Here is a 461,373-nt window from a genome sequence, read left to right as displayed (position 1 = left end):
TACGGTCGACATTCCGCAGTTCTCCGGCGATCTGCGTATTATGGCCGTAGCCTATAAAGATAATCGGTTCGGATCTGCCAATAGCAACATGAAGGTTGCCGATCCCATCGTGATTAGCACCGGCGTACCGCGTTTTCTGACGCCTGGCGATCAGGTTGAGCTTCCGGTCAATTTAAGCAATACTACCAAACAACCAGCCACCGTAACCGCCCGACTGAGCCTTGAAGGGCCGTTGATGGCCGACAGTTTATCGACCCGAAAAATAACCCTTCAACCCGGCCGCGAAAGCCGAACTATCTTCCGCGTATCAACCAAACAGGCAATCGGCCCTGGTGCTATTACCATATCAGTAAACGGCCTAAATGAAACATTTACTGACAAAACAGAGATAACAGTTCGTCCGGCGGCTTCGCTGCAAAAAATAACACAGTCGGGTGCTGTAGCGGGCGGAAAAACCCAAACGCTGCAACTGGCCGGAAATGGTTTCCTGCCCGGAACGGCGCGGGCCAGCGTGTCGCTAAGCCGATCGCCAGTTGCGCAGTATGGCAACGAATTGTCGTATCTGCTAGGCTATCCACACGGTTGTCTTGAACAAACTATTTCGAAAGCCTTTCCGCAGTTATACTTCGCCGATCTGACCAAACAGCTTGGCAGCAATACTTATTTTGTTCGTTCGGGAGAAAGCGACCTAAACCCGGCTACCAATGTTCGGCAGGCCGTTCAGAAAATTGAAGGCCAGCAGACACAAAACGGTGGTTTTTCGATGTGGCCCGGACAACCCGAGGTCGATGAATGGGCCACCGCCTATGCCGTTCATTTTCTGAGCCAGGCACAGGAAGCAGGTTATGAAGTTCGGAACTCGGTGCTAAGTTCGGCACTCGATCACCTGACCAACTTCACCAACAATCCAGCTACCGAAAACGTCGTATCGTATGACGAATCGGGCGGGCGAACGGTGAAAAAAGTAGCCAGTCGAACGGCTATTTATGGATTGTATGCGCTGGCTATAGCCGGTAAGCCCAATCGGTCGGCTATGAACTACTACAAACAGACTATTGGCTCCTTAACACCCGATAGTCGTTATTTGCTGGCAGCGGCTTTTTTCCGGCTGGGCGACACACGAAGTTTCAATGCACTACTACCCAAACAGTTTACCGACGCTACAACCGACCGGCAAACCGGCGGTAGTTATGCGTCGCCCTTACGAAATCTGGCCCTGACACTCGACGCTCTGGTCGATACGGACCGCGATAATCTCCAGATTCCAACCCTGGCCCGCCAATTGTCTACGGCACTTCGCCAGTCTGGTTATCTGAACACCCAGGAAGCTGCCTTTGCGTTTCTGGCCCTTGGAAAACTAGCCCACCAACATGCCAATAGTACGGCAACGGCCACACTCTCAGCCGGTGGAAAATCGCTCGGAGCAATGACCGGCACATTCCTGAACATTAAACGTGTTCCTACAAACCAACCCCTCTCACTAACGGCAAAAGGTTCGGGCAATGTCTATTATTTTGCCCAGAGCGAAGGCGTTCCGGCAGACGGTAAAATCTCCGAAGAAGATAATGGTCTGCGGGTACGCCGGGATTTTCTGGATCGCGACGGCAAACCAATAGGCGACATCCGGCAAAACGATCTGGTTGTTGTGAAAATTACGCTGGTGAGTACAAATGGTCTGACCATCGATAATGTTGTTGTTACGGATTTGCTTCCGGCCGGGCTGGAAGTAGAAAACCCCCGCCTGACCGAACAGCGCGATATGCCCTGGATTAAGAATCCGACGCAGCCCGATCATTTTGATTTACGCGACGATCGTATCAATTTTTACACAACCGCTACCGCAACTCAGCGTACGTTCTACTACCTGGCCAGAGCCGTTTCCAAAGGACGCTACGTACTGGGGCCTGTTTCGGCCGATGCTATGTATAATGGCGACTATCATAGTTATAATGGGTCGGGAATAGTAACCATAAAATAGGCTATCGAATACCCTACGGGTTGTGGAGTGTTCATTAATCTCTACAATAAGTAGGGTATTCGATTCCCCACTTATTCTGAAAAAGAGCCCGACGGCTCAAAAAACGGCATGGTACGTTTTTTGAGCCGTTTTTTGGTGACATTACCAACAAAGAATACTAACGTTATGGAAAGAAGAACATGGGTTGTTGCAGCAATGCTGGCAGCCACGACCAGTCTGACGTCCTGCGCTTCGTTTGAGAGCTGGCTCTATGGCGACTCTAAAAACAGTCGGCAGGATATGGTACAACGAGATCGTACCACCAATAGTCGCGATTCACAAAATCGATCGACTTATGATGATGACCGCGATGAAATGTCGAGTCGGGAGCGAAGCCCACGCGAATCACGTGATGAGCCTTTGAGCCGATATGACCGGATAACGTCCAGTAAGTATCGGAATGCTTACCGCCCTTCGGCCGACCGCTATGAGCAGCCAGGTCGAATGTCGGGCAGTAGTTCATACAACACATACAACAATCGCTATAGCGACCAGTACAACGACCGACGGGATTCTTACGGCAGCCGCTACGATGATCGGTACAACGACAGCCGCTACTCCTACAACGACCGGGACCGTTACAATGATCGAAACAATTACGACAATCGGGATTCGAGAGATTCCTATAACTACCGTTCCGACAATGACCGGAATCGTGACAACCGCTACGATAATCGGTATACCGACGACCGCGACAACGACCGCCGGTATGATGATCGAGACTCCCGCCAATACAACGACCGGGATAATCGATACAGCTATAATGACCGACGGGATTCCTACGACGACCGGGACCGTTACAATGATCGCAATGACCAGCGTGATATGAATCGGCGGTACGACGACCGGGACCGCAATAGCCGCGATTCGTATAACGACCGTAATGATGGGCGGGATGACCGCGATAATCGGGGTGCTTTATCGAATTTGTTTAGTAACCGCGATGACCGGGATTCGCGCCAGAATGACAACAGCAATGATCGGAACAGCCGATACGACGATCGGCAAACTGATCGCAACAACCAGCGTGACGACCGGAGCTCTGACCGAAATAGTCGCAATAACGACAAATTTGCAGATGATCGCAGGGATCTTTCGGACCGCATTTCCGATCAGATGGACAAAATTGATGATCAGCTCGACAACGCCAAAGAAAACGTAAGAAACGAAAGCCGGAAGGCTCGCAAAGAACGCGAAGACCGAATTAAAGATCTGGAAGACAAACGCCGTCAGCTTTCCGACGCCTACTACAAAGTGCAACGTTCGAGTGAGGACGATTTCGACAAAGTTAAGCGTGAAACAAATCGTACGATAGACGACATCGGCGATGCCATCGATAAAATGGTTGACAAGATGGATAAAAAATAATTTTCTGTTGGCAATGTACAGAAGGGCTGGTCAGTTTTGGCTAGCCCTTTTTTGGTGTCTGTCCGAATCGATAGCCCGTAAAGCCTGTCTGCAAGCTATATTTGCAGTATGGCATTAATAAGACCAGTTCACGGAATTCATCCTTCGTTTGGCGACAACTGCTGGTTTGCAGAAAACGCTACCATTGTTGGCCAGGTTACTATGGGCCGCGACTGCACTGTATGGTTCAACGCCGTGGTGCGGGGCGATGTCAATACCATTACATTTGGCGACCGCTGCAATGTTCAGGACGGGGCCGTTATTCACTGCACCTACCAACGTTCTAAAACAACTGTTGGTAACTATGTTTCCATTGCCCACAATGCCATTGTACACGGCTGCACCATTGAAGACAATGTGCTGATCGGCATGGGGGCTATTGTAATGGACGGGGCCGTTATTGGTGCTGGTAGCATTATTGCGGCCGGAGCCATTGTGACCCAGAATACGGTTGTTCCTCCTGGTTCGATTTATGCAGGCAACCCGGCCCGGTTTCTGAAAGCGGTCTCACCCGAACAGGCCGAAGTGTTTGCCCGAACAGCCAACAATTATGTCATGTATGCTGAGTGGTTTAAATAGGCACGCTGCAATAGAAGACTATGTGCTGATAGGCAGCGCAACCATAAACCAATCTAAAAAACATGGAAGATTTTCTGATTTATTTACGGTTGGGGTTCGATCATATAACTGACCCAGCCGGTTACGATCACATTTTATTTGTGATTGCTCTTTGTGCAGTATATACGCTGCAACAATGGCGGCAAGTACTAATTCTGGTAACGGCCTTTACCATTGGGCATTCCATTACGCTCGCTCTGGCTACCTTGCAATTGATTACCTATAAAACGGCACTCATTGAGCTTCTTATTCCCATTACCATTCTGATTACGGCTATTGCGAATTTCTTTTTTCAGGAGCCAAAATCCCGAACGCTCCTAAAAACCCGGTCAACGAATCGCGCTGGGGGCCGCTATGGTTTGGCATTAGTCTTCGGATTGATTCATGGCATGGGATTCTCCAACTATTTACGGAGCTTGCTGGGTCGCGAAGCCAATATCATAAAGCCGCTCCTGGCCTTCAATATTGGTCTGGAGCTTGGCCAAATCCTGATCGTCGGAATTGTACTTACGCTGGCCTATGTTGTGCTCAATGTACTGCAAAGCAGTCGCCTGCGCTGGACCCTGATTGTATCCGGAATTGTGGCCGGCATGGCTCTATCGTTGATTATCAACAACGAATATCTAAGCGAAATACTACAGTAAGGCTTGCCATTCTTCAATAAGGTACTTTCATTCATCAAAATACCCGTTTATAAAATCTCTTTTTTTTGTACTTTTAGCACTTTAGTCAACAACTACAATTCAGTTTATGCAAAAGATAATTTTGCTGGCAACGAGTTTAACCATTTCGATATGGTCTGCTCAGGCACAAGCTCCGGCTTCCCGGACACAACATGCCAATACCCGCTTTGAGCAACTCGGCCCCATGTTACCCACCCCTAATACGTTTCGTACAGCCTCTGGAGCACCCGGTAAAGATTATTTCCAGAATCGAGCCGACTATGACATTAAGGCCACGCTCGACGATACAAATCAGAAAATAACCGGCTCCGAAACAATTACTTACCATAACAATTCGGGCGACGCCCTGCCTTATCTGTGGCTCCAGCTCGACCAGAATTTGTTCAAACCCAATTCGATTGGCAACATTGCTAAAACCAGTAGCATCAATGCCGAACGCGGTGCATCGATGCGTCAAATTGATCCAGCTTCGGCCGTAGCCGGGAAAGACTACGGGCACAAAATAACCTCCGTACGTGATCAAACAGGCAAACCACTTAAATACACCATCAACGAAACCATGATGCGGATTGATTTGCCACAGGCTGTTGCGCCGGGCAAATCGGTAACGTTTTCCATTGACTGGAATTTTAAAATTATCGATGCGAAAAACGTTGGAGGTCGTTCGGGTTATGAGTTTTTTCCGAAAGACGGGAACTATGTCTACGAAATTGCTCAATGGTTCCCTCGTCTGTGTGCCTATAGTGACGTAACGGGCTGGCAAAACAAGCAGTTTCTGGGGCAGGGTGAGTTTACGCTGATCTTTGGTAATTATAAAGTAGCCATTACCGCCCCTAACGACCATATTGTTGGTGCCACCGGCGAACTACAGAATCCGACCCAGGTACTGACCGCAACTCAGCAGAAACGCTGGAATGACGCTAAAGGAAAGGGCGATAAACCAGGCGAAAACCCGGTTGTGATTGTTACGCAGGCCGAAGCCGAAGCCGCCGAGAAAGGTAAACCAACCGGCACAAAAACCTGGGTCTATAAAGCCGACAACGTTCGTGACTTTGCGTTTTCCAGTAGTCGTAAATTTATCTGGGATGCCCTCAATCCAACTGTAGAAGGAAAGCGTGTCTGGGCCATGTCGCTCTATCCGAAAGAAGCGAATCCGCTCTGGGGGCAATATTCGACCCGACTCGTAGCGCATACGCTCCGCTCCTACTCGCGCCGTACAATTGCCTATCCCTATCCGGTTGCCTATTCGGTTCATGGACCGGTTGGAGGAATGGAATACCCGATGATGTGCTTCAACGGCGCCCGCCCCGAAGCCGATGGAACCTATTCGGAAGGCACCAAGAATTTTCTGATTCTGGTTGTTATCCATGAAGTTGGACACAACTTTTTCCCAATGATTGTGAATTCCGATGAGCGCCAGTGGTCATGGATGGACGAAGGACTGAACAGCTTTCTGGAAGGATTGGCCTGCCTGGAGTGGGATGCGAACTTTCCGGCCCACGGCATCGACCCGCAATATATTGTCGATTACATGAAGCTCGATTCGACCCAGCAGGTGCCTATCATGAGCAGTTCCGACAATATTTTGCCGAATACGTTTGGTCCGAATGCCTACAGCAAACCCGCCACAGCGCTGAACATTCTGCGTGAGACGGTAATGGGTCGGGAGTTGTTCGACTATGCCTTCAAGGAGTATGCCCGTCGATGGGCTTTCAAATCGCCCGAACCGGCTGACTTTTTCCGCACTCTGGAAGATGCCTCGGGTGTAGACCTGGACTGGTTCTGGAAAGGCTGGTTCATGGGCGTTCAGCCCGTCGATCAGGCCCTAACCAAGGTAGACTGGTATCAGGTAAACTCGCAAAATCCAGAAATCACGAAGGCCGAAGCCCGCGCTGCGGCTCAACGTCGGATGAATACCATCAGCAAACAACGCGATGCGCTCAGCAAAGATGAGACCGTGGTAGCCCAGGACAGCACGATGCGGGATTTCTACAACCAGTATGATCCATATGCTGTTACGGACGAAGACAAGAAAAAATACCAGGAATATCTGGCTTCGTTAACAGCCGAAGAACGGTTGCTGGCCGAAGCTGGCACTAATTTCTATACGCTTTCGCTGGAAAATAAAGGTGGTTTACCCATGCCGGTCATCATTCGCATGGAGTTTGAAGATGGCACCGATTCGGTTGCCCGCTTCCCGGCCGAAATCTGGCGCTTCAACGATGTAGCCGTTAAAAAAGTGATTGCGACCCCTAAAAAAGTGAAGCAGTGGACTCTTGATCCCTATCAGGAAATTGCCGACATCAACACCGAAGACAATACATTTCCGCCGGTGGCCAAGCCTACCCGCTTCCAGCTCTTCAAACAGCAGGGACGCGGCAATACTGCTCCGAACCCTATGCAGCAACAACGGCAGCAATCAAAAAACCCCTCTCAACAAGGTAGTAGTCGAAACTAACCAAAAACAAGAACTTAACTTCCGATAAACTATGAGAAAAACAGTGTTGATGGCTGGTATGGCCCTATGGTCAGCAGTCTTACTAGCCCAGGCACCCACTCAGAACGCCAATACTCGTTTTGAGCAACTTGGCCCTATGTTGCCTACACCCAATACGTTCCGTACGGCAGCCGGTGCCCCTGGTAAAGATTATTTCCAGAATCGAGCCGACTACGACATTAAGGTTGAACTCGACGACGCCAATCAGAAAATCATTGGCTCCGAAACGGTAACTTACCATAACAATTCGACCGATGAGCTACCTTTTATCTGGCTGCAACTCGATCAGAATTTGTTTGCAAAAGGCTCAATCGGTAGCGTTACACGCACGGGCGGTGTCAATGAAAATGGGATGAGCTTTGGGCAGTTACAAAACCTGACCTCAGTTCGTGAACGGAGCAACCAGCAGGCTACTGATAAATATGGCTATAAGATTACGGCCGTTAAAGATGCCAAATCGGGCAATCCGCTCAAATACACGATCAATCAAACGATGATGCGAATTGATCTGCCTGCACCCTTAAAACCCGGTGGCAGCTATTCGTTTAATGTAGACTGGAACTATTTCATTACGGAATATTATGGCCGAAGCGGTATGGAGTACTTTGCCAAAGATGGCAACTACAATTACTTCATTGCGCACTGGTTTCCCCGGCTATGTGCCTACAGTGACGTAACGGGCTGGCAAAACAAGCAGTTTCTGGGGCAGGGTGAGTTTACGCTGATCTTCGGTAATTATAAAGTAGCCATTACCGCTCCCAGCGACCACGTAATTGGTGCTACCGGCGAATGCCAGAACTACAAACAGGTGCTGTCAGCTACACAACAAAAACGCCTGGCTCAGGCAGCAACATCGAAAAACCCGGTTGTGATTGTTACGCAGGCCGAAGCCGAAGCCGCCGAAAAAGCGAAGCCTGGCGATACGAAAGGGAAGAAAACCTGGATTTTCAACGCCCAGAACGTTCGCGACTTTGCTTTCGCCAGCAGCCGCAAGTTTATCTGGGACGCTATGCAAACCGACGTTTATGGCGATGGACACAAAATCTGGAGCATGTCGTTCTACTCCAAAGAAGGCAACCCGCTCTGGGGCCAGTACTCGACCCGCGTTGTTGAACATACACTGAAATCGTATGGCAACCGAACAATAAAATACCCGTATCCAGTAGCGATTTCCTGCCACGCTACGGCCGGTGGTGGTATGGAATACCCAATGATTTCATTCAACGGCGGCCGGCCTGAACCAGATGGTACGTATTCCGAACAAACCAAAGCTGGTATGATTGGTGTCATCATCCATGAGGTGGGTCATAATTTCTTCCCGATGATCGTCAACTCCGACGAACGGCAGTGGACCTGGATGGACGAAGGACTGAATACCTTCTGCCAATATCTGGCTGAAAAAGAATGGGATTACAATTTCCCTGCCCGCCGGGGAGAACCACGGGATATTGTCGATTATATGAAATCTGACAAATCGGTTCTTTCGCCCATTATGACCTCATCTGACAACGTAATCAGTCTTGGACCCAATGCATATGCTAAACCCGCCACAGCGCTGAACATTCTGCGTGAGACGGTAATGGGTCGGGAGTTGTTCGACTATGCTTTCAAGGAGTATGCTCGTCGATGGGCTTTCAAATCGCCCGAACCGGCTGACTTTTTCCGCACTCTGGAAGATGCCTCGGGTGTAGACCTGGACTGGTTCTGGAAAGGTTGGTTCTACGGAGTAGAGCCCGTCGACCAGGACTTGGTTGAGGTAGACTGGTTTCAGGTTGATTCGGGCGATCCGGTTGCAACCAAGGCCGCTGCCAAAGCCGAAGCCATGCGTCGGGCCGGTACGATCAGCAAACAACGCGACGCGGCAACGAAAGACGAAACAGTTGTAGCTAAAGACTCAACCATGCGGGATTTTTATAATAGCTACGATCCGTATGCCGTTACAGACACTGATAAGAAGAAATATCAGGATTACCTGGCTTCATTGAGCGAAACTGAACGTGCTACACTGGAGAAGAGTGCCGGTACTAACTTTTATACGCTTTCGCTAAAGAACAAAGGCGGTTTACCCATGCCGGTCATCATTCGCATGGAGTTTGAAGATGGCACCGATTCAGTTGCCCGCTTCCCGGCCGAAATCTGGCGCTTCAACGATGTAGCCGTTAAAAAAGTGATTGCGACCCCTAAAAAAGTGAAGCAGTGGACTCTTGATCCCTATCAGGAAATTGCCGACATCGATACCGAAAACAATTCGTTCCCGCGTGTAGCAGAACCGACTCGTTTCCAACTCTTCAAACAACAGCAACGTTTTGGTCCTCAGGGCCCGAACCCAATGCAACAGCAACGTCGTGCTAATCAGCCACCAGCTGCGCAGGGAAGTAGTAAGAACTAGACCAAGGCGAGTAGAATGAACAAGAGATAACAAAATTTCTTTATTCTCCCTTGTTCATTCTACTCTCTTCACTACCTTTGCAGTCCAATTCGGGATGTAGCACAGTCCGGTAGTGTACTTGTATGGGGTGCAAGGGGTCGTGGGTTCGAATCCCGCCATCCCGACATTGATTGGTAGCCGCTTATAGATTCTATAAGCGGCTTTTTACTATATTGATTAGTGTCCAGCTATTCAACACTTCCCCAAATCCATTCTTAAGCATTCAATTCTGGCATTTTAAGGCTGACAAGCAAAGAGCCTTTTCCTGTATTTGCAAAAAGTGGGCTAACTTCATGAAGTTAGCCCACTTTGCTATGGCATGATCCAGTATTTCCTAGCTCATTGAAATTGGCTCGGGTTCATAATCGACAATATCTTTCACGAACGATGTACCTCGCCAAAGCGATAATAAAGCATGGGTTGTCATTGCTGCGCAAAAAAAGGCAATAACTTCCAGTAGCATAGTAAAAACGAGCCAGTCAGCAAATGGCAATTCTTTTGAGAGAACAACCAATTGCTGAAAAAAATCGAACGTAGTCACGCCCAGTGTTGTAAACATAGTCGTGATTCGAAAACAGTATATACACAACATGGCTTTAAGTCAATCCCATATACGCAGTCTAGTTTACTCGACTGATACTACACTAAACGTTGTAAAGGCCAGCAAAATACAAATTTTTATAATTATTTAACAATAATCAATTTAACATACGACGCGGAGCCTTGTTTGGATTTACTGGTAAAAAAATATTTTAGGGAGAGCTTGTGCAATTATAAGGCTATCTGCATCTATAGGCTATAGCACCAGGTACATTCGTGAAGAAAGGTACTCTTAACAATTATTTTATGAACAAAGCCCCCCCAAATCTCAGCGACTGGCTGGTCACCTGAAGGAGCATCAACCGTAGTTACCTTGAAAGACAAGGCTTTACCGGACAATTCAGTTTCAAAATAATGATCTGACAATATTAGTTATATGCAGGTAATTATTAATGAATTACAAAGAGCAAAGAAAATTTGGCTAATACGTTTGCATTGTATTCGTCAGAAAAACCTTAGTTTTGTAGAGGTTTCGAAGGCTTTCACTCAAATTTTTAACTGAACAAACCGAAAGAGTCTAAATTTTTTGCTTTTTTTACCGGGCAAACCAACTTTCAAATTTAACCCTACAGTCCAGTTCCAATGAAAACACAAACTCCTTCTCCAGCACCAGCCAAAGCAGCGGCACCAAAAAAGAAGTCAGGTGGCTTAAACCCTGCATTAGTAATTCCAGTTCTGCTGCTGATCGGTATTCTGACGTACATATTCGTCTTTGGTGATGGCAGCCACTTCCAGGAAGGTGACAACACAAAAGAACCACTACCCGGCGACTACTTCGGTACCGTATACAAGGGCGGATTTATTGTACCAATCCTGTTTACTTGTTTCCTGACCGTGTTAGTGTTCTCTATCGAGCGGTTTATCACCATCGGTCGGGCAAATGGTACCGGTTCTATCGACGACTTTGTCCGTAAGGTAAAGTCTCTTCTTGACCGCAACGAAGTGGCAGCCGCCATCCAGGAGTGCGACAAGCAGAAAGGATCGATCGGTAACGTTGTAAAAACGGCTTTGCTCAAGTATCAGCAATTGTCGACGGATACCCAACTAGACAAAGAGCAGAAGCTGGTAGCTCTGCAAAAGGAAGTGGAAGAAGCTACCACGCTTGAATTGCCAATGCTTGAAAAGAACCTGACGATCATTGCTACGCTGGCATCGGTATCAACCCTGATCGCCCTGCTCGGTACGGTACTTGGTATGATCCGGGCCTTCGCAGCTATGGGTGCTACTGGTCAGCCAGACACAGGCGCTCTGTCGACGGGTATCTCTGAAGCCCTGGTAAACACGGCACTTGGTATCGGTACGGCTGCTATTGCAACAATCATGTATAGCTATTTCACCAGCCGTATTGACGTGCTGACCTATAACATTGATGAAATCGGCTTGAGCATTCAGCAAAACTTTGCGGCTCATTACTAAGCCGAAACAAGTACAGTTGATGTAAATTAACCCACCTGCCCGATTTATTCGGGCAGGAAGAAACAAACCAACTCATGCCAGCAGTTAAAATTAAACGTGCTAGTTCGACTGTGGATATGACGGCTATGTGCGATGTTGCGTTTCTGTTGCTGACGTTCTTTATTCTGACGGCTCAGTTCAGGTCGCAGGATGCCGCTGCTATTGAAACGCCTTCATCCATCTCTGGAATAAAAGTTCCCGATAATGATATCATGACAATTGGTCTTGGTAGAGACGGCAAAGTCTATTTCGGTACAGATAACCAGAATACCCGTATCGCCACTCTGGAGAACATTGCAGAAGCCAAAGGAATTACGTTCACCCCAAAAGAGAAAAAAGAGTTCGCTCTAATGTCTAATTTTGGGTTGCCTATTGCTCAGTTGAAATCGTATCTCAATCTGTCCAAAGAACAACAGGCGAAAGTAAAACAGCCTGGAATTCCAACTGATTCGACCGGTGCAGGTGCTACAAACGAGTTAAAGGACTGGGTATTCAATTCCAGAAAAGCTAATAACAAACTTCGAATTGCACTGAAAGGTGATAACCTCGCCAAATTTCCGGAGTTCAAAAATGTATTAGCTACGCTTCAGGCACAAAATATCAACAAATTCAACCTCATTACGGGTACTGAAGCCCCTCCGGCTGGTTGGAAACCCGATTGATTTGATTGTGCACAGCAATTGCAAATAAACTCATTGATTTTCACCACGCGAATCTGTTAAGAAAACATGGCAGAAATTAACACCGGTGGTGGTGGTGGTAAGCATGATGGTGGTAAGGTACGGTCCAAAAAGGCGTCAACCCGTGTGGATATGACGCCAATGGTAGACCTGGGATTCCTTCTAATCACCTTTTTCATTCTGGCCACCACCTTGAGCAAGCCATCTTCGATGACGCTCAACGTACCGGACAAAACTAAAACAGAAGAGACGGAGCCTATTAAGGCTTCCAACGTAATGACGATCTTTCTGGGGAAAGACAATAAAGCCTACTACATTTTCGGTAAGGCTGCCAATGAAGATCCCGAAGTGAAGACCGTTGGCTATGGCTACGAATTTCGCCAGGCTATCCAGGAAAATGCTCGTAAAGTTCCCGCCGACAAATTTGTTGTGGTAATTAAGCCAACCAAGCAATCGACCTATAAAAACATGGTTGATGTGCTCGACGAAATGGCTATCACCAAAACAAAGCGTTATGCACTGGTTGATCAGTTAACGCCGGATGAGAAAAAAATGCTCAAGGAGAAAGTAAAATTAGAAGACGCATAGACACACCATGGCAGAACTGAATCCACAGGCAACCCTCGATGATATCGTATTTGCCAATCGGAACAAAGCATATGGTGCCTACGATCTGCGGAAGACCTATCCGAAGACCGTAACCCGTGCGCTTATAATTGGTGGGGTTCTATTTACTCTCGGTGTACTTACGCCTACAATCATTACGGCTTTAACACCTGAGAAAGAAGAACAGGCAATGGTAGAAGTAGATCTGATGAAGCTTCCACCTCCACCAATTGATCCAAACGAACCGCCACCACCGCCACCACCACCGGTAGAAGTACCAAAGGTGAATACGGTGAAATTCCTTCCGCCGGAAGTAAAACCAGATGAAGAAGTACCTGAAGAAACACCTCCACCAGCCGTAGAAGAGCTGAAGGAAGCTGTTGCTGCCGAGAAAACTCAGGAAGGCGATCCGAATGCAGAAGAAGTCATTGCAGCACCCGAAGCATCGGCAGCGCCAACCAAAGTGGAAGCGGCTGTAGAAGCAGCCCCGAAAGAAGAAGAAATCTTTACGGTGGTAGAACAGCAGCCTGAGTTTCCAGGTGGTATGGCCGCTTTGGGTCAATACCTTGGTAAGAACCTGCGCTACCCAGCTGCAGCTCAGCGTGCCAACGTATCGGGCCGGGTATTCGTAAGCTTCGTTGTTAATACCGATGGTAGTATTCAGGATGTAACGATCCTGAAAGGACTAGGTTTTGGTACAGATGAAGAAGCACAGCGCGTTGTAAAAGCGATGCCAAAATGGCGCCCAGGCAAACAGTCGGGTCGTCCGGTGCGGGTAAAATACAACCTGCCGATCAACTTCACGCTGGAATAGATTAGTCTATGCGCGAACGGGATCGAGGCCCAGCGAAGCTGACACTATATATTTCAGTACTGGCTTCGCTGGCATACTTGGGAGGAGGCATCGCACTGATTGCCTCCTCTCAGTCTTTTGGCGTGTTTCCAGAACCCGGTTTTTTCCGATATGGTCTGGCAGCCTTGTTATTAGCTTACGGAAGTTTTAGGGCATACAGAGCCTACCAAGGTTTTCGGGGAAATGATTAGAATCGGAATTTGGGGCCTTCTGGTCCTGATTGGGCTCATCGGTTGCGATAGTAAGAAAACAGCGCTCGACAACCCATCCAGAGGATCAATTGTGATTGCTGCTGACGAATCGTTTCGGCCATTAGTAACTCAACTGACATCTGCTTACTCGGGTATTTATCCTGATGCTCATTTCAAGGTGGTCTACAAACCGGAGCAGGAAGCCATTAATCTAATGCTGAAAGACAGTGCCCGGATTGCTATCACAACCCGAACACTAAATGCAAACGAAAAAGCGGTTCTCGACAAGAGCAAAATAGTAGGCTCAGCAACCAAACTGGCAACAGACGGAGTTGCACTCATCATTAATCGGGCCAATACCGATAGTTTGCTAACGATGAGTCAGCTAAAAACTATTTTTACGGGCAAAATCAAACAGTGGTCACAACTAAAGCCAGGAAGTCAGCCACTACCAATTACATTGGTATTTGATAACAACAATTCCAGCAATTTAGAGTTTGTACTACACACGTTTGGTATTACCGACGTAACAGGTTTGCGGATCTTTACGGCTAAATCGAATCGGGAAGTAATCGACTTTGTGCGTAAAAATCCGTCAGCGTTAGGGTTTATAGGCGTTAACTGGATAAGTGATGGCGATGAGCCATTAACTGCCGAACTGTCTAAAGATCTTCGGGTAGTGGGTATATCGCCTAAAGAGAATCCAACCACCCGGGCCGATTATTTTCAGCCTTTTCAGGAAGATCTGGGCATGCAGCGTTATCCCTTACGACGCCCTGTGTATGCACTTAGCCGGGAAACACATCCAGGATTGGCCGGAGGCTTAGTAAATTATGTTATTCGGGATGCTGGCTCACTCATTATTTATAAGCTAGGTTTATGGCCATCCGTACCGTATAATAGGGAGGTGAACCTAAGAAAATGAGGAAGTTTTTTGGTTTGACCGCAATTTTTTAGTTTTGTCAATTGTTTATTATTCATAAAACCTTTTTTCTAATTTCCAACCTGAAATACATGATGAACAACCAGAGAAAATCGCTGTTGACCATCCTGTTCGTGGGGGCGAGTCTAACTGCTCCATTGATGGCGCAAGACGTCCAATCTGCACTGAAAGATCTGGATGCCGAGCGATTTACGAAAGCTGGCCAAACGCTTACGCAGCTAGCCACAAGTTCACCATCAGCTGAGAACCAATTCTATTTAGGTTATTACTATCTAAGAAGCGGTCAAATTGATCAGGCTAAAGCAGCGTTCGAAAAAGGAGCCGCTGCTGATAAAAAAGATCAACTGAACAATGTTGGTTTGGCAGGAGTAGCTTTAGCCAAAAAAGATCGTGCTACTGCTAAAACGCTGATCGACGAGGCAGTTTCGGCAACCAAAAGCAAAAATCAGGACGTTCTGATGCGGGCGGGTGAAATGTACACCCTCGAAGAAACAAACGATCCTGCCGAAGCAATTCGATTGCTGACGATTGCCGATGAGAAAGATAAAAAGAACGAGAACGCTGAGATTGAAATGCTACTTGGCGATGCTTATTTTCTGAAAAACGACGGTGGTAATGCCATCTCGAAATATGAAAATGCACTAGCCATTAACCCAAATCTGGCCGAAGCGAACTATAAAATTGGGCGTCTTTACCTCCGTGGTAAAAACTATACCAAAGCGCAGGATTATTTCAAACTGGCTATCCAGAACGATCCTGAATTTGCTCCTACCTATCGGGCCTATGCCGATGCGCTGGCAAATTCGCGTGCTTATAAATCTGCAGCAGGCTATTATGAGCAATACATTCAAAAGAGCGGTACGACCGATCCTGAATTATTGCTCGATGTGGCCCGCTATAAGTTTCTTGCCGAAGACTATCAGGGAGCAACAGCCTATCTTGATCAGTTAAAAGGGAAAATAAACAACCCAATTATTGACCGGATGTATGGTTGGGCTTATACGGCAATGAACAAAAACAATGAAGCTGTTCAGTCGCTGAATCGGTTCATTTCAACAGCTCCCCAGAAAGTAATTTATGACGATTACAAATATCTGGGCCGTGCTTATGGTCAACTAGGTACGCCAGAGGGCGATTCGCTGAGCATTGTAAACCTGGAGAAAGCAGCCCCTGAAGATACAACCGACAACCTGTATCGTGAGATTGCCAAGAAATATTACGATAACAAACAGTACGATAAAGCTGCTGCCTACTATAAGAAAACGATCCAGCACGACAAAAAGCCTCAAAACAACGATTATCTGTGGCTTGGTCTTGCCGACTATCAGTATGCTCCCCGCGTAGGTCGTGATAGCTCTGCTGCTCCAATGGATTCAGCTCAGATTGCTCAACTAAAGCAGCAATATTACCTCGGTGCTGATTCAGCCTTCTCTGAAATGGCGCAGAAAATTGAGGCTGATGGCAAAACATACCCCATTGCCTACTATTATCGGGGCATGGCTAATTACTACGCCTATTCCAAAGATCCAGCACAGGCAAGTACAGCAGCAACTCCAATTTTTGAGAAATTTATCGAACAGACAACGGTCAAAAAAGATCCAGCTGACAATACCGATTATTCTAAATACCTGATCACAGCCTATAAAACATTAGCTGGTTTCAGTATTGCGAATAAAGATGATGCAAAGGCTAAAGAGTATTTCCAGAAAGTACTGGAATTGAATCCAAATGACCAGCAGGTACTTAAGGCTATGGAAGAACCCAAAGCGGCACCAGCAGCCAAGCCAGCAGCAAAATCGACTGCAAAAAAGAGTTAAATCAGTCTTTTGATTGATTGTAAAAAGGCGCAAACAATATGTTTGCGCCTTTTTATTTGATTTCCAGTTAATAAAAACCTCCCAGGCAAGAGGAGTCTATATATTATTTTCCGGGTGGAATCGTAACTTTGCGGGCGCAAATTTTTCCCCGGACGACACTACTAAAAGAAGCCGTATGCTTAACCTTGTATTGTTTGGCCCTCCTGGTGCCGGCAAAGGAACTCAAAGTGAGAAATTAATCCGTAAATATAATTTAGTTCATTTATCGACTGGCGACCTGCTGCGTTCGCAGATTTCGGCAGGTACAGAATTAGGCCTACGTGCTAAACAACTCATGGATCAGGGCTTATTGGTACCCGATGAAGTAGTGATTGGCATGATTGAAAATAAACTTGAAGAAAATCAGTCGGCAGCAGGTTTTATTTTCGACGGTTTCCCCCGAACAGTTCCTCAGGCCGAAGCACTCGATCAACTATTGAGTGCGCATAATACACACATTACGACCATGATTGCCCTGGTTGTAGATGATGAAGAATTAACAAAACGGTTACTCCTGCGTGGCCAGACATCAGGGCGCCCCGATGACCAGAACGAAGAGTTGATTCGCCGTCGGGTGAAAGAATATAATGACAAGACAGCCCCCGTGGCAGGCTATTACAGCAACCAGGGAAAATTTGTTGCCATTAATGGTATTGGCGATATCGAAAGCATCTTTAGCCTGATCTGTACGAACATTGAGCAGGCCAGCTAATTGATTCTAGTTACTCTGCCTCTTTCAGAGCTAACTTTTCTGACAGTAATAAATAAACTATGGCTTCATCTAACTTTATCGATTACGTAAAAATCAACTGTCGTTCAGGAGCAGGTGGAGCCGGATCAGTGCATTTCCGACGCGAAAAGCATACGCCTAAAGGTGGTCCTGATGGTGGCGATGGTGGACGAGGTGGCCATATTATTTTAAAAGGCAATGCGCAGCTCTGGACCCTGCTCCACCTGAAATATCGCAAGCACGTGAAGGCCGAAAATGGCACAGCTGGCGAAGGAGGTCGGCGTAGCGGTGCTCAGGGTAAAGATGTAATTCTGGAAGTTCCACTAGGAACAATTGCCCGAAACCCCGACACAGGAGAACAACTTGCCGAAATTACGGAAGAAGGGCAGGAAATAATTCTGTTCCCCGGAGGGCGAGGTGGTTTAGGAAACGATCACTTTAAATCCTCAACTCAGCAAGCTCCAGACTATGCACAACCAGGCGAGCCGGGTGTTGAAGAATGGGTTATTCTGGAACTGAAATTACTGGCCGATGTTGGTTTGGTAGGATTTCCGAATGCGGGTAAATCAACGCTGCTGTCTGTGTTATCGGCAGCGAAGCCCGAAATTGCAGATTATCCCTTTACAACCCTTGTCCCTAATTTGGGAGTCGTTGCCTACAGAGATTATAAATCGTTTGTGGTGGCCGACATCCCCGGTATTATAGAAGGGGCATCGCAGGGCAAAGGGCTCGGTTTACGATTTTTAAGGCATATTGAGCGCAACTCTATACTCTTATTTATCGTACCGGCTACTAGCGAAGATATTCGGCAGGAATACAATACGCTTCTCAATGAATTGCGGCAATATAATCCGGAGTTGATGGATAAAGATCGTTTATTGGCAATTTCAAAAATCGATCTTGTCGATCAGGATGAATTGGCACGTATTCAGGACATATTACCTAAAAAACTACCCGTAACCTTTATTTCAGCAGTCAGTAATCAGGGGCTGAATGAGTTAAAAGACAGCATCTGGCAACGTTTGACCGCAACTCCTGACCAAACTGAATAAATAGACCAACCTTATCTGGCCTTTCTCTATACAACCTGGCCGCATTCGTAAATGCTATGAAGTATTTCTCGTTGGCCTGCAGTATACTAGCTTGTCTGTTACTGCCGACATTAACGATGGCCCAACTACAAGTTTCTTTCCCGACCACTCGGGCAGTGTTTCAGCGCAATAGTGCCAATCAGGCCGTATTCCGTATAACGGGGTATTATACAACAACCATTACGAGTGTACAGGCACGGGTGCAGGCACGTAATAACCAGGGAACGTCAACAGATTGGGTATCGATACAGGATAGCCCAACGGGTGGCGTCTTTGCGGGCGACCTGACGGCTTCGGGAGGATGGTACAATCTTCAGGTTAGGGCTATGAATGGCGACCAGCAGGTTGGCGATGTAGTTACTGTTGAGCGGGTTGGCATCGGCGAAGTATTTGTAGTAGCGGGGCAGTCCAATGCACAGGGTGTTCACCGATATGCTCCACTTTCAACCGACGATCGGGTAAACTGTGTAAATTATCGATATCCGGATAATGGTTTTCCGGCTGATCCGGACATCCCTCAATTTTCGCACCTAGACGACGGCGACAATTCCTATATTGCTCCCCGAGGGGTAGGTAGCTGGTGCTGGGGTCGCCTTGGCGACCTGCTGGCCAGCCGTCTGAATGTGCCAATAATGTTCTTTAATGCTGCCTTTACGGGCACATCCGTTCAGCAATGGCGAGATAGTGCTCCCGACGGTGGTACTGCTTATGGGTATGGTGGAGCCCCGTATCCTGCCCGACAACCTTACATTAACCTCAAACAGGCCCTACAGTATTATTGTAATATGCTGGGAGTTCGGGCCGTTCTCTGGCACCAGGGAGAAGCCGACAACCTGTTCAATACATCGACACAGAGTTACGTTACAAACCTGCAATTTGTTATCAACCAAAGTCGGCAGGACTTTGGCAAAAGTGTTAGCTGGGTTGTAGCTCGCGCTTCTCATTATGATCCACTGGGTTCCAACAGCAATATCATTACAGCCCAGAATCAGGTAATTTTATCGACACCAAACGTCTTTGCGGGTCCAGAAACAGATACGGTTCAGGTTCCACGTACGCGCCCCCCCCTCAATGATCCCGACGGTGTTCACTTTGATTATAATGGATTGGTTACCGTTTCAAATCTCTGGAACTTAAGCCTTAACGAGCGTTTTTTTCAGAACTCAACGCCATTTTCACCCGCCCTGGCCCCAACCGTATCGGTAGCCTGCGCCGGTAACAACCTTACATTCAGCATTAATGGGAGCTACGCTTCTGTTCAGTGGGATTCTGGCGAAGCCTCCCAAACAGTGACGAAGGGCCCTGGCCTATATCGGGCTAAAGTAAAAGATGCTCAGGGAAACACGCATTTTACTGGTACAGTACGGGTTTCCGCTACGCCAATAGCTGCCGTAGCGAATAACGGTTTGCCATATATCTGTGCAGGAGGCTCGCAGAGCCTGACCAGCAACTACGACAATGTGACCTGGCTTAGTCAGCCTAATAATACCAGTGTAGGCTCTGGGCGTACGTTCAGTACGAATCAGGCTGGATCGTATTCTGTCAGATACCGTGATGTGAGCGGTTGTGATTTTGTATCGAACACACTCGATCTCACATCGAAACCTCTGCCAGCAACACCAGCAATTACGAATAGTAAATCGGCTACTTTCTGCCAGGGCGACAATACTGTTTTACTGGCATCGAGCGATAATGTAGTTTACAACTGGAGCGATGGCCAGAAAACAAAGCAAGTAACCGTTACCGGATCAGGCTCTTATACCGTCACCGTAACAGACCAGTTTGGTTGTACATCGGCTCCCTCCAACATTATTCAGGTTGTGGCCAATCCTGTTCCGGCCAAACCCATTATTACGGCAAGTGGTTCAACCACCTTCTGCGCCGATCGAACTATTCTTTTATCGGCACCAACCGATGCGGCTTATCAATGGACAAGTGGCCAGACGGTGCAAAGCCTAACTGTTGCACAATCGGGTAACTATTCCGTAAAAACTACAAATCAGTACGGTTGTACATCTGTTCTGTCAGATGTAGTTACCGTACAGGTCAATCCCCTCCCCCCAACCCCAACGGTTTCGGCCGCCGGTGTTACAACCTTCTGTGCAGGTAATAGTGTCGATCTGAATTCGGTATCAACCTACGACGTTGTCTGGTCGAGTGGGCAAACTACGCCATTGATTACGGTTACTCAATCGGGTAATTATGCCGTACAGGCTAAAGACCAAAACGGATGTTTGTCCGTTTACTCACCCGTCATTAGCGTACGGGTCAATCCCCTGCCGAATGCACCAACCATCCTGACCAGCAAATCGCCAATATTGTGCGAAGGAGAACGAGTCACGTTTACTATTGAAGGGCCTTATACTGTTTTCTGGTCGACAGGCGACTCAACACGAAGCATTACAACTGGACAGATAGGCCTATATTCAGCTAAAGTTCGGGATCAGAATGGCTGTATTTCGCCCCAATCCGACACAATAACGGTAGAAACACGACCGCTTCCTCCGGCACCAACCGTCAATGCCATCGGAACATTCACGCTTCAGGCCATCAGCTCTACCAACAGCGACCGCTTTATCTGGTATCGGGATCGTGATTCTCTTGCAGCACAAACCCCAATCATTAAGGCCGGAACTGCCGGAAACTATACGGCGAAAGCCTCTATTGTCTATTCCAATACGCTTACCTGTTTTTCAGTACCTTCTGCACCTTACACCCTCATCATTGACCCCAGCGTCAATGGCTTAAGCATCTATCCAAATCCTAACCCCGACAAAGTTGTCATTATTGAAGTTCAGGAAAACCTGACGAATGCTGTTATTACACTTCATTCTTTAACGGGCCAACTGGTTCTGACCCGAAACGTAGGCGTTTTTGACGAGCGAAAACAACTTGTCTTAACTGGCTTACCTGCTGGTGTTTATATTTTGCGCGTTGAAGGTTCAGGCTTTAGCAGGGCTAAACGAATTTTACTTGGATTATAATATAATGCCTCAACCTACCGTTCAATCATAAAAACCCGCACTAAATTTGTACTATACCGTGAAATAGTACATAGTAGAGAACGGCTCCGTTGAGTAAGGTCTGATTGTTGCTCTGGATAATTATGAAAAAAGCTCTTTTGTCGACATTGTCAGCAACAGGATCGAATTAAAGCGACACATGAAAAACCACTATACCCTCTTAGTACTGCTGTTTTGTTCAATTATAGCAACTCCTCTTTGCACTCAGGCCCAAACTACTTCCGTTGTCAAAATCACATACCCCGAAAGCCGGGCCGTTTTTCAGCGAGGAACCGACAATGTTAGTACCATTTATCTCTCGGGCAACTATTATCAGCCAGTTGATAGTGTTCAGGCACGTGTTGTGGCCGAAGTGGCAGGTCAGGGTATTGATACACCATGGACTACCATTCAGCGAAATCCACAGGGTGGAATTTTCCAGGGATCTGTTCGGGCTCAGGGGGGGTGGTACCGCCTTGAAATACAGGCTTTTTCAGGAGGAGTGGTGCTTGGTAACGATGTTATTCGAAAAGTAGGCGTTGGCGAAGTTTTCATTATTACGGGTCAATCCAATGCCCAGGGATTTCAGAACTTTGGTGCAGTAGGGGCGGCCGATGACCGGGTCAACTGCGTTACCTACGACAATATTACGGCTAACTCACTGGCCGACCCTCCGGCTCCAACATTCCAGCAACTTGGAGCCACGTCACTTATTGGTCCACGTGGACAAAGCGCCTGGTGTTGGGGCTATCTGGGTGATCTTATTGCCAAACAATATAACGTGCCCGTTCTGTTTATCAACACCGCCTGGCAGGCCACCGTAATCAAAAACTGGCGCGAAAGCTCAGACGGCATTATCACCAAGAACATTTTTGCCATGGGTACTCCCTACGAAAACTTTCCGGCAGGGATGCCTTATGCCAACCTGGTGATTGCGCTGCGCTATTACTGCTCATTACAGGGGCTGAGAGCCGTGTTGTGGCAACAGGGCGAAAATGATAACGTGCCCTTACACTCAACCCGGGCTGCCTATGCAAATGATATGCAATATCTGGTTAACAAAACCCGCTCCGACACAGATCGTTATCCAGCCTGGGTTTTGGCCCGATCATCATATAACGCCGGAGAAGTTAGCCAGGATATTATTCAGGCTCAGAACGATGTGATCAATACTTATAACAACAACGTTTTTGCCGGGCCTTTTACCGATAATATCCAGATTCCCCGCTACGAAGGTGACGTTCATTTTGGTGGTGACGGTTTAAAAGAACTGGGTCAGGCATGGTTTAATAGCTTAAACAATATTTTCTTCGCCACCTCACGGCCGCTTACTCCCCTGCCACAACCAACCCTTAAAGTGGCCTGTTCGGGTAGTAATACGTTAAGCGTTTCCCTTCCTGACGCTTATAAATCCTATTCCTGGAATACAGGCCAGGCAACGCAAAACCTCACTATTAGCACTGCCGGGGTATATCGGGCAACGCTAAAGGATAAAAATGGAAATACCTTTTTATCGCCCACGATTGATGTACAAGGCATCATTCAGCCAACCGTTCCTACGATTGCCCTAAGCAGCTCGCCGAGTCAACCAGCCGCTGTGCAGCAACAGGTTTGTGCAGACTCTGCACTGAATCTGATAGCGACAACCTCAACAGGGAGTATTCCTTTATGGAGCACCGGCATTGCCAGCAAAACCATCTCGCTGACAACTAGTGGAACCTACTCTGTGCAGGCAATTAATGTATATGGCTGTAAATCAGCTCAATCATCGTCTTTCACCCTAACGGTGAGGCCTAAACTGCCCGCTCCCACTGTTCAGCAAGTAGGAACCTACTCGTTGCAGGCAGTTTTGCCAACCCCCACGGGCGGGATGGATCAATTTGACTGGCGACGTGCCAGTGAGATCATTCCACAAACCAATGCCACTATTAAAGTTATTGTTAGTGGCAACTATTCGGCTCGTGCCAAAACAACATTCACGGTAACCAATGGAGCCAATCTGACTTGCTACTCCGATTATAGTGCTCCTCAACCATTTACATTCGATCAGACAACCGGCGGAGTTAGCGTATATCCGAACCCTACAACGAATGGATCGGTTACGATTGAAACAATCGAAAATTTAAAAAACGCGCTCGTGGATGTCTATTCACTAACGGGTCAGCAATTGGGTTCCTATACGGTCCCTTTATTCGATGAACGGAAATCCGTAGATCTGTCGGGCCTTTCCCAGGGCGTTTATATCATTCGTGTTCGGGCGGCTGGCTTCGATGTTTCTCGCCGGATCATAGTTGCCCCCTAGCTTCGAATCAGCCGACAACCTGCTTTCTAAGGCCCTCCCCCAAGAGGGCCTTTTTTGTTTAATGTCCTTTTAACGCCCTACATCACCCGCTTATAGCTTGATAAACCAACGGTTATGCAGTATATTTGAGAAACGTTCGGCATAATCACCAACAGATACCCAATGTGTCTATTGGTTTTATCGCTACATTTGCGCCGATATTTTCTATTCGTTATATGAACGCAACCTACCTCCCGGCCGACTATCTGCCGGTGCTGATCCAGCTTGGTTTAGCGCTTGGTTTCATCGTTACAACGATGATTGTAACGCACTCAATCGGGCCCAAGCGGCATAGTCAGAAAAAGGATGACCCATTTGAGTGTGGAATTCCCGTTCAGGGCGATGCAAGAACGCCAATCTCCATCAAATATTTCCTGATTGCCATTCTCTTCGTCCTCTTCGATGTAGAAGTAATCTTTCTTTATCCCTGGGCTGTGAATTTTAAGGGCTTAGGTATAACGGGCTTTATAGAAATGGTCCTGTTTATGGGTCTGCTTCTGGCTGGTTTCTATTACATCATCCGGAAGGGTGTCTTGAAGTGGGAATAGTCTTAATAAATGAATTTTAGAGCATATTTATTCGTTGTTATAGTAACTAACTACAACCGCAACGGCGGACCGTGTTCTTTATGGCAAGTGATATTAAGCTGGCAGAAGCCCCGGCAAGCTACGATGGCCCAGGTTTCTCAGCCACTTCATTCGATAAAATTATTGGTTTAGCACGGGCAAACTCCCTTTGGCCGCTGCCCTTTGCAACCTCCTGCTGTGGTATTGAGTTCATGTCTACAATGGCCTCAACCTACGATCTGGCACGCTTTGGTTCAGAACGGCCAAGTTTCTCACCACGTCAGGCAGATATGCTTTTAGTGGCAGGTACCATTGCTAAAAAAATGGCTCCAGTGGTTAAACAGGTGTATCTTCAAATGGCCGAACCTCGCTGGGTTATTGCCATTGGTGCCTGTGCGTCGAGTGGAGGTATTTTCGACACATACAGCGTTTTGCAGGGTATCGACCGTATCATTCCCGTCGATGTTTATGTTCCAGGCTGCCCCCCGCGGCCCGAACAAATTCTGGACGGTGTGATGCAGGTGCAGGAACTCGCTAAAAACGAGTCGCTGCGTCGCCGGAATACCGAAGAATATCAGAAATTGTTGAACTCATATAGCATTCAATAAACAGAATGATCGAACTACGGTCCGCCGTTGCACCCCATGGATTGAATTGGTGAGAACGTATTAATTCAATCCATAAGGTGGTCAATCATTCAACTATTTACCCACTCCACTATGCTGACCAACGAAGAAGTTGCGCAGACGATCATTAATCAGTTTGGTGAGGCCGTCAGTGATTTTGATGACCCCTATGACCTGCTAACCTTTTCGACAACCAGAGACACAATTCTTCCTCTGATTGCTTACCTAAAAGATCATCCGACTTATCAGGTTGGCTTCTTAACGGATATTACGGCCGTACATTACCCCGACTCGGCTGGTAAAGAGTTTTGTGTCGTCTATCATCTGCACAGTCTGATCAACAACTTCCGGCTACGCATCAAAGTCTACCTTTCGGCCGATGATATTCACATCCCAACCGCAACTTCGCTCTTCGCCAGTGCGAACTGGATGGAACGGGAAACCTTCGATTTATTTGGCGTAATTTTCGATGGACATCCCGACCTTCGCCGAATCCTGAATATGGAGGAAATGGATTATCATCCTATGCGTAAGGAGTATCCACTCGAAGACGCAACCCGACACGATAAGATTGACGAATTGTTTGGACGATAAATAATGGTGAATTAGCGAATGAGTGAATTAGCGAAAATTTATTTAGGCTATTTATTCACTCATTCGCTAATTCACTCATTCGCTAAATAAATATGGTTTCTGAAGAACTTGACATAACAAACAAAAATCTGCCCGCCGAACAGGGTCCGGTACAGTACGTCAATGAATTGACGACGCTTAACCTTGGTCCTACTCACCCGGCAACCCACGGCATATTCCAGAATGTTCTGCAAATGGACGGGGAGAAAATTGTGTCGGGCGAGCAAACCATCGGCTATATTCACCGGGCTTTTGAGAAAATTGCCGAACGTCGGCCATTTTATCAAATTACGACCCTTACCGACCGAATGAACTACTGTTCGTCGCCCATTAATAACATGGGCTGGCATATGACAGTCGAGAAACTGCTCGGAATTGAGGTTCCTAAACGAGCGCAGTATATTCGGGTTATCATGATGGAACTAGCCCGGCTGGCTGATCACCTGATTTGCAATGGTATTCTGGGTGTAGATACGGGCGCCTTTACGGGTTTCCTGTATATCTATCAGGAGCGTGAAAATATTTACGAAATCTACGAAGAGATCTGCGGGGCACGTCTGACAACAAATATGGGGCGCATCGGTGGTATGGAGCGTGATCTTACTCCTACTGCTATTCGTAAGATTAAAGAGTTGCTGGAGCGTTTCCCTAAAGTATTACGCGAGTTCGAAAACCTGTTCAATAGAAACCGGATTTTCATGGATCGTGTTATCAACGTTGGCTCTATTTCTGCCGAACGGGCTCTTAGTTATGGCTTCACTGGTCCTAACCTGCGGGCCGCCGGTGTCGACTACGACGTGCGGGTAATGAATCCATATTCGTCTTATCAGGATTTTGAATTCGATATTCCAGTTGGCCAGAATGGCGACACCTACGACCGGTTTATGGTTCGAAATGCAGAGATGTGGCAAAGCTTGCGAATTATTCAGCAGGCAATGGACAACCTGCCCGAAGGTTCCTACTACGCCGATGCGCCTAATTATTACCTGCCGCCCAAACAGGAAGTCTATAAAAACATGGAAGCACTCATTTATCACTTTAAGATTGTGATGGGTGAAATTGATGCTCCAGTCGGTGAAGTTTATCATGCCGTTGAAGGGGGCAATGGCGAACTGGGCTTTTACCTGATCAGCGATGGAGGCCGCACACCATACCGGTTGCATTTCCGGCGTCCATGCTTTATATATTATCAGGCCTATCCTGAAATGTGCAAAGGCCTAACCCTGTCAGATGCAATTGTAATTATGAGTAGCATGAACGTCATTGCCGGTGAGTTGGATGCCTAGTCGGGCCTGTCGGGCACGTTGCCTACCGGGTCGCCTAAGCGATATATAGTTTTTAGTCTATGAGCAATACTGTTGAAAATAAGACGGTAGTTTTCACTCCAGAGCGTCTGTCAAAAGCGCAGGAAATCATTGCCCGCTATCCAGAAGGTCGGCAGAAATCGGCATTATTACCGCTGCTTCATCTGCTACAGGAGCAGGAAGGCTGGACTAGCCCCGAAGGCATGGACTATGTAGCCCGCCTGCTCGACATTCAGCCCATTGAGGTCTATGAAGTGGCTACCTTCTACACCATGTACCACCTGGAGCCAGTCGGTACGCACGTTATCGAGTATTGTCGTACCGGTCCCTGCTGTCTGATGGGTGGCGAAGATGTGCTGGCCCACCTCAAACAACGGCTTGGCATCGATACCGGTCAAACAACCGTAGACGGACGTTTTACGCTGAAAGAAGTAGAATGTCTGGCAGCCTGTGGTATGGGCCCGGTATTCCAGATACGGGAAAAATACTACATGAATCTGACCAACGAACGTGTAGACGAAATTATTGACGAGTTGTCGAAGTAACCATGGCTACCAAAATTTTAACCGAGCATATTAACGTTCCAGGCATCGAAACCTTCGATGTATACCGGAAACAAGGTGGATATACTGCCGTTGAAAAAGCGCTCAAGACAATGACGCCAGAAGCCATTGTTGAAGAAGTGAAAAAATCGGGCGTTCGGGGCCGGGGTGGGGCCGGTTTCCCAATGGGTATGAAATGGAGTTTTCTGGCCAAACCCGAAGGCGTTCCCCGATACCTTGTCTGCAATGCCGACGAATCGGAACCGGGCACCTTTAAGGATCACTACCTGATGAAAACCATTCCACATTTATTGATCGAGGGAATGATCATTTCATCGTTTGCATTAGGCGCCAACAAATCGTTCATCTACGTTCGGGGCGAACTGATGTATGTGATCCATATCCTTGAAAAAGCCATTGCAGAAGCAAAGGCAAAAGGCTTTTTAGGGAAAAACATTCTGGGCACAGGCTATGATCTCGAACTGGTTGTTCAGCCAGGGGGTGGTGCCTATATCTGCGGTGAAGAAACCGCCCTGCTCGAATCGCTGGAAGGCAAACGCGGAAACCCGCGCAATAAACCACCATTCCCGGCCGTAAAAGGCCTCTACCAGTGCCCTACCGTAGTTAATAACGTCGAATCAATTGCAACTACATCCTGGATTGTTAATAATGGTGGCGATGCTTATGCAGCAATCGGTATTGGCCGTAGCACCGGCACAAAACTGATTTCGGCTTCGGGTCATATTAATAAACCTGGCGTTTACGAAATCGAACTGGGCGTTCCGGTCGAAGATTTCATCTTTGCCGATGAATGGTGTGGCGGAATCCGGCCTGGTCATAAGTTTAAAGCACTTGTAGCAGGCGGATCGTCAGTGCCTATTTTGCCTGCCAATCTGGCGCTTACACTGGCTAATGGAGATAAACGACTTATGTCGTATGAATCGCTGTCAGATGGAGGCTTTGCTACAGGCACGATGCTTGGCTCGGGTGGTTTCATTGTGTTTGACGAAACCTCCTGTATCGTTCGTAATACCTGGAATTTCTCTCGGTTCTACCATCATGAATCATGCGGTCAATGCAGCCCCTGCCGCGAAGGAACCGGCTGGATGGAAAAAGTTCTTCATCGCATCGAGTACGGTCATGGCCATCAGCAGGACATTGACTTGCTGGTCGACGTATCGAAAAAAATTGAAGGAAATACCATCTGTCCTCTGGGCGACGCGGCAGCCTGGCCGGTTGCCAGCGCGATCCGGCATTTCCGCGATGAATTCCAGTGGCACATCGACCATCCGGCCGAAGCAACCCAACCAGGGGCTGTTTATCGGGGCGATATGGCTCTGGTATAAAGTAATGCGGCTAGTTAGCCGCTCAATTAGTTAACCGAGTCGCGGCTTATTGGCCGCGCTATAGATATGGAAGACGTAAAGCCGCAACTCTTGAAAGTCACTATCGACGGAATAGAAGTCGAAGTGGAGCCGGGTACGACCATTTTACAGGCTGCCCGCAAGATTGGCCCCGAGGTGGCTCCTCCGGCCATGTGCTACTATCAGCCATTGAAAGGTAGTGGCGGCAAATGCCGGGCTTGTCTGGTGCGGGTAGCTGCCGGTTCGGCAAAAGACCCGCGGCCAATGCCCAAATTGGTTGCGTCGTGTTTGACGGCCGTTCAGGATGGAATGGTAGTTGAAAATACAACCAACCCGCAGGTAGTTGATGCCCGGAATGGCATTGTCGAATTTCTGCTGCTGAATCACCCGCTCGATTGCCCGGTTTGCGATCAGGCTGGCGAGTGCGATTTGCAGAACTTCGCGTTCGATCACGGAAAAGTTACAACTCGTTACGAAGAAGATCGTCGTACGTTCGAAAAACACGATTTGGGCCCCTATGTGCAATTGCACATGACTCGCTGCATTCTTTGCTATCGTTGCGTATTCACTGCCGATCAGATTACGAACAAGCGGGTTCATGGTGTGCTGGGACGGGGCGATGCCGCCGAAATTGGAACGTATATCGAAAAAGCAATCGACAACGATTTCTCGGGTAACGTTATCGACGTATGCCCGGTTGGCGCGCTGACCGATAAAACATACCGGTTCAAAAGCCGGGTTTGGTTTTCGAAACCAGTGGATGCTCACCGCGATTGTCCAACCTGTTCGGGGAAAGTTACGCTCTGGGAGCGCGGTGAAGAAGTGATTCGTGTAACGGCTCGCAAAAACGAGTGGAATGAGGTTACGGAGTTTATTTGCAACACCTGCCGCTTCGAAAAGAAAAAAACCAGCGACTGGGTCATCGAAGGCCCAACCAAAATTTCGCGGAGTTCGGTTATCTCGGCCAACAAATACCGGGGCGATACGATTAAACCAAGCTTTGGTCAGCGGCTGGCGGCTGCCGAATACAAACCCATTCACGATGAGCGGGATACGTCGCAGCTACAAATTCAGCAGCTTCCACCTGAGCGTTTTGCCAAAGTGCTACCCTCAGCGCTGGACCCCGAACCTTGATCAGTTTACAGTAAAATAGTTTACGGGTTTCAATAGTCGATGGCCCTACAGGAGTTGGATTGTGGCCAGGCAGAGCCACCGACTATTGAAACCCATAAACTGAAAATTTTAAAAAATGGACCTAACCGTATTACTAGTTAAAGGAATCATTATCCTGGTAATTTTTGGGATAACACTCCTGATTGCTACCTATTCGACCTATGCGGAACGTAAGGTAGCGGCTTTTCTGCAGGACCGGATTGGCCCAAACCGTGCCGGACCATGGGGATTGCTGCAGCCAATTGCCGATGCCGGTAAAATGTTTTTCAAAGAAGATTTTATTCCGTCGCAGGCCAGCAAATGGCTGTTTATCCTGGGCCCATGCCTAGCCATGCTCACGGCGCTAATGTCGAGTGCAGTAATTCCATTTGCCGACAGCATCCGATTTGCCTGGGATAAAGTCAATTACGAAATTCCGGTACAGGGTATCGAAATCAACATTGGGGTGCTGTACATTTTTGGCGTTGTGTCGCTAGGCGTATATGGCATTATGGTTGGCGGATGGGCCTCGAATAACAAGTTTTCGTTGCTTGGCGCCATTCGGGCGGCATCGCAGAACATCAGCTATGAAATTGCCCTTGGCCTTTCAATGATTGCCATTCTGATGATGACAGGTTCGCTTTCGGTTCGGGCCATTGTGAATGAACAGGCCAGTTTCTTTGAGTGGAATATTTTCACCCAACCCCTTGGCTTTGTTATCTTCCTAACCTGTGCCTTTGCCGAATGTAACCGTACTCCATTCGATCTGCCCGAATGTGAAACCGAACTGGTTGGTGGCTATCATACCGAGTATAGTTCCATGAAACTGGGATTCTATCTGTTTGCGGAGTACATCAATATGTTTGTGTCGTCGGCATTTATCTCGGCGCTGTATTTTGGCGGATTCCACTACCCCTTTATGAATGAAGTCGGGAATGCGCTCGAAAACTCACTGGGTGTCGTTGCCGGTCATAACCTGGCTACTGTAATTCAGTTTGTGGTTTTCTTTGCCAAAATTTTCTTCTTTATTTTCTTCTTCATGTGGGTTCGGTGGACACTGCCACGGTTTCGCTACGACCAACTGATGAACCTGGGATGGAAAACGTTGATTCCACTTTCGATTCTGAACGTGGTAATAACAGGCGCTGGGCTGCTGTATAATTTCAAATATGCAAGCTGGCTGATTGCTATTGTTATGATTGTACTGGCTGCCATGTCGACGGCAAAATCACCGAAACGGGAAGTAGTGCCGCAATAGACCTCTCACCCCAATGAGGTATTTACGGATTTTATCAGTAGTATTTGGGGATAATATGGACGAAACGAATTAACCCTCTCGGGGGTTGGGGGATATGCAATTAACTAATCGCTCAAAACAAGTCAGCAACAAGGAAATGACGCTGGCGGAGAAGATGTACCTGCCTGCCGTAGTTGGCGGTCTGGCTATCACGATTCGCCACTTTTTCCGCAAAAAGCCGACGATTCAATACCCAGAAGTAAAGCGGTATTTGGGACCAGTTTATCGGGGCCATCACGTTCTGAAACGCGACGAACAGGGCCGTGAACGTTGTACGGCTTGTGGTTTATGCGCAGTTGCCTGCCCGGCAGAAGCCATTTCGATGGTTGCGGCTGAACGTAAAAAAGGAGAAGAAAACCTGTATCGCGAAGAAAAATACGCTGCTGTTTACGAAATTAACATGCTGCGTTGCATCTTCTGCGGGCTTTGTGAAGAAGCTTGCCCCAAACAGGCCGTTTATCTCCGCCACGATCGTATGGTACCTGTTTTTCAGGAACGCGACGAAGTGATTTATGGAAAAGATCGCCTGGTCGAAAAAATGGATGATCGTTACATTCGTGTAGCCAATTCAGAAGTAAAAGCAACGCCAACCGAACCCAGTCTGACTCGGGCTGCTACCTAGGCTGATTTCCCCATCGTTCTACATTCACCTGAACTATGACTGAAGTTATAAATTTCTTTAAAACACTGACGCCTACCGGCTATCTGTTTCTGGTCTTAACGGCCATTACGATCTTTTGCGCAATTGGCGTTGTAACGGCCCGGAACCCTATCTACAGCGTTCTGGCTTTGATTGCTACGTTTTTCTGCCTGTCGGGACATTATATTTTGCTGAATGCTCAGTTTCTGGCAGCGGTAAATATCATTGTGTATGCAGGAGCCATTATGGTACTTTTCCTGTTTACGATTATGTTCCTGAATCTTCGGAAGGACGATGAAGAATCGAAAACCAATCTGACCAAAATGGCATCAGTAATTGTTGGCGGTTTGCTCATGGTTATGCTGATCACTATTTTCCGGGCTAAAAGTGCACAGGTACCAACCGTCAATCAAATGACGTTTAGTTCTAAAACCGGATTGGTAGAGAATTTAGGAAATCTGCTTTACAGCGATTATATTCTTCCTTTCGAGCTTACGTCGGTCTTGTTTCTGGTGGCAATGGTTGGTGCCGTTATGCTTGGTAAACGCGAAGCAGGCGATCGCCATTTCTGATCAGGATTTATGTGGTTTTCTGATTTATGTGATTTCCAGCCGCTCAAATGAGCGGCTTATTTTTTCCTGACTTATGCAACGTTATTTGTTTCTACTCCTATTGCTGGTTGCAGCCGGGTCTGCATATAGCCAGCTACTAACCGATTCGGTACTAATTGAAGGGCACCAACGGACATTTCATTTTCTGAAGCCAGCGCGAAAAAATGCAACGCTGATTTTTGTCCTACATGGGTCAGGAGGCAACGGCGTGGGCATACGCAACGGAGCAAAAAAACTGGAGGATATTGCGCCGAAGGAAAATCTACTGCTGGTATATCCCGATGGTTACAAACGATTCTGGAACGAATGCCGCAAAACCGCCAATTCAGATGCCAATCATGAAGATATAAACGAAAACGCGTTTTTCGGTAGCATGATCAGCTTCTTTGAAAAACAGTATCAGATCAATCCCAAACAGGTATTTGCCATTGGCACATCGGGCGGAGGGCACATGGCCTATAAACTGGCTTTAACAATGCCCGAAAAGTTTCGGGCTATCTCGGCAATAATCGCCAACCTGCCCGATACCAATAATCTCGACTGTCCCGAAAAGCGGATGCCCATTCCGGTTCTGATTACCAATGGCACCGACGATACAGTGAATCCCTACAATGGTGGTGAAGTTATAACCGGCACAATCAGTTTAGGGCTCGTCCGCTCTACCGATCGAACATTTCACTACTGGGCCAATCTGGCAGGCTATACTGGTCAGCCTACCGAGAAAAAACTGCCTGATACTGACCCTACCGATGGTAGAACCATCGAACAATATACCTATAAGCAGCCAGGAAAGCCCGAAGTTACGTTGCTAAAAGTAATTGGCGGTAAACATGATTACCCCAACGATATAAATGTTTATCTCGAATCGTGGGCGTTCTTTCAACGGCAGCTAACGCAATAAAGAATAATAGTATGCTTGCATAATATTTTCGCCTGACGTTGTAATTATTCCGGCAAAAAATGAGTTATTGCAGTGAGTTTCCTGCTTAACCAGTAATCAACAGTCTAGTATATGGACGCATATATTGTAGCCGGATATCGAACCGCAGTGGGTAAAGCCCCTCGTGGAGGTCTCCGTTTCACCCGCCCCGACGATATGGCGGCTGAAGTTATCAAGCACTTACTAAACCAGGTTCCTAACCTCGACCCCGCCCGCGTTGAAGACCTAATCGTTGGCAACGCCGTACCTGAGGCCGAGCAGGGCATGCAGATTGCCCGGTACATTGCTTTACTTTCGCTCCCCAAGAGTGTACCTGGCATGACCATCAACCGTTACTGCGGCTCAGGACTTGAAGCCATTGCTATTGCATCGGCAAAAATCCATGCCGGTCTGGCCGATTGCATCATTGCCGGTGGCACCGAGTCGATGTCGCTGGTTCCGGTTATGGGCTGGAAAACAGCGCTGAATTACGAAATCGCAAAAACGCACCCAGACTATTATATCGGCATGGGCTTGACTGCCGAACAGGTAGCGCAACAATTTAAGATCAGCCGCGACGCGCAGGACCAGTTTGCTTACGAATCGCATCAAAAAGCGCTGGCGGCTCAAAAAGAAGGTAAATTCGCAGACGAAATCGTTCCGATCAACGTTAGCGAAACCTATTTTGATGCCCAAAGTGGCAAAAAGAAAACGCGCCAGTGGACGGTAGCCCAGGACGAAGGCCCACGGGCCGATACGAACGCCCAAGCACTCGGTAAACTGCGGCCCGTTTTTGCGGCTGGCGGATCGGTAACGGCTGGCAATTCGTCGCAAACGTCCGACGGAGCCGCTTTTGTTGTGGTCATGTCAGAGCGGTTGGTGAACGAATTAAATCTTCAGCCCATTGCTCGTATGGTTTCCTACGCTACCGCAGGTGTAGAACCACGGATTATGGGTATTGGTCCTGTAGCTGCCATTCCTATCGCTTTGCAAAAAGCGGGACTAAAGCAGGACGACATCGAACAAATCGAATTAAATGAGGCTTTTGCCGCTCAGTCGCTGGCCGTCATTCAGGAGTTGGGTCTTGATCGTAGCAAGATTAATCCAAACGGTGGAGCCATTGCCCTCGGGCATGCGCTTGGTTCAACGGGCGCTCGCTTATCGGTTCAACTGTTGAACGAAATGCGCCGTCGCGATCAGAAATACGGTATGGTGTCGGCCTGTGTGGGCGGAGGTCAGGGCGTTGCCGGCATTTTCGAGCGTCTGAATTAAGACTATCCTTTTTCATAACAGAACGGCCTTGATTTCTTCAGAGAAATCAAGGCCGTTCTGTTATGAAAAAGGATAGTTCAGCAAAAGAGCTTACTTCGCTCCTTTTTTAAAGATGCTTTCGTCGACAGGAGCATTTATTTGCACTTTGTCGGTCGTGAAGGTCAGTGTGCCCATCTGTCCGCCTACAATTTCCATTGTCTGTGCAAACTGAATTCCATCCACGGGCTTATAGTCACTAAAGGCAATTTCGCCTGTTTGACCATTAACATTTCGCACAAGTTTGCTAAGCAAGTATGTATTGGCATCGAGGTATTCATCAAAAGCTTCGCCATCTTTAGTCGTTACTTTCAGATGATAAGCGTCTTTGCCATCTACTTTCTCCTTACCAACCAGTTCGATCTTGTTCCCTTTATCTTTATAGTTGACCAGTGCACCAAATGGGTCGAGCTGGCCAACCTGCTGCTTCACCATTTCGGCAGGCATATCTTCGGGATCGCCGGTACCGCCCATCATTGCCGGGCGAACCATCCAGCCTGTTCCACCATCGACAACCTGAATCATCGAATTTCCCATCACCGACGATTCTGACCGCAAAGCTTTACCCACAACCATTATTGTTTTACTGGGGATCTGCATACCATTTACGGAAAGCGACCGGTCAATGACCAACGTTTTAACTCCAGCCAGTTTGTCGGCTCCACCAAGGGCAGCCACGTGTTTGTCGACTAGCTCATCGACCGTTTGAGCGAAGGTATTTACAGCTAAAAAAGCGGCCAGCGTGGTAGCCAAAAATTTGTTCATGTTCATGTAGGCGTAATTTACTAGTGAAAACCTGGGTGAATATAGATGTTTTTTACGGACGAGAACCACCGGCTCCACCGGCTGGGCTTTGGCCTCCCGATTGCGTTTGGCCACCTCCATCGGTTTTCACATCATCGTTATTAACCGATTTGGCTTTCTTGCGAGGAGCCTCTACTGTCATTTTGCCAATTTTATAGGTAAATGTCAGACGAATGCCCCGATTATACAAGTAAACGTCACTTACCTGATTGAACTGCGTCGAATTCAGTACCGTCTGAATATGCCAGCGGTTAGCCAGGAAATTTTCGGCGGCCAGGCCAACACTTCCTTTCTTATTAGGGAGGTCTTTTTTCACGCCGAGCGAGTAAAATCCAAACCCGCCCTGGCGACCCTGCAACTGCACCTGCGAGCCCTGCATAAAGGCAAAGCCCTGAGCGCCCCAGCCATTTTTAAACTGAGCCGAAGCAAACGTTCCACCCCCAATGGTCATACCCGTGTTGGTTACCGTTTCTGACAGGCCGTCCGATCCGGTCGTTTCGCCAGTCAGGCGCGTATAGAAGGTGTTTAGAAACAAACCGATGTTTATTTTCGACGTCAGGCCAACATTAGCAAAAATATTGGTTCCGTATGCCTGCTGATGGCCAATGTTCTGATACGTTGTCACAATAGCTCCGGCTAGTGTATCGGAAGGCTGACGTACCTGTGTAATGGCATTATTGGTAACTCGGCCAAAGAAGGTAGCATTGATAAAGGTTTTCTTAATGGTTTTGCTAACACCCAGTTCAAAGTTATTGGTTAGTTCAGGGCGTAACTTGGGATTACCCACCGTAATGTTCTGTGGGTTGGCCGTATTGAAGTTCGGGTTAAGTTGTTGCAGACCCGGCCGCTGAATGCGTCGGTTAAATCCAAGTTTCAGCGTTGTCCCTTTAATCGCTTTGGAAACATTCACACTCGGTACCAGCACACCATAATCACCAACACCCAGATTAGTACCGTCGCCATTTGTGGCATCGATAAAGGTGTGTTCGTAGCGTAAGCCCCCTTTCATGGTATACCGGTTTTTGGTGGTATACGTATATGAAGTATAGCCCGCAGCAATGTTCTGGTGATACAACAGCGAACCGGCCGTACCATTGTTTTCGGTGGTAAAATCACCCGTTGGGCCGCCAAGCAGATAGCGATAGTCGCTATTCACTTGCCGAAAAATACCTTTGGCTCCAAACTCCAGCATCTGGTTTTTCTTGATAGGAGTCTGATAATCTGTTTGAAGCGTAAATTCCTGGTTAACGTTCTTGTTCAGGTTTTTCTGACGACCGGTCAATTCGCCAACACTATTCAGCAGATTTGCACTGAAATCATTGGTCAGATCGTTGCGGCTATACAATGTCGAAACGCTCCACTCCTGCCCCGGTTTGAAGGTGTGCAGATAATCAACGTTGGCATCAACAGTACCCGACAAATTCTTGGTATCTACGTTCCGGCTTGAGCTTAACCCCAGCGTACCGTCGGTAAACAGTTGCGTAAGCAGATCCTGCTTATTTTTCATATTCCGTACGCCATAGCGCACACCTGCCGTCAGGCTTTGATTTTTGGCAATGTCGTAGTCGAAACCCAGATTATATTGACCAAACAGGAACGACGAATTGCCATTGCCTGCTTGCCGGGTAAGTGTTGAAACACCATCCACAACACTCGTCTGATCGAGGTTGGTTTTCGTAGGCGTATTATAACCACCTCGTCCAAATCCACCCAGCGTAAAGCCCGTTTTTCCTTTACGGTAGCTTCCGTTCAGCGAAAGCATGGAACCACGATTTCCTACACCCGAATCGATATTGAGGTTTAAGCCTTGCAGGTTATTCTTCTTGGTAATGATATTGATAATACCACCCGACCCTTCGGCATCATACTTGGCCGATGGGCTGGTAATCACTTCAACGGTTTTGATCTGATCGGCCGGAATTTGCTTGAGCGCGTCCGAAACGCTGCTGGCAACAATCGTCGACGGCTTGTTATTGATAAGAACTTTAATGTTTTGGCTACCACGAACCGATACATTTCCATCCAGGTCAACCGTTAGCAACGGAACTTTGCGCAGCACATCGGTAGCATCTCCGCCTTTAGCCAATATGTCTTTATCGGCATTATAAACCAGACGGTCTACTTTCTCTTCAATCAGCGTAGCCTGCCCCACTACCGTTACTTCGCTCAGCGTTTTCACATTCGAACTAAGCTGGATAGTGCCCAGATCGAGGCTTTGACCGTTTGCGATCTTAACATTGTCGATTGTTTTATTACGAAAGCCAACAAAGCTAACCAGAATGCGGTACTCGCCAGCCACCAGTTTGTTCAAAGTAAACTTCCCTTTTTCGTCGGCTACCGTGCCATCCACAGGCTTATCGGTTGTTTTATTGTAGAGAGCAATACTGGCGAACTCAACAGCTTTGGCCTGAGCCGAATCCGTTACGATCCCTGAAATACGGGCCGTTCCTTTTGGGCTCTGGTCTCCTGCTGTGCCTGGTAATGCTTTGGTTTGTGTTGATGAACCACCCACCATCGGGAACTGGGCACGGGCGGATGAACTGAAATAACTAACCAGCAAACAGACAGCGATTAGTAAAATGTGCGGTTTCATACGTGTTTGATTTACGATGCAAAGGTGCAACCGCCCGCCGACGTCTGAAAAAGAAAAAGGATAAGCTCGCAAAACAACCGGATAAACATCGGTTTTTGCCCGACGAATGAAAACCATCAACGACCCAACCAGTCTTTAAAGTCTGATAAACGACTCTGGCTCACAAATACCTCCTCACGAGGAACCGGACGAAGCTCTACCTTTAGCTTACCCGCCGAATACACATGAATCGCCTGAATAGCTGTCCGCGCTACCAGAAACTGACGGTTTATTCGAAAAAACTGCGAGGGGTTCAGCATACCACTCAACTGATCGAGACTATATTCAAGCGGAAGTAGTTGCCCTTCTTTTGTGGTCAGAAAAGTCGCTTTTTCCTCCGAAACGAAATAAGCTATTTCGCTCGTTTCAACACTCCGGATTTTGGTGCCAATACTAACCATAAAGCGCTCTTTAAAGGGCGACTCCCGAAACTGCTGCATCACCTGAAGCAGGTTCGCTAAATCGGGACTTGACGATACGCTCCGCAACGTCTTGAATTTTTCCAGCGCATTAACGAGTTCATCGTAATCAACAGGTTTCAGCAGGTAGTCGATGCTATTGACCTTGAAGGCTTTAATCATATACTCGTCGTAGGCCGTCGTAAAAATAATGGGGGTGGTCAACTGAATCTGTTCAAAAATTGCGAATGCCAGCCCATCTTCCAGATGAATGTCCATCAAAATCAGGTCAGGAACCGAATGCTGACTTAACCACGCAACCGACTCTCTGACCGATGGCAATTGGGCCAGAATGTGTATGCTGGAATCATACTTTTTGAGCATTCGCTCTAGTTGGCGAGCAGTACGATCTTCGTCTTCAATAATAAGTACGTTCATCATTTTAAAGAGTGAAAGAGCGTATGAGGCTCTTTCGCTTTTTAGTTTATAAGTGGGATTTTAACAACAAACAAACCCTGGTCTGCACCAAACCAAACGGGGCGATCCGTTAAAAGCGAATACCGATTAACAATATTTGCAAGTCCTACGCCGGTTGATGGTTCCGGCTGGTCGCGTACCTGAATGGGGTTTTCAACAATTAGCCAATCCTGATCCGTATAGACACGTACCCGCAATTTCTCCTGGAGCGACATCCGATTATGTTTGACCGCATTTTCGATCAATAGTTGCAAGGTCAGTGGAGCAATGCGGTATGAGTTCTGAATAGGCGGAGAAACATCAATAAACACATCGAATTTGTTTTCAAAGCGAATCTTGAGCAGAAACGTGTACGACTGAATAAAGTCCAGTTCGGTCATGAGCGGCACCAAATCCTGATCGCGCTGTTCGAGAATATAGCGATATGCTTTAGATAATCGCTTGATAAATTGTTCCGACAGGTCAATGTCTTCATGAATCAGTGAGGTAAGAATGCTCAGACTGTTAAACAGAAAATGAGGGCTCAACTGACTCTTTAGGGCTTCAAACTGGCTCAACAGGGCTTCTTTCTCTAGCCGCTCGGCCTTGAGCTGAACATCCTTCAACTGCCTGAACGACCGCTCGCTAATGGTTAGATAGAAGGCTGTTAGCACAATAACGATCGAAAATACATTGTTTGCCCGCTGAATATAAGTTAACACAACCGGCGGAAATGGCGATCGATCGCGCTCCTGAGGTAATGAGGGAATGATAAGCTTAGCCAAAGCTGCCAAGCCTCGTAGAATTAATTCAAGAGACTGAGTGAATAGAATGGCCAGCGCAACCGATAAGGCGAGCGTAAATAGAATAGACCGCCAATCGGACTGCATCAGGAAATCGCTGCCGAACCGGTTCGATAATTGCCGCTGGCACCAGTCAATACCGCTAATCCAGAGGTAATACAGCAGCAGATTGATCAGACTGAATACCAGAAAAAAGGGAATTATATGAATCAGCGTAGCTGTATTGCGAGCTTGCTCAGGCAAATTAATATAAAGCAGCAATGGCGAAAAAAGTACCAGTAAACGAACAGCTAGTTGCCATTTCTGAGTCGATGTGAGCCGATTATCCATAAATAGGGTAAGCCTACAATGTAATAAAACTAATGGTAAGTCTCAGTCTGCCAGCGATTTTCCTAAATAAAGGAGCTTTTAAACCATAAAAACCGGTGAATTAGCCGGTTTTTATGGTTACGGAATAAGTCAGCTCTGGCATGTTGATCTATGATTGAAGGCTAACGCCTGTTTGAGCCGGATGCTCTTCAATGACGAATGTTTTAATAGTACTCTGGTTCACCGCAATAACCGCAACCTGATACATTCCGGTGGCGAGCTCATCAATGATAAACTTCTGCTTAATGCCCTGACATAAATCTCCTGTACTAGTATACAACTGATGCCCGGCCAGATTGCGGAGCACAATGATCCCCTTCGCGGCTTCGGGACCAACAACTAGTTTAAGATTGTGGTCGTTAGTTATCGATACGTGAGCAACGGGCGCTTCATTAATGATGTTTTGAGTAAACGATGCAGTCCCAGCATCAAAACGAACATTTTTTTCATGGTCTGTTTGTGTTCACTGCGTCTAGGCCGTCAGATGCAACAAAGTTGTGCTTACCTGAACAGACCAGAAAATCAAAAGCGATGAGTACCGAAAAAAGTTAGACGACTAACAGTTTTTAGGGGATGAGTGAACGAGCCGCAGCAACCAAACAATAAATAGAACTATTCGTATAAAAATTAAAAAATAGTATGCTTGCATACTATTTTAAAAATGATTTAATTTGTTATTGATTAGTATGCACGCATAACAAACCCTATTTACCATGATCGCGTCGAAACAAAAAGCCTCCATAAAAGGTGGCGAATTTCTGATTAAAGAAACCGAAGCGTCACAAGTCTTTATTCCTGAAGAGTTTACAGAAGAGCAGATGATGATTGCCGCCAGCAGTCGCGAGTTTCTGGAACGCGAAATCTGGCCAAGACTTAATGAAATAGATAACGCAAAATCGCCCGCGCTGATCTCATCGTTAATGGATAAGGCCGGTGAGCTAGGTCTTTTGGGCACGTCGGTACCGGAAGAATATGGCGGTTTTGGCATGAACTTCAATACCTCGATGCTGGTGGCCGAAACCACCGGCGCAGGGCATTCATTCTCGGTGGCTCTATCGGCGCATACGGGTATCGGAACGTTGCCCATTGTTTACTACGGCAATGAGGATCAAAAATCGAAATACCTGCCCAAACTGGCCAGTGGTGAGTGGAAAGCAGCCTACTGCCTCACCGAACCCGACTCTGGCTCCGATGCCAACTCTGGTAAAACAAAAGCCAAACTGACAGAAGATGGTAAACACTACCTACTGAATGGCCAGAAAATGTGGATTACCAATGGTGGCTTTGCCGATATATACATTGTTTTTGCCAAAATTGAAGAGAACGGTCAAACCGATAAAAACCTGTCGGCCTTCATTGTCGAGCGTTCGTTCGAGGGCATTACCATGAACGAGCCTGAGCACAAAATGGGTATTAAAGGCTCAGATACCCGGCAGATTTTCTTCAACGATTTGAAAGTACCGGTCGAAAACCTGCTCTCGGAGCGAGGCAATGGATTCAAGATTGCGGTTAATATTCTGAACATTGGCCGCATTAAGCTGGGTATTGCGGCTGTTGGCGGATCGAAGGAAGTCATCAACAACGCCGTTCGGTATGCCAACGAGCGCAAACAGTTTAAGACAGCAATTTCTCAGTTTGGCGCCATCAAGCACAAACTGGCCGAAATGGCGTTGAAAGTGTATACCTCTGAAACGGCCAGCTATCGCGCCGGACAAAACATCGATGATCTGATTGAAGATCTGAAAAGCCAGGGAATGGAAGACGGGCCAGCCAAACTAAAAGCGCTGGAACAGTTTGCTATCGAATGTGCCATCATGAAGGTTCACGGTTCCGAAGTACTGGATTATGTGGTCGACGAAGGCGTTCAGGTGTATGGCGGCATGGGCTACTCGGCCGATGCACCCATGGATCGGTCTTACCGCGATGCCCGCATCAATCGGATTTTCGAAGGTACTAACGAAATCAATCGGATGCTGGTGGTAGACATGCTGCTGAAGCGGGCCATGAAAGGCGAACTCGATCTGATGGGTCCGGCTATGGCTGTTGCGAAAGAAATCATGTCGATCCCGGATTTCAACACCGAAGAAGAAGAAGGTATTTTCGTAGCCGAAAAGAAAGTACTCCGGAACTTGAAAAAGGCAACCTTGATGGTAGCTGGAGCTGCCGTTCAGAAATTCATGATGACCCTTTCCGACGAGCAGGAAATTCTGATGAATATTGCCGATATGGCCATCGAAATTTATGCTGCCGAATCAGTCTTGCTACGGGTCGAAAAATTGATCGGTATCAAAGGCGAAGAAGCAGTTATATTACAAAAGCAGATGGCGTTGGTGTACCTGCACGAAGCCGTCGAGAAAATCAATAATGCTGGCCGCGCTGCCATCACCTCATTTGCCGATGGCGACGAACTCCGGGGTATGCTGATGGGGCTGAAACGATTCACGAAAATTGAGCCCATGAATCTTAAGGATGCCCGTCGTCAGATTGCCGATGCTATGATTGCTGAGAATAAATACATTTTCTGATTAGCAACAAGTCAGAGCATTTATCACAAAGCCTCACTTCGAAATAAGTGAGGCTTTGCTGTGTAGGTAGATAACGTATCTGACGGCCTTTTCAGAGCGAGTTACCTAAACACAACTCTATCATGCAACCAACCTATCTGTCACGTAGAAATTTTCTGGCGGGTCTTGGTGTATCAGCGCTTACGCTGCCAGCACTGACCGATGTTTTTGGAAATCCTATTCGACCCCATCAGGGTCGAAAACTAGGTATTGCCTTAGTCGGCCTGGGCTATTATAGCAAAAATCTTCTGGCTCCCGCATTGCAGCAAACTCAGTATTGCCGGTTAGCAGGTATCGTTACGGGAACACCGGCAAAGGCCGAAGAATGGAAACAGAAATACAACATTCCTCAGGCCAACATATACGATTACAAAACGTTCGACCGTATTGCCGATAATAAAGACATCGACGTTGTGTATGTAGTGCTGCCGAATTCGATGCATGAAGAATATGTAGTACGGGCAGCTAAAGCCGGGAAACACGTCATCTGCGAAAAACCGATGGCTATCACCGTTAAAGAGTGTCAGAACATGATTGACGCCTGTAAGAAGGCCAATAAACAACTGGCTATCGGTTACCGGCTCCACTACGAACCATTCACAAAAGAAGTGATGCGTCTTGGACAGGAGAAGGTTTTCGGGCCTATTAAATTTATCGAGAGCAGCGATGGGTTTCGTATTGGAGATCCGAGCCAGTGGCGGATGAAAAAGGCAATGGCTGGCGGTGGCCCCCTGATGGATGTAGGTATTTATGCCGTACAGGGTGCTCGTTACGTGACGGGCGAAGAGCCGATTTCGGTTACAGCCCAATTTTCGCCTAAAACCGAACCTGACAAATTCAAGGAAGTGGAAGAAACCATGTTCTGGCAATTCCAGTTTCCGAGCGGAGCGGTGTCGAATTCTACAACCAGCTATACAGCAGGTATTGAACGGCTTCGGGCATCCTGCGAGAAAGGCTGGTTCGAACTGTCGCCCGCTTTTGGCTACGGACCACTAAAAGGAATGACCAGCAAAGGCCCCATTGAACAGCCTGTAGTGAACCATCAGGCCATGCATATGGATGGTGTGTGCAAAGAACTGCTCGACGGTAAACAACTTCCTGATCATGTGACAGGCGAAGAAGGCCTGCGCGACATCCGACTGCTACAGGCAATTTATCAGGCCGCAGAAACCGGGCGAAAAATTACATTAAAAGCTTAAAATCAAGCATTTACCTATTTCGCTCAAGTCCCGCCTGGCGGGACTTTTTTTGTTTATACCTCCTCAGCCAGCTCTCCTCCCAATCAATTTATTCAGATAAATTCTAAATAAGCTTGCATTCCAGAAGGTAGTACGGTTATATTTGTATCATTATTTTTAATAAGTCTAAATAAGAATAGAGTTAAGCTTACAACAAATTTCCTCTACTCAATAGCCAGATTCATCATCATGATAAACCTATATATCCGTTCTCTATGGAAACTGAGTGTATCGATCGGATTAATAGCTCCCGGCCTAAAGGCTCAACCACCGCAGGAAACAGGCCGTGTTGAAGGGGCGGTTACGCTGAGCAACAACTCGCCGGGTGCTTTTGCCACGGTTCGGGTCATAGATAGTAAAATAGGCACAACAGCCGATGAAAATGGTAAGTTTTTACTAGCAGGGCTCGCTACCGGAAAACATATTGTGCAGCTATCGGTCGTTGGCTATGAGTCTGTCCGGCAGGTAGTTTCAATATCTGGCAATAAAACCCTGCATATTTCCATTCGTTTACAGGCCGCTAATACTCAGTTGAATGAAGTAGTAGTAACGGGGCAGTATGAAGCGCAATCGCTCAAAAAATCGGTCTACAATGTGCGGGTCATCAACAGCGAACGCATTCGTTTGAGGGCAGCGACCAATGTGATGGGCGTACTGAACAACGAACTGGGCTTTCGCTTCTCAAACGACCTGACACTAGGCACAACTGATGTGCAGCTAATGGGCATGTCGGGACGCAGCGTAAAAATTCTGCTCGATGGCTTACCAATGGTCGACCGGGGCGACACCCGCGAGAGCCTCAACCAGATCGACATCAACAGCATTGAGCGGATTGAAATTGTAGAAGGCCCGATGTCGGTATCGTATGGCTCCGATGCCCTGGCTGGTGTCGTTAACATTATCACGAAAAAACCGGGTAACGAGCGGCTGGGCGTTACGGCCCGAATTCAGGAAGAAACTGCCAATAAAGACTACAAGCTGCTTACCAGTCAGGGATTGCATATGCAGAACGTTGGTGTTACCTGGCAGCAAAAAGGCTGGAATACATCGGCCGGGATTACCAACAACACGTTTGGTGGCTGGCAGGGCCTATCGACAGGACGCGTAAAAGACTGGCTACCTAAAAATCAGTTGTTTGGTCATGGTAAGATTGGCTACCGTACCGATAATCTGAATATTTACTATCGGCTCGACGCACTCAAAGAAGATTTACTAAGTCAGGGAGCAGAAAATGCAAACACGCATCAGGCCCGCGACCAGAGGTATATTACCTATCGGTATGTACACCAATTGCAAAGCGACTGGAAAATCAACGACCGACTGCAACTCAATGGGCAGGTGTCCTATACAGATTACCAACGCCGTACGCAAACGACAATTTTGGATCTACCGACTGGTCGGCGAACGCTTTCACTGGGAGAAGGAGAACAGGACCTATCTAAATTTGCCAGTCAGACCTACCGCGCAACAGCTTCCTACAAAATTTCATCAGCCGTTTCGCTCCAGCCCGGCATCGACATCAACCTGGATGCGGCTTCGGGAGCCCGCATTTCAGGCGCGCCAACCATCAACGATTTTGCCTTATTTGTTTCGTCAACGCTTAATCCAACTTCCCGCATCAGCATCCGGCCGGGTTTACGCTTCATTAAGAACTCGGTTTATGATGCACCACCGACTATTCCTTCCCTTAACACCAAATTTGCACTCACACCTGCTCTCGACCTACGGTTAGCCTATGCCCGAGGCTTTCGTTCGCCCGCACTACGCGAATTGTATTTCAACTTCTTCGATGCCAGCCATTCAATCATTGGCAATCCAAACCTTAAGGCAGAAACCTCAAACAGTTACAACGGATCGCTGGTCTGGCAGGCCAGCCATAAAGTGAAATCGACACTTGCCTTTTTCTACAACGATTTCAATAACCTGATCAGCTACGGGATCGATCCCGCCGACCCGCGCATTTCGATGACCATCAACATCGATAAATTCAAAACGACGGGTATGACGCTGGAGAATGTCTTCACCTGGAACGCCTTACAGGCTACAGTGGGCTTCTCCTATATTGGCCGCTACAATAACCTTCTCGCAACACCCGACACAACAACCTATACCGACGGGCAATTGCCAACGTTTATGTGGTCGCCCGAAGTAACCACGAACCTTACCTACACCTTCCGCAAGTTCGATACTAAGCTTGGTCTCTTCTATAAATATTCGGGCAAACGCCCAAGCTATCTGGCCACAGTAACCGCCGATAACCAGGCATCGGCAACGCTAACCGAACTAGCCGCCTTCCATTGGGCCGACGTTACACTCACCAAACCCCTGACAAAGTATTTGACGCTTACGACAGGCGCCAAGAATTTGCTCAACATTACCCGCCTGGCTAACACATCGCCCGATACGGGTGGCGCGCATAGCGCCAGCGGCCCGGCTCCGGTCAGTTATGGCCGGTCTTACTTTCTCAGACTCAGCTTCCAGTGGTATAAAAAGTAACCCGCCTACGAACCTCCTTAGAACTACTCAATGAAATCAGGCACATTCTCGCAACTAGTTTATACAACATGAAAAAAGCAATCGTATTCGCACTCCTTATGGCCGTTGGCACTTTAAACGCCTGTAAAGAAAGCGACCCACCACTACCCGATAATGTAGTGCAGTTTGAAAGTGCCGAACAAGGCATTGATGCCGCCACTCAGGAAGCAACCATCAGTCTGAAATTGTCCAGAGCCGTTGATGCAGCAACACCTGTAACTGTTCAGCTAACGCCAACCGGCGTTACGTATGGCACCGAATTCACAACCACTCCGGCTGCCACCGGTAATGTTCTTTCGCTTACGGTTCCAGCCGGTAGCAACGAAACCTCATTTACGCTGACGAAAGCCAGCAATATTTTCCTGAGCGGTACCGAAACCATTGCTTTTTCGATCGCATCGGCCACCAGCCCCGTTCTGATAGGAGACACAAAACAGCTCACAGTCAAATTTACATCTATTGTGTCGGCGGGAACGGCGCTTACGCTCGATGGCGGGCCGGGCGGTTCCAGCGCCATAAACTCCGTGTTTGTCGATCTGAGCAACAATGCGGCTACGTCGGTCAAACGATCGGGTTGGGATTTGGGCTTTTACTCAGGCGATGATTTTCGGGTAATGCTCAATAATACGACCGGAGCAACCGCTATTGCGCTGAACAAAACCGATTTAACCCAGGTAACAGCCACCGATACAACTGGCCTTGCACTCACGCTCGGTTTCGATCCATCGGGTCTGAAATTAGTCGATGATGTATCGGGCGACATTACCAAAACGGTGATTCCGGCTATCTCGGCTACCGATGCCGATAATAAGGTTTACATTATCAATCGGGGAACAGGCGGTTCAACGCCAGCCAAAGGCTGGATAAAAATCCGGGTATTACGCAACGGAACCACTGGTTACACGCTACAGTATGCCGGTGTTCAAGAAACCACATTTAAAACGGTTTCGATTTCGAAAGATGCGGCCTACAATTTTAAATACGTTTCGTTCGACTCAGGCGCACTGGTCGATGTCGAACCGGCTAAAACACGTTGGGATATTGAATGGACCGGCGCAATCTACAAAACCAGCGATGGTACCAACGACATTCCGTACTACTTCGCCGATCAGGTGTATATCAACTCACTCGCTGGCGTAACGGCCGCTGAAATTCTAACCAGCACGGTTTCCTATGAGGCCTACGCCGAAAGCAATATTGCCACTACTGCGTTCAGTAGCGATAAGCATGTGATTGGTGCAAACTGGCGTGCAACAACCGGAACCGTTGGCGTCAAAACTGACCGCTTCTACGTCATTAAGGATGCCGCAGGGAACTTTTATAAACTCCGGTTTATCAGTTTCGCTTCGCAGGATGGTGGCGAACGGGGCAAGCCAACGCTTGAATTCAAATTGGTTAAGCAAGCGTCCTAACGCATTTGTCGAACCGTCCTGGAACGGTTCGACATTTCCTCATTAAACGAGAATCACCATGAAAAAACAAGTTGCTATCTTCCTGTGGCTGGCTTGGTCTGCTAGCTTTCTGGCAACTCTTCAGCCAGCAAATGCCGGTAAAAGTCCAGAAGGCGACCCCATTCGAATTGTTTCGCTCGATGGTACGGTCAGCGAAATTCTTTGCGATTTGGGACTACAATCGCACCTGGTCGGCGTCGACGTAACCAGCACGTATCCTGAATTCGTACAGAAGCTTCCCAAAGTTGGCCATAACCGGACTATTTCGGCCGAAGGTGTTATTTCGCTTAAACCAACGCTCGTATTGACGTCAGAAAATGCGGGAACAAAGCCAGAAGTGATCGAACAGATCAAATCGGCAGGCATCAAAGTCATTATATTCCAGCAGGAATATAGTGTGGTCGGTACGCGAAAGCTCATTCAGGATATAGCTACGACATGCCAGGTAGGTTCGCGAGCAAAACCGTTGTTAAAAAAGCTGGATACCGATCTGGCCCAGCTCAAAAAAGCTCCCAATATGCCAAAGGTGCTATTTATCTATGCGCGGGGCACGGGCACCATGATGGTTTCGGGTCGGGGAACGCAGGTCGATAAGATGATCGATCTGGCGGGAGGTGTTAATGCTACATCCAGCTTCGAAAATTACAAACCGCTCACGGCCGAAGCCCTCGTTACAGCTAATCCTGATGTGATTCTGCTCTTTGATAGCGGACTGGAAAGTTTGGGGGGAGTAGAAGGTCTGGCCAAAGTACAGGGTATTGCCCAGACCAATGCGGGCAAAAGCGGCCATATTATCACAATGGACGGTCATTTGTTAACCGGTTTTTCTCCTCGCTTAGGCAAAGCCTTGCAGGAATTAGCGCAGAAGATCTCCCGGAAACCCAAAGTATGAGTGCAATGAATACAGCCGCAGCAACTGTTAATCCGGTGTCAAGTGTACGCCCAACCCCCAAACCAACAATCAGTACGGTGTCTAAACCGTGGTTGATGCCCCTATTGATAGGTGCTCTGTTGCTGACCATAGTGGTATCGGTAGGAATTGGGGCGCTATACGTTTCACCGTATGAGATAGGGCTGATTTTTGCCCGGTCGCTGGGCTATCCGGTAGCGGTCGATGCAACGAAAGAAGCAATTCTGCTGGCCATCCGATTACCGAGAGTATGTCTGGCGGTTCTGATTGGAGCTGGGTTGTCCATATCCGGTGCTGCTATTCAGGGACTTTTCCGCAACCCGCTGGCCGATCCGGGTCTGATTGGCATTTCGTCGGGTGCATCGCTGGCGGCAGTCCTGATGATTGTTCTGGAAGTTACCTTTTTCCAGACGCTGACCGGCATTTTTGGTATGTATGCTTTGTCGATCGTGGCTTTTTCGGGTGCCTGCGCTACAGCGTTTCTGGTCTATCGAATTGCCCGCATGGCCGGTAAAGACCTGATTACGACCATGCTCCTCACCGGTATTGCGATCAATGCACTGTCGGGGGCGCTAACGGGCATCATAACCTACCTGGCCACTGACGAGCAGCTTCGCACCATCACGTTCTGGACTCTGGGTAGCCTGGGGGGAGCTAGCTGGACGTCGGTACTAGCCATTTTGCCCTTCACCATCTTGGCGCTGGTGGGCATTCCCCAACTGGCTAAATCACTGAATTTGCTGGCACTGGGCGAAAGTCAGGCAGTTATGCTTGGCGTCAATATAACGGCGCTAAAACGGCAGGTCATTATTTTTTCGACGATGGCCGTCGGCACTTCGGTGGCTGTTGCCGGAATCATTGGTTTTGTGGGACTGGTGATTCCGCATCTGATTCGGATGGCAATCGGATCTGACCACCGACGAGTATTGATCGGATCAGCATTGGGCGGGGCCGTTGTGCTAACCCTTGCCGATTCGCTCGCCCGAACCATTGTAGCTCCCGCCGAACTACCGATTGGCATTCTGACGGCCTTGGTTGGTACACCGGTCTTTTTATGGATTCTCTTACGCGAACGGCGTCAAACAACAATTTAAATTATCCATCAGATGCTGGAAGTCAACAACATATCCTATCAAATCCGCAATCGACAATTGCTGGACAGGGTTTCGTTCAGGGCTAATTCGGGCGAGTTAGTAGCCATTGTGGGGGCCAATGGCGCTGGCAAATCAACGCTACTCAAGTTATGCACACACGAACTTAAGCCCTCTATGGGCGAAATTCGGCTTCGGAATAAGCCGCTTCAGCATTATTCAGAAAAAGATCTCGCGCAATTTCGGGCCGTTTTGCCGCAGCAGAATGCCGTTGCCTTCCCATTTCTGGTCAGCGAACTGGTTCTGATGGGTCGCTATCCGCATTTTGAACTTCATCCATCAGAACTCGACTATGCTCTTGCCGAAATGGCACTTAAGAAAGTGGGGATGTGGGAGTTTGCTTCCCGCGTTTTCACAACGTTGTCGGGTGGAGAACAGCAGCGCGTACAATTGGCTCGCGTGCTGGCCCAAATCTGGAATGTCCACGAAGGCATTCTGTTTTTAGACGAACCTACCACCGGCCTCGACCTCCTGCACCAGCACCAAATGCTGGAACTAGCCCGCGAGTTTACACAGAAAGGCTTTTGCATTGTAGTGATTTTGCACGACCTCAACCTGGCCGCCCAGTATGCCGATCAGATCGTTATGTTGCGAGCCGGGCGCATTGAAGCTATCGGACATCCTCAGAATGTAATTACGGTCGATACTATAAAGCGCGTGTTTGATTTAAACGTATGGCTCGTTGAGCATCCCGAAATGGAATGCCCCATGATTGTTCCTCAAAAAAACCAACTCTATACAAGTAACCGCCCAAACCATCCATAAACCAATGATTACAACACAAAGCCTCCGCGGACGCTGGGAAGCGCTCAAACAGGAAAACCCGAAAACCCGAATCCGTGATGCTGCCCAACAGCTCGACGTTAGCGAAGCCGATCTGCTGGCTACGCAACTGGGCGAAACCGTTCAGCGCCTGGAAAGCGATTTTCGCCCATTGCTCAAAGACGTGCCAACCTTAGGCTATGTGATGGCATTGACCCGCAACGACCACATTGTTCACGAACGCAAAGGCGTTTACGAAAAAGTGTCGTTCAATGAGCAGACTGGTCTGGTACTCGGCCCCGATATTGACCTGCGCCTGTTTATGTCGCATTGGCATTTTGGCTTTGCCGTTAACGAAAATGGGCGCAAAAGCCTTCAGTTCTTCGATCAGGATGGCACAGCCGTCCACAAGATCTACCTGACCGATCAATCGAACGAAGAAGCTTATGAAGCACTCGTTCAAAAATACCTCGCTATCGATCAAACATCGGATCTTGTAACGATTCCCTATCCCGAAAAAGAAGCAGAAAACGCAACCGACGCCATTGATATACTGGCCTTTCAGCAAGAATGGCTGGCCATGCAGGATACGCATGAATTTTTCGGTCTCCTACGCAAATACAAACTCGCCCGAGAGCAGGGTATCCGGCTGGCACCAAACGGACACTCGAAGCTAATTTCTATAGACCAGCTTAAAACCATTTTCGAAACCGTAGCCGAACGGCAGTTATCGATTATGATTTTCGCGTCGAGTCCGGGCTGTATTCAGATTCATACGGGGCCCATCAAAAAACTGGTAAGTATGGGACCGTGGTATAATGTGCTTGACCCTGAATTCAATATGCACCTGCGCGAAGATGCCATTAACAGCATTTGGGTAACCCGCAAACCAACCAAAGACGGTATTGTAACGGGTCTTGACCTGTTTGATAAAGACGGCAACAGCATTGCACTGGTATTCGGCAAACGCAAACCAGGTGTTCCCGAAATGAAAGAATGGCAGGAGGTTGTGAACCAGATTGTAGCGGTTTAAACAGTTGCTAGTGTCCACATAGACACAGAGGCCACAGAGTTTTAATTTCTCTGTGGCCTCTGTGTCTATGTGGACACTCAACTTAATGTTCTTCGTGATGATGTTCTTCTTTTTCATCGGCTGGTGCCGGAATCTGGTTCCGCAACTGACTAGCCCAATTGGCGATGAGTTTGGCATTCTCCGGGCTAAGTTTCGCATCGTGATGAATCCAGAGATACGACTCTAACGGCATCCAGCCGTCCGTAACGGCCTCTCCTACTTCTTCCAGCTTATGTCTGGCTCTTTTGGGCGAATAGGTCGCAAATTCGGAGAAGTTCAATTCGTCTTTCCCTTCCTCAATATGATGGGCCAGCCACCACGCTATGGGTTGAATATTATCATACCACGGATAAGTTGTATTGTTGGAATGGCAGTCGTAACAAGACCGGCTCAACACGTGCTGCACATCGGTCGGAACTGTGTATTTTGTGGCAATGTCGTTAGGCGATGGCCCACTAGACTGGTTTTTCTCGGGCCGGATAAACTGAATAAGCACCAGCACTACCAATAGGCCAATAAGGATATTACGAAGCATAGGTTTAACGGATTACGGCTCAATATACTACTAAATAGTAGGAAGAGCCATTGCTATCAAATCTACTTCCGTATAGCTTATTCCAGCGACTGCATCAGGGCATTGGCTTTACGGATATTGGTGTTAACACGATCAGTTTCGATCAGGCCATCACGCAGGCGGATAATCCGGTGGGCATATTCGGCAATATCTTCTTCGTGTGTCACCATAATTACCGTATTTCCTTTGCTATGAATCTGATCGAAAAGGTCCATAATCTCGTATGAAGTCTTCGTATCGAGGTTGCCGGTTGGTTCATCGGCCAGCAGAATACTGGGGTCATTGACCAGTGCACGCGCTACGGCCACCCGCTGCCGCTGCCCCCCCGACAGTTCATTGGGCCGGTGGCCCGCGCGGTTCTCTAACCCAACGTTTTTGAGCGCCTGCATTGCCTTTTCTGTGCGGTCGGCTTTGCTATAACCGGCATAAATAAGGGGCAAAGCTACATTTTCGAGCGATGACTGACGGGGCAGCAGGTTGAAGGTCTGGAAAACGAAGCCAATTTCTTTATTGCGAACCTCGGCGAGTTCGTTTTCGCCCATTCCGCTAACGTCCTGCCCATTAAGAATATATTGCCCTGACGTTGGTGAATCGAGGCACCCAACAATATTCATCAGTGTAGATTTCCCAGACCCCGACGGGCCCATAAAGGCTACGTATTCGCCTTTCTGAATGCTGATGGTAATAGACTTCAGCGCTTCCACAACTTCGGCGCCCATTACGTACCGTTTGGCAATATTCCGGGTTTCAATAATATTCATGTCTCATAAAGGAGATTATCGGGAAGCAACAACCGCTGCTCCGGCAACAAGACGGCGACGACGCTGAAAATAATTTCGAATAAATAATCCGGTCAGTACAACAAGATGAATGGTGGTGGCGGGTATCTCTTCATTAATTTCAATATCGCCAGCATCCTGAAAAAACTTGCGGGTCAGCTCATAACTGACGATTTCTTTTTCGGGAAAGCCATCGGGTCTTTCGCGAATCATATCCCATTCGCGCATCAACACATTATGGCGTTTCCAGAGATAGCTTTCGCCCGTGGTTAACTTCAGCTCGGCCCGTTTGCCAAACGAAAAATCGATCTGGCCAACAATCTGGTTATTGTTATTCAGATCGTAAATCTTGACCGAATGCACAATAAAGCCCTGAACATCGAATTGTAAATGTGTACTTTTCAGGCTGGCCTCTACATCCCGGCTGGCAAAATTGCGGTGCATTCCACCCACAATCTGCCCGTCCTGCACAATCACCACATCGCGGCTAAAGGCTTCTTTCAGCCAGCTTAATTTCCGATCCATACTCCAGCTCAGGTTAGATTGAACTCGTGCAGATACTTTTGTTTCCAGGATAAGGTTTGACCCCTTGCCCAGCTACGAACGAAAAATCTATTTCTAACAAAGCTAACTTATTGCACGAATTTTTGGCGGCTGTTTTCGATTGACGCCAGTTTTTCCTGATAAATTGTCAGAAACGCCTGATAATCGGCAGGAGTTGCGGCAGCCTGCAACTTTGTAAGACCTGTTTCGGCATAGTCGCGCAGGCTCAGATCAAGGCACAAACTGATGTAGGTTTTGAGTAGTTCGGGTTTATCTTCGTTGAACGGCAACGCCCGAACAACCAGATCATAAGCCTCTCTGGATTGTTTCTGTTGCGCCTGTAGCTGCGCCGTTGCCGACACGATCTGCGCATTGAGCGGGGCAAGTTGCACCGCCTGGCGATAAAACGTCTGCGCTTGGGCAAGCTGGCGGGTACGTTCATACGTTTGCCCAAGCCAGTAATCGCGTTGGGCTTCAAACTGGGGCAAAACTGCTTTTTGAGCCATGGCTTCGGCTGCTCCAACACTCCGCCGGAACGCGGCCAGCCGAATGGCAGCTACGGTGCGCATGGAGGTAGCCAACGGACTAACCTGCACAGAGTCGGGTAGCCCGGCCAGTACCAGTTGCGCATTGCGCCATTGCAATTGATCCAGAAAATCGTTTGTTAAGGCCACTCCCGCTACCGTTTTCAGACTCGGGTTCTGAATGGTTTCCCAGTAGGCTCCCCGGTTTCGGTCGTCGACTCGGTAGAGTACATAAAAGGCCTTTTCCAGATCGGTTTCTGGCTTCCGCTCCTCATATAGAACCTGCTTCAGCATTGTTATGGCCGGGTCTGCTTTGGAGGCCGTTTCCCAAAGCCCCTGCGCCAGTGCCAGATCGTTGGCCTTTGTGAATGCCAGTGCCCGATAATATATTGACGTTGTATCTGCATTATAGCCAAATTGTTCAGCCGCCCGCCGGTACAGACCTTGCTCCATTAGCCACATACCGGTCAGAGAACGATAGGATGCTCCATGCTGCTGGTCACCTTCGGCCAGTTCGCTAATCAGGTTGAAGGCGTCGGTGTGGTTGTGCCGGTCATATTCGGCTACGGCACGGGCCAGCAACAAATCGTCACCAAAATCCTGATTGGCCGGTTCGCGAATTAGCCGCTGTAGTGTTCTGGCCAGGCTTGTATCGGGCCGTTGAGCACTGAGTGAATAATTATACAGACTGGCAAATCGGCCTACACTTAACCCCTGATTAACCAAGTCTGTATTGAGCCATTCGGGGGTAATGGGCTGAGTAGTATCGGTCTGCGCTACCATCCGCAAAGCCAGTGCATTCGCCTGATACGACTCGTAGGTAAATTTATCGGTATGCTCCATCAGCGTCGAATCGGCCAGCAATACGCGCGGATTTCGCGCATAAAATGCCAGCAAATTCGACTCCGGCACTTCCCGTCGACCAGCATTGTCGGTAGCCGATTTGAGGTAATAATAGGCCGAGTCGGCAACACTCGTTCGGGCGTAGAGATACCCCAGATTATTCTGCAATTCGCCACTATGCGGAAAAGCCCGCAAACCACGTTGCAGCGCCTTCACGGCTTCAAAGAATAAGTCAGTTTGCAGATAGGCCTGACTAAGACCCGCATAATCCTGCGGATTAGGTTGTTTCAGAAGGGCCTGTTGAAAATAAAAAGCGGCAGCCGTCTGGTTATTCTGTGCCAGCGCCTGCGAAGCCAGCGAGTAGTTTGATTTATGGTTCTGAAACTCCTGCTCCAGCGCCAGATTATAGAACGCATTGGCCGATGCCGATTCCTGACTAGCAGTATAATAATCGGCCAGGCCATTGTAGTAGCCCGCAACCCCCTGCCTAAACGTAATCAGGCCACCCGACGCCAGCAGCCCCGCAATCGCAAAGACACCAATGATACGGAACAGGCTAAGTTCAAGGCGTTTGGGTTTGTATAGTATCCGATAAACGGGCAGATTTTGCTGATAAATTGGGTAGAAGTTAATGACAGTATAGATCACAAAACACAAACCCATTGCCAGATGTGTGTATACAATAACATCTTCAAACATCTCCACCAGTGGGTCGTTAGCTGTGGCAAATGCAAAAGCCATCGTTAGGGTTGCCAGCAAGGCCAGCCCGGCATACAGATACGCGCCTGCGTCGCGAAACGAAACGGTTTCCTGCTGATCCAGCAGCCGGCGGAAACCCCATATCCCCAGCGTTACCGACACCAGATACACAATAAACGGACTAATCGACAGCACATCCCAATCGATGTATTTAGTGTTTTTCAGCCAGATAAGTACCAGATTGATCAGATACAAAAAACTTACGAACAGAAAATTGTTGATCCCTAATGCCCGGCGCTGGCCAACCTGAACGGCATTGGTTTCTGACCGGCCAGCCGACGTAATCCAGACCAGTCCGGCAATAATTTCGGGAGCGATAAAAAAGATAAATCCAATACTGATAACCAGCAATACGGGCAAGCCATAACTCACCACAATCATAGCCGGAAAAGCGACTGGCGTCAGAATACTCAATAGCACAACAACAACAAGGGTCAGCAATCCGAATGCTGCCAATCGGATTGTAATGGGATGATCGGCCCGAAACGCGTGGAAATAATAACTGACAGAGCCAAACAAAAAGGCAAGAATCAGGAACAGATAGTTTCCGCCCAGGCCTGGAATTTCGAGCATTTCCCACCGGAAAAATGCCAGCCCCAGAATCAGAATGGCCATACTGATCAAATACCGAACCCGGTCGAAACGCGTTAGGGCGCTAATCAGCAACACAAAGCCAACACAGACTCCAATCAGAAAAATTGTTGCTACCGCCGGTTCGATTTGCATAGCCGATGCGACAAACTGTTCGGAAACGGCATAGGCTTTGGCCCGGAGCGGAAAATTGAACAGCCCATCGGAAAACGTTCGAAAGGTAGTGGGCAACTCATTCAGTTCGCTCAGGACGTCCCACCGAACCACGTTATGCAAACCCCGTATCCAGGCTATAAGAAACAGAATCAGACTACCCAGAACACAAAGAAGACTAGCAACGTAGGAAAACCGGGTATTCCGGCTCCACGCCGACCAGAAAAATAAAGATGACATGCAATAGAAACGTCAGTGACAGATAGTTAGTGTTCGCAGGAATTTCCGGCTTAAAAACGATCAGAAAATTATTTTTCTGCGAACTTCCGCTTTTATCGGCGAATATCAGCGTACTCTTTCCTTTCTGCAAACGCTGGGTAGCAACAAAGTGAGCTTATTTTCACTTTACAGGAAGGATTTCATCATTTATCAATCACACATGAACTACAGACAACTGGGCGATTCTGACTTACAACTTTCGGTTATCACATTTGGAGCCTGGGCCGCTGGTGGCTGGATGTGGGGCGGTACCGAACGTAAAGAGGCCGTCGACGCCATCAGGGCATCGTATGATTTAGGCGTAACCTCCATAGACACGGCTCCAGTTTATGGGCAGGGTACCAGCGAAGAAATTGTAGGCGAAGCTATTAAAGACCTCCCGCGCGACAAGGTACAGATTCTGACTAAATACGGTATGCGTTGGGATCTGGCCAAAGGCGATTTTGGCTTCAAAAGTCAGGACAATGCAGGCAATCCCATCGACATTTATCGTTATACGGGTAAGGAAAGCATTATGAAAGAATGCGAAGATAGCCTCAAACGCCTGGGCACCGACTACATTGATCTCTACCAGATGCACTGGCCCAACAAATCGACACCTATTGACGAAAGCATGGAAGCCGTTTTGCGTCTGATCGAACAGGGCAAGGTCCGTCAGGCGGGGGTTAGTAATTATACTGTTGAGCAAATGCAACAGGCCGAAACGGTGGTTAAGCTGGCATCAAATCAGGTTCCGTTCAGTATGTTGAATCAGGCCATAAATGATGCAGTGGTTCCTTACTGCCTTGAACACACAAAAGGGATTCTGGCCTATAGCCCAATGGAACGCGGGCTGCTAACCGGAAAAATTAAACCGGGCCATCAGTTTGCCGAAGGCGATCACCGAGTCAACTATCGTTTCTTTAAGCCGGAGAATATTGCCAGAGTCGATGCTTTTCTGGAAACGCTAAAACCCCTGGCCGACGAAAAAAACGCCAGCCTGAGCCAGTTGGTTATCCGATGGACCATTGAGCAACCCGGCATTACGGCAGCCCTGGTTGGCGCTCGCAATACCGAACAGGCCGTTCAGAATGCAAAAGCCATTGCCGTTACCCTCTCACCCGATGAGCTGAACGTCATCAATCAGCAAATCGGCCAGCTCGAACTGGTATAATAAACGAGCCCGCAAGGATGTTCTGATCGTTGCGGGCCATTCCAGCATCTTGTCTAAAATTACGAACCTTCGGCTCTACCCGTCATTTTGGTTAATTTAAGTAGTTGCTCAGCTACATCGTCGGTCAGTTGGCCAGGCAATAGCCGCCATTGCCAGCTCCGCCCACCAAATCCGGGCGTATTCATCCGGCTCGCTTCGTCCAGTTTCAGAATGTCCTGCACAGGTATAATGGCCAGCCGAGCCACCGACTGCATCGTTAATCGGCAAACCTGATCGACCACATTGTCGCTGGTTATGGGTATACCGAAGTAATCGTCGAGTTTTTGGCGAGTTTCTTCGGGTGCTTCATGATACCAGCCCAGGGTTGTATTGTTGTCGTGCGTTCCCGAATAAACCACCACGTTTTCGGTATGATTATGAACCGCATGAGTCGATGTGGGCAAGTCGTCGCTAAAGCTAAATTGAATCACCCGCATACCCGGAATGCCATAATGCCGCAAATGGGGCTGTAAATCGGCCGTACGTGTACCCAAATCTTCGGCAATAACAGGCAGGTGGACAAACTGGCGGTACATGGCATGCATGAAGGACTCTATGGGTGCCTTTACCCATTCACCAACTTTAGCCGTTGGTTCGCTGGCGGGTATTTCCCAATAAACGGCAAAGCCCAGGAAGTGATCGAGCCGGGTCAGGCTATAGAGCGACATTTGATGCCGTATTCGATGAATCCACCAGGCAAAGCCCGTCTGCTCATGCGCTGCCCAGTTGTAAATGGGGTTGCCCCAGCGCTGCCCATATTCGCTAAAATAATCGGGCGGAGCTCCGGCTACATACAAAGGTTGAAAATTATCGTCAAGCTTAAACAGGTGCGGATTTGCCCAGACATCGGCGCTATTGAACTGCACATAAATAGGGATATCGCCAATGATGTGAATCTTCCGTTCGTAGCAATACGCAACCAGTTCGTTCCACTGCCGCAAAAAGAAGTATTGCAGCACTTTGGTCACCTCAATCTGCTCCCTGAGCAACGTCGTCTCTCTGGCCAGCGCGTCGGGGTCACGCCGGACAACGTCTTCCGGCCAGCGTATCCAGGTCGATTCGCCTGTTTGTTCCTGCATGGCCGTAAACAGCGCATAATCGTTTAGCCACTCCGCGTGCCAGCCGCAAAACCGCTCATAATCGCTTCGCTGGGCAGGTGTTGCATTCTGCAGAAAAGCTTCGGCAGCCAGTTGCAGCAAAGGTCGTTTTTTGATCCAGGCCGCATGAAGTGTAGAGGGAGCAATAATAAGTGGCCCTGCCAGCACACTCGATGCCGAATCACTAGACACTGTTGGCGCTTCACTAATCGACACGTCGCGAATGGGTAGTTCATTGAATACCGACAAATCGTCCTGATTCAACAAATTTTCCTCAACCAGCTTTTCCAGGCTAATCAGCAGCGGGTTTCCGGCAAAAGCCGATGGACTGCTATAGGGCGAAAACCCGGCCCCAGGGTCGACTGGTGAAAGCGGAAGAATCTGCCAATAGGTTTGTCCGGATGCGTGTAAAAAATCGGCAAAGCGATAGGCTTCCGGCCCTAAATCACCGACGCCATGCGCCGAAGGAAGCGATGTAATGTGAAGCAGCAGGCCACTCGAACGTTGTTGAAGCATTCCCAGTTAGGTGTTGGTGGTATGTTCTTTACCCTAAATTAACCACCAAAGTCTAGCTGTGTTCTAAACTATTTCCGAATCAGCCTATTAATTTGATTTATCGAACAAAATCGACTAGCTCTCCTACTTACGTAAATCCATTTTTCCACTTCCGGGCAATGGCAATAGCCGTTTCGAGCATGTGCGGCTCCCATAATTCTATATGCCAGTCGGAATTGGCCAGACTGGATTTGGCCAGTTGATCGGCCGCCTGTTGGTAATCATCGGCCGATTCCAGAATCTGCGAAAGCTCTCTCTGCTGCTCGTGTAGGTCATCATCTTCTATCGGAGTCTGATCGAAATTGAACAAGAACCCAGGGCTAAACAATTGCAGATCCGTTTTATTCCGCTGCTGTTCACAGGCCCGGATAATGGCATCCATCCTGAAAAAATCGCGCTGAAACTGTGCCCGGCTGGTTTCGGTAGCCAGACTGACTCCTAGTTGTTCGAGCACTACATAGCGAAGATTCGGGCAAAGTGGTATGGCTGTTTCCAGTAATTCGAAAACCGATGCAGGTACGGCTCCATCGTGTGTGTCACGCCTGATTTTTTGCTCGGGTTTACTTAACGATTCGCTCCAGCTCCCACCCGACAGATGAATTTCGCGAACACGATCGAGTGGGTATAATCGAAGTAATTCATCGACCGCCAGATTGAAATTATGGAGCTGGCAGTAGAAATTATGCAGATCAAGGATAATAAAACCGTTGACGGGTTCCAGCAATCGGTTCAGAAATTCGCCGTGCATTTTCACATCGTCGGGCGTATAGGCGAAGGCCAGGTTTTCGAGCCCAACCGGGCACTGGCAGGCATGCTGCAATCGGCGGAGTCGATCCTGCCCTAAAGCCAGCGTTGATGCCGTAAACGGAACGCTAAGTGGTGCCCCCCGATGAAAATCCTTTCCGGTCAGAAACCCAAAGTGCTCGGTGATATGATCGAAGGTGTACTGATTCGACACAGCATTAAGCCAAACAAGCCATTCCTGCTGCTGCGGCAACCATTTCCCGGAGAAAAGAGAGAAGAAAACACCATGACCAATTAAACGGTTTTCGCGACCGAATGCTGTCAGTAATTCAATAAACCATTCGGGTAGCTGCTCCTGCTGGTATAACGTATCGAACGACCACTCAATAGCCTGAACGCGCTCCGACTCAAACAAAGGAATCGACGCTGCCAATACATTCGACTCCAGATTGCAGGCAATAGACGACCGAATAACCGCCATATATGTTTCTAAACAAACAGATTTCTGATTGCAAGGCAGTTGTTAACCCATGCCACAGGCAGGACAGTTGTAAGGAATTTCCTGCTTTTCGGCCTTGGCTTCTTTCGGTTTAATTGTTTTGGTTTTAGCACATGAACTAACCGTTGTAACGGCAACAGCCACCGCAATGGTCTGGAGAAGAGCTTTGGAAAGTTTCATTGTATTGCAGTTTATTATGAATCCGCTGAAAACCGATCGAAAATAAGTAAGGCGTTTCATTCACAGTATATTTAGACAAAACCTACCCGTGCAAATGTTGTCAACAAAATTCTGTATAGATATAAAGCAGGAATCCATTACAGCCCAACTGACTCCTTATTTTCCTTTCTGAACAAATAGACCCATTTCTTCGGGAAAGGGTTGATCCTATAGCTAAATTTTTCTGTATTCTGGCTTTTGTACAAATTTGGTTTTTGCTCTATTCTGCCAATTCAAAACCTAAAAACCTTATTGCCAAACCCATTCCGGTTTTCATCAACCAGAAAATGAGCAAATAGTGCCTTGACCTTACGCGGTTTTTCTCCTACTTTTGCAGTCCCAAACAATGGGCAACATTTCAATAAGCTACATCATATACAAATGAGTACGGCAACGGCAGTCAATACGGGTAAGATTACGCAAATAATCGGGCCAGTTGTGGACGTGAGTTTCGAAGGCGAAGGCACACGAATTCCGGCCATTCTGGACGCCCTTAAAGTAACTAAAGCCAATGGGCAAGAGGTCATTCTGGAGGTACAACAACACCTCGGCGAAGACCGCGTTCGCGCCATCGCCATGGACTCGACCGACGGCCTCTATCGCGGCTTAGACGTCGTTGACCTTGGGCATCAAATCACTATGCCAACGGGCGAAAATATTCGCGGACGGCTTTTCAATGTGGTTGGCGAAGCCATTGATGGTATCCCTCAACCCAAAACTACGGGAGTAGGTTTGCCAATCCACCGCTCAGCCCCCAAATTTGAGGATCTTGCAACCTCTACAGAAGTACTCTTTACCGGTATTAAAGTAATTGACCTGCTCGAACCATATGCAAAAGGCGGTAAAATTGGCCTCTTCGGTGGTGCCGGTGTAGGTAAAACGGTATTGATTCAGGAGCTGATCAACAACATTGCGAAGGCCTATTCGGGTTTGTCGGTGTTTGCTGGTGTGGGCGAACGTACCCGCGAAGGAAATGACCTTCTGCGCGAAATGATCGAAGCTGGTATTATTAAATACGGCGAAGGCTTCAAACACTCGATGGAAGAAGGCGGCTGGGATCTGAGCAAAGTTGATCTCGACGAGCTAACCAAGAGCCAGGCTACTTTCGTGTTCGGTCAGATGAACGAACCCCCCGGAGCCCGCGCCCGCGTTGCTCTGTCGGGTCTGACCATTGCTGAGCACTTCCGCGACGGTGATGGCGAAGGTGCCGGTCGTGACATTCTGTTCTTCGTTGATAACATTTTCCGCTTCACTCAGGCCGGTTCGGAAGTATCGGCTCTGCTGGGTCGGATGCCATCGGCGGTAGGTTACCAGCCTACGCTGGCTACCGAAATGGGTGTTATGCAGGAACGTATTACGTCGACCAAGCGCGGTTCGATTACATCGGTACAGGCCGTTTATGTACCGGCCGATGACTTGACCGACCCAGCTCCGGCTACAACGTTTGCTCACCTGGATGCCACAACAGTATTGAGTCGGAAAATTGCTGAGTTAGGTATCTATCCAGCTGTGGACCCACTCGATTCGACATCACGGATTCTGACGGCCGAAATTCTTGGCGACGAGCATTACAATACGGCTCAGCGCGTGAAAGAGATTCTGCAACGCTATAAAGAATTGCAGGATATTATTGCCATTCTGGGTCTGGAAGAATTGTCGGAAGAGGACAAACTGGTCGTAAGCCGCGCCCGTCGGGTACAGCGCTTCCTGTCGCAGCCGTTCTTCGTTGCCGAGCAATTTACAGGCCTGAAAGGGGTGCTGGTTCCTATCGAAGATACCATTAAAGGCTTTAATGAGATCATCGACGGCAAGTATGATCACCTTCCAGAAGCGGCTTTCAACCTCGTTGGTACGATTGAGGACGCTGTTGCGAAGGGTGAAAAAATCATGCGCGAAGCTGGTCAGATGTAGTCTCTTCCCGTATACGATTTAATGAACAATTAATCGTATACGGGAGACCAATTATTACTCTGTCGTCTAATAGTTTTAAAACAAAACCTAATAAGTTTTATGAAAACGTCGATTAGATACAGACTCGGAGTAATACTACCATCGCTGAGTTTGCTCTTTGTAACCAATGTTACTACTGAGGCCAAAACTCTACGTATCCAAACAGGCCCTGTAACTACTGTTGAAACAGAATTCGAGCCAGCTTTAGTGCAGGACAATTCGACAGATATGCATCTGGATAAGGCAGTGGCAGCCCTGAGCAAAGGCGATAAGTCGACAACCACACAGGAATTAAAGGCTGGTATTGCTGGTCTGGAATCGCAGGCGCAGAATCAGCCAACGTCCTTTAAAGACAAACTGCTGGCTCAGGCAGGCAAGCTAAAGGCATTATTGCCACTCATTCCGACAGGAGCGCTGGGCAATGGTGTGTTAGGAAAAGCAGTTAGCCTGGCAAAGCTTGCTTCGGGTGGCAGTCAGTTGGAAAGCCTTGTAGCGGCAGGTTCGCTACTGGGTAAAGCAAGCCAGCTAACGAGCGGCTTAAAGGGAATAGGGGGAGCCTTATCGGGACTTGGTGGAAGCCAGTCGGCAGGGCAATCGCTCATCTCAACAGCCTTAGGAACGGTTGGTAAGCTCGATCAGGGTGGTTTGGTTGCCAAAGCGGCCGAACCAGCGGCCAAAACACAAATTGGCAGCGTACTTAATTTCGTAAAAGGAGTCTTATAAAAAATAATGAATGATGAGTTATAAATGCGTTTAAAAAATCATTCATCATTCATCATTTATCATTCAATAGCATGACCTTAGACATAATCACTCCTGACCGTAAGGTCTTTTCGGGCGAAGCAACCGCTGTTACGTTTCCGGGTAGCCAGGGACAGTTTCAGGTTCTCAACAACCACGCTCCAATGGTAAGCACGCTCGATCGGGGCCTTATTGTTGTGCAATCTCCTTCGGGTCAGCAAACATTCACCGTTGACGGTGGTGTTATTGAAGTATTGCAAAATAAAGTTCTGGTTCTGGCCGAAGCGGTTGTAGCCTGATCAGTTTACTATATTGGTTGAAAGCGGTCTGTGTAGAAATACAGACCGCTTTTATTTTTTACTATACGGGTAACTTCACCATTAAGTTGCGCCAGAAAAGTGTGGCATACCCCAATCCTAACACTTTCTTTACCGGCAAATTCTGACCATTTACCGAGATTACTATCAGGCAACAATGGGTTTACGTAACTTTCCTTCTTTCTCATTTCGTATGAACAGGAACGTTTCGCTCATACTTATTCATCTGTTTGGCTCCCTAACCTTTCTGGCCTTACCCTATTTATTTGCAACCAACGGGTTTGCAAAGCTGGCCGAGCTAAAAACCAATCCGCATGAACAACGGAATGTATTGTCCTACCTGCTTACCATTGCGTTCTTCTATGTCAATTACTATTACCTGATTCCACGACTATTCTTTCAGAGAAGCTATCTTCCGTATGGACTGAGCGTCCTGCTTTGTTTTATTCTGGTCGAACAAACACTGGTCGAGGTTAATCGAAGAGGAATTCGACCCTATCGGCCTGAGCCTTCCAATCAACCACCACCGCCCCAAAACGACGATCATCCGCCTGGCCCGGCTGGTCAGTTTCCCAAACCCGGTTCCGACCAGCCGGGTTTGCCGCCCGAAATCAGCCAAACCTTTTTTTTGTTTCTGGCAAGTTTTCTGCTGTCGATTGCGATTCGCATCAATAATCGCTGGCGCGAAACCGAACGCGAAAAATTGAATACAGAACTGTCGTACCTGAAAGCACAGATTAATCCACATTTTCTGTTTAATACGCTAAATACGATCTATTCGCTGGCTATTGAACAGTCGGACCGAACACCCGAAGCGATTACGCAACTGTCGTCGCTGATGCGCTACGTTATTCAGGATGCTACACTCAATCAGGTTCCACTAGGTAAAGAACTGGAACACATCAGCCATTATGTTGCCCTACAAAAGTTACGGCTGGATAATACGGTTCGGGTCGATTTTTCGGTTGAAGGCTTCGCTAATGGCTTACAAATAGCGCCATTGATTTTGATTTCATTCGTCGAAAATGCGTTCAAGTACGGTGTGAATCCGAGCGAAGACGCCTACATACAAATAGCGTTATCAGTAGAAAAAACGACGCTCTATTGCCACGTTTATAATAAAAAGGTGCATATTTCGCAGGATACGATCAGCACGAGTGGTATTGGTCTTAGCAACACCCAAGCCAGACTTAGCCTGGTTTATCCAGATAAACACCAATTGCTGATTCGAGATGAACCTAATGATTTTACGGTAGATCTTTATCTGACACTTGCATGATTCGAGCCATTGCTGTCGATGATGAACCGCCCGCCCTTCGGGTACTCAGTAACTTCTGCAATCGAATTGACTTTATTGATCTACAAAAAACGTTTTTCCGAGCCCACGAAGCCCTCGATTATTTGGCCAGTTTTCCGGTCGATTTGCTGTTTCTGGATATTAACATGCCTGCCATATCAGGGCTCGATTTTCACAAAATTCTGCCGCAACCAACCCTGGTTATTTTCACCACCGCTTATGCCCAATATGCAGTTGAAGGGTTCTCGCTCAATGCCGTCGATTATCTGCTAAAACCCTTTACGTTTGAGCGGTTTGAACAGGCAGCCAGCAAAGCCCGTGATGCCTATCAGTTCAGGCAATTCCAGAACGAGCAGGAAAAACCTGCCTGTTTGTATGTTCGGGCCGACTATCGGCTTTATCAGATTCCACTCTCCGACATTCTATATATCGAAGGACTGGACGATTATATTAAAATTCATCGTGAGCAGGACAAACCGGTAGTTTGCCGTATGACGATGAAGGCAATACTTCAGCAACTTCCCGAAACTGGCCATAGTTCCGAGCGTTTTATTCGGGTGCATCGGTCTTTTATTGTTCCTATGAACCGTATTGAAGCCGTACGAAACAAAACGATATTGCTGCCAGGTCACGAAATTCCAATCGGAGGTAGTTACGAAACCAACTTTTTCCAGCAATATGGCGGGTGATAGCCATTAGTTGATTGGTCATTAGTACTTAGCTAATTCCCTCAGGTGAGACCTAAAAAGTTTTTTTAACCTTTTAGGTCTGGTTACGCCATATGCATACCAGTGAGGCCGAAGGCAAATGATTACCACAGGTCGTTACGTACTTCTGCCATTTACCGACACATTTACCCTATTTACCGACAAGTCTGATAGCCTTTGCAACGAAGGGTGTTTGTCACTGCGTTAAGGTAATTAAGCAGAATTTAATCGATAGCACATTCCGGGTGGTCTGGTTCCCTGCTAATTTATTTTCTCAAAGAATCATTTCAGCAATACAATGGAGCGCAAAGAATTTTTGAAACGAGGTTTTGGTAGCCTACTAGGCATAGCTGCTATTATGCCAACTGTAAACGGATGCAAAAGCACCGAAGTCGATCCAACCACCACCACATCGACCGATGGCACGAGCACCTCAACGGGCTCGACCAACGGGAGTTCGTCCGGCAACTGTTCAGTTACACCAACCGAAACAGAAGGTCCTTTCCCAACCAAATCGCCAGCCAACTTCGTTCGCAACGATATTCGCGACGATCGGACTGGCGTTGCGTTTACCGTTAATATCACCATCAAAAATGCGAACAGTAGTTGTGCAGCCCTATCGGGTGCCCTGGTCGACATCTGGCATTGCGATAAAGATGGCTATTACTCCGAATACGGCGGAACGGGTATGCAAAGTGTAAATTTTACTAGTGTCGATTTTTTGCGTGGCCGTCAGACAACCGACTCAAACGGTCTGGTATCGTTCACTTCTGTTTTCCCTGGCTGGTACTCAGGACGGGCTCCGCATATTCACGTGCATATCTACAACTCTTCGGGTAAATCGTTGTTGGTTACCCAGATTGCTTTCCCTTACGATATTACAAATACGGTTTATACAACCGGGCAGTCGTATGGTTATACCAAAGGAGCTCAAGACACGAAGAACGAAAGCGACAACGTATTTTCGGACGGATTTACGACTGAGTTAGCTACCGTATCGGGTAGCCTTTCTGGTGGGTATACCCTCACGCATACAATTGTAGTAAGTGCATAAGTAATCTGGTCGGAAAGGCTTCGGGAGATTTTTCTGAAGCCTTTTTTTCTAATCAAATCATGGGGAAAGGTATTATTCGGCTGAGTTACCGAAAGGTGATTGATGCATCGTCGCAGAAATTATGGGAAAAGTATGTGTTCGAAGATACGTATATGGAGTTTTTCATGCAGGCTCAGTCGTTCAACCCAGACGGCCAGTACAGTACCTTTCAGGAACTGATCGAGCACATTCCTAACGCCGAAAAGCTCCACAGCATGACCAGTCGGGCTGCTATTGGATACATTCGACAGCTCAACACGATCATGCCAGATATTGCTAACCAGGCAGGACAGCTCCACGTGCCGTTTTCGCAATTTAACTTTGAGATCATCCAGTCGCACGTAGCCAATAAAGACGCACATAAGATTGCCATTACGTTTTATAGCGAACCAATAACCTGGATCGACACCATTGGTAACCTCCTGCTTGTAGCCTATGGCGACCATCGCGAAGCCCTAAAAAACGGAAATAGTATCGACACCGACATGATTGCCATACAATCCAACCTCACCATTACGTCATTTCAGGAAAGCAATAATGCCTGATCAGCATGGACACCAAGACAGAAGCCCGGATTTATTTAGCCGATCAGCGAGGCCATTCTACGCTCGGCTCGTTTCAAAGCTTTCATAGCTTCAATTTTGGCCCATATTTCGACGAAAGTCGCAAACCCTTTGGCTCGCTTCGGCTCCTGAACGACGACTCACTAAAAGCCGGCGCCGAATTCAGTCTGACCGTCGAAGAGCCAACCGATATTTTGCTACTGCCTGTTGTTGGCGGGCTCGAATATAAAACCCTGCAAACTAACGATTTTGTTGAAGCAGGCGAGGTACAGGTACTTTCGCTGGATGCCGGGATGAGCTATGAAGTCCGAAATCCTTATAGAGTCGAGCTGATCAATTTTATTCAGATTTGGCTGTCCAGAAACCAGCCAAATTTATCAGATCAACGGTGGGCATTTAATTTAGGGCAGAAAAATACCCTCTTTACAATTTTTTCGTCGGACGACAATATCGGTTTTATTGGCAAATTCGATGGCCGCCACGATGATTACTACCCGATTATGAATCCAGAAAACGGTGTATTTGTCTTCGTTGTCAGCGGTGTTTTTGAAGTTCAGAATCGTTTGCTCCACGCCCGCGATGGGTTGGCCTTAACAAACATTGCGAGTTCAACAATAGAATTTGAAGCCTTATCGAACGACGCGATCCTGCTGTTAATAGAGGTTACTCTTTAAGAGGAAAGCCCCTTTGGGTAGACACAGGAAAGCCAATCTGTGTCTACCCAAAGGGGCTTTCCTGTGTTGCTATAGTATTTACGCCTATTGTTCGGCCCCAACTTCTTCGGCCACTTCGGTAGCGTAGGCATCGGTCGGTACGCAGGAACAAACCAGATTACGGTCGCCATAGGCCGAGTCGATTCGGCTAACGCTGGGCCAGAACTTACGAGCCCGCACGTAAGGCAACGGATACACGGCTTTCTCACGACTGTACGGACGATTCCAGGCATCGGCAAGGGCTACCGTGGCGGTATGTGGCGCGTTTTTCAGTACGTTATTTATCCGGTCAGCTACACCGTTTTCGATCTCCCGAATTTCTTCCCGAATAGCAATCAGGGCATCGCAGAAACGGTCGAGTTCGGCTTTCGACTCCGATTCGGTTGGTTCAATCATGACTGTGCCAGCCACCGGAAACGAAACCGTTGGCGCATGGAAGCCATAGTCCATCAACCGTTTGGCAATATCCTCCACCTCAACACCAGCAGCCTGTTTAAACGGACGGCAATCGACAATCATTTCGTGAGCAGCCCGGCCGTTCAGACCCGAATAGAGCGTTTCGTAATGACCATCCAAACGTGCTTTGATATAGTTAGCGTTCAGAATAGCCCGTTTTGTTGCATTGGTGAGTCCTTCGCCCCCCATCATCGCAATATAGGCATACGAAATAGTGAGGATGCTAGCCGAGCCATAGGGTGCGGCCGAAACCGCGTGAATGGCCTGATCGCCACCCGTATGTACGAGCGCATGACCGGGCAGGAAAGGCACCAGATGTGCTGCAACCCCGATAGGGCCCATGCCCGGACCGCCACCACCGTGAGGAATACAGAACGTTTTATGCAGATTCAGGTGGCACACATCGGCCCCAATCGTTGCGGGCGATGTAAGGCCAACCTGAGCGTTCATATTGGCACCATCCATATAGACCTGACCACCGTTCTGATGAATTATATCGCACATTTCAACGATACTTTCTTCAAAAACGCCGTGGGTCGACGGATAGGTTACCATCAAACACGACAGATCATTGCTGTATTGTTCGGCTTTGGCTTTCAGATCGGCCACGTCGATGTTCCCACGCTCATCACATTTTACGATCACGACTTTCATGCCCGCCATTACGGCACTGGCCGGGTTGGTTCCGTGGGCCGATTGCGGAATCAGCGAGACATTACGATGCGAATCGCCCCGGCTTTCGTGATAGGCCCGAATCACCATCAGCCCCGCATATTCGCCCTGAGCGCCCGAATTTGGTTGTAACGACATAGCGGCAAAACCCGTGATTTCACAGAGCCAGTCGTTCAGATCGCTGAAGAGTTGCTGATAACCCAGTGTTTGGTCTTTCGGGGCAAATGGATGCAGCTTGCCAATCTCTGGCCATGTTACTGGAATCATTTCGGCCGTAGCATTGAGCTTCATCGTACAGCTTCCGAGCGAAATCATGGAATGAACCAGCGAGAGGTCTTTTTCTTCCAGCGATTTCAGATAACGCAGCATTTCGTGCTCGGTATGGTGCGTATTGAACACCGGATGAGTCAGGTAGTCCGACTGGCGAATAAGCCGTTCGGGCCACGAAATTTCCAGATTAGCCAAAATCGCATCCAGATCGGCCTTAACACCAAAAATCGACAGCAGTTCAAGCACATCGTCCAGCGTTTTGGTTTCGTCGAACGATACACTAACATGCTCCCCATCGGGCAAATAACGCAGGTTAATGTGAGCTGCTCTTGCCGATTTTTTCAACGATTCTACATCCCCGATTTTTACCGTAACGGTATCAAAAAAATGTTCGGTCTTTAGTTCATGAGCGCTCCAGCGCAGTGCTGTTGCAAACACTTTGGTGAGCCCATGCACACGCTCGGCAATAGTCCGCAGCCGTTTGGGGCCGTGATAGACGGCGTAGCTTCCGGCCATAACAGCCAGGAGCACCTGCGCCGTACAGATGTTTGAGGTTGCTTTTTCGCGCCGGATGTGCTGTTCACGCGTTTGCAGCGCCATGCGTAAAGCGGGTTTTCCTTCAGCATCCAGCGAAACCCCGATAATACGACCCGGAATCTGACGTTTAAATGCGTCACGAGTAGCAAAGTAAGCCGCATGAGGTCCACCGTAGCCCATGGGCACGCCAAACCGCTGTGCCGAACCAACCACTACATCAGCCCCCATTTCGCCGGGAGGAGTTAGCATCGTTAGCGCGAGCAGATCGGCAGCTACTGCTGTTGTAATGCCTACTTCATGAGCAGCCGCAATCAGATCGGTATAATCGAATACGGCACCTTCTGAAGCCGGATATTGAAGCAACAGGCCAAAAACATCGCCACTGGTCAGGTCGGCGGTACGATGATCACCAACAAGCACCTTAATCCCGACAGGAGTAGCACGCGTTATCAGCACATCGATGGTTTGCGGATGGCACTGATCTGATACAAAAAACGTAGCTGCCGTTTTTTTAGTGGCCGGACGCATGGCATAGAGCATGTGCATCGCTTCGGCCGCAGCGGTAGCTTCGTCGAGGAGCGATGCATTGGCAATATCCATACCCGTCAGATCCGACACAACAGTCTGGAAATTGAGTAGTGCTTCCAGGCGTCCCTGTGCAATTTCGGCCTGATAGGGTGTGTAGGCCGTATACCACGCCGGATTTTCGAGAATGTTACGCAGAATTACGTTTGGCGTAATGGTGTCGTAATAGCCGGTGCCGATATACGATTTAAAGATTTTGTTCTGGCTGGCCGCTTTTTTGAAATCCGCCAGAAATTCAGTTTCTGATTTGGGCGCTGGCAGATTGAGAGGGCGGGGAAGCCGAATCGTAGCCGGGACCGTTTGGTCAATCAGTTCGTCGATGGAGTTGACCGGCAGGCCGGTCGATGAAATGGTCTGGAGCATGTCGGCCAGAGCCGCATCTGACTGACCGTGATGGCGGTCTTCAAATGACTCCTGATAACGAAGGTTTAACTTCATTGAAAGATAGCTTCTATATAGGGTACAAATTTACATAACAGTCTGATAAAAGACAGCGTGAAAGGCAATTTGGAGCAGGAACAGTATGTCTGGCAAACGCAATTTGAAACGTAGAGGTTCTGCTTCAACACATATGATGTTACCGAACTGTTAATGAGCAAATTATAGATTTTTTGTAAGAATCGGGGTGAAATCTAAATAGAACCCAAATGAATCTGCTTTGTGTCTTATTTCAGCTTCCTTGCCAATTGTGGGTAGCCGACGAAACGGGCTATTTATAAACCTGGGCCAATTACCGTACAGGCTCTTTTCCTTGTCTGAAACTAGATAAAGAACTATACTTACCGGGTCAAATTTCTACTAATTCGCTCAATGGCACTATTTACGGCCAAAGCTGTTTCCTTCCCTCCATTTCTACGGGCCGTTGAAAAACCCCAGCCTATTTCATCGTATCTGTATGCGCTGGTAATTTTCCTGCTGGTCCTCCCTGCCTTTATCTACTACAAAGTAATTTACGAAAATGCCTATAATTTCCCGGTAGAAGACGATTTCAACAGTGCACTGAGCTTTATTTCCGATTATACATTTGGAAAGCTATCCGTTGGCGAAAAACTGAAACTCATTTTTTCGCAGTATAATGAACATCGTATTGTTTTCGACCGCCTGATTTTTCTGACCGATTATAATCTGTTTGGCGAATTAAATTTTCGCCACCTGATTTTGATTGGCAATCTATCGCTGGTGTTGATTTGTCTTCTTTTTTACAAAGCGGCATTTCGGCAGTTTACGCTCTTTCAAAAGCTCGTTTATTTACTTCCTGTTGCCTATTCGCTTTTTCTGTTCCAATACTGGGAGCTGTCGACCTGGAGTATGGCTGCCTTGCAGAATCTCTATGTCATTCCGTTTGCTATGCTGAGCCTTTACAAACTCACCAGGTTCAATCGGACTGATTTTGTGCTTGCCTGTGCAGCAGCCGTACTGGCAACCTACACGAGCGGCAATGGCCTGTTTACTTTTCTGGCTGGTGCCCCATTATTACTTTTCACAAAATCGTACCGACGGTTAGCCGTGTGGCTTATTGTAGCCGCTCTAGCCATAGCCTTTTACTTCTGGGGCTATATTCGTCCGCCCTACCATCCAGATGTTGTCGATTCGCTGCTTAATCATACGGGCCGTGCTATCCGATACTTTTTCACCCTAACAGGAATGCTGCTGGGGCCGGGCCGACCAACGCTAAATGTCTTGTTCGGAGCCTTGTCGCTACTAATATCAATAGGTCTGGTTGGGTATTTATGGTATGCGAAACGATTAGTTAACCATCTGGCTATTGTGGGCTGGCTGCTGTTTCTGTATTTGACTTGTCTGTCGCTTATGGCTACCCGGTCGGGCATGGGTATTGGGCAGGCGGCAACCCCTCGCTATGGCATTGTGGTTGTGATGCTATTTGCTACACAGTCGGTGCTGGCACTGGAAACGGTCAGGCACCATCTGCTACAAATCGGTGTGTTTATTGGCTACCTGGGAATAGCGCTACTGGTCTACGTATCGCCAACCAATCAGGACAACCGCCGACGAATTGAGGACCGAACGCGGGAGTTGAGCTATAGCACTGCTTTTTACAATGCCGACCCGGCCAAGTTATCCCTACACTGGGGCAATCAGGAGATTGCCCGATCTATTTTTTTCGATGCCCTTCAAAAAGGCATTTACCACGTTCCGGCAACAACATTCAGCGAACTCACAAGCCTGCCTCAGCCGTGCGATCCAACTCAATTGATAGCTTCAAATACGGTCACGACTGATGTAACGCCTTACGAAACCGGCAATTTTCTAATTATCTATCGGGCTACTGCTTCACTTACAGGAACACTTTCCCGTTCAGCAGCAATACAGATCATTGCCCGTTCGGAATCGGCTTGTTACGCTATTGATACCCAACGCCACGCCTGGGATGACCCCGACGATAAGTTGCTTGGTCGTCGGTATTCGCAGCCCGGATTCTCCTGTATTTTCGACAAAAAGGCTCTGCGGCCGGGCCATTATGCGTTATGGCTGTGTGTTCAGACGGGTTCAACGAAGGTATACAAGCCGCTGAAAGTATCCTTTACGGCCTGACTATTGAATTGACCTAATCAGGGGATGTATTAAATCCATTCTTCATTTAACTCAACTATGTGATGTTTGCATGATATTTGTAGCCCCCTCTTAGTAACTTGTTATTTCAAAATAGCCCTAAACTCCTATCTATGAAAGTTGTTATTCTTGCCGGTGGATTAGGCACTCGTCTTAGTGAAGAAACTGTCGTCCGCCCAAAACCGATGGTCGAAATCGGTGGTATGCCCATCCTCTGGCATATTATGAAAATTTATTCGGCATACGGGTTTCATGAATTCATTGTTTGCCTTGGCTATAAAGGGTATATAATTAAAGAGTATTTTGCTAATTACTTCCTGCATCAATCCGATGTCACAATAGATCTTACTACGAATCAGGTAGAAGTCCACAATTCGCATGCAGAACCCTGGAAAATTACCCTTGTCGATACGGGCATTAATAGCATGACGGGCGGGCGAATAAAGCGGGTTAGCCATCATATTGGTCAAGAATCGTTCCTGCTCACTTACGGGGACGGGGTAGGAGATATTAACATTTCAGATCTGGTTTCTTTCCATCGGGCTCACGGCAAACGTTGTACATTAACGGCAGTACAACCATCAGCCCGATTTGGGGCATTAGATGTTAATGATGCGAATGGAGTACGATCATTTCTGGAAAAACCGAAAGGCGATGGAGCCTGGATCAACGGTGGCTTCTTTGTTTGTGAGCCCGATGTTTTCAACTACATTTCTGGCGATGATACAACCTGGGAACGTTATCCAATGGAAACATTAGCCAGCGAAGGCGAGCTAATGGCGTTTAAACATACGGGCTTTTGGAAACCAATGGATACCCTTCGCGATAAACTGGAACTCGAAACGGCCTGGAATACGGGGACCGCCGAATGGAAAATCTGGTGAGTAGTATGACACACTTGTTCGGAAAAGTTTATACGGGAAAATCGGTCCTAATTACGGGACATACAGGTTTTAAAGGGTCCTGGCTGACCTATTGGCTGCAAAAAATGGGCGCCATTGTTACGGGATACTCTCTTCCAGCCCCTACAGAGCCTAACCACTGGAGTCTGCTCTCATTGCCAATAGCTCATCATTTGGGCGACATTCGGGAGCAGGTTGCTATGCAGGCCGTATTTGATCAGCATCAGCCTGAAATCGTTTTTCATTTAGCTGCCCAGCCACTGGTTCGTTATTCGTATCAGCATCCGATCGAAACGCTCGATACCAATATCCTGGGTACGGCCAAAGTACTCGAATGTGTACGTCATACGCCATCGGTACGGGCCGTAGTCATTATCAGCAGCGATAAATGTTACGAAAACCCCGAAGATGGTCATCCATTAACCGAAACAGAACGAATGGGCGGATACGACCCGTACAGTGTGTCGAAAGGTTGTACTGAATTGATTACGAGTAGCTATAGACGCTCTTATTTCAACCATAAGCATTATGGACAAAAGCATCAGGTGCTGATTGCCAGCGGACGCGCCGGTAATGTAATTGGTGGGGGTGACTGGGCAACTGACCGACTCATTCCCGATCTGGTAAAAAGCACTGTATCAGGACATCAGGTAATTATCAGAAACCCATTAGCCGTTCGCCCCTGGCAACATGTGCTGGAACCTTTGTCGGGTTATTTGCTGGTTGGACAACGGTTGCTGGAAGGTCATACCAATGTAGCCGATGGCTGGAACTTTGGCCCTAACAGCAACGATGTGCTTCCTGTCCGGGAAGTAATTCGGCTGGCCCGGCAAATTTGGCCAGCTATTGATTGCAACGAATTTTCGTTTGAATCGAATCCCCACGAAGCCCATTTGTTGAGTCTCGATTGTACTAAAGCGCATGCTCAACTGGCCTGGCGGCCTGTTTGGGATACGCCAACTGCCATTGCTCGTACGATTGGCTGGTATAGGAGATGGTATCAGCAACGGCAAATTTTATCGCATCAGGATCTGGAGCACTATATTGAAACGGCCCGACAGGCCAATTTAATCTGGACGCAATGACGTTTACTGAAACTCCTTTATTGGGTGCGTATCTGATCCAGCTTGCTCCTTTTCGCGATCATCGAGGCTGGTTTGCCCGTACCTTCTGTAAACGCGATTTTGAGCAGGTAGGTCTTCAGGGCGACTGGGTGCAACATAATCATTCAATGACACATCAGGCAGGCGCTCTGCGAGGGCTCCACTTTCAGTACACACCCTACAGCGAGGTCAAACTCGTGCGTTGTATTGCTGGGTGCGTGTTTGATGTTATTGTAGACTTACGGGCTGATTCAACCACCTTCGGGAACTGGTTTGGTACCGAGTTATCGCACGAAAATGGACAGATGCTCTACATCCCCAAAGGCTTTGCGCATGGCTTTCAAACCCTTACAGAAAACTGTCAGCTTATTTACTGCCATAGCGAATACTACTTTCCAGGAAACGAAGGCGGTATTCGATACAACGATCCTCGAATTGGCATTTCCTGGCCTTTACCCATCACCGACCTTTCAGAACGAGACGCAACTCATCCGCTCCTGAACGGCCAATTCGTCGGCTTAACCGTTTAACACCACTATGAATTGTCGATTCTGTAAAACTCCCCTTCAGGATGTATTTATTGATCTGGTCAACGCACCTGCATCAAACTCGTTTCTAACACATGAGCAGTTGAATGAACCTGAAACATTTTATCCTCTGAAAGTTTATACCTGTTCATCCTGCTTTTTGGTACAGATTGATGAATATAAAAAATCAGATGCCATTTTTGACAACGGATATGTCTACTTTTCGTCGTTTTCGACCAGTTGGCTTGCTCATTCCAAACAGTATGTCGACAAGGTAACCGAACAGTTTGGCTTGACTCCTCAATCGGAGGTGATCGAAATTGCGTCCAACGATGGGTATTTATTGCAATATTTTGTTGAAAAGCAGATTCCCGTACTCGGTATAGAACCCACAGCCAATACAGCAGCATTGGCTATTCAGAAGGGCATTCCAACGATTACGCGCTTTTTTGGTACCGAGCTAGCTCAGGAACTGGTTGCTGAAGGGAAACAGGCTGATCTTTTACTAGGTAACAATGTGCTCGCTCACGTACCTGATATTATTGATTTAGTGGGTGGTATGAAGATGATTCTCAAACCCACCGGCGTTATTACGATGGAGTTTCCCCATTTATTTCAATTAGTTAAAAACAATCAGTTCGATACCATTTATCACGAACACTTCTCCTATTTATCCTTTGGCACTGTAAAGCAGATTTTTGAGTCGCAGGGCCTGATCATGTTTGATGTAGAAGAGCTACCAACCCACGGTGGCTCACTTCGGATTTTTGCCTGTCATTCGAATGATAACAGCAAATCTATCGACCCGAATGTAGCGACCATGCTGGATAAGGAAATCCAGGCCGGAATGACTACACGTTCGTTTTACGAAGGATTTCAGCAAAAAGCGCTCCTTGTGAAACTCAACCTTACTGATTTTCTGATCCAGCAAAAACGGGCCGAAAAGACCGTAGTTGCCTATGGAGCAGCTGCCAAAGGCAATACATTGCTAAATTTTTGTGGTATCAAAAACGATTTTATCGACTATGTTGTTGACGCCAACCCCGCCAAACAGAATAAATTTCTCCCCGCCAGTCATATACCAGTGGTGCAGGAAGACGTACTAAAAAATCATAAACCCGATTATGTGCTCTTATTACCCTGGAATCTACGCGACGAAATTATGCAGCAGTTAGCGTATATTCGTGAATGGGGTGGGCAGTTTGTTGTGGCGATTCCAGAATTAACCATACTGTGAACAACCTAAAAACAGTGCTAGTTACCGGCGCAACGGGTTTTGTGGGGCACTATCTTATTGAACGCTTGTTAGCGACAAACTTGGTGCAGGTTATTGCAACCGCCCGCACTGAGCCCCTACCCACCAAATGGTCCCAGGCAGTAACGTTTGTCCCCTTTGATATCAGTGCCGATTTTTCCGGAGAAAACCTCTTTACTTATTTCGGTCGACCTGATCTCGTTATCCATCTTGCATGGCAAGGGTTACCCGATTATAAATCAATGGCTCACATTGAGACTTACTGGCTCCAGCATTATCAGTTCCTGACAAACCTGATCAGGCATGGCCTAACTGACCTAACAGTGACCGGAACTTGTCTGGAATATGGATTACAAAGTGGTTGTTTATCGGAGAATTTGCCAACCTCTCCTACCACAGCCTACGGACTTGCCAAAGATTCGCTACAAAAAGCGCTGACTCTTTTCCTCAACAACCGGTCAGTATATTTTAAATGGATTCGATTGTTCTATATGTACGGTAAAGGTCAAAACCCAAAATCATTGCTGGCACAAGTCGAAGCTGCTGCCTTACGGAATGATCCGATCTTCAATATGTCGAAAGGAGAGCAGCTTCGCGACTATTTACCCGTGGGCAAGGTAGCCCATACCATCACAGAAGTGGCGCTACAACAGCGCGTAACCGGTGTTATTAACTGTTGCAGTGGTCAACCAATAGCAGTTCGCGCATTAGTGGAACAATTTATGCAGGAGCATCATTACCACCTATCGCTTAATTTGGGATATTACCCCTATCCCGATTATGAACCACTTGCTTTCTGGGGTAGTACGGACAAACTGAACACACTGACTAATTATGATTCCCACTAACCCTATCGAAGCATTTAAGCAGGAATGTACCGAACGAATTGCTTCGTATCCGCAAAAAACCGATTTAGTAGAAGCCGCACAGGCCTTTAATATAGCCTCTAACCGCGAAAAATATTCCTATAACTTTAGTTGGATGGGCAGGCCGATTATCCAATATCCGCAGGATATGATTGCGATGCAGGAGCTTATCTGGCGTATTCAACCCGATTTAATTATTGAAACAGGTATTGCTCACGGCGGCTCCCTGATCTACTACGCTTCTCTGCTTGAATTAATTGGGAAAGGCGAAGTAGTTGGCATCGATATTGATATTCGGGCGCATAACCGGCATGAAATTGAAACGCATCCTATGTTCAAACGGATTACGCTTTTTCAGGGATCAGCTATTGACGAAGCACTGGTAGATGAAGTCGGCAAGCTGACCGAAGGGAAACAAACGGTTATGGTTTGTCTGGATTCTAACCACACGCACGAGCACGTTCTGCGCGAACTTGAACTTTATTCGCCCTTTGTGACCCCAGGGTCCTATTTGATCGCATTCGATACCATTGTCGAAGATATGCCCGAAAAGATGTACGATCGCCCGTGGGATAAAGGCAATAACCCTAAAACAGCTGTTTGGGAATTCCTGAAACAAACTGACGATTTCGAAATTGATCATACCATCGATAACAAATTGCTGATTTCTGTGGCTCCGGAAGGCTATCTGAAACGAGTAAAATAGGCTAAATATGGGCTAAACAACCGTTATGGAACAGCAACAATACACCGTTATTATACCCACACGCGAACGGGCCGATACGTTGCTTCATGCCCTTCGTACCTGCACTTCTCAGGACTATGACAAATTGACTATTCTGGTTTCAGACAATTTTAGTCAGGATAACACACGCGAAGTTGTTGAATCGTTTGACGACTCCCGAATCCGCTATGTTAATACTGGCCAGCGGTTAAGTATGTCTCACAATTGGGAATTTGCGCTCTCTCAGGCAAGCGACCAGGGATTTGTAACATATCTGGGCGATGACGACGGTCTTTTGCCCAATTCGGTCCGGGATACCGACGACATTATTCAGGCAACGGGCCTGAAGGCTGTCAACATGAATCCAGCTCCCGACTTTTATCTATGGCCTTCATATTTCAATCGCCAACAGGCCAATTTCATGAAAGTCAGCTTTCAGCGAGGAACCATAATTAAACAAGGGAAGGATGAACTAAACCGCGTACTGACTTGCCGGGAAGATTACCTGAAACTACCCTTCATCTACAACTCATTTGTTAGTATGGAAGCCGTAAATCAGGTTAAACGCATTACTAAAACGTTTTTTCGTTCGCAAATTCCCGACATCTATTCGGGTATTGCACTGGCAAATACAATTGGCCCTTATGTACTGTCTAACCGGCGGCTAAGGCTCTCGGGAGCTTCTTCCCACAGCACTGGCATGTCTCAGTTCAATTACAATACAAATAGTAAGTCGATGGATACCTTTGCCAGTGAACCCAATATACCCTTTCATCAGGCACTGCGCTATTGTCCTTCTTACAGTTATCTGATTGCGGAGAGCTTTATGCAATCCTTCGATGCAGGGCTGAACGCCGACGAGCAATTAGCTTTCAACTGGCTGCCTTTTATCAGAACAGCCATTAAAGAAGCCAATACAAAGTTTTTGCCGCAACGCGATAGTATTATTAGCGCCACCCGCCATATTGCCGACGTTAATCATCTTGATACTGAGCAAATTGAACGGCTTATTAATGGCTCCCGTAGCCGATTATCCAATATCATTCTTTATGATCTCCAGCGGTATGCCTATCCTTTTTTATTGATCAACGCTGCTGATTATGGGGTAACTAATATCTACGAAGCTTGCCAACTTTACCGAACGGTTTATGAAAACCCGGCAAAATTCTGGCTCAATAGTTCTACCTGGATTAAAATGAAACAAATGCTTTTCGGAGAACTGTCTGCTCGTTATTCGTCTGTCAATTAAATGACTGTTCGCTACCAATGAGAATTCTGTATATAGTAGACAATTATTACCCGCACATTGGTGGCGCGGAACTGTTATTTCAGAATCTGGCCGAAGGGATGGCCAAAGCTAACCACAAGGTAACAGTGCTCACACCGAAAAACTTTCCGGAGTATCGTGATCAGGAAATGTATCATGGTGTTCAGATAGTGCGGCAACGGGTTCCGCCTTTTGCTCAGCGTTATTTTTTCACGATCTGGGCAATCTGGAAAGCTATTCAACTGGCAAAGCAACATGACCTGATTCACACAGCAACGTACAATTCTATCCCGCTGGCCTGGCTGGCTGGGTTAATTGCCCGAAAGAAAACCGTCTTAACGATTTATGAAGTATGGGACAAAAAATGGTACAACCTAAGTGGCCAGACAGCCCTAAAAGCCAGCCTCTTTCGGCTATTTGAACGAACGTTGCTTCTTTTCCCCTTCAACCGGGTAATCTGCATTTCCGACAGTACGCTTCGGGATTATAAGGCATTATTTCCGTCCGTACCTGCTGAGCGTATTTACCCTGGTGTTGATTATGAATCGATGGAGCGGCTACGCTTAACAGCTCCTCAGAAAAACGCTTTCCGGCAGGCTAAAAACTGGAAAGAGAAGGATTATGTTATATTAGGCTTTGGCCGACCGGGCATTTCGAAAGGGTTTGACTATCTGATTGAGGCAGTTCCTACTGTGGTCAGTAACTTACCCAATGCTCGTTTCGTTTTTATTTTTCCATCCGCACCGAACTTTATTTCTTTACGCGAGCTACTTGTTCAACGATTGGAGTCATTCAATTTACCTGCTTCGCTTACAGTGCTGGATCGTCAGTCACAAGCTGACCTCTTTGCTTATATTCAGAGCGTTGACTGCGTAGTCATCCCATCGTTGGCAGAAGGCTTTGGTTATGCGGCAATTGAAGCCTGCACATTGGCTGCCAGCGTAGTAACAACCACGGCTGGCTCTATCCCCGAAGTAGTTAGCGGTAAAGTCTACCTGACAATGCCAGCCAATAGCCATGCATTGGCAGAAGGTATTATAAAGATGGCCACCTCATCAGAACTAGGGCTTCCTTCTCAAAAATTCACCAACGAAGCCATGATTCGGGCACACAGTAGTCTGTATAAAGACCTGCTGAATCAGATAGACAATTCGCATCCAGAACTGCCCGTAACTCAATGACAATTCCGGTTGTGAGTGGCTTTAAAAATCGTTACGTTTATAGATTTCTATTGAACCTAATTTATCGACCAGAGTCATACAACGCACTTCAACTGGCTGGGGCGTTTTCTCAAAAATAAAGTATTTCGCATCCAATTTCTTAAGCTTGGGCGAACAGGGATCCAGCGCTACCGTATAACCATCTTCAAACGTCTGCATAAATATGGTCGAATCTCGACCATCGATGTATGACGCATACACCGTATGGGCATAACGGTTATAAGCCGAATCACGCTTTGCCGTTGGGTCAAGAACACGCATGGTCTTATAATCGGGCATGAACTTGATACCACTTAATTGGTTAACTCCAGTTGCCGTTACTAAATAGGTAATATACTGGCTTCCAATAACAACCCACCGGGCTTTGGGCTCCTGGTCATGAATCTGTTTTACTTTCTGGTATAGCACATGCTCAGTAATAGGCGACAGGCCAACCGAAAGCGGATTGATACCCAAATTAGGCAATGTGAATATAGCCAGCATTCCGCTTATCCAGACAGCTTTTGTCGGGAATGTAACGCTGGGCAACATCATGTAATTAAGGGCAATAAAGAATAACGTTGGTATAAGCAACTGATAGGCTTTGTAGAACCCATCGGAATCTGAAATATTGAGCCAGGCGGCATACACCATAAACACAACAACAAATGCAGCCAATGCCATTTTACTATTAACAGATAAAGCAACCAGGCGACCTCGGCTATAAGCCAGAAATAGAACAGCCAATACCATATTCGTTAGCCCAAGGGGTACCTGCGTACGACGGGCGGGGCTAACATCCAATAAGGTTACTTTGGCCAGAAACGCCGGAAATCCAAACTCAATCCAGATCAGTAAAACAATTGAATAGAGCAGAACAATCGTAAGTAACGGATCAATTTTTTTTGTCTTTACGAAATAGATAGCGGATGAAACAGCAATAACTGGCATGAAGGTAACTCCATGCGATAGCTCGCAAATATTCAACCAGGCCTTCGGAAAACGTTGATCACGGAGCAGCCAGCCCGAATAATACTCTGAAAGCCAATTAGCGATAAAACCTGTTCCGCCTAAATCACTGCGCTTGCCGGGATATACTGTATTCGACATGACGTCGATCGTTGGCTTAGCATCAACATAATAGGCATAGGCAATTGCCCCAATGGCAAGCCCGGCAATACCAAGAGTTACTATTTTGGCTACGACATGATCAAACAATAGTTCTTTTTGGTAATTACGCCATACAAAGCCAATAAGCAGGAATACAAGAAGATACCCAAAGGGTACCTGATAAGGAGGGTATAAATTAAGCGCAAAGGTTATGACCGCCCACCCAAACACAACCCCCGCAATCAGGAGTGTTTGTAGCTTCCTGGCATAAAAAATGTAAAAAGATGCCAGCAAGATAATTGATCCCGAAAACACGTGGCCTAATGGCGAAAACGACCACCAAGCCATTGCGGGAGAAAAGACTAGCCAGAACGCACCAAATACGGATAACCAAAACTGGTTTTTTGTTAAAGCCAGAAATAACAGAGTCACTACCAGAAAGCTAAACAAAGGATAAAAAACGCTATTCCAGGCAAAGCCCCGTTCGGTATCCAGAAACGTAAATCCCCAATAATTTGGCCGAAAGACAGTTACAAAATGGCTGATCGGCAGATAAGCCACCAGCCCTGGTTTGCCTCCACCAATGGCAGGGTTTTCCTCTGGAAACTTGTTGTTAGCCTGAGAAAGAATAAACGGCGACATGGCGGCCCATTCATCCATCCGAATAGCACGTGGCGTACCAGCAATGAGTCCCCGTTTCGGGTTAGAGCCATCTGGAATAACCTGATTCCAGTAGGGTATTGAGGAGAAGTGAATTTTAGCCAGCGTCAACAATAGGAATAGGCCCACCAGAATTCCCATTAACCATTTTACCCGTTTGTCAAAGCGAATCAATTCAAAACCAGCATCGATAGGCTCGGCCAAAGGGCCCGTGGCTGGTGCTGGTTTAACAGCGGTATCTTTTACAGCAGATTGTAAGCTTGGTTTCGGGGCCGTTTGTGATTTACCGGGTTGATTTGTAACAACGGCTTTTTTCTTTTTTGACATTGGGCAGGTAAAAAGTTATAGCAAAAATAAGTTGCTATTGATCAATACAAAGACGTTTGTTTAACAGTATTTTTTACAATTAGCAACCTGCTGCAAAAGAGCTGATAAGACCAAAGTAGCTTTTCAGGAATTTGTTGTAGGTCTGGTTTCCTGGCTTACAACCAATTCAAGGCTTTTTTTGTCGTCTAGTTCTTTTTTCAGAAAAGCCACTTCGTGCGTTAGATCTTTTATCGACTGCTGCAATTTGGAAATAACTACTGATAGATGGACAAGAAAGCCAATGATGGCAAAAAGACCAACCAGAAAAATGAGCGATGGCGGATAATAGACACCCAGCAAAAGAGAAATCTGCGTTAAGCCTGTTCTCCAGATCGAAAACACAATCAGAATGATTGTACACGCAATCCAGATAAAGGAATACTCTTCCCGAAGCCGTCCTTTTACAATAAGTCGGGCAATGAAAATCATAAAGCTGATTGCTCCTAACAGGCTAAGTATCTGAATAGTTATCGGTAGGGATTCCATAGCCTGATCATGGTTTGCGTAAGCGGATATAAACAAATAACGTACCCATTGTTACCTTGAACATATAGTATAAGGCCCGGAAAAAAGTTATGGATGATGTTCCGCCCTGACGTTCGCGCATGATTACAGGTACCTCAACGATACGCAACCGGTTTAGCCCGAACTGAACAATAGCTTCTGGCTCTGGATATTCATCAGGATAATAGCGGTTAACAATAGCAATAGTTCGACGATTGAACGCCCGGAAACCAGATGTACTATCGTGAATTGTTTTTTGGATTAATAAGTGATTCAGCCAACGAAAGTATCGAATACCTAACCGTCGGGTAAAGGACGACTGAAAACCATTTCGTTCAAGGAAACGAGAACCAATTACTACATCAGCCTGCTCGTCCAGCACGGGTTGAATAACTTTAATCAGTTCACTGGCCGGATGCTGCCCATCGCCATCCATCTGCACAGCCATAGTATAATCATTTCGAAACGCATATCGATAACCAGCCTGCATTGCCCCACCAATTCCTAAATTGACTGGCAAATCCAGATAGAGACAATCAAGCTGTCGGATAACCGATAGAGTATTATCGGTAGAACAGTCATTGACCACCAGAATGTCTAAATTCAGATTATATTTCTCACGGATATGCTTAATTTCTGATACGACGCCTGTAATTGCTTCTTCTTCATTGTAACACGGCACAATAACTAATATACCCGGAGTGCTTTTCATGGGTAATGGAATAGAAAAGCCATAAAAGTTAGCTTTGCCCATATGGAATCTACTCAAATTTAAACTGACAATAGCTATACTCCAAATTTTGTACCATACAGTGTCAATAGGTTTATTTATCTTGCATCTTTTTATTGATTCAATATATGAAGCGACTGTTAAGGCGCTTTTTTCCTATAGGGCTCGCGATTGCTCTGCTTTTTTATGCGCTCAAAGACAGTTCTCTTACTGATATTGGCGCTCAGTTTCGTCAGGCCAACTATAGATGGCTAGTCCTGACCGGAATTCTTATTGCTTTATATAATGTTGTTCGGGCAGCTCGCTGGCAACTAACACTACAAGCCATTGGCTATCAACCTTCTTTATACAGGGCTACCATAGCTGTTCTGGCTGGCACAATGGCTAGTCTTATAGTTCCGGGAGCAGGCGAACTTACACGTTGTGGTACTCTGCAACGCACAGACAACATACCCGTAGCACATGGATTCGGTTCTGTAGTTGCCGAACGTGTTATTGATCTGCTTATGCTTGGTATACTCATTGGATTAACACTTCTGGTTGAATTCAAGCGAATAGGCCACTACTTCTTCGAGCTACTGTCGCCAGTCATTAGTCGAGCTACTTCCATTAATTATACAGGCCTACTAACTGGCTTTATCACGTTCGGCTTTCTTTTAGCAGTTTTTTTTTACTGGCTTTTCCAGCAAAAAACGTTTCGACAACATACCGTTTTAATTAAGTTAGTATCGCTTTTTGGTAATATTGGACAGGGCTTTATGAGTATTCGGAAGCTCCAGCAGCCAGGCTTGTTCGCTAGTTTAACCTTGGTTAGTTACCTACTGATTTACCTAACCACGTACAGTCTATTTTTTGCCTCTTATAAAACGATCTATTTACCCCCAACAGCGGCCCTTTCCATAATTACCATTAGCTCTCTTGGAGGTATGGCAGTACCCACTCAGGGAGGGCTGGGCACATACCACTATCTGGTGAGCCGGGTATTGCTGCTGTATGGCCTTCCTAAAGATGAAAGCATAGCAATGGCTACGTTTATGCATGCTGTGCAGACAGGGTTTGCGTTACTGTTCAGCAGCCTCAGTTTTCTGATTGTACCGGTACTGATCCGGAAAAAAAATAGCCGGATAAACGAGCCGATGGTCTAGCCGAATAGTATATCGTTTCTCCGTAAGCCTTTTTTGGGTAAACCCCTTAACCAATAATACATCATGAATCGGGCCACCAACCAGTTCAGCTTCTACCGGCGTTTGGCGTGTTTTATCGGTCTTTTTAGCTGCTTAACTATACCTCCGGCTCGTTGCCAGAATGAACTACGCGGCTCGGTCGAGCGGATTAAAGTGCATGGGAAAGGGCTGGAACGCAATCTGGAAGGCGATTCTCCCGACCGCGACGTATCTATCTATTTGCCACCCAGCTATAAACGCGATGCAAAGCGTCGGTATCCGGTGGTTTATTTCCTGCATGGGTTTACCGATAACGATGCCCAATGGTATGGCATTACCAAACATTGGATCAACCTGCCTGCTGTGGTCGACAAGGCTTTTGCAGGCGGGCAATTGGAGGAAATGATTATCGTAACGCCTAACGCTTATACCCGCTGCCGGGGCAGTATGTACTCCAACTCCATTACGACTGGCAACTGGGAAGATTTTGTAGCCAACGAACTGGTTAGTTATATCGATCAGCATTACCGAACCATTCCGAAAGTGGCCAGTCGCGGATTGGCAGGCCATTCGATGGGTGGCTACGGTACTATTCGGATTGGACAAAAACATCCGGAAATTTTTTCCAGCCTGTATTTGCTAAGCCCCTGCTGCATGACACCCAATACCAGCCAGGTACCTACTCCCGAAACGATGGCCAAGCTGGAAGCCATAAAAAGCCCTGAGGATATTGAAAAAGCTGATTTCATGACGCAGGCCATGTTTGCGTCGGCAGCAGCCTGGTCACCTAATCCGACAAAACCACCTTTTTATTCCGATTTACCTTTTGAAAATGGGCAGCCTCAGCCTATGGTTACAGCCAAATGGACGGCCAATGCTCCTTTAGCCATAATCGATCAATACATTACAAACATTAAGCAGTTAAAAGCATTCGCCTTTGATGCCGGAAATCGCGATCAGAGTATTGCCGCCAGCAATAAAATACTGGATCAGATTTTAACTAACTATCAGATTGCCCATTCGTACGAAGAATATGAAGGCAACCACATCAATCGCATTGCCGAACGAATTGAGCAGAAAATGCTCCCATTCTTCTCACAACATCTGTCGAAACGGTAAACACAACGTCGACGCTTCAGAATACAATTATAAAGAGGGGGAGAGGTATATCAAGTGTATACCTCTCCCCCTCTTTTTATGGCCCTACTGACTAATATTTTGCCATTTTTTGCAGTACCACTTCATACTGCTTGTCGGTGCTATTGTACCGGATTGCATACTCACCGGGATAATACCCCGAGGGTGCGATCTTCTGTGGTTGTTTGACAGTAAAGTGCTCATGAACGGCTTTTTTCAGATAATCGACCGTAATCATTGGCTCGTAGAAGACTGGGTACCTACTCAGACAGGCCCTGGGGTTCGGGATGTAAGCTTTGTGGTTTCAACGGACGGCGGGCAATCGTTCAGTAAACCTCAGCTACTGGGTCACGATCATTGGGAAATCAACGCCTGCCCACATTCGGGTCCACAACTATTTGCCCGCAATGAGACCGTATATGCTACCTGGTATTCGGGCGCAAGTGGCAGCGAAGGTATCCGGCTTGCCCAACTCGACAAACCCCAAACGCCAGAACTAACTGCCGGAGCCCAACGGACGCATCCACAGATTACGGGATGGCCCGACGGGCGGATGGCAATGGTTTGGGAAGAACTGATAGGCGAAGCTCCCGACGCCTATCGCCAAACTATGGTGCGAACCTATACGGCAAGCGGCCAATCGCATACCATACCGCTGAGCAAGGCAGGCGAACTCACCTCCTTACCGGTTCTGCTTCCAACATCCAATGGCCTGCTAATCGCCTACCAGGTTTGGAAAGGTCAGGAATCGAGTGTTACCCTAATGCAATTTCCTTTTTTTCAACCATAAACAATCAACTCACAATGAACCTATTTGCACTGGTTATTGTAGCCGCAACGACCTTACTAGGTCCCAACGATGCTCCTCAAAGCAATAAGAAACCAGCCCCTATCACCAGGTATGGCGAATCGGCCAGAGCGGGTAACGGAACAATCCGTACGTTCGTCCGGGTCGATGCCCAGGGCAATCCAACGCAGGTAGGGGTTGCTATTTCGGAAGCTGCCCTCAGCAGTTTATCAACAGAAATGACTCACTGGATTCTATATCCGCCCAAAGAAGCCGATAAAACGCTGATTAAGCACATTGCTTTTGGCTGGATGCCTCATGGACATGAACCCGATGGCGTTTATAATGTTCCTCACTTCGATTGTCACTTTTACTACACCTCGAATGAAGAACGCGATGGCATTAAGCCCAACGACCCTCGTTTTACTAAAAATCCGGATATGGCTTATATACCACAGGGCCATATTCGCGATAATGGTATTCCTCAGATGGGTGTCCACTGGATTGACCCTACCAGTGGAGAATTTCAGGGAAAGCCCTTTACAACAACATTCATTTACGGGGCGCTGGATGGGAAAGTAACGTTCCTGGAACCAATGTTTACGCTCGATTTCCTGAAAAAAGTAAACGACGAACGGATTGCCATAAAACAACCCCAAAAATTTCAGGTAGCCGGTCTTTATCCAACCGAATACCATTATGTGTACAATGCCGCTGAAAAGCAATATGAAGTTATCCTGGATGGGTTACAAAGCCGCCAGTAAGCTAGGTACCGAACGCGCCCATAGGAGACGGTTTCTCTTATGGGCGCGTTTTACTATGGTTTCAACAAATCATTCCAACTGAAACACTTGCTCTAATCGTTGAACAACCGGTGAATTATCGGGGTTAACATCCATCAGATCAGCCATATAGAGCCACCATCGTTGCATAACGGGTAGTTCGGGCAATTGGTCGGCAGTATGTCCATCAAGCCGTTTCTGAACAGCAAACAGCGTTCCGGTTGATGAATCGAGGTAAATAGAATAATCGCAGATACCTGCTTTGGTTAGGGCGCTCGCTAATTCGGGCCAGATTTCGTCATGACGACGTTTATACTCGGCTTCAACGCCCGGCTTGAGCTTCATTGTAAACGCAATTTCTTCCATAGGTATACGGGTCGATCTCTTGTTTATCAGAACATTAGTTTATCGTATTATCGCAGTTTATAGACTTCACTTCCGGCAAGCAGAAAGCACCCCAGGCCATAATCTTCGAAATCGGGGGTACTATCGTACGTAACAGGCTGGCCATCTTTCGGCTCTTTGCCCGTTCCCTGCACATAACCCAGCTTCCCATCGGGGTGGACGCCTTCGGTAGCCATCGCATTCCAGGCTTTGGCTACGATTGGCAGGTAGGTTTTCCGATCCAGCAACCCTTTATTTACACCCCAGGCCATGCCATAAGTAAATAAAGCCGTTCCCGACAATTCTTTACCGCCGTAATTATTCGGATCATGTAAACTAACGTTCCAGAACCCATCAGCCCGCTGAAGTAATCCTAATGCCTGAATCATATCGCGATACATATGCAGGTACTCGCTGCGGTGCGGTGCATCGTTCGGCATTATGTCCAGAACACGAACCAGTGCCGCCACAACCCAGCCATTCCCCCTCGACCAGTAGCAATCTTTCCCGTTTGGCTCCTTATAGGGTGGTACAAAATCCTTATCGCGCCACCATAAATGATCAGTGGGGTTGTAGAGTCCGTTGCCACCATGCTGCGTTTTCGAGAACTGATAAATCTGATACATTTTCTCGAAATAAGCGTTGTCGGCATAAATAACCCCCAATTTAGCAAAAACAGGCATTGCCATCTGTAATGCATCAATCCAGTTCCAATCATCCACTGTAGAGCTGGCCACCATCGAGTCGATCGACAGTTTGATGTCGTGAATTCGTTCGGGCTTTTTATCGATCAGGTAGAGATCAATGTAGGTTTGTCCGCAGCACTGATCGTCGGCATTGCGCGTTTTTATTCCCGAACGCATTCCCCACCGGTGCTTTTCAGCCCAATCAACGGCATAGTCGTAATAACGTTGCTGCCGGTCGGTTTTATACAAGTCGATAAGCCCTTCGTAGTAAACTGCCCGTGTCCAGATATTACTCGGGCGCGTTTTGTTGGTTACAATTTCCTTTCCGGTATCCGGCCATTTTTTCATGAAGTAATCATTGGCCAGGGTCATTTTTGCCAGTATATCGCGTCTACGGGGCAGTTTCTGAGCACTGGCCCAAATGCCTGCAAACATGCCAATTAATAACAGGCAAAGAAATCGAACAGCAACTGTATTTTTCACAGATAAGGTAATTCGTAGAATCTTCAGGGTCTCCAAAAGTACTTCTCTATTTTCCGTTAACTCTCATGCACCTCCCTATCTCCCTGTGCTGGCCGACAAATTACTATATAAATATAAGGCTATAAATAAACTAAGGAATAATTTTAATATATTTACATACAAGCATTAAGCACGCAATTGTACCTATATCGGTTAAGATTTATGAAACACATTCTACAATATGGAGTTTTTCTCTGGGGTTGTATCAGTTCTGGTATAGTGGTTGCCGAAGCCAATTATGTCTACCATGAGCAAACTCAGAATACAATTACTTCAGGCTGTTCACAGCCATTTATGAGTGCTGCCACCAATGCCGTCTACGACAATATAGCCGTTACGATAGGGTTTAAAGTTGAGTATCAATTCTATACCGATCAGGTACGGGTTTACTATACAACAGATGGGAGTACGCCCTCAGGAGCCTACGGAACCGGGTCTGGTACCACACAGGTGTTGGTGGCCTCCTATGCCTGCACAAGCTCGGGAGTGGATGTATGCACAGCTACCATTCCAGCACTTCCTGCTGGCACCGTTGTTACCTACATTGTTAGTGCCTGGCATTCGGGAGGAGGTTCCGAAATATTCGGAAATGGACCAGGCAGTCCGTGCAGTTGCGGAACGCCAACCTCTTTGGCAACCAGCGCAACAGTTTTCCAGTATACTGTTCAGGCACCATTGCCTGTTTCGTTAACCGCTTTTTCAATAAAAGCGGTTCAACAGCAGGTTCAGCTAGAATGGACCACCACCAGCGAGCAGGATAATTCCCTGTTCTATATAGAGCGAACTACCGATCTGCGCTCGTTCGTTTCAGTAGCGCAAGTGGCCGGTCATGGAACAGTTTCTGCAAAACAGCATTATTACTTTACTGACGAAACCCCACTTAAAGGCATTAGCTACTATCGATTAAAACAGATGGATACTAATGGCCATTTCAGCTACTCACCCATTCGGAGCGTTATCATACGCGCTAATGGGGAATTAGTAATCATAAACCCGTTGGCAGTCGATCAAGTGACGATAAGTGGATTAGAAGATGCCTCGATACTGGACATAACAGATTTGCAGGGTCGTTTCTTTTTCCAGAAAACAGCGAACTCACCAACCGTAACGATCAAAACAACCTCATGGCCTAACAACCAGTATCTATTGCGTATTACAGAATCTGTTGGTACTCAAGCTCGAAAAATTATTGTTCAGCATTAACGATGTGAGCGATATGAACGAAGCTGTTCATATCGCTCACATCGTTAACAAATTAATTCTTACCACCAGACACCTTACCGGGTTTAGGTGTCATACCTGGCTGGGTAATCTCGAAATTTTCTTTCTGTTTGGCTTCGGCCACCATCTGACGAACGTCGGCCAGTAGTTTTTTAGCGTCATACACAACGCCATCTTTTACGGTATACGTAACTCCGCCCACGCGCTCCACTTCGTTCTTATCGTTCAGGTGTATGGCTCCAGTTCCGTAAAGTACTTTCAGATTGGCCAGTGGGTTCTGATCGACAATTACAAAATCGGCCAGTTTACCGACTTCAACCGACCCAATCTGATCGGTCATACCCAGTGCTTCAGCCCCTTTTAAGGTTGCCGCCCGAATCACTTCCAGCGGATGAAAACCAGCCTCACGCAGCAGTTCAAGCTCACGGATGTAGGCAAACCCATAAAGTTGATAAATGAATCCGGAATCCGATCCGGCCGTTACACGCCCGCCCCGATTTTTATACTCATTGATGAAGGCCATCCAGAGTTGATAATTTTTTTTCCAGGACACCTCCTGTTCAGTTCCCCACGAATGCCAGTAAGACCCGTGCGAAATTCGACTAGGGCCATAAAAACGCCACAAGCTAGGCATCGTATAGTCGTCGTGCCACTCGGCCCGACGAGCCAGCATCAGTTCGCGGTTGGCTTCGTAAATATTGAAGGTCGGATCGAGCGTAAAATCCAGCGCGATCAGTTCATCCATAACTTTATTCCAGCGTTCGCTGCCAGGTTTAGCCGCTTGCTGCCACAAATTTCCGGCCTCTTCGAACCGATTCTGTTCGTTATTATAGTTATAGGTAGCCGGGTAATTCTGAACAGTTTTATCGTCGAACAAGGCTTCTGGCAGCCCATACCAGTGTTCGAGCGATGTTAATCCGGCTTTTGCAGTTGCCAATGCATTCATACGTGCCACTTCCAATTGGGCATGGTGGCAGGCCGACCGTAAACCTAACTTCTTGTTTTCTTCCAGAGCAGCCCGGAAAATATTCGGCTCGGCACCAAAGAATTTGATACCATCGGCACCTCGTTTCGCATTTAGCTGCACCCACGCACGCGCCTGTTCGGGTGTACTGATCGGCTCTTTTGCACCCTGCCCGAACACGGTGTAGGCTTTGATTCGGGGGGCCGTAATTTCATTTCGTTCGCTTTTAGCCCGATGCTCAAGCACCCAGTCGAGGCCATTGCCACAAGATGGGTCCCGAATGGTAGTAATGCCGTGTCCGAGCCAGAGTTTGAACACATATTCGGCATTGGCTCCCTGCGCCTGTCCGCCAATATGCCCATGCATATCCACAAAGCCAGGCATCAGATACATACCTTCGCAGTTCAGTTCCTTGTCGCCGGGAGCCGCCTGCGGACGTCGTTTCGGATCAATGGGAACACCAGGATAGCCAACCTGCTGAATCTGCGCAATCCGATTTTTTTCGACCACGATATCTATTGGTCCAATGGGTGGCGCACCAGTGCTATTGACCAGCGTAACACCGCGAATGATGAGACGCCCAAAAGGTCCTTCGCCTTCGTGACGGGGTGGTGCTTTTTCGACCTGTGCCATCAGGGAGTGCATGGCAAACAAGGTGCAATGGAACAGAAGGAGCAGTTTTCGGTAAGGTTGTATCATAATTGAAAGAGTTTACGCTACGAAAGTTAACTAACTTTTAAATGCCAAACTCTTATGATTCTGCGTGATAACTAGCAATTTATTCTTTTTATGTCGGCAGGTTTACTTATACTGATTCCCATTCGACTTATCTGACTCAAACGGCTGGCAACCGGACTAAGGTCTGTTATCTACACGTCGAATGGCGTAGCTAGAAAATTCGGTGTAAACCTCTTCGAGGGTGCCAATTAATTGATAAAAGTGCATGCTGGTGGGGTTGGTTAGAATTGAGCAAGTTAGCTATTGTTAGTACTTTTGACAATCCGAATCAAAATCTATGTTCGTCCAGAAAAACTTCCTGCTCATCGTTCTGGCTCTGGCTGTTGTCTTCGCGTTTGCCATGAAAGCAACCATCTTTCAACAGGAGCCTGCCGTTAAAACATCGTCTGCCAACGAAACATCTGCTCAATTTGCCAGCTACTGGTTTACAGGCAAAGCCGAACTGAACCACTACGAGCTCGAACAGGCGCAATATGGTTCATTGAATCCGGGCGAAGCGGTCATGATTTTTGTAACAGAAGACTTCCGAACCGATAAGCAGGTAAAAGCGGAAACGCCCGCAAGCCACGACAAATCGATACCGGTACTTAAAACTAACCTGTCGAAAAAATTTGTGACGGGCCTTTACGATTATTCGCTGTTCACGTCGGTTTTCACACCCATCAACACCGGCAATGCGCCCCTGTTTCCGAATACGCTCAAGGTGAGCACATCGGCCCAGGAATGGTGCGGGCATAGCTATATTCAGCTCAATTACCGAAACAATGGCTACGAAATTACGGGCAAATCGTATTTCGAGAACGAAGCCAGCGAAGACTATACGGTTGGAAAGGCTAGCCTCGAAGATGAACTCTGGAACCGAATCCGGCTGAATCCTGAAAAGCTGCCTACGGGCGAAATTCAGTTAATTCCCGGCACAATGACCGCCCGACTGCGCCATAAACGACTCGAACCATTGCCGGCCAAACTACGAATAGAGAATTATGAAGGCATCCTTTATCCGGGAAAATACCTTAAATCGTACACCATCGAATACCCAACCGACGACCGAACGCTGGTGATCGTTTTTGAAAGTCAATTTCCACATAAAATTGTGGGATGGCGCGAAACCTACAAAAGTAAAGATAACCTTCTGACCTCCAGAGCCGTTTTAAAGAAAACCATTTTGACCGATTACTGGAATCACAACACCCCTGCCGACAGCACACTGCGGCAAACTTTTTTGTCGAACCAGTAACCGTCGGCTTACTACATCATGACACGTACGATCATTCTGAGCCGGGCATTGCTCGGTTTTTTCCTGATAAGCTTACTAGCCTGTTCTGGCGATAGCGATAAAGCAAGCGTAAACACCGAAGGGCCGATTTATACGTTGATTTTTCTGGATAAGACGCGTAGCGTAAATACGAACAAAGCGTTCGTTGCTCAAAAATATCAGCAAGCTATAACCGACATTATTGAGCAGAATATCCGCCAGAAAGGCGACCGGCTCGACGTTTATTTCATCCACGAAAATACGTCTAAAGCCCGCGCACTCAATATAACGGTACGCTCGGAAATGGACGATGTGTCGGCGGCTAGTCCAACCGACCGCGAAACGGCCGAAACGGAATTTGCTATGTCGCTCACGCGCGAAAAAACACAGATTCGGCAACGCGTCCTACAACAACTTGTCGCCCAAAACACGGGCTCATCGAACCGCGAAACCGATATTTGGGCGAGTTTACCCGTTATGGCCAAAGCCAACGAAACTGGTGCTACCGTGAAGGTCTATTACCTGAGCGATATGATTGAAAGCGTGAAAGGCCCCGGACGACGTGATTTTCAGATAACCCCTCCTAAAGATAATGCGCAGGCCGAACAATGGGCCAAAGCCGACGCCGAACAATTGAAAAAATACCAGATTGGCAGCCCCGATATTACCATGATTCTTCCCTTCGAACCAAACGCATCGGTAAAGGAAAACAACCCGGCCATAACGCAATACTGGCAAACGCTGTTTTCGGAGCTTGGCGTTGGGACAGTAGAGGAGCAGTAACTACGCAACCGGCACCTCGGCCGGTATTTCGAACTGATAGCCCTGGTCGAAACCCGAGAAATCGTTGCGCAGGCAGTAGGATATTAGCCGTAGGCCTTCTCCTTCGCGCCGGACGGCCAGATAATGAAACAGCGGTTTGTAGGTTGTGGCCAGATCGGGCAGACGGCTCGGCGACATATTGAGCGGTTGCCGAAGTCCACCGCCACCGCCAATAACCAGAAACTCTTTGCCATCGAACTGAAACCGCTCGAATGCGTGCGAATGTCCCGTAATAAATAACCGTCCTTTCTGCGATCGGGTATAGGCCGGAACAAATCGCTGCTGCACTAGTTTCGACGACCCCACCAGCCTACTGTTCGAAAAAGGCGCATGATGGCAAGTAACGATAACCACTTTCACCGCCAGATCGGCATCAAGCTCCTGGAGGGTCTGTTCGTACCACGTCTGTTGCTTAACCAGGTCGGCCACTGAGAGCGTACTGAAATTGGAGTTGAGCATCACAACAGCAATCCCATCCGTTATTTTTACGTAACCGGTTGGAATATGTTCTGGAAAGCGTTTCTGGAAATTGCGGGCCCCTTTGCGAGGGCGTCCCATCACATCGTGGTTACCCATGATAGCATAAACTGCGGTACCCACTTCGGTGCATTTTTCCAGAAACTGGTCAATAATTCGCCATTTGTTGTTTCGGTACCCTAGAGATACGATATCGCCGAGCCAATACAGCACATCAGGTCTAAGCCGGATGATTTCGGCAAAAATGGTGGTAGTTGCTTTTGTGTTCTGATGGGCTCGCAACACCAACCGCTCAACCCACATAGGAGCCTGCGTATCACTTAAAAACAGAATTTCTTTTTTAGAGTCTTCCTGATTCATAACGTACGATTACTTAATTAGTGAAAGAGCGAATGAGTGAATTAACAAACAAGTGATTTAGCTGGTGGGCGGGCAGACTGGCCTTCCACCTGTTCGCTCTTTCATTCTTTGTTATTTACCACGAAAAGGCCCGCCACATTAGTTGAAGTTCGGCCGTAAAAGCCGCATTTTCAACAGCGACAGCATCGAACCATTTCACTTCTCCGGCAACCCTAAAACGTCGTCCCAGCGGATAGGTATATGACGCAGCCGCCATCCAGCCCAAACTTATTGTATTCGACTCAACAATTCCGGCATAATCCAGCCGCGAATGATTGATATAAGCCCCCGTTCCGACGGTAATGGCCATCCGCCGAACCAGATTCCGTTCAAAGCCTCTGACCCAGGCCAGTGGCATGGAAAACACCAGCAACATGGGCACCGCCGACACATACACACGTGTTCGTACTCCATCAACGTTCCCCCGATACCGATACATGGTGGTCCAGCCTGTTTCCAGCCCAACCCGCAGCCGATGATCAGGATACCACATCACCCGAAAAGAGGATGGCGTTCCGAAACGACTGATACGAGCCTGCTCCAGATTGGAGGGAACACCCAGATGCGTCGAATAATAAGACAGCCCTCCTCCTATTGTTACAACAACCGCATAATCCCAGCGACGGGTACGAATCGAATCGGGCAGGCGCGGACGAAAGCGGGTCGAGTCGCCGGAGAGTCGCCAAACGCGCCGGATACGGGTCGAATCGGTCGTTCGCCGTCTTGACTGGCCATTGGCTGCCGTATGTATCACTAACAAAAAAACGGCCCAGACGATTAAATATAAATATTTTTTCATGTGATTACTGCTGTTCGGTGTAGTGATAATAGGCAACAACCGAGGAGTAGTTAGACAGGATGCCATCGAATGTGTTCTGAGCTATAAACTCCCGAATAAACTCCGGTTCATCGAGCGTCCAGACGAACACCGTCAGTCCGTCGGCCTGCATCGCCTTTACCTCATCAACCTGCGGGCCAAGTGTCCAGCGCGGAGCCCAGATACGAGCGCCTAAACTCCGGGTAAGTCCTGTATCGAGCTCGCAAAGAATTGGTGTATTGGACTTATCGGACAGCGCTTCGTACGACGACACGGCGTCGGTGCTGGGCAAACCTATCACAATACGCAGATCACGACGCGCCAGAATCGCTTTCTGGCGGTATTTCTGCTGAATGGCCTGTACCTTATCCATTGGGCCAATGTATTTGGTATCGAGCCAGACAAAACTCAGGGCTGTATTGTTAACAACAGTCTCGAGTGCTTCTTCCAGCGTTGGAATTTTTTCGCCATTAATGAGCCGAACCAGGCTGCTCAACTGCTGATAGGTATAATTTTCGACTGGTCCCGACAGGCCGTTTTTCTGGACAAGACGCAGATTAAGTGTATTGTCGTGGTAGAGAATCGGTACCCCATCTTTCGTATAGCGCACGTCGATTTCGATACCAGTTGCGCCCAGTCGCGACGCCAGCTTAATAATTTCTACCGAATTTTCGGATGCAGGCAGCAGATCTGACGTACGACCACCACTGCGATGAGCCAGAATAGAAAACGGTCGCTGGTTTAGTGGCCGACGGTAGGTAAACGTCACTTTTTGCGATGGGTTGGCTGTTTCGTTACCATAGAGGCCCTCCATCACTACGGTATCACCTTCGGCCAGTTGACCATTGAATGCCCCCAAAAGGCCCTTATGCCTGACTCGAACAGCTAATTGCAGCAGTCCCGTTCGCGTATTAATCAGCTTTCGCCAATAGCCCGTTGTCCATAAGCTATCGGCCTGTTGGTTAATTTCCAGATTACAATAGCCTGCATCAACTCCCGTAAAAACCGACAGATAGTGAGTTGTATCAGCCCCATTCAGTACATACGTCCATTTCAGCGCCACCTGCTCACCAAACAGTCCGGCTCCGTCGCTAACGCTGTAGACCCCATCTATAGCCTGCCGAACAGCCGGTGTAAACCGGCCTGCGCCCGGTTGGTTGGTAAAATTATAGGGCACTGGAGCTTCGTAGTCTTTCCTGCACCCAAAAAAAAGCAGAAACCCCAGACTGGTCAGGATGTAGATAAGCCGTTTCACAGGATAAAGCCAAAAATAAGTTGTGGATAAAACAGATTACGATCAAAGGTGTCGTAGAGCGACCAAAGCTGCCAATTGAAATTGGAATAAGCAGCCCGGAAACCAGCCGAAACATGGTGATTCTTATAAAAAGGCTGTTCGAGAATGATTGTGAAAGCAACGCCATTTACCTGTCGTCGATCGTAGACAACCGCCAGATTTCCAACCTTCGATCGGTAGTACAAATCCATAATTGCTTCGGCTTTCACGGTCAGTTCCAGATCGCGGGTCAATCGGTATCCTACCGACAGGTTCGGAAACGTTTCTATACCATAGGCCTGGCTGTTGAAAACGTCCTTAATTTTCAGGGCACCAAACCAGGCCGTCAGGTCATAGCCGGCAGACATATACAACCGATCGGTTAATGGCGTTGCCCAGCGTAGCCCCAGCCCCAGGTTGCTTTGCACGATCTGCGATTGGAGCCGACTAACCACAAACAAATGCTTTGTCAGCCCTCGTTGCACATTGAAATCAATAGCCGGAACACTTACCCGAATTTCTTCGGTAAGTTCGGGAGGGGTGGTTGTAAAAACGGCACCAATCGATTTTCGCCACTTACCAGGCGTTGGGGCCTGTGGGAAATAAATCTCTGGCTGATCGGGCCATTCGGAAGCAGGAATCTGTGCTCTGCAAACCGATAATCCGATGCTCATTAGCCCTGCAATCAGAGCAAACTTTCTAACTAATTCTGGAATGGTGGCCACTTGTGTACGGAATAAGAGTAATCGTACTGACCGAAATAAACTAGCGGAGTAACGATTATGTTAAAATTAACTTTTAATCCGTGGCTGGTAACTGGGTATTTGTCATTGGCAGAAAAAAAACCCTAAAAGGTTTTTGAAACCTTTTAGGGTTAAACGACAGAAAATCAACACCTTACTACTTTTGACTCATATAAGCCTGCAAGGGTTGCTGGTTTATACCAAACAACAGTTCATTGCCAATCGGCAAAACAGCCCTTACATCGCCAGCTAGCCGAAAACCAGATTGACGTTGCGGCACTGCCGTGAAACTTCCCTTACCATCGCCTTTCAGCAACAAACCAGCGTTGGCGTCCGACCGCCCAAATCGCAGCCGAACCTGCCTTGTGTTGCCACATAACAACAAATCTTTGTGACCGTCGCGGTCATAATCGAGCGAGGTAATGGTGAAAATAGGTGCGTTCTGGACAGCCAATGGCAATGGTTTTTCGGCCAACTTTCCTGTAGGTTTGCTGGCGAGTAAAACCGTCTGGAAGATATTGGCCGTTAGTTTAGGTGTATTGTTCAACTCCTCAGCCGTGAAAACATCGGTTAGCGTTGCGTTCGAGTAGCTGTCATAATTTGTGAACCGGTGGCGCAACATACCTAGCTGTTCGAGCAGTTCGTCGCGGGTTGCGTGTGGGTAGCTTTTGCCCTGGACGTAGAGACACAGAATCGGATCTATTTTACCATTGCTGTCAAAATCTTTGTAGTACAGTTCAGCCGGTTCCTGATCGCTGGCGCGGCATTGGGTGTTTAATCCCAGATTACCAACCATCAGATCGGGTCGTCCATCGCCGTTGACATCATCGACCAGCAGTTTGTTCCACCAGCCCCGGTATTCTTTTTCCAGAAAATTCGTTGTCTGATCGGTTAGCTTACCCTTATCGAGGCTCAATACTGTTATGGGCATCCATTCGCCAACAACCACTAGCTCAGGCTTCCGGTCAGCATTGAGGTCGGTCCAGGCCGCATCGGTTACCATCCCGATCTGCGAAACCATTGGTGCAAGCTGACTGGTTTTATCGCTAAAATGCGGCTGATTCCCCTGCCCATCGTTGATAAGCAAATAGCTCCGTGGCGTCTCCGGATACCGACCCGGCACTACGCGCCCACCAATAAACAAATCGGGGCGCCCGTCGCTGTTCACATCCATTATCCGAACGCAGGCAGCACTGGTCTGCATGGACGGCAGTGCTCCAGTTGTTTTCGTAAAATGACCTTTTCCATCGTTCAGATACAATCGGTCCTGCAGAAGTGGGTCACCGAGAGTCAGATTACCATAATAACCGCTACAAACGTACAGGTCCATAGCACCGTCGGCATTCACATCGAAGAACACCGCATCGGCATCGTTGAAAGCCTTATCGCTATCGAACGCGGGCTGCGCCGACTGGCTAAACTGTCCGTTGCGCTGCTGAATGAATAAAGCCCCAGCCTGATCGCTGCTACCGCCAGCATAAATATCATCGAGCCCGTCGCCATTGACATCGGCTTTCACTAAACAGGGGCCGTTGAATGACTGCGCATTGACCAGCAGCGTCTGGCGTTTAAAATCGTTGACCGGATTGACGGGGTCAGCAAATGCAATGGGCGACTTTACGGGCTGAAACAAGGCGGGCGCAGCCAGCGGAGTGCGATACGCCAGATGGGCATCTTTTTCCTGTAGAGTAAGCAGTTGGTCGGCTTTCGGATTCTGGAGCACCTGCTGTTTACCGGTTGGCCAAACGATTCGGAGCGAATCAATGCGCTCCGATGCCCCTAACCCAAAGTGCAGTTTGGGCGACACACTCGACTGATAGCCGCGGGTAGGCATTTGTTCCAGATATTGCTGTTTCCCGGCCTGATAGATCGTCACTTTTGCACCTACTCCCTGTGTATTGGCACCAGCTCCAATGAGCTTTACGGACAGATAATGGTATTTGCGCTCTTTATTGGTTTCGTTCTGAAAGATGAAAGCGGGCTGATTGGTATTGTTGACGATCAGATCCAGGTCACCATCATTGTCGAGGTCGGCATAGGCAGCGCCGGTACTGTTGGAGGTTTGTGTCAATCCCCAGGCAGCTCCTACGTTGGCAAAGGTTATTTCGCCCGACGCATCCCCTCCCCGATTACGAAACATGTAGTTCGCTACATTCGATGAAGGTATTTTATGAACGAGTTCCAGCACATCTTCGCGGCTGAAGTTGGCAGGTCGGTTCTGCATGTAATCGGTCATAAACTTCAGAAAGTCCTGATTAGTATAATCCCGAACATACCCGTTTGTGATGTACAGATCTTTCCAGCCATCGTTATCATAATCGGCCAGCAGCGGAGCCCAGCTCCAGTCGGTATTTGAAATACCGGCTAGTTGGCCAATTTCAGAAAAGTGAAGTCCCGCTGCCCCCAAAGGCGGAGTTTGACTAACACTTCTGGCTCCCCCTTTGGGGGCAGCGGGGCTTCCTTCATTAATTTGCAGCATATTCCGCATATGCTGATAGTAGAAGCCCGACGAAACGGCCAGATCGAACTTTTCGTAGTTATCAGGAGCCATCAGGAGTTTCTGCCGCCGGTTATCTTCGGGCAACATATCGAGCGTCAGAATGTCGGGCAGGGCATCGTTATTGACATCGGCCACATCATTGCCCATCGAAAAATGGGACGTATGGTTAATAGTATTTGCGAGTTGATTCGTGAAAGTTGGTCCATTTCCCCGATCGTCGTGATTGTTTAGGTACAGGTAATCGGGAATGGTATAATCGTTGGAAATGTATAGATCAGGCCAGCCATCGCCATTCAGGTCAGAAATACCCAGGCCAAGCCCATAGCTCAGTACCGAACTGCTCAATCCCGAACGTTCAGTAACGTCGTCGAACCGGTTGCCCATATTTCTGAGCAAGCGAACGCCAATTTCGGGGTTACTTTGTGCCAATAGAGCCGCCGTTGGTCCCGGATCGAGTACGGGCAACAGTCGGGGATTATGATTGAGGAGAAACAGGTCCAGGTCACCATCGCGGTCGTAATCGAAAAAAGTGGCCTGTGTGGTCTGACCAGGGCGATCTAAACCCCATTGTGCGGTCTGCTCCGAAAAATGGGGAACCCCCTGCGCATCGGAGCCGTCGTTGATGAATAGTTGTGGAACGCGTTTCTGAGGAGGTAAACTGCCCGAATAACAGACAAACAAATCGAGCCGCCCATCGCCATTGACATCGGCCATCGACGTGCCGGTTCGCCAGGGTCCTTCGCGTCCGGCAACGCCCGCTGTTGCCGTAACGTTTTTGAATTTCATGTTGCCTTCGTTGATGTACAACTGATTAGGCACCATGTTGCCACTAAAGTAAATATCGTCTAATCCATCGCCATTCAGGTCGCCAACAGCCACCCCACCACCATTATAGAAGTACTCATACATCAGCACGTTTGTGTTGAGGCCTTCGTTCAGTACATTGTTAAAATCAATATTGGTTTTTTCGGCAGGTAATACCGTAAATAGCGGAGGCTCCTGGTTGGCTTCGGTTTTATCGGTAGGGGCATGAGTACAACCAGCCACTAGTAAAACTCCGGCCAGCAGAATGGTGGAGGCAACAATTGAGGTCGTGTACGGCAAGGTTCCAGGCATAAGTACTTAAAAATAAAACTAAAAAATGTCAGTACCCAACAGGCAGGCACTGACATTTTCAAAAAACAGCGTTGGGATTAGTCAGTCGTCATTAACAAAGCGCTACTGACGACTGACTAATGCCCAGTAGTTCATAACTAGTAGCCAGGGTTCTGAATCAGCTTACTATTGCGGTTAATTTCGTCGCGGCTAATAGGCAGGAAGTAAATTTTATCGTTCCACTTCCGGTTTTCCTTACCCGTTCCCAGATCCTGTACACTGTACGTATAGGTGTAGTTGTCTTTACTATACTTATACGTCGTCACCGTCTTACCAGGTTTAAGTTTCCCTGCTATCACAATAATTTTCGCCTGTTGTCCCAGCGCTTGTGGTGCTATCATCCAACGACGAACATCATAAAACCGCTGGTCTTCAAAGAGCATTTCGATGTTCCGTTCGTTCTGATAACGGGTCATCAGGGCGGCTCCCGTTTCGGTCATGGCGGGCATACCGGCCCGGAACCGTACCCGGTTGATCCAGGTTTTGGCTTCCTCATCCTGCCCCAGTGCCATACAGGCTTCGGCGTAGTTCAGTACTACCTCCGTGTAGCGAATCTGAATCGATGGCACTTCCTGACGTGTATTCATATCGACCAGCGTTGGGTCGGGGTCCATAAACTTCCGAATACCATAGCCGGTCCAGGTACCATTCCAGTTTTCGATGGTGCTGTTGCGCGTGTCCAGTCCAGCGTAGGGTGTAACGGTACCGCCACCTGTTCCGGTTTCATAAAAGCCCATCTGAATTTGTCCAGCCGGGTCGATACCTGCTCCGTCGGGCGTGCGGGGTTTCCACTGTGCGCCATCATACAGAATGGACATATAGAAACGAGGATCGCGGTTTTCGTAGGGCGCAGATGCATGGGTTGGATTCTTCCAGTCGAACTTCGTACCGTCCATCATCTCATAACTATCGACGAGTTGCTGGGTTGGTTCACTGGATGTCCAGCCATGATAGCCATTGGGCATATTGTTACGTGGATACCACGAACCCCAGTCGTCGGCCGATACCCGAATGTAGTATTTCAGGAAAATACCGTCGGCTTCGCCACCATTGCGCGACAGCGATAAGTTGAGGTAGTTCTGTTGACCTTCTGTGGGTGATACCGGCGCTGCCAGATTGAGCTTGTAGCCATATTGATTCAGGTCCATAACTGCCTTCGCGGCATCTTTTGCTTTTTGCCAGCGGGCGGTCCGGTCGCCACTTACATAACCCAGCAGTTCGGGATTCGAGAAGCTGGCGATCACGCTCGATTTGGCTTTAGCCGTCGGAATATCGTGCAGATCACTAGCCGCATACAGCAATACACGGGCTTTGAGCGCCATAGCTGCTCCCATGGTTGCCCGACCCGCTGCCAATGTTTTGCCCTTCAGCAGGATAGCGGCCGAATCCAGATCGCTAACAATAGAGTTGACACACTCTTCATACGTATTCCGGGCAATCGTAAAATCGCCTTCATTCAGTGTATACGCCGATTTAATGAGTGGTACACCGCCGTAATAACGTAGCAACTGATTGTAGTAGTAACCACGCAGGAAATACATTTCGCCTTTCATGCGGTCAGCGATGCCATTTGTATTGTCGAACTTAGGCTTGGCCAGATTCGCCAGAGCGATATTGGCCGCCCGAATGCGCTGATACATGGCGCTCCATTCCATCGTGCTTTTGATTGTTCCCAAATTCGATGGGCTCACGTTGGCTTCGTTTACATCCTGCTTACCGAAGCTGTAGAGTGCGTTATCGGTCTGGCAATCGAAGCTCATCTGGTCCAGAATACCATCACGCAAACCGTTGTAAACATCCGTCACAAACGCTTCTGACAGCGCTGCGTCCGACCAGACAGCGTCGCCCGACACCTTATCGAGTGGCTTTGTGTTCAGAAAGTCGGAATTACAACCTACCAGCGTCACGCCAAGAAAAAGGCCAAACGCCAGGCATTTTAGAATATACTTCATACTGTTCAGATTAATCGTTTAGAAACTGAGTGACAAACCTGTATTGATAATGCGTGCCTGCGGATAGTACTGCCCATTTGTCGTACTTGACGTTGAACTAGCTCCACTAGTTGATTCAGGATCAAGTATGCCTTTTAGGGCAGGCGCGTACGTAGCCAGGTTTAAACCATTCACATAAACCCGCAGGTTACTCAGGCCAATTTTACCAGCAATGGTACCGGGCAGCGTATAGCCAAGTTCCAGGTTCTTCAGACGAATGTAGTCAGTACTCTTCATCCAGTAAGTAGTCCCATTCGAGAAATACTGGTTGCTCCGGTCAACGATTCGGGGATCAGTCGTACTTGGATTATCGACCGTCCAGCGGTGATCATAATTGTATTTCAAGAAGTTACCAATCGTACCCGATTCGGTTTGCAGGAAGATTTGTCCTCCGGCAGATGCCTGGAACAGTACGCTCAGATCAAAGCCTTTCCAGCGTATGCTTGCGTTCAGACCGCCCTGAAAACGAGGCAGGTTGTTTCGATCGGCCCGAACCCGGTCATTGGCATCAATTTTCCCGTTACCATCGATGTCTTTCAGCTTCATATCGCCAGGGCGCAGTGTGCTGGCACCTACCCCACTATAATCGATTTTATTCGCATCGATATCGGCCTGCGTAGCAAAAATGCCATCGTACTGATACATCAGCGTGCCATTGGCCTGGTTGGGATCGTTTACGTTCGTTGGGATTGGCTTACCTGTCGAACGTTGCCATTCCGGTGCCCCTGGGGTCTCATCCCAGAACGTAATGGTATTTTTGGAGTAGCCACCGTTGACACTAACGCTATACTTTACCTCACCAGCCTGACCATTATAACCGACACGGAACTCATACCCTTTGTTGCTTACTTTACCGATGTTAGTAGCGGGCAAGGTTGCACCTGTTGTTTGCGGAATTGAAGCACTTTTCCGCCACAGGATGTTCGACCGTTTGTTCTGGAATACGTCAAACTCGAAGAAAATCTTACCGTTCAATGCCGAACCTTCCAAACCAATATCGGAATTATTAGCAACCTCCCAGGTCAGGGTTGTATTCGGCACGCCGTTTTCATAAAGCGTTTGAGCAACCTGATTACCAACCACATAACCCCAGTTCGAATTAACTACGTCACCGTAGGCATACGTCGGCAAGTAGTCATATTCACGTAACGAACCATTGAAATAAACCTGGTCATTACCCAACTGTCCCCACGATGCCCGCAGTTTGAGTGAGCTAATTGCTGGCAGACTCTTCTTGAAGAAGTTTTCTTCCGAGATACGCCACCCCGCCGTTACGCCAGGGAAGAAACCCCAGCGGCTGTTCGATGGGAACATATACGAACCATCATAACGCCATAAGAATTCGGCCAGGTACTTCTCTTTGTAGTTATAGGCGGCCCGACCGAAGTAACTCATCCGGGCCCGTTCCCAGGCGGCAGTGGTATTGCTGTTCTTTTCAGCACTACCGCCTGCAAACAATTGGTCGATGGCTGTCGAAGCGAAATATTTCCGGTATCCCGAAAATCCGTTAGAGTTCGATTGTTCTTTCGTAATACCCCCCAGTATCGTAATGGCATGATTGCCACCAAATACGTGGTCGTAGGTCAGAATACCCGAAAGCAGAGAGTTGAACTGATCATTGGTATACTGGTTCAGGGTCGCCTGTGCGGGCCCTTTGGCAACGCGCTGCAGAATTGGCTGATTGTTTGCATCGTAGGATGTATAATCCCAGCTATAAACGTACCAGGGCGTCTGCCAGGTTTTACCCTGCTGAATGTACTTATCCAATGCCACACTACCCGTTAATTTCAGGCCAGGTACCCAGGGGTTTGTAATGTTCACACTGGCATTACTTTGCAGATAATAACGCGTGTCTTTATCATAGCCCGTCGCAGATGTAGTCACCAGAACAGGTTGCTGACCATTTTCAATATCGGGAGCAGGCAATCCGTTTGGCCAAAAGGCAGGCTTATTTGGATAACCCCGCATCAGCATTCGGAAGATAGAGCCAGCACTAACCGTTGGGTAAAATCGATTTTCCTGACGACCAACTACCCCCGTTACCAGATTGATATACTTACTAACCTTGGCATCAAGGTTCAGACGGAAATCATACTGTTTATAGCCCGTTGCCGAGTTTTTGTAGTAAGCATCCTGATTCTGATAATTGGCCGATACCAGATACTTAACGTTTTCGCTCCCACCTACTAGCTGTAACGTATGGCGCGATTGTGGCGACCAGGGTTTTAGCGCTGCGTCGAACCAGTTCGTATTTGGATATTTCCAGGGATCTGAACCATCCTGAAACTTCTTGATTTCATCGGGCGTGTAGGCTGCTTTGGCAATACTTCCGTCCGGTAGCGTATAGCTCCCTGTTGAGGCAAACGCTGCCGATGCGTCTTTCCAATACTGTGGCTTTAAGTTATAAAGATTAATCTCGTTGTTTATCTGCGCATATTCGGCCGCCGATGCCATTTTCGGAATAACCGTTGGCTGCGCCCACCCCTGGTTGAAATTATACGACAGTTCAGGCTTACCAGTCTTTCCTCGCTTGGTGGTTACCAGAATTACGCCGTTGGCTGCACGAGAACCATAAATGGCAGCCGATGCATCTTTCAGGACCGAAATGCTTTCAATATCGGCAGGATTCAAGCGGTCGATGCCACCGGCCCGTGCTGGTACCCCGTCGATAACGATCAGCGCATCGTTATTACCGAGCGTATTCGACCCCCGAATCCGAATGGCCGACCCATCAGCACCGGGCTCACCACTACGATTCGTAGCAATAACCCCCGGCATGCGACCAGCAATGGAGTTGGTTAGGTTAACCGCTGGCGATTTTACCAAATCAGCTCCTTTAACAGTTGCTACGGCACCTGTTACTGTTTCTTTCTTTTGTTCACCATAACCGACAACAATGACTTCGTTCAGCATTTTATCATCTGAAGCGAGCGTAACGTTTAAAGAAGAACGTCCATTGATAGGTATTTCCTGCGAAGTAAAGCCAATGTAGGAAAAAACCAGCGTTGCATTGGCATTTGGCACATTCACCGTATAACCACCTTCGGTTCCTGTAACCGTACCGGTTGTTGTGCCTTTTACCAAAACACTCACCCCCGGCAGCGCTAACCCCTGACTATCAACAACTTTACCAGAAACTTTTGACTGAGCAAAAGCGCTAACTGAGCACAACAAGCAAAATAGCAGCAGGATATTCGCAGTATTTTGTCGGGATAGCCTCCCCTCTTGCAGACAAGAATCCCTTCGCCTACAAAGGAGCCCCTTGTGGGTAGATTGTTTTTCCATAAAATTATCCTGTTTTTGTTCAATATGGAAAGTAAATTATAAGGTCAATCTACTGACTGTATATTAATAAGCATATAGTCTTTTTTACCTTATTTTATCTTTTTAAAAGCGTATTTAATACATATAAGATCAAAAAAGAATCATTTAAGGCTTTATTCACCGTATTTATACCCTATTCAGTAGGTTTGTAAAAATTTCACTAAGTATTACCTATAGTATGCCAGATGAGTAAATAAGGCTATAGGTAGCCATGCAGACCAACAAAATGAGGTATCTATAGATAGTCAATCCGTATGTTCAAGTAAACATATCTATTGTTAATTAGGCATTTAACCCTACAGGTAACTTACTACCTAAGCTCATTTAGAGGATCAATAATCATCAAATAGAATTGACATAAGTCTATTTCGTGCAATGAAAATCACATACAAGCCTATATACCTTCCACTAAATAAGTAAACTTACACTTGCAAAAAAATCACCTTTATCAGACCTTGCCAGCTTTCACGCCATCGTAACTATTATCCCAGGGTATACGGTATGTCTCTTCCCAGAATCGATGACAGTCAGCTAACTAGCCTGATCGACAAACTAAGCCAGTTGCCTGTTTATAGCCTTGGTCGAAAAATTGATAATACCCTCGTTGTTGAGGATAGAAAAGTAAGCGGCTATCATGCCCGGCTTATTCAATGTACCCCGGACACGTTTGTGCTCGAAGATCTGGACAGCAAAAATGGCACGTTTGTCAACGGAAGTCGAATTACCCGGAAAATAATTACAACAGCGGATACGATACAATTAGCAGAAACCACATACAGTGTCGAGCAGCTACTTACACTATCAGCCAATAAACCCGTAGACTCATCCGTGTTTGCTGAGCCTACTCCGCAAACACCGCCCAATTTTTCAGCCTCCTCATTCAATAATCTCGACTATACAGCCGAATTTGCGGCCTTACAACTCGTTTTTGATCAATATCCCAGTCTGCGACGCGACTGTCGAAATCGCGAAAAAATGATCCGGACGGGGAGTGTCATTCTTTCTTCCGTTGTTGGCATAAGCACCGTATTGGCAACGGGAGGAACTGCGTTCCCTCTACTCCAGATAATGTCGGGAGCCGGTTTGAGTATGCTGGTTCCAACGTTATGCTCTACGCTCCTATCGACAGATGAAAAACTCGAACTGATAGATAAGGAATTTCGCGAAAAATATCGGTGCCCTAATCCCGACTGTCGCGACCCGTTCGGCATGCGCGAATGGGAGTTGCTGGCCAGGCAGAAAACCTGTCGACGGTGCCAGGCCATCTGGGCAAAATAAACCTACCATTCACCTTTTCGTCTCTGCCCCGATAAAGAGGTGTTCATCAATCTTACTCCTACTTAGTATGACACTCATTCATATTCCATCCGAAAACCAAACCGATCCATTCGCCATGCCACGACCATCTGCCACTCCTACGTCTGGTCTCGACAAAAACCAAAAGAAAATGCTCGGCATCTCGGCTGCCGCCCTCCTTTTAGGAGGTTCGGCCTGGGCTATTGTTCAAAAAACCAAAAATCTTCCCAATAATCCAGCCGATCCCAACGAAGCTCCTACCGGGGGTTCGGAATCGTCAATCCTGTTACCCGACGATATTGACGTAGCCGGAAAAGTGACTGATAAGATGTCTTTTGAGCAGGCGTTCGAAGCGGCACGGAAAGAGGTCGGGCTGGGCGGTGTTTTTAGCTGGCATGGCCGCTGGTACAATACGTTCGAAAAAGAAGAATGGCGTAGTCTGTCGCTGGAACAACGGCAGGAATTTACCGAAATGGTGGCTCAGGAACATCTGCCCGTAAAACCGTTTGCAACAGTTAGCACCCCAATAGAGGTAGCCAATGTCAGCACAGAACCAACCCTTATTGAAGGGCATCTGAACGGGCAACGGATCATGGGACTCGATTTCGATCACGATGGCGTCATCGACACGGTGGTGATGGACGGAGCCGATGGCTATACCTATCGGATTGTAGATGCAACAGGCGACGAAGGCCTGGATACATTCTACCGCTATGATGCCCTCAACGGCGAACTGGTGGAAATAGAAAAACTCGACAACCCGTTTGTACTCAGCAACGATCAGTTCAGCCAGGGTTTGGAAGAAAGTATGTCGAAAGAAATAGTCGATTCTATTCTTGACGACGGCACTTCGGATACGGATTCGGTAATGGCCGTAGATGAAACCATTGACGAGCCCGACGCAGCCGATGATCAGGGGTTTTCTGATTCGTACGATACGGATGATACCTACATCAACGATGGCAACGTAGCGGACATGGATGAATAAATCATGAGTGGATTCCGAACAACGCTGATTAACTGTCAGCAATGCAACCGCCGGATTATGGTTCGGGCCTCCGATGCTCAACGCGGGTCGATTGTTTGCTCGCATGTGGGGTGCGGAGCCGTCAATATCCTGCAAACAGCATCGTACTACGACGAAAACCTTGTACGGGGCCTGCCTGGTTTCGGTCAGCTAACCTATGCCAGTTCGCCCGACATAACCTATCCACTTCAGTTTGGCAAAAACATAATCGGCACTTCCGAAACCTGCACCATTCGGGTTGAGCGCTTTTTGCACGAAGGCCGATGTTTCATCAGCCGACGGCATTGTACACTGACGGTAACCTTCGATAAATGGACGGGCAAACTACGCTATCAGATTCAGGACGGCACCACCGATCCCAGTACGCATGAGATTCATACGAGTCTGAATGGAACGTTACTCAATGAAATGCCACTACGAAAAACCGAAATTATCGATGTAGACGATGGCGGAATTATTACGCTGGGCGGAGCCGACCGGTTCATTTTAAGGCACTTTGCTCTGAATCCGGATATGCTGGCTACCTATAGAGTTGATTTGGCCTTCAACCCCGACCGTACCCAATAAATTATGCATATCGATACATCTACACCTGTTGCGTTTTCTCAGATTGGGCAACGTGTTATCAACCAGGATGCGCTCTATCCCGCCGTTGGGCATACCAGCGGGCAGAGCAGTCTCTTCATCGTTTGCGACGGGATTGGCGGTACCGATAAAGGCGAAGTAGCCAGTCAGTTGTTGTGTATGAGCATTGCCAATTATGCGGTATCGATGCATAATCCGGTTTTCGATACGGTTCATTTACAGGCAGCACTCGACCAGGCATATGCTGCTTACAGCCAGTATATGAACCAGCATCCCCTCGTTGGCCGAATGGGCTCGACGTTAGCACTGGTTCAGCTCCATCAGCACGGCGTTACGGTAGCACACATTGGCGACAGCCGAATTTACCAGTTCCGAAACGGTAAAATAATCTTCCAGTCCCGAGATCATAAACAGGTCAATGATATGGTAGAGGCTGGCATCATTACGGCTACCCAGGCCCTTACGCACCCCTGGCGCAACCGGCTCAGCCGGGCCGTAACGGTTAGCTCAGACAACCCAACGGGGGCATTGGACCGACCAATGGCCGACATTAGTCTTCTGACCGACATTCAGGCTGGCGATTACTTTTTCATCTGCACCGATGGTGTGCTGGAGCATCTCGACAACGATACGCTCGAAACAGTACTGGCAACCAATATGCCCGACCAGGCCAAAATTCATTCGTTGGTAGCGTTATGCGATGGCCGGACAAAAGACAATTATTCGGGCTACCTGATCGGAATCCGTAACGTACTACAGACAGAACCTAAGCAGGTTTCTACAATTTCTTAACCGATGCTCATTAACACGCTAATCTGTTTAGGAATACTTGGTAGCTGGCCATTCTATGAACCACCGGGCAATACCTATGCGGTAGTTGTCGGAATTGCTGATTATCAGGCGCTGACCTATAGAACAGGCGATCTGCGGTATGCCGACAAAGACGCCCGGCAGATGGTTTCGTATTTCCGAAGCAAAGCGGGTGGCAATGTCCCCGCGAATCACATCCGATTGCTAACCAACCAGCAGGCTACCTATCAGCAGATCAGGGAAGCTTTATCGCTTTTTAAACAAGCCAAACCCGGCGACCGGGTTATTTTCTATTTTTCGGGACACGGGTTGCCCGAAAGTTTTGTACCCTACGATGTCAGGCCCGGCAACCGGCAAAAACTACTTTCTTATCAGGCCATTAAATCAGCTTTTCGGGACTCAAAAGCAACCACCAAGCTATGCATCGCAGATGCCTGCCTGGCCGGAGGATTAACCAAACAGCAACGCCAGAAAACGGCTCAGATCACCGCCAATGAAGATAACAACCACTACGTAGCCATGTTGTTGGCCAGTCGGTCGACACAATATGCGGTTGAGGACCAGCGGCTGCAGGGTGGCGCTTTCACGTATTATTTGCTCAAAGGCTTAATGGGGCAGGCCGACCTCGACGGCAACCAGATTGTAACAATTCGCGAATTGCACCAGTATATAGCACCCCGCGTAAAACAGGCCACCCGCAGCCGGCAAACGCCTGTTTTTTATGGTAAATTCCCCGACAAACTGGCCTTATCCTATCTGTAACGTAATCCCCAACTATGAGCCAAACCTTTACTACTTTCCGGGATTTCAGGCAGCGCTACCCGATCCGGCCTAACGATCCGGGCGCCCTTTTGGGAACGGGTTCCTACGGGCGGGTTTTTAAAGTTGAAGATCAGCTCGAAACAGAATGGGTAGCCATTAAGATCAGCGAATTTAAAGGCAATGATTCGAAGTCACTGAAAGCCGAAGTCGAACTGGCCCGGCGTATGCCACGCCAGGCGAATATTGCCCGTTACGACGCCTGCTACCGCATCGAAACAGATACTAGCATCAGCGACTTCGCCATCATGAAGTTCTATGCAGATGGCAATCTGGCCGATTTACTACGCCGGGAGATCCTTACAGCAGATCAGGTTTACGACATTACGCGGGGCATTCTGCTTGGGCTTCAGCATTTGCATCGGCACCGGGTGGTTCACCGCGACTTTAAACCAGCCAACATTCTTATTTCACGCGATAATGCAGGACGATTTATCCCCAAGATTGCCGATTTCGGATTAAGTAAACTCGTTAGCGACGACGAACTCGATAGCTCCGATTTCGACCTGAGCGATGGCCGTGGTACGCCTTCCTACAAAGCACCGGAGCAAATTGAAGGGAGCCGGGTTAGTTTCAACCTCGACCTGTGGGCCTTTGGTGTCATTTTGTATGAGATGCTTACGGGCGAAAAGCCATTCCGGTCCGACCTTCGGAATAGCAGCGAACAATCGGTACGGCGCGCGATCGAAAAGAAAATTATTACGGTAGAACTTCCCGAACGGTTGACTACGATTCAGGAGCCGTACCAATCCATTATCAGGCGCTGTCTGGTACGCGATATTCACGAGCGAGCCCGCAAAGAAACCGAATTGCTCGATCTGCTCGACGGCATTTCGCAATCGCTGGCAGAGGCCATCGATCTCCAGAATCAGCAACGCTATGAAGAAGCGCTGACACGATTTGAGCAAATTCTTGCCAAACGAGAGCACCATCTGGAGGCCCAAACCGGTGCAGAGGCTTGTAAACTGGCAATCAACAGGCAAATGCTTCATGGCCTGCTGGCTAAAGCCAACGACTTACTGACCAGGCAGCAATACGAAGAGGCTAAAACCGGTTTCGAACAGCTTCTGCAACTCGCGCCCGAAATGCCAGAAGCGGCCCGTGGCCTGGCTTTCTGCATCGAACAGCTTCGCCCTAAACCCGTACTTGTTCATGAACAGGAGCAGCCAACCGACGTTTATCAGGCCGAAAAGACTGATTTATACTTAGCTTCTGGTTCCACGGTAAAGCCGTTGATTGTTTCAGAACAAACACTCCCTACCGATATTTTTCCGGTTACAACATTCAATGAGCCGCCTGCGCTATTGAATACATCCGTCGAAAGTAAGCCGATCGCGTCGCAATTGCCACCAGCGTTTCCGTGGCGGGTTGTAGCGCTAGGTGCCATTGGTCTGGCAATTGCAACGGCGGCTGGCTTTTATTTTATTCCTGACCAATCGGACAATGGCCCTGCCAGGGTAGTGGAGTCATCAACGATAGGAACTACCCTAAACACGAAAGAAAATGCAGCGCCGGAATCAGGAAAATTACCCGCTCAACCGAACGACAATAACGCGAAAAGCACCCTAAACGAACAGATTAACCTGGCTCTGCGTAATGCCAGACGTGCCTATGCACAGAAAGAATACAAGCAGGCACTATCGCTGATAACCAATGCGTTCCGACTCGATCCAACCCGCCAGGATGTGATTGCCTTTCGGACTACAATACAAGAATCCATAGCACATCCACCTGCCGAGCCAACCAAAGAAAATAGTCTTACGACATCATCTGTACCAGCATCGGCATCGCCAGAACCCGAAAAATCAGCCTCCCGTGAACCTGCCCCTACGAACAATACGGAATCGATCAGGCAGCAGGCCCAACTGGAATATGATCAGCTAATCGACGAAGGCATCAAGACTATTGCCCAAAGCAATAACAAGGCAAAAGCGATTGGCAGTTTTTCGAAAGCGCGTGAACTGGCCAAAACAAACAATTTGAATACAACTCAGGCCGACGAAGCCTATAAGGTATACATGACCAAAGCCAACAGAATTTTCGACAACGACGAATATGAAGGTGCACGCGAGTGGTTTAAGGTGGCTCAGGCCCTGAAAGACACTCGCGAAGTCCAGATTAAAATTAAACAATGTACGAACCAATAACCTACACCTAATGCCAAAACTCATCTACCTATTTGTTTTCTACGTATTCCTGTCTACATCATCGGTATTGGCCTTATCGAAAACGCTTTTGCTGGCTTCGGCAATCAGCATCGACGATGAGTATGATCGGTATAAAAAGAAAGGCGACGATTTTTTTAAAGAAGGAAAATACGCTGAAGCCCGCCGACAGTATCAGAACTGCCTTGAAGTACCCGGTTTTGAAAATGACCCGTATGCGCTGGAACAAATCAAAAAGTGTACCAGCGGCTCAGCCTTACGCCAGCAGGTTACGGATGCATTTGCTGCAAAGAATAATCAGGCCGCTCTTCAGGCGCTCAACCAGTTGCTGGGTCTTAATCAGGATGACCCAATCACGAAAAACCAACTGGCCGATTACTATGAACGGGAAGGTAATCTACTTTTCAATCAGAAAAACTATTTGAAAGCGCGGGAAAGCTACATACAGGCCCTTAAATACGCAACCACCCGGCAGGAAACCCTACGACTACAGATCCGAAACATTGATAATCTGCTAAAACCAGCCAGCCACACTGGCCTGAAAGTGGCCGTGGGCGCAGTTGCCATCGGAGCCGGAATTTATGCTGTCCTGCTTCGAAACGACTTTCAGACTAAAATGGGCACGCTGAGTCAGGTCAGTCAAACAGTAGACCCGACTGGCAGCGGCACAATTGCCAATCCGACTGCTTATCAGCAATATCTCGACGCCTATAATGCCGCCGAGTCGGCTCAGCAAAAAAACGGATTATACAAAGCCTGCATCGGAGTAGCGGCCGTAGCAACGGTGGCCGAACTTTATCTGCTCATCCACAAACCGAAAAAACCAGTTCGTGCTACGGGTCTTCACTGGCAACCCTCGTCGCAATCGCTGGGTGTAGCGGCAACCTTCACTTTCTGACATTCAAAATCTTAAGTACTGACACAGCAGATGACAACAAAAATATCCACCACATACCTTTGGGGCCTTCTTTTTATTGGACTTAGTGCCTTGTTGCTGGGGGCCTGCGATCCCTGGGAGTTGCCAACCAAAAAAAACAAACGAAATTGTACATCTCCAACCGGCACGCTCGAAGCGCAGACTCAACAACTGAAAGTAAATTTCAGCATTGGCAGTGCAACCGGCACGATCGACAACGTTCAGTGGGATTTTGGCACCAACAGCACAACGGTTACTACCGGAACCACCGTTAGCTATACCTATCCAACCTCCGGCACCTATACTGCCAAAGCCACACTGAGCAATAGCTGCGAGGAGAGCATTACGCTTTCGCGAACCATTATTGTTAATACAGCAACGCTTCCTACAGTAACCTTACAGCCGATAACCAACATCATGCCCACATCGGCCGATGCCCAGATGACCATAACCACTAATGGCAACGCAACAATCAGCCGTTATGGAATTTGTTATTCACCAACCAGCACAACCCCAAAAATAGGGGAAAGCGATGTTTATACGATTGAAAAAACGGACGCTGTGGCCCTAAATACGTCTATTCCGTTCTCGCTAACGGGTTTACAAGCCAATACAATGTATTATGTTCGAAGCTATGCCGTTAACTCATCAGGTTCGGGCTATAGCACTACCGTACAGACATTCCGCTCCGGCGAAAATCCGTCTATTGCCATCAATGGTAACGCAACCGCAGGTGTCACAACCGCTACAGTCAATTTCATTGTATCGAAGGCCGGTACCCCTGCCGCCGTTGAGTATGGCATTCTATACTCATCGACCACCAGCACGCCCGACATGAGTAATTCCGGTCCGGGTATAATAGTAACAGCCCCCAATATTGGCGTCAATATTCCCGTTAATTTAACCGCTCTGACTCCCAACACAACGTATTACTATCGGCCTTACGCCAAACTGCCTAACGGAACAATCGTTCCTGGGCCAGTAGGTTCATTTACAACCTTAGTCGATCCGGTTGCCGATGGGCTGATTGCTTATTTACCCTTTACCAATAAATCACTACAGGATGCCAGTGGCAACGGTAACCATGCCAACGGAGTCAACAACCCTACGTTTACGACCGATCATAGAGGAGTTGCGAACGCTGCCATTCTGTTCGATGGTCAGAGCAATTATATCTACCTGGCCGAAAACAGTAGCCTTCGCCCACAAGCGCTGTCGATCAGCGTATGGATTAAACCCATAACGGTCGATCGAAAAATGCAGATTTACAACAAATCGAACTTTACCGATAGCAAAAATGAAATGTATAGTTCGACAATAAAGCCTAGTGATAACCAGCCTGGCTCAATTACCATCCTAACCGATATCAAACAAAACAGTGGCTGCCAGCCGGTTACTGGATGGCAAAGTTTTCCACTTACCAGCCAGCTTGACTTAACTAGCTGGCATCATATTGTCTTTACCTATGTTGGCCATTCTGCCAGAATGTATTATGATGGGGCCTTACTTTATACAAAAGATGATTTACCCGCCAGCACAATGGATAACTGCCCCGGTGGCGATTTGCGGTTTGGTGCCCAACTGAAAGACTATCCGCAATATTTTTATGGAGCCATGGACGAAATACGGATTTACAACCGTGCTCTTTCGCAGGATGAGGTTAAAACACTGTTTAATCAGTAGCCGTAGCGTGCATTCAGCATAAGCCTAAAAGGTTTCCGAAACCTTTTAGGCTTTCTTTCACCTGAACTAAACCTAGTTGATTTTTTTCAGCACTTTCTGCGCTAGTGAACGAAATGGATTGGCCTCGTCGTTACTAATTTTCGACAAAATGGGCTCGGCTAGTTCGTTTTCGTTGCTCTTCACGTAGGCTAGCGCCAAAATCCACTCCGCCTTTTGCTGCAGTTTAGCATCGGGAGCCTGCATCGCCATTTTAAGAAGCGAGATCGACTCCAGCGCCTGATTGTTAGCCAGATAACTTAATCCAAGCAAGTAATTTTTGTAATAAATGGTCTGCTTGTCGACTGGCATTGTAATTAATTTTTCAATCACCTGATCATATTTCCCGGCTTTGTAGCTGGCCAGCGCATCCAGCAACTGCTTTCGAGCTGTTTTTGAACGGTTTCCTGACGGAAACCCTTTGAGAAATTCATCGCCCGATTCGGGAGTAAAGGCTTCATTATAGGCCAGTTCGGCTTCCCGATCGGCTCTAACCTGATACGAATAATATCCGATACTCAGCAGTACAGCCACCGAAGCAGCAACGGCCCAATATCGCCAATTCAGTAATGGCCGCAGTATAACCTGATTGTCAACACCGGACATATCCGAGGCTACCGACGCTTTGTAGTCGGCCTGAGCACGCTTGAGCACCCGTTCGATCCCCAACGCCCGTAAGCCCAGCCGAAGCTCACGCTGCCGGCTTACTTCGCCGGCCAGTTTGGCATCGGTTTTCATATCGTTTTCGAACGCTGCTTTATCTTTTTCCGACAATTCACCTGTCAGATAGGCTTCGATCAGTTCATATTGCTCTTCAGAAAGCCTCATAACCCTAACCGTTTAGTCGTTTGCAGATAATATTCCTTTAATTTTTCGGTACACTGATACCGTTTTGATTTTACAGACGACTCTTTCATCCCAAGCTTTTCGGCAATCTCACGTAACGACAATTCTTCTATATAGAACCATTCAACTACTTTTCGGCACTCGTCTTTAAGTTGCCCGAGCGACTGCCGGACAACGTCTACCAGTTCGAGCCGTTCCAGATCATTGGCAACATCGGCTGTATCGGGCATGTCTACCGCATCGGGTATGGTTCCGCGCATACGTAGCCGAGCGGATTTTAGCTCAGTAAACCATACCCGTTTACAGTATTCAAAAACAACAGTTGTTATGCGTGTATTGCTTTGAAGTTCATACCGCCCTGTTTCCAGATTGAGTAAAAAACTAAGCAATCCCTTCTGAAACGCATCTTCGGCATCCATCGCTGCACCATTATGCGTTAGCACCCAATGCCTGAACGACGGGAACGATTCGGCGTATAAAAAATGATATGCTTTCTCATCACGACGCCTTAATGCATTATACAAATCCAGGTCAGTTGAAAACGTGGGCAATGAACGAACAGACATAAGCAAAGGAAATAGACGAAGCTAAAATTAATTGCTGAGTACGTCAACCCTTCTCACCGATCAATATATATTAATAGCGAACAGGGTGATAAGGTGAATCAATATTCGTGAAAAATGCGTGAAACTCTTTACTTTAGCCGCATTTGCTATAGGCGCAGGTGCTAATTTTAACCTTTAACTAAGTCGTTATTAATCGGGCTCGCTTTACAAATCAGGAATCTGTAATTTCCTGTACCTTATTCCAGCGTTTAACTAAACTAAAATTCCCCATTCACCTTTTGCGGCTTTGAACTATATACCAATACGCGTTCTTTCCGCATCTTACACACCATAACGATCCGCTACGTCCACACCTAATTTTTATGAAAACCTTAGATTTGCACCTGTTAACCAAGGCTCCCTTACAAAGGCCACCATTATCGATTCCCAATTTTATCGGAACCGGATCATGTTGACCCTGCTATTCTTATGGATTCTTTTATACTTCCTGTTTTCACTACTGGGTGCAGGCCTATTTTCGCTCACACCCCGTTGCTGGCCACAGGTACTTACCCAAACGGAAACCATTCTGGCAGGCCTTATCGGTGTAGTTGGTCTATTGCAACTGGTATCTCTCGCCCTGCCCGTTAATGGCTGGTCGGTTGTGGCGCTGCTCGTTCTGGCAGTTTTTGCAAACTGGTATCTGGCAGGGGCCCCGTTTCGGCGTGCAGTGGCTAGTTTATGGGCGGCAACCCGGCAACCTATGCTCTGGCTACTCTTGCTGACCATACTTTTGTATGCCATCCAGCGCCCAGGCAATCCCGATAGCGGAACGTATCATTTGCCCGCCATTCGGTATACCGAACGTTTTAGCGTTATTCCTGGCCTTGGCAATTTATTCAGTCGGCTGGCATTCAATTCCAGCTTTTTTGTAGTGGGAGCCGCCGTTGGCTTTACCGATCTGATGGGCCAAACGCTGTTTCCGCTCAACGGATTTCTTTTGTTGCTCTTTGGGGCTTATTGTCTCCAGCAACTCAACCAGCCCAATCGCTCTGCTGCTCAATTGGTGTTATTGCTGGGCTTTCTGGGGCTAAGCTTATTTTTTTTGATTCGTCAGGTAAATGCTCCAACGCCCGATGTCTGGGCAACGGTGCTGAGTCTGTTTGTGTTCCTGTTGTGGGTAAACGAGGAAGAGCCTGCTCCTCAACGTCGGGCTTTTCTGCTGGCAGCTTTAACCTTTACGTGCCTGACCATAAAGCTGGCCACCATTCCCATACTCCTGTTTTTGCCCTTTCTGTTCTATCGGCATCGGCACTGGATACGCTGGCAGCATGTGGGTTTAGCTATCGCTTTAGGTTGCCTGCTGGTGGGCCCGTGGCTAGCCCGAAACGTCATTTTGTCGGGTTACCTTCTTTTCCCGCTCACCGAACCCGACTTGTTTTCCGTAGACTGGAAAGTAGCCAAAGAGGTAGCTACCTACGAACAGAACATCATCACATTCTGGGCACGGTTTCATATTCCCGAAACCGAATTCGACCCGGAAAAGCTTGCCTGGCCATTTACCAAATGGGTGTCGTGGTGGTGGACTCACTGGTGGTTCTGGTACAACTGGCCTAACCGTCCGCTATTTGTTCTGGCAACACTATCACCCATAGTAGCGGCTGGCCAATGGTTTTATCTCCGCAAACCTGCCCACGAATGGCTGGTGGCCTATAGTGTTGCCTGGGCGGGTTTTCTGTTCTGGTTTTTAAAGGCGCCAGAGTTTCGTTTCGGGTATGCATTTATCTGGGCATCGGCCCTGCTTCCGGTTTGTGCCTTAGTTAGATACACACTGCCTCAAGCATTGCGGATAGCACTTACGAGCCTGGTTTTATTCTGCTTGCTGAGCTACATACTGATTAGAGAAAACATGCTGAATCCAGAATTACCGGTCAGTATCTGGCTAAGCCCCGAGCCCCTAAGCCACGTTTATACCACCCTGACGTATCGACCACAGCGTACGCGTAGCAACCTGACCGTATTGGTGCCAGAATCGCCCAGCAAATCCTGTTTCGACGTTGAGCAACCCTGCACCCCATTCTTTTTCGATGATCTTCAGCTCAGAGGCAGCACCATTGAACAGGGCTTCCGACGACATTCTGTTTTTACCGACTCACTTGTAACCAACACCTCCCTCTACAAATGAAACTAAGCATCATCATTCCGGCTTATAATGAAGAGCGCACCATTATTGAGCTGCTCAACAAAGTAGTAGCAGCTCCGTTACCCGATTATATTCGGAAAGAAATTATTGTTGTCGACGATAGTTCTGCCGACTCTACGGGCGATTTAGTGGCTATTTTCCAACAGCAGAATCCTGACCTTGATGTCAACTACATCAAACATACCGTTAATCAGGGAAAGGGTGCAGCGCTGCATACGGGTATTCGACTGGCTACCGGCAACTGGCTTATTATTCAGGATGCTGACCTCGAATACGATCCCAACGAATACGGGCTCTTGCTTCAGCCCCTGCTCGATGGAAAAGCCGATGTAGTGTATGGCAGTCGCTTTATTGGCAACCACCCACATCGGGTATTGTATTTCTGGCACTCGGTAGGCAATAAGATTCTGACGCTCCTCTCCAACATTTTCACCGACCTGAACCTGACGGATATGGAAAGTTGCTATAAAGTCTTTAAAACGTCGTTGATTCAGGCCATCGATTTGCAGGAAAAGCGGTTTGGCTTTGAGCCGGAGGTAACCGCAAAACTGGCCCATATACCCAACATACGGATTTATGAAGTTGGTATTTCTTACTACGGCCGCACCTATGCCGAAGGTAAAAAAATTGGGTGGCGCGATGGTTTCCGAGCCATATATGCCATTCTGAAATACAATCTGTTTGTGTCAAATACGGTGAAACAAGCCATTAAACAAAGCGTGTGGCCGACGTTAACGCCTGATTAAGCTAACGACCTCTACGGATTCTAGTTACATTAGAAATGCCCATAGGCGTTTCTAATCTATTCCGTATTGAGCAAAACCACAGCCTAAACAAACTATTGATCCAGCATGATATATCCAATGCCAACTCGGGTATGGATTAGTTTCCGTGAAAAGTTTTTATCAATTTTTTTTCGGAGCGCATGTACATATACGTCAATCAGGTTTGTATGCATACCGTTCGGGCTATCCCACACATTTTCGGCTATTTCGTTACGGCTGATCACAGCGCCCCGATGCCGCAAAAAATACTCTAATAAGGCTAATTCCCGCGATGTAATATCGATCTGCTGCCCCGCCCGAACAACTGTCTTCTTCCGGAGATCCAGTATCAGATCGGCCACTCTTAGCTGACTTGTCGTGGTGGGATTGGCAACCTGCTGGCTGCGTTTCCGATGAACCTGAATGCGAGCCAGCAGTTCGCTGAACTCGAAGGGAATCACTAAAAAATCGTCGGCACCGGCATCAAAACTCGACAGTTTGCTCTCCAGAGAACCCTCGCTGGAAAGCATAATCAGGGGAATGTGATCATTCGTTGCCTTAATTTGCCGACACAGTTCGAAACCATTTATATCGTGCAAATGAGCATCCAGAATAATTAGCTCAACTTCGTTCAGCTCAATCACTTTGAGTGCAGCATCACTTTCCAGCGCAACCATTGTCTGAAAACTCCACTCTTCGAGGCCTTTTTTGAGAGATACGGCAAGCTTAATATCGGCTTCGATTGCTAATATACACATGTATAAGAAAGTGTATTTAGGTATGTACGAACTTATCCATCTTACTATCCATGACACCAAGACCGCCTATGCTGCACCAACCATCACTTTTGCTGGTGCAGCATAATGGCTTCTTTGTTGTTGACGGGCGAACCCTACGTGCGCACCAGCTATAGCCAACAAGTTAACGGCTCTGCTTTTGTCAATACGCTTCTGATAGCCAAACCGCAATAATCTTGCGTTAACCACGGAGTGCAATAGATTTATTTTACCGACCCAAAAGGGAAGCGGGCTCATTAACGCAAGATGATCGTTCAAATCCCCCACCTCCCTTTTTATACAGGCTCATTATTGGCCAGAACTGACGCTCCGTTCGTTAATTCCATCCGCCCCCCAACGCCCGATAGGTATTGACCAGGGCATTCATTTGCTGCATTCTGGTCTCAACCAGTTCCATTCTGGCTTGCAGCACATCGCGCTGGGTCAGCAGCACTTCCATATAATCGGCCCGTGCCGATCTGAATAACTTAAGCGAGATATTTGTCGATTGAGTTAGCGCCTGCACCTGGTTGTTTTTCATCGTATAGTTCTTTTCCAGGTTATCAATATTTGATAGTTGATTAGCCACTTCGATATACGCATTCAAAATCGTTCGCTCGTAGTTATAAACAGCCTGAATTTGTCGGGCGCTGGCATTTTTATACGTAGCCGTAATAGCATTTCGGTTAATCCATGGACCAACCAGCCCACCTGCCAACGACGCCATTAATGACTGAGGAGTGTTGAGCAAATACCAGGGGCTATAGGCCATCAGGCCCAACGATGCCGAAATAGTTAACGAAGGATAGAAGTTGGCTTTAGCCACACGCATATCCAGCTTAGTGGCTTCCAGATTGTATTCTGCCTGACGAATATCCGGCCGGTTCGCTAACAGTTGCGATGGGATTCCCGAATTAATTTTAGCGGGAATCAGGGTCCCGAAATTCTGGGAATTCCGTTGCACTCGCTGCGGATACCTACCCACCAGAAAATTAATCCGGTTTTCGGTCACGATAATCTGCTGCTGAATATCATATTGCATACTCTGCGTTTTAAATACTTCGGCCTCAAATCGGCGTACGGCCAGCTCAGTAACCCGGGCGGCATCCTTCTCCTGCCTGATTATGGTGAGTGCATTCGTCAGAATATCAATGTTTCGTTTTATGATTTCCAACTGATTGTCCAGCGCCATAAGCTCATAATAAGACGTAGCGATTTCAGATACCAGATTGGTTACCATGAAGTTTTTGCCTTCAATGGAAGCCAGGTAATTTGCTACGGCCACTTTGCGGGCATTACGCAGCTTATGCCAGATATCTACCTCCCAGCTTGCAAAAGCCCCCAGATACGTATTTGGTAAGACATCGGGAGTTGCTACGCCCGGTCTTATTTCAGTAGAGGCATCGCTGGCTCCCTGGCTGGTATACCGGGACACTTTGTCGATACCGGTTCCACCACCGAGGGAAACAAAAGGCAAATAGGCCCCTTGCCGGGATTTGATTTCGTTATTGGCAATCTCAATTTCCTGTTTCGTAATATTTAGTTCCTGATTATTAGCGAGAGCCGTATCAATCAGCGCATACAGGTAGGGATCGGTAAAATAATCCTTCCAGGGTACCCGCCCCGAGTTAGTAGAGTCCTGCGAGTTGTTGAAACTCGCAGGCACTTTTCTATTTTCTGTTTTCTGAACTAAATGGGGCACACTACAAGCGGCATTGCATAGGGCAAGAATTACTAGCCCCAGGCAAGTCGATAGTCTGTTCTTACTCATTGATTTAACTTTCTTCAGGTTGGGGAAAATGGTCTACGAGGTGAACAAAATTTTCGCTTAATGGCTGGTCATCTTCATTTCTGATCAGCTTTCTGCCTTCGGCCAGTTTACCAAATATATAGTATAGACCAGGGATGATAATTACGCCAAAAATTGTCCCGAAAAGCATACCACCAAGCGCCGAAGCCCCGATAGTGCGGTTTCCTATTGCCCCAGGGCCGTGGGCCACAACCAAGGGAATCAATCCAGCAATAAAGGCAAAGGAAGTCATCAGAATTGGCCGGAAACGCGTTTTAGCTCCTGCAATGGCTGCGTCGAAAATAGACATGCCCTCCTGATTCTTCTGAATAGCAAACTCAACGATCAGTACCGCATTTTTACCTAGCAAACCAACCAGCATCACCAGGGCCACCTGCGCATAAATATCATTCGATAGCCCGGTTAGTTTTATGAACAAAAACGACCCAAAAATCCCCGCTGGCAGCGATAAAATTACCGCTAAGGGCAGTATAAAGCTTTCGTACTGCGCCACAAGAACTAAATACACAAAAGCCAAAACAATTAAGAAGATATAAATAGCTTCGTTGCCGCGAGCCACTTCATCTTTCGAAAGCCCCGACCAGTCAATATCATATCCTTTGGGCAGTGTTTGTTTAGCTACTTCCTGAATAGCCTTAATGGCTTCACCACTACTATATCCGGCAGCGGGGGCGCATCGGATAGATGCCGTCGTGTACATATTGTATCGGTTGATTTCGTAGATACCCTGCGTCTTTTTAATTTTCATAAACGACGAATAAGGCACCATCTCACCGTAATCACTTTTTACATAGAGCCCCAACAGGTCGGTAGGCATCTTCCTAAAGCTAGGATCGGACTGTACGAACAGTTTGAAAAAACGGCCAAACTTGATAAAACCCTGATCGTAAGTACTTCCGATGAGAATGGAAAGGTTATCCATCGCTTTACCGATAGAAACGCCTTTCTGCATGGCTAGTTGGTTATCAATCTCCAGTTCATACTGTGGATAGTCAGTTCTGTAGAACGTGAACAGTGCTGTCAGCTCTTTTCTCTTTTCGAGTTCGGCCATAAACTGTTCCGTAACCCCTCCCAGCCTTTGGTAATCGATGTCCGTATTTTTATCCAGCAGTTGTATAGCTATCCCCCCGGCAGCTCCGTAGCCAGGCACGGCCGGTGGATCGAAGAATTCGATTTTTGCACCAGGAATATCTTTGGTTTTTTCTTCCAGCTCTTCGGTAATTTCCTTAACCGTATTTTTTCGTTCGTCCCAGGATTCCAGGTTAATCAGACACGTTCCCGAATTTGATCCGCGCCCCTGAGTCAGAATTTCATAACCCGCCAGCGAAGAAACCGACTTCACGCCTTCAACTTTTTTAGCAATTTGCTGGAGCTGACGGCTAACCGCATACGTTCTTTCCAGCGTTGATCCGGGTGGTGTCTGAAGAACGGCGTAAATCATCCCCTGGTCTTCGGACGGAACAAAGCCAGAGGGTAGTTTTTGAGTGATTCCCAGAGTGCCTAAACCGAAGGCCAGTAACAGACCAAACGTAACGACCCGTCTGTTGACTATCACTTTCAGCAAGCCGACGTATTTGCCCGTAAGTTTTTCGAAACCATGGTTAAAACTGTCGATAAACCGGTTGAAGATGGTTTTTTTTCGGGGCTGACCATGCGTATTCTTCAGAATTATAGCACAAAGCACCGGTGTTAGTGTAAGGGCCACAATACCTGAAATGACAATAGACGATGCCATTGTAATAGCAAACTGCCGGTAGAATATCCCTACCGGGCCCGACATAAAAGTCACCGGCACAAATACCGACGTCATCAGCAAGGTAATGGCAATAATGGCCCCGCTAATTTCGCCAAGTACCTCTTGCACAGCCCCGAAAGGCGACAGGTGTTTCTCTTCCATTTTGGCGTGTACGGCCTCAACCACCACAATTGCATCATCGACCACCACACCAATGGCCAAGACAAGGGCGAATAGCGTAATCAAATTGATGGTGAGTCCAAAAGCCTGCATCACAAAGAAGGCGCCAATAAGCGATACAGGAACGGCAAGCGTTGGAATGAGCGTAGATCGCCAATCGCCAAGGAAAATGAACACGACCAGAGCTACCAGTATAAAGGCGTCTCGTAACGTATGGACTACCTCATCGATGGAGGCATCAAGGAAACTGGAAACGTCGTAGCTGATTTCATACTCTATACCCGGTGGAAAATCCTTTTTCAGTTCGTCCAGTTTCTCTTTCACCCGCTCAATTACCTCGGTGGCATTACTACCATACGTCTGGTTGAGGGTAATGGCTGCCGACGGGAACTCATCCTTATTCGAATAAATATCATAGTACTCGCTGCCTAATTCAACTTCAGCTATATCTTTCAGGCGTAGAACTTCTCCCTTAGGATTAGCCCTGACAATGACATCTTTATACTGCTGCGGGTCACTAAACCTGCCCTGATACGTCAAAACGTATTCAATCGATTCTGAACGCCTGCTATCGGCCCGGCCCAATCGCCCTGGCGAACCAATGATACTTTGTTCGCCCAAAGCCTCCATCACTTCTTCCGACGAAATATTATAAGCCCGCATCCGGTTTGGGTTCAACCAGACACGCATGGCATATTGGCGGCTACCAATAATCTTGGCTAACCCTACACCATCGATCCGTTGCAGTTCTGGCAGCATGTTGATGTAGGCATAGTTGAAAATGTACTTCATGTCAATATTTGAAGTATCCTTGCCGTAGAGGTTCACATACATCAGCATGTTTGGCATCAACCGCTGAACCCGAAGACCTTCCAACTGCACAATGGGCGGTAGCCTGTTCTTCATTTGCAGTACCCGGTTATTGATGTTTACAACAGCCTGGTTGGGATCACTACCCTTTTTAAATACGATTTGTATGTTGGCTTCTCCAGAGCTGGCGGCCGTCGAAAACATATATTTCATTCCGGGAACGCCATTAATAGCCTGCTCCAGCGGAATCAGAACGGAATTGGTCAACACCTTTGAGCTGGCCCCCGGATACGACAGATAAACCACTACCATTGGCGGAGCAATATCGGGGAACTGCGATCGGGGTAGGGTAACCATGGATAGCATACCCACGAAGACCATGACCAGCGAAATCACTATGGCAAAAGCTGGCCTGCGAATGAATGTTTGAAACATTATTTTTTGGGTTAAATTCTTAAATCCTCCTTACTCCGCGTGTAATTGCAAACCAGCGATAACCTTTCTGGGGTCCTCGAAATGATAGCTGATCTTCTCATTTTCTTTCACTGTCCGAAGCCCTTCCAGCAATATCTTCTCATCTACTTTTAACCCATCCTTAATTACATATAAATCAGGCAATTCGGCCGCAATCGAGACCGGTCTCGATTTCACTACATTATTCTTATCCAGTATATACACATACTTTTTTTCCAGGACTTCAAAAGTGGCTTTTTGGGGAATAATCAGGGCATTACTCAGCGGTAGCACCATTTGTATACTGCCCGTTTCGCCATGCCTTAACAGGCCGTTAGGATTAGGAAAAGTGGCCCGAAACGCAATGTTTCCCGTTTGGTTGTTAAAGTCGGCCTCAATTGTCTGAACAACGCCCGGATATTTAAACACCTGGTGATTGGCCATCAGCAGGCTTACATTATCGAGGTTTTCTTCGCTGGTTTTCGATTTATAGTCGAGATATTCGGCTTCCGGAACATTAAAATAAACCCACATTTTGCTGTTGTCAGACAATGTGGTGAGCAGATCACCTTCGTTGACGAGACTTCCTAGCCGTACCTGAAAATGGTCCATTATGCCATTGAACGGCGCTCTGATTTCCGTGAATCCGAGGTGCACCTGCGCCAAACTCAACTCCGCTTTTGCCTTATCAAATTTGGCCTTCGATAGCGCTAACTCATTCTTAGAAACGATATTACTATCGGCTAACGCTTTTGTATTTTTGTATTCAACTTCGGCAAAATTGGCTTCAGCTTCAGCTTTCTGTAGTTCTGCCTGATACTGAATAGGCAAAATCTGAAACATGAGTTGCCCTTGTTTAATCAGTTGCCCCTCGTCCACAAAAATTTTCTGTAAGTAACCCTTTTCCAGTGCCCTAACCTCTATATGGCTAATTGCATGGATCTGGCACACATAATCTCTCACAATCGACGTATCTACCTTGACTGGGCTAGTAGCCAAATAATTGATATTCAGTTCTTTTTTTTCTTTTTCCGAACAGCTTGTAAGGCACAACAAAGCACACAAGCTCATCAGCATGAGCAGTCTATTCATAACAATTCAGGTATTTATATGGAACTAGTTAGGTGATTATTAAAATCTCATTATCAATCTTTTACGCTTATTACTAGCAGACTATTCTGTTGTTAGGGTTCGGATTGGAACCTGGCAGATATAGTTTTCCCAGCCCCGATTTGAGCTATTCAAATCGAGATAATGATCTATAATCAGTAATACGTCGGGTCTCCTGAGAAGCCAGGTCAATGTGGGCTAGTTTTCCACTTCGAAAGAGGCCAATTTCGGCTGTTCGATTTGGTCAGTAACCGAAAGAAACCCTATTTAAAACCGGGCTCCTTTACGTCCTGCTAGCGAAAACAAAAGTATAAGCCTTAATCCTGACCAAGATTAAAGCATCTTAAAGAAAGGATTAGAAATACTTGAAGACAGCCAAAACCTGATTTTCATCTAGTAACTTGGTACTCCATAAGCTTCATATCGTATATCGTATGCGTATTCTTGTAGTTGAGGATGAGATCAAACTAGCCATGTCTCTGAAGCGAGGGCTGGAAGAATTCGGCTTTCAGGCTTCGGTGGCACTTGATGGAACAGCCGCCCGCAAAACTGTCGATTTTGGCGACATTAATCTGATTATTCTGGATGCTAACCTACCCGATGGCAACGGATTCGATCTATGCCGGGAGTTTCATAGCCGAAATGCTCACATTCCCATTATCATGCTCACGGCGCTGGGAACAATTGAAGATAAGCTATCGGGGTTCGATGCGGGAGCGGACGATTATCTGGTTAAACCCTTTGAGTTCAGCGAACTACTGGCCCGCATTCAGGTTAGTCGAAAACGTAGCCAGCAAGCCAATACTACAACCTATAAAAACCAGTTGACCATTGCTGACTTATCGCTCGACCTGCGCGAAAAAACCGTGAGCCGTGCCGGGCAACCCATTAGTGTTACTCCGCGCGAAATAGCCCTACTGGAGTACTTCTTACGCAATCAGGGCACCATACTTAGCCGAAACGAAATTGCCGAAAACGTGTGGGATATCCCTTTCGATACGGGAACGAATCTGATTGATGTATACATTAATTCGCTGCGCAAGAAAATCGACAAAGACTTTTCCACCAAGTTAATTCATACCCGAAAAGGAATTGGTTACATTATGAAGGAAAACCAGGGTTGATTTCAACTATACATGACCAGCCTGTGCAATGCCCCTCCGTACACGACTTTCTCTCACCTTTATTGCCGTTGTATCACCCGTTCTGCTACTGTTTCTGGTCAATTTCTATTATTATTTTTCGATATCGAAGCAGGAAGATTTTCTGACCAAAATTAAGAACCGGGGTATCACGATGACTCATCTGCTCGTCGAAAAACAGTCGATCAATGAATCGCTGCTCCGACGAATTGATGAAGATACGTACACCGCTTACTCAGACCGGCGGGTGGCCATTTTCGATGAAAAAAACCACTTACTCTACGACAGTCAGGAAATCAATAACCGGGAGCATAATAAGCCCGCTCTTACCATAACCGCATCGTTACTCGATCAAATTAGCCAGCAACGAGAGATCACCTTAAAAGACGGCCGACGGTTAGGCGTAGGGCTACTGCTTCGGTATCAGGGGCAAAACTATAAGGTCATCAGCTACGCAGTCGATAATTATGGTATACGTAAAACACAAGAGGCCATTTTTGTGTCGGGAGCCTCGTTTCTGGTAGCTTTTCTGCTCGTTATTGCGCTGAGTCAGATTTTTGCCCGCCGGTCCATTAAGCCCATTGCCAACATGATGCGCCAGATCGATCAGATTACGGTATCAAATTTAGAAGCCCGGCTAACCGTCAACAATGAAGAAGATGAACTAGGTCGGCTGGCCTTTACCTTTAACCAAATGCTCGACCGAATTTCGGCTTTCGAATTTCAGCGCAGCTTTGTGGCTAATGCGTCTCATGAATTACGGACTCCGCTCACCTTGTTAACCAATCAGATAGAGGTTGCACTGATCAAAGTCCGAACCGTTGATGAATATAAACAACTATTAATTTCCTTGCTGGAAGACATTAACAACCTCAATGATCTTTCGAATGGGTTACTTGAACTAGCGCAGTTTGATGTCAAACAAAACCACATTGCCTGGAACCCTATTGAACTCGATGAAGTGCTCTACGAAGCAGTGGCAACCGTTCTGCACAAATACCCGGCCTATAGCGTTACGCTGTCGACCGATTCGTCCGACGAATCCTTACCATCCATTCAGGTTAAAGGCGAAGATTCTTTGTTAAAAACGGCCTTTATCAACCTAATCGAAAATGGCTGTAAATTTTCGGTCGATCACCACGTTCGGCTAACGGTTCAGGTTCTGCAGGATTATATTCAGGTTACAATCAAAGACAAAGGTATTGGCATAGCTGAATCAGAATTAGATTTTATTTTCCAGCCGTTTTATCGCGCCAATAATGCCCGGACTGTGAAGGGTAATGGAATCGGGCTTTCCCTAACGGAGAAAATCATTAAACTACATGGCGGATTAATTGCTGTTCGCTCGCGTTTAAACAAAGGAACGACCTTCACAGTCTCATTACCCTATCAGCCTTACGTACAAACTCCCTCGCAGGTCGTTGATGACGAATAAGCTCAGAAGAAATTTATTTTTGTTGAAATCCTCAACTAACAGCCTCGCCATCTATAGCCTGGTTTGGCAAAAAAGAAGGGCTGACTACGATTTCCGTAATCAGCCCGTTTTAGTAGCGGGAGCTGGACTCGAACCAGCGACCTTTGGGTTATGAGCCCAACGAGCTACCAACTGCTCCATCCCGCGATGTTTGGACTGCAAAGGTACGAACACTTTCTACAAAAACAACTATCTTTGTAAAAAAAAGTTCTACCCTACCGGAAACGTTTTTCGCTGGGAGATAGTTGTTGACTAAAGCCGCTGAAAATCAAACAGCGGGATCACCTACACATGAATACGGAATTAATTGAAAATTTTCCGGCCGACCACAAGGCTGGCTTTATTAGCATCATCGGTAAGCCCAACGTTGGCAAATCTACACTGATGAATCAGCTCGTTGGCGAGCGCTTATCTATTATCACATCGAAGGCGCAGACTACCCGCCACCGGATTATGGGTATCCTGAATGGCACGCATAACGGGCAGGAATTCCAGATTGTGTATTCCGATACGCCAGGCATTATCAAACCTCAATACAAACTCCACGAGTCGATGATGAGTTTTGTTCGGGGGTCTATTGAAGATGCCGATGTGGTTTTATTCGTAACTGACATCTTCGAACAGCACGACGAAAATGATGTTATCGTACGCCTGCAAAAATCGGATGTTCCCATTCTGCTCCTGATCAACAAAATTGATCAGGCAACGCATCAGCAAGTTCAGGAAAAGATCGAGTACTGGCAACAAAACTTCAATGCTCAGGAAGTTATTCCTATTTCGGCTCTCAATGGATTTAACATCGATCTGGTTTTTGACTCGATTATTAATCGCCTGCCCCAGCATCCGCCCTATTTCCCTAAAGATGAATTAACCGATAAGCCCGAACGCTTTTTTGCTTCGGAAATTATCCGCGAAAAAATTTTCCTGAACTATAAGAAAGAAGTGCCTTATAGTTGTGAGGTCGTCATAATTGGCTTCAAAGAAAAAGAAGACATCATTGTTATTCAGTCAGAAATTCTGGTTGAACGAGCCACCCAACGAGCCATATTGCTCGGCGAAGGTGGCAAAATGATCAAGAAAACCGGCATTATGGCCCGCGAAGAACTTGAACGCTTCTTCGGAAAGAAAGTTTTTTTAGAACAGTTCGTCAAAGTAGAACCCGACTGGCGCCAAAAAGAGCGTATGCTCAAGCGGTTGGGATATGATGAATAAAAAATAAGGAATGCAGCGTGCAGAATAATGACAGAAACCTATTCTTCACACTGCACTCTTCACTAAATTTATGGCAAATATTGTTGCAATCGTTGGCCGCCCAAATGTGGGTAAGTCTACGCTGTTTAACCGCCTTACGGAACAGCGCCAGGCCATCATGGATAACCAGAGTGGAGTTACTCGCGACCGCCATTACGGCACGGCCGAGTGGAACGATAAATACTTTACAGTCATCGACACGGGTGGCTATGTGGTTGGTTCAGAAGATATTTTTGAAGAATCGATTCGTGAACAGGTCGAAATTGCAATTCAGGAATCGACCGTAATCTTGTTCGTTGTTGATACCCAAACGGGAATGACCGGACTCGACGAAGATTTCGCGAATGTGCTCCGCCGGTCGAAAAAACCAGTATATGTTGTAGCCAACAAAGCCGAAACAGGCGAACGTTCGCAGGCAGCAGCAGAATTTTACGGGCTGGGCCTGGGCGATCCGTATCCTATCTCATCGATGACCGGAAGTGGTACTGGCGATCTGCTGGATGAAGTTGTAAAACACTTCCAGATCGACGGTGTTGCCGATCCTGAAGCAGGATTACCACGAATCGCTATTCTGGGACGCCCCAACGTTGGCAAATCATCGTTTCTGAATGTATTGACGGGTCAGGAGCGCAGTATCGTAACAGATATTGCGGGCACAACCCGCGATGCCATCAATACACGCTACAAAGCCTACGGCAAAGACTTTATTCTGACCGATACGGCTGGTATTCGGCGTAAAGCCCGGATTCAGGATAATATCGAATTTTATTCGACGCTCCGTTCCCTGAAGGCAATGGAAGAGTCTGATGTTTGTATCATTATGCTCGATGCCACGCGAGGACTCGAAGCACAGGACCTCAACATTATTGGTCAGGCCGCCAAAGCCAAAAAAGGGATGGTCATTATGGTTAACAAATGGGATGCCGTTGAGAAAGACCAGCGTACAGCCGACGTACTTCGGAAGGAGATGATCCAGCGGATGATGCCAATTGACTATGTTCCGATCATTTTTGCTTCTGTGCATGAAAAACAGCGCATTTTTCAGGTAATGGACAAAGCAATGGAGGTATACGAGAACAAGGCGAAAAAAATAACTACCTCAAAACTGAATGAGGCTATGCAGCCCGAGATTGAGGCCTATCCGCCCCCATCGGTAAAAAGTAAGCAGATCAAAATCAAGTACATGCTTCAGCTACCCACTCCGGCACCTACATTCGTTTTTTTCTGTAACCTGCCTCAATATGTTCAGGAATCTTATCAGCGATTCCTGGAAAATAAAATTCGTTCGCACTTCGATTTTACCGGAGTACCACTTACGCTATTTTTCCGGCAAAAATAGTGCAGGGCTTATTGCAAGGGCGCGGGATATTGCAGAGGGCTTTGCATAGTTCTTCTGCAATATCCCGCTCTAAGCCCATCTTCCTATGAATCGTTCCCGCTATTGGATAGGTGCCTTTCTGGTGTTTCTTGCCGCTTTCTGCTTTGCCATGAAAGGTATTCTAATTAAACTAGCTTACCAATATTCGATCGATTCAATTTCACTGCTAACGCTGCGCATGCTCTTTGCGCTTCCTTTCTATATTGGTATTGCCTTAAATACAGCCCGGAAATACCCGCCGGTTCGGCTCACAATTCGTCAATGGGCCATGCTGGCACTATGCGGGATAACGGGCTATTATTTAGCCAGTTATTTTAATTTTTTAGGACTGGTTTACATAACTGCAGGACTAGAGCGTATTCTGCTTTTTGTTTATCCTACGTTTGTTTTGTTGATGAACGCGTTCGGTTTTGGCCGGCGTGTTACCCGCCTGCAAATTCTGGCACTTATTCTTACTTATGCTGGCATTCTTTTGGCCTTTCTGGGTAATATCGAAACATCTCACCAAAAGAATGTAATACTGGGCGCCTTCTGGGTTATTCTGAGTGGGTTGGTGTATGCGATTTATTTAGTAGGCAGCGATCGTATGATTGCAACTGTTGGTTCGCAGCGGTTTACGTGCTACGCCATGATTGCGGCTACGGTTCCGACGGTTATTCACTGCGCAATCCAAAATGGCTTACGGCTAGATAATTACCCAATGCCTGTTTATACATTAGGGCTGAGCATGGGTATTTTTGTAACGGTAATTCCTACATTTATGATTGCCGAAGGTATAAAACGTGTGGGTTCCGGCAATGCATCCATCATTGCCAGTATAGGGCCAATTTTTACTATTATTCTGGCCACGTCAATTTTGCATGAAACGATTAGCCTGCAACAGATTCTGGGCACATTGCTTGTTTTAACGGGCGTTTTCCTGATAGGCTGGCGCGGAAACACTAAGTAAGCGAAAGTAAGTAAATATACTTAACAGTTATTTTTTCTATTTCCCAAATATATCTATATAATAACAAGATTTTTTTGTGCTTTACATCCTATAAATACATTTTCATTATAAAATAGGATACATAATATACCTTTTGATAAATTATCCTTCACTTTCAACCGTGTAAAAAGCTCGAATACAGTCATTTTGAGTTAACTTTCATAATGACGACCACCTAAAAGTAAAAAAACGCACACCTAAAAGTAAAACTTGTATGGATACCGAAATGAACTCAGAAGACGAAAAGCGCATCGACAAGACAGCCTATGTCTTGAAAGCCGTAGCTCATCCGCTACGAATCAGAATTATTCAGATGTTAAATGAAAATAAAGAGTTGAATGTCTCAACGATTTATAAAAATTTAAATGCTGAACAATCACTTATCTCCCATCATTTAATTAATATGAGAGACAAAGGAATTTTAGACATCCGGCGCAGCGGGAAAAATATTTATTATTTCCTGGTAGATACGGCCGTAGCAGACGTTATTGATTGTATTTACAGAAGTAAAATTCTGAATTAATGCATGAGGTACCGGAACAATAAATGGGCTAAATGATTGCAATCATTTAGCCCATTTATTGTTCCGGTATTTCTGTTTTTAGCCGAACAGTTCACCGGTTTTGTAGTTTGGTATAACTCCCAAATGAATATATGCTTTTTCGGTGGCTTCGCGCCCACGGGCAGTACGCTTCAAAAAGCCCTCCTGAATCAGGAAAGGCTCATACACTTCCTCAATGGTTTCAGACTCTTCGCCACAGGCGGTTGCAATGGTAGAAAGGCCAACCGGGCCACCTTTAAATTTCTCGATGATTGTTGATAGGATGCGGTTATCCATATCGTCTAATCCATTCTGATCTACATCCAGCGCGCTAAGGGCAATTTCGGCAATCTCAACATTAATATACCCATTGCCCTTTACCTGGGCAAAATCGCGCGTCCGACGCAGCAGGTTATTGGCAATACGTGGTGTTCCCCGGCTCCGACGGGCAATTTCATAAGCACCCGACTCATCAATGGGCGTACCCAGAATAGCCGCCGATCGCTGTACGATTGTTGTCAATAAGTTTGCATCGTAGTATTCTAACCGGCAGTTAATCCCAAATCGTGCCCGCAGTGGCGATGTAAGCATACCGGCGCGGGTAGTGGCTCCAATCAGCGTAAACGGATTCAACTTGATTTGCACCGTGCGAGCGTTAGGCCCGGAATCGAGCATGATGTCGATCTTATAATCTTCCATTGCCGAGTAGAGATATTCCTCCACAATGGGATTTAGCCGGTGAATTTCGTCGATAAACAAAACATCGTTGGGTTGCAGATTGGTTAGCAGACCAGCCAGATCGCTGGGTTTATCCAGCACGGGGCCCGATGTCATTTTGATATTGGCATTCAGCTCATTGGCAATAATGTGCGACAGCGTCGTTTTACCCAAACCCGGCGGACCGTGAAGCAGCACATGGTCGAGCGCATCGCCCCGCTGCATAGCAGCCCGGACAAACACTTCGAGGTTATCGAGGGCTTTGGCCTGCCCCGTAAAGTCTTCGAACGAAAGCGGCCGAAGCGCCCGTTCTATTTCCTTATCGGTGGCTGTCATACCCTCGCCCGTTCCTTTCAGAAAGTCGTTTCGCATGGTTTTTATTAGTGCAGACACAGCTAAAAAACAGCCCATTTTCGAGGGTAGCTTAACCGGTCATTTACATCAAATATACGAATAAAAACGCAGAAAAACGCTATCGAATCAGCAGTACAGCGCCCCGTTTTACAACCAGCCCGCGCTCCGGAAATGACTCACTTTTATACGTAATTACGTAGGGGTAAAGCATGGGCGGATATAGGTATCCTCTGTAAGTGCCATCCCACTTCTGATCGGGATTGTCGGCCACAAAAATCACTTCACCCCACCGATTATAAACACGCAGTTGATAGTCGGTTATATAGGATGAGAATACCTGAAGAACATCGTTGACGCCGTCGTTATTGGGCGTGAAGGCATCCGGCACATTAACGCGCGGTTCGCATTTGTTCAGGACAACAGCCGTTCCGGTTGCCGTACATCCTTGCGGATCGGTTACAACAACCTGATATTGCCCCACCCGACTGACGGTAACAACGTTTGAGGTATCGTTTAGCGTTAACCATAGATAGTGTAGACCCGCGGCACCATTTGCCACGAGCTGCGCTTTGCCCTGCTCGCCTTCGCAAAGTATGGCTTCTTTTGTGAGCGAAAAATCGGGAGCCGGACGATCATTGACCTGTACGCTACTACGCCCAACACAACCAGTCTGCGTATTCCGCACAACAAGACTATAGGCGCCGGGCTGGCTGACAACAATGGACGGGGTCGATGCGCCCGTACTCCATTGATAGATATTGCCGGGCTGTTGGGCATCCTGCGGTTCCAGCGTTACACTCCCCCCAATACATTTCAGTTGATTTGGTCCCAATTGCGCAAAACCCGAACTGTCCAGCCCAACATTAATACTGTCTTTTATGGCCTTACAGCCATTTGCATCGGTCACCTGCACATTGTACATACCGGGAGCCGCCTGCCCATAGGCCGGAGTTGTTGCCAACTGATTATTGTTTAGATCAGTCCAAATGTAGCTCACAACTGTTCCGCCAGATATCGTCAGACTAATAGTACCACTGTTGGGCGTACTACACAAGGCATCTTTCACCTGCGGTGTAAGCACAAGTTGATTGACAGGAGATTTTAGTGTGAAAGCGGTATCGAGCTTACAGCCATGCAACGAATCGGCTACATTAATTTTATAGCCTCCTTCTGTGAGGCCCGTTTTTCGGCTACTGTCGCCTGCCAGAACAGTACCATCCGACCGAGTCCAGGCATAGTGGTAATCGCCCGCTGGCGATGGTGTGAGCGCAATAGCACCATCGGCCGAGGTACACGATTGAGGTTGGGTCAGCGCAGCCGCTACACGCAGTTTGGGCAATTCTGCCACGTTAATGGTATCGGAGTTTTCGCAAACAGATCCGTCAATTGGGTCCGACTGCGCCGTTACGGTATAGGTACCGGGAGTCGAAACCGAAATCGTTCGGGTATCTCCACCAGTACTCCATTGAAAATGTTTCCAGGTTTGTTGCGGAACCGTCAGATTGACCGCGGATCGATAACAAAAGACCGTATCGGGGCCCAGATCGAGTGACGGCACGGGTTTCACCTGAACATTGATGGTATCGCTCTTGAAACATTCGCCATTTGCCGCCAGTGCAATAACCTGATAATAACCAGCCAAATCGAGTGTAAGAGTCCTTTGCCTGCTCCTGACAGCCCCATTGACCAGCCAGGCATAGAGCTTGGCCTGCACCTTCATATCGAGCGTAATACCTTTCTTATTACAAATGGCTGTATCAGGCCCGAGCTTTATGTCGGGTGGGGTTTCCAGAATCGTCAGCGTATCCCGAATGAGGGTGTCTTTACAAATACCGCCCGAACTTTTTTGCGTCACAATATGCAGGCTAATAGGGTATGTACCCGGATTTTTATATGCATGTGCAATAGGCTGGGTGGCCGTTGTCGAATAAGGCACGCTACCATCGCCAAACGTGAGCGTATAGGTCTCCTTCAGCTTTGGACAGTTCGGACTGATTTGAAACATGGTCGGTGCGTTTGTACACGTATCCGAATACGTGACGCCCGGCCCACTGGACGGCTCGTTGAAATTAGTGACCAGATTCGGCAACCCTAGCTGACTGGTCTTTCCACCCAGCGTTTGCCCCTGTGGGTTAAACTGCAAACTGTCGAGTAGTCCTCCATTCGGATTGTTGATTGTACCGAGCGACGTGCTTCCTTCGATAGCTACATAAATTTTCCCATCGGGCCCAACCTGCAAGGCTCCATATTGTCGGGTTGTACTACTATCGACTACTGTTTTCGACGAAGCCAGTAGCGAGTCACTCTGCGTTAAATCATATTTGAGAATATACGACGCTCCTTTCTGACTACCATCGGAGTTGGTGTCGGCTAGCATTGTTACGTATAGACTTTTCCCATCGGGCGAAAACTCGACCCCATATGCCTTGGGCGGAGCCGGCCCCAGGTCGAGCGTTCGATTAAACGTCAATACGCCTGTCGAATCGTTGAATGTATAGAGATCGACCGAGTTTTTAGGCGGCCCTGGAATAACTACGGCCATCGGGCGATTGCCTTTGTTTCCTCCTGTTGTATCGGCCGGACCGATTTTAATGTAACCTTCTGCATTTGTAAGCGAATCCAGCGTCTGTCCGCCTGTATAGGTTACTGTGGTTGCGGTTTCACTGGTTGTCAGGTGGCGAACCTCAATTTTATTAGAACCATAAATAGGTGTAATAACCCAGTAGGTGGTATCACGATCATTCCGAACCGAGGTCGACTGTTCTGTGGCGCTACTCGACAGCGGGATATTTTTCTCAACAACAGCCCCTTTGCCAGCATTCTGCCGCATATCGACTACACTATACGTTAGTGTTTTTTGTCCCCGAATTTCGGAAGTTGTATAAACGTAGTACAGGTATTCGCAACCCCGGCAGGTTGGTTTCGGCACAATCAGCGCCGATTGTGTGGAGTGGGTGTTGCCATCGAGCGGTATCTGAACGGCATTGGTATCACCCGGCACGAGCGATTTCATGGGGTCGCCATTCTTGTCGTAAATTGTAATTCCGTCGGTATAAAAGAGCAGAACGCCTTTTGTGTTCGAAATAGACGACGATCCTTCAATGGTATTTAGTTTGCCGTCGGTAATCGGTTTTGGCGATCCTCCACTAAAATCCAGACCGGCATTTGAGCCAAAATACCACTTCGACCCCTGCGATTGTTTCTGCTCGCCACACACATCAACATTAATCCTGTCCTGATAGGAACACCCCGAGATTGGGTCAATCGCTTCAACAGAATAACAACCCGAACTATCGACCTGGATGGCTTGGGTTGTGTCGCCTTTCGGATACCACAAATAATTATAGCGCGATTGGTCGCTGCCATTATAAGGATCAAGCGTAATGACTTCGCCCTTACAAATTGTGGTATCGGTTCGCCAGTTGGTGAACGATTGTGGACGCGGATAAATCGTGACTCGCCCTTGTCCCATTAGTACAGTGCCATTTACAGTTCTCGTTACTGTAACTGTATAAGTACCAGGGCTCTGATAAACGTGTTTGGCAACTGAATCATTTTGCGTTGTAAGAGTATTACTATCCCCAAAACTCCAGGTTCGGGAGGTTACTCCGGTCTGAATACTGTCTGTAAATACGACAGAGTCAGCTTTACATTCAACGTCGGGCACACATGTCTTCCCACTGATCTTAATGCTTTGCGCGAAAGACGCAGTAGCACCTGTCAGGAAAAGGAGCATGGCCCAAAAACCAATTACACAGAGACGGCCAATATAAGTTATCATGAAAAAAAACGCTGAATAAGCCCACCTGCACAAATTCAACCCCTGGCATAACAGATAACGGGGGCATTACGTTAGTATAAACGAAGTCGCTTCATTAAAATTTTATCGCCTGCCAACCGTAAAAACCGCCCAAAATTCGGCTAATTTTATAGGTTGTGTGTGTTCTTAAATACTCTTTTTTCGTTAAGAATGTTGCAATCATAAAGTTGGCCCAGTCTTTGCCTCTATATCGCAGTTATGAGTAAGAAATACGTTTTGGCGGTTTTGGCGTTGGCTCTCAGCCAACTGGCCTTCGCGCAGGACCCGCAGTTCACCCAGTTTTATGCTGCCCCTCTTTATCTGAACCCCGCTTTTGCCGGGTCGGCATTGGCTCCACGCATCACAGCCAACTACCGAAATCAGTGGCCAGCCATTACGAGTTATGTAACAACAATGGTTGGTCTCGATCATTATTTCGATCGGTTTAATAGCGGAGTTGGTCTCTTAATTCAGAATGATAATCAGGGACAAGGCCGAATCCAGTCTACCGAAATAGGGCTGCAATACTCATACCAGTTGCAGGTTAGCGAGTCGTCGTTTGTCCGTTTTGGCTTACAGGGTTCTTATGTGAACCGGAATGTCAACTATTTCGGGCTTACTACCGGCGATCAGTTTACCGAACAGGGGTTTATTACGGGTAGTGTTTCGCAAGACCCAACGCTGCTGGCAGGGTCGCCTAAAAATAAATACCTGGACTTCTCAACCGGGGTACTGGTCTATTCCGACTGGTATTGGGTAGGCGCATCAGCTCACCACATTAACCGCCCCGACCAGGGATTTTTTGTAGCTGGTCAGAATCGTCTTCCCATCAAAGGAAGCATTCAGGCGGGTTTACGAATTCCGCTGGGCGGGTTTACGGGCCTTGCCGATGAACTGGACCGCGAAATTAGTTTTTCGCCGGTTATTTTGTACAAATTCCAGGGAAAATACGATCAGGTCGACATTGGTGCTTACCTGACCTATTCTCCCCTAACGATTGGTGCCTATTACCGGGGTATTCCCTTCAAGCGTTACGAACAAACCATTAACAACAACGATGCGGTTGCGCTCCTGGCAGGCTGGCGAATGGATAAATTCTCCATTGGCTATAGCTATGACTTCACGATTTCGACATTGGGTAATAGTGGCGGATCGCATGAGTTATCGCTATCGTATATTTTCGAAAAGCCCGAAGGCCGTCGGGCGGGTGTGCGGAAACGGGACAAAAAACTGCCCTGCCCCAAGTTCTAACTGTTTATTTACAAGCTATAACGAAAGGGATAAAGCGCACAACATTTTTAGCTCTGTGTGCTTTGTCCCTTTCGTTGCGCTCTTCATCACAAAGAAAACTTATCCCAGGTCTTTTACTACCAATTGCACCGTATAACGGCTCTTTTGCTCCAGCAGCAGCTTTTTATTGACCAGAACCCGATCAATGGTACTCTGATCGTAATACCGAATTGTAATCAACTCTACGTGCTCGTTATAGCTCACTCGAAAATCCTGTTTTAGCAACTCCAGCAAAGCAGGAATTCGGTCGGGATTACCATCTACAACGACCGAAAAACTAATGGCCGTGTTCTGCATCAGATTAATTTTGACGCCTGCATGCGCAAATCGTCCGAAAATACGACTGAGGTTATCTTCGGCGATAAACGAAAAATCGTTCGGATGCAGCGAGATCAATACCTGATTCACTTTAAAAATAAATGACGGAATCAGTAAATGCTGCTCATAATTACCAATAACCGTTCCGGGTGCCGTTGGGCTCAGAAATGACCGGACAAAGAGTGGAATTCCTTTGTTCTGAAGGGGCTTTATGGTTTTAGGATGGATTACTGTAGCGCCATAATAGGCCAGCTCAATAGCATCCTGATACGTAATTTTTTCGAGCAGCACCGTCTCATCGAACCATTTTGGATCGGCGTTCAGCACCCCCGATACATCTTTCCAGATGGTAACGCTATCGGCATTCAGACAGTAAGCGAAAATAGCAGCCGTATAATCGGAGCCCTCACGTCCTAATGTGGTTGTCCGTCCGTTAGGTGCCTGCCCAATAAAACCCTGTGTCAGGGTTACAACGCCCGTTCGCACGGCTTTCACAATTCGTCGGCAGGTTTCGGTCCAGTCGACCGATCCCTCCCGAAAAGTGCTGTCTGTGCAAATAAGCTGACGGGCATCGGTCCAGTTAGTGGTAATACTCCGGTCGTTCAGGTAGGCGGCAATGATCTGCGTTGACAACACTTCGCCCAACGAAACGATCTGGTCATATACCTCATCGTACTGCCCAGCGGGTGGCTGCTCCAGATACGTTGCCAGGCTATCGAGCGTTTGGTAAGCATTCCCAAAATTCCCGGTTAGTCCGTTTATTATTTCTTCGTGGTAGGCGCGAATAGTCTGTAGCTGATTTTCGGCTTTATCGGGCTTTTTGTTCATATAATGCCGCACAAGTTCTTCCAGCGCATTGGTCGTTTTGCCCATTGCCGACACGACAACCACGGCTGTTTTCCCCTGCGTCCGAACAATTTCTGCCAGATTCTGAACCCCAGCCGCGTCTTTAACTGAAGCTCCGCCAAATTTGAATACGTTCATCTCGAAAAAAAAGACAGGATTACAGGATTAACAAAAAATACTGTTCTGTTAATCCTGCAATCCTGTCAAAAAAAATAGTTTTAAACCGATATTGTCCGGCCCGTAAAGAGTAACTCACGAACGGCGTCGGCAATACCCTGCGGATCGAAACCGCATTCGTGGTGTAACTCAATCTGTTCACCATGCTCAACTACCGCATCTGGAATACCCAGCCGTTTCACGCGGGCGGTATAGCCATGATCGGCCATAAACTCGAATATGGCGCTACCAAAACCACCCATCAGGCAACCGTCTTCAACGGTCAGTACCCGGTCGAAACGGCCGAAAATCTGATGCAACAGCGCTTCGTCCAGAGGTTTCACGTAACGCATATCGAAATGAGCAGGCCGAATCCCTTCTTTAGCCAGCATCTGGCTCGCTTCAACGGCGTAGTTTCCAATATGGCCTATTGTCAGAATAGCTACCTCTTCGCCATCGGCAATCATACGACCTTTTCCAATTACCTGTTTTTCGAGTGGTGTACGCCAGTTTGGCATAACCCCTTCGCCCCGCGGATAACGAATCGTAAAGGCTCGTTTTCCCTGCTGTACCTCGTCAGATTGAGCCGTAAACATCATGTTGCGCAGTTCCTGTTCGTTCATGGGGGCCGCCACAATCATATTCGGAATGCAACGCATGAACGCCAGATCGTAGGCACCGTGATGCGTTGGCCCATCGGCTCCGGCAAAACCAGCCCGGTCGAGACAGAAAATGACGGGCAACTCCTGAATGCAAACGTCGTGAATAACCTGATCGTAGGCTCGCTGCATGAACGTTGAGTAAATGTTGCAGAACACAACCTGCCCCTGCGTAGCCATACCAGCCGAAAACGTTACGGCATGTTGTTCGGCGATACCCACATCGAACGCCCGGTCTGGCATCGCTTTCATCATGATATTCATTGACGAACCAGAGGGCATTGCGGGCGTAACGCCAACAATTTGTGGATTTTGCCCAGCCAGTTCGACCAGGGTATTACCAAACACATCCTGATATTTGGGTGGCTGAGGAGTATCGTACGTTTTTTTCTTGATAACACCGGTTACTTTATCAAATAAACCCGGTGCATGCCATTTGGTCTGGTCTTTTTCGGCAGGAGCATATCCTTTCCCTTTTACGGTCAGCACGTGTAGGAGCTTAGGGCCAGGAATATTCTTCAGATCGTCCAGAACGCTCACCAGATGATCGATGTCGTGTCCGTCGATAGGGCCAAAATACCGCAAATTAAGCGACTCGAACAGATTACTCTGGGTTAGCAGCGACGACTTAATACCAGATTCGACTTTGGAAACAATCTCCTGCGCGCTCTTGCCGAATTTACTCATCTTACCGAGTAAGTTCCACACCTCGTCTTTCACTTTGTTATAAGTCTGCGAGGTCGTAATATCGGTCAGATACTCGCGCAGAGCGCCCACATTGGGGTCGATACTCATGCAGTTGTCGTTCAGCACGATCAGCAGATTGCTGTCGGTAGCGCCTGCATGGTTCATGCCTTCGAATGCCTCGCCAGCGGTCATAGCGCCATCGCCGATGACGGCAATATGGTTGCGCTGATTATACCCCTGAAGTTTGGAGGCAACGGCCATACCGAGTGCCGCCGAAATGGAGGTAGACGAGTGCCCAACGCCAAATGAGTCGTAAATACTTTCTTTGCGTTTCGGGAAACCCGAAATCCCTTTATAGAATCGATTGGTATGAAACCGATCCCGACGGCCAGTAAGAATTTTATGGCCGTATGCCTGATGGCCCACATCCCAGATCAGTTGATCATCGGGCGTATTAAACACATAATGAAGTGCCACAGTAAGTTCCACTACGCCTAAACTGGCGCCAAAGTGGCCACCGTATACCGATACGTCGTCAATGATAAACTGCCGGAGCTCGTCGGCAAGTTGGGGCAAGCGAGATTTATCGAGTTTACGAAGATCGTCAGGCGTGTTGATGGTGGCCAGAAGACTGCCAGGGGTAATCAGCATGGTAGGTAGCAGAAAAGCGTCTGTGTAACAATAACAAACGTACAGATTGCAATGTTTCCTTCGGCGGTTGACCCGTTGATTTAGAGGGCGAAGGTACTCTATTTTTGTTAAAATTATAAATAAACTAAGCCCCCGGTTGCTTAAACATATACGTAAGCAGCGGGGGCTTAGATTTTTGAAAGATTTAGCAGCCTCATCAACTAGTTTTTAAGCTAAATAGTATTGACTAAATCATACATAGGTTCTTTAAATTATCTATCGTCCGGTTAGGGAACCCGTCCGAAAACAGGGTTAATTTCGTTGGCTGGCCCGGAAGAGTTTCTGTTTTTCTTCGCGGGTCAGGCTTTCGTAGCCAGAGCGTGAAATTTTATCCAGAATCGTATCAACCTCATCCTGATCGGGAGTCGACACTGACGATGCTGAGCTACCGGCCGATGCATAAACACTACCTTGTGCACTGGCGCTACTGCGCTGACGATAGGAGACCTTAACGGCAGGTTTTGGCTTAAATAAATTGCTCCAGCCATCAACCACCCAATAAATAGGTCGCCCAAGGTCCGTTCCGTTTTGCAATAACTTCACATAGAAGAAGCCCATGAAAGCTCCCCCCAGATGCGCAATGTTTCCGCCAGCATTTGGCCCTACCGACTGTGCAAACGACAACACGACGAAGAAGAAGACGATATACTTAATCCGAACCGGGCCAAAAAAGAGCAAATGGAACGTATAGTTCGGCAGTAGCGTAGCGGCACCAACAGCAACCGACAGTGCAGCCGCCGAAGCGCCTAACATTTGCGTACCAACCGCCTGGTTCTGAAAATAAGGAACCAGATTGCATATTGCCAGAAAAAACAAACCGCCCGCAATGCCTCCCATCACATACAACCCTACCAACCGACGGCTGCCCAGATACTCATCGATCAGCCGACCGAACCAGTAGAGGAACAGCATGTTGAACAGGATATGGAATATCTCTTCGTGGGCGAAAATGTGTGTCAACAATGTCCACGGTTTGTGAATAAAAACATTGATAGACGTAGGGATAGCCAGGTTACTAATAACCAGCCTATAGATATCCGTCGCACCCAGCACGTGCGAAGAAACGTACAGTATAACTACAGCCAGATAAACGACCGTATTGACCAGTATCAATTGCACCAACGTATTGTTGGGCTTGCTGAATTCGTTCCGAAAGTCATCGAACAACCCGCTCATCGCTAATAAAAAGTTTTCCGCTGTGAATTCCAGTATTTTACCAAAATAAATGCAAACAACATTCCGCCGATATGGGCAAAATGTGCTACGTTATCTGCCTGCACCCGGTAAATGCCGGAATAAAGCTCGTAGCCCCCGTAAAAGATAACGAGATATTTTGCTTTGATCGGTATAGGAGGAAACAATAAAAATAACTGAGTGTTCGGAAACAATAAGCCAAATGCCATAATTATCCCAAAAATTGCACCAGATGCCCCCACCATCGGCTCATTTATCTGACTCGTATAGATCTGGTTTACAATAGCCAGGCTATCCTGAATGTTTTTAGGATCATTCGGGTAAGCCCTGAATTTCTCAATAAACGGCAGCAAGCGATCGTAATACGAACTGGCATGCAGATCCACAAACGCCGAAAACGCGTCGTAACCAGGCTCAAGCCGGTAACTCTGAACGGTTTCATATACGCTATGCATCTCAAAATAGTTTACTGCCGAAAATAATAAAGCGGCACCCAGCCCGGTAAAAAAGTAAAAGAACGTAAATCGACGCGGCCCCCAGAACTGCTCCAGCATTGGCCCAAACACAATCAGGCCAATCATATTGCTGAAAATATGGCCAAACCCACTGTGCAAAAACATATGGGTTAACAACTGAATCGGATTAAATTGCTCCGATAAAAATGAATGTAACCCAAATTGCTCAATTACATTTTCATTCGTAACAAAGAAAACCAATACGTTGAGAATCAATAGTGCACGAACTACGGGGGTAAAAGAAAACATCGCTTTAGTTTTACAATTTACTTCTTTAACTGATTTATTACCGAAAAAGTCCCGCAATTTTATCCAACGTTAAGACTGTCGTCACTGCTTCGCCTGCAGGAGTATAGCTAGGATTGCTCGATGCAAATAATTGATCGATCAATGCCTTTCGTTCGGCAGGGCCAAGCCGGGTGGTATATCGCTGCGCCGACCGCCGGGCCAGCGACCGTGACATTGACTCTGCCCGGTCCAGTTTTAACCGTCCGGTATCGACCCGAAGCTGCGCCAGCATGTTGGCAAAGAGTTCTTCTTCGTTTTCGCCGGTAGTGAGCGTTGGCACACCCCGAATAACAAATGTATTCTGCCCTAGCTCATCGAACTGAAAACCAAGGCTTGTCAGTTCCTCGCGCAAATCGAGGGCAAGCTGAAAATCAACGGGTGTAAGCGTAACCGTTTTAGGAAACAGCAGTTGTTGAGAAACCCCATTCCGTTTGGTCAGCGCAGCATGAAACTGATCGTACAGAATTCGCTCATAAGCCCGTTTCTGATCAATTAGCATCACTCCAGACTTGATGGTTGCCAACAGGTAACGGTGCTGAACCTGGATAATATTTTCATCGTCGACTTCGGCCGAAATCTCTTCAATATGATTGACACGGCTCCGAATCGTGACGGCTTCACTCTCAGTCTGATCGGTCGGAGCAATAGGTTGCGACTCTTTTGCCGGGCCAAGCCAATCACCAATTTTTTGCTCATCAGGAGAAGTTTCGGTGGACTTCACGCCCTCAAACAAAGCCTGCCAGTTAGTAGCACTGGCTTTTTTAGGAATATCGAAACTATTGCCGCCAGCAGCTCTATCCAGCGAATCGGACCGAAACGTTACGCGTTCGGCTTTGGGCTGACCCGCCGTTGATTGACTACTGCCCATTGCCCAGGATGGCATAATGGGTCTTGGGTTGTTCGACTCGTTCGGTTTTGTTTCAACCGGTGCTTTATTGGTTGTTGACTGCGAGGCCCGTCCACCGGACAGAAAATTAACATCAGACTCAAAATCGAGCGATGGAGCCAGGTTATAGACTCCAACAGCTTTCCGAACAGCCGCCATCATAATGGCATACACCGACCGTTCGTCGTCGAATTTAATTTCGGTTTTAGTTGGATGAATATTGATGTCGATGTGCGAAGGGTCAATATCAATGAACAGCACATAGAACGGATGGCTCCCTTCGGGCAACATTCCCTCATAGGCTCCAATCACGGCATGGTGCAGATAGTTGTGCTTGATATAACGGTTATTGACAAAGAAAAACTGTTCATTACGGGCTTTTTTGGCCGATTCGGGCTTACCAATATAGCCCCGAACAGTCACGTAAGGAGTCTGTTCTTCGCAATAGTTCAGTTGCTCGCGGTAGCTCTTACCAAACATATCGATGATTCGGCGGCTGAGTTTTCCGGCAGGCAGATTATAAATTTCCTGATCATTATGAAACAGCGTAAAGGCAACTTCAGGATTTGCCAGTGCCACTCGCTGAAACTCGTCGATGATATGACGCATCTCGACCGAGTTTGATTTCAAAAAATTCCGGCGGGCCGGCACATTGAAAAACAGATTCTTGATGAGCAGATTAGTCCCCGGCAAACACGAAATCGACTCCTGTGCTTTTATATCCGACCCTTCGATCCGAATCAGCGTACCAAGTTCGTCTTCAGCCCGGCGCGTTCGCATTTCTATCTGCGCCACAGCCGCAATGGATGCCAGTGCTTCGCCCCGAAAACCCATTGTCCGAATGCGAAACAAATCGTCGGAAGAACGAATTTTGGAAGTAGCATGGCGTTCAAAACTCATTCGGGCGTCGGTTTCGGTCATACCAACACCATCGTCTACGATCTGAATCAGATTTCGACCTGCTTCGCGAATAATTACCTGTACCGATTTAGCCTTCGCATCTACCGAATTTTCGAGCAACTCTTTCACAACCGAAGCCGGTCGCTGCACTACCTCACCGGCCGCAATCTGATTGGCAATCGAATCGGGAAGTAGCTGAATAACATTTAGCATGATTGGCTGGTGAGGTCTCGCTGTTGTCGTTGTTTACTGCTCTATACAAGGTACAACAAAATTTACCCTAAAAAAAGCCCCTGCCCAACGCTTTTTTATGGTGGGCAGGGGGAAATTTCGGGGATGCGGCAGGGATTGCGGGGAGCTTCGCGCGGGGAGCGCGCGGATTGCTATTACGCATACCCAGCCGCATCCCCGCACGAAGCTCCCCGCTCCCCCGCACGCCTACTACAAGTGAATCGCTTCGCCGTAGGCGGCTTCAGTAGCATCCTTAATGGCTTCCGACATGGTTGGGTGCGGGTGAACTGCCTTCAGAATTTCTTCGCCGGTGGTTTCTAGTTTACGGGCGGCTACCACTTCGGCAATCATTTCGGTTACGTTATTGCCAATGAAGTGAGCACCCAGGAATTCGCCGTATTTTGCGTCGAAAATAACCTTTACAAAGCCCTCTGGAGTACCGGCGGCTTTTGCTTTACCCGATGCCGTGAAGGGAAACTTGCCCACTTTGAGGTCGTACCCAGCTTCGCGGGCCGCTTTTTCGGTATAGCCTACCGATGCAATTTCGGGCGTGCAGTACGTACAACCCGGAATATTGTTGTAATTCAGTGGCTCCACGTGAGGGAGTCCTGCAATTTTCTCAACGCAGATAATCCCTTCGGCCGAAGCCACGTGCGCCAGGGCTTGCCCTTTCGTAACGTCGCCAATGGCATAGTAGCCCTCAACGTTCGTGCGGTAGTAATCGTCGGTCACGATTTTACCCCGATCGACGGTAATACCGACTTCTTCAAGACCAATGTTTTCGATATTCGCTACCACACCGGCTGCCGACAGTACAACATCGGCTTCAAATGTTTTTTCACCATCTGGCGTTTTCACGAATACCTTACAGCCTTTTCCGCTGGTATCAACTTTGGTTACTTCCGACTTGGTATAAATGTCGATGCCCATTTTTTTGTACTGCTTGGCGAGTTCTTTTGAAATATCCTCGTCTTCGACCGGCACAACATTCGGCATAAATTCAACAATAGTCACCTTCGTTCCCATACTGGCATATACGTAGGCAAACTCAACACCAATCGCACCAGACCCAATAACGAGCATCGAATCCGGACGCTTTTCGAGCGTCATGGCTTTCCGGTATTCAATTACTTTTACACCATCGAACGGTACGGCTGGCAGCTGACGGGCCCGCCCACCGGTAGCAATAATAATATGCTTGGCTTCGTATTCGGTTACGTTGCCATCGGCACCTGTAACGTCGATTTTCTTGCCAGGCTTTACTTTACCAACGCCGGAAATAACGTCGATTTTATTCTTTTTCATCAGGAACTGGACGCCCTTGCTCATGCTTTCGGCAACGCCCCGGCTCCGTTTGATAACGGCCCCAAAATCGGCCTGCGACTCTCCCGAAATCGAGATTCCATAGTCGGAGGAGTGCTTAATGTATTCAAAAACCTGTGCTGATTTCAGCAGCGCTTTGGTAGGAATACATCCCCAGTTGAGGCAGATACCGCCAAGGCTTTCGCGCTCGATAACGGCCGTTTTCATACCCAACTGCGACGCCCGGATGGCGGCTACATAACCGCCCGGTCCGCTACCCAAAACGATTACATCGTACTGTGAAGCCATTTTCTGTATTTTGGAGTTATGTCAGGAATCGCCAGACCTGTTTAGTTATTGCCCGTTGTGATTCAACGAGCGATGCTTAGCATGTCTGCCCCTTTATTTTCAGAACGCAAAGGTAGGGGGAAAAGTTGACACAGGAGATACCTGATCGGCCTATACCTCCACTTAGTTGCCTGTTGACAGAACAGACCTTCTGAATAAGTCATCCGGTCGCATCTTCACGAAACCCCATCCCCTCCTTCTTTTGTTCTATCTTTGCAAAAAATGGACAACCAGACATTTGGATACTGGATGTTTGGATAGTAAACGTACGGAACTGTCAATTGTCCAGCGTTCAACGTCTGCCATCTACTATCCAACATCTAACTCACTAAATCAATACGACAAGTTCATGACAACCGACCAGTTGAACGACTTGAGAGCCAGAATAGAGGCTCTGAGGGGGTATCTTTGACTACGATACCAAACGCGAACAATTAGCCGAACTGGAGCAGCAAACGTTTCAGCCCGAATTCTGGAGTGATGCCGCCCGCGCCGAAGGCGTGATGAAACAGGTTAGGGCTCTGAAAGGCTGGATCACTGGCTATGATAAACTCAACGGGCAGTTTGGCGACCTCGAAACCTTATTTGAGTTCTACGAGGCTGGCGATGTATCCGAAGAAGAAGTAGACGAAGAAGGCCGGAAGGTAACGGCAACTCTTGAAGACCTCGAACTCAAAAAAATGCTGGGCAATGAGGAAGATCAGCTCAGTGCCGTTCTGGAAATTAATGCCGGTGCGGGAGGTACTGAAAGTCAGGACTGGGCCGATATGCTCTACCGTATGTATATGCGGTGGGCCGAAAAACACGGCTACGGCCTGAAACAGGTCGACTATCAGGAAGGTGATACGGCCGGTATCAAATCAGCAACAATTGAAGTAGATGGCCCGCTCGCTTATGGTTTTCTAAAATCTGAAAATGGGGTTCATCGGCTAGTTCGGGTATCGCCCTTCGATTCCAATGCCCGGCGGCATACTTCGTTTGCATCCGTATTTGCCTACCCACTGGTTGACGATACGATTGAAATTGACGTTAATCCGGCCGATATCGACTGGGACACATTCCGGTCGGGTGGCGCTGGCGGACAGAACGTTAATAAGGTGGAAACAGCCGTCCGACTACGGCACCGCCCTTCTGGATTGATCATTGAGTGTCAGCAGGAACGGAGCCAGTTGCAGAACAAGGAAGTGGCCATGCGATTGCTGAAATCGAAGCTATATGAGATTGAAGTGCAGAAACGAAATGCTGCCCGCGCCGAAGTTGAAGCCGGTAAGCAAAAGATTGAGTGGGGATCGCAGATCCGTTCGTATGTACTCGACGATCGGCGGGTAAAGGACCACCGAACGGGCTATCAAACATCCAATACCGACGCCGTACTGGATGGCGATATTGATCCGTTCATTAAAGCCTTTTTACTGGAACAGGAGTAAGTCTGAACCAGGATTTATGTGATTTCAGTGATTTACAGGGAAAATTTGCTCCTCAGCCAGCTCCGACAAACGCTTACGTTCATAAACTGGATTGAAAAACCTCTGTAAATCCTAAAATCCTATAAATCCTGGTCAGATATGTTAATCCCAAAAGCCCGGCGGCCGTCGCTACGGTTCAGACACTAATGAATTCTACCCCCGATCCAGCCAAATCGAAATTCACATTTCTGTCGCTTGGCGATTCCTATACCATTGGTGAGAGCGTGTCGGTAGCAGACCGATGGAGCGTTCAGTTGGCGGGACTCCTGCGAGAAAACGGAGTTGATGTAGCCAATCCTGATATTATTGCCCGCACCGGCTGGACAACGGCTGAACTTCAGGATGCTATACAAGCCAGCAATAATCAGAAAACCTACGATTTAGTTTCCTTATTGATCGGCGTCAACAACCAGTATCGGGGTCAGAGCCGGGATCGTTACCAAACCGAATTTTGGGTGCTTTTGCAAACAGCGATTCAGTTTGCCGGTAGTAAGCCGCAGCATGTTTTCGTGCTGTCGATTCCCGACTGGGGTGCATCTCCCTACGCTGAAGGCCGAAATCGAAATCAGATTGCTAACGATATTGATGCATTTAACGCCATTGCCCATCAGGAATGTCAGGCAGCAGGGATTGTCTTTGTTGATATTACTCCGCTTACTCGTCGGGCCGCTGGCAACGACTCGCAATTTGCATCCGATGGTCTGCATTATTCAGGCAAACAAATGCGCCAGTGGGCCAACACTGCACTTCCTGTTGTAAAAAAGCTTCTCAGTCAGTAAGGGTTGACTTAACGAGTAGCCTATCAGCTATTCTGGTTATAGTTTTTTGCACTGCCCGGAGATGCGCATACGCTCCCGCGAAGTATATCAGACTTGGTGGGAGCGTATGTTTTACGTAAAATTAAGCGGCAACAGATGTTGCCATTGTAGTTGCTTTTGTTTCTTTTTCGGCAAACTTCTTTTTGTAGTATCGCACCGTCCGGCTAATCAGCATACCTCCAATCAGTGCCGGCGCAATCCAACTGGCAGTAGCCGACCAGGCAGGTGCATCGGCAGGCAGAACACGGCCAATATTAGTTACCAGAGCAGCCGTAAACGTGGCAATATACGATCCACCCATGCGTGTGAAGTGCTGAAAGAACCAATGCATTTTTTCGGTTGGCTCATTTCGGCATATCATATCACGTCCGGCAAAGACAAACGTCAGCAGGCCGAAAAAGGAAAACAGAATTGGAAAAAATGATAGGCCATTCAAAAGTAGCAGATACATACCGAAACCAACCATTGCTATACTTACAGCCGCAGTAAGGTAAGTGAGTCCTTTATCGAAAGCAGCAACCTGGCCATTCTTTTGTTTGGTTGCCCGCCAGCCTGTCATGCTTAAGTAAAAGCTAAAAATGGCAATGCCCGTCAGAAAAAGCCGCATCATTTTAAATGGTTGAAGTACGCACAACAATAGGGCCGTGATGGCTACGGTAATCATACAGTAGACATAAACAAGACCTGCCCGGTTATGAAGCCGACTTCCCTTTTTAGAAAACATAGGTATCAATCCGGTCAGTAATGCCGTAAATCCTGTGATGATGTGAATAACAAGCAGCGAAATAATGAGCGTTTTCATAGCGATAGGACCTTGTGTTTGACAACAGCAAACCTACAGCAACGAACTTGTTATCAACGAATGAAAGGGATCAGGAGCAGTTTTTGGGACGTTTGACAAACGTAAACAGATTCTGGGATAACCGGTGGGACGTTCTACAACGCTTTCAGTTCTGCCACCAGCGTATCATTATATTTTCTGGCTACCGGTACCTGAAATTGCCCCCCCAGCAAATGGAGCTTATAGCCCTGCGCATTACCGGTTATACGCTCCACATGATCAAGATTAACGATGTATGAGCGATGGCAGCGCACAATGTGAGGTTGATTAATTTGCCCTTCCAGCCGACTCAGACTACTACGAATCAATGGCTTCGTGGGGTACGTTTGCCCATTCGCTTCTTTTTTTAGATAAACGATTGTGGAGTAATTGTCGCTCGATTCGATATAGAGCAGATCAGAGGCTAATAATTGAATGGTATCCTTCTCGTTTTCGGCAATGAGGGTTATTGAAGCCTCATTGCCATTAGCCTGTAGATGCGGAGTTTCGGCAATGGGCAGGCTTTTCGTCTTTGCATCAGTCGTATGGATGGGCAATTCGGCCGCTAATCGGCTATATTTTTTTAGCTGGCTAATATAACTATACACAATGGCTCCGGTCACGGGGAATACAGCGATCAGAAACGTAATCAGAATCATATTACCCCAGCCTACAATGCTCCTCTCTTCGCCGGTCAGCCACTCCAGATATAACCGGTTGGCAATGGCAATGAGCAGCACATTGATCATAACCAGCAGAATTTCGCGCCCAACCGTCCAGTTAGCGTCGGAAAACTGCTTAGGAAAGCAGTAAGGCCATATAATGAAATTGAACGCTGTTATAATAAAAGTAACCCAGCCAAACCCGAGAAGCTTAATTAACTTATTGCCTGTTTGCCAATCGCTTATCCCGAACGGCTGAAAAACAAGTAGAAAGAGGCTAACAAATACACCAATTATAGCGGCTCGCCGAGTATGCCGACCCAGTGAATCCTCAACAGGAAAAGGCTGCTTAAGTAACTTGAACATGACCGAGCGGAAAGGTTAGTCGGTTTACGGCCTATAGGTTACGGTTGCTCCGCTAGTTAGCACACATTCCATTGAGGCAGAGCAACCATAAACCGTATACACAATAAACCATAAACCAATCAAAACAACCGCCAACCGGCGATCTGATCGATAAACTGAGGCAAAACGGGCGGATATACCAGAATAATAAACAATACGCCAAACAAAGCCCCGTAGATGTGTGCATCATGATTTACATTGCCAACACCCCGGCGCGACTCATAAGCCGAATACAACAAATAGAGCGGCCCGAAGATGAACCCTGGAATACCAATGGGAATAAAAAACAGATAGATCTTTGTTAGCGGACTTATTAGAATAGCCGCAAAAATTATTGCCGACACGCCACCCGATGCCCCTAAGGAGTTGTAGCTCGAATCTTTCCGATATTTCAGAAAGGTAGGGATGTCGGAAATAATAATTGCCAGTAGGTAAAACCCGATGTAAAACAGAGCACCGTTTCGGCCAAAAAGGCTGCTGAATACCTGTTCCATGAGGCCACCAAAAGCATACAGGCTAATCATATTAAAGATCAGGTGCCCCCAGTCGGCGTGTAGAAAACCCGATGTTACGAAACGGTAGTACTGCCCGCGTCGGGCCACCTGAGACGGATTCATAATCCAGCGATTCATGACGCTATAGTCGTTCCAGGCCCAGATACTGATACCAACCGTAGCCAGAATGATAATAAGGGTTACGCTCATAATAGTAGTTTATAGTCTGTAGTTTATCGTTTAGGGTTTAGGATTGCGCTGTATTAGAAGGATCTATTCGAATAGGCGGAGCAACTATAAACCGTAAGCCATAAACTATAAACCGATTAGCTTTCCCGCTCAACAAGCTGTCGGGTAAATTGGAGTAAGACTTCTTTGCGAGCTGGGTCGGCATTGATTTGTTCGAAATTAGCGAATCCCTTTGCAAAGTAATCGTTAATCCGAGCTTCTGTAAGCTCGCGGACCCCTAATTGATTGTAAATCGTTGTAACAGCGCGTACTTTTTCTGCTTTATCGAAGTCGACTTGCGTTAACCAATCGGTAAGTTCAGCTTTTGTGGAGCCCGTTGCCTGTTCGAGCGCTTCGATAAGTAGAAACGTTTTTTTATTGGCAATAATATCGCCACCTACCTGTTTGCCAAACTTAGCCGGATCGCCATAAACATCGAGCAAATCATCTTTTAGTTGAAAGCCAATGCCAATATTTACGCCGGCTTCATACAAATGAGCCGTTGTTTGTTCATCGGCGCCCCCAATCAGTCCACCCAACTCAAGCGCATAACCGAGCAGAACCGATGTTTTCAGCCGGATCATGTCGATGTATTCAAGTTCGGTTACGTCCCAGCGCGTTTCAAAATTCATGTCCATCTGTTGCCCTTCGCACACTTCGGCCGCTGTTCGGGTAAAACGCGACATTGCAGCTTTTAGCTTATGGACCTCAACTTCGAGCAAGAACTCATGGGCTTTAACCAGCATCACATCGCCCGACAGAATGGCAATATTATGATTCCATTTCTCATGCACCGTTGGCTGGCCCCGGCGCAGGGGAGCCTGGTCCATAATGTCGTCGTGCATGAGTGTAAAGTTGTGGAAAACCTCTACTGCCAGCGCCGGTCGAATGGCTTTTTCCCAGTTGTCGGTAAAAAGATAAGCGGCCATGAGCGTCAATACTGGACGCAGCCGCTTACCACCCAGATTCATAATATACTGGATTGGATCGTAAAGTTCGGGAGGGTATTGACCGTATTTAGTACGTTGAAGTTCGTTTTTAAGGGCATCAATAAAAACAGCAGGACTCATTTGATCAGGGCAGCTTTCGCTGAGTTTTGCCCAAAATAAGGCAAATAGACGCACACCCACAAAATGTTATCTGCTAATGAGGTCGATTTAGTCAAGCTGTTTTCTAATCTCCGTATACGATCTTCTTTGGCCTTACTCCGCCGAACATAAGCCGATAGTGCTGCTGTTTTGTTGTACTGATAATCCAGATCAACCGCCCCGACAGTATAAAATAGCCATCGTTTCGGGTATTGTTCCCACGTTTGGCACCAGCCTGATTGGGCGTTTGACCTAGCTCCAGCCGCCGGTCTGATAGTGCTGCCGCCAATGGGCTCATGTTGGTTCGATCTGGATACACCGTACTTACATCATCGACATAGTCACTCATCACATGTGTATATATACCTTCAAGATTCCACTTAAATCGCTCATTTGCAAACAAGGGCACGCCTAATCCATAGCGCAGAATGACGGGCAACCGATTGTAACTAACACCCTCCGTATGCAAAGGGGCCAGGCTGTATGATTGCCCCTGATAGGTTGCTTTTGGGGTAATATAGGTAAAGCCAGCTCCGGCAATTAAATAAGGAACAACAATATGATTAGGGTCGTCGGGGTGCCAAAGATCAAACTGGATGCCTGCCCAAACCTCAGGATTTATACTATGGAACGACAGGTTATTATAGGCCAGATAGGTATCCTGCTGGGTTCCATGAATGTAGTATAGCTGGGCTTCGCCCCGAAAAGTTAACCGGTTCGAATAACGATAAGCAACCGCAAGCGCTGCCGATACGCCCAATCGCAGATGAGCCAGATCGCCCCGCTCGTTCATATCGCCCAGGTAACGGGTTGTTCCTAAACCAGCATTCAACATCCAGGAGCCAGGGCGCTCCCGCCAGTATTCAGAGCGCTGCGCCACCCCATAGGAAGACAGAAAAACTCCCAGTGCTACCAGAAGCACACCCAATTGTATACGTTTCATTGAATAAGTAAGTTACGATGTCTTTAGTGACGACAAAGTAACTATCTTATTCAGGAAAGCGAAAGTATACACAATAAAATATAGTACCGACTAATAGTCAGACTTATAGCTCGCCAATGTCTTCGTTCCAGAGTGTTGGTTTTTCGGCGATAAATTGCTCCATCATGTCGACACACTCGGGCAAATCAAGGTCAATCACTTCTACCCCATGCTGTTCCATAAATTCGCGTGCTCCCGAAAACGTGCGCGACTCGCCCACTATTACTTTGGGGATCTTAAACTGCACGATGGTGCCCGCGCACATATAACACGGCATTAGTGTCGAATAAATAACGGTGTTTTTGAAAGAGCCCACCCGACCCGCATTGTTCAGGCAATCCATCTCGCCATGCAAAATAGGGTTATCTTCCTGCACCCGCTTGTTATGCCCGGCTGCAACCAGCTTTCCCTCTTTAATTAGCACCGATCCAATTGGAATACCGCCTTCATCTAAACTCTTACGGGCCTGGCGGATAGCCTCCTGCATAAATTCGTCCATGCTCAAATAGGCGTTATCGTGTAAAAAAATTCCTGTTCGAATGGGTGTCGTTTCAAGCTATTTCAGCGAGTGTAGTAGCCGAACTCAAACACCGTTTATTTGTAAACTACCCTACACTATTCTTAACCTAACCGATTCTTCTTTCATCAAAACACGCAAGAAAATGTTAATATTTCGTCTTTCTGAGCGTTTATTGACTAACTAAATCCAAAAAAAGCTTTGTTTTGGGGTTTATTTGCTCAACGCACCATGAATGAATTATTCGCTACTAATTTTTCTTCTGATGAATTGCTCTGGGAGCGATTCAAAAATGGTGACCGAGTAGCATTCGAGCAAATCATCTCCTTACACTATGCATCATTGTTCCGCTTCGGAACCCGCTACAGTAAAGATACGGGCCTGATTCAGGATTGCCTGCACGATATGTTTGTCTATCTCTGGGAACGACGGCAGCATGTTAGTGCAACAGATAGTATCAAAAAGTACCTTCTCAAATCGTTTCGGCATAAAATTCTGCTGGAGCTTCAGCGAACACAACGCCGGGGTTGGGTCGACGAAAATGAAGCCATTGAGATTGCTCCTGAACAAAATTTCGAAGATTTTTTTCTTTACATTGAAACCGAGCAGCTCTCGGCCCGAAAAATTAAGACCCTGATTGATCTGTTGCCCCAGCGCCAGCAGGAAGCGCTTCACCTGCGCTATTTCGAAGAACTCGACATTGAAAACATTGCTCTGGTGATGAACATCAATCGTCAGTCGGTATCCAATCATCTTCATAAAGCTCTCAACTTCCTGCGGGAGCATTGGTAGTTTTTCAAACACTGCCTAAAAAAAATACGAAATACAGGGTATCAAACGCTGGCTAGCTAATTATATCAGTATAGTAGCAAAAAAATAGACCTTTTCTATGAAATCATTTGATCATTTTGAGCTATATGATTTCCTGGAAGACGAATCATTCCGAGCGTGGGTGTTTGAAAAAGCATCAGCGTCGGTAACCGAGTGGTGGGAGCAGTTTCCGATAATGTTTCCAGACAAAGCCTTTCTTATGATTCAGGCCAGAGAAACATTACTAGCCATTCAGGATGATACGTTTGCACCAGCGCCTGAGTTGATGCAGCAACACATCCGCCAGATTATGCGCGATACAGAACCGGCGTTGCCCCGTTCGGTACCTTTTGGGTCGTATCAGCGAATGGCGTGGGTTGCGGCTGCTTCAGTATTGCTGTTTGTTTCGGCATGGCTTTTCTGGATGCCAAATGAGGATAAACCAACGGCTGTTTATCAGAAACTGGTTGCAGACGCTCCACTTCCAATGAAGGAAGTAGTGAATACAGGCAGCAAAACCCATCTGGTTCTGCTGGCCGATGGCAGTTCGGTGCTTCTGCAACCCAACAGCCGGATCAGTTACCCGAAAGACTTTACCAGAAACAGCAAGCGCGAAGTCTATCTGGTTGGTGAAGCCTTTTTTGAAGTAGCCAAAAATCCGCATAAACCGTTTTTTGTTTACGCCGACAATCTGATCACGAAAGTGCTGGGAACGAGCTTTACGGTTCGTGCCTACGAACATAAGGCAGTTGATGTAACCGTAAAAACCGGCAGGGTATCAGTCTTTACCCGTACAGACAAGGAGCGGGTCGAAAAGCAGGAATCGCCCCAGCTGTTGGGTCTGGTATTAAAACCCAACCAACGGGTACATTTCAATGGCGACGAAGGTCGGTTGTTTCGTTCGCTCGTAGAGTCGCCCACGTTATTGGATATGCCCATCCAGCGGTCGATGTTTGAATTTAACGGAACCTCTATTACGCAGGTGTTTGCCTCGCTGGAAAAAGCGTACGGAGTTGAAATTGTGTTTGACGCCGATGTGATGAAAAACTGCTACCTGACCGCTTCGCTGGACGACGAACCGCTGTTTGAAAAACTAAATATGATTTGCCGGACACTGGATGCTCAATATGAGCAAATGGATGGCAAAATTTTGATTACCAGCAATGGATGCCAATAAAAATACTTAACCCAATCGACTAGCCTATGCCCTAAAAACACCTAATGGTACACACAAAAAAAGAGTCAGCAATGCTGCAACATCACTGACTCTGGAGTCATTCCCCTCATAGCTCTCTTCGAAAAAAGCACCTGCCTGGCAGGGTAAGGGAATTTTATTGCCGATTTAAACCGACAACCAATCCAAAAGTATGACAATTCGAATACAAATGCAGCAAAGGCTGCTCAAAATTATGCGAATCAGTTTCTACCTGTTTTTCGTAGTAACGGCATTTGCTACGATAGCACAGGCGCATAACACATACGGTCAGGAATTACTTAATCGTCGATTGAGTCTTCAACTGTCGAATCTGACCATTGAACAGGCAATCAATCGCATCGGCAAAGAGGCCGATGTAAAGTTTATGTACAATCCCCGAATTTTCAGCCAGCAACGAATCGGGGCCGTAAATTTTACGAACGAAAAGCTCTCGACCATACTTGACCAGCTCCTGGAACCGGCATCGATCAGCTACGAAGTAGGCGGGAAAACCATTATTCTGAAACGCGTTACACTACAAAACCTGCCTGATGCGCGCCCAAACGCCGAAAAACCCGTTCCGCCCATTACGGTCACCGGCCGGGTTCTCGATGAAAAAGGTGACGGATTGCCAGGCGCTACTGTATTACTGAAAGGCTCAAACAACATCGGTACAGCTACTGATATCGACGGAAAGTTTTCGTTGAATGTACCCGATGGTAATGGTACGCTGGTTGTATCGTCCATCAGCTATACAACCCAGGAAGTAGCCATCAATAACCGCACAACGCTACCCGACATTCAACTGGCTCCCGATGTTAAATCACTCAGCGAGGTAGTTGTCGTTGGTTACGGAACGCAGCGCAAAAAAGACCTGACCGGTGCCGTGGCTGTTGTTAATGTAGCAGAGATGCAACAGCAACCTACGGCTCAAATCACGAACCAGTTGCAGGGACGGGCTTCGGGGGTTACGGTGTTGGGTTCAGGACAACCAGGCGAAGCACCGCAGGTTCGTATCCGGGGGCTGAACACGTTTGGCAACAACCAGCCACTGTACGTTGTCGATGGTGTACCCACGCAGAATATCAACGACATTAACCCGAACGACGTGGCGTCGATGCAGGTACTGAAAGATGCCGGTTCGGCCTCCATTTACGGTTCTCGTGCTGCCAATGGTGTTATCATCATTACAACCAAGCGCGGAACGGGTAAAGTTAAAGTGCAGTACGATGCCTATTATGGCGTCCAATTCCCGAAAGGCGGCAACCCCTGGGATCTGCTCAACCCGCAGGAAACGGCTCAGTTGAAGTTCAACGCCCTTCGAAATTCAAATCCGGGTGTAGCCATCAACGATCCGCTCTATGGAAGCGGCACCACGCCTGTTCTGCCCGATTATATTGCTCCGCAAGGTGCTAAAGAAGGCGACCCATCAGTAGATCCGTCGCTTTATAATGTAAATCCAAACTACACCAGCGCCGACCAGTATAACTCGTTCTATCGGATCACCCGTGCAAATAAAGCGGGCACCGACTGGTTCCACGAAATTTTCAAACCAGCACCTATTACCAGCCACAACCTGTCGGTTAGTGGTGGTGGTCCGCAGGGAAATTACCTTTTCTCGTTCAATTACTTCAATCAACAGGGTACGCTGATCAACACGTATCTGAAACGCTATACCATCCGTTCGAACAGCCAGTACAACATTCGTGAAAACATTCGCGTTGGCGAAAACCTGGCATTCTCGGTAACGGATAACCCACGTATTAATGCCCTACAGGAAGGTAGCGCTATTGGCTATGCCTTTCGCGAGCAGCCTATCATTCCGGTCTACGACATCATGGGCAACTACGCTGGTGGCTATGGCCAGGGCCTTGGCAACTCAAACAACCCCGTGGCCGTTCAGCAACGCACTGCCAATAACCGTGGCCTAAGCAATCGGCTGTTCGGTAATATGTATGCAGAGGTCGACTTCCTGAAAGACTTTACGGCCCGGACCAGCTTTGGGGGTGAATTGTTTATGGGCAATTTCCATTCGTTCACCTACCCAACCTACGAGAATCAGGAAAATACAACAACCAACTCCTATACCGAAAATACGTATAGTGGCTATAACTGGACCTGGACCAACACCGTTCAGTATCAGCACAACTTCAACAACACGCACGATCTGAAGGTGTTGGTAGGTACGGAAGCCTATCAGAACAATGGCCGCAACGTAGGCGGTACGACACAGGGTTATTTTTCCTTCGATCCGAACTATACCAACCTGTCGACAGGCTCCGCAACACCCACCAACTACAGCAACCGATATGCCGACGCCCTGTTCTCATTAATCGGACGGGTCGATTATAGCTTAAAGGATAAATACCTCTTAGGCGCAACCATTCGTCGCGACGGTTCATCTCGCTTCCTTAACTATCAGTATGGTTGGTTTCCGGCGGTGAGCGCAGGTTGGCGGATTTCGCAGGAAAACTTCATGAGTGGGCTAACCTGGCTAAATGATCTGAAAATTCGCGGGGGGTATGGCATTATGGGTAACCAGTTGAACGTAGATCCGGCCAACGCTTATACCACCTATGGTGGCGACCGCACTTCGTCGTATTACGCCATCACAGGCTCAAATTCATCCAATACCCTAGGTTTCCAACGGACCCGCATCGGTAACCCCGACGCCAAATGGGAAAAGAACATCAATGCCAATATTGGCTTTGATGCCAGCCTTTGGAAAGGCAAACTCGACCTCACCGTCGATTACTACCGCAAAGAAGTTCGCGACTTGCTCTATACACTCGAACTAGCCGGAACAGCCGGTTTAGGAACGGCTCCGGCAGTAAACGTAGCGCATATGCGCAACCAGGGGCTTGATCTGGCGGCTTCCAGTAGCTTTAATATTTCGAGCGACCTGAAACTGAACGCCACGCTGACCTTTACGACCTATAACAACAAAATTGTTTCGCTGGCCGACGGTATCGATTACTTCGATCAGGAAGGTCGCCGGTTCAACGGTAGCTACATTGTTCGTAATGCGGTGGGCCACTCCATTGGTCAGTTCTATGGCTACAAAGTGGCTGGTTTCTGGAATTCGCAGGAAGAAATTAATACCGCCAATGCACAGGCTCAGCAGTCGACGGGCAATGCCGGTGCTGTTTACCAAAGTGATGTGGCCGTTGGTCGTTTCCGCTATGCCGACCTCAATGGCGATGGTCAGATTACCGAAGCCGACCGCACTTTCCTGGGTAATCCGAACCCAAAATTCAGCTACGGTCTGAACCTGGGGGCGAACTACAAACAGTTCGATTTCTCAATTTTCTTCTACGGCACGCAGGGTAACGACATCTGGAACAACGTGCGGTGGTGGACCGATTTTAACGCCAACTTCCAGGGTGCCAAGAGCAAGACAGCTTTGTATGACTCATGGACTCCCGACAATCACAACGCCAAAGCGCCAATTCAGGAAACAGTTGGATCGTTTAGCTCGGCCAACGTACCGAACTCGTATTTCGTAGAGAACGGATCATACCTGCGGGCAAAAAATGCGCAACTGGGCTATACGCTGCCAGCCAATACGCTGAAGAAGCTAGGTATCGAGCGGCTACGCGTATACGTTCAGTCAGCTAACCTGTTCACAATCACTAAATACTCTGGCCTTGATCCTGAAATTGGCACAACAGCCAATACCAACAACAGCTCGGGTGGCAGTTTAAACCAGTCGTTCTCGAATACTACCTCATTTGGTATCGACGAAGGGGTTTATCCAAACCAGCGCCAGTTCCTGTTCGGTTTGAATGTGACGTTCTAATTTTTATTAACCCGATATACCATGAAAATACCACAATATATAGCGATTCTGGCAGTTACGGCCGTCGGATTGACGTTTGATGCTTGTCAGAGTAGTCTTGAAATTCCAGCTCAGGGCGCATTGAGCGATCAGGTGCTGGCCAACAAAAGTGGCATTGATGCCTTATTGACTGGAGCCTATGCCGCTTTGGATGGACAGTACAATAATGGTTCGGCTCTAAACCTCAGTGGTTCGGATGCCTGGCAAGCTTCGCCCAGCAACTGGACCTACGGCAGTATAGCTGGCGGAGAAGCCCACAAAGGCAGCGATGGTAGTGACCAACCCGCCATCGATGCTATTGCCAAATTTACGGCCGATGCCAGCAATGGTTTCTTTAACGGAAAATGGCGCACTGTTTATGAAGGCGTAAACCGTACAAACTCTACACTACGGGTATTGGCACAGGCAACCGATGTTACCGATGCCGAACGTGCTAATTTCGCAGCTCAGGCCCGTTTCCTACGCGCTCATTACTACTTTGAGTTGAAGAAAATGTGGAACAAAGTGCCCTGGATCGACGAAACCATCGAAACCTCGGTTGCCAACGCGCAACCGAATGCCGACGATATCTGGCCTAAAATTGAAGCCGATTTCCAATACGCAATGGATAATCTGCCAACAAGTCAGTCAGACGTAGGGCGGGCCAACAAATGGGCTGCGGCTTCTTATCTGGCCAAAACCTATCTGTATGAGCACAAATACACGGAAGCAAAAGCCCTGTTCGACCAGATCATTAGCCAGGGAGTTACCAGCAACGGGTTGAAATATGCGCTGGTGAGCAAATTTCATGACAATTTCGACGCGGCTACCGAAAACAATTCCGAATCGGTATTTGTGATCCAGATGGTAGCTAACGACGGTACGGGAACAATTGCCAATGCCAACCAGGGCGATATGCTGAATTTCCCTTATGGCAACAGCCCCTTCCGGTGCTGCGGTTTCTTCCAGCCTTCGCAGGATCTGGCCAACTCCTACCGTACCGATGCTACTGGTCTGCCTTATCTGGATGACTACAATAGCCACCCCGTTAAAAACGACCAGGGTGTTTCGTCGACGCAGCCATTTACACCCGATGCAGGCAACCTCGATCCACGTATCGACTGGACAATTGGCCGCCGGGGTATTCCCTATCTGGACTGGGGCAACCACCCCGGTGCCGACTGGATTCGGAGCCCAGGCCAAACCTATGCTGGCCCCTATTCGCCCAAGAAGAACATTTATATGCAGGCAACCCAGGATCAGTACGCCGATAACCACTCATGGGCACCCGGTACGGCCATTAACCTGAATCTGATTCGTTTTGCGGATGTGCTGCTTATGGCAGCCGAAGCTGAAGCACAACTGGGTAATCTGGAACAGGCACAGACCTATGTAAATATGGTACGCACACGTGCAGCTAATCCGGTAAATTTTGTTTATAAGTACCAGAACGATGCCGACCCGCTGGCGGGCTACACAACCACTACGGCCGCTAATTATACCATTTCACCTTATCCGGCCGGCAAATTTGCCAGCCTGGGTAAAGATGGTGCATTGAAGGCGATCTATTTCGAGCGGAAGCTGGAACTAGCCATGGAAGGTCATCGTTTCTTCGACCTTGTTCGCTGGGGCACTGCCGAAACAACCCTGAACAATTTCTTTAGCTACGAAAGTACGATCACAACCGATATTCGGGGTGGCCATTTCACGGCTGGCAAGAACGATTACTTCCCAATTCCACAACGACAGATTGACCTGAGTACGTCGAATGGCAAGTCATCGCTAACACAAAATCCAGGATATAATTAAAAAGTGAAAGGGCGAAAAAGGGTATTTGAGACCACTTTTTCGCCCTTTCACTTTTTCGCCCTTTCATTTCTCTTGCAAAAGCTTTTGTTTTTCATTCGATTCGGCGGACTTCTTGCCCTACTGAGCATCCTGTTCACTAGCTGTCAGTTGGGAGGTAACTCGTCAGAGACAAGTCAACTACCGGCTGCTTCGGAAGGCGAGCAACTGGCTCAGCAATATTGCGGCACCTGCCATTTGCCCGTGTTGCCCGAAGCGCTCGATAAAGAAACCTGGGCGAAGCGGGTTCTGCCAGCTATGGCACCTAAACTCGGTCTGGAAGTATGGCAAAAGACTCATTATTACCGACCACCGAATGCCAGCATCTCATTAGCCGACTGGAACAAGTTGGTTCAGTATTACGAAAAGCTGGCTCCTGAAAAACCGAAGAGGGCAGCTCCTCCGGCTCCGTTAGCAGCCGACTGGTCGATTTTTAAGTTACTAAAACCCACCGAAGATAAAACCGACATTGCTACTACAACCCTGGTTGCCTTCGATTCGGCCAGAGGCACCGTGTATTCCAGCAATGAAACAGATGCGGGGCTGTATCAATGGAGTTCGACTCTGAAACCTACCCACCTGCAAACCTTGCCTTCGCCCGGTGTTCAGATGATGTTCGCAAATGGAACGGTTGGTTCCGATAAAGCCATCATTACCTGCATCGGCACTATGCTGGCCGTTGATCAGCCAAGCGGTCAGGTTGTAAGACTGGACATAAACCAACCTAAAAATGCGCCTGTTCCACTAGCTAACCAACTTCCACGACCCATTCAGTCAGTACCGGGCGATTTTAACCACGATGGGCTAACCGACTGGCTTGTGTGCGGTTTCGGCCACAACAAAGGGGGGTTATACTGGCTAAAGCAACAACCCGACCACCAGTTTGAAACAATACTGATCAAAGAAATACCGGGTGCTACGCAGGTTATTCCGGGCGATTTCAATCAGGATGGCTGGCTCGATTTTATGGCGTTGTTTGCCCACGCCGACGAGGGGGTCTGGCTCTTTACAAACAATCGACAGGGTGGTTTTACGGATCGTAACCTGATCAAATTTCCGCCGGTATATGGCTCAACCAGCTTTCAGCTAGTCGATTTTAATAAAGATGGCCGACTCGATATTCTGTATACATGTGGCGACAACAGCGACTATTCGCGGATATTGAAACCGTTTCACGGCGTTTATATTTTCCTGAATCAGGGAAACAATCGTTACATACAACGCTATTTCTACCCCATCAATGGCTGCACAAAAGCCATTGCCACCGATTTCGACCAAGACGGCGATCTGGACATTGCTACGATTGCTTTTTTTGCCGATTTAAAAAATAATCCGGCCGAAACGTTCATTTATTTCGAACAGCAGAAGCCGTTACAATTTCTTCCGCACGCCGTTCCCGTCCACACCTATGGTCGCTGGTTGTGCATGGATGCCCGCGATTGGGACCACGATGGCGATGTAGATATTGTGCTGGGAAACTATGCGCGTGGCTTCCTGAACGAAGCAGGCTTTAGGCCAAACTGGAACAGCCATCTGCCGCTGATTGTGCTACAGAATCAGCAAAACCATTAATTGACAGAACTGGTACCAGCAATCGGTATCGTACCGGGCTTAGCTACTGCAACACGAAGTAAACAGTAACTTATCCCGGTGTTTAATAAGTATATAAACTGCAAATCAGTACCTTTGATAATCCAGCCTAAACCTATGGATTATACCGATACTGAATTGGCCAGCGACATTGAACGCGTTAGTCGAATTTCTATAGTTCCAACACTGCTCGACGTGATTTGTCAGACAACGGGCATGGGTTTTGCGGCTGTGGCCCGAGTTACCGAAAATCAGTGGATTACCTGCAGCGTACGCGATGATATCCAATTTGGGCTCGTTCCGGGAGGAGAACTAAAGATAGAAACAACTATTTGTAATGAAATTCGGGATTCGCTTCTACCCGTTGTTATCGACCATGTTCAGGAAAACGCCCTTTTCTGCAACCATCATACGCCCTTGATGTATGGATTTCAGAGTTACATCTCCTTTCCTATTGTTTTAAAAACAGGTGAATTTTTTGGTACGCTCTGTGCGATTGACCCTAAACCGGCACAGCTCGATAATGTCAGAATCAGGGGAATGTTCGTCGCATTTGCCGACTTGATTTCTTTTCATTTGCAGCAAATCGACTTACTTCAACAGAGCGATCATGCCGTTAAAAATTTAAGTCGGCAACTTACCCATTCAATTGATGAAAATCGGCAGTATCGCCATATTTCAAACCACAATCTTCAGGAACCGCTCCGAAAACTCCGACTCTTTAGCGGCATGTTGGTCGATGCCGTCCGGAAAAACAACACAGACCAAGCCGAAGAGTTAGCGTTGAAGATTGATGCGGGAGCGGAAAAATTTTCGCTAATGATTAAGGACCTATCCGACTTTTCCGTTCTGAATGAGGAAGTTACTTCGTTTGAAGCAACAGATCTGAATGACCTTGTTGCTTCAGTATGTGCTCAATTAAGTTCGCAGCTTAAACTCCGGACCGCAATGGTTAACGTTGGCAAGTTGCCGTCTTTATTGGCTATACCGCAGCAATTGGAACAGCTTTTTTATCACCTCATCCACAATGCCATTAAGTTTTCAAAAAAAGATGTTCCTCTGGTTTTGTCCATTTCCAGCCAGAACTTTATTCAACCTGAGTTGAGCAATCAGTTACAGTCTGGTCACGAAACTCGCTACATTGCGATTCAGATAGCCGATAATGGCGTTGGTATTGAAAAGTCCCAGCTTGAGAAAATTTTCGATTTATTTTCGCAATTACCCCACAATAAGATTCGAGAAGGTGAAGGTTTTGGCCTGGCCTATTGTCGAAAAATAATTCGCAATCACATGGGGCTTATCAAAATTCAATCGGAAGTGGGGCAGGGCACAACCGTTACTCTTATTCTGCCTGTTAGCTAAAAAGGCTTGTCGATGTGGACCGACAAGCCTTTTTACGCATCAACTAACCTGAGCCAGCCAACCCCCGAATTAGTTACGCCGGTCTGAATAACGAGTGCCTGACCGCCCTATTTCGTTAATTCGTCAGCTCAGGTTTCGCTATAGTCAAGACGCCGGGTATCCGACACTATACTACTTTCTTTAGCCGATACATCTCTGGCAGTAGCTTTACTTACTTGCTTTTTCGCCAGATATTTTAATCTGGAAATGCCTTTATAAAGCCTTAACCACTTTGGCCGGTACACCAGCAACGACCGTATTGGGGGGTACATCCCGGCTCACTACTGCACCGGCAGCTACAATGGCGTTTTCTCCAATTGTAACACCAGGCAGAATGGTAGCTCCTGCACCAATCCAGACATTCTGTTTGATCACAACCGGCCGGGGAATAACCGTTTTCCGGTCAGCCGGATCGAGTGGATGGTTTTCAGATGTAAGGTTAACTCGTGGCCCGATCTGCACATCGTCTTCAATTGTAATTCCGCCAATATCCAGAAACGAACAGGCATGATTGATGAAGACGTTTTTCCCCAGCGAAATAAACCGGCCAAAGTTGGTGTAAAACGGCGGGAAGATCGTCGTAGATTTATCAATCTGGTTTCCGATGATGTCGCTCAATCGTTCGCGCATCTGATCGACATCGGTTGCCATAGCGTTCATCTCAACACAGAGCCGAATTGTTCGAGAGACAACTTCACTGAACCTGGCATATTCGGGATCATCCTTGCGGAGCAGCTCACCGGCTTTCATCCGCTCGAAGATCGTATCGCTATCTGGTTGATTATTCATCAGATCGTTGCTGCCTCAATTACGTATCAGTGCCCTGCTTGTTTATCGAGCACGTTTTCGGCATCCTGTCATAAAGTTGCCATATCGATCACGAACCGGTACTTTACATCACCATTCACCATGCGATCATACGCCTGATGAATGCCCTTAATATCAATCATCTCGATGTCGGAAACGATACCGTTCTCGCCACAGAAGTCCAGCATTTCCTGCGTTTCGGCAATGCTGCCAATACCAGATCCTGCAATGCTTTTCCGGCCAATAATGAGACTAAACGCATGAAGGGCCGAAGGCGTTGGTGGAGCACCTACACAGATATGGGTACCATCTACTTTCAATAAAGCAAGATACTGCCCATAATCATGCTCGGCCGATACCGTATCCAGGATAAAATCGAACTGCCCTTTGGCTGCTTCCATCTGGGCAGGGTCTGTAGTCACTACAAAATGATGAGCACCCAACTTTTTAGCATCGGCTTCTTTCCGGGGCGATGTGCTCAGAACGGTTACTTCCGCGCCTAAGGCTACCCCAAATTTAACGCCCATATGGCCCAATCCACCTAACCCTAAAACAGCTAATTTGTGCCCCGCCCCTACCTTCCAGTGGCGCAAAGGTGAGTAAGTTGTAATGCCCGCGCAAAGCAGGGGCGCTGTGGCCGCCAGGTCTAAATTGGCTGGTATGTGCAGCACGAAATCTTCGTTGACGACAATCGTATTGGAGTACCCTCCATAGGTCGGCGTCTTCTTATCCTGCTCCAACCCATTATAGGTCTGACTATTGCCGTTCAGACAATACTGCTCCAGGCCATGCTGACAGGATTCACACACCCGGCACGAATCGACCATACACCCCGTACCCGCCAAATCGCCAATGTTGAATTTGGTAACGTGGCTCCCTACCGCAACCACTCGGCCTACGATTTCATGGCCCGGAACCATTGGGAAAATGGAACCTCCCCATTCATCTCGGATCTGATGTAGATCGGAATGGCAGACACCACAGTACATAATATCAAACTGAACATCGTGCGGCCCAACTTCACGACGTTGAAAATTCCAGGGAGCCAGATCTGTATCCTTAGTTTGGGCGGCATATCCTTTCGCTGCAATCATAACAAGCTGTATGGTTTTACTATTCAGAAAACAAAGTTACGGCAGAGGAAAGGCCCCGAGGTAAAAGTATTCAAACCAATACTTACACATTTCAAACCTCCATCAGACGAAAGCGCCGGGGGTTAGTACCCATAAACTTTTTAAAGAAGTTGTTGAAATAAGACGGATATTCAAAGCCTAAGGCATAGGCAATGTCAGCAATGTTCCAATCCGTATGATGGAGTAAGGCTCTGGCTTCGCTAAGGACTCGTTCGGCAATATGAGCCGTGGTAGATTTACCAGTCACCTGATTGACGGCCCGGTTTAAATAGTTGACATGAACATTCAGGCTTCTGGCATAATGCTGGGCTGTAGTCAATTGCAGAGGACGGTCAATGGTCTCAATTGGGAACTGCCGCTCCAACAGTTCGAGAAAAACGGAGGTAATCCGGGAAGCAGCATTCCTGTGGTGGTCAAAATTCTGAGAAGGCTCTAATTTGAGTGCTTCGTGAATGATGAGGTGTATGTAGTTGCGCATCAGATCGTCCTTGTAGGAATAAGTTGTCTGTTGCTCCTCAATCATTTTTTGGAAGATCGTATTTAAGAATTCCCGTTGCTGAGGGCTTATTGTAAATATGGGCGTGCCGCTAAGCCTGAATAAAGGCGAATTCTGCAAAATTTCCGAACGATCTGATAGCTTTAGAAAATCCTCGGAAAAAAGACAGGTGTAGCCCACATACGTGGTCGAAATCGTTTCCCAGGAATACGGAACGTGCGGATTACCAAAGAATAAAACCGTATCGTTATGCTCAAAACTTCGGTCGGCATAATGAATGATACTGTTGCCGGTGGTCAGGCAAATTTTATAAAAATCTTTCCGGCTGTAGATCCGGGTAGCATTACTGTCACCCTCTAACTGAAAAACATTAAAGCCTTTTAGCTTTAGCTCCTTGTCGAACTCCGAAACCGACCGTATATGCTCATTTGCCATAATCAAAGTTAAGGAATTCAAATCAACCCTCGTTCGCATATACCGTCAAGTCATAGAAATTTTCAACAACCTAACAAAGCACAGTTTATTTACTCAATCCTGAAAGATTGCCAATGAGCCAAATTCACCACAAAAAAACCCGGCAAAAACCGGGTTGTCTCGTATTATCTTCGGCCCCTGCCACCGCGCCGGTTTTCGCCTTTGGCAGCGGTGCCTTCTCTTCGTTTAGCGTGCTGACGAGATGCGGATTTTCCGACCGTGCCCCGGTCGCTTCCCCGACGGCCCGACCGATTTGTGGTTTTAGCGTCCTGGGCATGACCAGCTTTGTCGCTTACTAACAAGAAATCCATACTCCGACGAGCCAGATTTGTTTCCTTTAGCCGTACTTCAACCTGATCGCCAAAGGTGTACATTTTTTTATGGCGCTGGCCAATGATGCGGTAATTGTCTTTATCGAAATCATAGTAATCGTCGGTCAGATCCTGCATCCGTACCAATCCTTCGCAGTTGTTCTCACTGATTTCAACAAAAAAACCGAACTCCGTAACCCCCGAAATAACTCCTTCGAAGGTACGACCGGCTTCCATGCGGCTCATAAATTCCACCTGCTTGTACTTAATACTGGCCCGTTCGGCATCGGCAGCCATTTTTTCGCGGGCCGACGCGTGCTTGCACTGCTCCTCCAGCGGGTCGCGGTCAGCGGGTTTACCTTTGTCGAGGTAGTGCTGCAACAACCGATGGGCCATCATATCGGGATAGCGCCGAATGGGCGATGTAAAATGCGAATACCGCCGAAAAGCCAGTCCAAAATGGCCCAGATCTTCGGTACTATACCGCGCCTTCGACATGGTTCGAACAGCCAGTTGCTGCAACATATTGGCTTCTGGTTTGCCTTCGATGCTATCCATAAACCGGTTCATCGAGCGCGATAAATGGTCGTCGTCCAGTTTGAGCTTATAGCCCAACCGACCCGCAAAATCGGCAAACTGCTGCAATTTCTGGTCGTCGGGGCCTTCGTGTACCCGATAAACCATTGTATTTTCTTCGCCCCCTTTGTTGCGTCTGGACAGCGAATGCACAAACTCAGCGACCTGCTTATTAGCCAGCAGCATAAACTCTTCAATCAGCTTATTGGTATCCTGCCGAAGCTTCGGATAAACCGACAGAGGCACACCATTTTCGTCCAATTGAAATCGTACCTCAACCGTTTCGAAATTGATAGCACCGTGTTTGAACCGTTCGGTCCGTAGTTTGTGCGCCAGTTCGTTCAGAAGCTGAAGTTCGGCCAGAAAATCGCCTTTTTCAGTATTCAGAATATCCTGCGCTTCTTCGTAGGAAAACCGCCGGTCGGAATGGATCACCGTACGCCCAAACCATTCGTTAACAATTTTTGCATCGGGAGTTAGTTCAAAAACGGCCGAAAACGTCAGCTTGTCTTCGTTGGGCCGCAATGAGCACAAATTATTCGAGAGTTTTTCGGGCAGCATTGGCACAACGCGGTCTACCAGATAAACCGATGTAGCCCGTTTAAAGGCTTCTTCTTCCAGTTTCGATCCGGGTTTGACGTAGTGGGTCACATCGGCAATATGGACGCCAATTTCGTAATTACCATTGTCGAGTATCTGTACCGACAGGGCATCATCAAAGTCTTTAGCATCAATCGGGTCGATCGTAAACGTTATTGTCTCACGCATATCGCGCCGTTTGGCCAGATCCTTTTTCTGAATGGTAGCCGAAATAGCTTCAGCCTCCTGTTCTACATCTTTCGGGAAATCGATTGGCAAGCCAAACTCGGCCAGAATGGCGTGCATCTCAGTATTGTTCTGGCCAGCCACGCCCAGCACCGTAACCACTTCTCCTTCAAAGCGTTGTTTGCTGCTATGCGGCTCCGGGTATTTTGTTAGTCGAACAATGACCTTATCGCCATCATTGGCGGCTCCCAGTTTGTCTTTCGGGATGAAAATATCCTCGTAGAACTTTTTGTTATCGGGAATAACAAATCCGTAGGTAGGCCATACTTCGATACGTCCTACCAGTTCGATACGACCCCGCTCTACAATGCTGGCGACTTTGCCTTCAATTCGACGGCCACGGTTACGCGAATCGGTAAATCGCACTACCCGGACCCGGTCGCCGTCGACAGCTCCAGCCAGATCTTCGGTCGAGACCCAGATATCGTCGTCGCGGTCGGCTTTCGTACCAATGGGCGACTCAGGCACTACAAAAGCAAAGCGGGAATTGACATGATCGACAACACCTTCGATAAGGTTGGCATCTTCGTCGGCGCGATAGCTACCATCGGGCTGGCGAATCAGCGTTCCTTCGTCAAGAAGTTCGCCAATCAGCCCATGTACAATCAATTTCATTTTCCGGTCATAAACGTCGAAGTGGTCTAAAACCTGCTCCTGCGTAAATGATTGGTCATCATTAATCTGAAAAAACGCCATCAGGTCGTTTTTCAATTCATCTAAAAAGGATTCGGCCCGTCCTACATTGGCCTGACCATCAGCGCGTCCTTTAGTTGGTTTGTCCAGACCTTTCTCGCGTGGGCGAGCCGCGCTGGCTTTCCCGCTCGAAGGTCGGTTGTATTTATTTTGTTTTGGTTTTCCGTTTCTCATACTACTTGCTCAACTACAGGAGTGAGCTAAAATGTTTAAAAACACAGAGCAGACTCAGGATTTCACAGCATCAGGAGAAAAAGTGAGTTTCTCGTTTCTCTGTGTTTCTATCCGTCAGTCGCTCATAACAATATGCTCGTCGGCCACAAGCGGGGCGCCCACCATGCGCATATATACCTGCACGAGCATCACCATCGAATCGCGGGCATATTGTTCGATGCGCGGCCAGTCATGTTCTCGGTAATACATCTCGCTGGTACGATCGCCGGTCCATTCGAGCGGGCGAGCAGATATATTCAGCACAGCGGCCAGCAAATCGAGCGGAGCAAAATGCCGTTTATCGCCAAACTGCCACATTTCCAGGGTATCCTTATGCGGAATTTCCCAGGGTTTCTTGCCCGAAATCTGTAGAGCAGGCGGCAAAGGTAAGCCATTGACCATCAGTCGGCGCGACAGATAAGGGAAGTCAAACTCCTTCCCGTTATGGGCGCAAAGAGTCAATTCGCCGGGTGGATACCGATTAACGATGGTTAAAAACTCATTCAGAATAGCAGCCTCGTCATCGTTGCTGAGCAATTTAACTTTCAGATGTGGCTTATCATCTTCATCAAAAAATAAGCCACCCACGCCGATACAGATAATTTTTCCAAATTCGGCATAATAAGACGCCCGCCGGTCGTACCAGCCAGCGGCCGAAAGCTCTTCTTCACTCTTGAAAAAGCGGCTTTTCTCTTCCCATTGCCGTTGCAGGCGGGGTTCAACCGACAGTAGCGAAGGTTGGCCAGCTACTGTTTTCAGATCAATAAACAGGAAATTTTTTAATCGACGTTTCCAGGATACAGCTTGAGGCATTACTCACGAATTGTTTGTCATGCTGGCGAAGACTCTTCGGGACAGCAAAAAATTAATAGCCAGGGTACTAATCTACGGCTAAAGCCACCGGCTTTAGTCGTCTATCCCGATCAGCATGACAGCGCTTACTCGTGCAAAATTCCTTCCAGGCCCAGAGCAGGCACCGTCACCAGGTTTGCTTCGACAATGCTGTCGGGCACGAAGATAAACTTTTTGTCGAAAATCTGATTGCCAATAAAATAGCTTACCCAATACTCGTTGTTGAGGTGAAAAACATCGGGCATGATCGTCTCAACAACTTCATAGGCTCCGGGCTGAACCTCTACAAAAAAATGCCGCAGGGTTGATGTTTTCTGTTCCTGTTCATTTTTCTGCCCATAGCCTTTTGAGGTAACAAATACGGTTTTTATCGGAACATCGTTCTGGTTGATCAGAAACACCTGCCAGTCGTATCCACCAGCTTCGTTTTCTTTTCGGGCAATTACTATTTGTACGCCCTCAACGGGCAAAAAATTAATATCTTTTTTCATACATAAACTCCGACAAACACTCGAAACAAGAGACAAAATATACGCAAAGTCTACACGACTGGCAAACTCTCGCTCTGTCTCGCTGTTGCCTCCACTAATTTCATATCGAATAATGTAGCCAGATGCGTCTGCACCCGATTGGCTACATCTTTCAGAGCAACTTCGTGCCCCAACTCACTTGCCAGCGAGGTAACGGCTTTGTCGGAAATGCCGCAGGGAACAATATGCCCAAAATAACTCAAATTGGTAGTAACGTTCAGGGCAAACCCGTGCATGGTTACCCAACGGCTCGCTTTTACGCCCATTGCACAAATCTTGCGCGGATTATCCCCTCCGTCATAATCGAGCCAAACCCCGGTTAGCCCATCGATCCGGCCAGCACTTAGCCCATAGTCGGCCAGCGTCAGAATAATCGATTCTTCCAGCAGGCGCATGTATTTATGTATATCGGTAAAGAAATTATCCAGATCCAGAATTGGGTAGCCAACCAGTTGTCCTGGTCCATGGTAGGTAATATCACCACCGCGCCGAATCTTAAAGAACGACGCCCCCAATTCGCCAGCCAGTTTTTCTTCGTTAACCAGCAGGTTATCCTGGTGGCCACTCGTCCCAAGCGTATACACGTGCGGATGCTCGCAAAACAACAAATAGTTGGGCGTTAGTTGCTGGGCATGGGCCTCTACCGACCGATTCTGTAGCTTCCGATTGACGATATCGGCAAATAGCCGTTCCTGTTCATCCCAGGCTGTTTGATAATCAATCAGGCCTAATTCCCGAACCTCTACTTGTTTATTGATCCGACTATTCATTGCTTTACTAAAAACAGCGAAACCCTCTGCTCTACTGATAACAAGGAGCTGGGGGAGTTTCGTTCGATCCGTAACTGGCAAAACACGTTAACCAATGGCCCAACACAACGAAACTGGCAAACAGGGCGAAGCCGAAGCCGTTCGCTACCTACGCGAAAAAGGATTCGAAATTATGGCCCGCAACTATCGACATCAACATGCCGAAATTGACCTCGTTGCAAAAAAAGGGAAGTTGTTGATCTTTATAGAAGTCAAAACCCGCACAAACCTCAGCTACGGTAATCCCGAAGAGTTTGTTTCGTATACGAAAGCCCGACTGGTTATGAAAGCGGCCGAACATTACATTTTTGCCAACGACTGGCAACACGATATTCGCTTCGATATTGTTGCCGTTACAGTAACTGGCAACGAAATCCGCATTAAGCACCTTGAAGATGCTTTTTGTTAGCAACTACCCGCCATTGAACAATAGTTATTTCCTGCCAATCTTTTCGCTTATATTTCCGTTATACTAAAGCAATTACACTCTACGTCAACGGTTGTTTATGCTTAACCATTTTCTGCTACGCCCGGCGCTGTTTGTAGCCACTCTGAGCAGTTTCCTGCTGACTTCCTGCTGGAAGGATGTCAACCCAACAACAACGCTATTCAATACAAACAACCCCAACGGACTGGCTACCGACCGGGAAGTGAACAGTTGGATTTTAACCAACATGAAGTATTACTACCTCTGGAACGATAAAATTCCGGCCAATCCTGACACTAGCCTTACCCCCGACAAGTTTTTTCTATCGCTTCTGTATGACCGAAACAACACGGCAAACCCTAATCGCGACCGTTTTTCCTGGATTCAGCAAAGCGCCGACGAGCTGAAGGCATCGCTCAGCGGGCAATCGAAAACAACGGGGATGGAGTATCGACTGTATTATAAGGACAATACCAAAACCAATGTTATTGGATCGGTGCTGTATGTACTACCCGGATCGCCCGCAGCGGCCGCCGGATTTAAGCGGGGCGACATATTCACAACAGTCAATGGGCAGGCTCTTACAGGTACTAATTACGCCGAACTCCTGGCAAACGATGCGCTGACGTTTGGCATGGCAACTATAGCCAATGGCGCTCTTATCGATAGTGGTATAACCCGCCAGGTAACACCAGTTGTTTTTCAGGAAGATCCCGTATTGCTCGATACGACCTACTCAATAGGCGGTAAAACAATCGGTTATATTGTCTACAATCAGTTTATACCGGGTGTTTATCAGAATGGAGGCAGCAGCGACAAAACCTACGACAATAAACTCGACAATATTTTCGGCAAGTTTAAACAGCGTGGTGTTAACGAGCTGGTTCTCGATCTGCGCTACAATCCGGGCGGCTATGTCAGTTCCTCAACAACCCTGGCTAGTTTGATTGGTAAAAATATTAACGGTTCCAACGTATTTTACGCGCAGCAATGGAATAGCGCCGTAACTGCCGATTATAATAAGAAATACAATGCCGGTTGGAACACGCAGTATTTCCAGCTCAAAAGCAACAACATTGGTGGTAATCTCAGTCGGGTTTTCATCTTAACAACGGGCAGCACGGCATCGGCCAGCGAACTCGTCATTAATGGCCTTCAACCGTTCATGACCGTAACAACGATTGGCACAACAACCGTTGGAAAAAACGTTGGCTCCATTACTATCTCAGACCAGACTGGCTATATAAAATGGGGAATGCAACCGCTCACATTCCGCTCAACCAATGCGCAGGGTTTCGGCGATTATGCAACAGGTTTTACTCCTTCGGTTGAGGTGAAGGAACCAGCCTATGGCATGAAAGCCCTGGGCGATCTGGCAGAACCGCTCCTGGGTGAAGCCATTTATCAGATTAGCGGTGTACGAACAACGGCCCGTCGGGGAGTAAGCCCAGATGACATTTTGCCCGAAGCAGCATCATCGCTCGATCAAAAAGCCGGAGGAAGCAATATGTTTCTGGAAAATTCCGCCAAATTACTTAAGTGACAACTATTCTGGCTTCAATCCAAAAGCCAGTGTAGTTGGCTTATTTTTTTATTTGCCTTACTAACTATTTGTGAAGCAAATAATTAAAATACAGTGAACCACAGGTCGATAATCGGCGTTTTTGGGTAGGAGGGGCATGGCTTTTGTACCTTTGTATCCGTAACTTTAGCATCAGCAAGCAGCTACCACCATGTACGAAAAAAATATAGGCACAAAACAAAAAGCATTACGAATCAATCTTGACCGCCGTATCTACGGCTCGTTCGCTGAGATTGGAGCCGGGCAGGAAACAGCAGCTATGTTTTTTAAGGCCGGTGGCTCATCGGGAACAATTGCCAAAACTATGTCGGCCTACGACATGACCTTCAGCGACTCGATCTATGGCGTCGAAGAAAGTGGCCGCTACGTTGTTGAGTCACGGCTGGTAAAGATGCTCAGCAAAGAATATAGTCTGCTAGAGAAACGATTAGCTGAAAAACGTGGTCCTGACACCACGTTTTTTGCATTTGCGAATACGGTAGTAGCGCTTAACTATCAGAAAACGAACGACGCACATGGCTGGATTGGCTGCCGGTTTCAGCTTGCCCCCCAGGGAGGCTACAACGATGTAGTAATCCATGTCCGGATGCTCGACAATGAAAATGTACTCCAGCAGCAGGCATTGGGCGTTATTGGCGTGAACCTGATTTATGGTTGCTACTATTATGCCAAATCGCCCGAAACGCTGGTTTTGTCGCTGATGGACGATCTGGCCCCCGAACGCATCCAGATTGATATGATCCGGTTTAGAGGCCCGGATTTTGCGGAAGTCGATAACCGCCTGATGAGTCTGCACCTGGTAAAAAATGGCTTTACCGATGCAGCCTTGTTCGGTCCCGATGGCCAGGTATTGCAACCTTCCGAAGCGCTCTACAAAAAGCATATCCTGGTAATGCGTGGCCGGTTGCGCCCGGTTACGAACGTCCAGATGGATATGATCGAGAATGGCCTCAAGCAGTTTAAGGCTGAACCTGATGTTGATGAAAACCGGGTAGTTTCGATGGCGGAGTTAACGCTCCATAACCTGAAAGCAAACGATCAGGGAATTGACGAAAAGGATTTTCTGGACCGTGTCGATATTCTCTGCTCGATGGGCCAGACCGTAATGATTTCCAACTATCTGGAATACTATAAGCTGGTAGCGTATCTGGCCAAACTGACCCGTCTGAAAATTGGTCTGGTTATTGGCATTCCGAATCTGGAATATATTTTTGAAGAAGGGCATTACGAGTTTTTACCGGGTGGTATCCTCGAATCGTTTGCCACACTGTTTAGCCGGAAGGTGAAGCTGTTTGTTTACCCTACCCTGCGTAACGGCAAAATATATACCTGCAATGAATTCGAGCTTCCGCCCACGCTGGAACCGTTGTTTCACTATCTGTTCCGAAACGACAAGATCGAAGATATTCGCGACTACAACGAACAGAATCTGCATATCTCCACCGACCATGTACTGGAGATGATTCAGGCCGGCGAAGATGGCTGGGAACAGATGGTACCGGAGCGCGTAGCCCAACGAATCAAAGAAAACTGCCTGTTCGGCTATCCCTGCGAAATCGACTATGTTCCTATCGGGCAGCAGGTGCGCCAACAACAGGAAGAACAGATTGCCAAGGCCTCCTGAATAAGCCAGTCCCTGAAAAGAACCCGGCTTATTCAGGGACTGGCTTACCCATGATTATGCTGATGGTTAGCAGCCTGCGTGCGCATCTGTAAGGTCAATATAACGATTAAGCCTCCTAATAATATCGGAAAAAAACCAGTAAACCCTAATGAACTATTAAAATCAGCAGGACTACTCAATAAACTATAGGTCAGCACACCAGTTACCATCACATTAGCAAAATGAACTGCCACGCTGCCTAAATGAACGCCCGTTCTACCCCGCGCAGCAAGAAACGCATAACTGATTAGAGCAGGTTTGTTTTCTTTCGGAGAAAATGAATACCAGAGTAGGTATAGAGCAATAAGGTAACTGTTTTCGGAAGCAGCGCCAAAAAGTTTTGCTCATAAGTTAGAGCAACAAAATCAGAGAACAAATCGGCTAAGGCCGAAAAGTACCACGTGAGTCCGGTAAGGCTTCCTATAATAACGAGTCCAATAAGTATCGATTGACGCATACTTTATGTTACCTCCAATTACGAATCTACTGGTTCCTGAATCAACTTATCCTGGTTGTGACAACTGAGTGGCAACGAGGTTTAATCAGGAAAGATGAATATTCTGCAAAAATGAGGATTCCTCCCGCTTGCCCCAAATTTTACTACTCATAATTAACACTATTACGCAAAAGCGGCAAAGCCCGTATTTACTGCCAAATCAGTGAACAAAAGAGTAATAACCTATTCGCTAAGCTTTTATTTTTGGTTTAACTTTTAAGGCTATTAAATGACAGTTGCTGCTATCAGAGCCATCAAACAGGTAGTATTGGCTCTATTTTCGCTGACTATACTCTGTACAAATACAGTTCATGGCCAGACTTAGGCGTCTGTTCAATCGGATGATTTAGCGCTGGTAGGTGCTAAACTTTATCCCTCACCAACAGCTAAGCCGATTTCAGACGGTGTTGTGTTAATTCATCAGGGCAAAATTGCCGCAGTAGGCAACCGTAAGCAGGTTAAGATTCCTGAAGGCATCAAACAACTCGACTGTAGCGGCCTGGTAATGACAGCCGGATTCTGGAACTGCCATGTACACTTTATGGAGCCTCAATGGCAGCGCGCCGATAGCCTTCCAGCCTCCCGATTAAATCAGCAGTTGGAATCGATGCTAACTCAGTATGGATTTACCTACGCCTTTGATTTGGCTACTCTGGATTTGTCTAATCTACTCAGGCTTCGCCACCGAATCGAAACCGGCGAAGTGGACGGACCAACTATTTTTACGGCAGGCGTACCTTTTACGCCACAGGGCGGTAGCCCATTCTACATTGCCCCACTCAAGCTTCCTGAAATTGACAATCCCAGGCAGGCCAGTGATTATGTTAACAAACAACTGGCAGCCGGTGCCGATGCCATTAAACTATGGTCGGCCTCTCCCACCGGGCGGATGATTATTCCGATGAAGCCCGATGTAATAAAAGCAGCCGTTGTAGCTGCTCATGCACAAAATAAGCCTGTCTTTGCGCATCCAAGTAACAACGATGGTGTTTTAATTGCCATTGAGGGTGGAGTAGATATTCTTACGCATGTCTCACCCGACGATCGAAAAGGGTGGTCCGATGAAACAATTCGGCGTATGTTGATGGGAAAGATGGCACTAATTCCAACTCTGAAGCTTTATAAATGGGACCTGGAACGGCTAAAAATTCCAACAGAAAATAATTCGCTGATCACCACTGCCGTTCAACAGCTTGCCTCCTACGCCAACGCTGGAGGTCAAATTCTGTTTGGCACAGACACAGGCTTTATGCCCGACTACTCTCCTGCTGATGAGTATATATTAATGGAAGCCGCCGGAATGACTTTCCCGCAAATTCTGACCGCATTAACCACAGCTCCGGCTAAACGCTTCGGCACAGCCAATTATACTGGACAGATAACGACCGGTATGGATGCCGATTTGGTAGTACTTTCTGCCGACCCGGCCACCGACATAAAATCGCTCTCCAGTGTGGCCTACACAATTCGTAAGGGTAAAATTATTTATCGCCACCCGTAGCACGGTCAAAGCCGCCACTCAAGAATTAACTGACGAAACAGAGCCAGAATAGCATCTAAGGAAGGCGGTTTAGTTAAGAAGCCATTGGCTCCCAGTTGAACTGCTTTTTCTTTATCTTCTTTCCGGGTCGATGTCGTTAAGACCACTATAGGAATCTTCTGGTAATCGGGCTGCTGTCTGATCTGTTGCAGCGTTTCGAGTCCATTGAGCCGGGGCATATTCAAATCCAGTATGATTAGATCCGGCAACTCAGTAGTCTGCACCAGGGCAGGCAATAACTCCTCTCCGTCATCAAGTAATTTTACCTGAACAGGCGGAATAATCCGTTTAAAAGCCAGTTCGAATAAATATTGGTCGTCCTGATCATCATCAACAACCCAGACCCAGGGAGATTTCCCGACAGACATCAGCAATTAAAGTAATTAAGTAGTCGTGTAAGAGGATTTACCTGTAAGTAAGCTACAAACATACTCACAAAAATGACAAGTAAGTAGTACTTATCTAATGATATATTTCAACTAGCCTTACTTATTTTTCAATACTATATAGATGCCCCGTACGGCATTCTTAAAAGTAAATCAGGATAGTCGTTATTCATAAACCCGAGTTGGACTAAGCCCGGTCACTATGATTAAAGACCCATAATGACCGTTTAATAAAAGATCCTGACAGAGTTCGACCAAAACCCAAAAGTAACCTTTACAGAGTCAAATATAAATATATCAATAATTTACTCTTACAAAATAAAGCCTACTATAGATTAGCAAAACACATACATACGAGATCAAAATATATAACATTTCTCCAAATAATAAATTAAAATCAACCTGATTAAAATCATCAATTATACTGATAATCAATATCTTGTATTATTAAATAAATTCATACTTTTAGTACATTTCCCAGAAACCCCCGGAGCTATTATTCTTTAAAGCCTACAGCTTTAATCAACGAATCACTATAACTGCTACTAAACATGACCACACCTATACGCAACAGCCATGAAACGCTCATTAATCACCGGATTCCTCCTTGCTGGCTTAGTGTCAGCTTTCTATCTAAGTACAATTGCAAACGCCCAGACACTGAGCACTACGAATTTACCAATCGTATTAATTGATACGCATGGGCAACTGATAAACGACGAACCAGGAATCATCTGCGATCTGAAAATTATTAATAATATAAGCGGAGTTAATACGCCAGCAGATACAGCCAATGGTTTTGATGGTAAAGCTAAAGTAGAATATCATGGCTGTAGCAGTCAAAACTTCCCAAAAAAATCGCTGGGAATTGAACTCCGGTCTACAACCGCAGTTACAACCTCAATAAACGCTTCGCTCTTAGGCTTTCCGGCCGAAAGTGATTGGCTTCTTATTGCTTCCTATACCGACAAAACGTTCCTTCGCGATCAGTTAGCCTTTTTCATGTCGAATCAGGCAGGGCGATATGCCTCCCGGACAAAAGCCGTTGAAGTAATCATTAATAATGAATATCAGGGTATTTATATTTTTGAAGAAAAGGTCAAGCGAGATGCTAACCGAGTAAATATTAATAAACTGGACCCGACCGATTTGGGCAACAATTCGATAACGGGTGGGTATATTGTTAAAATTGACAAGACCTGCGGCTCTTTTGACCCCGATCATCAATGGCAATCTGCTTATTCGAGCCCCGGTGGAAACCGGCCGCATTATTGGCTAACTCACTACCCTAACGACGACAACCTGGTATCGCAGCAGTTTACGTATATCAAGAATTATATAAACACCTTTGAAACAACAATGGCCAGCTCAACGTGTTGTCAGGCTACAACTGGTTATTCAAAATATGTTGTTGACGATACATTTATTGATCATTTCTTGCTAGAAGAAACAACAAGCAATGCCGATGCATACCGATTTAGTGCCTATATATCCAAAGAACGAGATAGCAAAGGAGGTAAACTTTCGGCTGGCCCCATCTGGGATTTAAACCTGGCTTTTGGTTTTTTATTAACTCCATTTCCCTCCTATTCCCAGTCTTCTGAAGGCTGGCGCTATCTGGCTCCGGGCGACCCCGCTTTTCCGGTCCCGTTTTGGTGGGGCAAGCTCCTTTCCTGCTGTACCTATACTCATAAAGTTGTTAGCCGCTATAGACAATTGCGCCAAACCGTATGGCAAACATCTACCTTGCTAGATTTTATCGATACACAATATACATTAATGAATCAGGGGGCCTATGACCGGAATTTTCAAAAATGGCCAATCATCGGCGTATCGATCTGGAACGATGAACCGTCGTATAATGGAGCTACGCTGGCCGATGAGATCGATTTCCTGAAAACCTGGCTAACAAATCGGCTAAACTGGATGGACAGCCATATTGATGCTTTTATTCAGGAGCCTTTAGCAGTTGTTAGTCCCAGCAGTTTAAGCATCGACGTTGGCCAAACGGCACCTTTATCCTTATCTTTTACGGGAAATGGCCCCTGGTCATATACCTTATCGTCTGGCCAAAGCGGCATAGTGGCAAGCAGTCCGGCTACGGTCTATGTTTCACCCAGTCAAACAACTACCTACACCATTCAGTCAGTTAGTAATAGCTGCGGCACAGGAATTCAATCGGGAACAGCGGTGGTAACAGTACGCCCTGTGTATGCTGACCTATCAATTGGACTCTCAGCCTCTAAGCGGGTTGTATCAGTAGGCGATACGGTTAGTTTATTCCTTAATCTATATAATGAAGGTCCGCAGACCGCCCGAGCCATAGTTATCGAAAATCGATTGCCCGATGGCTTGTCATTCAGCGGTAGTTCTTCAACAGCCCTAAACGAGAACAACAATGTGGTATCGATAGCAACCGACAGTTTGGCTGTAGGCCAAACACTGGTATTTACATATCAGCTACAGGTTAATACAATGGGAATATTCTGGAATGCTGCTCAGATTACAGCATCACTATCAACAGACCCCGATAGCCAGCCCGGTAGCGGTACTGGCGATGGACAGGACGATATGGCTATTGTAGATCTTCGGGTAGGCACTGTCAATGCGCCGGTTTATAGTTCGCCAAACCCCAATCAGGTTCCTCTTCCTCCTGTTCTTTCCAGCCAGCCTCCCGTTGCTACCGATAGCGTTGAACTTAGTCTGGCTGTCCTGACAGACAAGCTATTATATAAGGTTAACGACATTGCCAGTATAACCCTTGTGGTTAGTAATCGTGGAGGTTTAGCGGCTAATAACACTGTCATTCAGACGCTATTACCGGATGGTTGGCAACTAACCAGCACAAATGGGCTAACTGTTACCGGACAAACTATCACGGCAATTATAGAATCCGTCCCGGCTGGGGACTCAGCCATTGTTGTTTTAGCTATTCAAATGAGTACGACTGGCATATTAACGGCGCAAATTCTATCCGTTGATGAAAACAATGTAGGATCAATACCCGGCAATGGCTACACAAACGGCGAAAAGGATGAATGCTTTATTCAACTTCGAGTGTATTAAGAATGCAATTCCATACAATTCTGTGGTCTATTGAAAATAAAACATACAGACTTGTCTGTTTTATTCACTTTTTCTTTAACTTTGCTTCATGAAACCTAAAGCAAGTCCTAAAACCGATCAATCAACAGTTCGCCAGCGAATTGTTGATATGGCTGCTCGACTGTTTCATCAGCAGGGATATAATCAAACAGGAATCAATCAACTTATTGAAGAAGCAGGCGTAGCCAAAGCCAGTCTATATCAACATTTTAAAACGAAAGATGATGTTTTACAGGCCTATCTGGCTCAGGTAAGCCAGGATTGGTTCCGGCAGGTTGAACGGGCAATTGCACCCCTGGATACACCGAAAGAGAAAGTCCTGGCTCTTTTCGATCTCTTAAAAAGCTTTCTAGAATCCGTCGACTTTAGAGGTTGTAATTTTCAGAATGCTCTGGTTGAATTGCCGCCAGCCGAACTCAACACCCGGCAACTCATTCGCGGCCACAAAACAAAGATGAGTCAGGTAATTACCGATTTGCTGGCCGATGCGGACCCTGACCTGGCTGCGCAAATTAGCCTTCTATTCGAAGGCGCACTCATCACAAGTCAACTTTACCATAGTGTAGAACCGGTTAATGCGGCTCGCCGAATCGTAGAACGTTTACTGTAATTTTTTTTACAAAAAAAATACAGACTGGTCTGTACAAATTTAGAAACATACAAACTAACAACTACCTGACTATGAGCGTAAACGAACCTGAGCTAGCATATGGCCTATTCCGAATAGGGCTGGGGACTAATATTCTATTGCATGGCATAGTTCGGTGGCGAAAGGGATTACGCACATTTAGCCGAACGTTAACCAGCGATTTTTCGAGTGCACCTTTGCCACCAATCCTAGTCTCTCTGTTCGGATGGATACTGCCAATTATGGAGACCCTGATCGGCAGTCTGTTAATTCCCGGAATTTTTACACTACCAACACTGCTAGCCGGTACACTGTTGCTCAATATGCTGATTATTGGCAAATGCCTGCAAAGCGACTGGCCAACTGCTTCGCTACAACTGATATATCTGGTCTGTTATGTAGCGCTCATATGGCTCACCAACGCCAACCGATACTCGCTGGATTACGCCCTCGGTCAGTAGATTGCCCATTTTACCTGTTCCGCTTACCATTCATTTCTCACTTATACTTTTATGCAAACACAAGCACATACCCGTGTCCGGTATCACACTACCAATGTAGCTGGTTTACGCATTTTTCATCGCGAAGCTGGCAATCCGAACAAGCCAGCAATTTTGTTATTAACAGGCTTTCCAGGTGCCTCGCATACCTTTGGCCAACTTATCGATCTATTGAAAAATGATTTTCATCTGATTGCTCCCGACTATCCAGGATTTGGTCATAGTGCAGCGCCGGCCGCCAACGAATTCGATTATACGTTCGACACGCTGGCAAAGGTTCTTGAGCAATGGATTGACCAACTCGGCTTAGTACGATTTAGCCTTTATGCCCATGATTACGGCGGTCCTATCGGGTTCCGGATTGCCTCTCGTCGGCCTGAGCTGATTGAATCGCTCATCATCCAGAATGCCAATGCTTATGAAGCAGGCATCGGTCCCGGCTTTGGTGCAGCAATGCCCTTCCTACAGAATCGGACTGTCGAAACCGAACTGCCAATTCGTGGTTTGATGACGCTGGATGGTGTAAAAATGGTTTACGAGACCGGTGCTGAAAACCCTTCCCGAATCAACCCAGATCATTATGTACTCGATCATTTATTATTGAATCGCCCCGGTCTGGTCGATATTCATCTGAATCTGCTGCACAACTATACCTCAAACTTCTCTCAATTTGAGGTATGGCAACAATATTTTCGCCAGTATCAGCCTGCCACGTTGCTGGTTTGGGGCCAAAATGACCCATTTTTTCCGGAAGCAGCGGCTCGCGCTTTTTTAACCGATCTGCCCAATGCGGAGCTTCACTTGTTCAATACGGGCCACTTTGCGCTGGAAGAATTCGCTGACGAAATAGCTGCTGCCATAAACGCTTTCTTAGCCCCGATTGCCGTTTAAACGCAACCGAACCCAGGCATTAAAAGCAAGCTATTTGACCGATTTCACGGAATTAGATAGTCCGGAATACCCAACTGCTGCCGATGAAATTCTGATTTGGCTTAAAGCTATTGGCATTAACGGTAGAACAGCTCTACGATCGCCAGCTAACCTTAGGCAAAGGCATACCCTTTGTGGTAGGATTCGAAGTGGCGGGTATAACGACCAATACTGTAAGGATGCTACAAACGTAAAACCTAACGATTGCATTACGGCCTTTTTCAGGGCGGACTTAGTTGTTTTTATGCCGCTCAAACCGTTTCCGAAACCATCGGATCAATCGGTTATCTATGCGTCGGCTCATTTCTTCTATATCTTTAATTTCTTTTCCCAACTCGGTGTTCAGCGCCCTCGATTTGCTAACCGACAATACTTGTGATGTGTATAAGCTCTGGTGACCCGACATCAGGAAGCTGATCACGCACGAAACGGCGGCATAAGGTGCAACGGCTGCCCCAAATAGCTCAATTGCCATTACACTCATGGCGATAGGCGTATTGGTAGCCCCTGCTAAAACACTCACAAAACCCACCGCAGCAAACGTAGCCTGATCAACGCCAAGCAAATCGCCAAAAAAACTACCAGCCGTAGCCCCAATGAACAATACGGGTGTAATAACGCTACCGCTTCGACTGATGCTCAGCGTAATAACCGTAAAGACAGCCTTCAGAAGGAAGGCATACCCAACAACATGAGCACCTTTCAGGCAATTTTCCATCAAATTAAGACCTAACCCCAGATAATCTCTCGAAAAAAGCAGCGTAAGTCCAACCAGAACAAAGCCGCCGAGCAGCCCCTTCATCGGTCGCCAAATCGGGATAGCCGCTGTCCAGCTACTTGTCCGCTTAATCATCTGTATGAGCGCGTAGGCACATAGGCCAAAAAACACACCACTCAGGAGCAGTCGAATAAAAAAACCTTCTTCGAAGGTTGGAACAAAATCCAGCGGATAATAAAAAAACGTGATACCAAAGGCCGATGAAATCTGATAGGCGGTAATAGAAGCAACAAAAGCTGGCAGCAATACATCGTATAGAATGACACCTACCGCCAGTACCTCGATACCAAACAAGGCTCCCGCCAAGGGAGCCCCAAACACACAGGCAAAACCCGCACAGAAACCACACAACACCATTTTTCGCCGGTCAACATCGTCGACACGTAACAGCGTTGCCCATACGCTCCCAATACCAGCACCTAGCTGCGCACACGGACTTTCTTTACCGGCCGAACCGCCCGTTGCCAGAATCAATACTACATTAATAACTTTAGTAGGAATAAAAGTCCCTTCAATTCTGCCATAGTTTTTGTTAATGGCCGCAATAAGCGCATCGGTTCCTAAATGGCGTTTGAGGACAAACTGGCTTAGCAAATTGGCAATAAAAAAACTGAGCGGTAAAAAATAAAAAACATACTGATACTCATTACTCTGCTCAATAACAAGGTGAATAACGCTGATGAAAGCAGTGGCAGCAAGCCCCGTAACGCATCCGATCAGGCTCGCCAGAACGACCCATTTAAGTACCGAAAAGAATAAAATAACTTCTTCGTTTACCTTCATACGAACCAGCCATCAGAAAACATCCAAAGGTATTACCTCAAAACGAAATCTGTTGTTTTTGCGGTAATACCTTTAGATGATGCACCCTTAGCTCACTCTGGTAAGGCGTTACCGTTGTCAGAATGGCTGTTTACTTATGCAAAATTGGCGGCTATGTGCTCCAAGTATTCTTCAATAGGGACCGAATTACGTAAGGCCATCAGACTTTTACCCATAGTACCCACCAGTGTTCTGAATTGAGTACTCTGATGAGTAGCTACGGCATAGATAGCCTCAACAATCTGCTGCGGATCGTCAAGTATGTCGGGCCCTGCATTTTCCATCAGATCTTTTGTTTTACGAATGATCCCATCGTAATCGTGGATTTCCGGATTCTCATTCCAGATCACGTTTGCCAGAAAATTATTCCCTGCCGAACCGCCCTGCTCTATTAACCTCAGGTCTATATTGAGTGGCTTTAGTTCATAATAGAGCCCTTCGATAAGTCCTTCGAGCGCAAACTTCGACATATTGTATAATGAACCGGTTGGCGCGGCTGTTGTAACTCCCATAAAGGAGCTTATGTTGATAAACATTCCGCCTTTATGGGCCCTAAAATGCGGCAAAAACGCCCGTATTACGTTGATTGGACCGCGTACGTTCACAGCAAACTGCCAGTCAATCGTAGTTTCATCGGCAAACTCTAGTGGCCCATAAGCGCCTATACCGGCATTATTGACCACGACATCGAGTTGCCCAAAAGCGGAAATGGCTGCTTCGGTGGCTGCTTTTACCTGATCGACATTTGTAACATCTACTGGAAAAATTTTAATGTTGCTGTATTGCGTCAGCTCTGTTTCTTTCTCCGGACTACGCATGGTAGCGGCAACATTCCAGCCTTGTTGGGCAAAATAAATCGCGGTTAACTTACCTAACCCAGTGCTGGTTCCTGTAATAAAAACTGACTTCGTCATGAGGCTTTTTTTGGTTGAGAGCACAAAAGTATAAGCACTTTGGTATAACTTTGTTACCAGTATACCAGAGTATACCACTATGGCACACGCAAAAGCAAACAGCATATTATCAACGCCAAGAAATCAGGCAGAAGAAATCCAGGCACTTCAGGATACCATTTATGTAATTGGCGGTAAATGGAAACTGCCAATTATCAACTCGTTATGTAATGGCAACACGCGCTTTCGGGACATCCAGCGGAGTATACCAGGCATCACAACCCGAATGTTATCGAAAGAGCTAAAGGAAATGGAATTGAATAAGCTCGTAAACCGTACGGTCTACAACGATTCGCCCGTGCAGGTTATCTATACGGTAACACCCTACTGTAAAACCTTCGGCGATATTATTCTGGAAATGATCAAGTGGGGCAAGGCCCATCGGGAACTGGTTACTGGCCGAAAACAACTATAAACTTTTTTAATGATAGCGCAGTAGTTCCGAAACGGTTTTAAATGTATAGCCTTGCTGTTTTAAGCCATTTACAATCTGTCTGATAGCTTTTACTGATTCGGGTCTATCGTACATAACGTGGAGGAGAATGATTGAACCGGGCTTCGTATTCTCCAGCACATTCTGCGTAATCTTTTTCGAATCGTTGGCGATGTTGGCGTACGACTCTGGCTCTACATCCCACATAATAGTTTTTCGGTTTGTTTGCTGCAAATAATACGGCAACACAAAAAGCTTTTTACCATTAGGCGGTCTGAATAGAATTTCGCCCCGATAACCCGCTAACCGAATCAATGAATCTGTTTTCTCAATTTCGCGTCTGGTATAATCCCATGTTTTCAATACCATACGGCTATGTGAGTAGGTATGATTGCCCAACTGGTGCCCAGCCAAAACAATTTTCTGGCCTTCCAGGCTGTGCATAGCCAGCTCTTTGCCCGTCACAAAAAATGTGGCCTTACTATCTAAATCGCGAAGAATCGCCAAAATACTATCGGTCTGGCTGGTTGGGCCATCATCAAAGGTTAAGGCTACAACTTTTTGAGCGGTATTAACACGCGCATAGAGCGTACCGAACAACTGAAATGTTCTGGACCTCGACACGTGCCATAAAACGACAACAACCAGTAGTATGCCGAACAGACGAAGCCCGTATTTTTTCATGAACCAACTCCTGTATTTCCAGAGCGTTTAAACAGGATCAATTATATTAGCTCCAAAGCCAGCCTTACCTGGTATCCTACTTCCTGTACCAGCATTAACAGCAAAGCACCCCGCCAGGACTACAGCCGGTGCAAGGTGCTTTGTTTGGAGTGAATTATCGATTACGACTCTACAGTTTCCCGGCCTTCAGCCGCTCTTTCAAGCGCATCAATATCTAACTTCGACATTTTCATCATAGCATTCATGGCGCGTTTCGCCTTTTCAGGGTCTTTGTCCTGCAACAATTTGTTGAGTCCTGCTGGAACGATCTGCCACGAAACACCAAATTTGTCTTTTAGCCAGCCACAAGGACCTTTTTCGCCACCTTCGGAGAGCTTTTCCCAATAGTCGTCGACCTCCTGCTGGGTTTTGCAATCGACAAAGAGCGAAATTCCCTCCGAAAAAGAAAAATAAGAACCACCATTTAAGGCTATAAACTCCTGGCCATTAAGCCGGAATGAGACCGACATTACACTACCGGCTGGCGCGGGAGTACCTTCGCCATAATAAGAGATCCGGTCAATTTGTGAGTTCTCAAAAATCGACGTATACAGTTTGGCTGCTTCTTCAGCCTGATTCTTAAACGTCAGGAACGTGGTGATTTTCTGCATGTTGTTTACCGTTTGTATACGGCAAAGATAGGGCAGGTCAACAAATTATAGAGAGGCTAAAAACGCCAAAAAAGAGGGCAATTACGACAAAAATTTTTCCCTTTCTTTCAGGGTAGCATAAACAGGAAACGTACAATCACCGCTAAGCAAACCGCCAGCGCCATGCGACTGATAATAAGTTACAGACGCTACACCAGCGCGGGCAAGTGCAATCAGGCTCGCCCGTGTCCAGTCGGCCGCAAATTCTGTCGCCTGTCGGTGGTCGATGGGGGTATTCTGCCGCTCAATAGCCGAACCGGCCACTGTTACATACCGCGAACGAAGTGTAACGGGCGAAATATGCACAGGTTTTCCACCGCTGATATGCCGGGCAGACAACGCCGTTTCGGACTGTCCGGCTATATTTTCCTGTATTGTCAGATCGTCGAACGCATGAGCCTGAGGATTGACCGAATAGGTCACAAAATCAACCAGATCAAAATCAAATCGATTTCGATTCAATTCGGCAAAATTGTCGTCAGTCCCTCCTCCAACGGCCACCCCCGCCCACTCACGACGTAACACGGGGACAAGTGCCTGTAGCAATTTGTTTGAGGTTGTTAAACTGGCCTCATCAAACAAGAGAATCGACTGTATCGGAACAGGCCAACGATCCATAAACTGCCTCAACAGGTTCAGTTCGAAAACCGGATCACTGCCAAAAAATACGGCCATTTCCAGTGAGACACCCAATTGTCTGGCATCCGCAATAGCATTTGTTAAGAGTGTTTGCCAGTTCGGAAGACTAAAAAATACATCGACTCGCAGGTGAGAAAGATTTAGCGAACGTAGTAAAGCCGCTTCGGTGGCTATTAAACAGGGGCCATTTGTTCGCTGGCCAAGCCCAATACGTGGCAGAGAAGCTTGAGCCGTCTCTCTAATTTGCTCCCACTTGCTTAGTTCTGCCCAATTGCTGGTATCTGCCAGAGCCTGGTCGGCAACACGAAACAGAACCTGTTGCCGAAACTCAGTGCCACTAGCAACGGCAACCGGAAAAGGCAGATCATGCGGGGTCGAATATGTTTTAAACGATGCATCGGTCCAATTTCGCTGATCTTCGGTTTCAAACACATCTCCCCAAAAATCGAGCTGCCAGGTTGAGCCGGAAAGTGGTCGCCAACGCATAGACTGAATATTCAGAAACGGCTGATGTGGGTTAATAGAAGTAGGGAAATAGTGATCGGATGTATGTCCATCTGGGGTTATAATCTGAACAGGTTGCCCCAATATGCCATCGATCGGATGCAAGACACACAACCCAATCCGGTTTTTCTGAAAAGCGCTCAGTGCTTTTCCATAAAAACGAACCGTAATTGTTCCTTGCTCATTGCCCTGAATTACTACCTCGCCAGTCATCTGAATGGCCGTATCAACTGTATGCCAATTGTATTTTACCTCAAAGGAATCCAGATGCTCAACAATTGATTCATCCGTAATGGTTACTGAAATCGTTTGCCAGTTATGATCCCGAATGGCAAAATAAATCATCCGAACGATTTCGGTATTGTGGAACGATATGTACCGCAGAAAGCCATTTTCATAACGAACCCGAATAGGGCCTGCCTGTAGGAACTTAGAAGTTAAGGTCACGATTGCCAGTTTTGATTTAATCGATTTATCGTATGCGCTATTTACCATAAACGCATTGACAGGGCAAAACTCATCATTTATACCAGCATTCGCCTATAAAGCAGGGCCTTACTCCCGAAAATTCAGTCTGTTTTAAAGAACAATTCCTCATTAGCGAGTTATAGTCAAACTGGCAAGGTCAGTATAATTAAAGATTTAGCCAGTTAACCAAACTTATTAACGGCTATGAGCAACGTGCTATCAGAACACACCCCTTCTCTTGACCCATCAATAACGCCGTTGCAGCTCGTTGAACGACATCTGGACGAATGGCTGCAGTTACAGGATTATTTGCGGGAATCACATGCACCAACCGAACAACTCAGGTATTGCCGAAACCAGGTTACACGGCTTCAACTCGATTTATACAGGCTACGGAACGCTTAATTAGTCCCGAAAGAGGTCCTATTTACCTGTCTAAAAATGAACAGATATGTTGAAAAGCTCAAAAGTGTATTCTGTTTTACTGGTACATCCAGCTTAATTAAGCATTAAGGCCTCTTTCTTTAAGATTGCAGGTGAGTTATTTTCCGGCAACCCGACGCCAGAATAAAACTACTCAAATCTGGCGCAGGTAGTTAGTCTTACACGTTCAGTAAATATACTCAATAGCCGTAAGCAAGGCAGGTTGCATATTCAATACCAAGTCTAGAGATATAATTAACTTACTATAAGTTGTTTAATAATTACAATAATTAATCTAAATAGAATATTTCAGCCAGTAAAACCTACCTCTTGGTAAAAAATGAATTAAACTTTGTTAAGAGAAGCTCTTTATTTAAAATCGTTCTTAATTTTGTAGAAATGTATTTTTACCCTCTTTCCCCGCAAACAGAGTAAGTAAATCTAATAGTTACTACTTAACGAATTCGTTATTTAGTCATTTTACGCAAACACTCATGTACAGACTACTCTTCTTTTTATTCTTACTACTGCTGGGATGCGATCATAAAGCGGGTCACACCATTGAGGCCCGGCATTCTGATAGCAGCAATACCTACCTTGCCGATAAGTCATTTGCTAAAGATGGCACACATTCTGCTGCTGTAAATTATTATAATCCTGAAACCAGTTACAGGGCTACTTATAAGCTAAAGGTTGAGGTAAAAAATGGCGAAGTGAGCAAAATCAATTTTCCCAGAGGTAGCTATCTGAATGAAATGCATATTACACCAGAGCAACTCGACGAAACAGGTAATGCTACTTTGTATGACGACGAACAGCGCGAATTTGATATAGAAATTGTTGACTAATAGCCTGCCTAATTGCGTCCTATAGCGCCTACTCATCCATTACGCACGAGTCTACAACGAGTTATTATTAAATTTTCATATCTTCCGATCTATAGCGCAATGTCTTTTGATTGGTTATGGGGCAACTTCACTACTGTCTTTTCCTCCTCCTTTTGCTGCCTCAATCGGGTACCTCTCAACCAAAATTTGTTGGCTTAGGCCAGTATCAGATTGCCACCACAACACCCGACTCCCTGAATAAAACCGATTTTAGTGAGGGCGGGCAAACCTATGTTAAAGGCACACTGGCACTCGAATGCCCTCATATCCGTACCTTTCTGGCAGCCAAAACCATAGTAGAGGATATAGCGATAACGAATCTTGTCTTATGTTTTTTCGATGAAAAGCTATTTGCCATTTCGTGCGACTATAGTGATGCCTTACAAAACATGTTTCAGAAACAGTATGGCCTGGGCACTCATAAGAAAACAATGAATCACCAGCTTTGCTCCCAACCAGGGTCAGAATCAATGGCCCTCTGGGGCGAATTCTGGCAGAACGCCGATATTATGGCCTTTGCAATCCACGCAAAAGGAATTACCAATGACTGTACCTACAGAGCAACGAATAGCCTCATAATTATTAGCCAAACCATGTCAGCCCTTTCTTCGGAATGCAATTTACAAGAGCAACTTCCCTTTGCCGAAACGTTCACCAAAACAATCAAATAGCTTATTATCAGCCAATTAAATACAGTTCTCTAATGTCCGTGCACTGCCGTTTGCTCATTGGGGCATACTGTTCCAAAAGAGTAGCGTCATCCAATACTCATTCTACCGCTTAATCAATTCTAATAGAGAGTCCTCCAATTGCCCTTCAATCCTGGTTTCGCTAATTCCTTCACTGTAACGTTATTATTGAAAGACCAGGAGCCCTGGCTGCAAAGGTAGCCAATCCAAAAGAGTCAAAAGCTGAAAGCCTGTTCATTGATCTGTGCCTGAATTGTATCAGGCACAAATACGAACTCTTGAGAGCAGAATGTCTGACCTTTGGAGCTGACGCTTCATTTCTGCAAACACAAAATCAATCGCTTCGTCGGGATCTCGGGCCGGTACTGATAGGTCTTTATCTAAACTAATACTTTTCCTGCTTTCGTCTATCACATCAAATACGACCCGTATTAATCGTTTCTGCTTAGTAGCCATAGGTATTAATAAATAGGTTTGGTTAATAAAAAGCATAAACATCCATTCATAAATATTTATGCATGCGGCAAAAAAAGAAAAGACCTGGCCATACTAGCCAGGCCTTTTCTTTTTTTGCAAACCGCCCAAAAGCGAAAGCCAAAGATAACACCACTATTCTATATTTATACTATATATAACAAAAATATATCATATCACTATAATACTCATTCTGACCTATATAGGCTAAATTTATACATCAGACCCTGGATTCCACATCCAACAAGCCCCCAGGCAGGCATTTAATATATTTAATCAAGCACACAAAAGTACTTCACCATAAAGCCACTATTCATTGTATCGTCTACGCTACCCACTTTTCAGCATTGCTCACTTTACCGTTTAGGCTCTGTTTAAGGCTATTTTTCAGGAAGGCACTACAAACCGCTACCAAACTTGTCTCATAAAGGCTTATAATGAAAAAAGCACTTACGAGCTATTCGTAAGTGCCTGACGGTGAGTCCGGAAACCTGGAGCGGGAAACGAGTCTCGAACTCGCGACCTGCAGCTTGGGAAGCTGCCGCTCTACCAACTGAGCTATTCCCGCTTTTAACTAAAACAAACTTACGGTAAAATTCAGGACATTGTCAAGCCTTTTTGGTAGATCGTATTTTTTCATTTCTTTGATAAAAAAAGCGTCCTTATGATTCCAAATCCTACGCCTGCACATAAGCCCTTTATTCCAGCCACCGAATCTCCGGCTGAGTTTACCTTAAAAGCGATTATTACAGGCGCCGTTTTTGGAGTCTTGTTTGGAGCAGCAACCGTCTATCTTTCGCTAAAAGCTGGCTTGTCGGTATCTGCATCCATTCCAATCGCCGTACTGGCCATTTCGCTCGGGCGCCGGTTTCTGAATACGACCATTCTCGAAAATAATATTATTCAAACTACTGGTTCGGCAGGCGAAAGCATTGCCTCGGGTGTGGTCTTTACAATGCCGGGTTTCCTGTTTCTGACCGGAGGTAGTGGGGCCGACTTCTTTAACTACTGGACCATACTCACACTGGCCATTCTGGGTGGCCTGATCGGAACGTTAATGATGATTCCGTTGCGCCGGTCGTTGATCGTACAGGAGCATGGCACATTGCCTTATCCTGAAGGAACAGCCTGCGCATCGGTACTGATTGCCGGCGAAAAAGGCGGTGACTTTGCCAAAACAGCCTATCAGGGTCTAGGTGTCGCCCTACTTTATGCCCTACTTCAAAAAGTACTACACGTTATTGCCGAAGTACCCGTCTGGGCCACCAAACAGGCAAATCGTTATTTTCCATCGGCTCAGGTAGCGGGCGAAATTACGCCTGAATATCTGGGCGTTGGTTATATTATCGGTTTTCGTATTTCAGCGGTTCTGGTTGGCGGTGGTATTCTGGCCTGGCTGGGACTGATTCCATTACTTGCCTCGGTAGTTCCGGGAGACACCATTGCTCTACAGCTTCAGAAACTTGGCTATCTCGATAATCTACAAACGGCAGGTGGCCCTGGAGGCTGGAATCCGGCAACGCATACCTTCACCGACACGGCAGCCGCCATTTATCGGGCTTATATCCGGCAGATCGGTGCCGGAGCTGTTACAGCCGGTGGTTTTATGACCCTGATCAAAACCATTCCTACAATTGTCTCTTCTTTTCGGCAGAGCTTTGGCCCCCAAAGCCCCAAAGGGGGAAGCGCTGCCGCTTCATCGCTTCCCCCTTTGGAGGCTAGAGGGCTTCGCACCGAGCAGGATTTGAGCGTACGGATTGTTATTGTTGGTAGTCTTGTTTTGACGGCCTTGATGCTCATTTTACCGCAAATTCCGGGCGATTCGCTCCTAACCAAATTACTGATTGCAGTGCTGGTTATCGTTTTTGGCTTCTTTTTCGTGACCGTAGCCAGCCGAATCGTGGGGCTGATTGGATCAAGCTCGTCGCCCGTGTCTGGTATGACCATTGCAACCATTATGGGAACAGCGCTTGTTTTCATTGCTTTTGGCCTGACGGGTAAGCTCTACGAACCGGCGGTGCTGGTAGTGGGCAGCATGATCTGTGTGGCGGCTGCTAATGCCGGGGCTACTTCGCAGGATTTAAAAACAGGGTATCTGGTTGGCGCAACGCCTAAATATCAGCAGATGGCGCTATTTATCGGGGTTATTGTATCGTCGCTCGTAGTTGGTGCCACTGTAAAAATTCTGGACACGCCAACGCCCGATTTGCTGGCTCAGGGTATTACGCACGCCATTGGCTCCGATAAGTTTCCGGCTCCGCAGGGTACACTGATGGCAACCCTCATTAAAGGATTGTTATCATTTAATCTCGACTGGCAGTTTGTGCTAGTGGGCGCATTCACGGCTTTTGTCTTCGAATTATGCGGTGTTAGTGCGTTGGCTTTTGCCGTTGGCCTCTACCTTCCTCTATCGACAACCCTACCCATTTTTATCGGTGGGCTCGTAAAGTCTATTGTCGATTGGAACGCAAAACGAAAAGGGGTGATAGAAGAAGATGCCGATTTAGGAAAAGGAAATCTGTTTGCAACAGGATTAGTGGCAGGTGGTGCGCTGGCAGGTGTCGCGGTAGCGCTCTTGTCGGTCAATGAGTCGATTTATAACGGCCTGGCTTCATTAACCCTCGAACCAGCGTTGACTGCGGCACTGGGCGAAAAAGGTTATATGCTATTGGGGGCATTAGCTTTTTTTGGACTAGCCGGAATCTTATGGCGAGTAGCCGAACAAAAGCGATAAAAGGCATCGTTTACCGTGCCTGCCCTGCTTTACGAAGTATCTCTATTACTTTTTCCAGCGGCAACTGGTCAGCCTGATGCCCCTGATCGCCCGTGGTTGTCTGGGCGGCAAACAGCGAGTTAATAATGGCTTCTTCAGTAGCTTCAATAACGGCCATGAACAACGGCGACACGTTATCGTTACGCAGTAACTTTACGGTATCGAACAAGCTGGTCGTTTCGTGCGGAATCTGGTAAGCGGTCGATACGGCAATAACGTAATCACCGCTACCATTCGACGCAATACCACCCGTTTTGGCGAGCCCCATAAAAGCCCGCTTAGCCAGTCGTTTCAGGTTTCGGGCATCCAGCGGAGCATCGGTCAAAACAACCATCATGCACGACCCATCGAGCTTTTCCCTGAACGAATAACGACCTAACTCAACGCCTACCGGCACACCGGCAATTTGAAGAACACCCCCAAAATTTGTTTGTACCAATGCGCCAACTGTATAGCCTCCCAGCGAGGCAGGTAATTTGCGCGATGCCGTTCCAATGCCCCCTTTATATCCAAAACAAACGGTTCCGGTACCAGCGCCCACATTGCCCTCCTCAACGGGGCCTGTTTTTGCCGCTTGAAGCGCATCCAGCACATGTTGTTTAGTCACATGCCGCCCGCGAATATCATTGAGAAAACCGTCGTTTGTTTCGCCAACTACAGCGTTTACGGATCGTACTTGCTCATTTCCCTTCTGCATGAGCGTATAGTCGATCAGAGCGTCGGCGGCAGTTGGCACACTCAGCGTATTGGTTAGTATAATGGGCGTTTCGATGGTACCCAATTCATCTACCTGACTGTAGCCAGTTAGTTTACCAAAGCCATTGCCGATATAGATAGCTGCCGGATTTTTCTGCTGGAATTGATTTCCACTGTGTGGTAAAATAGCCGTGACGCCAGTACGAATTGTTATTCCCTGCTTAAGCGTCACCTGCCCCACCCGAACGCCAGGCACATCGGTGATGGCATTAAACTGACCGGTTGGTAATACACCGAACCGAATGCCGTAATCGCGGGGGCGTCTGGCGGTTTGAGCCATCGTTGTACTGATTGTAGTCAGAAAAAAAGCCAGAGGAATACCGTAAGCCAGCGAAAATGTCATGTAAGCCAAAGTTGATGAATGCTCTGGCGGGCTAATTTAGGCGAATACGACCTATGGCGCAATCATAAAAGCTGATTGATGGCATTCAATAGCGTTTCATTTGGCACGCGATCGGTTCTTTCATCAACATAAACCACAACGCCCAACGGTGTTTTGGTTAGTTGTAGAACCAGTCCCTCACACGTAGGACAGCGCAACACAATGCCGGGTCCACGCACATAGGCAAGCAGATTGGCAAAGATTCCTTCCTTCAAACAATGGGTACATACCATCTGAAGCATCGTTACGTCGAACCCGACCAGCGCCTGAAAATCTCCGGCAACGGCATTACCATCTAACCGCAATGCCAGATCTATCGCATCAGTATCCGTTATCATGATTTTTCTTCAGAAAAACGATTTTTCTATGTTCCAGTTGGGCCAAAGCGCTCGGTCCGAATGCGCTCAAAGGGCAATCCTACATCAACCAGCGCACTGGCCACCTGCTCAACCAGCAGCGTAGGTCCACAGACAAAACAGTTGGGTTGGCCGTTTAGCGGAGCCATTACCTCCTGTAGCATTTCTTTATCGATTCGGCGTTGGTAGCCAGTCCAGCCATTGGGAGGCTGTCTGGTAAATGTCAGCAGTAGCCGAAAGTTTGTGTTCTGCTCTGCCAGACGTTCTAACTCCTGCTGATAAATAACGCCGTTGTCCATCCGGACGCTGAATAATAGTACGGTTGGGTTAGTTGCTCCAATTTGTGCCCTATGGCGCAACATAGCCATTAATGGCACAACGCCCGAACCTCCCGCAATCAGCACTAGTGGCTCGGTAGCCATGGTATCTTTCCAGACGAAATAACCGCCTATAGGGCCGCGAACTTCAAGCGGATCACCAACGGTAATGCCGTCGTGCAAATAAGATGATACTTCTCCGTCGTCGATCAGCTCAATGGTGAGATCAATTTCGTCAGTTTGTTCAGGAGGAGAAGCAATGGAATAGCTTCGCTCAGCCTGGTATCCATCTTCGGCTGTCAGCCGCAAATCATAATGTTGCCCCGGCAGATGCGGTATCCAGTCAGGAAGTTGTAATGTAAAGGTTTTAACACGCGGAGTTTCCTGCACGATAGCTTTCACCGAAGCTATCTGCCATTGTATTTTTTTCATCTTAATCGTCGCTACGATACCGCTGTTCTTTCCAGGGGTCGCCATACATGCTATAGCCCCCGCGTTCCCAGAAGCCCGGCTTATCAGATTCCATAAAACGCAATCCTTTAATCCATTTTGCACTCTTCCAGAAATACAGATGCGGAACAACCAGGCGGGCAGGGCCACCGTGTTCGGGAGCTAACGGCAAGCCCTCAAAACGCAGGCCAATAAAAGCTTTGCCATGCCGGAGGTCGTCGAGCGGAATGTTGGTTGTATAATCGCCGTAAGCGTAAGCCATCACATAACGGGCTTCGGGCTTAAGCTGTACGTGTTCGAGCAATGTATCAATGCTGACACCCTCCCACTTCGTATCGAGCCGGGTCCACTTCGTTACACAGTGAATATCCTTGGTAAACGACTGATGTGGTAAGTCATTAAACTGCTCCCAGGTCCACTGCATCGGCGTTTCAACTAACCCATCCAGCGCAAATGACCAGGTTGTAAGTGGAATACGAGGGGTTGGCCCGGCAGTAAGAACAGGAAAATCACGGGTTTCGTACTGACCCGGTGGTATCCGATCACTGGCTGCTGGCTCGCGTCGGCGTCCAAAGCCTTTGTTGAAGAAGGAAGGCATGTGTTTTTCGAACGTTTATTTCATCAACCGCATAAACCAGTACAAGATAGCGATTTAGAAAAACTATCCAAGCGTTCTTTACCGTTCGTAGAAAAGCAATCGGTTCTGCAACTGAACGATCTGGCTCTGTAAATCTTCAACCCGTTCGAGCAGATCGTTTACCACATCCAAATCTTCGGGATGAATAGCCAAATCCTGATGCAGCCTGACAAATTTTTCCAGTCGGCCCAGTTGATCGGGTTCTATGTAAACAGTTCGTTCAACCGTAATGGTCTCAACTAGTCCCTGCTGTTCGAGTAGTTCCACAAATGAGAATTCAATGCGGTGATATACACAAAAATCGCTGACGGAGATTAAGTGGTTGGATTGCATAGGGAAAAGGGGATACGGTTTATGGTTTTCCGTTTGCGGTTTGCGGGGGCTTTGCCTCTTTCTATGGCAGCGCAACCGTAAACGAAAAACCATAAACCCACTACATACTGGCTATTTTGCGGAATAATTCTTTTTGTTCGTCGGTCAGGTTAGTAGGCAGTTTAACTTGCCATTGTACATACAAATCGCCAAACGAGCTTTCTTGCTTATAAACCGGAAATCCTTTTCCTTTCAGCCGGACTTTTGTGCCGCTCTGAGTTTCGGGCGGTACGGTTACTTTTACTTTGCCCGACAGCGTTTCGATAACTTTTTCGCCCCCCAGAAGCGCCGTGTAAAGGTCAATTTCCTCATCAACATACAAATCGTTGCCTTTGCGCTTATACCGACTGTCTTCGGCGATGACAAAGGTTATATACAAATCGCCATTAGGACCGCCATTTACACTGGGGGCTCCATAGCCAGCCAGCTTAATTTTCTGGCCGTTTTCGATGCCTGCCGGTACCGTAATGCGGATGTTTTTTCCATCGACCGTTAACGTCTGCTTATGCGTCGTGTAGGCATCACGCAGGTTCAGATGCAGTTCGGCCTGATAATCCTGTCCACGAAATGTAGTTTGTCGGCCACCGCTTCGAGGGCCCCCTTCCTGTCCGAACAGCGATGACAGAAAATCCGAGAAATCTTCGCCACCAAATCCGCTCGAAAAGTCATAGTCGCCAGTGGGTCCCTGGCTTTGTCCATATTGCTGGCGGTACTGCTGCTGTTGGCGTCTGGCTTCTTCAATCTGGTCGGCATGTTGCCAGTCTTTGCCGTATTGATCGTATTTTTTGCGTTTTTCCGGATCGCCCAGCACCTCATTAGCTTCGTTGAGTTGCTGAAACTTTTTATTGGCTTCCGGATCATTGGGGTTTAAGTCCGGATGCAGTTTACGGGCCAGTTTACGGTAGGCTTTCTTTATCTCGTCGTCCGATGCCGTTTTCGGCACTCCAAGGACACTATAATAATCGACAAAATCCATATGTATCTATTGGCGGGAAGAGTTGAGTATTAGTCAACCCAATAACACCGAAAGCGCAGGGAAAGTTGTGAAAAGAAGCGTAAACAGTTTACACTTTAAAACTCATTCTGTTCGGCTCAGGGCTAATTAGCCCTAAAGCCAGTTTGCAGACCGTAATCAACTTACGGGGCATGGTCTTTACCTGCCCGACACCCGTTGGTAGTGAGCGAAACAGTCAGGCCAAAAGGAGCGTATTCCATCTTCGATTGACAGCCAGCACGTGTCGACAGGTGGGCCTTGGCTCATCAGGCGGTTTCCTGTCGACAAAGTGAACACCGCAGCATTCACGGCTCAATAACCTACCGATGAATTTCGTTGGATGATGCCCCTGATTGAACTATGGGTTTGCGTCAAACGTCGTCTTCCGGCCCCACTTAAACCAAATTTTTTCGTAGTTTTGATTGTTACATAAAGACGCCGGATGCTGGACATCAGACGCTGGACTTTCGTTAAATCCAGTATCCAGCGCCTGAATCCAACGTCTTTGTATGGTTGATTACATCTCTGGATTGAATGACCCCCAGCGGCAGGCCGTTATGCACGGCAATGGCCCGCTGATGATTATAGCCGGTGCGGGTTCGGGCAAAACCCGTGTGCTTACCTACCGAATTGCGCATTTGATCGAAAATGGTATCGATCCATTCCGAATTCTGGCCCTTACCTTTACCAATAAAGCGGCTGGCGAAATGCGCCATCGGATCGAGCGGGTTGTGGGTACCGAAGCCCGGAACATCTGGATGGGCACATTTCACTCCGTTTTTGCCAAAATTCTGCGTATCGAAGCCAAAGCCATTGGCTATACCAGCAACTTCTCGATTTACGACACCGACGATTCGAAGTCATTGCTTCGAAGCATCATCAAAGAGATGGGGCTCGATGATAAAGTGTATCGGGTCAACAATGTTTTTGGTCGAATTTCAGGTGCTAAAAACCGCCTGATCGGTCCCGACGACTACCTGAACAACCCTGTTATTCAGGCCGATGATGAGTCGGCACGAATGCCGCACATTGGCCGGATTTATAAGCAATATACTGTACGCTGTTTTGCCGCCAATGCGATGGATTTCGATGATCTGCTGTTCAATACCAATGTGCTGTTTCGCGATCACCTCGATATTCTGAATAAATACCAGCATAAGTTTCAGCATGTGATGGTCGATGAGTTTCAGGACACCAACGTATCGCAGTACCTGATTACCCGAAAACTGGCTGCTGTCCATCGGAACATCTGTGTCGTAGGCGACGACGCGCAGAGTATTTACGCATTCCGGGGAGCCAACATCGAAAACATTCTGAACTTTCAGCGCGATTACGGCAAGGAAAATGTCAAAATCGTGAAGCTGGAACAGAATTATCGTTCTACGAAAACTATTGTAGAAGCAGCTAATTCGGTGATTTCCCGCAATAAAAACCAGTTGGAAAAACACGTCTTTACCGATAATGAAGATGGCCCGCTGATTGATGTCATCAAAGCCTCATCCGATAACGAAGAAGGACGGCTGGTGGCATCGGCTATTTTCGAAGCGAAGGTGAATCAGGGGCTGGCCAACAACGATTTTGCTATTCTCTACCGAACCAACGCACAGTCGCGGGCATTTGAAGAAGCCCTGCGGAAGGTAAGCATCAAATACCGCATCATTGGCGGTCTGTCCTTCTACCAGCGAAAAGAAATTAAAGACCTGATTGCTTACCTGCGGTTTACGGTCAATCAGCAGGACGAAGAAGCGTTTAAGCGGATTATCAACCTGCCCAAACGCGGGATTGGCGATACAACAGTTGCTAAAATCAGCGTAATAGCGGCCGAAAAAGAAGATTCGGTTTGGGAAATCGTAGCCGAAATCAATAAGCACGTGGCAGGCCGGGCCGCTATCGCTATTGAGGGATTTGCTACCCTGATCAAGAGTTTTAAGCTGTTGCTCGATCAGAAAGATGCATTTGAAGTAGCGTCGCACATTGCCAAAGCGTCGGGCCTGCTGAAAGAGCTCTACGACGATAAGACCGTTGAAGGGCTGGCCCGTTACGAAAACGTGCAGGAATTGCTGAACGCCATCAAGGAGTTTGTCGATAATCCAGACAACGACGACAAGAGTCTCAGCGCATTTTTGCAATCGGTGTCGCTGCTGACAACCGCCGACGAAAAAGAAGACGACGGCGATAACGACAAAGTAACCCTGATGACCATTCACGCAGCTAAGGGACTGGAATTCAAGTACGTACACATTGTTGGTCTGGAAGAAGATCTGTTTCCGAGTCAGATGATGCTTGAAAGCCGCAACGATCTGGAAGAAGAACGGCGACTGTTTTACGTAGCCATCACCCGCGCCGAAAAACGCCTGACGATGTCGTATGCCGAAACGCGTTACCACTTCGGACGGCTGAAAATGTGCGAACCAAGCCGATTCCTGATGGAGATGGATCAGCGCTATCTGAAAATGTCGAAGCTTCGGTCGGCTCCCAGCCGTATGGATTTCGACCGCCCGGAGCGGGACCGTAGCGAAAGCACATCGACCGGTTCAATGGCCTTTGTGCGGTCGCTGGCGCAGCGGACGGCGCGTTCGCAGGCTCCTCAAACGGCCGCTGCTCATACGCCTTCCTCTGACTTTGCGCCGACAAGCACCGCTAATCTGGCCGCTGGGCAGCGCGTCGAACATGCCAAGTTTGGCTTCGGTACGGTCAAAAAAGTAGAGGTTAATGGGGCAGAGCGGAAGGCAACCATTCAGTTCGACACCGTAGGCGAAAAGGTATTATTGCTGAGTTTTGCGAAACTGAGGGTTGTGGAGTAAGTTGTTAATCAATCTAAAATTAGAAAATTGAATACTAACTATGTAAAAGAATCGGTAAGTTCGCTTTAGGAGAATTTACCGATTCGTATGGTTAGCCGGTTATCGTCTGGTTTCAGTAGGCAAGCGTTTAGTTATAGTAGCAGTCTGGCTATAGCGATAGTCTGCTTTTTAGCGCCCGCCTTATGGGTAAATCTCCATATTGCGTATGTGCTGTGGCTATATGAGCGAATTGGCTTTACACCTACTAAAATTACATTTTGGACTGTATTTGGGTGCTTTCCGCACACCTGGATGTATCCGGTAACGTTTTTTGCTAATAAAGCCCGCTTATTACTGACCGTAGGAATTGGCTATAGATTGAGTAAAAAAGGACATAGAGAGAGCTCGTTGACTTATCAACTGGTTGGCGCATTGCTTTTATATCCTATCGTGAATTGTTTTCTTGGCTTAGGTGAGGATTTAATTTTACAACGAAATCCTCTGTGGTTTATAGAAAGGAAAACACAATTTTCTCAGCAAGCGCTACCCATTTTTGGTAACTTTTATGCGTTTAAATGGGTATCATTTTTTTGTTTCTAACCTGATTACGGTGCTATTGGCTGTAATTGCCTATCAGGTAGTCTTTAAATACTGGTCAACAGGATTCCGTTTTCAGATCTTTTCGGTTGGTGTTGTTGGTGCTGTATTTGGCTGTTTATGTTGGTATTTCTGGCTAGGTCCTGTTTTGTACTGATCCATTTTCACTATGAAGACCTTACCCTTTGTTAAAAAAATCGATTATGAAGCAGACAGAAGCTAGATCTGATAAATATACACCTGGTTCAGTTCCAACGGCTAACCAGATGAAAGTGTATTATTCACAGGATGTACAAGCTGCGGGAGGTGTGGATGCCTGGTTAAAGGCTATCGGCAGCGATAAAGCTAAACCTCTACCTGAAATCAATCTTTCAGAAGAGGAATGGGAGCATATCCTAAAAGAAAACGCTTAACTAACGTCCTCGTTTAAATGGCGCTTTTGCTGGATACCAATTTTCTGATAGCTCTAATTAGAAGAAAGCCAGAGCTACCACCTTTTGCCGTAATATTAATAATTACAGTAGGAGAATTAAAGGCGTTTGCCGTAAAACGTAATTGGGGCTATCAAAAACGGGCTACTCTTGAAAAAATCTTTAGCGAGATTCCGGTTTTAGGCATTGAGCCAAGCCTAACCGATGTGTATGCAACAGTTGACGCATACAGTCAAGGATGTTTAGCAAGTGATCCTTGACCTTCTGGTGTGACTGCTCGTAATATGGGGAAGAATGATATATGGATTGCGGCAACCGCACTCTTCTACGATTTAGAGCTTCATACTGCAGATAACGATTTTGACCATCTGCCGCCTATTGGACTACGTTTGAAGAAAACGAACATATCTTAGGCTACTCTCTAGTATACAAATCTGTTCGCAAACATCGTTTTCTCTATAAAATCCTCACTATTTCTGATTCTATGAATGTTTATGGTGCTATAGCCGCCAGTCTGATATACGTACTGAGTCCGGGTCGCATTAACGCCCAGCCTCGTCCAGATTCGACGGTATCGGAGCGGAAAGCCGAAAATTTGGGCAATCAGGTCAATTCGGAGTATAACGAAATTAATCCGTTGATTTCGCCCGACGGAAAGCGCCTGTATTTTGCCCGAATCAGCCACCCGAACAATACACACGGCACGAAAGGGAGCCAGGATATTTGGTATTCCGATCTGGATGCGGCTAGTGGTAAATGGGGCCCCGCCCGCCGAATGGGCTTTCCGCTGAACAAAGACGAATACAACTGTGCCTATAGCATCACGCCCGATGGCAACACGATGCTCATTAAAGGGCAGTATGTAAACGGTAATTATGAAACCCGTGGGTTTTCGCTCAGTAAAAAAACCGCTAGTGGCTGGACTCCTCCACAGAAAATAGATATTCCTGGCTATGTGAACATGAGCAAAGGGCAGTTCGACTGTGGGTTTATGTCGGCCGATGGTAAAGTGCTATTGATGGCCTTTAGTGAGAAAAAAAATAGCAAGGAAGATGATATCTATGTCAGTTTCCGGCAGAAAGATGGCTCCTGGACAAAGCCAATGGAACTGGGCCCGGAAGTGAATACCAAATTCACCGAAACAACGCCCTTTCTAGCTCCCGATGGCGCTACGCTCTATTTTTCGAGCAATCGCGAGGGCGGTCTGGGCAGTAACGATATTTACGTAACCAAGCGTGTCGACAAAACCTGGAAACACTGGACAAAACCCGTGAATCTGGGTCCCAAAGTAAACACCGATGGCTACGATGCGTATTATACGCTGGCGGCATCGGGCGATTATGCGTATCTGACTACGTTTAAAAATACAATTGGAAAAGGCGATATTGTTCGGGTAAAACTTGGCGACGAACAGCCCACCAATCAGCCTGGTAAGCTAGGCGGTGGCGAAGAGGTTGCTGGCAAAGCCGACTTGACCCGACCCGACCCGGTTGCGCTTGTGAGTGGCAAAGTAATCGATCAGAAAACAGGGAAGCCGATAGAAGCCCGAATCGTTTACCAAACCCTGCCCGATGGAGCCGAAGTAGGCGAAGCAACATCAGACCCCGTTACGGGTGAGTATAAAATTGTGTTGCCTTACGGACAGAAGTACAGCATGCGTGCTATTGCCAAAGACTTTATTGCTGAAGGAGACAACATCGACCTAACTCAAACCAAAGGGTTTCAGGAAATTAAAGGAAAAGAATTGAAACTGGCCCGTATTGAACCAGGAGCCGTCATACCACTTAACAATATCTTTTTCGATACCGGAAAGTCAGAACTCCGCCCCGAGTCGGGACCTGAACTCGACCGGCTCGTAGTGAACCTGAACGAAAATCCGAAAATGGTTATCGAAATACAGGGGCATACCGATAATACTGGTTCTAAGGAAATAAACGCCAAACTGTCGCAGGATCGGGCTGATGCAGTACGCGAATATTTTATCAGTAAAGGAATCGAACCCGACCGCATTGGCAGCAAAGGTTTTGGTGAAGCCAAACCCGTTGCCACAAACGACACCGACGAAGGTCGTCAGAAAAACCGTCGGGTAGAGTTTGTGATTGTGAAGAAGTAGGAGATTAGGTTTATGGTTGCGCTGCCAGAGCAGGATGTATTCTACTAGGCGAAGCAACCATAAACTTAATCTAATCCCGGCCGATTGAAGGCACGTGCGTTGGGGAACAAACTTTCCAGTTCACGACGGAGACGGCTGAGGAGCGCCATGCTATCGAGCAGATCGTCGATTTTTTCCGGGAAATGCCCCATTATTGTTTGCCAGGCTAGTATGGACCGGTCGATGCTGACCAGTATCAATTTGACCTTCCCCAGAAAATAATCGGTTAGCTTTGGGGTTTCGGCAATGTCGGTCATTGAACGCAAAACAGACTGCGTCTTAACGGGAATCAGCGTCCGATACCAGCGAATCATTTCCCAGGCATCTTTTAAAGCATGTAACCCTGGCATCGCTTCTTCCTGGGTTTTTAGCCCTAACTCAACTTCCTGAATTTGTCGTTGTCCGGCTTGTTCCAATAAATCTTTTTCCACGCTTAGCCAAATACCTGTCTGGCGAAGATACTCCCCCGCAACTGTAGAAATGGATTGTTGCTGCGTAGGATCAAGGCCGCTGGCATTAGCTTCCAGGGCTTGAATCTGGTCGGTTATGGGCGCATTTGAATCAAATAGTTCATGCGAACGCGTAAGGTTCTCAACATATTTTTTGGTCAGACTCAGGGCTTCGGTCAGTTGCTGAACCAGCGCATCGCCAGAGTTTTGCGGACTAGCCAAACCCGTTGCGGTCTGTAGCTGAAAACTTCGACACCGACTCGTAAATAAACAACGCTCACACCAGGCATCACAAAAATTATAAATACCAGCTATAAATTCAGGTTGTGTACTCATTTGCCAATTGGCTTAAAATTGTGTATTTGTATTGTAAATATAATAAAAATCAATATGATCTACTGTTTTCATAACCCAATATGCTCATGAAAGTTAAGTTGTCTGATTTCGCACTTTTGTCGAAGACTATGGCTATAATTCTATTGAGGGGCCGCTTAACAAAATGGCGATGACGTTGAAGGCAGCAATTTTTCCGGAAACGATAACGAAGATATAGATCAACCAAACGGCCGCAAGGAAAATAAGTAGCTACGGAGCCATAGAACGCAAAAAATGATATTGCTCGCTGGAAAGCCACTTTTCTGCTGATACCAATTGACTTCTACATTAGCCTGGACAAGCAGGGAAAGGCGAGCCATTTTTGTTCAAACCATTTAAAGAATAGTATTTACTGGCAAAAGGACAGCCACATTTTACTGTACTTTTGCGAAAAACGCGCTTTGTATGACTAATCCTCAACAAAACCCCGATGGTTCAATTGACGTTGAACTGAGTGAAGAAATTGCTGAAGGGGTATATGCCAATCTGGCTATGATTGCTCACTCGAACAGTGAGTTTATTCTCGACTTTATTCGATTAATGCCGGGTGTACCTAAAGCAAAGGTGAAAGCCCGTATTATACTGACCCCCGAACATGCGAAACGCCTTTTAGAGGCTTTACGGGAGAATATCAGCCGATTTGAAGAAGCCTACGGCGACATCAATAATCCGACAGACTCGTTCAAGTTTCCCGGTAGTGGCTTTAGCGGTCCGGTAGGGCAGGCATAAGAAACAGAAAAGAGGCAGAAGCTTTATTAAAACTTCCGATTTACTACTTGATGTTCAAAGAGTTTTGCCTATCTTTGCACCTCAAATTTCGGGAAGACTGTTTTTGTAAACAATTTAAAGAATGCCTACTATACAACAATTAGTGCGTAAAGGCCGCGAAAAGCTTGAATTCAAGTCGAAATCGCCGGCTCTTGACGCCTGCCCACAACGTCGGGGCGTGTGTACACGTGTGTACACCACGACGCCGAAGAAGCCAAACTCGGCTCTTCGTAAAGTTGCCCGGGTTCGTTTAACAAACGGCCGGGAAGTTAACGCCTATATTCCGGGCGAAGGTCACAACCTGCAGGAGCACTCAATCGTACTGATTCGTGGTGGTCGGGTAAAAGACTTGCCAGGGGTTCGTTATCACATTGTTCGGGGTGCTCTGGATACGGCGGGTGTAAACGGCCGTCTGCAAAGCCGCTCGAAATACGGTGCAAAACGGCCAAAACCAGGTCAGGCGCCAGTTAAAGGCGGCAAAGGTGCGCCAGCTAAAGGCAAGAAGAAGTAAAAAAAGCCCCGTCCCCAAAGGGGCTTAGGAAAGATAGTTAATGCCCCCCCTTTGGGGTTGGGGGCTACTGCCCGTTGAAAAACACGGCAGAGTAAGATCAAAAATCTGAAGAAATCATGAGAAAGGCGAAACCGCCCAAGCGTTACGTATTACCAGACCCTAAATATAAAGAGGTCCTCGTAACCAAATTTGTAAACAATCTGATGTACGAAGGCAAAAAAAGCCTGGCGTACTCCATCTTCTACGATGCACTTGACGTGGTAGCAAAACGCACCAACGAAAGTGGTCTGGATACCTGGAAAAAGGCATTAAACAACGTAATGCCATCAGTTGAAGTAAAAAGCCGTCGCGTAGGGGGTGCTACCTTCCAGGTGCCAACCGAAGTACGGGCTGATCGGAAAGTCGCGGTAGGCATGAAATGGCTTATCCGATACGCTCGTTCGCGGGGTGAAAAAACAATGGTAGACCGGTTAGCAGCCGAAATCGTTGCAGCATCGAAAGGTGAAGGCGCGGCTGTGAAAAAGAAAGACGATACGCACCGCATGGCTGAAGCCAACAAGGCGTTTTCGCACTTCCGGTTCTAAACCAACCCAACCGGCCACATTCCCGGTGGTCGCCGAATACGCAAAAAGCCGCTCAACATTGGGCGGCTTTTTTAGTTTTGCAGGATATGACAACTCTAGAGAACGACCACCTTCGCATCAGCGTCCGGCCTAAAGGGGCTGAACTAACATCAATCTTTCATAAGCCAACGGCCATTGAACACCTCTGGCAGGCCGATCCGACCGTTTGGGGATGGCATGCTCCCAACCTGTTTCCGGTGGTGGGTGGGTGCCTGAATAATCAGTTGCTGGTTAATGGAAAAACGTATCCTATTGAACGACATGGCTTTGCGCGGCAATCGATTTTTGATACGACCGAATCCTCGGCCAGTCATGCTGTTTTTTCATTACGTTCTACCGATGTAACCCGAGTGCATTTTCCATTCGAGTTCGAATTCCAGATTATTTATGAGCTCAATGGCTCTAGCCTGAATATTACGTACCGGGTAGTGAATGAAGATGATCAGGTCGTTTTCTTTTCGGTAGGAGCGCATCCCGCTTTTGCGGTGCCGTTCTATGCCGGAGAGGACTACGAAGATTATTTTATTGAATTTGAGAAAACAGAACCCCTTGAAACGCATATGCTCTCAGGGTCAGGTTATTTTACTGGCGAAACTCACCCCATTTTTACCGACGGGAATCGACTACCGCTAACAAAACATCTGTTCGATCAGGATGCTCTTGTATTCAAAACCCTCGAATCTCGCCGGGCAACTATCCGGAGCAAAAAAAATAAACATACCGTTATAGTCGACTATCCGGATTTTCCTTATCTGGGCATCTGGGCCAAGCCAAAAGCTCCCTTTGTATGCATTGAGCCATGGTTAGGCTGCGCCGACAGTGAAGGCAGGCAAAAACCTATTCAGGAAAAGGAAGCGATTCAGCAGGTGGCACAGGACCACGTCTTTAAAGCAACCTTTACGATCACTATTTCATAGCGGTCTACTTGTTATTGGTCATTAGCCCGTTGTTATTCGTGCTGCAATAAATTATGCCAATGACACCAGTTCATTAAAAGAGAGAGCCAGCTTATCGATCGATAAGCTGGCTCTCTCTTTTAATGAACTGGTGATGGCTTATTTGCTACCACCCGCCTGACCGCTCGACAGCAAATTGAAGAATTGGTCGAGTTTTGGCGTGATGATAATTTCAGTACGGCGGTTCTGCTGACGGCCTACGGCTGTTCCGTTATCGTCTTTGGGAGCGAACTCTGAACGGCCACCGGCTGTTAGGCGCTCAGGCGCAACCGAAAATTTGTTTTGCAGAGTCCGAACAACCGATGTAGCCCGCAGTGCGCTCAAATCCCAGTTGTCTTTGATCGAAGCAGTTGAAATGGGTACAGTATCCGTATGGCCTTCTACCAGAATATCGAGGTCTTTGTGGTCGTTTACTACTTTAGCGACTTTGCCCAGTACAACTTCGGCGGCTGGCAACACTTCGTAGCTACCTGATTTGAACAGAAGTTTGTCGGACAGAGAAACGTAAACAACACCTTTCTTCACTTCTACCTGAACATCCTGATCATTGATATCATCGAGCGACCGTTTCAGACTCATAACCAGAGCCAGGTTCAGCGAATCTTTGCGCTGGATAGAGGCATTCAGGTTATTCGTATATTTCGTTTGTTCGTTCAGCGTTTCCAGCGATTTCTTAATGCTCTCGGCACCAGCTTTGCTGACAATAGACAGATCCGACATCCGATCCAGCAGGTTGGTATTGGTCTTTTTCAGATAGTCAATCTGAGCTTGTAAATCGCCCAGTTGTTTATCTTTTCCTTGCAGATCGTTGTCTTTTGCAGATAATTGCGAACGCAAATCAGCGGTACGCTGGTCGCAATCATTTAGTGAGGCAACAGCTTTGTCGCGGGCTTCCTGGAGGGCTTTGATTTCTGCAAGCCGCTTCTTGCTATTACACGAAGAAAGCATGGCGACAGCTGCGAAAACAATAAGAACACGTTTCATAATGATGATTAAGATATTGAAGGGTAACGAAAAGTTAGGTTAAACGATACAAGCTATATTTCGAGCCAATCGTTTTGCAAAAGTAATTGATTCTATTGAACGGTTTTAATACCATTGTTCATGTAAAAGAAATCTGGCGCTATTATTTCCTTGCCATTTATTAAAAATTTAAAAAATAATAGTCTTTATTGACTAAACGCGCACAAATGAATTATAGATCATTAAAAAAGACAAATTTCAAAATTAGTGAAATAAGTTTTGGCTGCATGTCGATAAGTGCCGATAATAGTGAAAATATAGCGTTATTACAGAGAGCATTTGATGCAGGCATAACCCTGTTTGATACTGCTGACTTATACGACCAGGGTGAGAATGAACGAATTGTTGGCCGGGCGTTCGCGGGAATACGTCAGCAGGTTATTTTGGCCACAAAGGTTGGCAACCAATGGCGAACCGATGGCTCTGGCTGGGACTGGAATCCCACGAAAGCTTATATCCTTCAGGCTGCTGACGAAAGCCTGAAGCGTTTGCAAACAGATTATATTGACCTCTACCAACTTCACGGGGGCACACTCGATGATCCAATCGATGAAACGATCGAAGCGTTCGAGGTGCTCAAACAACAGGGTAAAATTCGCGAATATGGAATTTCGTCGATTCGGCCATCGGTTATCCGGGAATGGACTATTCGGTCAAATATGGTTACGGTGATGATGCAGTATAGTTTGCTCGACCGTCGGCCCGAAGAATCGTGTCTGGAGTTGCTGCAGCAAAACGATATTGGTGTGCTGACGCGGGGAAGCCTGGCAAAAGGAATGCTGGTTAACAAACCAGCCGTGCCGTATTTGACTTATAGTGCCGATCAGGTAAAAACGGCCGCCCAGGCGGTTGCGGCTACTTCCACGGCTAACCGAAGTGCAACGGCAACCGCTATTCAGTTTGCGCTTTATCAGCCTGCCGTTGCATCGGCCGTAGTTGGCATCCGAACCGATTCGCAATTGGTCGAAGCCGTAGCGAGTAACAATAGTCCGGCCTTATCGCAGGCCGAGTGGGAGTACCTTAATGAGGCCATTCCCGTCAACTACTACAATCAACATCGGTAGTTTGTACAGTCTTCTCTCTTATTAAACTTTTACTACTGCTTTTATGAACAAATTACTCACGGGAGTTTTAATAGGCTTAAGTATAGCGGCACAGGCGCAGTCGGGCAAAGAAATTATGTATATCGGTACGTATTCACTTCGTGGGAGCGAAGGCATTTATGTCTTCGAGTTTGACCGGAAAGCGGGGACAATGCACCAGATACAGGCCGTTTCCAATGCCAAGAGTCCATCATTTCTGGCCTTGCATCCGTCGGGCAACTACCTCTATTCGGTAAACGAAGGGGCCGACAAATCAGGCGGAGTTAGCTCCTATCGCGTCGATAAAGCTACGGGCAAGTTGCAGTACATGAACGGGCAGTCGTCGCTGGGCGCAGGGCCTTGCCATGTCAGTGTCGATCATACGGGCAAAACGGCTTTTGTATCGAACTATGGCGGTGGAAGTCTGGCCGTGTTGCCTATCGAGGCCGATGGTAAGTTAGGCGCACCGACCGATAGTGTTCAGGACGTAGGGTCGGGACCGAACAAACAGCGGCAGGAAAAAGCACACGTTCATTCGGCAACGCTGGCACCCGATAATCGGTTTGTGTATGTCGCTGACCTGGGTACGGACAAGCTGAATATTTTTGAGATAAACACCAAAGCCAGTACCGTAAAACCTGCTTCAACGCCTTATGCGAGCGTAAAACCAGGCTCGGGGCCCCGGCATCTTGCCTTTCATCCGAACGGAAAATATGCGTATCTGGTCGAAGAAATGATCTCATCGGTAGCTTCGTTTTCGCGGAACCCCAAAACCGGTGCGCTGACACTTATTCAGGACGGGGTTAAAACGTTGCCTGCCGATTTTACGGGACAGAATACCAGCGCCGATATTCATATTGACCCAAGCGGCAAGTTTCTGTATCAGTCGAATCGGGGTTATAATGGGCTGGCTATTTTTTCGATTGGTAATGATGGCAAACTGACCAAAATTGGCGATCAGCCAACCGAAGGGAAAACACCGCGTAACTTTCTGATCGATCCAAAAGGCGAATATGTATTTGTTGCTCATCAGGATACCGACAACATTACCATTTTTAAGCGCGATCAAAAAACCGGTAAACTGACCTATACCGGCCAGTCGGTGAAAGTACCGGCACCCGTTTGCGTCATTATGGCCAATCGGTAGTAAAAGGTAATCTTTGATCTGATTGCGAAAGAAATGACAGACCTGATGTATTTTTAACCACGAATGCGCCTGTAACGTATTCATTCACTCTAAATTCCATTACTCAATGAAACACCTGCTGGCCATTGGGCTGGTGTTAACAACACTGGCTTTTACGGCTCCTACCAAAACCATTAAGCTTTTTAACGGAAAAGATCTTACCGGCTGGAAAATCTACGGTACCGAAAAATGGTATGTCGATGGTGGCGAACTGATTTGCGAAAGCGGCCCCGACAAAGGATATGGTTATCTGGCAACCGAAAAATTCTATAAAAACTTTGACCTGACGCTGGAGTTCAAGCAGGAAGCCAATGGCAACAGCGGAGTTTTCTTCCGGTCAACGATTGAAGGAACGAAAATAAGCGGCTGGCAGGTAGAAGTAGCTCCTCCCAACCACGACACGGGTGGTATCTACGAATCATATGGCCGGGGCTGGCTGGTTCAGATTCCCGACGAAAAAGAGAACATTCTGAAGCCCGAAGAATGGAACAAAATGCGCATCCGGGTCGAGGGCGACCATGTGCAGACGTTCCTGAACGGGCAGCCAATGGTTGATATGCACGACGAAAAAATTGGAGCGGCCAATGGTTCCATTGCCCTGCAAATTCACGACGGGGGCGGCATTAAAGTCCGCTGGCGCAATCTGAAGCTACAGACCTTATAAGCAATAAATAATCAACAGTCAGAAGGCTTTGGGGAGACCCGAAGCCTTTTTTGTTTCTGGTAAAAACTACTTGATTTTTTGATATATCAGGGCGGGGCCGTCAACGTATGTGTCATCAAAAACAAGTTCGTCGGTGCAGGATCTGAAATTACCCTGTGGGGGGAGCAGATAAATCAGATTGGCTGTTCTGTCGGCTGCAGTAAACTGTATGCTTTCGTATACTTTGGTAAGAACGAGATTGAATCGCATAACTTCTTTACCCTGTTGCATAACCACTCCCATATGGTCATTGTCGATAATTAATTCAGCAGGTTCGGTTGGTTGCGTTATGTTTCCTGTCCAGCCCGATTTTATAGACGTGAGTTGCCAGCGGCCAACCGCCAATTCGTAGGCATCGGATACGGTTTGACTTTCGGAAAAGCATTTTTCTTTCGGCGAAATCCACTGGCAACTCGCCGATAGGAGGTAGATTGCCAGTAGCCGAAGGATAAGGCCCGCTGATCTCATGCTGTGGATGAATTTGAAAATATAGATCCTATCTAACAGGAAAGCGTTGTAATCGTATAGCTCTTGACAGATAAGCCGTATAAACCATTTGCCATACCGCCAAAGTAGTCTTATTTTTAAGGTGCTTTTCTGGGCCGCAATTACCGCTGGGCCTCAGGTAGCAATTAACGAAGCTCTGTTCATGCGCACTTCTACAACAACGGTGCTGTTGGGCCTTTTCCTGACGGCATCCCTGTCTCTTTGGGCCCAATCGGCAGCACCGACTCCCAAATTTGCTTTTGCCGAACCCAGTTTGTCGCCCGATGGTTCGGAGGTGGCTTTTGTATCGGGTGGCGACATCTGGACGGTGCCCGCCACTGGCGGAGAAGCCCGGCTACTGGTATCGCACCCCGACAACGAATCACGGCCGCTTTACTCGCCCAATGGGAAACAACTGGCTTTTATTTCGTCCCGGACGGGTAATGGCGATGTGTATCTGTTAACTATCGAAACGGGAGCTATTAAGCGACTGACCTACGACGATGGTGCCGAAGTACTGAATGGTTGGTCGCCCGATGGTAAGATGGTCTATTTTCAGTCGACCAGCCACGACATTTCGGGCATGAACGACATCTACCGCGTTGCGATCACAGGCGGCACACCAATGGCTGTTACGGCCGACCGCTATGCCAACGAGTTTTATGGAATGCCTTCGCCCGATGGAAAAATACTGGCCTTTTCGGCGCGGGGCATCGCATCGAGCCAGTGGTGGCGCAAAGGACATAGTCATCTCGACGAAACTGAAATCTGGCTGTATCATCTGGATGCAAAAAAAGCCGGAACCGCCTATGAGCGATTGACTGAACGTGGAGCAAAGGAGCTATGGCCAATGTGGGCACCCGATGGTAAAACGCTCTACTATATATCGGACCGGGCGCAGGCGCAAAATCTCTGGTCGTTGCAACTCGGCGGAAAACCGGTCATGCTAACCAATTTTACCAACGGTCGGGTACTATGGCCATCAATTGGCTACGACGGTAAAACAATCGTATTTGAGCGTGATTTTCAGATCTGGAAATACGATGTTACCAGCCGTCAGGCCGTACCTATATCAATTCGGTTGCGGGGCGTTGCCGCCAGTCCGGCGGTTGAACACATCAAACAGTCGAATCAGTTTCGCGAACTGGCACTATCGCCCGATGGAAAAAAAGTAGCGTTTGTGGCACACGGTGAGGTTTTTGCAGCTTCCACTAAAGATGGTGGCGATGCTACGCGGATTAGCCATAGTGCCGCAAACGAAACGCAGCCTGTCTGGTCCCCCAACAGTCGGGCACTGGTATACGTATCCACACGCGATGGCGTAGCTCATCTATATCATTACGATTTTACTACCCGCAACGAAACCCGCCTGACCGATGGTTCGCTGGACGATGGTTCACCCGTGTTTTCGCCCGATGGAAAATCGCTGGCATTTGTTCGGAATGGGCAGGAGCTGCACGTACTGGACGTGGCGACCAAAAAAGACCGGCTCCTGAAAAAGGCATATCTGGGTCGTCCGCCATTTGGGTCGAATGGCTCGGTTGTTTGGTCGCCCGATGGAAAGTGGATTGCATTTGCCTCGTATGGCACTAAAACGTTCCGTAATATTTCGGTGATTCCGGCGGCTGGCGGTGAGAGTAAGCCCGTAAGTTTTCTGGCCAATACCTTTGGGGGAAATGTAAGCTGGAGCCCCGATGGCAAGTACATTTTGTTCGGCACTACCCAGCGTACCGAAACGGCGCAGATTGCCCGTGTCGATCTGGTGCCTCGTTCGCCCAAATTCCGCGAAGATCAGTTCCGCGATCTGTTCAATGAAGAAGTACCAAAAACGCTGAAGCCTGCTCCAACAACGCCCGCACTTGCCAAAACGACTCCTCGTGATACAACCGCCAGGGCATTGGGCGATACGGCAAAGCTGAGCAAAGGCGGTGTTACAAAAATTGTCTTTGACGACATTCGCCAGCGGTTGAGTTTGCTGCCTGTTGGTGTTGATGTTGATGCCCATTCGATCAGTAAAGACGGCAAAACTTTATTGTTGATTGCAACCGTGGCTGGTCAGCAAAACCTATATACTTATTCGCTCGATGAGTTAGGCCGCGACCAGAGTGTAGCCCGGCAATTAACCTCTACACCCGGCAATAAAAACAATGCGCAGTTCTCACCCGATGGCAAGGAAGTTTACTATCTGGACCAGGGACGTATTCAGTCGATAACACTAGACAAACGGGAACCAAAACCGCTCAATGTAACGGCTGAAATGGATGTGGATTTCGGGGACGAAAAAATTCAGGTGTTCCACCAGGCATGGGATATTCAGCATAAAGGGTTTTATGATTCCACGTTTCATGGTGCCGACTGGAAAGCCGTTCGGGCCGAGTATGAGCCGCTGGCAGCCGGTGCACGTACCCCCGACGAGTTACGTCGACTAATCAGCCTGATGCTTGGTGAACTGAACGCATCACACTCCGGCATTTCGGCTCCGGCGGGTTCTGCACAGACCAATACAGGACGAATTGGTCTGCATTTCGATCGCGCCGAATATGAAAGTAAGGGCCGACTGAAAATTACGGAGGTAGTGACATTAAGTCCGGCAGCGCTGGCGGGCACGATCAAACCTGGTGATTATTTGTTAGCCGTTGACGACACAAAAATTACGGATGCAACTAACCTCGACCAACTGCTCGAAAATCAGATTAATCGACGCATTTCGCTGACGATTGCATCAACGGCCGATGGCACCCCGCGCGAAGTAATTGTTCGGCCGGTGAATCTGGCGACCGAAAAAGGGTTGCTCTATAAACAGTGGGTAGAGCAGCAGCGGCAGTATGTCGATAAAGCCAGCGGTGGACGACTTGGCTATGTGCATATGTACGATATGTCGGCAAATTCGCTGGCGCAGTTGAGCATTGATCTGGACGTAGATAATCACAGTCGTGAAGGCGTGATTGTGGATGTACGAAACAACAATGGTGGGTTTGTGAATGCCTATGCGCTCGATGTCTTTACGCGCAAAGGCTATATGACCATGACATCGCGCGGCCTGCCATCGGCACCAGCCCGAACACAATTAGGGCAGCGGGCACTGGAACGGCCAACGATTCTGGTAACGAATCAGCATTCGCTTTCCGATGCCGAAGATTTTACGGAAGGGTATCGCACGCTCAAGGTTGGTAAAGTAGTTGGCGAACCTACCGCTGGCTGGATTATTTATACCTCGGCTGCGCAACTCATTGACGGATCTAACCTGCGCTTGCCTTTCTCGCGAATTACCGACAATACGGGCAAAAATATGGAATTGGCTCCACGGCCAGTCGATATTGCCGTTACCCGGCCTATGGGCGAAAGCTATACCGAAAAAAATGTGCAGCTAGCTACGGCGGTTGCTGAGTTGCTGAAGGAGTTAGACAACGCCAAAACGTCGAAAATCAGTAGTGGAAAGTAGCAGAAGGTTCACGGAATAGCATCAGGAAATAGTTGCCATCATCTGATTGGCCCGCCGAATGGACACGCCAGCCCTGCGATTGATAGAACAGCAGGGCTGGCGTGTTTTGTTGTAGGCATTTCAGGGCGGCTGGTCGCCCGATTTTCGTCAGGCAGTGCTCTAGTAGCGATTTCCCGATCCCCTGGCGATAATAGCCTGCATCGACATAGAGGTTATGAATAAAATTGTCAGGCTCCCACCACGACACAAAACCAATGGGCGTATTTCCTGAAACGGCCACCAGAATTTCCTCATCTTTCGTTGCTGTATCGAAATCATCGAGTCTGAATTTCGATATATCCTGCCAGTTAAATGTATGCTGTCGGGCATCCAGATAGAGCTGTCGTAAACTCATGAGGTATTCTGGCTGCATATTGCGTATTTGCCAGGTCATTGTGTTGCCGTTTTATTGAGAGCATTGGATTCCTGATAGAATGGGCATACGTCTAATGTGCTTTTCCGTTCAATAAATGGTGTGATTGACCGGTAAGCAAACAGATTGTGATAATGCCTAGATTTCGTCTGGAAATATGTATTAAACATGACATTTGCCCGTGCATATACCGCTTATCTGGTGGCTTATAGTTTAGCCCTCCCACTGCACGCGCAATCTTCTCAGAAACCTATGGTTGGCGAATATTATCTTACTGGCGTACGTGAGGTCGGCTCAGGAATTAAACTAAATGCCGATTCTACATTTGAGTTTTTCTTTGCCTATGGCGCTCTTGACCGTTTCGGAAAAGGTACGTGGAAATTTCACGAGAATCAACTACTACTGAACAGTGCTGCTCGGCCACCCAAAGACTTTGCCCTGGTTACCAGCCGGAAAGAGCCCGGCGATGGTTTAATGATTCGAATCGTAGATCCGAACAAACAACTGCTTCATTACGTTGACTGCGCCATAAAAAATGGAACCGACATTCAGCAAAAGGAAACAAACGCCGAAGGACTGGCGCGTTTTTCGGAACCTGGGGCCGAAGCTATTTCGCTGCGGTTTCAGTTATGCCCCGATCGCTATTCAGTCTTTACCATCGATAAAGGGGAGCACAACTATTTCGAGTTTCGATTTGAACCCTGGATAGCTGAGGTGTTTTTTGACCATGTCGGATATCGGCTGGTCGATGGAAATCTGGAAGGGCCGCTTCCGTTGCTGGAACCCGGCAAAACGTATTCGTTTGTGCGGGAATAGCCTAGACCTACAAGGTCTTAAAGACCCTGTAGGTCTAGGTTTGGTTTCAGCGTGCTGGTTTAAATACAAACAGATCGCTGAACGCCCATTGTGAATCTTTGGGTTGCCCCCGCTGAATGACTAGCTGGCCGTTCGGCTTTTTTTCATAAATGATTCGGATCGAGCCATCTTCTTTTTCATAGAGGGCATAGTTTTTTCGGGCTTCGAGGAACCGGTAACGATCCTGTTTATCTTTTTCCTCAACCCCAATCAGACCTGGCTTAAAGTGCTTCACCAGCGCTACCGGACCGTTGTCGGTTTGCTCAAAAATCAGCATTTCGTACATCGTAACCTTGTCGTCCTTCATCATTCGAATGAAGCCGGTTAAATTATCACCTGCGGGTGCAATCCAGACCGCATCGATGGGACCACCGTTGAACGTGCCCTGCCAATGGCCTTCCAGAAAAGCCATATCGGTCAGTGAGCCTTTTTGGGCCTGTGCCAAAAAAGTGGTGCAATAAAGCAGAATGAATACGAAGACCAGGAGTGGTTTTTTCATGAGGGTTTAGAAGTTCAGCCAATCTAAGACGGAAATCGTTAGGATCTACCGCAAATCTAGCATCCCAAATGCTTCCCTTGGATGTGCATTCAGAATCAAAAACTCAGACATAGCTTAAGTAGCTATTTTAGCTAACAAACAAAACTTCCCAAAAAAATTAGTTTCAGCGGGTTAACCCGCGATGCCTGACAAACAGAAGATGAAAGTTATAGTAATGTTCTTTCAACAGATTTGAGCTATTTTAGAGACCAGAACCAATAGTTTTCTAAACTTGTGAAGCTATACATTCAATGTAGTCACTCCACCTTATGACCAAGTCCGAAATTCCGGTAATGCCACAGTTTTTCGACCGTTACATCAATCTGGCCGAAAATATCGATCTCATCGAAGCCCTCTCGCAAACAGCAACCTTTGCAAGCCTGATTCCGCTCGAAACCGCCGAAGCGCTGGGCGAACTACGATATGCACCGGATAAATGGACGGTTAAAGACATTCTTCAGCATGTTATCGACAACGAACGCATCATGACCTACCGGGCTATGCGTTTCGCCCGGAACGATAAAACAGCCTTACCCGGCTATGATGAACAATTGTTTGGCCAGTTTGCCAACGCCAACCACCGGGCCATAGCGGATCTGTACGACGAATATGCCATTGTCCGTCAGGCAAGTATTTGTCTTTTTAAGAGCTTCGACCGGGAAATGATACTACGCGATGGTATTTGCTTCAATCAGACTATATCGGCGCTGGCACTTGGTTACGTGGTAGGCGGGCACGCCCTGCACCACGCCAACATCATTCGCGAACGTTATGTCCCACTGCTGGGTTAGTTGGCAGATTATTCTCCTGAGGGGGTAGAGAGCGACAAATCTCTACCCCCTTTTTTGTATTTTCGCCAAATAATTACCCGAATCAGCTATGCTAAAACGAATTTTCCTTCTTTTACTCGTTTCGGCGCAGGTTGTCTGTGCTCAAACGAAAACAAAGGTTCTTGTAACCGACCTGATGCGAATTAAGCAGGTTGGTGGCATTGAGCTATCGCCCGACGGCAAACAGGCGATTTATACCATAACCTCTATTGAGCCAAATCCCGATCAAAAAGACGAGTACGACTACAAAACACACATTTATCTGACCGGACTTACACCGGGCGATCCTAAGGCCCTTACACACGGAGCCGAATCGGCCCGGCAGGCAACCTGGTCGCCCGATGGCCAGCGCCTTGCTTTTGTGCGGACGGTGAAAGGGAAAAGTCAGATTTTCATTATGCCCCTCAGTGGTGGCGAAGCCTGGCAGCTTACCAGCAGTCCCTACGGTGCATCTAACCCAATATGGTCGCCCGATGGAAAACAGATAGCTTTTACGGGAGGAGTGTCAATGGCGCAGATGCTAACCGACTCACTTCTGAACCCTACTAAAAACGGGCCGCTGTGGTCACTCGAAAAACCAGGTTTTACCACCAATAACTTCATCAAACCAGACAAAAAAATCAAAGCGAATCCCGACGGATCGCTGGCCGAAATCCGGGCCTACCTGAGCAAAGATGTTGACGATAAAAAAGCGAAAGTTATAACCCGGCTCAACTTTCAGGGCGAAGCCACAACCGAACCTGAACTTACCTTTACACATCTCTATCTGATCAATGTTAGTGAAGGATCGACGCCCAAACCGCTAACTCGTGGCTTTGCCTCCTATCAGGCAGCAAACTGGCTGCCCAGTGGGCAAGGGCTACTGGCCGTTACGGACCGCGATTCGCTGAAACATCCCGACCGCGAAACCGACAATGCCATTGTCTTTATTCCGGCCAATGGTTCAGCAAACCGTATGGTTGTGTTGGCCGAAGCCGGAAAAAGCTACGGATCACCTAAAGTATCGCCCGATGGAAAACAGTTGGCTTTCCTGACCAGCCCCTCGCAGGGTGTTAATTTTGCGCAGATCGGACTGGCCAGTCTGAACGGAACTACAGCCTCAAACATCCAACTGGTCACGTTCGACCGGGCCGCTGGCAACCTGACCTGGACAACCCTGCCCGCATCAACTGGCAAAGGCAAGAAAAACCCAACTGGCGGAGGATACGCGATTTATTTCACGGCATCGTCAAACGGAGGAGTACCACTCTACAAATTAGATCCTACTTCGCGCCAGGTTACGCAGTTGACAAATTTTGAGAGTGGAGTAACGGGCTTCGATGTCAATGGCGACCGGGTCGTTTTTGCGAAAACAGAAGTAGCTAACCCTTCTGAACTCTATGTTACAAATGGCGACGCCAAAGTCCAAACCAAACTGAGTAATCATAACGGCTGGGTGGCTCAGCGGCAGCTTAGTTTCCCGCAAAAATATACCTACAAAAACTCACTGGGCCAGACGGTCGATTACTGGATCATGAAACCGTCGTTTGCCGAAACCGGGAAAAAATATCCGTTATTGCTCAACATGCATGGCGGCCCAACAGCCATGTGGGGACCGGGCGAAGCATCGATGTGGCACGAATTCCAGTATATGTGCTCGCAGGGGTATGGGATTGTTTACGCTAATCCACGCGGATCGGGCGGGTATGGCCTTGCTTTCCAGCGGGCCAACATCAAAGACTGGGGCACCGGCCCAACTGAAGATGTGCTGGCTGCCGCTACGGCTGCGGCTAAAGAAGCCTGGGTCGATACGAGCCGACAGGTTATTACGGGTGGTTCGTATGCTGGGTATCTGACGGCCTGGATTGTTGGGCACGACAATCGGTTTAAGGCCGCTTTTGCGCAGCGTGGTGTTTATGACCTAACTACCTTTTTGGGCGAAGGCAATGCATGGCGGCTCATTCCAAACTACTTTGTATTTCCCTGGGATACGGGCGCTGAGGTGCTGGATGCCAACTCGCCGTATACCTTTGTTCAGAACATCAAAACACCGTTGCTGATCAAGCATGGCGAAAATGACCTCCGCACCGGACCAATTCAGAGTGAAATGATGTATAAAAGCCTGAAAATTCTGGGACGACCGGTCGAGTATGTACGGATGCCGGGAGCTACCCACGAATTAAGCCGTTCAGGAAATGTTCGCCAGCGACTCGACCGTCTGCTTCGTATCTACGAATTCTTCGAGCGCTACATCGGTCCCGATGCGCAGGAGCTAACGCAGAAATAACCGCTTGACAATAATTTAATTTGGCAGACACCAGGGAAGCCAGGATATTCGCGAAATCACAATTTTCCGATTATTCTGGCTTCCTCTTTTTATGCTCAACACCCTCTCAACTACGCCATCACTGCTCTTTTTACTCTGTTTCTCCAGTATTGTTTCGCTAAAAGCCCAATCCGTTCCCGATTCCGTTCAGGTCAAAAACGCCAACTGGCGCAGCACACGCATTAACCGACGCATTGTCTGGCAGGAAGCCCACTTCGATAGCCTCTTTAAATCAAAGCAAAACATCAATCTGGTTATCGTCAAAAACCGACGCCGGACACCAACCATAGCCCTGGCATCGGCTGGCGACAGCCTGAAACCAACAAGCTGGTTCGGCAAGAAATTCAGGGCGCTGATCGCTGTTAATGGCACCTTCTTCGACACTAAAAACGGTGGCTCTGTCGACCTAATTAAGGTAGATGGACAATTGATGGATACAACCCGTCTATCCGGCAAAAAACTCACCGAACACCAACAGGCCGCCATTGTCATTCATCGAAATAAGGTGCAGATTGCATTCGGAGGAGAGCAACCAGGTTGGGACCGTCAGTTGTCTGCCGAGAATGTAATGACCACCGGCCCGCTCCTGCTCTGGGATGGAAAACCACATCTGTTGCAGAAAAACGCTTTCAACGACAACCGCCACCCGCGCACGTGTTTGTGTGTAGGGCCCAAAAAACAGCTTATTCTGGCAACGGTCGATGGCCGCAACGCCAATGCGCAGGGCATGAATCTGCATGAACTAACCAGGCTGATGCGCTGGCTTGGCTGCCGCAATGCCATCAATCTGGATGGTGGCGGTTCGACCACGTTATGGATCAGCACGGTTGGCGAGGGCAGTAACGGTGTAGCCAATTATCCATCCGATAGCAAACAATGGATTCATACCGGCGAACGCCCGGTAAGTAATGTACTTCTGATTCGATAAACCTATATGAGTAAGCAGGAAGAAGCTCTTCAGGATGCGCACAAGTTCCAATACTGGAAAAGCCAGATGGAAAGCAATGGCATGAAAATAAACGCCATCAATGATTTTTACATTCGTCGTCGGCATAATGGCGAAGTACTATTTGCCATGCTCGAAGTAGACGCCGATACGCCCGAAGGCGACAAAATTCCACCGGCCCTATTTCTGAAAGGCCATGCAGCCTCCATGCTCGTTTGCCTGATCGACAAAGACACACGAGAGAAATTTGTGGTGCTGGTTAAGCAGCGACGCATTGCCGATGGCTCGCAGATTTATGAACACCCGGCCGGGATGGTCGATGCCAGCGATGCCGCCGATGAGGTAGCCGCTCGCGAGATAGGCGAAGAAGTTGGCCTTGCTGTTACGGCCAGCGAGCTAACCAAACTAAATCCACGTGTCTGGTATCCAAGCACTGGGACTAGTGACGAGGGTATGCATTTTTTCTTTATCGAAAAAGAAATGCTCCGCGACGAAATTATGTCGTTTCATCACAAAAATATGGGCAGCGAATCGGAGCATGAACGCATTACGAGCGTTGTAGCCACCATTCCCGAAGCGCACAAGCTAATTACCAACGTAAACGGCCTGCTGCTTAATTTTCTGTATTTAAAACACGTCGGTGATTATGAGACAATGAAGTTGTTGTAGTATTTAGTTGGAGGCTCATGAGACAAACGCTTGTCTCATGAGCCTTTAGTTTCGGTAAAAACTTGATTAGTTATGTTAAACACGGATAACGTTAGATTGCGTAACAGCTAGTGCCTTACCGCAACGCAATAGAGCCCAAATAAACAAAAAAACTAATCCCAAACTTTCGCATAGTTGAGAGTTGTAATTTATTACAACAGATACCGAGCTGACCTCAAAGAAATGAGCAAAACGAACGTAAACTTCTAACTTATCGAAGCCAAAATTCAATTCATATACACGAGTTAACAATAAGAAAAACGAAACAGAATGTATCAAAGGATAGCACATATTGCCTTAATAGTTGAGAATTATGATGACGCTATAGAGTTCTATACCCAAAAACTTGACTTTCGATTATTAGAAGACACTAAGTTAAGTGACGACAAGAGATGGGTAATGGTAGCGCCTAAAGGAGCTAAAGAATGCTGTTTGTTATTAGCAAAAGCCGCGAATGAACAACAAGCTGCATTTGTTGGTAATCAAACAGGCGGACGAGTTTTCTTATTTCTTTTTACTGATGATTTTTGGGGAGATTACGAAAAGCTCCAAAGCAGAGAAATAAAATTCGTAAGACCACCGCAAGACTTTGAATACGGAACAGTCGCTGTGTTTGAAGATTTATATGGCAATATGTGGGATTTAATTGAGCCAAACGAAAACAACAAAGGGTTAATAAACTAACGGACAATAAGAAATAAGGGACAAAACAGAAAGAAATTAAATAACAAACCGCTAACACCGTATTGGTAATAGTAGGGCTAACCGTTTTAAACTCAACATTTGTAATTCTACCAAGTATTCATACAACTATTGAGAAAATATCATTTTAACTGGGCAGGCATAACCAATACATAAACCATTGATTACCAAAACACAATGCAAACATGAAAAAAATAATAGTAATACTATTTCTAACCATTACGACGGTAGGCTATGGACAGAATACCGTTCATTTTGCTGACTCAATCCGTAAAGCGTACAACGTTCCCGAACTTAGTTATGCAGTAGTTGACAGTAAATCAACATTAGAGATTGCGGCTTTGGGTAGGCATTCTATCGACCTTCCAGATACCGCAACGTTAAATGACAGATTTCATATTGGCTCTAATACTAAAGCAATGACAGCATTTATTATTGCTAACTATTTAGAAAAAGGACGTTTGAAATGGACGACTAAATTCTTTGACTTATTTCCTGAGTGGAAAGAAAAAAGTAAACCCGAATATGCCACTATTACCTTACAAGATTTACTTTCCCATAAAGCCAGAATACAACCCTTTCAAGGCGAAGATGGTCCTAAAATTCCAGAATTCAAAGGAACAAATCAAGAAAAAAGGAAACAATTCGGGCAGTTTGTACTAACGTTAGAGCCTGTAGAACTTAGCGATAAGATCCCCTTCATCTACTCAAATGCTGGATATACTCTGGCTACACTAATGGTAGAAAAAATTACAGGCAAAAGCTGGGAACAATTGGTTGAAAAGATATTTAATAGTGACTTAAAGCTTAACGTAAAATTATCCTGGCCAGAAAATCAAAAACAAAAAGATACCTGGGGACATAGTTTTGAAAACGGTAAGCTTACTCCTGTTCCTTCTAATGTCGATTATCACCTGGATTATACTGAACCTGCAGGAGATATAAATATAAAACTCAAAGATTACATCAAGTTCATTCAACTTAACCTAGCGGGGCTCAAAGGTCAGGATAATTATTTAAAAGCAGAAACATACAAGTTTATTCATAAAGGTATTAAAAACTACTCATTAGGGTGGTATAATATTTATGAAAATGGAAAAGAACTCTCCACTCATTCTGGCACAGCAGGAACATACTATACCCTTGTGCATATTGACAGAATGAACTATAAAGCTTATATTATTTTTACAAATTCCTTTAATATAGATACCCAACAAGCGGTAAGGCTATTGATGAGAAAACTTAAAGAAAATTATGGTAGCTAACACCGGTTTGACAATATGGTGGCAAAAGTTTGTCTAGGAATCATTTTCGAGGTTCAATAGCAGGAATTATAGTGAACATTGATGCTAAAACTCTACATATGCACCAAGCCCAAAACCGGTAGTACCTATCAACTATAACTACCCAGCCCACTGAATATGTGTTCGTATTTAGCTATCTAGATTGTCGCATTTGGCCCTCATCCATACGATCATTATTGGCGACATTTGTAACACAACAAATCCTTATATAAGATGAGAAAAATAATCGTTCTATCGTTTCTTTCATTGGATGGTGTTATGCAGGCACCGGGGGGGCCAGACGAAGATACTTCCAACGGTTTCGAGTATGGTGGCTGGACGGCACCGTTTTTTCATGAAGCCGACGAAGCGGCCGGGGAGTTCATGGAAAAACAATTAAAACCAGCCGACCTTCTTTTGGGGCGCAAAACATTCGAGCTATTTGCGTCTTACTGGCCAGCACATACTGATTTTTGGCCGAGCATCAATGAGGTTACCAAATATGCGGTGAGTACGACCATAGACCAGTCAGACTGGCAAAACTCGGTCTTTCTGAAAAGCGTAGACGACATCAAAAAGCTTAAAGATTCCGAAGGTACTGACATTCAGGTTCATGGTAGCGGTAACCTGGTTCAGACGCTGCTCAAACATGATCTGGTCGATGAACTATGGCTCAAAATTTTCCCAGTCACGCTAGGCACAGGTAAGCGTCTGTTTGGTGAGGGGACCAGTCCGGCGGCCTTTACGGTAACCGAAAGTTTAATTACACCCAATGGTGTAATCTTCGCTAACTACAAGCGAGCGGGCGAGGTTAAAACCGGCACTATTGGTGTGTAATTTTCTGGCCGATAGCGAGTGGTTTAGCTTTGGGGACTGAGTTTTCAGCTTATTGCGGAGTAATACTTCCGATTACTCCGCAGTCGATCAGAAATTTAGTGGATCGAGGTTTTTGAAATGGCCATTCATGCGGATGCGCTGCTTCGTCCGCTCCATATCAGCTACTACGGGCAACACATTGTTAAGGTGCTGAATCAGAAAAAGTTGCCGTTCGGCCTCCGTTTCCAGCGTTAGTAGTTCATATTCCTGTTCGATGGAGAGGCCTACTTTGTGAGCAACTTTGTAGGAGAAATTTTCGCTGCGGGGATCATAATCGTTTTCAATTTGCAGCAGACCGTAGAGACGTTCCAGTCGTTCCTGTAAAGGCAGCGCATGAGCGCTAAAACTATCGCCCGGTTCAACCAGTTCGACCTCGCCACCTGCATACAGTTTCCCTTCAACCGGGTTTTCGAAATTTATTAATCGAAATACCTTCAGTCCTTTCGATTTAATATCCATCCGGCCATCATCATAGCGTTTATGCAGCGTTGTTACGTGCATTTCGGTACCATACCCCGGCAGCTTATTGTTAATAAACGCCGGAATACCGAATGTACGCTCTTCTTCCAGGCACTCATTAATGAGCTGGCGGTAGCGAGGTTCGAAGATATGCAGGTTCAGATCCTCTCCCGGATAAACAACCAGATTCAGTGGAAATAGCGGTAGCGTTTTTTCCATAACGCCTAAAAGGTACAGGTTTTCAGCTAAAAATTGCGTTGGAACTTACAAAAGGCACTTTTTTAGTACGAGCCTCTGCATAAATTGGATCGGCAAGATGCCCTAAACCCGTCACATCCGACATACAATCGGTCACTACAACAATTTTTGATACCAATCCCGGCGCAAAAGCCATTACCTGCCTGAGGCTATTGGCTACACAGTGCGATTTGGCTTCGCCCATTAGATAAACCCGGTCGAATCGTTCCAGATCAGCAATTAATGCGGTGTTGAGCTGCGTTTCAGGAACCTGTGGGTCAGGAACCTGTGCCCGAAAAATACCAAAATGTTCGGAAAGCGGATGCAGCCCCTTCTGAATAGCTACATAATCGAGTTCGCGCCGACGCGACCAATCTTTCAACCCATCGAGCAATGTATCGTGCAAGGCAGCCCCCCGCGAACCGATCAAACAGTGTTCTGGCCAGATAAAATGATCAAACTGCCCATCGGCCTCCAGACTATTTACGTATTCCGTCGCTTTCTCAACCGCAAATCGAGGAATCCATCGCCCTTCATTGACATCATGAGCCGATATTCGGGTAAATGGGGCCGGATGATCGCCATAAACATCCTGCCAAAACATAGGATGGGCAATATCGAGCAGGTGATGCGTATCGAGTGTTACAACGATATGATCAATTTGGTCGGCATAACGCCGGATTAGAGTCGCCATGCGTTCAATATCCTGTTCAGCGCCGGGTACAAACAATGCCCCATTGGGATGGCAGAAATCGAACTGAGCGTCAATTATCAGAAACGCGTTTGTCACAAATGCAGCGAAGTTTGAGAATTAACTGTCTTTTCGGTGAGGAATTACAGTCCAGTTTTTGGCATTAGGTTCCAGTTTAGCAATGATGTCAGCGGCTACATCTTCCAGATTTTCTTCATTGGTCGTAAAAAACAGACTTTGGGGATGTTTACCGTCTGTAATTCGTACTTCGTAGTATTCGTTGTGATGCTCAACCGCGTGTTTTTCAACGAGTTTATAGACCGACATAAATAAGTTAGTTTTTGGTTTATAGACGTAATCCTTTACAACAAACCTTTTGCTTCAAAAACCAGTACACTAAAAACGCGCTTTGCGGGCATATGTTTAGCCTAGAACAGTGATCATAACGGCACCCGCCACCATAATGCCAGCCCCGATCAGTTTACGCAAAATGCCTTGCTCGTTGAAAAACTGATAGCCAAACAGCACACTTACCAGGGCCGAGGTCTGAAACAAAGCCAATGCATAACCAACTGGCATATGGGCTAGTGCAATATTACTGGCAACCTGCGTTATACCCACGGTTAGAAACAGAGCTAAGTACGTAATTTTTTCAGAAAACAGCAGCCGAACCTGACTTTGCCATTGTTTTCGCATGGTTAACAAGATCCAGACCAGTGTAAACCCGAAGCCAAATACACACCAGAAAAAAAAAGCCGTAGCTGGTGCCGACAGCACAATGGCTTTTTTCAGAAAAGCGCCGTCGATAGCCGAAAACACCAGTGCTGCTAATCGAAGTTTTACTTCAGGCCGCTGGAAAATGCTCCACGAAAACCCTTTCCGTTGTTGCTTATTGGTTAAAACAACATAGCTGCCAATCACAATAAGGCACATTCCGGCCAGTCCCCACCATCCCGGAATTTCGTTCAGCAGAAAAATACCGACAATAAGTCCCACAACAGATTTATAGGCGTTGATTGGTCCCAATACCGATAAGTCGCCAAGGTGCAGGGCTTTTACCAGAAAGACATTGCCAACCATGGCAAACACCCCCACAACCAGCATACTTTCCCAGAATGGCGCTGGTAAGCCTGCAAAGTGCAGTTGAGGTAAAAAAGCCAGACATGCCAATGCCAGAAAGCCATATGTAGCCGCAATCACAAACAATGGGTTGGCTGCCCGCTGTGTTAATTGCTTCTGAAACACATTAGATAACGGATTAGCAACAATACGAATTAGAACGGCGAACGTAGTAAGGGTAATAATTGTCAGTAACATAAGCTATTGCCTTAACTCATAGAATGCAGGCCCAAGTTGAGAAACGCACGCTATCAGCAAAAGTGTCTGCCCGAAATATCGGAAACCATAAGCCGAAAACCGCCATAAAAAACCTTTTTTCTGACTTTCACTTTACTGATTCACAAACGTTTTGTACCTTTGCGGTCTTATTTTTGAAGGGCAGATACGAGGTGAACTCATTACGCGCATACGACATAAACATTGTCGGTCTGGACAATAAACGCTACGAGTACGATTTTACATCGGGCGATACGTTTTTTGCTGCGCTGGAACAGGATCTGATCGAAAAGGGCAATATTCAGACTCATTTGGTGCTGGATAAGTCAGAAACGATGATCCGGCTCGATTTTCATATTAAAGGCACCGTTGAGCAAACCTGCGATCGGAGCCTCGACGAATATGACGAGCCTGTTGATACGCAGCAAACCATGCTATTAAAGTTTGGCGACCACAATGAGGAACTAAGCGACGAAATTGAACTCATTGAACGTAATACCGCAACAATCAACGTGGCTCGTTACATTTTTGAGTTCATTAGCCTCTCGCTTCCCATGAAACGCCTGCATCCGCGTTTTCGGAGCGAAGAAGAGGATGATGCTGACGATGAGCAGAATGGTAAAGTAATTTACCGCTCGGATGCAGAACCGAATAACGAAGACGACCAGCCCGAAATTGATCCTCGCTGGGCCGCCTTACGGAAATTAAGTGATAATTAACCCGTTTTCGGCCGTACGGTTGTATCGCTGGGAACTGATAACAGAAAACAGACAACTATAACGAATCATGGCACATCCCAAACGACGCCACTCAAGCACCCGGCGCGATAAGCGCAGAACCCACTACAAGGCTACGGCCGTAACGCTTTCGACCGACGCCCAAACTGGCGAAGTTCACGAGCGTCATCATGCCCACGTTTTTGAGGGTAATCTTTTTTATAAAGGCCAAATGATTATTGAGAATTACGCTAAAACGGCCTAGGTATCATCCATTTATAGAGAGTATTTCGCAGACGTCGCCCCGAAGATGAACGCGAAATACTTTTTTATTGCCCGCTACCTCCCTATTTTTACGCATCTTTTTTTGCAATCCAGCTTAGCTGGGAGGTATTGAACAAACGGAGTCAATGAAAATTGCAGTGGACGCAATGGGTGGCGATTTTGCTCCCGAAGCAATAGTGGAAGGAGTTGTAATGGCTGCCGCTGAATTGCCGGATAATATAGCTATTGTACTGATTGGCAAACAGTCCGTGGTGCAGGAGTTAATCCAGAAATACGGAGCCGAGACCGCTACAAATATCGAATTGGTCAATGCTGACGACGTCATTGAGATGAGTGAGCACCCTACAAAGGCGCTTTCTCAGAAACCCAATTCCAGTATCGGAATTGGGTTTAAGCTTTTGAAAGACGGGCAGGTTAACGCATTCTGTAGCGCGGGCAACACGGGTGCAATGCACGTTGGTGCCTTATTTAGTATCAAAGCCATTGAAGGGGTAATGCGCCCCTGTATTGCGGGCTTTGTTCCCCAAATTACGGGTGGCCACGCAGTTATGCTCGACATTGGCGCCAATGCCGACTGCAAGCCGGAAATGCTGACACAATTTGGCGAAATAGGCTCAATCTATGCCCAATATACATTTGGTATCGATCGGCCCCGGGTAGCCCTGATGAACATTGGCACTGAAGAACAAAAAGGATCGCTCGTTGCTCAGGCCGCACATCAGCTTCTGAAAGACAGTCGAAAAATTAATTTCGTTGGTAATATAGAAGGCGGAGACCTCTTTGCCGGAAAAGCCGACGTCATTGTTACCGATGGATTTACCGGAAATGTGATGTTCAAGCTAGGCGAGTCGTTTTATGTAATGGCCAAAGAACGTGGCATTAGCGACGAATTTCTGGATAAAACCAATTACGAATCTGTTGGTGGTAGCCCCATACTGGGTGTTAACGGTAACGTAATTATCGCACACGGTATCTCGTCGCCATTAGCCATAAAAAATATGATTAGTCTGGCCATCCGGCAGGTTGAGTCCGACGCTTACACTAAAATTGCACACGCCCTCAGCTAGTTTGCAGTTTTCTGTCTACCGTTTTCTGCGGAATCCTCTTCTGCACAAAACCGAAACCTGAATACTGAAAACTATTTGTACCACCAACTTATGAGTAAAGCTGCCATAACAGGAGTCCACGGCTATGTTCCCGATTACGTCTTAACAAACGCTGAGCTGGAGCGTATGGTGGATACAAACGACGAATGGATTACCACCCGAACGGGAATCAAAGAACGCCATATTCTGAAGGGCGAAGGAATGGGTTCTTCACACATGGGTGCGAAAGCGGTTGCTGGGCTACTCGAAAAGCTTACTATAAAACCGGAAGAAGTTGACTTGCTGATTTGCGCTACAACAACTCCCGATTATGTATTTCCGTGCACAGCTAACCTTATCTGCGATATGGTTGGCATTCGCAACGTAGGTAGTTTCGATGTGCAGGCGGCTTGTTCCGGCTTCCTATATGCATTGACTATCGGTTCGCAGTTTATCGAAACAGGGAAATACAAAAAAGTAGTCGTTGTTGGAGCCGATAAAATGTCGGCTATCGTCGATTATACGGACCGGGCTACCTGCGTGCTCTTTGGCGATGGAGCCGGAGCCGTGATGCTCGAACCTAATGCCGATGGTTTCGGAGTTATCGACTCCCTTATCAAATCAGACGGTGTTGGGCAAAACCATCTGTTTCAAAAAGCAGGTGGCAGCCGATACCCACCCACCCACGAAACCGTCGAAAAACGCTGGCACTATGTTTATCAGGACGGTCCGGCAGTTTTTAAATTTGCAGTCAAAAATATGGCCGATGTATCGGCCGAAATTATGGAGCGTAACCACCTGGCAGGCAACGATGTCAACTGGTTGGTGCCCCATCAGGCTAATAAACGAATTATTGACGCCACGGCTCATCGAATGGGAATCGAGTCGGATAAAGTCATGATGAATATTCACAAGTATGGCAACACCACAGCCGCTACGATCCCCCTTTGCCTGTTCGATTACGAATCGCAACTTAAGAAAGGAGATAACCTGGTGCTGGCTGCTTTTGGTGGTGGCTTTACCTGGGGCGCTGCCTACGTGAAGTGGGCTTATTAAATAAGTTTACGATTTTTAGTGTATAGTTTTGCATTAATATTGAAATTAAAGGCCAAGAATCGTAAACCCAATACAAAAACTGTAAACTAGTAAAAATGGCAACGACCGCAGATATCCGCAACGGACTGGTCATAAACTTCAACAACGACCTTTTTCAAATCACTGAATTTCAGCACGTAAAACCTGGAAAAGGGGCTGCTTTTGTTCGTACAAAATTAAAAAGTCTGACTACTGGCCGCGTAATTGACAACACCTTCAACTCGGGTGTAACCATTTATCCGGTCCGGGTAGAACGCCGGAAATTCCAGTACCTCTATAAAGACGAAGCAGGCTATAATTTTATGGACCAGGAATCGTTCGACCAGATCAACATCGACGAAAAACTTATTGATGGTGCCGATCTGATGAAAGAAGGTCAGGAAGTTGAAATTCTGATTAATGCTGAAAACGAGACTCCGCTCTCCTGTGAGCTGCCTCCGTTTGTTGAGCTGGAAGTAACCTATGCCGAACCGGGTATTAAAGGCGACACGGCCAACAGCCCCAAAAAACGGGTTGAAGTAGAGTCTGGTGCCAAAATTATGGTCCCCCTCTTTATTGACTCTGGTGAAAAAATCCGGGTCGACACCCGCACACGCGAATACGTAGAACGAGTGAAATAAACGAGAAGTGAGGGGTGAGAGATGAACCAAAAGACTGGCCCAGGTCAACTTTATGATCATACTCTTCGCTTCTCTTTTCTCACTCCTAAACTATGAATACAAAAGACATTCAGCAACTTATCGACTTCATCTCGCAATCGGGTCTGGACGAAGTCAACATTGAGACAGCCGATCTTAAAATTAGTGTAAAGCGCTATGGTATAGGTGCACCCGCAGCTCCAGCAGCGGCTCCTGCTCCTACTGCCCCAGCCGCTCCTGTAGCTGCTCCACAGCCACAGTCGGCCCCGGCGGCTGTGGCAACACCAGCCGTTGTCGCAACGCCTAAAGCAGATACCTCAAACTTCATTACGATCAAATCGCCAATGATCGGCACCTTCTATCGCTCCTCGAATCCGGAAACCCCGGCTTTCGTTGAAATAGGCGACACTGTAAGTGAAGGAAAAGTAGTTTGTATTATCGAGGCCATGAAACTTTTCAACGAAATCGAGTCTGAAGTATCGGGCCGTATCGTAAAAGTACTCGTTGAGAACGCTACACCGGTCGAATACGACCAGCCGCTGTTTTTGGTAGAACCCATTTAAATCAATTAGTGAATGAGTGAATGAGTGATTGAGTGAATAAGCCGACGCCTATTTTTTCACTCAATCACTCATTCACTCATTCACTCATTTATACCATGTTTAAGAAAATTCTTATTGCCAACCGGGGAGAAATCGCACTTCGGATTATTCGGACATGCCGCGAAATGGGTATTAAAACCGTCGCCGTTTATTCGACTGCCGACCGCGATAGCTTGCATGTCCGCTTTGCCGACGAGGCTGTTTGTATTGGCCCACCCGTTAGCAAGCAATCCTACCTGAGTATTCCCAGCATCATATCGGCCGCCGAAGTGACTGGTGCCGATGCCATACACCCTGGCTACGGATTTCTTTCTGAAAACGCCGAATTCTCGCAAATCTGCGCCGATTACGGTATTAAGTTCATTGGTGCTACCGCCGAACAGATTAATGGAATGGGCGATAAGGCAACCGCCAAAGCAACCATGAAATCGGCTGGTGTACCCGTCATACCGGGTTCCGATGGGTTGCTTGAATCCATTGAGCAAGGCAAGAAACTCTCGGCCGAAATGGGTTATCCCGTTATTGTGAAGGCAACTGCCGGTGGTGGTGGCCGAGGTATGCGGATTATCCGGGCTGAAAGCGAGTTTGAGAAAGCCTGGAACGACGCCCGCACCGAAGCAGGGGCTGCCTTTGGCAACGATGGGCTCTATCTGGAGAAATTCGTTGAAGAACCCCGGCACATCGAAATTCAGATTGTTGGCGACCAGTTTGGCAAAGTCTGCCACCTTTCGGAGCGCGACTGTTCGATCCAGCGCCGTCACCAAAAACTGGTTGAAGAAACTCCTTCCCCAATTGTATCGGCCGAACTTCGTGAAGAAATGGGGCAGGCTGCAATAAAAGGTGCTCAGGCTATTGGTTACGAAGGCGCCGGAACGGTTGAGTTCCTTGTCGACAAACACGGGAAATTCTATTTCATGGAAATGAATACCCGGATTCAGGTTGAGCACCCCATTACCGAAGAAGTAACGGATTTTGATCTAATCAAGGAGCAAATTAAAGTAGCAGCCGGAGTCGAAATTTCGGGGCGGAATTATACGCCAAAGCTCTACGCGATGGAATGCCGGATCAATGCTGAAGATCCTGCCAATGGTTTCCGTCCGTCGCCTGGTAAGATTACCGTTTTGCATATGCCCGGCGGTCATGGCGTTCGGGTCGATAGTCATGTATACACAGGCTACACGATTCCGCCTAATTATGACTCTATGATTGCGAAACTGATCGTTTCGGGCCAATCGCGCGAAGAGGTTATAACACGGATGAAACGGGCGCTACAGGAGTTTGTTATCGAAGGAATTAAAACCACGATTCCATTCCACATTAAGCTCATGGACGATCCTAAATTCAAATCGGGTCAGTTTACAACTGCTTTTCTGGAAACATTCGATTTCAGTAAGCTATAACACTGCTGCCGGTAGAAACGAGCTTCATCAATCTGGTATAAAAAGTGGGTGTCTTGCTTTGTCAACAAGACACCCACTTTTTATATTCCTACCCGCATGAATCACCTTGCAACAGCCGATTACCTCGTTTTTTTTCTTTACCTGGTTATTGTTGTCGGTTATGGCTACTGGGTTTACCGCCGTCGGCGACAAAAAACCATTAATACCACCGATTTTTTTCTGGCCGAAGGCTCCTTAACCTGGTGGGCCATTGGAGCCTCACTGATCGCGTCAAACATCTCAGCCGAGCATTTTATTGGGATGGCGGGTTCGGGTTTTGCGATGGGGTTAGCCATTTCGTCGTATGAGTGGATTGCAGCCGCAACGCTGGTCATTGTTGCCATCTATTTTATTCCGATTTACCTGCGCAACCATATCTACACCATGCCGCAGTTTCTGGCACAACGCTACAGCGATACGGTCAGCACTATTCTGGCCATATTCTGGCTGGTCGTTTATGTGCTGGTTAACCTGACGTCGATTCTGTATCTGGGGGCTATTGCCATTGAGTCGCTGGCCGGAATCTCCTTTACTGTTTGCACACTGGGACTAGCTATTTTCGCCATTTTCATTACGCTGGGCGGCATGAAAGTGATTGGTTATACCGACGTTATTCAGGTGGTGGTGCTGGTTTTTGGCGGGCTGGTTGTTACTTACCTTGCGCTGCAACTGGTTGCTCAGGAAACCGGTAGCGGAAGCGTCTGGAACGGTTTGTTAAGTTTGCGCCAGCATGCCGATAGCCATTTCCACATGTTCTTCCCAAAAGGTCATCCCTATTACGAGGTTCTGCCAGGTATGGCACTGGTTACGGGCGGTATGTGGATCAACAATTTTTCGTATTGGGGCTGCAATCAGTATATTGTGCAACGAGCCCTGGGGGCCGATCTGAAAACGGCTCGTAGCGGTATTCTGTTTGCGGCATTCCTCAAACTAATGATTCCGCTTATTGTCGTCATTCCGGGAATTGCTGCTTTTGTTCTATACCAGCATGGCACGTTCCAGGCTGCCATGACCGATGCCTCTGGCGCTGTGAAACCCGACCATGCCTATCCTGTACTGATGAATCTACTGCCCGTTGGCATGAAAGGGCTGGCCTTTGCGGCTTTGACAGCCGCCGTGGTCGCATCGTTGGCCGGTAAGGCCAATTCAATATCAACCATCTTTACGCTCGATATTTACAAAAAATACATCGACAACAAGGCATCGGAACAGAAGCTGGTAACCATCGGACGCTGGGCCGTTGTTGTCGCCTTTCTGATTGCTGTTGCCCTGGCACCCATGTTGCGGTCGCTCGATCAGGTTTATCAATACATCCAGGAATACACTAATTTTATTACACCAGGTGTATTTGCTATTTTCCTTTTAGGTTTTTTCTGGAAACGGGCAACCAACCGGGCCGCTTTAACGGTGGCCATTTTAACCATTCCGCTATCGACGCTACTCAAATTCTGGCCTGAAGTAACCCATCTCTTTGGTACTGAATCTGACCCAATACCGTTTCTTCACCGCACCACCTGGGTATTCTGCATTGATGTAGCCATCATGGTCGTGATATCGCTAGTCGATCCGGTTCGGGTGAAAGGGCTTATTATCGATCGGCAGATGTTTCGGGTATCCCCTTCGTTTGTTGTGGGTTCCATTGGAATTTTCAGTATTTTGGCTGTATTGTACGCCGTATTCTGGTAGAACCCCATGACGAAATGTCTGACAATGGCCTTCTTACTGTCGGCTACCTCAGTTTATGCACAACTATCCGACCAGCTCGATTCTTTAATGCAAGCAACCATCCCGGCCGATCGGCCGGGAGCAGCACTGCTGGTTGTTGTTGATGGTAAAGCTGTCTATCAAAAAGGCTACGGCCTGGCAAATCAAAAAACGAAAGCAGCCATAAGTCCCAAAACTAATTTTCGCATGGCATCAGTCTCAAAGCAGTTTACGGCAATGGGGATTTTGTTGCTGGAAAAAGACAGGAAGCTTTCGCTTGACGATCCGTTGATTCGTTTTTTTCCGGAGTGGCAGCCAACGGTTGGTAAAAAAGTGCGGATCAGCCATTTGCTTACCCATACATCGGGAGTGCTGGATTACGAATCAGTTATGAATTCGAATCAAAAAGAACAATTACTGGATGCCGATGTACTACGCTTGCTTAAAGACCAGGATTCGGTGTATTTCGAACCAGGGAGCCAATTTCGCTATAGCAACTCGGCCTATTGCCTTTTGGCATTGCTTATTGAACGGGTATCGGGGCTGTCGTTTGCTACATTTATCAAACAGCGAATATTCCAGCCATTGCACATGACCGAGTCCGTTGTGTATGAAGCGGGAAAGCCTATTCCAAACCGGGCAATGGGATACCGCAAACAAGGGAATGCCTATGTTTTTTCGGACCAGAGCCTGACGAGCGCCACCAAAGGTGACGGCGGTGTATATACTTCCCTGACCGATTATCGGAAATGGATCGAAGCATTGCAAACCAATACATTACTCAATCTGAATGCCGTGTTAGCCCGTACCGGCAAAGCCATTCGTTCTTATAGAAGCAGTTATTATGGCGCTGGATGGTTCTATCAGCAACCGGCCAGCCCAATTCTGTTTCATTCGGGCACGACCTGCGGGTTCAATAATTTCGTGGTGTCGATACCTTCCAGCCGCTTTCTGATGGCTTATTTCTCCAATAGAGCCGATAATAAAGCCAATGCCGAAGCCGTAATTAGAATACTAGCGAAAGCTCTTCAGCCTGAGATTAGCAATATTTTGGCTCTCGACGAGCTAACTCAATAAATAACAACGATTGTAGCTTACTGGTTAACAGCAATAAATTTGTAGATTTACTGACGAAATTTTCATTCAGCCATGATAAGCGAAAACGCCCCCCTCAGCAGCCTCGATCAATGGGAAGACGATATTCTGAGTCGCTATCCCGAACCCGAACACAAGTCTAAAGAAGATTACCGGAACTACGATTCGCCCGAGCGCGATACGGTTCGTGAGTTTTATCGGTTAAACCATACTTACCAGACCTACGATTTTGTACGGGAGAAAGAACGGGAGTTTCTGAAGTTCGACAAAAAAGAATTACCTGTTTGGGGGGTGGCCGAGTTTCTGAACACCCTGGTCGACGACTCAGACCCCGATACCGACCTCGACCAGCTTCAGCACCTGTTGCAAACCTCCGAAGCTATTCGTGCAGATGGCCATCCCGACTGGTTTGTGCTGACCGGCTTTCTGCACGATATGGGGAAAGTTCTCTGTCTGTTCGGTGAACCTCAATGGGCTGTGGTAGGCGACACGTTCCCGGTAGGTTGCAAACACTCCGACCGGATCGTTTATCCCGAATTTTTTGCTAACAACCCCGATAGCCAGGACGAACGGTATAACACAAAATACGGTGTTTATGAACCCAACTGCGGTTTGCGCAATGTGCATATGTCGTGGGGGCACGATGAGTATCTGTATCAGTTGATGAAAGATTATATGCCTGAGCCAGCGCTATACATGATGCGCTATCACTCATTCTATTCTCAGCACCGCGAAGAGGCTTACAATCACTTAATGGATGAGCACGATCATGCTATGTTCAAATGGGTGCGAAAGTTTAATCCTTACGATCTGTATTCAAAAAGCCCAAAACCACCCGTAGTTAGTGAACTGAAACCTTACTACGAAGATCTGATTGCCAAGTACCTGCCTGCTACATTGCGGTTGTGAGACTAAATAAGTAAACCTTTTCAACCAAACCGTTACCCAAAGCTAAATAAACCGTTATTCATGCTTCTGGAAGAGCGCATTGAGCAGGTTGAACGCCAAAATGTTGTAACAGCCCGTGCTGTAGCCGACTTGACAGTTGATGTACGAGCCATTCGTCATGACCTAACCCAAGGCTTTCATTGCAGCTAGTGCTCACCTATTTGCACGAGAAATTGCCTTAAACTAACTAGCAGGGCCAAATTGCATCTGCAACTCATAGAAGCACAAAATACACAAAGATTCTTTGCGTATTTTGTGCTTCTTCGTTTTCAACCGTTGCTGATGCTACTGTTCCTGATCGCTCTCTATCTGCTCTCTAATGTGGCAGTTGGTGCCTGGGCGGCCCGACGTGTCACCAATTCACAGGATTTTGTGTTGGCCGGCCGGAGGCTCCCCTTGTTTCTGGCAGCCTCTGTTACTTTCGCAACCTGGTTTGGCTCAGAAACCATCATGGGAGCACCTGCCATGTTTGTAGAAGGCGGCTTTCTGGCCGTTATTGAAGAGCCATTCGGGTCGGCATTGTGTCTGTTTCTGGTGGGAGCATTCTTTGCAAGGCCACTTTATCGGCTCAACATTACTACATTCAGCGATTATTTTCGCGTACGATTTGGCCGATCGGCAGAATTACTATCGGCGCTGATGGTTATTCCATCGTATTTCAGTTGGATTGCGGCTCAGCTAGTAGCCATTGGTATCGTATTAAGCGTTGTAACAGATGTGCCGCGCGAATATTGCATTGTCGCTAGTGCAACCATCGTAATGATTTACACATTACTGGGCGGTATGTGGTCGATTTCGGTTACCGACTTTTTTCACAACCTGATTATCATTCTGGCTCTGGCAGTATTAGCCATTATGCTTTGGAACGATGTTGGTGGCTGGACAACCATTCAGCAACGGACCCCTACTAATTTTTTCCGGTTCATTCCCAATCCTACCCGTAAAGACTGGCTGGCTTATATAGCAGCCTGGATCACAATTGGTTTAGGGTCAATACCTCAGCAAGATGTTTTTCAGCGCGTTATGGCCGCCAAAACAGAAACGATTTCAGTGCGAGCGTCGTATCTGGCCTCAGCTATGTATTTAACGGTGGCCATGCTCCCACTATTTATTGCCCTAAGCGCCAAACTACTCCACCCCGACTTACCTCAGGATAACCAATTAATTATTCCGAATATGGTGATCCGGCACGGAAATTTATTTCTACAGGTTTTATTCTTCGGGGCAGTGACCTCGGCCATTCTAAGCGTATCGAGCGGAGCCATTCTGGCACCGGCAACGGTTTTTGGCGAGAATATCGTTCGTTTCTTCCGCCCCGAAATCAATGATCAGGCTTTATTGAAAACCATTCGTTGGGCCGTTGTGGCCATCACAATTATTTGCGTGTTGATGAGTACAACACGCGATACCAATATTTTCGATCTTGTTGGCGAATCGTCGGCATTTAGTCTTGTTTCGTTGTTTATTCCGCTGGCAGCAGGCATTTACTGGAAACCGGCAAATCTGATCGGCTGTCTGTGCTCGATGACTGTTGGTTTTAGCGTATGGCTATTCTGTATCTGGCTAAATACCGAAACATCGCCCATGCTTTGGGGCTTACTGGCAAGCGCCATTGGTATGGCTGCCGGGAGCTTAGTCAACTCCTCCCGGCAACTTAATGATCCAGCAACCGACGGTGGTAATTGATTTGCCCAAGGTGATAGGCCAGATGAGAAGCCAGATGCACCAGCATATAGCCTGTGGAAGTTTTTGCCTCAAACACCAACTGCGGATATTCGTCATCGAGTTGTTCTTCCCGCACTCTGTCGAGCGCATTCATAACAACTGGAATCGTAGCCTCAACTTTCTCGATCAATTCGGCACGCGGAATATCTTTTAATGAAAATTCCAGATCGCGGTAACGAATATAGCCCGTTTTGCCCAATTCGGCTCCGATATATGTATTCAGATTGCCAACCAGATGCAGACACAGATTACCGGCCGAGTTCGGAATCTGTTGCTCGGTATGCCAGATCACGGCTTCATTTTTATACAAACTCATTTCCTGCTTCAGCCGGTTAAGGTCTCTCAGAAACAGCGTTTTTAGGGTAGGAATAAGCATAGGTGAGTAAAGTTGACATTCTGAATGAGAAATTATTAACCAAAATACTGCTGCTCAATTCGGCCGACGTAGCCTAAATACGTTGCCGAACTAAACCAGGGCTGAAGTTTTCGGCCGATGTTCGGATACATGTTTAACTGCTCCAGATCGGCAACTGGTTTCCAGGCGATTTCGAGTGCGGTTGTTTCGGTTGGGTTGAGTTGCGGTTCGCCCTGAAGATTACGAGCCGCAAACACAACGTGTAACACATCGTCGTTGCGTTGCGACAGGAGCATTTCACCGGCCAGAATCATCTCACCAATATCGACAGAAACCCCAAGCTCCTCCCGAATTTCGCGCACAACGGTTTCAGTCAGGATTTCGCCCCGGTCGGGATTCCCACCTGGCAGTGCATATACATCCTGACCACCATAGTTGTAGCGCATTAGTAAAATTTCTGTTTGGCCAGCATTTTGGCGCCAGATAAGGGCAGATGGACGAACTTTCATATCGCCAACTTAACAAAAGCGGTCGTCTTTCCCAATTTGCAACCGGGAAAGGCGACCGCTGGTATATGAATGAATCTGTTTAATTTAATCCGTTTCCGTTAATTCAAATCGCGCGTTGTTTCGAACAGGAACCAGGTCCGGCGCTCGGTTTCGTCGATGTATACTTCCAATAGGCTGGCCGTTGCTACATCTTCAGCTTCATCGCAGATTTTGTGCGCGTCCCGCATGTTTTTCGCCATTTTCTTATTTTCGGCGATCAGGTCGGTTAGCATGTCTTTGGGTGCCACGAAATCTTCGTCATTGTCTTTTACCCGTTGCAGTTGGGCAATATGCGCAACCGACCGAATGGTGTTTCCCCCAATTTTCCGAACGCGTTCGGCCAGTGGGTCGATGGTGGCAAAAATCTGGTCGGCCTGTTCATCGAGCAGCAGGTGATAGTCGCGGAAATGACGACCCGACATATGCCAGTGGTAGTTTTTGGTTTTAATGTATAGGGCAAAAGCGTCGGCCACAAGTCGGTTTAGGGCTTCAGCAACTTTTTCCCGGCCTTTTTCTTTCAGGTCAGATGGTGTATCCAGGGCTTCGTTCTGAGTTATAGTGCTCATGATTTAGTCTGTTTTTAGTCAAAATCTCTCGTTTAACAACCCGTATTCGAAGCCGATTGTTTGTGAAGATTTGCTTAAGATAGAGCCTACGCCCGCAACAGAGCATCCGCCATGCCGAACCGTTGGTAAGCCCGCAATGTTCTTATCTTTGTAAAAACACGATTGGTATGACGGCCCTGGAGAAAAAGCAGCAACTCATTGAAAAAGTGCAGCAAATACCTGAGAGTTACTACGACGATATTAACAGTATACTCGATACAATTCTTACTGCTCAGGAGTCTATCCGACGGGAGCAATTCGAGCGACTCTTATCCGAAACATCGGCAAAATATAAAGCTGTCTGGAAAGCTTTAGCTTGACATGATCTATCTAACGAAAGCCGAAATAATTACCATCAATAACTATCAGGTCAAGGCTTTTGGAGGCAATTTTGTGCTGCCTCACAATTTCCTTCATGAAAAAAATCTCGATTACTTACTGGAAGCTGTAGAAGCCAAGATGTTTGGCAAGGCCCTATATCCTGAACTATATCAAAAAGCAGGATTGTATATGTTCAACATTGTGTGCAACCATATCTTTCAGGATGGCAACAAACGAACAGGGCTACAGGCAGCAATTATTTTCGTGCAATTAAACAACTACACATTTAAGGATTCTGTCGATGACGATTTACTGATCGAGTTTACGCTCGATGTGGCATCAGGCAAACACTCGCTCGAATCTGTGCAAACGTGGTTCAAAGACCACATTCAGCCGCTTTAACTCCTATCGTTAAAACCGGGCCAGCACCTTTTCGGAAACGGTTTTTCCAATCGATAACGATGAGGTAGCCGCCGGCGAAGGTGCATTGACAACGTTGATGGCCTTATCGGTTTCCAGAATAGCAAAGTCGTCGAGCAAACCGCCCGTTCGGTCGCAAGCCTGCGCCCGAACGCCCGCTCCGCCCGGTTCCAGGTCGGCTTCCTGCACGTCGGGAATCAGGGCCTGTAGGGCTTTCGTAAAGGCCGACTTCGAGAATGATCGGTACATTTCGCCCAGACCCGTCTCCCAGTATTTGGCAGCTACTTTCTGGAAGCCTGGCCATGCCAGTGTTTCGAACAGTTCTTTTAGATTGATGTCTGATTTTGTGTAGCCCTCACGCTGGAATGCTAACACCGCATTAGGCCCCGCTTCAACACCTCCATGTATCATCCGGGTGAAGTGTACGCCCAGAAAAGGAAAATTAGGATCGGGAACCGGGTAGATCAGATTTTTAACGAGGTATTCTTTTTCGGGCCGTATTTTGTAATACTCGCCCCGAAACGGTACAATGCGCACGTCGACCGCTTCGCGCTGGGTTAACTGAGCAATTTTATCGGAATACAGACCGGCACAGTTCACCACCAGTTTCGTTTCATAGCTCCCCTTATTGGTAACGACAATACTCAGACTAGTGCCTGGTGTAACTTGCTCAACACGTTCAGCCAGTCGGATTTCGCCACCCAGTTGCTGAAATTTCTCAGCATATTTCTCCGAAACCTGCTTGTAGTCGATAATTCCCGTTTGTGGAACAAACATTCCCGCAACACCATTGACATGCGGCTCAATTTCGCGCATTTCGGCAACCGACAGCTTTTTCAGCCCAGCGAGCCCATTAAGTTGCCCACGCTCATAGAGGGTATTTAGCTGTGGGATTTCTTCTGGCCTGGTTGCTACTACAATTTTTCCGCACAGGTCGTAGGGAATACCTTCGGCATTGCAGAAATCGATCAGCATATGATAGCCTCGAATACAGTTGGTTGCTTTGAGGCTTCCCGGTTTATAATACAATCCGGAGTGAATAACACCGCTATTGTGGCCTGTCTGATGCCGGGCCACGGCAGGTTCTTTTTCGATCAGAACAACTTTTAAAGAGGATCGTTGCTGCTTTAATTGCAATGCGGTGGCCAGTCCAACAATGCCACCACCAATAATTACGACGTCTATCATGCCAATATGGCTAAATGCCGCCACAAAGGTACAGCTTTCGGGCTAATCAACCGGCTGTGGGCGCAATTGTCCTTCAATCCAGTCGAGCCCACGGCCATAAATGGCCTGAGCCAACCGCACCCGATTATCGAAATCGGCATCGGCGCTGAACCCTTCAGCCATAAATTGCTGAACAAGGCGGGCATTATCGGTAGCCAGCGGATGGTCGTATTGCTGATCGCTCTCGGTTCGGAACGAAGCAAAGGTAGGCGAGTCGGCTTCGAAATGCTGATAAAAGAGATGACCACGGTGCGTTCTAACCGCACATAAGATACCACTTGCCCGGCTGGTCGATGGTGCCAGACTGCCTTCCAGACCACGTTTCATTACAATAGCCGCATCGAAACCAGCCATAAGCGCCAGTTCGGCCATCTTCATCTGATAGGTGATATGAAATACCGACGTTACCAGTATTTGTGCATGGCAGGGATTCAGTACTTTTTCGAGAGTTGCCAGAAAGGGCCGTTTTATAATCGTCCGTCGGCGATCGACCCAGCGATTCAGCGCTGGCGACAAGGCTTTCTGATCCAGTACCCATCCATAGCGGTCGAGTGGCGTATCGAGTTCGTGATTACTTTGCAGAAACTGGCATCCCAGATGCATACACAGATCAAGCGCATTAAGCGTAAATTTTGGTCCGCCCGATCGACCCACCATCGATATGGCTCCGTAGCCACGTTTCTGAAAAAACTGCCCCAGCAGTGGTGTGATCAGATAACTGTTTTCGACCCCATCGAACGGTTCGGCCAATTGCACCAGCGGCCGGTCTGCACAACTTATTGGCCCAAACCCCGGCGAAAAAGTGCTCTCAGCGGCCCGCATGAGCCCAAGGTACTCTTCATTGGTTTCATGGCGCACCCGCATAATGCTGGCAGCCAGCCCACGGAAGGTTTCGCAGTTATCGTCTCCGAACAGATAGTCGCCCAACTGATGCGCTTCACTCACTTGCAGGTTATGCCCCCGAACCAGTTTGGTAGCAATGGGATGCATGCCAACTGGCAAATCGGGGCATACTTTATTAATAAAAAAAGTAGGATGTGAGAATGCCCCTTTACCAATTACTTCTTCCAGAGCCATCTCGGCAGGAGTTGGCCCTTTAGCCAGCAAAGCCCCCAGAAAAGCGCCCCGTTGCAGTGGATGCGATGCCGGATCGGCCAGTGCCGCTCGGCATTCGGCCAGTAAATCATCAGGAAGCGGCTTGCTGCCGTACTTTCCAATACCGATATGCTTGATACCTCGCCCAAGCGGTGTATCGACTGGAGCATCTAAATCCAGATTGATCATTGACATAACGGACATAGGGAGTAGGTTAAGAAGTAAAAGTTAAGTGAAAACAGTTAATTACGTATAGCATTAAAATCATTTATTTGTTTAAAGCCATCTGTCAATCGAACTGTTTCTGATTGTGTTTCATCGTTTAAAAAGAGGTTTTGGACTGATTGGCCTTTTCGGTTTGGGCTTTCATGTCTGTTGATTCAGTACTAATCAGTATACTTCTGCCACCGGCTCAACTCAATTTCCTAACTCTGCTTCAGGCAGGCAACCTGCACCGTCTTCAAGCTAGCCATTTACCTGTAAAAATGAGCGTTGCCATTAACAACGACAAGATTATACGTTAAACAAGTTTACAATATTAGCAGCTACAAGACAAATTTTCCTGACCTTTATGCGAATTTATACATCATTTTATTTTGCATTTAACCCATTTACCAAAATTCACCAATCCAGCTTGTTCAACCCTGGAACTTCTGGAACATGATCATCTGTATAAGACCATAGTACGCTGTAAGAAAGTTAGGATAGTTCGTTTATGTGGTCAGTCAAAACAGTAAGGCTCCATAAAACACTTTCTTAAAATAACCGTTAGCGTACAGGTAGCTATATGACTGCTTGCGTTGTAAAGCATTATTTTCTGACGTATTACGTTTATGTATACGGGCATGGCTTCACTAGTAGTCATTGGTCGCGGGTTTGCGAATAACGCATGACCAGAAAGCATCAAACCAGCTATTTTTACATTTAAATCAGTTTCAGTATAGATGGCGGAACGCATCACCTACGGCAAAACGTGGTGGGGGCAACAATGGCTTAATGCCCTGACAAGCATTGACAAGGCAAATCGGTTACCTCGTGGCAAAACCTATGCCAACAAAGGAGCTGTTCAGGGCTTAACCATTTCCCAAAATCAGATCTCAGCGTCTATTAAAGGATCTGCTCCCCGGCCCTATCGAACCAGGCTGACGGTTCAGTTGTTTACCGATGAGCAAAAGCGGAGCCTATTATCTGAAATTCAAAAAAATCCGGCTATTCTGGCTCAGCTTCTGAATAGACAGTTGCCTCCCGAACTAACTGAGTTTGCCGACCGACAGGGTATTCAGCTCTTTCCTCGTTCGTTTCAGGATCTAATTATGGGCTGTTCCTGCCCCGACGAAGCGATTCCGTGCAAGCACCTTGCCGCCGTTGTTTATGTAGTTGCCAATGAGATCGACCGAAATCCATTTCAGGTTTTTCTACTGAAAGGACTTGACATACTGACCGAGCTCCAGAAATGGCAACCTGAGGCCGTTGCTGGTACACTGGATACGGTCGTATCCTTACGGGAACTCGGTACCGATGAATTGCCCGATGAAGATGAAGACTGGCGCCCAGATGACAAAATTCGCGCGGGGCTCGACTTCTCAACCATTCCTCCACTGGCCGACCAACTGTTAGGGCTCCTATCAACCGATGTTACATTTACCAAAAGCGATTTTCATAAATCGCTCAGTAAAGCCTACAAGCTGTTCAGCAAACCACTTATTGAAAGTCAGCTTGCGAAACCCGACCTGAACGAAATTCATCATCCCAACCCAAGCGACAGCATTGAACTGCAACTCGATGAGGTGATGAAAGTTAAGAAAATCAGCATGTTCAGCGAACACGGTGAGCCTCGTTCGATAGCTGGGTTTACCATGAGCGACCTGATCAACTGGCTCAATACACTCACCGAATCGGACTGGGACGAAATGAGTGATTCGGTACGGGCACTCTACCTGACGCAGCAGTTTGCGACGGTGCTGCTTCGGCGAGGGGCGGTTGTGCCTCAACTCCTGCGCGTTGGCCCAACCGAAGATCAGTATCGCGTTCGATGGCTTCCGGCCATGCTCAATGAAACCATTAAGCACCTGACCAGCCAACTGGCTACCCAGCTTCCACCAACACTTTTGACCGTACGCTGGCAGAAAGAATGGCTGGCTCTACCCGACGATCAGCAAATTTTAACCCTGTGTTCAATTTTCTTACGGCGGGTTATTAAGCCAACGACCATTGAGTTGTGGGAACGCTGGCCGCTGGAAGATGCCGACCGGCTGTTTTTTGGCGTCGAGACGCTCCGATTCGAAGGCTTTGGCCGCAAAGAAATGCCGGTAGCCATTCAACTCTGGCTCAACGATTTCTTTTTGACGCACAAACGCTTTGTGCCAATTATTGCAGTTGAAGACAATGAGTATGGCGATGAGTTTAAACTAAGCCTTCTGATTCAGGACCGCGAAACGGCCCATACCAATAACTCGCTCGATCAGCCAATTCCACTGCCCGAATTACTGGCCAAGAAGAAACACGAACGCATACGAATGGCCGTTTTGCAGGATCTTCTGGTGCTCTCGCGGCATTTCCCCGATCTGGCTCAGCTCACAAAACTAAACGGCCCTCATGCCTTATCGTACTCACCCGATCAGTTTGTGCAGGTTTTGCTCGAAACGCTTCCTCGAATGCAATTGCTGGGTATTGCTCTCTGGCTGCCAAAGTCGCTCCAGCATTGGGTAAGGCCACAGGTGGGTGGACGACTGAAAGCCAAAGTTTCCGACAAAAATGCCTTTATGCGGATCGACGATATGCTTACCTTCGACTGGCAGGTGGCTATTGGCGACGAGATGGTGAGTGTGAACGAGTTTCAAAAACTGGTTGGGCGCTCCAGTGGCCTGGTCAAAATTAAGGATCAGTATGTGCTGATTGATCCAACCGAGCTTGCCAAACTGTATAAACAGCTCGAAAACCCACCCGAACTGACCAGTACCGATCTACTAAAGGCAGCTCTGACCGAAGAATATAAAGGAGCCCGGTTAGGCTTATCGGCCGAGGTGCGGAAACTGGTCAAACAATTCACCGACAGCGAAGCCCAACCGCTGCCTCAGGCGCTCCATGCCACACTTCGGCCCTACCAACAACGAGGATACGATTGGCTCCTGAAAAATACAACCCTTGGTATGGGGAGCCTGCTAGCCGACGATATGGGTCTCGGAAAAACGCTCCAGGTAATATCATTGCTACTTAAATTCAAACAGGACGGTCGGTTCAAAAAACAAAAAGGATTAGTCGTATTGCCAACCACTCTGCTGACGAACTGGCAAAAAGAAATTATTCGCTTTGCGCCAGACCTAATGGTTCGGGTTTATCATGGAACAAATCGCAAACTAGCCACTACCAAAACCGACGACTACGATCTGTTACTAACCACCTATGGTGTTGTCAGATCGGATCTGGATACTCTGAAAAAGACAACCTGGGCAACCGTTATTATCGACGAAGCTCAAAATATTAAGAACCCGGATACCGAGCAAACCAAGGCAGTAAAAGCGCTGAAGGCACCAATTCGAATTGCCCTCAGCGGAACTCCCGTCGAAAACCGACTATCAGAATTCTGGAGTATTATGGACTTTGTGAATAAAGGCTATCTGGGCGGTTTGGGTAAGTTCAACGAAGATTTTGGAAAACCAATTCAGCAGGAACGCGATCACCAGAAACTTGATTTATTTCGGCGGATCACGAGCCCTTTTCTACTCCGGCGGGTTAAAACCGACCGCAGCATCATCAGTGACCTGCCCGATAAGATTGAAAACAATCAGTTCTGCTCGCTCACTACCGAACAGGCCGCTCTGTATGAAAGTGTAGTTCAGGAGAGCCTGCGAGCCATTCAGGAGAAAGATGGCATTGCCCGTCGGGGGCTAGTGTTAAAACTGATGACGGCGCTTAAGCAAATCGGTAACCATCCCTATCAATACCTCAAACGGGGCAACAATACGCCTGTTCTCTCTGGTAAGGCCACACTCCTGCTCAATTTGCTTGAAAACATTTATGCCAGTCACGAAAAGGTGTTGATTTTTACCCAGTATCGCGAGATGGGTGAGCTGCTACAACAATTTATCCAACAGTCGTTTGGGATGCAGCCGTTGTTTCTGCACGGTGGAACATCCCGCGCCGACCGCGACGAAATGGTGGAGCAGTTTCAGCGAAACCGGAGCGATCATACGTTTATCCTGTCGCTCAAAGCGGGTGGAACAGGCTTAAATCTGACCCAGGCCAATCACGTTATTCACTATGACTTGTGGTGGAATCCGGCCGTAGAATCGCAGGCTACTGATCGGGCGTTTCGGATCGGGCAAACCAAAAACGTACTGGTATACCGGCTTATGAACCAGGGCACGCTCGAAGAAAAAATCGACGCCATGATTCGCACCAAACGTGAATTGGCCGACCTGAGCGTTCAGACCGGCGAAACCTGGCTTGGCGACCTGAGCGATGCGGAATTAAAAGAATTGGTGATGTTAGGGTAAAAAACGTTAATTCGTTGAATAAACTCACCCAATTAACAAAATGCTAATTGAACGAAGGTTATTTCATACGCTTGGGGCAAAATTAGGAGCTAACAAAGTCATCTGACTAACAGGAGCCAGACGTGTTGGGAAAACGGTTCTGATGAATCAACTAGCTGATTCGTTTGATGGCCATAAGCTTGTTCTGAATGGTGACGATCTTAACACTGCCGATCTACTAAACGAACGACGGGTAACTAATTATCAGCGGTGGCTTGGTAATACGCAACTCCTGCTCATAGATGAAGCCCAGGTAATTCCTGAGGTGGGCAAAGCATTAAAGTTACTGATCGACTCCTTTCCGAACCTGACGATTCTGGCAACAGGCTCGTCGGCTTTCGATTTAACAAACCGTGCCGGAGAACCACTAGTTGGGCGTCAGCTAACCTATACATTATACCCACTGGCCCAACTTGAACTCAGCAGCACCGAAACATATTTACAAACCCGTCAGCATCTTGAAGATCGTTTGGTATTCGGGAGCTATCCAGATGTTGTACTCATGGATAGGCCTTCTGATCGTATCGACTATCTAAAGAGCATAGTGTCGTCCTATTTGCTCAAAGACATACTACTGTTCGAGCAAGTGCGAAATGCTCAGAAAATGCTGCATTTATTACAATTAGTTGCCTTTCAGGTTGGTAACGAAGTTTCGTATGATGAGTTAAGCCGTCAGCTACAGCTTGACCGCAATACGGTTTTCCGCTATCTGGACTTATTTACTAAAATCTTTGTTCTGTTCCGACTAGGGGGCTATAGTAATAACCTGCGCAAAGAGGTAACAAAAAGCTCGAAGTGGTATTTTTTTGATAATGGTATTCGCAACGCACTGATTAACAACTTCGCCCAACTATCGCAACGACAGGATGCAGGGGCATTATGGAAAAACTATCTGGTTGCTGAACGGCTAAAGCGTAATGCATACCTAAACAGTCAGGCCAATGTTTATTTCTGGCGAACGTATGATCAACAGGAACTCGACTGGCTGGAAGAAGCGAACGGTCAATTAAACGGCTTCGAAATGAAGTGGCATACCAACCGGGTTCGTTTCCCAAAAGCGTTTCAAAATGCCTATCCAGAAGCAACGCTTTCGGTTGTTAATCCAGACAATTATCTGGATTTTATTGCTCAGTTGCTTCAATCTTAGTCGATCATTCTTCTTAAACTATCATATTCAGTGCGTTCGAGAATGTCGATGGCTCCATCTGTAGCCAGTCGGATTTGATCACGGCATTTGTTGATACGCGATAATAAGGGCTGGATAATCGTGTTGCTATGGTTAACAAAATCGTAGAGATCACGCTCCGATGCCGGAAGTTTATAGCCTTTTGTGCTGCTGGCAATCAACACGCCGGCATCGCGCAACGGCGCAATTACTTTAGTCTGAAAATAATGCAGGCTAACTGTTGCATTACGTCGACTCTCAATATGCCGAATCAACTCACGACTTGATATATAGCGCGTGGGATCAATGTGGCGAAAATGGAAAAGCAGATAACTCAGACAAGTATGCTGATCTACATCTTGTGGCGACCGACTGCTAAGCTTGCGATGAACAAAATCTTGCGCCAGATTCACACTTAAATCGGCCAGCACAGGATTGTACTGAGTCTGATTGAGCGTAGCTTTCACCAGCGAGGGTGCAAAAACATCAGGCCAGAACTTTAAGGTCAGCAGTTTGGGGCGTAGTAATTCAATGAAACTTTGTCGCTGATCCGATATAACTGTTTCGTCATAACAACGCGCCAGGGTTCCAGCGATAAAATCGGCGGCTTGTACCAATACGCTCCCGTGGTCATTAACGAAACCAAAACTTGCCTGATTAAACAGATTGGGAATGTGGTTAGCCTGTACATACTTCACGAAACCATCCATAAACGTTTCGCTTCCGTGCATATCGGCCACTAATTCCAGATTGGGAAATGTACGATACAACTCACGGTCGGCCAGTCCATGCAGAAATTTATAGAATGAGCCTTTGTAGTGGAGTCCCTCACTGGTTAGTTGTCGTTTATCAACCACCAACGCGAAAATCTGAAACGGCGCTTCTACTAAAGCCGAAAGGATGGCCCGTCGTCGCTTCGCGTCATCCTCAGCTTTCGATGACTTAATGGGCCCGGTTTGGAAAAACTGCTTTCGAACAGCTTCTATAATGCGCTCAGCCTCATCTTTCTTATCCTTAGGAAGTACAAGAGTAACAACTATAAAGTGGGTGGATACCTGTTTTTTGGTAAAATCAAGGCCATTATTACCCCATTCGTCCAAAAAGGCGATATGGTTATGCATAGCTATTATGAAAAATTAGCGATTGACTCTCTTTACATACCAGAACATATAAAAACTTCCTAGCGCGGTATATCGCCCCGTTTCAGCGCTTTCACGGCATAATCGGCTGCGCGTGCCGACAGAGCCATATAGGTCAGCGAGGGATTCTGGCAGGGCGACGAGGTCATACAGGCGCCATCGGTATTAAAGACATTTTTGACGCTATGGTGCTGATTATATTTATTGAAAACAGAGTTTTTCGGCGATGTTCCCATTCGGGCCGTACCCATTTCGTGGATGCTTAAGCCCGGATGCGCCTGACTGTCGAAGCCATTAATATTCGAAAAGCCTGCTTTTTCGAGCATCTGTACGGCCTGCTCCCGTGCATCTTTACGCATGAGGGTTTCGTTTTCGCGATAATGCACATCCATCTTCAGTACCGGCTGTCCCCATTTATCCTTCACATCGTCGGTCAGGTAAACGCGGTTGTCTTCGTAGGGCATACATTCGCCGAACGCATCCAGCGTGATTTTCCAGATACCGAACTGCGTAGCTTTCTCTTTCAGATCGGCCCCAAAACCATCCAGACCAAGCGCATGCTCCCAGTTTTCGCGTCCCGTATATACCTCAAAGCCGTAGCCACGCTTGTAGGGCTGCGACTGCTGCCCCGGCAGGTTTCGAAAACGTGGAATATATAGCCCCGCCGGATGCCGACCGAAGTAGATTTTGTCCAGATCGTGATTGTAATCGGCCGAAGCGCCCACATGAAAGTGATGATCCATTACATTCCGACCTAGCTGTCCGCTGTCGTCCATACCGTTGGGGAACCGCTTGGATTTGGAGTTCATCAGAATGTAGGTAGACCCTAAAGCCGATGCATTCAGGAAAATGACGCTGGCGTAAAATTCGTGCCATTCATGCGTTTGTTCGTCAATGACCCTAACACCGGTTGCCAGTCCTTTCTTCTCATCATAGATAATTGAATTGACAATAGAGTGCGGCCGAACGGTTAATCGCTTCGTACGGCGGGCGGCAGGCAATGTAGCCGATTGTGTACTGAAATACGCGCCGTAGGGACAACCGCGCATACACATATTCCGGTACTGGCATTTGGCCCGCCCCAGACTCAGTTGCTGCTGCGTAGGTGCGGTCAGGTGAGCGGCCCGCGCCGAAATCACTTTGCGATCAGGAAAAGTGTCGTTTATGGATTGCCGAAAATGCTGCTCAACGCAATTGTCGGGCATGGCGGGTTGAAACTGGCCGTCGGGCAGGTGCGGCAACCCGTCACGATTTCCGGCAATACCCGCAAATTTCTCAACATGATCGTACCACGGCGCAATGTCTTTGTAGCGAATGGGCCAGTCGGTAGCAATACCTTCCCGGGCATTGGCTTCGAAATCGAGATCCGAAAAACGAAACGAATAGCGGCCCCACATCAGCGAACGTCCACCAACGTGATAGCCCCGAATCCAGTCGAATGGTTTTTCTTCAACGTATGGATTATCCAGATCATTGACAAACTGCTGGTGCGTTGCTTCTGTAATGGTAAAGCCAGTGCGGTTCTGTACTGGATAGCGTTTCAGGACATCCGTCGATACCCGTAAGTTATGATGGGGAAAATCCCAGGGATTCATGGTTGCCGTGTGATAGTCCGTAACGTGCTCGATCATGCGGCCACGTTCCAGCATTAACACGTTTAACCCTCTTTCACTAAGTTCTTTAGCTGACCAACCCCCGCTGATTCCTGAGCCAACAACAATGGCATCAAACTTTTTTCCGGGTGGAACAGACGATTGTTGATTCGAACGATTCATACTCCTTTTATTATACTTAACGCTATTAAAACCACATTTAATACAGACAAACTTAACGCATGGTGAGCTTACTGCTAATTAAACCAGTCTTAAAACTCCCTAACAAGCTGTAACAAGAGTAGAGAAAAGGCTGAATATAACCTGATTTTCGAATCAACATTGCGCCGGTTAGCGCCCTCCGCCCTGCAGAAAAGCGGCAATCTCCATTCCCCAGGCAATGCCAATATGAATGAGCAAACCGCCCCAGATACTTCGGGTGCTTAGAGCCAGCACACCCAGCAAATACCCCCCAAACAGCGATGAAATAGCCTCACCCATGGGCCGCCCAAAATGAATAGCACAGTACCACACCACCATAGGCAACACCGCTCCCCGACCCAGTAAACGGCTCATTCCAATTACGAGAAAGCCGCGAAACATCAATTCGGTCGGAACGAAATCCCAACCGTAGCACAATTCATAGAAAAGGGCCGTAACCCATTCGGGTACGCCAAAAAATTCGTTAGCATTTGTATCGTGGTAGGTTGGGTAAGACGCCAGAAAATCGGGCTGAAACGACGCCAGCGTAATGAGCGGAATCATTAGTCCCAGCAGAACCAAATACAGAATCAGCCCTTTTCGCTTCGGGGCCATCCCGTAAAAGTTACTTGGGTTAGACCGCTGATCGACCAGTTTATAGAACACATATAGCGGCAACACAATCGTCAGCACCGATTGCAGATTGTGCAGACAGTAATAGGCATACACATAAATCTGGCCATTGAATACCTCCCGGCTCCAGTTATTATGTGCATAAAAGCCTGCATAGACCGAATAACAAATGAGTGCCCAGCCGCTCCGCAGCCAGAATTCCCGATTTCGCCAGATGTCGGGACGGCGGTGAAATCGGGTCCAGAGCCAGACACTACCATAATAAGCCGTCGCATAGAGCGTAAAATAAAGTACCGGCCAGCGCGGGTCACCCTGAAACGTATCGATGTACGAATCTTCCAGATCGAGGTAATAATTGATCGCCAGTAGCAGACCGGCCCAGAGCGCGGTGGAAAGGTATAGATCAGGACGAAAATCGGCGCGCAGATGCTCGCGGAGGTCACGCCAGAGAATTTTCACTGTGTTATTCTGAACAGAAAATTGGTAAAAGTTAGTAACCAACTACAAAATAGATTTATTTTCGGCACGTCTTCGGGCGTCATAGCCTAGCAATATATGTCAAATTTTACGAATCAGGTTGTTTTCATTACGGGCGCGGGCGCGGGTATTGGCCGGGCAACAGCCCTGGCATTTGTCAAAGCAGGAGCCAAAGCAGTGGTAGCTGACATCAACGAAACCAATGGGAATCAAACGGTTGAACTGATTCGGGCGGCCAATGGCGACGCCATTTTTATAGCCTGCGATGTGGCCATTCCGCAACAGATTGAAGCCGCCATCCAGCAAACCGTCGACACATATGGCCGTCTGGACATCGGCATCAATAACGCGGGTATTGGTGGGCGATTTGCCCGGCTGCTGGAGCAAACCCCCAACGATTTCGATCAGATGATGGCCATAAATGTGGGCGGTGTTTTTTACGGTATGCAGGCACAAATCCGGCAAATGCTAAATCAGCCCGAAAATGGTCATGCCGAACGGGGCAAGATTGTTAATGTGTCGAGCATAGCGGGGGTGCGTGGTATGGCAATGGGAGCACCTTATAGTGCCTCAAAACATGCTGTTATTGGCCTCACGAAAACGGCCGCTCTCGAATATGCCCGGAAAAATATACGAATCAATGCCATATGCCCGGTTTATACGCACTCGGCTATGGTCGATGAGCTGATTCAGGCAGCACCCATTATGGAAGAGCGGATGCGCAAAGTAATTCCTATTGGTCGGCTAGGGCAGCCGGAAGAAATTGCACAGGCTATTCTGTGGCTCTGCTCCGACGAGAATGCCCTGTTTACGGGCCAGGCCCTACAAATGGACGGTGGCCTTACGGCAGGGTAAAGTTATAATTTTCGATTGGCCAGCTCGTCGATAGCAGTCGGCACTTCGGGTTCGCCATTGAAAAATGTACCTTTTTTACCCTGCGTCAGCGCCCAGCGGTGCAACCACGAAATACCTCCTTTTTTGCAGAAGTGATCTTCCGAAGAATAAGCCGAATCGGTGAGCGCCTGATCCAGCGACACAAAGGTGTAGCCCCGCTGTTTCAACTGAGCCAGTAATGCCCCCAGAAAATCGGCATTGATCGAATTGGCATGAATGAGCAGGGTCTGCGGAATGGGACGACCAAAGAGCGAATCGCTTTGCGCTTCATAATAAGCCACACAATCGCCCATGTAACGGACATATTGCTGACCGATGCTATTGACTAAGGCCGTATCGCCCAGCAGGAGGGCATGGTCATAGGCTCGCGAGAACAGCCAGTCTGAATTATCAATTGTAACAGGCGCTTCGCGATACCCCCGGTGTTTCAGAAACGCTTCGAGTGAATCCTTTTTCTCCGGTGTATCTCCTCTGCGCAAATACGGATGCCGAAAGTAACGAAGCGATTTACCACGCTCTTCCATCCATTTTTTTACAGCTTGCTCCCCTCCAATCACATCCGCTTTCATTGTCTCGAACGACACGAGGTTATAGTCTTTATGGGCAAACGTATGATTGCCCAATTCCAGACCGGCATCCAGCCACATCGATAGTAGTTTTAGTTTATTCGGATTGGGCTTATTGTCTGTTTGCAGAAAGCTGCCGATGACAAAACCAATGGCCGGAACCTGATATGTCCGAAGGTGCGTCAATAGCCGCTGCGTAAGCGCCTGCTGAGTTTCCGGCGTATTGTAGGCCTTCGATACGGTGGGCAAGTCGTCGATTGTAATAGCCATCTGTTTCTGACCATACGTGATCGTAGTTATCAGAAGCAGGACGAGGATTCGTTGAGACATACGTTTGTTTTTACAGGAGTTTTGTGCGAACCGGTGCCACGGTTTAGGTAAGCACAATCAAAGAGCCGTGGCACCGGTTCGCACAAAATCGCTGGTTTATAAACGACTAAGCCACTCATCTTCTTTTGCCCGCATCTGCGCTTCTTCTGCATCGGTTTTGTCGCCGTAGCCACACAAATGCAGCAAGCCATGCGCCAGCACCCGACGCATTTCCTGTTCGGCCGAAACACCCAGTTGTTTCGCATTGTCGGCTACCCGGTCGACGCTAACAAAAATATCACCGTCAATTTTGCCTTCCTCTTCGCTTTGATCGAAGGTGATAATATCGGTATAGTAATCGTGCTCCAGATAGTCGCGGTTTACCTGCAACACATAGTCGTCAGAGCAAAAAATATAATTTAAATCACCTACCGCATAACCTTCGTGTTCTGCCTGCTGTTTAAGCCACTGACGGGTTGCCTGTTTTTGAGGGAGTGTATAAGTTACGTCTTCGTTGAAGAATCGAATCATAATTTGCGGGGATGGCTATTGGATACTGGGCAGGTAACTGTCGACGTTAGCCATTGTTTATGGCAAAGATACATCGGAGTTAATCCCGATTCCATTAATTGCTTATTCGTTCTATTTTTCCTGACCGACTCATGAAAGCCATTTATCTCACCGGCATCCATCAGCCCATCCAATATACGGATGTGCCAATACCCACTCCCGGACCAGGGCAGGTATTGATTCAACTCAAGGCGGCAGCACTCAATCACCGCGATCTGTTCATTCAGCAGGGCCTTTATCCGAAAATTAAATTGCCTGTCATACCTGGGTCCGACGGAGCAGGCACTGTGGTCGACGTCGGCCTGGGCGTCGATGCAATCTGGAAGGGTCAGTCGGTCGTTATCAATTGTGCCATGTACTGGGGGTCCAATCCACGATTCTACGGACCCGATTTTCGAATTCTGGGTATGCCCGACAATGGCACGTTTGCCGAATACATCGCAGTCGATGCGCGGTATGTTTACCATAAGCCGGCCCATCTTTCCTTCGAACAGGCAGCCGCACTTCCTCTGGCAGGACTGACCGCCTGGCGCACGCTGATGACACGGGCTGGGCTGCATACCAGCAACAATCCTCCCGAAAAAGTACTTATTACGGGCATTGGCGGGGGTGTCGCTCTATTTGCGCTACAGGTTGCCGTCAGGGCCGGTGCCGAGGTCTGGGTAACATCGGGATCGGCCGATAAACTGGAACGAGCGAAAGCATTAGGCGCCATTGGCGGTATTAACTATCACGAACCCAATTGGGCTAAAACACTGATGGCACAAACCGGCGGTGGACGCAACGGCTATTTCGACGTTGTGGTCGACAGCGCAGGCGGATCTGGCTTTACCCGCCTTATTGACGTAGCCGCTCCCGCAGGCCGCATCGTTTTTTACGGTGGCACAACTGGTAGTATCACAGATGTTGTTCCAGCCAGAGTATTTTTTAAACAGCTAAATATTCTGGGGTCAACGATGGGCACCGAGCATGAGTTTGCCGATATGCTTTCTTTCGTTGCTGAGACTGAGCTTGTTCCGGTCGTTGATGAAATCTTCCCACTAGCCAATACTGAGCAGGCTATGCAAAAGATGCAGGCCGCAAAGCAGTTCGGCAAAATCGTATTAAAAATTGCTGAGTAACTGATATTTAGCCAGAATGTTTTCTCATACTTCGACCATTAAGTCAGTTTTTTATCGGAAAAGTTATAATGCAAAATAGTTATCCACATTATCCCTGTGGATAACTATTGGTTTATTCACATTTCACCAATCTAGCCTGTGTAAAGGCAAATCAAATCAAAGAGTCGCTTTACCTTTGTGGTCATGTCTGAACCGACGAATTCTATTACCAATCGACTGTTGGAACGTCTGGCTAACCGACAACAGCAGGGGCTACTACGCCAGCTCCGTGTGGCCGACAATCTGATCGATCTGTGTTCAAATGATTACCTTGGCTTTGCCCGATCTGCCGACCTGAAAACTGCCATTCAACAGGCCGATCTTGCGCATGCAACTGCCCGAACGGGTGCAACCGGCTCCCGGCTGCTGGCAGGCGAAACACATTTAGCTGCTACTATCGAACAGGAGCTGGCACAATTCTACCAGACCGAAGCCGCGCTGATTTTCAATTCCGGTTATGATGCGAATCTAGGGTTGCTGGCCTGTTTGCCACAGGCAGGCGATACGCTCATTACTGACGAACTGATTCATGCCAGCATGATCGACGGGTCCCGACTAAGCTACGCTACCCGGCATCGGTTCCGCCATAACGATTTGCGGGACCTCGAACAGAAACTAGAACAAAGCCGACAGTCAGAGGGTCAAGTGTTTGTGGCCGTCGAATCGGTTTATTCGATGGATGGCGACCAGGCTCCATTGATTGCACTCTGTGACCTTTGCGATCGGTATGGCGCCGAGATGCTTGTTGATGAGGCCCATGCAACCGGCGTTTATGGTCCTAACGGCGAAGGGTTGGTTGTGGCATTAGGTTTACAGAATCGGGTGCTGGCGCGTGTTCATACGTTTGGGAAGGCGCTGGGCGTTCATGGTGCCGCCGTTGTTGGCCCACAGGTTCTGCGCCATTACCTGATCAATTTTGCCCGGCCATTCATTTACACAACTGCCCTTCCACCGCATAGCCTGCTGGCTATCGGGTCTGCCCATCAACATCTACAGACGCATGGAGATGTACAGATCTTGCTGCACAAGCAAATCCATTATTTCCGGCAATGCATTGCCCGTGAATTGCCGGATAGCGTCTGGACGGCGAGCGAATCGCCGATTCAATGTCTGATCGTACCGGGCAACGAACAGGCTCGACAGGTAGCTCAACAGCTTCAACAAGCCGGTTTCGACGTACGGGCCATCTTAAGCCCAACCGTTCCGGCGGGGCAGGAACGGTTGCGCATTTGTATTCATGCCTTTAACACAATTGTAGAACTAGACCGATTGACAACCGTATTGCAATCAACTCTCATCAACGAAGTAACCTTATGATTCCCGAGCAATTTCCTACACAATTCATTGTGGCAGGCATTGGTACCGAAATTGGTAAAACTGTTGTATCGGCCATTCTGGTTGAAGCCCTACAGGCCGACTACTGGAAACCCGTTCAGTCGGGCGCTCTGGACGATTCGGATACCGAAACCGTTCGACATTTAATTAGTAACGACATCTCGCAGTTTCATCCGGAAGCTTACCGACTCACACAGCCACTGTCGCCCCACGCAGCCGCCGAGCTAGACAATGTACGAATCGATCTTAACAGCATCGTTCTACCGCAAACCAGCAACGCACTGATTATTGAATTGGCTGGTGGCCTGATGGTACCGTTGAATGATCGTGAGCTAAATCTTGATCTGGTACAACAGTTTGGTTTACCCGTACTACTGGTTTCACGAAATTATCTGGGCAGTATCAATCATACATTGCTCTCGGTCGATGCGTGCCGAAATCGTAACATCCCTATTCTTGGCATCATTTTCAACGGGCCAACCGTTACGAGTTCCGAATCCTTTATTCTGACGTACACAAATCTTCCCTGCCTGGGTCGAATTGGGCAGGAAACTCAACTAACCAGAGATGCTATCCGAAACTACGCCAACCAGTTTACAGAACTTACAGGAACGCGATAAGGCCACAATCTGGCATCCGTTTACCCAGATGCAGACGGCTCCGGCACCCGTCGCGATTGTGCGCGCCAGTGGTTCGGTGCTCTATGCCGCCGATGGTCGCGAGTATCTCGACATGATTGCCTCCTGGTGGGTCAATCTGCACGGCCATTCGCATCCGTACATTGCCCAGCGCGTTGCCGAACAGCTACAGACGCTGGAACACGTTATTTTTGCCGATTTCACGCACCAGCCCGCCATTGAGCTGGCCGAACGGCTGCTACAGATTCTGCCGCCCAATCAATCGAAAATCTTTTTTTCCGATAACGGATCAACCGCCGTCGAAGTGGCTCTAAAAATGGCCTTTCAGTACTGGCATAATCTGGGAAAACCGCGCTATAAGGTTATTGCACTCGAAGATGCTTATCATGGCGATACATTCGGCGCTATGGCGGTTGGTGGCCGAAGTGCTTTTACGGCTCCCTTTGTACCGTTTTTGTTCGATGTCGAATACCTGCCAACCCCTGTTCCGGGCCAGGAAGAAGCCGTTCTACAACGAGCCGAAGCGTTGTTTTCGGAAAACACAGCCGCCTTTATCGTAGAACCGCTGGTGCAGGGATCAGGTGGTATGATCATGTACGAACCAGCCATACTGGACAAGCTATTTCAACTAGCGCGGCAACATGATGTGCTTATCATTGCCGACGAAGTGATGACCGGTTTCGGCCGAACGGGCAAACGCTTCGCGTCGGATTACCTGACCGAAAAACCAGACCTGATGTGTCTTTCGAAGGGGCTAACGGGTGGAACCATGGCACTGGGAATAACAACCTGCGTCCAGCGAATCTACGACGCCTTTCTGTCGACCGATAAAAGCAAAACGCTCTTTCACGGGCATTCATTTACGGCCAATCCGGTTGCCTGTGCGGCTTCTCTGGCCAGCATGGACCTATTGCTTTCAGCAGAAACTCAGGCAAACATCCAGCGTATTGCAAGCCGTCATACTGAATTGGTGAGTCGTTTAGGCACCTATTCTATTGTTGAAAACATTCGGCACCGTGGCACCTTATTGGCGTTCGATCTAAATGTGAGTGGTCAAACGTCTTATTTTAATTCGATCCGCGACACGGCTTACCAATTTTTGCTGGAACGGGGAGTTCTGATGCGTCCACTCGGTAATGTGCTGTATCTGATGCCACCTTACTGCACCACCGATGAACAATTGAACTATACCTACGATCAGATCGAAGCATTGCTGCAAAGCCTTTCGTAGAAGTCTTTCTGACAGGATTAACAGGGTTTACTGGATAGTACTGTAAACCCTGTTAATCCTGTCAGAAAAAGACAAAATGACGGTTAGCTTATCTGTCGGGTTGTATAGCGGTCTACCACATCGCTCGGATGGATTTCGAGCACGTTGGCCAATACCAGTAACACGAGCGTTCGGGAGGCAATTCGGCGCGAAATCCCGGCGATGGAAGCAAACAAATCGACCGTGATGCTATTATGCTCACCGAGGTGCTGCATGAGCTTATGCTCCTTGTCGCCATAGGTGAAGCGGATATTTCGTTCGGCCTGTTCGCCTTTCAGAATCTCCCGCACTTCGCGACTGGCCTGTACCGACTTATCGGCCACACGCACATACGCCTTTTTGTTTTCGGGGTCGTCTGGATCGGGAATAATGTAGTGGGGGCGGGTGGGGCTGGGAGGTACCCGAATCACAAGCACTTCACGTTCGTCGTAAAGCTGGACCCGCTCAATGGTGTAGCTAATTCTGGGGAAGCAATATTTGTTGATAGCTCGAACAAGCAGGTATTCGTCTTCGTCGGCATATTTGAGCCCGACAATTTTCTTGTCGTCGCCGACACCAATCAGCAGAATACCGCCTGTTGTATTCGCGAAAGCTACTACACCCCGAATAATTTTTTCGGGATGGTTCGTTTTCAGTTTGAACTCTAAATTGCTACCCTCTCCCCGTCTGACCAGGTTCTTGAGTGCCTGATAGTCCATAACCGATGGGTTCATCTGGTTGAGCACTGTATCGGGATAAAGATACGAATTTCCTACAAACCTGCAAGTATTATTTCCGGATCTCTATTTTCCGTAAAAAGCCCGAGTTTTTGCCTCAACTTTTCAATTATACAAATCGTTACTGCTACTAACTGCCAATGGGTAATTAGGTTTACCAGATGACCGATCAGAATAAATGTCATCTCCGAGAGGCCGATTACCTATGTTAGCATTTACCTTTGTACTACATAGATAACATAAAAATGCTGTTAAACGTTGCTTTGGTTCTGGGGACTTTTCTGTTTATGGAAGGTGTAGCCTGGTTTACGCATAAATACGTAATGCACGGTTTTTTATGGAACTGGCACCGCGACCATCATAACCACCACAAAGGCTTTTTTGAGCGCAACGATCTGTTTGCGGTTGTTTTTAGCCTTACCGCCATCGGCTTGATTGTGGCGGGCGTTGAAATTCCGGAGTTAAATTACCTGGCCTGGATTGGTGCGGGCGTAACGCTATATGGCTTCTTTTACTTTGTTTTCCACGACATCATCGTTCATCGTCGGGTAAAACTAAAATTCGACACGAGCGGGCGCTACATGCAACGTATCATGCGGGCACACTACATCCATCATAAGGTGCATACCAAAGAAGGAGCCGAGGCTTTCGGCTTCCTCTACGCTCCCCGCAAATACGACCGCTCAGTTAAGGATTCTATGAAAAACAGTAAGTAGAAGTCATTGGTTAACATACCGGTCCCATAAGAAGCAAATGACGAATTATTAACCCAAAAGGCGTAACCCACTGCTGGATTACGCCTTTTCAATTGGTAACTATTCGGTTGGCTCAGTACTCGTCTTCGTTGAAGAAGAAATCATCTTTTGTCGGATAATCTGGCCAGATCTCTTCGATGCTTTCGTAAGGCTGGCCGTCGTCTTCAAGTTCCTGCAGGTTTTCAACAACCTCAAGCGGAGCGCCAGAGCGAATGGAATAGTCAATTAGTTCGTCTTTTGTGGCAGGCCAGGGAGCATCTTCCAGATAAGATGCGAGTTCGAGTGTCCAGTACATAGTGTCTTCGTGTCTTCAGTATTTAATGACTACTTTTTCAATGAGGGTGCAAAAGTAAAAAAACCGTTAATATCCAAGCACTTTTCCGTAAAAATGTTTGTGAATGCTTTTTTGCTGGGATTTAGGCCAATAACAGCCAACGTCTGCTTTTGTTTTGGTTAACCAATAAATCGATGTATAAAAACAATTTTTAGTTAAAATACACATTTTTTGATCCAAACTATTTTTTCGATTGTAATATTCCGAATCAAGATCTTACTTTTTAATTTTTACTCTTAAAGTCCTTCCATGTTCATTGAAGTTTGTGCTTACTCTCTGGAATCCTGCCTGACCGCCCAGCAGGCTGGAGCCAACCGTGTTGAGCTATGCGGTAGCCTGAGCGAAGGGGGAACTACCCCCAGTGCGGGCCTGATCAAACTGGCTCGCCAGCATCTTTCGATTCAACTGTTTGTCATGATTCGTCCACGCGGTGGCGATTTCCTCTACTCCGCAACCGAACTCGATGTAATGCGGGCCGACATTGCCATAGCAAAATCATTGGGAGCCGATGGCGTTGTATTGGGCATTCTGAACGCCGATGGCACTATTGACGAGCCCCATACCCGCGAGATGATTGAGTTAGCCCACCCCATGCCGGTGGCATTCCACCGCGCATTCGATATGGCACGCGACCCGACCGAAGCACTGGAAGCCGTTATCCGAACCGGTGCTATTCGTATTCTAACTTCAGGTCAGCACCCGTCTGCCGAATCGGGACTTGCGGTTCTAAAACAGTTGGCTGAACAGGCCGCCGGACGTATCGAAATTATGGCCGGAGTAGGCATTTCGGGCCATAATGCTGGTATATTCAAAGGCATTGGCCTCGATGCAGTTCATTTGAGCGGCAAAAGCAGTTTGCCCAGCCCAATGATCTATCGTCGACCAAATATACAAATGGCGTCGGCTGTGCTGGGCGAATACGAACGTATTGAAGCCAGTGCCGACGCCATCAAAAGCGTTGTCAATCAGATAACAAATCAGTAATTACCAGAATACAGCGTATAGAATTACGACTATGCCCAGAATTAAACTAGCGCCAATAGCAAACGTTGGCGCTACCTTAAACATACTGCGATCAATTTCCAGACCTTTCAGGCTAGGCTTCTGAACACCCAGCACAAACATCACGGCAATACAAATCAGGAAGACAAAGCCCATTGTGTCGAGGAATGGAATGGTGTATACGCCATCGGCATTCTGAACGGCAAAACCCATTGGAGCCAGGAATTCCAGATTTATTAAATCGGGCAGCACATATTTGAAAAACAGCGATAGCAAAAACCCACCGACAATAGCAAACAGCGCCCCGCTTGAGTTCGTCTTTTTCCAGAAAAAGCCCATAATAAAGGCCGCAAATACGCCCGGCGAAACCAGTCCGGTCATTTCCTGAATAAACTGGAACCCACCTTTTTTATCGATACCCATAAATGGCGAAATCAGAATAGCCATCACCATTGCTACCCAAATGGTAACCCGACCAACCCGCACCAGTTTTTGTTCGCTGGCATCGGGCGATATATATTTTTTGAAAATATCGAGCGTAAAAATGGTTGAGATCGAATTGGCTTTACCAGCCAACGACGCTACAACTGCCGCCGTTAAGGCTGCAAACGACAGTCCTTTCAACCCTGCAGGGAGCAGATTCAGCAAAACCGGATACGCATGGTCTTTATTTAATTCACCCGATGCATCGAGCATTTCCTGCTGAAACAACCCTTTCTGATATAGCGTATAAGCCGCAATACCGGGCAAGATCACAATAATGGGCATCAACAGTTTTAGGAAAGCCGCAAACAGAATACCTTCGCGGGCCGTTTTCAGATCGGCACCGAGAGCCCGTTGTGTAATGTATTGGTTACAGCCCCAATAGTTCAGGTTCACAATCCACATTCCACCAATCAGTACTGTTAATCCTGGCAATGATGCATAGTGCGGATGCCCTTTCGGGAAAATCATGTGAAAATGGTCTGACGATTGGGTCAGCATCTGATTAAACCCGTTCATGATACCTTCGGTCCCGTTTTCCGACGATACCAGATTAATGGCCAGATAGGTTGTTGCCAGACCGCCCAGAATCAGGAAAAACACCTGAATTACGTCGGTATAGCCGATTACTTTCATCCCACCGAGCGTAATGATTACGGCAAACACCGCCAAACCAAGCATACAGGCCGTAAAGTTCAGCCCCGAAATGGTAGACACCGCCAGAGCTCCCAGAAACAGAATCGAGGTCAGGTTAACCAACACGTACAGAAACAGCCAGAAAATGGCCATAATCATCGAAACCGTGTTATTATACCGCTGAGTCAGGAACTGCGGCATTGTGAAGATGCGGTTCTTGAGATAAATCGGCATAAAAAAAACAGCCACTACAATCAGTGTAGCAGCCGCCATCCATTCGTATGTGGCAATAGCCAGCCCCATTGCAAAGCCATCACCCGACGCGCCAATAAATTGCTCAGCCGAAATATTGGAGGCAATCAGCGATGATCCGATAGCCCACCAGGTCAGCGACCCTTCGGCCAGAAAGAAGTCAGTAGTAGAGATTTTGGCAGATTGTTTTCGTTTGTAAATCCAGTACCCGTAAGCACTAACGATAATAAAATAAACAAAAAAGACTACATAGTCTAACATTTGAAGTTTTTGCATGATACAGCAGGAACAGTAAATCGGGGTTAATGGGATTATTTAGGTCCGAAATATACCATATTCTGGATACAAAAAGGCGGGCTTTTTCGGGGACTTTTATGCAATATTGAAAGTAAAGATGCTCTGTTGCGAATAAATAGCGACAACAGGCCTGCTTTTATAACACAATGGCCCGGTTGCCCGAAATGAATACGCGATCGTTGAAAACAAGCTTCAACGCTTGAGAGAGCACTATTTTTTCAATGTCTTTGCCTTCGGTTGCCATATCGGCGGCCGTATGCCGATGGTCGACTCCCTTAACATTCTGTGCAATAATTGGCCCTTCGTCCAGATCGTTGTTGACAAAGTGGGCTGTTGCACCAATGATCTTTACACCCCGTTCATAGGCTTGCCGATACGGATTAGCGCCAATAAAGGCTGGCAGAAACGAGTGATGAATATTGATGATCCGATTGGGAAACTGATTAACAAACCCCGAAGTAAGTACACGCATATACTTGGCCAGTACCAAATATTCAGGTTCATAAATGGATAATGTTCGCAGAATAGCGTCTTCATGCTCTTCGCGGGTTTTACCGTCATGCGAAATGTAATGAAACGGAATGCCGAACTTACTAACCAACGGTTGTAACAGGTTGTAGTTACTTATAACAGCCAGTATGTTCGCATCCAGTTCATCAAACGCATACCGAAGCAACAGCTCTCCCAGGCAATGGTGTTCTTTTGTAACCAGAATCACAATGTTCTTTTTGCGCTTGGGATTCAGGCGAAACGTAATACCCGGATTGGGCAGCGTTGTTTTCAATTCGGTCAATAGGGCTGCACTGTCATAGATTCCTTCAAACTCGGTTCGCATGAAAAACTGGCCCGATGGACTAACGTACTCGTCGTTATGAATAATATTCAGACTATGGCGGAACAAAACCCCGGTGACATGATAAATCAGGCCCTTATTGTCGGGGCCATCCATCAACAGAATATGCTTTCTGGAATCTTCCATCTTTCGTTTGTAATAAATCGGCTAAAAGTAGTAAATGCCAACTGTTTATTCCTTTATTTTGAGCCATAAGTAGCTGCATTATGATCAATCGACGCCGTTTTTTGTCCGTTAGCTCGCTGGCTGGCCTTTTTCCTGCATTGTCATTTAACTCTGTTTCAGCGCATCAGAACAATGCGCCATCGGGAATTCCATTGGTTATCTCAACCTGGAATCAGCCCAAAGCCAATGCCGCTGCTCAGGCCGCGCTCAATGGTGGAGGCAGCGCACTCGATGCTGTAGAAGCCGGTGTACGCGTGCCCGAAGCTGACCCTAACGATATGAGTGTAGGCTATGGTGGACGCCCTGACCGCGATGGACGCGTAACCCTCGATGCGTGTATTATGGACGAGAAAGGAAACGCGGGTTCTGTAGTTTTTTTAGAACATATTATGCACCCAATCTCGGTAGCCCGGGCCGTTATGGAAAAAACGCCCCATGTAATGCTGGCTGGAGAAGGAGCCTTGTCATTTGCCTTATCGCAGGGATTCAGGAAAGAAAACCTGTTGACCAAAGCCGCCGAAAAAGAATGGCGGGAATGGCTGAAAACAGCGAAATATAAGCCGATAGCCAATATTGAACGACACGACACAATTGGTATGCTGGCCATCGACGAAAAAGGCCACATTTCGGGAGCCTGTACCACCAGCGGTCTTGCCTATAAGATGGATGGTCGGGTAGGCGATTCACCCATTATTGGTGCTGGTCTGTTTGTCGATAACGAAATTGGGGGGGCCTGCGCAACCGGATTAGGCGAACTCGTGATGCGGACCTGTGGCTCATTTCTGGTCGTTGAACTAATGCGCCAGGGCCGCACTCCGCAGCAAGCCTGTGAGGAAGCGGTGATGCGAATTGTTAAAAAGCAGGATTACAAAGACATACAGGTTGGCTTTCTGGCAGTCAATAAACAAGGTGAAACAGGGGCATTCAGCATCCAGAAAGGCTTTAATTATACACTGACTCAGCACAAACAAACGTCCGTAACCGACGCTCAATCATATTTGAAGTAAACAAGTTTGTCTTTTATTGTTTATAGTATTTGATTGCAGTGGCAAATCCCGTAATCTGTACCAATAAACAATACCCAAAACCACCCGTAAATTTGGAATCGGTATTTTCAACATCAAAGCGGAAGTTACTGCTTGAGATTGCCTGGGAAGTGTGTAACCAGGTTGGCGGTATCTATACAGTCATCCGGTCGAAAGTACCGGCCATGGTCGAAAAATGGGATGACAATTACGTGGCGCTCGGGCCTTATTTCCCACAACGAGCTGCCGCTGAATTTGAACCGATTACAGACTCGGACGAAACAGAAATCGGGCAAACCGTGCGTAAAATGCGCCAGATGGGCTATACCGTCGAATACGGATATTGGCTCGTTACTGGTCGCCCGCGCGTTGTTTTGTTCGACATTAACAGCGTAGGCCCCGAACGGCTAAATTATGTTAAAGGACAGCTCTGGGAAAACTATCAGCTTTCGACACTGAACGTCGAAGAACTGGTAAATCAGACTCTGGCTTTTGGCGAAATGGTTCGGCTATTTATTACGCTCCTGGCCGAAGACCATTCGCGCCGGGTCGATTTTGTAGCACATTTCCACGAATGGATGGCCAGCACGGGTTTGCCCGATTTACGGCGCGACAATGTGAAGGTTGCTACTGTTTTCACAACACACGCAACCATGCTTGGCCGATACCTGGCTCAGAACGAAGCCGGGTTTTACGGTAAACTCCCTTTCTTCGACTGGAAGCGGGAGGCCCAGCATTATGGAATCGACACGCAGGCAACTGTTGAGCGATTGGCGGCTCAGCAATCGCACGTTTTCACAACGGTTAGCGATGTAACAGCACGCGAGTGCGAGGTTTTTCTGGGCCGAAACCCCGACCTGATCCTCCCGAACGGTCTTAATATTACCCGCTTTGCGGCTACACACGAGTTTCAGAATCTGCACGTCCGCTATAAAGAAAAGATTCACGAGTTTGTGATGGGGCACTTCTTCCAGAGTTATTCATTCGATCTGGAAAAAACGCTTTACTTCTTCACATCAGGCCGGTTCGAATTCTCCAACAAAGGCTATGACCTGACACTCGAAGCGCTGGCCCGACTGAACTACCGGATGCGGGAAGCGAACATGGACATGACGGTTGTGATGTTCATGGTTACCAAGCAGCCCTATACATCTATCAATCCCGATGTGCTTCATTCGCGGGCACTGCTCGACGAAATTCGGGATACCTGCGAAAATATCGAAAAACAGGTTGGCGAACGGTTATTTCTGGCGGCTGCTTCGAACCCAGAAAACCGATTACCCGATCTGAACAGTTTCGTGGACGAATACTGGCGGCTTCGGCTCCGGCGTACCGTGCAAAGCTGGCGGACCAAACACCTGCCGCCATTTGTGACGCATAATCTGGTTCAGGAAGACGACATGACGCGGTTTATTCGGCAGGCGAATCTGGTCAACAATGAGTATGACCGGGTTAAAATCGTTTACCACCCTGATTTTATTGCATCGACAAATCCGTTGTTCGGACTCGACTATAGCCAATTTGTACGTGGTTGCCACCTCGGCGTATTTCCAAGCTATTATGAACCGTGGGGCTACACTCCGTTGGAGTGCGTTGTGCGGGGTATTCCAACCGTTACGAGCGACCAGTCGGGCTTTGGCGATTTCATTATGCAAATCATGCGCGACTACGAAAACCGGGGTATCTACGTCATCAATCGCCGAACACAGAATTTCAACGAAGCCGCCGATCAGCTTGCCAGCGTTTTGTTCCGTTTTGTTCGGATGGCTCAACGCGACCGCATTGCTCAGCGCAATCGTGTTGAAAGCATTGCCGAAGTATTTGACTGGAGCAATCTCCGCTCCTACTACGATACGGCACACGATCTGGCGCTAAAGCGGAAAAAACCCTGATTTTTTAGTGAAGAGTTAAGAGTGAAGAATAGCTCCGCGTCTGTCAAAACTATTCTTCACTTTTCACTCTTAACTCTTCACTCATTTAAAGCTTATGATCAAAATCGGCATCATCAACGTTTCGGATAGAGCTAGTGCAGGGGTTTATGAAGATATTCCCGGTAAGGCCGTTGTGAAACTGCTCACCGAATGGCTCACGAGTGAATGGGAACCTGTTTACCGCGTCATTCCCGATGAGCAGGATCAACTGGAAGCAACCCTGATTGAACTGGCCGATACTGAAAATTGCTGTCTGGTTGTAACTACCGGTGGGACTGGCCCCGCTCTTCGTGATGTTACGCCCGAAGCCACTGAAGCGGTTTGCCAGAAGATGCTTCCCGGATTTGGTGAACTGATGCGTCAGGAAAGTCTTAAGTATGTTCCGACGGCTATTTTATCGCGCCAGACAGCCGGAATCCGAAATCAGACACTTATTCTGAACTTACCCGGAAAACCTACCGCTATTGGCCAATGTTTGTCGGTGGTTTTTCCAGCTATACCTTATTGCATTGATCTTGTTGGCGGGCCGTTTCTGACAACAGATGAAACCGTCATGAAAGTATTCAGGCCGAAAAGTTAAGCTTACGATAACTGCCTGATGGCCTGCTGATCAACTAATTCAAGTCGCTTAACGATCGACTGTCTGGGTAAAATCGTACCGGGCGACAAAACAGCATTGGCACCAATTCTTGAGCCATCGCCCACCAACGCGCCAAATTTTACCATATTTGTTTCGATAGCGGTGTTTTGATAGCGGACTCGAATTAGCTTATCTGATCCATTTTTTTCATTGAAGTGATTGGCAATTACCGAACCAGCCTCAAAATTCACATTGTTGCCAATGATGCTGTCGCCAATAAAATTGAAATGAGCGCTTGCCGTATGAGCTAAAATCAGACTTGATTTTAGCTCACAACCCGGCCCAATTCGGCTTCCTGATCCAACATAAACTCCGCCCCGCAAGTAGGCATGGGCGCCAACGAAGCTGTTTTCGGCAAGAATGATCGGCGGTTTCAATACGGCACCCATTTCAACAATGGCCGTTCTATGAATTGCAATTCCGTTCTGCACAACGTAGCTATCGTCAAGATCACGGATCATTAATTGAACTGTTGCCGGTAGGTTCTGAGTAATCATCCACGGATCAAGCTCCTTTACTGAACTAAAAACAGTTGAAAACTGATCGATAAAATCATCTATTGCTATCATTTCCTTTACGGTGAATTACTCGTACAATTGTACAGATTTACTCTGATAGTTACTTCCATTTATTTTAGCCAGAACAAATATGTCTACACAAATCGTCTGGGTTCTTGCGCTATCTTTTCTGATTAATTTGATAAGTACTTTGTCGTATTCCATACGCATCGTTGGCATTCGAACCCGCAAAATTGCCGTATCATTTGCCCTCTTCAACGTGCTGGTTTTAATTTCAAGAACAGCGAATGGCTTTCAGGCACCAATCCTGGCAAACGTAGTTGAGAAAACTATTTATTATCACAACCCCGACCCTATTAGTGTATTTTACTGGATATTATGGACAACTTCGCTTGCTACTCTTATAGGAGCACTTCTTATTCCATCTTTCCAGCGACTATTTTCTTACGCTGTTATTCACTTCTCCCGGCATAAATCAATACCATCCCTGGTGCTGGCAGGTTTTTCACCTGCCGGGTTCCATCTGATTCGAACGAGTATAACAACACCAGACTTGGGCAATATCAGTCAGATCAAAAGCAAAGAAGCTATTCCATGGAAAGTTTTTGCTTTCAACGTAATTGCTGTAGCTGTATTAACAGTAGGTGTATTAGCTTCCTTATACGCAGGCTATCTTAAACCAGAGTTACGAACAACGTCAAGCAACTTATCATCCGTTATCAATGGGCTGGCTACAATTCTAATGTTTTTGTTTATTGACCCCTACTTATCAATTTTAACCGACGAGGTAACAGAAGGCAAATACCGGGAATCATCCTTCCGGCGGCAAGTCGTTCTGATGGTTATTGCGCGTTTACTAGGCACTTTTCTGGCGCAAATTTTATTTTTACCAGCAGCTCAGCTTATTGTTATGGTTGCAGAGACGATGTAATCCTCCCCCTATTTCGTCGTTATTTCGGAAAACTAACTTTTCCCATCGAAACGGTTGGCACTCCCTGCCGATCGCCAAACGACGTAGTTCCGCCTGCCAGACTCTCATTTGCCAAAACAGCAAATAAAACGGCTTCCTTCGCATCGCCATTGATCCCGAGCTCGTCGGTTACGCCAAACGAACAGGTAGGCAGCAATTCCTGAATCGTATTAGTCAATACAGGATTATGCATGCCTCCACCACTCATATATACCCGGTAGGTTTCGCCAGCCCGCAAAACTCGCCGGATTGAACTCGCAATCGTTTCGGCACTAAACTGTACAAGCGTAGCCATCAGGTCGGCAGCCGATAAGTGTGCAGTGTGGCTTTTTTCCTGCATGGCTTCTACATAGGCAGGATTGAATACTTCAGGACCAGTTGTTTTGGGAAAAGGAGCCTCAAAAAATGGATTGGTTTTCAAGGCTTCGAGCAACGCTGTGCTTACCTGACCACTGGCCGCCAATCTGCCATCTTCGTCGTAGGCTTTGTTCAGAAAACGGCGAGCATAGGCATCTAACAGCGTATTGCCCGGCCCCGTGTCGGTCGTAAACACGTTACGAGCCTCTCCATCGGCAGGTAAATAGGTAAAGTTGGCAATTCCGCCCATATTTAGAAGAATACGATTCTCTCCCTTTTGAGAGAACATAAAATAGTCGCCGTATACGGCCAGTGGTGCGCCTTCGCCCCCTAATGCCACGTGTTTCTGCCGAAAATCGCTAAACGTAATAATACCAGTTGTAGCCGCCACATGATCGCCATCACCAATCTGAAGTGTTGCGTTTGGGAACTTATCGCGCCGATGCTGGCTTTTGGGAGCATGATAAACCGTTTGGCCATGACTGGCAACAATATCCACCTCGTCGGGTTTTATATTCCACTTACGCAGACAATCGAGAATCATCTGACCGTGGAGCTGGCCAATGTATGGATTCAATAAACAAAGTTGTTCGAAATCGATTTCACGTTTGGCGAAAATCATCCGAATTTCATTCTTAAAGCTGTCTTCATAAGAAACTGTTGTAAAGCGTTCAAGGGCAACCTCAGTATCGGGGCCACTGCCCGTAATCCGGCAAAGCGCAACATCCAATCCATCGAGCGATGTACCCGACATCAAACCAATGATTCGTCGTTGGGTTTTATTAGCACTATTGTATAGCTGTTGAATCTGTGGGTTCATAAACGATTTAAGTTTCAGTATTCATAACTTACAGCAATTACTTCATGAAATCGCTTCGGTTATGATTTATTCTTACGCGAATAACGCATGAATTTTTGGGGTGACGAACAACTTTCGTTTTTTGAGACGATTCTGTTTTCGGCTTTAGGCCAGCCGGTTGAGGTGATCGAGACACAGTTTTTATCGGGTGGCGATATTAATACGGCGGCTCAGGTATTTTCGTCGGAAGGTGTTTTTTTCATCAAATGGAACCACGCCGAACGGCAGGATATGTTCGAAACCGAAGCACGAGGTCTCGACCTTCTCCGGCAAACAGATGCGTTGTATATTCCGCAGGTAGTGGGTTATGGTCAGCAATCCGATAAATCCTATCTGATTCTGGAATACATAGACCCAGGCACTCCCAACAGAACGTATTGGGAAAATCTGGGGCAATCGCTGGCCTTGATTCATTCGCACACACAGGCAAAATTTGGCTTGAGTTTCGCTAATTATATAGGTTCTTTACCGCAATCCAATTCACTGACAACAAACGGCATCGATTTCTTTTTCGAGCAGCGCTTATTACCACAGGCAGGCATGGCACTCTATAAAGGATTACTATCCAAATCGGTGTATGATGCATTGTTTCGGTTGCGGAATCACTTGCCCAGCATACTGCCAAACGAACGCCCGGCCCTGCTCCACGGCGATTTATGGTCGGGCAATGTGATCGTAACCGAAAATGGCGGGCCCGCCCTGATAGATCCGGCAGTATATTTCGGCTATCGAGAGGCCGATCTGGCCTTTACCAGATTATTCGGAGGGTTTGCCGAAGCGTTTTATGAAGCCTACGATGAAGCGTTTCCGCTTGAAGACGGGTTTAATGAGCGCGTTTCTATTTATAACCTTTATCCATTACTGGTACATGTGAATCTGTTTGGTTCGGGATACGTTAGCGGTGTGGAGCGCGTATTAAAGCAGTTCTGAACTTTTTTGGCAGCCTATACTGTCTTTTTAACCACTCTGTTGCAACAGACTAATACTGGAAGCATATTGCTGCCAGCTATATTCTATGGAAATAACTTCTTTCGAGCAATTTGATCTAAACCGGCAGTTACTAAATGCGGTCGCCGATCTTGGCTATACAGAACCAACCCCTATCCAGCAAAAAACCATTCCTCTCAGTTTAGGGAATCACGATGTACTGGGTATTGCCCAAACCGGTACGGGTAAAACGGCGGCTTATCTGCTGCCCTTACTCATGAAAATAAAATACGCTCAGGGCTCAACTCCCCGTGCGTTAATTCTTGCCCCAACCCGAGAGCTGGTTATGCAGATTACTGAAGCGGTAGGTCAACTGGCAAAATATACTGACCTACGCTATGTTGCCCTCTACGGTGGCCTGGGGCCTAAAACTCAAATTGAGGCTCTGCGTAAAGGAATTGATCTTGTGGTGGCAACACCCGGTCGGTTTATGGACCTCTACCGGATAAGTGAGCTAATCACAAAAGACATTCGGACAATGGTTCTCGATGAAGCGGACAAAATGATGGATATGGGGTTTATGCCTCAAATCCGATCTATTCTGGAAGTGATTCCGACAAAACGCCAGAATCTCCTCTTTTCGGCTACGTTTGGCGGGCGGGTTGAGCGACTTTCGGAGGAGTTTCTGGAAGCCCCGATTCGGATTGAAGTGACGCCACAGGCCTCTACTGCCGATATGGTTAATCAGGTAATTTATGAAGTACCTAATTTCCGTACCAAAATCAATCTGGTCGAACATTTGATCCGCAGCGAATCCTTTCAGCGCGTTATCATCTTTGCCCGAACCAAAACCACCGCCGAAAATATTTATAAGTTTCTGGCACGGAAAGTGTTAGATCCCAACAAGGTACGGGTTATCCATGCCAACAAAGGCCAGAACACCCGCATCAATGCCATGGATGATTTCAAGGAAGGAAACATTCAGGTATTAGTTGCAACGGATGTGGCCGCCCGTGGTATTGATGTGGCCGAAGTAAGCCACGTCATCAATTTCGATGTACCGCTGATTTACGAAGATTATGTTCATCGGATTGGTCGTACTGGTCGAGCCAACCGAACCGGTGAAGCCATTACGTTTGTGACAATGGCCGAGGATTATCATGTGCAGAAGATTGAGAAAATCATTCGTATGACAGTTCCTCGCCAACCCTTACCTACTGAAATTGAAATCACAGAAACGCCTTTCGATGAGCAGCAGGCCATGTTGCGGGAAATAGATGAACAACGGCGAAAAGAAGATCCTACGTTTCTGGGAGCCTTTCACGAAAAAAAAGAGAAAAATATGGGCCCTGGCAAAGCTCGTTCAAAGTCAAAGTCGAGTGGAACCGACACCAAAAAAACAGCCTCTAAGTCATCGGGAGGACATTTTACCCGTTCAACGCGTAAGCCAGGAACGGCCATAAGTTCCGCTAAACGATCGCGGCCTCGGGGAAACCGTCGGTAGTTTCAAAACAATGTACTAACTTGGATTCCCCATTCGTTTTATCGTAATACCAGCAGTGTGTTAGTTAGTATGAACGTTCGGATGAATCTGGTGCAATTGGGTTTGGTCATCTTGCCTTTATGGGTAACGGCCCAGCCCAAACAGCTTATTACGTCTGTACGGTCCAACTCCGATCGGCCAGCAGGCAGCGCTGCATCCAGTAAAGAACAGAGCGTCTCTAAAAGGGAACCTACCACTGATACTGCAACCCCCGAAACGCTCGAATCTCTAAATATTTTACCCCTATTTGGCGAACGCGCTAAAACCGCCGAACAAATCGATCTGGAAATTCATTTTCTGAATGACTGCGACCGCAATTTTGCAAGCCGGTCGGAAGCCAGCGATTTCTTTGCGGCCCGTGGCTGGGATTATATCACAAATGGGCAGTTAGACACGGCGGCTTATCGGTTCAATCTGGCGTGGCTGCTCAATAATAAAAACTCAGATGCCTATTGGGGACTAGGGGTTGTTTGCTATCAGAAAGAAAACCTGCCCGATGCGATTCGGATGTTGAAGAGAGGATTGGCCGTAGCTGATACGAATACTATATTAATGACTGATCTGGCTACGGTTCAGATCAAACATTATCAAAATAAAGCAGATACCACCGATTTAATAGAAGCAGAACAAATTCTGCAAAAATCGCTGTCGATTAGCCCCGACAATGCCGTAGCATATCAAAAACTTTCACTGGTAAATTTCCTGAAAGCTGATTACGATAAAGCCTGGGAGTATTTTCATCAGGCCCGAACGCTCGATATGTCGGTGTTAGACCTTCATTACCTGAACGATCTGCTGGTCAAACGACCCGATCCAAAAGGCGTATTCAAATAACTTCTAGTTTTCAGCCTCCTCTTCGTCTACAACTTTTTTGTCTTTCGATCGCTCATAGGTCACTTTACCTTTTTCGTCCCACTCGGTAATAACAAACGGTTCGAATTCTGTGTCCCATTGATCACGGCCATATTGCATGAGTTTTTTACGCATACGCCGACCACTCGGACTTATCGGATAAAATTCGGTCCAGCGGCCAATCTTGATGCCATTGTCGTATTTCCCTTCTTCAGCCAGCAATCCGTTTTCGTAAAACGCCATGTAGGTTCCTTTGATTTTACCATATTCAATCGGAACAATTTCTTTGATTTTTCGATGCGTAGAATCATAGAAGGTTAACCTCGACTCGGCCGGAACTCCTTTTTGCCAGCGGGTTTTATCCAGAAGAATGAAATGAGAATCATATTTTTCCCACCGCCCATCTTTCATACCGGCATAGTAATACCCTTCTTCAATCAGATTTCCATTCTGATAGCGTTTGTAAGGGCCATGCAGTAAAAGGCCGCTGCCTTCGTCTCTTATAATCGAACTCGTTACCCGACCGCTTCGCTGATAATATCGATAAATATCACGTATATATGGCAACGGTTTAGCGGCATCGTTATCCCGCAGAATATGAAACTCTTCGATAATGGTACGGTCGCCACTGCCTATTTTGGTATAAGCTTTAACCATAGCCAACCCCTCATATTCATTTTTTGCGGTCTTTTTCTTTGCTTTCTTCTCCGATTTAGCCTTTTTTAGTTGTTTGATTTTCAAACCCAGGTCTTGAACTTCAGAGATATAGGTGTCTTTTTGCCCTTTCAATGACGACATAGATGGTAGACCAAGTGTAGTCATTGAAGATGGAACGGACGCAAATGGAGATTCTGGCGCACCAGAGGGCGCTAACACAGGCTTGCTGGCAGTGGTCAGCGACGAAGGTTGGGAGGGTTTCCCCTGCGCAAACAATGTTCCTGATTCAATAAATATGACAACAACAAGAAAATATTTAAAATATAACATGGACATAATCAGGACAAACGATTGATGTCTTAAGTTTGTTAAGTTTGCAACGATTCACTACGTACTATTATTTTATCCGTTCTTTTACTGAATATCAGACACACTATATAAGCAAAATACGTGGAAAAACAGGCTCGCATTTACGTTGCCGGACACCGGGGGATGGTCGGCTCAGCTATTACTCGCAAATTACATGCCGAGGGATACGAAAACATTATTACCCGCACTTCATCTGAACTAGATTTGCGTAATCAGGCCGCCGTAATTGACTTCTTTACCGAAGAAAAACCCGATTATGTCTTTTTGGCAGCGGCTAAAGTTGGTGGTATCCTGGCCAACAATATTTACCGGGCCGAATTCCTGTACGACAATCTGATGATTGAGGCCAACATTATTCATAGCGCTTATGAAACAGGCGTTAAGAAGCTGTTGTTCCTTGGCTCATCGTGTATTTATCCAAAGTTAGCGCCACAACCGCTAAAAGAAGACTATTTGTTGAGCGGCTACCTGGAACCGACCAACGAACCATACGCCATTGCCAAAATTACGGGCATTAAACTTTGTGAAGCTTATCGCAACCAATATGGGTGTAACTTCATTTCGGCTATGCCAACCAATTTGTATGGCCCAAATGATAACTACGATTTGCAGGGCTCACACGTACTGCCTGCACTGATCCGGAAATTCCACGAAGCTAAAATCAACAATCTGCCTTCGGTTGAGGTATGGGGCACGGGTTCGCCACGTCGCGAGTTTCTCCATGCCGACGATCTGGCCGATGCCTGTTTCTATCTGATGCAACAGTATAACGACGAGTTGTTTGTCAACATCGGAACTGGCGAGGATGTAACTATTCGCGAACTGGCCGAGATGGTTAAGGAAACCGTTGGTTTTGAAGGTGAACTCCGCTGGAATACCGAAAAGCCCGACGGTACACCCCGCAAATTAATGGATGTGTCGCGATTACATGCGATGGGCTGGAAACATGCCACCGAGCTGAAAGAAGGCCTGGAGCGAACTTATCAGGATTTTCTGGCTAACGAAGTTTTGTATGTAGAGTAGAGACGCGATTCCTCGCGTCTCCTGGGCGTTAGCAATACTAGTAGGTGCGAGCGATGATTAATAGCTATTAACTGCTGATCATAGGAGACGCGAGAGATCGCGTCTCTACAGTTTTTTGGCCGGATTGCCAAATACGGTTTCTCCCGCGCCAACACTTTCTATGACCACAGAACCTGCACCAATGCGGGCATTCTTACCAATGGTCAATCCAGCCACGATCGTGGCTCCTGCGCCAATAAAAGCCCCTTCTTCGATGGTCACGTGGCTACTGATCAAACTGCCGGTTCCGACCTGTACATAGTCGCCTAGTTTAGCCTGGCTTTCGATAATAGCTCCCGACTGAACAATACAATGCTGGCCTAGTTCGGCAAATGGGTTTATGACGGCTCGGGCTGCAATCAGATTACCATGCCCCAATGTAGCCATTTGTGATACAACTGCCGTATCATGAATCGCATTTACGGGTTGCACCTTCCGGCGTTCGTTGAGCATTTTTACCAATCGTTTCCGAACACGACTATCACTAATGGCCACGAAAGCTTCGCACTTATGGCCAATCAGTTTCAGAAAGCCATCGTCATCCGTATCTCCCAACACCGATACATCGCCAAACTCTTTACCGTGTAGCTCCTTTTTGTCGTCGAGCAGCCCATAAACAACAACATTATTGCGTTGAAATAAGTCTAAAGCGGTCATTCCCAGGTTTCCTGCCCCAAAAATCAGCACTGGATTTTCCATTTGTCGTAGTGTATTAAGTCAATATGAATAATTGCCGCACAAAGGCATTATTGTTGTCAATTTGGTAACATTAAAGTAAATCCCACTTCATAAATGGAAGGTAAATTCGTCCATGAAATCAAGTACACAGTTCCGCACAATTGTGCTCTCTGACATTCATCTCGGCACTGCCGGGTCTAAAGCGAAAGAGGCCACAGAATTTTTGCGAAATTACTCATGCCAGAAACTCATCCTGAATGGCGACATCATTGATGGCTGGCAACTGAAACAGTACGGTACCTGGAAGAAGAAACATACTGCTTTTTTTAAAACGGTTTTAAAACAAATCGTTCATTACGATACAAAAGTTATCTATTTGCGGGGTAATCACGATGATTTTCTGGATCAGGTTATGCCTTTGAAAGTAGGTAAGAATTTTTCGATCCGAAAAGATTACACACTGCAATCAGGCTCCAGCAAGTTCTATGTCACGCATGGCGATGTGTTTGATTCCATCACCTCACAAATGAAGTGGCTGGCCTATCTGGGCGATCTTGGTTACACGTTTCTGCTCTGGGTCAACAAGTTCTATAATCAATACCGAACCTGGCGTGGCTTGCCTTATTACTCGCTCTCGCAGCAAATTAAAGGTCGCATCAAACAAGCTGTCAGCTACATTTCTGATTATGAGCAAAAACTAATGGAACTGGCTCGCGCCCGTAATTGCGATGGTATTATTTGCGGTCATATTCATCAGCCCGCCATTCGCGATTTCGACGGTATTATCTACATGAATTCAGGCGATTGGGTCGAATCGATGAGTGCGCTCGTTGAAGATCATGATGGTAACTGGAGTTTACTCTACTATACCTCGGATCTGGACGAAGACGATGAAAAAGTTCTGACCAATACGACTGGAACGCAAATCGATACCGAATTAAGTCTCCAGACCGAATAAGCCCGACAATCATGCGCGTATTATTTCTAGTACAAGGCGAAGGACGCGGCCATTTGACACAAGCGTTGTCGCTAGCCCAAATTCTGCAAACAGCCGGCCACGATGTGATTGGCGCGTTGGTTGGTATCACGGATGAGCGGGGGGTTCCGGCATTTTTCAGTGAAAAATTCACCGCACCCATCACCCCCATTTTTAGCCCGGGCCTGGTCTATAATGCTGGCACAAATGAGCTGGAACCGTTTAAAACAACCGTTCAGGCTATTCGATACGCAAAACCTTTCTGGCGCAGTTTAAAACAGGTTCGCGATGTTATTGGACAACAGCGGCCCGACGTTGTCGTAAATTTCTATGAAATGCTTGGTGGCCTAACCTATGCACTCCTACGGCCAACCGTACCGATGGTATGTATTGCTCACCAGTATTTTGCGTTTCATCCAAACTTTCAGCGGCCGAAAAAACAGTGGTTCTATCGGCAGGCGTTTAAAATAAATACCCGATTAACGTGTTTCGGGGCCGAAGAACTACTGGCTTTGTCGTTCGATAAACAAGCCGACGAACCCAGTCAGCGGTTGCGCGTGGTTCCGCCACTGCTCCGGCAGGAAATTACCGATTTAAAGCCCGTCGACGGTGATTTTCTATTAGCCTACGTTACTCAGCCAGGCCTGAAAACCGAACTACTAAAAGCGCATCAACAGCATCCAACTCTACAAATGGACGCGTTTCATTCTGGAGTTAACGTTCCTGACCAAGTTATTGACGACACGCTTACCTACCATGCTATTGATGGCAAACGTTTTCTGGATTTTATGTCTCGCTGCAAAGCGATCGTAACAACAGCAGGCTTTGAGTCGGTTTGTGAAGCAGCTTATCTGGGTAAACCTGCCCTTATGATTCCGCAACCGAATCATTTCGAACAGGCTTGCAACGCTATTGATGGGCAACGGGCTGGTGTTGGTGTTGCCGCCGATCGGTTTGATCTTGAGCAACTGCTGGCTTATCTGCCTCATCATGATCTGCAGGTTAGCGATCGCTTTCGAAGCTGGTATGCTCAGGGTTACTTTTTGTTTCTGGCAGCACTAAATCGGGCAGCAATGGCTAAAAGTAAGCCTTCGGGTGGTTTCTTCTGGACCCGTATGCGGCACATTCTCCGTTAAGAAAAAGTTTTATACGGTGTAATAGAACTGAAGTGGATTGGGGTATAGAAACTGGTAATGGGCTAGCTCGATTAACTTATCGGAACTGATAATCTTATAATTGACCGGCTTGTCTGGCTCAACGAATGTAGGCATGGCATAGCCGAAATCAGCACAGCTTTTTCGGTAAATAGCTTCCCGGCTTGGGTGTTCCGGCGCTACAGCGTTAAAAACCCCGCTTATCTTTTCCCTAACAACCCTTTGCAGGATGCCAACGGCGTCGTCGCGATGCAGGTAATTAACCGGCACGGCTCCACTATCGACCGTTTTCCCGGCTACATATTTACCCGGAATCCGATCGTAGCCCATTAAGCCCCCGCACCGAACTATGGTTACCGATTGCGAGAGTTCCCGAACAAGCTCCTCCGCCTTTGTCATAGCAGGGGAAGCCGACTGTTCGGGAGCGAAAACATCGTCTTCGACCAGAACACGGTTTAGTTCGGGATAAACGGATGTTGAGCTTACGTAAATAACATGACTAATCGGCGATTGCCTGACAGCATTGGCTACTGCCCGAATTTGCCGCGGATGAAAATCATTGCCCAGGCGAGCCGCTTTAGGAGGAATATCAATTATAAGCGTGTTGGCTTCTAGAAGGGCATCCAAATCGCCAATTGGTTCAGGATTTAACTGCAATTGATAAGCCACTATTGCTTTCTTTTGCAACAAGTCTATTTTTTCGACTGATGTTGTGCTGCCAATTACCCGGTAGCCATTTTGCACGAGCTGTTCGGCTAAAGGCAAACCAACCCATCCGCAACCAATGATTGCAATCGTTTCTTTACTCATCTACAACGCTGATCTTGCCCAAAGATAATGGTCATTTATGATTGGATTGGCTTTTAGGCTTTTCCAATCACAAATGACCATTGACCAACATTCGAAATCGCGACTAAAATATAATCCCAAAACTTAATGTCCGCACGTCGGGGCCTTTGCCTGTCTGGAAAACGGGATTCAAATCGTATTTTACAAATAGACTCGTCCGAACAATACCAATGTGTCCTACTAAACCATACCGAAAATCATTCAGGTAGTAGCTGGCATGATCGTGTACTTTATCGTTATTGGGGCGTTTAATTTTCGTGTAGCTATCGAGTCGGTAGCCAATGAAACCGCCCACCCCTAAATGAAATACCTTACGGCCTGCGGCATTGTAAAAACTCACCCGCGGCACAACCGGAACTTGTAGCGCAAATGTGGTTAGTTTGCTTTTTTTCAACTGCTCAGGATATTGTTCAAACTCCAGTTGGGTTGCGCCTTTTCGGGCAACCACATTGTTATCGAACATATAATTATTCCAGGAGCCCTCAATGGCATAATACAGACTAAGCCGTGCCCGCTTTCCTTTGATAAGGGTTGGCCGTTGCGAAAATGCGACGGCAAAATAACGCGATCCGAGCGGTTTCAGGGAATAAATATCAGTTGGATAGGCCGGTAGTGTCGATTGATTTATAAACGTATTCAAACCAATCTGAAAATCGACACTGCGCGACCACGAATTAATGCCTCTCCGAACGCTCGATTTTTCATAATCGCGCCGATGCCGTATTGAATCCGTGCGGGCACTATCACTATTAATTACAATTGTTATCCCGTCTTTTTTTTTCGTAACAACCAGTACGGTATCTTTTAAGTAGCGGTCTCCCCCCTCGGATACGGCCGTTTTACCATTAGGAACCGAATCCAGCTTCATGCTCATTTCTCGTACAATCTTGTTCAGATCGTAGTTGAGCAGTGCCTGAATCCCTGCTTTATCCGGCGCGTAGATAACCATTCGCGTGCGATTAGCGAAGCGGATTACCAATGAGTCGGCCGGGGAGTCAGTTGCTGCCTGAGCCCCCGAAACAGAAGCCAGCAACAGGATCGAAGCCATTATTTTCAGCATGTTAGTCTTGTTTAGCTGCTTTATCTTTATCCAGAGTATGCTTTAACCCACTATAAGCGCGCCCGAGCAGGCTCCGCTCATTCTCTGTATTCTCTCCTCGGGCAAAAACTTCTCCCTGTTTAAAGCGTTTTACCTGTTGCCAGAGATTACCAGCTTTTGTTTCTTTTTCGTGCTTTTCATTAGCAGCTACAAGCGGTTTATCTTCGACTGTCGTTTTGGCAATCTGACGTGCTTCGGCTAATGCTTCGGGTTCAGCAATGGTCACTTCCAGCACACGCTCGGCCGCCGGAGCCGGTTTATTCACCGCAATAACGGGTTGCTCAATTGGCACTATTGACGCTGGTGCAATTGGTGCTGCTTCGGGTGTTTTTGTTTTCTGAGCAAGCGTTGGCAAATCGGATTTATCGACGGCGTTTTCCAATGTCCGATTGCGGCTCGATTTTAGTTGTTTCTTTACTGAATCAAATCGATTTTGAGGAGACTCTTTCGGAACGTCTGCTACCTGCCGCTCTTTGATTACTTCATCGGCCACATCCAATTCAGGCTGGTTCAATTCGGCCTCATTGGGTATTTGCTGGTCGTTTTTTTCGTTTATCGAATGCGGTATGCTCTTTTGCGAGCCACTATGCCCCGAACGGGTAATGGCAACTTCATTGCCACCAATTCGGCTGCTATTGCCCGATGACCAGTACTGCCATCCAAACAGAAATACTACAGCAATACAGGCGGCTGCAGCCACATAACCATATAGGATAGGATTGCGCCAGAAAATAGCTTTTGCTTCTGGTTTCTTTTGCCCCATACGCGCCTGTAATCGCTCAAAACCATCGGGGCTTGGCGACAATGACATATTGCCCAGCTTTCGGGCGAAAAGGTCATCGATTGGCGGTGTTTCGGTAGGTTTTTTCATAGGTTTCGGTCTGGAGACGGCGTCCCGGCTCCTGTTCCAATTTTTTCAAACTCGTTTGTAAGAGAATGCGGGCCCGGCTCAACTGCGATTTCGATGTTCCTTCCGAAATACCCAGCATTTGCGCAATTTCGGCATGAGCATAGCCTTCTATGGCATAGAGGTTAAAGATTGTTCGATAGCCGTCGGGCAATTGATTTACAATCCGTAGTAAATCGTTTTCATTTACGGCCGTATCGGCCCACTCGTAATCAGGTTCGACAGTTGTTTCGTCAATAGATATTTCCTGTCGCCACTGCTTCGTTTTTCGCAAAAACATTAGTGATTCGGTCACCATGATTCGGCGAATCCAGCCTTCAAAACTACCATCTTCCCGAAATTGATCGATTTTTTCGAAAACACGCATAAACCCGTCCAGCATAACTTCTTCGGCATCGGCCCGATTAGCACAATAGCGTGTGCATACTGCCAGCATTTTGCCAGCAAACCGTTCATACACGACTTTGTGAGCCCGGCTTTCGCCACGCTTCAATGCAGCTATCAACTGCGATTCGGTCGTAAAAAACGGTATAAGTCGAAGCATGTTTGTTTAGGTTCACAGGCAAGATGCAGATCGATGGGCTGTGGGTTGCATCTGGCTGAAATTTTTTTCTTTTTTTTTACTCTGCTTCCCAAAACAGTTCCCAACAAAAAAGGGACTTACTAAAGTCCCTTAATATACTTGATTCCAGCAACATAATGGAGCCATATTACTCTGGATATTCGAAAATTCACCGGAGCAATCAGTACCATTAGTGGCGCAATTACGCTTGCATACACCCAACCTTCAGGATCTCCGGCCAAATAAAAGAGAATGAAGCCCGTAATTAACGCTACCCCACCTGAGATGGCATAGCTTACATACATTGCCCCAATGAAATAACCCGGTTCAACTTCGTAGCGTAGCCCACAGTGGGGGCAATGCTCATACATATCGTCGAAACCTCTAATCGAATAAAAGGGCTTTTTAAATACTTTCCCCTGCCTGCACCTAGGACAAAGCCCGTTTAATGCGGCTTGTAATTTCGAGACGTTTTTCATATTCCCGTCGGCTGTTTCGATACCACAAGTAGCCGATCGATGCAATAATCAGGTACGGTATCATTAAAAGATATAAAATGCCGATGTTCAGTTGCGACGCAACAACGCTTCGACCATTACTAACAGTGCTTTCGACAGTGCCACGGCACATGGCACACTGAGCCATCAAATCTGGTGCTACAGTAATTAATAGCAACACCAATACGCCTACTTTCCAGTTTTTCATGGCCTTACCTGAGTTAATGAATATAATAGGGCTTTATCATCAAATAAACGATAACGCCGGTAATACTAACGTATAACCAAATAGGAAATGCATATTTAACCGTCTGCTTATGCTTCAGGATTTGACCACTGATGGCAAAATAAACAGCGCGCAACACAAACCAGACCACAACTACCGACAATACGATATGGGAGATTAACAGAACATAATAGACCGGTCGAATCCAGCCCTGACCACCATACGGGGTCGATTCGTTGGTAAGGTGATAAAGCACATAACTCACCAGAAATAGCGAACCCAGCGCAAAGGCTGTCAGCATAATTCGTTTATGAGCTTCAATATTTTTTTGCCTGATGAAGTAAAAGCCCATCAGCAACAGAACCGATGTAATGGAGTTGATAATGCCATTAATGTGCGGTAAATAAGTAGTCCAGTTGCCCAGATCAACTTTTTGACGAATCCCTAACAATATTGCTACTGCTATGGGGATAGCTAATGATAGAATGTTAATAACTCGATTGGCTTTTTGCTCCTGAACTGGCTGCAATGTTTCCATAAGAGAGGAGAATTATTCTTTGCCGTAAATATCCAGTAAAACGCGGATTTCAAGTACCAGACGGTCAACGTCTTCTTTGTCGGTTCCGTCATAGAAGCCCCTGACAATGCCCTGTTTATCTACCAATACCAACTTTTGGCTGTGGATAAAAGTTTCGTCTGGCTTGCCATCCTGAACATTCTTGTCGATAGCCGGAAGGTAATAGCCATGTAAGGCCAAATCGTAGATTTCGGCTTTGTTTCCGGTAAGAAAATACCATTTACCCGGAATCGCTTCATACTTTCGGGCATATTCTCTAAGTTGCTCAGGTCTGTCATGCTCTGGGTCGATGGTATACGACAGAAAGACAATATTCGGATTGTCCCGAAAAATATCCTGAACACGGGTCAGTTGCGACGATAGTTTAGGGCAAATTGTTCCGCATCGTGTAAAAAAGAAATCAGCAACATAGATCTTATTTTTTACTATCGACTGATCAACCGTTTTCCCATTCTGATCGAGCAGTTGAAAGGGCGGAATATGGTTAAAAACCGTGTCCACGACTTCCTCGCCATCAGCCAGTTTTACCTTACTCATCAGCGGCTCGCCGGTTGTTGAGTCGATTTTGGGTAAGTAACGTGGCAGTACGTAATGGTTCTCGGTACCAAACCGCAGAAATAGATACAGCAAAGCCGGGACCAGCAGCGTAGCAAGCAGGATCCCGGCTTTTTGAGTGGCCGTCATAACTTATCGCAATTCAAAAATCGAACCGCCTTCGGTCAATAGTGCAACCAGTAACCAGATGATGAAAATTACGGGAACAACAATTGCCCAGATCAGGCTTTTTACTTCATGCTTCAGGTGCATAAACTCGCCCACGATATAGAACGCTTTCACCAGCGTCATGATAACGAAGATCGATGTTCTAAGCCCACCAGCCTTCATAAAATAAGCCAGCGTAAATTCAATCATTGTAATACCTAGCAGAATCCAGAACGTTCTCCAGATAACTCCAGTATTAGCTGGTGGAATTTCGCCCACCTCATGAGTTCCGTGTGTGTAATCAGACATTGTAGAAGGGTGGTATATCAGACCAGATAAAAGAATGTAAAGACGAATACCCAAACAAGGTCAACGAAGTGCCAGTATAAACCCACTTTCTCAACCATTTCGTAGTGGCCACGGCGGTCGTACAGGCCTGTTGCTGCCCGATAGAAAATCAGGATATTCAGAACAACGCCACTAAATACGTGTGTGCCATGGAAACCTGTAATAAAGAAGAACAGGTCAGCAAAAGCTGGAGGTCCATATTGGTTTTCGACCAGATTAGCCCCAAAGATCGTTCGCTGAATTGTCTGGCCATTTACGATCTCACTAATGGTTGTACCGGTTTCGGTTCCGTGGATAAAGTGCGACCATTCCCATGCCTGACTGCCCAGAAAGGTTAGTCCCCCCAGAATTGTCCATAGCATGTATTTCTCCACATCAGCGCGGTCCATCCGGTGGCCAGCTTCTACGGCAAGCACCATTGTAACACTACTAAAGATGAGGATAAACGTCATAATCCCTACAAACACCAGCGGAGCATGAATACCATGCAGGAATGGAACTGATGCGTAGACCATTTCGGGGGTTGGCCAGTATAAGTTCGAGAACTTGAATACTTCGCCATAAATTGCCGGGTCCCAGGCTGGATAGCTATACCGAATCAGACCGTACGTTACCAGCAAGGCTGAAAACGTGAACGTATCAGAAATCAGGAAGAACCACATCATCAGCTTGCCGTAGCTCACCTTCATTGGCTCAACACCACCCATCCAGGTTTTTTTGTCGAACACCTGGTCAGAGTCGGTCGTTAGGGTATCAGTCGTCACAGTAGCCGCCATGCGTCTAAAAGATTATCAATGAAAATAGACTAAAAAGAAAAACAAATACAACCACAAAACATCTAAAAAATGCCAATAGGTAGCTGCGATTTCAATCTGATTCAAGCTCTTTGCATGAATCCGTAGCCTGAAAACGGCAACTAACGAAAAGACCAGCACAATCAGCCCCGAAATAAGGTGGAAGGCGTGTAGTCCTGTGAATATATACATAAATGAGCCAGCAGGATTGCCAACAAAAAAGACTTTTTGATTGACTAACTCTACCCATCCCTGGAATTGCATGTATAAAAACACCATTCCGAGTGCAAAAGTAATAGTTATCGCTGTCTTCAGGTTGCCAAAGTTATCTTTTTTTGCAGCTATATATGCCCAATGCATAGTCAGGCTACTAATTACTAATACGACTGAGCTGTAGGAAAAAATAGCAGGAATCGTATACTCCAGCCAGTTTCCTTCAGCCCGACGAACCAGATAAGCGCTGGTCATAGCGGCAAAGAGCATAATAATACTCACAATGAACAACCAAAGAATAAACTTCCTTGGATTCATTGAAAGAGTTTCTTCCGGTTCTTCTACGATCGTAATGTTGTTTACTAAATCACTCATGATCCTTAAACTTTGTCTAATAGATAAACAATCTGCACAATAGGCAGGTACAGCAGTGAGCCGAACATCATCTGTAAGGCGGCTTTGTCTGTACAGGTCCTCATCAAGTGAAACGTTTGCGCTAAAAACAAGATTCCGCCAATCATAGCAACCAGCGCAGAATTAATGCCTGTCATTCCCAGCATATACGGTAACCAGCCAACTGGCACTAGAAACAACGTATAAATCATTATTCTGAAAGCTGTATCGGCATTTTTGCCACTACCCGGCATCATCTGAATACCTGCTTTCTTATACTCATCAAATGCCAGCCAGCCAATAGCCCAAAAGTGAGGAAACTGCCAGAAAAATTGAATTGCAAATAAGATTCCGGGGGCCCAGCCAAAATGATTGGTGGCAGCCACCCAGCCAATCATTGGCGGAAAGGCACCTGGCAAAGCGCCAATAAATACAGCAATCTGCCCTTTCCGTTTTAGGGGAGTGTATACAAATCCATACAACAATAATGACAATACGGCCAATGCTGCCGCCCGAATATTAAATACTTCGGCAAATAGGTAACAGGCAATGCAGAATAAAATAAAGGCAAATACAGCAGCTTCGTTGACCGATAGTCGACCGGTTGGTAACGGCCGAACCGCCGTCCGTTTCATGACTTTGTCAGAATCTTTTTCGATAATCTGATTGATAATATTAGCCGCACCTGTAATGGCTATTGAAGCAATTATCAAAACGGCTAATTTCCACCAATCTATTTCATCAGCAGCAAGACAATAGCCAAACACACCAGAAAAAACAACCGCAAGCGTAAGTTTTAACTTGATTAATTCAACGTATGCTTTTGCTTTTGCATTGACAGCGCTGAGAGCAATTGTTTTTTCCATGCTATACCTTTAGTAAATTCGGCTGTTCGGTGTATTGTTTTGCCGGTATAAGTCCAGGTGTTAAGGCCAGCCAAGCCAAAAACTGCAACCCAACAATTATTATTGCCAATAAGAGGTGGATAGGCTGTGCAACTGCCGGAACTTCCAGATAAGCCATAACAACACCCGTTAGTATTTCCGCTATGACCAACACAAGCAACCAATTGGCCACATTATGCAACCACTGATTTTGACGGATATGGCGTAGGCGATAAATTATGGCGATATGAAGAGCCAGTACTACCAATGAAAATGACCGGTGAACATAAAAATGCCAGTCAAGACTACTTATCCAATTTGCGCGTTGCGTATATCCTACCTCTTTGATGACTTCATCGAGCGTTTCTCTTACCACAGTACCCATCAATACCTGGCCTGTAGTCAATACCATTGTTACCAGTAAAAACCAACTAAAAGGCTGGGTTGACTTAATGGGTTGAGAAAATTTCTCTTTAGGCGGATTGGAACGTATAAAAACAAATAATAACGCCAAGACTACGAGTACTGCTAATAACAGATGCAGCGTAATCATATACTGCGCCAGTTCAGTGGCTACTACACGTGAGCCTAACCAACCATTAAGGCCTATCAGAATAAAAGCAGCCAGGCTTCCCCAAAAAACTACTTTATCTTTTTTCAGATACGATAAAGAAGCGATTAACGTAGCAAAAACGAAAAACCCCGATAAAACGCCAAGCAGTCGATTGACATACTCTATCCAGGTTTTTACGGCATTAAACTCTATTTCGCCTTTCAGCTTAGCCCCATAAATCTGCTGGTAATTGGGGGGTAATTGAGATAGTTCCGTTGGAGGAATCCAGCGGCCAAAGCACTTTGGCCAATCGGGACAGCCCATTCCGGAGCCAGTTCCTCTAACAACACCCCCGGCCAATACGACCAGATAGACAATAACTATTGTTAGAAGAGCCAGGCTCCGAAACCGTTGTCCACTTTTATCAGTGAGGTTGTGCGAATTGGTCATTCAGGTTCTGTGCCTCAATTTCCTTCTCCATAGCAATCAGCTCATTCTCATGCGGAAGGTTTGATTCTGGAGTTTGTGAATATGGCACGTTTTGAGGGATGAAATCATCCTTTGCACCTGGTTTGCTATAATCGTATGGCCAGCGATAAACGGCTGGAATCTCGCCCGGCCAGTTACCATGGCCAGGATTGATTGGCGCAGTCCATTCAAGCGTATTTGATTTCCAGGGGTTTTGAGGAGCCTTCTTACCTTTAAACAGACTATACACAAAGTTAAAGATGAAGATCCACTGCGCCGAGAAAGTGAAGATCGCTGCAATACTGATGAAGCTATTCATATCAGCGAAAATATTTTTCGTAAAATCATAGCTCGTAAATGCATAATAACGGCGTGGGAAACCCGCAATACCGATATAGTGCATTGGGAAGAATACGAGGTAGATGCCAATGAAGGTCAACCAGAAATGAAGATAGCCAAGCTTCTCGTTCATCATACGGCCAAACATTTTTGGGAACCAGTGGTATACACCGGCCAACAAACCAAAGGCCGAAGCAGCACCCATTACAAGGTGGAAGTGAGCAACTACAAAATAGGTGTCATGCAGTTGAATATCCAATGCCGAATTACCGAGAATGATACCAGTCAGACCACCTGAGATAAAGAACGAAACCAGCCCAATCGAGAACAGCATGGCTGGCGTAAAACGAATATTGCCACGCCATAATGTTGTTATGTAGTTAAACGCTTTAACTGCCGATGGAACAGCAATAATCAACGTCAGGAACATGAAAACCGATCCCAGGAATGGATTCATACCCGTTACGAACATATGGTGTGCCCATACGATGAAAGCCAGAAAGGCAATTCCCATCATAGAAGCAATCATGGCACGATAACCGAAAATTGGCTTACGCGAGTTCGTAGCGATAATCTCGGAGGTCATACCCAGAGCAGGCAATAATACAATGTATACTTCAGGGTGCCCCAGGAACCAGAACAAGTGCTGGAACAAAATTGGACTACCCCCTACGTTTGGTAGCGCTTCGCCTTTAATGTAGATTTCCGACAGATAGAAGCTTGTTCCAAAGCTACGGTCGAAGATGAGCAATAAAGCTGCTGAAAGAAGTACGGGGAAAGAGATCAGACCCAGAACCGCCGTCAGGAAAAAAGCCCAGATCGTTAGTGGTAATTTACTGAACGACATGCCCCGTGTCCGCAGGTTGATAACGGTAGTGATGTAGTTAATACCACCCAGCAACTGCGACACAATGAATAGAGCCATACTAACAAGCCAGAGCGTCATACCTAACTCCGAGCCTTTGTGTGCCTGTGGCAATGCACTAAGAGGAGGATATACGACCCAGCCACCGGCAGCCGGTCCCGTTTCGATGAACAGCGAAAAGAGCATGATGGCACTGGCCAAAAAGAAGAACCAGTACGACAACATGTTTAGGAATCCCGATGCCATGTCGCGAGCACCGACCTGCAAGGGAATCAGGAAGTTCGAGAAGGTTCCACTCAACCCCGCCGTTAGCACGAAGAATACCATAATGGTACCGTGCATAGTAACCAGAGCCAGGTAAAAATCCTGATCAAGTTTACCAGCATCGTTGATCCAGCCGCCAAGAATAGGCCGCAGAAATTCCAGTTTCATATTAGGAAAACCTAACTGAAGGCGGAACATTACGGATAGGCTGATTCCAATAATAGACCAAATGATACCTGAAATCAGATATTGTTTAGCAATCGTTTTATGGTCTTCCGAAAAAATGTACTTGCGCCAAAAACTTTGCGGCTCATGATGGTCATGTTCTGCCACATGAGCCACAATTGCCGAATTAGCCGATACAGTCGCCATAGTATTTGGTTTCTTGTGAGTTTAGAGATTAACGGATCGTAGCACTGGCTACCGATATACCACCACCTTGATTCGTTGACGCGGTAGAACTGTCCGATGGAGCAGCAGCGGCATCAGCAGGCAAGTATTTTGCTGCTTTTGCTTTCAAATTCGCAGGAATACGCGTTGCCAGCTCTGGCGTTGATGTCAGCAGCGGTTTTTGCTCTTTGCACCAGGCCTGCCAGGTGGTTTCATCTTCTACGATCAACCGAATACGCATTGAGAAGTGGCCTTGACCACAAACTTCGGTACAGGCAATTTCATAACCAAAATCAGGATTGCCGGTTATATTCCGCATTTCATCCGTAGTTTTATCAGCTACGAACCAGAAACGAGTTGGCATACCTGGCACAGCATCCATTTTCACACGGAGGTGAGGAATAAATACACTGTGCAAGACATCACGCGCCCGGATTTTTAGGAGAACAGGCTTTCCTGCCGGAATATGCAGCTCCGATGTGGAAACGAAATCATCGAACGAAGCTTCGTCGGTATAGTCAATGCCGGTTTCGTTATTGTTGTCGATCAGCTTATAATTATAAGCACCCAGCTTGTTGTTATCAACACCCGGATAGCGAACAATCCAGTTAAACTGCTTTCCAACAATTTCAAATACCTGAGCATCGGCCGGAGCTTCTGCCATGATATCACGCCATGCACGCCAGCCGGTAAAGACCAGCACAGCCATAACAACTGCCGGAATAACCGTCCAGATCAGTTCTAGCTTATGGTTCTCTGGATAATATGCCGCTTTACGTCCTTCCTTATGCTGGTACATCCAGGAAAAAATGAACAAAAGGGCATTGGTAACAACAAACGCAACGGTAATAATTCCCATCGACAACCAGAACAGGAAGTCAGTACGACGACCGTGTGGAGAGGATGCTTCCGGTAAGAAAAACTGTTTGGCATATAGAAACGACCAAACAAACCCAATAACACCAAGAACAAAAAATACGATGAACAGAGCACCATTGATTCGGTTGCTCATGCCTATGCGCCCTTCTTCGACGGGGCCTGTCGCATTCTTTATGACGTTAGCCATCCTGGATACAACCAACACAGCCAATCCAAGGAAGATTACCGATAATAAAGCGATTATATAAACCATGTTGTAAGCGGATTATTGATTAAATGTCATGGTGTATTGCTTCCTCCAGCATTGGATGATTCTTTGGAATCAGGTTAGCTTTTGTTAGCTGAGAAGATAGCGACCATATAAAGCCACAGGCAAAAATCAGAATCATACCGAATTCCATCGGCCCAAATCCTCCATGTTCGCCCACAGTTCCAGGCATAATATTCGTATAAAAGTCGAAGTAATGGCCAATAATAATTCCCCAGGCAGCCAGTTTCAGGAAAATATACGTCCGGTTAGCATCTCTTGTCATCAGAACAAGGAATGGAAAAACAAAGTTTAGGAAGATATTTACAAAAAATGGAGCCTTATAAATACCACCATAACCGCTAAAACGCTCACGGTAATAAATCGCTTCTTCGGGTAAGTTAGCGTAGTAGATCAGCATAAACTGGGCAAACCAGACGTAAGTCCAGAAAATACTGAAAGCAAACATAAACTTACCTAAATCATGCAGGTGACTCTCATTAACGATTTTCAGATAACCACGTTCTTTCAGGGTTACTACCGTTAACGTAATAATGGCCAGACCCGTAACGTGCCAGCTTGCTAGTGTATACCAACCGAACATGGTGCTGAACCAGTGAGTATCAATTGACATCACAAAATCCCATGCCGAAGTCGACGAGGTTACACCAAAAACGACCAGGAATGCAGTTCCCCACTTAATGCTATTATTGTAGTATTCAGTACCCCCATAGAGATCTTCCTGTAGAGAATTATTTCTAAGCACACGCCACAGGAAATACCATAAGGCAAAATAGGCAATTACACGACCCAGATAAAACGGTGTATTCAAGAATCCATGTTTACCGTTGATAATCGGATCAAATTCAGGACTGCTCTTGTCATAGAGAGCTGGATTAGTCCAGTGAAATAAATCATGCCCAGCAATGAAGAAGACGCCTAAAATTGCAACTGCCATATAGGGCAGGTAAGCGGGCATTGCTTCGGGGATACGTTTGAAAGCCGACGACCAGCCAGCCTGAGCCAGGTAATTATACGACATGAAAAACATGCCAATTACTGATGCTCCAGTAAAATACACTGCATTCAGCCAAACATTGGCCCATAGGCGGTTAGTCCACTTATAAGCATGATGACCGGCCTCATGGCCTTCATGAGCACCAGCCGCATGGGCTGCTCCATGTGCTTCATGCGATCCGGCACCTGAAGACAGTAAGTACGCGCCGATTGCTACCAACGCGACCCCGAGTCCGAAGCCGATAATCAGTCGACGCTTGGATTCCGCAGTAAATTCAAATTCTTCGTCTAACGACGGTATTGCGTGAGCCGATGCCATTCTTAATAGTTATCAGTTTCCGGTTTTCAGTTTCCAGTAGCAGGGTTTCAATACAATTCAGTACTAAAAACCGAAACCTGAAAACTGATCACTCAATTTATCCTTGTTGTAATTTATGTACGTATTGCACAATCTTCCAGCGATCATCTGGTGTGACCTGAGAACCGTGTGGCCACATCCGGCCTTTTCCATGTGTGATCACGTGAAAAATATGGCCATCGTTCATGGTCTTATAGGCATCAGTCGAATAGTTCGGAACACCTTTATACTGTTGCCCAACAGGGCCATCGCCTTTACCAGTTGCACCATGACAGTGTGAGCAGTAGCGCGTATAAAGAAGCTTTCCTTCGTCCAGTGATTTTTCCGTTTCCGGAATTGGATTCGTTAGAGTTCGTTCCGCAATTCCGATGCTGTCTGCCGGGATGTTATACATCATCAGGTCGGTCTTTGCCGTTTCTCCACTACCAAATGTGGTCCGATAATTAGGGCGAGAAACCGTTCCCTGAGCAGGCAGCCGCATATTGAGGCCACTTTCTTTTACGTTGATAGGGTTTGGACGAATCTGGCGATAAGGCTCGTATCCAACCGCATCATACATATTAGGAGCAAATTCGAGACCGGGATTATCATGGCCACGCTTACAGGATGTTCCTGCAAACAGCAGTCCAACGATAGCTAGTGCAGTTGCGCTTGTATGTTTAGTTATCATTCTCATCCTGACCTTTAGAACTGCTTAATATTTACTTCGGCAGCTCCCGATTTTCTCAGGATCTGCTCTATATCACCTTCGCCGATATTGTTTTTGCTCAGGTCAATTGCCATAGCAAATTTATTATCGGTAGTTCTCAGGTCATACATTAAGGGTTTTACTGTTGGGCCCAGGCCATTCGATACCAAAAAGGTAGCTACCATGCCTAAAGCACAGAAAAGTACCGTCAATTCGAAAATGATAGGTACATAAATAATTGGCGAATAGGAATCTTTACCACCAACAATCATTGGCCAATCGAAACTTTCGGTATAAGCCGTTAGTAAGAGTGCAGTAGTAGTCCCTGATAAGCCGAATAAAAAGGCGGCAATACCAAGCTTGGTACGTGGATGCCCCAGTGCAACGTCTAATCCGTGAATAGGAAACGGCGAATACACTTCATGAATACGTACACCAGCTTTTTTAACATCTTTAACGGCGTTCAGTACGACATCATCATCATCGTAGATGCCTACTAAGAATTTACCGTTACCATTTACGTCTGACATGTTCAGTGATTAGTGTTTGAGGTTTGTAGTTCGCAGTCTGTCATTTCTTATTTCAGACTGCGAACGCCCGGTTCTCCGGCTCGAACTAAGTTTTTACTCTACGTCTTTATTAAACGTTGGATTGGCAACACGTTCGCCTTTAGCAACACCCGATACAGAAACGGGCAATTTCTCAGACGACGACTTAATGACTGTTTTCACTTCGGCCATATTCACAACCGGCAGGAACTTAGAGAACAGCAGGAATAATGTGAAAAACAAACCAAATGAGAAAATATAGTCGCTAATATCGAACAGTGTTGGATGGAACATGGCCCAGCTCGATGGCAGATAATCACGGTGCAACGAAGTCACAATGATTACGAAACGCTCAAACCACATACCAATGTTTACTACCACTGACAAAGTAAAGGTCCAGACAATGCTTCTCCGGATTGTACGCGACCAGAAAAGCTGAGGAGAAATTACGTTACAGGTCATCATTGCCCAGTAGGCCCACCAGTAAGGACCGGTAGCCCGGTTAATGAAGGCATATGCTTCGAACTCAACGCCCGAGTACCAGGCAATAAAGAACTCCGTTAGATAAGCAATACCAACAATTGAACCGGTCAGCGTAATAACCTTGTTCATCGACTCGATGTGCTCAAGCGTAATATAATCTTCCAGCTTAAACACCACCCGGATAATCAGCATCAGGTTCTGCACCATCGCAAACCCAGAGAAGATAGCACCGGCAACGAAGTATGGAGGGAAAATAGTGGTATGCCACCCCGGAATTACCGACGTAGCAAAGTCCATACTTACGATGGTATGTACTGATAATACCAGAGGAGTTGAAAGTCCAGCCAGAATTAAGCTCATATATTCATAACGAGCCCAGGTTTTAGCCGATCCGTTCCAGCCCAGAGAAAAAGCACCGTAGATGTAACGAGATACTTTGCTGCGTGCCCGGTCGCGAATGGTAGCCAAATCAGGCAATAGCCCCATGTACCAGAATACCAGCGATACAGTAAAGTATGTGCTGATGGCAAATACGTCCCATACTAGTGGCGACTTAAAGTTTACCCACAAAGAGCCAAATGTATTTGGCAATGGCAAGGCCCAGTAGGCCAACCAGGGGCGCCCCATGTGCATCAAAATGAACGAAGCCGCACAGATAACGGCAAAAATCGTCATTGCCTCTGCAGCACGGTTCACAGCAGTCCGCCATTTCTGACGGAACAGCAGCAGAATGGCCGAAATCAGGGTTCCGGCGTGACCGATACCAACCCACCATACGAAGTTGGTGATATCCCAGGCCCAGCCAACAGTTTTATTTAAGCCCCATACACCAAGGCCCTCCCACCAGGTCCAGAATACGCAGGCGGTTCCGTAGAGTAGTACAATCACCGAGATGGTAAAGGCAATCGTCCACTCGCGTGTGGGCCGTCCCTCAACCTGTCTGCTGATATCCTCCGTCACGTCGGCGTAGGTCTTACCACCAGTGACCAGGGGAGTTCTTACGGCTGATGTTACATGCGACATATACTTACTTTTTTAATTTTCGATTTACGATGTACAATTTACGGTTTGTAGGATCACGATGTGTAAAAATCGTAATTCGTACACCGTAAATCATAAGTTATTTTATGCCTTTGTTTCCTGACGACCTTCTTGTTTAGGTTCTTCGTCCTTATTCCGAATCTTGGTCAGATACGAAATTTGTGGTCTGACGTTAATCTCTTCGAGTACGTGGAAAGCACGACCTTGCAATTCGACTTCCAGTGTTTTCGAGATCGTACTTTCCGGATTGTTCATATCTCCGAAAATAATCGCATCTGTTGGGCAAGCCTGAGCACATGCCGTCTGAATTTCGTCGGGATATGGCCGACGGCGTTCTTTCTTGGCAGTCAGTTTACCTTCCTGAATGCGTTGTACGCAGAACGAACATTTTTCGATTACCCCACGCGAACGAACCGTTACGTCTGGATTAATGACCATTTTGCCCAGGTCGTTATTAAAGTTGTAATCGAAGTTATCGTTATCGAAGTATTTAAACCAGTTAAAGCGACGTACTTTATAAGGACAGTTGTTTGCGCAGTAACGTGTACCCACACACCGGTTATAGGTCATCTGGTTCAGCCCTTCGGTACTGTGTGTTGTGGCAAGAACCGGGCAAACCGTTTCGCAGGGAGCATTGCTGCAATGTTGACAAAGCATTGGCTGGAACGTTACCTCGGGGTTAGCCGATGCTACTTCCAGTTCTTTCAGGTTTTCTGGCTCGGCGTCGCTACTGTAGTACCGATCAATCCGAATCCAGTGCATTTCGCGACGGTTGATAACTTCCTGACGGCCTACTACGGCGATGTTGTTTTCAGCCTGGCAGCCAATTACGCAGGCTCCGCAACCAATACAGGAGTTCAGGTCGATAACCATTCCCCACGAGTGGTTTGGCTTACCATAACCATTCCAGAGCGAAATATCCGTCGGCGTTTTAGGACCTTTTGAAGTCACAACTTCCGGCTCGTAACGACCGGCTTTCGGATTCTTCTGGTAGTCGGCCAAGCGAGCTTCCTGCAAAACAGCCTGACGACCCATTACAGTATCGTGAGTTTGAGTCTGTGCAATCTCACGTGAACCGCCAGCCTTTTCGATCTGAATGTTAAACACGCTGTAGGTCACAGCTCCATTTACAATTACGGCAAAAGGAAATACATTTTTCCCTACACCATCGGCAGCTTTACCAGCTTTTTCGCGGCCATAGCCAACAGCAATTGAAACCGTTTTATCGGCCTGACCTGGTTGGATCATAACTGGCACTTCGACCGACTTGGCATTTACGGTAACCTTTACCAGATCATTCTGAGAAAGGCCTAGCTCACTCGCGGTTTTCTGAGAAATAGCAGCGTAGTTGTCCCAGCAAGCTTTCGTAACGGGGTCAGGCATTTCCTGAAGCCAGGGGTTATTGGCCATTGAACCAGAGCCCATCCCAACTTTTTCGTATAATGCTAATTCGATTCCCGAAGAAGGCTTATAAACCTGAGCGATACTCGTTGCAGCCTGAGCCAGGTTGCCGGCAAATGAAGCACTTCCAGCGACAGCAGCCCCTTTGTTTGGTTCAAATACACCATCGTGCAGGCATTTTACCCAGAACGTTTCAAACGATCCGGCACCCGAAGCTTGCGGGTAACGGTTTGCACGCCAGAAATTTTTCAGATAAACCTGGAAGTCAGATGGTTTGCCAGCCCAGGTTAAGAGGCTAGACTGAAACTGACGAGTCTTATAAATATTGGTGATTGCTGGCTGCGTGAGACTGTAGTATCCCTGCTTTGGCTCAGCATCGCTCCAGCACTCGAGGAAGTGTGGAGCAGGTGTAATATATTTTACTAGTGAAGCTGTTTCATCGGCCCGATCGGCAAATGAAACCGATAAACTAATTTTTGGCAGCGCTTCGGCCAGTTCTGCACCACGCGGATGATCATAAACTGGGTTAGCACCAAAAAACAACACAGCACCAACCCGACCAGCTTTTGCGTCGTTGATAAACGCATTCATCTGTTGATCGTTACCCTGTCGGTAATTAACAGGAGAGTTGATGTCGATAGTAGTTCCGTAGCTACCAAGCAGATTGTTCAGTGCATTTACGACAACCTGTACATTAGGATCGTTTGAACCCGACACAACCAGTGCTTTGCCACGTGAGCTGGCCAGATCATTGGCCGCTTTGTCCAGATAAGGAACATCAACCGATGCCGTGCTTATGGCCGTTCCGCCTAACTTGGCAGCAACCTTATTATAGAGAGCTGCAACGACCAGACCTTCCTGCGAGGGTTTGATAGCTGAACGGTAATCGGCATTGGCACCCGTCATCGACAAGCCCGTTTCGAACTGGTAGTGACGAGACATGGTCTTTTTGCCAGCACCTACTGCACCTATCTTACGACCTTGTGCATACGGACGGGCAAATTCGAGCGGAGAAATCCAGGTACCCAGAAAATCAGCACCAACGCTAACAATTGTTTGCGCTTTGCTGAAGTCGTAGGATGGAATAACTGCTTTACCAAACGACGACTGGTTGGCCTGTACGATACCATATGCTGAATTGGTATCATACATAACATGGGTAGCTGTTGGGTATTTGGCAATAAAATCAGCCACAACAGCTTTTGTAGCAGGGCTTAAAATCGTGGAGGTTACGATCCGAATAGCCCCGCCCCGCGATGCCACTGCACTCAGTTGGTTGATGATTTCACGATCGGCGGTTGCCCAGTCGATATCTGCTTCACCCCGTTTAGGGCCTTTCAATTTATCGTTATCATAAAGCGACAAAACCGACGCCTGAACGCGAGCGGTTGTACCACCTTTCGATACACTAGACAATGGATTGCCTTCAATTTTAATCGGACGTCCTTCGCGGGTTTCAACAAGAATTGCGGCATAATCGCCACCATCTGTATATGTTGATGCGTAGTAGTCTGAAATAGAAGGGAATGTGAAATCCGGTTTATTAATATACGGAATGGCTTTGTGAACTGGTGTTTCGCAGGCAGCCAGTGTTACAGCTGCCATACCAAAGCCCATTACTTTCAGGAAATCACGGCGTTGGGTGTTCGAGCCACCGAGCAGACCATCAAGGTCATTCGACGAGCCGTTTAGGTCAGGATCCGCAAACTCGCTGTTCGCATTCTTTACGAACGCTGGATCGTTGCGTAACTCTTCAACCCCTTTCCAATACCGTTTGGTCGTATTTTCTTCCATGCGTGTTGTAATCGGTAAGATACCTACTGGGAGAGTCGGTGGGTGATTAATAGTGACATTTAGAACACTCAAGACCGCCGATGTTAGCCACTTTAAGCGGTTCCTTACTTTCTTTATTGTGCAAAGCCACTAGCTTGTCGTAGTAAGCGTTGTCTTTCGTATTGACTTCTGTTCTGCGGTGGCAATCAATACACCAGCCCATCGTTAGTGACGAACGTTGCTCTACAACTTCCATTTTTTCGATCTCACCGTGGCAGGTCTGGCATTGTACGTTACCTACATTTACGTGTTGCGCATGGTTAAAGTAAGCCAGGTCTGGAAGATTATGAACACGAATCCACTCAATAGGGCGGTTCTGTTCAATAGCAGTGTATATTTTCTGAATTTCCGGCGATTCTTTCTTAATAACACCGTGGCAATTCATACAAATATTAGCAGCTGGAATTGTTGCATTCTTACCTTTCTGAGCACCAGTATGGCAATAGTTACAATCAATTTTATACTGACCGGCATGAAGTTTATGCGAGTAGGCTATGGGCTGTTTAGGAGCGTAACCCTGCTGGATACCAATGCTGTAGGCACCATCAATCGTTTCCTTAGCAACTACCAGAATAAATAACCAAATAACAATTGAGCGGAGTGTCGAGTTGTTAAACGCATTCGACAGGCCTGTTTTCAGACGTTGGCCAAACGAACCGGCAGCTTCAGCACCTTCAGCCGTAGTGGGTGTTACGGCTTTAGACAGGATTGTTACAATTACCAGCAGTACGCCTAATACCAGAAGCATAACAACCAGCAAGGCAACCAGCACAAAGGTGAAGAGTTCCGATGGCCCGCTCGATGCAGCCGTAGCAGGTGCAACCGATTGATCTCCCGGAGTGCTTGGCCCTGCCTTAACAGGCGGGTTGCTAGCCTGGTCGATGTAGGCCAGAATGCCATCGATGTCAGCATCTGATAGATTCGGGAAACTCGACATCTGAACTTTACCGTTGGCGTTGAAAACCTGGTTGGCATACGCATCACCGGAAGCAATAACGGCCGATGAGTTGCGAATCCATTTGTGGAGCCAATCACGGCTTGGAGCACGCTGTTCGATCCCTTTCAGGCCGGGACCAACTACTTTTTCGTCCGTTACCGAATGACATTGTGCGCAGTTGTTGGTAAACAGACTTTTTCCTTTTTCGGCATCACCACTACCCCCTGACGCTGGTGTAGCTGCTGTTGCAGCCGCAGATGAGTCCTGCGCCTTTACCTGCGCCCCATTAATAAACAGGGCCAGAGACAGAGCAACTGCTCCGCAAAACCTAGACAAACGACTCATTTTTAGAGATCTATTCATTGAGTTGATCAACATAATCAGCACTGCCCTTTCATAGGCCCACAAAAGTACGACACGAATACTGTATCGGCAAAAGTTGATGTTTAGTTATTTTACGTTATCAATTTTATTTATATTGGTTCTAAGTAAGAATGAAATGCTGATTGTACTAATTTAAGCCAAATTTGGCTCATAGGGCTATACTGAAAAGGCTCGCCAGCATCTACTTCTTAAGAATCAATCAGATGAGAATATGAGTACATTACTTAAAATACGAAATTGGCAGAAAATATGACTATTAAAATATGCTTGAAATTGAAATTATTGACTTAAAAGAAGTTGGGCTCCAGACAAATATTCTAGCTGAGCAGGCAAATCATAGATAATCTGACGGGCATTTGCGGTATAGTTTTGCGGTAAAACAATAGCATGTTTTATGCGAACAACATCAGAAATTGATGGAATTTGTCCACAAGACCATATGGCCGGATCGTTCCAGTTTCCCGCCTGAACGGTGTAAAGCTCTCCATTACAAGGAGGCCCTAGCTTAACGAGCCAGGGAACTGGATTACTGCTTGTGTTTCCCTGCACATCGCCATCCATCGACGTAGTCGTTGCTAGAATTAAGTAGCCTCCGTCATCAGTAGCAATCGCACTTTTGATGACTTCGGCCGACGAACCACCTAGTTTTTTAAGCCAATTGGCTCCTTGTACTCCAACATTCAAAAGTCGCACATCGCCACCGTTTTCGTTGACTATATCCACGATCGTGTAGTTATTCGTACCGCCTGTGATCAGTGATTGTGTATTGGGAGTTCGATTTATCTGGCTAAAATCACTGCTAACATCTCCGTCTGCACTAATTCTGATCGTTCTCGTTCCAGAAGGATCTTCAGTACCTACAGCTATATACGAGTTCGCAAAAAAAGGATTCGGTATAACATCCTCTAAACTGTTACCGCTTAAGTCTTTTTTCCATACAGGGACAAGATCAGCGTTACATTTAGCGATCCAGGCAATCAAATTACCGTTTGATGTAGCCGTAGCGGCCGCGCCAAACAGTATGTAATTGCCATCATTTGTTTGAATGAGCCGATTAGTGACTGTGTAACCTGCAGCTAAATTCTGTACAGATTGACTGGCAGTTAAATTACCCTCAGTATCAATTTTATAGAGTATGGTTGATGTTCCGGAACGCCCATTCCGGGTATAATTTACAGCCAGGAAACCTCCATCAGTGGTATAAATTAAGGTTGTGAAAATTTGAGACACTAGACTATTACCCTCCTCGGGACGATCAGCAAATGGCTTCATCCATAAAATATTTCCACTAGCATCTATCCGAGCTACAGACCATTTTGAATTGTTGTGTACCAATACGCCGAAACCACCATCGGGTGTCGCTGTAATTAATTCAGCTATATTGCTATAGACAATGCTTTCAGGATAGGCAGGAAACGAGATTTGCCAAATCGTATTCCCTTGCTCCGACAATCGTAAAACTTTTCCCTGGCAAACCAGCGCATAACCACCGTTACTTGCTTTTATAGCCTGCAATGGAGCAAGGCCACCATTTGCAAGTACCCGCTGCCACTGGATGCCAGGAGGATAATGGGTTTGTGCTATAATCGATACGTTTACTAAACAGAGTAGAAAAACAAGCCTAAAGCGAATTAATATCTTAAGCATCTTTACCTGGAATAGATCGAATAAGTAGATAAAGAGAAAATCCGTAAGTATACATAGAAAAAGCCTAAGGCTTATCTGAAAAAATTTAAATTTTTTCAGATAAGCCTTAGGCTTTTAAAACTAGAGGTTCCGAGCGGATTCGAACCGCTGTAGGAGGTTTTGCAGACCTCTGCCTAGCCACTCGGCCACGGAACCATTTGCCTCAAATCAGGACCGTTCCCGATTCAGGACTGCAAACATACAGGTTTATCTCTTATTTCGGAAATGGTGTTGCAAAAAAAGTCCCCTGAACTTTTCAGAACAGGGGACTTCGCCATTATTCAGGAGCCGCAAACTAGTTACGACCTTCCATTTGCTCTTTCAAAGCGGCCAGTGCATCGAGGTCGCCCAGGGTAGCACCGCGCTCTGGCTGGCTCGACGTAGAAGCAGGTTTCGACGAAGTAGCTTTAGGCTTTTGCTCTTTTGCTGGTTCGTTTTTCTCCTGCCACGTTTTCGTGTGCGACAGCATAATGCGCTTCTCTTCTTTCGAGAACTCGGTTACTTTAAAGTCGAGGGTTTCGCCAACTTCAGCAAACGTACCGTCTTCCTTAGAGAGATTCTTCAGCGACGAGAACCCTTCGATACCGTAGGGCAGCTCAAGCGTTGCCATCTTATCGTTTTTGCTGATAATTGTGCAACGGTGCGTTGTTCCCACTGCGAATACGGTTTCGAACGTATCCCATGGGTTCTCTTCCAGTTGCTTATGGCCCAGTGCCAAACGACGGTTTTCGATGTCGAGTTCCAGAACAACAACCTCTAGTTCTTCACCAACTTTGATAAAGTCGGAAGGATGTTTCACTTTCTTGGTCCACGACAGATCCGATACGTGTACCAGACCATCGATACCTTCTTCCAGTTCGAGGAACAGACCGAAGTTGGTCAGGTTACGAACTACGCCTTTGTGTTTGGTACCAACGGCATATTTCGCACGCAGTTCTGGACGGGTCCAGGGGTCTTCGGTCAGTTGTTTGATACCGAGCGACATTTTCCGGTCGGCACGGTCGAGTGTGAGCACAACAGCTTCCACTTCGTCGCCCACTTTCAGGAACTCCTGTGGGTTACGAAGGTGCTGCGACCACGACATTTCTGATACGTGAATCAGGCCTTCTACACCCGGCATAATTTCGAGGAACGCCCCGTAGTCGGCAACGTTCACGATTTTGCCTTTCACTTTCGAACCAACCTGAATATCTTCTGGCAGTGCGTCCCATGGGTGAGCCTGAAGTTGCTTCATACCCAGCGAAATCCGCTTCTTGTCTTCGTCGAAATCCAGAACCACCACATTGACTTTCTGGTCGAGGTGCAGTACTTCTGAAGGATGACTGATGCGCCCCCACGAAATATCGGTAATGTGCAGCAGACCATCGACACCACCCAGATCGATGAATACACCGAAGTTGGTCATGTTTTTGATCACACCTTCCAATACCTGGCCTTTTTCGAGGTTGTTGAGGATTTGTGTGCGTTGAGCTTCGAGGTCTTTTTCGATCAGGACTTTGTGCGAAACGACCACGTTATCGTTTGCATAGTTGATCTTAACGACCTTAACTTCCATTTTCTTACCAACAAAAATATCGAAATCACGAATCGGCTTCACGTCGATTTGCGATCCTGGTAAGAACGCTTCGATACCAAAAATATCCACAATCAGACCACCCTTCGTCCGGCGCTTCACGAAGCCATCGATCACGAGGTCTTCGTCCAGAGCTTTCTGAATTTTCTGCCATGCGGTAATGACTTTCGCTTTTTTGCGCGACAGTACCAACTGGCCATTTGGGTCTTCCTGATTTTCTACATAAACTTCAATCTCATCACCCATTTTCAGGTCCGGCATATCCCGAAATTCGGAAGCTGGAACCAACCCGTCCGACTTGAAGCCGATGTTGAGCAGTACCTCACGGTCTGTAATCCCAACCACGGTTCCCATCACCACTTCTTTCTCTTTAACCTCCGACAGGGTGTTGTCGTAGAGTTCCTGTAATCGGCTGCGCTCCGCATCCGAATAGCCACTTCCGAATCCTTTGTTGTCTGCCCGGTCCCAATCAAATGCCGGCAGTTCGCGTTGCTGCGTTTTGCTCATAAAAAAAGTTTCCTTGACCCACTCAGTACATCAGTCCGTGGGTCAATGGCGGACTGACTTTTAGTTGTAAATAGAGTATTTCCAAAAAGGACTGCAAAGATAGCAATTGGTTTTCGAAAAAAGTTTCTAACCGCCCAAAAGTCTTTGAAATTGAGCACAAAACAATAAAAACGAGACGGGTGGTCAGATAAAAGGACCGTTGTTTTCCCTTTTATCTGACCACCCGTCTCGTTTTTTAGGTAATTCTATTGAAACGCTTTTTCTTTTTTGCTTAAAAATGGCATCCAGCTCTGTTCGATAGAGCCCGAAAATTCGCGCAGGAATACTAAAAATGTTGGCCTAAACGGTTTCTGACGCAATTTCATATTAGCCTCTTCGGGGGTATAGTCGCCTTTACGGGAGTTGCATCGTTTGCAGGCGGTAGCGAGATTATCCCAACTGGTTTTTCCTCCTCGCGATTTTGGCAGAACGTGGTCGAGCGTCAGGTCTTCTGAGGTTCCGCAGTACTGGCAATGGTGTCCGTCGCGCTTGAAAATATTCTGCCGGGTAAGCATTACGCCTTTGTAGGGCAGACTCACGTATCGATGTAACCGGATAACCGACGGCATCGGGAACTCCGCTGAGACGGTTCGGAGCATAAATTGCTCGGATTCGGCGATGAGTTCAGCTTTTTCTAAAAAAACCAGCAAAAATGCTTTTGGAACGGAGCAGATGCTGAGTGCACTGTAATCTTGATTTAAGACTAATACTTTCCTGCCCATATCGCGTTTAAATGCCTCTGTACGGTAGCAAGTTACAGAGTTATCCACATAACGACAAGAGTTGTCGGAAATTTAGTAGGCAATGGTCAAACGACTAGCCATCAGTAACGTTCCCGCTGTAAATCGCGTGTTACCTCCCGTTCTTTAATGCTATCGCGTTTATCGTAAAGCTTTTTACCTTTTGCCAGGGCAATTTCTATTTTCGCAAACCCCCGGTCGTTTGTAAACAGCCGAATTGGTACAATCGTCAGCCCCTGATCCTTCAGTTTTTCGGTAAGGCGTTTAATTTCCCGCTTTGTCAGCAATAGTTTCCGATCGCGCAGTGGTTCATGATTATAGTGTGTACCTTCTGTATATAACGAAATATTCATCTGGCGAATAAACAACTCCTCGCCATGAATAAGGCAGTAGGCATCCTGTAAATTTACTTTGCCCTGACGGACTGATTTTATTTCGGTACCTGTCAGCACAATACCAGCTGTATACGTTTCCAGAAACGAGTATTCAAACGATGCCCGGCGGTTGCGAATGTCAACCTGTTTAATGATAGAAGCAGAGGCCATGTACTAAATGTATAGTCTATGATGACTGAACGTTGCCAAAGTTGTGGCGTTGCCCTCATCAATCAGAGTGTAAGTCAAGTTAATCAGGCTACAAATGTAATCTGGTAAGACCAACAACACCGGAAATTAATCAGAGGTTTACGGCATCAGAAAAAATTTGATCCCTTTTCGGAAGCGAGTCGCCTGGTGGGTCGGTGCCTGCGTTCCGCAGAACGGTATCAAAGTCACAGCCTCAAGACCCGATACAACACCGACCCAAACCAAAGCGATATTGGTATAAAGCTAAGCTGGTATTTTAAGCCAGTAGCACTACTGCTTTTTTTGCAAAAACAGTGCCCCATCTGTATTCCCAGCCTTTATAAATAGTTTTATGGAGGCTAAGTTTATTGAGGGGCGTTGGCTATAACTCGTAATTGATGAATCAGACTAGTCGGTTGCTCATATCAAGAATGATGCCATAGTTATGGTTTCATGAGCCAATCAGAAACAGCTCGCCCTAAAAAAGGTGCTCCTTTCTTCATGAAATCCGAAGAAAGGAGCACCTTTTTTAGGGAGGTAGCTACAGCTATTTTTTAGGCTGCTTAGGCGTCTGGGTGCTCTGGTACTCTTTATTCAGGCCCTCCAGAATTTTGCTGGTCTGGTCGTTGTCGGTATCAGCAAAAAGGATTCCTCCCCCTTTAGTAAAGCCCAGTACAAACTCATATTTGTTTTGAGCATTTTGCTTTTTCAGGTAGTCGAAAATCCGGTCATATAGCTCTTTATTTTTCTCCTGCTCTTCCAGGGCCAGGTTTTGGGCTGCCCGCTCGCGGTAAGCCAGAATGTCCTGCTGCTCTTTCTGAAGCGATGCCTCAGTGGCCCGACCTTGTTCCTGAGTCATAGTAGCCGCCCGTTGCTGAAAGAAGGCTACTTTATTTTGCAGATTACGTCCTTTTGTCGTCAATTCGTTTTCGAGTTGGAAACGTTTGCTTTCCAGCACTTTCTGCGTGTCTTTAAAATAGTCGTATTTTGTTAGCAGCGAATCTACATTCACATACACTATAGCTTTGCCTTTTGCTTCGGCAGGAATGGCTGTGGCAGGAGCGGTTTCGGACTGATGATCTTTAAAATGAAGATAATAGAGAACAGCTACGGCGATTGTCAAGATGACGTTCAGAATTAATGAGGCATTCTTCACAGGAAAAAAGATTGGTTAGTTGCAAGTTTATCCTACAAATGTAGGAGATTTCCGGTTCAGGAAATACGATTTATTGTTTGATTTCCGGTGACTTGCCGAACGAAGTAGCCTGATAGTCCGGCAAAACCGCCTACCAGCCCCCCCACAAGTGCGGTTATGATTAATGGCAAGGCCGTATTGGCCGTCTGAAAAAGTAGCTGGCTCATGCGACCGGTGAAAATACCATCCGTACGCAGATGGATCAGTAATGCATAGCCTCCCCATAACAAAGTAATGCCTGCAAATCCGTAAAAAAAAGCCAGGCTGGCGCGCGAACTACGCCAAAAGCATACCAGAAAGGCAACAATGGCCAAACTCCACCAGGGCAACACAAGCTGAGCCAATAAGCCAAGAACGACAATTAAAATTAGTTGAATCATGAGGGGAACGCAGCCAGAAAGCCGCCCTATTTTTTATAATATTCGATAACTCGCACTAGTTAAGAATCAACTTGCGTTTCAGATGCGGATTTTTATCCTGCGCCGTTTGTAAATAAACCAGTTCGTTGAGTTGGCCCTGGCGCCAGGTTTCGATCATGTTCTGATAGTTGGGATTGCCCGGATTGCCCGACTGCCCCCCCGGATACACGCCATAAGCTCTGGGAGTTGGCCCCAGCTCAACAACCATTCGCCACGAAGGGCCGGTTCGTTCGGTAGTAGCGTTCACAATATTACTACCTCCACCCATTTGCACATGTAAAGCACTGAAGGCATCCAGGCCCGGCACCAGATGCCGAATCGCTGTTGCCTTATGCCTGCTCCACTCCCAGGATGGTCCAACAGGACCGTGTTTTTTTATGAGCGAATCGCAGGTGGCCCGCAAACTGCTGGTTAACACATCGGCCAGGCTTTCAACTGGTTTTGTTTTTACGTTATCGAACCAATGTGATTTAGGGTCGCGCTCAATAAGGGTCAGTGTTCGATCGAAGCTGGGCAGACGCATCAGCACAGTATCGCCCCGGTCAAATTCATCTTTCCAGATAGCGTCGGTCAACTGACGGTTCCATTCTGTAAAGATCGTTGCCCCAATTGAGCTGGTGTCATTCTGGTATTTCCAATCGTTAAGTATAGCAAAAACCTTAGCATACTCACCCGTTAGTGCCTGTGCATTAATGTTTGAGAGCAGTTTAGGAAGAGACATCGCAGCCCTCAAATTGTACACATCGTTTTGTAACCGACGCATACTATCGGTCGTAACGTGCTGCATTGCTGCCAGGCGCTGGTTAATTCGTATTCCACGCTCGGCCGGAGCAAATTGCCAGTTAATATAGTAAGGATAGGTAGGATCTGTCGAAAACTGATTGGCAGAACTGACAAAACCTCTGGGCGGATTTTTCACGCGCGGATTTTGTGCGGCCGGAATCCAGCCCTGCCAGTCATTGGCCGGATTAGTACCATCGAGCAGATACTTTCCCTGTTCTTTCCACTTCAACGGAAACTTACCGTTTGGCGAAATAGCAATGTCTTTATGTACATCGGCAAAAATAAAGTTCTGAGCGGGCGCTCCATAATAAGCTAATGACCGAACGTAGTCGTCATAGTTTTTGGCCCGGTTCAGGATATAGTAGCAGTGTAATTCGTTGGTAGGTTCGTGTGCAATCCAGCGGGCAGCATAGCCCGACGGAATGTTAGCCCGAAAACCACGCTGCCCAGCCTGATTGACTATAGGTCCGTGGTGAGTGTAATATACGGTATCGATCACATCGGGTTTGCCTTTTACTTTAATTACTTCGAGCCGGCGCCGAACGGGTTTCCAGACTCCCCCATGAAGGTATTCCTCTTTGCGTGCATCGCGAAACCGGATTTTATAGAAATCAAGCACATCGGCACCAACATTGGTAACTCCCCAGGCAATGTCTTTATTGAATCCAATAATAACACCTGGCGAACCCGGCAGCGATACTCCGCAGGCATTCATCGTTGGCGAAACCAGTTGAATTTGGTACCAGATTGATGGCAAACTCAGTGTCAGGTGTGGATCGTTGGCCAGAATGGGATACCCTGTAGCCGATTTCTGAGCACTTACGGCCCAGTTATTACTCCCAATTTCTGGATTGCCGACGGGCCAGTTCATTGCAATTGGGTTCGCTACCGATGGCGAATCGGGCGGTTTAGGAATCGCCAATGGTTTGAAATCCCATTTTGTTCCGGGCGGAATAATTGGGTCTTCGTGAGTAGGATAGTCCGGAAAGAGATCATTGGTAACAGCCCTTCCAAATACCTGTTGTATATTACTCATTTGGAGGTCATCGGCTCCGCTGGCCAACGTGCTGGTCATAGCTTTGAGCAACAAGGCACATTTCAATGCCGACCAGGGTTCAGGTGTATACCCCAGCAATTTATATTCGATGGGATAATCGGCGGGTTTCAGTTGTGCAATCCAGGCATTTACACCTGCCGTATAAGCTTCCACAATCAGCTTCGCCGTATCGTCGCTCATCATTGCTTTCAGCGCCTGTTCGGCCCCATACCCCATCCCGATTTCCCGGTTGAACCGATCGAGGGGAAGCGCTCGTTCGCCAACCACTTCAGAGAGACGACCAGCAGCAGCATGAGTCTGAAATTCCATTTGCCAAAGCCGATCGCGGGCCGTAAGGTAACCCTGAGCAAAATAGACGTCGTGATCGTTCTGTGCAAAAACGTGTGGTACGGCCATATCGTCGAAGACAACCGTAACAGGAGCCTGAGTACCTTTTAAGTCGATTTCCTCATCGGAGTCGCGTACAGATTCAGCATTTTGCCAAAATCCGGTAAACGGACTCAGCAAAGCCCCAAAGGCCGGAACGGCACCCCAGGATCGATTTAATGCCCAGATAAGAAGAACGGTAACTAACGAAATGAGTACAGCTTTTAAATAGCGCATGGAAAGTGAAAAAGCCAATAGAATGGTTCAGGTTGTAATTTTACTATTGCATCCAACAAATAAAAAGTATTCTTTTCCTAATCGAAACAATTCTTACTACATTTGTTCGCTCGAGTATTTTTTTTGCGCCTTCTGAATGTAACCGTTCGCAGTGCCCCTGCATCTACCTCCTATGGAACTGACGGATACGGAATTGACGCTTCGTTTGAAACAGCACGATGAGGCTGCGTTCGAAACTTTGTTTCGGCGATATTACCATTATCTGTACAGCATTTCAATTCAATACGTGAAAGATCCAGCCCTTGCCGAAGATGCCCTCCAGGAGGTGTACCTGAAGCTTTGGACTCATCGCGAACAATTAGACGAATCGCAATCGGTTAGAAACTATCTCGCAACAGCTATGCGCCACCAAATGATCAATATGCTTCGCGACGAAAAGCGGGCTATTTTGCGCCACCTCAGCCACCAGTCGACTCAACCAGATGTAGACACATCAACCGAAGAAGCGCTGGTACTGAGCGAATATGGGTCGGTAGTGCTCGATGGACTGCGGCAGCTTTCTGCCCAACGCCGGTTGGTATTTATTTTACGTTCAGAAAAAGGACTGACAAACGAAGAAGTTGCCTCGCAGCTTGAGATTTCCATAAACACCGCTAAAGTTCAGTATTATCATGCCTGCCGTTTTCTGCGCGATTACCTGCGGCAACATGCCGGCATTGAAGCCATGATTGTTTGGCTGGCCGTTTTTTGTAATTAAGCCTGAACTTTTTTTTCGATTCCAATAATACTTCCTGCTTCGGGTGGTGTATAGAGAGCATACTGGCTTTCCTACACCTATGACCGAATCATTACTCCAACGGTACTTTACCAATCAGGTAAGCCCCGACGAAGCTCGGCGCGTACTTGATTGGTTTACTACTGAAGAAGGTCGGCTGTATCTGACTACCCGACTCAATAATCAACTCGGTGCTGCCGACTGGCATGCCCCGCCAGACGTTCCTGCTCCCGATGCCGACCAACTGCTCAATGCCATCAGGCAACGTATTGCGTCGGCCCAATCTCAACCAACCATACGCCGGATTAACTGGTTCAGCCAGCCTATACGATGGGCCGCCGTTTTTGTGGGGGCTCTCTTACTGGCCACGGGTACCTTTTTTGGCTATCGGGCGCTAAACCCAGCCGATCTGGTCGAGCACACCGCCTTTGGCAAAACAACCCGGCTCACGCTACCCGATGGCTCCACTGTTGCCCTTAACGGCAACAGTTGTCTGCGCTATGCGCCTTCCTGGAAAAGTGGACAGACTCGCGAGGTCTGGCTGGAAGGAGAAGGGTTCTTTCAGGTTACCCATCAACGCAATCACGAACGGTTTGTAGTCCATTTGCCAAACAAACTAAACATCGAAGTGCTGGGAACTCAGTTCAATGTGCTGGCCCGTAAGAGCCACGCCAAAGTAGTGCTGACCACTGGGAAAATCCAGCTCGATGTCGGAAATCAGACCAGCCAAAAACTAGTAATGCACCCGGGCGATCTGGTTTATGCCGACGTAGCTACTAAAGAATATTATCGCAGACGAGTCGATGCAGAAGCGCAGTCGGCCTGGCGAACAGGCAAACTGAAATTCGACGGAATCACCCTGCTGGAAGTAGCTCAGATGCTGGAAGACACCTACGGAGTACAGATAACAATTACCGATCCGGACTTACGGCGCCAAACGCTATCGGGCACGATACCGAACCAATCGATGCAAACCATCCTGAATGGTCTATCGACCGTATTTGACTTGCGAATTACTCAACATACTAATCAGATCACGATTCAACGTACTAGCCACCCTGATCATGAATAAACAACTAATCGTACTGGGGTCGTTGCTATTGGTTGGGACTTTACCAGTCCGAGCGCAACTTCTTGCCTCAAGCACCCGATATGCTTCTTACCTGACTCAGGCCGCAGACACCCGGCAACTTACATTACGCAGCGCATTAGCTGAACTAGAACAACACTTTGGGGTTTCGTTCATCTACCCTACCAACCTGGTCGATACCAAAGTGCAGATGCCCATCCGCCATAGCCAGAATCTGGAAGCAGAGTTAACCTACCTCCTGACCAATAAAGACCTGACCTATCGGAAAGTGCAGCCCAAATTTTACGCTATCGTTTCAACCAAGGAAAAAAACAGTAAGCTTTTTCGAAAAATCGAGCAAATCGAAACCAAAACCAGTCCCGATCAGGCATCAGCCCCAATAAGCCTACCCGACCGAACACTGGACAAACTGGAACGCATTGGCTGGTCGATGACATCTGGTAATCCACAGGCCGATATTACCGGCAAAGTAACCGACAAAAATGGTCAGGGCATTCCGGGAGTAAGTGTGGTCATCAAAGGGACAAACCGGGGAACAACCACCGACGTACAGGGAAATTACGCCCTGAACGCAGCCAATAATGCCACATTGGTATTCAGCTTTGTAGGTTATGTATCGCAGGAAGTTGCCGTGGCCAATCGGAGCCGGGTTAACGTAACCTTAATCGACGATGTAAAAGCGCTAAGCGAAGTTGTTGTTGTAGGCTATGGAACGCAGAAACGGGCATCGGTAACGGGTGCCATTTCATCTATTTCAGCGCAGGAAGTAACGCAGTTACCCGTTCCAAGTGTTGAACAGGCTATTCAGGGGCGCGTACCGGGCGTCAATGTGGTTTCCAATGGATCGCCAGGCGAAACACCTATTGTTCGCATCCGGGGGATTGGCTCAATCAACTACGCAGCTAATCCATTGTACGTTATCGACGGTTTCCCAACAAGCGATCTGAATAACTTCGACACGCGGGATATTGAATCGGTCGATGTACTGAAAGATGCTTCCTCTGCCGCTATCTACGGTTCACGGGCGGCAAATGGTGTCATCATTATTACAACAAAAAAAGGGTCTTCCGACGGAAAACTGCACGTGAGTTACGACGGTTACGTAGGTACCCAAAGCGCCTGGCGCCAGCTCGACCTGCTGAATCGCGACGAATATATTCAGTATGGTACAGCTCTTCGCACCAATGCGGGCCAACCCGTACCCGCCCGCTTTGCCAATATGAACCAGCCAATCTACGCGGGTGCTACGCAAACCTATGCCCAAACGGACACCGATTGGCAAAAAGCCATGTTCCGCAATGCTCCCATTACGCAGCACAGTGTTCAGTTGTCGGGCGGAAATGAGAAGTCACGGTTTTATTCGTCGATGGGCTATTTCGATCAGCAGGGAATTATGATCGGTACGGGCTACAAACGGGGCAATTTCCGCATCAACTCCGACCATACGATCAGCAAACGATTCTCGTTCGGGCAATCGCTGACGATTTCATACGACGACAAACTCAACGAAGTAAGTGCCGGTGGGCGGACGCAGGTGCAGAACATGATCCGTATGACACCCTACATGCCTATTGAAGATCCTACCTTACTCGGCGGCTATCGAGGTCCCGATGGTTCTGATGGCTCCGACCCACAAAATCCCGTACGGGCGGCTTTACAGGATCAGAGCAATACCCAACGCATGAAAATTTTAGGAAGCGCTTATCTGGATGTGAAGCTGTTTGACGGTCTGACCTACCGGATTCGGGGCGGTATCGACTACGTGTCGGCCCGGACGTATTCGTTCCTGCCGATCTATAACGAAAGCTTCAACGCCAGAGCCCTCGCCAGTCTATCCGATGATCGTTACACCTATACTTCCCCTTTGATTTCTAACCAGTTAACGTATGAGAAGACGTTTGGCAAACATACCATCAATGTGGTAGCAGTAGCCGAGCGTCAGGCCGGCCGAATGCTCGAAATTGTTGGTACGGGCCAGGCGTCTTCAAATACGATTCGCGAATTAAACGCCATCATCAGCACTAGTGCGGGCCTGACAGGTACCCGTTCAGAGAATGTGCTGCTGTCGTATGTAGGGCGTCTTAATTACGAATACGCGGGTAAATATCTGTTGGGGGCCACGTTCCGGCGCGACGGCTCGTCACGCTTCGCACCTGGCAAAAAGTGGGGTAACTTCCCCTCAGTTTCGGCCGGTTGGCGCATCAGCGAAGAGCCTTTCCTGAAAAATGTACCAACCATTTCAGAATTAAAAATCCGGGCCAGCTACGGTACAATGGGCTTCAATGGCATCGGAGATTATTCGTGGCAGGTAGCGGTATCCCAAAATACCAATGCCATAATTGGGGGCGATACCCGAACGCAGGGCACCTACTTCGACAGGCTCGGCAATACCGACCTGAGTTGGGAGGTTACCAAAATGAGCAACTTTGGGCTTGATCTGGGTCTGCTCAATAATAGCATTACTCTGTCGGCCGAAGTGTATCAGCGCAACACCGATGGATTGATACTGAATCAACCGATTGCACCTTCCATTGGCTATACACAATCGCCGATTGTGAACGTGGGTAGTATGCGCAACAACGGGGTCGAGTTTCAGTTGGGTTATAATAAATCGAAAGGAGCGTTGCGGTTTAATGCATCCGGCAATATCAGTTTTATACGAAACAAAGTGCTCAGTCTGGGGCCAACTGTATCGCCCCTGCTCAATGGAGCCAATGCCGACTATGGCGGCTTCGACATTACCCGCACCGAAGCAGGGCAACCAATCCAATATTTCTACGGCTGGAAAGTAGCCGGGATTTTCCAGAGTGCCGACGAGGTTAAAGCCGCTCCCACGCAGGATAACGCTCAACCAGGCGATTTGCGGTTTGTTGATGCCAACGGCGATGGTAAGATTGACGCCAGCGACCGGGTCAATCTGGGTAGCTTTCTGCCTAACTTTACCTATGGTCTTAACCTTTCGGCCAATTACCGGGGTTTCGATGCATCACTGTTCTTTCAGGGGGTGCAGGGCAACAAAATTTACAACGGCGTAAAAGTTATTGAACAAGGAATGCTCCGGTTATTCAATGCCGGAACCGACGTACTGCGCGCCTGGACGCCCACCAATACCAACACTGATGTTCCGCGCGCTGTTGATGGCGACCCCAACGGCAACTCTCGCACATCGGATCGGTTTATTGAAGATGGCTCGTATCTACGACTCAAAAACCTCTCCATTGGCTATACAATACCTGTTGCAGCCCTGCAGTCGTTCTCGCGTGGCACCCTTAGCCGGGCACGCATCTACGTAGCCTCTACAAACCTACTGACGTTCACCAAGTATACGGGCTATGACCCAGAGGTCGGCTCCCGCTCGAACGGTACGCTTACCAACGGTATCGACTACGGTCAGTTCCCACAGGCTCGTACATTGATGGTTGGTCTACAACTTGGTTTTTAAGCAACAGATCTAAACACCGGCACTATGAAATCGACATACTGGACAACAGGTATAGTGACCATGGGACTGTTCTTCGGATGCAGCACCAGCAGCCTTGACAAAATAAATCCGAATCAGATTATTACCGAGAGTTATTACAAAACCGCGGATGAGTTAGTAAAGGGCGTTAATGCCACCTATGCAATCTGGCAAAGCGCCAATCTGGTTGCCCGCGAGTGGTGGTTTCTGCACGACCTCCGCTCCGACGATGTAGCCACAGGTGGCGGGCAGCTCGAAGCCCCCCGAAACCAGTTGTTGATTGGCGCACAAAATCCCGGAAACTCCGTTGCCTTTGCCGTCTGGAATGGCCTATATCGGGCTATTCACCGGGCCAATGTCGTAATTGACAATGCTGCGAACGGAACCGACAACCCAACGCTCACCAAACGGGCAGTCGCGGAAGCCAAATTTCTGCGGGCAATGGCCTATTTCGATCTGGTTACACTTTGGGGTAGCGCTCCGCTTTACACCAGCTACGTAACCGCTGTAGACGGCACTAAACCCAAGGCTTCAGTTGAGGAGATTTATACCTTACTCACAACCGACTTACAGGCGATTCAGACCGATTTGCCAGCATCGTATGCTGGGGCCGATCTGGGGCGTGCTACCAAAGGAGCCGCTCAGGCATTGCTGGCCCGCATATACATGCAAAAAGGCGATTATGCCAACGCAAAAACGCAGCTTCAGGCAATTATCAGTTCGGGCCTATATAAGTTGACCGATGAGTATAACGACAATTTCATTGAAGAAACCGAGTTCAACTCTGAATCTATTTTTGAAATTGGCTATTCTAAAATTGGTGACTTCAACTGGGATGCCGACGGCAACGATAATGGTGCTAATGAAACAATGGCCCGAAGCCAGGAATATTCGGCTATTGGATGGCGCAATCTGATCCCTTCGGATGGCCTGTTGGCCGACTATGAAAACACGGCCAAAGGCGACACCAAAACCGATCCCCGCCTGAAATACAACTTCTATTTCATTGGAGATACCTACAACAACGGCAATAACGTCCTGATGGAATCGCAGGTGCAGGGTAATACGTCTATGTTTAACGGTACGGCTCAGAAAATCAGTTGGCGCAAATACACCGCCATGTACAAAAACAACGAGACCTATTACACTTCGGGCATCAACATGCGGCTGATTCGTTACGCCGAAGTGTTGCTGATGATGGCCGAAGCAGAAAATGAAACAGGCAACTCTGCCAATGCCATTACGTTGCTCAATCAGATTCGGGCCCGGAAGAGCGTGGCGATGCCTGCTTACCCAACGGCCAACTACCCCGTAAACAGCAAGGACGAAGTGTTCCGCACTATTGTTCACGAGAAACGGGTAGAACAGGCTGGTGAGCAGATTCGCAATCGGGATATTCTGCGCTGGCGAGCCCAGAACAAACTAAAAACTGAGCCTATTTCCTACTTCGCAAAAGGGAAACAGGAGCTTCTACCCATACCACAACAAGAGTTAGACAACAACAGCAAACTAACTCAACAAGACCAAAATCCGGGCTATTAGCGATTTACCAACCTATGTAAAAAGAAGAGGGTCGAATCCCCGGCTGGCCGACGTTGCCGCGCCGGGGATTTTTGTCTAAATTTCACTTATGCGCTATTTGTTCTGGCTATTCGTTCTATTCCTCTTTTCACTGATCGGCTGTAACCACCATACGCCCCGGTTCGAACGCCTGACAGCCAACCAGACCGGTGTCAATTTTTCGAATACTATCACTGAAAGCGACTCGCTGAATGTGCTGGAGTTCGAATACATCTACAATGGTGGGGGAGTTGGTGTTGGCGATTTCAACGGCGATGGCCTGAGCGATGTCTTTTTTGCTGGCAATCAGGTTTCCAGCCGGATGTATCTCAACAAAGGCGACTTCAACTTTGAAGACGTTACTAAACCCGCCGGAGTCGGTACCCAATTCTGGTGTACAGGTGTGGCCGTCGCCGATATTAATCAGGATGGTCGACAGGATATTTATGTATCGACCATTCACCCAGATCGAAACAAATCCGTCCCTAACCTATTGTTTATCAACCAAGGAAACGATGCTAATGGGGTTCCACATTTTCTGGAGTTAGCACAGGCTGCGGGCCTGGCCGATTCCAGCTATTCTACCCAGGCAACCTTTCTGGACTACGACCACGACGGTGACCTCGACCTTTTTCTGCTGACCAACGCCCTCGAAGCTTACAACCGCAACAATGTTACCGGCGCCCGCAATAACGGTTCAGCACGCAGTAGAGACAAACTGTTCCGGAATGACGGTACGGGCTGGGATGGTAGGGAAGAAAAAAACTCTCTGCCATCCCCCGCCACTCTCCGCCATCCCAGCCCTTCGCCCTCAGCCCCAAGCCCTATACCCCATTTCACCGACGTCACAGAGCAGGCCGGTTTGAACCACGAAGGCTGGGGGTTGGGCGTTGTTGTCAATGATATTAATCGAGATGGGTGGGCAGATATTTACGTTGCCAACGACTTCCAGTCGAACGATGTCTGGCTGATCAACAATCAGGACGGTACCTTCACAAATCGCATTGCAGAAGCTCTAAAGCACCAAAGCCACAACAGTATGGGCGTCGATATGGCTGATATAAACAATGACGGTTTTAACGACCTTGCCGTAGTAGACATGCTTCCCGACGATAACCTTCGGCAAAAGACCATGTTTTCGGTAATTCCGTACGACCGTTTCCAGATGGCCCGTCGACTTGGCTACCAACCCCAGTATATCCGGAATGTGCTACAGCTTAATCGGGGAAAAGGGCAGGGAGAAAAGGGTCTGGGATTGCGGGGCGTTGCGGGGAATAAATCGGAGTATCTTACATCCGCGCCCTTTACCCCAAACCCCAAGCTCTCCGCCCCCTGTCCTCTGCCCCTCTTCTCCGACATTGGTTACCTGGCAGGTATAGCGGCTACGGATTGGAGCTGGAGTGCGCTTTTCGCCGATATGGACAACGATGGTTATCGCGATTTGCTTATTACAAACGGCTATCGAAAAGACATTACGGATCTGGACTTTATTAGCTATAATCGTGACGCCGGAACATTTGGCACGGATACGGATCGGCGCCGTCAATTGCTAAAGCGAATAGAAGAGCTGGAACCCGTTTATAAGTCCAATTTTCTGTTTCATAACGAAGGGGGAAGCCTACAGTTTACAGATGTAGCTCAGAACTGGGGCCTTGCAGAACCATCGTTCACGAATGGGACAGCTTATGCCGACTTCGATAATGATGGTGACCTGGATCTGGTCATGAACAACATCAACGACCCCGCATTCATCTACCGCAACCTTACTATCGAAAATGCCAAAGATTCGGCCAGTGGTCACTTTCTAAAAATATCACTTCAGGGTATATCTGGTAATCGGGAAGGGCTGGGAGCGAAACTACGACTTTGGGCTGGCGGCCAAACATATTATGCCGAATATACACGGCAACGCGGCTACCAATCTACGATGGAATCGGGCATTCACATCGGTCTGGGAGCTATACGACAAATCGATTCCCTGAAAATTCTCTGGCCATCGGGCAATGGGCAAACGCTGCGTAGCATTCCTACGAACCAAACGGTGATTTTAGATGAACGCAAAGCAAGTTTGCAAACAGCCGATTTTCTTCAATTAACAGTACCCGAAAAGCCACCGCTTATTGAACAGTCGGCCGCTATGGGTTTAGTGTTTCAGCATCAGGAAGATGATTTTGTCGACTATAAAGCCCAGCAAACGCTCCTTCCGCACAAGCATTCGCAATCAGGACCAGGCATTGCGGTTGGCGATATCGACGGCAACGGTCTCGATGATATATATATAGCGGGAGCCGCCAATCGGGGAGGAACGTTTTTTCTGCAGGAGAAAGACACCAAAAATAAGAGCCATTTTCGCCGTAAAGATCGTCCGGCAAAGGAACCGGAAGAAACCGGTGTTTTGCTGTTCGATGCCGACAATGATGGCGATCCTGACCTGTATGCCGTACACGGCAGCACTGAGTTCGGTAAAAATATGGCACGTTATCAGGATAGCCTCTATCTCAATGACGGTCACGGTAATTTTCGCGCATCCCCACAATCATTACCGCAAATTACCGCCAGTGGCTCGTGCGTGATTGCCGTTGATTTCGATCACGATGGCGACCTCGATTTATTCATTGGCGGGCGAATTGTACCGCAACGCTATCCAGAATCAGCAAAAAGTTATTTGTTACGTAACGACGGTAACTATGGGCATGGGGCAGAGAGCAGAGAGCAACGGGCAGTGTTCCCTGCAACACCCCGCCGGTCTCCGCAACACCCCACCCCAAGCCCTTCGCCCCCCGCCCTGCCCCATTTCACCGATGTAACGGAGCAGATAGCGCCGGGGTTAAGTCAGGCTGGACTAATCTGTTCAGCGCTTTGGACCGATATAGATAACGATAGCTGGCCCGATCTGATGCTGGCGGGCGAATTTATGCCGATCACGGTTTTCAAAAACCAGCATGGCCAGATGTTTCGACCAGTATCTATGCCATCGCTGGCACAAACATCAGGCTTTTGGAATAGCCTTACGCCGGGCGACTTCGATAACGATGGTGATGTGGATTACATTGCGGGGAATCTTGGCCTGAACAATCGGCTTCGGGCTTCGGCCGAAAGGCCAGTATCCGTTTATGCAGCGGACTATGATAAGAATGGCACGCTGGACCCGATTCTGGGTTTTTTCAATGGACCAATCGAGTATCCGTTTCATCCCCGCGATGTGCTAACCGACCAGGTCCCTTCGTTCAAGAAAAAAATGACTTCTTATGCTCAATATGGTAAAATGACCTTAAGCGACCTACTGGGCAGCGACCGGCAAAAGCAGGCCATTATAAAACGAGCTACCTATTTCCCAACGGCTTATATTGAGAACCTGAAGGGCACGTTTGTTCTCCACCAATTGCCCATTGAAGCCCAGTTTTCGGCCACATTTGGTAGTGTAGCTACCGACCTCAATCAGGATGGTAACCTGGATATTCTGTTGATTGGTAATGATTATGGAACCGAGGTTCTTTCGGGCTGGCAAGACGCAGGACTTGGACTTTGCCTGCTTGGCGATGGACACGGTCATTTTAAACCACTTATGCCTGGAGCATCCGGCTTTTTGGTCGATGGTGACGCCAAAGCCCTGGCAGCGATACAACTGGCCGATGAACAACTCCTTTACGTTGCTACGCAAAACAATGGTCCTCTCCGTGCATTTAGTGTAACAACTCTACCTAAATCCGGAACATCAGGGTTATCATCACGCAAAAATAAACCCCGCAAAACAGAACAATATTGGGGGAGTGGCTACCTTTCGCAGTCGTCGCAGCCACTCAATAAGACCAGCTACTAAATCCGGGCATAACTAGATCGCACACGAGTATTATCGCTTTTTTATAACCCTACTATAGGACAAAACTTACCTAAGAGTGACAACTAAGAAAAGAAATTGTACTTTTGATTGGTCCATCTGCTAGCTCCATGCGTTTAAGCGTTTTACTTACGTGCATGATTTTCACCGCGTTTACTCAGCTCCATCCGCCTGCCTTCGATCTGGAAGGGCATAGAGGCTGCCGGGGACTTATGCCAGAGAATACGATTCCCGCCTTTCTGAAAGCGCTGGACCTTGGTGTAACAACCCTCGAACTGGACGTAGTGATCAGCAAAGACCAACAGGTCGTTGTTTCGCATGAGCCATATTTCAATGCGGCATTCAGCATTGCCCCCAACGGAAAACCGGTTGATAAAAAAGAACAGAAGAGTCTGATCCTCTATCAAATGGAGTATGCCGACATTAAGCAGTACGATGTCGGTTCAAATGGCAACCCAGCTTATCCTGAACAACAGAAACTAAAAACCTATAAACCACTACTGCACGACGTTATCGAGCAGGTGGAAGCGTACCGAAAAGCCCATCAGCTCCCTGACTTTTCGTACAATATTGAAATTAAAAGCGAGCCTGCTGAATACACTAAAAGTCAGCCCGAACCAGCCGCTTTCTGCGACCTTGTAGAAGCCATTATTAGCAGGCAACTCCCGAGCGAACGTGTTGTAATCCAAAGTTTTGACTTCGCCGTACTCAAACACTGGCAACAACAGGCCAGCGCAGGACATTACCCAAAGGTCCGGTTATCGGCATTGGTCGAAAATCTGCGCAGTCCCGAAAAAAACATCGAAGAGTTGGGTTTTATTCCCGATATCTATAGTCCTTATTTCCGGCTGTTGAGCCGGGCAAAAATTGATCGTTTACACCAACAGGGGATTAAAGTAATTCCATGGACTGTTAACCAACCTAATGATATGAAACGGCTAAAAGATTGGGGGGTCGATGGTTTAATAACCGATTACCCAAACCGGGCGGGTAGTTTGTAAACTAACCAATGCTTTCGTAAGTTTCTACTTCTAATCGGACAAAGACCGGTTAGTTTATGCGTAATTATCCAGTATGACCTTCCTGAACACTACGCTAAAATGGCTCCTGCAACGACGCATTCCCCGCATCGAAGCAATGATGAAGCACCCTGGTGCGGTGCAGCAAAAGGTCTTTGAACAATTGATCAGCGCAGGTCGTCGGACCGAATGGGGTCGTCAGTACCACTATCAATCGATACGAACGTTCCGCGACTTTCAGGAACAGGTTCCAGTATCGAGCTACGAAGATTTGTTTCCCTACATTGAGCGTGTAATGAAAGGAGAAACCAATGTGCTTTGGCCCTCGCCAGTACGCTGGTTTTCGAAATCGTCGGGTACGACCAATGCCCGCAGTAAGTTCATTCCTGTTACAACCGAATCGCTCGATGACAGTCATTTCAAGGGAGGTAAGGATATGATGGCGCTCTACGTAGCCAATTATCCTGATACGCGCACTTTCGAAGGGAAAGGCTTGTCGATTGGAGGTAGCCTTCATGCCAACCCATACGGTAAAAACAGTGCGGCTGGCGACGTGTCGGCCGTGGTTATGAAAAACCTGCCAACCTGGGCACAGGTTATCCGAACTCCTTCGCTGGATGTAGCCCTAATGGACGAATGGGAATCGAAGATGGAGCGAATGGCCGACGTAACGGCTGAGGAAAACGTAACGAGTATGCTCGGCGCACCAACCTGGGGGCTGGTGCTGATCGATAAAATTCTGGCCCGAACCGGCAAATCGAACATACTGGAAGTTTGGCCAAATTTTGAAATTCTGATTCACGGGGCGGTTAATTTCCAGCCCTATCGCGAATTGTTTCAGCATCAGGTTTTCCCGTCAGAGCGCGTGCGCTATCAGGAAGTTTACAACGCATCGGAGGGTTTTTTTGCCATTCAGGACGATCTGTCGCGCATTGGCGAAATGTTGCTGATGCTCGATTACGGCATTTTTTATGAATTTATTCCGGCTCATGAATCCGATCAATCGAATCCCAAAACACTAACCATCGACGAAGTTGAGCTAGACAAAAATTATGCCCTGGTTGTATCCACATCGGGGGGGCTCTGGCGATACCGAATCGGTGATACTGTTCGGTTTACATCACTGTATCCACACCGGCTCAAAGTCAGCGGTCGTACTAAACATTTTATCAATGCGTTTGGCGAAGAGGTTATTGTCGAAAATGCCGAGATTGCCATCACACGCGCCAGCGAAGCAACGGGAGCCGTTATAGCTGATTATACGGCCGGACCAGTTTACATGAGCAACGGAAGCAACGGCTGCCACGAATGGGTTATTGAGTTTGCCCAGGAACCCGATAGCCAACAGCGTTTCAACCAAATGCTGGACGATACGTTACGAGAAATCAATTCAGATTACGACGCCAAACGCTACAACGACATGGTGCTGAAACGTCCGCGCATCCATGTAGTGCCACGCGGTACGTTCTACGCCTGGATGAAACAACGGGGCAAACTGGGTGGGCAGCACAAGGTACCCCGGCTAGCCAACTCCCGCGAGTATCTGGACGATATTCTGGGCAAAGTACTGGAGTTGTAGTCATTTGCCAATAGTCCTCATCATTAGAAAATCATCTGGAGTATAGGCAGAATGTGGGTTGAAGAGGGTTGAAGTTCAGCTACCAAATATAATCCAGACAGTGGTTAATTTTGCAGCGAACAAACTCTCAAACGTCGCTGTTCTTAACACAGTAAGGATTGGTATTCACGACTGATCTGACCACGGCTCACTGACTCATGAAATCGTTCGACATCCCCGACTATTACCGTAGCAGCATTATTACCCCCCTGAAAGAATTTCGGCGGAAACGCGATAAGCTAAAACGGGACTTCTCCCCTACCCGGCTCGATTTTGGCCCGGTTCGGTTTCTGATTGCCCGGCATTTTGGCTTTTGCTATGGCGTCGAAAATGCAATCGAAATTGCGTATAAAGCCATTGCCGAAAACCCCGATAAACGAATTTTTCTGCTCAGTGAAATGATCCATAACCCGGACGTAAACGCTGATTTGCAAAGTCGGGGCATCCGTTTCATCATGGATACAAAGGGGAACCAGCTACTCCCCTGGGATGAATTGAAACCCAATGACATTGTAATTATTCCGGCTTTTGGCACAACGCTCGAAACGCAGAATAAACTGGCTTCCATTGGGCTGGATGTCGAAAAATACGATACAACCTGCCCGTTTGTTGAGAAAGTGTGGAATAAAGCCGGTCAGATCGGCCAGAAAAACTACACGGTGGTAGTTCATGGCAAACCGAACCACGAAGAAACCCGCGCAACGTTCTCCCACAGTAAAGAAGCGGCTCCTACAGTTGTTGTTAAAGACATGAAGCAAACCGAGCGGCTGGCCAAATACATGATGGGCGAATTGCCTGCCGATCAGTTTTTTTCCGAGTTTTCGGGGCAATATTCTACCGGCTTCGACCCATCGCGCGATTTGCAGCGGATTGGCGTTGTGAATCAGACAACAATGCTGGCATCCGACACCCAGGGAATTGCCGATTATCTGAAGCAGATTATGATTCAGAAGAATGGTCTTGGCGAAAATCCCTCCACCGATCAGGTCGATCTTTATTTTGCCAACACCCGCGATACACTTTGTTACGCTACGAACGACAATCAGGATGCTACTTATGCATTGCTGACAAATTCGGCCGATTTTGCGGTTGTGGCCGGAGGCTATAACTCGTCGAATACCTCACACATTGTTGAGCTTTGTGAAGAAAAACTACCAACTTATTTCATCGAATCGGAACAGAAAATCCTCTCCGACAAGCTAATCCGTCACTATGACGGCCGTACGAAACAGGAAGTTATCACCGACAATTTTATTCCTCAACGAAGTGCATCAGATACCAACCCAGTTACGATTCTGCTCACCTGTGGCGCTTCCTGCCCAGATGCTATAGTAGAAGGGATTTTGTTAAAACTGGCCAGTTTCTTCCCCGATGCGCAACCTGTCGAGAAAGTTATGGCAACAACCATGCAGTAAATTATCGGACCTTAACAATAACTTCTTTACTCTCATTATGCAGCCGGTCGACGGCGGTTACGACATACACATATTTTTTCTTTGGGTCGACGTTTTTATCGATAAAACGCGTTGTCGATTCGCCTATGCATTGCCCAACAATACAACGCGGATCGTTGAGCCGCAGCCGGGGCCGCTGCCCTTCGAAACGATATACAATATAATAATTGGCCCCATCCCCATCTTCGGCTTCATCGGGTTGCTGCCAGAAAAGTTCAATTCCTTCGGCCGTATCAGCCGCTTTCAGATCGCGGGGCGGCAGCGGTGGTATGCTATCTAACCAGGTCATGGGCGGTACTAGCGCCGGATACCGATAGAAGTTTGTCTGAAGCGAATCGCGAATCGACAATGGATTTGTTTTCAGCGATTTGGCACTAAAAAACACGCTTCCCAGCACTGATGATTGCTGCCGGTTATACCGCATCTGTTCGGGAAATTCTGTTGCACGTCCCCACCCCGGATCACGTTCAGAACCCCGTCCGACCCGGTAAGCACCATGACCAATATATAGGTGGCACTTGCCACAGTTACGAGCCCACCACCCCACCAGTGTTTTGTAAGGTACTCGATTAAATTCGGTGCTGAAATATATCTGCGGCACAATGTAATCAACAAGTCCCTCCCGAACCCATTTGCGGGTGTCGGCATATAAATCATAATACGACTGCCCGCCATTGGTTGCCGACCCTTCGGCATCGTTGCTTTGATTTTTCCAGATACCAAACGGGCTAACACCAAATTTGATCCAGGGCTTATTGGCCCGAATCGAATCGCGGATTTCGACAATAAGCTTCGTTACATTATCACGTCGCCAGTCGTCTTTTTTCATGCCATTAAAATTTGCCTGATAGGTGCTATCGTCGCGCAGCGTCTGACCAGCCACAGCATACGGGTAAAAATAATCGTCGAAGTGAATGCCATCGATATCGTATTCCCGAACCACATTTGCAACAATTCCGGCAATATAGGTCCGTACGGCGGGTGCTCCCAGATTGAATAACTTACGACCACCATAAGTAAACACCCAGCCAGGTTTGCGATAGATAATATTAGATGGCGCAATACTAGCTGTTTTACTGAATGTAGCCCGGTCCAGATTAAACCAGGCATGAAATTCCATACCTCGCTGGTGCGCCTGATCAATCATAAATTCCAGAGGGTCATAAAACGGGTTGGGAGCGAGCCCCTGCTGGCCAGTGAGCCACTCCGACCAGGGCTCTGCACTTTTGGCATAAAACGCATCAGCCGCCGACCGAATCTGAACAATTACCGCATTGATTCCCATTTGCTGCTGTTGATCAAACATATCAACGATCTCGCGTTGCTGATTGGCAACAGGCAATCCTTTTTTGCTGGGCCAGTCAATATTATCGACTGTAGCAATCCAGACCGCCCGAAATTCCCGCTTAGGCGGAACAGCGCCCAGCTCATCAGGCATTGGCTCGTTCATCGCTTCCGTTTCGAGGGCATCGATATCGGCAGATGGAACGGTAACGGTAACCGTTGTGGGCTTTGAGGGTTGTGGTTTGGCTGCTACGGGAGGACTTTGAGGAACCGGAGCCGGTTTAGCCACAGGTGGCTTTGTGGTTCGTACGGGTGGCCTCCGCACAACAACTGGTTCTGGACGGCGACATCCATCACTTAAAATAGCCAGCAGTAAAAGTCCCAAATAAGCCAGTGCACGCATCACAGAGAGTGGGTTAATCGCCAAAAATAACGATATGAAACCAGATCATAGTTTATGAAGACACCGTTTTTTGTCGTTCGTATGTTACTTCAGCATAAAATCGCGAAAGTAACTAACACCTTTTCAGGCACATGCTCACTACTGCGCCTGGCAACGAGCCATCTCTAGACTAAGCTTATTTTCAGTTGCAAGTCTAGCTTTATTTTGCCTTTTTGGCCGTACTTGCGCCTTTAAGCCATTATTTGTACCAAATACTACTTTATGGTATAATAATCGACACCTGTAGTTTTTACCTAATTTAAAGACCAGTAACATTCTTCTGATGAACCAGTCAATAGAAGTGTCATTTGGTGTCTTACGGAATTCCTTTAATTTTGTGCCGCCTAAATAAAGGATAAGCAATCATTCTTTTGAATTTTGCAGAATGCCAATATCTTTTTAGATTATTTTAGCTTCAAAGATTGTATTTTTGCGACATCCTGAAAACGAAATGTAAATAGACCGCTTTGTGTATGAGCCATAAATTAGATCAGATAGATCGCAACGTATTAGAAATTCTGCAAGCCAACGCTAAAATCACCAACGCACAACTTTCTAAAGAAATCGGACTTTCCCCCGCCCCTACGCTGGAGCGTGTAAAAAAACTCGAAACCTCGGGCATTATTCAGAGCTACCATGCTCAACTCAACCGTGAAAAAGTTGGTCTCGGCGTCACAACCTTCGTAATGGTAACATTGGTAGGGCACAAAAAAGAAACGACCATGTCGTTTGTGAACCGTGCCAACGAAATTCCCGAGATAATTGAATGCCACCACATTACGGGCTCAGGCGATTTTCTGCTAAAAGTGATTGCTAAGGACATTGCCTCCTATCAGGCTCTGATGCTGGATGTTATCAACGAAATCGACGAAGTTGCCAGCACCCAAACGATGGTAATTATGTCGACTTTCAAAGAAAGCAAAGTACTTCCAATCCCGTAAGAATGATGAATTATAAATGATAAATGATGAATACGTAACGGTACGTAATTCATCATTTATCATTTATAATTCATCATTAAATATCACTCTCTTCTTCTCCTGCGCTCTTCGCGCCTTGCTTTTTTCTGTTCGTCCAGTAGTTTCTTTGCTTCTTTGTGCTGGGCTGATTTCCGATCCGACTTATCAATCACTTCCTTAAAATAAGCCTGGGCCTGGTCATAATTCTTTTCGTCATTGGCCATCTTACCCAATGCCAATACCGACGACCAGTAGTAGCCAGCATTTAAGGCGTTGGTTTGCTTTGCAAAATCAATTGATTGCTGGTAATATTTCCGGGCTTCTCCTTTGTTTTTGTAGAAAAGCTGATTTACATAAGCCAGAATATAGGCGGCCGTACGCCCGCTAACGCCCTCATAACCAGACTGGCTCCGTTCTATTTTTGCCAATATATCCTTACAGATTCGCTCGGCCTCATTTAAACGACCGGTAACAAACGCCGACCGGGCATAGTATCGCTCAAAAAATGGATTATCGGGATACTGCTCCGCCATATATTTCGATAACTCATAGGCTTTGTCGTACTGGTTTTCCATACTATAAATCTGAACCAGAAAGTAGCGTGCTTCTACACGGGTATAGAAAGCCGTATTGGCGGTTTTTTCCAGTTCCTTAATGCCATTCACCTTATTTCCTTTCGGGAAAAACATCAGAATTGGCTTCAGCAACGGGTAATTCTCCGGAATCCACTGGGCATAGTAGTCATACATACCGTCGCCGAAAAGTAATTCGGGGCTAAAATCGGCATTACCTTTGCATTTTTCGAAGTATTTCAGGGCATTTTTCCCGGCGAATGTTGCCTTAGTCCACTTCTTACGCTCCGAATAGAGTCGCCCCTTAAAGGCATAGGCAGCGGCCAGAAAAAACGAAGGTTCCAGTTTATTTTCACTTTCGTCATACAGTTTTTCGGCCAGAGTGATCGTCGTATCCATTAGTGCCAGACAACGATCGTCGTAATCTTCTACATCAGTATTCGGTACAATCTTCCACCATTCGGCCAGGCCCATCAAAAAGTAAGGCATCGGATGTTTCGGGTAGCGGAGCCGTAGCCACCGAAACTCTTTATCAGCGTCGTAGAACTTATAGTTATACATCAGATTGATGGCCTCCGCCGATTCAATCTGCACGCCAGGATGCTTCAGCAAGCCATCATATTTCTTGTCAAACGCCGACGGGTCATACAACTGGGCTTTTGTCAGAATAGCGAAGCCCAAAAGACATACCGTCAACACTGCTTTTTTCATTCGTTAAAGTTTCTTTAGCTTTCTTACTACGTATCAACGTAATATGACCTCAGTACGTTTACTATCGTTTATTTTTTAGCGATTTTTTGTCCACACCTAAGCATCAGCGTATCTTTGCCGCCACGCAGATGCTGACATGATAACAATTAAAGACAAAACCTTTGTCCCGCTCATTAGTGCCGAAGCCATTCAGGCCCGGATACAGGAACTGGCCGAACAGATTAATCAGGAATACGCGGATAAACATCCTCTTATCGTTGTCGTTCTGAACGGCGCATTTCTTTTCGCGGCCGATCTCGCTAAAAACTTAACCATCCCCTGCGAAATCACATTTATTCGGGTTTCTTCCTACAGAGCGACGGAATCGAGCGGGCAGGTTAAGCAAATTCTGGGACTGAACGAATCCATTGAAGGCCGCGACATCATTGTCGTTGAAGATATTGTTGATACGGGGCTCACTCTCGCTCAGGTCTGCGATCAACTTCAGGAAAAAGGCCCTAAATCGCTAACAATTGCGACTCTCTTATTCAAGCCATCTGCGCTGCAAAAACCACTTGATTTACACTACGTTGGCTTCGAGATCGAAAACCGGTTTGTGCTGGGTTACGGACTGGACTACGACGGGCTGGGCCGAAACACACCGAATATTCTGGTGCTGGAGTAAGAGGTTCGGTGTCAGAATACGCAAACTCCTAAAGGCGCATGGCCCAATTATTCTCACGAATCCCTTACCGATCCACTTCGCCCATAACCAGATCCAGAGAGCCTATAACAGCAACCAGGTCGGCCAGCATTCCACCTCGCGAAATTTCGCTGATTACAGACAGGTTATGGAACGAACACGAGCGGGCTTTGCACCGCACGGGTACATCTGACCGGCCATCGGTTCGGAAAAAGAACCCCAGTTCGCCTTTGGCACTTTCGGCACGAGCGTAGAAATCCATTGCTTTAGGGCGAATTTTCTTCGGCACCACCGCTTGCGGGTCGTAGTCGCGCGTGCGTCGATGGTCGGTTGTTAGTTTATCCAGGCACTGCTCCACAATCTTCAACGATTCGTGACATTCCAGCACGCGTACGCTGTTTCGATCCCAGCAATCGCCTACGGTACCCATTTTACCCTCACCAATAGGAATTGCAAATTCAAGTTCCGGATAGACGGAGTAGGCATCTACGCGACGAAGATCATACCGCAGCCCTGACCCTCTCAACACCGGACCCGTGCAACCGTAGTTGATAGCTACCGGTAAAGGCAAGACCCCAACATTAGCCGTCCGCTTCACAAAAATCTCGTTTTCGATCACCAATTGCTGCAACTCAACCAGTTTAGGCTTCAGATACTGGACAAACTCACGGCAACGCTCTTCAAATCCGACTGGTAAATCATAGAACAGCCCGCCAACCCATATGTAGTTATACAACATTCGGGCACCGCTTACCCACTCCAGCATACGCTGAATATGCTCCCGGTCGCGCATGAGCCACAAAAAAGGCGTATACGCACCAATATCGAGCGCATAGGAGCCAATCGCTACGAAATGAGAAGCGATGCGATTCAGTTCGGCAACCAGCACCCGGATATATTCTGTCCGTTTCGGCAGGTCGTTCTGAATACCCAGCATTCGCTCAACGCCCATCGCAAAAGCATGTTCGCCGTTCATAGCAGCCAGGTAATCGAGCCGATCGACAAACGGAATTGTTTGGTTGAAAGGTAGCTCTTGTGCGTGTTTTTCAAAACAGCGGTGCAGATAACCCAGGTGCGGTACTACATCGACAATAATTTCGCCATCGGTAACCACCTCGAGTCGCAACACACCGTGGGTTGATGGGTGCTGCGGTCCCATATTCAGGATCATTTCGCCCTCGCGGAGCCTATCGGGCCGATATACATTTGGCTCCGACGCCCGAAAATGACCGGGCGCATACTCATATTGAATTGTTTGCGTAGTCATATTGCGTATCAAACAGCATACGGCTGGTTGTACATACTCCCTTCAAAGGTCGGAATTCATGGTTCGAATGCCAAACGATTGTTGCTTTTAGGCTAACCTATTACAAATCATTACTTTTTCTTAATCAAGTGTTTGTCCTATTGAAGAGATTTTGTACCTTTGCGCTCCTTATCGAGAAAACGAACTTTAGCAATGGCAAAGAAAGGCGCCAATAGAATCCAGGTTATTCTGGAATGCACCGAGCAGAAAGACAGCGGTGTACCCGGCATGTCCCGGTACATCACCACGAAAAACCGGAAGAATACGCCGGCTCGTATCGAGCGGAAAAAGTACAATCCGTTCCTTAAGAAAGTAACGTTGCACAAAGAAATTAAATAAGTTTACGGTTTACGGTGGCTAACGCATCGTTTTTATTGTGCGTTAGCCACCGTAAACCGTAAACTGCAAACCATACAAACAATGGCAAAAAAGGTAGTTGCAACCCTGAAAACGAAGGACAACGGTAAAGCTTTCGCAAAGATTATCAAAGCCGTTAAGTCGCCTAAAACTGGCGCTTATACCTTCAAAGAAGAAATGGTCCCGGTTGACGAAGTACAGGCTGCGCTGAAAGGCTAAGGTTTGCTGACTCAACTTATTTGTACTCACACATCCGAGCGTCCCACAGCCCGAAATGGCTTAGTGGGACTTTTTTTGTTATAGCTTTGTTGGATAGGCGTGATTGGTGGCTGGCGACATCAACCAACCACCAATCATCAGCCACTAACTACTGATACAATGGCTCTATTTGGTTTTTTCTCGAAAGAAAAGAAAGAAACGCTCGATAAAGGTCTGGAGAAAACAAAAGATAGTTTTTTCTCAAAACTTGGCCGGGCGGTTGTTGGTAAATCGACTGTCGATGAAGAGGTACTTGACGAACTGGAAGGCGTCCTGATTTCGTCGGATGTAGGGGTCGAAACAACCGTTAAGATTATCCGTCGCATTGAAGAACGGGTTGCTCGGGATAAATATATGGGCACCGATGAGCTGGACCGCATTCTGCGCGAAGAAATTGCCGGGCTGCTGGCAGCTAACAATACTGAAGATGTCAGCGATGATTTCGTATTGCCTGTCGATAAAAAACCGTATGTGATTATGGTCGTTGGCGTCAATGGTGTTGGTAAAACCACAACTATTGGTAAACTGGCCGCTCAATTCCATAAACGGGGCAAAAAAGTCGTGCTGGGTGCTGGCGACACCTTCCGGGCAGCGGCTGTCGATCAGCTCAAACTCTGGGGCGACCGTGTTGGCGTGCCTGTTATTTCGCACGGGATGAACACCGACCCATCGGCCGTAGCGTTCGATGCCGTCAAAAAAGGGGTCGATATGCAGGCCGATGTGGTAATTATCGACACGGCTGGCCGTTTGCATACGAAGATCAATCTGATGAATGAGCTGACCAAAATTAAGCGGGTAATGCAGAAAGTAACGCCCGACGCGCCCCATGAGGTGCTGCTGGTGCTGGATGGTTCAACCGGGCAAAATGCGTTCATTCAGGCAACAGAGTTTACAAAAGCAACTGAAGTAACGGCACTCGCCATTACCAAACTCGACGGAACGGCCAAAGGGGGTGTTGTAATTGGCATTTCGGATCAGTTTAAGATTCCGGTTAAGTACATTGGTGTTGGCGAAAAAATCGAAGATTTACAGACTTTCAATAAGATGGAGTTCGTTGATTCGTTCTTTAAGAAGTGACGTTGATTTGAATGGCCTATCAATTGTCCTTTTCTGATAAAGTGCTAAAAGCTTAAAGCGCATACCTAAAGTTGATGGTCAGCGGATCATTTTTGCGCTTGAAGAACTGGCAAGCGATCCAGATAATAAAACCAATGTCAACCGGTTAAATAACCACCCAGAAGCTATTTTCAGATTACGAGTAGGTAATTATCGTGTTTTGTATGATAAACACGACGTGCTGCGAATAATTGCGGTTATTGATATTGGCCACCGAAAGGATATTTACGAATGACTCTTAACGCCCAAATCATTCAGTCTGAGGGTAAACCTGCCTTTGCGGTTATCACCTATGATGAATATGAAACGCTTCAGCGAAGTCTGTCCTCTTTTGATAGTCTCGAAGATTTTGTAGACTACATTCATGCGTTGAATGTAAAACAGGAAACGACTACCTGGCATACTTTAGATGAGGTAAAAAAGGAATTAGGCTTATGATAGCCCATAATGCTTTTTTCTCCAATCGGATATTTCTTTTTTTATTGAGCCTGTTTGTCCTGCTAGTACCTACAGGCTTAATGAGCTCCTGCCATCCGAAATCGATTCTACAAAAAATTAAGCAAGGCATTTGCGGCACGGTAGTTGTCAAACGGGGAAATTTCATGCCGGGGCCGGGTGCGCCCAAAGCCTCGGGTTCGCCAGTCGAGCGCGATGTTCTGATTTTTCCGTTGCTGAATATGAATCAGGTCGATGCGGGCGACAACGGTTTTATCAACTCTGTAGGCGAATCAAAGCCAATAAAAACCGTAAAATCTGATAAAAACGGGAAATTCTGTGTGAGCTTACCGGCTGGTCGCTATTCAGTTATTGTTCGGGAGCCGAAAGGGCTGTATGCCAACTCATTCGATGCCCAGAACAATATTTTTCCGGTTACGGTCCAGAAACAAAAACAAACTACTATTAAAGTAGAAATTACACATCAGGCCGTTTTTTAACCTGATGACGGCTTTTTTCTTTCTATTTGCTTTAGTTTTCATACCGTTTGTCTGGTTTATCGTTAAAATGATACGGTATACCAGCAAAACCATCGGTGATGAATCGCCTTTGTATACTGAACAATCGTATTCTCTTTCGGCTTACGATTACTTCTTTCGGTTTTTCAAAATTTTACTGGCTTTTCTGCTTGTGCAAATGATTGTTCTTGCATGGATAATAGCCAAAGAAGCCATACGGCCCCACCAACCGCTGCTTTTTCTGTGTACTCTTTGCTTTACGGGTTTTGCTGCCTATTTCTGCTTTATTTTTTATTTCGACTGGCAATACTGGACCATTACAAAGAATGTATGCATAACGCTTAATCCGCATACGCCGAGTATTATCATTAGCAGTCCTGATCAAACAAGCTTTCTTACTCCGTCTAATGTTGTTCGTATAGAGCATCATTTGCGGAAAACAGAAAATAGTAAAGATCCATTAGGTGGCTATGGATTTTTTCTGTTCTACGATACCAATCAGAATGTTGTACAGTTGAATAATATTTTTCTGATTCACGTTGAATTCCTGGCTCGTTTTTTCAAAGACATTCCCCAAACCATTGTCTGGCATACATATCCCTGGGTTGCCTATTCTGATCAGATAAAAGTTAAGCGAAAGAACCTGGCCAGTCACAATTGACAGTCATAAGTGATACCAGATGCTACAATGGAAAATATAAACCGACATTAACTCCAAAGCTCCAGAGATGCTGTTGCGACGTAGTGAAAGACGCTGATGAATTGCCTGTTGAATAGTCTAGCACTCGCGACTGAATCTTATCCTTGCCGGTGTTAAAAAGCGTATATTTTAAAACAGGCTCAAATCGAATGCTTGCTTTTTCATTTATCTGGTACTCTATTCCAATACTAACAACTGGAAGTATATTCAATTTACGATTTTCACTGCCTTCGTCCGAAAACTGATAAGACCATACATCTCTCTGGTTATCAGGGATATAAGAATTATTCAGCCGAGCCTCGCGAGCCACATAAACATAGTTAAAATCAACCTTTTGGTTGTAAATTTTACCAAAGCCATTAAATTTAAAAAGCCAGCTCACACTACATCCTGTGCTAACTAAAATAGATAAGCGAGAAATGGGAATCCGATAATTTAATCGTAATGGAACATTTATAAAGAAATAATTACTTCTCACATAGTCACTTTGGAAAACGTTATTTTTATCCGGTATGACAACGTTTATTCCTGTTCTGGCATAATGAACGCCAATCTCCGCTCCTATTCGATCATTAAAGTTGCCAACGATGTTAATACCAGGCTCGATGCCCCAATAGGGCCTCTCAAATGCCGATACTTTTTGAGCCGTTTCAACAGCCTGTCCTATATATAAGGCCTGCACTATATCGGTTGAAAAATTAAAACCAATTTGCAATGGGGGAATTTCCTGCGAAAAACCATGTTGACACAGAAAGACGAAGACACAGACAAGTATTTTTTTCCGCATAAAGAACGCAACAGAAACGCTACTCACCTAGACGTTTTGGCCTACAAATAGTAACTAATAGCTCATTAAACGATGGGCACCTATGGGTTTCCAGATATGGGCTTGTTTTCTTAAAAGATCGAACTTTGCGGGAGGGGACTCCGTTGATACAAATACGATAATTTTTGAATTACCTTGAAAACGAAAGGAATACGTACCAATAAAATCAACATCGTTACGCTGGGATGCTCGAAGAATCTGGTCGATTCGGAAGTGCTATTTACGCAACTGAAGGGCAATGGCATAGTCGTAACCCATGAAGCAAAGAAAGACGACGCCAATATAGTTGTTATTAACACTTGTGGCTTCATCGACAACGCTAAAGAAGAATCCATCAATACCATTCTCCGCTACGTCGACGCCAAAGATGCGGGTGTTGTTGATAAGGTATACGTAACAGGCTGCCTTTCGCATCGCTACAAGGACGAACTGGAAGTAGAGATTCCGACCGTCGATGCCTGGTTCGGTACCAACGAAATGCCCCGATTATTGAAAACGCTTCGTGCTGATTATAAACATGAACTGGTTGGTGAACGCTTGCTAACAACACCGTCGCACTATGCCTACCTGAAAATTGCCGAAGGCTGCGACCGCCCATGTTCGTTCTGTGCGATTCCGCTAATGCGGGGCGGTCATGTGTCGCGCCCAATTGATGAATTGATTACTGAAGCGCGCTCACTGGCTCGTCGCGGCACCAAAGAACTTATTCTGATTGCGCAGGACCTGACCTATTACGGCCTCGATTTATATAAAAAACGAAATCTGGCCGACCTCATCAATCAACTGGCCGATGTAGAAGGTATTGACTGGATTCGGCTCCAATACGCCTATCCATCGGGATTTCCAATGGATGTGCTGGATATGATGCGCAACCGCCCAAACGTTTGCCATTATCTTGATATGCCGCTACAAACCGGCTCCACTGAATTATTAAAAATTATGCGTCGGGGCATCACCCGCGAGAAAACAGAAGCCCTGATTCAGAGCATTCGCGAAAAAGTCCCCAATATTACCCTCCGTACAACTCTTATTGTTGGCCATCCTGGCGAAACCGATGCCATGTTCAACGAAACCTACGAGTTTGTTGAGCGGATGCGTTTCGACCGTATGGGCGTGTTTACCTACTCGCATGAAGAAAACACACATTCGTTTTCGATGCCCGACGATATTCCAGCCGACGTGAAACAGGAACGTGCGGATGAACTGATGGAGTTACAACAGGGGATATCGCAGGAACTGAACCAGCAGAAAGTTGGGCAAACCTGCAAAGTGCTATTCGACCGGAAAGAAGGCGGCTATTTTATTGGCCGTACCGAAGCCGACTCACCCGAAGTTGATAATGAAGTGCTGGTACCGGCAACTCAGTATGTGCGCTTGGGCGATTTTGCCAACGTTCGCATCGACCGGGCCGAAGATTTTGATTTATATGGTACGGTTATGTAACTAGCAAAGTAACACTAAGTGAACTACGGGTAATACAAAATTATCTAAGCGATAAGCCTGTGTTGTGTGCTTATGTGTTTGGTTCATATGCACGCCATGAGGCTGACTCTAAAAGTGATCTGGACGCCATTACCGAGATTGAGAACTATACAAGCAATCAGGCATTCCCGGAATTTCTGAATAACTCAATGATGCGGTTTGCCTGCATCAAAACAACTCAAAATTATTGGTGAAGCCTGTAATCACGTTAATACGGCGATTAAAAATACATTTCTAGAAGTACAATGGCGCCAGGTTACCGGGCTAAGGCCGCTTCTCGTACATGAATATTTCGGCGTTGATGCTTCTCTGATCTGGGATATTATTCCCAATGATATTCCTGTGTTGAAAGCTCAATTAACTCGCATTCTGACAACTTTATAGTTTATAAACTTCCTTAAAGCCTCTTGCACCTCAACCGAACCTTGCGGGTTCTTCTGTTGTTGAGCCGAATAAATCCCAACCTGCATGGACTGTCAGTACCTGCCTCTCGAATCAACCGGCCAGTTTTCTACGCTTTTCCTCGATTACATTCATAAAAAAGATAGCCTCCAACCATTTTATGGTCGCTTTCCAGACATAGCGTCCTTTGAAGGTCAGCTAAACGATAAAGTTTTCGATCAGACCAACCGACAGATTCTGGTTGATGTCCTTCGGCGCCAATACGCGCAAATCGACAAAAAACCTGATTTTTCAGTCCTGCTTGAGCCAAACACCTATACAGTCACAACGGGGCACCAGCTTAACATTTTTACGGGACCGCTCTATATTATCTACAAGCTGATCACAACCATCAATCTGGCCCGTAAGCTAAAGGAAACCTATCCCGCTTACAATTTTGTGCCGGTGTACTGGATGGCGACTGAAGATCACGACTTTGCCGAAATCAATCATTTTTCGTTGTTCGGTAAACACTACGCCTGGACCACCGAACAGCGCGGTGCCGTTGGGCGGATGAACCCCAAAGAGCTGAAAACCCTCTTTAACCAGATTCCGGAAAAGCTAACGCTTTTTGAAGAAGCCTACCTAACCCATAATACCCTGGCCGATGCTGCCCGGTTTTATGTCAACGAATTATTTGGTGCCGAAGGACTGCTTTGTCTTGATGCCGACGATGCCGCTCTGAAGCGTGTATTTGCTCCGGTTATGCGCCAGGAACTAACCCGTCAAACTTCTGGCGAACTGGTAGCCAAACAAACTGAAACGTTAGAAGAACTGGGCTATAAAACGGTTATTGCCCCCCGCGATATTAATCTGTTTTACCTCGATGACCAGCTTCGCGAACGCATTGAGCGGAAAGAAGACGGCAGCTATCGAATTGTTCATACGAAACGTCAGTTTTCAGAAGCAGAACTCCTGCATTTATTGGACGAGCATCCCGAGCAATTTAGCCCAAATGTTGTATTACGGCCTTTATACCAGGAAACCATTCTCCCGAATCTGGCCTATATTGGCGGCCCCTCAGAAGTACCGTACTGGTTGCAGTTGAAGCCAGTTTTTGATCATTTTCAGGTTACGTTTCCCATTCTGATGCCGCGCAATTTTGCCTTGTATGTTCCGGCCGTAAGCGCCAAACGTATCCGAAAACTAGGCTTGACGCCGGAAGAACTCTTTAGGGATACACTCGCTCTGAAGCATGAGTTTGTAGAAACTCACGCCCGACATACCTTGAAATTCGACAATGAGAACAAGCTTGTTCATAAAGCACTGGACAATATTCTGCACAAAGCCCAAATGGTAGACCCAACACTCGAACGAGCCGTTTTGGCTGAAACAAAGCGATTTGCCAACGCAGTGGCCCGGCTTGAAAAAAAGATGCGACGCGCCGAAGAGCATAATCAGGAAGTGGGGGTGCGCCAATTGCTGACCGTTAAAAACGAACTTTTCCCCAATGGTGGTTTGCAGGAACGCAGTGAGAATTTCCTGACCTTTTATCTGAACGATCGGGAGTTTATTCAGAAAATGCTAAGCGTTTTCGATCCATTCGATTATCGAATGCAGCTTTGTTTGCAATAGCCCGACGAGTATGAAAAAAGCCGAACTCCGCCGTCAATTTCGTCAACTCCGAAAGTCATTACCAACGGAAGAAATTGACATACGAAGTCGGCAGATAGCACAACGCTTTTTTGAGCAGCAATGCACGATCGGCAACAGTACTATCCATTTATTTCTGCCAATTCTACGCCAGCACGAAATTGACACTTGGCCAATTATCGATCAGCTCTGGCGTAATTTCCCGGATGTTCGGGTGGCTATATCGGTAACCGATTCTGAAACGTATCGGCTTTCACATTATCAATTGACACCCGATACGGTTTTGGCTCAAAATCGGTGGGGCATACCGGAGCCTATTGGCCAAAGCTCGATCCCTATTCAGACCTCAACCCTCGACCTGGTTCTGGTTCCACTCCTGATTTTCGATCAGCAGGGGCATCGGGTTGGCTATGGTGGTGGTTTCTACGACCGTTTTCTGGCCGACTGTCGACCTGATTGTCTAAAAATAGGATTATCACTGTTTGAACCCATCGATAAAATTACCGATGTTGAGCCAACAGATGTTCCACTGGATGTCTGTATTACTCCACAACATACCTATCGCTTCTCCAAAGAATAGATTTAATCAAGATTTAGTTGAAATTTAACAAATAAACTTACGTTCATTAGTTAACTTGGTTGTACTAAATCAACGTACACCATGAAGAACCTTATCCTGTTGCTGCTTGTCTGCTCAACTCCCGTTTGGGCCCAGATCGATTTGCTTCAATCTACAAGTGCCGATACCCTTAAACCAATCGGTAGCGATTTAATTCCGGGATACGGTCGCTACAATCAGGTCAGAACCCGTTACACGTATGATGGAATCGACATTCGTCATGCAAAAGATCTGGGTCCATACATTATGGCTTCGGGCGATCCGATGGCTATTCGTGAGTTCCAATCCTACATCAGTAGCCGTCATACCGGAGGTTGGCTAATTGCTGGCGGAATTGCGACGGCCATTGTGGGTGGCGTTGTGATGTCGTCGAATGCGCCGGGTAGCAATGGCTTTTACACAACCCAGTACTTTCAGTGCCCAACCGGCCAATATTGCGGAACGCCCGTTGGCGGCACGTATCCCACCATACAGGTGCCCGATGTACAGCGAAAACATGCATTTAATACAGGGTCGGCCTTACTTCTTTCGGGCAGTTTGCTGGCAGGCATCGGCTGGGGCTTATGTATGCCGGGCCCACACATACGGCGTTCGGTTCAGTACTATAATCGGGCTCTAAAACAGCGGGGCATTTCCTGGCAAATGACGCCCTATTCCTCCCTAAACAGTTCAGGCGTGGGTTTACTTGGGAAATTCTAACTTTTTTTGATAATAATTCCTGTGCGTCAAAGTTTTACTGTACTTTTGCACTCCAAAATATAGCGCGGGCCAAAACCCGCTTTCATTAACCAGTTAAAAGCGGGTTTTGGCCCGTAGCATAAGCATGAAAATCGCAGTCGTTGGTGCCACTGGCCTGGTCGGTGGCGAGATCCTGAAGGTTCTGGCAGAACGTAACTTTCCTGTTTCTGAACTCATTCCCGTTGCATCCGAACGGTCGGTTGGTAAACAGGTCGAGTTCAAGGGAAAACAGTATACGGTCGTCAGCTTTGAGGATGCCATTGCCGCTAAGCCTGCTGTTGCGATTTTTTCGGCAGGTGGTGGCACATCCCTGAGCCTGGCACCTAAATTTGCCGAAGCCGGTATCACTGTCGTCGACAATTCGTCGGCCTGGCGTATGGACCCAACCAAAAAACTGGTTGTTCCCGAAATTAATGCCAATACGCTAACCCCAGACGACAAAATTATTGCCAATCCAAACTGCTCTACCATTCAGATGGTGGTAGCATTGAAACCGCTGCACGACCGCTATACCATTAAACGGGTAGTCGTATCGACCTATCAGTCGGTAACGGGCACGGGCAAAGCAGCCGTCGATCAGTTGTTTGCCGAACGGAACGGTGATAACAGCGTTTCGAAAGTATATCCGCATCCGATAGATCTGAACGTATTGCCTCATATTGATGTGTTCCTTGATAACGGTTATACCAAAGAGGAAATGAAAATGGTCAACGAGACCAAGAAAATCATGGGCGACGATTCGATTCAGGTAACGGCTACCACGGTTCGTATTCCAACGATTGGCGGTCACTCGGAAGCGGTAAACGTAGAGTTCGAAAACGAATTTGATCTCAACGAAGTCGTTGATCTGCTGCGTAATGCTGAAGGCGTTATTGTGCAGGACGATCCGCAAAACAAGGTTTACCCCATGCCCCTAACGGCCCACGGTAAAGATGAGGTCTTTGTTGGCCGTATTCGTCGCGACGAAAGCCAGCCCAAAACACTGAATATGTGGATTGTGGCCGATAACCTTCGCAAAGGAGCGGCTACCAATGCCGTTCAGATTGCCGAATATTTGCTGAAACACAATCTGGTTGAAGCGGGCGAAGTAGTTGCCTAACCGCTCTTCCCGAATAATATCCGAAAGTCCCGTCTGGCTTGCTGCCGGGCGGGACTTTTTGCGTATCTTCAATAACTGTTACTTAAGGCAGCACTTTGTTCACTCGCTTTATGAATTCTGCTATCCAGCTCCAGAACCTTAGCAAATCGTATGGTTCAACCCTCGTTCTCAACCGTATCAGTCTAAGCGTGCCTGCGGGCCAGATCATCGGCTATATTGGCCCCAATGGCGCAGGTAAGTCTACCACCATCAAAATTCTGATCGGCATGTTACCCGATTATGAGGGCGAAGCTACCGTACTGGGCATGGATGTTAAAAGCAATGCCCTCGACATCAAACGCCGAATTGGTTATGTTCCCGAAAATGCGGCTCTATATGAGACCCTGACGCCCAGAGAATATTTGCAGTTTATTGGGCAACTTTACGAACTGGACATCGCTCACATCGAACGGAAAGCCCTGGAGTTACTTCGGCTGTTCCAGCTCAACGATCACGCCGACGCCCGGATGACGACCTTCTCGAAAGGAATGCGCCAAAAGGTGCTGCTAATTTCTGGCTTACTGCACAATCCTGACGTTATTTTTCTGGACGAACCCCTGTCGGGTCTGGATGCCAATGCGGTTGTACTGGTTAAGGAAATTATTCGTCAATTAGCCAATAGTGGCAAGACAATTTTCTACAGTTCGCACATTATGGATGTGGTTGAAAAGATTTCGGATCGGATCATCATTATCAATCAGGGTCAGGTTATTGCCGATGGAACCTTTGCTCAACTACAGCACCAGCGTCCCGAATCGCTCGAACAACTGTTTGCCGAACTAACCGGCAGTGATAGCCAAACCAGCATTGCCCAGGAGTTCATTCATACACTTAATCAGTAAGATGCGGATGGTAGATGTTGGGCATATAATTCTAAAGTCCAATGTCCAACCTCCCAAGGCCAGCGTCCCACCCCTATGACCAACCTTATTCTTTGGCTCCTCGACCGGCTAAAACTGCTTTTTCGGGCACTAGGGGCCGATTACAACCAACTTCGCGCTATTGTACAGGCCAAGCTAACAATGGACAACCGCCGAAGCAGCCTTACGCTCGGGCGCTACGGCCGGGGCACCGCCGAACAAAGCAATACGTTTACACGGATTTTGCTGATTTATGCCCTTTTTGGAGGGCTGATCAGTGTAGGTATGCTTGCCATTCCCGATAAGAATAAACTCTTTTTTCCACTGACGCTTCAGTTTTCCTACATCATGGCTTTATGCGCCATGACGCTTATTTCCGATTTTTCGTCAGTTATTCTCGACTCGTCCGACAATCAGATCATCTTACCCCGCCCGGTCAGCAACCGAACGCTTTGGCTGGCGCGGATCGTACACATAACGAGCTACCTGTTCGCTATTGCCCTGTCGCTGTCGATTGTTGGGATTCTGTTTACAGCCTATCGGTTTGGGGCCTTGGCAGGCCTCTTGTCGCTGGCCATGAGTCTGCTATCGGCAGTGCTGATGGTGTTTCTGACCAACATTGTTTATCTGCTACTGATGCGCTTCGTGAGCGAAGAAAAGCTTCGGGAGGTTATCAATTATTTTCAGATTGTGCTGGCCGTATTGTTTTACGGTGGCTATCAGTTTCTGCCCCGACTGCTTGGCGCACAGGCTCTGAATGAGATTATGGAGCACCAGTGGTGGCATTATCTGGTGCCCCCGATGTGGATGGCAGGTACGGTCGAAATTTTTATTCAGCCGATTTTCGACACTACGCACCTGATTTTTGCTGGTCTCGCCATTACGATGCCCATTCTGGGTTTATGGTTTATGAACCGCTTCCTGACCACCGATTTCACTCAGAAACTAAGCATCATCGATCAGGAATCCCGTACTACCTCTACCTCACCAACTACAGTTAGTTCGTCAACGTCGTTGGCTCCTACAGGCTGGTCGGAGCGCCTATCAGGCTGGTTTACCGATAACGCGCTCGAACGGGCAGCTTTTGCCTTCACCTGGCGCGTAACCGGCCGGGATCGCAAATTTAAACTCAAGACGTATCCACAATTAGGCTTTGGTTTGGCCTATGTTGTAGCCATGTCCTTCCAGAATTATGGACTGGGTGCAGGCGGTTCGTTTTATCTGTTTGCGCTCTATTTTGCTGGTTTGTATGTGATGATCGCCCAATATCAGTTGAGCGTTTCAGATAGCTACCGGGCCGCCTGGATTTATGGTAGTGCGCCCATCCAAACGCCCGGCAATATTCTGGCTGGCTCCTTAAAAGCGCTGATCCTTAAACTACTGACTCCATTCTATATTCTTTTGGCAAGTTATATTCTGTTTCGTTACGGCATCGACAAACTCAGCGATGTGTTGCTGGCCTTCAGCAACTCGCTGGTTATGCTGATCAGTATGGCCTTGTTTTCAACACGCTACATGCCCTTCTCGACGGCACAGGACGCCCTCAAACAGAGCAACACAGGTCGTGGCCTGCTCACCAGCGTTATCTTAGGTATCGTTGGGTTTTCTCACTATGGGCTAACCTACCTTCCGTATGGAACCTGGATTGCCTTACCTTTTTCAATACTTGCCTTCTGGGTGTTATTCCGGCAATACAAACAAACCAACTGGAGCCAGATTGAAATGGGCTAATAGTTGGCAGAGTTCACTTGCTCCGAGCAATTTACCAGTTACTCAAAAGGCCGATTAAAATCTGGTTAACCTGTTGATTTCATCCCTGATATTGAGTCAATTGACATAGACTCTTTCTCCCATTAATCAACAGATTTATGAAAACAGGCTTACTTTTCGGGGTCATTTTGATTAGCTTTCCCAGCTTGCTCAAAGCCCAGGGTAACTATGTAGTTACTACCAGCAATAATTCTACGACAGCTACCTATGGCACCTTTAACACGCTGGTAGGTCCGGGGGCCGGTACAAGTGGCACCCTAACCGGCAATCGAAACACAGCCGTAGGATATAATGCTGCTTTTAAGCTAACGACAGGCTCTTCCAATAGTTTTTATGGAGTGGATGCTGGTCAGCAAACCACCTCAGGCCAGGAAAACGTATTCATTGGCTTTGAAGCAGGCCTGAAAAATACCATCGGCTCCTACAATACCTTTATTGGCCGGGCCACGGGCTACTTCAATACATCAGGTTTTGCGAATACGGCAGTTGGCTATTTTGCCGGAAAGAACAATACTACAGGCACGAGTAATGTCTCCATCGGCGATTACGCTGGTCAATCGAACACAACCGGCTCGTTCAATACCTTTTTAGGTTCTATTTCTGGTCAATCAAATACTACGGGTGCCCATAATGTTTTCCTGGGCTACCAAACGGGCGCTAATAATAGCGGTGGCGGGTTCAATACGTTTGTAGGAGGTAGTGCTGGTCAAGCCAACACAACGGGGAGTTACAATGCTTTTCTAGGCTATTATTCGGGCTATTCCAATACAACCGGAATTGATAATGTTTTTTTAGGGAAAAGTGCTGGTTATGCTAACTCATCAGGCTCAGAAAATACCTTTCTGGGCAGTGATGCGGGCGGGCATAATACAGTGGGGTATTACAACACATTTATAGGTGCCGATGCGGGTAACAATAATTTTACGGGAGCCTACAACACATTCCTGGGCTATTCTTCTGGTTTTCAGAGCACTACAGGCACCAGCAATACATTCTTAGGCCATGCGGCCGGGTATAACAATCAAGGCGGCTATTCCAATAATTATTTCGGGGCTCGGGCTGGCTTCCAAAATCAGTCAGGCCATCAGAATGTTATGATTGGCGATTCGGCAGGCTTCAATACCAGCACCTCCGCCAATACGTTTATTGGTTCGAAGGCGGGCTATGCAACAACTACCGGTAGTCAGAATACTTTTTTGGGCTATCGAGCTGGCTATAATACTACTACAGGTAATAATAACATCATCATCGGCCCCAATTCAGGTACGGCTATTACCGATGGCAATGATAACGTGCTCATGGGCTACAACAGCCAGGCTGAAGACGGACTTTACAATGCCACAGCCATTGGAGCCAATAGTCGCGTAGCGGTCAGTAATGCCGTTATTTTAGGCAATCGGGCTAATATTGGTATTGGCACCTCAGCCCCTACTACCCGACTCGAAGTAAATAGCGGAATCAACAATGAATCGGGTATACGACTTAGCCAGCTCACGGCCACGAGTCCCGTTCAATTTCCCGCAGCCGATAAAGTACTTACTGTTGACGAAACAGGTAAACTTGTTTTAACATGGGCTGGCCATTATTCCGTCCGAAGCATTTCGGACTGGGCAGATAAAGTTTTTATGGCTGGTTATCAGCTACCGTCGTTGACAGAGGTAGAAAACTACATTCAAAAGCACGGGCATTTACCAGAAATACCGTCGGCCGCAGAAGTGATTGCACAAGGTATCGATGCCGCTAAAATGGACGCCCGATTACTGGAAAAGATTGAGGAACTGACATTATATAGCATTCTATTGGAGAAGACAAATCAGGAATTGATAGCCCGAGATAGACAACGGCAGAAGGAACTGCAACACCAGCAAGCGGAGATTGATGGATTGAAAACGTTGGTAAAAAAACTGTTGGCCACGAAATAAAACCGTCTTTATACTTAATAGATCATCAGGCCGCAGAAAGCCGATTGTTCCTGAGCGGCAATAGGATTGTTACCTGAGTATATTGTTCTTCTACCGACTCAATCTGCATTTGTCCCTGCAAATATTCAACTACGTCTTTGCTCATGAATAAACCGAGCCCTGTGCCTTTGGCCGTAGGTTTGGTAGTGAAAAATGGATTAAATAACTGACTGGCCTCTCGGGTTGGAATTCCGTGCCCATTGTCCCGAACCTGTAGTTGCACATGCTCATCGACAACCTCCGTACTTACCTCCAGGCGCGGCTCAAACTCCTCCAACCGGCGGCTCTTTTCAGCCAATGCGTAACAGGTATTATCGACCAGGCTGGCCAGCATTTCACTAAATTCAACCGGCAACAAATGCACTGGGATGACTTGCGGGCATAGTTGCAGGTCGAGTTGAACCGATAAGGCCGGGTATCTGGCCATTGCTTTCTGTAGGGCAGTATCGATATGCTGTCTCAGATATGGATTCAGGTCCGTAAGCACCAGGGTCGACGAGCGCTCTTTAAGCAATTTTCGCATATCCTGTAAAATGCGGGCAGTGCTATTACCATGCTCGTTGATTTTGGTTAGATTCTGGATTAGCATACTGGTTATATCGTTCAGAGAATCCCGATCGTCAGCAGAAAATGTTGCCTGGTGTTTCTGCGTTACCGCCTGCAAATCCACTAATAGCTCCTGAGCATTGAGTGAGAAGTTGTTGACGTAGTTAAGTGGGTTAAGAATGCGGTCGACAATACCTTTGGTGAGCTTGCCCATAGTAGCCATTTTTTCGGCCTGGATCAACTGGTTCTGTGTTCTGCGCAATTCTTCCAGCGATTCTTCCAGCGCGGCTGTGCGCTGATGTACCTGCCGTTCGAGAGTTTGGTTCTGCTGTGCCAGTAGGTACTGCTTTTCCTGCTCCTGAACCAGGGTCTGCCTTGACAGTTGTTCTACTTGCCGCAAATTCTGGCGCAGCGCCTGGTGGGTTCGCGCATAATCCCTTACGAGAGAGAGCGAAAATCCCAGTGGTATAATCAACATTGCCACGGCCACCAGCAGTAATGTCACATATACAAACAGGTCAAGGTGATCTGTCTGCCCTATTACGAGTAAGAGTATCAAGACCAACGGGCTCCCCAATAATGTATAGAAGGCAACCTTAAGAGCGTTCCAGGGGAGCCTGGCATCGGCTGTTGGCTGCCGTTTTCCAAGCCAGCTAACCCGAACATAGTCGAATAGAAATGTCAGGAGCAACACCGTTGTTAGTAAACTGGATGGATTATCAACCCAGAGGCTGTATATAAAGCTGCCGGCCATCCAAATGATTAGCGCTCGATAAAGCCAGCCAACAGGCTGATTCAGATAGCGATACACCGCTGTCAGTAGAAAACCAAACCCCAGATAGCACGTCAGCTCACAGATCAGGCTTGTTAGTGAATAGGCCGTTAAGGAGATGGGAAATTCACTCATGCCATCCAGTAACGAACCAAAACCCAGACAAAGCATAGCCATGCCCTGCCATTTATTGACCACTTGATTAGGGTTCGCTCGGTAGAACAGCAGATGAAGTAAACCCAACAGCGCAAATACACTAATCAGGCAAAAGGTTAAGCTCGTGATCAGGCGGTGCCAGTTCGCCATTAGGTGGCTTGCCTGACTTGCCAGATAAACCGTTGTTTCGAAAGGAGTCTCGCCAGTAGCAGCGTAGTAGATAGGCTCAGGCTGAAACCTGTAATGAACAGCTAACAGATGCTGATTGGTATCGGCCAACTGCAGTGAAAGTGACTGAAGCGTTCGCTGCGAAGCTGCCCACCCTCTGGCAAATGGTTTGAGAGTCGCTAACTTACGACCGTCCAGATACCATTCGGAGGTTCCAAACTGGTCGATAGAAAGGTGTAGTTCCTGGCCAACCAAATGCTTTCCCACCCGAATAGGCAACCGAAACCACCCCTGTCGGGCCTGCCAGAGAGGTTGATTCTGAAGCAGAAGTTCTGACGGCGAACTAGCTGTCCATTGCCGATCATCATAAGACGGGCTGGCCCAGGCTGGATTGTGGCCAGCGTGAAATCGCCAGTATTCATCCGGCAATACTTCTTCTAAAGGTATAGTAAGAACATTGGCTGTTGGCTGGGCCTGCACGGCTGGCAGTGTCATTCCCCCAATAAGTATATAGAGCCCAAAAATAAACCGCATAGGAGCTGGCATTAAATACGCTCTAAAATCGGTAATGAGAGGGGCTTGCGTCAAGCTATGCCTGCATGAATTGGCCTATCGACACGCTCAACCGTAAAACGGGAAGTATCAACCGGAGGTTATGCAGATCGTTAGCAAGTGTATGTCTTGAGCCAAAAATAGACAGATTCGGATGAGAAGAGACTAATCGCAGTGGCGCACCACCTGATTTTACAATTTTGTCCAGCCATTCAGGGGTAAAGACAGTGGCGGTGTTGGAATCTATAGCTTCACCTAGCCTTGGAGCCACCTAAAAGGTGTCAATTAAGGAAATGGGGAGATAAACAGGGATAGTTTGCCGATCAATTCCTTTATATAAAGCAAAGTCTCCGGCCAGAATTGTGGACTGGTTGAGTCTTGCCTTAAAGGTTCGTAACAGCATGATGTGTTATGGCGGGCAAAATGGACACAGCAAACTGCTGAATGTAAAAGCACCTCTAATCCCTCAGTTTCATATTCACGAGCACAAAAAAGCCGCAATCGATTGATTGCGGCTAAATGTGGTGCCGAAGGCGAGACTCGAACTCGCATGTCCGTAAAGACACACGCCCCTGAAACGTGCGTGTCTACCAATTTCACCACTTCGGCAGAACGTTTCCCCTTGTTTGGGATTGCAAAGATACGGCACGAATCACTGATCGCGCAAGAATTTCCCCATTATTTTTTTGGATCAACGATCAAATTGCATCCGTTCGCCAGCCCGGTCGGTAGCGAAATCGCCATTGGCATATACCAGCTTGCCCGATACAATGGTATGCGTTACGCTGGCACCAAAGGTATGCCCCTCCAACGGCGACCAACCGCATTGGTAAAGGATATTTTCTTTAGAAACCGTTATCGGCTGGTTCGTATCAACCAGAACCAGATCGGCCCAGTACCCTTCGCGAACATAACCGCGCCGGTCAACCTGGAAGCAATCGGCGGGGGCATGACACATTTTCCGTACCAATGTTTCAATAGATAGTTTTCCCTGCCTTACGAAATCGAGCATCAGCAAAAGCGGGTGCTGCACCAGCGGTAGTCCTGATGGGGCCTGCCAATACGGTTGCTGTTTCTCGGCCCAGGTGTGTGGCGCATGGTCAGTGGCAATAATATCGAGTCGGTCATCGAGCAAGGCAGCCAGTAGCGCTTCTTTATGGTGCGGGGCCTTGATAGCCGGATTGCATTTAATCAGGTTTCCCAATCGGTCATAATCGGTAGCGTCGAACCACAAATGATGCACACAAACTTCGGATGTAATCCGTTTTTCAGTTAATGGCCGGTCGTTGCTGAACAACGAAAGCTCATCGGCGGTCGAAATATGCAGGATATGCAGTCGGGCATTGTGACGACGGGCGAGTTCAACGGCCAGCGATGATGATTTCAGGCAGGCTTCCTCGTTCCGAATCAGCGGATGCAAATTCGCCGTTGCCGCATCGCCATATTCAGTCCGGTAGCGTTCGGTGTTGGTGCGGATGGTGGCTTCATCTTCGCAATGTGTCGCAATCAGCATGGGGCTGTTCTGGAACAGCCCGTTCAGTACCTGCTCATTATCGACCAGCATGTTGCCAGTCGACGACCCCATGAAAACCTTGATGCCACAAACCGTTTTAGGATCGGTTCGCAGCACCTCATCGAGATTGCTGTTCGACGCCCCCATAAAAAACGAATAGTTTGCCAGCGATGTCTGAGCAGCAATGGCATATTTATCGGCCAGCAGTTCCTGCGTCAGGGCGTTAGGCACGGTATTGGGCATTTCCATAAAACTCGTGACACCGCCCGCCACTCCTGCCCGCGACTCCGACCGAATCGTTGCTTTATGGGTCAGGCCCGGCTCCCGAAAATGCACCTGATCGTCAATCACACCCGGCAACAGATACTGCCCATTGGCATCAATAACCTGCCCGACACCCGTGTCTGATATACCCGAAGTAATCTGTGCAATAAACCCGTCTTCAACCAGTACATCGGTTTCGATAGTGCGGCCCTCGTTAACCAGACGGGCATTCCGAATCAAGAGTTTACTCATAAAAGGCGGGCCGCTTCTTTGGCGAAATAAGTTAGAATTACTGATGCTCCAGCGCGTTTGATCGACAGCAGCACCTCCATCATGGCGCGGTCGCCGTCGAGCCAGCCCTTTTGAGCAGCCGCCTTAATCATGGCATATTCGCCACTGACGTTATAGGCCGCAATGGGTAAGTGAAAATTCTCGTTCAGGAGTTTAATAATATCCAGATACGCCAGGGCAGGCTTTACCATCAGAAAATCGGCACCTTCGGCAAAATCGAGCTGGGCTTCGATCAGGGCTTCGCGGCTATTGGCCGGATTCATCTGGTAAGTCTTTTTATCGCCAAATTTCGGTGCCGAATCGAGTGCATCGCGAAATGGCCCGTAGAAAGCACTCGCATATTTCGCCGAGTACGACATAATGGCTACGTCGTGGAAACCACCTTCATCGAGCACCTGACGGATGTAACCAACCCGACCGTCCATCATATCGGAAGGGCCTACAATGTTAGCGCCCGCCTGTGCCTGTGCCAGAGCCATTTTGCCAAGCACTTCAAGCGTTGGATCATTCAGAATTTTACCGTTTTCGACAATGCCATCGTGCCCATCAGAACTGTAGGGGTCCATTGCCACATCGGTCATGACCATTACCTCGGGGAAACGGTCTTTAATAGCCCGAATGGCCTGAAGATACATCCCGTCGGGATTATAGCTTTCGGTAGCATACTTGTCTTTTTTCGACTCGGGCAGGTTCGGAAACAGATCGAAGGTTTTGATACCCAAATCGACACACTCCTGAATTTCTTCGAGCAAGAGATCAAGCGATAAGCGGTGAATACCCGGCATGGAAGCCACTTCAGAGCGGACGTTCGTACCTTCCATAATGAAAACAGGCAAAATAAAATCGGTGACCGACAGGCGGGTTTCCTGCACCATGTCACGAATAGCACCGGATTGACGATTCCGACGCGGACGGCGTATTATGTTCATAATTGGTAAGCGGTCCTCTTTGGGGCTAGGGGGCCGCAATCAGTTTAAACCCTTCGCCGTGTACATTCACAAGCTGAACGCTGGCATCTTCTTTCAGATACTTTCGGAGCTTGGTCACATACACGTCCATACTGCGGGCATTAAAGTATGAATCGTCGCCCCACACCATTTTCAATGCAAAACTACGGCTAACGGGCTGATTCAGGTTCTGTGCGAGCAATTTTAATAACTCCGATTCTTTACTGGTTAGTTTCTGCGACTGCATTTCACTATCGCTATCCGGCAAATTCTCGGCAGAACGGCTTAATAACTGATGCGGATAGTCGAACGAAAATGAGCCAATTTTATAGACCGACGGTTCCAGAGCATCGCCCGTACGTTGGTAGCGCCGAAGAATAGCCTGGATTCGGAGTAGCAATTCTTCCATACTGAAGGGCTTGGTCACATAATCGTCGGCACCTACTTTAAACCCCTGAATAGTATCTTCCTGCATGGATTTAGCCGTCAGGAAAATAATAGGCACTTCACGATTGGCCATTCGAACCTCCTTTGCCAGTGTGAACCCGTCTTTTTTGGGCATCATTACGTCGAAGATGCACAGGTCATACGTCTCCGTCATGAATTTTTGCAGTCCCTGATTACCGTCGGTTACCCGATCGGTTTCGTACCCTTTCATGGTCAGGAATTCCTGCACCAGCTGCCCCAGGTTAGGGTCATCTTCAACGAGTAGGATGGTAGGCATAAGGAAATGAGTGAATGAGTGAGTGAATGAGCAAAAGAGCGAATAGCATTGCTTAGCTTAACCATTCGCTCTTTCACTCATTCGCAATTTTATATGGCAAAATCACCTCAAACGAGCTGCCTTTGCCGGGTTCACTTTCTACGTGTATCTGACCGTGGTGCTCGTCTATCATTTTCTTTACGTAACTGAGTCCCAGTCCGAAACCTTTCACATCATGACGGTTACCGGTTGGCACACGATAGAATTTCTCAAAAATTCGGTTTACCTGATCTTTGGTCATACCTAAACCCTGGTCAGCAACCGTAATGCTCACTCCTTCGGGCAGGCTCCGCGTTACCAGCCTTATGTGTGGGCTTTCGGGCGAATACTTGAGCGCGTTATCGAGCAGATTGTACACAATATTGGTCAGGTGTACTTCATCGGCTTCGATCACTTCGCGGTCGGCATCGAATTCCAGATCCAGTTCGCCACCACGCTGCTCAATTTGCAGACTCATGTTGTTGAGTACTTTTTCGATCACGTCGTGAATGTTAACCGACGAGAGCTTGAGTTTTATTTCGCCCCGGTCCAGCAACGCCATCTGCAACACTTTTTCTACGTGTGAGCCCAACCGGCGGGTTTCGTCGCGAATGATACCCATATAACGAGCCAGCCGTTCATTGATCGAAGAGTTCTCCTCTGCCCCCCCTACCAGCGGCCGATTCACTTGCTCCTGCGCCATTTCAACCGCCAGCGAGATGGTAGAAATAGGTGTTTTGAACTCATGAGTCATATTGTTGATAAAGTCATTTTTGATATCGGCCAGTTTTTTCTGTCGGACAATAGTACTGATTGCGATATAAAAACAGGCCAGAATAACCAGAATCAGCACCACCGATGCCCCAAACGTGAACCACATCTGACTCAGAATAAACTGACGCTGCGTGGGGAAATAGATATAGACATAGTTTCCGGTTTCGAGCATATTGTTTGGAAACAAAGCCGCTTTGTAGCCTGCTTCACTAAACTGATTCGGATCGATACCTAACGATGTGAAAAGAAAAGCAGGCTGCGATTTGGTTCGTACGCCAAATGCAAAAGGTATGCTGATACCCCGCTCCTGCAATGACTGACGCAACAGGGTGTCGAGGGCCAGTCGGTTAATTCGATCTTCGATGGGTCGGTCCGAAAGCAAAAGCCCCTTCAGCACATCTTTAATCATCTTCGACTGTTCGTCGGCTTTCTGCGAACTAAAGCTCGCGGGTGGTGTAGCGGCCAGTTCTATGTTGGCCGAATCTTTCTGAGCCTGTTGTCGTTTTCGCTGACGAGCCTCCTGTTTCAATCGATTCCGAACCGCTTTTAACTTAGCCAGCGAATCGAGCCGGCGAGCGGCCGCCACCTGGCTATTAATCTGAGTAAGTTCATTAGCCAGAATCTGATCGACCCACTGATTGAACTGTTGCTGCTGGGCCAGTTGCGTTTGCCAGTCACCAACGGCCATCAGTTCGTCCTGCTGCCGAAAAAACTCTTCCACCACCGCCATCTGTTCGGCCGACAACGGATGGGCCACCGGATGCAACACATCGGACTGTACAACTACCGCCCCCGCAGGAGCCGTACCATACGCCAGCCGTTGCTGATCCATCAGCGATTCTGGCTGCACTTGTTTTCCTTTAGCCCGGCCAGCCAACGGCGGCTCCGACTTCGCTTTCTTTTCGGATGCGGTGTTAGGAGCGGCAGATGGATTGGCCTCTTTTTTGCCAATCGCCATTAGCCCGCCCTGTTGCTCATGAGCCTGAATGCGCTGGCGGGTAAGATAGAGAATCTCCTGTCGTTCGAGCGTTCGAACAACTTCCTGCAAGGCATCCGTCACTTTATAGTCAAATTGTTCTTTCTGCAAATGCAGCGCACTCCCGATCCAGTATAATTGCAGCCCCACCAGGCCCAGCAATCCTACTGCCATCAGTGCAACAATCCATCGTATGCGTTGTGTCGACATTTTTTTCGGCCTCGATGCAACCTTCGGCCTTTTTAAGCATCTATAGGTAAAGTAAACAAGCTTGTCTGAACCGGCCCAATCCAACGGCCTCAATTGGGCTATCCGTAAAAGTACGAACACCAGCAGGCAGTCATTGAGCCTTTAACAAACTTTAACAGCCCGGCCCTCAATGGCTTTCGGCACATCCCGTTACTCATTCATTAACGTTTAGTGTCATGAAAAAAACAGTAATTCTGCTTCGTCGGTTCGTTCCGGCGCTGTTTGTGGTTGTCAGTGTCGGTGGAATCGCTATGGCCCAGAAAGCCAGTTCATCGCCTAAAAACGAAGAAGTCAACGTTCACATTATTGAACGCAATGGCAGCGAGGTCCGTGAAATAGAACGAACCTACCATGTGAATGGTTTAACTGATCCCGAGCGCGACCGGTTAGTGATGAAGCTTGTCGATTCGCTCAAAGCTGCCCGAAAAGACAGAGGAGGAAAACGACAATTAACCATTATTGTTGATGATAATAATGGCGAACGGATCGTGAAACGCGAACGTCCAACCCCACGACTTAAGAAAACGCCGGGCGATCTATATGTACAACGGGGTAAACTTCCCCGTCTGCAAAACGACCCCTGGAATTGGGATGGCCAAACCTGGCGCTATGAGTTTCGGCGGGGAGCCGATTCGCTGGCCGATCAGCTTAACCGGTTTCGCTATCAAATGCCCCGCGACTGGGACCGTCAGTTGATTCGCCCGTTCGAAGACTGGTCGCGCAATTTTAACGCCAAGCCATCAACCATTCGCGGGCTGGATGCTTTTCCGAATAACCCCGACCATAATCAACTGAATATTCGTTTTACGGCGCCCGCCAAAGGTGACATTAGCATTGTGGTTACCAACACAAAAGGGAAAGAAGTGGCCAGGCAGGAAGTCAAAGATTTCTCTGGGGAATTTGTAGGTCAGGTCGATTTAGGGAAAAACGCACCGGGCACTTACTTCATCACCGTTACACAGCATGAAGATGGTGCTGTTAAACGGGTTGTGATTGAGTAAAGCATGAGCAGGGTAGTTGAAGTGCGGATTATAGATGTACATTAAAAATTAATCTGTATACTTGTAACCACATTATACTTCAACTACCCAAAAAAATTAAAAATTTTAGTACTATGTATTGCAAGATACCCAATAAAGCCTATATCTTTGTGTTGTCAATAATAAACAACAAATCAATGAAGACTTTACTGATTGTCGGAACGTTGTTGGTTGGGCTTAGCGGTCAGGCTATGAGCATGGGCCATCCGCATAACATTTTTGCAGCCCGTAAACAAATGCGTGCTAAAGCGTCGGCTCTGGTGCATAAGCCCAGGGTCTCATCGGTTAGCTCATGCTGGCAATCGATTGTAGAGATAAATAAAGAAGAATTCAGCAAACGTCTGCTTGCTGCTTTAAGTAGCGTAAGTCCGGCCCGGTCGTACTAACGCTACTTATTCGTAGACTTTTTCTCCGCGTTTGAGCCAGACACCCCATAGTCTTGAATATGCATGAACGCGCTCAGTAGGTTTTCCCTGATTATTGACAACAGGGTTTCCCTGATTAACCCATTCGAAGAGGCTACCATATAAATTATGAACGTGCTGATAACCAGCCGCCAATAGTTTCTCTCCTATTCGTTCGCTTCGGTAACCTACCGAACAGTATACTACCACATTTGCCGTTTTAGGAATACTCTGAACCCGCTTCAGATCAAAGTCGTCGTAACCAACCCAATGCGCCAGGGGCAGATGACTCACATCAAATTCGGCCTTACTGCGGGTATCCAGCAAAACGGCATCCGGCATTTTCTTTAATTCGGCTACACTTACCAACGGCACCGTTTTCTTATACATTGCTTCGAGCATTGTTTTATAGGCTCTGCTGTTTGTTTGCGCCCACCCAGAAAAAGACGTTGTCAGAATTGCTCCCCAAAGAATCCAGAACTGCTTCATATTCATTCGTACTAATGGGCCTACTTATTGCTCTTACAGCTAGGCATTGATTATCAGGCGAGTTGGCACTACCGGCGTTGCGAAGATACATGTTAACACATTTTAATTTTGTATTAATCGCAGAAAGGAAACATTTAACCTATATTTTTTCGTTAAAAAGTTAGATAATTTCAATATAGGTTATTGTTTTCGGCATGGTTTGGCTACTTTTATGGTTTAGCACTAAACCACCGATAGCCGACTGTACCATTTACCCATTGAGTGCCCATGCGGAACAACATTGTACGGCCGATTTTACTAGTTGGTTTGCTGTCCGTCAGTTTATTGACCGCCTTTGGCTTAACGAAGCCAGGCCGTAATTTGTGGACCCGGCTAACTCCGGCAGCGCGTTATCATAAGGCCAAAGCCAAACGTACCCATGCGCCCATTTCGCGTGTGTATACTCCGGCAAAGCCTGTTGAAGTCTTTGCCTTGCCCGATAGTGGCCAGCATTGGGTCGATAGCGTGTTTCAGACGCTCTCTCCCGAACAAAAAATTGGCCAGTTTTTTATGGTGGCAACCTTCTCGAACCGACACGAGAGCCACTATCAATATATTTCGCATCTGATCCAGACCAACCATATTGGTGGACTAATCTTCTTCCAGGGCGGTCCCTATCGGCAGGCTATTCTCACAAATCGGTATCAGGCATTGTCGAAAGTGCCATTATTAATTGGTATCGATGGCGAATGGGGGCTTGGTATGCGCCTGGACAGCACAATGGATTTCCCGAAACAAATGGCTCTGGGAGCAATTCGCGACAACAATCTGATTTACCAGATGGGTGCCGAAATTGGCCGCCAGTGTCAGCGGTTAGGGATTCATATCAATTTTGCCCCCGTATCTGACATTAACAGCAATCCGGCCAATCCGGTTATTGGGGTTCGGTCGTTTGGCGAATCAAAAGAAAATGTAGCGCTGAAAGCATCGGCCTATATGCGTGGCCTTCAGCAGACACATGTCATTGCCACGGCCAAGCATTTTCCTGGTCATGGCAATACCAATGCCGATTCGCACCACACACTGCCTACGGTCAGCCGCTCGTCGGAGCAAATGCGTGATGTTGACCTGTATCCGTTCCGTAAGTTGATAGCCGATAGTTTGATGGGGGTAGTTACTGGCCATCTATACGTTCCTGTTATCGACAATACACCAGCCTTAGCTGCTACACTATCGGAGAAAGTCGTTACCGAACTTCTAAAAAAAGAATTGGGTTTTCGGGGGCTGGTCTTCACCGATGCACTAAATATGGGCGGCATCAGCCGATCGCCCAAAGCAATGGATGTCAACCTACGGGCCTTAATTGCGGGTAACGATATTCTGCTCTACCCTGAAAATGTTCGCGAAGCCGCTCAAAACATTCAGAATGCCGTTAATCAGGGAATAATTTCGCAGGAATTCATTGATGAGAAAGTAAAAAAGATTCTCCGCGCCAAATACTGGGCAGGCCTGAACAAATACAAACCGATTGATCTGGCCAATTTATCGACCGATCTGAACTCGGCCGATGCACAACTTCTGAAGCAGCAGTTGTGTGAGCAGTCGGTTACGGTTGTTAACAATCAGCACAATCTGCTTCCTCTAGGTCAGTTAGATACTCTTCGGTTAGCATCTATTGCCATTGGTGCCGAATCGGACAATATGTTTCAGAAGACCCTGAACCAGTATGCCCCGTTTCAGACCCTGAGCTATTCGAACAAAATGGTTTCTGATGCCGAGCTGAACGATGCGCTGGCTCAGGTTAGCTCGGCCAATACGGTAGTGGTTAGTTTCCATAAAATGAGCGAATCGCCCTATCGAAAATTTGGCATCACAAAAACATCGCTCGATCTGATTAGCCGCTTGAAACAACGGGGCACCAAAGTTATTGTTGCCGTGTTTGGCTCGCCTTACAGCCTGACGCAATTTACCGATACCGACGGCCTGGTATGCGCCTATCAGGATATGCCCGAAATGGAGCAGGTGGTCCCACAGGTTCTGTTTGGTGGGCTGGGGTCGCATGGCGTGCTACCGGTATCGACGGGGGAATTGAAAATTGGCCTTGGTGAATTTATCAGCCCCGAGGGGCGGCTATCGGCAGGGTCGCCAGAGAGTGTAGGCATGAAAACGGCCACACTGTCGAAAATAGATGCCATTGCTCAGGGAGCCGTCCGCGACCATGTAGTACCTGGCTGCGAAATTCTGGTTGCCCGTAAAGGGAAAATCGTTTATAGCAAAAATTTTGGAGCACTGACCTACAGTGCCGGAGCCGAAAAAGTAACCGACGAAACACTTTATGATCTGGCGTCGCTGACCAAAGTGCTGGCTACCTTACAAAGTGTAATGGTTCTTTACGATCGTAAGCAGATTGACTTGGCCCAGAAAGCGTCGTTCTATTTACCAGAACTAAAGGGCACTAATAAACAGAATATTATTATTCAGGATTTGCTCTGGCATCAGTCGGGCATGGTATCGTTCTACCCCACAACCTGGGACAAAACCCGCTCACCAAAGGGCGGTTTGAAAGCAGAATATTACAGTGCGACTCAGGACTCTTTGCATACGCTTCAGATAGCCCCAACGCTCTGGGCAACGCCAGCGCTGAAAGACTCGGTCTGGAAGTGGGTGGTTCAGTCACCCATGTCACGTAAAGTAGATGCCTCTGGAAAACCTGCCTATGTGTATAGTGACCTGAATTTTCTAACGTTGCAAAAGATTGTGGAGCGGGTCAGCCAACAACCACTTGATGTTTTTGTGACGGAGAACGTTTATAAACCACTTGGCTTACATCAACTTGGGTTTACACCCCTACAGCGGCTAAAAAATCCACATTGTGCCCCTACTGAACAAGACACCTATTACCGTAATCAGCTTCTGGTAGGCACCGTACATGATCAGATGGCTGCCGTACAGGGCGGCATATCAGGGCACGCCGGGTTGTTTGGAAATGCACACGACATTGCAACACTCCTGCAGATGAACCTGCAAAAAGGGGCTTATGGCGGAACGCGTATTTTGCAGCCAATGACAGTACCTTACTTCACCCAGACACTCAGCAGTCGTAGCCATCGTGCCCTAGGGTGGGACAAACCTAATCCCGAAAGCTCCAGCAGCGTCTATCTGGCCCATCAGGCCTCTCCTCAATCGTTCGGCCATACAGGCTTTACGGGTAATGTCGTTTGGGTCGATCCAAATGAAGAACTGGTTTTTGTTTTCCTCTCGAATCGAATTTACCCTACCGCTGGCAATAACTCCATCAATACGACCAAGTTACGCCGTAAAATTCATGAGTTAATTTACAGCGCCATTGAAAAAGAGTAATTTTTTATTTTTTATAGGTATCGCAATAAAAATGCCACTAAAAAAGTGGCATTTTTATTGCAGGATAGTCAAATACGGCTAAGTATTACCTACGACCGTAAACAAACAAGAGTACATAATTAACTTTATTCAATAAGAGTATCATTAATATGAACGGACGTGTATTGTTCTTTTATGTATGCATTTTTTTGTGTCTGCTTAAAGCCACGACACCTGCTATGGCTCAAACGATTACAGTAAATGCACTCTCGTCCAGCGCCGTTTGTTCCAGCACAGGCGGTAGTTTATTTGTCCCGTTTTCTACTATTGGCATCTATGGCAAGGGAAACGTTTTTACAGCCCAGCTTTCCGATGCGAATGGCGTGTTTTCGGGAACAACACTAACAATCGGAACCCTAACAGCGTCTCCTCTCATTGCCTATACGGGTAGTATTACTGCTACAATTCCTAAAACACTGGCCGCCAGCAACAATTATAAAATCCGAATCATTGCCAGTACCCCGTCCGTAACCAGCGCCAATACACAACCGCTTTCCATTGATCAGCCCCCGCTGCCAACAATACCGGCATCACCTACTTACTGTCAGGGTAACACGGCTCAAGCACTTTCAGCAAAAGCCTCAGCAGGAGGTACCCTCAACTGGTACGGAACAAACCCCTCATCAACACCTACGGCAACAGCCCCTACTCCATCAACAGCCAAAGCAGGTATTATAGCTTATTATGTAAGCCAAACTCTAAACGGTTGCGAAAGCAATCAGGCTGTGATCCAAGTAGTGGTGAATGCCATACCGGGTCCACCCACGGTAAGCAACAAGTCCTATTGCCAGGGCGAAGTAGCCACTCCGCTGTCGGCTATGGCCATATCGGGCGCAACACTGAATTGGTATGCCAGCCCGGTAGCCGTAACACCATTAGCCAGTGCTCCTACCCCATCAACAACTAAAGCAGGTACAATAGCCTACTATGTCAGCCAAAGCTTAAATGGTTGCGAAAGCACAAGAGTATCTGTTCTTGTTATTGTTAGTGCTCCGCCATCGGCTCCTAAAGTAACAAACCCATCGCCCTATTGTCAGGGTGTAACGGCACAAGCCCTTACGGCCACCCCCGACAATAGCGGAACCCTTAAATGGTGGGGAACCAGCCCAAGCGGAGGCAGCTATTCGACCACGCCAACCGTACCCAGCACCAATGCCAGCGCCAATTATTATGTTAGCCAGGTTATTAATGGCTGCGAAAGCGATCGCGCCGTTATTGCCGTCACGGTCAAACCACAGCCTAATGCACCTGGTACTTCGCCCCTTGAATTCTGCCAGAATTCGTCAGTTCCTACCCTAACCGCTTCATTTGCCACAAGTGCAACGCCTAACTGGTATGGAACGAATGCGACAGGCGGCACTGCCTCAACCACACCCCCTACCCTGCAAAGCTCAACTCCAGGGCAAACAACATACTACGTAGCCCAAACGGTAGACGGATGTCAAAGCACCAGAGCCAGCCTGACCGTAACGGTAAAATCCATCCCTTCAGCACCCGGCGTTAACGCAGCAAGCTACTGTAATAATGCGCAGGCTCAGCCACTATCGGCCAGTGGCACAAACATTAAATGGTACGATGCCGCCGACAATTTTATAAATGGAACGCCTACACCATCGACAAACAACGTTGGCAATCAGACCTTCAGGGCAACGCAAACCATAAATGGCTGCGAAAGTCCTAAAGCAACCGTTACCATTACTATCAAGCCCATTCCTGGTCAACCAGGCGTTAGCAATCTAACATACTGCCAGGATCAGAAAGATCAGCCCGCTCAAAATATTCAACCCTTAACAGCCAATGGCCAAAATCTTCGGTGGTATAACCCCGATGGCAATAGCTATTCGGGTGCTCCAACGCCATCGGTTTCGCAAACAGGTGTGTTTTCTTTTCAGGTAACCCAAACCATCGACAACTGCGAGAGCGATAAAGCAACCCTTCAGGTCACGGTGAAAACTACGCCTGCCCCAACAGTGTCGAAACCCTTGGTAACCTATTGTATAGACGAAAAGTCAGTTCCACTCGAAGCTACCGGCGAGCCCGGCAGTACGCTGCACTGGATTGACCCCTACGGCCGGGATACAACGGTTCCACCAACGCCACCGACCCTGAATGTTAACGTACAGCCCGGCGGTGATGCCTACTATGTATATCAGATCAGCAATGGCTGCTCTAGTTCCCGGTCAACGATTAAGGTCATTGTCAATGCAATTCCCACTCTGGCAATAACAGGCTCGGCTAATGTTAATCTGGGCTTGAAAACGCCTTTGCATTTAACATTTACGAGTAACCCGCCTTTTAATTACACAATTACGGACGGTTATTCGGGCACCGTAACTAATACGACCGACACAACTATTCTGGTATTACCACGTGGCAACACAACCTATCAGGTATTGGGCGTAACCAATAGCTGTGGTGTAGGATTACCCGGCAATCCAGCTTCGGCCGTAGTTACGGTCAATGTGCCTACCATCACAACCAGTTCGCTGGCTACCAGCACGCTATGCGTTGGCTCATCATTCCAGGTTCCTTTCACAACGACGGGTTCTTTTACGAACGGCAATAGCTTCCGGGCAGAATTGATTAGCCAGAGCGATACAACAAAAAAATATGAAATTTCATCGGGAAACACCCAGAGCCCGGTAACTGCAACACTCTCGGGCACATTGGCCAGCGGGCAATATTATGTGCGGGTGAAAGGCTCAAATCCTGATGTAGGCGTGATAGGAACCAATAGCCCAACCGTTTTGACCATCCGATCGAAACCATCAGCTACGCTTACGGGTACACAAACCATAGCCGAAGGTACGCCAGCCAATTTAACCATTGCATTGGGGGGCGACGGTCCCTGGGCCATTAGCTATGCCGACAGTATTCGTTCTTTTTCGGCCGTTGCTGCCACCAGCCCGGCAACCGTTGAAGTCAGACCGGCCCGAACCACAACCTATCAGCTAACCAGCATAAGCAACTCCTGTGGTACAGGAACCGTATCGGGCCAGGCAATTGTATCGGTGGTAGTCGCTTTAGGGATAGAAGACCATTCACTCGATCCACAGATCAATGTGTATCCGGTTCCAACAGGTTCTACCCTAACTGTAAATATTGACGTATCTTTGGGGCAAAACCCGGCTATACTGCATTTAATTGACCAAAGTGGGCGATCCGTACGGGAGTTCACAACCCGTTCCCGCCAGACCGAACTCGATTTATCAGGTCAGCCAGCCGGTATTTACTTACTTCGCATTCAGGTAGGCGATCGACAATCGGTCCGAAAAATACTGAAGCAATAGTAACACAATACCTTTATCAAACTTCTGGTTATTCGATCAATGTTTTCCGACGAATACTTTATGGAAATGGCACTGAGCTTAGCCGAAGAAGCGGCCGAAGACGGTGAAATTCCGGTCGGAGCTGTGGTTGTATGCCGGAATCGGATTATTGCCAAAGGCCGCAATCAGACCGAACAGCTTACTGATGTAACGGCTCATGCCGAACTGCTGGCCATTACGGCCGCCACTCAATACCTCGGGGCCAAATACCTTACCGATTGCACGCTATATGTTACGCTGGAACCCTGTATTATGTGCGCAGGTGCCTTATTCTGGGCTCAGGTAGGACGCCTGGTTATTGGTGCCCCCGACCCGAAACGTGGTTATAGCCGAATTAGTGCTCCGATACTCCATCCTAAAACCCAACTCGAAACCGGTGTTCTGGCCGTCGAAAGTCAGGAATTATTACAGAAGTTTTTTCGACGGTTAAGAACATAAACTGATAGAGCCTTGTTAATTTATCCGAATGATCTTCCATTTTAACTCTTTAGTCCAATGGCTTTTGTATTAGACCCACTACCCTACCCCAGCGATTCGCTCGAACCAAACATTGATAAGCAAACCATGGAAATTCACCATGACAAGCACCACAATGCCTACGTTACGAACCTAAACAATGCGATTGCGGGGACAGAGTTGGAAAATAAATCAATTGAAGACTTACTGAAAACCGTTAGTCAGGCTCCAGTAGCGGTGCGCAACAATGGTGGCGGACACTACAACCACACCCTGTTCTGGAATACGATTTCGGGCAGTGGTGGTGGCCAGCCAACTGGTGACCTGGCCAATGCCATCAATGAAAAATTTGGCTCTTACGATGCCTTTAAAACCGAATTTACCAAAGCGGCTACCACTCGCTTTGGCTCGGGCTGGGCATGGCTTATCGTAACAGAAGACGGTAGCCTGGCCGTTACGTCGACTCCAAATCAGGACAATCCATTAATGGATATTGCCGATGTAAAAGGGTTCCCCATTATTGGCCTTGATGTGTGGGAACACGCTTACTACCTCAAATACCAGAACCGCCGTCCCGACTACATTGCAGCTTACTTCAATGTTGTAGACTGGAACGCTGCCGAAAAACGCTATCAGCAAGGTAAACAAGCTTAAGCGTACCCGATACCTGATGAATTATAAATGAGGAGCTGTTTGTGTTGAAAAAAAATAGTATTCATCATTTATAATTCATCATTGTCTGTTATCTTTGCACTCTCAAAATGGTGGATGTAGCTCAGTCGGTTAGAGCGTCGGATTGTGGTTCCGAAGGTCGCGGGTTCGAGCCCCGTCTTTCACCCTCCTAAAAGCCCCTCGAATGTTCGAGGGGCTTTTTCATTATCAACTTTTCTATAAAGCAGAAAGTTGTCGATTCATGCCGTTAAACGCTCCCACTGCAGATCGCTATTACTCAACCATCCGAACGGTTTTATTACTGGCCTATCTGGGAGGTATTATTGGTTTACAACTACCCTTTTCAGCAACTTATTTCAAACCTCTTACCCCGTATATCCTAACGCTATCGCTGCTCATACTTCTACTGTATCATACAGACTGGCAACCAGCTTTCGGCTTCTATATTCTATTTGCCAGCTTAACCAGCTATGCTGTTGAAGTGCTTGGCGTTCAGACCGGTACAATTTTCGGGTGGTACACGTATGGAACAGGGCTCGGTAGCAAGCTGTGGTCTGTGCCACCAGCTATTGGCATCAACTGGCTTATTTTATCCTACTGCTGCGGATCGGTATTCGATCGCCTGCCAATTTCTGTTCCAGCTAAAATTGGATTAGCATCAACTACCATGGTTATTCTTGATATGTGTATTGAGCCCGTTGCCGAAAAACTCGATTTCTGGACATGGCAGGAACACATAGCACCTTTACAAAATTACGTTGCCTGGTGGCTAATCTCCGCTGTATTACTAGGAGTATGGTACAGGTTGCCCTTCCGAAAAGAAAACAGATTAGCCAAATGGCTGCTTGCTTTGCAGTTTATCTTCTTCCTTGGTCAGATTTTGTTTATGTTTATATAGTTATTCATTAAACAAAACTACAGTTTTGCCGTTTTAGTAGTATATTTCCAGACGAAGCCAGCAATACAGCTTTTCCTATAAAAAGTGATCATCTTACAAAAAGCCTGTTTCGAAGGAAAACCGTTTGGCAAAAATTTATTTGCCTGGAGCATTTTTAAAAGAAAATTGGTTTGGGAATCCGTGAGGGAGGTACCAGCTATCGTCTGGCCTTCTTTTTTATAAAACATATCCTGTTTTATAAAGCCAGGAAACGTCTTTTCTTAACACTGTTCACATAAAATATTCTTATTCCATGAGTAGTTACTCCATAAAAGATTTAGAACAGCTTTCGGGCATTAAAGCCCATACGCTGCGGATCTGGGAGCAGCGATATAATATTATCTCACCCAAACGGACGGACACAAATATTCGTACCTACAATGATCAGGATCTGAAATTAGTCCTGAACATATCTTTATTAAAAGATCACGGATATAAGATTTCGGAGATCTCGAAGATGACGATTGAGGAGATGTATCGAGAGGTCGTCAAGATTTCTGATCGGCAACTCAATTATCCCGATCAGATTCATGCGCTGACGATTTCGATGATCGATCTGGATGAAGAACGTTTTGAAAAAATAATCAGTACCAATATTCTGCAATTTGGTTTCGAGAATACGATGATCAATATCATCTATCCGTTTCTCAGCCGCATAGGTACACTTTGGGTAACAGGTTCGATTGGACCGGCTCAGGAACACTTCATTTCCAACCTGATTCGGCAGAAGATCATTGTTGCCATTGACGGGCAGGTAAGCAAACAACGCCCCGATGGCAAGAAGTATCTGCTTTTCCTGCCCGAAGGCGAGTTGCATGAAATTAGCCTCCTCTTTGGCAATTACATCATTCGGGCACGCTATAACAAGGTAATTTACCTGGGTCAAAGCCTGCCCTTCAACGAGTTAGTTTTCGCCTACAATATTCATAAGCCCGACTATATCTTCACAGCTATGACCTCAGTGCCGGCAAACCACGAAGTGCAGCCTTATGTGGATCGGTTAGTGAAGTCATTTCCTGATGCACATTTACTATTGACTGGCTACCAGGTTGTAGGCCAGGACATTACTATTCCCGAAAACGCTACCATTATTAATCAGATCGAGGATCTGATTCGTATTGCCAGTACTTAAATTACATTCTTGGGCTTGCCATTCACAAATGCCTGCAAATTGTCGGCGACCAAATCCATTAATCGCTTTCGGGCTTCATAACTGGCCCAGGCAATATGGGGGGTAATAATGCAGTTTCTGGCCGATAGCAGTGGATTGTCGGCGCGGGGAGGCTCAACCGAAAGTACATCCAGCCCGGCACCGGCAATGGTTCCTTCGTTGAGAGCATTAGCTACATCGGCTTCGTTCAGCAGGCTTCCCCGACTTGTATTGATGAGGTAAGCTGTCGATTTCATGCTGGCCAGCAAATCGCGGTTAACGAATCCAATTGTGCCAGGCGTGGCCGGACAGTGGAGCGACACCACATCACTTTCAGAAAATAAAGTCTGCTGATCCACAAATTTTACGCCCAACTCAATCGACTGGCCCGGATGCCGACGATTTACCAGTACGGTCATGCCAAATGCCCGGCCAATATCAGCTACCCGACGACCAATATCGCCATAGCCCACAAGCCCAAGCGTTTTTCCGGCCAGTTCTATCAGTGGGCTTCGGGAATAACTAAAATCGGCCGACAACGTCCACTCTTCAGCATGAACACTGGTGTCGTGAATGCCAACGTGCATGACCAATTCGAGCAGCAACGCAAACGTTAGCTGCGCAACAGAATCGGAGCTATAGCCCCGAACATTGGTTACGACGATACCTTTTTCGTGAGCGGCTTCAATATCGATAACATCATAACCGGTAGCCGTTACACCAATGTATTTAAGCTTAGGCAATTGGTTCAGTGTGTCGCGGGTTAGCTTTACTTTATTAACCAATAGTGCATCAGCATCTTTGACGCGCTCAATCAATTCGTCGGGGCTAGTGCGGTCATAAAACGTAACATCGCCAAGCGCCTGAATAGGTGCCCAGTCAAGATCGCCGGGATTAAGAGTAAAGGCGTCGGTATAAACGATTTTCATACAAGCTATTGATTAAAAAAGTTGTTGTGCAAAGGCTAATGCTCGCCGTTCGGCATAGGTGTGCAAATCCCTGGAAACCAGAAATCCCACATGACCGCCAACGGCCGGTGTTTCCAGAAACACAGCCGGATGGCTTTTGGCTAGCCAGCCCGGCGAACATTCTGGCGATAACAGTGGATCATTCTGCGCATTGAGCAAGAGCGTTGGCACGACTATTCCGGGCATAAAATTAACAGCCGAAGCCTGATCATAAAAATCACGGGCATCACGATAGCCATTAACGGGTGCCGAAAAAAAATCATCAAAATCGCGCCAGTATTTCACCTGTTTCAGTTGGCCCATATTCAACCGTCCGGGAAAATGGTTTGCTTTATGATGTAGCTTCTTTACGAGCTTTTTCATGAACCGATTCCGGTAGAAGCGATTAGCTGGTCGGTCCAGCAGTAAGGCACTAGCGCCCAAATCCGTCGGCGATGAAACAGCAATGCCTCGTTTGATAACATCAGGCGCAGTGCGGCCATGAACGCCAAGGTATTTCAGAATAATGTTTCCGCCCATACTATAGCCTACCAGAACAACCTCCTGGTAGTGTCTGATGCCCAAAGCATGGTTTATAACTTCAGCAATATCGCCAATTTCACCATGATTATAGAGCCGGAATGCTCGATTCATTTCGCCACTACACGAGCGGCAGTTCCAGGCCAGTACATCATATCCATGTGAAGAAAACAGGCGGGCTGCACCCAATATGTACTGCCGTCGGCTATCGCCCTCCAGTCCATGAGTCAGAATGACCAACCGTTTTTGGCCGCCATCGACCCAGTCCAGATCCAGGAAATCTCCATCCGAAAGCAGCAACCGTTCGCGTTCGTAGGTAACCCCCACAACTTTGCGTGTCAGACTTGGAACAATAGTTTGCAGGTGCCCATTGTAGAGATAAGCAGGGGAACCCGAATAGGCTGATTTTATAAGCGGCATATCACAAACAACAGCTACTTTTAAGGCGTTGTTTCAAGACAGATTTGTTTTTATGCACTTTGCCAAATACGTTTCGGTTGTCATAGCCAGCACAGTAAAATTTATTGGCGGGCCATTAACAGGAGCAACTCTGGGGCTTTCCTGGTTTGAAACAGCTATTTGTACAACAATTGGTATGATGCTCAGCGTAGTAGCAATTACATACGCGGGAGCAGCTATACAGGCACTCGTAGACCGGTTCAGAAAACAACGCCCCAAACGATTCACCAGCCGCACCCGGCTGGCCATTCGGGTCTGGAAACGCTTTGGCCTGATGGGCATCGCTTTGCTCACTCCACTTATTTTAACACCCATTGGCGGAACGGTTCTGGCCGTTTCATTTCGGGTCAGTCGGGGGCAACTGCTGCTTTATATGCTTATAAGCGGCATTATATGGGCCGTTATTCAAACACTGGCCATTTATCAGATTCCGGGTCTGAAGGGTCTGATTGCAAAATAAGCCAGCTCAAATGAGCTAGCTTATCAATTCGTTTCACTACTGGCAGAATTACCGGCTAACCGTCTGCGCAACAGGAGTAGCGGGTTTCTTCCGGAAATCGCCACGCGAGAAATATTTTTCGATCAGGCAGTACATCAGTATAAAGAAATACCGGCTTCCCATTTCCTTTATCTTCAATTTCGACTCGCCATATTTTCGGTTCGTCCAGCTATTGGGCACTACCTCAAACGTGTAACCACGCACTATTGCTTTTAGTGGTAGTTCGACGGTTAGGTTAAAGTGTGGCGCCAGAAATGGTTTGATACCTTCAATTGTTTCGCGCTTATAGAGCTTGAAGGCATTCGTTGTATCGTTGTATTTAATACCCATTACCATTTTCACAATGAAGTTGGCAATGCGGTTAATGAACTTCTTAAGTGGTGGATAATCGATCACTTTTCCGCCTTTTCCCCAGCGCGAGCCAAAAACAGCATCGGCATTGGTCTCCAGCATTTTATAATAGAATTTCACCAGATCTTCCGGGTCATCCGACATATCGGCCATAAAAACGGCGACACAATCGCCCGTAAAGCGTTCAAGGCCATACCGAACGGCATATCCGAATCCATTAGGGCCCGGATTGGTATAGTAGACCAGCGTAGGAATTTCGGTGGCCGCCAGATCCTGCAATACCTTCAAGGTGCCATCTTTCGAATTGTCGTTCGTTACGCAGATTTCGTGCGGAATACCGTGCTTCGCCAGGGTCTGATACAGGGCTCGCAAAGTAGGTGGCAACGATTCTTCTTCGTTATAGGCCGGAATAACAACGCTTAGTTTCATCTGTCAGTGTTCACGGAGCCGCCCGTGAGGCATTACGTTCTCGGTTTGTTGTTCCTTAATCGGTGAATCAATCAAAAGGTGAACCGCCCCTGCGGCCTCCATAGTTATCGATGCGGCAATAGCCGGATTGTACTGTATAGTTTTGCCAGTGGTTTAGGGACAATATAATCCCGAATCACATTTTTTGTTTTACGCCAGTCTGGCTTGCCCAGATACAGGTATTTCATAGCCAGACGTGCCCGCCGAAAATAACTGTGTTTATACTGTTTTGAGTCCATCATCATCCGGTAATACCGGGCAATGTTTCGGCGCAACACACGGTCGTAGCGGTAATCGAGTTCGCGATTAATATCGCTATACATCTGAATCCGATTCCGCAAAAAGGCCTCGTCATAATAGTTATCGGCAAAACTGGCTCCGGCCCGGTTTTTTCGATATACCGACATTACGTCTGGAATATAGCCAATTTTACCAAGCTTTGCTTTTAAAATCAATCGGGGAATATCGCCACTCGACGATTCCCGAAACCATTTTGGATATTCTTTAATATTATTCCGATACATGGTGCTCGACGTAGCCATGAACCAGATTTCGTCTTCGCCAATCAAATCATCTACCGTATAGTACGGTTTCATATCCGGTCCATTCAGCACATGCGACGGCGATCCGTCTTCGTAAATGATCAGCGCATTATTGAAAACCGTTGAATAGTCGGGATGTGCGTCGAGCAGATCGGCCTGTTTCTGAAGTTTCAGCGGGTCGGTCCAGTAATCGTCGCCATCCATGAGCGCATAGTACTCCCCTTTGGCTCGTTTCAGCGTTTCCAGGAAATTGATACCGCCGTTTTTGCCCATGTTGTGCGGGTGCAGCACGCCAATCACCAGGCCAGGGTATTTCTGCTCATATTCCTGAATAATCTCACGTGTGCCATCGCTCGAAAAATCATCCCCTACCAATATTTCAATAGGAAACGTTGTTTTCTGCGCTACGGCACTATCGATGGCTTCACGAATAAATTTATGCTGATTGTATGTAATAATCAGAACACTGACTTTAACCATTTATAAGGAGTTTTCAGTCCCCTAACCTCCAGAGGGGCAGTGCTGCTGCATAGTTTCTGTCGCATACAGTTGCCGAAGGCAACAAAAATTGAGCGGCAGCACTGCCCCCTTTTGGGGTTAGGGAGCTTTTAAATCGCGGCACTTTTAGCGGTCTGAATCTGTGTTTTCCAGCCTTGCGGTTCGTCTTTTTCGGCAGGTGTTCCCCACGGGTTATAGAACGGCAGAATAGATACCCACCGCCCGGCCGGATCTTCCCAGCTAAAGCGATCGGCAAAGCTCGATGGACTTACCCAGTGTGGCAGATCATAGCGGAACAGAATCATATCGCCCAGGTCCTGATAGCCTTCGGTTTCAACAATGTGGTCGTTGATAACATAGCCCGTACCGCCTGATGTATAATCTTTACCGTATTGATTCAATGCCAGAATCATACCTACTTTTTGCGGATTAAGCGGATGCCAGTGGCGCCCGAAAAAGCTTCCGCCCAATGGATAGTGTGTGACCTGCGGATGGAAATAAGGCTCACCTTTATGAATGCCAAACGATTCGTTATTGCCGGTTACCGCATTCCAGAAGTTTCGCATTGGATCGAAGACGCTTAGCAACGTCTGCTGAAACCCAGGCTCCAGATCCAGAATGGCATCAAATGTATGATCGTGAAACAACTGCGGAGCCTGCTGAATTTTGGCAATATGCAATCGTTGTTTATGCTGATTATTATCGAATGTATCGGGGCCTTCGGCCAATGGTGTCTGAGCAGCCCATTGCCGGGTGCCTTCGATAACCTTAGCCAGGGTTTCGGCAGGAATACCCGTTTTGATGATGACGATGTTTGGTTCATTTACCAATCGCATCACTTCTTCGTAAGAAACTTCGGGGACAATCTGACCGTCTTTGAGTTCGGCGTCCACCTTAATCAAATATTTTGCAACTTCTTTCATGATTCTTTGCAGGCCAATTCACTACAAAATAGGTCGCTGTCTTCCTAAAATACAAATTTATTCCTTCCGACTTAGTGTGTGGTCGGTTGGGTTGCATAACCAAAGCCCGATGCTCCGAAGCCGTTACCATTGTAGAGCATAACCCATTGATCCCGAAATGGGAAGATGTGGCAATAGTCCATCATCAGCGAATCCCAGCCTTCTGCTGAGCGTTCTATTCCGGCCAGTTCATCCTTACGGGTCCAAACAAAACCATCCTTAGATTCAGCATATCCGATCCGGTAACTACGTTCTACATCGGTGCGGTAGTTGGTTGCGTTGCGGTACGAAAAATACATTTTGTACAAATCGCCGTCTTTGTAAACCGTTGGCCGACCGATGGCATCCGTAAACGCGTCGTAGCCAACACAGACCTGCCCGGTTCGTTCCCACTTGATACCGTCTTTCGACTCCGCGTATTTTACATCATAAAATGGCTCAGGATGGCCGTTGATAACTTCAATTTTTGTACACGACAGATACCACATCCGCCATGTATTGCCTTCGCGAATCACGCAGGGCTGCGCTACCCAAACCTGATCGTAGATAGACCGGTCGAGCAGTGGGCCATCGTATTCGCGCTGGAATGTCAGACCGCCATCGCGGCTAATAGCTAACCCAATGCCGAGCCGATAGCTGGCCGTTTCGCTTTTGTTCCAGCCCGTATAATAGAGCCAGATCTCGTCGCCAACGGGCAAAAACCACGATGGCATCGTGCCTGTTTCATCGAACATGCCAACCGCCCCTTTTGTTAGGCAAGGCTTATCGTGGATATACGTAACTTCGGATAAATTGCCGGGATTAAGTTCAACAAAGGAGACAGCCGACGCACTATTCTCATCGCGGGTTGAGAAATAAACACGTAGCTTATCGCCCATTGGGTAGCCAAAGGGTACCTGAGCATGCGTGCGGCTAAATGATTTCGATCCGTCGGGTTTATAAACGAGTCCTTGTTTTGTCCACATAGAAAACTTCTTTTTAAATTTTAGTTAGATAATAGACACTGGCCGCTAGCTATTGACACATCTACTATCCATCCAACAGCTATGATTTAGTTTGTCACTGGTGCCAGTCCTTTAGCCCGGTCATTACGGACATAGATTCGCGTGTCATTGACCAGGCCCATGTATGTATAATGGGTACTGACAAACTGGCCCAAAGGTTTTATTATTTCGTGCCCTTGTGTTTTCCGATCGTTCATCCAGAGATTCTGATTGCCCACGGCATCGACAAACACAGGCGGTTGTGACCGCATAAAATCACTGGCATAACGTTTCTGATAGTCGGCCAGCATCGGGTGGTTGAATGCACTACGGATTGTATGGTTTTCGGCTACGCCCTGTGGCATCTGCGTCTGCACATAATAATCGCACCGCCAGCCCCAAACAGCGAGTTTTTCGCCAGGCTGAGCGTATTTCAGAATTTCTTTAGCCACCGGCGACTGTTGCACAACCCAGCCATTCTGCCACTCGGATGAGTACGGATTCATGGGGGTTTTGGTGATGTATTTCTGCACCGCTTCAATACCGAACAGGGCCAGAAAAATCCCCGTTGCTCCTATAGCGATCCATTTTTCTGTACGCCGATCGGCATTCAGATGTTGCCAGCCATAAGCCAGGCCAAAAAGCAATGGCCCGGTTAGAAAGTATAGGTAATGCACATACTCTGAACCCGTTCGGGTGATAGCAAACAGCGTTGCAACCAATAGCAGTACAATAAAACCCCCAACCTGAATCGAATTGTGATCGAACTGACTTCTCCGGCGGAAGCCCCATATCAGACCGGCAACCCAAACAATAGCGGCAAAAGCAACAAGCCAGGCAAACTCATTCCCTCGCCGGAAGAAATCAGGTAGCCGCAGCAAGCTCTGAAACTGGTTGGTGTCGCCCGCGTATCGAAAATTCCCGATGATGTAGAACGTAATAAAATCGTCGTAAACGCCATTTATTGACGTTAGCAGAACAACCAGCAACGGAAACGCTACCCCACATACGCCCAGTATGGCCAGACGGCCTATTTTTTCGGCAAGATGCAGGTTTGGACGCAGGAGTATGTCAATACCAACAAATAGACCGACCACCGCTGCCAGCGGAACGGCCTGAAGTTTTCCGAAAGGTACCATGCCCAGAAATAGGCCAATCAAGCCGATTCGACGTATGGAAGGCACTTTTTGGGTTAACAGCGTGGCATAAAGATAGTATGACCAGCTCAGTAATAGCAACGCAATAAGCTCGCTGTTATAATGCAGAAAATCGCCGTGCTGCGTCAGGCCAAACATAAACACCAGCGGAAGCAACGCCAGCCGGGCTGGTTGTTCGCCAAACCAGAGCCGCGCCGTTCGGAACAAAAGCCAGAAACAGGCAGCAACCAGCGCAAACGCGGTTAGGTGAGCCGTAATGTAATCGAATGGCAAACCCAGAAAACTCGGTAGAATCAGAAAATAGCTATCCAGAGGTCCACCCGTCGTACCGTCGACCGACCGAAAATAGACTGGATCGTGCCGCAACGTCAGCGCCTGCGTAATCATCTGGCTCTCGTCTGGATTGATTTCATTGTCGAACACAATACTTGGCAATCGCAGCAGAAACAACAGCAACAATGCACAAACGACAAAAAGCTGCCGATTTACCTGCGGACGAACAGCCAGCCAGATCAGCACCCAACAGAGTGCATAAACTGGAAACCAATATACGGTCGGATAGGTATCGAAATGTGGCATGGGGGCAATACTAAAAATGCCAGTCGAATGAGCTGGCATTTTTAGCAAGGTAACTAAAATTTATTTCGCTACGGCTAAACGAGCAGCCATACTATCATGAATCTGGACCATCGTCTGTTTCAGATCGTATGTCCAGTTCCAGTCTGGGTAATGTTGTTTGAACTTGGTCAGATCTGAAATGTACCAGATATGGTCGCCACTCCGGTTGGTTTCCGAATACTGATAGTTCATTTTATTACCCGAAATTTCTTCGCACAAGGCAATGGCTTCGAGCATGGAGCAATTGGCAAACCGGCCACCGCCCGCATTGTAGACTTCGCCCGGACGTGGATTCTGATAAAAATGCCAGAACATATTCACCAGATCCCAGCTATGGATGTTGTCGCGAACCTGTTTGCCTTTATAGCCAAAAATAGTGTATTGGTTTCCCGTAATAGCGCACTTCATCAGATAAGACAGGAAGCCGTGCAACTGAGCTCCCGAATGGTTCGGGCCCGTAAGGCAACCGCCCCGGAAAACACCCGTGTTCATACCGAAATACCGGCCATATTCCTGCACCATGATGTCGGCCGCTACTTTTGAAGCGCCAAAAACCGAGTGTTTGGTGTGGTCGAGGCTCATATGCTCGTCAATACCGTTCTCGAAATAGGGGTGGTTCTGATCGATTTCCCAACGAGTCTCGGTTTCGATTAGCGGCAGGAAGTTCGGATTGTCGCCGTATACTTTATTAGTTGAGGTAAAGATAAAAACGGCTTCGGGAGCATGTAGCCGAGTCATCTCCAGCATATTGAGCGTACCAACGGCGTTAACACCGAAATCGGTAAAAGGCTCACGGGCCGCCCAGTCGTGCGAAGGCTGTGCTGCCGTATGCAACACTAGTTTGATGTCGGTACCATATTCCTGGAAGATTGGTTCAAGCTGAGGCACCTCACGAATATCGGCCGTATAATGTTTATAGGTGGCATAGGTCTCCGACAACCGATTGCGGTTCCACTCAGTAGAACCATCAGCACCAAAAAAGTATTGGCGCATGTTGTTGTCGATGCCAATAATCAGGTCAAATTTATCAGCAAAAAAGGAAACGGCTTCGCTACCGATAAGCCCAGCCGAACCCGTTACTAATGCAATATTCATAGCGTTTATGCTGTTTGTGGCGGTTTACTTATTCAAAAAGTACTATAACCCTTTATGTTTCAGGCGGACAAAGTAAAGCAAAAAAACTAGATACTGCTATGCCTTATACTCAAAAGCGACGCACCGGTAAACCTAGCCAGTGCGTCGCTTTTGAGTATATTTGTATAGAATGGCAGGCCAGTTATGGCCAATTCTATCTTCTATTAAATTGAGGCTTCTGAAGGTCCAGTTTTAGGCCCGACTTTACGCTCCCTGCCCGGCCCCGCCAAACAGCTTCTCACGGATTTTTTGCGTCCGCGCATCCAGATCAGGATTAGGCGTATATTTATATTTTGTCTGTACGGCCGCTGAATCCTTGCCAGCACCATACACTTCAGGATCACCCGCCCGGTAGTCGGCCCGGAAATCGCCAGCGCGGTAATCAGCCTGACGGATCGTGTTGTTTTTCTGATAGTCACAGGACGCCAGCGACAGCACGGCTGCAACCATTAATCCTGCACTGAATACGCGTTTCATAGCCACTTGATTACGAATTGATTCTGCAAACTTACGAAAGAGTCGTTAGTCGTCGGCGGTTAGCTAGTAGATTTTTGTAATTTTTTGGTAAATCTCCCGCGCAAAAGCTCCCAAACAGGACTTTTGCGCGGGTCAACAAGGCATTTTCTTTATTCTTTTAGTGCTTCAATTTCATTCCATACGAACTCCATCAGCTCCTGAATATGCTCGCGGGAGAAATCGAACGGAACGTTAGCCGCTGCATAAATAGCCCGAATCGGTGCTTTATAGCCCAAAGCCAGCGCACTTTTATAGCCATCCAGGCCAGCCTTCGCATCGCGACGGTAGTTCCGCCATATACCAATAGCCCCCAACTGAGCAATACCGTACTCTATATAATAAAAAGGCACTTCGTAGAGATGCAGTTGCCGCTGCCAGACATATGCCTTAATGGATTCAAGGCCCGTCCAGTCGGTAATGGCGTCGGCAAAGCGGTCATAAATTGTTAGCCAGTTTGCGCGACGATCGGCATCCGTATGTGTCGGGTTTTCGTAGATCCAGTGTTGAAATTTATCAATAGTAGCTACCCACGGCAGCGTTTCAATGATCGATTCGAGATGCTGAAGTTTGGCGCGACGCAGTTCATCGGGGTTTTCGAAGAAAACATCCCAATGATCCATCGACAACAGTTCCATACTCATCGATGCCAGTTCGGCAACTTCCATTGGTGGATTGCGAAAGGCTTTCAGGGGCAATTCGCGGGTAAGGAATGAATGAACGGCATGACCACCCTCATGAACCATCGTCACCAGATCGCGCAGGCTCGATGTAGCATTCATGAAAATGAACGGAACCCCAATTTCTTCGAGTGGGTAGTTATAGCCACCGGGAGCTTTACCTTTCCGCGATTCCAGATCCAGATGCCCCATCGCCCGCATGATGCGCAAATCGTCGCCTAACGACCGGTCGAGCCGGTCGAAACAGGCAATGGTTTTTTCGAGCAACTCGGTGCCCGTTCCAAACGGCTTCAACGGCGGACGACCTTCTACATCGACTTTCGAATCCCACGGCCGTAGCGGATCGACACTTAGCCGCTGTTTACGTTCCTGCGCCAATTTATCGAGTAGAGGTACAACCGCTTCGGCCACCGAATCATGAAAATTGAAGCAATCGTCGGGCGTATAATCGAAGCGCCCCAGTGCGGCAAACGAGTAATCGCGGAAGTTGGCAAAACCGGCGTTTAGGGCAACCTGATGGCGAAGTGTACGTAGCCGGTCAAAAAGCTGATCGAGTGCTTCGTGGTCCTGATAACGTCGTTCCCAGATTTTACGCCATGCATTTTCCCGAACGGCGCGGTCGGTTGCCTGAAGCAGGTCGCTGGCGGCTGGCAGAGTCATTTCCTGACCATCAATCACAACTGTCATGGCACCGGCAATAGCGCCATATTTACGCTCTTCGGTCTGGATTTCGGTTTGTAGTGGAATGTTTTCGTCCCGAAAAATCTCAATCGCCTTTTTCATACCCCGAACCATCACCGCATAACCATCGTCGGTGAGCTGGCTCAGGTAAGGGCTATCAATTGTTTTTTTATCCAGCTCATTCCCAAAAGCAGTCATGGGTGGCTGAATCTCGGCAATAAAGAAATTGAGCCGGTTGACCAGTTCTTCATTGGCCGTATCGCAGGTCATTCGAATGTAGCGCCACGCAAAATTTTCGGACAAATACGACTCCAGTTCACTCCGGTCGAGCAACCATTGTTTCAATTCGTTGGCGTTGTTGATTGGGCGGGCGGCCAGTTCTTCATAAAAAGGTTTTACATCGTCCCAACTGGTCAGGTCTAGTCCCTCCTGAAAACGGTCTTCGCCAATATATCGGCGAACCGGACGTGCTGGAATTGCTACTGGATCGTTTGAAGTCATATTGCTATACGGCAAGGCCGTAGTGGTTAATCGGTTACTTTTCGGCAAATCAAAGGCTTTCGGGCCATGATACAAATAAGCATCTGAAAAACTTTTTTGTTCAGCCGCTTGCATCTACGAAAATCTTCGTATATGTTTACTACGAAATTATTCGTAGATAGATTATGAAGCCAACCGATGCTGAACTGGAAATCCTGCATATGCTCTGGGCAAACGGCCCCAGTACAGTACGACAGGTACACGAAACCTTGAGCCAAAGCCGCGATATTGGGTATACAACGGCGCTAAAACTAATGCAGATTATGTTCGAAAAAGGCTTATTGACCCGAACGGAAGACAGTCGTTCGCATACCTATTCGGCCGCCGTAAGTGAAGAAGACACCCAGCGGGGACTGGTCGATCGGTTTGTTGAAACAGCCTTTCGGGGATCGGCCTCAAAACTGGTCATGCAGGTGTTAGGCCAGCACAAAACATCGCGCGAAGAACTGGATGAAATTAAAAAATTGCTCAATAATCTGGAGCGGGATTGATCGAACTAAACGGATTAACACGATTTTGTCATGAACAGCATCACCTATCATCTGTCGAGCCCGGTTGTATATGCGCTGGGCTGGACTTTATTCCATGCCTTATGGCAAGGATTTGCGCTGGTGTTATCAACGGCGTTGGTATTGCACCTGTTGCGTAACCGTTCGAGCGAACTGCGCTATCGAATTGGCGTGCTGACCCTCTTTACTCAGTTAGCAACCTCGGTTGCCACATTTTTCTGGCATTACAACCCAACTATTCCTGTAAGCGCTTCTCCTACCTCATTACCCATGCGCAGCTTTGCCATTCAGTGGCAAACCGTATCGCAAACGTTGCCCTGGCACAAACAGATACAACTTTTTCTGGACGAGCATCTCTATCAGTTTGTTTTGATCTATCTGATTGGCGTTGTTCTGTTCGGTGTGCGGCTCGCAGGTGGCTGGCTTTATCTGCAACACCTCAACCGAACCGCAACTCAATCGGCTTCCGATCGACTGATTGAACTAACCAATCGGCTCCGCTCGACCCTGGCGATTCGCTCCCTGGTTCGGGTTCGCGAATCGGCCCGAATAGCCGTGCCTATGGTTGTTGGAACGCTTAAGCCTGTGCTGCTACTCCCGATTGGGTTGGCAGCTAATCTGTCGATGCAGGAGGTAGAAGCCGTTCTGGCTCACGAACTAGCTCATATCAAACGACACGATTATGCCGTAAATCTGCTTCAGTCGGTTATGGAAGTGCTCTATTTCTTTCATCCGGCACTGTGGTGGCTATCGGCCCGTGTGCGCGAAGAGCGCGAGCATTGCTGCGACGATCTGGCTGTGGATGCCTGCGGGGGCGACGGACGGGCGCTGGCCCAGGCCCTGGCCCACGTTGAAGAACTACGACTGGCTCAAACCCGCCTTACACCATCCTTAGCAATGGCATTGACCACAAAACGGCAACTTCTGCTTCAGCGCGTCCGGCGGGTGCTGGGCGTTCCTACGCAGCCCGTCCTGTCGAACCGTCGTCTGACGGGGTTAACCCTAGCTACGTTGCTCCTGATCAGCGCATCCGTCTATGCCATTCAGCAGCAGCCGAAACCCAGTAAACCAAAGCCAGCAAAAACAACCCGTCGCCATAAGATTGATAACAACTCTGAGTATGGCATGGCCGACGATAAAAACGTTAGCTATATCATCTGGAAAGGCCAGAAACTACCGGCCAGCCGCGTCAATCGTCTTCAGCAGGAACTTACTAAAATTGAAAAAGGCCAACTGTCGATCACCAATGTTCCTGCGACGGATCGGGAGATTCTGGAGACCATACTGGACAAAAACACAGCTTTTGAAGCCGGGATGGATGCTTTGGGCGAAGGACTGTCGCATATTGCTGCGGATAATATTGTAGTGTCAGCCATGAACGATATCGACTTACCGAAAACGCTGGCCGAAATCAATAAAATTGATTATGACAATATTGTGAATGAAGCAGTGGCATCTGTAGCTCATCTTCAACCACTCTCTGATTCGCTAAGCCGCTTACGTTCGTTACATAGAAATCAGATTGACAGCCTGAGCCATTTGATGGCTTTGCAATCGAAGCAAATGGAATCACTGCATCGGCAGATGGAAAAGCTCCAGTTTCCGATTGAAGAATTCGGACGTAGTCAGGAAATGCTGGAATGGAAGAAACAGCGGCTGATGGAAGAACGCGAGAAGATTCTGCAAAAACGGGAACAGATGATGCATAACGACCGAAGCGGAAAAATGGACCCAGCCGCTATTGAAAAGCAACTGGAATTGCTTGAGCCACAAATCAAAAAGCAGGAGCAGAGTATTGAGGAGTTAAACAAACAACTCGAAGAAGCCCAATCGAAGCTGGAAACGGCCCGACAGCCTATGCAAAAATTCGAGAAAGAGATGGAGCAGATCAGCCAGCAAATGGAGGAACTGTCGAGAGAAATGAGCAAATACAACGGCGACATGTCGCTGGTACGAGAACCGATGATGGAGTATGAGATGGATCTGCGATATACCCCAAAGGCCTATCGTACTCCTCGTGCTGCTAAATCTATCCGTGGTCGCGCCGTAATAGCACCTGCACCGCCAACGCCACCAGCGGCTGTAACAATTCCAGCGGCTCCCTCCGTACGGTCTATTCCTACTCCTAAACCTGCCGCCACAACAGTAGCCCCCGCACGTCCGGCAACCCCTCGCGCAGTGCCCAAAGTAGCACCCGATCCAGACCGGATTAAGTGATAGTCATTAGTCATTGGATGTTGATAGTGTTAGGTTAGACCTAACACTATCAACATCCAATGACTAATGACCAATCAGCATTATTCGATTTCGATAACCACATCGCGGCCTACGGGGTGGGCTACACAGGTAAGCACATAACCCGCCTTTAGTTCAGATTCAGACAGGCCATCTTCTTCGTCGAGCTTGACCTTACCCGATATACACCGGCCCATACAGGCCGTACACATACCCGCCTGACACGAATAGGGTAGATCAATATCCAGATCCAGAGCCGCTTCCAGAATGGTCTGGTGAGGGGCAACGGCGAATTTATATTCACTACCTTCATACAAAATTGTTACCTCTGGCGAACCTTCGTCGCCAGCCGAGATGGGATCTTCAATCACTTCGCCAGCCGGCACAGGAGCCGTAACGTAGCTTTCTTTAAAGACACGGTCAGTTGGAACGCCAACCAGCGCTAACGCCGAACGAGCTTCGGCCATCATACCATCAGGGCCGCACAGGTAAACACTGGCATTCTGACGCTCAGACGAGGGCAGAGAATCGAGCAATTTCGTGATCGTATGCTGATTAAGTCGCCCCTCGATCCCCATCCAGCCACTGTTTGGCTGGCTCAACACATGCGTGACCCGGAAACGCTGCTGCCCATATCCCTGCTCCATTGCATCGAGATGCGCCTTATAAATAATTGAATCCTGATTGCGGTTGCCGTAAATAAGCCACACACGACTCTTTGGCTCTATATGCAACGCCGATTTCGCCATCGAAAATAGGGGCGTAATGCCACTACCTGCCCCAATCAATATAATAGTCCGCTGGTTTTGTACTTCCAGTTTTGGCACAAACGTTCCCATTGGCTCCAGCGTTTCGAGAATATCGCCGGGCTTAACCTGTTCGTACAGATAATTGGATACCAGCCCACCGGGCACTCGTTTTACTGAGACAGCCAGTGAGACATCGACATGCGGTGACGAGGCCATTGAATAGGAACGACGCACTTTTTGCCCGTCTACGGTCAGCAGAAATGTTAGAAACTGGCCGGGCTGATAACGTACTTCTTCATTGAGCGGATGCCAGAAGGTTATTGTGACGGCGTCCGGTGTCTCCCGCACAACCTCTTTTACTTTCAAAAAATACCGATTTGCCATTACTATTCAGGTTGTATCGGTTTATAGTTTATGGCTTACGGTTTAGGGTTTATAGTTGCTGCGCGGCAGTGAGGTTCTATTCGGCAGAGCAACTATAAATCATAAACTGTAAGCCATAAACCACTAACCTATCTACAAAGGTACATCACATAGTTTGCTGATGAAAATCAACCAGCTTACTGACGGGCGCTTTTAGCAGCTTCCCCATAATTAAGCCAGTCTGCTGAACCGCTTCTTTCAGGTAGCTATCAAAATAATAAGCGATAGAGCCTACAAAATGAACGGGCCATTCTTTGGTTTCCGGAAAACGAGTTATGTATATCGATAAAAATAAAACAAACGAATCTGTCACTAGCCGACTAACATATGGCTCGTCCGGGTGTTTCGATAAAAAGGGGGTGAAGGCCGCAAAATAACGATTAGGAAATGGTTTCTGGTAAGCATTTTCCAACAACGTGGGTCGGTCGAGGGCATACTGGCGTTGAAACTCTTCGGCCAGATGGCCCGGCAAACGCTCCTGAAAAAAATCGCGGACGAGCGTTTTACCCAGATATCCTCCGCTTCCTTCATCGCCCAGCCAGAAACCCAGCGTTTGAATACCCCGCGAAATCTGATTGCCGTCGTAACAACAGGCATTTGAACCAGTACCCAGAATACACACGATGCCCGGCTCCCGGCCCGACGCGCCCCGAGCAGCCCCCAGCATATCACTATTGACATCGACAGTGATTAAATCGGGCAAAACTGCCCGTAAGGAATCTTCTATTTTGTAGTTCACAGTTGGTCCACTACAACCCGCACCATAAAAAAATACGGACGACACAGTCGCACGATTCAGTTCAGGCACCAATTGCTCTTGCAAAGCAGCGGTAATTTGTTCGGTTGTTTGATAATAGGGGTTAAAACCATTCGTTTGTATAGCGCGAGTAGTGCCGTCGGGCCATACAAGCCGCCAATCAGTTTTTGTAGAACCGCTGTCGGCAATCAGCATAGTAGTCATGATTTTAGATTATGCACGCTAACGTAAGTACCTGGGTACAAACCTAACAGGTTTCAGAAAGCTATCAGGTTTACGGTTACCTGAAACATTAACCGGGTACTTCGCGTAACTATAAACAATTAGACAAGCCGCCCCACAGCAGGAAATCGGGTAAAGACCCAATCAGCATGGGGCGCATCAACGAGTTCGGCAGTAAGGTCCTGGCCCGCCCAGTGTTCGTAATGTTTGCCATTACGCCACAAGCGCGAGGCCGAGACATCGTAAATAATTCCCTGATAGGCACACCAGATTTCTTCGCGGTCTGACCCATTACGAAGAGCCAGTTGCGATCGGGTATAATTTTTCAACAAAGATGAGTCTATGGACATTTGTTATCCGTTCAGTCAAAATGCCTACTTATTGAGGGCATGGAATTTGCGGGTAACAACAAAAATAGTGTAACTTTAGCCACTTCTGTTTATATGCAACATTTTACAATGAGAAAGACGTCCCTCATCGCTTACCTATCGGCAACACTCTTTGTTGGTTTGCTAATGGGTTGCAAAGGAGATAAAACCCCACCTGTATCCGAACGGATCGCTAAAGTATGGACAGCTCGCACTGTCGACGAAAACAGCGTGACGGTTTACACCAAAGGCGGAGCCAGCAACGTTCGGGATTACAGTAAATTTACGCTTAACCTAAGTTCGGCACCAACGGTTAATTATACAGAGTTTGATGGCAACACCTTTGTTGGCCAATATTCTGTACCATCTGACACTCGCCTTGTACTGACTAACCTATCTCCCTCTCCTACCGGCACAAACGGCTCGATTGAATTCACCATTAATTCAATCAGCGATACTGAACTTGTTATCACCCGCACAACAACGAGCCAGAAAACCGGCGGCACAACGAACAAATACACATTAACTAGTCCCTAGAAAGGGCTACGCAAACCATTTTTTGAGTTAAGCCGTTCCAGAGGTCAAGTGGGGCGGCTTTTTTGCTATTAGCCGAGCGAAAGAGTGGTTCACTCTTTCGCTCTTTCACTCTTTCGTTTCTATGACTGATCTAAATACAATAGGGGAACTCGGCCTGATCGAACGCATTCGGCAAGCAACACCAACTCCAACTCATGCCGAAACCATTCGGGGCATTGGCGACGATGCCGCTGTTTTTGAGTGGGGAAACGATTATGGCCTTCTGGCTACCGATATGCTGGTAGAAGGCATCCATTTCGATTTGATGTATGTTCCGCTGAAGCACCTGGGCTACAAAGCCGTAGCCGTCAATGTGTCCGACATTGCCGCCATGAACGGCCTGCCCCTTCAAATTACTGTAAATATCGGGCTAAGCAGCCGCTTCACCGTAGAAGCGGTAGAAGAACTCTATGCTGGCATTCGGGCTGCCTGTCAGGCCTATAATGTTGATCTGGTGGGGGGCGATACAACATCGTCGCGATCGGGACTGATTATTTCCATTTCGGTTTTAGGTAAGGTCCCCAAAGCTCTCATCACATACCGAAATACCGCTCAACCCAACGATGTTCTTTGCGTAACCGGCGATCTGGGCGCTGCTTATCTGGGATTGCAATTGCTGGAGCGCGAAAAACAGGTCTTTCTGGCCGATCCGAGTATGCAGCCAAACCTGTCGGAAGAGCGCTCTTACCTGGTTCAGCGTCAGCTACGGCCAGAAGCACGCACCGATATTGTTCATGAGTTGCGCGACTTAGGCGTTCGCCCAACCGCTATGATTGATATTTCGGACGGGTTAGCTTCGGAGTTGCTCCACATTTGTCATCAGTCGGGTACGGGGGCCGTCATTTTTGATGAGAATATTCCAATTGATGATCAGACCTATTTGACCGCCGACGAGTTTATGCTCAGCCCCGTAACAGCAGCCCTAAATGGTGGTGAAGATTATGAATTATTGTTTACGGTGCGCCCACAGGAATTCGACAAGCTCGCGGCCAATGCCCATATTACGGCAATTGGTTATCTAACAAATGATCCAAAACAAATTGTGCTGGCTACAAAAGCTGGCCAACAGACCCCCATTCGGGCGCAGGGTTGGGAAAGTATAAAGGCATAACGAAAGCAGGTAATGAATCGATACCGCGTTTTGATCGATTATACGATCAGGGCTAATCAGGTTAGCCTGACTCAGGTTCGTAATTTTTCTCAGAGCGAGTTCGAAAAAGAACTTGGGGGTAGTTTTCCGTCGCTTAAACTAACGTTTCGCCATCTGCTTGAATCCGACTATCTCTGGCTGAAACGCTGGCAGGGCGAACCGCTGAGCACGATTCCCAGCGACTGGAATACCGAAACCGCCGAATCGCTTGCGGCTATCTGGCAACCACTCCAACAGGCGATTCAGACGTACAGCAACGGAATCTCCGCCAACCAGTTGGACGAAATTGTGCAGTTTACGACCCGCACCGGCAAAACCTTTTCGCTACCGCTCTGGCAAACAATCAGCCATGTTGCCAATCATGGAACCTATCACCGTGGGCAAATCACAAACATGGTTAGAATGCTGGGACATAAACCTGTGAATACGGATTTGTTCGCTTTTTATAACGAACAAAATCAACTTGAACAGACGATCAACCCCAGCCAACCGTCTTAACGACGCTCATCAGGAAATTCAGGCATGCAAAAGCGCGTTAAATTCGATTTCGAAATTTATTTCACCAACGGCGGTAGTTTAAAAGGCAACGATTTTCGGCTGGATATTGACGGCGATACTATTTCTGATCAGGCTCTTATCGATCATATCATTACTGATTTGCGGCTACTGATGGTTGGGCAAGCCAGAATTCTGACTAAAGAAATCATTGCAGAAGCCCATAAGCGAAAGGCAATTGCCGAAACGGGCAAACAAACCCATCTGATCGACCTGAGCCATACGATCGAAAATGGCCTTGTTACCTATAAAGGTTTACCTGCTCCTATTGTTTGCGACTACCTCAGTCGCGAAAATTCCCGCCAGTTTTACGAAACAGGCACCGAATTTCAGATCGGCAAAATTGAAATGGTAACCAATACGGGCACCTATCTGGATTGCCCATTCCATCGCTTCGCCCACGGAAACGACCTTTCAGAAGTCGGACTAGACGCTTTTGCCGATCTGGAAGGTGTTGTTATTCGGGTTCCGCACACCGAATCGCTGGCCATTACCGAGGATTATCTGCGCAACTATGAGATTAGAAATCGCGCTGTTTTAGTTCACACCGGCTGGGATCAATTCTGGAATACTGAAACCTATTACGAGAACCATCCCTTTCTAACTGCCGAAGCGGCCACTTATCTGCGCGATTGCGGAGTAAAACTTGTGGGTATCGATTCGCATAACATCGACGATACGCGGGGTAGAAGCCGCCCTGTACATACGACACTGTTAGGAGCCGATATTCTGATCGTTGAGCATTTATGTAATCTGGCCTTAGTGCCCGCCGGTGGTTTTTTGTTCAGTGCCGTTCCTCCAAAATTTAAGGGGGTTGGCACATTTCCGGTACGTGCGTTCGCTAAAATCCGGTAGTCGTTCTATGCAGCTCAGGCTCGTTCGCGATTGCATCGCGGACAAGCGCTATCTTTATTCAGGAAACGAACTAAACTTTTGCCATGAAGTATCTGAACCTTGTCCTGTTATTATTGGGTATTACACAGCAACTAGCAGCCCAATCATCGATTAACATTGAACGGATTGCACCGTCTGTTTATGTACATACGTCATACAAATCCCTGGGAGGGCAACCGTTTCCGTCAAACGGCCTGCTGGTTGAAACCAGAAAAGGCGTTGTTCTGATCGATACGCCGTGGGATACAGTGCAGACACTTCAGTTGCTGGATTGGGTAAGCACAAATCTCAAGAAGCCTGTTGTGCTTGCCATTGCAACGCATTTTCACGACGACCGACTGGCCGGAACCGAAATCTTACGCCAGCACGGAGCCCAGGTTGTTGCTACGCCACTTACCGCTAAACTGGCCAAAGAAGAAGGCAATCCGGTTCCCGATGCCGTTCTGCCTAACGACTCTACGATAACAGTGGGCGGAATGCGATTCGAAACGTTTTTCCCCGGCCCTGGTCATGCTCCCGACAACATTGTGGTCTGGTTGCCGAAACAAAAGATTTTATTTGGCGGGTGCCTCGTAAAAAGTGTAGAAGCTACTGGCATTGGAAATATTGCCGACGCAAACCTCAGCCAATGGCCCCTGGCCATACAGCGTATTCACGAACGTTATCCGACCATCAAAATGATTGTTCCGGGCCATCAGGGTTGGAAAACCACCGAGTCATCCATTGCCATTCCATTCGGGCATCCAGCCCTACAGCGCACGCTGAATCTGCTGGAACGAAAAGGCGGTTGATTTTAGCCTTTTATGTAGTTATAAATTAGCGCTGAAACGGTAGCCAGCGCATTTTCGGCCGCTGGTTCGTTCTTAAGATCTTTCGATAGTAATACCAGCACATATTTGCGGCCATCGGGTAGGAAAACAATACCGGAGTCGTGCAGAACGCCCGTGATTGAGCCCGTTTTATGAGCCACTTTCACATCTTTCGGTAGCTTAGCCGGGATTTTGGTATTGAATCGCTGATCGAGCAATATTCGGATCATGTCGTTGGAGGCCTCGGAACTAACGGCTTGCCCGGTCGCAATCTTCTCAAAAATTACCATCAGATCGTAGGCCGTGGTAGTATTGTTCAGCCCTTGCGAAAACGCTTTTGAATCTTCGACACCCCGACGCACCTGAATATCCTTCGCGCCCAGATCACGCATGGTTTGGGTTACTTTTTTGGGATCGACGCGTTCGATAACCAGATTAGTAGCCAGATTGCTACTCACAATAATCATATCGTAGACCAGATCGGCCAGTGTGCGTTTGGTGCCAATGTATTTATAGATATTGGTATCGCTATCGGTTTTTGCATCCAGCGTGTAGGGACTGCCGTCGACAATGCTTTTAAATTCTGTTTTTATAGTAAGCGAATCACTCAGCGACAACTGCTTTTGAGCTGCCTGTTTATACACTTCAATCATAACGGGTGTTTTCATGGTACTGGCCGCATGAAATACCTCGTGCTCCCGAATCAACAATTCCTGACCTGTTTCAAGATCTTTAAACGCAACGGCAAAGGTTCCCTGCTGTTTGGCCAGTTCCTGATTGACCTGCTGCCGGAGTTGTTCGAGCTTAGTGCTAGTGCCCGACTGACAAAACCCAGACAGGCACATTACGGATAAACACAAAATGAGAATGGTCAGGCCAGCGACCCGATACGTAGAAAATGCCATCTTGTTATTGATTTACAATTGGCTAATATAGCAGAAAATGGGCCTTATTTTCGACAGGATTTTCAGGATTCATGAGCCAGCTATTGTTAAAACTCATCCTATCGAAAAAAACTTGCACCAGCAATTTTAGCGAACCCGGACAAGTTTCAGGTAGCAGTTATCTTCACATCTGGGCTGAAGCAACAATGTGTCCCGCCCAAAAGCCACGCCCTGCCGGAAGTACTGGTTGGCCCGGTTTGTGCTGATGTAAAGATTCACTCCTAACCCGTCCTGATAAGTGGAATCGACTTTGTAGTATTTGATGGGATTATAATAGGTCATTTGATCGCCCGTGGCGGTTAGTTTGCCATCGGCTTCAAACGATAATGTCTGCGGAATGGTAGGCGCATAAACACGCGTTGCATAAAACGATGTATCGCGCGACGATATAGTTGTGTCTCGAATTACTTTTACCTCACGCTGCCCAACAATAACGGTACTGTAATTAATATTTAGGGTATAGAGCATAGAATCGGCAGGATATCGCCGTTCAATCAACTGCCAGGTACCTACAATACGAGGATCGCCCGCACCCGGCGAGAAATCCTTGTAAGCATCCTGGCAATCGGCCAGGAAACCAATCAGTACGAAACAGCTAATAATGGATAGTATATATTTTTTCACAAATTCAGTGGTTGGACGTTAGTGATTAGACGTTGGCTTCTTCGTTAAGTCCAACGTCCAATAGCTAACGTCTAACAGCTAAACAAAGTGTGCGCCTTTTTCTTTGGCGTCGGCCACAAATGCTTTCACTTTCTGTTCGTCTTCTTTACGGCAGATCATCAACACGTTGTCGTATTCGGCAACAATAAATCCATCCAGCCCATTAATGGCTACGAGTCGGTCTTTTGGGGTTTTGATGATACAGTTCTTCGTATCATATAGCAACACATGACCGTCTACTACGTTCAGGTCGTCGTTCTTATCCGATACTTCGTATAGCGACTTCCAGGTTCCCAGGTCCGACCAGCCAAAATCGCTCAGCACTACGTAAACGTTCTGGGCTTTTTCCATCACGCCGTTGTCAATCGAAATGCTCTTCGTCAGCGAATAGGCTTTGTCGATAAACGTGGCTTCGTTTTCAGTATAATAGGCTGCTTTTCCTTCTTCAAAAATTTCAGCAACCTCAGGCAAATGGGTTTCGAATGCTTTTATGATCGACTGAACATTCCAGACGAAAATACCAGCATTCCAGACAAATTCGCCACTATCGACAAACTGTTGGGCTAATTCGAGATGCGGTTTTTCGGTAAAGGTTTTTACTTTCCTGATCTTTTCACCTGATTCGGGAATGTATTGAATATAACCATAGCCCGTATCAGGGCGGCTCGGCTGAATACCCAGTGTAACCAGAATATCCTGGTCTTTTGTCGCATCGAGAGCCGTACGGATTGTCCGCTGAAACTCCTCTTCTTTCAGAATAATATGGTCGGCAGGAGCAACAACGATGTTTGCTTCCGGGTCTTGTTTTGCTATTTTGTAGCACGCATATGCAATGCAGGGAGCCGTATTGCGGGCAACCGGCTCACATAATACCTGTTCGTCGGTCAGTTGGGGCAACTGTTTTTGGCAAAGGTCTTTATAAAGCGCACTGGTAACGATAAATATATTTTCGGGAGGGCAAACCCCATCGAAACGGTCGGCGGTTTGTTGAAGTAGTGTTCGGCCCGTGCCTAACACATCATGAAATTGCTTCGGATAACTAGTCCGGCTAAAGGGCCAAAACCGTGTTCCAACGCCCCCCGCCATAATGATAACATACGTATGATTCATTGATACTGATTGTATTATAAAATAAGAATTGTTAGATCAAAGTTGCTATTATCTTACCGAAAAACATTAGAATAGTTTTGAATTCTTAGGGAGTGATTCACCCACCTTCCAGCAAAAATAATCGAACAACTAACGGTTTTCGCTATTCGTCCGATTATTTTTGTTACTTAACAATTGGTTAACTCAACTACCAGTCGCCACCTACGGCTCTTAGTAACGCTACAGCATACTGCGTTTCCTGACTACGGAGCTGTACCAGCTGCTGTTCGGTAGCCAGAATAGTTCGCTGAGCATCAAGAACTTCCAGATAGGTAGCCAGCCCGCGCACGTAGAGTTCACGGTTATACTGCTCGGTTCGGCGTGCCAGCGACAGTGTTTGTCCCTGAAGGTCTATTTGCTGCCGGAGCAGTGTTAAATTATCCAGTGCGGTTTCGGCATCCCGTTGTGCCAGTTGTAAAGCCTGCTGGTAGGTTTGCTGGCTGGTCTGCGCCAGTTGTTTGGAAAGTGCAATCGTCTGCTTTGCCCGATGGCCTTCATATAGCGGCACCGATGCGTTCAGCCCTACAATATACGTAGCACTACTGGGTGTAAACCAGGGGCCCAACCGGCCCGACAATATTCCACCCGACCCAACCAGATTGACTCGTGGCAATGTACTCGACTGCTGAAGGGTAACCTGCGCTGCCGCAACCTGATTCTGGCGAACATACTGAAGCAGGTCGGGTCGACGCTGGAGCTGTTCAACTGCAACTGTTGCATATGGATAGGACGGCACATCGGCTGGCAACGCGCCCATTGGTACCGAAAATTGAGCTGGGTCCTGCGCGCACAGTTGGGCCAGGGCATTGACCAGTTCGGTGCGAGCCCGCTCCAGCCCTTTAAGCGTTACCTGTAAACCAGCATAGTCGGTTTCGGCCCGCTGCACATCAATCTGGTTGATCAGTCCAACCCGGAAACGCTCACGAATAATCGACAGTGTCGTATCGCGCGATTGAATGTTCCGACGAAAAACAGTCTGTTCGGCATCATTTCCCCGGATGAGCATGTACGTACGGGCAATGTCGGAAGCCAGTGTGAGCCGAAACGATTGATAATCGGCTTCGTTGGCCTGGGCCTGCAAATCGGCAACGGCAATGCCATTCCGAATCCGTTTGAACAGATCCAGTTCGTAGCTGGCATCAATTGGCAGCAGTTGCAGCGTATTCAACTGAAAGCGAGGAATCCGATCCGGCACAGCCGTTGCTACTGCCAATGGACGATGTTCTGAAAGACTTTGCGACGTTACGAGCAACGAGCTCCGTAGCGACGGCGACAGGTATGATTGCGCTATCTTTACCCGAATTCGGGATTCTTCCAGTCGGCTAAGTGCTGCTTTCAGATTAGGGCTATTCGCTAACCCCAGTTGAATCAGCGATTCGAGCATGGGGTCATTAAAACGCCGAAAACCGCTAATAGTCAGTGCAGGTGTCTGACCATTAGGGGTTGGCAATGCATTCAATGTCGAAACAGGAGCTGTGGCACCGCTGGCAGACGGTGGTTGTGCCTGAACCGTTCCGGTAGCACCACCAGGCAATGCGCCCGGCTGTACGGTTACCGATCCTCCCGGCGCATTGAGCGGTGTTGTCTGGGCCTTTGATACACTACAGGAAATTAGTAACAGGAAACTATAGACTATACATTTATTCATCGCTGGGCAACGGTTTTTTCAATAACAGGCTTTCGGAAACGGACTTTCTGTCCATCGCGTAAACGATCATTAGGGTTAGTTACAACATGCTCCAGACCGGTTAAGCCCGTGGAGGCTTCTATCGTTGTTCCATAATCACGACCAAGCGTAATCGGAACAAACCGAACCCGTTGATCGGCTTCGACAACCACAACGCGTGGTCCTTCAGAAGTCATTTGTAATGCGTTGGCAGGAATCAGCACCGGCGCACTGGCCGCTACCATATTAAATTTAACCTGGCTATATAATCCTGATGGTAATTCACCTTTAGGATTCGGAATAGCGACTTCGGTCAGTAAGGTCCGCGAATCGCTGCGTAGCGTTCCCGATGTTCGTACAACTTTTCCCGTAAAGGTCCGATTTTTTAGCTCGGGAACAACAATGGTAGCGGGCAATCCGACTTTGATATAGCGAAAATAGGTCTGAGGAACATCCACAAAAACACGGAGCATTCCTATTTCGGAAATTGTGAAGAGTGGCTGGCCAGAGCCGGGCGACACCAGTGTGCCATTCTCGGCAGTACGGCTGGTAATGATTCCGCTGAAGGGTGCCCGAATCTGCTGCAAATCTTTCAATGCCTGCAGGCGCCCCAACGCTGCCCGAGCCACCGCCACTGCCGACTGGCGGGTATCGATATCCTGTTTGGCAACCGCCCCCGGAAGCTGAACGCTCTGCAAACGCTCCAGATTGGTTTGCGCCAGTTGCTGATCGGCTTTGGCACGGGCAATTTCCTGATCGAGTTCGGGGGCGTCGATTGTAGCCAGCACCTGCCCTTCTTTTACCTGAGCGCCAATGTCGACATACCACCGACGCAAAAAACCCTGCGTACGGGCATATAACGGAGTTTGCCGATACGGCTGAATCTGACCGGGCAAGGTCAGGCCGGTTGTGTCGGCAGAGTGTTTCAGCGGAACCACATTCACGATAGGTTCCCGGCTGCTTTCTTCGCGTGCCGCAGCTTGTAGTTCCTGATTGTTTTTCAGGCGCGGTAAAACGCCAGCAAACACGAACAAGGCGATCAGCAGCAACACAGGGATGATGACTCGAAACGCTTTCATACAGGTTGATTAATAGATAATTAGTTTATTGACTCGATACGAACAATGGCGTCTTTATTCAAGGGTCCATATAAATGGGGAAATAGCTCATTGTTTGTTGCAACTTCATACCTCAACTCGCTCGTCAGTCGGGCCGGGTCAACGTGCAGAAGCAATAAATCAGTGGCATTCTGATAGTATCGCTCCAACACGCCTGCAACCTGGCTTTCAGTCGATAAGTGGATAAAGCCTTCGTTCTGAAGACTGTTGGCTTCATACATCGGTGCCGTTTCAAACCTGGCCCAGTCTTTTGCCGGAACAACGTGATAAATCAGGCTCATAACTGCACGTCTACAGGTTGGTGTTTTGTCGATTTTCGGGCCAGATAACTGAATACGACCGGTACAAACAACAGCGTCGTAAAGGTCGCCAGAATCAGTCCGCCAATAACTGCCCGACCGAGCGGAGCATTTTGTTCGCCCCCCTCGCCCAAACCCAACGACATTGGTAACATGCCGATAATCATGGCAATAGCCGTCATCAGAATCGGTCGTAGACGGGTCCGGCCAGCTTCCAGAGCCGCAGCATAAGCATTTCCGCCAACCTCAGGCAAATGATCTTTTGCAAAGCTAACAAGCAGAATACTATTGGCCGTAGCTACACCGACGCTCATAATAGCTCCCATCAGCGATGGAATACTAAAGGTAGTTCCGGTCAGAAACAGCATCCAGACCATACCGCACAAAGCCCCCGGCAGCGCTGTAATGATGATAAACGGATAGCGGAACGACTGAAAGTTGACCACCATGAGCAAGTACACAAACAAAGCCGCAAACACAATACCCAGTCCGAGCCGGTTGAAGGCACTTTCCATACTCTCCACCTGCCCACGAATCGAAATCACATTACCGGGCTTAAGTTGCGTTTTGTACTCCGCAGTAAGTTTCTCCAGCTCTTTTGCTACCGAGCCAAGATCTGTTTTTTCGACGGACGCATAGACATCGTAGGTCGGCTGTGTATTCACCCGGTTGATAATGACGGGGGCAAAGGTGCGTTTCACCGTTGTTACATTGCTGAGCAACTGAGGAGTCACCTGCCCCGGCACAATGGGCGTACTCAACAATTTTTCATACGAATCGAGCTTATAAGGCGGAGTCTGAACGGCAACCAGATACGGAAACCCCGTGTTCGGATCGGGCCAGAAGTTTGGACGGGTTTGGCCAGTTCCGCTCAGCGAAATATTCAGATTTGAGGCCACCCGCTGCTCGGTCAGACCGAACTGTCCGGCCCGTTCACGGTCAATGTCGAGGAATAGTTCGGGAGCATCGAGCACCTGATGCAGGTGCACATCGACGGCACCCGGAATCTGAGCGATTCTTTCCCGTAGTTGGCGAGCCACGTTGAGGTTGTTGGCCCGGTCAAAACCCGAAATCTGTATATCAATTGCGGAGGTAAGTCCAAAGTTCAGAATCTGACTAACAATATCGGCAGGCAGGAAAAAGTAGGTCATATCGGGCATTTCTTCGCGCAACCGCGAGCGTATCTCCCGCACATAATCATCCGTCGGGTGTGAGCGTTCTTCGCTCAGCGAAATCAGCAATTCGGCATCCAGCGCGCCAGCCGATGAATTATCGGTAAAAATGAAGTTATAGCGTTCGGGCGTTAGGCCGATATTACTGATAATTGAGCCCACCTCATGCTCTGGAATAATTTCCCGAACAATTTCGGCAGTTTGTGCTGCTAACCGTTCCGACTCTTCAAGGCGCGTTCCGGCAGGTGCCCGAAGGTGCAGTTTAATCTGCCCCGCATCGACTCGGGGGAAAAAATCACGACCAACAAAGGGCAACAATACCGCCGTAAAAGCAATGACTCCCACAAACAAGGCCAGTACGACCCGACGATGGGCCAATACCCACTCCAGCGCATTCATATAGCGAACCTGAAAGCGGTCGAAACCCGCATTGAAGGCATTATAAAACTGCCCGAAAAAGGATGTTTTCCTAGCCCCTTGCCCTTCGCTTTCTGCCCCGTGCAACTCCCCCCGCAGCATCAGATCGGCCAGGGTTGGCACCAGCGTACGTGAGAGCACATACGATGCCAGCATGGCAAAAACAACGGCTTCGGCCAATGGTCCGAACAGGAATCGGGCAGGCCCTTCGAGAAACAGTACGGATGTAAAAACAATACAGATCGTTAAGGTTGAAACCAGCGTTGGTGTCGCAATTTGCTGAGCACCTTCCAGAATGGCCTGCCGTAGTGGCATTCCTAAGGCTTCGTTTCGATGGATGTTTTCGATGGTTACCGTTGCATCATCGACCAGAATCCCAATAGCCAGCGCCAGCCCACCCAAGGTCTGAATATTCAACGTTTCGCCCAGCAGATAAAGCGTAATGAGCGACGCCAGAATCGACAACGGGATCGATATGGCTACAATGAGCGTACTACGCCAACTGCCAAGAAACAACAAAATCATGGCAGCCGTAAGCAAAGCAGCAATTAAGCCCTCGATGAGTACGCCCTTAATCGACGCCCGTACAAACACCGACTGATCGAACAATTCCTGAATCCGAAGATTCGACGGGGCGGCTGCCCGTACGGTTGGCAGAATCTGGTTGCGGATTTTATCGACAATCTGCGTTGTTGAGGCATTACCGGTTTTTACAATGCTCATCAGAACGCCTTTGCTACCATCCTGCTTTACGATGTTGGCCTGAACGGCCGCCCCATCGTGTACATTGGCCACATCGCGCATATGAACGGTTGTTCCGCCAATGTTTTTAATCGGAATGTCGTTTAAAACCGTAATTACGTCGGGCTTCGAATTGAGACGAACGTTGTATTCCCGTTCACCCAAACGGAGCGATCCACTCGGCAGCGTCAGGTTCTGCGCCGTAACAGCGTTCGTTACTTCTTCGGGCGTCACATTGAAAGCTATCAGTTGATCGGGCTCCAGATCGACCATGATCTGGCGGGTTTTCCCGCCGAATGGCAAGGATAACCGGCTTCCGGGTACGGTTGAAATTTGCGGCCGAACGCGCGTTTGCGAATAATCGGTAATTTGCGATTCGGTTAAACTATCCGACGAAAGCCCCAGTTGAAGCACTGGAACATCGGTTGCGTTATAGCGAACAATGAGTGGAGGCTGCGTGCCGGGTGGCATCCGCACCAGAATCGTTTGCGAAATAGCCGTTACCTGCGCAATGGCCTCTTCGATCTTAACCGTAGGCTGAAAATAGATTTTCAGCATGGCCGTTCCGTTGTAGGTCTGCGATTCGAGCCGCTGAATATCGCTCACGTTGTTGATAATCGCTGTTTCGGAGAAGTTGGTAATCATCTTCTCCATTTCATTTGTCGACAGGCCATTATAGCCCCATAGTACGGTTACAACCGGAATGTTGATTTTCGGAAAAATGTCGGTCGGCATCTGCGAAACCGACAACCCTCCCATAATGAGAATCAGCAACGCCATCACGGCGATGGTGTATTTTTTCTCTAACGCTAAGCGAACAATCCACATGATAAATCTGGTAAGTAATTGGCACCTACAGAATTAAGCGTTAACTCCATTTAGTAGTGGGTCAAAATTACCAGCGGGCCTGCCGCTAGAACAGGTAGGTTTGGTAGATTCACTGGTAAAAAATGCAGATTCGTAAATTTGGCCTGGCAAAACTACCAGTTTCGATTAGCTTATGCAGCCACGGCAAAGAGCTGCTCGCGGTATGCGCGGGGTGTCATGCCTGTTATGCTCTTAAAAAACTTCGTAAAATTCGACGGATCTTCGAAACGTAGCCGATAGCCTACTTCAGCCACCGTAAGGTCCGTATTCCGCATCAGGTTCTGTGCCTCAAATACGGTTCGCTCCCGAATATGCTGCAAAGCCGTTTTACCGGTATATTTTTTCAGAATATCACTTAAATAGTGCGGATGAATATGCAGGCGGTCGGCCGCTTCATGAACGGTTAGTAATATAGGGGTTTCCTGATTAGGATCAGGCAGATAATACATCTGTAACAAACTCTGAAACCGCTCAACCAACGACACGGGCTGCGAATACTCGATGGCCGAGAGTGTCTGACGATAAATCTGGCGGCTTTTTATCAGCAATGCCTGCAGGAGATGATAAGTAAGGTCCAGTCGATCGGCCTTAGGGCGGTCTGGATGAGCCGATTCTTTATCAATCAGTTCAAATTGATGATAGAGTTCTGCTACTTCGTCGGGGGTAATATGAATTAATGGCTGGGCGCCTTTCCGATAAAACGGATACTCCCGCATTGGATCGGACAGCACCGACCGTTTGGCAACAAATTCAGGCGTAAACATCAGCACAGATCCATACCATTGATCCTGTTTATGAATTGCCCGAACGGTCCAGGGACGAAGAAAGTAGAGTGTACCCGGCTTCACCTCATACGGAACACCATCCAGATGAATGGTACCACTCCCCTGCGTTACCAGAGCAGCTACGTATGTGCTGCTTCGAAACGGCGGAATCACTTCGCCCGGCCCGCCAAACTGCTCAAACGGAAAGATTCCAAAGCAACGGTTCGTTGAATCGATAGATTTCACTGCCTTCAGAAAATCGGGCAGATTATCATAATATGGAATCAGTTGAGTTTCCAAGGCGACTAAACAGAAAAACGTACGGTATAGAATTCAAAAAACACCTCGTAAAATCAACGAAGTATTACTACTCAATTAACAGAAATAGCTGAGTATAATTGAACAAAAACAAGAAGGCAGATAGCAATAATTTATTCTTTCCAACTAAAGATCAGGCAATTTAGTTGCATTATACTAAAAAAGCGAATCTAAAAATTGACCTATTCCAAGAATTAATTTATCAACCCTATCATCATTCCCTTACAGCATTAACTCGTATCGCTGCTCCTGAATAGTTTGCCCCCACAGCCGAACCGGTTCGTGCTCATCGGTCAATTCAAATCCAGCGCGTTTGTAGATATGATGTGCCGTTGTCTGGTCAGTTGTCGTTAACAGATAGAGGCTTTTGTAGTTACGTTCCCGGCTAAAGGCGAGTGCGACATCGACCAGTTTTTTACCTACACCCTGTCCTCTGAACGCTTTATCGAGCAAAAACCAGCGCAATTGGCCCACCGTTGCCAGCCGACCAACAACCGCAATACAGCCCACGAACTGTCCATCGGCTTCGGCTATCCATAACCGATCTTTTTCTGGTGAGTAATTCTCGGCAAACTCGCTTACGGTTTCGGCCACATATCCTTCGAAACTCATATCGTAACCAAATTCGGGCGCATACCAAAGGCCATGATAACGGGTTACGAGACCCAGATCGCCGGGGCGCAGATCATGACGGATCGTAAGCGATGGCATAGCAGTCTCTCGGCTCAACAGGTGCCGAATCGTTTGCATGCTAGCCACCAACTGCCCAAACTGCTGTTCGGTTAAATGGCTTGTCAAGGCTCCTAATTCCTGATCCGATTCTGTACTTAGAGTTCGGAACAATGCCTGACCAGTAGCTGTCAGACTTAAGTTACTTGCTCGACCATCGGTTGAAGAACGATTGCGGGTCAGTAGTTCATCGTGCTCAAATTGTTTAATGATACGACTCAAATAACCGGCATCGATGCTGAGCTGTTCAATCAGATGAGTTTGTGTGCAATTGGGCTGATTAGCGATCTCGAACAAAACCCGGGCTTCGGCCAGCGATAGGTTGCTTTTTAAAATATGACGGTCAATAACTCCGATCAGATTTGTATAATATCGGTTAAATGTACGGACCTCGGCAATTGAATTCATGACAGTTGATGCTATTCAGGCACAACATTACTACTATTACTTGACAAAATCAACCAAATCATTCCCCTTAATGCTTTTACCAACTATGAGTTATTGACTAGCTATACCCGAGACCAGAATTCGTCGTAATTTTGCGGCCACAACAAAATCGATTTCTGCTATGCCAAAGGCACAAATGAATACGGATAAGGGGACTATGCTCATCGAGTTTTTCGAAAAAGATGCCCCGAAAGCGGTTAACAATTTTATTTCACTGGCCAAAAAAGGCTTTTACGATGGAGTTACCTTTCACCGGGTCATTCCTAACTTCATGATTCAGGGTGGCGACCCAACGGGCACCGGCGCAGGTGGTCCGGGCTACACGATCGACTGTGAACTAACCGGCGACAACCAATATCACGATCGGGGAGTTTTGTCGATGGCGCACCGGGGCCGGAATACGGGCGGATCGCAGTTCTTCATCTGCCACAACCGCCAGAATACACAGCATCTGGACCGAAACCATACCGTTTTTGGAAAAGTGGTTGAAGGGCTGGATGTAATCGACCAGATACGTCAGGGCGACAAGATCAATAGCATCACCATTCTGGAAGAGTAGGGTAATGCGCCTAACTAGTCATAAATAACTGTGCCACGGTTTTGAACCGTGGCACAGTTATTTTATCTCTGATTATATGACCTACGAATAGCTGGGTGTTTTTCGCGAAATCAGGCCAATAATCGCCAGTACTATAGCAACAATAGCCCCTGCACCCGCTACTAACGGAATTTGCCCTATACCCTGCTGCTCAACGGCAATGGCGGCATAGGCCCAGGCAAACACCAGAATGTAGGCAACACTCCGAAACCGGTTGAACACGATAGCACCAACCACCAGCCCCACAATCAGAATAGCAATAGCCCAGGTTTGTTCACTGAGGCCCATCAGGCTAAAATCGGTGGCTTTCAGAAAAACGGCCACGTTCAGAATAGTAGCCACCGTAAGCCAGCCGAAATAAATAGAAAACGGGATTCGGGCCAGCCACGTTTCCATGGGCGAAGCGGCTGATTCGGGCAGGGTCTCGTCGGGATCGGTTGGCAGGAGTGGTACGTTCCCCTTCTCCAGCAGTTGCTGTTCAATAATAACCAGGGAAGTCAGCATAACCAGAATAACGATCAATGCCAGACCAATGTGTTCGGTATTGAACAACGGGCTCCAGATGGCATTGCACACCGCATTGATAATAACCCAGACACCGATAGCCCGAAAACGCGGATTTGTGCGTTGCGACGGCGTAGCCTGATAAATGGCAAAAGCCAGTAAACCCAGAAAAATCAGTCCCCAGATGGCGAAGGCATAACCTGCCGGAGTGATCAGGGTATGGTACTGGTCCGAAATTTCCTTGTTCGTTCTGCCACCGAATGCTCCTGCATTGGAGAGATAATTCATGACAATCAGAAAGATAACGCTGATAACGACGAGCGGTTGACGGAGTTTATCATTCATAGCTAGTAAATGGTTAAGTTAAAAGGGTAATTGGTAAACCGGCCAAATTGTTATGCCCCCGCTACCAATTACCCTTTTATGACTCCGTCAGTTTTTAGCTTTTGACAAAGTTAATTGCTCATTACAACTCAAGAATTTTAAACTCAGTCCGTCGGTTCCGCTGATGTTCTTCCTCGGTTTTAGCGTTTTTCACTACAAGCTGCGTTTCACCATAGCCTTTTGCTACCAGACGGCTCGGATCGATCCCTTTCGAAACGATATAATCGACAGCGGCTTTAGCCCGGTTTTGTGATAGGCGCATATTATATGCATCTGGAGCCCGAACGTCGGTATGCGAGCTTAGCTCAATCTTGAGCGTTGGGTTGTCTTTCAGAATCGTGACCAGTTTGTCGAGTTCCTCAGCGGCATCGGGGCGAATGTTATACTTATCGAGATCGTAATAAATATTCTCCAGCACGAAAGTTTTGTTCAGCGTTGCCTTGTCAAGTAGCAGCGCTACGTTGAAGGTAGTATCGGTTTCGGGTTTTACCAGAAACACGTCAGGAATGCTCTTACCCTGCATCGTAAACTGCTCCCGGCGGGTCAGGTATCCTTTGCGTTCGGCCAAAATGGTATAGTCCTTCCCTTCCTGCAATGGATATTTACCAAACGTACCCGGCTGACCGGTTGTCGCTTCGGCAATGGGCTGACCCGTAGCATCGTCGATGATCCGAACGTGGGCCGAATCGAGCGGAGTTACAGGTGTTTCATTGGCCGAGACTGTTCCGGCCAGGAAATAATGAACCACTTTAGGCGCATTGCGTTTGTTCTGGGCAATTGTGGTGGTGTCGGCGGCTGGACCTTCCTGGAAGAAATAAATATCGTCGTCGCCTTTACCACCGGGCCTGTTCGATGCCAAAAAGCCTTTCGTCGGATCGATATAAATCAGGCCAAAATCGTCGGCAGGCGAATTGATGGGTTGACCCATATTTTCAACCTTCGTTACGCCACCCGACCGGGTTGCCACAAATACATCCAGTTTGCCAAGCCCTGGATGTCCATCAGAGGCAAAATAGAGTTTCGCATTGGGTCCTACATAAGGAAACATTTCGTCGCCGGGCGTATTAATATCACGGCCCATATTTACCGGACGGCTAAAGCGGCCCGACGCATCGATACTGGTGCGATACAGGTCGATACCACCCGACCCTCCAGCTCGATTTGAGGCAAAATAGAGTGTTTTGCCATCGCCCGAAAATGCCGGAGAACCATCCCAGGCCAGCGAATCGCTGATGGGTAGCCGTTGCGGCTGGCTCCAGGTATTGTTTTCGGCCAACCGGCTGATGAACAGGTCCACATCGAGCCCACCTTTCCGCTTCCCGTTGTTACCCCGCGCAAAAATCATGGTTTTTCCATCTTTCGAAAACGCTGGTGTTCCTTCGTTCACATCGCCCTGAAAAACGCTGTTACTGAACAATTCAGGCTGGCCTGTCGATACGGTGCTTCCGGTCTCATCGGGATTTTGGCTGAGTTTCGTTTTATACAGCCCTAGCATCGGCAAGCCGTTGTTTTTGTAAACGTTTTCTTTTTTCGAAGCCGTAAAAACTAATTCATCTCCTCGTACGACCGGTGCAAACTCTGTTCCGGGCGAATTGAGGTTACTCATGTTTTTAAGCGTAATCTGCAACTTATTCTGGGCGATCATGTTAATCGCTTTCAGCGTTTCGATCTCCCGCTTTGCCTTATCAAGAATTGGTTTGGCGGTGGTCCGGGGTGCATTGGCCACAAACTGTTGCAACTGCTCCAGTGCAGCTGGATAGTTCCCCTGCGACTTTAACGCATACGCGTAATTGAAACGGGCATTCGGCTCGGTCGTGTTGGCTTCAATGGCTTTCTGGTAGAATGGAACAGCCTCGCCAAAACGGTTCGAAAGCCGGTACGATTCGGCCATATAATAATTGAGCCGGGCCTGATCGATAGTTCCTTTGGCCGCTTTTTCAAATTGTGTCAGGGCCAGATTATACTCTCCGGCATCGTAATGCCGAACACCTTTTTTGTAAGCCTGCATGGCCGAGTTGCAGCCCGCCAATCCGGTAGCTAACCCCAACGCCACCAGCAAAACAGACAACGTATTGATTCTCATATAGATAATGAAGCAAAGGCATTTTCACGCCCAAGATAAGAGAATTTTGGGCGGGTCTAACTTTTAACGAATACAATCTGTATTTATTGAAGATTGTTTCGGATCAAAAAACTTGATCAGCAGCATTGGCAAGTTACACATCAATCCGAGTAAATTGCCACCCCTATTACATTTACTTGTTTCGGACTATTCCTACTTTCCTATGCCCAAATTCGTAGCTGCCATTGATCAGGGCACCACCAGTACCCGCTGCATTGTGTTCGACCGGCAAGGCCAGATTGTATCGCTGGCTCAGAAAGAACATAAACAGATTTACCCACAACCCGGCTGGGTCGAACATGACCCGGAAGAAATCTGGCGCAATACGCTGGAAGTTGTCGCCCTGGCGCGTATCAAAGCTAAACTGTCTACACAGGACATTGTTGCCATTGGCATCACCAACCAGCGCGAAACGACTGTTGTCTGGAACCGACGAACCGGAAAGCCGTACTACAATGCCATTGTCTGGCAGGATATGCGCACGGCCGACCTGGTCAATCAGTTTGCCAAAGAAGGTGGCTCAGCGGGTCAGGATCGGTTTCGCGCTCAGACCGGGCTGCCGCTAACAACGTATTTCAGCAGCCTGAAAGTAAAATGGCTACTCGACAACGTGCCGGGTCTGCGAGCCGACGCCGAACGGGGCGATGCGCTCTTTGGCAATATGGACACCTTTGTGGTCTGGAATCTGACTGGTGGTCCAAACGGCGGACTGCACCTCACCGATGTTACGAACGCCAGCCGAACCCAGCTTATGAACATCCGAACCCTTAGCTGGGACGCTGCGCTACTCGACGCCTTTACGGTTCCATCGGCTATGTTGCCCCAGATTCGGCCGAGTAGCAGCGTTTATGGAACGGTGGCCTCCGAAGTACTGCCCGGTGTACCCATTGCCGGGATTCTGGGCGATCAGCAAGCGGCCCTGGTTGGACAAACCTGTTATGAGCCCGGTCAGGCTAAGAATACCTACGGAACCGGTTGCTTTCTATTGATGAACACCGGTACCGAACTGCGCGAATCGAACTACGGCTTGCTCACTACCGTGGCCTATCAGTTCGAGAACGAACCTGTCCACTACGCGCTCGAAGGCAGTGTAGCCATTACGGGCGCGCTGGTGCAATGGCTGCGCGACAACCTCGGCATCATTAAAAAGAGTACTGATATTGAGGCACTGGCCCGGTCGGTCGACGACAATGGTGGAGCTTACTTCGTTCCGGCCTTTTCGGGATTGTATGCGCCACACTGGAAAGCCGACGCCAGAGGTATCATTGCCGGTCTGACTCGTTTTGTCAACAAAGGCCATATTGCCCGTGCCGTTCTGGAAGCAACCGCCTACCAGACGGTCGATGTAGTGCGGGCAATGGAGCAGGATGCGGGCGTCCCGCTGAGTTCACTCCGGGTCGATGGCGGTATGGTGGTCAATTCGTTGCTGATGCAGTTTCAGGCCGATGTGCTGAATGGGCCGGTTATCTGCCCAAAAATGACCGAAACCACCGCCTTAGGTGCCGCCTATGCTGCCGGGCTGGCTGTTGGCTACTGGCAAAATCTGGACGACCTTCGCCAGAACTGGGGCGTTGCGCGCACCTATGAACCCAATATGGACGACGCACAGCGGAAACGGCTCATGCGCGGCTGGCAAAAAGCCATCGAGCGCTCGTTTGGCTGGGAAGAATAACTGAAAGCCATTTGTTTGCTGTCGTTGGCGTAAAACGAATGAGTGATTGAATGATTAGCCGGACCTTCGGAGCAGCAAATCGCTCAATCACTCAGTTACACCTCTTTATTCTTCAACTCTTCGGCCAGCATCAGGCGGGTTTGGGGCAGGCTTTGTGGGTATTCGTCGCGGATGAAGGCGATGAGTTGTTCGCGCATGTGACAACGCAGGTCAAAGGCCGATGGTGAATCCTGCGCCGATACAAGCACCCGTACCTGTATGCAGGTTGGTAACGTATCGGTAACCTGTACGGCAAAGCTCTCGCCCGTCCAGAGCGGGTCGTTTTCGGCTATTTCCCGCGCTTTTTCCCGGATTTTTTCGACCGGTACGTTGTAATCCAGATAAAGCAGAATAGCCCCGATAATAGACGCATCGGAGCGGGTCCAGTTCTCGAACGGGTTTTCGACGAAGTAGGTGATGGGCAAAATCAACCGTCGCCGGTCCCAAACCCGTACAATTACGCTTGTCAGATTGATCTCCTCAATACGGCCCCACTCTTTTTCGACCACAACGGCATCGTCGAGCCGGATTTGCTGGTTAAAGGCAATCTGAATACCCGCCAGCAAATTGGCCAGCGTTTTCTGAGCCGCAAAGCCAATTACGACCGACACCACCCCAGCAGAGGTAAGCACGCTCAACCCAACCTTACGGCTACCCTGAAAGGAAATCAATATGAGCGATACACCGATAATGATGATGGAAATGGCCACCAACCGACGAACAAAACGTACCTGCGTGACAAACTTCCGCTGCGATAGGTTGACATCTTTCGTCGTATCGTACTGACGAATCAGCAGTAATTCGCCCACTTTCAGCAGGTTGACGATCAGCCAGGTTGCCGTAACCAGAAAAACGACTTCGGCGGTTTTATCGGCTATAGGATGTCGGCGCAGAAACCGGGCCGATTGAATATTAGTAGCCAGCAAAAAGAATAAGGACGGCACAAACACCCAGAACGCCCAGCGTGCGTGTTTTGTCAGGATGGCCAGTGTTTGGAAAGGTCGTCGCCGGACAATAAAGCGTATTGTCTGTGTAACGATTACATCGACAATTACGCCCAGTATGATCGATATAATCAGTAGTACCCAACCCGATAGATCACGATTCGGCACGTATCCGAACCAGCGAATAACGGCCCGTATCCATGATTCCAATTCCTGTTGCATTGGTCTAAAGCAATTTTTCGGTCATGAATAGTTCTCTGACCGACTGATTTTCTATTCCCCGAGCATCGGTTTTGTCTTTTCTGTCAGAATTTACTAACCACAAAAAGGTCTTTACTTAACGCCGAGTCTCGGTTCTAAGTAAAGACCTAAATTGATTCAGACAAAATGTAATGGGATGTTTTCGCGAATTTAGGCGGCTGTCACAAACTCCAGAAACTCGATTCGATTATCAAAAGGATCGCGAATAAAGAACCGCTGCCGACCGTCGATTTCCGACGAATATTCGATTTCGCATCCCTGTTGTGCTAGCTCCTGCCGGGCTTGTTCAAGGTTGGTAATTTCAAAGGCAGGATGTCGTTTGGAACGATAAGCAGGCCCTGCTTCTTCGCGAATATGGAGTTGAATGTCGGCAATTTCGAACCAGATGGCCCCACTCGGATGGTTACCGGGAATTTCGGTCAGGCCCAGCACCTGGCTATAAAACGTGCGGGCGTTTTCGGTTTCGCCTTCCGGGATCGACAGTAAAACGTGGTCTAAGCGTTTGAAGTGAATCATCTGAGCTTCCCTGGAATGATCAGAATACAATTTTACGATAAATGGCTTCCATGGGCAGTTCGACAGTTCCCAGCCGCACGACGGAGTCGAGTGTGCGATAGTCATGGTTGAGCCATTCGTCGGGGACGCCCGTACGCGAATACACCGACGCAAATGGGCGGGTCTGATCGATCAGCAAAATATGTTGTAATGAAGGAATCAGTTTATAGTAGCTTAGCTTCTCCCCCATGTCGAATTTGCGGGTACTCTTCGAGAGAACTTCTACTACAATTTCGGGATTTTTGATACGGGCTTTCGATACAGCTCCGGCTGTTGTTGTACCATATTCAGAAGGTCCTCGTACAACTGATGCATCTGCATTAAAGTCGCTGTCATAACCAGGAATTGCAATTTTTACGTTGCTTCCAAGTACACGATAGTCAGGCTGATCTATATACATATTGTTGAACAACCAAATTAACATGCCGACACTAATTTCGTGAGTATCCGTCGGCTGACTCATAATTAGTTCGCCGTTTAAAAACTGAATCGTGTAAGGAGCCTCATCAACCAAAGCGATATACTCCTCCCACGTTGCAGGCAAACGCAGCAACTCATCCTCACTAAGTTGATCCGGCAGTTTAAGACCAACAGCCTCCATAAGCTTATACTCCCTAAGTTGAAGAAACAAGATAGCAAATTTGGCGGAACAATTGTCTACACCAGCAACGGTTTCACCACCTTACCATGCACGTCGGTCAGGCGATAGCGACGGCCCTGGCTCTTGAAGGTTAGTTTTTCGTGATCGATGCCCATCAGATGTAGAATGGTTGCCTGAAAATCATGCACATGAACTGGCTCGCGGATAACATTGTAGCCGAAATCGTCGGTTTCGCCGTAGACCAGCCCTTTTTTTACACCAGCCCCGGCCATCCAGACCGAAAACGCACGCGGATGGTGGTCGCGACCGTAATTATCGCGGGTAAGTTTGCCCTGCGAATAAGCGCCCCGGCCAAACTCGCCCCCCCAGATCACCAGCGTATCGTCGAGCAAGCCGCGCTGTTTTAGATCCATAATCAGGGCCGCCGAAGGCTGGTCGACGCTTTTGGTCTGAATCTTAATATCGTTGGGCAAATTACCGTGTTGATCCCACCCCTGATGGTATAGCTGCACAAACTTTACGTCTTTTTCGACCAGCTTCCGGGCCAGCAGGCAATTGGCAGCAAACGTACCGGGCTTTCGGCTTTCGGGGCCGTACATATCGAAAATGTACTCCGGCTCCTTCGATATATCGAGCGTTTCGGGAACGGATGTTTGCATCCGGTAGGCCATTTCGTATTGGGCCATCCGGCTATTAATTTCTGGGTCGAGCACATGCTTGTATTGCTCCTGATGCAGTTTGGTCAGGTAATCGAGCATACGCCGACGGCTGGTTTTGTCGATACCGGGCGGATTGTTGAGATAATACACCGGATCGGGGCCCGACCGAAAAACGACGCCCTGATGTACCGATGGCAGAAATCCATTACTCCAGAGCTTGGCATACAGCGGCTGGTCGCCGTCGCGGCCTTTCGAGAGTAATACCACAAAAGCGGGCAAGTTCTGGTTATCGGAACCCAGTCCATAGCTAACCCAGGAACCAAAACTCGGCCGGCCGGCCTGCTGGCTACCCGTCTGAAAAAAGGTGATGGCGGGATCATGATTGATGGCTTCGGTATGTAACGACCGAACAAACGTCAGGTCGTCGGCAATACGGGCAGTATGCGGTAACAGTTCGCTAATCCACATCCGGCCGGGACCATACTGAGCAAATTTATATTTCGATGCTGCCAGCGGAAATCGACTTTGGCCAGCGGTCATCCCCGTCAGTCGCTGCCCTTTCCGAACCGACTCGGGCAAATCCTGCCCCCACATCGCTTCGAGTTTCGGCTTATAATCGAACAGTTCGAGTTGCGACGGCGCTCCACTCTGAAAGAGGTAGATGATCCGCTTTACTTTGGGCGGGAAATGCGGCTTTCCTACTGGTGGATTTTCGCCGGGAGCCGTACCGCCAAACAAATGGCCCGGATTTAATAGCGAAGCCAGAGCAATAGTTCCCAAACCTGCACTGGTCTGGCCTAAAAACGTCCGGCGACTTAATTGATCGTGTATTTCGTCCTGAATGTCCATTGGCTGGGGCTTGGGGCGGAGGGCGCGGGGCTTGGAGCGGAGGAGTAACCCTTAGCCCTATGCCCTTAGCGTTTAATAATTGCTTCGTCGAAATTCATTATAGTACTCGTCACTACGGTCCAGGCAGCAAGCTCCACCGGATTCCGCGTTTTATCGACCGGGTATTCACCCACCGACAACAGTTCGCTGGCTCGCTTCGGGTTTGTTTTGAAATCGTCGAGCTCTTCAGCATATAACTGCTGTATGAGCTTCACTTCTTCGGGCCGGGCCGGACGACTGATCACCGCTTTGAAGAAATAGTCGATGGCCTTCTCCGCTCCCAAAGAAGGGGTTTGCTGACGCGCCAAATCCTGCTGCGGAACGTCCCCCTTTTGGGGGCGGAGAGGACTCTTCTGAGCCAGCACACGAGCCGCTTCAACAAATTGCGGATCATTGAGCGTTACCAATGCCTGCAAAGGCGTACTGGTTTTCTGGCGTTTCACAATGCACGTATGCCGCTCGGCGGCATCGAAATTGAGCATCATGGGTGGCGGGGAACTCCGCTTCCAGATTGTGTACATTGACCGTCGATATAAACTGTCGCCATGATTTTGCACATATTTTACCGCGTTTCGGGTTGCCAGTGCTTCCCAGATTCCGGCAGGTTGATACGGATGAACACTTGGTCCGCCAACCCGTTGATTCAGCAAACCACTGGCTGCCAGGGCATTGTCTCGCACCTGCTCGGCCGACATTCGGTAGCTGGGACCACGCGACAGAAACACATTGTCGGGGTCGGCCTCCCGCGCTTTTTCCGATACACTGGACGCCTGTCGGTAGGTTGCCGACATTACGATGAGCTTGTGCATAGCCTTAGCATTCCACGCAGAGCCGGGCTGCCCCGTTCCTTCGCGGAAACGTACGGCCAGATAATCTAAAAGCTCAGGGTGACTGGGAAGTGCCCCCTGATTGCCAAAATCATCGCTGTTTTTGGCCAGGCCCTGTCCGAAATATTGCTGCCACATCCGATTAACCATTACCCGGCTGAACAAGGGGTTTTCGGGCAAAAGCAACCATTTGGCCAATCCAAGGCGGTTTTTGGGCAAATCGTCAGGAATTGGCGTCATGCTATGCAATACGGCAGGTGCTACAACCTCGCCGGGAGCATCATAGGCTCCTCGTTTCAACAAGTGGGTTATGCGCGGCTCCGAGCGTTCGTGCATCACCATCACCTGGTCAGAATTAGTGTAGAGCATGATTTGTTCGCCCCTCAGTTTCATAGCCTCGTCAAACTCCCGACGGTAAATCGGGTCCTTGGTTGTTACGTAGTACGTGTACAATCCCGTTCGTTGCGAAGGCGTACGGTTCGAGACTGGCGTACGCAGCGCTGCCGCAAGCGCATCAGGTTGTCCGGCTAGTTTGGGCATTTCCAACGGTGCTAGGCATCGATCATAGATTCGCAGTTCATCGACAGCAAAATCTTTGTAGAAATAATCATGCATTCGGCCCACGTAGAACGAATGTTGTGCCCAGTGCGTGCGGTCTTTACCATAAACAGTACTATGAATCAGGTTGTCGGTCAGGACCTTCGTCCGCATGGGTTTACCATTCAGATATAGCATCAACCCATTGGCTTTCCCCAGGCCATTGTAGGCAAAAGCAACCTGAAACCACTGGTGCACTGGCACTTTATCAATCGATTCAATATCGATTGCATTGGCAGGCCACACGTGGCTAAATGTTAATTTCAATCGCCCGTCGGCCAGCAAATCGAGCTGATAGCCGCGTTGTCCATCCATCGGGCCAGTCGTGCGGCCCATCAACGTAAGTGCCATGTTTGGCTTTGCCAGATTAAACCAGCTACTTACTGTAAATGGCTGATTTTGCTCAAAAACGCCGAAATTTCTGGGCAACTCGATATAGCTATCGCCGGGTAGATAACGTGCTTTACCAAAACGCCCTGGCACAGCATAGGGCACTTTATCGGGATCGCCACCCAACCGCGCCGGAAGCGTATCGTTCACCGTATTTTCAAAGGCATTCCGTGGATCTTTCCAGAGTTCTTCTTTGGTATTACGCCTGGCAACCTCTTTCTTTTCCGGCTTTTTTTCTTCTGGTTTTTTCGACTTAGCTCTGGCTTCCTCTTCTTTTTTGCGGTTTGCCTCTTCCAGCTTTCTTTTTTCGTTCTGCGCTTTTACATACGCACTGATGTCGGTCCGGTCGGCTTCGTCGAAGGTATAATGTGCAATCAGACCCGAATCTATAGTCGATAATGGCCGCTGTTGCGCAGTTGTCAGCCATTTACCGAATCGCTGTTGATAATCGGGTCGGTTTGGATTCAGTTTTTGTTCAAGTGGTGTAAGCTGCTCCCGGATAAATTTCAGTTTGGCATCCGTTTCGGGCTTAGTGAGTGTGATGGTAGGAGCGGCTTCGCCGTTGTAGGGAATCTGGCCCCGGTCGTTGTTGCTATTGAAAAACGCAAAAAGCGAGTAATAATCTTTCTGACTAATGGGGTCGTATTTATGGTCGTGGCAACGGGCGCACTCAACCGTTAGGCCCAGCATGGCTTTCCCAAATGTATTGGTTCGATCGGCAACGTACTCAACTCGGTATTCTTCATCAACAATGCCCCCTTCCTGACTTTGCTGATGATTTCGGTTGAAGGCCGTGGCAATGAGCTGTTCGCGCCGATGGGCAGGATTCGTTGTATTCGGCAACAAATCACCGGCCAGTTGCCAGGTAATAAACCGATCGAAGGAAAGATTTCGGTTGTAGGCACGAATAACCCAGTCGCGATAGGGCCATACCGTCCGAAGGCCATCGTCCTGATAGCCGTGCGTGTCGGCATACCGGGCCACATCGAGCCATTCAACCGCCTGCCGTTCGCCATAGTGTGGGCTTTTCAGTAACCGATCAACCACTTTTTCATAGGCATTGGGCGATTTATCGGCCAGAAATGCATCGACTTCTGCCGGGGTTGGTGGCAATCCGGTCAGGTCGAGACTTACCCGACGCAGCAACGTTGTTTTATCGGCCTCGGGCGCATGAGTCAGGTTGCGGGCTTCCAGTTTGGCCAGCACAAACCGATCGATGTCGTTTTTTACCCATTTTTCGTCCTTGACCTTTGGTTGTTCGGGCATGGTTGGCGCAATGAGCGACCAGTGTTCTTTATACTCAGCCCCCTGCTCAACCCAGCGAATCAGTAACGCTTTCTCTTCGGTGGTCAGACTCAGGTTCGACTGGGGAGTCGGCATCATTTCTTCGGGGTCGGCGCTAAGAATTCGATTTACCAATTCACTTTTAGCCAGATTTCCCGGAACAATAGCCGTATGGCCGCTCTTGGCCAATGCTTCGTAAGCTCCTTCCGGCGTGTCTAACCGCAACCCGGCCTGCTGCTTATTCCTGTCGGGCCCATGACAGGCAAAACACCGGTCTGATAAGATCGGCTTAACATGCAGGTTGTAATCAACTTTTTCGGGGAGTTTAGCCTCAGCGGCTACGATATCGGCAGGTTTATCAATTGAATTCTGACAGGCCGTTAGCCAGATCGACGCACCAAGCAAGCCTATCGTTAAGCTCAGAAGAACGGATCGGGGGCGTATATCAGACCAGACAGACATATAAGTTGAGTAGTTAATAACTATACGATTTCACAAAATTATAACAGGCAATAGCGACTATAGAGTACTATTTTACCCGGTTATCGTTCAATTTTAACGTTTACCGTTCCTCAATGAGTATCGAACTATTGCCAATTTATTCTGACCGCCTATCAAATTACGGATGGTTTGTTTGAAACCGCACTGACTGTGCGAAATCGCACGGCTTTAAAGATAATAAAAATATACAAATACCTAAAAATCAACACTATACATTCTGGTACAGTGTTTGGCATACTACTGGGTATACTTGAATAAAATTATGGATCGTGAATTAGCTCCTGAACTTATTGCCCAGAGCCGCCGAAAGAATTGGTTGATTGGCGGAATTGTCGTGGCTGTTTCAGTAGCCGGGCTTATCTGGTTTAAAAATATTCTGAAAACATCGGTCGAAGCTGCCAAAATCAGAACCGCTATTGCACAAACGGGGCCCGTAGAAAATACAATCAGTGCAACGGGCGAGGTGATTCCGGCCTACGAGCAAATCGTTACGAGCCCCATTCGGGCCAGTATCCGGCGAGTCTTACTCACACCCGGCACTCGCGTCCGGGCTGGTCAGCAAATTCTGGAACTCGACAAATCGCTGACACAGATCGAATACGAAAAAATTGCCGATCAGCTTGCCCTCAAGCAAAACAGCATCGAGCAATTACGACTGAAACTGAATAAAAATCTGTATGACGCCGATATCAATGATCAAATTAAATCACTGACCATCAACAAACTCAAAGCCGAAGTCAGTGATGCCAATCGATTATTGAAAGTGGGCGGCCAAACACCTGAAGACGTTACCCGAGCCGAAAATCTCCTTCAAATTGCACAACTGGAAAAGAAGCAACTGGAAAACGACTTGTCCTATAATCGACAATCGATGAGCGCCAGTTTGAAAGAATCTGAATTACAGGCACAAATTGAAGCCACCAACCTTAAGGTACTGGCTCACAAATTGAAACAGGCCGATATACTAACCGACCGGGCCGGGGTGCTTACGTGGGTAAACGAACACGTTGGGTCGGCGGTGAGCGAAGGAGAAATGCTGGCACGGTTAGCCGATCTGGGTAGCTTCCGGGTCGATGGCTCCTGCTCCGACATCTACGCCGAACAGGTGAAAGTTGGCCAGCCCGTTATTGTAAAAATCAACGAAACATCGCTCCGGGGCCAGATTACCCAGATAAAGCCTGCCGTTCAGAACAGTGTCTTACAATTTACTGTCGAGCTGGACGATAATCATAATGCCATCCTGCGCCCTAATCAGAAAGTTGAGGTATTCATTGTCACGAATCGGGTATCGAAAGCCGTGCGGGTAGCCAATGGTCCGGCTTTCAAGGGCAAGCGGAAGCAGTTTGTGTATGTACTGACGAGTCCGAATATAGCTACGCGCCGGGAAGTTGAACTGGGTGTTTCAAGTTTCGACTGGGTAGAGATCAAAAGTGGCTTACAGCCGGGCGAAAAGGTCATTCTGACCGACCTGAGCGAATACGAACACCTGGAACAACTAACGATCGAAAAATAATGAACGCGCAATGAAAAAGCTTATACTCTTTCTGCTGTGCGCTCAGTCGGTTCTGGCTCAGACACAGCAGCTCACCCTCGATGATGTTGTGCAACTGGCACAAGACCAGTCGATAGCCGCCAAACAGGCCGCAACGCTCCAAAAAACCAACTACTGGAAATACCGTACGTTTCTGGCCGATTTTAAACCCCAGTTAAGTCTGGATGGATCATTGCCCAGCTTTACGCGTTCGTTTGTGCAGGTAACCCAGCCCGACGGCACAGTTGCTTTCCAGCCTGTTTCGAACAACAACTCGATTCTGACGATGTCGCTGACTCAGAACATTCCGCTAACGGGCGGATCGATCTTTATCCAGCAGCAGCTACAACGGTTCGATAATTTTCTGAATAGCAGTACGCTCTATAACGGAATACCGTTTGCCATTGGCCTGACACAACCTTTGTTCCGATTCAATCAGATGAAATGGGATCGCCGGACCGAACCGCTCCGTTACGCCGAAAGCAATCAACAGTACATTGAAGCCCGCGAACAGGTGGCGCTCGATGCTACCGGTTACTATTTCGATTTGCTGGTGGCACAGGTAAACCTGCAGATTGCTGAAACAAACCGCACCAATAACGATACGCTCTTTAAAATTGCGAAGCACAAACTAGAACTGGGAAAAATCTCACAAAACGATTTGCTACAGCTTCAGTTGAGCGTACTTAATGCCCAGAAAGACCTGGCATCGGCCCGCCAAACGGCCGAAGTAGCTTCGCTAAAACTCCGGTCCTATCTAAATATAAACAATACAACCGGAAGCCAGCAACGGTTTGAGTTAGCGATACCTACACAGTTAAGCGATTTTTCGGTCGACATCAATCAGGCATTGAGCGAAGCTTTTGCCAACCGCTCGGCTGCGATCTCGTATAAACGACAGCTATTGGAAGCCGACCGGGATGTGGAGAAGGCCCGAAAAGAAAATGGCCTCAATGCCAGTTTAAATGCCGCTTTTGGTCTATCGAACCGAGGCAATCGGCCCAGCGATGTATATGTTCAGCCGCAGGATCGGGAGTTTGTCGAAATCCAGTTTACGCTTCCAATTATGACGTGGGGGCGAGCCAAAGCCCGAACCGAAACCGCGCTGGCCAATCAGCAACTGGTCGTTCAAACGGTTGAACAATCCAGACGCACCTTCGAACAGCAGATTTATACGCAGGTAACCTTACTGGACATGCTGCGCCAGCAGGTAAAACTAACCGCCGAAGCCGATCAGATTGCCCAGCGTCGCTATCAGATTGCCCAGGACCGATTCAAGCTCAGCGACCTGAGTGTAACCGATCTGGGTATTGCTACCCAGGACAAAGACCGCGCCCGTCGCGATGCTATTCTGGCCCTTCGCGACTACTGGCAGGCTTTCTATACACTTCGCTTATTGACACTATACGATTTTGAAACAAATAGCCCCCTAACCCCCAAAGGGGGAAAAGCGGTCGCACCCTATTTTTCACCTTTAATAAAAGAGAATTAACATAGCCCAATTGCTCATTCAACCTAAAAATCTCCGTACCTCAGGGAGTAAAACTCCCCCTTTGGGGGCTGGGGGCTATTATGATCACGCTCAAAAACATCGAAAAAGTGTATCGGACCAGCAGTATCGAAACCCTGGCCCTGACCAACGTCAACCTCAGCGTTAGTGCTGGCGAATTTTTGTCTATTATGGGGCCAAGCGGTTGCGGGAAATCGACCCTTATGAACCTGATGGGGTTGCTCGATGCCCCCAGCAAGGGCAGTGTTGAAATCGGCGGACAGGCCGTAACCCAGTATCGCGACAAAGAGCTGGCGCATTTACGGAACCAGAAAATTGGCTTCATTTTCCAGAGTTTCCACCTCATTAACGACCTGTCGGTACTCGACAATGTCGAAATTCCACTGCTCTACCGGAAAGGGGATGCCACGGGCGCATCGCGCCGGGAGCTGGCCCGACAGGCCCTGGAACGCGTTGGCTTAAGTAACCGCATCAAGCATTTTCCGAATCAGCTATCGGGCGGGCAAAAGCAACGGGTAGCCATTGCCCGCGCCATTGTGGGTCGACCCGATATTATTCTGGCCGACGAGCCAACAGGTAACCTCGATAGTGCAATGGGCAACGAGATTATGGCCATTCTTCAGCAACTCAATACCGACGGAAGCACCATTGTGATGGTAACGCACGACGAATCGATGGCCAAACGAACGCATCGGCTCGTGCGGCTATTCGATGGTGCCGTTGTGGGCGATTCCAGCATGGGACCAGCCGCCCGAAACCCAGGAAAATTAATAATGAAAGATGAATTATAAAGGATGAGTACTCTTTCATTCATAATTCATCCTTTATAATTCATCTTTCAGAAAATCATGCTAATCAATTATATAAAAATCGCCTGGAAGGTACTGCTACGGCATCCGTTCTATACCTTCATTACTCTTTTCGGCATTAGCCTGACGTTAACCGTACTGATGGTACTGACGTCGTTTCTGGACCATATTTTCGGAACGCATTACCCAGAAACCAGACGCGATCGGTCGCTCTATATCATGCAGATGAGTCAGCGTGATTCGGCCCGATCGGGTCAAAGTTCAGGTCCTATGAGTTTTAAGTTTTTGACCGATTACGTTAAAACGCTAAAAACCCCCGAACGCTCAACGATCTCTACCTTTATCAATAGCTCTAACGCCTATGTGGGATCGCAGAAAATAAAACTCAATACCAAGTTTACCGATGCCGACTTCTGGCGCGTCAACGAATTTGACTTTCTGGAAGGCAAACCGTATAACGAACAAAACATTGCCAATGGAGAATATGTGGTTGTGATTACGGATGATCTCAAGAAACAGTATTTCGAAAATACGACGGAGTCGGTTATTGGTAAAGACATTGAAATCGAAAACATTCACTACAAAGTTATTGGGGTTGTCCGGAGCAGCCCCATAACGCGTCCATTCACTTATTCCGATGTTTATTTTCCCTACACGGCTCCCAAAAGCAACTATCAGCGTGGGGGGATGCGGGGTGGCTACGTATGCGTTATTCTGGCCAAAGACAAATCAGATCTGAAAGCCATTCAGAGCGAGTTCCAGAGCCGGATTAGCCAGATTCCAGTACCGGGCGTACAGGATGGCTTTAAGTACTACTCACTCGAAGTCAAGTGTGAACCTTACGCGAAAAACTTTATCGATACAATCATGGACGGGGGCCCTGGCCTGAAAACCATATTGTTCGGCATAATCGGATTTGTGCTGTTTATGCTACTGGGACTACCGGCTATTAACCTGGTTAATGTGAACGTTAGTCGGATTATGGAACGAGCTTCGGAAATTGGAATTCGGAAAGCCTTCGGCGCGCCCGTACGAACGCTTGTTTGGCAGTTTATCGTCGAAAACATTTTTATCACGTTTATCGGCGGTACTATAGCCTTAATTCTGACGCTGCTTGTCATACACATGATCAACATCAGTGGCTGGATTCCCTATGCCGACCTGACCATTAATTTGAGCGTATTCCTGATCAGCCTGCTCGTCTGTCTGGTTTTTGGCTTTTTATCGGGCGTTTTACCGGCTCTGCGAATGTCGAAATTAAACATTGCCGAAGCGCTTAAGGGCTGAAGAGCGGGGCACTTCGCGCCGATTTAAACCATTCAACCAAGTTATATCATGATAAAGCATCTGTTTAAATTAATCTGGAATAAGAAGAAGACCCATACCCTGCTGATGGTGGAGATCTGGGCTTCGTTTATGGTCCTTTTTGGGTTGGCCACACTGATTGTTGTCAATGTCGGAAATTACCGCCAGCCCATAGGGTTTACCTACGACAACGTTTGGGCAATAGGCCTGAAAAGCAATCAGGACACAACCCAGGTTGCCGATAAACTGCAACGGGTAGTACAACGATTAAAGGCTTATCCTGAAGTAACATCGGTTTCCCGAATGAGCAGTAACTTTCCTTTTTCTGCGAACCAAATGAGCAATGGGATCGAGTATAACAAGCGACGGGTTGTGGCCGATTTTTATGTTGCGGATGAAAATTTTGCCAAAACGCTCGAAATTCCAGTGAGTCAGGGCAATTGGTATCGGGATGCCGATAGTGTAGGCAAATACACGCCGGTTGTTATCAATCAGAAAACGAAAGAAGGACTTTTTGGCGATGAAAATCCAATGGGCAAAATCATCGACAATCGATTTAAGGTGGTTGGTATAATCGACAATTTCAAAGCCAAAGGCGAATTTATGGTCAATAAGCCTGCCATTTTCGAACTGCTCAAGGTCGATGCCATCTGGAACGATACGGTTCTGATAAAAGTAAAACCAGGAACTGATGCCGTTTTTGAAGCACGGGTCGTGAAAGACGTTGCCTCGATGCTGAAAGACTGGAGTGTAGAAGTCGACTACCTGAAAGACTCCCGCAAAAACCAGCACAATCTGGTCCTCGTCCCCGTTATTATAGCATCCATCATCAGTGGCTTTTTGCTCATCAATGTTGCATTAGGTTTATTCGGCGTTCTGAATTTAAGTATTGCAAAACGTCGGGGTGAGATTGGTCTGCGCCGGGCAGTAGGTGCCACTGAAACGGGTATTTCGACTCAATTCATTGGCGAAATCTGGGTACTGGCTACGTTTGCCATGTTCATTGGTTTGATCTTCGCGGTTCAGTTTCCGCTACTGAACGTTTTCGATTTGCAATCTGAGACCTATGTTACGGCTATAATCGTAGCCATCCTCATTATTTATGCCATCGTAACACTTTGTGCGCTATTCCCAAGTCGTCAGGCTTCTACAATCCAGCCTGCGGTGGCGTTGCATGAGGAGTAGGGTAGGGCGAGGGATGCTGCGCGCTGGGAGGTTGCAAGGTATTGCAGGGTAGAGAGTTAGGGTTGCAGGGGCGTCGGGGAAAGTATTAGCTTTGTTTCGTACACCGTAACTCTTATTGACTATATTAAGAAGTTTTCGTTTTGAAGGGTTAGAAATCTGGCAAATGAGTATTCAAATAGGTGATAAGTTGTTCGACATTGCCGAAGGCTCTGCTACAACGACGCCCAACGAATTCCGGCAGTTTTTAAACTATGCCCGCCGTTCTTGTTATGAATGCGCCAATATTCTGGTAGTTATTCAACGACGCAACCAAATAACTGAAGGAGTCAAACAAGATCTGTTCAATGAACTTGCTAATCTGAGCCGCAAAATCTACAACTTCCAGCAAACCATTCATTAACACAAACCCCACAATACCCCGCTCTCCCCTGCAATACCCTGCAATACCCTGCAACCTCCCCGCTCAAAGCATCCCCTTGCCCTCTTATGCTCCTCATCATCGACGACGATATTGCTATTCAAACTTCGCTCTCCCTACTGTTTCGGAAAGAAGGCTTTACGGTGCGCCTGGCCGATGGCCCGTTTGAGACAGTTGAGGTTTTGAAGGAAGAAACGCCGGAATTGATTCTGCTCGACATGAATTTTTCGGTCGATACCTCGGGCAATGATGGGCTGCGACTGCTGCGCCGGATTCGGGAAAACTTGCCCGAGGTACCCGTTATTCTTATTACCGGTTGGGGCAGTATCGACCTGGCCGTAGAGGGTATGAAAGCGGGCGCGAAAGACTTCATTACCAAACCCTGGCAAAACGACTATCTGGTGCAATCGGTACGGACAGCCCTGAATCTGGCCCGACCGGATGCAGCTTCACCAGACCGCCAAAAACTCGACCAGCAATTTCGATTCGATAACATTGTAGGTGAAGACCCAAACCTGCTTGCCGTTTTAAAAACCATCGGACGAGTTGCTGACACCGATGCGCCCGTACTGATAACGGGAGAGAGCGGCACCGGAAAAGAACTAATTGCCGAAGCCATTCATCAGAATAGTAAACGCAAAAAGCAACCGTTCGTTAAAGTCAATCTGGGCGGCATATCGTCCACATTATTCGAGAGCGAGCTGTTTGGCCATGTCCGTGGAGCGTTCACCGATGCCCGTATCGACCGGGTCGGACGCTTCGAACTGGCCAATAAAGGCAGCATATTTCTGGACGAAATCGGGGATCTCGATCCAGCCAGTCAGGTAAAGCTCCTACGGGTGTTGCAGGATCGTACATTTGAACCATTAGGAAGTAGCAAAAGCCGAACGGTTGATGTGCGCGTGATTTGCGCTACCAACCGGGATCTGGACGAAATGGTAGCAAAAGGATTGTTTCGGGAAGATCTGCTCTACCGCATCAACCTTATTACGGTACGGCTGCCAGCCCTGCGCCAACGCGCCGACGACATTCCACGACTGGCAGCTTTTTTCGTAAATAACCTGAAAATTCTTTACGGTCGACCCAGCCTGCATATCAGTAAAGAAGCCATGAAATGGCTCAAAACGCTACCCTTACCCGGCAATATTCGCCAGTTGAAAAACGTAGTTGAGCGAACCGTATTGCTGGCTCCTAGCGATACCCTTTCCATTTCCGATTTCGAACAAAACCTCACTCCCGGCCCCCAATCCCACACCCTTAGTGCTATGCCCCAGGTGGGCACCATGACGCTCGAAGAAATGGAATATCGAATGATTCAGCAGGCAATGACTTTTCATAGCAACCGAGTAGCCAAAGTGGCGCGGGCGCTGGGTATCACTCGTTTTGCACTCTACCGCCGATTGGAGAAATTTGGCATTCCCTATAGTGCTGACGAATGAAGCTCCCTCTCCGTACCAAATACCTGATTTACATCATCGCCGTGCATATTGCCCTGGTAGGGCTTACCTGGCTGGTATTGCAGGAAAATAAACTGCTGTTTATTGCATCAGAGTTATTCATTCTGGTATCGGTCTTTATCGCCGTCCAGATCTATATTGCCTTTCGGCAACCATCCGATTTCATTACGGCGGGCGTTGAAGCGATCCGCGACAAAGACTTCACGGTTAAGTTTGTGCCAACCGGCAATTTCGAGATCGATGCCCTCATTCATGTATACAATTTAATGATCGACCAACTTCGGCAGGAACGTACTAAACAAGCCGAACAGCGTTTTTTCCTTGATAAACTCATCGAAGCCGCCCCGATTGCCATTTTGATTTTCGATTACGACGAACGAATTGCCTCCATCAATCCAAGAGCCAGTCAACTACTGGCCGTTCAGCCCGACGAGGTAGTAGGCAAACCTCTGGCCGATTTGGGTTATTCGCTACTGGCACACATGGCCGACCTGGCCGACGGTGAGTCGCGCATTATGAAACCGAATGGCATTGAAACCTATAAAGTCATCCGGGCAAATTTTATAGATCGGGGCTTCCGACGGTCGTTTCTGATTATTGAAGAGTTAACGCCCGAAATTATGGCTAGTGAAAAAAACGCCTATAGCAAAGTGATTCGAATGATGGCCCACGAAGTAAACAACTCCATTGGTGCCGTCAACTCTATACTGACAGTAACAGAATCAGATTTATCGGACAATGACCTTAAACAGGCCGTACGCGTTGCCATCGACCGCAACGACCGACTGAATCGGTTTATGCGCCGATTTGCCGATGTAGTCCGATTGCCGTTGCCAAACCTTGTTCCAACAAATCTGGCCATACTGGTCAACGATGTTGTTCGACTCATGCAACCGCAGGCCGAAGCCGCTAACGTCTCGCTGATAGGTTCGGCTCCCGATCTTTCGGTTATTCGGGCCATTGATGTTGGTCAGATGGAGCAGGTACTGGTCAATATTGTTAAAAATGCGATTGAAGCCTGCGAGCCAGGGCAAACCGTCGACATTGCGCTGACGGCTCATCAACTTCAGATTCGGGACAATGGCCATCCTATTCCAGAAGCCGTCGTCAGCAATTTATTCAATCCGTTCTTTAGCACTCGCCCTAACGGACAAGGTATTGGCCTGACGCTCGCCCGCGAGATTCTGCTAAATCATAATTTCACTTTTTCGCTCCAGACTCACTCCGATGGCTGGACGGTCTTCAGTATCCGCTGGCCGTAATAAATGTCAGTCAATTAGTCAATGGGTATCAGGGGTCAACATAACTAATGCTCATTGACTAATTGACGAATGACAGGCGTTAATAAACAGCCCCTTCGGCTACAGTTCGCCAGTTGTTCAGATCGGTTTGCACACTATCGAGTTTCGACTGAATCGTGCTGACGGCAATTTTGCCCAGTGGTAGCCGTAGCGGTGGACTTTCCAGTGTAATCAATTGCAGAATAGCCCCGGCCGCTTTTACCGGATCACCTTCCTGTCTGCCATCGATTTGTTCCATCCTACTCCGGAAGGCGCCCGCAGTAGCATCGTAGTCATCGAGTTGGCTGGCTGCCCGAGCGAAAGACGAGCCTGCAAAATTGGTTCGAAAGGGTCCGGGTTCGATAATCGTAAGCTTAATACCTAAGGGAGCTATTTCGGCCGCAAGGGCTTCGCTGGCTCCTTCGAGGGCAAACTTGCTGGCATTATAGACACCAAAGCCCGCTACGGCTTTGAAACCGCTTTGCGACGAAATCTGCATGATATAGCCGTGTCGTTGTTTCCGAAAAAGCGGTAAAAAGGCCCGCGTAAGCGCAAGGGTACCAAAAAAATTAGCCTCGAAAACCGCTCGGATTTCATTTTCCGAAGCTTCTTCAATGGCACCGGCAAAACCAAAACCGGCATTGTTGACCAGCACATCAACGCGTCCAAACTGATCGACAACCCTACGCACAACGTCTTCGATCTGGCTACGGTTTGTTATATCGAGCTTTACGGCAAACCCTTTACCCGTGTTTACACCATTAAAGTCAGCTACCTGCTGATCATGTCGAAAGGTGCCAATCACAAAATGACCTTCCTGCATAGCGGCATTGGCCAGTGCATTGCCCAACCCGCCCGAAATACCGGTTATGAACCAGATTTTGGTTTTACTATCTACCATTATCCGTGGTGTTTAAAGTTCTTTCGCAGAAACAACCATCTCTACGAGAGAACGGCTTGTTGTTTCATTAATTCAATCTGGCAACTAATTGTTACGTCGTTACCAACCGCCAAGCCGCCAAAATCAAGAGCCGTATTCCAGGTCATTCCCCAATCTTTCCGATTAATTACGCCCCTGACCTTAAAGCCAGCCTTCGTGTAGCCAAATGGATCTTTCGGCACAACTCCCATAAACACAACATCCAATTCAACCGGTTTTGCGATGCCTAACAGTGTTAAATCGCCCAGTAGTTTATAGGTTTGGGGGCTTATCTGCCGCATTTCCGTACTAACGAACGTAATCTGAGGATACTCATTGGCCCGGAAAAAGTCGGCCGAAAGCAAGTGGTTATTCCGTTGCTGATCCAGCGTATCAATGCTATTTACGTCAATAGTCAGGGTAACCCGGGCATCCGAAAAATCGTCGGACATCGTCTCTACCGTTCCTCTGTAACTTGTGAAATGCCCTTCGGTTTCGGTAATACCAAAGTGCGTAACCGAGAAGCCGACCTTACAGTGTGAAGGCTCAAATAACCAATTAGTTAACGTTTGCGTCATCATCTTTTTTGCGGTTAAAACTAACGGCACAAAAGTAGTTTACCGACTCCTGGTGGAGTTAGAACAAAGCTGACTATAATCGGTACATTTCGGACATTGATTGTTTAAAGGCAACCGGCGACATGCCCACATCCTGCCTAAATACTCTGGCAAAGTATGACGAATCCAGAAAGCCAAGTTGGGCGGCTACTTCGGAAACAGAATTATCCGTAAAGGTTAGTAACCGTTTCGCTTCCAGCAAGCTTCGGGCCCGAATCACCTCACCCGCCGTTTTTCCGGTAACCTCCCGACAAACCAGATTCAAATGATGCTGCGTTATGGCCAGTTGGGATGCATAATCGCTTACCGACCGATGCTCCATAAACTGTTCGTCGAGCAAACGCTTCAATTTCTTGTAAAGAATAACATACTTCCGCGAAATCCGCTGGCTATTCTGTTGATCGATACATCGCTGAATCTGTGAAACCAGCACATGCAATAAGGCCTGTATAATGCCAGCCGCAGAATCGACTCGTTGTTGCTCTTTTTCCATCAGTTCGATGATATGCCGAATTTCCTGATAGTCCTGAAGAGTAAGTTTGAGCAATGGATTGGCGTAAAAATTATCCAGGAAGCTCAGTTCAAACAGCTTGTCTTTGTTTTGATGGTTAAGCAGAAAAAAATCTTCGGTGAACAAAATACTACCGCCCTTCAGGTGCTCCCATTCTTCAAAAAAATGTAGTTGACCAGGCGAAATAAAAAAAAGCGACCGTGGGCATAACTGGTAATTCGTGTAGTCGATGGCTTGTTTACTCTGTCCGGCATCGACCCAAATAATTTCATAAAAGGTGTGCCTGTGCGGATCTTCGACATTAGGCTCGTCCATTGTCTCGAACAACGTTAGGGCAAAGTCTGCACGGCTGGTGGGTTCGTTGATGAAATGCCCAATCGAATACACCGGAAATACGTTCTGCATAAACTAAAAGCGACGAACTTCTAACCCGAAGGTAAGGCATCCGTCGCTTAGCAAAGCGTTTATATTCTAATTCTTTTTCGGCTCTTCCGCCTTCGTTTCAGAAGACGCTTTGGCAAAATCGGCAATAGCCTTTTCGTCAATACCGCCTACTATGTCGAGTTTTGGCATTGCCTTTTTCAAATTCGCCAGCCCCTGCGGTGTCACTTTGGTTTGCCAGAGATAAACCGTTTTGAGATTTTTAAATTTAGGGAGTTCGGCTAATCCTGCATCAGTAATGGCTGTTCCGTATAGATTCAGGTATTCCAGATTACTTAACCCTTTAAGTTGTTGCAAACCAGTGTCTGTCACCTTCGTTTGCTCCAGATGCAGTTTTTGCAGATTCTTTAATTTGGCAATATATACCAATGCAGCATCCGATAGTTCGGTATCACCCAACTTTGCCCAAACAATCTGTTCGCTTAGTTTTGGCAATACCGCAGCCTGTGCATCATTGAACGAACGGGCATTTACGGCGCTAACCTCAAGCTGGTTTTGCTCTTTCGACAGAGGCAATACCAGCAACCCGGTTTTCTTTAGTTCATCAATCGTTTTTGGGTCGGCCATGGGCACGTTCATCGTCAGCACGGGCGATGCTGGCGCAGGCCCTGTCGAAGCCGCTACGTTACCCGGTGAAATACTTCCAGCTCCACCACTCTCCAACGACGCTAAAGCCGGTCGAACAGCCTCGTTAACGGCCAGGTCCGAAACTTTTTTATCGAACGAAGCCCCCTGATCGATCCACCAGGTTAGCAGGGTAATCTGGCTTTCGGTTAGCTGCGGCTTCCCTTTCGGCGGCATATGATGGTCATCTTCTTCGGGCAGCAGGCAGGCTTTTATGAGTTGGCTATTATTACCTTTACCTGCAATAAATACCGGTCCATCTTCCGAGCCTTTTTTGATCATGTCGGGCGTATCGAGCCGTAGACCTGCTTTCGACTTATCGGCATTATGGCATTGCACACAGCGGGTCTGTAGAATTGGGTTGATGATTTGCCGATACACTATAGCCTGATTAACATCTGTTATTGGCTCTATCTTGAATTCTTTTTGTTTAGGCGGTAAGCCTGCCAGCGTCCGAATTGGCCCCGGTGCGTACTGCGTCAGATAGTCTGACCCATGGGTCAGATTACCACCCTGATGCCCGGCACTTAGCAGCAATAGCAAGGTAATACCCAGCGAGGGTAGGTATAGTAGCTGGGCAACTGGCATAAATCGCCCCAGATTCTCCGACTTTACGGCCCAGGCAATCCATGCCAGTATGGCAACACCGATTCCCTGCCACTTATGGCTATTGAGCGTTTCGGTATCATAGCCCCCCGCCAGCGAAAGCATATAACCAAATAGGCAGGCGATAGTAGCACTCACCGCCGACCAGAACAGAATCAGCGTAATGGTATGCTGACTTACGGAGTTTCTACGGGTCAGCCGGTCTATTTCGAGAAGTCCCGCAATCAGCAGAAAACCAATCGGCAGGTGAACAATAAGCGGATGAAAATGGCCAAAAAACAATACCCAATCCGAAGGTTGGGCCGCAGGAGTCTGCAACAGAACGAATTTATTCATGGATTAGCACGGTGGTCAGGCCACACGCTCCAACTTAATTGGATAAGTTTTCTTCGAATTCCACTGGGCTACATAGATACTGTCGTCTTCATCGATCAGCACATCGTGTGGATGCAAAAATGCCGATACCGTGCGGTCTTTACGCTGCTCCATGAGCTTTGCCCCTTCATAAACAGGTTCCGATCCGCCGGGGGTTGAAATAACCCGATCATTTTTATCCAGAATTGTAATATAGCCCGAATCCGGATAGCTATCCGATGTACTTCTGAATACGGCCCCATAGATATTCTCTCCATGAATGACTGGTCGGCAGATATAAGACCCAGGCAAAGCTATGGTTGCCAGATACTTACCATCGAGCGAGAAGCGTTTGAGTGCATTGTGCCGACGGTCGGTAATCAGCAGTGTCGGATTAGCCGTGCGCCGGTCAACGACTATACCATGACAGCAGTCGAAGGTGTCGTTCGTGTCGCCTTTGCCTCCCCAGTAGCGGATAAGTTTACCCGTTTTGTCATACTGCGTAACATAGTTGAGGCCATAGCCATCGACGACATAAATATCACCATTGGCAGGATTAATAGCCGTTTCGGTCGGTTTAAACTGCGACGGATAAGCATAGGCTCCTGTTTCTTTCGGGTAGTCGAGTTTCATTAGCTCACGGCCTTTCAGGTCGGTCTTGATAACCTGATGCCGGTCAGTATCGCAAATGAGAAGGTACTGATCATTGCCTTCGCCACCAAGTGTGAGCCCATGCCCACCGGGGTATTCATGTCCCCAGGATTCAAGCAACTTACCCGATTTATCGTAAACCAGAATGTTATTCTTTGTTTCGTTGGTCAATAGAATAATCCGACCTTTGGCGTCGAGCACCATTTCGTGGCAATCGTTGACCGGATTTTTACCCGCATCCAGCACCCCCCAACCCGACACCACCCGATACCGGAAACCATTATGCCCCAACACGACCGTTTCGGCATTGAACCCTCCTGTTTTTGCTGACAGAATCGTAGGCGCAGCAATGCCTGCTGCTGCTATAAGTGTAGATTGCTGTAGAAACGAACGACGCGAAAATGAAGAAGACATAGCTTTTCTGCACGATTTGCAGAAAAAGTACGAAACCCACAAACTTTACTGTGCGCAACGAATAGCGGGGTTTAGAGTATCGGCCAATCGATACTCTAAACCCCGCTATTCTGAACAAAACCGTTTCGCTTAATTCTGCGGACGGTCCCCTCTGTGCCGACCATTGCCCGCTTTATCGCGCCCCATACGGCCTTTCATCGATTGCAGTTGTGCGAATTGATCGGGTGTCAGAATTCCCTGAAGCTTCGTTTTGAAATCATCGGCATTGGCCTTCAGTGCTGCTTGCTTTGTCTGATTATCGTCAGACGTAGCGTTGATAGCATCAACTTTCTGGGAGTGTGCCAGAGCCGCATCGTGTACTTTCTGACTTGTTGCCTGATCTAATCCAAGTTGTTGGGTTAATCGGTCGGTTTCGTGCTGAGCGCGGGTTGCGGCATCGGCCATCTGATAAGTTTGTCCTGACCGGTTGCCACGGCCCATCTTACCCCGATTTGCCGGTGGTGCATCGGGAACTGCTGTTTGCTGCGCCAATAAGGGCAATGACAGGAACGAGAACATTATCCCACAAATGGCAATTTTCTTAAGCATGATTACAAGTTCGTTTAATTCATACCTAAGACGGACGCCCCCTATCTACGTTTTACACGTTTCAGGAATTTAATTGCATCTTAATTGTAGTCGTTTAGAGCAGTTATCTCTATATAATCTGGAATTACCTTTCGTCTAGAGCCTGGTAATCATAGCTGCTACCTGCTCCAGGCCTTTCGCGTCAACTTCACTAAAGTCGTTGAGCTGGTCGCTGTCGACATCCAGCACCATAATTACATCGCCTGCTGCATTAAAAACGGGAACAACAACTTCTGATTTCGATGCCGAGCTACAGGCAATATGTCCGGGAAACTGTTCAACATCAGGTACCAACATCGTTTCCTTACGTGTGTAGGCTGCTCCGCATACACCTTTGTCGAACGCAATACGGGTGCAGGCAATTGGTCCCTGAAAGGGTCCAAGCACGAGCTGATTGTCTTTTTTGAGATAAAAACCAACCCAGAAAAAACCAAAGGCTTCTTTCAGAGCAGCCGTGATGTTTGCCAGATTAGCAATCAAATCGGTTTCGCCCTCAATCAGAGCGGCAATCTGGGGAAGTAATGCATTATAGATGGACTGACGGTCCGACGTTTGCGGAACAATGAGCGTTTCGGCCATATAAGGAAATAGTTTATGATTTATGGTTACTTTGCAAGAGAAAGCCCTAAATAGGTGGAGCAACCATAAACTGTAACCAATAAGCCCAATTTAATTTCGGGTAAAGAACTGAATCAGTACAATGCTAACGGTTGTGAATAGTGTGCTGGCAATGATCCGAATCAAGGTTGGAATAATAAGCGAGAGACTACTGGCTTCGATAGAGAACAAAGCCGTATGATGAATTAGTGCCAATATGAATACGTATCGAAAGAATACACCAACACCCAATTCTTTTAGTGAAAACTCAAGGCGGGATTCCATACCGGGCACATCGATCTGCGTCCGGACAACCAACGGCCGAAAATAGGCCATTAGCACTGTGGCTGCAGCATGCATTCCCAGCGTATTATAGAAAGTATCGACAACAATTCCGGTTATGAAAGCAATGAGCAGTAACCAGGTCAGGCTGGTTTCATTAGGTAATAGCAAAATGCAGGCGATATAAACAAAGCAGAAAGCGTAATCGAACAGCACTAAATTCCGTACGAGCAGTATTTGCAATACGAGGTAAAGCAAAAACATCAATGCAGTAGACAGAATTTCACGTAAGGTCACAGTAAACTAGATTTCTGTTTTCGGTCGTCCGTTTGGTCGCTGGCTAAAGCAGACTCCGGCAGGCCAAAAACTCATTTTTCGGTTTCAACTTGTTTTTCTAATTGCTCCTGTTCTGCCTGCAGACGATTTTCGACGACATAAACAAATGACAGGCTACTGAAATTGGTCGCTAAATCGAGCGTTAGGTCATAAAAAACTTTGTTTGGTTGTACGCCAATTGAGCGAACGCGGCCTATCAAAATTCCGGGCGGAAACGTAGAATTACGCTCTGACGTAACAACGGAGTCGCCTTTACTGACCTTTTTTGTAAGCGAAATATCATTGAGTTTAATCAGATGAGGATCAACACCATCCCATTTTGCGGTTCCAATTTCCCCTGCTTTTACCAACTGAGACGAAACCAGATATTCCGAATGTAAAATGGATGTAATAACCGAAAAGTTACGGTTACATATTTTTATCTTCCCAACTATACCCGTTGGCGAAATAACGCCCATACCGGGCCGCATACCATCGTCGGTCCCTTTATCGATGGTTATGTAGTTGTTAGCGAATTGCGTGGTGTTATTTACCACCTTTGCCACTGTAAATTTAAAGCGATCGGCAAAGGTCGAATCGGCCTGGTATTCGGCAGGAGCAATGGGATGGCTCTGCAATGCTTTCGTAAGCTTTGTACGCAACTGCTGATTTTCCATTGCCAGATCAGCGTTAGCCTGCCTTAGATTGGCATATTCGTTAGCGGCATTTGCCCATGCCAACACCTGAGCCGCATACCGGTTCGACGTATTAAAATAAGTGACGCTCCAGTAATTGCTTGTGTTGATAATAAAATAGAAGCAGAGTACTTCCAGCAACACAAACAATATAAAATTGCGGCTCCGAATAAAAAATTCGACTAACTCTCCCATACAAATAAAACGTATGGAACCCACGCTTTGTAGCGATTTATGTATCTTCTACAATGCGTGGGTTTCCACGGCAGCGGCCGAGTGTCGGCTTTACAGTTTAGCTAATCAGAACGGATTTATACAGATCCAGATTTTTGATCACTTCGCCGGTTCCTTTCACAACAGCCTTGAGCGGATCGTCGGCAACGTGGATGGGCAGTTTGGTTTTTGCGCCCAGACGCTTATCGAGCCCGTGCAACAACGCTCCTCCGCCAGTCAGGTGAATACCATTCGTGTAAATATCGGCCGACAATTCTGGTGGCGAAATTTCGAGGGCTTTCATAGTAGCCTCTTCAATTTTCGAGATTGATTTGTCGAGCGAGTAAGCAATTTCACTATAGGTAACCTTGATTTCTTTAGGAATACCCGTCATCAGATCGCGACCACGAATTTCGTAGTCGGCAGGTGGATTATCGAGTTCGGGGAGTGCCGATCCAACTTCCATTTTGATTTGCTCGGCCGAGCGTTCGCCGATCAGCAAATTATGCTCCCGACGCATGTAATCGACAATGTCGCGGGTAAACACATCGCCAGCAATACGAATCGATTGTTCGCAGACAATACCCGACAATGCAATAACCGCAATTTCGGTAGTACCTCCTCCAATATCAACGATCATCGTACCGTTCGGCTGAGTAATGTCGATCCCAATTCCGATAGCAGCCGCAATAGGTTCGTGTACCATATACACTTCTTTTGCGCCAGCATGTTCGGCCGAGTCTTTAACGGCCCGTTTCTCCACTTCGGTAATTCCCGACGGAATACAAATCACCATCCGGTGCGACGGAGAGAACAGTTTACTGCCTGTATCGATCATTTTGATCATACCCCGAATCATGAGCTCGGCAGCCGTAAAATCGGCAATTACACCGTCTTTCAGCGGGCGAATCGTCTTGATATTCTCATTGGTCTTTTCGTGCATTTGCATGGCCTTATGGCCAATAGCCAGCACTTTACCGCTGGCTTTGTCCATTGCAATAATCGAAGGCTCATCCACCACAATCCGATCCTTGTGAATAATCAAGGTATTCGCCGTGCCCAGGTCAATCGCAATGTCGCTAGTTAAAAAGTTGAAAAGTCCCATTTCAGGTAAGCTAAATTCCTTTTTACAAGTCGTGTTTCTTAAAAGGTTTGCAAAAATATGGATTATTCAAGAGAAACAACGTCCCAAACTAAATACACGATTGTATTTTTTGTATGACAATCAGAATGGTTAGACGTTTTTAGTAAGCCATTGGCCACAAACAGGCATAAGCACCCTTTAAATTAACGTAGACTTTTTTCAGGACTCATTAGCCACTGACGACTGCTAACGGTTTTCGTTACCTTTGCAGCATTATGGGAATTCGTTCAGTCGTCAGCCAGCCGTTGGCCAAATGGGTCGTAGAACGGCAACAAACGTGGATGTATCAGCCAGCCGAAGCCCAACATCGCTGGTTTCAGCGGTTAATTGATGTTGGCCGTACCACTACGTTTGGTCGCGATCATCATCTTCATGAAGTGCACACCATTGAGGAGTTTCATCAGGCCGTGCCTATTCGCGATTATGAGGATCTGAAACCCTATATTGAACAAATATTGGCCGGAAACTCCGATGTGCTCTGGAAAGGAAAACCGCTGTATTTTGCCAAAACATCGGGCACAACTTCTGGCACAAAATATATTCCCATCACACAGGATTCAATTCCGAATCACATTAACTCGGCTCGTGATGCGCTGCTGAATTATGTTAATGAAACCGGAAAAAGTGATTTTCTGGACAAGAAACTGATTTTCCTTTCGGGTAGTCCCGAACTAACCCAGAAAGCGGGTATCAACATTGGGCGGTTGTCGGGCATTGTGAACCATCATGTACCGGCCTACTTGCGCACAAATCAGTTGCCCAGCTACGAAACCAATACGATAGAGGATTGGGAAACAAAGCTCGAACGCATCATCGACGAAACAATCACGCAGCCCATGTCGCTGATTTCGGGCATTCCGCCCTGGGTACAAATGTATTTCGACAGGATTCAGGAACGCACCGGCAAACTTATTAAAGACGTCTTTCCCGATTTTTCATTATTCGTTTACGGTGGTGTGAATTTTGATCCCTACCGGGCCAAATTGTACGAAACCATTGGCAAGCGCATCGACTCCATCGAAACCTACCCGGCATCTGAAGGATTTATTGCATTTCAGGATACGCAAACAGAAGAAGGCCTACTGCTGCTGCTGAACAGTGGTATCTTTTTCGAGTTTGTTCCGGCCGACGAATTTTTCAGCGAGAATCCTCGCCGACTCACCATTCACGAAGTTGAACTTGGGAAAAACTACGCGGTCATCATTAATAACAATGCGGGCTTGTGGGGCTACTCGCTTGGCGATACCGTAAAGTTTGTGTCGCGGGAACCCTACCGATTGGTAGTAACTGGCCGTATCAAGCATTTCATTTCGGCCTTTGGCGAACACGTGATCGGCGAAGAAGTTGAAAAAGCCCTACAATATGCCATGCAGCAACACCCCGAAACCGAAGTTGTTGAGTTTACGGTTGCCCCAATGGTAAGCCCGAAAGAAGGCCTTCCCTATCACGAATGGCTGATTGAATTTGCTACACCCCCGAACGATCTGGGAGCTTTCGCCCACACCCTCGACAACCGGCTCGTTGAATTAAACGTATATTACGACGACCTCATCACGGGCTCTATCCTGCAACCACTGAAGCTAACCAGCCTACCACGTGGGGCTTTCCAGCGCTATATGAAATCGCAGGGTAAGCTCGGTGGCCAGAACAAAGTGCCCCGCCTGTCGAACGACCGAAAGATTGCCGAAGGGTTATTGGCAGTTGAGAAAATGGTTTAAAAAATGAAAGCAGAAGCCATCAATCAAGATTTTATTTTAGAAACGCTCCGGGCTAAGAGCGATTAGATAATGAATTCGGTATAGAAAGAATTGGGTTGTATGGCAGTTTCGCAAGAAATGAACAAATTGAGTAAGAGCGATATTGATCTGGTCTACGATTTAAACCCAGATTTTAAATTGTCCTGGACAGAACAAGAGCGACTTTATCGAATCCTTCTTCGAAAATTACACCGAAAAACGGATTTAGGTTTATGAATCCATTTTTCGAATACAAAATGCGAAAGGATGTAATTTATCTATAGTGATCGTACACTACTAATACCTCAGAAATACGCTTAATGACTGACATAAAAAAACGCCATATCGCCATTCTGGGATCGACCGGCTCCATCGGAACGCAGGCCGTTGAGGTGGTTAAGGCACATCCCGACCAGTTTCAGGTCGAGGTTCTGACAACGAACAACAACGCCGATCTGCTTATTCAGCAGGCCGTTGAATTAAAGCCCAATGTCGTTGTCATTTGCAACGAAAATCGGTACGACCAGGTGTTTTCGGCACTCGATCCGCTTGGCATCAACGTTTACGCGGGAGCGAAAGCTATTGCTTCGGTGGTACAGATGGATAGTATCGACATGGTGCTGACGGCTATGGTTGGTTATGCGGGTCTGTTACCGACCATTAAAGCGATTGAAGCCGGTAAACCCATTGCGCTGGCCAACAAGGAAACCCTGGTCGTGGCAGGCGAAATCATTACGCGACTGGCGGCCCAGAAAGGGGTTAACATCTATCCCGTCGATTCTGAGCATTCAGCTATTTTCCAGTGTCTGGTCGGGGAGTTTCATAACCCTATCGAAAAAATAATTCTGACCGCGTCGGGGGGGCCATTCCGGGGTAAGCCGCGAGATTTTCTGGCCAGTGTTACAAAGGCACAGGCCCTGAAACACCCCAACTGGTCGATGGGTGCAAAAATCACGATCGATTCAGCGACGCTGATGAATAAAGGTCTGGAAGTAATTGAAGCCAAATGGCTGTTTGGTCTCACGCCCGACCAGATCGACGTTATTGTTCATCCACAAAGCATCATTCATTCGCTGGTTCAGTTTGAAGACGGTAGCCTGAAAGCGCAGATGGGCTTGCCCGACATGCGCTTACCGATTCAGTTTGCGCTCGGCTACCCGAATCGTATGCCATCGAACTTTCCCCGGTTTAGTTTTCTGGATTATCCGACGCTGACCTTCGAAAAGCCCGATCTGGAAACTTTCCGAAACCTTCAGCTCGCATTCGAAGCCCTGCATCAGGGTGGCAATGCGCCGTGTATTATCAATGCGGCCAATGAAGTGGCGGTCGATGCTTTTCTGCACGACCAGATTGGTTTTCTGGAAATCTCTGAAATCATTGAATCGTGCCTGGCCAAAGCTACCTTTGTTGAGCATCCTACTTACGACGACTACGTTCGCACGGACGACGAAACCCGTCGGCTTGCTTCACAACGAATTAAAAGTTTAGTTTAGCTGTTTGTATTATAGAGCCACAACAGAACGTTTTTACCCATACGACTGCTAAAAGAGACCTGTCTGGCCCGATTTGCTGGTCATACCAATGTGGCTACCTGACTAGTTACAGTCGTTAAATAATCTTAAATTTGATTTAATTACTCGTTCGAATACATGGAAATTTTAGTGATGGCCGGGCAGCTCATTCTGGGTCTGTCCATCTTGGTAGGGTTGCATGAGTTAGGTCATTTACTGGCAGCCAAAGCGTTTGGTATGCGGGTAGAACAGTATTTTATTGGCTTCCCACCCAAAATATGGAGCATAAAGCGGGGTGAGACGGAATATGGTGTTGGCGCTATTCCGCTTGGTGGTTTTGTAAAAATTTCGGGTATGATCGACGAATCGCTCGATACGGCCCATGTGAATACCGAACCACGACCTTACGAATTCAGAGCCAAACCCGCCTGGCAGCGGCTAATTGTTATGCTTGGCGGCATCATCGTCAACGTAATTGTTGGTATTCTGATTTTCGTAATCATGACTTACAAAAACGGCAATACCTATCTGGCCGCCAAAGATGCTAAATATGGCATCGTTGCATACGATCTGGCCCAAGGTATCGGCCTGAAAACCGGCGACAAGATTGTGAAGGTCAATGGAAAAGAGATTACGGATTTCAGCGAAGCTATTAGCGTTTCGAATGTTTTTCTACATAACAACAGTTCGTATACGGTTGAACGGGACGGGAAGCTGGTAGATATTTATATTCCTAATAATTTTGTTGATAAACTGGTCGATAAAAAAGCTGTTGCACAGTTTATCGAGCCTATTGAACCTTTTAAAGTGGGCGATCTGGTTCCGGGCCAGCCAGCAACTAAAGCAGGACTTAAGTCTGGCGATGTCATCACAAGTGCCAACGGTCAGCCAATCCACTTTTACCATGAGTTCACCAAAATTGTAAAGCCGCTCAAAAACAAGCGTCTAACACTGGGTATTAACCGGAATGGCCAACCATTAACCCTTACCATGACTACCACGGAAGAGGGCACTATTGGCTTCTATCCAGAATTATTACTTCCGCTTACCAAAGAAAACTATACGTTTGGAGAAGCGTTATCGATCGGAACGAAGAAAGCTTTTCAGGTTGTGTTTGATAATATCAAAGGATTTGGCAAGATTTTCCGGGGCGAAGTATCGGCATCGAAAGCGTTAAGTGGTCCTATTGGTATTGCTCAAAACCTGTTTGGCGGTATTTGGGTCTGGGATCGGTTCTGGACCGTTACGGGACTTCTGTCGATGGCATTAGCATTCATGAATGCCTTGCCAATTCCAGCGCTCGATGGCGGTCATGCTACCATTTTAGGCTATGAAATTATCTCAGGCCGTAAGCCCTCTGACCGTTTTCTGGAAGCAGCCCAGCGTGTAGGCATGGTTATTCTTCTGGGCCTGATGGCTTTTGCTATTTTTAACGACGTCTTTAAAGCTGTTTTTTAAGCGTTGAAAACAACCCCGATAACTCTTGCATTCATTCTTCTGGCGGCCGGTTTTCTACAGGGAAACCGGCCTGCTACAGTATCGCACCTGATGCGTCATGAGTTTCATGCCAGCGTTACCCAAATGCAGTATAATCCCAAAGAGCATGCATTTGAAATTAGCATTCGGCTCTTTACCGATGATCTGGAGAAAGCATTATCGCATGAATTCAATACCAAAGTGCATCTTTCCGGCGCAACGACCGGACCGAATGATAAAAATGATTTATTAATAGAAAAATACATTCGTTCACATTTTTCTTACGTAAACCCACAAAAACAAACTAAAGCATTCAGCTACGTTGGGCATGAGATTGAAGTTGATGCCAACTGGGTTTACCTGGAAATGCCTTATAATGAACCATTTAAAGGAGGGATATTAAAAAATAATGTATTGATGGACATGTTTGACGACCAGGTCAACATGGTTAACATCCAATATCAGGGGCAAAAAAAGACATTCGTTTATCGAAAAAAAGAGCCCGTTCAGGATGTTTCTTTCTAATTAATAAATTTATTAGTTCGGTGCCCATCTCATTTCGTTAATTTTGTAACAAAGGTAAGTGACCTGCCTTATCGACATTGAGTCAATAGATTGGCATACCGCTTGCAATAGGTTCATTTGCTTACCCTTCCGTAAGTTTGGGACACCTACCACATAATGAAAGCTGCCAGTTTGGCAGTGTAAATATGATTTCAGATAAAGATTTAGCTACCCGTTTACTGCTGGCCGATTTTGACTCGGACAATCTGGAAATTGTGCCACTTGGGTCGCCAGAAGGGTTAGACGATGATTACGACCTGCCTCCAAACCTACCAATCTTACCCGTTCGTAACACGGTATTGTTTCCGGGTATGGTTATCCCCGTTACCGTTGGGCGGGCCAAATCGATCCGTCTCGTAAAGAAAGCCTATAAAGGAAACCGAATTATCGGTGTAGTTGCCCAACTCAATCAACAAAAAGACGAGCCAACTGCCGACGATCTTTACCGGTATGGAACTATCGCGTATATCATTAAAATGATTACGCTTCCCGATGGTAATATCACAATTATCATTCAGGGCAAGAAACGCTTCGAAATTCAACAATTTATCCAGGAAGAGCCATTCATGACAGCGCAGGTGCGCCAGATTGAAGACTCGTTCCCGAACGTTAACCGCAAAGAAGGAAAGGCATTGCTGCAATCTGTAAAGGATGCGGCTTATAAAATCTTACGACTCAATCCCGAAATACCGCAGGAAGCCCGTATCGCTTTAGACAATATCGAAAGCCCTACGTTTCTGCTCCATTTCCTGTCGTCGAACATCAATGCCGAAGTAGCCGATAAACAGCGCCTTCTGGAAACACTCGATGGAAGCCAGCAAGCTAATTTGCTGCTTGAATATACGCTTCGCGAAGTACAACTCCTCGAATTAAAACGCGAAATTCAGTCGAAAGCGTCTTCCGATCTCGATCAGCAACAGCGCGACTACTACCTTCGCCAACAGATGAAGGTGCTGCAGGACGAACTGGGCATGGATAACCCAGATCGGGAAATTGATGAGTTGCGCATACGGGCCGACCATAAAAAATGGCCAACCGAAGTACGCTCTCACTTCGATAAGGAACTGAATAAACTGCAACGCATTAACCCCATGGCTCCCGAGTATCCGGTAACCATGAACTACGTTGAGTTGATGGTCGATTTGCCCTGGAATGAATATACAAAGGACAATTTCGACCTCAAACGTGCGCAGAAAATTCTGGACGCCGACCACTTCGGTCTCGAAAAAGTAAAAGAACGGATTATTGAGTATTTGGCCGTTCTGAAACTTAAGAACGACATGAAAGCGCCAATTCTGTGCCTCTATGGACCTCCTGGCGTTGGTAAGACCTCGCTCGGAAAGTCGATTGCAAAGGCACTGGGCCGTAAGTATAGCCGAATGGCATTGGGTGGCGTACACGACGAAGCCGAAATCCGGGGACACCGTAAAACTTACATCGGGGCAATGCCCGGCAAGGTAATCCAGAACATCCGTAAGTGTGGCTCTTCGAATCCGGTCTTTATTCTGGACGAGATCGATAAAGTCAGTTCCGACTTTCGGGGCGACCCTTCGTCGGCCCTGCTCGAAGTGCTGGATCCAGAGCAAAACTCGACGTTTATGGACAATTATCTCGAAACAGAATATGATCTGTCGCGGGTGTTGTTCATTGCAACCGCCAACTCGCTCGACACCATCCACCCTGCCCTGCGCGACCGGATGGAAATTATCGATATTGCCGGTTATACCGTTGAAGAGAAAGTTCAGATTGCCAAGAAATACCTGATTCCTAAACAACGGAAAGATCATGGCCTGAAACCGAAAGATCTCATCATCGAAGACAAAGCCATTCTACGCATCATCGAAGGCTACACGCGCGAATCAGGTGTTCGGAATCTGGAACAGAAAATAGGAGCACTGGTTCGTAAAATTGCCAAATCCATTGCCATGGAAGAGGAATATAACCACACCATTCGTGCGGCCGATGTTTCTAAAATGCTGGGAGCCGAAATTTTTGACAAAGAGCTCTATGCAGAAGACGACATTGCAGGTGTGGTTACGGGCCTGGCCTGGACACAGGTTGGTGGCGAAATTCTGCTGATCGAATCGAGTCTGAGCCGTGGCAAAGGTTCGCTGACGTTATCGGGTCAGTTGGGCGATGTGATGAAAGAATCGGCCATTACGGCTCTTTCGTATCTCAAAGCCCATGCCGATGACCTTGGTATCGATTACCGGATTTTCAATCACTACGATCTGCATATTCATATTCCGGCAGGAGCCGTCCCGAAAGATGGCCCATCGGCCGGTATTACGATGCTTACCTCGATGACCTCTATTTATACCCAGCGCAAAGTGAAGCCTTACCTGGCCATGACCGGTGAGGTAACTCTTCGCGGAAAGGTATTACCGGTTGGTGGTATTAAAGAAAAAATTCTGGCAGCAAACCGGGCCGGCATAAAGGAAATTATTCTCTGTTCGAAGAACCGGAAAGACATTGAAGAAATAAACACGACCTATATAAAAGACCTGAAATTCCATTACGTCGATAACGTCGACCAGGTTCTTTCAATCGCCCTGCTGCCAAATCAGGTTGGCAAACCCATGAAGTTTATCCTGCCTGAAGAAAAAGAGCATCGGGAAGTAGAGCGGGCTTACTGATCTGCTTATCGGAACGCGGGCGCAGCGAATTAACAGGCAAATCTGTTTAATCCGTTTCGCCCGCGTTTTTATCTTTACACCGTGCTTGATTTTCAGAAACTCTCCGCCAGCTATCAACAGGCGCTTTTGCGCCAGATTGTACCATTTTGGCTAAAACATAGCCGCGATGAACTATGTGGAGGCTATTTTGATTATCTGGCAGCTACCGGTGAGGTAATTGATGGGAATAAGTTTGTTGCCCTACAGGCTCAGCAAGTCTGGGCTTTTGCCTGGCTCTACAATACATTCGATGGACAGCCTGCCTGGCTCGATCACGCTCGTCATGGCGGCCGCTTTCTAAGCCAGTTCGCCCATAACGATACGCTTAACACCTACGCAGAACTCGACCGACGTGGGCGACCTGTAGCTCCGGCATCTGGTATTTCGTCGGATTGCTTTACAATGATGGCCTATGCTCAGCTTCACCGCGCAACGGGCGATGATGAATGGGCTATGCTGGCAAAGCAGACACTTACTCAGTTGCTAAAACGGCGGGAAACATTCAACAAAAATGATGAGTTACCTACCGAGCGATTCCAGCCCATTCGCCATTTGAGCGAACCTGTTGCGCTACTTAAAGCAGTCCAGGAGATGCGGCTTTTGTTAGACGAAGACAGTTGGAAAGAATCCACAAAAGATGTGCTTCAGGAAATAACAGGCGAATTTCTGGATCGTCGTACTGATACTTTACGGGAATATATCCTTCCCGATGGTGCCTTTATCAATACGCCAGAAGGTCGGCGGTTGAATGTAGGCTTAACGTTTCAAACGGCAGGTTATATACTCGATGCTTGTCTGGAATTGGGTAATCGAAAGCTAGCCTTGCAGGTTACGACCTGGTGTCTGCAGATGTGCGCATACGCCTGGAACGAAATGGAGGGAGGGTTTGCTCACTATATAGATTTCAAAAAACAGCCGGTTGTTTTCCCTGAATGGACTCAAAAATGGGCCTGGGTGCATCTGGAAGCGATAACGGCATTAACCAAAAGCTATTTTCAAACCCGCCACCCCGATTGCCCTGGATGGATCAAACGAATCCATGACTACACATTTCAATTCTTTCCAGATCAACGATATACGGGCTGGTATCTGGCAATTGGCCAAAATAATCAGCCAATTGTAAACGCCAAGGCAATAGCATCAATTGGCTGTTTCTCCTTAATCCGGTGTTTGGCCGAAACCGCACAACTGTTAACTAAATGCGGGCAACTACAGCCAGTAGGGCGAAACATACGAGTGAATTAAGCCCGGTGTCATAGCTCAATAATTGCCAATTCGTTTTGGTTAACTTCGGCTGCCAGCAGATTAATTCTGGTACAATCAATTTGTTGAGGAGGTACCGAAAAGGTATACTCTCCGGGATTCACCCGCTCCGAAATAAGGGTATACTGGTGCGTTGAGTAACTCGCATCGAGCTGATACAGATCGACAGCCAACTGACAAACTGCATCGACCGCAACAAGAACAATACCCTCGCAGGAGTCATACCCAAAACAAGTTAGGTTTTCATTCAGCCCCCGAGCGGTAGCCAGAGCAACAGTAATTTGCTTAACCAGCAGCGGAATAATCGGCACTAGCCCATCAACAAACAGTAGCTCCTTGTTCTGAGACAGAAAGTGGCTTTTTAGTCGCTGATTTGTAAGTTCATCAATACCACGGCCAAGCGCAATCAGGTCAAAATCTTGACCATTAATCGTTTCAATAGCCTCATCAACCAAACTGGTTGTCTGTACCCAAAGCCCCTCCTGGGTTAAGGCTTCGGCTAAATCTGAAAGGATGATCGGATTACGACCAATTAAGAGTATTCGGTTCCTCATCGTTTCCTGCTATCTACAGAAACGTAGTCGGAAAAATGGAGGAGTATATTGTATCAGATACCAGAAATTTAACACATCCAGGCAAAAATCATACTCACCCAGATGTGTTAGAACGACTATCTGTTGAATGAATCGACCGCAGCGCGTACGCTGCCATATTTTGCGAGCAAGGCTTCGGCTTCTTCACGAGTAACGTTGATTTCGCTCATGACCATTTTGGCCGCCCGGTCCTGTAGTTTGATATTGGTCAATTGCATATCGACCATTTTGTTACCCTTCACCCGACCTAGCTGAATCATTACCGAGGTCGAAATCATATTGAGCACCAGTTTCTGAGCCGTTCCCGCTTTCATTCGGGTGCTACCTGTCACAAACTCAGGGCCAACAACTACTTCCACCGGAAACTCAGCCGCCTGCGCTACTGCCGAACCAGGATTACAAACAACACAGCCCGTTAGCAAGCCAGCCGCCCGTGCCTGATTCAGCCCACCAATCACATAAGGCGTTCGGCCCGATGCGGCAATACCAATCACAGTGTCGAGTTTGTCGGGATGATAAGGTGCCATATCCTTCCAGGCTTGTTCGGCATCGTCTTCGGCAAACTCAACGGCTTTACGAATAGCGCCATCGCCACCAGCCATCAGACCGATCACCAGATCGTGAGGTACGCCATAAGTGGGTGGGCATTCCGACGCATCGACTACCCCCAGCCGACCACTCGTACCGGCACCAATATAAATTAGCCGTCCACCCTCTTTCATTCGTTTAACAATCTGAATTACCAGGGTTTCAATTTGAGGAATAGCTTTTTCAATAGCCAACGGAACGGTTTTATCTTCCTTGTTAATATTAGTCAACAATTCGTGCACCGACATCTGCTCAAGATGATCATAGTGCGATGAGGTTTCGGTTATCATAGCCCAAAAGTAATAGGTGATCATTTTAACCGACAAATAATCCGATTTTTCTTGCCTTTCCGAAAAACTTCATTTTTATTTACGGCGTTATTACACTATCAGCGAAATTTCGCTATTTGTTAAGATGATCACTGAGCAACACGTTACCGAATTAAACCGTTTTAGCCGCACATTAACGCAGGAAGTAAGTAACCCAGCTGCTAAAGCCATGCTCTATGGCGTGGGACTTACTGAAGAGGACATGCAAAAGCCGCAGATTGGAATTGCCAGTACCGGCTACGAGGGTAACACCTGTAACATGCACCTGAATGGGCTTTCTGTTTATGTAAAACAGGGAATTCAGGCCAATGGCCTGGTCGGTTTAATTTTTAACACAATTGGTGTATCCGATGGAATGACAAACGGTAATGACGGGATGCGCTACTCCTTACCAAGTCGCGACCTGATTGCCGACTCCATTGAATCGGTGGTAGCAGCTCAGTGGTACGACGGCCTTGTAACCGTTGTAGGCTGCGACAAAAATATGCCCGGTGCCATGATGGCGATGGCTCGTCTGGACCGGCCCAGTATTATGGTTTATGGCGGAACAATTCGTTCGGGTCATTACAAAGGACAGAAACTCGATATTGTATCGGCTTTCGAAGCACTTGGGAAACGATATGCTGGCAAGATTTCGGATGAAGATTACGAAGGCGTCATTAAAAATTCGATACCCGGTGCCGGTGCCTGTGGCGGTATGTATACGGCCAATACAATGGCCAGCAGTATCGAAGCAATGGGACTTAGTTTACCTTTTAGCAGTACCTACCCAGCTACACACGAAGGAAAGCAGGAAGAATGCAAAAAAATTGGGGCAGCTATGCGCATTTTGTTAGAGCGCAATATTACTCCGAAAGAAATTATTAGCCGTAAATCGCTCGAAAATGCCCTGACTATTGTTATGGCGCTCGGCGGCTCAACCAACGCGGTTCTGCACTATCTGGCAATTGCCCGGGCCGCCAACATTCAACTGACACTCGATGAGATTCAGGCCATTAGCGACCAGACGCCATTACTGGCTGATTTGAAGCCAAGCGGCAAATATTACATGGAAGATATGCTTGCCATTGGAGGTGTGCCGGCCGTTATGAAATATTTATATCAACAGGGCATGATTCATGGCGATTGCCTGACCGTGACGGGGAAAACCGTAGCGGAGAATCTTGCCGAGATACCAGATCTGGACTTTGAAACCCAGAAAATTGTTTTCCCGCTGAGCAATCCGATCAAGAAAACCGGTCATATCCAGATCATGCGTGGAAATCTTAGCCCAACCGGTGCAGTAGCCAAAATTACAGGTAAAGAAGGGCTGAAATTTGAGGGCGTAGCCAAGGTATGCGAACACGAAGGCGAAGTCATAGAAGCTTTGTCGAAAGGTGAAATTATAGCAGGTCAGGTTATTGTTATTCGGAATGCTGGCCCCAAAGGGGGGCCGGGTATGAGCGAAATGCTGAAACCCACGTCGGCTATTATGGGCGCTGGTTTGGGCGATAAAGTAGCCCTGATTACGGATGGGCGTTTTTCGGGAGGCACACACGGCTTTGTAGTAGGCCATGTCACTCCCGAAGCATTCGAAGGCGGTCCTATTGCCCTCGTCAAAGATGGTGATCTTATTTCTATTGATGCCGTTACCCGCGAATTAACCTTACACATTACAGACGAAGAGTTAGCCCAACGGAAAAGTGAATGGAAACAACCAGCGCCACTTTTCACGAAAGGTGTACTGGGTAAATACATCCGAAATGTAAAATCAGCCAGCGAAGGCTGTGTGACGGATGAGGCCTAGACTGACGCGGACTCAAACAACAAACTGAATACGACCTTTAAAACACGAACAATTCATCATGGAAGCAATCGCCAACATCACTCCAGACGTTATCGAGACAACTCCGTCGGCCCAACAGGCGGCTCCGAAATTAATTTCCGGATCGGAAGCTCTCATGATGTCGCTCATAGCCGAAGGCGTAGACACCATTTTTGGTTACCCCGGTGGAGCCATCATGCCCGTTTACGATGCACTGTACGACTACCAGGATCAAATTAACCATATTCTGGTTCGTCATGAACAAGGAGCTGGTCATGCAGCCGAAGGTTATGCCCGCGTAACGGGTCGGGCCGGAGTTTGCCTGGTTACATCGGGACCGGGTGCAACCAACCTGGTTACGGCTATTGCCGATGCGCTCATCGACTCAACACCAATGGTCTGCATTGTTGGTCAGGTTGCCAAAAAACTGCTGGGGACAGATGCTTTTCAGGAAGCTGACGTTATGGGTGTAACCATGCCTATCACCAAATGGAATTACCAGATCACCAATTCCGATGAAGTTGCGGATGTGATGTCAAAAGCTTTTTACATTGCCCAGTCGGGCCGACCGGGGCCTGTATTGATCGATATCACCAAAAGCGCTCAACTCGAATTAATGACGAAGCCGTTCAGCTATGAACGCTGCCAAAGCATTATCAGCTACCGGCCGCGTCTGGCACCCAAACAGGAACAGCTTGAACTAGCGGCCAAATTGATCAATAGTGCCAAACGGCCTTATGTATTGGTAGGGCACGGTGTGCAGATCGCCAAAGCCGAAGAGGAACTACGTATTTTTGTCGAGAAAACCGGCATACCGGTTGCCACTACATTGCTGGGCCAATCGACCATTTCGACCGACCATCCGCTATATGTAGGCTGGTTAGGTATGCATGGAAACTACGGTCCCAATGTCATGACCGATCATGCCGATGTCGTTATTGCCATCGGTATGCGTTTCGACGATCGCGTAACGGGCGATGCCAGCAAATATATTAAACAGGCAAAGGTTATTCATATCGAAATCGACCCGGCCGAAATCGATAAAATTATCCGTGCCGATGCCCCGGTTGTAGGCGATGCCAAAGAAGCACTGAAGGCGTTGATTCCGCTTGTTGAACCAAATGATCATACGGTTTGGCGCAACGAATTCAGGAAGTACGACACCATTGAGTATGAAACGATTACGGCCCCAGAACTGAATAACCCAGCCGGTAAGATCAGAATGGCCGAAGTGATCGATCTGCTTTCTACCAAGACCAAAGGCGAAGCCGTTCTGGTAACCGACGTAGGGCAACACCAGATGATGGCGTCGCGCTACTACCAGTTCCGTCGCCCCAATAGCCTCATTACATCGGGCGGTATGGGTACGATGGGGTTTGCGCTACCAGCCGCTTTTGGGGCCCAGGTCGGTGCCCCCGACCGTCAGGTAGTAGCCATCATTGGCGATGGTTGTTTTCAGATGACGCTACAGGAACTTGGAACAATTGTTCAGAACAAGCAGCCCGTAAAAGCCATCATTCTGAACAACAACTTTCTGGGTATGGTCCGCCAGTGGCAGCAGTTGTTCCACGAGCGCCGTTATTCATTTGTTGAACTCCAGAATCCCGATTTCATTACCATTGCCCGAGGCTTTGGTATGGACGGTCAAACCTGCGACAAACGAGAAAACCTGTCCGACGCGCTCGATACGATGCTCGCTCATGATGGCCCATTCCTGCTCGAAGTAATTGTAGAAAAAGAAGAAAACGTATTCCCGATGGTACCGGCAGGTGCCAGTGTTTCGCAGATTCGGCTGAAATAAAAGCCCCCAGGCCCCCAAAGGGGGTATAGGGAGCTACCAGGTTCGAACCTTAATGTCAGGACTAAAATTTGACCTAAAAAGACACCCCCTTTGGGGGTATGGGGGCAATGACAACATACACCATTTGCATATTCACCGAAAATACCATCGGATTGCTTAACCGCATCACGATCATTTTCACACGCCGACGCATCAACATCGAAAGCCTTACTGTTTCGGAAACCGAACGAAAAGGTGTTTCGCGCTTTACGGTGGTCATTAAACATGAATCGCGCGAAGAAGTGGAAAAGCTTGTTCGTCAGATTCGTAAGATTGTGGAAGTACTGGCCGTTTTCGGCTACCTCAACGACGAGATTGTTTATAATGAAATTGCGCTCTTTAAGGTTTCAACACCGTTAGGCAGTAAACCGCTCGACGTTGAAACCATTAATAAGCAACACAAAGCCTGGATCGTTTACTGGGGTCTCGACTATGTTGTTATTGAGAAAACCGGCGACGATAAAGAAATTTTTGAGTTCTTTGCCTACATCAAGCAGTACGACATTCTGGAGTTTGTCCGTTCGGGCCGGGTAGCGGTCGGCAAAACCGAGAAAGGGCTGGTCGAGTATCTGCCCGAAGCCGAATGGGCCTATTATCTCTAAGGTAAGTAAATCAGCGAATGAGTGATTGAGTGATTTGGCAAATAATCCACTGAATGTCAATACATTATTCACCAAATTATCCAATCACTAATTCACTAATACGGTAGTTTCTTATTTGCGTAACCATTTATTAACCCCCACAATACGAGTACCAAAATCAATTAAACATGGCAACGATTAATTTCGGAGGAGTAGAGGAGCAAGTTGTAACGCGGGAAGAGTTCCCGCTGGAAAAAGCCCGTGAGGTGCTGGCAAACGAAGTGATTGCCGTTATCGGCTATGGTGTACAGGGTCCAGGCCAGTCGCTCAACATGCGCGACAATGGCTTTAATGTTATTGTTGGACAACGCAAAGGCAAAACCTACGATAAGGCTGTTGCCGATGGCTGGGTACCAGGCGAAACGCTGTTCGAAATCGAAGAAGCACTGGAAAAAGGTACCATTATTTGCTTCCTGCTCTCCGATGCCGCTCAAATCGAACTTTGGCCAACCGTAAAAGCGGCTTTGAAACCGGGTAAATCGCTATACTTCTCGCACGGTTTTGGCGTAACCTACAAAGAGAAAACCGGTATTGTTCCACCAGCCGACGTCGACGTTTTCTTAGTTGCCCCTAAAGGCTCGGGCACGTCGCTGCGTCGTTTGTTCGTAGAAGGCAAAGGCCTGAACTCGTCATTTGCGGTTTATCAGGATGCATCGGGCAATGCCCGCACAAAAGCGATCGCTATGGGTATCGGCGTTGGCTCGGGCTACCTGTTCGAAACTGATTTCTATAAAGAAGTAACCTCCGACCTGACCGGCGAACGTGGTACACTGATGGGCGCTATTCAGGGAATCTTTGCCGCTCAGTATGAAGTACTCCGCGCCAATGGACACAGCCCTTCAGAAGCCTTTAATGAAACCGTTGAGGAGCTAACCCAGTCGCTGATGCCACTGGTGGCCGAAAACGGTATGGACTGGATGTATGCCAACTGCTCGACCACAGCCCAGCGCGGTGCCCTCGACTGGTGGAAGCCTTTCCGCGATGCTACCAAGCCGGTGTTTGAACAACTTTATAACTCCGTAAAATCGCAGGAGCAGGCCGAAATCAGTATCACCCGCAACTCGCAGCCCGACTACCGCGAGAAACTGGAAGTAGAGCTGGCCGAACTGCGCGATTCAGAAATGTGGCAGGCTGGTGCGGCTGTGCGCTCGCTACGCCCAGAACGAAGCTAGAGGTTTGTCATTAAATGCTCATCAGTAGTCATTGATGGTCATCAAGAGTCATTAAGGCTTTTCGTTTCTCTACGAAAATTAACCAATAACTCTTGATGACCACTTAATGACTATTTTTTATGAGATCAAATTGTTTTTGCCTATCTCCGCTGGCTATAACCTGGAGGGTGTAAGCTTGTCGAAGCAACAGTCTAAACATTAACGACCTGAATATCAGCCTTCATAAATCACATTCTAATACGGGTTCAATAACCTGTTTCTTCTGAATATAAGGCTACCAGCCGTTCGGAAATCAACTGGGAAACTGTCTTTTCATCAACACATGACAACGAATGACCATTTAATAAATGACGGTCAAACCCCCGACCTCGACAATATCTATCTGGCATCCGAACGGCTAAGGGGTGTTGTTACGCATACGCCTTTACAGGAAAACATCAATCTGTCGGATCGATACGGGGCCAATATTTACCTCAAACGAGAAGATTTACAGGTTGTTAGGTCGTACAAAATTCGGGGGGCTTATAACAAAATGGCCAGCCTGCCAGCCGAAGCCCTGGCCAAAGGTGTTGTCTGCGCCAGTGCTGGTAATCATGCGCAGGGGCTTGCCTATGCCTGCCGGAAAATGGCCGTTCGAGGCACAATCTTTATGCCTACTACAACGCCAAATCAGAAAGTAAAGCAGGTGAAATTGTTTGGCAAAGAGTTCGTTGAAGTTGTATTGACCGGCGATACCTACGACGACGCATTCTATGCGGCAATGGAATTTGTTAAATCCCACGATAGTACGTTTGTTCATCCGTTCGACGATTTGCAGGTTATGGAAGGGCAAGGCACCGTTGGTCTTGAGATCTTCAAGGATTCGAATTTCAAGATCGATTACCTCCTGATGGCCATTGGTGGTGGTGGTTTAGCAGCAGGTGTATCCACGGTTTTTAAACAACTTAGCCCCAAAACCAGGCTGATCGGTGTAGAACCATTGGGGTCGCCCTCCATGAAAGTTTCGATCGATGAAGGGCATGTAGTAGCTCTCGATAAAATCGACAAATTTGTCGACGGTGCTGCCGTAAAACGTCCGGGCAATATCACCTTTGACGTCTGCCGCAAAAATCTCGACCGGGTTCTGCTGGTTCCGGAGGGTAAAGTGTGTACCACCATTCTGAAGCTATACGACGAAGACGCCATTGTGGCCGAGCCTGCGGGTGCCCTGACAATTGCGGCACTCGATATGCTAAAAGACGAAATCAAAGGAAAAAACGTGGTCTGTCTGGTCAGTGGTGGCAATAACGACATTACCCGTACCGAAGAAATCAAAGAGCGTTCGTTGCTTTACGAAGGACTCAAACACTATTTCATAATCCGATTTCCACAGCGAGCGGGTGCGTTTCGCGATTTCCTGAATGTGCTGGGCCCAACCGACGATATCAGCCGATTTGAATATGTTAAGAAAACGAACCGCGAAACAGGCCCTGCCGTTGTAGGTATAGAGCTTAAACAACGCGATGATTTTGAGCCGCTTATTGGCCGTATGCACGAACAAAACATCGTTTTTGAATACCTCAACGACCAACCCGATCTGTTTCAGTTTTTGGTGTAAGTTATTCTGTAAGCGAAATGCTTCGCGTTCCATCATCCATCCAGCCCAATCAGTTTCAATCGCTGAACATTCAGCGAGCCGATGGTTCGGAAATGACGTTTGTCGCTTATCGAAGCGACGTGTATCCCGAACGGAACGAAGTCTTTTTCGAAGAACATGCCGTTATTGTTGTGCTGGAAGGCGAAAAGAAATTTAGTTCGCCCACGCAGGAATTGCATGTTCACAAAGGCGACATTCTCTTTTTTCAGCGAGGCTGTTATTCAATGAACGAATCTATTGACAACAATTACCGAAGTCTGGTCTTTTTTGTCAATGAGAAGTTATTGAAAGAATTTGTTAGCCAGCATCTGGCTCTGTTCCAGACTCACTCACACCCACTACCTACCAACCCTATTCTGGCTTTTTCGGCCTCGCCAACGTTCAATACATTCATTGATTCGTTACTCCCTTATTTCGGTGCCAGAACACCTTTTCTGAATGAGATCCTACGCCTGAAATTTCAGGAACTGCTGCTCCATTTACTCGAACTGGATACAACACGACAACTTCGCACGATTCTTCTACACATTTATGAAGGACAGAAGACAGACCTCGACTACTTAATGAGCACCTACCTGCTTAAGCCCCTGTCGATGAACGAACTGTCTCGAATTTCTGGTCGGAGCCTATCTGCTTTCAAACGCGATTTTGAAGAGCATTTCCATACGTCACCTGGCCAGTGGATCCGCAGAAAACGGCTCGAACATGCTCACTTTCTCTTGCGCAATACCGATCAGAATGTGTCGGAGGTAAGTCGTGAAATTGGTTATGAAAGCGTATCGCATTTCATAAAAGCGTACAAACAACAATACGGTTTTACGCCTAAACAAGCCCAATGAACTAAAATCGCCATTTAGTGGACCAATGGCGAGATGATTGATTGCCTAAGTTTCCGCAAATTTGTAGGCACGTTTCCTGACTCCATCGAGCCGAGAGAAACGTCAGGAAATTTAAGTACAGCGTTTACCTGTTTTCTATACAACTATGAGTACCCCAAAAACCCTGTTCGATAAAGTCTGGGACGCTCACGTCGTCCGGCATGTCGACGATGGTCCTGATGTATTATTTATCGACCGTCATTTTATTCATGAAGTAACCAGCCCGGTAGCCTTTCTGGGTCTGGAAGGCCGCGGAGCGGGTGTGCTATTTTCGGGCCGCACGTTCGCTACCGCCGATCATAACACCCCAACTATCAATCAGCATCTGCCCGTAGCCGACCCCCTTTCGGCCAATCAGTTGGCCGCTTTGGAACGAAATGCCACCAAATATGGCATCTCGCACTGGGGTCTGGGCCATATCAAAAATGGAATCGTACACGTAGTAGGGCCAGAAAATGGAATCACGCTTCCCGGCATGACCATTGTTTGTGGCGACTCACATACGTCGACCCACGGTGCTTTTGGCGCTATTGCCTTCGGAATTGGCACATCGGAAGTAGAAATGGTACTGGCAACACAATGCATTATGCAGCCAAAGCCGAAGAAAATGCGGATTAGTGTAAACGGGACGACCGGCAAAGGTGTATTGCCGAAAGACGTTATTCTGTATATCATTTCGCAAATTTCGGCTAGTGGCGCTACGGGCTACTTTGTTGAGTATGCCGGTGATGTATTTGAAACTATGAGTATGGAAGGCCGCATGACGGTCTGCAACATGAGCATCGAAATGGGTGCTCGTGGTGGTATGATTGCCCCCGACCAAACAACGCTCAACTACCTGAAAGGCCGCGAACTAGCTCCAAAAGGGGAAGCCTGGGATAAACTGGTTCCTTACTGGGAATCGCTCAAAACCGATGAAGGTGCTACATTTGATGTTGATCTGACTTTCGACGCAGCCGACATTGAGCCTCAAATTACCTACGGCACCAACCCTGGCTTAGGCACTGGTGTTACGCACCAGATTCCGGCTGCTGAAGCCGTAAAAGACGGCGCTGCCAGCTATAAAAAATCATTGCACTACATGGGCTTTTCCGAAAACGAATCGATGATCGGCAAACCCATCGATTTTGTCTTTCTGGGAAGTTGCACCAATGGCCGAATTGAAGATTTCCGGGCATTTGCTTCCATCGTAAAAGGCCGTAAGAAAGCCGATAATGTAACGGCTTGGTTAGTGCCGGGTTCACACATCGTTGAGAAGCAGATTAAAGACGAAGGTATTCTTGATATTCTGACCGAATCGGGTTTCCAGCTTCGTCAACCCGGCTGCTCGGCTTGCCTGGCCATGAATGATGATAAGATTCCAGCTGGCAAATATGCCGTTTCTACCTCAAACCGCAACTTCGAAGGCCGCCAGGGTCCCGGTGCCCGTACGCTCTTAGCGAGCCCGCTAGTGGCGGCTGCTGCCGCAGTAACCGGCAAAGTGACCGATCCGAGAGAGTTAATCTAATAACATAAACCAAGCCCCCTAACCCCCAAAGGGGGCACTTGCTGGCGCATTATTTTACATACAGTATTACTTATGATGCGTCAGCGCTCCCCCTTTGGGGGTTAGGGGCCTTCAAATCATGGCTTACGACAAATTCAATATACTCCGCAGCACGGCCGTTCCAATGCCCATTGAGAACGTCGATACTGACCAGATTATCCCTGCCCGCTTCCTGAAAGCTACTGAGCGTAAAGGATTCGGCGATAACCTTTTCCGCGACTGGCGCTACAATAGCGACAATACGCCTAAGGCCGATTTTGTTCTGAATAATCCAACCTACTCTGGCGAAGGGTCACCCCGCAAAATTCTGGTCGGTGGCAAAAATTTCGGGAGCGGTTCAAGCCGCGAACATGCCGCCTGGGCTATTTACGACTATGGTTTTCGCTGTGTTGTTTCGAGCTTCTTTGCCGATATTTTTAAAAATAACTGCCTGAATATCGGCATCTTACCCGTTACGGTCAGTCCGGAGTTTGCCGATAAAATCTTTGCTGCCATCGAGGCCGACCCCAAAACCGAGCTGGAAGTTAACCTGCCAGCACAAACCATAACGCTGCTGGCAACGGGCGAAAGTGAAGGCTTTGCCATCAATGGCTATAAAAAGCATAACCTCATCAACGGCTTCGACGACATCGATTACCTGCTTTCGATGAAGTCTGAAATTGAAACCTTCGCCGAAACGAGACCTTTTTAAAGAGTGAATGAGCGAAAAATGATGCGCTAGCCACTCTTTCGCTCATTCACTCTTTCGCTCTTTAAAGTATGAAACGTCGTTATATCGAAATTATGGATACGACACTGCGCGACGGTGAACAAACCAGCGGAGTGTCGTTTTCGGCGTCTGAAAAACTGGCACTTGCGCAGTCGCTACTTACCGAGGTCAAGGTCGATCGGGTTGAAGTAGCCTCAGCGCGAGTATCGGCTGGGGAGTTAGAAGCGGTTCAGCAAATTACCCGTTGGGCTGCCGGAGTTGGCTTGCTCGACAAAATTGAAGTATTGACCTTTGTTGATGGGCAGGCTTCACTCGATTGGATGCTTGCATCGGGTGCCAAAGTCATGAATCTGCTCACCAAGGGTTCGATCAACCACCTAACTTACCAACTTAAGAAAACGCCCACCGAACATTTTGCTGATATTCAACAAGTTCTTAGCGAAGCTCAGCATCACGGCCTACAAGCCAACGTGTATCTGGAAGACTGGAGCAATGGTATGCGAAATTCGCCCGACTACGTTCTTCAGTTTCTGGATTTTCTGCAAACGCAACCTGTCCGCCGTATCTTATTACCCGATACGCTGGGCGTGCTTACTCCTACCGAAACCTTTACGTTTATTAGCCAGCTTGTAGCGCGTTACCCCCGTTTACACTTCGACTTCCACGCCCATAACGACTACGACCTTAGCATCGCCAATGTAATGGAAGCAATTCGGGCGGGCGCTCATGGATTGCACCTGACCGTAAACGGTTTGGGCGAACGGGCCGGAAATGCCCCTATGGCAAGTGCAATTGCGGTTATGCGCGATTTTATGCCCGATATAAAAACCGGCGTAATCGAAAAGTCGCTGTATCAGGTCAGTAAAATTGTCGAAACGTTTTCCGGCCTTCGGATTCCCGATAATAAGCCCGTCGTTGGTGATAATGTGTTTACCCAAACGGCTGGAATCCATGCCGATGGCGACAAGAAAAATAACTTGTATTTCAATGCGTTGTTACCGGAACGATTTGGCCGCAAACGCAGCTATGCCCTGGGAAAAACATCCGGCAAAGCCAATATCGAAAACAACCTCCGCGAATTAGGGATTCAACTGCCAGAAGAAGACCTGCGTAAGGTGACCCAGCGCGTTATTGAATTGGGCGATCAGAAGGAAGTTGTTACGCGTGAAGATCTACCCTATGTCATTTCGGACGTATTGAACACAACCGCAATCGCTTCGCGGGTCGAAATTCTTAACTATGTACTCACGCATTCCAAAGATCTCAAACCGTCGGCAACACTTCGTGTTCGAATCGATAATGAGCAATTCGAGGAAAATGCCCAGGGCGATGGTCAGTACGATGCGTTCATGAACGCGCTGAAGAAAATTTACGGCAAGAAGAAACGAACACTACCTATATTGACCGATTACGCCGTCAGAATTCCAACGGGTGGGCATACCGATGCTCTTTGCGAAACGATTATTACCTGGAAATACAAAAACCGCGAATTCAAAACTCGTGGCCTTGATTCCGACCAGGCCGTGTCGGCAATCAAAGCCACTCAAAAAATGCTAAATACGTTAGACTAAAGAGCCCTCCAGCCCCTTTGCGAGCTAGCGAGCTTCTTCCCCAATTATGAAAAAACACATCCTTGTTGTTCCCGGCGATGGAATCGGCGCCGAAGTAACTGCTGTTGGTAAGCAGGTTCTCGAAACAATTGCTCAGAAGTTTGGTCATGAGTTTACCTACGACGAAGCCCTGATTGGCCACGTGGCTATTGAAGCTACCGGTTCACCATTACCCGCTGAAACCTTAACTAAAATGCAGGCGGCCGACGCTATTTTGTTCGGTGCAGTAGGCCATCCTAAATACGATAATGATCCTTCAGCCAAAGTGCGCCCAGAACAAGGATTGCTCCAGATGCGGAAAGAGCTGGGGCTCTATGCCAACCTGCGCCCTATTAAATTGTTCGACGAACTGCTTGAAGCCTCTAGCATAAAGCCCGAAATTCTGCGGGGAGCCGATATTCTGTTCTTTCGCGAGTTGACGGGCGATGTTTATTTCGGAAAACGTGAGCGAATCGATAATGGTAATACCGCTTACGACACCATGATTTACAGCAAATATGAAGTAGAACGCATTGTCCGTAAAGCATTCGAAGCGGCTCGTACGCGTAGCAAGAAACTGTGCTCGGTCGATAAAGCAAACGTACTCGAAAGCAGTCGCTTATGGCGCGAAGTAGTTCAGGCCATTGCTCCCGAATATCCTGACGTCATCGTTGAACACCAGTTTATTGATGCAGCCGCTATGCTACTTATTAAAGATCCTAAACGCTTTGATGTGGTTGTAACGGGTAACCTTTTCGGTGATATTCTGACCGACGAAGCCAGCCAGATTGCCGGTTCGATGGGAATGCTGGCTTCTGCTTCAGTTGGCGATAAAACAGGTGTGTATGAACCTATCCACGGTTCGGCCCACGATATTACGGGCAAAGGAGTAGCAAACCCACTTGCATCTGTGCTGTCAGTTGCGTTACTACTCGATATTTCGTTCGGCTTACAAACAGAAGCACAGGCCGTAATTGGCGCCGTTGATGATGCTCTAAAAGCAGGTTTCCGCACGCGTGACATTGCTGATAAAAATACGCCCTCTGACAAGATTCTGGGTACAGAGGCAATGGGCAACCAGATTATCAGCTCTTTAAAGGCTTGATTTAGAAGCGAATCTGGTCTATTAAAAAAATATTTATCTGCTTGTAATTTTGTAATAAATGGCTACTTTTGTAGCGCATTTACGCAATCAGCGAAATTTCGCAAACTTAATATGCAAACAATCTGTCTTGATAACCGACTGCAGCAGCTAAACGTTTTTTAAAGACGGAGAAGGATATAGTATGCGAAAAAGGCCCTTTCTCCAACAGAAAGGGCCTTTTTCCTTAAGGCCAGTAAATTGCTAACATTTCAATAAATACCGGGTATGAGCCAACGAGTTTATATTTTCGACACTACTTTGCGCGACGGCGAACAAGTGCCAGGCTGTCAGCTAACTACAGAGGAAAAAATTGTGGTAGCTAAAGAACTGGAGCGCCTGGGCGTTGATATTATCGAAGCGGGCTTTCCTATATCCAGTCCGGGCGACTTCCGGTCGGTAGTCGAAATTTCCAAGGCTGTGACTGAGCCTACCATTTGCGCATTAAGCCGCGCTGTAAAAGGAGATATTGATGCTGCTGGTGAAGCTCTAAAATGGGCAAAACGTGGCCGCATCCACACCGGAATTGGCTCATCCGATATTCATATTCGGAATAAATTCAACAGCACCCGCGAAAAGATACTGGAACAGGCTGTAGCTGCTGTTAAGCATGCTAAAGGCTATGTAGAAGATGTGGAGTTCTATGCCGAAGACGCGGGCCGGGCTGATCTGGCTTTTCTGGCTCAGCTTACAGAAGCGGTTATCAGTGCCGGAGCTACTGTTGTAAATATTCCTGATACTACTGGCTATTGCCTACCCGACGAATACGGCCGAAAGATTGCCTATATCTATGAGCACGTCTCAAACGTGCATAAGGCAACTATTTCGATCCATTGTCATAATGACCTTGGGTTGGCAACTGCCAATACGCTGGCTGGCGTAATGAACGGTGCCCGTCAGGTTGAAGTTACGATTAACGGCATTGGTGAGCGCGCTGGCAATACATCGCTCGAAGAAGTTGTAATGGCGATTAAAGTCAAAAAAGAGTTGGGACTCTATACGAACATTGATTCGACCCGGCTTTATCCAGTCAGTAACCTTGTATCGCAAATGATGCGGATGCCCGTTCAGGCCAATAAAGCTATTGTTGGTCGAAATGCCTTTGCGCATTCCTCAGGTATTCATCAGGATGGCTTCCTTAAGCATTCAGAAAATTACGAGATCATGAACCCGCAGGATGTAGGCGTTCCGAAATCCTCTATTGTTCTGACTGCCCGGAGCGGTCGCCACGCTCTTAAGCATCGGCTGGAGTTGCTTGGCTACCGGTATGATAAACCTACGCTGGATACGATTTATACTCGATTTCTTGACATGGCCGACATCAAAAAAGAAGTAAATGATAAGGATTTGATGGAGCTTGTTCGCTAGGCTTCAGCCCACCTAACCGGTGGGCTTTTTTGTGAACAAATCTTTTTGATGCTCTGTTTGGTAGATAAATCGTTAAAACAGTAGCAAATGGCACGTCCAACTCCAGAATTGATCGATGCGCTTCGCAAAACGGCTAAAAAGCTGCAAAATGGTGCCCCATACCAATGGGGTCATATGGGAGGTTGCAACTGCGGTAACCTTGCCCAGGAGCTAACAAAACTCTCTAAAGATGAAATCCATCGTTATGCGCTCCAGCGGTATGGAGATTGGAATGTACAGGTTGATGATTATTGTCCAACAAGCCAAATGCCAATTGATGTAATCATCAGCGAAATGCTCGCAGCAGGCTTAACGATTGAAGATGTAAAGCACCTGGAACGGCTCAATGATCGGCAAGTATTAGTCCGTTTCCCACAGGAGAAACGATACTTAAGACATAACAACCGTACTGATGTTGTCATGTATATGAATGCCTGGGCCGATCTACTGGAAGAGCAATTTTTACAAAAATTTCAACTGGCAGAACTAAAACTAGACGAGTTCGAAGTAGTTTAGGATCAAGGTTAAAAGTTGTGGAGCACCTTGGATTATGTGCTGAAGGCCTTAAAACCAGCTTGCCGGACTTTCTCATGCCATCGAGCCAACCGAGCTAAGCCGTAGAGCTTGTCGGTGGTGTTCTCAAAAATGTGGCTCAACGGCTGACTCAACTCATAAGCCCTCTTCAAATCTGGGTAGCGGTCAACAGCAGAGCGGCCCGCTGTTGCTGACTGGGCGTCCAATCAATCGACTTTTTATAGAGCACATAACAGCTACGAGCCAGCAGTTGTTTAAGCGTGTCGCCATTGGAAAGAACCTCTGGTTGATAATCGGTCTGGTTGAGCTTGGCCTCTGATCGAGGGCTTGATTTTCTGCTTCCAGAGCCTGCCAGCGGTAGGCAATACGCATGTCCTGAACGGCCTCCAGGGCTAGTTGTTGCACATGAAATCGGTCGGTCGCCTGAGTGGCCTTAGGAAGGCATTTTTTAGCGATCAGCCCCATGTTACCGGCCATGTCCAGGGTAATCCGCTTCAGCGGTCCGATCCTGTACCTTTTTACGCTGACCTTCAGGCAACTTACGCAAGACTTCAATGACGGTTTCGGCTTTAGTCCCTACCATAATGGCCACGATACTTCCAGGTCCGCCTTTAGCGGCTTTATTGGTCAGAACCGTATAGAGCTCGCCTTGGGAAAGGCTCGTTTCGTCAATCGACAGATGTGTGCCCAGATTTTGGGGATACAGTAGCCAGTCTTTGGCATGGGATCGTTGCGCCCAATGGGCAAATCCACTTTGACAAGCACGATAGTGACGCAATAAGGCTCGGCCACCAACCCCATACAACCGACCAAGGCTATTGGTACTGTGGGGGGATGAATCCGTCAATTTCTTTTAAAAAATTCGCGAAGTCCGTTGTCATTCGCGTACCCTATGCCACTTGGCTCCAATCTCTGGTTTTGCGTCTTGGTGTTGAGCCGCGCCACGGTGGCCAACGACGGCGTTTGATGTGTAGGAAAACTCGTTTATCACGGATGGGAAAGTCTTGGATGGTAATCTGGGGCAGGAAGCCTTTGGATAATAACTCCCGTTTTTGACCAGCGGGCTCCTCATAATTCTTTTCTTCCAGATACAGCTGAAGTACTTCTGAAGCGGATTCGACGTGGGTTAATTGGTAATAGGTTCGGATGAACTCCGGTAAGAAGTGTTCGACTAAAGGCAAGAAACTTTCCAAAACGAGCTAGACTTGGGTGAGATTACAAACCTAGAAAAATACAACGCCCTCCAGAACTTTTGTCCTTGATCCCTTTTTTTTAGGAGTATTTAGGATTCCCCTAAAACAGAGAAAGCCCTCTTTGGGAGGGCTTTCTCAACAATTCATCAGGTGGCACCTACCTACTCTCCCACTTGTGACAGCAGTACCATCGGCAGTACGGGGCTTAACGGCTCTGTTCGAAATGGGAGAGGTGTTCACCCGCCTTAACAGCACCAACCTGTTGA

The 461,373-nt window shown here is 47.5% G+C and carries 397 protein-coding genes, 6 tRNA genes, 1 rRNA gene and 1 pseudogene (1 of these 405 cut by a window edge); 224 read left to right on the top strand and 181 right to left on the bottom strand.

The genetic code is table 11. From position 1 onward, the window contains the following. The 7 genes from WBJ53_RS02735 to WBJ53_RS02705 all read left to right on the top strand — a co-directional run. Window positions 1–1,978 carry the 3' portion of an alpha-2-macroglobulin gene (locus WBJ53_RS02735; protein WP_338874512.1) on the top strand. 3,512 nt of this gene lie to the left of the window's left edge, so only the last 1,978 of its 5,490 coding nucleotides appear in the window; its start codon lies off the left edge, out of view; the stop codon is at window positions 1,976–1,978. A 165-nt stretch (window positions 1,979–2,143) separates the two neighbouring features. Next, window positions 2,144–3,385, top strand: a complete 1,242-nt coding sequence (locus tag WBJ53_RS02730) for a hypothetical protein (RefSeq protein ID WP_338874511.1) — start codon at window positions 2,144–2,146, stop codon at window positions 3,383–3,385. Window positions 3,386–3,493: 108 nt separating this feature from the next. Further along, window positions 3,494–4,003 carry a gamma carbonic anhydrase family protein gene (locus WBJ53_RS02725; protein WP_338874510.1) on the top strand — a complete coding sequence of 170 codons (510 nt, stop codon included), beginning with the start codon at window positions 3,494–3,496 and terminating at the stop codon, window positions 4,001–4,003. Window positions 4,004–4,065: 62 nt separating this feature from the next. Then, window positions 4,066–4,686, top strand: coding sequence for a HupE/UreJ family protein (locus WBJ53_RS02720; RefSeq protein ID WP_338874509.1), 621 nt, complete (start codon window positions 4,066–4,068; stop codon window positions 4,684–4,686). A gap of 106 nt (window positions 4,687–4,792) precedes the next feature. Beyond that, entirely contained in the window at window positions 4,793–7,183 is a 2,391-nt protein-coding gene (locus WBJ53_RS02715) for a M1 family metallopeptidase (protein ID WP_338874508.1), read from the top strand. A gap of 31 nt (window positions 7,184–7,214) precedes the next feature. After that, window positions 7,215–9,611, top strand: coding sequence for a M1 family metallopeptidase (locus WBJ53_RS02710; protein WP_338874507.1), 2,397 nt, complete (start codon window positions 7,215–7,217; stop codon window positions 9,609–9,611). 90 nt (window positions 9,612–9,701) lie between these two features. Continuing rightward, window positions 9,702–9,775, top strand: a tRNA-Pro gene (locus WBJ53_RS02705). A 209-nt stretch (window positions 9,776–9,984) separates the two neighbouring features. Here WBJ53_RS02705 and WBJ53_RS02700 read toward each other — a convergent pair. Continuing rightward, on the bottom strand, window positions 9,985–10,209 hold the full coding sequence (locus WBJ53_RS02700; RefSeq protein WP_338874506.1) for a hypothetical protein: 225 nt from the start codon (window positions 10,207–10,209) through the stop codon (window positions 9,985–9,987). A gap of 623 nt (window positions 10,210–10,832) precedes the next feature. Here WBJ53_RS02700 and WBJ53_RS02695 point away from each other — a divergent pair. From WBJ53_RS02695 to WBJ53_RS02590, 22 genes are all read left to right on the top strand, one after another. After that, window positions 10,833–11,666, top strand: coding sequence for a MotA/TolQ/ExbB proton channel family protein (locus tag WBJ53_RS02695; RefSeq protein ID WP_338874505.1), 834 nt, complete (start codon window positions 10,833–10,835; stop codon window positions 11,664–11,666). Window positions 11,667–11,740: 74 nt separating this feature from the next. Continuing rightward, a complete protein-coding gene (locus tag WBJ53_RS02690) occupies window positions 11,741–12,367 on the top strand; it encodes a biopolymer transporter ExbD (protein WP_338874504.1) in 627 nt (208 codons plus the stop codon). Window positions 12,368–12,433: 66 nt separating this feature from the next. Continuing rightward, a complete protein-coding gene (locus WBJ53_RS02685; RefSeq protein ID WP_338874503.1) occupies window positions 12,434–12,973 on the top strand; it encodes a biopolymer transporter ExbD in 540 nt (179 codons plus the stop codon). Between the two features lie 7 nt (window positions 12,974–12,980). Further along, window positions 12,981–13,805 (top strand): TonB family protein, encoded by an 825-nt coding sequence (locus WBJ53_RS02680; RefSeq protein WP_338874502.1) that lies wholly within the window; start codon window positions 12,981–12,983, stop codon window positions 13,803–13,805. A 222-nt stretch (window positions 13,806–14,027) separates the two neighbouring features. After that, window positions 14,028–14,960, top strand: a complete 933-nt coding sequence (locus tag WBJ53_RS02675) for a substrate-binding domain-containing protein (RefSeq protein ID WP_338874501.1) — start codon at window positions 14,028–14,030, stop codon at window positions 14,958–14,960. 89 nt (window positions 14,961–15,049) lie between these two features. Next, window positions 15,050–16,795: a tetratricopeptide repeat protein gene (locus tag WBJ53_RS02670; protein ID WP_338874500.1), complete on the top strand. Its 1,746-nt coding sequence runs from the start codon at window positions 15,050–15,052 to the stop codon at window positions 16,793–16,795. A 175-nt stretch (window positions 16,796–16,970) separates the two neighbouring features. Beyond that, window positions 16,971–17,546 carry an adenylate kinase gene (locus tag WBJ53_RS02665; RefSeq protein ID WP_338874499.1) on the top strand — a complete coding sequence of 192 codons (576 nt, stop codon included), beginning with the start codon at window positions 16,971–16,973 and terminating at the stop codon, window positions 17,544–17,546. A gap of 59 nt (window positions 17,547–17,605) precedes the next feature. Beyond that, window positions 17,606–18,616 carry a GTPase ObgE gene (gene obgE, locus WBJ53_RS02660; RefSeq protein ID WP_338874498.1) on the top strand — a complete coding sequence of 337 codons (1,011 nt, stop codon included), beginning with the start codon at window positions 17,606–17,608 and terminating at the stop codon, window positions 18,614–18,616. A gap of 116 nt (window positions 18,617–18,732) precedes the next feature. Next, window positions 18,733–21,639 carry a sialate O-acetylesterase gene (locus tag WBJ53_RS02655; RefSeq protein WP_338874497.1) on the top strand — a complete coding sequence of 969 codons (2,907 nt, stop codon included), beginning with the start codon at window positions 18,733–18,735 and terminating at the stop codon, window positions 21,637–21,639. Window positions 21,640–21,817: 178 nt separating this feature from the next. Continuing rightward, window positions 21,818–23,959, top strand: a complete 2,142-nt coding sequence (locus WBJ53_RS02650; RefSeq protein ID WP_338874496.1) for a sialate O-acetylesterase — start codon at window positions 21,818–21,820, stop codon at window positions 23,957–23,959. Window positions 23,960–24,174: 215 nt separating this feature from the next. After that, window positions 24,175–24,546, top strand: a complete 372-nt coding sequence (locus tag WBJ53_RS02645; RefSeq protein ID WP_338874495.1) for an NADH-quinone oxidoreductase subunit A — start codon at window positions 24,175–24,177, stop codon at window positions 24,544–24,546. Window positions 24,547–24,626: 80 nt separating this feature from the next. Then, window positions 24,627–25,172, top strand: coding sequence for an NADH-quinone oxidoreductase subunit B (locus WBJ53_RS02640; protein ID WP_338874494.1), 546 nt, complete (start codon window positions 24,627–24,629; stop codon window positions 25,170–25,172). 111 nt (window positions 25,173–25,283) lie between these two features. Further along, window positions 25,284–25,784: an NADH-quinone oxidoreductase subunit C gene (locus WBJ53_RS02635; RefSeq protein ID WP_338874493.1), complete on the top strand. Its 501-nt coding sequence runs from the start codon at window positions 25,284–25,286 to the stop codon at window positions 25,782–25,784. A 92-nt stretch (window positions 25,785–25,876) separates the two neighbouring features. Next, window positions 25,877–27,109: an NADH dehydrogenase (quinone) subunit D gene (gene nuoD, locus WBJ53_RS02630; protein ID WP_338874492.1), complete on the top strand. Its 1,233-nt coding sequence runs from the start codon at window positions 25,877–25,879 to the stop codon at window positions 27,107–27,109. Window positions 27,110–27,168: 59 nt separating this feature from the next. Further along, window positions 27,169–27,672: an NAD(P)H-dependent oxidoreductase subunit E gene (locus WBJ53_RS02625; RefSeq protein WP_338874491.1), complete on the top strand. Its 504-nt coding sequence runs from the start codon at window positions 27,169–27,171 to the stop codon at window positions 27,670–27,672. A 2-nt stretch (window positions 27,673–27,674) separates the two neighbouring features. Beyond that, complete coding sequence (nuoF, locus tag WBJ53_RS02620; protein WP_338874490.1) at window positions 27,675–29,015, top strand: NADH-quinone oxidoreductase subunit NuoF; 1,341 nt, start codon at window positions 27,675–27,677, stop codon at window positions 29,013–29,015. 66 nt (window positions 29,016–29,081) lie between these two features. Continuing rightward, entirely contained in the window at window positions 29,082–30,167 is a 1,086-nt protein-coding gene (locus WBJ53_RS02615; protein WP_338874489.1) for a 2Fe-2S iron-sulfur cluster-binding protein, read from the top strand. A gap of 115 nt (window positions 30,168–30,282) precedes the next feature. Beyond that, a complete protein-coding gene (gene nuoH, locus WBJ53_RS02610) occupies window positions 30,283–31,443 on the top strand; it encodes an NADH-quinone oxidoreductase subunit NuoH (protein ID WP_338874488.1) in 1,161 nt (386 codons plus the stop codon). A gap of 94 nt (window positions 31,444–31,537) precedes the next feature. Further along, entirely contained in the window at window positions 31,538–32,104 is a 567-nt protein-coding gene (locus WBJ53_RS02605) for an NADH-quinone oxidoreductase subunit I (RefSeq protein WP_338874487.1), read from the top strand. 35 nt (window positions 32,105–32,139) lie between these two features. Next, window positions 32,140–32,694 (top strand): NADH-quinone oxidoreductase subunit J, encoded by a 555-nt coding sequence (locus WBJ53_RS02600; RefSeq protein ID WP_338874486.1) that lies wholly within the window; start codon window positions 32,140–32,142, stop codon window positions 32,692–32,694. Window positions 32,695–32,767: 73 nt separating this feature from the next. Continuing rightward, window positions 32,768–33,634: a poly(3-hydroxybutyrate) depolymerase gene (locus WBJ53_RS02595; RefSeq protein ID WP_338874485.1), complete on the top strand. Its 867-nt coding sequence runs from the start codon at window positions 32,768–32,770 to the stop codon at window positions 33,632–33,634. Between the two features lie 111 nt (window positions 33,635–33,745). Next, on the top strand, window positions 33,746–34,924 hold the full coding sequence (locus tag WBJ53_RS02590; protein ID WP_338874484.1) for an acetyl-CoA C-acyltransferase: 1,179 nt from the start codon (window positions 33,746–33,748) through the stop codon (window positions 34,922–34,924). A 90-nt stretch (window positions 34,925–35,014) separates the two neighbouring features. Here the strand turns inward: WBJ53_RS02590 and WBJ53_RS02585 are convergent, their stop codons facing one another. The 5 genes from WBJ53_RS02585 to WBJ53_RS02565 all read right to left on the bottom strand — a co-directional run bounded on the left by WBJ53_RS02585 (window position 35,015) and on the right by WBJ53_RS02565 (window position 40,729). After that, a complete protein-coding gene (locus WBJ53_RS02585) occupies window positions 35,015–35,725 on the bottom strand; it encodes an outer membrane lipoprotein-sorting protein (protein ID WP_338874483.1) in 711 nt (236 codons plus the stop codon). A 52-nt stretch (window positions 35,726–35,777) separates the two neighbouring features. Further along, window positions 35,778–38,357, bottom strand: coding sequence for a TonB-dependent receptor (locus tag WBJ53_RS02580; protein ID WP_338874482.1), 2,580 nt, complete (start codon window positions 38,355–38,357; stop codon window positions 35,778–35,780). Window positions 38,358–38,473: 116 nt separating this feature from the next. Beyond that, window positions 38,474–39,232: a LytTR family DNA-binding domain-containing protein gene (locus WBJ53_RS02575; protein ID WP_338877144.1), complete on the bottom strand. Its 759-nt coding sequence runs from the start codon at window positions 39,230–39,232 to the stop codon at window positions 38,474–38,476. A 41-nt stretch (window positions 39,233–39,273) separates the two neighbouring features. Continuing rightward, complete coding sequence (locus WBJ53_RS02570; protein WP_338874481.1) at window positions 39,274–40,383, bottom strand: histidine kinase; 1,110 nt, start codon at window positions 40,381–40,383, stop codon at window positions 39,274–39,276. Between the two features lie 148 nt (window positions 40,384–40,531). Beyond that, on the bottom strand, window positions 40,532–40,729 hold the full coding sequence (locus tag WBJ53_RS02565) for a hypothetical protein (protein WP_338874480.1): 198 nt from the start codon (window positions 40,727–40,729) through the stop codon (window positions 40,532–40,534). A 406-nt stretch (window positions 40,730–41,135) separates the two neighbouring features. Between WBJ53_RS02565 and WBJ53_RS02560 the strand changes: the two genes are divergently transcribed. The 8 genes from WBJ53_RS02560 (at window position 41,136) to WBJ53_RS02525 (ending at window position 52,066) form a co-directional block, all read left to right on the top strand. Further along, complete coding sequence (locus tag WBJ53_RS02560; protein WP_338874479.1) at window positions 41,136–42,947, top strand: acyl-CoA dehydrogenase family protein; 1,812 nt, start codon at window positions 41,136–41,138, stop codon at window positions 42,945–42,947. A gap of 122 nt (window positions 42,948–43,069) precedes the next feature. Continuing rightward, a complete protein-coding gene (locus tag WBJ53_RS02555; protein ID WP_338874478.1) occupies window positions 43,070–44,185 on the top strand; it encodes a Gfo/Idh/MocA family oxidoreductase in 1,116 nt (371 codons plus the stop codon). Between the two features lie 228 nt (window positions 44,186–44,413). Beyond that, on the top strand, window positions 44,414–46,720 hold the full coding sequence (locus tag WBJ53_RS02550) for a TonB-dependent receptor (RefSeq protein ID WP_338874477.1): 2,307 nt from the start codon (window positions 44,414–44,416) through the stop codon (window positions 46,718–46,720). A 68-nt stretch (window positions 46,721–46,788) separates the two neighbouring features. Further along, the gene (locus WBJ53_RS02545) at window positions 46,789–48,171 is read left to right on the top strand and encodes an HmuY family protein (RefSeq protein WP_338874476.1); all 1,383 of its coding nucleotides are present in this window, start codon (window positions 46,789–46,791) and stop codon (window positions 48,169–48,171) included. A 58-nt stretch (window positions 48,172–48,229) separates the two neighbouring features. Further along, on the top strand, window positions 48,230–49,102 hold the full coding sequence (locus WBJ53_RS02540) for an ABC transporter substrate-binding protein (RefSeq protein WP_338874475.1): 873 nt from the start codon (window positions 48,230–48,232) through the stop codon (window positions 49,100–49,102). A gap of 5 nt (window positions 49,103–49,107) precedes the next feature. Continuing rightward, complete coding sequence (locus WBJ53_RS02535) at window positions 49,108–50,214, top strand: iron ABC transporter permease (protein WP_338874474.1); 1,107 nt, start codon at window positions 49,108–49,110, stop codon at window positions 50,212–50,214. Between the two features lie 12 nt (window positions 50,215–50,226). Then, window positions 50,227–51,036, top strand: a complete 810-nt coding sequence (locus tag WBJ53_RS02530) for a heme ABC transporter ATP-binding protein (RefSeq protein ID WP_338874473.1) — start codon at window positions 50,227–50,229, stop codon at window positions 51,034–51,036. A 4-nt stretch (window positions 51,037–51,040) separates the two neighbouring features. Beyond that, window positions 51,041–52,066, top strand: coding sequence for a ChuX/HutX family heme-like substrate-binding protein (locus WBJ53_RS02525; protein WP_338874472.1), 1,026 nt, complete (start codon window positions 51,041–51,043; stop codon window positions 52,064–52,066). 82 nt (window positions 52,067–52,148) lie between these two features. Here WBJ53_RS02525 and WBJ53_RS02520 read toward each other — a convergent pair whose 3' ends face one another. The 4 genes from WBJ53_RS02520 to WBJ53_RS02505 form a co-directional block, all read right to left on the bottom strand. Next, entirely contained in the window at window positions 52,149–52,640 is a 492-nt protein-coding gene (locus WBJ53_RS02520) for a heme-binding domain-containing protein (protein WP_338874471.1), read from the bottom strand. A gap of 77 nt (window positions 52,641–52,717) precedes the next feature. After that, window positions 52,718–53,440, bottom strand: coding sequence for an ABC transporter ATP-binding protein (locus WBJ53_RS02515; protein ID WP_338874470.1), 723 nt, complete (start codon window positions 53,438–53,440; stop codon window positions 52,718–52,720). A gap of 15 nt (window positions 53,441–53,455) precedes the next feature. Continuing rightward, on the bottom strand, window positions 53,456–53,983 hold the full coding sequence (locus tag WBJ53_RS02510; protein WP_338874469.1) for a hypothetical protein: 528 nt from the start codon (window positions 53,981–53,983) through the stop codon (window positions 53,456–53,458). Between the two features lie 107 nt (window positions 53,984–54,090). Beyond that, window positions 54,091–57,111: a hypothetical protein gene (locus tag WBJ53_RS02505; RefSeq protein WP_338874468.1), complete on the bottom strand. Its 3,021-nt coding sequence runs from the start codon at window positions 57,109–57,111 to the stop codon at window positions 54,091–54,093. Between the two features lie 199 nt (window positions 57,112–57,310). Between WBJ53_RS02505 and WBJ53_RS02500 the strand changes: the two genes are divergently transcribed. Beyond that, window positions 57,311–58,303, top strand: a complete 993-nt coding sequence (locus WBJ53_RS02500) for an aldo/keto reductase (protein ID WP_338874467.1) — start codon at window positions 57,311–57,313, stop codon at window positions 58,301–58,303. A gap of 59 nt (window positions 58,304–58,362) precedes the next feature. On the opposite strand, the gene malQ is transcribed toward WBJ53_RS02500, so the two are convergent. The 3 genes from malQ to WBJ53_RS02485 form a co-directional block, all read right to left on the bottom strand. Next, on the bottom strand, window positions 58,363–59,955 hold the full coding sequence (malQ, locus tag WBJ53_RS02495; RefSeq protein ID WP_338874466.1) for a 4-alpha-glucanotransferase: 1,593 nt from the start codon (window positions 59,953–59,955) through the stop codon (window positions 58,363–58,365). A gap of 127 nt (window positions 59,956–60,082) precedes the next feature. Further along, a complete protein-coding gene (locus tag WBJ53_RS02490) occupies window positions 60,083–61,219 on the bottom strand; it encodes a DUF692 family multinuclear iron-containing protein (protein ID WP_338874465.1) in 1,137 nt (378 codons plus the stop codon). A gap of 42 nt (window positions 61,220–61,261) precedes the next feature. Then, window positions 61,262–61,417, bottom strand: a complete 156-nt coding sequence (locus tag WBJ53_RS02485) for a hypothetical protein (protein WP_338874464.1) — start codon at window positions 61,415–61,417, stop codon at window positions 61,262–61,264. Window positions 61,418–61,837: 420 nt separating this feature from the next. Here WBJ53_RS02485 and atpD point away from each other — a divergent pair, with 420 nt between their 5' ends. The 8 genes from atpD (at window position 61,838) to WBJ53_RS02445 (ending at window position 68,798) form a co-directional block, all read left to right on the top strand. Next, window positions 61,838–63,367 (top strand): F0F1 ATP synthase subunit beta, encoded by a 1,530-nt coding sequence (gene atpD / locus WBJ53_RS02480; RefSeq protein ID WP_338874463.1) that lies wholly within the window; start codon window positions 61,838–61,840, stop codon window positions 63,365–63,367. A gap of 99 nt (window positions 63,368–63,466) precedes the next feature. Continuing rightward, the gene (locus WBJ53_RS02475) at window positions 63,467–64,129 is read left to right on the top strand and encodes a hypothetical protein (RefSeq protein ID WP_338874462.1); all 663 of its coding nucleotides are present in this window, start codon (window positions 63,467–63,469) and stop codon (window positions 64,127–64,129) included. A 71-nt stretch (window positions 64,130–64,200) separates the two neighbouring features. Further along, window positions 64,201–64,446: an ATP synthase F1 subunit epsilon gene (gene atpC / locus WBJ53_RS02470; protein ID WP_338874461.1), complete on the top strand. Its 246-nt coding sequence runs from the start codon at window positions 64,201–64,203 to the stop codon at window positions 64,444–64,446. A gap of 211 nt (window positions 64,447–64,657) precedes the next feature. Next, window positions 64,658–65,743: a histidine kinase gene (locus tag WBJ53_RS02465; protein WP_338874460.1), complete on the top strand. Its 1,086-nt coding sequence runs from the start codon at window positions 64,658–64,660 to the stop codon at window positions 65,741–65,743. Further along, window positions 65,740–66,450, top strand: coding sequence for a LytTR family DNA-binding domain-containing protein (locus WBJ53_RS02460; RefSeq protein WP_338874459.1), 711 nt, complete (start codon window positions 65,740–65,742; stop codon window positions 66,448–66,450). The genes WBJ53_RS02465 and WBJ53_RS02460 overlap by 4 nt, the downstream gene beginning before the upstream one ends. 316 nt (window positions 66,451–66,766) lie before the next feature. Next, complete coding sequence (locus tag WBJ53_RS02455) at window positions 66,767–67,522, top strand: intradiol ring-cleavage dioxygenase (protein ID WP_338874458.1); 756 nt, start codon at window positions 66,767–66,769, stop codon at window positions 67,520–67,522. Window positions 67,523–67,581: 59 nt separating this feature from the next. Beyond that, entirely contained in the window at window positions 67,582–68,106 is a 525-nt protein-coding gene (locus WBJ53_RS02450) for a hypothetical protein (protein ID WP_338874457.1), read from the top strand. Between the two features lie 5 nt (window positions 68,107–68,111). Beyond that, window positions 68,112–68,798: a pirin gene (locus tag WBJ53_RS02445; protein WP_338874456.1), complete on the top strand. Its 687-nt coding sequence runs from the start codon at window positions 68,112–68,114 to the stop codon at window positions 68,796–68,798. Window positions 68,799–68,882: 84 nt separating this feature from the next. Here WBJ53_RS02445 and gcvP read toward each other — a convergent pair whose 3' ends face one another. Beyond that, window positions 68,883–71,795, bottom strand: a complete 2,913-nt coding sequence (gene gcvP / locus WBJ53_RS02440; protein WP_338874455.1) for an aminomethyl-transferring glycine dehydrogenase — start codon at window positions 71,793–71,795, stop codon at window positions 68,883–68,885. A gap of 372 nt (window positions 71,796–72,167) precedes the next feature. Here gcvP and WBJ53_RS02435 point away from each other — a divergent pair, with 372 nt between their 5' ends. From WBJ53_RS02435 to WBJ53_RS02395, 9 genes are all read left to right on the top strand, one after another. Continuing rightward, window positions 72,168–73,910 carry a hypothetical protein gene (locus WBJ53_RS02435; RefSeq protein ID WP_338874454.1) on the top strand — a complete coding sequence of 581 codons (1,743 nt, stop codon included), beginning with the start codon at window positions 72,168–72,170 and terminating at the stop codon, window positions 73,908–73,910. 131 nt (window positions 73,911–74,041) lie between these two features. Further along, on the top strand, window positions 74,042–74,812 hold the full coding sequence (rfbF, locus tag WBJ53_RS02430) for a glucose-1-phosphate cytidylyltransferase (protein WP_338874453.1): 771 nt from the start codon (window positions 74,042–74,044) through the stop codon (window positions 74,810–74,812). A gap of 5 nt (window positions 74,813–74,817) precedes the next feature. Continuing rightward, complete coding sequence (gene rfbG / locus WBJ53_RS02425) at window positions 74,818–75,915, top strand: CDP-glucose 4,6-dehydratase (protein ID WP_338874452.1); 1,098 nt, start codon at window positions 74,818–74,820, stop codon at window positions 75,913–75,915. Then, complete coding sequence (rfbC, locus tag WBJ53_RS02420) at window positions 75,912–76,463, top strand: dTDP-4-dehydrorhamnose 3,5-epimerase (RefSeq protein ID WP_338874451.1); 552 nt, start codon at window positions 75,912–75,914, stop codon at window positions 76,461–76,463. Before rfbG ends, rfbC begins: the two co-directional genes overlap by 4 nt. Window positions 76,464–76,470: 7 nt before the next feature. Next, entirely contained in the window at window positions 76,471–77,697 is a 1,227-nt protein-coding gene (locus WBJ53_RS02415) for a class I SAM-dependent methyltransferase (protein ID WP_338874450.1), read from the top strand. Beyond that, window positions 77,694–78,563: an NAD-dependent epimerase/dehydratase family protein gene (locus WBJ53_RS02410; protein ID WP_338874449.1), complete on the top strand. Its 870-nt coding sequence runs from the start codon at window positions 77,694–77,696 to the stop codon at window positions 78,561–78,563. The genes WBJ53_RS02415 and WBJ53_RS02410 overlap by 4 nt, the downstream gene beginning before the upstream one ends. Further along, entirely contained in the window at window positions 78,550–79,287 is a 738-nt protein-coding gene (locus tag WBJ53_RS02405; protein ID WP_338874448.1) for a cephalosporin hydroxylase family protein, read from the top strand. Before WBJ53_RS02410 ends, WBJ53_RS02405 begins: the two co-directional genes overlap by 14 nt. Before the next feature lie 25 nt (window positions 79,288–79,312). After that, a complete protein-coding gene (locus WBJ53_RS02400) occupies window positions 79,313–80,554 on the top strand; it encodes a glycosyltransferase family 2 protein (protein WP_338874447.1) in 1,242 nt (413 codons plus the stop codon). A 17-nt stretch (window positions 80,555–80,571) separates the two neighbouring features. Then, window positions 80,572–81,753 carry a glycosyltransferase family 4 protein gene (locus WBJ53_RS02395; protein ID WP_338874446.1) on the top strand — a complete coding sequence of 394 codons (1,182 nt, stop codon included), beginning with the start codon at window positions 80,572–80,574 and terminating at the stop codon, window positions 81,751–81,753. Between the two features lie 21 nt (window positions 81,754–81,774). On the opposite strand, the gene WBJ53_RS02390 is transcribed toward WBJ53_RS02395, so the two are convergent. From WBJ53_RS02390 to WBJ53_RS02380, 3 genes are all read right to left on the bottom strand, one after another. Then, complete coding sequence (locus tag WBJ53_RS02390; RefSeq protein WP_338874445.1) at window positions 81,775–83,868, bottom strand: hypothetical protein; 2,094 nt, start codon at window positions 83,866–83,868, stop codon at window positions 81,775–81,777. A 123-nt stretch (window positions 83,869–83,991) separates the two neighbouring features. Then, window positions 83,992–84,393 carry a DUF2304 domain-containing protein gene (locus tag WBJ53_RS02385; protein WP_338874444.1) on the bottom strand — a complete coding sequence of 134 codons (402 nt, stop codon included), beginning with the start codon at window positions 84,391–84,393 and terminating at the stop codon, window positions 83,992–83,994. 7 nt (window positions 84,394–84,400) lie between these two features. Then, entirely contained in the window at window positions 84,401–85,123 is a 723-nt protein-coding gene (locus tag WBJ53_RS02380; protein WP_338874443.1) for a glycosyltransferase family 2 protein, read from the bottom strand. A gap of 146 nt (window positions 85,124–85,269) precedes the next feature. Between WBJ53_RS02380 and WBJ53_RS02375 the strand changes: the two genes are divergently transcribed. From WBJ53_RS02375 to WBJ53_RS02360, 4 genes are all read left to right on the top strand, one after another. Next, window positions 85,270–86,286, top strand: a complete 1,017-nt coding sequence (locus WBJ53_RS02375; RefSeq protein ID WP_338874442.1) for a lysylphosphatidylglycerol synthase transmembrane domain-containing protein — start codon at window positions 85,270–85,272, stop codon at window positions 86,284–86,286. Window positions 86,287–86,349: 63 nt separating this feature from the next. Continuing rightward, window positions 86,350–87,423 carry an alpha/beta hydrolase-fold protein gene (locus tag WBJ53_RS02370; RefSeq protein WP_338874441.1) on the top strand — a complete coding sequence of 358 codons (1,074 nt, stop codon included), beginning with the start codon at window positions 86,350–86,352 and terminating at the stop codon, window positions 87,421–87,423. Window positions 87,424–87,643: 220 nt separating this feature from the next. Beyond that, window positions 87,644–88,231 carry a hypothetical protein gene (locus WBJ53_RS02365; protein ID WP_338874440.1) on the top strand — a complete coding sequence of 196 codons (588 nt, stop codon included), beginning with the start codon at window positions 87,644–87,646 and terminating at the stop codon, window positions 88,229–88,231. A gap of 14 nt (window positions 88,232–88,245) precedes the next feature. After that, window positions 88,246–88,992, top strand: a complete 747-nt coding sequence (locus WBJ53_RS02360) for a DUF5602 domain-containing protein (protein WP_338874439.1) — start codon at window positions 88,246–88,248, stop codon at window positions 88,990–88,992. A gap of 69 nt (window positions 88,993–89,061) precedes the next feature. Here the strand turns inward: WBJ53_RS02360 and rhaM are convergent, their stop codons facing one another. After that, window positions 89,062–89,376, bottom strand: a complete 315-nt coding sequence (gene rhaM, locus WBJ53_RS02355; protein ID WP_338874438.1) for an L-rhamnose mutarotase — start codon at window positions 89,374–89,376, stop codon at window positions 89,062–89,064. Between the two features lie 47 nt (window positions 89,377–89,423). Further along, window positions 89,424–90,515 carry a glycoside hydrolase family 88 protein gene (locus WBJ53_RS02350; RefSeq protein WP_338877143.1) on the bottom strand — a complete coding sequence of 364 codons (1,092 nt, stop codon included), beginning with the start codon at window positions 90,513–90,515 and terminating at the stop codon, window positions 89,424–89,426. 249 nt (window positions 90,516–90,764) lie between these two features. On the opposite strand from WBJ53_RS02350, the gene WBJ53_RS02345 reads away from it, so the two are divergent. After that, entirely contained in the window at window positions 90,765–91,805 is a 1,041-nt protein-coding gene (locus WBJ53_RS02345; RefSeq protein ID WP_338874437.1) for a T9SS type A sorting domain-containing protein, read from the top strand. Between the two features lie 52 nt (window positions 91,806–91,857). Here the strand turns inward: WBJ53_RS02345 and WBJ53_RS02340 are convergent, their stop codons facing one another. After that, window positions 91,858–93,486, bottom strand: coding sequence for an amidohydrolase family protein (locus WBJ53_RS02340; protein WP_338874436.1), 1,629 nt, complete (start codon window positions 93,484–93,486; stop codon window positions 91,858–91,860). 316 nt (window positions 93,487–93,802) lie between these two features. On the opposite strand from WBJ53_RS02340, the gene WBJ53_RS02335 reads away from it, so the two are divergent. Together WBJ53_RS02335 and WBJ53_RS02330 are read left to right on the top strand one after the other, a co-directional pair. After that, a complete protein-coding gene (locus WBJ53_RS02335) occupies window positions 93,803–94,762 on the top strand; it encodes a hypothetical protein (protein ID WP_338874435.1) in 960 nt (319 codons plus the stop codon). Between the two features lie 18 nt (window positions 94,763–94,780). Continuing rightward, on the top strand, window positions 94,781–95,563 hold the full coding sequence (locus WBJ53_RS02330; protein WP_338874434.1) for a hypothetical protein: 783 nt from the start codon (window positions 94,781–94,783) through the stop codon (window positions 95,561–95,563). On the opposite strand, the gene WBJ53_RS02325 is transcribed toward WBJ53_RS02330, so the two are convergent. The 7 genes from WBJ53_RS02325 to WBJ53_RS02295 form a co-directional block, all read right to left on the bottom strand. Beyond that, entirely contained in the window at window positions 95,564–96,439 is an 876-nt protein-coding gene (locus WBJ53_RS02325) for a metallophosphoesterase (RefSeq protein WP_338874433.1), read from the bottom strand. A gap of 115 nt (window positions 96,440–96,554) precedes the next feature. Beyond that, window positions 96,555–97,277 carry a hypothetical protein gene (locus WBJ53_RS02320; RefSeq protein ID WP_338874432.1) on the bottom strand — a complete coding sequence of 241 codons (723 nt, stop codon included), beginning with the start codon at window positions 97,275–97,277 and terminating at the stop codon, window positions 96,555–96,557. A gap of 4 nt (window positions 97,278–97,281) precedes the next feature. After that, a complete protein-coding gene (locus WBJ53_RS02315; protein WP_338874431.1) occupies window positions 97,282–98,550 on the bottom strand; it encodes a glycerophosphodiester phosphodiesterase in 1,269 nt (422 codons plus the stop codon). Continuing rightward, window positions 98,547–99,293 carry a hypothetical protein gene (locus WBJ53_RS02310; protein ID WP_338874430.1) on the bottom strand — a complete coding sequence of 249 codons (747 nt, stop codon included), beginning with the start codon at window positions 99,291–99,293 and terminating at the stop codon, window positions 98,547–98,549. Before WBJ53_RS02310 ends, WBJ53_RS02315 begins: the two co-directional genes overlap by 4 nt. 175 nt (window positions 99,294–99,468) lie before the next feature. After that, a complete protein-coding gene (locus WBJ53_RS02305) occupies window positions 99,469–102,927 on the bottom strand; it encodes a VCBS repeat-containing protein (RefSeq protein WP_338874429.1) in 3,459 nt (1,152 codons plus the stop codon). Between the two features lie 137 nt (window positions 102,928–103,064). Continuing rightward, window positions 103,065–104,918: a RagB/SusD family nutrient uptake outer membrane protein gene (locus WBJ53_RS02300; RefSeq protein ID WP_338874428.1), complete on the bottom strand. Its 1,854-nt coding sequence runs from the start codon at window positions 104,916–104,918 to the stop codon at window positions 103,065–103,067. 18 nt (window positions 104,919–104,936) lie between these two features. Further along, window positions 104,937–108,242 carry a TonB-dependent receptor gene (locus WBJ53_RS02295; RefSeq protein ID WP_338874427.1) on the bottom strand — a complete coding sequence of 1,102 codons (3,306 nt, stop codon included), beginning with the start codon at window positions 108,240–108,242 and terminating at the stop codon, window positions 104,937–104,939. A gap of 540 nt (window positions 108,243–108,782) precedes the next feature. On the opposite strand from WBJ53_RS02295, the gene WBJ53_RS02290 reads away from it, so the two are divergent. The 8 genes from WBJ53_RS02290 (at window position 108,783) to WBJ53_RS02255 (ending at window position 117,582) form a co-directional block, all read left to right on the top strand. Next, window positions 108,783–109,559 carry an FHA domain-containing protein gene (locus WBJ53_RS02290; RefSeq protein WP_338874426.1) on the top strand — a complete coding sequence of 259 codons (777 nt, stop codon included), beginning with the start codon at window positions 108,783–108,785 and terminating at the stop codon, window positions 109,557–109,559. Between the two features lie 67 nt (window positions 109,560–109,626). Then, window positions 109,627–110,565, top strand: a complete 939-nt coding sequence (locus WBJ53_RS02285; protein ID WP_338874425.1) for a hypothetical protein — start codon at window positions 109,627–109,629, stop codon at window positions 110,563–110,565. Between the two features lie 3 nt (window positions 110,566–110,568). After that, on the top strand, window positions 110,569–111,171 hold the full coding sequence (locus WBJ53_RS02280) for an FHA domain-containing protein (protein ID WP_338874424.1): 603 nt from the start codon (window positions 110,569–110,571) through the stop codon (window positions 111,169–111,171). Between the two features lie 3 nt (window positions 111,172–111,174). Continuing rightward, window positions 111,175–111,981 (top strand): PP2C family serine/threonine-protein phosphatase, encoded by an 807-nt coding sequence (locus WBJ53_RS02275; RefSeq protein WP_338874423.1) that lies wholly within the window; start codon window positions 111,175–111,177, stop codon window positions 111,979–111,981. A 3-nt stretch (window positions 111,982–111,984) separates the two neighbouring features. Next, window positions 111,985–112,761 (top strand): caspase family protein, encoded by a 777-nt coding sequence (locus WBJ53_RS02270; RefSeq protein ID WP_338874422.1) that lies wholly within the window; start codon window positions 111,985–111,987, stop codon window positions 112,759–112,761. 14 nt (window positions 112,762–112,775) lie between these two features. Further along, entirely contained in the window at window positions 112,776–114,965 is a 2,190-nt protein-coding gene (locus tag WBJ53_RS02265; RefSeq protein WP_338874421.1) for a serine/threonine-protein kinase, read from the top strand. A gap of 10 nt (window positions 114,966–114,975) precedes the next feature. Further along, window positions 114,976–115,881, top strand: coding sequence for a hypothetical protein (locus tag WBJ53_RS02260; protein WP_338874420.1), 906 nt, complete (start codon window positions 114,976–114,978; stop codon window positions 115,879–115,881). A gap of 30 nt (window positions 115,882–115,911) precedes the next feature. Further along, window positions 115,912–117,582, top strand: coding sequence for a LamG-like jellyroll fold domain-containing protein (locus WBJ53_RS02255; protein ID WP_338874419.1), 1,671 nt, complete (start codon window positions 115,912–115,914; stop codon window positions 117,580–117,582). 72 nt (window positions 117,583–117,654) lie between these two features. On the opposite strand, the gene WBJ53_RS02250 is transcribed toward WBJ53_RS02255, so the two are convergent. Next, window positions 117,655–118,446 carry a hypothetical protein gene (locus WBJ53_RS02250; protein ID WP_338874418.1) on the bottom strand — a complete coding sequence of 264 codons (792 nt, stop codon included), beginning with the start codon at window positions 118,444–118,446 and terminating at the stop codon, window positions 117,655–117,657. Beyond that, complete coding sequence (locus WBJ53_RS02245) at window positions 118,443–119,030, bottom strand: sigma-70 family RNA polymerase sigma factor (protein ID WP_338874417.1); 588 nt, start codon at window positions 119,028–119,030, stop codon at window positions 118,443–118,445. Before WBJ53_RS02245 ends, WBJ53_RS02250 begins: the two co-directional genes overlap by 4 nt. Before the next feature lie 448 nt (window positions 119,031–119,478). Here WBJ53_RS02245 and WBJ53_RS02240 point away from each other — a divergent pair, with 448 nt between their 5' ends. Further along, entirely contained in the window at window positions 119,479–121,194 is a 1,716-nt protein-coding gene (locus WBJ53_RS02240) for a hypothetical protein (RefSeq protein WP_338874416.1), read from the top strand. Beyond that, window positions 121,191–121,958: a glycosyltransferase family 2 protein gene (locus WBJ53_RS02235; protein WP_338874415.1), complete on the top strand. Its 768-nt coding sequence runs from the start codon at window positions 121,191–121,193 to the stop codon at window positions 121,956–121,958. Before WBJ53_RS02240 ends, WBJ53_RS02235 begins: the two co-directional genes overlap by 4 nt. 92 nt (window positions 121,959–122,050) lie before the next feature. On the opposite strand, the gene WBJ53_RS02230 is transcribed toward WBJ53_RS02235, so the two are convergent. From WBJ53_RS02230 to WBJ53_RS02215, 4 genes are all read right to left on the bottom strand, one after another. Beyond that, window positions 122,051–122,734 carry a response regulator transcription factor gene (locus tag WBJ53_RS02230; RefSeq protein ID WP_338874414.1) on the bottom strand — a complete coding sequence of 228 codons (684 nt, stop codon included), beginning with the start codon at window positions 122,732–122,734 and terminating at the stop codon, window positions 122,051–122,053. A 355-nt stretch (window positions 122,735–123,089) separates the two neighbouring features. Further along, window positions 123,090–124,523 (bottom strand): TolC family protein, encoded by a 1,434-nt coding sequence (locus tag WBJ53_RS02225; protein ID WP_338874413.1) that lies wholly within the window; start codon window positions 124,521–124,523, stop codon window positions 123,090–123,092. Between the two features lie 4 nt (window positions 124,524–124,527). Beyond that, a complete protein-coding gene (locus WBJ53_RS02220) occupies window positions 124,528–127,722 on the bottom strand; it encodes an efflux RND transporter permease subunit (protein ID WP_338874412.1) in 3,195 nt (1,064 codons plus the stop codon). 30 nt (window positions 127,723–127,752) lie between these two features. Beyond that, window positions 127,753–128,832 carry an efflux RND transporter periplasmic adaptor subunit gene (locus WBJ53_RS02215; protein ID WP_338874411.1) on the bottom strand — a complete coding sequence of 360 codons (1,080 nt, stop codon included), beginning with the start codon at window positions 128,830–128,832 and terminating at the stop codon, window positions 127,753–127,755. 452 nt (window positions 128,833–129,284) lie between these two features. Between WBJ53_RS02215 and WBJ53_RS02210 the strand changes: the two genes are divergently transcribed. Beyond that, window positions 129,285–129,974: a response regulator transcription factor gene (locus WBJ53_RS02210; protein WP_338874410.1), complete on the top strand. Its 690-nt coding sequence runs from the start codon at window positions 129,285–129,287 to the stop codon at window positions 129,972–129,974. 28 nt (window positions 129,975–130,002) lie between these two features. Further along, window positions 130,003–131,427, top strand: coding sequence for a HAMP domain-containing sensor histidine kinase (locus WBJ53_RS02205; protein ID WP_338874409.1), 1,425 nt, complete (start codon window positions 130,003–130,005; stop codon window positions 131,425–131,427). 113 nt (window positions 131,428–131,540) lie between these two features. Here WBJ53_RS02205 and WBJ53_RS02200 read toward each other — a convergent pair. Further along, window positions 131,541–131,613: transfer RNA gene (locus tag WBJ53_RS02200), tRNA-Met, on the bottom strand. Between the two features lie 144 nt (window positions 131,614–131,757). Between WBJ53_RS02200 and era the strand changes: the two genes are divergently transcribed. From era to WBJ53_RS02180, 4 genes are all read left to right on the top strand, one after another. Next, complete coding sequence (gene era / locus WBJ53_RS02195; protein ID WP_338874408.1) at window positions 131,758–132,678, top strand: GTPase Era; 921 nt, start codon at window positions 131,758–131,760, stop codon at window positions 132,676–132,678. Window positions 132,679–132,748: 70 nt separating this feature from the next. Further along, window positions 132,749–134,056 (top strand): ribosome biogenesis GTPase Der, encoded by a 1,308-nt coding sequence (gene der / locus WBJ53_RS02190; RefSeq protein ID WP_338874407.1) that lies wholly within the window; start codon window positions 132,749–132,751, stop codon window positions 134,054–134,056. 85 nt (window positions 134,057–134,141) lie between these two features. Then, window positions 134,142–135,044 (top strand): DMT family transporter, encoded by a 903-nt coding sequence (locus tag WBJ53_RS02185; protein WP_338874406.1) that lies wholly within the window; start codon window positions 134,142–134,144, stop codon window positions 135,042–135,044. Between the two features lie 253 nt (window positions 135,045–135,297). Next, window positions 135,298–135,606, top strand: a complete 309-nt coding sequence (locus WBJ53_RS02180) for a metalloregulator ArsR/SmtB family transcription factor (RefSeq protein ID WP_338874405.1) — start codon at window positions 135,298–135,300, stop codon at window positions 135,604–135,606. Window positions 135,607–135,684: 78 nt separating this feature from the next. Here the strand turns inward: WBJ53_RS02180 and ruvB are convergent, their stop codons facing one another. Together ruvB and WBJ53_RS02170 are read right to left on the bottom strand one after the other, a co-directional pair. Further along, complete coding sequence (ruvB, locus tag WBJ53_RS02175) at window positions 135,685–136,713, bottom strand: Holliday junction branch migration DNA helicase RuvB (RefSeq protein ID WP_338874404.1); 1,029 nt, start codon at window positions 136,711–136,713, stop codon at window positions 135,685–135,687. 100 nt (window positions 136,714–136,813) lie between these two features. Next, on the bottom strand, window positions 136,814–140,431 hold the full coding sequence (locus WBJ53_RS02170; RefSeq protein ID WP_338877142.1) for a gliding motility-associated C-terminal domain-containing protein: 3,618 nt from the start codon (window positions 140,429–140,431) through the stop codon (window positions 136,814–136,816). Window positions 140,432–140,713: 282 nt separating this feature from the next. Here WBJ53_RS02170 and WBJ53_RS02165 point away from each other — a divergent pair, with 282 nt between their 5' ends. Beyond that, the gene (locus tag WBJ53_RS02165; protein ID WP_338874403.1) at window positions 140,714–141,745 is read left to right on the top strand and encodes a type IX secretion system membrane protein PorP/SprF; all 1,032 of its coding nucleotides are present in this window, start codon (window positions 140,714–140,716) and stop codon (window positions 141,743–141,745) included. 99 nt (window positions 141,746–141,844) lie between these two features. Here WBJ53_RS02165 and WBJ53_RS02160 read toward each other — a convergent pair whose 3' ends face one another. The 6 genes from WBJ53_RS02160 to lpdA form a co-directional block, all read right to left on the bottom strand. Beyond that, window positions 141,845–143,086 carry an aspartate kinase gene (locus WBJ53_RS02160; protein WP_338874402.1) on the bottom strand — a complete coding sequence of 414 codons (1,242 nt, stop codon included), beginning with the start codon at window positions 143,084–143,086 and terminating at the stop codon, window positions 141,845–141,847. A gap of 80 nt (window positions 143,087–143,166) precedes the next feature. Continuing rightward, a complete protein-coding gene (gene dxs / locus WBJ53_RS02155; RefSeq protein ID WP_338874401.1) occupies window positions 143,167–145,101 on the bottom strand; it encodes a 1-deoxy-D-xylulose-5-phosphate synthase in 1,935 nt (644 codons plus the stop codon). Between the two features lie 291 nt (window positions 145,102–145,392). Next, the gene (locus WBJ53_RS02150) at window positions 145,393–146,316 is read right to left on the bottom strand and encodes a rhomboid family intramembrane serine protease (protein WP_338874400.1); all 924 of its coding nucleotides are present in this window, start codon (window positions 146,314–146,316) and stop codon (window positions 145,393–145,395) included. A gap of 2 nt (window positions 146,317–146,318) precedes the next feature. Beyond that, the gene (locus tag WBJ53_RS02145) at window positions 146,319–147,098 is read right to left on the bottom strand and encodes a rhomboid family intramembrane serine protease (RefSeq protein WP_338874399.1); all 780 of its coding nucleotides are present in this window, start codon (window positions 147,096–147,098) and stop codon (window positions 146,319–146,321) included. A gap of 37 nt (window positions 147,099–147,135) precedes the next feature. Continuing rightward, on the bottom strand, window positions 147,136–149,136 hold the full coding sequence (gene mutL / locus WBJ53_RS02140; RefSeq protein ID WP_338874398.1) for a DNA mismatch repair endonuclease MutL: 2,001 nt from the start codon (window positions 149,134–149,136) through the stop codon (window positions 147,136–147,138). A gap of 228 nt (window positions 149,137–149,364) precedes the next feature. Next, window positions 149,365–150,765 carry a dihydrolipoyl dehydrogenase gene (lpdA, locus tag WBJ53_RS02135; RefSeq protein WP_338874397.1) on the bottom strand — a complete coding sequence of 467 codons (1,401 nt, stop codon included), beginning with the start codon at window positions 150,763–150,765 and terminating at the stop codon, window positions 149,365–149,367. Window positions 150,766–151,153: 388 nt separating this feature from the next. Between lpdA and prfB the strand changes: the two genes are divergently transcribed. Then, window positions 151,154–152,231 (top strand): peptide chain release factor 2 gene (gene prfB / locus WBJ53_RS02130; RefSeq protein ID WP_338874396.1). Its coding sequence is split into 2 segments (ribosomal slippage): window positions 151,154–151,213 and window positions 151,215–152,231, totalling 1,077 coding nucleotides; the frame shifts between segments, so codons are not numbered across the junction. A gap of 185 nt (window positions 152,232–152,416) precedes the next feature. Further along, a complete protein-coding gene (locus WBJ53_RS02125; protein WP_338874395.1) occupies window positions 152,417–153,049 on the top strand; it encodes an SGNH/GDSL hydrolase family protein in 633 nt (210 codons plus the stop codon). Between the two features lie 121 nt (window positions 153,050–153,170). On the opposite strand, the gene WBJ53_RS02120 is transcribed toward WBJ53_RS02125, so the two are convergent. The 6 genes from WBJ53_RS02120 to WBJ53_RS02095 all read right to left on the bottom strand — a co-directional run bounded on the left by WBJ53_RS02120 (window position 153,171) and on the right by WBJ53_RS02095 (window position 158,266). Then, the gene (locus WBJ53_RS02120) at window positions 153,171–153,890 is read right to left on the bottom strand and encodes a DUF2306 domain-containing protein (RefSeq protein ID WP_338874394.1); all 720 of its coding nucleotides are present in this window, start codon (window positions 153,888–153,890) and stop codon (window positions 153,171–153,173) included. A gap of 134 nt (window positions 153,891–154,024) precedes the next feature. Beyond that, window positions 154,025–154,936: a LytTR family DNA-binding domain-containing protein gene (locus tag WBJ53_RS02115; protein WP_338874393.1), complete on the bottom strand. Its 912-nt coding sequence runs from the start codon at window positions 154,934–154,936 to the stop codon at window positions 154,025–154,027. A gap of 119 nt (window positions 154,937–155,055) precedes the next feature. Beyond that, the gene (locus WBJ53_RS02110) at window positions 155,056–155,679 is read right to left on the bottom strand and encodes a rhomboid family intramembrane serine protease (protein WP_338874392.1); all 624 of its coding nucleotides are present in this window, start codon (window positions 155,677–155,679) and stop codon (window positions 155,056–155,058) included. Window positions 155,680–155,795: 116 nt separating this feature from the next. Continuing rightward, the gene (locus tag WBJ53_RS02105) at window positions 155,796–156,767 is read right to left on the bottom strand and encodes a polyprenyl synthetase family protein (protein ID WP_338874391.1); all 972 of its coding nucleotides are present in this window, start codon (window positions 156,765–156,767) and stop codon (window positions 155,796–155,798) included. 103 nt (window positions 156,768–156,870) lie between these two features. Further along, on the bottom strand, window positions 156,871–157,728 hold the full coding sequence (locus WBJ53_RS02100) for a hypothetical protein (RefSeq protein WP_338874390.1): 858 nt from the start codon (window positions 157,726–157,728) through the stop codon (window positions 156,871–156,873). 103 nt (window positions 157,729–157,831) lie between these two features. Beyond that, window positions 157,832–158,266, bottom strand: coding sequence for a nucleoside deaminase (locus WBJ53_RS02095; RefSeq protein WP_338874389.1), 435 nt, complete (start codon window positions 158,264–158,266; stop codon window positions 157,832–157,834). 249 nt (window positions 158,267–158,515) lie between these two features. Here WBJ53_RS02095 and WBJ53_RS02090 point away from each other — a divergent pair, with 249 nt between their 5' ends. From WBJ53_RS02090 to WBJ53_RS02065, 6 genes are all read left to right on the top strand, one after another. Continuing rightward, entirely contained in the window at window positions 158,516–159,076 is a 561-nt protein-coding gene (locus tag WBJ53_RS02090; RefSeq protein ID WP_338874388.1) for a sigma-70 family RNA polymerase sigma factor, read from the top strand. Window positions 159,077–159,173: 97 nt separating this feature from the next. Next, a complete protein-coding gene (locus WBJ53_RS02085; protein ID WP_338874387.1) occupies window positions 159,174–160,271 on the top strand; it encodes a FecR domain-containing protein in 1,098 nt (365 codons plus the stop codon). A 190-nt stretch (window positions 160,272–160,461) separates the two neighbouring features. Continuing rightward, a complete protein-coding gene (locus WBJ53_RS02080) occupies window positions 160,462–164,088 on the top strand; it encodes a TonB-dependent receptor (RefSeq protein ID WP_338874386.1) in 3,627 nt (1,208 codons plus the stop codon). 21 nt (window positions 164,089–164,109) lie between these two features. Then, window positions 164,110–165,915 carry a RagB/SusD family nutrient uptake outer membrane protein gene (locus WBJ53_RS02075; protein WP_338874385.1) on the top strand — a complete coding sequence of 602 codons (1,806 nt, stop codon included), beginning with the start codon at window positions 164,110–164,112 and terminating at the stop codon, window positions 165,913–165,915. A 72-nt stretch (window positions 165,916–165,987) separates the two neighbouring features. Then, the gene (locus WBJ53_RS02070) at window positions 165,988–167,523 is read left to right on the top strand and encodes a VCBS repeat-containing protein (protein WP_338874384.1); all 1,536 of its coding nucleotides are present in this window, start codon (window positions 165,988–165,990) and stop codon (window positions 167,521–167,523) included. A gap of 135 nt (window positions 167,524–167,658) precedes the next feature. After that, window positions 167,659–168,903, top strand: a complete 1,245-nt coding sequence (locus WBJ53_RS02065; protein WP_338874383.1) for an ATP-binding protein — start codon at window positions 167,659–167,661, stop codon at window positions 168,901–168,903. Between the two features lie 252 nt (window positions 168,904–169,155). Here the strand turns inward: WBJ53_RS02065 and WBJ53_RS02060 are convergent, their stop codons facing one another. The 7 genes from WBJ53_RS02060 to lipB form a co-directional block, all read right to left on the bottom strand. Further along, window positions 169,156–169,731, bottom strand: coding sequence for a sugar O-acetyltransferase (locus WBJ53_RS02060; RefSeq protein WP_338874382.1), 576 nt, complete (start codon window positions 169,729–169,731; stop codon window positions 169,156–169,158). A gap of 68 nt (window positions 169,732–169,799) precedes the next feature. Further along, window positions 169,800–170,843 (bottom strand): NAD(P)-dependent alcohol dehydrogenase, encoded by a 1,044-nt coding sequence (locus WBJ53_RS02055; protein ID WP_338874381.1) that lies wholly within the window; start codon window positions 170,841–170,843, stop codon window positions 169,800–169,802. Window positions 170,844–170,934: 91 nt separating this feature from the next. Further along, the gene (locus tag WBJ53_RS02050) at window positions 170,935–171,813 is read right to left on the bottom strand and encodes a helix-turn-helix domain-containing protein (protein WP_338874380.1); all 879 of its coding nucleotides are present in this window, start codon (window positions 171,811–171,813) and stop codon (window positions 170,935–170,937) included. 164 nt (window positions 171,814–171,977) lie between these two features. Then, window positions 171,978–174,431 carry a ribonuclease R gene (gene rnr / locus WBJ53_RS02045; protein ID WP_338874379.1) on the bottom strand — a complete coding sequence of 818 codons (2,454 nt, stop codon included), beginning with the start codon at window positions 174,429–174,431 and terminating at the stop codon, window positions 171,978–171,980. 114 nt (window positions 174,432–174,545) lie between these two features. Further along, window positions 174,546–175,283 carry a ribonuclease H-like domain-containing protein gene (locus WBJ53_RS02040; protein ID WP_338874378.1) on the bottom strand — a complete coding sequence of 246 codons (738 nt, stop codon included), beginning with the start codon at window positions 175,281–175,283 and terminating at the stop codon, window positions 174,546–174,548. 125 nt (window positions 175,284–175,408) lie between these two features. Beyond that, window positions 175,409–175,813 carry a hypothetical protein gene (locus tag WBJ53_RS02035; RefSeq protein ID WP_338874377.1) on the bottom strand — a complete coding sequence of 135 codons (405 nt, stop codon included), beginning with the start codon at window positions 175,811–175,813 and terminating at the stop codon, window positions 175,409–175,411. Between the two features lie 50 nt (window positions 175,814–175,863). After that, window positions 175,864–176,622, bottom strand: a complete 759-nt coding sequence (gene lipB / locus WBJ53_RS02030; protein ID WP_338874376.1) for a lipoyl(octanoyl) transferase LipB — start codon at window positions 176,620–176,622, stop codon at window positions 175,864–175,866. 94 nt (window positions 176,623–176,716) lie between these two features. Here lipB and WBJ53_RS02025 point away from each other — a divergent pair, with 94 nt between their 5' ends. From WBJ53_RS02025 to WBJ53_RS02015, 3 genes are all read left to right on the top strand, one after another. Next, window positions 176,717–177,070 carry a YraN family protein gene (locus WBJ53_RS02025; RefSeq protein ID WP_338874375.1) on the top strand — a complete coding sequence of 118 codons (354 nt, stop codon included), beginning with the start codon at window positions 176,717–176,719 and terminating at the stop codon, window positions 177,068–177,070. Window positions 177,071–177,167: 97 nt separating this feature from the next. Further along, entirely contained in the window at window positions 177,168–178,631 is a 1,464-nt protein-coding gene (locus WBJ53_RS02020; RefSeq protein ID WP_338874374.1) for a S41 family peptidase, read from the top strand. Between the two features lie 190 nt (window positions 178,632–178,821). Continuing rightward, on the top strand, window positions 178,822–180,294 hold the full coding sequence (locus tag WBJ53_RS02015; RefSeq protein ID WP_338874373.1) for a TonB-dependent receptor: 1,473 nt from the start codon (window positions 178,822–178,824) through the stop codon (window positions 180,292–180,294). A 286-nt stretch (window positions 180,295–180,580) separates the two neighbouring features. On the opposite strand, the gene WBJ53_RS02010 is transcribed toward WBJ53_RS02015, so the two are convergent. Then, on the bottom strand, window positions 180,581–180,790 hold the full coding sequence (locus WBJ53_RS02010) for a hypothetical protein (RefSeq protein ID WP_338874372.1): 210 nt from the start codon (window positions 180,788–180,790) through the stop codon (window positions 180,581–180,583). Window positions 180,791–181,238: 448 nt separating this feature from the next. On the opposite strand from WBJ53_RS02010, the gene WBJ53_RS02005 reads away from it, so the two are divergent. Then, window positions 181,239–182,330, top strand: coding sequence for an amidohydrolase family protein (locus WBJ53_RS02005; RefSeq protein ID WP_338874371.1), 1,092 nt, complete (start codon window positions 181,239–181,241; stop codon window positions 182,328–182,330). A 5-nt stretch (window positions 182,331–182,335) separates the two neighbouring features. On the opposite strand, the gene WBJ53_RS02000 is transcribed toward WBJ53_RS02005, so the two are convergent. Beyond that, complete coding sequence (locus WBJ53_RS02000) at window positions 182,336–182,737, bottom strand: response regulator (protein WP_338874370.1); 402 nt, start codon at window positions 182,735–182,737, stop codon at window positions 182,336–182,338. 594 nt (window positions 182,738–183,331) lie between these two features. Here WBJ53_RS02000 and WBJ53_RS01995 point away from each other — a divergent pair. From WBJ53_RS01995 to WBJ53_RS01980, 4 genes are all read left to right on the top strand, one after another. Further along, complete coding sequence (locus WBJ53_RS01995; RefSeq protein WP_338874369.1) at window positions 183,332–185,821, top strand: CotH kinase family protein; 2,490 nt, start codon at window positions 183,332–183,334, stop codon at window positions 185,819–185,821. An 88-nt stretch (window positions 185,822–185,909) separates the two neighbouring features. Continuing rightward, entirely contained in the window at window positions 185,910–186,470 is a 561-nt protein-coding gene (locus WBJ53_RS01990) for a TetR/AcrR family transcriptional regulator (RefSeq protein WP_338874368.1), read from the top strand. Window positions 186,471–186,541: 71 nt separating this feature from the next. Beyond that, window positions 186,542–186,949: a DoxX family protein gene (locus tag WBJ53_RS01985; RefSeq protein ID WP_338874367.1), complete on the top strand. Its 408-nt coding sequence runs from the start codon at window positions 186,542–186,544 to the stop codon at window positions 186,947–186,949. Window positions 186,950–187,000: 51 nt separating this feature from the next. Next, window positions 187,001–187,879 carry an alpha/beta hydrolase gene (locus tag WBJ53_RS01980; protein ID WP_338874366.1) on the top strand — a complete coding sequence of 293 codons (879 nt, stop codon included), beginning with the start codon at window positions 187,001–187,003 and terminating at the stop codon, window positions 187,877–187,879. Window positions 187,880–188,150: 271 nt separating this feature from the next. Here the strand turns inward: WBJ53_RS01980 and WBJ53_RS01975 are convergent, their stop codons facing one another. After that, window positions 188,151–189,479 carry a chloride channel protein gene (locus WBJ53_RS01975; RefSeq protein WP_338874365.1) on the bottom strand — a complete coding sequence of 443 codons (1,329 nt, stop codon included), beginning with the start codon at window positions 189,477–189,479 and terminating at the stop codon, window positions 188,151–188,153. A 134-nt stretch (window positions 189,480–189,613) separates the two neighbouring features. Continuing rightward, on the bottom strand, window positions 189,614–190,432 hold the full coding sequence (locus WBJ53_RS01970) for an SDR family oxidoreductase (protein ID WP_338874364.1): 819 nt from the start codon (window positions 190,430–190,432) through the stop codon (window positions 189,614–189,616). Window positions 190,433–190,511: 79 nt separating this feature from the next. Between WBJ53_RS01970 and WBJ53_RS01965 the strand changes: the two genes are divergently transcribed. Next, window positions 190,512–190,886 (top strand): helix-turn-helix domain-containing protein, encoded by a 375-nt coding sequence (locus WBJ53_RS01965; RefSeq protein ID WP_338874363.1) that lies wholly within the window; start codon window positions 190,512–190,514, stop codon window positions 190,884–190,886. Between the two features lie 6 nt (window positions 190,887–190,892). Here the strand turns inward: WBJ53_RS01965 and WBJ53_RS01960 are convergent, their stop codons facing one another. From WBJ53_RS01960 to WBJ53_RS01950, 3 genes are all read right to left on the bottom strand, one after another. Next, the gene (locus WBJ53_RS01960) at window positions 190,893–191,588 is read right to left on the bottom strand and encodes a polysaccharide deacetylase family protein (RefSeq protein ID WP_338874362.1); all 696 of its coding nucleotides are present in this window, start codon (window positions 191,586–191,588) and stop codon (window positions 190,893–190,895) included. Between the two features lie 161 nt (window positions 191,589–191,749). Then, on the bottom strand, window positions 191,750–192,238 hold the full coding sequence (locus WBJ53_RS01955) for a VOC family protein (RefSeq protein WP_338874361.1): 489 nt from the start codon (window positions 192,236–192,238) through the stop codon (window positions 191,750–191,752). Between the two features lie 81 nt (window positions 192,239–192,319). Further along, entirely contained in the window at window positions 192,320–193,867 is a 1,548-nt protein-coding gene (locus tag WBJ53_RS01950; RefSeq protein ID WP_338874360.1) for a hypothetical protein, read from the bottom strand. Window positions 193,868–194,092: 225 nt separating this feature from the next. On the opposite strand from WBJ53_RS01950, the gene WBJ53_RS01945 reads away from it, so the two are divergent. The 3 genes from WBJ53_RS01945 to WBJ53_RS01935 all read left to right on the top strand — a co-directional run bounded on the left by WBJ53_RS01945 (window position 194,093) and on the right by WBJ53_RS01935 (window position 195,869). Continuing rightward, the gene (locus WBJ53_RS01945; protein ID WP_338874359.1) at window positions 194,093–194,293 is read left to right on the top strand and encodes a hypothetical protein; all 201 of its coding nucleotides are present in this window, start codon (window positions 194,093–194,095) and stop codon (window positions 194,291–194,293) included. Between the two features lie 512 nt (window positions 194,294–194,805). Further along, complete coding sequence (locus tag WBJ53_RS01940) at window positions 194,806–195,159, top strand: hypothetical protein (protein WP_338874358.1); 354 nt, start codon at window positions 194,806–194,808, stop codon at window positions 195,157–195,159. 152 nt (window positions 195,160–195,311) lie between these two features. Next, window positions 195,312–195,869 (top strand): hypothetical protein, encoded by a 558-nt coding sequence (locus tag WBJ53_RS01935; protein WP_338874357.1) that lies wholly within the window; start codon window positions 195,312–195,314, stop codon window positions 195,867–195,869. Window positions 195,870–196,853: 984 nt separating this feature from the next. Here WBJ53_RS01935 and WBJ53_RS01930 read toward each other — a convergent pair. Beyond that, a tRNA-Gly gene (locus WBJ53_RS01930) sits at window positions 196,854–196,929 on the bottom strand. 96 nt (window positions 196,930–197,025) lie between these two features. On the opposite strand from WBJ53_RS01930, the gene WBJ53_RS01925 reads away from it, so the two are divergent. Next, entirely contained in the window at window positions 197,026–199,095 is a 2,070-nt protein-coding gene (locus WBJ53_RS01925; protein ID WP_338874356.1) for an OPT/YSL family transporter, read from the top strand. Between the two features lie 10 nt (window positions 199,096–199,105). On the opposite strand, the gene WBJ53_RS01920 is transcribed toward WBJ53_RS01925, so the two are convergent. The 6 genes from WBJ53_RS01920 to WBJ53_RS01895 form a co-directional block, all read right to left on the bottom strand. Next, a complete protein-coding gene (locus WBJ53_RS01920; RefSeq protein WP_338877141.1) occupies window positions 199,106–200,170 on the bottom strand; it encodes a P1 family peptidase in 1,065 nt (354 codons plus the stop codon). A gap of 125 nt (window positions 200,171–200,295) precedes the next feature. After that, a complete protein-coding gene (locus WBJ53_RS01915) occupies window positions 200,296–200,610 on the bottom strand; it encodes a DUF6510 family protein (RefSeq protein ID WP_338874355.1) in 315 nt (104 codons plus the stop codon). A gap of 26 nt (window positions 200,611–200,636) precedes the next feature. Next, window positions 200,637–201,377, bottom strand: a complete 741-nt coding sequence (locus WBJ53_RS01910) for a ferredoxin reductase (RefSeq protein WP_338874354.1) — start codon at window positions 201,375–201,377, stop codon at window positions 200,637–200,639. A gap of 1 nt (window position 201,378) precedes the next feature. Then, the gene (locus WBJ53_RS01905) at window positions 201,379–201,993 is read right to left on the bottom strand and encodes a sulfite oxidase-like oxidoreductase (protein WP_338874353.1); all 615 of its coding nucleotides are present in this window, start codon (window positions 201,991–201,993) and stop codon (window positions 201,379–201,381) included. A gap of 78 nt (window positions 201,994–202,071) precedes the next feature. Continuing rightward, window positions 202,072–202,365, bottom strand: coding sequence for a chaperone modulator CbpM (locus tag WBJ53_RS01900; protein WP_338874352.1), 294 nt, complete (start codon window positions 202,363–202,365; stop codon window positions 202,072–202,074). Between the two features lie 100 nt (window positions 202,366–202,465). Continuing rightward, a complete protein-coding gene (locus WBJ53_RS01895; protein WP_338874351.1) occupies window positions 202,466–203,380 on the bottom strand; it encodes a J domain-containing protein in 915 nt (304 codons plus the stop codon). 527 nt (window positions 203,381–203,907) lie between these two features. Between WBJ53_RS01895 and WBJ53_RS01890 the strand changes: the two genes are divergently transcribed. The 4 genes from WBJ53_RS01890 to WBJ53_RS01875 all read left to right on the top strand — a co-directional run bounded on the left by WBJ53_RS01890 (window position 203,908) and on the right by WBJ53_RS01875 (window position 209,322). Beyond that, window positions 203,908–206,202, top strand: a complete 2,295-nt coding sequence (locus tag WBJ53_RS01890) for a UvrD-helicase domain-containing protein (protein ID WP_338874350.1) — start codon at window positions 203,908–203,910, stop codon at window positions 206,200–206,202. A 779-nt stretch (window positions 206,203–206,981) separates the two neighbouring features. Beyond that, window positions 206,982–207,191, top strand: a complete 210-nt coding sequence (locus WBJ53_RS01885; RefSeq protein WP_338874349.1) for a hypothetical protein — start codon at window positions 206,982–206,984, stop codon at window positions 207,189–207,191. A gap of 17 nt (window positions 207,192–207,208) precedes the next feature. Then, window positions 207,209–207,469, top strand: a complete 261-nt coding sequence (locus WBJ53_RS01880) for a hypothetical protein (RefSeq protein ID WP_338874348.1) — start codon at window positions 207,209–207,211, stop codon at window positions 207,467–207,469. A gap of 224 nt (window positions 207,470–207,693) precedes the next feature. Beyond that, the gene (locus WBJ53_RS01875) at window positions 207,694–209,322 is read left to right on the top strand and encodes an OmpA family protein (RefSeq protein WP_338874347.1); all 1,629 of its coding nucleotides are present in this window, start codon (window positions 207,694–207,696) and stop codon (window positions 209,320–209,322) included. Window positions 209,323–209,387: 65 nt separating this feature from the next. Here WBJ53_RS01875 and WBJ53_RS01870 read toward each other — a convergent pair whose 3' ends face one another. Then, window positions 209,388–210,146 (bottom strand): hypothetical protein, encoded by a 759-nt coding sequence (locus WBJ53_RS01870; protein WP_338874346.1) that lies wholly within the window; start codon window positions 210,144–210,146, stop codon window positions 209,388–209,390. A gap of 444 nt (window positions 210,147–210,590) precedes the next feature. Here WBJ53_RS01870 and WBJ53_RS01865 point away from each other — a divergent pair, with 444 nt between their 5' ends. The 4 genes from WBJ53_RS01865 (at window position 210,591) to WBJ53_RS01850 (ending at window position 213,004) form a co-directional block, all read left to right on the top strand. Further along, on the top strand, window positions 210,591–210,914 hold the full coding sequence (locus WBJ53_RS01865) for a DUF3467 domain-containing protein (RefSeq protein ID WP_338874345.1): 324 nt from the start codon (window positions 210,591–210,593) through the stop codon (window positions 210,912–210,914). Window positions 210,915–211,035: 121 nt separating this feature from the next. Next, a complete protein-coding gene (gene rpsL / locus WBJ53_RS01860) occupies window positions 211,036–211,464 on the top strand; it encodes a 30S ribosomal protein S12 (RefSeq protein ID WP_338874344.1) in 429 nt (142 codons plus the stop codon). A gap of 116 nt (window positions 211,465–211,580) precedes the next feature. After that, on the top strand, window positions 211,581–212,048 hold the full coding sequence (gene rpsG / locus WBJ53_RS01855) for a 30S ribosomal protein S7 (protein WP_171741632.1): 468 nt from the start codon (window positions 211,581–211,583) through the stop codon (window positions 212,046–212,048). Window positions 212,049–212,134: 86 nt separating this feature from the next. Then, window positions 212,135–213,004 (top strand): aldose 1-epimerase family protein, encoded by an 870-nt coding sequence (locus tag WBJ53_RS01850; RefSeq protein ID WP_338874343.1) that lies wholly within the window; start codon window positions 212,135–212,137, stop codon window positions 213,002–213,004. A 138-nt stretch (window positions 213,005–213,142) separates the two neighbouring features. Here WBJ53_RS01850 and WBJ53_RS01845 read toward each other — a convergent pair whose 3' ends face one another. Further along, complete coding sequence (locus WBJ53_RS01845) at window positions 213,143–214,027, bottom strand: OmpA family protein (RefSeq protein ID WP_338874342.1); 885 nt, start codon at window positions 214,025–214,027, stop codon at window positions 213,143–213,145. A gap of 206 nt (window positions 214,028–214,233) precedes the next feature. Between WBJ53_RS01845 and WBJ53_RS01840 the strand changes: the two genes are divergently transcribed. The 3 genes from WBJ53_RS01840 (at window position 214,234) to WBJ53_RS01830 (ending at window position 216,998) form a co-directional block, all read left to right on the top strand. Further along, window positions 214,234–215,130, top strand: coding sequence for an aldo/keto reductase (locus WBJ53_RS01840; RefSeq protein ID WP_338874341.1), 897 nt, complete (start codon window positions 214,234–214,236; stop codon window positions 215,128–215,130). Between the two features lie 43 nt (window positions 215,131–215,173). Next, window positions 215,174–216,295 carry a lactonase family protein gene (locus WBJ53_RS01835; RefSeq protein ID WP_338874340.1) on the top strand — a complete coding sequence of 374 codons (1,122 nt, stop codon included), beginning with the start codon at window positions 215,174–215,176 and terminating at the stop codon, window positions 216,293–216,295. Between the two features lie 106 nt (window positions 216,296–216,401). Next, on the top strand, window positions 216,402–216,998 hold the full coding sequence (locus WBJ53_RS01830) for a DUF1080 domain-containing protein (protein WP_338874339.1): 597 nt from the start codon (window positions 216,402–216,404) through the stop codon (window positions 216,996–216,998). Window positions 216,999–217,064: 66 nt separating this feature from the next. Here the strand turns inward: WBJ53_RS01830 and WBJ53_RS01825 are convergent, their stop codons facing one another. Further along, entirely contained in the window at window positions 217,065–217,505 is a 441-nt protein-coding gene (locus WBJ53_RS01825) for a hypothetical protein (RefSeq protein ID WP_338874338.1), read from the bottom strand. Window positions 217,506–217,686: 181 nt separating this feature from the next. Between WBJ53_RS01825 and WBJ53_RS01820 the strand changes: the two genes are divergently transcribed. After that, a complete protein-coding gene (locus tag WBJ53_RS01820) occupies window positions 217,687–220,965 on the top strand; it encodes a DPP IV N-terminal domain-containing protein (RefSeq protein ID WP_338874337.1) in 3,279 nt (1,092 codons plus the stop codon). On the opposite strand, the gene WBJ53_RS01815 is transcribed toward WBJ53_RS01820, so the two are convergent. After that, complete coding sequence (locus WBJ53_RS01815) at window positions 220,949–221,398, bottom strand: GNAT family N-acetyltransferase (protein ID WP_338874336.1); 450 nt, start codon at window positions 221,396–221,398, stop codon at window positions 220,949–220,951. The genes WBJ53_RS01820 and WBJ53_RS01815 overlap by 17 nt on opposite strands. A 147-nt stretch (window positions 221,399–221,545) precedes the next feature. Between WBJ53_RS01815 and WBJ53_RS01810 the strand changes: the two genes are divergently transcribed. Continuing rightward, window positions 221,546–222,193 carry a hypothetical protein gene (locus WBJ53_RS01810; protein WP_338874335.1) on the top strand — a complete coding sequence of 216 codons (648 nt, stop codon included), beginning with the start codon at window positions 221,546–221,548 and terminating at the stop codon, window positions 222,191–222,193. 46 nt (window positions 222,194–222,239) lie between these two features. Here WBJ53_RS01810 and WBJ53_RS01805 read toward each other — a convergent pair whose 3' ends face one another. Continuing rightward, window positions 222,240–222,731 carry a DUF6265 family protein gene (locus WBJ53_RS01805; protein ID WP_338874334.1) on the bottom strand — a complete coding sequence of 164 codons (492 nt, stop codon included), beginning with the start codon at window positions 222,729–222,731 and terminating at the stop codon, window positions 222,240–222,242. A 308-nt stretch (window positions 222,732–223,039) separates the two neighbouring features. Between WBJ53_RS01805 and WBJ53_RS01800 the strand changes: the two genes are divergently transcribed. From WBJ53_RS01800 to WBJ53_RS01770, 7 genes are all read left to right on the top strand, one after another. Beyond that, complete coding sequence (locus tag WBJ53_RS01800) at window positions 223,040–223,561, top strand: DinB family protein (RefSeq protein ID WP_338874333.1); 522 nt, start codon at window positions 223,040–223,042, stop codon at window positions 223,559–223,561. Between the two features lie 88 nt (window positions 223,562–223,649). Next, window positions 223,650–225,866: a S9 family peptidase gene (locus tag WBJ53_RS01795; protein ID WP_338874332.1), complete on the top strand. Its 2,217-nt coding sequence runs from the start codon at window positions 223,650–223,652 to the stop codon at window positions 225,864–225,866. Between the two features lie 91 nt (window positions 225,867–225,957). After that, window positions 225,958–226,833, top strand: a complete 876-nt coding sequence (locus tag WBJ53_RS01790) for a phosphodiester glycosidase family protein (protein ID WP_338874331.1) — start codon at window positions 225,958–225,960, stop codon at window positions 226,831–226,833. 6 nt (window positions 226,834–226,839) lie between these two features. Beyond that, window positions 226,840–227,520, top strand: a complete 681-nt coding sequence (locus WBJ53_RS01785) for an NUDIX hydrolase (RefSeq protein WP_338874330.1) — start codon at window positions 226,840–226,842, stop codon at window positions 227,518–227,520. Between the two features lie 309 nt (window positions 227,521–227,829). After that, the gene (locus WBJ53_RS01780) at window positions 227,830–228,243 is read left to right on the top strand and encodes a VOC family protein (protein WP_338874329.1); all 414 of its coding nucleotides are present in this window, start codon (window positions 227,830–227,832) and stop codon (window positions 228,241–228,243) included. A gap of 203 nt (window positions 228,244–228,446) precedes the next feature. After that, on the top strand, window positions 228,447–229,526 hold the full coding sequence (locus WBJ53_RS01775; protein WP_338874328.1) for a serine hydrolase domain-containing protein: 1,080 nt from the start codon (window positions 228,447–228,449) through the stop codon (window positions 229,524–229,526). Between the two features lie 252 nt (window positions 229,527–229,778). Beyond that, window positions 229,779–230,381 (top strand): dihydrofolate reductase family protein, encoded by a 603-nt coding sequence (locus tag WBJ53_RS01770; protein WP_338874327.1) that lies wholly within the window; start codon window positions 229,779–229,781, stop codon window positions 230,379–230,381. An 87-nt stretch (window positions 230,382–230,468) separates the two neighbouring features. Here the strand turns inward: WBJ53_RS01770 and WBJ53_RS01765 are convergent, their stop codons facing one another. The 4 genes from WBJ53_RS01765 to WBJ53_RS01750 form a co-directional block, all read right to left on the bottom strand. Then, window positions 230,469–231,098, bottom strand: coding sequence for an LON peptidase substrate-binding domain-containing protein (locus WBJ53_RS01765; RefSeq protein WP_338874326.1), 630 nt, complete (start codon window positions 231,096–231,098; stop codon window positions 230,469–230,471). 22 nt (window positions 231,099–231,120) lie between these two features. Then, on the bottom strand, window positions 231,121–231,906 hold the full coding sequence (locus tag WBJ53_RS01760; RefSeq protein ID WP_338874325.1) for a nicotinamidase: 786 nt from the start codon (window positions 231,904–231,906) through the stop codon (window positions 231,121–231,123). 21 nt (window positions 231,907–231,927) lie between these two features. After that, complete coding sequence (locus tag WBJ53_RS01755; RefSeq protein WP_338874324.1) at window positions 231,928–232,134, bottom strand: hypothetical protein; 207 nt, start codon at window positions 232,132–232,134, stop codon at window positions 231,928–231,930. A gap of 96 nt (window positions 232,135–232,230) precedes the next feature. After that, on the bottom strand, window positions 232,231–233,124 hold the full coding sequence (locus WBJ53_RS01750) for a DMT family transporter (RefSeq protein WP_338874323.1): 894 nt from the start codon (window positions 233,122–233,124) through the stop codon (window positions 232,231–232,233). A gap of 191 nt (window positions 233,125–233,315) precedes the next feature. On the opposite strand from WBJ53_RS01750, the gene WBJ53_RS01745 reads away from it, so the two are divergent. The 12 genes from WBJ53_RS01745 to WBJ53_RS01690 all read left to right on the top strand — a co-directional run bounded on the left by WBJ53_RS01745 (window position 233,316) and on the right by WBJ53_RS01690 (window position 244,435). Continuing rightward, complete coding sequence (locus WBJ53_RS01745) at window positions 233,316–233,861, top strand: DUF177 domain-containing protein (protein WP_338874322.1); 546 nt, start codon at window positions 233,316–233,318, stop codon at window positions 233,859–233,861. A 67-nt stretch (window positions 233,862–233,928) separates the two neighbouring features. Then, a complete protein-coding gene (gene rpmF, locus WBJ53_RS01740) occupies window positions 233,929–234,123 on the top strand; it encodes a 50S ribosomal protein L32 (RefSeq protein WP_077923042.1) in 195 nt (64 codons plus the stop codon). A gap of 145 nt (window positions 234,124–234,268) precedes the next feature. Beyond that, window positions 234,269–235,210 (top strand): phosphate acyltransferase PlsX, encoded by a 942-nt coding sequence (gene plsX / locus WBJ53_RS01735; protein WP_338874321.1) that lies wholly within the window; start codon window positions 234,269–234,271, stop codon window positions 235,208–235,210. Between the two features lie 90 nt (window positions 235,211–235,300). Continuing rightward, window positions 235,301–236,284 carry a beta-ketoacyl-ACP synthase III gene (locus tag WBJ53_RS01730; RefSeq protein ID WP_338874320.1) on the top strand — a complete coding sequence of 328 codons (984 nt, stop codon included), beginning with the start codon at window positions 235,301–235,303 and terminating at the stop codon, window positions 236,282–236,284. A 95-nt stretch (window positions 236,285–236,379) separates the two neighbouring features. Beyond that, window positions 236,380–236,943, top strand: coding sequence for an elongation factor P (gene efp, locus WBJ53_RS01725; protein ID WP_338874319.1), 564 nt, complete (start codon window positions 236,380–236,382; stop codon window positions 236,941–236,943). Between the two features lie 92 nt (window positions 236,944–237,035). Then, on the top strand, window positions 237,036–237,524 hold the full coding sequence (gene accB, locus WBJ53_RS01720; protein WP_338874318.1) for an acetyl-CoA carboxylase biotin carboxyl carrier protein: 489 nt from the start codon (window positions 237,036–237,038) through the stop codon (window positions 237,522–237,524). A gap of 95 nt (window positions 237,525–237,619) precedes the next feature. Then, on the top strand, window positions 237,620–238,963 hold the full coding sequence (gene accC, locus WBJ53_RS01715; RefSeq protein WP_338874317.1) for an acetyl-CoA carboxylase biotin carboxylase subunit: 1,344 nt from the start codon (window positions 237,620–237,622) through the stop codon (window positions 238,961–238,963). Window positions 238,964–239,059: 96 nt separating this feature from the next. Beyond that, window positions 239,060–240,688 carry a sodium/solute symporter gene (locus WBJ53_RS01710; protein WP_338874316.1) on the top strand — a complete coding sequence of 543 codons (1,629 nt, stop codon included), beginning with the start codon at window positions 239,060–239,062 and terminating at the stop codon, window positions 240,686–240,688. Window positions 240,689–240,694: 6 nt separating this feature from the next. Next, entirely contained in the window at window positions 240,695–241,783 is a 1,089-nt protein-coding gene (locus WBJ53_RS01705; RefSeq protein ID WP_338874315.1) for a serine hydrolase domain-containing protein, read from the top strand. A 72-nt stretch (window positions 241,784–241,855) separates the two neighbouring features. After that, window positions 241,856–242,710, top strand: a complete 855-nt coding sequence (locus tag WBJ53_RS01700) for an inositol oxygenase family protein (RefSeq protein WP_338874314.1) — start codon at window positions 241,856–241,858, stop codon at window positions 242,708–242,710. 60 nt (window positions 242,711–242,770) lie between these two features. Further along, on the top strand, window positions 242,771–242,899 hold the full coding sequence (locus WBJ53_RS01695; RefSeq protein ID WP_338874313.1) for a hypothetical protein: 129 nt from the start codon (window positions 242,771–242,773) through the stop codon (window positions 242,897–242,899). A 132-nt stretch (window positions 242,900–243,031) separates the two neighbouring features. Then, entirely contained in the window at window positions 243,032–244,435 is a 1,404-nt protein-coding gene (locus WBJ53_RS01690) for a sodium:solute symporter family protein (protein WP_338874312.1), read from the top strand. Here the strand turns inward: WBJ53_RS01690 and WBJ53_RS01685 are convergent. From WBJ53_RS01685 to WBJ53_RS01675, 3 genes are all read right to left on the bottom strand, one after another. After that, window positions 244,404–244,850 (bottom strand): DUF1572 family protein, encoded by a 447-nt coding sequence (locus tag WBJ53_RS01685; RefSeq protein ID WP_338874311.1) that lies wholly within the window; start codon window positions 244,848–244,850, stop codon window positions 244,404–244,406. The two genes, WBJ53_RS01690 and WBJ53_RS01685, sit on opposite strands and share 32 nt — an antisense overlap. A 35-nt stretch (window positions 244,851–244,885) precedes the next feature. Beyond that, entirely contained in the window at window positions 244,886–245,338 is a 453-nt protein-coding gene (locus WBJ53_RS01680; RefSeq protein ID WP_338874310.1) for an NUDIX hydrolase, read from the bottom strand. 98 nt (window positions 245,339–245,436) lie between these two features. Continuing rightward, window positions 245,437–245,943, bottom strand: a complete 507-nt coding sequence (locus WBJ53_RS01675; RefSeq protein ID WP_338874309.1) for a DNA starvation/stationary phase protection protein — start codon at window positions 245,941–245,943, stop codon at window positions 245,437–245,439. Window positions 245,944–246,110: 167 nt separating this feature from the next. On the opposite strand from WBJ53_RS01675, the gene WBJ53_RS01670 reads away from it, so the two are divergent. Both WBJ53_RS01670 and WBJ53_RS01665 read left to right on the top strand, forming a co-directional pair. After that, entirely contained in the window at window positions 246,111–246,302 is a 192-nt protein-coding gene (locus WBJ53_RS01670; protein WP_338874308.1) for a hypothetical protein, read from the top strand. 1 nt (window position 246,303) lies between these two features. Continuing rightward, on the top strand, window positions 246,304–246,705 hold the full coding sequence (locus WBJ53_RS01665; RefSeq protein WP_338874307.1) for a type II toxin-antitoxin system death-on-curing family toxin: 402 nt from the start codon (window positions 246,304–246,306) through the stop codon (window positions 246,703–246,705). A 9-nt stretch (window positions 246,706–246,714) separates the two neighbouring features. Here WBJ53_RS01665 and lhgO read toward each other — a convergent pair whose 3' ends face one another. Next, window positions 246,715–247,911, bottom strand: coding sequence for an L-2-hydroxyglutarate oxidase (gene lhgO, locus WBJ53_RS01660; RefSeq protein ID WP_338874306.1), 1,197 nt, complete (start codon window positions 247,909–247,911; stop codon window positions 246,715–246,717). A gap of 42 nt (window positions 247,912–247,953) precedes the next feature. Then, window positions 247,954–249,240 (bottom strand): anthranilate phosphoribosyltransferase, encoded by a 1,287-nt coding sequence (locus WBJ53_RS01655; RefSeq protein WP_338877140.1) that lies wholly within the window; start codon window positions 249,238–249,240, stop codon window positions 247,954–247,956. Window positions 249,241–249,989: 749 nt separating this feature from the next. Between WBJ53_RS01655 and WBJ53_RS01650 the strand changes: the two genes are divergently transcribed. Together WBJ53_RS01650 and WBJ53_RS01645 are read left to right on the top strand one after the other, a co-directional pair. Next, entirely contained in the window at window positions 249,990–253,541 is a 3,552-nt protein-coding gene (locus WBJ53_RS01650; protein WP_338874305.1) for an SNF2-related protein, read from the top strand. 40 nt (window positions 253,542–253,581) lie between these two features. Further along, window positions 253,582–254,727, top strand: a pseudogene (locus WBJ53_RS01645) (ATP-binding protein). On the opposite strand, the gene WBJ53_RS01640 reads toward WBJ53_RS01645, so the two are convergent. The 3 genes from WBJ53_RS01640 to WBJ53_RS01630 form a co-directional block, all read right to left on the bottom strand. Continuing rightward, entirely contained in the window at window positions 254,724–255,866 is a 1,143-nt protein-coding gene (locus WBJ53_RS01640) for a DUF3800 domain-containing protein (RefSeq protein WP_338874304.1), read from the bottom strand. The pseudogene WBJ53_RS01645 and the gene WBJ53_RS01640 overlap by 4 nt on opposite strands. Before the next feature lie 59 nt (window positions 255,867–255,925). Further along, window positions 255,926–257,659, bottom strand: a complete 1,734-nt coding sequence (locus tag WBJ53_RS01635; protein WP_338874303.1) for a GMC family oxidoreductase — start codon at window positions 257,657–257,659, stop codon at window positions 255,926–255,928. A gap of 168 nt (window positions 257,660–257,827) precedes the next feature. Further along, on the bottom strand, window positions 257,828–258,769 hold the full coding sequence (locus WBJ53_RS01630; RefSeq protein WP_338874302.1) for a CPBP family intramembrane glutamic endopeptidase: 942 nt from the start codon (window positions 258,767–258,769) through the stop codon (window positions 257,828–257,830). Between the two features lie 96 nt (window positions 258,770–258,865). On the opposite strand from WBJ53_RS01630, the gene WBJ53_RS01625 reads away from it, so the two are divergent. Beyond that, window positions 258,866–259,642: a glucose 1-dehydrogenase gene (locus WBJ53_RS01625; RefSeq protein ID WP_338874301.1), complete on the top strand. Its 777-nt coding sequence runs from the start codon at window positions 258,866–258,868 to the stop codon at window positions 259,640–259,642. A gap of 2 nt (window positions 259,643–259,644) precedes the next feature. Here WBJ53_RS01625 and WBJ53_RS01620 read toward each other — a convergent pair whose 3' ends face one another. After that, complete coding sequence (locus WBJ53_RS01620) at window positions 259,645–260,577, bottom strand: polysaccharide deacetylase family protein (protein ID WP_338874300.1); 933 nt, start codon at window positions 260,575–260,577, stop codon at window positions 259,645–259,647. A gap of 96 nt (window positions 260,578–260,673) precedes the next feature. Next, entirely contained in the window at window positions 260,674–261,087 is a 414-nt protein-coding gene (gene ybeY, locus WBJ53_RS01615; protein WP_338874299.1) for an rRNA maturation RNase YbeY, read from the bottom strand. A gap of 131 nt (window positions 261,088–261,218) precedes the next feature. Between ybeY and WBJ53_RS01610 the strand changes: the two genes are divergently transcribed. From WBJ53_RS01610 to bioA, 4 genes are all read left to right on the top strand, one after another. Next, window positions 261,219–262,247: a zinc-binding dehydrogenase gene (locus WBJ53_RS01610; protein ID WP_338874298.1), complete on the top strand. Its 1,029-nt coding sequence runs from the start codon at window positions 261,219–261,221 to the stop codon at window positions 262,245–262,247. A gap of 183 nt (window positions 262,248–262,430) precedes the next feature. Then, a complete protein-coding gene (locus WBJ53_RS01605) occupies window positions 262,431–263,603 on the top strand; it encodes an 8-amino-7-oxononanoate synthase (protein ID WP_338874297.1) in 1,173 nt (390 codons plus the stop codon). Beyond that, window positions 263,600–264,241, top strand: coding sequence for a dethiobiotin synthase (gene bioD, locus WBJ53_RS01600; RefSeq protein ID WP_338874296.1), 642 nt, complete (start codon window positions 263,600–263,602; stop codon window positions 264,239–264,241). Before WBJ53_RS01605 ends, bioD begins: the two co-directional genes overlap by 4 nt. Next, window positions 264,189–265,490, top strand: a complete 1,302-nt coding sequence (gene bioA / locus WBJ53_RS01595; protein ID WP_338874295.1) for an adenosylmethionine--8-amino-7-oxononanoate transaminase — start codon at window positions 264,189–264,191, stop codon at window positions 265,488–265,490. The genes bioD and bioA overlap by 53 nt, the downstream gene beginning before the upstream one ends. Before the next feature lie 83 nt (window positions 265,491–265,573). Here bioA and WBJ53_RS01590 read toward each other — a convergent pair whose 3' ends face one another. Continuing rightward, window positions 265,574–266,242: an ATP-binding protein gene (locus WBJ53_RS01590; RefSeq protein ID WP_338877139.1), complete on the bottom strand. Its 669-nt coding sequence runs from the start codon at window positions 266,240–266,242 to the stop codon at window positions 265,574–265,576. A 248-nt stretch (window positions 266,243–266,490) separates the two neighbouring features. On the opposite strand from WBJ53_RS01590, the gene WBJ53_RS01585 reads away from it, so the two are divergent. After that, on the top strand, window positions 266,491–266,961 hold the full coding sequence (locus WBJ53_RS01585; RefSeq protein WP_338874294.1) for a beta-carotene hydroxylase: 471 nt from the start codon (window positions 266,491–266,493) through the stop codon (window positions 266,959–266,961). A gap of 112 nt (window positions 266,962–267,073) precedes the next feature. Here WBJ53_RS01585 and WBJ53_RS01580 read toward each other — a convergent pair whose 3' ends face one another. Further along, window positions 267,074–267,295 carry a DUF2795 domain-containing protein gene (locus WBJ53_RS01580; protein ID WP_009284883.1) on the bottom strand — a complete coding sequence of 74 codons (222 nt, stop codon included), beginning with the start codon at window positions 267,293–267,295 and terminating at the stop codon, window positions 267,074–267,076. Window positions 267,296–267,583: 288 nt separating this feature from the next. On the opposite strand from WBJ53_RS01580, the gene WBJ53_RS01575 reads away from it, so the two are divergent. Beyond that, window positions 267,584–268,318 carry a copper homeostasis protein CutC gene (locus WBJ53_RS01575; protein ID WP_338874293.1) on the top strand — a complete coding sequence of 245 codons (735 nt, stop codon included), beginning with the start codon at window positions 267,584–267,586 and terminating at the stop codon, window positions 268,316–268,318. Here WBJ53_RS01575 and WBJ53_RS01570 read toward each other — a convergent pair whose 3' ends face one another. After that, window positions 268,319–269,983, bottom strand: a complete 1,665-nt coding sequence (locus tag WBJ53_RS01570) for a sodium/solute symporter (RefSeq protein ID WP_338874292.1) — start codon at window positions 269,981–269,983, stop codon at window positions 268,319–268,321. 157 nt (window positions 269,984–270,140) lie between these two features. After that, window positions 270,141–270,983 carry a formyltetrahydrofolate deformylase gene (gene purU, locus WBJ53_RS01565; protein WP_338874291.1) on the bottom strand — a complete coding sequence of 281 codons (843 nt, stop codon included), beginning with the start codon at window positions 270,981–270,983 and terminating at the stop codon, window positions 270,141–270,143. A gap of 80 nt (window positions 270,984–271,063) precedes the next feature. On the opposite strand from purU, the gene WBJ53_RS01560 reads away from it, so the two are divergent. From WBJ53_RS01560 to mog, 3 genes are all read left to right on the top strand, one after another. Next, on the top strand, window positions 271,064–272,029 hold the full coding sequence (locus WBJ53_RS01560) for a N(4)-(beta-N-acetylglucosaminyl)-L-asparaginase (protein ID WP_338874290.1): 966 nt from the start codon (window positions 271,064–271,066) through the stop codon (window positions 272,027–272,029). A gap of 92 nt (window positions 272,030–272,121) precedes the next feature. After that, window positions 272,122–273,939, top strand: coding sequence for a glycosyltransferase (locus WBJ53_RS01555; protein ID WP_338874289.1), 1,818 nt, complete (start codon window positions 272,122–272,124; stop codon window positions 273,937–273,939). A 94-nt stretch (window positions 273,940–274,033) separates the two neighbouring features. Continuing rightward, a complete protein-coding gene (gene mog, locus WBJ53_RS01550) occupies window positions 274,034–274,558 on the top strand; it encodes a molybdopterin adenylyltransferase (RefSeq protein ID WP_338874288.1) in 525 nt (174 codons plus the stop codon). Between the two features lie 2 nt (window positions 274,559–274,560). Here the strand turns inward: mog and WBJ53_RS01545 are convergent, their stop codons facing one another. Next, a complete protein-coding gene (locus tag WBJ53_RS01545; protein WP_338874287.1) occupies window positions 274,561–275,187 on the bottom strand; it encodes a DapH/DapD/GlmU-related protein in 627 nt (208 codons plus the stop codon). A gap of 79 nt (window positions 275,188–275,266) precedes the next feature. Between WBJ53_RS01545 and WBJ53_RS01540 the strand changes: the two genes are divergently transcribed. After that, window positions 275,267–276,067: a lipid II flippase Amj family protein gene (locus WBJ53_RS01540; RefSeq protein ID WP_338874286.1), complete on the top strand. Its 801-nt coding sequence runs from the start codon at window positions 275,267–275,269 to the stop codon at window positions 276,065–276,067. A 19-nt stretch (window positions 276,068–276,086) separates the two neighbouring features. Here the strand turns inward: WBJ53_RS01540 and WBJ53_RS01535 are convergent, their stop codons facing one another. Continuing rightward, complete coding sequence (locus WBJ53_RS01535) at window positions 276,087–277,283, bottom strand: anhydro-N-acetylmuramic acid kinase (RefSeq protein WP_338874285.1); 1,197 nt, start codon at window positions 277,281–277,283, stop codon at window positions 276,087–276,089. A gap of 87 nt (window positions 277,284–277,370) precedes the next feature. On the opposite strand from WBJ53_RS01535, the gene WBJ53_RS01530 reads away from it, so the two are divergent. The 3 genes from WBJ53_RS01530 to WBJ53_RS01520 all read left to right on the top strand — a co-directional run bounded on the left by WBJ53_RS01530 (window position 277,371) and on the right by WBJ53_RS01520 (window position 280,626). Then, the gene (locus tag WBJ53_RS01530) at window positions 277,371–278,252 is read left to right on the top strand and encodes a fructosamine kinase family protein (protein WP_338874284.1); all 882 of its coding nucleotides are present in this window, start codon (window positions 277,371–277,373) and stop codon (window positions 278,250–278,252) included. 85 nt (window positions 278,253–278,337) lie between these two features. Continuing rightward, complete coding sequence (locus tag WBJ53_RS01525) at window positions 278,338–279,753, top strand: DEAD/DEAH box helicase (RefSeq protein ID WP_338874283.1); 1,416 nt, start codon at window positions 278,338–278,340, stop codon at window positions 279,751–279,753. A 69-nt stretch (window positions 279,754–279,822) separates the two neighbouring features. Next, entirely contained in the window at window positions 279,823–280,626 is an 804-nt protein-coding gene (locus tag WBJ53_RS01520) for a tetratricopeptide repeat protein (protein ID WP_338874282.1), read from the top strand. Between the two features lie 3 nt (window positions 280,627–280,629). Here the strand turns inward: WBJ53_RS01520 and WBJ53_RS01515 are convergent, their stop codons facing one another. Continuing rightward, complete coding sequence (locus WBJ53_RS01515; RefSeq protein ID WP_338874281.1) at window positions 280,630–281,637, bottom strand: hypothetical protein; 1,008 nt, start codon at window positions 281,635–281,637, stop codon at window positions 280,630–280,632. A gap of 114 nt (window positions 281,638–281,751) precedes the next feature. On the opposite strand from WBJ53_RS01515, the gene WBJ53_RS01510 reads away from it, so the two are divergent. Next, on the top strand, window positions 281,752–282,693 hold the full coding sequence (locus tag WBJ53_RS01510) for a GDP-L-fucose synthase (RefSeq protein WP_338874280.1): 942 nt from the start codon (window positions 281,752–281,754) through the stop codon (window positions 282,691–282,693). A gap of 105 nt (window positions 282,694–282,798) precedes the next feature. Here the strand turns inward: WBJ53_RS01510 and WBJ53_RS01505 are convergent, their stop codons facing one another. After that, window positions 282,799–283,431, bottom strand: coding sequence for an acetyltransferase (locus tag WBJ53_RS01505; protein ID WP_338874279.1), 633 nt, complete (start codon window positions 283,429–283,431; stop codon window positions 282,799–282,801). Window positions 283,432–283,543: 112 nt separating this feature from the next. On the opposite strand from WBJ53_RS01505, the gene WBJ53_RS01500 reads away from it, so the two are divergent. Further along, window positions 283,544–284,368 carry a UDP-2,3-diacylglucosamine diphosphatase gene (locus tag WBJ53_RS01500; RefSeq protein WP_338874278.1) on the top strand — a complete coding sequence of 275 codons (825 nt, stop codon included), beginning with the start codon at window positions 283,544–283,546 and terminating at the stop codon, window positions 284,366–284,368. Between the two features lie 11 nt (window positions 284,369–284,379). Continuing rightward, window positions 284,380–285,522 carry a glycosyltransferase family protein gene (locus WBJ53_RS01495; RefSeq protein WP_338874277.1) on the top strand — a complete coding sequence of 381 codons (1,143 nt, stop codon included), beginning with the start codon at window positions 284,380–284,382 and terminating at the stop codon, window positions 285,520–285,522. 9 nt (window positions 285,523–285,531) lie between these two features. Here the strand turns inward: WBJ53_RS01495 and WBJ53_RS01490 are convergent, their stop codons facing one another. The 29 genes from WBJ53_RS01490 to WBJ53_RS01350 all read right to left on the bottom strand — a co-directional run bounded on the left by WBJ53_RS01490 (window position 285,532) and on the right by WBJ53_RS01350 (window position 315,451). Then, window positions 285,532–286,350 carry an NAD(P)H-binding protein gene (locus tag WBJ53_RS01490; RefSeq protein WP_338874276.1) on the bottom strand — a complete coding sequence of 273 codons (819 nt, stop codon included), beginning with the start codon at window positions 286,348–286,350 and terminating at the stop codon, window positions 285,532–285,534. A 103-nt stretch (window positions 286,351–286,453) separates the two neighbouring features. Further along, entirely contained in the window at window positions 286,454–287,449 is a 996-nt protein-coding gene (locus WBJ53_RS01485; protein ID WP_338874275.1) for an outer membrane beta-barrel protein, read from the bottom strand. Window position 287,450: 1 nt separating this feature from the next. Continuing rightward, window positions 287,451–288,359, bottom strand: a complete 909-nt coding sequence (locus WBJ53_RS01480) for a hypothetical protein (protein ID WP_338874274.1) — start codon at window positions 288,357–288,359, stop codon at window positions 287,451–287,453. Beyond that, window positions 288,325–288,939, bottom strand: a complete 615-nt coding sequence (locus tag WBJ53_RS01475; RefSeq protein ID WP_338874273.1) for a sigma-70 family RNA polymerase sigma factor — start codon at window positions 288,937–288,939, stop codon at window positions 288,325–288,327. The genes WBJ53_RS01480 and WBJ53_RS01475 overlap by 35 nt, the downstream gene beginning before the upstream one ends. A 119-nt stretch (window positions 288,940–289,058) precedes the next feature. After that, window positions 289,059–289,436, bottom strand: coding sequence for a DUF983 domain-containing protein (locus tag WBJ53_RS01470; RefSeq protein WP_338874272.1), 378 nt, complete (start codon window positions 289,434–289,436; stop codon window positions 289,059–289,061). After that, window positions 289,387–289,662: a hypothetical protein gene (locus WBJ53_RS01465; protein WP_338874271.1), complete on the bottom strand. Its 276-nt coding sequence runs from the start codon at window positions 289,660–289,662 to the stop codon at window positions 289,387–289,389. Before WBJ53_RS01465 ends, WBJ53_RS01470 begins: the two co-directional genes overlap by 50 nt. Before the next feature lie 13 nt (window positions 289,663–289,675). After that, window positions 289,676–290,218, bottom strand: a complete 543-nt coding sequence (locus tag WBJ53_RS01460) for a DUF420 domain-containing protein (protein ID WP_338874270.1) — start codon at window positions 290,216–290,218, stop codon at window positions 289,676–289,678. A 12-nt stretch (window positions 290,219–290,230) separates the two neighbouring features. Beyond that, window positions 290,231–290,941 (bottom strand): SCO family protein, encoded by a 711-nt coding sequence (locus WBJ53_RS01455; RefSeq protein WP_338874269.1) that lies wholly within the window; start codon window positions 290,939–290,941, stop codon window positions 290,231–290,233. A gap of 3 nt (window positions 290,942–290,944) precedes the next feature. Next, window positions 290,945–291,268, bottom strand: a complete 324-nt coding sequence (locus WBJ53_RS01450) for a cytochrome C oxidase subunit IV family protein (RefSeq protein WP_338874268.1) — start codon at window positions 291,266–291,268, stop codon at window positions 290,945–290,947. A 17-nt stretch (window positions 291,269–291,285) separates the two neighbouring features. Next, the gene (locus WBJ53_RS01445) at window positions 291,286–292,083 is read right to left on the bottom strand and encodes a cytochrome c oxidase subunit 3 (protein WP_338874267.1); all 798 of its coding nucleotides are present in this window, start codon (window positions 292,081–292,083) and stop codon (window positions 291,286–291,288) included. Between the two features lie 15 nt (window positions 292,084–292,098). After that, window positions 292,099–292,689 carry a cytochrome c oxidase subunit 3 gene (locus tag WBJ53_RS01440; protein ID WP_338874266.1) on the bottom strand — a complete coding sequence of 197 codons (591 nt, stop codon included), beginning with the start codon at window positions 292,687–292,689 and terminating at the stop codon, window positions 292,099–292,101. A 5-nt stretch (window positions 292,690–292,694) separates the two neighbouring features. Continuing rightward, on the bottom strand, window positions 292,695–293,573 hold the full coding sequence (cyoE, locus tag WBJ53_RS01435; RefSeq protein ID WP_338874265.1) for a heme o synthase: 879 nt from the start codon (window positions 293,571–293,573) through the stop codon (window positions 292,695–292,697). 1 nt (window position 293,574) lies between these two features. After that, window positions 293,575–294,594 carry a COX15/CtaA family protein gene (locus tag WBJ53_RS01430; RefSeq protein WP_338874264.1) on the bottom strand — a complete coding sequence of 340 codons (1,020 nt, stop codon included), beginning with the start codon at window positions 294,592–294,594 and terminating at the stop codon, window positions 293,575–293,577. Continuing rightward, window positions 294,569–296,452 carry a cbb3-type cytochrome c oxidase subunit I gene (locus WBJ53_RS01425; protein WP_338874263.1) on the bottom strand — a complete coding sequence of 628 codons (1,884 nt, stop codon included), beginning with the start codon at window positions 296,450–296,452 and terminating at the stop codon, window positions 294,569–294,571. The genes WBJ53_RS01430 and WBJ53_RS01425 overlap by 26 nt, the downstream gene beginning before the upstream one ends. Window positions 296,453–296,480: 28 nt before the next feature. After that, a complete protein-coding gene (locus tag WBJ53_RS01420; RefSeq protein WP_338874262.1) occupies window positions 296,481–297,602 on the bottom strand; it encodes a cytochrome c oxidase subunit II in 1,122 nt (373 codons plus the stop codon). A 19-nt stretch (window positions 297,603–297,621) separates the two neighbouring features. Continuing rightward, window positions 297,622–298,932 (bottom strand): quinol:cytochrome C oxidoreductase, encoded by a 1,311-nt coding sequence (locus tag WBJ53_RS01415; RefSeq protein WP_338874261.1) that lies wholly within the window; start codon window positions 298,930–298,932, stop codon window positions 297,622–297,624. A gap of 97 nt (window positions 298,933–299,029) precedes the next feature. Next, window positions 299,030–299,641: a cytochrome c gene (locus WBJ53_RS01410; protein ID WP_338874260.1), complete on the bottom strand. Its 612-nt coding sequence runs from the start codon at window positions 299,639–299,641 to the stop codon at window positions 299,030–299,032. 14 nt (window positions 299,642–299,655) lie between these two features. Further along, entirely contained in the window at window positions 299,656–300,189 is a 534-nt protein-coding gene (locus tag WBJ53_RS01405) for a DUF3341 domain-containing protein (RefSeq protein WP_338874259.1), read from the bottom strand. Window positions 300,190–300,282: 93 nt separating this feature from the next. Next, window positions 300,283–301,713, bottom strand: coding sequence for an NrfD/PsrC family molybdoenzyme membrane anchor subunit (gene nrfD / locus WBJ53_RS01400; RefSeq protein WP_338874258.1), 1,431 nt, complete (start codon window positions 301,711–301,713; stop codon window positions 300,283–300,285). Window positions 301,714–301,815: 102 nt separating this feature from the next. After that, complete coding sequence (locus tag WBJ53_RS01395; RefSeq protein WP_338874257.1) at window positions 301,816–304,926, bottom strand: TAT-variant-translocated molybdopterin oxidoreductase; 3,111 nt, start codon at window positions 304,924–304,926, stop codon at window positions 301,816–301,818. Window positions 304,927–304,972: 46 nt separating this feature from the next. After that, a complete protein-coding gene (locus WBJ53_RS01390; protein ID WP_338874256.1) occupies window positions 304,973–306,280 on the bottom strand; it encodes a c-type cytochrome in 1,308 nt (435 codons plus the stop codon). A gap of 285 nt (window positions 306,281–306,565) precedes the next feature. Then, entirely contained in the window at window positions 306,566–307,933 is a 1,368-nt protein-coding gene (locus WBJ53_RS01385; RefSeq protein ID WP_338874255.1) for a hypothetical protein, read from the bottom strand. Between the two features lie 124 nt (window positions 307,934–308,057). Continuing rightward, a tRNA-Cys gene (locus WBJ53_RS01380) sits at window positions 308,058–308,128 on the bottom strand. Between the two features lie 139 nt (window positions 308,129–308,267). Beyond that, window positions 308,268–310,052, bottom strand: coding sequence for a 30S ribosomal protein S1 (rpsA, locus tag WBJ53_RS01375; protein WP_338874254.1), 1,785 nt, complete (start codon window positions 310,050–310,052; stop codon window positions 308,268–308,270). A 245-nt stretch (window positions 310,053–310,297) separates the two neighbouring features. Beyond that, window positions 310,298–310,813, bottom strand: a complete 516-nt coding sequence (locus tag WBJ53_RS01370; protein ID WP_338877138.1) for an HNH endonuclease — start codon at window positions 310,811–310,813, stop codon at window positions 310,298–310,300. Window positions 310,814–310,914: 101 nt separating this feature from the next. Then, window positions 310,915–311,376, bottom strand: a complete 462-nt coding sequence (gene smpB, locus WBJ53_RS01365; protein WP_338874253.1) for an SsrA-binding protein SmpB — start codon at window positions 311,374–311,376, stop codon at window positions 310,915–310,917. 565 nt (window positions 311,377–311,941) lie between these two features. Continuing rightward, on the bottom strand, window positions 311,942–312,550 hold the full coding sequence (locus tag WBJ53_RS01360; protein WP_338874252.1) for an OmpH family outer membrane protein: 609 nt from the start codon (window positions 312,548–312,550) through the stop codon (window positions 311,942–311,944). 56 nt (window positions 312,551–312,606) lie between these two features. Further along, a complete protein-coding gene (locus tag WBJ53_RS01355) occupies window positions 312,607–312,969 on the bottom strand; it encodes a hypothetical protein (protein ID WP_338874251.1) in 363 nt (120 codons plus the stop codon). A gap of 55 nt (window positions 312,970–313,024) precedes the next feature. Then, window positions 313,025–315,451 carry a penicillin acylase family protein gene (locus WBJ53_RS01350; protein ID WP_338874250.1) on the bottom strand — a complete coding sequence of 809 codons (2,427 nt, stop codon included), beginning with the start codon at window positions 315,449–315,451 and terminating at the stop codon, window positions 313,025–313,027. Between the two features lie 172 nt (window positions 315,452–315,623). Between WBJ53_RS01350 and WBJ53_RS01345 the strand changes: the two genes are divergently transcribed. From WBJ53_RS01345 to WBJ53_RS01310, 8 genes are all read left to right on the top strand, one after another. Further along, on the top strand, window positions 315,624–316,208 hold the full coding sequence (locus WBJ53_RS01345) for an RNA polymerase sigma-70 factor (protein ID WP_338874249.1): 585 nt from the start codon (window positions 315,624–315,626) through the stop codon (window positions 316,206–316,208). A 79-nt stretch (window positions 316,209–316,287) separates the two neighbouring features. After that, window positions 316,288–317,298: a FecR domain-containing protein gene (locus WBJ53_RS01340; protein ID WP_338874248.1), complete on the top strand. Its 1,011-nt coding sequence runs from the start codon at window positions 316,288–316,290 to the stop codon at window positions 317,296–317,298. Beyond that, entirely contained in the window at window positions 317,291–320,758 is a 3,468-nt protein-coding gene (locus tag WBJ53_RS01335; protein WP_338874247.1) for a TonB-dependent receptor, read from the top strand. Before WBJ53_RS01340 ends, WBJ53_RS01335 begins: the two co-directional genes overlap by 8 nt. Before the next feature lie 24 nt (window positions 320,759–320,782). Then, entirely contained in the window at window positions 320,783–322,318 is a 1,536-nt protein-coding gene (locus WBJ53_RS01330) for a RagB/SusD family nutrient uptake outer membrane protein (RefSeq protein WP_338874246.1), read from the top strand. An 88-nt stretch (window positions 322,319–322,406) separates the two neighbouring features. Then, the gene (locus WBJ53_RS01325; protein ID WP_338874245.1) at window positions 322,407–326,156 is read left to right on the top strand and encodes a VCBS repeat-containing protein; all 3,750 of its coding nucleotides are present in this window, start codon (window positions 322,407–322,409) and stop codon (window positions 326,154–326,156) included. 155 nt (window positions 326,157–326,311) lie between these two features. Continuing rightward, complete coding sequence (locus tag WBJ53_RS01320) at window positions 326,312–327,175, top strand: glycerophosphodiester phosphodiesterase family protein (RefSeq protein WP_338874244.1); 864 nt, start codon at window positions 326,312–326,314, stop codon at window positions 327,173–327,175. 73 nt (window positions 327,176–327,248) lie between these two features. Next, window positions 327,249–328,772 (top strand): GH3 auxin-responsive promoter family protein, encoded by a 1,524-nt coding sequence (locus WBJ53_RS01315; RefSeq protein WP_338874243.1) that lies wholly within the window; start codon window positions 327,249–327,251, stop codon window positions 328,770–328,772. A gap of 197 nt (window positions 328,773–328,969) precedes the next feature. Continuing rightward, window positions 328,970–330,226: a 4-hydroxy-3-methylbut-2-enyl diphosphate reductase gene (locus tag WBJ53_RS01310; RefSeq protein ID WP_338874242.1), complete on the top strand. Its 1,257-nt coding sequence runs from the start codon at window positions 328,970–328,972 to the stop codon at window positions 330,224–330,226. 1 nt (window position 330,227) lies between these two features. Here WBJ53_RS01310 and WBJ53_RS01305 read toward each other — a convergent pair whose 3' ends face one another. After that, window positions 330,228–331,952: a family 10 glycosylhydrolase gene (locus WBJ53_RS01305; RefSeq protein WP_338874241.1), complete on the bottom strand. Its 1,725-nt coding sequence runs from the start codon at window positions 331,950–331,952 to the stop codon at window positions 330,228–330,230. 512 nt (window positions 331,953–332,464) lie between these two features. Between WBJ53_RS01305 and WBJ53_RS01300 the strand changes: the two genes are divergently transcribed. Further along, entirely contained in the window at window positions 332,465–332,932 is a 468-nt protein-coding gene (locus WBJ53_RS01300; protein WP_162388905.1) for an Lrp/AsnC family transcriptional regulator, read from the top strand. 83 nt (window positions 332,933–333,015) lie between these two features. Here the strand turns inward: WBJ53_RS01300 and WBJ53_RS01295 are convergent, their stop codons facing one another. Then, entirely contained in the window at window positions 333,016–334,233 is a 1,218-nt protein-coding gene (locus tag WBJ53_RS01295) for a tetratricopeptide repeat protein (RefSeq protein WP_338874240.1), read from the bottom strand. A 136-nt stretch (window positions 334,234–334,369) separates the two neighbouring features. Here WBJ53_RS01295 and hpt point away from each other — a divergent pair, with 136 nt between their 5' ends. Continuing rightward, on the top strand, window positions 334,370–334,897 hold the full coding sequence (gene hpt / locus WBJ53_RS01290) for a hypoxanthine phosphoribosyltransferase (protein ID WP_338874239.1): 528 nt from the start codon (window positions 334,370–334,372) through the stop codon (window positions 334,895–334,897). A 64-nt stretch (window positions 334,898–334,961) separates the two neighbouring features. Here the strand turns inward: hpt and WBJ53_RS01285 are convergent, their stop codons facing one another. After that, complete coding sequence (locus tag WBJ53_RS01285; RefSeq protein WP_338874238.1) at window positions 334,962–336,182, bottom strand: NADH-quinone oxidoreductase subunit D; 1,221 nt, start codon at window positions 336,180–336,182, stop codon at window positions 334,962–334,964. Between the two features lie 192 nt (window positions 336,183–336,374). Here WBJ53_RS01285 and rpmG point away from each other — a divergent pair, with 192 nt between their 5' ends. From rpmG to WBJ53_RS01255, 6 genes are all read left to right on the top strand, one after another. Then, window positions 336,375–336,560, top strand: a complete 186-nt coding sequence (gene rpmG / locus WBJ53_RS01280; RefSeq protein WP_012929817.1) for a 50S ribosomal protein L33 — start codon at window positions 336,375–336,377, stop codon at window positions 336,558–336,560. Between the two features lie 81 nt (window positions 336,561–336,641). Next, window positions 336,642–336,797, top strand: coding sequence for a DUF4295 domain-containing protein (locus tag WBJ53_RS01275; RefSeq protein WP_171741734.1), 156 nt, complete (start codon window positions 336,642–336,644; stop codon window positions 336,795–336,797). Window positions 336,798–336,956: 159 nt separating this feature from the next. Next, complete coding sequence (ftsY, locus tag WBJ53_RS01270; protein WP_338874237.1) at window positions 336,957–337,913, top strand: signal recognition particle-docking protein FtsY; 957 nt, start codon at window positions 336,957–336,959, stop codon at window positions 337,911–337,913. 270 nt (window positions 337,914–338,183) lie between these two features. Beyond that, window positions 338,184–338,390 (top strand): prevent-host-death family protein, encoded by a 207-nt coding sequence (locus tag WBJ53_RS01265; protein ID WP_338874236.1) that lies wholly within the window; start codon window positions 338,184–338,186, stop codon window positions 338,388–338,390. An 80-nt stretch (window positions 338,391–338,470) separates the two neighbouring features. Then, window positions 338,471–338,887: a hypothetical protein gene (locus WBJ53_RS01260; RefSeq protein WP_338874235.1), complete on the top strand. Its 417-nt coding sequence runs from the start codon at window positions 338,471–338,473 to the stop codon at window positions 338,885–338,887. A gap of 67 nt (window positions 338,888–338,954) precedes the next feature. Further along, window positions 338,955–339,566: a hypothetical protein gene (locus WBJ53_RS01255; RefSeq protein WP_338874234.1), complete on the top strand. Its 612-nt coding sequence runs from the start codon at window positions 338,955–338,957 to the stop codon at window positions 339,564–339,566. 22 nt (window positions 339,567–339,588) lie between these two features. Here WBJ53_RS01255 and WBJ53_RS01250 read toward each other — a convergent pair whose 3' ends face one another. Then, window positions 339,589–340,392: a hypothetical protein gene (locus WBJ53_RS01250; protein WP_338874233.1), complete on the bottom strand. Its 804-nt coding sequence runs from the start codon at window positions 340,390–340,392 to the stop codon at window positions 339,589–339,591. Window positions 340,393–340,566: 174 nt separating this feature from the next. Between WBJ53_RS01250 and rimO the strand changes: the two genes are divergently transcribed. The 10 genes from rimO (at window position 340,567) to WBJ53_RS01200 (ending at window position 350,994) form a co-directional block, all read left to right on the top strand. Next, window positions 340,567–341,874 (top strand): 30S ribosomal protein S12 methylthiotransferase RimO, encoded by a 1,308-nt coding sequence (gene rimO, locus WBJ53_RS01245; RefSeq protein ID WP_338874232.1) that lies wholly within the window; start codon window positions 340,567–340,569, stop codon window positions 341,872–341,874. A 59-nt stretch (window positions 341,875–341,933) separates the two neighbouring features. Continuing rightward, the gene (locus tag WBJ53_RS01240; RefSeq protein ID WP_338874231.1) at window positions 341,934–342,107 is read left to right on the top strand and encodes a nucleotidyltransferase domain-containing protein; all 174 of its coding nucleotides are present in this window, start codon (window positions 341,934–341,936) and stop codon (window positions 342,105–342,107) included. Then, entirely contained in the window at window positions 342,073–342,297 is a 225-nt protein-coding gene (locus tag WBJ53_RS01235) for a HepT-like ribonuclease domain-containing protein (protein WP_338874230.1), read from the top strand. The genes WBJ53_RS01240 and WBJ53_RS01235 overlap by 35 nt, the downstream gene beginning before the upstream one ends. An 84-nt stretch (window positions 342,298–342,381) precedes the next feature. Next, complete coding sequence (gene bshC / locus WBJ53_RS01230; RefSeq protein ID WP_338874229.1) at window positions 342,382–343,929, top strand: bacillithiol biosynthesis cysteine-adding enzyme BshC; 1,548 nt, start codon at window positions 342,382–342,384, stop codon at window positions 343,927–343,929. A gap of 10 nt (window positions 343,930–343,939) precedes the next feature. Then, a complete protein-coding gene (locus WBJ53_RS01225) occupies window positions 343,940–344,527 on the top strand; it encodes a 5-formyltetrahydrofolate cyclo-ligase (RefSeq protein ID WP_338874228.1) in 588 nt (195 codons plus the stop codon). Between the two features lie 81 nt (window positions 344,528–344,608). After that, window positions 344,609–345,265: a hypothetical protein gene (locus WBJ53_RS01220; RefSeq protein ID WP_338874227.1), complete on the top strand. Its 657-nt coding sequence runs from the start codon at window positions 344,609–344,611 to the stop codon at window positions 345,263–345,265. Between the two features lie 124 nt (window positions 345,266–345,389). Beyond that, on the top strand, window positions 345,390–346,403 hold the full coding sequence (locus WBJ53_RS01215; RefSeq protein WP_338874226.1) for an aspartate-semialdehyde dehydrogenase: 1,014 nt from the start codon (window positions 345,390–345,392) through the stop codon (window positions 346,401–346,403). A gap of 110 nt (window positions 346,404–346,513) precedes the next feature. After that, a complete protein-coding gene (locus tag WBJ53_RS01210) occupies window positions 346,514–347,284 on the top strand; it encodes an ABC transporter ATP-binding protein (protein ID WP_338874225.1) in 771 nt (256 codons plus the stop codon). A 75-nt stretch (window positions 347,285–347,359) separates the two neighbouring features. Beyond that, entirely contained in the window at window positions 347,360–349,033 is a 1,674-nt protein-coding gene (locus WBJ53_RS01205) for a hypothetical protein (protein ID WP_338874224.1), read from the top strand. Between the two features lie 137 nt (window positions 349,034–349,170). Next, entirely contained in the window at window positions 349,171–350,994 is a 1,824-nt protein-coding gene (locus tag WBJ53_RS01200) for a hypothetical protein (protein ID WP_338874223.1), read from the top strand. A 25-nt stretch (window positions 350,995–351,019) separates the two neighbouring features. Here the strand turns inward: WBJ53_RS01200 and WBJ53_RS01195 are convergent, their stop codons facing one another. From WBJ53_RS01195 to WBJ53_RS01170, 6 genes are all read right to left on the bottom strand, one after another. Then, a complete protein-coding gene (locus WBJ53_RS01195; RefSeq protein ID WP_338874222.1) occupies window positions 351,020–353,209 on the bottom strand; it encodes an ATP-binding protein in 2,190 nt (729 codons plus the stop codon). 540 nt (window positions 353,210–353,749) lie between these two features. Continuing rightward, window positions 353,750–353,836: transfer RNA gene (locus WBJ53_RS01190), tRNA-Leu, on the bottom strand. 82 nt (window positions 353,837–353,918) lie between these two features. Continuing rightward, a complete protein-coding gene (locus WBJ53_RS01185) occupies window positions 353,919–355,256 on the bottom strand; it encodes a dihydroorotase (RefSeq protein WP_338874221.1) in 1,338 nt (445 codons plus the stop codon). After that, a complete protein-coding gene (hemB, locus tag WBJ53_RS01180; protein WP_338874220.1) occupies window positions 355,253–356,224 on the bottom strand; it encodes a porphobilinogen synthase in 972 nt (323 codons plus the stop codon). The genes WBJ53_RS01185 and hemB overlap by 4 nt, the downstream gene beginning before the upstream one ends. Window positions 356,225–356,249: 25 nt before the next feature. After that, window positions 356,250–356,966 (bottom strand): response regulator transcription factor, encoded by a 717-nt coding sequence (locus tag WBJ53_RS01175; protein ID WP_338874219.1) that lies wholly within the window; start codon window positions 356,964–356,966, stop codon window positions 356,250–356,252. A gap of 73 nt (window positions 356,967–357,039) precedes the next feature. Further along, on the bottom strand, window positions 357,040–358,944 hold the full coding sequence (locus WBJ53_RS01170; RefSeq protein WP_338874218.1) for a HAMP domain-containing sensor histidine kinase: 1,905 nt from the start codon (window positions 358,942–358,944) through the stop codon (window positions 357,040–357,042). 215 nt (window positions 358,945–359,159) lie between these two features. Here WBJ53_RS01170 and WBJ53_RS01165 point away from each other — a divergent pair, with 215 nt between their 5' ends. After that, window positions 359,160–359,984, top strand: coding sequence for a T9SS type A sorting domain-containing protein (locus tag WBJ53_RS01165; RefSeq protein WP_338874217.1), 825 nt, complete (start codon window positions 359,160–359,162; stop codon window positions 359,982–359,984). Between the two features lie 176 nt (window positions 359,985–360,160). After that, window positions 360,161–360,409, top strand: coding sequence for a hypothetical protein (locus WBJ53_RS01160; RefSeq protein ID WP_338874216.1), 249 nt, complete (start codon window positions 360,161–360,163; stop codon window positions 360,407–360,409). A 6-nt stretch (window positions 360,410–360,415) separates the two neighbouring features. Here WBJ53_RS01160 and WBJ53_RS01155 read toward each other — a convergent pair whose 3' ends face one another. Beyond that, complete coding sequence (locus WBJ53_RS01155) at window positions 360,416–360,916, bottom strand: rhodanese-like domain-containing protein (protein WP_338874215.1); 501 nt, start codon at window positions 360,914–360,916, stop codon at window positions 360,416–360,418. Window positions 360,917–361,183: 267 nt separating this feature from the next. On the opposite strand from WBJ53_RS01155, the gene WBJ53_RS01150 reads away from it, so the two are divergent. From WBJ53_RS01150 to WBJ53_RS01120, 7 genes are all read left to right on the top strand, one after another. Beyond that, complete coding sequence (locus WBJ53_RS01150) at window positions 361,184–364,255, top strand: glycoside hydrolase family 3 N-terminal domain-containing protein (RefSeq protein WP_338874214.1); 3,072 nt, start codon at window positions 361,184–361,186, stop codon at window positions 364,253–364,255. A gap of 218 nt (window positions 364,256–364,473) precedes the next feature. Continuing rightward, the gene (locus tag WBJ53_RS01145; RefSeq protein WP_338874213.1) at window positions 364,474–367,584 is read left to right on the top strand and encodes a T9SS type A sorting domain-containing protein; all 3,111 of its coding nucleotides are present in this window, start codon (window positions 364,474–364,476) and stop codon (window positions 367,582–367,584) included. 39 nt (window positions 367,585–367,623) lie between these two features. Further along, window positions 367,624–368,061, top strand: a complete 438-nt coding sequence (locus WBJ53_RS01140; protein WP_338874212.1) for a nucleoside deaminase — start codon at window positions 367,624–367,626, stop codon at window positions 368,059–368,061. A gap of 57 nt (window positions 368,062–368,118) precedes the next feature. Beyond that, entirely contained in the window at window positions 368,119–368,733 is a 615-nt protein-coding gene (locus WBJ53_RS01135; protein ID WP_338874211.1) for a superoxide dismutase, read from the top strand. A 109-nt stretch (window positions 368,734–368,842) separates the two neighbouring features. Continuing rightward, window positions 368,843–368,918, top strand: a tRNA-His gene (locus WBJ53_RS01130). A gap of 74 nt (window positions 368,919–368,992) precedes the next feature. Then, entirely contained in the window at window positions 368,993–369,649 is a 657-nt protein-coding gene (locus tag WBJ53_RS01125; RefSeq protein WP_338874210.1) for a carotenoid biosynthesis protein, read from the top strand. Window positions 369,650–369,941: 292 nt separating this feature from the next. Further along, a complete protein-coding gene (locus tag WBJ53_RS01120) occupies window positions 369,942–370,820 on the top strand; it encodes a MerR family transcriptional regulator (protein WP_338874209.1) in 879 nt (292 codons plus the stop codon). Here WBJ53_RS01120 and WBJ53_RS01115 read toward each other — a convergent pair. Beyond that, window positions 370,817–371,767 carry a D-2-hydroxyacid dehydrogenase gene (locus WBJ53_RS01115; protein WP_338874208.1) on the bottom strand — a complete coding sequence of 317 codons (951 nt, stop codon included), beginning with the start codon at window positions 371,765–371,767 and terminating at the stop codon, window positions 370,817–370,819. The genes WBJ53_RS01120 and WBJ53_RS01115 overlap by 4 nt on opposite strands. Window positions 371,768–371,779: 12 nt before the next feature. Next, the gene (locus WBJ53_RS01110) at window positions 371,780–372,745 is read right to left on the bottom strand and encodes an alpha/beta fold hydrolase (RefSeq protein WP_338874207.1); all 966 of its coding nucleotides are present in this window, start codon (window positions 372,743–372,745) and stop codon (window positions 371,780–371,782) included. A gap of 52 nt (window positions 372,746–372,797) precedes the next feature. Here WBJ53_RS01110 and WBJ53_RS01105 point away from each other — a divergent pair, with 52 nt between their 5' ends. Next, window positions 372,798–373,244 carry a hypothetical protein gene (locus tag WBJ53_RS01105; protein ID WP_338874206.1) on the top strand — a complete coding sequence of 149 codons (447 nt, stop codon included), beginning with the start codon at window positions 372,798–372,800 and terminating at the stop codon, window positions 373,242–373,244. A 48-nt stretch (window positions 373,245–373,292) separates the two neighbouring features. On the opposite strand, the gene WBJ53_RS01100 is transcribed toward WBJ53_RS01105, so the two are convergent. The 8 genes from WBJ53_RS01100 to WBJ53_RS01065 all read right to left on the bottom strand — a co-directional run bounded on the left by WBJ53_RS01100 (window position 373,293) and on the right by WBJ53_RS01065 (window position 382,371). Further along, entirely contained in the window at window positions 373,293–374,063 is a 771-nt protein-coding gene (locus WBJ53_RS01100) for a glycosyltransferase family 2 protein (protein ID WP_338874205.1), read from the bottom strand. Window positions 374,064–374,167: 104 nt separating this feature from the next. Then, window positions 374,168–375,124, bottom strand: coding sequence for a glycosyltransferase family 2 protein (locus WBJ53_RS01095; protein ID WP_338874204.1), 957 nt, complete (start codon window positions 375,122–375,124; stop codon window positions 374,168–374,170). A 128-nt stretch (window positions 375,125–375,252) separates the two neighbouring features. Further along, window positions 375,253–376,065, bottom strand: a complete 813-nt coding sequence (locus WBJ53_RS01090) for a hypothetical protein (RefSeq protein WP_338874203.1) — start codon at window positions 376,063–376,065, stop codon at window positions 375,253–375,255. A 71-nt stretch (window positions 376,066–376,136) separates the two neighbouring features. Next, entirely contained in the window at window positions 376,137–377,069 is a 933-nt protein-coding gene (locus WBJ53_RS01085; protein WP_338874202.1) for a hypothetical protein, read from the bottom strand. Between the two features lie 86 nt (window positions 377,070–377,155). After that, on the bottom strand, window positions 377,156–378,862 hold the full coding sequence (locus WBJ53_RS01080) for a hypothetical protein (RefSeq protein WP_338874201.1): 1,707 nt from the start codon (window positions 378,860–378,862) through the stop codon (window positions 377,156–377,158). Between the two features lie 21 nt (window positions 378,863–378,883). Then, window positions 378,884–379,957, bottom strand: a complete 1,074-nt coding sequence (locus tag WBJ53_RS01075) for an NAD-dependent epimerase/dehydratase family protein (protein ID WP_338874200.1) — start codon at window positions 379,955–379,957, stop codon at window positions 378,884–378,886. Between the two features lie 243 nt (window positions 379,958–380,200). Next, a complete protein-coding gene (locus WBJ53_RS01070) occupies window positions 380,201–380,473 on the bottom strand; it encodes a hypothetical protein (protein WP_338874199.1) in 273 nt (90 codons plus the stop codon). A gap of 149 nt (window positions 380,474–380,622) precedes the next feature. Further along, complete coding sequence (locus tag WBJ53_RS01065; protein WP_338874198.1) at window positions 380,623–382,371, bottom strand: M3 family oligoendopeptidase; 1,749 nt, start codon at window positions 382,369–382,371, stop codon at window positions 380,623–380,625. 164 nt (window positions 382,372–382,535) lie between these two features. Here WBJ53_RS01065 and WBJ53_RS01060 point away from each other — a divergent pair, with 164 nt between their 5' ends. Further along, window positions 382,536–382,901 (top strand): BlaI/MecI/CopY family transcriptional regulator, encoded by a 366-nt coding sequence (locus tag WBJ53_RS01060; protein WP_338874197.1) that lies wholly within the window; start codon window positions 382,536–382,538, stop codon window positions 382,899–382,901. Window positions 382,902–382,931: 30 nt separating this feature from the next. Continuing rightward, window positions 382,932–385,136 carry a M56 family metallopeptidase gene (locus WBJ53_RS01055; protein WP_338874196.1) on the top strand — a complete coding sequence of 735 codons (2,205 nt, stop codon included), beginning with the start codon at window positions 382,932–382,934 and terminating at the stop codon, window positions 385,134–385,136. Between the two features lie 80 nt (window positions 385,137–385,216). Here WBJ53_RS01055 and WBJ53_RS01050 read toward each other — a convergent pair whose 3' ends face one another. The 3 genes from WBJ53_RS01050 to WBJ53_RS01040 form a co-directional block, all read right to left on the bottom strand. Next, window positions 385,217–386,287, bottom strand: coding sequence for a ferredoxin--NADP reductase (locus WBJ53_RS01050; protein WP_338874195.1), 1,071 nt, complete (start codon window positions 386,285–386,287; stop codon window positions 385,217–385,219). 145 nt (window positions 386,288–386,432) lie between these two features. Further along, the gene (locus WBJ53_RS01045) at window positions 386,433–387,287 is read right to left on the bottom strand and encodes a BadF/BadG/BcrA/BcrD ATPase family protein (RefSeq protein ID WP_338874194.1); all 855 of its coding nucleotides are present in this window, start codon (window positions 387,285–387,287) and stop codon (window positions 386,433–386,435) included. A gap of 119 nt (window positions 387,288–387,406) precedes the next feature. Next, complete coding sequence (locus tag WBJ53_RS01040; protein WP_338874193.1) at window positions 387,407–387,655, bottom strand: cytochrome b5 domain-containing protein; 249 nt, start codon at window positions 387,653–387,655, stop codon at window positions 387,407–387,409. Window positions 387,656–387,763: 108 nt separating this feature from the next. Between WBJ53_RS01040 and WBJ53_RS01035 the strand changes: the two genes are divergently transcribed. From WBJ53_RS01035 to bla, 5 genes are all read left to right on the top strand, one after another. Further along, complete coding sequence (locus WBJ53_RS01035) at window positions 387,764–388,210, top strand: hypothetical protein (RefSeq protein WP_338874192.1); 447 nt, start codon at window positions 387,764–387,766, stop codon at window positions 388,208–388,210. A gap of 121 nt (window positions 388,211–388,331) precedes the next feature. Continuing rightward, a complete protein-coding gene (gene thiL, locus WBJ53_RS01030) occupies window positions 388,332–389,360 on the top strand; it encodes a thiamine-phosphate kinase (protein WP_338874191.1) in 1,029 nt (342 codons plus the stop codon). A gap of 12 nt (window positions 389,361–389,372) precedes the next feature. Further along, window positions 389,373–389,897: a DinB family protein gene (locus WBJ53_RS01025; protein WP_338874190.1), complete on the top strand. Its 525-nt coding sequence runs from the start codon at window positions 389,373–389,375 to the stop codon at window positions 389,895–389,897. A gap of 24 nt (window positions 389,898–389,921) precedes the next feature. After that, complete coding sequence (locus tag WBJ53_RS01020) at window positions 389,922–390,809, top strand: cyclase family protein (RefSeq protein ID WP_338874189.1); 888 nt, start codon at window positions 389,922–389,924, stop codon at window positions 390,807–390,809. Window positions 390,810–390,892: 83 nt separating this feature from the next. Next, complete coding sequence (bla, locus tag WBJ53_RS01015) at window positions 390,893–391,639, top strand: subclass B1 metallo-beta-lactamase (protein WP_338874188.1); 747 nt, start codon at window positions 390,893–390,895, stop codon at window positions 391,637–391,639. A gap of 2 nt (window positions 391,640–391,641) precedes the next feature. Here bla and WBJ53_RS01010 read toward each other — a convergent pair whose 3' ends face one another. The 9 genes from WBJ53_RS01010 to WBJ53_RS00970 form a co-directional block, all read right to left on the bottom strand. Then, on the bottom strand, window positions 391,642–392,562 hold the full coding sequence (locus WBJ53_RS01010; RefSeq protein ID WP_338874187.1) for a serine hydrolase: 921 nt from the start codon (window positions 392,560–392,562) through the stop codon (window positions 391,642–391,644). A 126-nt stretch (window positions 392,563–392,688) separates the two neighbouring features. Continuing rightward, window positions 392,689–393,225, bottom strand: coding sequence for a hypothetical protein (locus WBJ53_RS01005; RefSeq protein WP_338874186.1), 537 nt, complete (start codon window positions 393,223–393,225; stop codon window positions 392,689–392,691). 78 nt (window positions 393,226–393,303) lie between these two features. Then, the gene (locus WBJ53_RS01000; protein WP_338874185.1) at window positions 393,304–394,374 is read right to left on the bottom strand and encodes a mannose-1-phosphate guanylyltransferase; all 1,071 of its coding nucleotides are present in this window, start codon (window positions 394,372–394,374) and stop codon (window positions 393,304–393,306) included. A gap of 187 nt (window positions 394,375–394,561) precedes the next feature. Beyond that, a complete protein-coding gene (locus WBJ53_RS00995; protein WP_338874184.1) occupies window positions 394,562–396,061 on the bottom strand; it encodes a TolC family protein in 1,500 nt (499 codons plus the stop codon). Then, window positions 396,058–397,158: an efflux RND transporter periplasmic adaptor subunit gene (locus WBJ53_RS00990; RefSeq protein ID WP_338874183.1), complete on the bottom strand. Its 1,101-nt coding sequence runs from the start codon at window positions 397,156–397,158 to the stop codon at window positions 396,058–396,060. Before WBJ53_RS00990 ends, WBJ53_RS00995 begins: the two co-directional genes overlap by 4 nt. 20 nt (window positions 397,159–397,178) lie before the next feature. Further along, the gene (locus WBJ53_RS00985; RefSeq protein ID WP_338874182.1) at window positions 397,179–397,478 is read right to left on the bottom strand and encodes a DUF952 domain-containing protein; all 300 of its coding nucleotides are present in this window, start codon (window positions 397,476–397,478) and stop codon (window positions 397,179–397,181) included. Further along, window positions 397,475–400,654: an efflux RND transporter permease subunit gene (locus tag WBJ53_RS00980; protein ID WP_338874181.1), complete on the bottom strand. Its 3,180-nt coding sequence runs from the start codon at window positions 400,652–400,654 to the stop codon at window positions 397,475–397,477. Before WBJ53_RS00980 ends, WBJ53_RS00985 begins: the two co-directional genes overlap by 4 nt. Window positions 400,655–400,824: 170 nt before the next feature. Continuing rightward, complete coding sequence (locus WBJ53_RS00975; RefSeq protein ID WP_338874180.1) at window positions 400,825–401,757, bottom strand: AraC family transcriptional regulator; 933 nt, start codon at window positions 401,755–401,757, stop codon at window positions 400,825–400,827. 240 nt (window positions 401,758–401,997) lie between these two features. After that, the gene (locus WBJ53_RS00970; RefSeq protein WP_338874179.1) at window positions 401,998–402,912 is read right to left on the bottom strand and encodes a helix-turn-helix domain-containing GNAT family N-acetyltransferase; all 915 of its coding nucleotides are present in this window, start codon (window positions 402,910–402,912) and stop codon (window positions 401,998–402,000) included. Window positions 402,913–403,072: 160 nt separating this feature from the next. Between WBJ53_RS00970 and WBJ53_RS00965 the strand changes: the two genes are divergently transcribed. Beyond that, window positions 403,073–403,510 carry a peptidylprolyl isomerase gene (locus WBJ53_RS00965; protein WP_338874178.1) on the top strand — a complete coding sequence of 146 codons (438 nt, stop codon included), beginning with the start codon at window positions 403,073–403,075 and terminating at the stop codon, window positions 403,508–403,510. Between the two features lie 81 nt (window positions 403,511–403,591). Here the strand turns inward: WBJ53_RS00965 and WBJ53_RS00960 are convergent, their stop codons facing one another. Both WBJ53_RS00960 and WBJ53_RS00955 read right to left on the bottom strand, forming a co-directional pair. Further along, window positions 403,592–404,398: a TspO/MBR family protein gene (locus WBJ53_RS00960; RefSeq protein WP_338874177.1), complete on the bottom strand. Its 807-nt coding sequence runs from the start codon at window positions 404,396–404,398 to the stop codon at window positions 403,592–403,594. 121 nt (window positions 404,399–404,519) lie between these two features. Then, window positions 404,520–406,520: an OmpA family protein gene (locus WBJ53_RS00955; protein WP_338874176.1), complete on the bottom strand. Its 2,001-nt coding sequence runs from the start codon at window positions 406,518–406,520 to the stop codon at window positions 404,520–404,522. Window positions 406,521–406,722: 202 nt separating this feature from the next. Between WBJ53_RS00955 and glpK the strand changes: the two genes are divergently transcribed. Continuing rightward, complete coding sequence (gene glpK / locus WBJ53_RS00950) at window positions 406,723–408,231, top strand: glycerol kinase GlpK (protein WP_338874175.1); 1,509 nt, start codon at window positions 406,723–406,725, stop codon at window positions 408,229–408,231. Window positions 408,232–408,326: 95 nt separating this feature from the next. Here the strand turns inward: glpK and WBJ53_RS00945 are convergent, their stop codons facing one another. The 5 genes from WBJ53_RS00945 to WBJ53_RS00925 form a co-directional block, all read right to left on the bottom strand. Next, window positions 408,327–409,436: a mechanosensitive ion channel domain-containing protein gene (locus tag WBJ53_RS00945; RefSeq protein WP_338874174.1), complete on the bottom strand. Its 1,110-nt coding sequence runs from the start codon at window positions 409,434–409,436 to the stop codon at window positions 408,327–408,329. A gap of 189 nt (window positions 409,437–409,625) precedes the next feature. Continuing rightward, a complete protein-coding gene (locus tag WBJ53_RS00940; RefSeq protein WP_338874173.1) occupies window positions 409,626–409,991 on the bottom strand; it encodes a VOC family protein in 366 nt (121 codons plus the stop codon). Between the two features lie 19 nt (window positions 409,992–410,010). After that, entirely contained in the window at window positions 410,011–410,631 is a 621-nt protein-coding gene (locus WBJ53_RS00935; RefSeq protein WP_338874172.1) for a Uma2 family endonuclease, read from the bottom strand. Between the two features lie 56 nt (window positions 410,632–410,687). Continuing rightward, window positions 410,688–412,139, bottom strand: coding sequence for a DUF1501 domain-containing protein (locus WBJ53_RS00930; protein WP_338874171.1), 1,452 nt, complete (start codon window positions 412,137–412,139; stop codon window positions 410,688–410,690). A 65-nt stretch (window positions 412,140–412,204) separates the two neighbouring features. Continuing rightward, on the bottom strand, window positions 412,205–415,738 hold the full coding sequence (locus WBJ53_RS00925; protein ID WP_338874170.1) for a DUF1553 domain-containing protein: 3,534 nt from the start codon (window positions 415,736–415,738) through the stop codon (window positions 412,205–412,207). Window positions 415,739–416,039: 301 nt separating this feature from the next. On the opposite strand from WBJ53_RS00925, the gene WBJ53_RS00920 reads away from it, so the two are divergent. The 8 genes from WBJ53_RS00920 (at window position 416,040) to WBJ53_RS00885 (ending at window position 425,254) form a co-directional block, all read left to right on the top strand. Beyond that, entirely contained in the window at window positions 416,040–417,290 is a 1,251-nt protein-coding gene (locus tag WBJ53_RS00920; protein ID WP_338874169.1) for an HlyD family efflux transporter periplasmic adaptor subunit, read from the top strand. Window positions 417,291–417,300: 10 nt separating this feature from the next. Continuing rightward, window positions 417,301–418,800: a TolC family protein gene (locus WBJ53_RS00915; RefSeq protein WP_338874168.1), complete on the top strand. Its 1,500-nt coding sequence runs from the start codon at window positions 417,301–417,303 to the stop codon at window positions 418,798–418,800. 80 nt (window positions 418,801–418,880) lie between these two features. Then, window positions 418,881–419,609, top strand: coding sequence for an ABC transporter ATP-binding protein (locus WBJ53_RS00910; protein ID WP_338874167.1), 729 nt, complete (start codon window positions 418,881–418,883; stop codon window positions 419,607–419,609). A 57-nt stretch (window positions 419,610–419,666) separates the two neighbouring features. Further along, on the top strand, window positions 419,667–420,914 hold the full coding sequence (locus WBJ53_RS00905; protein ID WP_338874166.1) for an ABC transporter permease: 1,248 nt from the start codon (window positions 419,667–419,669) through the stop codon (window positions 420,912–420,914). Window positions 420,915–420,962: 48 nt separating this feature from the next. After that, window positions 420,963–422,117, top strand: a complete 1,155-nt coding sequence (locus WBJ53_RS00900) for an ABC transporter permease (RefSeq protein WP_338874165.1) — start codon at window positions 420,963–420,965, stop codon at window positions 422,115–422,117. A 163-nt stretch (window positions 422,118–422,280) separates the two neighbouring features. Then, on the top strand, window positions 422,281–422,517 hold the full coding sequence (locus WBJ53_RS00895; protein WP_338874164.1) for a four helix bundle protein: 237 nt from the start codon (window positions 422,281–422,283) through the stop codon (window positions 422,515–422,517). 86 nt (window positions 422,518–422,603) lie between these two features. Next, window positions 422,604–423,974, top strand: a complete 1,371-nt coding sequence (locus WBJ53_RS00890) for a sigma-54 dependent transcriptional regulator (RefSeq protein WP_338874163.1) — start codon at window positions 422,604–422,606, stop codon at window positions 423,972–423,974. Further along, complete coding sequence (locus WBJ53_RS00885; RefSeq protein ID WP_338874162.1) at window positions 423,971–425,254, top strand: ATP-binding protein; 1,284 nt, start codon at window positions 423,971–423,973, stop codon at window positions 425,252–425,254. Before WBJ53_RS00890 ends, WBJ53_RS00885 begins: the two co-directional genes overlap by 4 nt. Before the next feature lie 79 nt (window positions 425,255–425,333). Here the strand turns inward: WBJ53_RS00885 and WBJ53_RS00880 are convergent, their stop codons facing one another. The 10 genes from WBJ53_RS00880 to WBJ53_RS00835 all read right to left on the bottom strand — a co-directional run bounded on the left by WBJ53_RS00880 (window position 425,334) and on the right by WBJ53_RS00835 (window position 434,243). Beyond that, on the bottom strand, window positions 425,334–426,173 hold the full coding sequence (locus WBJ53_RS00880) for an oxidoreductase (RefSeq protein WP_338874161.1): 840 nt from the start codon (window positions 426,171–426,173) through the stop codon (window positions 425,334–425,336). 41 nt (window positions 426,174–426,214) lie between these two features. Further along, window positions 426,215–426,772: a YceI family protein gene (locus WBJ53_RS00875; RefSeq protein WP_338874160.1), complete on the bottom strand. Its 558-nt coding sequence runs from the start codon at window positions 426,770–426,772 to the stop codon at window positions 426,215–426,217. A gap of 70 nt (window positions 426,773–426,842) precedes the next feature. After that, a complete protein-coding gene (locus tag WBJ53_RS00870; RefSeq protein WP_338874159.1) occupies window positions 426,843–427,724 on the bottom strand; it encodes an AraC family transcriptional regulator in 882 nt (293 codons plus the stop codon). Between the two features lie 66 nt (window positions 427,725–427,790). After that, window positions 427,791–429,326: a c-type cytochrome domain-containing protein gene (locus WBJ53_RS00865; RefSeq protein ID WP_338874158.1), complete on the bottom strand. Its 1,536-nt coding sequence runs from the start codon at window positions 429,324–429,326 to the stop codon at window positions 427,791–427,793. A 15-nt stretch (window positions 429,327–429,341) separates the two neighbouring features. Then, window positions 429,342–430,409, bottom strand: coding sequence for a 6-bladed beta-propeller (locus WBJ53_RS00860; protein WP_338874157.1), 1,068 nt, complete (start codon window positions 430,407–430,409; stop codon window positions 429,342–429,344). A gap of 129 nt (window positions 430,410–430,538) precedes the next feature. Beyond that, window positions 430,539–430,997 (bottom strand): DUF4890 domain-containing protein, encoded by a 459-nt coding sequence (locus tag WBJ53_RS00855; RefSeq protein WP_338874156.1) that lies wholly within the window; start codon window positions 430,995–430,997, stop codon window positions 430,539–430,541. A 135-nt stretch (window positions 430,998–431,132) separates the two neighbouring features. Further along, a complete protein-coding gene (locus WBJ53_RS00850) occupies window positions 431,133–431,615 on the bottom strand; it encodes a GAF domain-containing protein (RefSeq protein WP_338874155.1) in 483 nt (160 codons plus the stop codon). 90 nt (window positions 431,616–431,705) lie between these two features. Then, entirely contained in the window at window positions 431,706–432,212 is a 507-nt protein-coding gene (locus tag WBJ53_RS00845) for a hypothetical protein (protein ID WP_338874154.1), read from the bottom strand. Window positions 432,213–432,283: 71 nt separating this feature from the next. Then, window positions 432,284–433,120, bottom strand: coding sequence for a rod shape-determining protein MreC (gene mreC / locus WBJ53_RS00840; RefSeq protein WP_338874153.1), 837 nt, complete (start codon window positions 433,118–433,120; stop codon window positions 432,284–432,286). 97 nt (window positions 433,121–433,217) lie between these two features. Continuing rightward, entirely contained in the window at window positions 433,218–434,243 is a 1,026-nt protein-coding gene (locus WBJ53_RS00835) for a rod shape-determining protein (protein ID WP_163954706.1), read from the bottom strand. Window positions 434,244–434,497: 254 nt separating this feature from the next. Here WBJ53_RS00835 and WBJ53_RS00830 point away from each other — a divergent pair, with 254 nt between their 5' ends. The 6 genes from WBJ53_RS00830 (at window position 434,498) to WBJ53_RS00805 (ending at window position 443,489) form a co-directional block, all read left to right on the top strand. Beyond that, a complete protein-coding gene (locus tag WBJ53_RS00830) occupies window positions 434,498–436,000 on the top strand; it encodes a GH3 auxin-responsive promoter family protein (RefSeq protein WP_338874152.1) in 1,503 nt (500 codons plus the stop codon). A 338-nt stretch (window positions 436,001–436,338) separates the two neighbouring features. Beyond that, window positions 436,339–437,511, top strand: coding sequence for a 1-deoxy-D-xylulose-5-phosphate reductoisomerase (locus WBJ53_RS00825; RefSeq protein ID WP_338874151.1), 1,173 nt, complete (start codon window positions 436,339–436,341; stop codon window positions 437,509–437,511). Window positions 437,512–437,667: 156 nt separating this feature from the next. Beyond that, window positions 437,668–438,987, top strand: a complete 1,320-nt coding sequence (gene rseP / locus WBJ53_RS00820) for an RIP metalloprotease RseP (RefSeq protein ID WP_338874150.1) — start codon at window positions 437,668–437,670, stop codon at window positions 438,985–438,987. A gap of 3 nt (window positions 438,988–438,990) precedes the next feature. Further along, window positions 438,991–439,530 (top strand): DUF6702 family protein, encoded by a 540-nt coding sequence (locus tag WBJ53_RS00815; protein WP_338874149.1) that lies wholly within the window; start codon window positions 438,991–438,993, stop codon window positions 439,528–439,530. A gap of 185 nt (window positions 439,531–439,715) precedes the next feature. After that, complete coding sequence (lon, locus tag WBJ53_RS00810; protein WP_338874148.1) at window positions 439,716–442,205, top strand: endopeptidase La; 2,490 nt, start codon at window positions 439,716–439,718, stop codon at window positions 442,203–442,205. An 81-nt stretch (window positions 442,206–442,286) separates the two neighbouring features. Then, on the top strand, window positions 442,287–443,489 hold the full coding sequence (locus tag WBJ53_RS00805; RefSeq protein ID WP_338874147.1) for an AGE family epimerase/isomerase: 1,203 nt from the start codon (window positions 442,287–442,289) through the stop codon (window positions 443,487–443,489). An 8-nt stretch (window positions 443,490–443,497) separates the two neighbouring features. Here WBJ53_RS00805 and WBJ53_RS00800 read toward each other — a convergent pair whose 3' ends face one another. Both WBJ53_RS00800 and murQ read right to left on the bottom strand, forming a co-directional pair. Beyond that, a complete protein-coding gene (locus tag WBJ53_RS00800; protein WP_338874146.1) occupies window positions 443,498–444,061 on the bottom strand; it encodes a hypothetical protein in 564 nt (187 codons plus the stop codon). A 116-nt stretch (window positions 444,062–444,177) separates the two neighbouring features. Continuing rightward, entirely contained in the window at window positions 444,178–444,978 is an 801-nt protein-coding gene (gene murQ, locus WBJ53_RS00795; RefSeq protein ID WP_338874145.1) for an N-acetylmuramic acid 6-phosphate etherase, read from the bottom strand. A gap of 124 nt (window positions 444,979–445,102) precedes the next feature. On the opposite strand from murQ, the gene ilvD reads away from it, so the two are divergent. From ilvD to WBJ53_RS00735, 12 genes are all read left to right on the top strand, one after another. Then, window positions 445,103–446,803, top strand: a complete 1,701-nt coding sequence (ilvD, locus tag WBJ53_RS00790; RefSeq protein WP_338874144.1) for a dihydroxy-acid dehydratase — start codon at window positions 445,103–445,105, stop codon at window positions 446,801–446,803. A gap of 58 nt (window positions 446,804–446,861) precedes the next feature. Continuing rightward, window positions 446,862–448,622, top strand: coding sequence for a biosynthetic-type acetolactate synthase large subunit (gene ilvB / locus WBJ53_RS00785; RefSeq protein WP_338874143.1), 1,761 nt, complete (start codon window positions 446,862–446,864; stop codon window positions 448,620–448,622). A gap of 107 nt (window positions 448,623–448,729) precedes the next feature. Then, window positions 448,730–449,263 carry an acetolactate synthase small subunit gene (ilvN, locus tag WBJ53_RS00780; RefSeq protein ID WP_338877137.1) on the top strand — a complete coding sequence of 178 codons (534 nt, stop codon included), beginning with the start codon at window positions 448,730–448,732 and terminating at the stop codon, window positions 449,261–449,263. 167 nt (window positions 449,264–449,430) lie between these two features. After that, complete coding sequence (ilvC, locus tag WBJ53_RS00775; RefSeq protein ID WP_020596242.1) at window positions 449,431–450,474, top strand: ketol-acid reductoisomerase; 1,044 nt, start codon at window positions 449,431–449,433, stop codon at window positions 450,472–450,474. Between the two features lie 322 nt (window positions 450,475–450,796). Then, entirely contained in the window at window positions 450,797–452,071 is a 1,275-nt protein-coding gene (gene ilvA / locus WBJ53_RS00770) for a threonine ammonia-lyase (protein ID WP_338874142.1), read from the top strand. A gap of 17 nt (window positions 452,072–452,088) precedes the next feature. Then, window positions 452,089–452,949 (top strand): helix-turn-helix transcriptional regulator, encoded by an 861-nt coding sequence (locus tag WBJ53_RS00765; RefSeq protein ID WP_338874141.1) that lies wholly within the window; start codon window positions 452,089–452,091, stop codon window positions 452,947–452,949. Between the two features lie 145 nt (window positions 452,950–453,094). Beyond that, complete coding sequence (gene leuC, locus WBJ53_RS00760) at window positions 453,095–454,495, top strand: 3-isopropylmalate dehydratase large subunit (protein ID WP_338874140.1); 1,401 nt, start codon at window positions 453,095–453,097, stop codon at window positions 454,493–454,495. Between the two features lie 118 nt (window positions 454,496–454,613). Beyond that, entirely contained in the window at window positions 454,614–455,225 is a 612-nt protein-coding gene (leuD, locus tag WBJ53_RS00755; protein WP_338874139.1) for a 3-isopropylmalate dehydratase small subunit, read from the top strand. A 68-nt stretch (window positions 455,226–455,293) separates the two neighbouring features. Beyond that, a complete protein-coding gene (locus WBJ53_RS00750) occupies window positions 455,294–456,814 on the top strand; it encodes an alpha-isopropylmalate synthase regulatory domain-containing protein (RefSeq protein WP_338874138.1) in 1,521 nt (506 codons plus the stop codon). A 46-nt stretch (window positions 456,815–456,860) separates the two neighbouring features. Next, window positions 456,861–457,937, top strand: a complete 1,077-nt coding sequence (gene leuB / locus WBJ53_RS00745) for a 3-isopropylmalate dehydrogenase (protein WP_338874137.1) — start codon at window positions 456,861–456,863, stop codon at window positions 457,935–457,937. Window positions 457,938–458,201: 264 nt separating this feature from the next. Continuing rightward, a complete protein-coding gene (locus WBJ53_RS00740; RefSeq protein ID WP_338874136.1) occupies window positions 458,202–459,341 on the top strand; it encodes a 2-isopropylmalate synthase in 1,140 nt (379 codons plus the stop codon). Window positions 459,342–459,428: 87 nt separating this feature from the next. Beyond that, window positions 459,429–459,896 carry a hypothetical protein gene (locus tag WBJ53_RS00735; RefSeq protein WP_338874135.1) on the top strand — a complete coding sequence of 156 codons (468 nt, stop codon included), beginning with the start codon at window positions 459,429–459,431 and terminating at the stop codon, window positions 459,894–459,896. A 32-nt stretch (window positions 459,897–459,928) separates the two neighbouring features. Here WBJ53_RS00735 and WBJ53_RS00730 read toward each other — a convergent pair whose 3' ends face one another. From WBJ53_RS00730 to rrf, 4 genes are all read right to left on the bottom strand, one after another. Then, complete coding sequence (locus WBJ53_RS00730) at window positions 459,929–460,036, bottom strand: hypothetical protein (protein ID WP_338877136.1); 108 nt, start codon at window positions 460,034–460,036, stop codon at window positions 459,929–459,931. A 43-nt stretch (window positions 460,037–460,079) separates the two neighbouring features. After that, the gene (locus WBJ53_RS00725; protein ID WP_338877135.1) at window positions 460,080–460,379 is read right to left on the bottom strand and encodes a transposase; all 300 of its coding nucleotides are present in this window, start codon (window positions 460,377–460,379) and stop codon (window positions 460,080–460,082) included. 1 nt (window position 460,380) lies between these two features. Next, on the bottom strand, window positions 460,381–460,761 hold the full coding sequence (locus WBJ53_RS00720) for a hypothetical protein (protein WP_338874134.1): 381 nt from the start codon (window positions 460,759–460,761) through the stop codon (window positions 460,381–460,383). Window positions 460,762–461,255: 494 nt separating this feature from the next. Next, window positions 461,256–461,366 (bottom strand): 5S ribosomal RNA (rrf, locus tag WBJ53_RS00715). Window positions 461,367–461,373: the final 7 nt, after the last annotated feature.

It is taken from the genome of Spirosoma sp. SC4-14 (assembly GCF_037201965.1).
Taxonomy (GTDB): Bacteria; Bacteroidota; Bacteroidia; order Cytophagales; family Spirosomataceae; genus Spirosoma.
The sequence above is the reverse complement of the archived record's forward strand: the minus strand, read 5'-3'. Positions and strand labels throughout refer to the sequence as shown.

What these genes read in the sequence shown, in the direction of transcription:
- WBJ53_RS02730 (WP_338874511.1), top strand. Translation starts at nt 2,144, where the DNA reads ATGGAAAGAAGAACATGGGTTGTTGCAGCAATGCTGGCAGCCACGACC.
- WBJ53_RS02725 (WP_338874510.1), top strand. Translation starts at nt 3,494, where the DNA reads ATGGCATTAATAAGACCAGTTCACGGAATTCATCCTTCGTTTGGCGAC.
- WBJ53_RS02720 (WP_338874509.1), top strand. Translation starts at nt 4,066, where the DNA reads ATGGAAGATTTTCTGATTTATTTACGGTTGGGGTTCGATCATATAACT.
- WBJ53_RS02715 (WP_338874508.1), top strand. Translation starts at nt 4,793, where the DNA reads ATGCAAAAGATAATTTTGCTGGCAACGAGTTTAACCATTTCGATATGG.
- WBJ53_RS02710 (WP_338874507.1), top strand. Translation starts at nt 7,215, where the DNA reads ATGAGAAAAACAGTGTTGATGGCTGGTATGGCCCTATGGTCAGCAGTC.
- WBJ53_RS02700 (WP_338874506.1), bottom strand. Translation starts at nt 10,209, where the DNA reads ATGTTTACAACACTGGGCGTGACTACGTTCGATTTTTTTCAGCAATTG.
- WBJ53_RS02695 (WP_338874505.1), top strand. Translation starts at nt 10,833, where the DNA reads ATGAAAACACAAACTCCTTCTCCAGCACCAGCCAAAGCAGCGGCACCA.
- WBJ53_RS02690 (WP_338874504.1), top strand. Translation starts at nt 11,741, where the DNA reads ATGCCAGCAGTTAAAATTAAACGTGCTAGTTCGACTGTGGATATGACG.
- WBJ53_RS02685 (WP_338874503.1), top strand. Translation starts at nt 12,434, where the DNA reads ATGGCAGAAATTAACACCGGTGGTGGTGGTGGTAAGCATGATGGTGGT.
- WBJ53_RS02680 (WP_338874502.1), top strand. Translation starts at nt 12,981, where the DNA reads ATGGCAGAACTGAATCCACAGGCAACCCTCGATGATATCGTATTTGCC.
- WBJ53_RS02675 (WP_338874501.1), top strand. Translation starts at nt 14,028, where the DNA reads ATGATTAGAATCGGAATTTGGGGCCTTCTGGTCCTGATTGGGCTCATC.
- WBJ53_RS02670 (WP_338874500.1), top strand. Translation starts at nt 15,050, where the DNA reads ATGATGAACAACCAGAGAAAATCGCTGTTGACCATCCTGTTCGTGGGG.
- WBJ53_RS02665 (WP_338874499.1), top strand. Translation starts at nt 16,971, where the DNA reads ATGCTTAACCTTGTATTGTTTGGCCCTCCTGGTGCCGGCAAAGGAACT.
- obgE (WP_338874498.1), top strand. Translation starts at nt 17,606, where the DNA reads ATGGCTTCATCTAACTTTATCGATTACGTAAAAATCAACTGTCGTTCA.
- WBJ53_RS02655 (WP_338874497.1), top strand. Translation starts at nt 18,733, where the DNA reads ATGGCCCAACTACAAGTTTCTTTCCCGACCACTCGGGCAGTGTTTCAG.
- WBJ53_RS02650 (WP_338874496.1), top strand. Translation starts at nt 21,818, where the DNA reads ATGAAAAACCACTATACCCTCTTAGTACTGCTGTTTTGTTCAATTATA.
- WBJ53_RS02645 (WP_338874495.1), top strand. Translation starts at nt 24,175, where the DNA reads ATGAACGCAACCTACCTCCCGGCCGACTATCTGCCGGTGCTGATCCAG.
- WBJ53_RS02640 (WP_338874494.1), top strand. Translation starts at nt 24,627, where the DNA reads ATGGCAAGTGATATTAAGCTGGCAGAAGCCCCGGCAAGCTACGATGGC.
- WBJ53_RS02635 (WP_338874493.1), top strand. Translation starts at nt 25,284, where the DNA reads ATGCTGACCAACGAAGAAGTTGCGCAGACGATCATTAATCAGTTTGGT.
- nuoD (WP_338874492.1), top strand. Translation starts at nt 25,877, where the DNA reads ATGGTTTCTGAAGAACTTGACATAACAAACAAAAATCTGCCCGCCGAA.
- WBJ53_RS02625 (WP_338874491.1), top strand. Translation starts at nt 27,169, where the DNA reads ATGAGCAATACTGTTGAAAATAAGACGGTAGTTTTCACTCCAGAGCGT.
- nuoF (WP_338874490.1), top strand. Translation starts at nt 27,675, where the DNA reads ATGGCTACCAAAATTTTAACCGAGCATATTAACGTTCCAGGCATCGAA.
- WBJ53_RS02615 (WP_338874489.1), top strand. Translation starts at nt 29,082, where the DNA reads ATGGAAGACGTAAAGCCGCAACTCTTGAAAGTCACTATCGACGGAATA.
- nuoH (WP_338874488.1), top strand. Translation starts at nt 30,283, where the DNA reads ATGGACCTAACCGTATTACTAGTTAAAGGAATCATTATCCTGGTAATT.
- WBJ53_RS02605 (WP_338874487.1), top strand. Translation starts at nt 31,538, where the DNA reads ATGCAATTAACTAATCGCTCAAAACAAGTCAGCAACAAGGAAATGACG.
- WBJ53_RS02600 (WP_338874486.1), top strand. Translation starts at nt 32,140, where the DNA reads ATGACTGAAGTTATAAATTTCTTTAAAACACTGACGCCTACCGGCTAT.
- WBJ53_RS02595 (WP_338874485.1), top strand. Translation starts at nt 32,768, where the DNA reads ATGCAACGTTATTTGTTTCTACTCCTATTGCTGGTTGCAGCCGGGTCT.
- WBJ53_RS02590 (WP_338874484.1), top strand. Translation starts at nt 33,746, where the DNA reads ATGGACGCATATATTGTAGCCGGATATCGAACCGCAGTGGGTAAAGCC.
- WBJ53_RS02585 (WP_338874483.1), bottom strand. Translation starts at nt 35,725, where the DNA reads ATGAACAAATTTTTGGCTACCACGCTGGCCGCTTTTTTAGCTGTAAAT.
- WBJ53_RS02580 (WP_338874482.1), bottom strand. Translation starts at nt 38,357, where the DNA reads ATGAAACCGCACATTTTACTAATCGCTGTCTGTTTGCTGGTTAGTTAT.
- WBJ53_RS02575 (WP_338877144.1), bottom strand. Translation starts at nt 39,232, where the DNA reads ATGAACGTACTTATTATTGAAGACGAAGATCGTACTGCTCGCCAACTA.
- WBJ53_RS02570 (WP_338874481.1), bottom strand. Translation starts at nt 40,383, where the DNA reads ATGGATAATCGGCTCACATCGACTCAGAAATGGCAACTAGCTGTTCGT.
- WBJ53_RS02560 (WP_338874479.1), top strand. Translation starts at nt 41,136, where the DNA reads ATGATCGCGTCGAAACAAAAAGCCTCCATAAAAGGTGGCGAATTTCTG.
- WBJ53_RS02555 (WP_338874478.1), top strand. Translation starts at nt 43,070, where the DNA reads ATGCAACCAACCTATCTGTCACGTAGAAATTTTCTGGCGGGTCTTGGT.
- WBJ53_RS02550 (WP_338874477.1), top strand. Translation starts at nt 44,414, where the DNA reads ATGATAAACCTATATATCCGTTCTCTATGGAAACTGAGTGTATCGATC.
- WBJ53_RS02545 (WP_338874476.1), top strand. Translation starts at nt 46,789, where the DNA reads ATGAAAAAAGCAATCGTATTCGCACTCCTTATGGCCGTTGGCACTTTA.
- WBJ53_RS02540 (WP_338874475.1), top strand. Translation starts at nt 48,230, where the DNA reads ATGAAAAAACAAGTTGCTATCTTCCTGTGGCTGGCTTGGTCTGCTAGC.
- WBJ53_RS02535 (WP_338874474.1), top strand. Translation starts at nt 49,108, where the DNA reads ATGAATACAGCCGCAGCAACTGTTAATCCGGTGTCAAGTGTACGCCCA.
- WBJ53_RS02530 (WP_338874473.1), top strand. Translation starts at nt 50,227, where the DNA reads ATGCTGGAAGTCAACAACATATCCTATCAAATCCGCAATCGACAATTG.
- WBJ53_RS02525 (WP_338874472.1), top strand. Translation starts at nt 51,041, where the DNA reads ATGATTACAACACAAAGCCTCCGCGGACGCTGGGAAGCGCTCAAACAG.
- WBJ53_RS02520 (WP_338874471.1), bottom strand. Translation starts at nt 52,640, where the DNA reads ATGCTTCGTAATATCCTTATTGGCCTATTGGTAGTGCTGGTGCTTATT.
- WBJ53_RS02515 (WP_338874470.1), bottom strand. Translation starts at nt 53,440, where the DNA reads ATGAATATTATTGAAACCCGGAATATTGCCAAACGGTACGTAATGGGC.
- WBJ53_RS02510 (WP_338874469.1), bottom strand. Translation starts at nt 53,983, where the DNA reads ATGGATCGGAAATTAAGCTGGCTGAAAGAAGCCTTTAGCCGCGATGTG.
- WBJ53_RS02505 (WP_338874468.1), bottom strand. Translation starts at nt 57,111, where the DNA reads ATGTCATCTTTATTTTTCTGGTCGGCGTGGAGCCGGAATACCCGGTTT.
- WBJ53_RS02500 (WP_338874467.1), top strand. Translation starts at nt 57,311, where the DNA reads ATGAACTACAGACAACTGGGCGATTCTGACTTACAACTTTCGGTTATC.
- malQ (WP_338874466.1), bottom strand. Translation starts at nt 59,955, where the DNA reads ATGCTTCAACAACGTTCGAGTGGCCTGCTGCTTCACATTACATCGCTT.
- WBJ53_RS02490 (WP_338874465.1), bottom strand. Translation starts at nt 61,219, where the DNA reads ATGGCGGTTATTCGGTCGTCTATTGCCTGCAATCTGGAGTCGAATGTA.
- WBJ53_RS02485 (WP_338874464.1), bottom strand. Translation starts at nt 61,417, where the DNA reads ATGAAACTTTCCAAAGCTCTTCTCCAGACCATTGCGGTGGCTGTTGCC.
- atpD (WP_338874463.1), top strand. Translation starts at nt 61,838, where the DNA reads ATGAGTACGGCAACGGCAGTCAATACGGGTAAGATTACGCAAATAATC.
- WBJ53_RS02475 (WP_338874462.1), top strand. Translation starts at nt 63,467, where the DNA reads ATGAAAACGTCGATTAGATACAGACTCGGAGTAATACTACCATCGCTG.
- atpC (WP_338874461.1), top strand. Translation starts at nt 64,201, where the DNA reads ATGACCTTAGACATAATCACTCCTGACCGTAAGGTCTTTTCGGGCGAA.
- WBJ53_RS02465 (WP_338874460.1), top strand. Translation starts at nt 64,658, where the DNA reads ATGAACAGGAACGTTTCGCTCATACTTATTCATCTGTTTGGCTCCCTA.
- WBJ53_RS02460 (WP_338874459.1), top strand. Translation starts at nt 65,740, where the DNA reads ATGATTCGAGCCATTGCTGTCGATGATGAACCGCCCGCCCTTCGGGTA.
- WBJ53_RS02455 (WP_338874458.1), top strand. Translation starts at nt 66,767, where the DNA reads ATGGAGCGCAAAGAATTTTTGAAACGAGGTTTTGGTAGCCTACTAGGC.
- WBJ53_RS02450 (WP_338874457.1), top strand. Translation starts at nt 67,582, where the DNA reads ATGGGGAAAGGTATTATTCGGCTGAGTTACCGAAAGGTGATTGATGCA.
- WBJ53_RS02445 (WP_338874456.1), top strand. Translation starts at nt 68,112, where the DNA reads ATGGACACCAAGACAGAAGCCCGGATTTATTTAGCCGATCAGCGAGGC.
- gcvP (WP_338874455.1), bottom strand. Translation starts at nt 71,795, where the DNA reads ATGAAGTTAAACCTTCGTTATCAGGAGTCATTTGAAGACCGCCATCAC.
- WBJ53_RS02435 (WP_338874454.1), top strand. Translation starts at nt 72,168, where the DNA reads ATGGCACTATTTACGGCCAAAGCTGTTTCCTTCCCTCCATTTCTACGG.
- rfbF (WP_338874453.1), top strand. Translation starts at nt 74,042, where the DNA reads ATGAAAGTTGTTATTCTTGCCGGTGGATTAGGCACTCGTCTTAGTGAA.
- rfbG (WP_338874452.1), top strand. Translation starts at nt 74,818, where the DNA reads ATGACACACTTGTTCGGAAAAGTTTATACGGGAAAATCGGTCCTAATT.
- rfbC (WP_338874451.1), top strand. Translation starts at nt 75,912, where the DNA reads ATGACGTTTACTGAAACTCCTTTATTGGGTGCGTATCTGATCCAGCTT.
- WBJ53_RS02415 (WP_338874450.1), top strand. Translation starts at nt 76,471, where the DNA reads ATGAATTGTCGATTCTGTAAAACTCCCCTTCAGGATGTATTTATTGAT.
- WBJ53_RS02405 (WP_338874448.1), top strand. Translation starts at nt 78,550, where the DNA reads ATGATTCCCACTAACCCTATCGAAGCATTTAAGCAGGAATGTACCGAA.
- WBJ53_RS02400 (WP_338874447.1), top strand. Translation starts at nt 79,313, where the DNA reads ATGGAACAGCAACAATACACCGTTATTATACCCACACGCGAACGGGCC.
- WBJ53_RS02395 (WP_338874446.1), top strand. Translation starts at nt 80,572, where the DNA reads ATGAGAATTCTGTATATAGTAGACAATTATTACCCGCACATTGGTGGC.
- WBJ53_RS02390 (WP_338874445.1), bottom strand. Translation starts at nt 83,868, where the DNA reads ATGTCAAAAAAGAAAAAAGCCGTTGTTACAAATCAACCCGGTAAATCA.
- WBJ53_RS02385 (WP_338874444.1), bottom strand. Translation starts at nt 84,393, where the DNA reads ATGGAATCCCTACCGATAACTATTCAGATACTTAGCCTGTTAGGAGCA.
- WBJ53_RS02380 (WP_338874443.1), bottom strand. Translation starts at nt 85,123, where the DNA reads ATGAAAAGCACTCCGGGTATATTAGTTATTGTGCCGTGTTACAATGAA.
- WBJ53_RS02375 (WP_338874442.1), top strand. Translation starts at nt 85,270, where the DNA reads ATGAAGCGACTGTTAAGGCGCTTTTTTCCTATAGGGCTCGCGATTGCT.
- WBJ53_RS02370 (WP_338874441.1), top strand. Translation starts at nt 86,350, where the DNA reads ATGAATCGGGCCACCAACCAGTTCAGCTTCTACCGGCGTTTGGCGTGT.
- WBJ53_RS02365 (WP_338874440.1), top strand. Translation starts at nt 87,644, where the DNA reads ATGAACGGCTTTTTTCAGATAATCGACCGTAATCATTGGCTCGTAGAA.
- WBJ53_RS02360 (WP_338874439.1), top strand. Translation starts at nt 88,246, where the DNA reads ATGAACCTATTTGCACTGGTTATTGTAGCCGCAACGACCTTACTAGGT.
- rhaM (WP_338874438.1), bottom strand. Translation starts at nt 89,376, where the DNA reads ATGGAAGAAATTGCGTTTACAATGAAGCTCAAGCCGGGCGTTGAAGCC.
- WBJ53_RS02350 (WP_338877143.1), bottom strand. Translation starts at nt 90,515, where the DNA reads ATGTTTGCAGGCATTTGGGCCAGTGCTCAGAAACTGCCCCGTAGACGC.
- WBJ53_RS02345 (WP_338874437.1), top strand. Translation starts at nt 90,765, where the DNA reads ATGAAACACATTCTACAATATGGAGTTTTTCTCTGGGGTTGTATCAGT.
- WBJ53_RS02340 (WP_338874436.1), bottom strand. Translation starts at nt 93,486, where the DNA reads ATGATACAACCTTACCGAAAACTGCTCCTTCTGTTCCATTGCACCTTG.
- WBJ53_RS02335 (WP_338874435.1), top strand. Translation starts at nt 93,803, where the DNA reads ATGTTCGTCCAGAAAAACTTCCTGCTCATCGTTCTGGCTCTGGCTGTT.
- WBJ53_RS02330 (WP_338874434.1), top strand. Translation starts at nt 94,781, where the DNA reads ATGACACGTACGATCATTCTGAGCCGGGCATTGCTCGGTTTTTTCCTG.
- WBJ53_RS02325 (WP_338874433.1), bottom strand. Translation starts at nt 96,439, where the DNA reads ATGAATCAGGAAGACTCTAAAAAAGAAATTCTGTTTTTAAGTGATACG.
- WBJ53_RS02320 (WP_338874432.1), bottom strand. Translation starts at nt 97,277, where the DNA reads ATGAAAAAATATTTATATTTAATCGTCTGGGCCGTTTTTTTGTTAGTG.
- WBJ53_RS02305 (WP_338874429.1), bottom strand. Translation starts at nt 102,927, where the DNA reads ATGCCTGGAACCTTGCCGTACACGACCTCAATTGTTGCCTCCACCATT.
- WBJ53_RS02300 (WP_338874428.1), bottom strand. Translation starts at nt 104,918, where the DNA reads ATGAAGTATATTCTAAAATGCCTGGCGTTTGGCCTTTTTCTTGGCGTG.
- WBJ53_RS02295 (WP_338874427.1), bottom strand. Translation starts at nt 108,242, where the DNA reads ATGGAAAAACAATCTACCCACAAGGGGCTCCTTTGTAGGCGAAGGGAT.
- WBJ53_RS02290 (WP_338874426.1), top strand. Translation starts at nt 108,783, where the DNA reads ATGTCTCTTCCCAGAATCGATGACAGTCAGCTAACTAGCCTGATCGAC.
- WBJ53_RS02285 (WP_338874425.1), top strand. Translation starts at nt 109,627, where the DNA reads ATGACACTCATTCATATTCCATCCGAAAACCAAACCGATCCATTCGCC.
- WBJ53_RS02280 (WP_338874424.1), top strand. Translation starts at nt 110,569, where the DNA reads ATGAGTGGATTCCGAACAACGCTGATTAACTGTCAGCAATGCAACCGC.
- WBJ53_RS02275 (WP_338874423.1), top strand. Translation starts at nt 111,175, where the DNA reads ATGCATATCGATACATCTACACCTGTTGCGTTTTCTCAGATTGGGCAA.
- WBJ53_RS02270 (WP_338874422.1), top strand. Translation starts at nt 111,985, where the DNA reads ATGCTCATTAACACGCTAATCTGTTTAGGAATACTTGGTAGCTGGCCA.
- WBJ53_RS02265 (WP_338874421.1), top strand. Translation starts at nt 112,776, where the DNA reads ATGAGCCAAACCTTTACTACTTTCCGGGATTTCAGGCAGCGCTACCCG.
- WBJ53_RS02260 (WP_338874420.1), top strand. Translation starts at nt 114,976, where the DNA reads ATGCCAAAACTCATCTACCTATTTGTTTTCTACGTATTCCTGTCTACA.
- WBJ53_RS02255 (WP_338874419.1), top strand. Translation starts at nt 115,912, where the DNA reads ATGACAACAAAAATATCCACCACATACCTTTGGGGCCTTCTTTTTATT.
- WBJ53_RS02250 (WP_338874418.1), bottom strand. Translation starts at nt 118,446, where the DNA reads ATGAGGCTTTCTGAAGAGCAATATGAACTGATCGAAGCCTATCTGACA.
- WBJ53_RS02245 (WP_338874417.1), bottom strand. Translation starts at nt 119,030, where the DNA reads ATGTCTGTTCGTTCATTGCCCACGTTTTCAACTGACCTGGATTTGTAT.
- WBJ53_RS02240 (WP_338874416.1), top strand. Translation starts at nt 119,479, where the DNA reads ATGTTGACCCTGCTATTCTTATGGATTCTTTTATACTTCCTGTTTTCA.
- WBJ53_RS02235 (WP_338874415.1), top strand. Translation starts at nt 121,191, where the DNA reads ATGAAACTAAGCATCATCATTCCGGCTTATAATGAAGAGCGCACCATT.
- WBJ53_RS02230 (WP_338874414.1), bottom strand. Translation starts at nt 122,734, where the DNA reads ATGTGTATATTAGCAATCGAAGCCGATATTAAGCTTGCCGTATCTCTC.
- WBJ53_RS02225 (WP_338874413.1), bottom strand. Translation starts at nt 124,523, where the DNA reads ATGAGTAAGAACAGACTATCGACTTGCCTGGGGCTAGTAATTCTTGCC.
- WBJ53_RS02220 (WP_338874412.1), bottom strand. Translation starts at nt 127,722, where the DNA reads ATGTTTCAAACATTCATTCGCAGGCCAGCTTTTGCCATAGTGATTTCG.
- WBJ53_RS02215 (WP_338874411.1), bottom strand. Translation starts at nt 128,832, where the DNA reads ATGAATAGACTGCTCATGCTGATGAGCTTGTGTGCTTTGTTGTGCCTT.
- WBJ53_RS02210 (WP_338874410.1), top strand. Translation starts at nt 129,285, where the DNA reads ATGCGTATTCTTGTAGTTGAGGATGAGATCAAACTAGCCATGTCTCTG.
- WBJ53_RS02205 (WP_338874409.1), top strand. Translation starts at nt 130,003, where the DNA reads ATGCCCCTCCGTACACGACTTTCTCTCACCTTTATTGCCGTTGTATCA.
- era (WP_338874408.1), top strand. Translation starts at nt 131,758, where the DNA reads ATGAATACGGAATTAATTGAAAATTTTCCGGCCGACCACAAGGCTGGC.
- der (WP_338874407.1), top strand. Translation starts at nt 132,749, where the DNA reads ATGGCAAATATTGTTGCAATCGTTGGCCGCCCAAATGTGGGTAAGTCT.
- WBJ53_RS02185 (WP_338874406.1), top strand. Translation starts at nt 134,142, where the DNA reads ATGAATCGTTCCCGCTATTGGATAGGTGCCTTTCTGGTGTTTCTTGCC.
- WBJ53_RS02180 (WP_338874405.1), top strand. Translation starts at nt 135,298, where the DNA reads ATGGATACCGAAATGAACTCAGAAGACGAAAAGCGCATCGACAAGACA.
- ruvB (WP_338874404.1), bottom strand. Translation starts at nt 136,713, where the DNA reads ATGCGAAACGACTTTCTGAAAGGAACGGGCGAGGGTATGACAGCCACC.
- WBJ53_RS02170 (WP_338877142.1), bottom strand. Translation starts at nt 140,431, where the DNA reads ATGCTCCTTTTCCTGACAGGTGCTACTGCGTCTTTCGCGCAAAGCATT.
- WBJ53_RS02165 (WP_338874403.1), top strand. Translation starts at nt 140,714, where the DNA reads ATGAGTAAGAAATACGTTTTGGCGGTTTTGGCGTTGGCTCTCAGCCAA.
- WBJ53_RS02160 (WP_338874402.1), bottom strand. Translation starts at nt 143,086, where the DNA reads ATGAACGTATTCAAATTTGGCGGAGCTTCAGTTAAAGACGCGGCTGGG.
- dxs (WP_338874401.1), bottom strand. Translation starts at nt 145,101, where the DNA reads ATGCTGATTACCCCTGGCAGTCTTCTGGCCACCATCAACACGCCTGAC.
- WBJ53_RS02150 (WP_338874400.1), bottom strand. Translation starts at nt 146,316, where the DNA reads ATGAGCGGGTTGTTCGATGACTTTCGGAACGAATTCAGCAAGCCCAAC.
- WBJ53_RS02145 (WP_338874399.1), bottom strand. Translation starts at nt 147,098, where the DNA reads ATGTTTTCTTTTACCCCCGTAGTTCGTGCACTATTGATTCTCAACGTA.
- mutL (WP_338874398.1), bottom strand. Translation starts at nt 149,136, where the DNA reads ATGCTAAATGTTATTCAGCTACTTCCCGATTCGATTGCCAATCAGATT.
- lpdA (WP_338874397.1), bottom strand. Translation starts at nt 150,765, where the DNA reads ATGGCTTCACAGTACGATGTAATCGTTTTGGGTAGCGGACCGGGCGGT.
- WBJ53_RS02125 (WP_338874395.1), top strand. Translation starts at nt 152,417, where the DNA reads ATGAATTCTACCCCCGATCCAGCCAAATCGAAATTCACATTTCTGTCG.
- WBJ53_RS02120 (WP_338874394.1), bottom strand. Translation starts at nt 153,890, where the DNA reads ATGAAAACGCTCATTATTTCGCTGCTTGTTATTCACATCATCACAGGA.
- WBJ53_RS02115 (WP_338874393.1), bottom strand. Translation starts at nt 154,936, where the DNA reads ATGTTCAAGTTACTTAAGCAGCCTTTTCCTGTTGAGGATTCACTGGGT.
- WBJ53_RS02110 (WP_338874392.1), bottom strand. Translation starts at nt 155,679, where the DNA reads ATGAGCGTAACCCTTATTATCATTCTGGCTACGGTTGGTATCAGTATC.
- WBJ53_RS02105 (WP_338874391.1), bottom strand. Translation starts at nt 156,767, where the DNA reads ATGAGTCCTGCTGTTTTTATTGATGCCCTTAAAAACGAACTTCAACGT.
- WBJ53_RS02100 (WP_338874390.1), bottom strand. Translation starts at nt 157,728, where the DNA reads ATGAAACGTATACAATTGGGTGTGCTTCTGGTAGCACTGGGAGTTTTT.
- WBJ53_RS02095 (WP_338874389.1), bottom strand. Translation starts at nt 158,266, where the DNA reads ATGGACGAATTTATGCAGGAGGCTATCCGCCAGGCCCGTAAGAGTTTA.
- WBJ53_RS02090 (WP_338874388.1), top strand. Translation starts at nt 158,516, where the DNA reads ATGAATGAATTATTCGCTACTAATTTTTCTTCTGATGAATTGCTCTGG.
- WBJ53_RS02085 (WP_338874387.1), top strand. Translation starts at nt 159,174, where the DNA reads ATGAAATCATTTGATCATTTTGAGCTATATGATTTCCTGGAAGACGAA.
- WBJ53_RS02080 (WP_338874386.1), top strand. Translation starts at nt 160,462, where the DNA reads ATGACAATTCGAATACAAATGCAGCAAAGGCTGCTCAAAATTATGCGA.
- WBJ53_RS02075 (WP_338874385.1), top strand. Translation starts at nt 164,110, where the DNA reads ATGAAAATACCACAATATATAGCGATTCTGGCAGTTACGGCCGTCGGA.
- WBJ53_RS02065 (WP_338874383.1), top strand. Translation starts at nt 167,659, where the DNA reads ATGGATTATACCGATACTGAATTGGCCAGCGACATTGAACGCGTTAGT.
- WBJ53_RS02060 (WP_338874382.1), bottom strand. Translation starts at nt 169,731, where the DNA reads ATGAATAATCAACCAGATAGCGATACGATCTTCGAGCGGATGAAAGCC.
- WBJ53_RS02055 (WP_338874381.1), bottom strand. Translation starts at nt 170,843, where the DNA reads ATGATTGCAGCGAAAGGATATGCCGCCCAAACTAAGGATACAGATCTG.
- WBJ53_RS02050 (WP_338874380.1), bottom strand. Translation starts at nt 171,813, where the DNA reads ATGGCAAATGAGCATATACGGTCGGTTTCGGAGTTCGACAAGGAGCTA.
- rnr (WP_338874379.1), bottom strand. Translation starts at nt 174,431, where the DNA reads ATGAGAAACGGAAAACCAAAACAAAATAAATACAACCGACCTTCGAGC.
- WBJ53_RS02040 (WP_338874378.1), bottom strand. Translation starts at nt 175,283, where the DNA reads ATGCCTCAAGCTGTATCCTGGAAACGTCGATTAAAAAATTTCCTGTTT.
- WBJ53_RS02035 (WP_338874377.1), bottom strand. Translation starts at nt 175,813, where the DNA reads ATGAAAAAAGATATTAATTTTTTGCCCGTTGAGGGCGTACAAATAGTA.
- lipB (WP_338874376.1), bottom strand. Translation starts at nt 176,622, where the DNA reads ATGAATAGTCGGATCAATAAACAAGTAGAGGTTCGGGAATTAGGCCTG.
- WBJ53_RS02025 (WP_338874375.1), top strand. Translation starts at nt 176,717, where the DNA reads ATGGCCCAACACAACGAAACTGGCAAACAGGGCGAAGCCGAAGCCGTT.
- WBJ53_RS02020 (WP_338874374.1), top strand. Translation starts at nt 177,168, where the DNA reads ATGCTTAACCATTTTCTGCTACGCCCGGCGCTGTTTGTAGCCACTCTG.
- WBJ53_RS02015 (WP_338874373.1), top strand. Translation starts at nt 178,822, where the DNA reads ATGTACGAAAAAAATATAGGCACAAAACAAAAAGCATTACGAATCAAT.
- WBJ53_RS02010 (WP_338874372.1), bottom strand. Translation starts at nt 180,790, where the DNA reads ATGCGTCAATCGATACTTATTGGACTCGTTATTATAGGAAGCCTTACC.
- WBJ53_RS02000 (WP_338874370.1), bottom strand. Translation starts at nt 182,737, where the DNA reads ATGTCTGTCGGGAAATCTCCCTGGGTCTGGGTTGTTGATGATGATCAG.
- WBJ53_RS01995 (WP_338874369.1), top strand. Translation starts at nt 183,332, where the DNA reads ATGAAACGCTCATTAATCACCGGATTCCTCCTTGCTGGCTTAGTGTCA.
- WBJ53_RS01990 (WP_338874368.1), top strand. Translation starts at nt 185,910, where the DNA reads ATGAAACCTAAAGCAAGTCCTAAAACCGATCAATCAACAGTTCGCCAG.
- WBJ53_RS01985 (WP_338874367.1), top strand. Translation starts at nt 186,542, where the DNA reads ATGAGCGTAAACGAACCTGAGCTAGCATATGGCCTATTCCGAATAGGG.
- WBJ53_RS01980 (WP_338874366.1), top strand. Translation starts at nt 187,001, where the DNA reads ATGCAAACACAAGCACATACCCGTGTCCGGTATCACACTACCAATGTA.
- WBJ53_RS01975 (WP_338874365.1), bottom strand. Translation starts at nt 189,479, where the DNA reads ATGAAGGTAAACGAAGAAGTTATTTTATTCTTTTCGGTACTTAAATGG.
- WBJ53_RS01970 (WP_338874364.1), bottom strand. Translation starts at nt 190,432, where the DNA reads ATGACGAAGTCAGTTTTTATTACAGGAACCAGCACTGGGTTAGGTAAG.
- WBJ53_RS01965 (WP_338874363.1), top strand. Translation starts at nt 190,512, where the DNA reads ATGGCACACGCAAAAGCAAACAGCATATTATCAACGCCAAGAAATCAG.
- WBJ53_RS01960 (WP_338874362.1), bottom strand. Translation starts at nt 191,588, where the DNA reads ATGAAAAAATACGGGCTTCGTCTGTTCGGCATACTACTGGTTGTTGTC.
- WBJ53_RS01955 (WP_338874361.1), bottom strand. Translation starts at nt 192,238, where the DNA reads ATGCAGAAAATCACCACGTTCCTGACGTTTAAGAATCAGGCTGAAGAA.
- WBJ53_RS01945 (WP_338874359.1), top strand. Translation starts at nt 194,093, where the DNA reads ATGAGCAACGTGCTATCAGAACACACCCCTTCTCTTGACCCATCAATA.
- WBJ53_RS01940 (WP_338874358.1), top strand. Translation starts at nt 194,806, where the DNA reads ATGTACAGACTACTCTTCTTTTTATTCTTACTACTGCTGGGATGCGAT.
- WBJ53_RS01925 (WP_338874356.1), top strand. Translation starts at nt 197,026, where the DNA reads ATGATTCCAAATCCTACGCCTGCACATAAGCCCTTTATTCCAGCCACC.
- WBJ53_RS01920 (WP_338877141.1), bottom strand. Translation starts at nt 200,170, where the DNA reads ATGGCTCAAACCGCCAGACGCCCCCGCGATTACGGCATTCGGTTCGGT.
- WBJ53_RS01915 (WP_338874355.1), bottom strand. Translation starts at nt 200,610, where the DNA reads ATGATAACGGATACTGATGCGATAGATCTGGCATTGCGGTTAGATGGT.
- WBJ53_RS01910 (WP_338874354.1), bottom strand. Translation starts at nt 201,377, where the DNA reads ATGAAAAAAATACAATGGCAGATAGCTTCGGTGAAAGCTATCGTGCAG.
- WBJ53_RS01905 (WP_338874353.1), bottom strand. Translation starts at nt 201,993, where the DNA reads ATGCCTTCCTTCTTCAACAAAGGCTTTGGACGCCGACGCGAGCCAGCA.
- WBJ53_RS01900 (WP_338874352.1), bottom strand. Translation starts at nt 202,365, where the DNA reads ATGCAATCCAACCACTTAATCTCCGTCAGCGATTTTTGTGTATATCAC.
- WBJ53_RS01895 (WP_338874351.1), bottom strand. Translation starts at nt 203,380, where the DNA reads ATGGATTTTGTCGATTATTATAGTGTCCTTGGAGTGCCGAAAACGGCA.
- WBJ53_RS01890 (WP_338874350.1), top strand. Translation starts at nt 203,908, where the DNA reads ATGGTTGATTACATCTCTGGATTGAATGACCCCCAGCGGCAGGCCGTT.
- WBJ53_RS01885 (WP_338874349.1), top strand. Translation starts at nt 206,982, where the DNA reads ATGAAGCAGACAGAAGCTAGATCTGATAAATATACACCTGGTTCAGTT.
- WBJ53_RS01880 (WP_338874348.1), top strand. Translation starts at nt 207,209, where the DNA reads ATGGCGCTTTTGCTGGATACCAATTTTCTGATAGCTCTAATTAGAAGA.
- WBJ53_RS01875 (WP_338874347.1), top strand. Translation starts at nt 207,694, where the DNA reads ATGAATGTTTATGGTGCTATAGCCGCCAGTCTGATATACGTACTGAGT.
- WBJ53_RS01870 (WP_338874346.1), bottom strand. Translation starts at nt 210,146, where the DNA reads ATGAGTACACAACCTGAATTTATAGCTGGTATTTATAATTTTTGTGAT.
- WBJ53_RS01865 (WP_338874345.1), top strand. Translation starts at nt 210,591, where the DNA reads ATGACTAATCCTCAACAAAACCCCGATGGTTCAATTGACGTTGAACTG.
- rpsL (WP_338874344.1), top strand. Translation starts at nt 211,036, where the DNA reads ATGCCTACTATACAACAATTAGTGCGTAAAGGCCGCGAAAAGCTTGAA.
- rpsG (WP_171741632.1), top strand. Translation starts at nt 211,581, where the DNA reads ATGAGAAAGGCGAAACCGCCCAAGCGTTACGTATTACCAGACCCTAAA.
- WBJ53_RS01850 (WP_338874343.1), top strand. Translation starts at nt 212,135, where the DNA reads ATGACAACTCTAGAGAACGACCACCTTCGCATCAGCGTCCGGCCTAAA.
- WBJ53_RS01845 (WP_338874342.1), bottom strand. Translation starts at nt 214,027, where the DNA reads ATGAAACGTGTTCTTATTGTTTTCGCAGCTGTCGCCATGCTTTCTTCG.
- WBJ53_RS01840 (WP_338874341.1), top strand. Translation starts at nt 214,234, where the DNA reads ATGAATTATAGATCATTAAAAAAGACAAATTTCAAAATTAGTGAAATA.
- WBJ53_RS01835 (WP_338874340.1), top strand. Translation starts at nt 215,174, where the DNA reads ATGAACAAATTACTCACGGGAGTTTTAATAGGCTTAAGTATAGCGGCA.
- WBJ53_RS01830 (WP_338874339.1), top strand. Translation starts at nt 216,402, where the DNA reads ATGAAACACCTGCTGGCCATTGGGCTGGTGTTAACAACACTGGCTTTT.
- WBJ53_RS01825 (WP_338874338.1), bottom strand. Translation starts at nt 217,505, where the DNA reads ATGAGATCAGCGGGCCTTATCCTTCGGCTACTGGCAATCTACCTCCTA.
- WBJ53_RS01820 (WP_338874337.1), top strand. Translation starts at nt 217,687, where the DNA reads ATGCGCACTTCTACAACAACGGTGCTGTTGGGCCTTTTCCTGACGGCA.
- WBJ53_RS01815 (WP_338874336.1), bottom strand. Translation starts at nt 221,398, where the DNA reads ATGACCTGGCAAATACGCAATATGCAGCCAGAATACCTCATGAGTTTA.
- WBJ53_RS01810 (WP_338874335.1), top strand. Translation starts at nt 221,546, where the DNA reads ATGACATTTGCCCGTGCATATACCGCTTATCTGGTGGCTTATAGTTTA.
- WBJ53_RS01805 (WP_338874334.1), bottom strand. Translation starts at nt 222,731, where the DNA reads ATGAAAAAACCACTCCTGGTCTTCGTATTCATTCTGCTTTATTGCACC.
- WBJ53_RS01800 (WP_338874333.1), top strand. Translation starts at nt 223,040, where the DNA reads ATGACCAAGTCCGAAATTCCGGTAATGCCACAGTTTTTCGACCGTTAC.
- WBJ53_RS01795 (WP_338874332.1), top strand. Translation starts at nt 223,650, where the DNA reads ATGCTAAAACGAATTTTCCTTCTTTTACTCGTTTCGGCGCAGGTTGTC.
- WBJ53_RS01790 (WP_338874331.1), top strand. Translation starts at nt 225,958, where the DNA reads ATGCTCAACACCCTCTCAACTACGCCATCACTGCTCTTTTTACTCTGT.
- WBJ53_RS01785 (WP_338874330.1), top strand. Translation starts at nt 226,840, where the DNA reads ATGAGTAAGCAGGAAGAAGCTCTTCAGGATGCGCACAAGTTCCAATAC.
- WBJ53_RS01780 (WP_338874329.1), top strand. Translation starts at nt 227,830, where the DNA reads ATGTATCAAAGGATAGCACATATTGCCTTAATAGTTGAGAATTATGAT.
- WBJ53_RS01775 (WP_338874328.1), top strand. Translation starts at nt 228,447, where the DNA reads ATGAAAAAAATAATAGTAATACTATTTCTAACCATTACGACGGTAGGC.
- WBJ53_RS01770 (WP_338874327.1), top strand. Translation starts at nt 229,779, where the DNA reads ATGAGAAAAATAATCGTTCTATCGTTTCTTTCATTGGATGGTGTTATG.
- WBJ53_RS01765 (WP_338874326.1), bottom strand. Translation starts at nt 231,098, where the DNA reads ATGGAAAAAACGCTACCGCTATTTCCACTGAATCTGGTTGTTTATCCG.
- WBJ53_RS01755 (WP_338874324.1), bottom strand. Translation starts at nt 232,134, where the DNA reads ATGTCGGTCTATAAACTCGTTGAAAAACACGCGGTTGAGCATCACAAC.
- WBJ53_RS01750 (WP_338874323.1), bottom strand. Translation starts at nt 233,124, where the DNA reads ATGTTACTGACAATTATTACCCTTACTACGTTCGCCGTTCTAATTCGT.
- rpmF (WP_077923042.1), top strand. Translation starts at nt 233,929, where the DNA reads ATGGCACATCCCAAACGACGCCACTCAAGCACCCGGCGCGATAAGCGC.
- plsX (WP_338874321.1), top strand. Translation starts at nt 234,269, where the DNA reads ATGAAAATTGCAGTGGACGCAATGGGTGGCGATTTTGCTCCCGAAGCA.
- WBJ53_RS01730 (WP_338874320.1), top strand. Translation starts at nt 235,301, where the DNA reads ATGAGTAAAGCTGCCATAACAGGAGTCCACGGCTATGTTCCCGATTAC.
- efp (WP_338874319.1), top strand. Translation starts at nt 236,380, where the DNA reads ATGGCAACGACCGCAGATATCCGCAACGGACTGGTCATAAACTTCAAC.
- accB (WP_338874318.1), top strand. Translation starts at nt 237,036, where the DNA reads ATGAATACAAAAGACATTCAGCAACTTATCGACTTCATCTCGCAATCG.
- accC (WP_338874317.1), top strand. Translation starts at nt 237,620, where the DNA reads ATGTTTAAGAAAATTCTTATTGCCAACCGGGGAGAAATCGCACTTCGG.
- WBJ53_RS01710 (WP_338874316.1), top strand. Translation starts at nt 239,060, where the DNA reads ATGAATCACCTTGCAACAGCCGATTACCTCGTTTTTTTTCTTTACCTG.
- WBJ53_RS01705 (WP_338874315.1), top strand. Translation starts at nt 240,695, where the DNA reads ATGACGAAATGTCTGACAATGGCCTTCTTACTGTCGGCTACCTCAGTT.
- WBJ53_RS01700 (WP_338874314.1), top strand. Translation starts at nt 241,856, where the DNA reads ATGATAAGCGAAAACGCCCCCCTCAGCAGCCTCGATCAATGGGAAGAC.
- WBJ53_RS01695 (WP_338874313.1), top strand. Translation starts at nt 242,771, where the DNA reads ATGCTTCTGGAAGAGCGCATTGAGCAGGTTGAACGCCAAAATGTTGTA.
- WBJ53_RS01690 (WP_338874312.1), top strand. Translation starts at nt 243,032, where the DNA reads ATGCTACTGTTCCTGATCGCTCTCTATCTGCTCTCTAATGTGGCAGTT.
- WBJ53_RS01685 (WP_338874311.1), bottom strand. Translation starts at nt 244,850, where the DNA reads ATGCTTATTCCTACCCTAAAAACGCTGTTTCTGAGAGACCTTAACCGG.
- WBJ53_RS01680 (WP_338874310.1), bottom strand. Translation starts at nt 245,338, where the DNA reads ATGAAAGTTCGTCCATCTGCCCTTATCTGGCGCCAAAATGCTGGCCAA.
- WBJ53_RS01675 (WP_338874309.1), bottom strand. Translation starts at nt 245,943, where the DNA reads ATGAGCACTATAACTCAGAACGAAGCCCTGGATACACCATCTGACCTG.
- WBJ53_RS01670 (WP_338874308.1), top strand. Translation starts at nt 246,111, where the DNA reads ATGACGGCCCTGGAGAAAAAGCAGCAACTCATTGAAAAAGTGCAGCAA.
- WBJ53_RS01665 (WP_338874307.1), top strand. Translation starts at nt 246,304, where the DNA reads ATGATCTATCTAACGAAAGCCGAAATAATTACCATCAATAACTATCAG.
- lhgO (WP_338874306.1), bottom strand. Translation starts at nt 247,911, where the DNA reads ATGATAGACGTCGTAATTATTGGTGGTGGCATTGTTGGACTGGCCACC.
- WBJ53_RS01655 (WP_338877140.1), bottom strand. Translation starts at nt 249,240, where the DNA reads ATGTCAATGATCAATCTGGATTTAGATGCTCCAGTCGATACACCGCTT.
- WBJ53_RS01650 (WP_338874305.1), top strand. Translation starts at nt 249,990, where the DNA reads ATGGCGGAACGCATCACCTACGGCAAAACGTGGTGGGGGCAACAATGG.
- WBJ53_RS01640 (WP_338874304.1), bottom strand. Translation starts at nt 255,866, where the DNA reads ATGCATAACCATATCGCCTTTTTGGACGAATGGGGTAATAATGGCCTT.
- WBJ53_RS01635 (WP_338874303.1), bottom strand. Translation starts at nt 257,659, where the DNA reads ATGAATCGTTCGAATCAACAATCGTCTGTTCCACCCGGAAAAAAGTTT.
- WBJ53_RS01625 (WP_338874301.1), top strand. Translation starts at nt 258,866, where the DNA reads ATGTCAAATTTTACGAATCAGGTTGTTTTCATTACGGGCGCGGGCGCG.
- WBJ53_RS01620 (WP_338874300.1), bottom strand. Translation starts at nt 260,577, where the DNA reads ATGTCTCAACGAATCCTCGTCCTGCTTCTGATAACTACGATCACGTAT.
- ybeY (WP_338874299.1), bottom strand. Translation starts at nt 261,087, where the DNA reads ATGATTCGATTCTTCAACGAAGACGTAACTTATACACTCCCTCAAAAA.
- WBJ53_RS01610 (WP_338874298.1), top strand. Translation starts at nt 261,219, where the DNA reads ATGAAAGCCATTTATCTCACCGGCATCCATCAGCCCATCCAATATACG.
- WBJ53_RS01605 (WP_338874297.1), top strand. Translation starts at nt 262,431, where the DNA reads ATGTCTGAACCGACGAATTCTATTACCAATCGACTGTTGGAACGTCTG.
- bioD (WP_338874296.1), top strand. Translation starts at nt 263,600, where the DNA reads ATGATTCCCGAGCAATTTCCTACACAATTCATTGTGGCAGGCATTGGT.
- bioA (WP_338874295.1), top strand. Translation starts at nt 264,189, where the DNA reads ATGCTATCCGAAACTACGCCAACCAGTTTACAGAACTTACAGGAACGC.
- WBJ53_RS01590 (WP_338877139.1), bottom strand. Translation starts at nt 266,242, where the DNA reads ATGAACCCATCGGTTATGGACTATCAGGCACTCAAGAACCTGGTCAGA.
- WBJ53_RS01585 (WP_338874294.1), top strand. Translation starts at nt 266,491, where the DNA reads ATGCTGTTAAACGTTGCTTTGGTTCTGGGGACTTTTCTGTTTATGGAA.
- WBJ53_RS01580 (WP_009284883.1), bottom strand. Translation starts at nt 267,295, where the DNA reads ATGTACTGGACACTCGAACTCGCATCTTATCTGGAAGATGCTCCCTGG.
- WBJ53_RS01575 (WP_338874293.1), top strand. Translation starts at nt 267,584, where the DNA reads ATGTTCATTGAAGTTTGTGCTTACTCTCTGGAATCCTGCCTGACCGCC.
- WBJ53_RS01570 (WP_338874292.1), bottom strand. Translation starts at nt 269,983, where the DNA reads ATGCAAAAACTTCAAATGTTAGACTATGTAGTCTTTTTTGTTTATTTT.
- purU (WP_338874291.1), bottom strand. Translation starts at nt 270,983, where the DNA reads ATGGAAGATTCCAGAAAGCATATTCTGTTGATGGATGGCCCCGACAAT.
- WBJ53_RS01560 (WP_338874290.1), top strand. Translation starts at nt 271,064, where the DNA reads ATGATCAATCGACGCCGTTTTTTGTCCGTTAGCTCGCTGGCTGGCCTT.
- mog (WP_338874288.1), top strand. Translation starts at nt 274,034, where the DNA reads ATGATCAAAATCGGCATCATCAACGTTTCGGATAGAGCTAGTGCAGGG.
- WBJ53_RS01545 (WP_338874287.1), bottom strand. Translation starts at nt 275,187, where the DNA reads ATGATAGCAATAGATGATTTTATCGATCAGTTTTCAACTGTTTTTAGT.
- WBJ53_RS01540 (WP_338874286.1), top strand. Translation starts at nt 275,267, where the DNA reads ATGTCTACACAAATCGTCTGGGTTCTTGCGCTATCTTTTCTGATTAAT.
- WBJ53_RS01535 (WP_338874285.1), bottom strand. Translation starts at nt 277,283, where the DNA reads ATGAACCCACAGATTCAACAGCTATACAATAGTGCTAATAAAACCCAA.
- WBJ53_RS01530 (WP_338874284.1), top strand. Translation starts at nt 277,371, where the DNA reads ATGAATTTTTGGGGTGACGAACAACTTTCGTTTTTTGAGACGATTCTG.
- WBJ53_RS01525 (WP_338874283.1), top strand. Translation starts at nt 278,338, where the DNA reads ATGGAAATAACTTCTTTCGAGCAATTTGATCTAAACCGGCAGTTACTA.
- WBJ53_RS01520 (WP_338874282.1), top strand. Translation starts at nt 279,823, where the DNA reads ATGAACGTTCGGATGAATCTGGTGCAATTGGGTTTGGTCATCTTGCCT.
- WBJ53_RS01515 (WP_338874281.1), bottom strand. Translation starts at nt 281,637, where the DNA reads ATGTCCATGTTATATTTTAAATATTTTCTTGTTGTTGTCATATTTATT.
- WBJ53_RS01505 (WP_338874279.1), bottom strand. Translation starts at nt 283,431, where the DNA reads ATGGAAAATCCAGTGCTGATTTTTGGGGCAGGAAACCTGGGAATGACC.
- WBJ53_RS01500 (WP_338874278.1), top strand. Translation starts at nt 283,544, where the DNA reads ATGAAATCAAGTACACAGTTCCGCACAATTGTGCTCTCTGACATTCAT.
- WBJ53_RS01495 (WP_338874277.1), top strand. Translation starts at nt 284,380, where the DNA reads ATGCGCGTATTATTTCTAGTACAAGGCGAAGGACGCGGCCATTTGACA.
- WBJ53_RS01490 (WP_338874276.1), bottom strand. Translation starts at nt 286,350, where the DNA reads ATGAGTAAAGAAACGATTGCAATCATTGGTTGCGGATGGGTTGGTTTG.
- WBJ53_RS01485 (WP_338874275.1), bottom strand. Translation starts at nt 287,449, where the DNA reads ATGCTGAAAATAATGGCTTCGATCCTGTTGCTGGCTTCTGTTTCGGGG.
- WBJ53_RS01480 (WP_338874274.1), bottom strand. Translation starts at nt 288,359, where the DNA reads ATGAAAAAACCTACCGAAACACCGCCAATCGATGACCTTTTCGCCCGA.
- WBJ53_RS01475 (WP_338874273.1), bottom strand. Translation starts at nt 288,939, where the DNA reads ATGCTTCGACTTATACCGTTTTTTACGACCGAATCGCAGTTGATAGCT.
- WBJ53_RS01470 (WP_338874272.1), bottom strand. Translation starts at nt 289,436, where the DNA reads ATGAAAAACGTCTCGAAATTACAAGCCGCATTAAACGGGCTTTGTCCT.
- WBJ53_RS01465 (WP_338874271.1), bottom strand. Translation starts at nt 289,662, where the DNA reads ATGAAAAACTGGAAAGTAGGCGTATTGGTGTTGCTATTAATTACTGTA.
- WBJ53_RS01460 (WP_338874270.1), bottom strand. Translation starts at nt 290,218, where the DNA reads ATGGAAACATTGCAGCCAGTTCAGGAGCAAAAAGCCAATCGAGTTATT.
- WBJ53_RS01455 (WP_338874269.1), bottom strand. Translation starts at nt 290,941, where the DNA reads ATGACGGCCACTCAAAAAGCCGGGATCCTGCTTGCTACGCTGCTGGTC.
- WBJ53_RS01450 (WP_338874268.1), bottom strand. Translation starts at nt 291,268, where the DNA reads ATGTCTGATTACACACACGGAACTCATGAGGTGGGCGAAATTCCACCA.
- WBJ53_RS01445 (WP_338874267.1), bottom strand. Translation starts at nt 292,083, where the DNA reads ATGGCGGCTACTGTGACGACTGATACCCTAACGACCGACTCTGACCAG.
- WBJ53_RS01440 (WP_338874266.1), bottom strand. Translation starts at nt 292,689, where the DNA reads ATGAGTGATTTAGTAAACAACATTACGATCGTAGAAGAACCGGAAGAA.
- cyoE (WP_338874265.1), bottom strand. Translation starts at nt 293,573, where the DNA reads ATGGAAAAAACAATTGCTCTCAGCGCTGTCAATGCAAAAGCAAAAGCA.
- WBJ53_RS01430 (WP_338874264.1), bottom strand. Translation starts at nt 294,594, where the DNA reads ATGACCAATTCGCACAACCTCACTGATAAAAGTGGACAACGGTTTCGG.
- WBJ53_RS01425 (WP_338874263.1), bottom strand. Translation starts at nt 296,452, where the DNA reads ATGGCGACTGTATCGGCTAATTCGGCAATTGTGGCTCATGTGGCAGAA.
- WBJ53_RS01420 (WP_338874262.1), bottom strand. Translation starts at nt 297,602, where the DNA reads ATGGTTTATATAATCGCTTTATTATCGGTAATCTTCCTTGGATTGGCT.
- WBJ53_RS01415 (WP_338874261.1), bottom strand. Translation starts at nt 298,932, where the DNA reads ATGGCATCGGCTCACGCAATACCGTCGTTAGACGAAGAATTTGAATTT.
- WBJ53_RS01410 (WP_338874260.1), bottom strand. Translation starts at nt 299,641, where the DNA reads ATGATAACTAAACATACAAGCGCAACTGCACTAGCTATCGTTGGACTG.
- WBJ53_RS01405 (WP_338874259.1), bottom strand. Translation starts at nt 300,189, where the DNA reads ATGTCAGACGTAAATGGTAACGGTAAATTCTTAGTAGGCATCTACGAT.
- nrfD (WP_338874258.1), bottom strand. Translation starts at nt 301,713, where the DNA reads ATGTCGCATGTAACATCAGCCGTAAGAACTCCCCTGGTCACTGGTGGT.
- WBJ53_RS01395 (WP_338874257.1), bottom strand. Translation starts at nt 304,926, where the DNA reads ATGGAAGAAAATACGACCAAACGGTATTGGAAAGGGGTTGAAGAGTTA.
- WBJ53_RS01390 (WP_338874256.1), bottom strand. Translation starts at nt 306,280, where the DNA reads ATGTTGATCAACTCAATGAATAGATCTCTAAAAATGAGTCGTTTGTCT.
- WBJ53_RS01385 (WP_338874255.1), bottom strand. Translation starts at nt 307,933, where the DNA reads ATGCTTAAGATATTAATTCGCTTTAGGCTTGTTTTTCTACTCTGTTTA.
- rpsA (WP_338874254.1), bottom strand. Translation starts at nt 310,052, where the DNA reads ATGAGCAAAACGCAGCAACGCGAACTGCCGGCATTTGATTGGGACCGG.
- WBJ53_RS01370 (WP_338877138.1), bottom strand. Translation starts at nt 310,813, where the DNA reads ATGGGCAGGAAAGTATTAGTCTTAAATCAAGATTACAGTGCACTCAGC.
- smpB (WP_338874253.1), bottom strand. Translation starts at nt 311,376, where the DNA reads ATGGCCTCTGCTTCTATCATTAAACAGGTTGACATTCGCAACCGCCGG.
- WBJ53_RS01355 (WP_338874251.1), bottom strand. Translation starts at nt 312,969, where the DNA reads ATGATTCAACTAATTTTAATTGTCGTTCTTGGCTTATTGGCTCAGCTT.
- WBJ53_RS01350 (WP_338874250.1), bottom strand. Translation starts at nt 315,451, where the DNA reads ATGCGCTATTTAAAAGCTGTACTCATTTCGTTAGTTACCGTTCTTCTT.
- WBJ53_RS01345 (WP_338874249.1), top strand. Translation starts at nt 315,624, where the DNA reads ATGGAACTGACGGATACGGAATTGACGCTTCGTTTGAAACAGCACGAT.
- WBJ53_RS01340 (WP_338874248.1), top strand. Translation starts at nt 316,288, where the DNA reads ATGACCGAATCATTACTCCAACGGTACTTTACCAATCAGGTAAGCCCC.
- WBJ53_RS01335 (WP_338874247.1), top strand. Translation starts at nt 317,291, where the DNA reads ATGAATAAACAACTAATCGTACTGGGGTCGTTGCTATTGGTTGGGACT.
- WBJ53_RS01330 (WP_338874246.1), top strand. Translation starts at nt 320,783, where the DNA reads ATGAAATCGACATACTGGACAACAGGTATAGTGACCATGGGACTGTTC.
- WBJ53_RS01325 (WP_338874245.1), top strand. Translation starts at nt 322,407, where the DNA reads ATGCGCTATTTGTTCTGGCTATTCGTTCTATTCCTCTTTTCACTGATC.
- WBJ53_RS01320 (WP_338874244.1), top strand. Translation starts at nt 326,312, where the DNA reads ATGATTTTCACCGCGTTTACTCAGCTCCATCCGCCTGCCTTCGATCTG.
- WBJ53_RS01315 (WP_338874243.1), top strand. Translation starts at nt 327,249, where the DNA reads ATGACCTTCCTGAACACTACGCTAAAATGGCTCCTGCAACGACGCATT.
- WBJ53_RS01310 (WP_338874242.1), top strand. Translation starts at nt 328,970, where the DNA reads ATGAAATCGTTCGACATCCCCGACTATTACCGTAGCAGCATTATTACC.
- WBJ53_RS01305 (WP_338874241.1), bottom strand. Translation starts at nt 331,952, where the DNA reads ATGCGTGCACTGGCTTATTTGGGACTTTTACTGCTGGCTATTTTAAGT.
- WBJ53_RS01300 (WP_162388905.1), top strand. Translation starts at nt 332,465, where the DNA reads ATGAGCCATAAATTAGATCAGATAGATCGCAACGTATTAGAAATTCTG.
- WBJ53_RS01295 (WP_338874240.1), bottom strand. Translation starts at nt 334,233, where the DNA reads ATGAAAAAAGCAGTGTTGACGGTATGTCTTTTGGGCTTCGCTATTCTG.
- hpt (WP_338874239.1), top strand. Translation starts at nt 334,370, where the DNA reads ATGATAACAATTAAAGACAAAACCTTTGTCCCGCTCATTAGTGCCGAA.
- WBJ53_RS01285 (WP_338874238.1), bottom strand. Translation starts at nt 336,182, where the DNA reads ATGACTACGCAAACAATTCAATATGAGTATGCGCCCGGTCATTTTCGG.
- rpmG (WP_012929817.1), top strand. Translation starts at nt 336,375, where the DNA reads ATGGCAAAGAAAGGCGCCAATAGAATCCAGGTTATTCTGGAATGCACC.
- WBJ53_RS01275 (WP_171741734.1), top strand. Translation starts at nt 336,642, where the DNA reads ATGGCAAAAAAGGTAGTTGCAACCCTGAAAACGAAGGACAACGGTAAA.
- ftsY (WP_338874237.1), top strand. Translation starts at nt 336,957, where the DNA reads ATGGCTCTATTTGGTTTTTTCTCGAAAGAAAAGAAAGAAACGCTCGAT.
- WBJ53_RS01265 (WP_338874236.1), top strand. Translation starts at nt 338,184, where the DNA reads ATGACTCTTAACGCCCAAATCATTCAGTCTGAGGGTAAACCTGCCTTT.
- WBJ53_RS01260 (WP_338874235.1), top strand. Translation starts at nt 338,471, where the DNA reads ATGAGCTCCTGCCATCCGAAATCGATTCTACAAAAAATTAAGCAAGGC.
- WBJ53_RS01255 (WP_338874234.1), top strand. Translation starts at nt 338,955, where the DNA reads ATGATACGGTATACCAGCAAAACCATCGGTGATGAATCGCCTTTGTAT.
- WBJ53_RS01250 (WP_338874233.1), bottom strand. Translation starts at nt 340,392, where the DNA reads ATGCGGAAAAAAATACTTGTCTGTGTCTTCGTCTTTCTGTGTCAACAT.
- bshC (WP_338874229.1), top strand. Translation starts at nt 342,382, where the DNA reads ATGGACTGTCAGTACCTGCCTCTCGAATCAACCGGCCAGTTTTCTACG.
- WBJ53_RS01225 (WP_338874228.1), top strand. Translation starts at nt 343,940, where the DNA reads ATGAAAAAAGCCGAACTCCGCCGTCAATTTCGTCAACTCCGAAAGTCA.
- WBJ53_RS01220 (WP_338874227.1), top strand. Translation starts at nt 344,609, where the DNA reads ATGAAGAACCTTATCCTGTTGCTGCTTGTCTGCTCAACTCCCGTTTGG.
- WBJ53_RS01215 (WP_338874226.1), top strand. Translation starts at nt 345,390, where the DNA reads ATGAAAATCGCAGTCGTTGGTGCCACTGGCCTGGTCGGTGGCGAGATC.
- WBJ53_RS01210 (WP_338874225.1), top strand. Translation starts at nt 346,514, where the DNA reads ATGAATTCTGCTATCCAGCTCCAGAACCTTAGCAAATCGTATGGTTCA.
- WBJ53_RS01205 (WP_338874224.1), top strand. Translation starts at nt 347,360, where the DNA reads ATGACCAACCTTATTCTTTGGCTCCTCGACCGGCTAAAACTGCTTTTT.
- WBJ53_RS01200 (WP_338874223.1), top strand. Translation starts at nt 349,171, where the DNA reads ATGAAAACAGGCTTACTTTTCGGGGTCATTTTGATTAGCTTTCCCAGC.
- WBJ53_RS01195 (WP_338874222.1), bottom strand. Translation starts at nt 353,209, where the DNA reads ATGCGGTTTATTTTTGGGCTCTATATACTTATTGGGGGAATGACACTG.
- WBJ53_RS01185 (WP_338874221.1), bottom strand. Translation starts at nt 355,256, where the DNA reads ATGAGTAAACTCTTGATTCGGAATGCCCGTCTGGTTAACGAGGGCCGC.
- hemB (WP_338874220.1), bottom strand. Translation starts at nt 356,224, where the DNA reads ATGAACATAATACGCCGTCCGCGTCGGAATCGTCAATCCGGTGCTATT.
- WBJ53_RS01175 (WP_338874219.1), bottom strand. Translation starts at nt 356,966, where the DNA reads ATGCCTACCATCCTACTCGTTGAAGATGACCCTAACCTGGGGCAGCTG.
- WBJ53_RS01170 (WP_338874218.1), bottom strand. Translation starts at nt 358,944, where the DNA reads ATGTCGACACAACGCATACGATGGATTGTTGCACTGATGGCAGTAGGA.
- WBJ53_RS01165 (WP_338874217.1), top strand. Translation starts at nt 359,160, where the DNA reads ATGAAAAAAACAGTAATTCTGCTTCGTCGGTTCGTTCCGGCGCTGTTT.
- WBJ53_RS01160 (WP_338874216.1), top strand. Translation starts at nt 360,161, where the DNA reads ATGAAGACTTTACTGATTGTCGGAACGTTGTTGGTTGGGCTTAGCGGT.
- WBJ53_RS01155 (WP_338874215.1), bottom strand. Translation starts at nt 360,916, where the DNA reads ATGAAGCAGTTCTGGATTCTTTGGGGAGCAATTCTGACAACGTCTTTT.
- WBJ53_RS01150 (WP_338874214.1), top strand. Translation starts at nt 361,184, where the DNA reads ATGCGGAACAACATTGTACGGCCGATTTTACTAGTTGGTTTGCTGTCC.
- WBJ53_RS01145 (WP_338874213.1), top strand. Translation starts at nt 364,474, where the DNA reads ATGGCTCAAACGATTACAGTAAATGCACTCTCGTCCAGCGCCGTTTGT.
- WBJ53_RS01140 (WP_338874212.1), top strand. Translation starts at nt 367,624, where the DNA reads ATGTTTTCCGACGAATACTTTATGGAAATGGCACTGAGCTTAGCCGAA.
- WBJ53_RS01135 (WP_338874211.1), top strand. Translation starts at nt 368,119, where the DNA reads ATGGCTTTTGTATTAGACCCACTACCCTACCCCAGCGATTCGCTCGAA.
- WBJ53_RS01125 (WP_338874210.1), top strand. Translation starts at nt 368,993, where the DNA reads ATGCCGTTAAACGCTCCCACTGCAGATCGCTATTACTCAACCATCCGA.
- WBJ53_RS01120 (WP_338874209.1), top strand. Translation starts at nt 369,942, where the DNA reads ATGAGTAGTTACTCCATAAAAGATTTAGAACAGCTTTCGGGCATTAAA.
- WBJ53_RS01115 (WP_338874208.1), bottom strand. Translation starts at nt 371,767, where the DNA reads ATGAAAATCGTTTATACCGACGCCTTTACTCTTAATCCCGGCGATCTT.
- WBJ53_RS01110 (WP_338874207.1), bottom strand. Translation starts at nt 372,745, where the DNA reads ATGCCGCTTATAAAATCAGCCTATTCGGGTTCCCCTGCTTATCTCTAC.
- WBJ53_RS01105 (WP_338874206.1), top strand. Translation starts at nt 372,798, where the DNA reads ATGCACTTTGCCAAATACGTTTCGGTTGTCATAGCCAGCACAGTAAAA.
- WBJ53_RS01100 (WP_338874205.1), bottom strand. Translation starts at nt 374,063, where the DNA reads ATGAAACTAAGCGTTGTTATTCCGGCCTATAACGAAGAAGAATCGTTG.
- WBJ53_RS01095 (WP_338874204.1), bottom strand. Translation starts at nt 375,124, where the DNA reads ATGGTTAAAGTCAGTGTTCTGATTATTACATACAATCAGCATAAATTT.
- WBJ53_RS01090 (WP_338874203.1), bottom strand. Translation starts at nt 376,065, where the DNA reads ATGAAAGAAGTTGCAAAATATTTGATTAAGGTGGACGCCGAACTCAAA.
- WBJ53_RS01085 (WP_338874202.1), bottom strand. Translation starts at nt 377,069, where the DNA reads ATGTGGACAAAACAAGGACTCGTTTATAAACCCGACGGATCGAAATCA.
- WBJ53_RS01080 (WP_338874201.1), bottom strand. Translation starts at nt 378,862, where the DNA reads ATGCCAGCTCATTCGACTGGCATTTTTAGTATTGCCCCCATGCCACAT.
- WBJ53_RS01075 (WP_338874200.1), bottom strand. Translation starts at nt 379,957, where the DNA reads ATGAATATTGCATTAGTAACGGGTTCGGCTGGGCTTATCGGTAGCGAA.
- WBJ53_RS01070 (WP_338874199.1), bottom strand. Translation starts at nt 380,473, where the DNA reads ATGAAACGCGTATTCAGTGCAGGATTAATGGTTGCAGCCGTGCTGTCG.
- WBJ53_RS01065 (WP_338874198.1), bottom strand. Translation starts at nt 382,371, where the DNA reads ATGACTTCAAACGATCCAGTAGCAATTCCAGCACGTCCGGTTCGCCGA.
- WBJ53_RS01060 (WP_338874197.1), top strand. Translation starts at nt 382,536, where the DNA reads ATGAAGCCAACCGATGCTGAACTGGAAATCCTGCATATGCTCTGGGCA.
- WBJ53_RS01055 (WP_338874196.1), top strand. Translation starts at nt 382,932, where the DNA reads ATGAACAGCATCACCTATCATCTGTCGAGCCCGGTTGTATATGCGCTG.
- WBJ53_RS01050 (WP_338874195.1), bottom strand. Translation starts at nt 386,287, where the DNA reads ATGGCAAATCGGTATTTTTTGAAAGTAAAAGAGGTTGTGCGGGAGACA.
- WBJ53_RS01045 (WP_338874194.1), bottom strand. Translation starts at nt 387,287, where the DNA reads ATGACTACTATGCTGATTGCCGACAGCGGTTCTACAAAAACTGATTGG.
- WBJ53_RS01040 (WP_338874193.1), bottom strand. Translation starts at nt 387,655, where the DNA reads ATGTCCATAGACTCATCTTTGTTGAAAAATTATACCCGATCGCAACTG.
- WBJ53_RS01035 (WP_338874192.1), top strand. Translation starts at nt 387,764, where the DNA reads ATGAGAAAGACGTCCCTCATCGCTTACCTATCGGCAACACTCTTTGTT.
- thiL (WP_338874191.1), top strand. Translation starts at nt 388,332, where the DNA reads ATGACTGATCTAAATACAATAGGGGAACTCGGCCTGATCGAACGCATT.
- WBJ53_RS01025 (WP_338874190.1), top strand. Translation starts at nt 389,373, where the DNA reads ATGAATCGATACCGCGTTTTGATCGATTATACGATCAGGGCTAATCAG.
- WBJ53_RS01020 (WP_338874189.1), top strand. Translation starts at nt 389,922, where the DNA reads ATGCAAAAGCGCGTTAAATTCGATTTCGAAATTTATTTCACCAACGGC.
- bla (WP_338874188.1), top strand. Translation starts at nt 390,893, where the DNA reads ATGAAGTATCTGAACCTTGTCCTGTTATTATTGGGTATTACACAGCAA.
- WBJ53_RS01010 (WP_338874187.1), bottom strand. Translation starts at nt 392,562, where the DNA reads ATGGCATTTTCTACGTATCGGGTCGCTGGCCTGACCATTCTCATTTTG.
- WBJ53_RS01000 (WP_338874185.1), bottom strand. Translation starts at nt 394,374, where the DNA reads ATGAATCATACGTATGTTATCATTATGGCGGGGGGCGTTGGAACACGG.
- WBJ53_RS00995 (WP_338874184.1), bottom strand. Translation starts at nt 396,061, where the DNA reads ATGAATAAATGTATAGTCTATAGTTTCCTGTTACTAATTTCCTGTAGT.
- WBJ53_RS00990 (WP_338874183.1), bottom strand. Translation starts at nt 397,158, where the DNA reads ATGAAAGCGTTTCGAGTCATCATCCCTGTGTTGCTGCTGATCGCCTTG.
- WBJ53_RS00985 (WP_338874182.1), bottom strand. Translation starts at nt 397,478, where the DNA reads ATGAGCCTGATTTATCACGTTGTTCCGGCAAAAGACTGGGCCAGGTTT.
- WBJ53_RS00980 (WP_338874181.1), bottom strand. Translation starts at nt 400,654, where the DNA reads ATGTGGATTGTTCGCTTAGCGTTAGAGAAAAAATACACCATCGCCGTG.
- WBJ53_RS00970 (WP_338874179.1), bottom strand. Translation starts at nt 402,912, where the DNA reads ATGAATTCAATTGCCGAGGTCCGTACATTTAACCGATATTATACAAAT.
- WBJ53_RS00965 (WP_338874178.1), top strand. Translation starts at nt 403,073, where the DNA reads ATGCCAAAGGCACAAATGAATACGGATAAGGGGACTATGCTCATCGAG.
- WBJ53_RS00960 (WP_338874177.1), bottom strand. Translation starts at nt 404,398, where the DNA reads ATGAATGATAAACTCCGTCAACCGCTCGTCGTTATCAGCGTTATCTTT.
- WBJ53_RS00955 (WP_338874176.1), bottom strand. Translation starts at nt 406,520, where the DNA reads ATGAGAATCAATACGTTGTCTGTTTTGCTGGTGGCGTTGGGGTTAGCT.
- glpK (WP_338874175.1), top strand. Translation starts at nt 406,723, where the DNA reads ATGCCCAAATTCGTAGCTGCCATTGATCAGGGCACCACCAGTACCCGC.
- WBJ53_RS00945 (WP_338874174.1), bottom strand. Translation starts at nt 409,436, where the DNA reads ATGCAACAGGAATTGGAATCATGGATACGGGCCGTTATTCGCTGGTTC.
- WBJ53_RS00940 (WP_338874173.1), bottom strand. Translation starts at nt 409,991, where the DNA reads ATGATTCACTTCAAACGCTTAGACCACGTTTTACTGTCGATCCCGGAA.
- WBJ53_RS00935 (WP_338874172.1), bottom strand. Translation starts at nt 410,631, where the DNA reads ATGGAGGCTGTTGGTCTTAAACTGCCGGATCAACTTAGTGAGGATGAG.
- WBJ53_RS00930 (WP_338874171.1), bottom strand. Translation starts at nt 412,139, where the DNA reads ATGGACATTCAGGACGAAATACACGATCAATTAAGTCGCCGGACGTTT.
- WBJ53_RS00925 (WP_338874170.1), bottom strand. Translation starts at nt 415,738, where the DNA reads ATGTCTGTCTGGTCTGATATACGCCCCCGATCCGTTCTTCTGAGCTTA.
- WBJ53_RS00920 (WP_338874169.1), top strand. Translation starts at nt 416,040, where the DNA reads ATGGATCGTGAATTAGCTCCTGAACTTATTGCCCAGAGCCGCCGAAAG.
- WBJ53_RS00915 (WP_338874168.1), top strand. Translation starts at nt 417,301, where the DNA reads ATGAAAAAGCTTATACTCTTTCTGCTGTGCGCTCAGTCGGTTCTGGCT.
- WBJ53_RS00910 (WP_338874167.1), top strand. Translation starts at nt 418,881, where the DNA reads ATGATCACGCTCAAAAACATCGAAAAAGTGTATCGGACCAGCAGTATC.
- WBJ53_RS00905 (WP_338874166.1), top strand. Translation starts at nt 419,667, where the DNA reads ATGCTAATCAATTATATAAAAATCGCCTGGAAGGTACTGCTACGGCAT.
- WBJ53_RS00900 (WP_338874165.1), top strand. Translation starts at nt 420,963, where the DNA reads ATGATAAAGCATCTGTTTAAATTAATCTGGAATAAGAAGAAGACCCAT.
- WBJ53_RS00895 (WP_338874164.1), top strand. Translation starts at nt 422,281, where the DNA reads ATGAGTATTCAAATAGGTGATAAGTTGTTCGACATTGCCGAAGGCTCT.
- WBJ53_RS00890 (WP_338874163.1), top strand. Translation starts at nt 422,604, where the DNA reads ATGCTCCTCATCATCGACGACGATATTGCTATTCAAACTTCGCTCTCC.
- WBJ53_RS00885 (WP_338874162.1), top strand. Translation starts at nt 423,971, where the DNA reads ATGAAGCTCCCTCTCCGTACCAAATACCTGATTTACATCATCGCCGTG.
- WBJ53_RS00880 (WP_338874161.1), bottom strand. Translation starts at nt 426,173, where the DNA reads ATGGTAGATAGTAAAACCAAAATCTGGTTCATAACCGGTATTTCGGGC.
- WBJ53_RS00875 (WP_338874160.1), bottom strand. Translation starts at nt 426,772, where the DNA reads ATGATGACGCAAACGTTAACTAATTGGTTATTTGAGCCTTCACACTGT.
- WBJ53_RS00870 (WP_338874159.1), bottom strand. Translation starts at nt 427,724, where the DNA reads ATGCAGAACGTATTTCCGGTGTATTCGATTGGGCATTTCATCAACGAA.
- WBJ53_RS00865 (WP_338874158.1), bottom strand. Translation starts at nt 429,326, where the DNA reads ATGAATAAATTCGTTCTGTTGCAGACTCCTGCGGCCCAACCTTCGGAT.
- WBJ53_RS00860 (WP_338874157.1), bottom strand. Translation starts at nt 430,409, where the DNA reads ATGTCTTCTTCATTTTCGCGTCGTTCGTTTCTACAGCAATCTACACTT.
- WBJ53_RS00855 (WP_338874156.1), bottom strand. Translation starts at nt 430,997, where the DNA reads ATGCTTAAGAAAATTGCCATTTGTGGGATAATGTTCTCGTTCCTGTCA.
- WBJ53_RS00850 (WP_338874155.1), bottom strand. Translation starts at nt 431,615, where the DNA reads ATGGCCGAAACGCTCATTGTTCCGCAAACGTCGGACCGTCAGTCCATC.
- mreC (WP_338874153.1), bottom strand. Translation starts at nt 433,120, where the DNA reads ATGGGAGAGTTAGTCGAATTTTTTATTCGGAGCCGCAATTTTATATTG.
- WBJ53_RS00835 (WP_163954706.1), bottom strand. Translation starts at nt 434,243, where the DNA reads ATGGGACTTTTCAACTTTTTAACTAGCGACATTGCGATTGACCTGGGC.
- WBJ53_RS00830 (WP_338874152.1), top strand. Translation starts at nt 434,498, where the DNA reads ATGGGAATTCGTTCAGTCGTCAGCCAGCCGTTGGCCAAATGGGTCGTA.
- WBJ53_RS00825 (WP_338874151.1), top strand. Translation starts at nt 436,339, where the DNA reads ATGACTGACATAAAAAAACGCCATATCGCCATTCTGGGATCGACCGGC.
- rseP (WP_338874150.1), top strand. Translation starts at nt 437,668, where the DNA reads ATGGAAATTTTAGTGATGGCCGGGCAGCTCATTCTGGGTCTGTCCATC.
- lon (WP_338874148.1), top strand. Translation starts at nt 439,716, where the DNA reads ATGATTTCAGATAAAGATTTAGCTACCCGTTTACTGCTGGCCGATTTT.
- WBJ53_RS00800 (WP_338874146.1), bottom strand. Translation starts at nt 444,061, where the DNA reads ATGAGGAACCGAATACTCTTAATTGGTCGTAATCCGATCATCCTTTCA.
- murQ (WP_338874145.1), bottom strand. Translation starts at nt 444,978, where the DNA reads ATGATAACCGAAACCTCATCGCACTATGATCATCTTGAGCAGATGTCG.
- ilvD (WP_338874144.1), top strand. Translation starts at nt 445,103, where the DNA reads ATGATCACTGAGCAACACGTTACCGAATTAAACCGTTTTAGCCGCACA.
- ilvB (WP_338874143.1), top strand. Translation starts at nt 446,862, where the DNA reads ATGGAAGCAATCGCCAACATCACTCCAGACGTTATCGAGACAACTCCG.
- ilvN (WP_338877137.1), top strand. Translation starts at nt 448,730, where the DNA reads ATGACAACATACACCATTTGCATATTCACCGAAAATACCATCGGATTG.
- ilvC (WP_020596242.1), top strand. Translation starts at nt 449,431, where the DNA reads ATGGCAACGATTAATTTCGGAGGAGTAGAGGAGCAAGTTGTAACGCGG.
- ilvA (WP_338874142.1), top strand. Translation starts at nt 450,797, where the DNA reads ATGACAACGAATGACCATTTAATAAATGACGGTCAAACCCCCGACCTC.
- WBJ53_RS00765 (WP_338874141.1), top strand. Translation starts at nt 452,089, where the DNA reads ATGCTTCGCGTTCCATCATCCATCCAGCCCAATCAGTTTCAATCGCTG.
- leuC (WP_338874140.1), top strand. Translation starts at nt 453,095, where the DNA reads ATGAGTACCCCAAAAACCCTGTTCGATAAAGTCTGGGACGCTCACGTC.
- leuD (WP_338874139.1), top strand. Translation starts at nt 454,614, where the DNA reads ATGGCTTACGACAAATTCAATATACTCCGCAGCACGGCCGTTCCAATG.
- WBJ53_RS00750 (WP_338874138.1), top strand. Translation starts at nt 455,294, where the DNA reads ATGAAACGTCGTTATATCGAAATTATGGATACGACACTGCGCGACGGT.
- leuB (WP_338874137.1), top strand. Translation starts at nt 456,861, where the DNA reads ATGAAAAAACACATCCTTGTTGTTCCCGGCGATGGAATCGGCGCCGAA.
- WBJ53_RS00740 (WP_338874136.1), top strand. Translation starts at nt 458,202, where the DNA reads ATGAGCCAACGAGTTTATATTTTCGACACTACTTTGCGCGACGGCGAA.
- WBJ53_RS00735 (WP_338874135.1), top strand. Translation starts at nt 459,429, where the DNA reads ATGGCACGTCCAACTCCAGAATTGATCGATGCGCTTCGCAAAACGGCT.
- WBJ53_RS00725 (WP_338877135.1), bottom strand. Translation starts at nt 460,379, where the DNA reads ATGGGGCTGATCGCTAAAAAATGCCTTCCTAAGGCCACTCAGGCGACC.